Genomic DNA, 350,370 nt, shown 5'->3' on the forward strand with positions numbered 1-350,370 from the left:
GCGCGCATGAAGGTGAAGTGCGAGATCGTGGCCCAGGACTGGGACGGCATCATTCCGGCCCTGAACGCCAAGAAGTACGACGCCATCATGGCCGGCATGAACATCACGGACAAGCGCCTGGAGGTGATTAACTTCTCGCTGCCTTACGCTGCCACCCCGCACGGCTGGGGCGTCATGAAGGACTCCCCCCTCGCCAAGCTGCCGGGCGCCGGCACGGTGGTGAGCTTCGAGAAGGACCCCGAGGGCGCCAAGAAGGCGATCGAGGCCTGGAAGCCGCTGCTCAAGGGCAAGACCGTGGGTGTGCAGACCTCCACCGTGAATTCGCAGTTCGTGGAAAAGTACCTCAAGGACGTGGTCGAGATCCGCGAGTACAAGACCACCGAGCAGCATGACCTCGACCTGACCGCAGGCCGCGTCGACGCGATCTTCGCCGGCTACGGAGCCCTGAAGGCGACGCAGGAGAAGCCCGAGTTCAAGGACATGGTCATCGCCGGCACCGGCATGCGCGGCGACGTGCTGGGACGCGGCGTCGCGGTGGGCATGCGCAAGGACGACGCCGAGCTGAAGAAGGCCTTCGACGAGGCCATCCAGGCGGCGACGAAGGACGGCACGATCAAGAAGCTGTCCGAGAAGTGGTTCAAGATCGACGTCACGCCGCAGGCCTGACGAAAGCGCATGTCGGTCCTCATCCCGGGCCCGTTCGAGCGGGCCTGGGACTGCGATCCGATACGCGACAGCCCGAATGTAAGGTGCGATCTCGCCCCGGCCTGCCGCTGGAGGGAGACATTTTCAGGAAAGTGACAGCGTGCAGCAGCTGAGCTATTTCGAGCTCGTCGGCTTCGGACCCAACGGATGGGGTTGGGCGCTCCTGACCGCCGCCGGGATGACCATCGCGGTCGCCACCTGCGGCTTCCTCGTCGGCTCCGTCGTCGGAACCTTCGTGGCCTGGGCAAAGGTCGGCGGCAACATGATCGTCCGCAGCATCGCCGACGGCTACACCACCGTCCTTCGCGGCATTCCGGACCTCCTCGTCATCTACCTCTTCTATTTCGGCGGCAGCGCGGCCCTCGGCGCGATCGGTAGCCTGTTCGGGGCGGAAGGCTTCATCGGCGTGCCAGCTTTCGTGACGGGCGCCCTTGCGATCGGCATCATCTCGGGCGCCTACCAGGCTGAGGTTTTCCGCGGCGCGTATCAGGTCGTCAACCGCGGAGAGATCGAAGCGGCCCGGTCGGTCGGCATGCACCGCTGGCTCATGTTCCGCCGCATCATCGCCCCGCAGGTTCTGCGCTACGCCATTCCGGGCTTAGGCAACACCTGGCAGCTGGTCCTGAAGGAATCGGCGCTCATCTCCGTCACCGGCCTCGTCGAGCTGCTGCGCCAATCGCACATTGCGGCAGGGTCCACCCGCCGCCCGTTCGACTTCTATCTCACGGCGGCGGTTCTCTATCTCCTGATCACCTGGGTTTCGACCTACCTGTTCCAGCGTGCCGAAACGCATTCCATGCGCGGCATCCGGAGGGCGTCCTGATGGACTTCACCTTCATGAAGGACACCTTCTTCAGCCTCATGAGCGGCGTGCCGCTCACGCTGAACCTGGCGTTCACGTCCGTCGCCTTCGGCGCCGTGTTCGCGATGATCCTCGCGCTCATGCGCATGTCGGGCGTGCGCGTCCTCGACGCGATCGCGCAGGCCTATGTCTTCGTGTTCCGCGGCACGCCGCTGCTCGTGCAGATCTTCCTGATCTACTACGGTCTCGGGCAGTTCCGCCCGACCCTTCAGGAACTGGGGCTCTGGAGCTTCTTCCGTGAACCCTACTGGTGCGCCGTCCTCGCCCTCACGCTGAACACTGCGGCCTATGCCAGCGAAATCATCCGCGGCGGCCTGCAGTCGGTGCCTCACCAGCAGGTCGAGGCCGCGCGGGCCTGCGGCATGTCCGGCTTCCTGCTCTTTAGGCGCATCATCTTCCCGATCGCCGTGCGCCAGGCCCTGCCGGCCTACGGCAGCGAGATCATCCTGATGGTGAAGGCGACGTCGCTCGCCTCCATCATCACCATGATGGAGGTCACCGGCATCGCCGCGAAGCTGATCTCCCAGACCTTCCGGGCCGTCGAGGTCTTCATCGTGGCCGGCCTGATCTACCTGATCATCAACTTCATCATCACCCGCATCATCATGGCGATCGAATGGTGGCTGTCGCCCCATCTGCGCCGCCCCCCGGCCGTCGAGCCGCGCCTGGAGGCCGCCCATGTCTAACGGAGTCACACCCTTGCCGACCGAAAACGCCGCCGTCTCGATCCACAATCTTCGCAAGAGCTTCGGGTCGCTGGAGGTTCTCAAGGGCGTGTCGCTGAGCGCGAAGGAAGGCGACGTGATCTCGATCCTCGGCGCGTCCGGATCAGGCAAGTCGACGATGCTCCGCTGCATCAACATGCTGGAGGTGCCGGATTCCGGCGACGTCCAGATCGGCGGAGAGACCATCAAGCTGAAGAAGGGGCGGCGCGGCATGGAACCCGTCGACCAGGGGCAGGTCGACCGCATCCGCTCGCGCGTCGCCATGGTGTTCCAGAGCTTCAACCTCTGGTCCCACATGACGGTCCTGGAAAACGTGATCGAGGCGCCCGTCCACGTGCAGAAGCGACCCAAAGCCGAATGCATCGCGGAGGCCGAGGAGCTGCTGGCGAAGGTCGGCATCGTCGACAAGCGCAACCAGTATCCGTCCCATCTCTCGGGCGGTCAGCAGCAGCGCGCGGCGATCGCGCGGGCGCTCGCCATGCACCCCAAGGTGATGCTGTTCGACGAGCCGACCTCCGCGCTCGATCCGGAACTGGTCGGCGAGGTGCTGCGCGTCATGCGCTCGCTCGCCGAGGAAGGCCGCACCATGCTGGTGGTGACCCACGAGATGGGCTTCGCCCGCGACGTGTCGAACCGCGTGGTTTTCCTTCACAAGGGCGTGGTGGAAGAGGAAGGCCGCCCCAACGAGGTGTTCGGCGCCCCGAAATCGGAGCGCTTCAAGCAGTTCATCTCAAGCCATCGATAAGGCGCTCAGCGCCTCTCGAGCCGTCGCATCGGTTCTCCGGGACGGGGCGGGAAGCCGCCCTGCCCGCCATTGCGGCGGTGGGCCTCCCAATCGATCGGGCGGATTTCGGGCCGCGACCGGCCAAGGAAAAAGCCGATGATCGTCGGTACCGCCAGGATCAAGAGGGAGATGGCGGCCCAGACGACGATGATGGCGGCGAGGCCCAGGCTTCGCAGAACCGAGAGGGCCCACGACAGCCATTCGACCGTTTCCGGGTGATTTGTCACGGCATCCGCATGACGGACGGCGACGTCGCCGAACAGGTCGAAGAGACCATAGGCGCCCCAGGCGAAGAGCGACCAGACGGCGACGGCAACCCACGCCAGGATCCAGAGGAGCCGCCTCATCGGCCGCGCTTCTCCACCCGCACGGCCGTGCCGTCGATTTCCCGGGGCCCGTGCTTCGGCATGCCGAGATGCTCGTGAATGATGCGCAGGTTGCGCTGGTTCGCCTTGAAGAACACGTCGAACACGTCGCCGGCGAACGGGATCGCGCCGATGGCGGTGTCCACCGCCACGTTGCCGACCATCCGGGCGATCTTCCAGCGCGGCAGCCCGAGCTGGCGCGCCTCCCAGATGATGTAGCTCGCCAAAGCCGCCGAGACGGCATCGCCGACGCCCGGGACGAGGCCGAGAACGGCGTCGAGTCCGACGCGCCTGTTCAGCCCCGGAATCAGAAACGCGCTGTCCAGGAGCTTTGCGAGCATGGTGACGCGGGCGATCGCGTCCTCCCGGCGGGGACCGGCAGCCTTGATGGCATCGAAAGCAGCACCGTAAGCAGCGTTCATCGTTCTCCTCCCGGCCGCAGGCGCGGCCCAACGGAGAAGATGTGTGCATGGGCGATCCCAAGCGCAAGAGTATTAGAAATTACATAACGTAACATGGGTTATTTTCTTGAGATCGTTCATTTCGCGCCTGTTACGATGCAGAACAAATGGGTCATTTCGGGTCGCCTCAAGCGAAATACTCCAACATCCCAGTTGCCGAAGAGCAAACTGAGCTTTAGTTCTCCGGTCTAGCTTGAGAGGGAAACTGCCATCGACCGGCCAAGAACAGGCGAATGCCGTGTCGAGCGACCGCACCAGCGGCGTTCGATTATGGGGGCTCATGACGGGGAGGACCCGATGAGCACCAATTCACGATTCCAGCGAGCCATGTCGTTCATGCTCGCGACCAGCACCCTGACGATCGGCCTACCCACTGCGAGAGCGACAGCCGAGAGCAGCTGGGTTCCTCCGGCCCAATACGTGAACCTGCCCTTGCAGGAACAGATCTCCGATCCTGCCGCGACCGGAAGCCTTCCGGAGGCCGCCAAGCCGGTATCGCGCGGACCGTCCGGATTCTACGCTCATGTCGAGCAGGGCATCATCCTGCTTCGGGACAGCGCACCGACGAAATGCCTTCCGGGTGACCTGCGCGACGTGGTTGCCGACGTCGCGGCCCGGTTCGGAGCCATCAGCGTGGAATCGACTCACCGAAACCGCAGCCGCAACTGGCGTGCCGGCGGCGCCCGCCACTCCCTTCACCTCTCCTGCCGGGCAATCGATTTCAGAGTTCAGGCCAGAGCCCGCGGCGTAATGGCTTATTTGCGCTCGCGTCCCGAGGTCGGCGGCCTTAAGGTCTACCGAAACGGCATCATCCATATCGATGATGGAGAGCGCCGGAGCTGGTAGGGATCCCGGAGCCGCATGACGAGACAGCCTGACGCCCAGACGCTTGCAACCCGCATCGCCCAAGGCCGTGGAGCCGCCCAGGCCGATCTCGTCATCTCGGACGTCCGATTGTTCGACCTGGTGACGGGTGCGCTGACGCAGACCGACATCGCCATCAGCCGCAATACCATCGTCGGCACCTATGGCCGTTATCGAGGCGCCCGCACCATCGACGGCCACGGGCGTATCGCCGTTCCGGGCTTCATCGACACGCATCTCCATGTGGAATCGTCCCTGGTCACGCCGCTCGAGTTCGACCGCTGCGTGCTGCCACATGGCGTGACGACGGCGATCTGCGATCCGCACGAGATGGCGAACGTCATCGGCACGGCTGCCTTCGACTACTTCCTGGCCTGTGCGGAGCACACGATCATGGACCTGCGCGTGCAGCTCTCAAGCTGCGTGCCGGCAACCCATCTCGAGACGTCCGGCGCCCGCATCGAGGCGGCGGACCTCATGCCCTATCGGGATCATCCGAAGGTCATCGGCCTTGCGGAATTCATGAACTTCCCGGGAGTGCTCGCCGCCGACCCCTCATGCCTCGCGAAGATCGAGGCCTTTGCGGCGCGTCATGTGGACGGACACGCGCCCCTGGTGCGCGGGCTCGATCTCAACGGCTACCTGGCCGCCGGCATCCGGACCGACCATGAGACGACGACAGCCGATGAAGCCCTGGAGAAGATCCGGAAGGGCATGACGGTGCTTATCCGTGAGGGTTCGGTGTCGAAGGACCTCCACGCCCTGGCGCCGCTTCTGTCGATCCAGACCTCGCCCTTCCTGGCGCTGTGCACCGACGACCGCAATCCGCTCGATATCGCCGAGGAGGGTCATCTCGACTTCATGATCCGCACGTTGATCGGTCTCGGCTGCGAACCGTTAGCGGCCTATCGGGCAGCATCGCTTACCGCCGCGCAGGCCTTCGGCTTGAGGGACCGAGGCATGATCGCGCCGGGCAAGCGCGCCGACATCGTACTGCTCGACGATCTCGAATCCTGCACCGTCTCCGACGTGATCTCGGGCGGCCGGCTGGTTGACGAAGCGCTCTTCCAGACGCGCGGCTCCGTCGTACCTGTCGGCCTGAACAGCGTGAAGACGCAGACCATTTCTGCCGACCAGTTCCGCATCGCGGCGTCATCCGCCGAGGCGAAGGTGATCGGCGTGATTCCTGGAAAGATCATCACGGAGCGCCTGAACCTCGCTTTGCCCGCTTGTGACGGCCTGCAGCAGATCGACCTTGCGCAGGATGTGGTGAAGGTCGCGGTCGTCGCCCGGCACGGGATTAACCACAATATGGGCCTCGGCTTCGTGAAGGGCTTCGGCCTGAAGCACGGCGCCATTGCATCCTCGGTCGGCCATGACAGCCACAACATCTGCGTCGTCGGCGCCGATGATGCGGACATGGCCGCGGCCGTGAACAGGCTGCGCGAGATCCAGGGCGGGTTCGTGGTGGTTTCCGACGGAGCGGTCCGCGCCGAGCTGGCGCTGCCGATCGCGGGTCTCATGAGCGACAGGACCTACGAGCAGGTGCGCGATGCGCTCTATCCTCTCCGCTCCGCCGCCAAGGCTCTCGGCGTGACCCTGCCCGAGCCCTTCCTCCAAGTGGCATTCCTGCCGCTCCCTGTCATTCCGCATCTCAAGATCACCGATTTCGGACTTGTGGACGTGGACAGGATGGAGCTGGCGTGACCGGCCCCTCCGCTGCAAGGACGAACATGTTCGAAGGTTTTACTCATCGTCGGATCACCACGTCGGAAGCGGTCATCAACCTGCGCCTGAAAGGCGACGGCCCGCCTGTTCTGCTTCTGCACGGCCATCCGCAGACCCACGTCATGTGGCACAGGATCGCCCCGCAGCTCGCGAACACCTACACGGTGGTCTGTGCAGATCTGCGCGGCTATGGCGACAGCTCGAAGCCGCCGACGACGTCCGATCACGCACCGTACTCCAAGCGCGCCATGGCACGCGATCAGGTCGAGGCGATGCAGGCTCTCGGCTTCGAACGTTTCGCGGTCGTCGGCCATGATCGCGGCGGGCGATGCGCCTACCGGATGGCGCTTGACTATCCGGAGCGGATTGTCGCCCTGTCCGTTCTCGACATCATTCCGACGGCCGAACATTTCCAGCGGACCGACATGGCCTTCGCCATGGGCTACTGGCACTGGTTCTTTCTGGCGCAGCCCTATGATCTGCCGGAGCGCCTCATTGCCGGCGATCCGGATGCCTTCTATCTGCGACGCGGCCGCTCCATGTTCCATGAGGCGGCTCTTGCGGAGTACCGGCGCTGCTTCACCGACCCGGCGACGATCCACGCCATGTGCGAGGACTACCGCGCCGGGGCCACGATAGACATTCGGCTCGACGAACTCGACCAGAAGTCGGGTCGGCGCATCGCCTGTCCCGTGCTGGCCCTGTGGGGCCTGAAGAACGGTCTCGAACGCTGGTACGACGTCTGCGCCGTGTGGCGTGAGTGGGCCGACGACGTTCAAGGTCATGGCATCGATTGCGGCCATTACCTCGCCGAGGAGGCTCCGGAGGCAACCTTGGCTGCGCTTGAGCCTTTCTTGGCACGAGCGTACGGACGCACTGATTTCTAAACGCGACCGATCCGAAAGGACAGCGGGAACCTAATCGAACGGCGCTGCTCGGGATCGCCCCACGCCCTCAGCAGGTCTCGCCGGAAGTCCTCGATCGGCTGGCGTCCAAGCGCTTTCTCCGCCTCCCGCACAGCCGACCACGTGTCCGCGTAGCCGATCAGATCGGCGGCACGCCAGGACACCTCGATCGCGAGAGGAGGCGCTTGGAATTCCCGGAACGGGAAGTCGAAATCGCGGTATCCGCTTTCGACATGCTTACGCTCAGGCGGCCAATAGGAACCGACCACGTCCTTGTAGAAATGCTGGATGAGGGGACCGATCTCGGAATCCGCCTGCACGACGCCATAGGTGATCAGCGCCAGGACGCTGCCCGGCTTTCCGATCCGCTTCACCTCCCCATAGAAGGCCGGAAGGTCGAACCAGTGTGCCGCTTGTGCGGCCGTCACGAGATCAACGGAAGCATCCGGAAGACCGCTGCGTTCCGCAGGCGCTACACGATATTCGACACCCGCATGCTGCTGGGCCGTCTCGATCTGCTGCGCACTTGCATCGGTCGCGATGACGCGCCCGAAGCGTTCCGCCAGCAGGACCGATAGCTGACCGGTGCCGCAGCCGACATCGAGCGCCACGTCCGGGTGTGCGCAGAGGCTTGCGAGATAATCGGCGACGGCCGGCGGATAGGTCGGCCGATATGTCGCGTAGTCGGCGGAGCGTGTCGAGAAATGGTCCTTGAAGGACACCGCTCACGCCCCTGCGAATGGCGCGATGGTGAAGCCGTTCGCCTCGAGCTTCGTCCGCACGGTGCGCGCCATCGCGACGGCACTCGGCTCGTCGCCGTGCACGCAGATCGTATCGATCTCGATGGGAATGCGCTTGCCCGAGGTGGTGACCACCGCCCTGCCCTGCAGGGTGCGCAGCACCCGCTCGGCCGCTTGTTCCGCATCGTGGAGGACAGAGCCGGGCTTCTTGCGGCTGGTCAGGGTTCCGTTGTCATCGTAGGTACGGTCCGCGAAGAATTCCCGCGCGACCTTCACGCCGATCTTCTCCGAAGCCGCCTCCATGAGAAGACCGGGCATGCACACGTTGACGAGGGAAGCGTCAACGCCCTTGACGGCGCGAGCGATTGCGAGCGCCAGATCCTCGTCCTCATTGGCCATGTTGTTGAGGGAGCCGTGGATCTTCACATAGGTCATCTTATGGCCCGCGAGCGCAGCGACTGCCTGCATCGCGCCGATCTGGTATGCGACCATGCGCTCGATCTCGGCGGGGCTGTCGCCACGGATCACGCGGCGCCCGAAGCCATGCAGGTCGTTGAAACCCGGATGCGCTCCGACGGCGACACCTTTGCGCTTCGCCATCTCAGCCGTGCGGAACATGATGGACGGGTCGCCTGCGTGAAACCCGCAGGCGACGTTGGCCGACGACACGATGTCGAGCATCGCCTCGTCGTCTCCCATCGGCCAGGGCCCGAAGCCTTCGCCCATGTCGCAGTTCAGATCGATCTTCATGTCACTACACCAGAACCGGCTGCGCCTGTTGCGTTCCCACATGGAAGACGCGCTTGTACTTCTCGATCTCGGCCTTGGGGCCGAGCGCCTTGGTGGGATTGTCCGAAAGCTTCACGGTCGGACGACCATTCGCCGAGAGAACCTTGCACACGATGGAGATGGGATCGAGCCCGCCATCGGGAGCGAGGCCGCGGAAATCATTGGTCAGCAGCGTGCCCCAACCATAGCCGATCCGCATTCGGCCGTGGAAATGCGCGTGGATGCGCTCGATCACGTCGACGTCGAGACCATCTGAAAAGATCGCGAGCTTCTCCGCCGGGTTCTGCCCCCGCGAGCGCCACCATGCAATCGCCTCTTCGCCTCCCTCGATGGGATCCTTGGAATCGATACGGATGCCCGTCCAGAAGGACACCCAGTCGGGCGCATTGTCGAGGAAGTTCGTCGTGCCGTAGGTGTCCGGCAGGATCACCCGAAGATTGCCCTCATAATCCTCCTGCCAGTCGGCGAGCACCCGGTAGGGCGCCTCCGCCATCTCGGCCTCGGTATCGGTCAGGGCCGTGTAGACCATGGGCAGCTCATGCGCGTTCGTGCCGACGGCCTCCACCTCGCGCCTCAGGGCGATCAGACAATTGGAGGTGCCGAGGAAGGATGGCCCAAGCCCCTCGATCATCGCCTGCACGCACCAGTCCTGCCAGAGGAAGCCGTGACGCCGGCGCGTTCCGAAATCGGAGATCGACAAGCCGGGGAGCGTCTTCAGCCGCTCGATCTTTTCCCAGACGCGCGTCATGGCGCGGGCATAGAGGACCTGGAGCTCGAATTTCCCCATGCCCTTGAGAACGCCCCGCGAGCGCAGCTCGTTGAGGATGGCGAGGGCCGGGATCTCCCACATGGTGGTCTCAATCCAGGGGCCATGGAAGGTCAGGACATACTGGCCGTCCTGCTTCTCCAGCAGGTACTCCGGGAAGCGGAAGGTCTCGAGCCAGTCCATGAACTCCGGCGAGAACATCTGCCGCTTGCCGTAGAACGTGTTGCCTCGCAGCCAGGTGGACTCGCCCCGGGTCAGCGAAAGGGACCGCACATGGTCGAGCTGCTCCCGAAGCTCCCCCGCGTCGATGATGTCCGCGAGACGGATACGGGTCGTGCGGTTCTGGATACCGAAGGTAACCTGCACGTCTCGATGACGGCGAAAGATCGTCTGCGCCATCAGCAGCTTGTAGAAGTCCGTATCCAGAACGGATCGGACGATCGGATCGATCTTCCAGGTATGATTGTAGACCCTGGTCGCGATGTCCACCATCGCATGCTCCTCACCACTGCGGGAGGCGCGACAATAGCGAAGGCATCCGTCGGATGAAAGAGTGCCTGGCTAATGGCTGCCCTGCGGCCAAGGCTTAAGGCGGCAGGACATCGACCTGAATGCTGGCATAGTAAGCCGCCACATCAGCGATATCCTCGTCAGCGAGATCCCTCGCTACAATGTTCATGGTCTCGTGCTTGCGCTCGCCGGCCTTGTAGTCCCGCAAGGCCTTGACGAGGTATGCCTCGACTTGGCCCGCAAGATTGGGCGCTTCCGGGTTTTTGGACAAGCCGTCAAGGCCGTGGCAGGCTTGGCAGACGACCACCTTCTGGCGGCCCGCCCTGGCATCGGCCGCGAGGGCCGGGTGCGAGGCGAGAACACTGAGCATTCCCCCCAGCACGGCCAGGGCGCACACTTGCTTCATGACACACTTCCTGCTGGAGAAGGCGCGCCAGAGCGGCGCGCCCGATAAGGCAAAAATTAGCGGCCTTCGTAGAAAATGCGATAGACCGCGCCGGCCGTATCATCCGATACGAGCAGCGAACCATCCGGCAGCGTGGCGACGTCGACGGGTCGGCCCAGGTATTCGCCATTGTCGGTCAGCCAGCCTTCGGCGAAGACCTGCGGTTCGGCGGACGTGCCATCCTGCTTGAGCGGCGTGAACATGACCCTGGCGCCGACCGGCTTGGTGCGGTTCCAGGAACCGTGCTGCGCCGAGAAGATCCCGCCCTGATAGGTCTGCGGGAACATCTTGCCCGTATAGAACGCCATGCCGAGGTCGGCCGCGTGAGGGGTCATCTCCAATTGCGGATTGACGACGCCTGCCGGGACCGGGTCATCCTTGTATTCGACGGTACGAACGGTGCCTCCGCCATAATATGGAAAGCCGAAGTTCTGGCCCATCTGGGTTGCGCGGTTGAGCTCGCCGGGAGGCTGGTCGTCCCCCATGCCGTCTACCTGGTTGTCGGTGAACCATAGGGTCTTGTCCGACGGGTTGAAGTCCATGCCGACGGAATTCCGTATGCCCGTGGCGTAGACCTCGCGGTTCTTCCCGTCCTGGTCCATACGGATGATGCCGCCGATGCCCGCCTTCTTGTAAAGATCCATCTTGTCCTTGGGCGGCACATTGAAGGGTTGACCGAGTGCGATATAGAGCTTGTTGTCAGGGCCGATCCGGCAGACGCGGGCCGTGTGGTTGTAGCTCTCCTCGGTCGGCGGAATGAGATCCCCCTGCTTCGTCACGACGAAAGCCGCCACGTCCGGCCCCTCATAGAAGAACTCAGCAGCCGGAAACTGCAGGATGCGGTTCTGCTCCGCCACGTAGAGCATGCCATCGCGCGAGAAGCAGACCCCGTTCGGGATCTTGAATTCGACGGAGGGAGCAAACTGCTTCACCTCGTCGGCCACACGATCCTTGTCGCGATCGGTCACCACATAGACGTTGTTCTTGCGGGTTCCGACAAAGAGGACGCCTGTGGACGGACCGACGGCCATATGGCGCGCGTCAGGAACGATGGCATAAAGCTCAATTTTAAATCCCTGCGGAAGCTTGATCTTTTCGAGGTTGCGCCGAATGGCGTCGGCACGGCGCCCTTCCTGAGGAATGGGCTTGGGCTCGGTCGTTCCCGTACTCTGAAACGAGGAGAGCTTTTCGAGATTGCTGGTCGGCGGCTGGGCTGCCGGTTGCGCGAAAGCATAGGACGCAAGAGCAACGGTCGAGACGGCGGCAAGCCATATGGCTTTCATGGGTTTCTCCCTAGAAATGCCCCATCGAATATTATTACTCTTTCTTGTGCTGGATGTGCTCCGGCTTATTTGCGACTTTACGCCATGACTATACTCACGCTTGATCTCGCCGAAAAGACAAAAACAGAATGCAAATAAAAAGGAGCCGCAATGCGGCTCCTGTTCTTGCGAATGCTCGAAATCGACCTAGGTCAGATTGACCTTTGCCTGATCGCCCGGATGGGGCGGCTGTCCCGTGACGGCGGCTTTCACATAGCCGTACAGGTGGACCATCGTCGAAGACGGGCTGTCCCAGTACTCGCCCTTCATCGGGTGCACGCGGATCAGAGCGATCTGCGGATCATCGACGCCTTTCGGGAACCACGCCCGGAGCGGCTCGGACCACTTCTCCTGAATGATTGCCTTGTCGCGAACAATTTCAGCCTTGCCGGACACGGAGACGTAGGTCTGGCTGCTGGGATCGGAATAGGCGAGATTGACCTCGCTGTCGCGAGACACTTCAGTGATCTTCGGAGACTGGATCTGAGTGAAAAACCACAGATCCCCATGCTCATCCGCTTCCTGGCTGTGCATCGGGCGGCTGTGGAGCGTGCCGTCCGTATCAACCGTCGTCATCATGGCGATCTTCACGTCCTTGATGAGCTCGAAAAGCTTCTTGGCGTTAGGATCGTTGTGGCCGTGCTGGTGCATATTCGTCTCCTTGATCTCGTCAAATACCCTCGGGACGGCGGCGAATGGATCGTTTCCGCCTGGCGTGGCCAGGCGGCGCGGGCAATCGGCCGGCCCGGCACCGGCCCTCCAAGGGACACGGTGAACAACGGACAAGGTGCGCTTTGGTTCAGGATACGGCGCACAGCCCGCAGTTCACGTCTTAACGCGCGGGCCTTGACCCTCTACATGACACCAGAACAGCAATCGATGCGTAGGAGGCCCGCCGTGGCGATTACCCGTGAACATGTGCTGCAGGCGCTCGCGAATATTCCAGTTGACCCCCAGGGAACGAGCCTCTCCGCATCGGGACGTCTTTCCGAAATCCTGATCGACGATGCTGCCAGGGTCATGTTCTCGATCGCCGTCGATCCGTCGGAAGCATCCGCCATGGAGCGTGTCCGGCAGGCTGCAGAGGCAGCCATCCAGGGTCTGCCCGGAGTCAAAGGTGTTTTCGCCAGCTTGACGGCGGACCGGGCGCCCGGCTCTGGGAAGGCTCCTCCCTCCCCTTCGGCTCCGCCCCGCTCTCAACAAGCGGCAGCGCAGCAGAAGACGCAGCGTATCCCGGGCGTACAGCACGTCATCGCGGTGGCATCCGGCAAGGGCGGGGTCGGCAAGTCGACCACGGCCTGCAATCTCGCGCTCGGCCTGAAATCCCTTGGCCTCAAGGTTGGGCTCCTCGATGCCGACATCTATGGCCCGTCGATGCCCAAGCTCTTCGGCGTCCATGGAAAGCCCGAACTCCTGGAAGGGCGGATCCTGAAGCCGATGGAGGCTTATGGCATCAAGCTCATGTCCATCGGGTTCCTTGTCGATGAGGAGGCCGCCATGATCTGGCGCGGCCCCATGGTGATGTCGGCGATCACGCAGATGCTGCGCGAGGTCGCCTGGGGCGATCTCGACATCCTCGTCGTCGATATGCCGCCAGGAACGGGAGATGCACAACTGACGATCGCGCAGGCTACGCCGCTCGCAGGTGCCGTCATCGTCTCGACACCACAGGATCTCGCCCTCATCGACGCCCGCCGCGGCGTTTCCATGTTCAAGCGGGTCGAAGTTCCCATCCTGGGGATCGTCGAGAACATGGCGACGTTCGTCTGCCCCCATTGCGGGCAGACATCCCATATCTTCGGCCATGGCGGTGCCAGGGCCGAGGCCGAGCGCCTCGGCGTGCCATTCCTCGGCGAAGTTCCGCTCACCATGTCGATCCGCGAACTGTCCGATGCGGGACGCCCGGTCGTGGTCGCCGACCCGGACGGTCCTCACGCGCGGACCTACAAGGAGATCGCCGACCGCATCTGGAGCGCTTTGTCGGGCACCCCGGCCGTACGAGCGGCTCCACGCATCGTCATCGAGTGAGCACAGTGCCCGCGGCTCACGCTCATCAGCCCGTGCTGGGCGTCGTGCTGGCGGGGGGGCTGGCACGCCGAATGGGCGGCGCCGACAAGCCCCTGCTGCCCTTGGGAGGGCGCACTCTGCTGAGTTGCGTGGTCGAGAGGCTCCGCCCGCAATGCGATGAGCTCATCCTCAACGGCAATGGTGCACAGGATCGGTTCGAAGGGACGTCTCTGCCCATCGTTCCGGATTCAATCCCTGGGTTTCCCGGTCCGCTCGCAGGGATCTTGGCCGCGATGGAATGGGCGGCCACGTTCCGGCCGGCCCTCAGATGGGTGGCTAGCGTGCCCTGCGACACTCCTTTTCTGCCGCACGATCTCGTGAATCGTCTCCAGGAAGCCCAGGCTACATCGGGAAAGCCGATCGTGTGCGCAGCGTCCGGAGACCGTATCCACCATGCCATTGCCCTGTGGCCGACGGATCTGCGCCGAGACCTGCGCGAAACGCTCGTGCAGAACGGCGCGCAAAGCATTCGGGGGTGGGCGGCTTCGCATGGCGTCGTCCATGTCACCTGGCCGAGCAGGCCCGTCGACCCATTCTTCAACATCAACACGTCGGCAGACCTCGCCGCAGCACAGGCTATGGTTGAACACGCCTCCGCGGGCTTTTAAGAAGCCGGTGCTTCCGCTCCGGACGCAGGAACCTCATCATGATCGTACTCGATCTCTCAGGACTCAAATGCCCACTGCCGGTTCTTAGGACCCGCAAGGCTTTGCGGGGCTTGAATCCGGGCGACCAACTCCAGGTGATCTGCACGGATCCCTTGGCTGCGATCGATGTCCCGAACCTTGTCCGCGAGACGGGAGACATCTTGATGAATCAGCAGCAGAACAACGCGCAAACGACTTTTCTCATCCGCAAGGTGGGCTAGCCCCAAAAGAAATGGCCCGGCACATGGCCGGGCCCAATCAACCCCATAGGTTGATTATTCGCGATCCTTGCGGAAGGAATCCTTGATACCGCCGATCGTGTTCTGGATCTTGCCTTCGGCCTTGTCCATCTTGCCTTCGGTCTGCATCTTGGAATCGCCGACAGCCTTGCCGACGCCTTCCTTGATGCTGCCCTTGATGTTCTTCATGCTGCCTTCGACGCGATCGTTATCCATCATCACTCTCCTGAGAATCGTCGTTCATACGCATGGGGAACGCCCGCGTCGGGCAAGGGTTGCGATCAGTTCTTCGGAATAATCGCCGCATCGGCGCCGCCGCTGAGAATGGCCCGGCGGATCGGGGTCTGACGCCACCAGGGAAGCAATGTACTGGTTCTTCTGTCTTTGATGCAGGCTCCCAGAACTTCAAACATCCCCTGGTTGTGCGCCTACGCACCTTCTGAAACTTCAGGGCTCTACACAATGGGAAGATCTGACATAGGTAACTATATATCGTATTGTTACCTTGAGTTCCTGCTGTGCCTGAACCACCTTCCAAGAAGCCTCGCCAGAACAGCGAAAGCCCGATCAGCCGCGACATCATGAGGGGTCCCTCCCCTCAGTTGGATCGCATGGCTCTCTTGGCTCATCAGCTTATGACACCGCTCTCAACAATCTCCTCCCTTGCCCAAGGCATGAAGCGCAGGGCAAGTCGAATGACGAGTGACGATGTCCAAGACCGCTCCGAAAAGATCTGGCGAGCGAGCCTGCGGCTGCAGGAATTGATCGAGACGATCCTTTCCTACACACGGATCAATGCCGGCGCCCTCGCTGTGTCCCTGAGCGTGTTCAACCTGGATATCCTGGTTCGGCAGACCTGCCAGGAGTACCAAAGGCAGGAGCCATCCCGCTCCTTTCTTATCGACCTTAAAGATCTCCCCGATGTTTTCGTAGGAGATCCGGTTCTGATTGAGCAGGCTCTGGCGATCGTCCTATCGAATGCGGTGAAATATTCACCGGCCGGAGCCCCTATCACGATCAGGAACCTCAGGCACAAAGATCAGGTCGTCATTGAGGTGGCGGACCAGGGACTTGGGGTGCCGGAAACGGATCTTCCCTACCTGACTCAGCCCTTCTTCCGCGCCCGAAACGTCAAGCATGTTCCGGGCACCGGCCTGGGGCTCAGTCTCGTGTCCCATATCCTCAAGCTTCATGGCGGAAGCGTCCAAATCAAGAGCCGAGAGGGTCATGGGACGACCCTACGCTTGATTCTGCCCGACGAGGCCCCGCCTGGCGCCGGAGCGAAGTCATGAGTGGTGGTTAAGCCCGCCGCTCTCCTGCAAGCGCATTGACTCCCTGACGAGGATGCAGCGGAAGTCGTTTACGTTCGTGAGCGTCGGCCCGGTCGTGATGAGGCGTCCAAGCTGTGCGAAAGCCGCATAGGCGTTATTGTCGGCGAGGTGCTTCTCGAGATCGACGCCGCCTTTTCGGGCAAGGTCATGGACAGCGGGCTCATACCAGGCGCCGGCATTGTCCTCGGAGCCGTCGATCCCGTCGGTGTCGCAGGCAATCGCGGAGATCCCGGGTTGACCCTTCAGCGCGACGGCGAAGCCGAGCAGGAATTCCGCATTCCGCCCGCCTCGTCCATGGCCGCGCACGGTGACGGTCGTCTCGCCCCCGGAAAGAAGGACGCAGGGGCGACGCACGGGCTCGTCATGCTGAACGACGGATGACGCGATGCCCGCCATGACGCGACCTACCTCGCGTGCTTCCCCTTCGATGGCATCTCCGAGAATGAGTGTGTTCAAACCGAACTCACGGGCTTTCGCGGCGGCAGCATCCAGCGCCATCTTCGGTGTCGCCAGCATATGAACGGAGCCGCCGCGCACATCGGATTCTATGGCGTTTGCCCGGATGGCCTCCGCGATGTGCCCCGGAATGTCGATGTCGTACTTCCGGAGAATGGCGAGTGCCGCCTCGGGATCGCTGCGCTCGGGAATGGTCGGCCCCGATCCGATGCTGGCGGGATCATCGCCCGGCACGTCCGAAATGAGATAAGTCACGAGTTGCGCATCACCGATGCTTGCCGCGAGGCGTCCGCCCTTGATGGCCGAAAGAGCCTTGCGGACCTGGTTCATCTCACCGATCGGCGCGCCTGATTTCAGCAACGCACGGTTCAGTGCCTGCTTGTCGGCCAGCGTGATGCCTTCAGCCGGCAGCGAAAGAAGTGCCGATGCTCCGCCTGAGATGAGACAGACGACGAGATCATCCGAGCCTGCGCTGCCGGCGAGCTGGAGGATGCGCCTTGCGGCACCCATGCCTGCTTCATCGGGAACCGGATGTGCGGCCTCCACGATCTCGATCCACCGGGTCGGGAACGCGTGGCCATAGCGGGTGACAACAAGACCCTCACAGGTCCCGCCGACACAGCTCCATGCGTACTCGAAGGCTGCAGCCATGCGCGCAGAGGCCTTGCCCGCCCCCACCACAATCGTGCGCCCCTTGGGCTTTGGGGGGAGGCGCGCGTCGAACTTGCCGTCCGGCAAGGCTGCGCCCAACGCGGCCTCGAACAAGGCTTTCAGGATTTCGGCATCCTCCGGCATGGACGTCCTCACGCTATCGTTGACGACCGCAGATTAGAGACTGAAGAACGGGATCCGCATGACATGGCGGTATGTCATCCCGGGCCGGAGCACGGCCGACGGGAAATGTGGTTCGTTCGGCGAGTTCGGGTAGACCTGGGTTTCAAGCGCGAAACCGGCGTGTTTGCCATATCTCGCCCCGCCCTTTCCGGTCGCGGGCAGCGCCTCGAAGTGATTGGCCGTGTAGAACTGAACACCCGGCTGATCGGTCCAGATCTCCAGCCCCCGCCCGGAACTCGGATCGACGGCGCGCGCAGCCCGTCGCAGAGCGCCACGCTGTCCATTGAGGCAGAAGTTGTGGTCGTATCCGGCTTCCGGCAATTGTGACGTATCATCGATGAACGCACCGATCGGCCTTTCGCGTCTGAAGTCGAACGCAGTTCCGGCCACCGGAGCGATCTCGCCGGTCGGGATCTTGCCAGGCCCCACCGGCGTATAATGGTCGGCGTCGATAAGAAGATGCTGATCGCGAATGCTGCCGGATCCATGTCCTGCGAGATTCCAGTAGCCATGATTGACCATGTTGATGACGGTCGGCCGGTCCGTCACAGCCTCCATCGTGATCTCGAGGGCGGGCTCGTCGGTGAGACGGTACGTGACGGATGCATTCACCCTGCCCGGATAGCCCTCGTCACCATCTGGCCGTTCCAACGTCAGGCGGACGGCATTGCCTTCTGAATCCGGCTCCGCCGTCCAGACCCGCTTGTTGAAACCCTTGAAGCCGCCATGGATGTGATTGGGCGGCTCGTTCACGGACAAGGAATGAGTTTCGCCATCCAGCGAGAACTGAGCCCTCGCGATCCTATTGGCATATCGCCCGCAGATCGCGCCAGCCGAGCCGCGGTATCGAAGATAGGACGGCAGATCGTCATAACCCAAGACGATGTCTGCCGGATTGCCCGCGCGATCAGGCACATGAAGCTCGCTCAGGATGGCCCCGTAGGTGACGACTCGCGCACGCAAGGACCCAGCTTCGATCTCATAGGCCTCGACACCCTGCCCTTCTAGTTCCCCGAAGTCGTACTTCCTGATGCCCATCGTCCCTGTCTCACCGATGGGAGGAGAGCCCAGCCGCTCCTCCCTTTCATTCGAGGCGATAAAAGCACGTTGACCACGCCGTCGCCAGACCCGGACGAACAGGCAACATCATCCCCGAATCACGACATGATTAGAATAACGAATATTTATCAATGGATTGGCTCAATCCTGTCGCGGGCATCATCAAAACCGTTGGAACGCGCCATCAACTATGCTTAATCGCTCAGCTTTGATGTCCTGCCCTCATGAGGGCAGGATTTCCGGTGCCGTCGGAGGAAATGCTCGCCTATGCCAAAGAACTCGCCTCATTCCATCTGTTCACCGAAGAAGGAAAAGCGGCCGTGAAGCCTCTGTCCTCCATGTCGCCCGATGAGGCCCGTTCGATCCGAGTGGTGTTGACCGATGTCGACGATACGATCACCACGGAGGGGATGCTGACCGCCTCGGCCTATTCCGCCCTCGAGAATCTGCATCGGGCCGGGTTTATCGTCGTTCCCGTTACCGGACGTCCGGCCGGCTGGTGCGATCACATCGCGCGGATGTGGCCCGTGGATGCCGTGGTAGGCGAGAACGGCGCCTTCTACTTCAAGTATGATCGTGAGCAGAGAAAGATGCATCAGCATTTCTGGGCCAAGCCCGAAGAGCTGAAGCAGAACCGCGTGCGCCTCGACGCGATCGAAAGAGAAGTGCTCGCTGCAGTCCCGGGATCGGCCCTCGCGAGCGATCAGGCCTATCGGGTCGCCGATCTTGCGATCGACTTCTGCGAGGATGTTCCCGCTCTGCCGGAGTCGGAGATCGACAGGATCGTCGCCATCTTCGAGAAGGCGGGGGCGCAGGCCAAGGTGAGCTCGATCCATGTGAACGGCTGGTTCGGCTCCTACGACAAGCTCAGCATGGCGAAAACCCTGCTGGAGAGCGTTTTCGGGATCGATTGGGCGCAGGCCACGGAGACTGTGCTCTTCGCCGGCGACTCTCCCAACGACGAGCCCATGTTCGCGGCCTTTCCGCTCAGCGTGGGTGTCGCCAACGTGCACGCCTTCGCACACAGGCTGAAGAACAAGCCCGCCTACATCACGGACGGGCATTCGGGAGAAGGCTTCGCCGAATTGGCATCGTTCCTCTTGTCGGCCAGGTCCGGGAGCATCCGTGCCTCGACTCAAGCAGCCTCTCGCTAGCGGAAGACCCCGATGAAGCTTGTCACATGGAATATCCAATGGGGCTTGGGTTGCGACGGAAAGGTGGACCTGAAGCGCATCGTCGAGACGGCGCGTTCGCTATGCGACGCCGACGTCTTCTGCTTTCAGGAGATCTCCCGTGGCTTTCCGACACAGGACGGCGGCGAGGATCAGCCGACGATCCTGGCGGATCTGCTGCCTGGCTATCACCCCATCTTCCGCCCGGCGGTGGAAATGATCGACCGAGACGGCGACCTTCAGGTCTTCGGCAACATGATCCTGTCGCGCCTGCCGGTCCTCCAGATCACGAGCCACATGCTGCCATGGCCGGCCGACGAGGTCCGCAGCATGCAGCGCCAAGCCCTTGAGGCCGTCGTCGTCTCGGACTTCGGGCCTATGCGCGTCACGACCTGTCACTTGGAGTTTCACTCCCTGGCACAGCGCTTGGCGCAGGTTGGACGGCTTCGCGAACTGCATGAAGAAGGCACGAAGCGTAGTCGCTTGATGTTCAGGGACACATCAGCTGGTCCCTATCGCACCATTGAAGCGCCGATCGGTGCGATCGTCTGCGGCGATTTCAACCTCACGCCCGATGAAGTGACCTACACCCAGATGCAGAAGCCCCTGTCGTCCGGAATCCCGGCCTTCGTCGACGCCTGGACGGTGCTCCACCCGGGCGTTCCTCACGACCCAACGGCCGGCGTCGGCGATGCCGAGCAATGGCCTCAGGGCCCGCATTGCCGCGACTTCGTGTTCGTGACGGAAAATCTCGCGCCTCGGATCAGCGAGGTGCGTGTCGACGTGAACACGACGGCCTCCGATCACCAACCGATCGCGCTGACTCTTTCTGCGTGAACCGAGGCGCAGCACACTCGCAAGAAAAAAGGCCCGGCCGATCATTCGGCCGGGCCTTTTGCCGATCTTAAATGCCGCTCAGGCAGATGTACTTGATCTCGAGGAAGCCCTCGATCCCGTACTTGGAGCCCTCTCGGCCGAGACCCGATTGCTTGACGCCGCCGAACGGCGCCATCTCGTTGGCGATCAGGCCGGTATTGACGCCGACCATGCCGCTCTCGAGCGCCTCCGCCACGCGCCAGACACGCGCCATGTCCTTGGCATAGAAATATGACGCAAGACCAAACTCCGTGTCGTTGGCCATTTCAACAACCTCGGCCTCGTCCTTGAACCGGATGATCGGCGCCAGCGGGGCAAAGGTTTCCTCCTTCGCCACCTTCATGGTCTGCGTGATGCCGGTCATCACGGTCGGCTCGAAGAATGTGCTGCCGAGGTCGGAGCGCTTGCCGCCCAGCACGAGCTTACCGCCCTTGGACAGAGCGTCCTGCACATGCTCCTCCATCTTGGCCACAGCCCGATCGTCGATCAGCGGCCCCATGGCGACGCCGTTCTCCGTCCCGCGGCCCAGCTTCAGCTCCCTAGCCTTGGCCGCTAGCTTCTCGGCGAAGGCATCCGCCACACCGTCCTGAACGTAAATGCGGTTGGCGCAGACGCAGGTCTGGCCGGCATTGCGGAACTTGGAGATCATTGCTCCTTCGACGGCCGCATCGAGGTCCGCGTCGTCGAAGACGATGAAGGGTGCATTGCCGCCAAGCTCGAGCGAGAGACGCTTGATGCTGTCGCCGGCCTCACGCATGAGCCAGCGACCGACATTCGTGGAACCCGTGAAGGTGATCTTGGCAACCTTCGGGTTATGACAAAATTCCTCGCCTATCGGTTTGGCATCTCCTGTCACGACCGAGAAAGCTCCCTTCGGCACTCCTGCGCGCTCGGCTAGAACGGCGAGCGCAAAGGCCGAAAGCGGAGTCTGGGCCGCCGGCTTCAGCACCATCGTGCATCCGGCGGCCAGCGCCGGGCCGACCTTGCGGGTAATCATGCCGTTAGGGAAGTTCCAGGGCGTGATGGCTGCGCAAACACCGACCGGCTGCTTCAGTACGACGATGCGCTGATCGCCTCTGGCCGGAGGAATGATTTCGCCGTTGATGCGCTTGGCCTCCTCGGCGAACCACTCGATGTAGGATGCGTTCGAGACCACCTCACCCTTTGCCTCCGCGAGGGGCTTGCCCTGCTCGGTGGTGAGAATGAGGGCCAGATCGTCCGCATTGGCCATGATGAGGTCGTACCAGCGCTTGAGAATCTGGCTCCGCTCCTTGGCGGTGCGGGCAGCCCATTCCTTCTGCACCTCATGCGCCTTGTCGATGGCGCGGCGAACGGCCTCCGGCTCGAGATTCGGCACTTCGGTGATAACCGCGCCGTCGAAGGGATCCGTAACCGGGATGGTCTTGCCGTCGGGAGCATCGATCCACTCGCCGGCCACATAGGCTTGGCTGACAAGCAGCGAAGGGTCCTTGAGATCAATGATACGACGATCGGCGGGTTTCTGATGAATAGTCATCGAGGGCTCCAAAGCAGGCTCAGCGTCAAAAGCTCAGATCGTTGGAGGCGATATAAGCCCTGGCCTGGATGATGTGAACCATGTACGAGCCCGTTCCTGGGACCGGAATGCCCAATTCGTGAGCAGGCGATCGCACTCGCTCCATCCTCCGCCGCGTCCTACTATAGGATGAAAGCTCCGCCTTATTCCTTGGCGGAAAAGCCTTCCTATCTTCCTTGACCATCGTCAGCGGTGCCGCCACGATGCCGGCACAACGGGACAGGAGCCAGCCTGGCCCTCAAGAAACGAAAGGGAAGGAACCGATGAAGATCCTCAAGAAGGCTCTGTTTGCATTAAGCTGCACCGTTATGGCCCAGGGAGCCTATGCGCAGCAGGTATCCGACAATGTCGTGAAGATCGGCATCCTGAACGACCAATCCGGCGTCTATGCCGACTTCGGCGGGAAATCCTCGGTCGAGGCGGCCCGCATGGCGGTTCAGGATTTCGGCGGGAAGGTTCTCGGCGCTCCGATCGAGATCGTCAGTGCGGACCACCAGAACAAGCCGGACGTGGCGGCAAGCGTCGCACGGCAGTGGTACGACACCGACAAGGTCGACGCCATCATGGAGCTGACCACCTCCTCGGTTGCGCTTGCGGTGCAGGGCCTCTCCAAGGACAAGAAAAAAATCAACATCGTCACCGGCGCGGCCACGACCGATCTGACCGGCAAGCAATGCTCACCCTACGGCTTCCATTGGGCCTATGACACCCATGCTCTGGCTGTCGGAACCGGCGGTGCGCTGGTGGAGAACGGCGGCAACAAGTGGTTCTTCCTGACCGCCGACTATGCTTTCGGGTACTCGCTCGAGAATGAAACCTCGAAATTCGTCAAGTCGAAGGGTGGTCAGGTTCTTGGCTCAGTCCGCCATCCCTTGAGTGCGAATGATTTCTCGTCGTTCCTGCTGCAGGCACAGAGTTCCGGCGCCAACGTGGTCGGTCTCGCCAATGCCGGCCTCGACACCTCGAACGCAATCAAGCAGGCCGCCGAATTCGGCCTCACCCAGAGCGGCCAGCGCCTTGCGGCGCTCCTGTTCACGCTCGCGGAGGTTCATGGTCTGGGCTTGAAGGCCGCCCAGGGGCTGACGCTGACTGAGGGCTGGTACTGGGATCAGAGCGATGAGAACCGCGCCTTCGCGAAGCGCTTCATGGAGAAGACCGGACGGATGCCGAACATGATCCATGTCGGCACCTATTCGTCCGTGCTGCAATATCTCAAGGCCATTCAGAAGGCTGGCACCGATGCGACGGAGCCGGTCGCGAAGGCGCTCCACGAGATGCCGGTCGAGGACGTGTTCGCCAAGAAGGGCAAGGTTCTGCCCAACGGCCGCATGGTCTACGACATGTATCTCTTCCAGGTGAAGAAGCCTGAGGAAAGCAAGAGCGAGTGGGACATGTACACCCAGCTCGCGAAAGTGCCCGGCGACGACGCCTTCATCAAGGCTTCCGAGAGCGGCTGTCAGCTGACGCAGTAAGTTTGTGGCGGGACGCGGGGGATCGCATCTCCGCTTCCCGCTTTTCGCCTTGCCGATCATGCGCGCTGCATGGACCCCGCAAGGGTCCAGCTTCGCTTGTTTCTTGCACGAGATTGTCGGCCCGACGATGGTCAGTACCCAACCAATTCTAAGTGCCTCCGGCCTTACCATGGAGTTTCGCGGCTTCATTGCCGTGAACAACGTGACGCTTTCCGTGAACGAGGGAACAGTCCATGCTCTGATCGGCCCCAACGGCGCCGGCAAGACGACCGTCTTCAACCTTCTCACGAAATTTCTGACCCCGACGCGCGGCCAGATCACGTTTCGGGGAAGCGACATTACCGCGCTCAAACCCGCAGAAGTCGCCCGGCTCGGTCTTGTGCGATCATTCCAGATCTCAGCGGTGTTTCCGCACCTCACGGTGCTCGACAACGTCCGCGTGGCGCTTCAGCGCCCATCCGATCTGGCGACGCAGTTCTGGCGCTCGTCCTCCATTCTCTCGACTCTGGACGATCGCGCTATGAGTCTCATCGATGCGGTGGGACTTTCGAGCTATGCGCATCTTCCGGCAGTCGAGCTGTCCTATGGCCGCAAGCGTGCTCTCGAGATCGCGACGACGCTCGCCCTTGATCCAGCCATGCTGCTTCTCGACGAGCCCATGGCCGGTATGGGACACGAGGATATCGGCCGCATCTCCGATCTTATCCGCCGCATCGCCAGGAACCGGACCGTCCTGATGGTCGAGCACAATCTGAACGTAGTCTCCGATCTCTGTGACCGGGTGACCGTGCTGGCGCGCGGCGAGATCCTAGCGGATGGGTCGTACGACACGGTCAGTGCCGACCCACGAGTACGGGAAGCCTATATGGGGACGGAACATGCGTGACGCGCCTCTCCTTGAAGTTCGCGACCTGAATGCTTGGTATGGCGAGAGTCACGTCCTCCACGGTGTCGATCTCGACATTCGCGAAGGCGAAACGGTCACGCTGCTGGGGCGAAACGGAGCCGGCAAGACCACGACCCTGAGAGCCATCATGGGAATCCTGCGCCGGCGGGAGGGGGTCATCCGCCTTCGGGGCCAGGATCTGCTGAAGCTGCCTTTGCACAAGGTCGCCCAGGCCGGTCTCGGCTATGTTCCCGAAGAGCGCGGCATCTTTGCGAGCCTCAACGTGGCCGAGAACCTCATGCTCCCCCCGAAGGTGGCGGAGTCGGGCATGAGCGTGGAGGAGATCTACCGGCTTTTCCCCAATCTGCACGAGCGGCGTACGAGCCAGGGCACGAAGCTGTCAGGCGGGGAGCAGCAGATGCTCGCCATTGCCCGCGTGCTTCGCACCGGCGCCAAGATTCTTCTGCTCGACGAACCGACGGAGGGACTGGCGCCCGTCATCGTACAACGCATCGGAGATGTTCTCGTCGCCCTAAAGGAGCGCGGAATGACGATCCTGCTTGTGGAGCAGAATTTCCGCTTCGCCCGCAAGGTGGCAGATCGCTTCTACCTCATGGAAGATGGACGCATGGTGGGCTCGTTCCCAGGCCCGGAGCTCGACGCGCATATGGACCAGCTCCACGAAGTTCTCGGGGTTTGAAAGCAGCATGAGCACCATTTTCGGAATTCCGGCACCTGCGCTCTACGGCCAGATCCTGATCGGCCTCATTAACGGGTCGTTTTATGCCCTGCTGAGCCTCGGGCTGGCAGTTATCTTCGGCCTCCTGCGGGTCATCAACTTCGCCCATGGCGCCCAGTACATGCTTGGAGCTTTTGCAGCATACCTTCTGCTCAATTATGTGGGCATCGGCTACTGGCCGTCTCTCATGCTGGCTCCATTGATCGTCGGTGCGGTCGCAGTCGTTATCGAGCGGACCATGCTGAGCCGTCTTTACAGCCTGGATCCTCTCTACGGTCTCTTGTTGACATTCGGCCTTGCACTGATTTTCGAAGGCATGTTCCGTTACTGGTTCGGGGCAGCCGGCAAGCCCTATTCGCCGCCAGCGCAATTGGCCGGCGGCGTCAATCTCGGCTTCATGTTCATGCCCATCTATCGCGGTTGGGTCGTCATTGCCTCGCTGGTCATCTGCCTGGGAACTTGGCTGCTGATCGAGAAAACCCGACTTGGCGCATACCTGCGCGCTGCCACGGAAAATGCCACGCTCGTTCAGGCGTTCGGGGTGAATGTCCCGCGGCTTCTCACGCTCACCTATGGCCTCGGAGCAGCTCTAGCGGCCCTGGCCGGCGTTCTAGCGGCTCCCATCTACCAGGTCAGCCCGCTCATGGGCTCCAACCTGATCATTATTGTCTTCGCTGTCGTAGTGGTCGGCGGCATGGGATCAATCCTCGGCGCCATCGTGACCGGCTACATGCTGGGTGTACTCGAAGGTCTGACAAAGGTCTTCTATCCAGAAGCCTCAAGCATCGTCATCTTCGTGATCATGGCCATCGTTCTGCTCGTCAGGCCGGCAGGTCTTTTCGGGCGGGAGGAGTAACATCATGGCTGTCGAAACGCATTACATTCCTGCGCAGCCTAAAGCACGGACGTCGACCGTGGTTCTTGGGGCAGTCGCCATCGCGGCCCTGCTGGCGGCGCCGTTCGTGGTCTATCCCGTCTTCATGATGAGCATTTTGTGCTTTGCACTCTTTGCCTGCGCGTTCAATCTGCTCATCGGCTATGTCGGGCTTCTGTCCTTCGGCCATGCGACCTTCTTCGGAGGCGCCGCCTACTTCACGGCCCATGCCGTCAAGGTCTGGGGGTTCGAGCCTCTGGCCGGGCTTCTCGTGGGCGTGGTCGGGGCGGCGCTTCTCGGCCTCGTGGTCGGCTTCCTGGCCATCCGACGTCAAGGCATCTACTTTTCCATGATCACCCTCGCGCTAGGCCAGATGTTCGCGTTCATCTGCCTCCAGGCGCCGTTCACCCATGGAGAGGACGGAATTCAGGGCGTTCCTCGCGGGCATCTGCTGGGTTTGATCGACCTCAATCAGCCGCTGGCCATGTATTATGTGACCTTGGCCATTTTCCTCTTCGGCTTCTTTGCGATCTGGCGCATTGTCCATTCGCCCTTCGGCAACATCCTTCAGGCGATTCGCGAGAATGAAAGACGGGCGATCTCGCTCGGCTACCGGGTCGACCGCTACAAGCTTGGGGCTTTCGTCATGTCGGCGGCGCTGGCGGGCCTCGCCGGCGGCACGAAGGCGATCGTGTTCCAGTTCGCCACGCTCACCGACGTCCAGTGGCAGATGTCGGGCGAGGTTATCCTGATGACGCTTCTGGGGGGGATCGGAACGCTGATCGGCCCGGTGGTAGGCGCCAGCCTCGTGATTGCATTGCAGAACTATCTCGCCGCCTACGACTTCCCGGTCACGGTGCTGATCGGCGTCATCTTCGTTATCTGCGTTCTCATCTTCAGGCGCGGCATTGCCGGAGAGGTCATCGAATTGATGAGGCGAAAAGCGGGTTGAATTCTCGTATCATAAGCCTTGTGCCATCGAGGCCGTTCTTGCCTTCGAGCTTGCCATGTCAGCAAACGATACATTCGACTATGTGATCATCGGTGGTGGGTCCGCAGGCTGCGTGCTGGCCAACAGGCTGTCCAAGGAGCCGCAGAATGCCGTCTGCCTGCTCGAGGCGGGCGGCAAGGACAACTGGATCTGGTTCCACATTCCGGTCGGGTACCTCTTTGCCATCGGCAACCCGCGGGCCGATTGGATGTTCAAGACGGAAAGCGAGCCTGGGCTCAACAACCGGGTCCTGAATTACCCCCGAGGGAAGGTCCTCGGCGGCTGCTCCGCGATCAACGCAATGATCTACATGAGAGGGCAGCGGGAGGATTACGACAACTGGCGCCAGATGGGCCTCGAAGGCTGGGGCTGGGACGACGTCAGGCCTGTCTTCCGCCGGCAGCTTGATCATTACCTCGGTGAGAGCGATCATCACGGGATAGGCGGGGAATGGCGCGTCGACCAGCCTCGCGTGAAATGGGAGCTGCTGGACGCCTTCATCGACGCGGCGGTCGAGGCTGGCATTCCGAGAACGCAGGACTTCAACACGGGCAGCAACGAGGGCATCTCGTACTTCCACGTGAACCAGAAGAATGGCCGTCGCTGGTCTGCCGCGCGAGGCTTCCTCAGGCCTGCCCTGTCGCGTCCGAACCTGAAGGTGGAGACCCATGCGCACGCCACGCGGATCCTTTTCGAAGGACGGCGTGCCATTGGTGTCGAGGTTCTTCAGAATGGCAGCCTCCGCCGCGTTCTGGCGCGGAAGGAGGTCATTCTGTCAGCAGGCGCTGTTGCCTCGCCCAAAATCCTTCAGCTCTCCGGGATTGGGGATGGCGCTCTGCTCCAGCAGCATGGCATCGAGCTTCTCCAACATCTGCCCGGCGTCGGCCAGAATCTGCAGGATCACCTGCAACTGCGCCCCATCTATCGTGTCGAGGGCGTTAGGACGCTCAACGAGGATTACCGCTCCTGGAGGAAGAAGGGTCTCATGGCCCTTGAATATGCCCTGTTCCGGCGCGGGCCGCTTACCATGGCGCCGTCACAATTGGGCGCCTTTACACGCTCGTCACCAAACTATGCAACGCCGAACCTTCAGTTCCACATCCAGCCCTTGTCTCTCGACAAATTCGGGGAAGAGCCCCACCCGTTCCCTGCCTTCACAGCCAGCGTCTGCAATCTTCGCCCGACCAGCCGCGGCAGCATCAACATCAAGAGTTCCGACCCGATGGAGGCCCCGTCCATTCGTCCGAACTATCTCTCGACCCCCGACGACCAGAAGGTGGCGGTCGATTCCATACGGCTCGTGCGTCGGATCGTATCCATGCCCGCCCTGCAGAAATATCATCCGCAGGAATACAAGCCCGGCGCAAACCTGACATCGGATGATGATCTCCTCAATGCCGCTCGGGACATCGGCACGACGATCTTCCACCCGGCCGGAACGGCCAAGATGGGTATCGAGACTGACCCGATGGCCGTCACGGATGCGCGCCTGCGTGTTCGCGGCGTTGAAGGTCTGCGCGTCGTCGATGCCTCGGTCATGCCGACCATTACGAGCGGCAACACGAACTCGCCCACGATGATGATTGCGGAAAAGGGCGCCGCGGTGATCCTGGAAGACGAGGCAAGCCGCGCCGGTCCCCTGCTGCGCTCTGCTTAACGGGTGTTCTTCTCTGGCATCATACACCCCGCTATGGCTCGCGCATTTCCGAGATGAACAATGCACGGTCTCTCGGCCTAGCATGCGTTGCGGGTGCCAGCTCCCATTTCAATCGAATCAACGGCAGGCCGAAGTGCGCCCGTCACGGCCAGCCAGAATCGTTTGTCATCAGTCATAGAAGGGCTTGCGCCAGCGGTTCTCGGGCCAATCTTTTTTCGGTTCTTACCGAGCCATGCCGCGGCCGTTCGAAGGAAGATGACTAGCTGCCCAGATGGCAGCCTGCGTCCTGTTCTTCGCCCGGATCTTGCGGAGGATCGCCTTGACGTGAACTTTGACCGTCGCCTCGGTGATGTCGAACTTCCGCGCGATCAGCTTATTCGAGTCGCCTTCCATCAAGCAGCGAAGGATGACTGTCTCGCGTACTGACAAGCCCCTCGGCGCACTCTCCGGATCCTCCTCCGTATGCTCGAAACTTGCTTCGTCCTCTTCGTCGCCGTGCTCCCGCAGAAGCCCCAGGACAGCAGACGGGAAGACAGTTTCTCCCAGCATGACGAGATCGAGGGACTTGACGAGAACCTCGCACGACACCGTCTTGATGAGGTAGGCATCAGCCCCAGCCTTGAAAGCGGCCAGCAGACGCTTGAGATCGTACTGATCCACCAGCATAACGGCACGGGCATTCGGCAGTTCGGATTTGATCCGAGCGATCTGCTCGCATTTCGCCTCGTGATCGCTCACGGCATCGATAATGAGGAGAAACGGATCGGCATTCGGAGGCCAGGTTCGCCAAACCTCGTCTAAATTGGCGCCCGAGGCGCAGAGGCTGTAAGGCGTTTCGGAAAGGATCCGCTTTAATCCCTCTCTCAACAGAGTGTTCGGCTCCACCAGGAGAGTCGGGACAGGGGGGGCATCAACACGAGTCATGTCATTCGGCCTTGTGCATGGCGTCATCTCCGCAGCTTCGGAAATCTTACTGCTTACGGATAGATCGCCCTGTTCCGACAGAGTGTCGTGATCGTAGGTCTTCCGCATCGTAGAGCCCTTTTGGCCCCTGCCCGTCCTGGCTTTTGGTACGGACATTCCACCACAGAAAAGCTAACTTACCCGACAGGATAGGACAATTGGTCCGCAACAGAAAACTGTAAAAATTTTATCCTTTTTCTAAGGCGCCTGATTTCGTTACAAATTAACGTCTTTCCTTCAGTCAGCCCGGAGATGATGAAGCCCGACCATCCAAACAAAACCGAATGCGCCGGTTTCGAGGAGGTGCAGCGACCGACATAACTGCAAGCATAACACCTGCGGGTGAATTGCGCTGGGAGTCAGAGCCATGATGATAAGGCACAATTGGCTAGACAGACGATCCGTGCAGACTTAACACATGTTAGGAATGGGTGCTGGAAATCATGGCTCCTAAAGTACTTCGCAACAACATTCCCTATGTGGCGCACGAGTCTCCGCCTGTAACGATGAAATGCTATTTCAACCTCGTGAATGGCAGCGAGCGAATCGCCGATCAGGACGGGATCGAAGTGCGCGATATTGAACAGGCACATGCTCAGGCTGTGAAAGCCATTGCGGAGCTTCGTGAGGAGGACGACTCAACCTCCAGCGATTGGGCCAATTGGAGCCTCGAGGTGACCGACTCTTTCGGAAACGTACTCTTTTCGATCAATCTCGGCGGCTCTTTGCACTAACTTCCAACGTCCCTCGAAAGGCTGAAGACCTGTCCTGTCGGGACACCGGAGTCCGTCCGTCGTCTGTTTGACGCAAGAGCCATCTTCTTCGGAGAGCAAGCATTTCGCTCTAGAGCGCGGCCTTTTGAGCTCAGTCGGCCTGCCGAGACGATGACAAGCCGTCGTCCGTCGTAGCCGATGGTAGGTGGGCAACTGCCCACATGGCGGCTTGGGTCCGGTTCGTAACCCGGATCTTCCTCAAGATTGCCTTGATGTGCACCTTCACGGTTGCTTCTGCGACGTCAAGCTTACGTGCAATGATCTTGTTCGGGGCACCTTGCATCAGGCAGTGCAGAATTTCAGCCTCCCGGCTCGACAGGGTTCGGATCGGCGCTCCGACGGAGATGGTAGGCAAAGCCTCCACTGACTCGGCCGGCGCAACACGGTCAGCCCGATAGGACCTGTCGGAAGTTGCGAGGTTGGACAGAAGTGCCGCTGCCGGGAAAACGGTTTCGCCCATCATGACCAGGTCAAGATACTTAACGAGAACCTCGCAAGCGACCGTCGATAGGCAATAGCCATCAGCACCAGCCTGCATGATTGACATCATGCCTTCCTGATCGAACTCTTCCGCCAGAACGACGACCCGATCACCCTCACGACGCTCCTTCAGCCCCCTCACAAAGTCAGCCGTCCCACTCTGATGAAGATGAATGTCAACGATGTAGAGGGCAGGCATTACCTCGGATGTATACGGCGCGTCCAAGGCTAGATCAGCCTGAACCGTGAAGCGCGTGCCTGAAAGAGTATGCTTAAGTCCCTCGCGCAGCATTGAATTTTTGCAAACAAGGATCGTTTGAACTGGCAGCGCCTCGCGTGTCATGTGGAGGATCCTTCTTTGAAAAGTGTCTCTAATTATACAAATTAACCTCTCTGCAACCATTGATGAAAAGGGAGTAGGAACTAACGCTTTTGGGGTATAAAGCAATTCAATATAATTCAAGGCACAACTACGACAATACATCAAAAAATAATCCAAGAAACAATTCTTATTGATCAAAGGTTGCATACCCGACAAATTTCGGCACAAACACAAAATACCTAAAGATCTACAGGTAATTATTCGAAGTGTTACAAAAATACAGAATTATTAATATTACATTATCATAAAATCGGCACATGAAACCTGGGACTTGCCTCATCTACTGTCACGAACTTAAGCTCTGTAGTGCAAATGCCTACGGCCTTGCATTCTCTGCACGAAGCGGCGAGGCGATCCTGCTTGAGAGAGGCGCCTGGCTTACTTCGACATTGCGATACTCGATCGTCAGGTCTTCAGGAGAGGTGTTTCGATAGATCCCAAACTGCCAGTATGCGCCGACAGGATCGTTAAATCCCATCGAGAAGTCTGCGAGATCGAGCATGAGAACTCCATCTCGCCACCATTGAAGGATCGCGTCACCCTTGTAACCGAACCGCAATCTGAAAACATGATTGTACCAACGGCCTCGCTCTATCGGTCCCGAATAGCGGATTGTCTCGTCCGGATTCTCCGTGTGATGAGCCGCTGCGACATAACGTGTAGAAATCTCGAAGATATTTCCAGGAAGCAGATGGAGTGCGAAGGGAGGCGAAGAGCCTCGGTCTCCAGCTTGTGTCGTGGCATGCATCTGTCCGATCACGCACCACCGTGAAGTAATTGGATCGCCTGGCAAAATTCTCTGGGCATAAGAGATCCAGACATCAGCCCCAAGTGGATTTGGCTGAGCCCAGCCGGTCAACTCCGCTCGATCAACCGGAGAACCCTCCTTTTGATCCCAACGCGAATTCTCTCCTCTGCGCGCATTGAACCGGATCGTGCCGGGCTCCGTGGTGGAGATCTGGATCGCGTTTGAGTTTGACGATGCCGACGCCGGTTCATAATAATGCCCACCGACGGCCAACGGAGCCGTAACGGTGCGCCAGTCGGCAGCACGCGCACCGCTCCGGAAGCCAATCAAGGTGCAGCATAGACTAGCCGCCCCCACAATTACGACGGCGGTTTTACTGGGCCACCCCAATGAGGACATAGGACTTCTCCGCTGAGACGTGTCTTTCTGCATTTCCAAAACCAGCCCCTTGGAAGGGATGACAGGCCGATATGGGTGTTCAGCAGAGTGCCGCCTGGATGACTGGGAACAATCATTCACTGCTGGGATCAGCCAGTCGCTCCTTGCGGACTGTGCGACTATCCGCACTTCGCAACGGCTTGCGATCACCTCTTCGGCGATAGGCACGGTATGCTTGCTTCAGTCGCGAAGGGATTCGCGGCCTTGCATAGCGTTGATATGCATAGTGAGCTGCCGCGCGCGGGAACTGGCACAAGATCGGAAGAATATCTCGGCGAATGAGTTGAACGTCGACATACTCGTCATACGTCATTCGCCAGTAGCCCTCCCAATCAGCGTTACTGAGGTGATTGATTTCGATGATCTCCGGCCGAGCAAACGCATCCTGGATGACACTGCCGGTCAGCAGATGACCAGGTCGGCAATCGGAGTAATCCTCATCGAAGGCAATCTTGGCGAGCATGAGCGAGCCGCCGCAGCGGATGCACATCTGAGCAGCAATCACCTGACCTTGAACCCGAATGACATACCATTCGAAGTCACCACGGGCACCAAGATGCTCTGCTAGAGCCTGGTAGAAGGAAACTGCCTCCGTATTGTCAGCCATCGCCGTTCCATTACGACCCTTCCACCCGGAAGCTTCCAAGGCCATGAACGTTTCAAGAAAATCCATTCCAGCCTGCGCACCTTGAATGCGGTCGATTGAGACGGCTCCCTGCTTCTCCAGCTTCTTGTGGAAGCGCTTCAGATTTCGTCGCATATTCCCAAGGCCAGCGAGATAATCATCGAACCGCCCCTGAACGTTGAGAAACGAAAACTTCGAGCATAGACCCGAGCAGCGAACATACCCTTGAACTCCACTCCGGAGGACCTGGAGGACAGGCGCCCCATGACGCACAGCCGTCAACGATAAACCAAGATGTCCAGGTATCTCGCGGCGAACCTCCTCCAACAAGGCGCAGAAGGCTAATCCGGCATACTCCGGCGCAAGAAGCACATCACCGGAGGGTGTGAGGTCATCCGATGGGGTTCGGAGAATCGGACGGCTGATTCCAAGAATTGGGTGAGGCGTTATTACCACTGGAAGGACGCCGATCAACGCCCCTTCACGATAAGCAAAACAACAGAGCCACCGCTCTTTGGACCGAAGCCTGTGATGCAGAAACGCATCGATCCAAGCCGGCAACAAAGTTGGTATCTGCTGTGGCGCCCGATTGGCGAGCTGATCCCAAGCTGGGACATGTGACGCCAAGCCGTCGAACTCATGGACAGTCACGACTTGCACGTCGTCAGATGCACTTGCGCGAGCAGCAGCATAGGACACGAGAGAAAGATCTGCGATTGCCATCGTGCTATCGCGCATTTCGACCTGTCGCGAGGGTCCAAATTGTAGCAACTACGATCTCCAAATCGAGCGCCAGCCCGAATTCCTTCACGTAGAAGAGGTCGTAGGTCAGCTTGGCTCGTGTTTCCTCGACCGTTGAGGCGTAACCAAAGCTCACCTGAGCCCACCCGGAAAGGCCAGGCTGAACTGAGTGCCGCAGATCGTAATGCGGAATCATTTTTTGATACTCCGCAACGAGTTGAGGCTGCTCGGGACGCGGCCCTATGAGGCTCATGTCGCCTCTGAGAATGTTGTAGAGCTGCGGCAGCTCATCGATCCTATAGCGCCGCAATACTCTGCCGAGAGGCGTAACTCGACAATCGCTCTTCGAGGTTGCCGTCTGCTTTCCGTTCGAATTATGTGCGCTCATCGTGCGCAGCTTGTACATCCGGAAAATCCGGCCACCACGCCCGACGCGATCCTGCGTGAAGATCACCGGGCGCCCCATCGTGATAGCGACACCTATGGCTGCGAGGCCGCCTAGCATAAGAGCGATCGGCATCATCATGAGAGCCGCGACGATATCCATGGCTCGTTTTATGGAACTGTAGGATTGGCGTCGCTGGAGGCGTCGAAGCAGAACCTCCGGCTCCACTTCTTCAGGCATGAGGCAAGAAGCGCGATCGACAACATGGTTCCGAACGTGTCGGATCTCGCAGTTGGCCAACGAAGCGGTTGAAATGAAATTCATCCATTCGGGCGGCAATGTTGTCGCAAAATCCAGCAGCAGAACGTCGTACTGAGAAGCATCTAGCGACGGATCCGTCACCAGATCGACGCCGGGGTCCAACCGGCGAAGCAATTCCGGTGCGAGGCTTGCAACAACGGCACCCACACGCTTTGGACGCGCAACCCTTCTCAGGGAGTCGATTGCCATGCTGCACGCAAGAGCCGCAAGATATGTGCCGGGGATGAAGCTCCATGCAACGCCGCGCTTCAGCCCCACAGCGAAAGCGAACCACGCAAAATGACCTATGAAGCTCAACATGAACGCGAGCAGCAGCCGCGCCCCGGAATCTCGCTGGGAGAATGCTGCAATCGCAGCCAGAGCAGAGACGTTCAGAACCGTTACAGCAACGATGGCTAGAATGACCTGAGTATTCGGGGGGCTCTCGCTCAGAATATGCCTTAGGAACACTGCAGATTGAACCGCGCATATGAGTCCAATCAGAGCCGAGACTGCCGGACCGACAACCAGTCGGAGCGGCCGATCGGCAGGCACATTCGTAGAGCTTAGCCCAGTTCCACTCGCAGCAGGCTGGAGGGGAATCTTGGAACTGTTCGCCACAGAGCACCTCCCACGTGTTCCTGAGACTTTTGACATCCAATCCGTAGGAGATTGATGTCCATATTTTCCGCTTCAAGGAACATGATATTCTGGACAACTAGATACATCTATAGAAGTTCATGTATCCTGAAGTGGTAATTCATATTATTTTGATAGATACCGTGAATTCTTGTCCAAATAAATATGATAGTTTGCTGAGATATTCCATATATCCAGAGGGCAACATAACCTTCAATGTGAGAAATGAGCAGCCAATATCATAATAATATTCGTCAAATAGAGTGGGTAATGACACTTACTGCTGATACTTTCTCGCAAAGATCAGCGTTGGATTCGTCAAAATGACCGGATCAGATAATCGATTTGGTGACCCCAGAGTAGAAGTGGTGCGTGGAGCAGAGGCCAGCGCATTACTCCGCGACCCGGATTTCCAACGGGCGTGGTCGGCTCTTTCCGCAACGTGCATCTGGGGTACTCCATGTCAAACCTGGGCCTTCGCCGACGCTTGGCTATCTGCGTATGCGACCCGGTACGAGCCCTTGTTGCTCATTCAGAAGGATCAGGCAGGCCTCGTAGGCCTTCTTCCGTTAGCGATCGAAAAGCCATCAGGATTGATCGTCCATGTTGGTGCACACCAAGCCGAGTATCAGGTGTGGCTCGCAACCGAAGAGAATGCGAACAGCTTCATTGAATCTGCTCTTGATGCACTGGCTGCAGCCTATCCTGGAAGACGTTTGGAGCTGCAATACCTGCCACCCGGTTCGCCCGTGGGCTGGTGCGAGCCAAGCAGGCGCTGGGGGAAAAGAGCGCTACTACAGGAAAAGAAGCTTCCTCTCTTGGCTCTCGGTCCAGGCAGCGCCGTCGAGGAATCGCTCAGGAAGAAAAGCAACAAGAGCCGAATCAATCGCTTGAGGAAGTTAGGCCCTCTGGAGTTGATCCGCATCCAAACGAGAGAGCAGCTCTCCGCCGTGATCGATACGATTGCCGACTATTGCGACTTCCGCCAGGGCGCCATCAATTCGACTCTTCCGTTTCGAGACGATCCATTCAAGAAGGAGTTCTGCCTTCGGCTGATAGAGCGGCCAGAGACCACTCATGCATCGGTCCTGATGTTGGGGAACAAGATCGTCGCAGCAAACATAGGCTTGCTCAACCGTGCATCCGTTTCGCTTGGCATTGTCGTGCACTCACCTTTTCTAGCTGAGCACTCACCCGGAAAGATCCTTATCCTGTTGCTAGCACAGGAACTGGGAAAGCAAGGCTTCTCGGATCTTGACCTGACTCCCGGTGGCGACCTGTATAAGGATCGGTCTGCTGACCATTACGACACTGTATATATAGTTCGTCTATTTTTCAGCCGGAGTAATTATGTCCTTGAAGCTATTAAAGCGTATTTGCGTTCTGCGGCAATCCAGAAGCTCAAACGGACGAACCCAGCAATAGCCGCTCACCTCAAGGCCGTCTCTCGGAATGGCTTTCGATCCCTTTTTGCGCGAACGATAAGCACGCCGCTTCGCGCCGGAGTCAAACAACGCAAGCCAATTTCCTACAAACTCTCCGCTGAACAGGCGCGGCAGTATTCCTCATGCTCCGCCTTCAGAAAAAATTGCATATCAGATCTTCTCTGCTACGAGCCCATTACAAGGCGAGACCGAAGCAAGGCGGAGTTCCTCCTTGATGCAGCACGCAACCTGGAAGCAGGTGCACAGGCATATACTCTTGTTGAGGATGGTGTGCTTCTTCATTGCGGCTGGACCAGCCGACCAGAGACCACTGGAAGCAATGCCGATGAAGCGACGCCTGCTGGATCGTCGACCTGCGTAATCTGGGATGACTTCACGCATCCAAAAGGCCGCTCGAAAGGCCTAATCAAGATGTGTCTCGAGCAGCGTTTACATGATGCTGCAATGCTTCATGAGATAGAAGAGATCGTCGTAAAATGCGACGCTGGCGGCGATCTTATCAATGGGTTGAACGAACGAAAATGTGACGAGTGGAGCACCGCAGATTGCGACCCACTTCCGACGCCCTGACATCACAGTGTCAGGTCTCAAATCGAGATGCTTCGCATCAACATGCTGATCTTGGGCTATGACTCAGGGGCCTGTGACCCTTAACTTTCTTTCCAGGCCAAGCCAATGACGATAGTTCAAGACCCCATGTTCTCTCATTTGAATACGGGTCCGCCTCAGGAACGCGGCAGCTCGCATCGTCACAATCAACATGGACCCGACAGTGCTGGGACGCCCAACCACAAACGTCTCGATCTGCTCACGATCTGGCATCAAGCGGTTGCATAAATCATTGTCTGGCGCTGTGCAGGAGTCGAACCATACTCCGCCATGAATCCTCGAATCTTCGATAGCGTCCTGAAGGAGAAGTGCCCCAGGAGAAAAGCGCGACAATGATTCATCGTAGCATGTCCTGAAACCGAACAGGATCCCATCCGCGACGAAGTTGCATTGCATAGCTACTGTCCTGGAGCATGTTAGCGCGAGCATTCTCAACCGGCCCGCGGCTGCCAGATCACTGCAAATTTGGCGGAAGAACTCGCTGTCACTCGCGTTGGAAGCAATGGCTGTCCTTTCACGTCCCTTCCAGCCCGAGGACTCAAGAGCAAGAAACTCGTCGACGGCTTCCGGATCGCCAGTTCGATCAACAAGCGTGACAGATGTGCCGAACTCACGTTCCAGCGCTCGTCGCCGCCTCGCAAGCTCGGCTTTTCGACGTGTTGATATATGTCGGCCCGCATCCAGCGAAGGCTGCACTGCGGCTCTCTCGAAGCGCTCCCAGAGTACGATAGGGCTGCCGCATTCCGACAACGCACGCGCCAAGTGGCTCGAAACAGATCCGTGCCCGCCGACCCACTCGAACAGCAAAAGCCCAGAATGAACGGCCCCTACATTTTGAAGCAATTCTATCAACGCATCAGGGCGCTCGGCGGCAACAAGCGGAGTGCCGAGGAACGTATATTGGCTGAGCCATGTGGATAGGACAGGCACGGGCATCTTGCGCCACCCCCACCTTACGACCACCGGCATGCAGAAGAGCCACCTCCGCGCGTCGCTGAGAACGAGAAGATGAACGTCGTCCTGACGTCTTGCCGCCTCGAGAGGTAAGACGAACTCCGGCTCGAAAAATGGATTAGGATCGAGAGCTTGTCGCGCCAAAACCTTCCAGGCATCGACGTCATCCGGCTGAAGGTCGGCGACACGCAAGAGGCTGACCTCTGCGCTTCTTAGGGACTGCGTTTCTTGGTGCGGTCGCATTTTCATCTCGCCTTCCAAGCGGGAGGAAAAGGTGCTCGCCTCAGATGTCGTCAATTGGGACGTACTCATGAAGCAGATTTCAAGGCAAAGTACGCATCATCGGGCTTTGCCGCAGGGCAACTTCTATGACGTCTCCAGGGGTGAGTTCGACGTCCTCATCGACATCGCGCCCCTGCCACGCTCCGCCGTCCTTTCTGAAGATCTGGAGACGTGGCTTAGCATTTGTGTCGGACGCTAAGCGCGATCTCAATGAGCCCACATAAACCAGTTTGTCCTCTGCTGCTCGAATTCTCGACCGGATATCGGAGAGCTTTACCTGGGCCTCTTGCAGGTCGCCCATCAGCTTTAACCGGCGCTGATCTTCGACTTTTTGCAATTGGCGTCGTTGCTCCTCTTCACCTTTCTTCGCCAGCGTCAACTGAGCTTCGGTTTGAAGTAGCCTTTCCGACGCAAAGGCCAGCGCTCTCTGCTCTTCGGCAATCCGAGCAACTGATGCAAGTCCACGCTCGAATGACGATCGAAGCCTAGAAACTTCGCCTGCCTGCTGCTGGTAATTTTGCGTCAGTTGCTCCTGCAGTCGACCAAGCGTATCGATCTGCGACCGTGTCTGCTCTAGCCCCCGGCCAAGGGAACTCATCTCCTTGTCATGATCACTCAATGCAAGCTTAAGCTGGTCACTTTGAGACTTCTGAAGATCCGCGACGAGTTCGACAGCGGCCTTATCTTCGCTGGCCGTGAATTCAGGTTGCCCATTGAGCTCCGCCTCCAAACGAGCGACGAGGACCTGCTGGCGCAGAAACTCTGCTCGCAAGAGGTTCGTTTCAGACCGCAGATCAACCTCCTCCAAATTCGGGTCTCGTGTCCTGAACCGAAGCACGTCGATCCCACCTGCCAGCGCAATAGCTTGCCTAACGGTCATTTTAGGCCGGTATGGCAACTCGCCTGGCTTTGATACGTCACCATTGACATAGATCGGCCGGTATTCGGCGATGGTGACCGAAACTTCCTCCGGGTAGATATAGACAACACGCTCTGTCCCGTCGGGTGACCTGTTCCTGACAGATTTGTTGGTGAGCTCGTTTTTGAGCTTTCCTTGAATGTCCGTCAGAGAAAGGCCGGCCACGCTCAAACTGCCCAGCAAAGGATAGGCGACTTGGCCCTCCAAGTTGACTTGCACACGCTGCCTGAGTTCCGGCAGGCTCACGATGGATATCTCCAGTGTGTCACCGGGAGCTATCAAATACTCCGCGAAGGCGTTTGCCGGGTGAAGAAGGAGAGCAACTGCAGCGGCGGCTGAACACCTTCGGATCGCAGAGAGTACTCTCTTCCAGCAACAGGGAACCTGGAAACTCAGCTTTGTCATCGGCCTTGCACCTTCGATCTTCTTTGACAGCAGTTGCGAACTAAATGATGTGACAGTTCTCTGCTCCTAGCGGGTCTTCTCGCTGATGACGGAGAGATTCGAGCCTCGGCAACGTGTCGTAAGGCAGCTGGAGTTCCGGGACACGTTACGCCTGCCAAACAATCTGTTGGCGCTCATGAGGTCAGCGCCTTCACTTTTTGCCGCACCCACCTCGTGCAGCCATTCATCAGTTGTTCTGCCCTTGCCGCGTAGGGAGACATTGCAATGGCCAGCGCTGCAACACTGCCACTTCTTGCGATGATGAATCGACGAACCTTAAGCCCTTCTGACCGGCTCCTTGAGAAGATCGGCGAATGAGGAGAGGAGCACGTATCCAACCAATCTATTTCGTGGCCCAGCATCATCTGATCGGAATGCATCCGACGGATCGCCTCAAACTCCAGCAAGAGTCCGGGAGAGCGTTTGGCGTAGATATCTTTCTCATCATAGGTCAGCTTGAAGAGAAAACTTCCCGGTTTCGAGAACAGCACGCACCGCGCAGCGATGAGTTTCCGGTCAACACGCATCGTAAGAAGCGAGAGGCGCTGTCTACTGTGAGCATCCAGCAAGAGTTGCTTAACCCATTCCCGATGCCCATAAGCCGAGATCGAGACTCCTTGCTTTCCCTTCCAACCCTGGTCCTCAAGATCGATAAACTCATCGATGAGCTGTTCGATATCCAAGCACTCATCGACATCCGCGTATTCGACAGTTCCAAGATCGCGCAACCGCCGCTCATACCGCCTTAAGGTCTGCTGACTTCGCTTTGACAGAACAGCATTGATATAGCTGTCGGCGTTGACGTGCCGCCGGTAGAGGTGAGATTCAATCGTACTCTCGATATGCTCGAGACGCTTTTTACCGGACAAACTAGATGTAAGAGATCGCACGATAGAAGTGCCGTCGGTAAGGCCGCGCAGGTTGATAAGGTCGGCATGCGTCTTCTCTTGCGCAAACCAATCAAGCAGAACCTCGATACAGTAATCGTGTCCCTTGCGGATGAGCGGGTCGCAACGGGCGTTGAGGTAGTTGAATGGATCCGCCCAAAGGCGCAGGCACGATAGAGGAACGAGATGGTGAAGCACAACGCGTTCGAACGGAAAGAATCCGATCAGACGCGTCCTGTCATCAGAGGGGCTATCGAAAATCAGAACGAACACAAACTTCCTGTTTACCCCTGATGCCTTCAGGATAGGGCATAGGATCCACGGTTCATACGAAACGTTCTGAACCGCGAGGTCCTTCGACAGATCCTCCAACTCTGCGGTGTACTCGGCTAATTGTTCAATATCACTGATCGCCTGCAAGGACGTCCTGCGACTAGGTGGGCTAAATGATCGTTCCGACCCACGTGCCGCGTAGTGCTGGGAAACAGGGGCGATCGTACGAAGCAATTCCACAATCGCCTCTCCTTAAGCATTAGAAGCCGAAGACGCCGCCAAACCATGGTATCGACAACGAGCGGGTCACAGCTCAAATCATGGCAGTATTTTATCCGACCTAGGGTCCGATTTCCATTAACATGGCCCTACCCCGAAGTAGTAACTCATGTTAGATCCCACCTTTAGAACTGTATTTCGCGGGCTTGATTTCAACTTTTCTGGACCCAGCGCCTTTGCTTAAACTAGATTTGCACCATGCTTTTCTGACGCCTCACTGATATGTGCGATTTGTCGTCGTACACTTGTCGGCGACCGGCCGGTCCATCTCTGAAAGGCATGTGCAAAAGAGCTCACTTCCGTGTATCCCAGAAGCCATGCGATCTGTGAGATCGACAGATCATGATCCTGCAGATATTGATTTGCCAGGCTTGATCTCAGCTCATCTAGGATCGCACTGAAGGTCGCCCCCTCCTCGGCCAAACGGCGCGATAATGTACGAGAACTCATTCCGAGATCGCTTGCGATATTTCCGATGATAGCAGTCCCATTCGGCAGGCGTGATGTAATGGCGTTTTCAACCCGCCTCCGTAACGAGGTTCTGCGAGACAAGCTGCGGGCAGCAGAATCTTCGAAGTATTCAAGCAGAAACCGATGGAGGAAGGGATCGGCCGTGACGTTGACAGCCTCAGCCTCGGCTGGATTGAAAGCGATCGAGTCCTTTACGGTTCCGAACGTCAAAGCTGATCCATAAAATCGCTGCATCTCGGCGATGTCACCCTCGCGTCGGTGAACGAAGTTGACGGACAAGGGTGTAAGCTCCCGTCCGGACAGCACTCTGCCAATACGCAGCATGTATGTAATCCAAAACTCAACCTGATGTAGATCCTTTTGACGCTCAATGCCGGAGAACGCAAAATCGAGCGTCAAGGATTTCGGCTCACGGGAAATCTTGAGGCTGCCATTGACGACTTGGCTGTAACGCGCGGCGCAATCGAAAGCATCGCGGAACCTCTCAGAGGAGGCCATCAGATAGTAGAAGGGGCAGAACTCGCGCAAATCGCTTTCACGTGCGAGATGGAACCCAAGCCAGTCGTCCTGCAAAGCTACTGCAACAGCCGACAAGAACTCGATTTCCGCCTCTACGGCAATGCGAATTTCAGGATCCTTGATCAAGTCTGGCGTCAAGCCGACGTCCCGGAGCAACGGTACAATGTCGACTCCTGCTTGAGCAGCCCGCTCTGCAGCAAGCTTTGAAATCACTCCTGTCACAGCTTGCAGCGCTGCTGCTTCGTGAGATGATCGCTGGACGAGGTTACCCCGCGACATGGCTCGACCCTATGGCAGCCCTACGCTTGCATTATGATTTGTCAGGTTGTCCGGATGCGCAACGTCTAATGAGATCAACGTACGATATATGGTCGTCGTATATCATCAGCTTATCCACGTAGGAGAGTATGCTTCGGGAGTACCGCTTACTCGTTAAGGCTCCAGCATGGTGCAGGACACGTCATTGCGGCATTCTGGTCGGGATCATGAACCGTGTAGGCACCTTGACCGTCACATGAATCGCAGCGTTTCAACCCCTGACATTTCTGAAGAAATGCGTGACATCCCTGAAGCCGGAGGCGGCTCAGTGTCGCTTGGCAGCCGTGTAGAAGAGGAGATTTCTGCATGCAGCAGCCGTGTCGCTCCTCATATGATCCGGGTTTTATCTGTTATCCCTGGTGAGCGGCATGATCGTAGCAGCATGGTCTTTGCACGGCGTCAAATGGCGGCGTTGGAGCAGCGAGGTGTGACTGTCGAGAATTTCTTTCTGACTTCAAGAACCTCTCTTAAGGCGCTTCTGGCCGAAGCTGGACGCTTTCGCAAAGTGATTCGGCACTTCGATCCGCATCTCGTTCACGCTCATTATGGAACCGTCACCGCTTTCTTCTGCGCTTTGGCGACAACTCGTCCATTAATCATCAGCTATCGAGGGAGCGACCTGAACCCGACGAGCGATATTGGAAGAGTAAGAAGTCTAAGCGGCCGATTCCTCTCGCAAGTTGCCGCTCTTCGTGCACGCCAGATCATTTGTGTAAGTAGAGAGCTGAAAGACAGGTTGTGGCTAGGCTCACGCTCCGCATCCATCATATTCGACGGTGTTGACCTGTCCCTTTTCCGTCCAATGGCGAGAGAGGAGGCCCGTCGACGGCTCGGCTGGAGCCAGGACACTAAGCTCGTGTTCTTCAATCTCGGAGGCCGCCCGGCCGGCAAGCGCTTGCACCTGGCCGAAGGCGCGATTGCCTACGCGCGGCAAACTATCCCAGATCTGGATCTCGTGCCGGTTAGCAAGGTCGATCCAGAGAAGATCCCACTCTATATGAACGCGTGTGACTGTCTCTTGCTGACAAGCGACTGGGAAGGATCGCCGACGGTAGTCAAGGAGGCACTCGCCTGCAATCTGCCAGTGGTGTCCGTCGATGTTGGCGACGTCAAGGATCTTCTAGGGAACGTTCAACCATCTTGGGTTGGCCCTGCCGATGTGGAGTCAATCGGCAATGCGCTAATCGAGATCCTCCAAGCAGAATCTCGCTCCAATGGCCATATGCGCGCCGATGAAATGTCTGAACGACGTACGACGAGCCGTGTCCTTGCGCTTTATCAAGAGGTCGTCGGCAAAAAATAGCCTCCTGAAGCATCGGGGAGGCTGCCACTCAGCCAGATTGGATCGATCTATTCTCCGGCAGGTGCGATGCGGGTTGAAGAGTGCTTCTCGGATTTGACAGCCGCCTGCCTCAGAACGGTCTCAAGACGTCGCGCGAGAACATCCCTTGAAAACTGCTCCTCCGCAACTCTCCTAGCGTTGACGGAGAACACCTTCAGTTCTTGAGGATGATCGCGTAGCCAAATTGCCTTGTCGGCAAAATCAACCGGGTCATCTGGTGTAACCAGGACACCTGTTTTCTCCTCCTCGGCAATACTACCGAGCCACCCCGGCATATTTGTCAGTATCGGCTTTCCCGCGGCCAGAGAATCGAAGAGCTTATTAGGAGAGCAGGTTCTCAGCACAGGAACATTCTTGAAGATCGTCATGCAGACATCGACGGCAGAAACCAACTCGGCCATGAGGTGCTTTGGTGTGGGACCTGAAAAAATTATGTTGTCCAGCCCCTCACCTCTCGCACGAGCCTCCAGGATCGGACGCTCCATCCCGTCTCCGTGGAGCATGAACACGATGTCACTGACGTTCCGCCGTTTCAACTCCGCCGCCGCGTCAAGAACAAAGCCGAGGCCGTTGGCCAGCCCCATGGTACCGAAATACGCGATGCAAAATCGGCCATCCAATCCGTTTTGCAATCTCATGGAGGCACCATCGATCCGGGGATGAAACAGGTCTAAATCCGCCGCATTCGGAATGACCGTCACCTTTCCTCCGTCAATGCCGGCTGCCAAGATCCCGTCCCGCATGCCTGGAGAGAGAGCAACAATGTGCCGAGCGTTTCGATAGGTCAGCCTTTCCAATCGCCGCGCAAGCCACTTGGCTAGCGGATTAGTCAGGACGCCGAGTTGAATTGCACCCTCGGGCCAGAGATCCCGGACTTCAAAGACCAGAGGAACTCCTCTCGACCAAGAGGCATACAAGCCAGGGATGGCAATCGTGAGAGGACCGCTTGTGGCAAAGACGACATCCCCGTCCAATGATGCTGCCTTCCGGGATGCTCCTATAGCGAACCGAAGAAACGCACCGATGCGCTCCCGAAAAGCCATTTTGTTGGAATACGGAACCGGGAGCCAGTGAACGCGGATTCCGTCCTCATTCGTCTCGAACCATTCAAGAGGCTCATCCCTTGTTGCATGAGTGTATGAGGTGACCATATCGACTTCATGCCCCATCGCCACAAGTCGACGAGCAAACTCGTATGATCGGTTTCCAGCAACCCCGATCATCGTCCGGGTGAAGAAATACTGATGGAGATATACAATCCGCATGAACGGCACGCTCTCGTTGGTGGCCTCACGCCATCCGGATGAATGTCTCTGTGCCGTACCCTGAACGCTTCTCTCACCGGCACACTCGATGGAATATCTAGGGCCGGCATCGCCATCGCAAGTCGAGCAGGCGTAGCCAAGTGGAGGTATTCAGGGGCTATCCAAAGGAGCACCGACAGCGCAATCAGGAGCAGTCTGACGATGTAGTCACAGACTGACCCTCCTCCACAGCAACGTTAATGTCTTTGGCTTCGCTGAGCTTGGGGAGAAACTTGGTGCGGCCTCGGCCTCCGCCTTAGAAAGGCGTGTAGCTGGAACGTCCTGGCATCGATTGACAGTCGCCGCATTCCTCATCCGCGCAAGGCATGAGCAAGACGAGCAACTCCAGACAGCTTTGCGACGAATCGAGGCATGGACTCATGAGCACCCACATAGATGCGCCTGATGCCGGTGCGACGCTTCGAAACGTCATGCAATCTCATGGGGCCCGGTTCAAGGCTGAATGCCAGCGGAACTCCGCTTTTGAGCACAGCCTTCTCGTGCGTATCAGAATAGTCTCTGCTGGACCCATTCGGATAGGCGAACCCAAGCGTCTTGAACCCGGTTGCCTCTGTAACCCGCCTGATCGACTCCTCGATCTCCCAGCTACCTTGGGGCTCGGAAATGCCTGTAAGAATCGGGTGAGAGCAGGTATGGCCACCAAATTCGACACCCTCGCGGGCCAACCTGCGGACATCGTCCCAATCCATATAGAGATGCTCGAAAATCTCTTGCCCAGGAACGTCAATATCAAGAGCCTTGGCGAGACTGGCAACTGCCTCGCTGCGCTTTGCGCCAGGGAGGCGCTTCATGGCATCGACCCATGTCGCGGTTGCGGCATCGCGATGGGCATCTGTAGCTAGACTTCTCAGACCAACAAGAGGAACGTTGGCGGATGTCAGAGTCGTGGTTGCGAAAAGATAGGCCGCAAGGTCCCAAATGAACGGGCGCCCTGTCCCGATGTAATCCGTCGCTAGGAAGATCACAGCTGGAACGCCACGCTCGCGCATGATCGGCCACGCGACTTCGGCATTGTCACGATAGCCGTCATCAAAAGTCACCAAGGCCGGTTGGGGCGGGAGGCCTCGCCTACCATCAATCCAAGCCGCTAAGTCCGAGAGCGAAATCGGATCGTAGTTTGCTCGCAGGTACTCGATCTGCTCAGAGAATGCCTCCTGTGAAGCGTTTATAGTGGGCTTGTACCCTTGAAATCGCTTATCACCTCTCCGAATGACACGATGATAGCAGACGACCGTCAGACAACCTCGCGCCACAAGTCTTACGACTGGCCGCATCGCCGAGAGAAACGCGGAATGCGACAACGATGGAATCGAATCCGAAACAATGTGATTGTCGGGCGCCCCCCCATTACGTGTCGATGTTAGAAAAAAGCCTTCCTGCCGGCCGCGCCGGGACGATTCCTGTTGTATGCTCCCTGATGCGTGGTCGCCGGCGGCGGAGGTCTCGGCTGCAGGCTTCATCAGGCCACCTGATAAGCACTCTGCGGGCGCACGTGCCTCGAGACAGTTGGGATCGAAGGGCGGATGGAACGATCGAGAAAGATCCTACTCCACAGTTCGATGCTCATCATCGACAGCAATGTGTAAGTCGCATCGATCCGTCCTGCTTCATTAGCGGTGCGGAGTTCCTGAACTGCTTTCGGCTCAAAGAAGCCGCGGCTACGTAGTGCTCTTGGCGAAAGCAGATCCTCCTGAAGGTCCTTCAGTTCCTCTCGCATCCAAACCCGCAGGGGCATGCCGAACCCGGTTTTTGGCCGATAGATGACTTCACGCGGAAGATGGGCCTCCATAGCCTTCTTGAAAACCCACTTGCCCTCATGTCCTACCTGTTTGAAGCGGACCGGGAGGGACGCAGCGTCGCGAATGAGATCGATATCCAGCAGCGGAACACGGCACTCTACGCCGCAAGCCATCGAAACCTTGTCGAAGAAATTGAGGTTATGATCAGGAACGAAGAACTTTCCATCCAAATACAACATCTTGTTCATCAATGGAGTCGATGGCGGCAGTTTCCCGAGCGCCTCCATAAGGGTCATCGCAACATGATCGTTGGCGTTCGCTTCCTTGAGCTCCTTGGAAAGCATCGATGATACGAGATCAGGGTGTCCCCAGAAGAAGTAGCTCGCGATTCTGTCATCCTGCGGTAGATGCGCATAGGAGAAAGCCTTACGAACCTGCCGCATCAGCGGAATGCGAACGGGCATGCGATGAGCGACACTTGCCATAGCATATCTCGCTGGGCCAGGTAGCCAGCGCCAGTATTTCTCTTGCTCGAGCGCATAGTGTCGGCGGTACCCCGTGAATATGTCGTCTCCTCCCATGCCCGAGAGAAGAACTTTGATGCCCTGCTCGCGAGCGACGGAACTGATGAGATAAGCATTGATGGGTGAGACATCGGCCTGTGGCTCGTCCATCATGTAGATCATATCGGTCAGACGATGCAGGCTATCAGGACCTACTGATACTTCCTGCAACTCGACGCCAAGATGTTTCGCGACGTGATGAGCATATGGCAGATCATCCGTCATGCCTTCCTGATCTGCCCCGGCCCGATCAAACCGAATGGTAAAGCAGGGGAGCTGACCGTTCTGAGCCCCCTCCTTCGCAAATGCCACGACAGCGCTCGAGTCCAAGCCGCCCGACAGAAATGCTCCGACTGGCACATCTGCTACCATTTGACGCCGAACGGCATCCCTGACCGAGTCATGCACGAGCGAGATTGCTTCCCTCTCGTTCATCTCCTTTACCGGGCTTGCGTAAGGCAGATCATAGAAGCTCCACATTCTTTCGATGCGACCGCTCCGCGCGATGAAGGCGTGCCCCGGGAGCAGCTTCAGCACGCTCTTGACCATTGTCCTCTCGCCGGGACTCCAGTGATAGGTCATATAGCTCTGAAGCGCAGCGGGATCGATGGTCCAATCGACGTCTGGAATATCCAGGAACGACTTCATCTCACTTGAGAAAAGCAAACCACGGGGAGTTTGCGTGTAATAAAATGGCTTGACGCCGACCCCGTCGCGCGCTGCGAACAACGTCTTCGACCGCTTGTCCCAAATCGCAAATGCGAAGATCCCGTTGAGGGAGTGAAGCATTGCCACTCCCTTCCACAGGTACATCTTAAGGATCACCTCTGTGTCGGAGCGCGTTCTAAACCGAATGCCATTTTGAATCATCTGCTGGCGAAGTTCGCGATAATTGTAGAGCTCGCCATTGTAGATCAGGACGACATCATCCTCGATCATCGGCTGGCTTGCGCCACTCGACAAATCGATTATCGATAGCCGCCTGTGCGCGAGGCCGACCTGACGATTGTCGGAAATCCAAACGCCGTCCCCGTCCGGCCCTCGGTGAGCCACGCGCAGGCTCATGTTGTCGAGCTCCTCCGCCTCAAAGCGACCGAGATATCCAGCTATTCCGCACATTGACGTCTCCTGAACCGCCTTGTCGCCCTAAACGATGGAAGCTCTGTGCTGAGATTCACGTGACCGTTGTGCTCGTCGAAGCCAAGCTTGTGAAACAGATTTCCACATCAACGACCTTCAGTGCGTGTCTCGCCGGAACATCCCAACAGAAATGTCGAGCGAAGGCATCCCGAAGTTTAGGGCCGTGACGATTCGACTGCCTTTCACGCCGCGCATTTGTTGGATCGCCTCCTGTACGCTCTGAGGAGATGCACGCCCTGCCCGCGCGACGAACAGCACAGTATCGGTATGCTGAGCTAAAATAAGCGGGTCAGCGGCCGCTCCAGCGGCAGGAGCATCCAAGATTACGAGATCGAACTTGGTTCCAAGTTCGCGCACCAATTTGTTGAAGCGCGGAGATTCCAGGACGCGATCCGGAACGATTTCCCCAATCTCACCGCTTGTAATGACAGAACACGTCGAACGCGGGTCGGACGCGATGACATAATGCTCCGGTATTGAGCTCGGCGACAGAAGGAGTTGAACAAGTCCATCGTGGTTCTCAAGCCCAAGCCTTGTATGAAGGGACGGATCACGAAGGTTGCAGTCCAACAAGATAACCTTGAGGCCAGCCTCTGCGGCAGCGCGTCCCAACGACAGTGCAATTGTCGATTTTCCTTCTGCCGAGTGCGCGGACGTAACAACAATGGACCTAGACCCAAAGCCACTGCCCTCAAGTAGATCCAAGGATATTCTTAGACGGCGGATGGCTTCGGAGTACTCGGATGTCGGCTGATCGAGGATTTGATCTTCGGGCGATACGATCCTGCCGTGCCTGGCGGACTTGCGGATGTCGGGAACCGTTCCGACGTTGCGAACGTCAGTAATGTCCTCAAGCTCGGCGGGATACTTGATGTTGCGTGGATATGTATCCCGGGCATAGGCCGCTCCGATACCGATTGCCAGTCCGGCAAAGCCGCCCAGCAGAACGAGGATTGTCCTCGGCGGGAAACTCTTGACGGGAGGGGCACTGGCGGGGGCAACCACGTGCACGTCAGACGAAGCGATATTCCGCTGCTGAGCAAGAGCTTTCAGGCGTCCGAGATATTCCTGGTAAAGCTGCCTGGTTGAGGCAGCCTCCTGTTGCAGTCGGAACAACTGAACCGAGATGTCAGTGGAGAGATCGGACTTTTGGACGACCTGCTCCAACTCTCGACGAAGCGACGCCAGACGCTCGTTATTCGCGTCTGCCTGGCGCCGTATAGGTTCGACGCGCTGATTGGTAAGCGTCTGGAGTTGCGAATTCAGGAGTTCCAGTCTTTGACGCAGATCAGCGCTTCGATTGTCGCCTTCGGCTGGCCGCTGGAGGCGTTGCTCAAGCGCTCGACGCTGCTCGTCGAGCAAAGCCATCTCTGGAATAGACAGCGCCTGCGACAATGACGCGTAATTGCGCGATGCGGTGAGTTCGTCAAGCTCCTTCAATCGAGCAGTCGAAGCACTGGCTTCTCGCATGACGGACGCAATACTGCCCTGCAAACGATCAATTTCACGACGGTTAGAGTCGTCAGCAGGCTGGGAGGCTTGAGCAAGGGCAAACGCTTTGATCTGCGTCTCCGACCGACGAAGTGCCTCACCGAGTTCGGACACCCGTTTTGAGAGAGCTACTTCCGCCCGCTCAGCAGATTCAAGCCTCGCGTTGATTTGGCCGTCGATGTAGGTATCCGCGTAAGCGTTCGCGAGGCGCGCCGCCTCTGTAGCAGACTCGGCGGTGACATCAATTGCGATCACATTGGTCAAGCCGCGTCGTCTTACAGCGGTGATCTTCTGCAATGCCTGTGCAGCGATAGCATTCGGATCCACCCTTGACCTGCCGCGTCCGTCCTGATTGTTGCCCCGGCTCAAAGGGTCTTTATCTGAGGTTCCGAAGATGGATTGAAGCAATGAACCTACGGAGCTTATTCCATTGGACACTGTATGCGATAAGGAGCCTCCACCTGCATCACCAGAGGCCATGAATTTTGGATCCTGAGCGAGATTGAGACGTGCCGCTACTTCCTGCGCAATGCTGGCAGACTTCATGATTTCGACTTCGCTGTCGACGCTCGGAAGGGCCGCAGTCGGCGTAGGTGTCTCAAGACCCAGCAGCCTCAGATCTCTCTGGTCAACAACGAGCAGGGCAGTTGCCGTATAGCGTTCGCCGAGACTTAGCACGATGCCTGTGGCCAGGATGGTGATGCCGGCTGCAACCGCAGCGGCAAGCCAGAGATGTCGCCACACTGCGCCGGCAACTCTGGTGATGATCCCTGTCGACTGAAACTCGCGGCTCGCTCCGCCCATTGAACGCATGGAAGAATCTGCCAAAAGCTCATTAGCTTTATTGCCTGGTTCGGGAACCAAAGGCTCGCCTGCCCGAGGATGAATGTTCACGGCCGCGGGTTTGCTTCCTCGCAGAAGGTAAGGGGCTTGGGGAGCCTGCTCTCCCGAATTTCTTCCGTGGCCGGTAGACATGGGAGGGAGTTCAGGACCTCCGTCATTTCCCTGGTACATCATCCCTGAACCCATCCTCGATCGCTGCTTAGCATCTCAAACAAACTAGGCTGATCGCCGAGCCGAGCCTCGCACTGCACCAACTGGCCGCAACACCGGTGCGATGTAGGAAGGGCGTCGAAAGAAAGCGATTCAGCACTCCAAAGTTCGAGCACTTACAATGCCCTATCGAGACATCCCTCGCCACGCACGGAGGGCAGCGAGTTCGGGCTACTCCTGAAGTAAGATGCGGCTGCTCTTGCACTCCGCTCTTGCCGATCCAATCAATCGCCCGCTTCTCCTGACCTCAAGCACTTGCCTGGTAGGATTTCGAGAAATAGGCCGCGATAACCGAGGATCCAATTCCACCTGTGGGACTGGGCATCAGAAGCCTGGAATTACCTCGAATGAGTAATCCCAGATCCTAGGAGCTGTATCGCAACTTTGACAGGTGAACGGCTAACCGTTGAGGAGGCAGAGCTGCCAAGGCTAAAATCACGGCGATGACGACATTTGCAAAACGCAAGAGAAGAACATGGTGCCCAACCAGCATATCGGCCATAAGGACGATGGTGAATCCGACAATAATCGTCCGATGAGAGCTACGTACTCCCCGAGCAAGGACGGATGCCAGAAAGCCACCCAGCATGAGGAGAGGAACAATCCCCGCCTCCCCAAGGATCATGAGATAGGTGTTGTGAATTCCGAGCCACTCGTTGAGTTCGATACCGCCTGATATCTTACGGATACCGCCCTCCATCGCGTGAAACTCGCCTAGACCGGACCCCCACGGTAAATTCCCTTTGATCTTCTCAAAGCCGAACTCAAAAAGCACATTGCGCCCTGTGGTCGACCGAGTGTTGAACTCGCCGCCTGCAAGGTTGAGGACGTCGGATAGACGCTCGCGCTGTTCCCATGAAAGATTGAGCAAGTCATTGTTGAAGACGAACCACAGCACGGAGAAGGCCGCGACGATCCCGAGCCCGGACAAAATGAGCGTTCCGAACGAGCGTCGCGTGAATAGGAATAGCCCTGTGAGGAGCATGAGAACTAGCATGCCGGTTTTGGAGAACGTCATGACGAGCGCCAGAACGGCTACCGCCCCTTGAACGATACGAACCAGAGGGGTTCGTGAAGGAAGCGCTGCCACCAACACGATGCAGTACAGCGCGATCATCGCGGCCTCGTTAGGGTTCTCAAAAAGCCCCGAAGCCCGATCCGCCGACTCGACGCCCTGCATGATCTGCTCTGCATCAAGGCCGGGAATTTCCGGCGCCACCTGGAACGGCCGGAGGGCGTCAGAGAGGACGACCAGGATGCAGGATATAAAGAGGATATTCTTGAGAATGTTGAGAACACGCCTTAGCTCTGCCTCACGCATTGAGGCGAGCCAGAAGTAAATTGCCGAGACGAGAATGAGCGTCGCGCCATATGAGGTGATGTACCGGGTCTGAAGGCTGGATGCTAGAAGGCCGGCCAGGCTACCGAAGAAGAGGTAGGATCCGACGGTGGAAACAAAGAGCGCGTAGCTTGCTGTAACATATGAGGCGCGCGCATACCTGACGCACATGATAATGGTGATGAGAAGGATCAGCGGCGACAGGAACGCCTCAGTTCCAAAGAAGAGCAAGAATGCGCCGTTCAGGTTGAGCCCGGCGAAGAGCAGCACTCCCAAGCCCATGACATCAATGGATCTGTGAGCAGTCGCTGCACGAAGTTGCGTTGAGATACCCACCGTCTGCTCGCCTCCGGGAAATCGTTCACTCAACGAGATGCATATTCCGCGACGGATGCCTCGTATCCGCTCGGCCCTTTGGCGGTCCTGCCCATGGTTTCGAAGCACTCTTCGTATTTTCGTACGACTTGACCGACGTCAAATTGACTGACGCATTCACGTTCAACCCTTTTCCGGCCTCGCGCGACGAACCGGCCCATTGCATCAGCGAGAGCAGAGGCGGAGTAACCGGGCGCGATCTCGCATTCCGGGATGTCTTCCAAGATCGTACCAAGCCCTGCAACAGGTGTTGCGATGACGGGTGTTCCGCAGGCAAGAGCCTCGATCACCACATTTGGAAAGCCCTCGAATCGAGACGACAGGAGAAACCCGTCGGCCTTTGCGTAATACGGGTAAGGATTGCGAGAGTACCCCGGGAGGCAGACCTGCGCCTGAAGTCCAAGCCCCTCGACCTTCTGCTGCAGAGCGGAGCGCAGTGCGCCCTCGCCGAGAATGGTCAGGTGCACGTTTCTGTTTCCAAGGAGCGCAACAGCCTCTATGGCCGCGTCGAATCCCTTCTGACTTTCAAGCCGACCGGCCGCAATGAGGTTGAAGGCTGAAGCATCATAGAATGGCTGCTCGGTTTCGAGGGCTGATCTTTCCCTAACAAACTCGAAGTCGAGCGGGTTTGGGATCACGACACTCGACCCATTGTTCCAATTGAGCGAGGAGCGGTAGTCTCGCTCCATTGCATCGGATTGAAAGACATAAAGATCGGTATTCGCAATCGCAAACTTGTTGAAGGACTTCCAAAGGCTGGGCGACTTGTTCTCTTCTAGCGCCGCGCCGAACACGATTGTCGGTCGCGCTATGAAGCGCGTTCGCCGCGGCCAGAAGGGTCTTGTAGCTGCGAGCGTGGCGTTAAAATAGTCGATGGTCGAGAAAACCACGTCCGGTTTGATCGCCCATATATGTCGGACGATCTTCAGGAGACCGTATCTTAATCGAGGAGCAGCAAGGTCGATGACTGGTATGTCTAACGGCAGCTCTCCGGAGAAAACCGAGTTTTCTTGGTTTACGACAGCCAGAGAAACTTCGAACCGCTCACGGGACAAGTTACGAAGGAGGGTCGCCACAACCCTTTCCGCCCCGCCAGGCACGAGGGCGGGAAGAAAGAAGAGAACCTTGATTCTGGAGTCACTCATAACGTGATTGCCACATGCGGAACATCAGAACACGCCATAGGTGCTCCTCGTAGTTCCAATGCCCAGCCTGGTGGTCGCGCCAGATGCTCCTGATCACCCTGTCATTCAGGAACTCATCGTCAGCACTGCGGGAGAACAACAGATCCTCCGCCCAGGACCGCAGCGGCCCTCGAAGCCACTCGCCGATAGGAACGCTGAAGCCCATCTTCGGTCGATCGACGAGAGCGGTCGGAACGAAGCCCTCCAGGACCTGTCGAAGAGGCCACTTCGTCCGCCCGTTGCGCACCTTGTATGAAGATGGCAGTTTGAATGCGAACTCGACAATTCGATGATCGAGCAGAGGCACCCTCGTCTCAAGGCTAACCGCCATGGCGGCTCGATCGACCTTTGCCAGGACATCCGTCGGAAGGTATGTCAGTGCGTCGAACGCCGACGCAAATGTCAGCATATCCCGGGCACTCAAGGCGCTTGGACTTGCCGCGTTGGCGTTTCCCTCGCAACGATCATTGAGGACGAGCGTCCAATGACCAGGCTGAAATGCTAAAGCCTTGTATCGCTGGAAGGGGTTGTCGAAGGCCAATGTTTCCGAAAGAATTCGGAGACGGTTCGCCATGTCTTTCGTGCTTCTTCCAAGCGGTAGCGAACGAAGCACGAGTTGAGCGGCGGGCGATCCAAAGGCCAGCAGAACAGTGCTCAGCAGTGTCTTCCCCGGAAGGCGCTCGATTGCCGATGCGGTAAGCTGCCGCTTATAGCCGCAAAACAGTTCGTCGCCGCCGTCGCCGCTCAGGGCAACGGTTACCTCGTTACGTGTGAGCGCGGCAAGAAGCCCTGTCGGGATCTGTGAGCTGTCGGCAAATGGTTCGTCCCAGATCTCGGCCAGACGGGGGATGATCGAGAGAGCCTCACCGGACGTGACCGTCAGCTCCTGATGTTGCGTCCCCAAGTGGTTCGCCACCATGGCAGCATGGGCTGCCTCGTTGAACGCAGCTTCCTCGAACCCGATGGAGAAGGTACGAACCTTCCTGTCGGAGACAGATTGCATTAGGGCGACAACAGTGCTCGAGTCTATTCCTCCCGAGAGGAACGCTCCCACAGGAACATCAGCCACCATTTGTGACCGGATTGACTCAAGCATGAGCCGCTTGAGCTCGAAAACAGCATCCTCCGGCGTGCCGGAGAATGGCGCGGCTGCCAGCGAGTCGTGGAGGGACCAATACGATTCCAGCTTGGCGTTCGCTAAAGACAGCCCCTCTTCTGCCTTGAGGGTGAGGACCTGGGCCGGCTCAAGCTTCCTGATGTTTTCGTAGATTGAGAAGGGTGCAGGTACCGCCTTCTGGCAAAAATAGTGCCATAGAGCTTCCCGATCGATGGGCGGCGCGAAGCCGGGGATTGCGTGAAATGCCTTGAGTTCGGAAGCAAAAATGAACATGCCGGCCCATTGCCCGTAATAGAGCGGCTTTTCTCCCATTCTGTCGCGAGCCAGGATCAGCACCCTGTCGGATGCATCCCAGAGCGCAAAGGCAAACATGCCGACGCAGCGCTGGATGGCGCCCTGCACACCCCATGTCTCGATTGCCGCGAGGAGGCTCTCCGTATCGGACGTCCCCCGCCAAGGTGCGCTCAATGAGCCTTGCAGTTCCTCCCGGATCTCCTGGTGATTATAGATCTCGCCGTTGAACACGAGCACATAACGCCCGCTTCTGGAGATCATCGGCTGATGCCCCGCAGGCGACAGATCGACAACGCTCAGCCGACGGTGCCCAAGCCCGACCCCTCCTTCTAGGTCGAGCCAGTGCCCTTCATCGTCCGGGCCTCTTGCAACCAGGGCGGATGTCATTCCCCGAAGGATTTCAGCCGGGTCTCCTAAGTCTGACCGCGACGAGATAAGGAAGCCGGCGATGCCACACATAGTTTTCCTTTGACGGAATCGGCACGCGCAAAGACAGCGTGAGTAACTGCTGAACCACGATCAAAATGCTGTCACAGCCCTATATGGGCGTCAAACCGCCAGAGGCTCCCAAAAATGCCGCTAAAGCCCGGAAATACATATAACTTTTGACATCAGTGCCTAGGGTTACCTCCTTCGTGGCATAAACGAATATGGGTAGCCGCCGACCCTGCGGAAAAAGCAAAAGGCCGGCGATCAGCGATCGCCGGCTGTCGGCACCAATATTTGTCGACTGAATTTAGCTCACCGGGACCGCACCCGTAACAACGGCCGGCATCCGACTGGCTTTATCCACGTTCTCCTGTTCACCCGCGAACCACGCTATTGTGGTGTGCAAGCCCGCCTCCAGTGGCGTGGCAGGATTCCAGCCTAGAAGCTGCCGGGCTCTGGAAATGTCAGGACGACGCCTACGGGGATCGTCGGTCGGAAGCGGATGCCTCACGACTCGGGAACTTGATCCGGTCATTGCGAGAACCCGGTTGGCCAGATCTCCGACGGTCAATTCAACGGGATTCCCAAGATTGACCGCACCCGGCAGCTTCCCTTCGTAAGCCATGAGCCGCAAGAATCCGTCAACAAGATCTGAGACATAGCAGAACGACCTCGTCTGGCTTCCATCGCCATAAATTGTGATATCATCCCCTGCAAGAGCTTGGCAGATCACATTGGATACAACCCGGCCGTCGTCGGATCGCATGCGTGGGCCGTACGTGTTGAAGATGCGCGCAACCCTTATGTCCACTCGCCCGGATCGTTCGAAATCGAACGTCAGCGTCTCCGCTGCTCGCTTGCCTTCGTCATAGCAAGCCCGTGGCCCCGTCGGGTTCACGTTACCCCAATAGCTTTCCGGTTGCGGATGAACTTCGGGATCGCCGTAGATTTCACTCGTCGAGGCCAGAAAGAACCTCGATCCTGTCGTCTCGGCCAGCGATAGGAGGTTGTGAGTGCCGACCACGCTCGTCAGCATGGTATGTTCCGGATTGGCCTGGTAGTGCGGCGGCGACGCTGCGCAGGCGAGGTTGAAGATCTCGTCGATCTTCATGCGCTTCGTGCGAAGGCGTGCCGGCAAGGGCTTGATCACGTCGCTGTCGATAAAATCGAAGCGTGGTTCCCGCTCAAGATGACGAAGATTCTGCTTTCGACCGGTTTGCAGGTTATCAAGTGCGATGACGTGAGCACCTTCGCTGAGAAGAGCGTCACACAGGTGGGAGCCAAGAAATCCGGCTCCGCCCGCTACAAGGACGAGCTTGCCTTTGCCGTTCTTCATGAAGACGTTCTCCTTGATAACCCACTCACTGACGTCGGGAGCAACAGAACTCTGCTCCTCCAACCCAGAAGCTTGGCGTTGGTTCAACCTTGTCCATAGAATCTATTCTCAGCGATCAGATTCCGACTTCGAGAACACGCTGATGTCCTGGGCAGCGATTCCGTATCGCGATGAGGAATTCACGCTCCAGAGACGATGCGCGATGCGCAGCGGTATGCTCGGCAAGGATCCTGTCTCGGGCCGCACGCCCGAGAGCCTGGCATTTCTCGGCCGGCCAGCGTGACAATACGTCAAGAATCTCTTCGGGCTCACGCGCAAGGATGATTTCACGTTCGGGAGCGAGGAGTGTTTCGATCCCGTCCCAACGATCGGAGATGATCGGCGTAGCGCAGGCTGCGGCCTCGAAAAGACGGACGCTCGGACTATAGCCGGCTCGTATCATGTCAGCGCGCGTAACATTCAAAGTGAAGCGACTCGCTGCATAGAAGGCCGGATGATCATCCGGCGGAACATGATCAATCCGCTCCACATTTGCCGGCCATTCGATGGAATTCGGATATTGCGGTCCTGCGACGGCGAAACGCAGATGGGGAGCGCGTCGCGCCGGATCGAGGAGAAGCCGTTCGAGGGTCGGCTGACGGTCGGGACTATAGGTTCCAAGATAGCTCAGATCCCAACGCTTCTCGCAGGAAAGCATCGGATAGGCGTCCGGATCCACCGAACAGTAAAGCGCGCGCGCAGCGGGGGAGCCATAACGGTCCATCAAGAGATCGAGCGTCGGACCGCCCGTGAAGGAGAAGTAGAGATCGTATCCAGGTATCAGGTTTGGCGCGAGATACTCGTAGTCGCCGCGCTCCAACTTGGCCAAGGTCACGGGCGTGTCGATGTCGTAAAAGGCTCTTATGCCCTTCGCCGCGCCCTGGACCCATTCACCCACGGCGACGCCGTCGGGAACATAGGATCCTACGACCACCACATCGGCCTCTGCAACATCGGAACGGTAGCGTGAGAGATCTGCCAGATCCGAGTAGAACTCGAGCTGGCAGAAGTCCGGATTGGGAAGGTCTCTATGTGCAGCGTACCAAGGGACGTCCCGCTCCAGGAACAGGACCTCGTGACCTCGCGCCGCAAAGGCTTTCAGCAGCGCCCGAAACGTGGTCGCGTGACCATTGCCCCACGACGACGACAGGCTCAGCCCAAGGACGACGACCCGCAGCTTCGTCACGCAACACTCCTCTCTTGCTTTTGAGTGCGCTGCGCTCGGAGAATGGCGTCAACTTCGGCGCCACGGCGGGTATATGTGTGCTCGGCCATGATGCGGGCTCTCGCAGCCTCGCCAATCGCCCTTGCACGTTCCGGCGTCAAACGCTCGACATGGTCAGCCACATCCTTGCCGTCACGTGCGACCAATACCTCCTCGCCATCCTTCAGGAAAAGTTCAAGGCCGACCCAGGCATCCGTAATGAGACAGGCTCCTGCACCGGCCGCTTCGAAAACACGGGTCGCCGGAGAGAAGCCGGTCGTTGCCATTGAATCACGAGCGATGTTGAGAACAGCCAGAGGGCTCGTGTTGAAGGCGTTGTGATCGCGCGTATAGACGTGTCCGATATGTCTGACATTCGACGGCATGGCCTTCGTTTCCCACCCATTGCCTCCTATCAGGAAACTTCTGTTGGGAAGCCGGGCTGCAGGCTCAAGGAAGAACTGCTCCACCCGAGCCTCACGATCGGGCAGTCTGTTGCCAAGAAATGACAGATCAGCCTTGAACCGGTCATCTGCAGGAACTGGATGGTGAGTGGTCGGATCGAGCGCGTTGTAGATCGGGATGCATCGGCGTGCCCCAAACCCTTCGTAGGCCTCGATCACGGGCGGTCCGCCACCATAGGTCAGGACCAGGTCAAGGGCCGGCATCGTTCGATGCAGTGGATGGTCCGGACTTTCGCGCAGCTCTGCAAGAGTTGCCGGGGCATCGACGTCCCAGAAGATTCGAATAGCATCGGGACGAGAAGCCGCGACGACCCCTTCCAGCAGCTCGTTGTCGAAGACGCCCACCCCTGAGGCCTTCACGACGACGTCGGCCCGGGCCGCTTCCGCGACAACCGCTTTCATGGCCTCCTCGGTCGCCGGATAGACCTTCACCTCGGCCCAATCCGGGGGTTCTATGTCACGGTGTTTCTGACGGTCGAAGGCGTCCGGCTCGTAGAAGGTAATCGTATAGCCCCGGCGAGCAAGATCGCTCAGCATCCCCCGATAATAGGTTGCCGCACCATTCCAATATGACGACAGGAGGCTTGAGCCATAGAACGCAATTTTCATGCAGACATCTCCGTCGGCGTCCGGACGCCGTGCGTGGCAAGGATGGCTAGGAGCTGATCGACCCGATGAGCGCAGGAGTGTCGACTGCGGATAGACTCCAAGCCGTTCTCAACCAGGGATTTTCTCAAATCTGGGTCATGTCGGACCGCGTGGAGGTGGCTCTCCATCTGCGCCTCATCGCGGGCAACGAGATAGTCTGCGCCGGGCCTGAACAGACCTTCACTGTCATGCCAAGGCGCCGATACGAGGGGTATCCCACACGCGAGAGCCTCGAACACGCGGATCGTCGGAATTCCCGGCAACATGTCGACGTAAAATCGGCGAGGCACGTGCACGGTTGCGATGTGGCGCGCAAACACTTCAGGCGCTCGTGCATTCGGCAACCAGCCACGATAGGTCACGCCATAGTGCTTCAACATCTTCAATGCGTGATCCGGGTAGCGGACCCCGTAGATTTCGAGCGTGAGCCCAACTGTCTGGGCAGGCCTGAACAGGAAGCTCTCGAGTTCAGAGCTGCGCTCGTCATCACCCCAGTTGCCGACCCAGACGAGCCCCTCACGCCTGCCCTCCTCTGCAGGAGGATGAAAGAGGCGTGTGTCGGCTGCCTCATGCCAGACGTAAACCCGACTTCCCCAACCCCAGCGACGGTAGACATCCGCGAGTGTCTCACCGAATGCGAGAATCCCGTCATAACCTTCAAGGTCGAACTGACGAATTGCATGTGGGTCACTGACTGCGCGATGATGCGTGTCATGGAACAGCAGGGTGAAAGCTGCGCCCTGCAGCTTTATCCTCCCGATCGCTGCAACGAGCCTAGGTTCGTTCCATTCATGCACGATGACGACGTCTGCCCCATCCAGCATCTCGCCGAGGTCGGCGTCGTCGGCAAAGGACGTCGATGTCAGCTCCGGGTAGGCCTTGCGATAAGCGTCCAAGCCGCCCTCGCCATGATCCTTCAGAAGGCTCGCCAAGCTCCAGGCGTTTTCAGGTTCGTAAGCCACGACGTCATGGCCGCGGCCGACGAGGTCACGCAGGACGCCCCTCAGGAAGTGAGCATTACCGTGGTTCCAGCATGATGACAGGGAATGGGTAAAATACACAAACTTCATGCGGCATCTTCCTCGACAGAGGATCTGGTTCCATGGGACGCGAGGGCGGATCGATAGGAGGCCATCACCCCAGCACTCATCGCCTCAACGGTGTAGGCGCAGGCCCGGTTTGCAGCAGCCTGACCGAGAGCGATACGAAACTCCCTGTCGTGGGCCAATCCGTCGATCGTCCTTGCGATCTCCTGCTCATCATCCGGCGGAACGAACATGGCCGCTCCGTCCCATAGCTCGCGGAAGGTCGGAATATCCGACAGGATCAAGGCACAGCCGCTCTGTGCAGCCTCGAGGACCGCAAGCCCGAAAGGCTCGTAGCGTGCGACGGATACGAAGATCGGTCGCGCCTTGAGATACCCTGCGACTTCTGCATCGGTCAGTCGACCCAGGCTCTGTATATTGCGGAGCCGAATACCGGCACCATTCGGGCCCTGCAGAGGGCCAGCAGCGAGAATAGGAACGGATGTTCGCTCCGCTGCCCGATCAACGGCAGCGAGGTTCTTTCCCTCATCCCACAATCGGCCGACCGTTAAGGCAAATGGCGCCGGTGAAGCATCGCCGGCTCCTGATGTTCCCTTTCGTCCGTTTCTGACAACGACAGGCGGCTCCTCAAGCCCGTAGGTGACGGCTGTTGAACGAGCGAAAGAGCGTGTCGGAGCGATCAGTCCCGCAGCCGCACGATACCCACGCCCGACGAGGTCGGTCCGCCAGACGAACTCATCCGGCAACTCGCCTTCTCGAACCGCATTCCACCATGTCGCAACGCAGGAATGGCAGACAGCAACGATCGGTGCGGGAAAGGATGCACTGGCCGCAAACGCGGGATTGTTCAGATGAACGACATCGGGCTCAGCTTGAGCCGCAATATCACTCAAGGCCCGACTTGCGGCCTTGACCTGATGTGGTGAATGAGCAGCCCAGTCGAGCGGCAGGTTCGTCAGCAGGAGGTTGACGCCGGCAGCCTGAGCGGCTTCACGCTGGTCGGCAGTTGGGGCTGGTCCTAGAACCGCAAGAGTGACCTCGGCGCCGTGCGGGCGCAGGCCTTCAGCAAGATCGACCGCATACTGCCAAACGCCCCCAACCGCGTCGGTTGTCATAAAGACCCGGAGACGCGCGCCGCTGCTCAGTTGGGGCAAGGTTCAGACTCCAAGCGAGCCTTCGCAAAGCTAATGATCGACAACGGGCTCATCGTCAGCCTCCCGCAGCCTGGAGCTGCTGAACAGCAATGACGTGAGCCGGCGACTTTTCTGCCTGCAGCCACTGGGCAAGGGCGGCAACCCCGTCTCGCCAGGGCCTCGGCGTACGCAACCCGAGCTCCTGCTGGGCGCGCCGCGTATCTGAGACATAGTAGCGCTGATCGCCGGCCCGCCAGTCGGAATAGATCGTCTCTACGGAATGGCCGAGCAGGTTCTCGATATGCACCAGCAATTGCTTAAGGCTGATGGCATTGGCGGGTCCGCCGCCGAGATTGAAGGCGCGTCCCTGGACAGCGTCGATGTTCTTCCATGCGGACACATAGGTCTCGACCGCGTCGGAAATATCGAGCACGTCACGAACCTGGCAGCCGTCTCCATAGATGGAAATCGGCTCGCCCTTGAGTGCCTTGATCAGGAAATGGGCCACCCACCCTTGATCTTCCGTGCCCATCTGGCGTTGTCCATAGATGCAGCTCATTCGCAGCACGCAGGTCGGAACGCCAAAGGAGCGGGCATAATCCAGAACGTATTGGTCGGCGGCACCTTTCGAGCAGCCATAGGGGGTATGGAAATCGAGAGGACGCGTCTCGCCGATGCCGGTTCTTCTGATTGCGGCGTCGCGGGGCACATAGGCGTCGCCCGTCTTGTCGAGCTCCACATCAGCAAGATCTCCATAGACCTTGTTGGTCGAAGCGAAGACCAGCGGAACCCTCTCGTTGCGGCGACGGAGAGCATCCAACAGGCCCAATGTACCACGAACATTGATTTCGAAATCATCCCGAGGGGCAATTAGGCTGGTCGTCACGGCAACCTGTGCTGCCAAATGGAAGACGGCCTGGGCCTCACCGGCGGCTCCGGCCAAGGACGTTTCGTCGCGGACATCCGCGATCACCGCAGTGATCTTGTTCGGATGTCGCTTTTTGAGCCACTCCAAATTCGCATCTACACCCGGGCGGGCCAGAGCATCGTAAACGAGGATGTCGTGACCATCCTGTGCGAGCCTGTCGGCAAGGTTGGAGCCGATAAATCCTGCTCCACCGGTTACGAGAACGGGCCGACGTCGAAGGATCGTGGGCGAGCTTTGGGAACCAACCTGCCTCATGCGACAAGCCCTCGCGCTTCGAGCTCCTTGCGAGCTTCCTGGACCCGATCCTTGGCCTCCTGTCGCGCCACCCACTCGGCCAGCTCCGAAAGCCCTTCAGAGAAGTCACGTCGAGGAACGTATCCCAGTTCCTCCTGAATCTTCGAAATGTCGGCAATGCAGTGGCGGATGTCGCCGATACGCGCCTTGCCGGTAATCTCCGGATCCATCGGCCGGTTCATGGCCTTGCCGATGAGCTCCGCAACTTCGGAAACCGTACGGTCCTGGCCACTTCCGACGTTGTAGACGCCTCCGGGCGCCTTTTCATGCTCGAGCGCCAGGAGGAAGGCCTGCGCTACGTCTTCCACGTGCACGAAGTCGCGGCGTTGCTGCCCATCCTCGAAGATCATCGGCGGCTGTCCGTTGTGGAGGCGGGACGAGAAGATCGCCAGAACTCCGGTATACGGATTTGAAAGAGCCTGTCCGGGCCCATAGACATTCCACAGCCTGAGGGCCACGCCTTCCATCCCATAGGCAGGCGCCAGCGTATGCGTCAGCCGCTCCTGGACATACTTCGAAAGGGCATAGACAGAGGCAAGCGCCGGACGCTTCCACTCAGGCGTCGGAACGGGGAGGAGCGGGCGCCCCTGCGAGTCCACAGGATCCCACGGAGCATTGTCAGCCGAGCGTGGCATGCGCACCACATCCTCCATGACCTGCCCATCCGCGTCCCGGTAGAGCCCTTCACCATAGATGCTCATGGATGATGCAACGACTACCCTTTTGACTGGGTTGTCGATGAGTTGCTGGAAGAGCACGGCAGTTCCGTAGTCGTTGACCGATACGTATCGATCGACGGCATACATGCTCTGTCCCACGCCGACTTCGGCAGCAAGATGGACGACCTTCGTGGCACCTTTCAGCGCCCGCAAAACTGCCGTTTCGTCCCTTACGTCTCCGACGATGACTTCGACTTCCGGGTCCAGCCCGTCCGCCTGCGTCTTGTCGCCATGGACCTGCTCAATCAGGCTATCCAGCACTCGAACCCGGTGCCCACGCTCCAAACAAGCTCGCGCAACATAGCGTCCGATAAAGCCTGCGCCGCCGGTAATGAGGATGGTTTCTGCCACAGCTGTCTCCGTACCGAATGGATCGGCATGCCGATGAAGAGGAAGCGCGAAGACGGCCAACGCCCGACAAGAATGCACCGCTCGGGGCAGCCGGCTTCCGAGCGCACGGCAGCGCCGCCACTCCAGCTACTTCCTCGTCGAAGCTTGGCCTTTCGGATAAGAAACGCCACAGCTTCTTCTTTGTTCCTGCACGGAGGTAGTTTGGGCAGTTCGCAACAATGACAAGTGTCTCATTGGAGGAACGTCCACGGAACAACCTGAACCCTACGACGTTGACGGCTAAGCTTAGGGCCGCGGCCGAAGCTGGATGCTGAGCGCGTGGAGGATCCCGCGACACGGACAGCCATTCACTTAACCATACGAGGGAGTGCCGCCATGGGTTCAGGAAAGGTCCGAGTGGGAATCGTCGGCGTCGGCAATTGCGCCTCGTCATTCGTGCAGGGCTTGACCTATTACCGCGATGCCAACGGCAACGAGCCCGTTCCGGGTCTGATGAACATCGAACTCGGAGGATACCACGTGGGTGACGTGGAGGTTTCCGCAGCCTTCGACATCAATGCCTCCAAGGTTGGCCGTGACCTGTCGGAGGCGATTTTCGCCGAACCGAACAACACCCAGCGGTTCGCATCCGTTCCCGAGAGCGGCATTATCGTTCACCGCGGCAAAACTCTTGACGGTCTGGGCAAATACCTCCGAGACGAGATCGACGAGTCCGAGGATGAGGAGGCCGACGTGACGGAGATCCTCCGTCAATCGAAGACGGATGTCCTCGTTTCCTACCTCCCGGTCGGCTCGCAAAAGGCGACGGAGTGGTATGCCGAGCGTGCCCTGGAAGCCGGCTGCGCCTTCGTGAACTGCATCCCGGTCTTCATCGCGTCCAATCCAGATTGGCGTAAACGCTTCGAGGAGCGTGGCCTGCCGATCGTCGGCGACGATATCAAGAGCCAGGTTGGCGCCACCATCGTCCATCGTGTGTTAGCCAACCTGTTTCGCGAACGTGGCGTTCGGCTCGACCGGACATACCAGCTCAACTTTGGTGGAAACACTGACTTCCAAAACATGCTTGAGCGGGAGCGTCTCGAGTCGAAAAAGATCTCGAAGACCCAGGCCGTCTCGAGTCAGCTCGACATCCCGCTCCCGGCGAACGACATCCATGTGGGCCCGAGCGATCATGTCCCCTGGCTTACGGATCGCAAATGGGCGTACATCCGCATGGAGGGCACCACTTTCGGGGGAGTTCCCCTTAATGTGGAGCTGAAGCTCGAAGTGTGGGACTCGCCGAATTCGGCCGGTATCGTCATCGACGCGGTGCGATGCGCCAAACTTGCAATGGATCGCAAGATCGGAGGCGCTCTCATCGGACCCTCAAGCTATTTCATGAAATCGCCTCCGCAGCAGTTCACCGACAATGAGGCTCGTGAACGGACGACCCGCTTCATTGATGGCGACGATGACTGAATGGATTGAGGTCTTGGCATGACGACCACGTTCTTTTTCGTTCGTCATGCCGCTCATGACAGGGTGGGCACGATCCTCTGCGGCCGGATGCAGGGTGTCTCGTTAGGGCCGCTCGGACGGTCGCAGGCCGAAAGCGTTTCCGCGCGTCTCGCCGACGAGAACATTTCGGTCGTCCTGACAAGCCCGCTCGATCGGGCGCGCGAGACGGCGGAGCCGATAGGCGCGAAGATCGGGTGCCAGGTGGAAATCTGCGAAGCCATCAACGAGATCGAGTTCGGGGAATGGTCCGGGCAGAGCTTTGATACGCTCGCGGGAGACCCGCGATGGAACACGTGGAACCAGTCGAGAAGCACGAGCCGGCCTCCGGGCGGAGAGACGATGCTGGAAGTTCAGACGAGAGTCGTCTCGGCTCTGGAGCAGTTGCGCAGGGACCATCCGGGAGGCTCTCTCGCCGTAGTGAGTCACGGTGACGTGATCAAGTCAGCCCTGCTCTACTATCTGGGGATGCCAATTGACGCCTATTCTCGCTTCGACATCGACCCTGCTTCGATCAGCACGGTCGCCGTATCGGATTGGGGCTCCAAAGTCATCCGCTTGAATGAGTCGGCTGCGGCATGAAGATCGTTGTTTTCGGCCTCACCATCTCGTCGTCATGGGGGAACGGCCATGCGACGCTCTGGCGTGGATTGTGTCGGGCACTGGCTCGCCTTGGGCACCAGGTCGTCTTCTTCGAACGCGACGTTCCCTATTACGCCATGAACCGCGATCTGCACGAGGTTCCGGGAGGGACCCTCGTTCTGTATGACGATTGGGCCGAGGCGCTGCCGCGTGCCAAGGCGGAAATCAAAGATGCGGACGCGGTCATGGTGACCTCCTATTGCCCCGATGGGATTGCCGCAGGAGAACTCGTGCTGGGGACGCCTCGTGCCAAACGTGTCTTCTACGACCTCGATACGCCTGTCACCCTCTCACGCCTCAAGTCGCAAGAAGGCATCGGCTATATAGGCCCGCAAGGCCTGAAAGATTATGATCTGGTGCTGAGTTATACCGGTGGCGCGGCTCTGGAACAGCTTCGCTCGGAACTGGGAGCGCGACGTGTGGAGGCGCTCTATGGTCACGTTGACCCGGACCATCACCGCCCAGTCCCGCCGCAGGAATCCTACCGTTCGGATCTCTCGTACCTTGGCACTTATGCGACGGACCGGCAGGCCACGCTGCATGAGCTCTTCATCGAGCCGGCACAGTTCAGGCCCGATCTGCGTTTTGTCATCGGGGGAGCACAGTACCCGCAGGACTTTCCCTGGCTGGAGAACATCTTTTTCGTGCAACATCTGCCGCCCTCGGAGCACCCGTCGTTCTTCTGCTCGTCGCGTCTGACCCTCAACGTGACACGGAGCGCGATGGCCGAAATGGGTTGGTGTCCATCCGGACGCCTGTTCGAGGCTGCCGCCTGCGGAGTGCCATTGCTCTCAGATTCTTGGCCGGGGATCGACAGCTTCTTTTCGCCCGGCCAGGAGATCCTGATCGCCCGTACAACCGAGGATGCGCTCAATGCGCTCGATATGAGCGACGCCGAACTGTCCCAAGTCGCGAAGGCAGGGCGTGAGCGGGTCCTTGAAGAGCATACGTCGATGCGAAGAGCCCAGGAGCTGGAGACGTTTCTCTCGACGGGCGATCCGGCTTCGACGGCCAACCACGTGAGAGATACGGTAATGGAGGCCTGATCATGTGGGGTATCGTGCCCGCGGCGGGGCTGGGAAGCCGAATTCAGCCATTGGCTTTTTCCAAGGAGCTTCTTCCGGTCGGGAGTCGGCTCGACAACGGTGTCGAGCGTCCTTGCGCCGTCAGCGAGTATCTGGTCGAGCGCATGTTGCATGGCGGAGCCAACAAGATCTGCTTCGTGATCTCACCCGGCAAATCCGACATCATGGAATACTACGGCGCAAGCTATGGCGGCGCGTCCATCGCCTATGTCGTTCAACCGCACGCGAGCGGTCTGTGCGATGCCATTTTTCAGGCCGCGCCGCTCATCCATCCCGATGAGCCGGTGACGGTGGGGCTGCCGGATACTGTATGGTTTCCCGAGAGGGCGCTGGCTGATCTGCCGGACGACATCCTGTCGTTTCTTCTCTTTCCGGTTGACCAGCCTGAGTTCTTCGACGCTGTCGTTACGAACGAGGCGGATCGCATCGTTGAGATCCAAGTGAAGCAGCCCAATCCTGCCTCCCGGTGGATCTGGGGAGCGTTCAAAATGCCCGGCCGGGTGCTTGAGCAGCTGCGGCAGCTATGGCTGAAGCGTGACCGTACGGACGAATATTTCGGCACTCTCGTGAATGCCTACATCGCGGATGGCGGGCATGCGATCGGCGTAAAGGCCGGGCGGTCCTATGTGGATGTCGGAACACTGCACGGCTACCGCTCCGCTATGGGCCTTCTCAGCGCCGTTGCCGAACAGGACGACTTTGCAGGCGCTCGCGTCGCCCTAGGTTGGCCTGCAGGGCGCGGAGGACGCGGCTTTCATGATGCGAACAGGGAGTAGCCACCAACCATGAATGCGATCGACCCTACGTCCAATGATGAGATCCGTAGACGCGCCGAAGCGCTCGGACCATGGTTTCACAACATCGAAATCGACGGCATCTGGACCGCCCCCGATCACTTCCTCGGAAACTATCCCGCCGTCAAATGGCAGCGGTTTGCCGACGCGATTCCGCAGGATCTGACGGGAAAATCCGTTCTCGACATTGGATGCAACGGCGGCTTCTACTCAATCGAGATGAAGAAGCGCGGCGCCAGTCGCGTTCTCGGCGTCGATTTCGACGATGCCTATTTGGCGCAGGCCCGTTTCGCCGCCGAGCGAACCGGACACGACATCGAGTTCCGCAAGCTTTCCGTCTATGACGTGGGAGCGCTGGGAGAACGCTTTGACGTCGTGCTCTTTATGGGCGTGCTCTATCACCTGCGCCATCCTCTCCTTGCGCTCGATCTTATTCATGAGCATGTGGCGAACGATATGCTCGTCTTTCAGTCGATGCAGCGGGGCTCCGAAAAGGTCCTTCCTGTCGAGGAAAACTACACCTTCTGGCAGACCGAGCATTTCGACGATCCGGGCTATCCGAAGATGCACTTTATCGAGCATCGCTATGCGGACGATCCCACGAACTGGTGGGCGCCGAATACGGCCTGCGTAGAAGCGATGCTTCGCAGCGCCGGCTTTGAGATCGTGCAGCACCCGGAAACCGAAGTTTACATCTGTCGCCGCGTTGACGCTCCATCCGGAGCGGGAGCGGTCTATCCGGCCCAGGGAGTCTCTCATGATTGAAGCCGCGATGATCTGGAACGAGCCGAACAACAAGTCCCACTGGGATCCGGAGATCGATCCGGACTGGCGGCTCTTCGCGGAGATGGCCATTGCTGCGGGACAAGCCATCAAGGCGGAAAATCCCACGCTGCCGCGCGTTCTCGGCGGCATCTCGCCCATCGATCCCAGTTTCATCCGCAACCTCGCCGAACGCGGCGTGCTCGAGAATGTCGATGTGGTCGCCGTCCACGGCTTTCCGCTCGACTGGAATCTCTGGCAGATCCACGAATGGCCTGCCAGGATCGACGAAATCCGGGCCGTCACCGACAAGCCGATCTGGGTCACGGAAGTCGGCATTTCGACCTTCGGTGCGGAGGAAGTGCAGGTCTGGGGCCTGAAGCGCACGGCCGAACTGTTGATCGGTGAGGTGCCGAGGATCCATTGGTACAGCCTCTACGATCTCCCGCGGGCCTGGGGCGCCACGACTAGGCATCGGGAGGCGGAAGGTTCATCCTATTACCGCCACTTCTACATGGGGCTGCTTCGGGAGGACGGCTCACCCAAACCGGCCCTCGAGGAGTTCGCGAAGCACGCCCCTGAAATGGGCCTGTGTCAGTGGTTCCATTTCGAGGATCACCGCCTGGACGACGCCGTCGCCTGGATGAAGCGCCTCGGCGTCAAGCACCTGCGCACGGGCCTGTCCTGGGCCGACAGCTTCCGCCCGAATGCCCTCGACTGGTTCGACCGGCAGATGGAGGCCCTCGCGGATTTCGACGTCACGGTGACCTTCTGCTTCACGCCGGAACATCGCGGCATTGCCCCGCACCACACGAGCCCCCCGCAGATCAAGGAGGAGTTTGCTGAGTTCTGCGCGACGATGATTCGACGCTACGCTGGAAGCCAAGCGGCTCCGACGCCCACAGGAAGAGTTCTGGAAGCTCTCTAGGACTTGCCGTCCGGTCCAATGGCCGGATCTCTGTGCATTGGCGAAAGTCAGCTGACGACATGTGCTTCGCCCCGAACCAGGGCGAAGCACGACGACTGCCAAGATTCGATCCGTCGTAAGCCTATTGAGCGGCACAACGGCTCGATCCTCGGGACCGCCGACAGCGCCATCACCGCCCCGAGCATCCGGCGGCAACGTACGGCTCATCAATTTCAGATCGGAAGGGATGGTAGCGGAGGAGGGATTTGAACCCCCGACACAAGGATTATGATTCCTCTGCTCTGACCAACTGAGCTACTCCGCCCCAGGCACCGGGGAGCCCCCCGTGTCAGACAGGGGCGATATAGGGAAGGTTGGCCCCCGGTGTCAAGAATGACCCGCGGGCCCTATGCTCTTTTATCGCTCGTGGCACCTCTTTCGCCACTAACCCTTCTTCATCCGCCAGAGCTGGAAGCCGTCGGACGTGATCGCCTGCTCGATCACCCGGCGCGAGAACTTGTGCGGAGGGGCTTCGCGGGAGCCGAGGGCTCCGGTCAGTCCCCACGGGCCGTACTTTGCCGGAAGCTTGCTTCCCGTCTCATCGCTCGCGAAGGCGTGAAGATCTTCCTTGGCTTGGGAGGCGAACATGAAGATGCGCATGACGAGGACTTTCGCTGTAGAAAACGGGACTTAGCCCGGAAAGATAGGGCACTGCCCCGGAAAGTCATCTCCGAAGCCGCAGCCCCTCCCCTATCGTCTCTTCCGGATGCGCATCAGCTTGAAGAAGCCTGCGGGAAAGAGCGGCTTCAGTTCCACCACCTCCATGACGCCCGTGCTCCTGGCCCAGGCCTCGACCCGTGAAGCCTTGAAGGCGGAGCTCCAGCCGATCGCCTTGGCGACGGGGGAGGCCATCTCCTCCAATGCCGCAATCGGACCGGAGGGCTGGCCGAAATGGTTGGCGAGAACGATCTCGCCGCCGGGCTTCAGGACACGGGCGAATTCCGTGAGAGCCGTTTCGGGCTCCGGCACGAGAGTGATGATGAATTGTGCCGTGACGGCGTCGAAGGTCTCGTCCGGGAACCCGAGACGGGTCACGTCCATGACCTGCAGGCTCTTGACGTGGGTCAGACCGCGCTTCTCCACCTTTTCCTGCGCCCGGCGCAGCATGTCCTCGGACAGGTCGACCCCGTAGACCTCCGCATGGCCCGGATAGTAGCCGAGCGACAGGCCCGTTCCGACGCCTGCCTCCAGGACCCTGGGGCCGCAGGCAACGGCCGCGTTCACCGCCGCACGGGCGGCCGGCTCGGTCAGCTTGTCGTAGACGAGGTCGTAGATCGGGGCCCAACGCGCGTAAGCCTTGCGCATCAGGGCCGTGGTCGTTCCGTCCGTCATGAAGGTTCCCTAGGAAAGGCCTCAGGCCGCGGCGGGTGCGGCTTCGGCTGCGGTGCGAGCGATGGTGCCCCCGCCAAGCACGCGTGCCCGGGGAGCATCGCTCTCATAGATGACACAAGCTTGACCGGGAGACACCCCTTCTTCCGCCGACAACAGCTCGACCGTAGGGCCGGTTCCGCCGAACCGCAGAATGGCCGGTCGCGGCTCGCGGGTGGAGCGGACCCGCACGGCCACCTCCATCCCCTCCTCGCCCAGCGCTTCCAGCGGACGATCGCCGAGCCAATTGACGTCGATGATCCGGATCAGGCGTGTCGCCAGGGCCTCCCTCGGCCCAACCAGGACCCGTGCCTCCTTAGCGTCGAGGCGCACGACGTAGAGCGGCTCGCCGACCGAGAGCCCCAGCCCCTTCCGCTGCCCGACGGTATAATGGATGATGCCTTCGTGACGTCCGAGCACGCGGCCGTCCACGTGAACGATCTCGCCCCCCTGAGCGGCGCCGGGCTTGAGGCGCTCGATCACGTCGCTGTAGCGCCCCTGCGTCACGAAGCAGATGTCCTGGCTGTCGGCCTTCTCGGCCACGCCGAGGCCGAATTCCCGCGCCAGGGCGCGGGTCTCGTCCTTCGGCAACTCGCCCAGAGGAAAGCGCAGAATGTCCAGCTGCTCGGGCGTGGTGGCATAGAGGAAATAGCTCTGATCCCGCTCCGGATCGGCCGCCCGATGAAGCGCTCGCCGTCCGTCCGGCAGGGCGCGGCTCGCCACGTAGTGGCCGGTGGCGAGAATGTCGGCCCCCAGCTCCTTTGCGGTCTCCAGAAGGTCGCGGAACTTGATCGAGCGGTTGCACTCCACGCAAGGGATGGGCGTCTCGCCCGCCAGATAGCTCTGGGTGAACCGGTCGATCACGGCCTCCCGAAAACGGGCCTCGTAGTCGAGCACGTAGTGGGGAATGCCAATGGCCTCCGCCACGCGGCGCGCATCGTAGATGTCCTGTCCCGCGCAGCAGGCGCCCTTGCGATGCACGGCGGCGCCATGATCGTAGAGCTGGAGCGTGATGCCGAGGACGTCGTAGCCTTCGCGCTTGAGGAGAGCAGCCACGACGGAAGAGTCGACGCCGCCCGACATCGCGACCACGACGCGTGTCTGGGATGGGTCCTTGGGAAGTCCGAGTGAATTGAGCATCGTTCCATCCAGAGGCGCCGTTCAAGGCGGCGCACGGGAGGGGCCAAAGCCTTTCTATAGCGACTGCGGCTGCAATGTTCCAGAGCGACAAAGCACTCCAATAAGGCGGCCTTAACTATTATGGCCAAATCTGGGCAGGCTCGTTGAAGTCCCTGCGGCGTTTAGGAAAACATTAAGTCCCGTGGCGTAGCTTGAGCCCAACGAGGTCGTTGAATTTTTGTGTGAGCGTATCATGACCGAACCCCACCGCCCAAGGGTCAAGTATGTCATTGGGCCTGACGGCAGTCCTCTGACGATTGCCGATCTTCCTCCATCGTCCACCCGCCGATGGGTCATCCGCCGCAAGGCCGAGGTCGTCGCCGCCGTGCGTGGCGGTCTTCTGAGCCTCGAGGAAGCCTGTCAGCGTTATACGCTGACCACGGAAGAGTTCCTGAGCTGGCAGCTTTCCATCGACCAGCATGGCCTCGCAGGCCTGCGCACGACGCGGATCCAGCAGTACCGCCAGTAGTCCTCCGTTCAGGAGACCTGTTGCAAGGCGCGGCCCCAGGGCGGCGCCTTTTTCGTTTCAGGCTGCCAGACCGGCTCATTAAGGGATTGCTAACCATAGGCTGGGAAATTGTTGCTAAGCACCTCCGTTCATATAGGTCTCGCATTGCGCCCAGCTCTCGAAACGCCAAGCCGTCAGGACTCACCGCAATCGAACTTCTGGGTGCCAGAATCCCCATCCCCGATCAGACGAGCCGACGCTCCGGCCGGGCCCCTCGTCGGCAGAACCCTGGCCGATGTCGAACGACATCTCATCCTCGAGACCCTAAGCCACTGCCTCGGCAACAGAACCCATGCGGCGAAGCTTCTGGGCATTTCCATCCGGACCCTGCGCAACAAGCTGAGCGAGTACATGGAGGCCGGCATCACGGTCCCCGAACCGGGGCAAAAGTCCTCCCAGGTCTCCTGATCCGTCCGCTAACGCTCGGCGCGCTTCCTCAGCCACAGGCTGGTTTCGTGGGCACCCGCGGCAAGGGGCAACGATGCGATGATGCTGGCCGAGCAAAGAGGCAACACTTCCTTGGCCACGAAATGGCTCGCGAAGACGAGGTCGTAGGCGCCGCCCTGAAGGAGGGTTCCGACCGGGATCTGCTCGTTGTAGGCGCGCCAGGACCAAGCCGCCGGATAGGCATCCGGCAGGGTGATGTCGTGAATATGGACCAGCGCGCCGGCGCCCAGGCGCGGCAGCACGTCCAGGAACAGCCGATCGACGTCCGTGCCCGGCATGGCGATATGGCTGGAATCAATGAACAGGACGTCCCCGGCCCCGAGTTGCTCGAAAAGCTTCGGATCGGCGTCCTTCAGCAGGACCGGATAATGCTCCACGTCCAAACGGGCCAAATCGGCCCGCGGGGCGGGATCGATGCAGGCAATCCGGGTTTCGAGCCCGCCGTCCCGAACGGCCTGGGCCATGAACCGGGTCGAATGGCCTGATCCGACCTCGATGATGCGTCCCGGCCTCTCGCGGCGAACGATCGTGTAGGCCGCCACGGCATCGAGGCGCGGGAACCAGTCCTGGTCGAAGCGCGCCGGCCCCTGCCCGTCCCTGATGCGCCCGAGATCCTCCGCATAGGCCTCGGCGGAATCGACGATCTGTCGGAACTGCGGACGCGCCGCGTCGAAGAGCGGGCGCAGCGCGGGATAATCGACCGGCTCGACGCCCGCCGCATAGCGATACGGAATGAAGAAACCGAGCGGTTTGATGCCGAACAGGGTCGACAGGCCGAACCGCAGCCTTCGCTCCAATGTCCGCATCGGACGGTCAGCCAAGTGGCGCGGGAGGAAGAGGTCCGTCGCCGGCCCCTTCCCTGCCCCGCCAGGCTTGCGTCAGACGCGCCCGCTCGAAGAGCAGGACGACGATCAGGGACATGGCGAACGGGATCAAGAGGTAGAAGAGGCGGAACACGATCAATGCCGCTAGGACATCCGCCTTCGGGATATCCGGCATGGCGGTGAGGAACACGAGCTCGAACACCCCCAGGCCTCCCGGGGCGTGGCTGACCAGGGCCGCCGAGAAGGAGGCCAGGAAGACGGCAAGGACGATGATGAAGCTGGGCTCGAGATGGGCCGGGAGAACGAAATAGATGATCCCGGCGGCTCCCAGCAACTCAAGCGGCGCAGCGATGAGCTGGCGCACCATGATGGCTGGACGGGGATATTCCAGCTTGGCCTTGCGGATCACCAGGGGCGGCAGGTGGAGGATGGAGCCCGCCACGTACAGGATGACGAAGCCGATCAGGAGGAGCCCCACGATCCGCGCCGTTGCCGGATTGGTCAGGGCTGCCGGAAGGAGATCCTCCAGCCGGTGAAGGAGCGTGGGATCGAGCGTCAGGACGACCCCGCCCAAAAGGATCGTTCCGAGACCGAACGTAAAGGAGCAGAGGGCCACCAGCACCGCGATCTGCGCGGCGCTCAAGCCCTTGGACGTATAGGCGCGATACCGCACGACGGCGCCCGAAAAGACGGACGCACCAATATTGTGCGAGAGGGCGTAGGTCGTGAAGGACGTGACGGAGACGAAGAGCCATGAAATGTGGCGTACGCCCAGGTGAAGGAGCGCGATCCGGTCATACCACGCGAGAGCCGCATAGGCCACGAGGGTCGACAGGCCTGCCAGAACGTAACGTTCCGTCGGAACGGCAGTCAGGCTGTCCCAAACGTCATCCAGGGAGAGACCACGAAGCTCTTTGTAGAGAAGCCAACCGGAAACAGCGACGGCCAACAATCCAATCAACGGCCAGATGAACTCACGCACATTTTTCATTGAGGCGGTCGCGCTCCTTCGTTCCGGTTTCTCTGTGCCTCAGGAACCTCTTGTGCTGCAAGGGGATATTGAGGCGCACCATGGGTCACGACAGCTTCGGCAAAGGCTGGCGTGCGAAGAAGCGGGAAGGATCGAGGCTCGGGATCGCCGGCGGGCGGCGGATCGGCCCGAAGCAACGGTTGCGCTGTTGCCGCGGCCGTGGGACATCGTGCCGTTCGGGACGCGCGAGAGGCATTGAAGCATGACGGCACGATCTCAGGTGATGCTCAATCTCGACGGGTATACGGATCTCCCGCCCGGCAAGATCGCATCCATCGTGACGTATCTCGAAATGCGGGATCCGCCAGCCCGGCCGAGGGGACCAAAGCCCGCCGGATGGTCGCTTCAGCCGCTCCGGGGACACCTCGATCGATATCGCGGCCTTTTCCGTAGGATCGGCGAACCCTGGCTCTGGTTCAGCCGCGCCGCGATGCCCGACGACAGGCTGGCGGAGATTCTCGACGATCCGAGAGTGGAGGCCTATGCCCTGAATGACGGCGTCGACGACATCGGACTGCTGGAGCTCGATTTTCGCCGCGAGGACGAGGTCGAACTCGGGTTTCTGGGCGTCGTCCCCGGGACGATCGGCCAAGGAGCCGGGCGGCACCTCATGGATGAGGCGATCAGCCGGGCCTTCGGGAGGCCGGTGAACCGCTTCTTCGTCCATACCTGCTCGCTGGACCACCCGGGGGCTCTCGCCTTCTACATCCGGTCGGGCTTCGTTCCCTACAAACGTGCGATCGAGGTTGCCGACGACCCGAGGCTCCTCGGTCTGCTCCCACGAGAGGCGGGGCCGCATGTCCCTATGCTCGCGTAGGCCGGACATGCGAAAGGGCACGCTGCGTGACAGCGCGCCCTCTGAAAGAGAAAGCAGGGAAGTTCAGGCGGTGGCCCGCAGGGCGCGCACCTGACCGGCATGGCTGATGGCAGCCTGTTCGCGAACGGCGTCCATGGCCCGCTCCGCGGAGCGTTCGCGATCCTCGAGGCTCTCCGCCTTCTTCAGCTCCTCGAAAGCCTCTCCGAGTTCCGCCTTGGCATCATCGAGCTGAGCATGGAGATTCTCGGCGGACTGGCGAAGATTATCACGCCGCTGGGCTGCGGCGCGGGCATAGGTCGGATAGGCGAAATGGTTCGGATCAGAGATCCCGGCCTTCTGCTCTTCCGCAGCGATCTCGCGATCAAGGTCAGCCGCCATGCGGTCGAACTCGGCGATCATCATCTCGATCTGTGCCACTCTCCGGCGTTTTTCGTCCACCTGAAAGCGCTTGAGGCGGATGAGCGTATCCCGCGACTTCATCTTGATTGAACTCCACACGTCGCTGTTTCACGTGCCCCACGGATCGCTCAGTTACCCGTCAGGCATGCCTAACCATGGTCGATGGAAGTTGACCCTTCCTTACCGGGGACAAGAAAAAATTCTGGAAATACAGGTCGCTGCGTCCAATTCCTCATTCCGGCCTTCCGCCCGGCAGGTCCGTCAACCTTTCGTTTACCGATTTCGTTAAGACTGCGAGGGTCACGGCTGTGATCCTGGGGGGCTCGGCCGGACGGGGCGCAAAACGCCTCGAGAACAAAGTTTTTCGGGCACTGAACGCGGTTCCGCATGGTAACGCAAAATCCACAGGGCAGGAGCTTCGCACGGCCGATCGGCGATGCCGAGTCGTTAAGAGCTTGCATGTCAGAATCAGGGTTTGTTAACCATTCTGAATTAGCGTTGCGAATCAGATCAAAAGGGCATTCGCCACAGGCCCTGTGGCGAGTGGGCGGCTCTCCGCTGCTCAGTGGCCCATGGGCAAGGGCTGGGGATTGAACATGCGCGTACTTCTGATTGAAGACGACAGCGCAACTGCGCAGAGCATCGAGCTGATGCTGAAGTCCGAGAATTTCAACGTCTATGCGACGGATCTCGGCGAAGAGGGCGTCGACCTCGGCAAGCTGTACGACTACGACATCATCCTTCTCGACCTGAACCTTCCCGACATGTCGGGCTACGAGGTTCTGCGGACCCTGCGCGTCGCGAAGGTGAAGACCCCGATCCTGATCCTGTCCGGCATGGCCGGCACCGAAGACAAGGTGAAGGGCTTGGGCTTCGGTGCCGACGACTACCTGACGAAGCCGTTCCACAAGGACGAGCTCGTCGCCCGCATCCATGCGATCGTGCGACGTTCGAAGGGACATGCCCAGTCGGTCATCACCACGGGCGATCTGATCGTCAATCTCGACACCAAGACGGTCGAGGTGGGAGGCGCCCGGGTCCACCTGACCGGCAAGGAGTATCAGATGCTGGAACTTCTCTCCCTGCGTAAGGGCACGACCCTCACGAAGGAGATGTTCCTCAACCACCTCTACGGCGGCATGGATGAGCCGGAGCTGAAGATCATCGACGTCTTCATCTGCAAGCTCCGCAAGAAGCTCGCCAATGCATCGCAGGGCAAGAACTACATCGAGACCGTGTGGGGTCGCGGCTACGTGCTCCGCGAGCCCGGCGACTCGGACGTGCGTCTCGCAGTCTGACGTCGATCCACACCGGTTCATAAGAAGCCCGGCATCAGCCGGGCTTTTTTGTTAGGCTAGCCGCCCTCACCTTACGAAGGGCGCGCCCATGAAGTCCATGATTCAACCCTGGCAGCTTTGGGCAGTGCTGTCGGCCGCCTTCGCGGCCCTCACGGCCATTTTCGCCAAGCTGGGAGTCGAGCAGATCAACTCCGACTTCGCCACGCTTGTTCGGACCCTCGTCATCCTGGCTACCGTGAGCGTCATCGTCTGGGGCACCGGACAGTGGCAGGAGTTGCCCTCGGTCTCCGGGCGAACCTGTTTGTTTTTGGTCTTATCAGGGCTCGCCACGGGCGCATCGTGGCTCTGCTACTTCCGCGCGCTCAAGGTCGGCGAGGCAGCCCGGGTCGCGCCCATAGACAAGTTGAGCGTCGTGCTCGTCGCCATCTTCGGGGCGGCTTTTCTCGGAGAGCGCCTGTCCATCGCAAATTGGACAGGCGTCGTTCTGATTGCGGCAGGAGCCGTTCTCGTCGCACTACGGCCGTGACGGGCGCGGGAGAGGGACGCCAGCAAGAGATGCTTGGTGTCGCCGTGGATGCTTATGCCGTAGCAGAACGGATCGTCACCTCGTCTCCGTCGATGCTGAAGGCAACCGTCATGCCCGAGGCGCGGGCGACGAGACCGGCGTAATAGATCTGGATGCCATGAGCATCGACGGTGCCGCTTTCCGAATCCCCGGCGAGCAAAGCCTCCGAATGCGCCGGAATGCGCGCGTTGAGTCCCTTCGACTTGATGATGAACTCGCAGCGATCGGCATCGCCGGAGACGCTGACCGAAATCGATCCGCCGCGCGGAATCGCGGTGATGGCGATCATGATCAGGTTCAGGAGCAGCTTGACCCGGTTCTTCGGGAAGAGGAGGCGCGGAGCCGACCAGGAAAACGAAATCTTGTCGTCCTGGAACATGCCGCGTGCGACCTGCTCGGCGTCGCCGAGATCGATCGATGCACCGGCCGAGCCGGCAGCCCCGAAGGCCAGCCGTGCGAACTGGAGCCGGGCGGAGGCTTGCTTCGCGCTCTTCTGGATCAGCTCCAGGGCGAACTCCCTCATGGAGGCATCGTTGTCGTCCTCCAGCACCTCGAGCCCGTTCACGATAGCCCCAACGGGAGAGATCACGTCGTGGCAGACGCGCGAGCAGAGAAGGGCGGCAAGATCGAGCGAATCGAGCGAAATCGTGGCCATAAGGGCTCCAGAAAGGACTTAAGCTGAGCTATACATGCATGAAATCGGAATTTCGATCGGCATGATGGCAGCACAGCAGGAAAGAAACCGTGAACCCGGATACCCGGCTCCGAGTTCTTTGAAAAGCCAGCATGACGGATCGACTTCAGACGCGGGAACAGGCACATAGCCATGATGCGGCTCGATGATCACGATACGGACTCCATCGCCCTCCGGCTTGCCCGGATCGCCGTGGAGGCCGGGCAGGTCCTCCGGAGGCTGGAAACGGCTCTGATCGAGAAGCACGTCAAGGACGACGGATCGCCCACTACGGCGGCCGATCTTGCGGCTGAAAAACTGATCATCGATCGAATTCATCAGGTCTGGGACGGCGTTCCCGTCATTGCCGAGGAGACCTCCTGTACGGTCAAGGCCGATGACTATTTCTTCCTGGTCGATCCCCTCGACGGCACGGGCGACTACATCTACGGCACGGGCGAGTACAGCGTGAACATCGCCCTGGTCCGGAACGGCAGGCCGATCGCTTCCGTCGTGGCCGCGCCTGCCATGGGACGGATCTGGATTGCCGGCGAGACCACCCGGTCCGGGCCGATTCCAACCACTCCATCGGACGAAATTGCCTGGCAGGATGTCCGGTCGCGCCCCGCGCCCGAACGGGACCTCGTGGCCTTGGTGAGCCGGCGCCACGGCGACCAGGCGACCGAGGCCTGCCTTTCGACCCTGTCGATCGGAACGCGCCGAATGGCGTCGTCAGCTCTGAAGTTCTGCCTCATCGCTTCCGGCGAGGCGGACGTCTACGTTCGCTGCGGCCCGACGATGGAATGGGACACCGCAGCAGGCGACCACATCCTGTCCTGCGCGGGAGGTTGCGTCGTCGGTCCGGGCGGAGCCCCCCTGACCTATGGGCATGAAGATCGGGGCTATCGCAATGGCGCCTTCGCGGCCCTCGGAGACATGGCGCTGGCTCCGCGGCTCGGGCTCGCTCTCCCCAAAGCAGCATAAGCATCGACCGGATCATCTCGGCAGCCGTACAGAGATTGTTAGGGTTGACGCGATTAAGCTCGCCTTTCGATGGGGGAGCCGGCAGACGCCGTGGACTTCTCCACTGGTACACGCCGGATCCTTCGTTCCGGGGTCTCATGCGAGGAGATAGCCCATGCGCTCGCGATACACATTTCTCGTGGCGGCCGCCGCCGCTGCCTTCCTGGGCGCCGCCCCCGCCGGGGCTCAATCCCAGCGGGTTCAGCCCGTCTACGCCACCAGTCCGGGCGACCCGAACTCGTTCAATTCGAACGATCTGGTCGAATCGGGCCACCAGTTCTTCGGATCTGCCTCGCGCGGACTTGCGCTGGCCGTCCAGGAGGCCGTGCGTCGCTGGGGCGAGCCGAACGGCTACATTCTCGGCCAGGAGGCTTCGGGAGCGTTCTTCGGGGGCGTCCGGTATGGCGAGGGCAAGCTCTTCACCCGCAACGCCGGCGAAAGGCGCATCTTCTGGCAGGGCCCCTCCCTCGGGTTCGATGTCGGAGGCGAAGGCGCCCGGACCATGATGCTCGTCTACAACCTGCCCGCCACCAGCGCCCTCTATACCCGCTTCGTCGGCATCGACGGGTCGGCCTACCTGATCGGAGGCTTCGGGGTCTCGGCCGCCAAGGCCGACGAGATGGTGGTCGTCCCGATCCGAGCCGGGGTCGGGGCCCGACTGGGGGTCAACATGGGCTATCTCAAGTTCACTCCCGAGCCGACCTGGAATCCGTTCTAGAATGCGCTAGAACCGGCTGTCTGGAGCACGAGAGCTCTGGAAAGCTGCGCAGGCACAGGGCAAGGTGCTTGAGCCCTTTCCGTCAGGCACCTTGGAGTTTGCGTCCGCGTGGTCGAATCCATCATGATCTTTGCGTTGGGGTTCCTTGCGGCAGCCCTGATCGCTCTTCTCATCATTCCTGCCATCAACGCCCGTGCCGAGCGCCTGGCGCGCCGCCGGGCCGAGGCGCTGTTTCCTCTGTCCATCGAGGAATTGACGGCCGAGAAGGACCATCTGCGCGCCGAATTCGCCGTGATGCAGCGGCGGATCGAGCGCAAGGCCGAGGAGGCGCTGGCCTTCAAGCATCAGAACATGGAGGAGCTGGGCCGCAGGGCGGTCCGGATCGAGGCCCTCGAGCAAGCCTTGGCGGAACGGGACCAAACCATCTCCCAGATCGAAGGGGAGCTGGGCGGCACCCGGAAACGCCTCGATGCGACCGAGGAAGATCTTGCCCAGACCAGGACCTCTCTCTCGGGCACACGCGAGACCCTGGTCGCCCTCGAGACATCGCACCGCGCCACCCTGGATGAGCTGTCCACGACGCGCCGTGAGCTCGAACGCCATCAGGCCGACCTGTCGAGAACCCGCGGCGAGCTGCTGCGGACCGAGGAAAAGCTCACGGCTCAGGAAGCCATCGCGTCGGATCTCGAGCGGCGTCTCAATGCTGCCTTGAGCGAACTCGACGCCAAGCGCATCACGATCTCGGACCTGGAAACGCGCCTGATGACGCAGACGGCCCGCGGGAACGATTTCGAGCGCGCTCTGGGCGAGCGCCACAGCGAGCTGTCCGACGAACGCCAGCGGCTGGCCGAACTCGCCAAGAGCCTCACGGCCGAGCAGGAGCGCGGGCTTATCCTGGAGCAGCACATCCGCGAGATCGAAGCGGAGCGTGACGAGGCGCGCGCACGGATCGAATCCTACGCGGGCCTCGAAAGCCAGAACGAGGAGCTGCGCCGCAGCATCACGGAAGTCGCCGACCAGATCATGGGTTCAGGCAACAACCGGCAGAATCGCCCAAACAACGGCAAGCGGCGCAGGCAGGCCGGCAAATAGCCTCCCGCGCCGCGCAGCAGCACCTATTTCGGCTGTATGCTCTGATTTCCGCCGGGGCTGCCGGGAGGCGGAATGACCGGCGTGGTGCCTGGATTGGGCACCGGTGCGGGAACGGTCATGTCCGGCGTCGCGGTTGTCGGCGGCTTGATGACCCCGTCACTCTTCTCGAGCTTGTCGCTCAACGTTCCGGTCGAGCCCGTCGTGCCCGGATCGTGCGGCTCCACCTTCTCGGCCGGCATCTTGTCGAGGGGCGGCATGTTGGGCGCCTGCTGCTGCAGGCTGGGCGTCTGCGCCATGGCGGCCGTGAAACCACCCGTCGCCATGGCTGCTAGGATCAGAATTCGCTTCATGGACCCACTCCTTTGGAAAGGAACGGGCCATGGCAGGGCAGGTTCCGAACGCTATTCCGCGGCCAAGGCAGGCCCGGCCGCCATCTGGAGATAGAGCTGCCGGAGCCTCTTAGTGACCGGCCCGGGCTTACCGTCGGCGACGGGGCGCCCGTCGATCCGGACCACTGGGACGACGAAATTGGATGCGCTGGTGAGGAAGGCCTCGGCCGCATCGTAAGCCTCGTTGACCGTAAACAGGCGCTCCTCGAGAACGATTCCGTCCTCGCGCGACATTTGCAGCAGGGACTTGCGGGTGATGCCCGGAAGGATGGCGTTGGAAAGCGGCCGGACCACGATGCTGCCGGCCTTCGTCACGATGAAGGCGCTGGAGGAGCCGCCTTCGGTCACATACCCGTCCTGGACCATCCAAGCTTCCTGGGCGCCCGCCTCCTTGGCGGCCTGCTTGGCAAGGACCTGAGCCAGCAGGTTGATGGACTTGATGTCACGGCGCTCCCAGCGCATGTCCGGAACCGTGATGACGGAGATGCCCGCTTCCGCGGCAGGCGCGTTCGCGATCGACTTGGCCTGGGTGAACATCGCAACCGTCGGCCTGGCATCCGTCGGGAAGAAGAAGTCCCGCTCCGCCACGCCGCGGGTCACCTGGAAGTAGACGAACCCTTCCGTCATGTTGTTGCGTCTGACGAGCTCCTCCTCCAGGCGCGTCCACTCAGCCCGGGAATAGGGATTCGGGATTTGAATTTCCTTTAGGGAACGCTCCAGCCGCTCGAGATGAGCCTCGTTGTCGACGAGACGCCCGTTCAGGACGCCGATTCCCTCGTAGACCCCGTCTCCGAACATGAAGCCTCGGTCCATGAACGGCACCTTGGCCTCGTCGATTGGAAGAAAAGAACCATTCAGGAAGACGATGCGGGACATGGGAGCTCCATTAAGGGGAACTAGCTAACCTGACGTATGGGCAATGGCGGCGGCTGACCTATCTGGCCAGAGGTGCCGCTCAGCTTACGCGATAGGTACCCGCAACATGAAGGTCACGCCACATTTCATTTCACGGCTCCTGACGATTGTCGCCCTTGCCCTGCCGATCGGGGCCGAGGCGGCGCAGCCGGCGCAATCCTGGTATGGCGAGCAGGGATATGTGGCGCCGAACGGCGCCCGAATCGTGGCCTGCCATGGCTATGGCTGTTCCCGCAGAACCGCGCTCGTCGTCGACCCGTCTCTTCTCAGCCTCGCGAGCGGCCTGCTCAGGAGAGGCCAGACCTCACCGGAAGGCGAGAGAGCGGCAATTCGGGAGATCGTGCGGTCCTATACGGCCTACCTGTCCCGCCAAGTGGGAGGCAGGCCCGACCTGCCGGGATCGCCGCCGCAAATGTCGGGCGTGCACGGCCAGATGGATTGCCTCGACGAGACGGCGAACACCACGAGCCTGCTGCTGGTGCTCGAAGAGAGGGGGCTCCTCGCCCACCATCAGGTCGAGCGTCCGCAGACGCGCGGCTTCTTCTTCGATGGACGCTACCCTCACACGACGGCGATCATCGCCGAGCGGAGGACCGGAAGCGAGTGGGCCGTCGACCCGTGGCGCAAGGCGCCGGGGCAGCGGCCGGATATCCTGCCGCTCGCTGTCTGGCGGCAGGATTCCTGATTCTAGGCGGATCGAACGCTTACTTCAGGTGCTGAGCGAGATGCTTGTTCATCTCGAACATGGTGACCTTCTTCTTCCCGAAGATCGGCTGCAGCTTGTCGTCCGCGAGGATCTCGCGCTTGTTTTCGGGGTTCTGGAGGTTGTTCTTCTTGATGTAGTCCCACATCTTGCTCACCACCTCGCCCCGGGGAAGCGGGTTCGAGCCGACGATGGCGGCCAGTTCCTTGGAAGGCTGCAGGGGCTTCTGGAGAGCGTTGGGCTTGGCTCCGGCCGCCTTGGTGGCCGTCTTGGCCGCAGGCTTCTTCGCACCGGCTTTTCCGTCTGTAGTCTTGGTCGGCATGGATTCCTCCGAGGGTGGGTGGGATACTCTTCGACAGCAGCGGGTCCGGCCGTGAAAAGTCCATTGGCTCCGCCGGTTCAGTCTTGTGGAACCTATTCCCGGGTTCCGGGCACCTGACAGGCAAGCCAATCTCGGCTGAGCTTATGTCCTGACTTGGCGCTCAGCAAGACAGGCCTGTGGATCAAGCAGTTTTGGGGAACGGCAAAATCTTCGCAGGCGCCCCCTGCCCTCGCGCAACCACCTGTGCCCGGCGGGTCCGCTCCGCAGCGGAATGCACGTGGGAGACGATCGCCTCGTTCGGGCAGGGCTTGGCCAGGAATGCGGCGCCAGGCGGCAAGTCACCACAGGCCGGCCACTGACGACCCGACATGATGAGGATCTCGGCCTCCGGCCAGCATTCGTGAACCTTATGAGCAAGTTCGAAGCCGTTGCATCCGACTGGCATGTCGACATCCGTCAGCAGGACGTTGACCGGCAGCCCAGCCTCAAGGATCACGAGAGCCTCGACGGCATTGGCTGCCTCGACCACCCGGAAGCCGGCATCCTCGAGAAGCTCTGCGATGAAGAGACGGATCAGGGGCTCGTCTTCGACCAAAAGAACTGTGGACTGGTCCTCGGACATTTTTTCTTGAACTCGTTGTACATCGCTCTTTAACGCCATGGATGGCGCATGGTTCCGTCCACTTGCATACCTGTTCGCGGAATAATGAGCCGAGATCCGGTGCGGCCGACAGGCATCGGCACGAGAATTTTTGCGGACGATATATCGTTTTATTCGCTGGAGCGCAGTGACCACCCAGCCTCGACGTGCCTCGCCAGAGCTTCCGAAGCGAGGTTCTTCAGCTTGGCCTCCACCTCGAAGTCCGTCCATGTCAGATGTCTGGCGACGAGATCATTGACGCCGTGGTTCCACATCAGATCGGAATGGCCGCGCAGATCCTTCGGCTTGATGCCGGTTTGAACCAGCTGCAGGAAATCGGGCCTCGTTCCGGCATCGTGGCCCACCAGCAGATCCTCCCGCGAGACGCTCACGTGGCTGACCGGACGGACGCCACGCCAGGATGCGATGATGAATGCGATGCGGGGGTCGTCCGGTTCGATGTACTCGCCCTGGCTCTTGATCCAGTGATGATGAAGATCAAGGACGATCGGCAGATCCTCCGCCAGGGGCAGGAGATCGTCGAGGCCGTAACTGACCTCGTCGTTCTCGACGGTGATCAGATTGCGCGCGGTGACGGAGAGCCGCGCGAGGCCTCCCCTGAAGCCTTCGGCCCCGACCGCCTTCGCGCCCGCATGGATGTTGATATGCGCCCCGTGCGGGTGCCAGCCTTCGCCGAACCCCATGAGCGCCATCATCTCGGCGTGGTACTCGAACTCGGCAATTCCGTTCGCGAGAGCCGAAGGGTTCGCCGAGGCGATGACGCAGAACTGCCCCGGATGCATGCTCAGGCGCACATCCTTGTCCCGTGCCAGCCTCCCGATCACCGCAAGCCTGCTCTCGATCAAGGCCCGCAGATCCCGATCCGCATAGGCCGGCTGTGCAGTGGGGTGAGTGTATCCGGGCAGGAGATCGCTTGAAATCCGGTGCAGGCGCTCGAGCTTCGGTCGCCGGGCGACGTGCTCGATCTGCCGGTGAACCGCATCGAGATTGTGAGCCACCACGGATGCCAGTTTGTCGTAGGCGGCGGCCGCTCCCAGGCGGCCCAAATAAGCCATCGTGACGGTCGTCGTATTGAGAGGGCGCGCGCTGTCGACGTCCCCATCCTGGGAAACGTATTTGCAGCAGAAGCCGAGTCTGGGAGTTTCCCCACCCACTTGCGGCATGCTGAAGTCCCGCTTCGACATCAGGGCCGCACCGTTTCCCGGACGCGGATCAATGAAAGGAAACGCCAGGACGCGACGCCTGCGCGATCGACTTCAGGATGGCTCTTTCCTCGAATGGCTTCGGGATGAAGGACGCCTGCCGCAGTCCGGGAGGCACTTCGGCCGGATGAGATGCGGACACGAACGCGAAGGGAATCCTCCGCTTCACGAGTTCCGCCGCGATTCCGAAGGTCTTCCCGCCGACAACATCAATGTCCAGCAGGGCGTAATCGAAGCCGTCCTCGAGGTGCTCCTGAGCCTCTTCGATCGACTCGTACGTCCCGACGACTTCATGCCCCTGGCTCTCGACGATGGCCTGCAAATCGAGCGCAATGAACGTATCGTCCTCAATAATAAGAACCCGCACAATACCACTCCATCAATATTCCAGGGTCCGCTCGGCGCATAAAGCGTAGGTTATGCGCATGCGTCCTCGATGTTCTTAGAAAACAGAGAAAGAACGGCCCTTCGAGGAGGCGGTTCCAAGAACTTTCGGAAAGGGTTAACGCTTGATTTCTGCTGCCTTGCGACCGCCGGACCCGCAGAGAGCTACGCGCAAGCCTTCCCCCGGGTCGACCTGCAACAAAAAAAGGCGCCGGCTTTCAGGCCGGCGCCTTCTTGGAGGAAATCCTCGACACGTTAGTGTCGGTTCGAACCAGGCTGATCCGGCCTGAACTCACTTTCGTGCTTGCTGAAGCGCGGATCTTCGCCGCTGAAGGCCTCTTCCACGTACTCGCGGCCCATGTTGGTCGCCTCGCGGGCATAGCGAAGTCCCTGGTTTCGGACCTCGTCGGCCCATTCGCCGAAGACCTCGTCTTCCCGACGCGTCCGAGGAAGCAGCGCACCGATCAGCAGGCCGGCCGCGAGCCCCACGAGACCGACAACCATCGGGTTCTCGGCAACGTAGCTCTGGACGCTGCCACGGGCACTGCCGAACGCCCGCGTCGAACGATCGCGCATGTCGCTCATCCGGCCCGCCTGACCCTCATATGTATCCGATGCCCAGTCGGAGACGCGCTCGTAGGTGTCCTGGGCCCAGTCGGCCGCGCCCTCGTAGGCCTCGCCCGCGCGCTGACGAACCTGATCGGCCGCATCACGGACGCGCTCGCCTGCCTGGGAAGCGCCCTGCTGCGCCCTGTCGGCCATGGAGCCGGACTGCCCCTGCGACGACTGACCGGTTCTCTCCTGGCCCGATTGGCCAGACGATTGCGACCTGTCCGACCCCTGTCCGCCGAGCGGCTTGGAGGTGTGCGATGCAAGCGTCGCGCTCTGGGCGGATTTGTTCTCGTCATGAGCGTGCGGCATCGGAGGCTGGCCCACATTGCCGACGGAGGTGCCGGCTGAAATCTTACCGCCTGCACCCGTATCGCCCCCGGCCGGGCGCTTGTCGTTCGTCGAGTTTTTGCCGGTTTCGTTCTTGGGGTCAGCCATCGGAAGCTCCTGTTGGATTCGTCAAATGCGGGAAGTCACGGGGCGATGAGGATCGAAGGGATCGTCCGCCGACTGCAGCGTCGTGGCTCCTGGAGCATAGACGCGCGTATCGAGTGGCCTGGCGCCGAGCGGCTCGGGATCGAGCGGCTCCGTGATGAAGTCGGGCTCGGAGACGAGCCGAGGCGCCGGACGAGGCCGTGGCTGAGGCCGGCCGAGACGATGAACCAGAAGGCCTATTCCGGCAGCGATGAGCATGACGGGAACAGGATTCCGGCGGATGGTCAGCAGGACATTGTCGAAGAGCGGCGCAAATTGGCCGGCTCTCGCCGTCCCTAGCATGTCGTCAACGACGCCGGAGACTGTCATCTTGTCTTGGAGCCGGTCGATCGTCAGATCGAGCTTGGCTCGGCTTTGCTCGATGTCTTTTTCGAGTTCGCGCAGGTCTTGTGTCATCCCGTGACCCTTTCGGACAGCACCTCGGCGTCACGCTTCAGCGAGCGTACGGTTCTCTGCGGCGCGAGGGTGGATGCCGACATAGCGTGGCGTCCGTAGAGACCGAGGCCGATCGCGATCACCGCCATGATGCCGCCGACGATCAAGGCGGCGAGCGCCTCGGAATGCACCACCGTCGCCAGCCAGTTCACCAGCGCGTCGGTGAACAGCATGATGGCGGCGATCGCGAAGATCGCAGCGACCACCACCATGGCGAGGCCGATGAAGATCGTCCGCACGTTCTGGGTCATCTCGTTGCGAAAGAGTGCGAACTCCTTCTGGGCAAGATCGGTCGATTCCCGCAGAGCCTCGCCGACGAGGCCCTGGATGGTCTGGTTGCCGTTTGCTGACATCGACACTCTCCGTCAGGCGTTGCCTCGAGCCTGCGGTCCCGGCCCCTGACGGGATCGATCCCGTCCGGTGCGAGACGTGCGGGGAATGACCTGATCCTGCCTGAGATCCTCCGCCGTGCTCTTGATGAAGCGGGCGGCGACAAAGCCGATCGCGGCCGAGACGGCGGCGACCGTCGCCGGACGACGACGGGCCATGTCCTCGAAGTCGTTGAAGATGTCCGCGAAGCTGCGCTCGCGAATGGTGCCGGCCAGAGTTTCGAGGCCCTCGGCGGCGCTGTCGACGACGGCCCGAATGTTCGGGCGCTCCTCGAACGAGCTTGTCGACTCTCTCAGCGAGGTGGCGAAATCTGCAACCGACTGGGCGATATCGTCCTTGCGGCGCTCGGCGTAGTCGCTGGCCTGATCGCGCGCCGCATCGATGAAGTGGCGCCCGCGCTCGACCGCGGCGCCAGCCATGTCACTGACGTCGTCCCGCAGGCTATCCCAATCTTCGCCGTGCACGTCGTGCTGGCTGTTGCTGCTGCTGTTCTGCTGTCCCATCTGCTGTCCCACGCCCATGGTCAACCTCTTTCAATCGTGAGGAAGTAACCACCAGAAGCGCAGCAGGTTCCGCCCCCTGCAAGGCACCTGGAGCATATGCCTAGGAGCATTCCTCTGAACTGCAACGTTTGGGCGAGGCCAACGTTCATTTCAGAGACGACAAGCCTAACCCGAGCGAGTGCTTTCCAATGGACGATACGGTCCTGTCGCGCGTGAACGAGCACAGAGCCGACGAGGAAGGTCGCGGGCGGGCGGCCGCGCAGCCTCATCACATCCCATGGCTCGGATGGAGGGACATTCTCCTTCGCCTCAGGGATGGGATCGCGCGGGACCGGATCGGCACCATCGCGGCCGGCACGACCTTTTTCCTTCTGCTCTCTCTCGTGCCCTCGCTTGCGGCTCTCGTGTCGCTTTACGGCCTCGTCGCCGATCCGGCCACGATCGGCGATCACTTGGCGCTGCTGCGGGGATACGTGCCGCCGGGGCTGCTCGAACTCGTCGAGGGGGAGTTGCACCGCCTCACCGCCAACCGGAGCAGCACCCTCGGGCTCGGTTTCGCCGTTGGCATTCTGGTGGCCTTGTGGAGCGCCAACAGCGGCATGAAGGCTCTGCTCGACTCGCTGAACGTCGCCTATGGAGAAGCGGAGGAGAGAGGTTTCCTGAAGCTCCTCGGCGTGTCGATCAGCTTTACCCTCGGGGCGATCATGTTTTTTGTGGTCGCCCTCAATCTTATGATCGGGGTTCCGCTGGTCATTCGCTTTCTGCCTCTCGGCCCCGTCGGAGACCTCCTGCTGGCCATTCTGCCGGCGCTTGTGATGTTCGCGGCAGCGGTGCTCGGCCTGGCGATGCTCTACCGGTTCGGCCCCAGCCGCGCCAAAGCGAAATGGCGCTGGATCACCCCCGGTTCGCTGGCGGCGGCCGTCCTCTGGCTCATCGGCTCCATCCTCTTCTCCTGGTACGTTTCCACCTGGAGCAACTACTCGGCCACATATGGGTCTCTCGGAACCCTGATCGGCGTCATGATGTGGATCTATCTGTCGATGTGGGTGGTGCTGATCGGTGCGGAGCTCAATGCCCAGATCGAACATCAGACGGCGCAGGACACCACCCTCGGGCCGGATCGTCCTCTGGGCGAGCGTGGGGCCTTCATGGCCGATCATGTCGGGCAGGCACAGGGCTGAGCTTGCCTGTCTCGGCTGTTCTTAAACTTACGATTGCGCGATTGAATATATACACCTATTAATTGATAAGCTTCCTCAGAGGCAATGCCTGACCTGTCGAAGCCATGGCCGGGCCGCGGCGATGGGCCCGCTCATCGACATGCAACCTCTCGCGCTGATTTTCGGGATGACGCCATTGACGACACCTCCTCCTTTGGGCTCCTCGGAGCACTCTTCGGTCGAAGCCGACGCACGCGTGGCCCATGACACCAAGCCTCCTTTCATCAGGAACGAGAGCACAGGACTGCTTCCCGAGCGTCAGCCGGCATCGGGGACGGGCTCCTGTGTGGTAGAATTCCTCTACGAGGAGATGGCCGATGCCTGCCTTTCGCGGCTGAGGCAGTTCATTCCGAGCCTGCCTGCGATCACAAGGCTCCGGCTCTTTGCATTCATCCAGCTGCTTGAGGCGCCGGAGGCGCTGGGGGCGACCCTGTCGTGCGAAGCACCGGGAGGTCTTCGGCTCACCCTCATGACGACGCAGGATGGAAGAGAGGCGCCGCTTCCGGAATGACCCTGTTCACCGGGCAAACGAAGAATGCCCCGCCTGGAGGCGAGGCATTCGAAGACTGACTTTCCGAAAGGGAAGGATCAGGCGGCCTTGGTGTTGACCCGGGCCTCTGCAAGGCGGGTCAGCAGCTCGTCGGTCTTCTTCTCCTCCTGGAGATTCTGGTCGATCAGGCGCGCCGCGTCCGCCATGCCCAGCTCGCCGGCCCAAGTCTTCAGGGAGCCGTAGCGGGTGATCTCGTAGTGCTCCACCGCCTGGGCGGCGGCGAGGATGCCGGCGTCGAGGGCCACGCTGTCGGCAAAGTCTTCCATGACCTCCTTGCCTTCCTCGATGATGCCGTTGATGGCCTCGCACTGAACGCCGCGCGCAGCCTTGCCGAGCATCTTGAAGACCTCTTCCAGGCGCTCGATCTGCCCTTCGGTCTCCTCGCGGTGCATTTCGAAAGCGTTCTTCAGCTCTTCCGACTCGGCGGCCTTCGCCATCTTCGGCAGAGACTTCAGGATCTGCTTCTCGGCGTAGTAGACGTCCTTAAGGGTGTGAAGGAAGAGGTCTTCTAGGGTCTTTTCCTTGGCTGCCATGATGAGAACTCCTGTGGCTGAGAGTGGACTCAACGACGGCCAAGGTTGGAGGTTCCGGGCCTGTCGGTGCGTCCAGCGCAAGGGGAACTTCGGAAGACCGCATGGCGTTCGGCTCAGGCTGACCTGAAGGAGACTATCTTGAGCAATCCCTATTCGTCCCGGACCGAGTCGCACTCGGAGACGGAACAGAATCTGACGACCGCCGAACGCGCTGCCTATATCGTGGCCGGCCTCGGCCTCGCCGCCGTCGGCGCGAAGCCACGCCCCAACCCTCTGTTGAATGTCGTCGCCCTGCTGGGCGGCTCCTACCTCGCCTGGAGAGGCTATGTCGGCAACTGTCCCGTCAAGGCTGCTCTCGTGGGCCCGGACGGCATTTCCGGCCACCTGACGCACCGCAGCTGACAGAAAAGCCTGCGGACCTTCGCCGGAGGGCGGCGGTCCGCAGGCTCGAAGGATGGTCGATCTGTCGTGATCAGTAGGTGGTGGTGGAGCGGCGTCCGGCGATCATGCCGTAAATGAAGAGCACAATCACGGCGCCGACGACCGCACCGATAAGCCCAGCCCCCTCGTCCGCCCGGTACCAGCCGATCGCCTGACCGAGATAGGTCGCCACGAAGGCGCCGACGATGCCGAGGATGGTGGTGAGGATGAAGCCCGACGGCTCGTTCCGTCCCGGCATGAGGAACTTGGCGATCACGCCCGCCACGAAGCCGATGATGATGGTCCAGATGATGCTCATGAGGTGACCCCTGCGAGTGTTGCCTGCACAGAGGAACGCGCACGAGCGGCTAAGGTTGCGCTGGGCCGAATTTTTCCCGGCCGGGACCCTACGGCCTCCCGGGAGCTTCGGCGTTCGGAGCCCCCATGTCGCGGCCAACGGCCAAGCAGGCAGCCCAACAGTCCTGGCGGCCGGACGCCGGGATCAAGGCACCGCCCTCAAGCAAAATGCCCCGGTATGAGCCGGGGCATCTTTCTCGATAGAGCTTATCTGGAGCGGGAGGGTCTGCTCGGCAGTCCCTCCACGGCTCATCAGATGGTGAAGAAGTCGCTGTAGGTCAGCTTGAGGTTCTTCGACAGGGTCGCGATCTCGACCATCTTGCCGGCTCCCGACCCGTTCTCGTCGTAGTAGAGCTTGCCGGTCTTCTTGTTGTAGATCAGGTAGTCGTTAGCGTCCTTGGCCTTGTCGCCGACAGTGAAGAACGCGCGGCCGATCTTCGCCGGCTTGTCGATGGTGCCCTTCTTGCCGAGCTTCTTGAAGGCGGCGTTTTCGAGGTAGATGCTGTCGTCCCGGACGTTGAAGTCCGTGATCCGGTCGGCATGGGCCTTGTTCGGCTTGTAGTCGAACGCGAACACGTCCTTGCCGGCTCCACCCGCGAGAGCGTCCTTGCCCAGCCCGCCCCAGATCTGGTCGTCGCCGAAGCCGCCGCCCAGGACGTCGTTTCCGGTGCCGCCGACAAGGGTGTCGTTGCCGTTGTCGCCGAGGAGAATGTCGTCGCCGTCCTCGCCCAGCAGCCGGTCGTTGCCTTCGTCCCCGCTCAGGAGATCCGTGCCGGCGCCGCCGAGGAGGTAGTCGTTGTCGCCGCCGCCATAGATGGTGTCGTTGCCTTCGTCTCCCCTCAGGTAGTCGAGGCCCGCACCGCCGTTCAGGATGTCGTTGCCGCCGCCGCCGAAGATCGTGTCGCCGCTGGCGCCGCCATTGAGGGTGTTGTGATCTGCGTTGCCGAGCAGTGACGCAGCCCCGGTGCCGATAAAGTAGATGTTCTCGACATTGGCGAAATTAGCCAGATTGAGGCCCGCGGTCGAGTAGATGGTGTCGATGCCGCCGCCAGCCGCCTCGACGACGGCGTCATCGCCGTCGATGAAGTACGTGTCGTCGCCGGCGCCGCCCGCCATTGTGTCGCGACCCTCGCCGCCGGTGAGATTATCCGCACCATCGCCGCCTTCCAAAACGTCCGCTCCGATGCCGCCATCGAGAACGTCGTTGCCGGCGTCGCCACGGAGGACGTCAGCACCGGCTCCGCCGGTCATCACGTCCCCGTCGTTGCCGCCGTTGAGCAGATCGTCTCCGTCGTCCCCGTTCATGATGTCCGCGCCGGCGGCGCCGTGCAGCGTGTCGTTCCCGCCCCCACCAGACACGAAGTCGTTGCCGGCAAGACCCGAGAGTTCGTTCGCGGAACCGTCGCCGATGAGCGTGTCACCATGCTGCGACCCGATGACGTTTTCGACCCCTACATAAGTGTCGTCTTGGGCATCGCCGGTGGCACCTCCACTGGCAAGGTACACAACCACGCCGCCCGCGGAGCGCTCATAGGTCACGACGTCAGTACCCGTGCCGCCGTCGAAGGCATCGGAGCCCTTGCCTGCAAAGAACTTGTCGTTGCCGCCGTGGCCGTTCAATTCGTTGCCGTTGTAGTCGGAGCCGGCGTAGATGTCATTGCCATTGGTGCCGTTGACCGTGACCTTATCGATACGGGCGTCGACAATGTTGGTCGAGATCCGAGTATTGCCTACCTTGTCATAGAAGCTGACCGCCAACCGGCCATCCGCCATTTCGGTGATGGAAGGCTCGTACTGACCCGATCCGTTACGGACAAGCGAGCCGACGAGAAGCGGATCGCTGACGGTGGTGCCATCAGCTTCGATCACTTTGAGGAAGATATCGCTGTTATCGTCTGCGATATTGGCCGTGGACGAGTAGACGACGGCAATGCGCCCGCCCTTCAACGCAACAGCATGAAAGTGGTCGCTTTCCGAGGCGCCAGTGCCACCGGCTGTTAGCACAGGGATCGACTTATCCACCGTGCCATCTGCCGCATAGGTCTTGACCTTGACGGTAGAGGCGTTCGTGTTGCCATATGCAACGGCAAAACGCCCACTGAGCGTGCCATCGGCGTTCTTCAAGGCAATGACGTCGCTGATCTCGCCATTGTCGGCAGTCACTTCATTGCTAACAGGCGGATTGGTCCCAGAATCGACGATTCTGAAAAAGACATCACCGTTTCGCTCGTAGGTTACGACATGCTTCGTCGCCGAGATTTGCGTAACGTCTCCGAGCCTACCGGTCCCGATCGTCAAAGGGGTGGCGTTCACCAGGCTGCCATTCGGCGCCTGGAGGGCAAACTTGATCTCGGTCCCCTGCTTGTAAACCGTGATGAAGCCCTGTCCACTCGGTCGCAGCGCGACGGATGGGACATCGTTGCCAGTTCCGACGACGAGCGTGACCGGATCCGGTGTAGCAGGTGCGCCATTGCTATCGTAAGCGCGGGATTTCACTGTGTATTGAGTGCCGACCTTCTCAACCCAACTCACGGCGAAACTGCCGTTATCTAGAACAACGATATCGCTACGCTCTTGCGCAGCTCCGTTCGTCGAAACAGGAATGCGGTCCCCTGGCACCTTCGCTCCGGCGCCGTCATAGCGCTGAAGGTAAAGGGAGTTGCCATCACGATAGAGAACCAGGTAGCCGCCATCGGGCAATGCGGCCACGACATCGTCGCCGACCGATGATGAGCCGGTGTTAGGGTTCCTGATGTAGACGGCTTCTTCAACGCCCCAGATCGCGAATGTCATTGTTCGAATCCCCTTGTGAACAGGGGATCTATGAATCCTACAGCATGTAATAACGCTACTCCCTGAACAGGGAGGAAGGGCTGAAAATGTGCGTTCACCCACGCAAGCAGAGTCACATTCTACTTGCAGGTGACGTAGGAAGGCCTCGGTAATAAATGGTTAACTTTTTATTCGGGCAAGTCGCCGCGTTAGCCCTGAACGAGAGAATTCCCTGCAGTTCACTGGGAAATCTTCTGTCTGGAGCCAGGAACGAACGTTGTTCGGAGAGATTTAGCCAAGCTTGGGCGCTCGGCCACGAAAGCGGCAGAGCCAATTCATTCCGATCTGCACTCCCAAATCCTGCTTCTCGTCTTCGCTTGCTCTCGTCTCACCATCCATCTTCTCGCCGCACTTGCCCTTAACCTTTGCGGATCATGTCCACAGGAGGCGCGTGCCATGAACGGCGAAGGAAATTGGTCTTTCGAAGCGGTGCAATCCCTGGTGACCCTGGCCAGGGAAGGGGTTCCGGTCTCGGTGATCAGCCTCAAGCTGAAGCGCTCCATCACCGAGGTGCGATCCAAGCTGAGCGACTTAGGGATCACCCCTCCGGCGGAAGCATAGCTGACGCTACAAAAATGGGCAGCAGTGCTGTCCTTTTGGCCTTGAAGAGCGTTCAGGCATAAACTATCTCTTGCAGTGCAGCACGGCGATTGGCGTCGCGGTGCTGCTGCCCTTCTTGGGCGTTTCCTCCCTAAACTTCGGGCCGCTGGAGACAGCGGCCTTTTTTCTTGCCTGCTGCCTCCCGCATCGCGGCGCCTCACCTGTCCACAAAAGTCCGGAAGGCTTCAGCCGCGCGCCGGATTTACAACGCAGCCCTGCCATCCCACATCAGATGGGCAGGGAGGTGCGATGACGGACAGGAAGGATCTCACGCAGGCAGGATCCGCCACGCCGGGCGCGATGGTCGACTCTTTCCTGGACGAGGCGAAGCGCCTCGGTCCGCTGCAGGGCGGCGCTCCGCGCGCGAGGCTCGTCTTCGCGCTCGACGCCACCATGAGCCGGCAGCCGACCTGGGATCTGGCCTGCCGGGTCCAGGGCGAGATGTTCGCCGCGGCGAGCCGGGCCGGCGGCCTTTCGGTCCAGCTCGTCTATTTCCGCGGCTTCGGCGAGTGCCGCGCCTCCCGCTGGGTCGCCGACCCGCGGGCGCTCACGGACCTCATGACCAGGATCGACTGCCGGGGCGGCCAGACGCAGATCGGGTGCGTGTTGCGGCACGTGCGGACGGAGGCCGCCCGGGCGCCGCTCAAGGTGCTGGTTTATGTGGGCGACGCCATGGAGGAGCCGGTGGACGACCTCTGCACCGTCGCAGGCGAGCTCGGCCTCCTCGGCATCAAGGCCTTCATGTTCCACGAGGGCCACGATTCCGACGCGGGACGCGCCTTCCGGGAGATCGCCCGGCTGACCGGCGGAGCTTATGCCCGTTTCGACGCAAAGGCGCCGCAGGCTCTCGCGGAGCTTCTCCGGGCGGCCGCAGCCTATGCGACGAGCGGCGTGGAGGGTCTTGCACGCCTCGCTCCTTCGAGCGGGCAGGCGCGCGCCCTGCTGACGTCCATGACCGGCAGGACGTCATGACCCTGCTCCTCGGCATCGCCGCCGTCGGCATCCTCTGGTGGCTTCTCAACAACTTCGCTCAGGCCAATGCCGCCGCCGTCGCGAAGGCGATCAGGACCGTGGGCGGGATCGCGGCGCTCGGCCTCGCCGCTCTGCTTGGACTGCGGGGCAGGATCGACATGGCGCTTCTCGTCGGAAGCGCAGGGGTCTGGCTGCTCGGGTGGTCCGGTTTCCGGCTCCCCGGCTTCGGCGGGTCAGCGCCCAAGACATCCGGAAGCGTGTCGCGGGTGCGCTCCGCCATGATCGAGATGGAGCTCGACCACGACAGCGGCGAGATGGACGGCTCCGTCCTGGCCGGAACCTTCATGGGACGGCGGCTCGGCACCCTTGAAGAAGCCGATCTGCGGAACCTGCTGGCGCAGTGCCAGACGGGCGATCCGGACGGGGCGCGCCTCGTCGAGGCCTATCTGGATCGACGGTTTCCGCACTGGCGCGGAGGCGGGCAGGAGCATGCGGAGGCAGGATCAGAGGCCCGGGGGCAATCCGGCTCCGGCGCCATGACGGAGGAGGAGGCCCTCCAGATCCTCGGGCTGAGCGCCGGAGCGACCCCGGACGAGATCCGGAATGCCCACCGGTCGCTCATGAAGAAGCTGCACCCGGACCAGGGCGGATCAACCTACCTGGCGGCGCGCGTGAACCAGGCCAAGGAACTTCTCATGGCCCGGCGCCGGTCCGCATCCTAAGGACCTGCCCCAACGGCGCTTGGCTTTTCGCAGAATAGCCAGCGGATTTTTCGTGCATCATAGTGCGGAAAACACCCGGGAGACGACGCCGTGCCTTCCTCCATCTACGATCGGGACCTCGACAGGAACCCTGCGAATTTCCAGCCCCTGACCCCGCTGACTTTCCTGGAGCGGGCCGCCAGCGTTCACCCGGACCGGACGGCGATCATCCACGGCGGCTTAAGGCGCAGCTACAGGGATTTCTACGCCCGTTCGCGACGGCTGGCCTCGGCCCTGGCCAAGCGCGGCATCGGGCGGGGAGACACGGTCTCGGTCATGCTGCCCAACACGCCGGCCATGCTCGAGTGCCATTACGGCGTCCCCATGGCGGGCGCCGTGCTCAACACGCTCAACACGCGCCTCGATGCGCCGATCATCGCCTTTTCGCTCAAGCACGGCGGCGCCAAGGTCCTAATCACGGACCGGGAGTTCTCACCCGTGGTCAAGGCGGCGCTCGACCAGATGGACGAGCGGCCCTTCGTGATCGACTACGACGATCCGGAGTTCACCGGCAGCGGCGAGCGGCTGGGAGCCATCGAGTACGAGGAGTTCCTGGCGGGAGGCGATCCCGACTTCGCCTGGGTCATGCCGCAGGACGAGTGGGACGCGATTGCGCTCAACTACACCTCCGGCACGACCGGCGATCCGAAGGGCGTCGTCTACCACCACCGCGGCGCCTACCTGCTCGCCATGGGCAATATCGTCACCGGCGGCATGGGACAGCATCCGGTCTATCTCTGGACCCTACCGATGTTCCACTGCAACGGCTGGTGCTTTCCCTGGTCGCTGTCGATCGTCGCCGGCACCCATGTGTGCCTGCGCGCCGTGCGCTCCAAGCCCATGTACGACGCCATCGCGGACCATGGGGTCACGCATCTGTGCGGCGCCCCCATCGTGATGTCGACGCTGCTCAACGCGCCTGAAGCCGACAAGCGCCCCCTGCCCCACACCGTGCGCTTCTTCACGGCCGCCGCACCGCCGCCGGAGGCGGTGCTCGCCGCCATGAAGGTGGCGGGCTTCGACGTGACCCATCTCTACGGGCTCACGGAAGTCTACGGCCCCGCCGTCGTCAACGAGTGGCACGGGGAGTGGAACGACCTTCCGGCTGCGGATTACGCCGCCAAAAAGGCCCGTCAGGGGGTGCGCTATCCCGTGCTCGAAGGTCTCGACATTCTCGATCCGGACACCATGCAGCCCGTGCCGGCCGACGGCAGCACCCTCGGCGAGGTCATGTTCCGCGGCAACGTCGTGATGAAGGGCTACCTGAAGAATCCCGCTTCGACGGCCAAGGCCTTCGAAGGCGGTTGGTTCCACTCGGGCGACCTCGGCGTCAAGCACCCGGACGGCTACATCCAGCTGAAGGACCGCTCCAAGGACATCATCATCTCAGGGGGCGAGAACATCTCGTCCATCGAGGTGGAGGATGCGCTCTACAAGCACCCGGCGGTCCAGGCTGCCGCGGTGGTCGCGATGCCGGACGAAAAGTGGGGCGAGACTCCCTGCGCGTTCGTGGAGTTGAAGCCGGACGTAACGGTGTCAGCCGAGGACCTGATCGCCTGGTGCCGGCAGCATCTCGCATCCTTCAAGTGCCCGCGCACCATCGTGTTCGCGGAGATCCCGAAGACCTCGACGGGCAAGATCCAGAAGTTCCGCCTGCGCGAGGTGGCGCGCAGCCAGCCCTGACAGGGGCCGCCTCAGCGGCCCTTCCACTCCGGCTTGCGTTTGGCGATGAAGGCGTCGATGCCCTCGGCGGCATCCTCGGCCATCATGTTGCAGGCCATGACGTTGCCCGCATAGGCATAGGCGTCCTCCAGGCTCATGCTGCGCTGGCGGTTGAACATGGCCTTGCCGGTGCGGATCGCCACGGGACTCTTGGAGCAGATCTCGGCCGTCAGCGCCGCCACGGCGGAATCCAGTTCCGCGTCAGGCGCCGTTCCGCTGACGAGCCCGTTGGCGAGGGCCTCGGACGCGGTGATGAAGCGTCCGGTCACGAGCATCTCGAAGGCGCGTTTCGGAGGGACGTTGCGGGAGAGCGCCACGGCGGGCGTGGAGCAGAACAGCCCGACATTGATGCCGGACACCGCGAAAGTGGCGCTCTCCGCCGCGACCGCGAGGTCGCAGGTGGCGACCAGCTGGCAGCCCGCCGCCGTCGCAAGCCCCTGCACCTGCGCGATGACCGGAATCGGCAGATTCACGATGCTCTGCATCACGCGGCTGCACCTTGCGAACAGGTCCTCGTAGTAGTCCTGCCGCGGATTGGCACGCATCTGCTTGAGATCGTGGCCGGCGCAGAAAGCCCGCCCGTTGGCGCGGATGACCACGCAGCGGAGATCCCCATCGTCCGCCAGCGCGTCGAAGGCGGATTGGAGAGCCGCGAGCATTTCCTCGGACAGGGCGTTGAAATGCGCCGGTCGGTTCAGGGTCAACGTTGCCACGCCATCCCGATCCTCGCGGAGCAGGATGTCCTGGCTGGCGGCGGCATAGGGTGCATTCATCGGCGTATCCTCAGGCCGTCGGCTCGACGGCCTCATCATGTTGCTCGACTGGCTGCGCCAAAGCGCGGCCTTTCCCTCGGGTTCGTGCGCCGAGTCTAGACGAGATCGCCGCGACCGTTCAATCTGAGAGCATGCCGTTCGGCGCCGCACCGGCGCCCGCCGACAAGAGAGCAGAGACAGATCGTGAGCGAAACGCCCATCAGCCGCTTCCCCGTGCCCGAGATCGCCGGCCTGCCGGACGACATCCGCACCCGGATCCTCGCCGTCCAGGAGAAGTCCGGCTTCGTCCCCAACGTCTTCCTGGTCCTCGCCCGACGCCCGGACGAATTCCGCGCCTTCTTCGCCTATCACGATGCGCTGATGGACAAGCCGAGCGGCCTCTCCAAGGCGGAGCGCGAGATGATCGTGGTGGCGACGAGCAACGCCAACCAGTGCCAGTACTGCGTCGTCGCCCACGGCGCCATCCTGCGGATCAGAGCCAAGAACCCGCTCGTGGCCGATCAGGTCGCCATCAACTACCGCAAGGCCGACATCAGCACCCGGCAGAAGGCCATGCTGGATTTCGCCATGAAGGTGTCGCTCGAAGCCTACCGGGTCGGCGACGCGGATATCGAAGCCCTCAAGGCGCACGGGTTCAGCGACGAGGATGTGTGGGACATCACGGCCGTCGCGTCCTTCTTCGCCATGTCGAACCGGCTCGCCAACGTCACGAGCATGCGGCCGAACGACGAGTTCTACATGATGGGGCGTGCGTGAGCCGCCTCGCTAAAGCGGCGGCGAGCAGGCTTCCTCCACGATGGGCAGAAGCTCGGACATGGCGTCGAGAAGCCGCTCGGCTCCAAGCTCCGCGTGAGGCTTGTGGCTGTAGCCGTAGGTGACCGCAAAGGCGCGAACGCCGGCGGCGCGGGCCGCCTGAACGTCGTGGTAGTTGTCCCCCACCATGAGGGCCGCATCGGGACCGGCGCCCAAGCGTTCGAGAGCTGCAAGGATCGGCGCCGGATGAGGCTTGCGCTCGAGAAGAGTGTCGCCTCCGATCACAGCGTCGAAGAACATCCGCAGGCCGAGAGCATCGAGGATCTCAGTGGTGGCCGCATAAGGCTTGTTCGTGACGATCGCGAGCCGAAGCCCGAGACGTCTCAGATGTTCCAGGGTGGCGACGACGCCCGGATAGGCCTCGGTGCAACGGGACGCATTGGCCTCGTAGATCTCGAGGAACCGACTGACGAGGAGCGGCAGGCGGGACGTGTCGCCGCCGGTCGCAACGATCGCACGCTCGACGAGCTTGGCGACGCCGTCGCCGATCATCGACTTGGTTTCATCGAGGCTGACGGCGCGCAGCCCCTCCTCGGCTAGGAGAGCGTTCGCTGCATCCTGGAGGTCGCGCGCGCTGTCGACGAGCGTTCCGTCGAGATCGAAGATTGCCGCCTTCAACGACGTCATGCGTAGAACCTCACAGGCAATGCCGCGACGATCATGAGGAAAACGGCCTCACCGTTCCCCGCCGAGGCTCGCGAATGTGCGACCCTCGTCGGCCAATCGCCGCAATAGCGGAGCCGGTCTCAGGCTGTCGTCGCCAGTCTCGGCGGCGAAAGCCTCGAGGCGGTCGGCAATCTTTGCCAGACCGACCTGATCGGCCCAATACATGGGGCCGCCGCGCCATGCCGGCCAGCCGTAGCCGTTTAGCCAGATGACGTCGATGTCGCCGGTCCTGGCAGCGATCCCCTCGTCCAGAATCCGCGCCCCTTCGTTGACCATCGGATAGAGGAGGCGTTCGACGATCTCGTCGGGCGTGAAGGACCGCCGCTTAATCCCGAGCTCCGACGAGACCTTCTCGATCAGGCGCTCGACTTCGGGATCGCGTTCCCCGCTCCGGGCTCCCTCGGGATAGACGTAGTAGCCTTTCCCGGCCTTCTGACCGAGGCGGTTGGCCTCGCAGAGAGCATCGGCGACCGGGGCCTTCTGGCCGAGCGACTTGCGGGTCCGCCAACCGATGTCGAGCCCCGCCAGATCGGCCATTGCGAAAGGCCCCATGCGGAATCCGAAATCGGTGACGGCCGCATCGACCTCGTGCGGCAGCGCCCCTGCGGTCAGCAGGCGCTCCGCGGCCACCGTGCGCTTCGACAGCATGCGGTTGCCGACGAAGCCGAAGCACACGCCGACCACGACCGGGATCTTGCCGAGCGCCCGTCCGAGGGAAAGGGCCGTGGCGACGACTTCAGACGAGGTCCTCTCCGCGCGCACCACTTCGAGAAGCCGCATCACGTTCGCTGGGCTGAAGAAGTGCAGGCCGATCACGTCCTCCGGCCGCCGTGTTGCAGCAGCGATCTCGTTGACGTCGAGATAGGACGTGTTGGTGGCGAGGATGGCGCCCGGCGCCGTGATGCGGTCGAGATCGCCGAAGATCGACGTCTTGACGGCCATGTCCTCGAACACCGCTTCGACCACGATGTCGGCATCGGCCGCAGCTTCGAGACCTGCACGGCCCGCGATGAGGCCGAGGCGGCGCTGCTTCTCCTCGGGAGAGAGCGTGCCGCGCCTGACGGATGCGTCATAGGTCTGCTCGATGCGGGCGATCCCGCGGGCGAGCGCCTCCTCGCTGGTCTCGATCAGGGTCACGGGGATGCCCGCATTGGCGAAGCAGATCGCAATGCCACCGCCCATGGTGCCCGCTCCGACGACCGCGGCGCGACGCAGCGGCCGCGCCTGAGTATCTTTCGACAATCCAGGCACACGGGACGTCTCGCGCTCGGCGAAGAACACGTAGCGCAGAGCCTTGGAGCGATCATCCTCGATGAGACGGAGAAAATGCTCGCGCTCGAGCGCGACGCCGTCGTCGAAGGCCCTGTCGAATACCGCCCGCACCGTCTCGACCAAAGCGGCGACGTTCGGCATCTCCTTCATCTGTCGGGCGGTCTCCTTCACGAGTGCCTCGAAGGCCGCCCGATCCTCCTCGGTGATCCGATCCCGACGATCGCGCGCGGCAGGCCGCGATCCGTTGCGCGCCATCTCCCGCGCATGCATGGACGCCGTCACCAGGAGATCGCTATCCGCAACGATGTCGACGATGCCGAGATCCCGCGCCGCCGCCGCCCCGACCGGTTCGCCATCACGCATCATGCGGAAGGCGGTAGCCGCTCCGATCAGGCGCGGAAGACGCTGCGTGCCGCCGGCGCCGGGAATGAGGCCCAGCTTGACCTCGGGCAGCCCAAGCTTCGCGCCAGGCGCGGCGACACGGGCGTGGCACGCAAGAGCCACTTCGAGCCCGCCGCCCAGCGCCGCTCCGTTGATGGCGGCGACGACCGGTTTCGGAGATTCCTCGAGAGCCTGGATCAGTTCGGGAAAAGTGGGCGATTGCGGCGGCTTTCCGAATTCCGAAATGTCCGCGCCCGCGATGAAGGTCTTGCCTGAAGACGTGATCACCAGGGCTGAAACCTGCGGATCGGCAGCGGCATTGCGCAGAGCCTCGACCAGCCCCCGGCGGACATCGGCGCTCAACGCATTCACCGGCGGGTTGTCGATCGTCGCGACAAGAACTCCCTCATTCACCGCCGTCCGCACCATCCCGTTCCTCCGTTGTTTTTGCCGCAAGGCAGAATTGCGCTCTGCTTATCGACAAGACATGGCGCAAACAATGCGGATTGTCGAACGAGTCGGAGGGTGCGGAGAGCCGATCGGCCGAAGGGATCGAACCTGCGCCCCTGGGAGACCGTCACGACGATTCGCCCGAGAGACCGGGGACGCGATTCGAGCCGTCAGCGGCTGGAGCATCCGGATCGCCAGGAGGCGCTGTGACGTCACCACTCATCGCCGAGGATCCGTACGCCTCGTGAGGCGATGCGATATCGCCGCCATCCGGGGCGGAGTGCCCCTGGCCTAGACGTCGTTCGATTTTAAAAGAGGAAAATGGCGCGCCCGAAAGGATTCGAACCTCTGACCCCCAGATTCGTAGTCTGGTGCTCTATCCAGCTGAGCTACGGGCGCTTGTTCAGCAGTTGCTCGCGGGGAGCAACATCGGCTGAGGCGGCTGACTTAAAGGGTTCTGGCGCGCTTGGCAAGCCTCATTGTGAAAAGATCTGCATCTTTCAAACGGCCTGCTCGAGTGCGGCCCGGTCTGGAATCGTCAGCCTGAACCGCGTGCCGATCGTCGTGCGGTCGAACGTGATGGTTCCGCCGTGAAGGCCGGCCAGTTCGGACGCGATCGAAAGCCCGAGGCCGGCGCCGCCCTTTCGGGCGGTTCCCTGGAACGGCATGAACAGGCTGCCCTGGACCCGCTCCGGAATCCCCGGCCCGTTATCCTCGACCAGGATCGTAACGATGCGCCCCTCCCGGCTGCCCGTCACCTTGACATAGGGGCGCCCTTCCGTGGCTCCGGCCTGGCTGAGGGCCTGAACGGCGTTGCGGACGAGGTTCACGAGCACCCGGGACAGCTGGTCCGGGTCGGCATCGATCCTGAGATCCGCCGGCACTTCGGTCTCGAACGCGATCCCCGAGCCGGGCGCGAGATCGGTCAGGTGGGTGAGGTCCTCGACCAGGGGCCGAAGCGGCACGAGCCTGCGCTGCGGCAGTTGCTCGGTGGCCCGTCCGTAGGCCAGCGTGTTCTCGCAGAACGCGATGGCGCGATCGAGGGTCGCCACGAGACGCGGCGCGATCCGATGCACGGCCTCGTCGCTGCTCCGGTCGAGCCGGTCCGTCAGAAGCTGAGCCGTCGTGAGCATGTTCCTCAGCTCGTGGTTGATCTTGCTGACCGCCAAGCCGAGCTGGGCCAGCCGGCGCTTCTGACGCAGCTCGTCGGCGAGCGTCGTCTCCATGCGGGCCAGAGCCTGTTCGGCAAGGCCGATCTCGTCCGCCCGATCCGTGGGCTGAATCACCCGTGAGGCATCCTCAGGATTGCTGGAGAACTCCGCGATATTGCCGGTAAGACGGCGCACCGGGCGCACGATCACCCATTGCAGGGTGAAATAAAGGAACGATGCGGTGATGGCCGAGATCAGCAGGGACAGGAACAGGATGTTGCGTGAAAACTCGAGCATCGCAGCGCGCAGCGGACGGGGATCGAGGATCAGCTCGACGAAGTCGACCCCCATGCCGGAGCCGATGACCCTGATCGGCCGGTTGCTCGTATCGAACAATTCCTCGAAGGCGTCCTGAACGAGCGTGCTCCAGGGCGCGTCCCGCAGATCGACGCTCTTGTCCACCTCGGCCGGCACGTCGCCCGCCGCCAGCAGGCTGCGTCGCCCGCCGGCGCGCAGCGCGATCGCCCTCGCGCCGACGCCGTTCAGGATCCGCATTTCGAGCTCCTCCGAAATGCCCTCCTCGGGAGAGGCATCCAGGACGAGCGCCGCGATCTGAGCGGCGGCGAGCTTGTCGTTCAGCCAGGTCAGGCGGAAATTCGCGATCGACGGCACATAGATCAGCACCTCCGCAACCATCACGAACAGGACCGTGAGCAGGAGCAGACGCGACGAGAGCCCGAGATGCCTCAGGAGGCTCCGTGTCATGGATTGAGGCTGCTCCGCGTTCATATCCATCCTACCCCAGGCGGCGAACCAGTCCGATCAGCCGTCGCAGCCAGGGATTCTGGGTCGCGGGCTTCAGGAACTCGACCGCTGCGCTTCGCGTCGCCTCGGACAAGGTCGGATAGGGATACACGAGACCGGCCAGATCGGATGCCTTCAGGCCGCGGGAAACGGCCATGACCCAGGGCATGATCAACTCCCCGGCTCCCGGCCCCACGATAGTGCAGCCGAGGATTCTGCCCCGGGGCGTCACGATCGCCTTCACATGGCCCTGGGTGGTGCCTTCGGCCCGCGCCCGGTCGTTGTCGGCGAAAGCCCAACGCAGGATTCGGAAAGGGCGTCCAGCCGCCCGCGCGGCCTCTTCGTCGAGCCCGACGGCGGCCAGTTCCGGGTCGGTGTAGACCACGCGCGGAATGGCCTCGCTCGGCGTCGCCGGAAGCCCGAAGAGCGCGTTGCGGATCACCAGCCCCGCCTGATGATTCGCCACATGGGTGAAGCGGCCGCTCGTTTCCTCGCCGCCGACGCAGTCGCCGATAGCATAGACCTTTCGGTTCGAGGTCTTCAGGTTCCGTCCGACCAGGATTCCGGTCGAGTCCGCCCGGATTCCCGCCGCCTTGAGGTTCAGTCCCTCGAGCGTTGCCTGGCGCCCTGCGGCGACCAGCAGATGGCTGCCCTCGATGGCCCTTTCTCCGCCCGCAAGGACGACGGCGACCCGGCCGTCGTCCCGAGGCTCGACCCGCTCGACGGACAAGCCGAGCTTGAGGACTGCTCCTTCCCGCCGCAGGGCCCGCGCGATCACCGCCGCCATTTCCGGGTCCTCCCGACCGAGGAGGCGTTCGCCCGCCTCGACGATCGTCACCTCGGAGCCCAGACGCCGATAGGCCTGGGCCAGTTCGACACCGACGGCTCCGCCGCCGATCACGATCAGATGCTCCGGCCTTTCCTCGAGATCGAAGATGGTGTCGTTGGTGAGATAGGGAACCTGGTCGAGACCGGGGATCGTCGGGATCGCCGGGCGGGAGCCGGAGGCCACCACGAAGCGGCGGGCCTTGATGACCTTGCCGTCTGCGGCCACGGTCCGGGCGTCGGTGAAGCTCGCCTCGGCCTTGATGACCTGCACCCCCATGGCCCTGTAGCGCTCGGCCGAATCCATGGGGGCTATGGCGGATACCACGTCGCGGACGTGGCGGCGAACGCGCCCGAAATCGATCACCGGCCCCTCGCCCGTTCCGATTCCGAGCCGGGCGGCGTCGCGCACCCGCTGGGCCCGATGCGCGGCCGCAAGCAGGGCCTTCGATGGCACGCATCCCACGTTGAGGCACTCGCCTCCCATCCGGTGCTTCTCGACCAGAACGACGGACGCCCCGAAGGATGCCGCGATCGACGCGACCGACAGACCCGCCGAGCCAGCGCCGATGACGCACAGATCCGGCTTGAGGATCTCGGGCTCGCGGCTGATCTTGTAGGTCTTCTTCACGCACCACTCCCTGAGGCGCCCCGCTTCAGGCGCCGGTACAGCATCGGCGCCAGGGCCAGGACGCCGAGTATCCCAAGGGCTATCATAAGCTCCGGCGTCAAGAGGCTCTTGACGTCGAAGTCCACAGGGCAGCTGCCCCCTCCCCGCGCGAGACATTCCGAGCGCGCCTGGGCATGAGCGCCGATGACGTCGTCGAGGCCGGATCCGGCGAACGCGAAGGTGAAGGAAGCGGGAAGCATCCCGATCTGGGTCGCAAGGACGAATTGCCTCAGGCGGACCCCGGAGAAGGCGGCGGCCAGGTTCGTGATCCAGAACGGCACCACGGGCATCAGGCGAAGGAAGAGAAGATAGGAGAACGCCCGTCGCTGGAAGCCTTCGGCGAAGCTCTGGATCCGGGGGCCGGCCCGGTCCAGGAGCGGCTGCCCCAGGGAGGTTCGGGCGATCAGGAAGATGCTGGTGGCCCCGATCGTCGCCGAGAAGGCCGCGATGCCGCCGCCGAGGATCCAGCCGAAGAGATAGCCGCCGATGGTCGTCAGGAAGGCCGAGGCCGGGAGCGAGAGGGTCACGGCAGCCACATAGACCAGCACGTAGAGGCCGAGCATCTTGATCCTGTGCTCGGCCACCAGGTGCTGGAGCCGATCCTGGTAGTCGATGAAGGCCTCAAAGCTCAAGGAATGGTGCAGGCCCGTGGCGAACATGGCGATGACGCCGACGAGGACCACGCCCAAGGGCAGAAAGCGCCAGAGGCCGCTCGCCCGGCCCGGCCCCTCCGATTTCTGACTGACTCCCGCCACGCTTCCTCCTGATTTCCCCTTCTATGTAGCGCCGGAGGAGGTCAAGCCCAATCGCGTCCTCACACCCCCGTGAGCCTGTCCGGTCAATCCTTTGGGAAGGTCAGAGCGGCGTTGACTTTGACGCTCCCTTCCGTCATAAGCCCGCAAGCTGACAGCGCTCTTCGTGGGCGCTGATCGTTTTTTCGAGACAGTTTCGGGGGCGACCCCAAGGATTTCTGACGGGCGCGAGCCGAATGGCGCCGCTGCCCCTTTCATCGGAGAAGTGCCGTGAAGAGGACGTATCAACCGAGCAAGCTGGTTCGCAAGCGCCGCCACGGCTTCCGTGCGCGCATGGCGACCAAGGGCGGCCGCAAGGTCATTGCTGCTCGCCGCGCCCATGGCCGCAAGCGCCTGTCGGCGTAAGCAGCCCTGAGGGATTGCCCGGTGCGCGGGATACGCGCAGGCTTGATCGGGCGCCTGACGAAAAGACCTGACTTCGTCGCGGCGGCCTCCGGCCGCCGCTTTCATACGGAGCGGATGACCGTTCAGGGCCGTCCGCGCGACGATCTGGGCCTCGGCCTTCGCTTCGGCCTCACCGTCACGAAGCGGGTCGGACACGCTACGGAGCGCAACCGGATCAAGCGCCGGCTCCGGACCGTCTGCCAGAAGGCAGGCGCAGAGTTTGCCAGCGTCAACATGGATGTCGTCATCATCGGACGCCGCGACATCCTGACCGCTGATTTCGATTTGCTTGTCGACGACCTTCGGCGTGCGCTGGGGGTTGTCACCAAGCCGAAGAGTGTGCGGACCACCGGCCGTCCGGTCCCCTCCTCACCTCCCTCCAACGGCGAGCGTCGCGGACATTCCCATGCGTGAAGAAAACAGAAACCTCATCGTCGCCATCGTGCTGTCGGTGGCGGTTTTGATTGGCTGGCAATACTTTTTCGCAGCCCCCCAGGCCGATAAGCAGCGCCAAGCGGCCCAGCAGCAGCAAACCACGCACGTCACGCCGAACGCGCCGACGCCCAGCCAAGCCGGCGGCCCCTCGGCGCCGGTACCGGGAACGGTTCCGAGCACGCCGGCCGCTCCGGTCGTCGAGTCGCGGGAAGCGGCTCTGGCCCGGACGCCCCGCGTCGCCATCGACACCCCGGCCATCGCCGGATCGATCAACCTCCGCGGCGGCCGCATCGACGACGTGGCGCTCAAGAACTACCACGAGACGGTCGACCCCCGCAGCCCGAAGATCGTCCTCCTGTCGCCGGCCGGAACCCAGAACCCCTATTACGCGGAGTTCGGATGGCTCGGCGCGGAGGCAGGCCCCCTGCCCAACGCCGAGACGGTCTGGACCGCGGACCGCCAGACGCTGACGCCCTCCACCCCCGTAACCCTCAGCTGGGACAATGGCCAGGGCCTCGTCTTCCGCCGCACGATCACGGTGGACGACAAGTTCATGTTCACGGTCAAGAGCACGGTCGAAAACCGCGGGTCGGCTCCGGTCACGCTTCAGTCCTATGGTCTCGTGTCCCGCCACGGCAAGCCGACGACGCTCGGCTATTACGTGCTCCACGAAGGCATGATCGGCGTCCTGGGCGACAACGGCCTCCAGGAACTGACCTACGCCAATCTGGACAAGAAGGAGCAGGTCGCCGGAGCCGGCACGGTCGGACAGACCTGGCAGGACGTCACGGGCGGCTTCCTCGGCATCACGGACAAGTACTGGGCCGCCGCCGTCATCCCCGACCAGACCCAGCCCTACCAGGGCTCCTTCACGTCCCGCCAGGGCCAGATCTATCAGGCCGCCGCCGCCGGTTCGACCCAGACGGTTCAGCCCGGCGCCTCGGCCGAGGTGACCCAGCGCCTGTTCGCCGGCGCCAAGGAGGTCGCGACCGTCGACGCCTATCACAGCGCCCTCAACATCAAGAACTTCGACCTCCTGATCGACTGGGGCTGGTTCTACTTCATCACCAAGCCCCTGTTTAAGGTGCTGGACTTCTTCTACCGTCTGTTCGGCAACTTCGGCGTCGCGATCCTGCTCGTGACGGTGATCCTGAAGGCCATCTTCTTCCCGCTCGCCAACAAATCGTATGCGTCGATGGCGAAGATGAAGGCCGTGCAGCCGGAGATGGCTTCGATCCGCGAGCGCTATGCGGACGACAAGATGAAGCAGCAGCAGGCGCTGATGGAGCTCTACAAGAAGGAGAAGATCAATCCGGTCGCCGGCTGCTGGCCGGTCCTGATCCAGATCCCGGTCTTCTTCGCGCTCTACAAGGTGCTCTTCGTCACCATCGAAATGCGCCATGCGCCGTTCTTCGGCTGGATCCGCGACCTCGCGGCCCCGGACCCGACGACGATCTTCAACCTGTTCGGCCTGCTGCCCTACAATCCGGGCGCGGTGCCGGTCGTCGGCCACTTCCTGCTGCTCGGCGCCTGGCCGATCATCATGGGCATCACGATGTGGCTCCAGATGAAGATGAACCCGGAGCCGCCGGATCCGGTCCAGAAGCAGGTCTTCGCCTGGATGCCGGTGATCTTCACCTTCATGCTGGGCTCCTTCCCGGCCGGTCTCGTGATCTACTGGGCCTGGAACAACCTTCTCTCGGTCACCCAGCAGGCCTTCATCATGCGGCGCAACGGCGTGAAGATCGAATTATGGGACAACCTGCGCAGCACGTTCAGCCGCAAGAGCCCGGCCAAAGGCTGATCGACACTGATCGCACTGACATCATCCCCGGGGCTTGCCCCGGGGATTTTTCTTTGCCTTAACGGGAGACCGACATGACGGCCACCGGACCCGATCCCTCGACGCCCTACCCGCTGCCGGGCCATCCCCGCGTCGGCTTCCTCAAGGCCTTCGTGAAGCAGCCCAACATCGAGGTCGGGGACTTCACCTATTACGACGACCCGGACGGACCGGAGACATTCGTGGAGCGGTGCGTGCTGCACCACTACGACTTCATCGGCGACCGGCTCGTCATCGGGCGGTTCTGCGCCATCGCCACGGGCGCGACCTTCATCATGAACGGCGCAAACCACGCCATGACGGGCTTCTCGACCTATCCGTTCAACATCTTCGGCCACGGCTGGGAGGACGGCTTCGACTGGGCCACGATCCAAGCCGGCCTCAAGGGCGACACCGTCGTCGGCAACGACGTCTGGATCGGCCATGAGGCGACGATCATGCCGGGCGTCAGGATCGGCGACGGGGCCATCGTGGCGGCGAAGTCGGTGGTGACGTCGGACGTCCCTCCCTTCGCCATCGCCGGCGGCAATCCGGCGAAGGTGCTTCGGCAGCGCTTTACCGACGAGGTCGTGGCGGAGCTTCTCGCCATCCGCTGGTGGGACTGGCCGGTGGAGAAGATCACCCGGAACCTCAACGCCATCCGAGGCGCGGATCTGGCCGCGTTGAGAGCGGCCGAATAACGCCTCGGCTTCCAGCCGGAGCCGGAAACCCTATATGCCTCTGGCGAGTGAACGCGGCAGCCATGGCCATGGGATCATCCAAGAAGGCACGAAACCGACTTGCCGACCGCAAGGGAGCTCCGCGCGAGGTCGAGCTGAAGCTCGAAATCGCGGCCGGCGCGGTCGGGCGCCTCCTCGATCATCCACTCGTCGCCGGAGCCCAGCCCGATCAGGACCAGAGCGGCCATCTCTCGGCCGTCTACTTCGACACGCCTGACCTGGACCTGAGAAAATCGGGACTGAGCCTGCGCATCCGCCGGCGGAACGGCAGCTCCGTTCAGACCATCAAGGCGGAGGACAAGTCCCGCGGCCTCGCCCTTGATCGCAGCGAATGGGAACAGGCCGTCGACAATGGACTCGATTTCGGGGCTGCGGCCGGGACCCCTCTCGCCCGCCTGATCGCGAAGAAGGGTGTCCGTGACTCCATTCGGCCGGTGTTCGGGATCGAGACGGAGCGTCGCGCCTTCAAGGTCGAGCATGACGGAGCGCTGGTCGAGCTGGCTCTCGACGATGCAGCCGCCACCGCCGGCGGCAGCACGGCCCGCTTCGCGGAACTTGAGCTCGAGCTGAAGCAGGGCGCTCCCGCCGCCCTCTTCCGCCTGGCGCACGACCTTGCCCGAACCGCGCCGCTGCGGCTGGCTCCTGTGACCAAATCCGAGCGCGGTTACGGGCTGTTGGGACGGGAGGCTCCTGCACCAATTCGCGCGCAGGACATCGACATCGATGCGGACGCCTCCTGCGCCGAAGCGTTTCAGATCATCGCGCGCTCCTGCCTGTCGCAGATGATCGCGAACGAATCCGTGCTGCGCCGAATGCCGGATCCGGAGGCCCTGCATCAGATGCGGGTCGGCCTGCGGCGCCTGCGGGCGGCCATGTCCCTGTTCAGGAAGATGCTGGCCGGGCAGGAGACCGAATCCGTCAAGCAGGGCCTGCGCTGGGTTGGCCGCAAGCTGGGCCCGGCCCGAGATCTCGACGTGCTTCTCGGCAATCTTCGGGAGGCGGCCGGATCGCCGGACGCGGACAATGCCATCGAGGATACGGAGCGGAGACGACTGAAGGCCTATGCCGTCCTGCAGAAGGCGCTCGACTCGCCCCGCTATATGGGCGCGATCCTCGAGACCGCAGCCTGGATCGAAGCCGGACAATGGCTCGGCCACGAGAAGCGGACCTCGCGCCCTGCCCGAAAGCATGCCGCCAAGGAGCTGTCCCAGCGCCACAGGAAGATCCTTCGGGAAGCCAAGCATCTCGAGGAACTTCAGGACGACGAGCGGCACCAATTGCGGATCCGGATCAAGAAGATGCGGTACGGCACGGAATTCTTCGCCTCGCTGTTCGAGCGCAAGAAGGCCAGGAAGCGCCGCAAGGCCATGCTGAAGGGATTGGAGCACCTTCAGGACCTGCTCGGCGAGATGAACGACATCGCGGTCGGGAGCGCCATGGTCCCGTCCCTCGCGCAAAGCGACCCCGAGCGGGCCGAGCAGCGCCTGGCGAAGCTGCTCTCGAAAGCCGTGGCCGCGGCGCATGACCTGCCGGACGCCAAGCCGTTCTGGAAATGAGATTTTGATCCCGGTTCGCCCTGTCGGGGACGTCTGACGCCTTGAAGTATGCGGCCCAAGCATCGATAAGGGACCTCATGACCGACATGGCGCCTGAAACCGATCCCCTTCTCGAAACCGGCCGCAAGATCTTTGCGGGCGAGGCCGATTTCATCTGGGCCTCGAACTCCCTCAAGAACCTGCCCCCGATGAGCAAGGTGGAGATCGCCTTCGCGGGCCGCTCGAACGTCGGCAAGTCGAGCCTCGTCAATGCGCTCACTGGGCGTAACACCTTGGCCCGCACCTCCCATACCCCGGGCCGAACGCAGCAGCTCAACTTCTTCGACATCGGCGGCCATTTCCATCTGGTGGACATGCCGGGCTACGGCTACGCCGCCGTCGAGAAGGAGAAGGTGCAGGCCTGGACTCAGCTGATCCACGACTATCTGCGCGGGCGCGCCAGCCTCGCCCGGGTCTACGTGCTGATCGACTCCCGGCACGGCATCAAGCCTGTCGACGAGGGGGTTCTTGAGACCCTCGACAAGGCCGCCGTCTCCTACCAGATCGTCCTCACCAAGGCGGACGAGCTGAAGAAGGGGGAGCTCGACAAACGCATCGCCGATACGGCAGCCAAGATCGCCAAGCGCGCCGCCGCCTATCCCGAGATCATGCCGACCTCGAGCCGCTCCGGCCTCGGCATTCCCGAACTGCGGGCGGGAATCGCGCGCCTCCTTGCCGAACGGGGCGCCCCGTGAGCCTGCCGGAGCGGATCCTCGTCGTCGCCGCGGCGCTCTCCGGCGTGCTGGGCGTCGGCCTGTCGGCCGCTGCGGCGCACGTTACGGGCGGCAACCTGACCACGGCAGCCCAGTTCCTGCTGTTCCACGCCCCGGCCCTCCTGGCTCTCGTGGCGCTCTCGGAAGGCGGCGCGATCGGGCCGGGTCTCGCCCGGCTGGCGGGCTTTGTCCTGATCTTAGGTCTCGTCCTGTTCTGCGGCGACCTCTCGCGCCGGGCCTTTTCGGGCGTCGCGCTTGCTCCCATGGCGGCCCCGACCGGCGGGGTCCTCCTCATGATCGGCTGGATTCTCGTGGGAGCCGCCGCCCTTCTGCGCCGTTGACACCGAAGTCTCTGTTTCCAGAGCGTCGCGGCTGAGCTAGAAGGCAGGCCGTTTGTCGTTCTCTCGCGCTGGAGCCGCCCATGACGCATCCATCTACGCCCGATCAGCTCCCCGATGTTCATGTGCAGGCCGAGGTGCTTGTGCAGGCGCTGCCGCACATGCAGCGCTACGACCAGCAGGTGGTGGTGATCAAGTATGGCGGCCACGCCATGGGCGACCGTGCGGCAGCCGAGGATTTCGCCGAGGACGTGGTCCTGCTCGAGCAGTCGGGCATCAAGCCCATCGTGGTGCATGGCGGCGGGCCGCAGATCGGCCGGATGCTGGATAAGCTCGGCATCAAGTCGGAGTTCAAGGCGGGCCTGCGCGTGACCGATCAGGCCACCGTCGAGGTGGTTGAGATGGTGCTGGCCGGCTCCATCAACAAGCAGATCGTGGGCTGGATCGGCGCCGAGGGCGGCAAGGCCGTGGGCCTGTGCGGCAAGGACGGCAACATGGTCACGGCCCGCAAGGTGACCCGCACCACCGTCGATCCCGATTCCAACATCGAGAAGGTCGTGGACCTCGGTTTCGTGGGCGAGCCAGAGAAAGTGAACCGCGAGGTCCTGGATCAGGTCCTGAGCGCGGAGCTGATCCCGGTTCTCGCCCCGGTGGCGGTGGGGCAGGACGGCCAAACCTACAACGTCAACGCGGACACCTTCGCGGGCGCGATCGCGGGCGCCATGATGGCCAAGCGCCTCCTCCTGCTCACGGACGTGCCCGGGGTCCTGGACAAGAACAAGAACCTCATTCCCGAGATGACGATCGAGGATTGCCGGCGCCTGATCGCCGACGGCACCATCACGGACGGCATGATCCCGAAGATCGAGACCTGCATCTACGCCCTGGAGCGCGGCGTCGAGGCGGTGGTCATCCTGGACGGCAAGGTGCCGCATGCGGTCCTGCTGGAGCTGTTCACGGACCACGGCGCCGGCACCCTGATCCGGAGGGGGTAAGGGTCTTCCCGGAACTCCGTTTCATCCTTATATGAAGATCAGTGGGGCCAGTTCGGCCCCATTGCTATCTTGATGGTCATGAACGCGATTCCGCCTGTCGATCTCCACGTCTCATCCGCCGGATCCCGGCCCTTTTCGCATGTGGAGACCTGGATCTTCGACCTGGACAACACGCTCTATCCGCATACGTCCCGGGTCTGGCCCCAGATCGACGAGCGGATCACCCTCTACATCGCCGAGCTTTTCGGGCTCGACGGCCTCTCGGCCCGGTCGCTGCAGAAGTATTTCTATCACAAATACGGCACCACCCTGCGGGCCCTGATCGACGAATACGACATCGATCCGTACGACTTCCTCGACTTCGCTCACGATATCGACCATGCCGACATCGCCCTGAACGAAGACCTCGGCAAGGCGATCGAGAGGCTGCCCGGCCGTAAGCTGATCCTCACGAACGGCTCGCGCAAGCATGCCGAGAACGTAGCGCGGAAGATCGGCATCCTTGACCATTTCGAGGACGTGTTCGACATCGCTGCCTCGAACTTCGTGCCGAAGCCGGACCGGCGCGCCTACGAGATCTTCCTCGAGAAGCACGCGGTCGAGCCCGCCCGCGCGGCCATGTTCGAGGACATCGCCAAGAACCTCGTGGTGCCGCACGAGCTCGGCATGACGACAACGCTCATCGTTCCGCCGACGATCGATCCCTTCCGCGAGGAGTTCGAGCAGGAGGCAGTCAAGACGCCTCACATCGACTACATCACCAAGGATCTTGCGGACTTCCTCAACGCCTGCCTTCTGCCGTCCAAAGGACGCTGAGCGCGATCCGTACGGAAAAGCGGCACCCTCGGGCGCCGCTCCTGTTTCGCTCAGACCTGAGGACCGGCCCTTAGGCAGCCTTCGTGTTGATCTTGCTTTCCGCGATGCGGTTCAGCTTCTGGTCCGTGGCCTTCTCCTGCTCGAGGATCTGGTGGAGGACGCCGGCGCAGTCGTCGCGGCCGAGCTGCTTGGCCCAGGCCACGAGCGTGCCGTAGCGGGTGATCTCGTAGTGCTCGACCGCCTGGGCGGCCGCGAGGAGCGCAGCGTCGAGGACCTGCGGGTCGTCGATGTCGCCGGCGATATCCTGCGCCTCGTCGATGATGCCGTCGATGGCCGGGCAGGTCACGCCCTTCGGGTCATGGCCGTGCATGCGGAACACCTGCTCCACCATCTGGATCTGCTGCTGGGTCTCGCCGAGATGGGTCTGGAAGGCCTGCTTCAGCTGCGGATCGCTGGCCTTGCTCATCATCTCCGGCAGCGCCTTCGTGATCTGCTGCTCGGCGTAGTAGATGTCCTGCAGGGTGTGGATGAAGAGGTCGTCCAACGTCTTGATGTCCTTTGACAAAAGGCCCATGGCGCATATCCTTCCTTTGATGTGAGGCAAGTCAGCACGCGGCGCCATCAGCGGCAGAGCGCGTGGCACAACCGCGGGAAGAACGTCGCGGCCCACTCCCAGTTCCAAGGGCCAGGCCCGCCGATCAGGGGGATTTCGAGAGTCCGGTGAGCAGCCGTCGGCTAGTCGACGGCCCGCAGATTGCGGCCTTGCAGGCGCAGCAGTTCCGCCCGGGCGCCCGCTTCGCCGTCCTCGAACTCGAGCATCTCGATCTTCTGGCCGCGCTTCACGATCTTGTCAGTGGAAACCCGGATCTGCGCCACGTCGTCCTGCGCCTGCCGGAAATGCGCGTCGAGCTTCGCGACGCGCCCGTCGAGCCGCTCGATGTCCTCCAGGAGCTTCTGGACCTCCACCTGGATGACGCGGGCCTCCTCGCGGATGCGCGCATCCCGCACGAGCGCCTGCATGACCTGGATGGCGAGGGTCAGCAGGGACGGCGACACGATGACGACCCGGGCGCGGTGAGCCTTCTGCACCACGTCGTCGAAATGCTCGGCGAGATCCGCATAGATCGACTCGGCCGGGACGAACAGCATCGCGATGTCCTGGGTCTCGCCCGGGATGAGATATTTCTCGGCGATGTCCTTCACGTGCACCAGCATGTCGGCCCGCACCCTCGCGGCGGCGCGGATGCGGGCCTCGTCGCCTTTCGCCTCTCGAAACAGGGTGAAGCCCTCAAGCGGGAACTTGGCGTCGATCACGAGACCGCGCTCGTCTCCCGGCAGCCGCACGAGGCAATCGGGCCGCGTGCGGTTCGACAGGGTCGGCTGGAACGCAAAGGCATTCGGCGGAAGCCCGTCACGGACGATCGCCTCCATCCGGCCCTGGCCATAGGCGCCGCGGCTCTGCTTGTTGGCGAGGATGTCCTTCAGGCCGACGATCTGGCCCGTAAGGTCGGTCAGGTTCTTCTGCGCCGCGTCGATGACCGCAAGGCGTTCGTTGAGCTTCGACAGGTTCTCCGATTGATGCCGCGTCGTGGCTTCCAGCCCCTGCCCCATCCGGTGCTGCAGCCCGTCGATCCGCTCGGAGATCAGGCGGACGAAATCGCTCTGCCGCGTGCCGAACACCTCGGCGATGGTCTGCATCCGCCCCGTCATCTCCGCCTGGATGCGGGTGAGCTCGGCCACCTTGTCGTCCATCTCCCGCGCCCGCTCCTCCGCGATGGCCGCCTCGAAGGCGCGCTCGCGGCGGGACTTGAGAAGAAGCGACGTCACGATCACGAGGAGGACGAAGCTCCCCGCCGCCGCGCCGATCACGATCTTCCCCATCGTCAGGGAGAGGGAGCCGAGGGTGAGGACGACGTCGTTCATGGACTTGGAACTTCCGGTTGACGCGGGCATCCGAACATAAGACGAACGATTTGACCATCCTGCCCTAAGCGCTTATCTCCCGCGATCATGACCATCAGACCTCTCGTCATTCTCCCCGACCCCAAGCTCCGCCTCGTTTCCGAGCCCGTGAAGGACATCACGGACGAGATCCGGAAACTCGCCGACGACATGCTGGAGACCATGTACGACGCCCCCGGCGTCGGGCTCGCCGCCATCCAGATCGGCGTTCCCCTGCGCATGGTCACCATGGACGTGTCCAAGACCGAGGGTGAGCGCGAGCCCATGGTGCTGATCAACCCGGAGATCGTCTGGGCCTCCGAGGAGAAGCGGGTCTACGAGGAGGGCTGCCTGTCGATCCCCGAATATTACGAGGAGGTCGAGCGGCCGGACCGGATCCGCTTCCGATACATGAACCTCAAGGGCGAGATCATCGAGCAGGACGCCGAGGAGCTGATGGCGACCTGCGTGCAGCACGAAATCGACCATCTCAACGGCGTGCTCTTCATCGATCACCTGTCCAAGCTCAAGCGCGACCGGGTCATGACCAAGTTCAAGAAGGCCGCCAAGCGGGGAGCCGCCGGCGCATGACCCTTCGCGTCGTCTTCATGGGCACGCCCGACTTCGCCGTGCCGACCCTCTCGGAGATCATCGGCCAGGGGCACGAGGTCGTGGCGGTCTACACCCGCCCGCCCGCTGCCGCGGGCCGCGGCATGGAGCTCAAGCTCTCTCCCGTCCACCGGATGGCGGAGCGCTTCGGGATTCCGGTCTTCACGCCCAAGACCCTGCGCACCGACGAGGCCGCCGAAATCTTCCGGTCCCACGGGGCCGATGTGGCGGTGGTCGTGGCCTACGGCATGATCCTGCCCAAAGCGATCCTCGACGCGCCCGAGCTCGGCTGCCTGAACCTTCATGCCTCCCTCCTGCCGCGCTGGCGCGGCGCGGCTCCGATCCAGCGCGCCATCATGGCCGGGGACGCCGAGACGGGCGTCGCCGTGATGAAGATGGAGGAGGGCCTCGATACCGGGCCCGTGGCCATGGTCGAGCGCGTGGCGATCGCGCCGGACATGAATGCGGGCGAGTTGCACGACAAGCTGATGGTCCTGGGCGCCGATCTCATGGTTCGGGCGCTGGCCGCCCTGTCCCGCGGGGGCCTCGGCTTCACGCCCCAGCCCGAGGATGGCGTGACCTACGCCCACAAGCTCACCAACGAGGATGGCCGGATCGACTGGTCGAAACCTGCGCAAGCCGTTTACGACCACATCCGCGGCCTCTCGCCCTTCCCGGGCGCCTTCTTCACGGCCGATTTCGGCAAGGGCCCGGAGCGGGTGAAGGTTCTGCGGGCCGACAAGGCCGACGGGGCCGGCGAGCCCGGCAGCCTCATCGATCCGAAGGGGATCGTCGCCTGCGGCAGCGGCACCGTCCGGCTCCTCCAGGTGCAGCGGGCCGGAAAGGCCCCCATGGGGGCCGAGGACTTCCTGCGCGGAGTGAGGCTGGACGCCGGGGCCCGCTTCACATGACGTTCGAGGGGCGGATCCGGCCGGCACGCCCCGAAGACAAGCCCGCCATCCATGCCATTCACACGGCTGCCTTCGGGCAGACGGCGGAGGCCGACCTGGTCGAGCGCCTGGGGGCGGAGGGAGATCTGATCCTGTCCCTGGTGGCATGCACGGATCGGCCGGTCGGCCACATTGCCTTCTCGCGCCTCGCCATGAGCGACGCTCCATCCGTCGGGGCCTGCGCGCTTGCCCCACTCGCGGTCGATCCTACCCGGCAGAGGCAGGGCATCGGGTCCGCGCTGATCAAACAGGGACTGGACCGTCTGGTCGAGCAGGGATGGGATCTGGTCCTCGTCCTGGGAGACCCGAATTATTACGGCCGCTTCGGCTTCGCGGCGGAGGCCGCGGCGGCGCTCCGGACTCCGTATGACGGCCCCTATCTCCAGGCCCTCGCCCTTTCCGACCAGGGTCGCGAGGCACAGGGACCCGTCGCCTATGCCGGCGCCTTCGCGGAGGTGTCCTGACATGCCCCGCTACAAGCTCGTCGTGGAATATGACGGCACGCCCTTCACCGGCTGGCAGCACCAGACGAACGGGCTGTCGGTTCAGCAGGCGGTCGAGGAGGCGATCGAGCGATTCGCCGGCGAGAAGGTGCGGATCCACTGCGCCGGCCGCACCGATTCCGGCGTGCACGCGACCGGCCAGGTCGTTCATGTGGATCTCGCCAAGGAGTGGCGGCCCGACACCGTGCGCGACGCCACGAACGCTCATCTCAGGCCCGCCCCCGTGGCGATCCTGTCGGCGGAGCCGGTGCCCGAGACCTTCAACGCCCGCCTGTCGGCGGTGAAGCGGCACTATCTCTACCGGATCCTCAACCGCCGGGCCCCGGCCGCCCTCGACCTGAACCGGGTCTGGCACGTGGCCTGGAAGCTCGATGCCGAGGCCATGCACGAGGCCGCCCAGAGCCTGACCGGGCGCCACGACTTCACGACCTTCCGGGCGGCCGAGTGCCAGGCCAACAGCCCGATCCGCACCCTGGACCGGCTCGACGTGGAGAGGATCGGCGACGAGATCCGGGTCCATGCCTCCGCCCGCTCCTTCCTGCACCACCAGGTGCGCTCGATCGTCGGCACGCTGGAGCGGGTGGGCGCGGGCCGATGGCCCGTCGGCGAGGTGAAGGCGGCGCTCGAGGCGCGGGACCGCAAGCGCTGCGGGCCGATGGCGCCCTCGACGGGCCTCTACCTGATCGGGGTCGATTATCCGGACTAGCCCAGCAGCCCCCGCATGATCGTGCCGACGAAGGAGTTCAGCACGAGGCCGAGGAGCACGACCGCGAAGGCGGCAAGGCCCGGGACGCCCAGGGTCGCCTTGGTGGCGAACCATTGCAGCCGCAGGACGATGATGGAGAACGAGAGGCCGAAGAGGCTGGCGAGCGCCGGGGTCGCCCAGCCGAGCAGGAGCAGCATGGCCGGCACCGAGAGCACCAGCAGGCCGAGCACCGTGATCCAGTTCGTGACGATCACGAACGGCACATAGCGGTCGGTCAACCGGAAGGCGCGCGCGATCCAGATCATGGCGACCGGCAGGGCGATGAAGCCCGCCAGATGCCCGAGGGCCACGACCAGATCGATCCAGAAGCTGTCGAGGAGCGTACGGTCCGGCTGGATCAGCCCGAGGCGAAGCCGCTCGAACGCAATCGAAACGACATAGGCCGGCAGGGTCAGCAGGATCGCCGCAAAAGAACGCCAGAAGCCGTGTTCGCTCATGTCGAAGGCCTTGAGGCCTTCGACCCGGCTGTTCAGAAGGTCAACTGCCCCTCGGAACGAGCGATTCACCTCATCGGCCGTAACGATCATGCGAGCCCCCGAAAGATACGGTTTCTCACGCAAAACCGGGGAGAGGCTAAAAACGTTCCAGCCCAGTTTCGACTAAAGTCTAATATAGCTTAGCTTAAGACTTTGTCGAGCTTTCCGCGAAATACGCATCCAGCACCTTGCGGTAGATCCCGGCGAGCCGGTCGAGATCGGCGACTGGGACCCGCTCGTCGACCTGGTGCATGGTCTGCCCCACGAGGCCGAACTCGACCACAGGGCAATCCTTCACGATGAAGCGGGCATCCGACGTGCCACCCGTTGTCGACAGGGCTGGCCTGCGTCCGGTCTCGGCCTCGATCGCGTCGCTGATGAAGCCCACGAAGGCGTTCGGCGGCGTGAGGAAGGCGACCGCGTTGGTGGGCTCCATGGCGAGCCGATAGCGCACCGTGTTGCCAGCAGCCTCGCGTAGGCGCCGCTCGATCTCCTGTTCCAGGCTCTCCGGCGTCCAGAGGTCGTTGAAGCGGATGTTGAAGGTCGCCCGCGCCTCGGCCGGGATGACGTTGGTGGCCGGATTGCCGACATCGACCGTGGTCACCTCCAGGTTCGAGCCGTCGAAATGCTCGGTGCCGCGGTCGAGGGGCTCGCGCAGCAGGCCGTCGAGCAGGCGCAGCATTCCGGGGATCGGGTTATCCGCCAGATGCGGATAGGCCACGTGCCCCTGCTTGCCCTCGACCACAAGCCTCCCCGTGAGGGAGCCGCGCCGGCCGATCTTGATCATGTCGCCGAGCTGGTTCGGGTTCGTCGGCTCGCCGAGGATGCAGTGATCGAAGCGCTCGCCGCGGACCTTCGCCCATTCGAGCAGCTTCACGGTGCCGTTGATCGCGGGCCCCTCCTCGTCGCCCGTGATGAGGAAGCCGATGGAGCCGCCGAAATCGGGGCACTCACGGATGAAGTCGAGCGCCGCCGCCATCATGCAGGCGATGCCGCCCTTCATGTCGACCGCGCCGCGCCCATGGAGCTCGCCGCCGTCGATCTCCCCACTGAACGGATCGTGCCGCCAGCGGCCTGCATCGCCGGGCGGCACCACGTCCGTGTGGCCGGCGAAGAGCAGGTAGGGCTCTCCCGACCCGTAGCGGGCATAAAGGTTCTCCACGTCCGGCGTGCCGGGCGCGGAGAAGACCGGGCGATGCACCTCGAACCCCGCCTCCTTCAGGACGCCTTCGATGAAGGCGAGCGCCCCGCCCTCCTCGGGCGTGACGGAGGGGCAGCGCAGGAGCGACTGGGCGAGGGAGAGGGGCGAGGTGTCCATCGGATCAGTCGCGCAACAGCTCGTTGATGCCGGTCTTGGCGCGGGTCTGGGCGTCGACGCGCTTGACGATCACGGCGCAGTAGAGCGACGGGCCGGGCGTGCCGTCCGGCAGCGGCTTGCCGGGGAGCGAGCCGGGGACCACGACCGAATAGGGCGGCACGCGGCCGACGAAGGTCTCGCCGGTGTTGCGGTCGATGATCTTGGTCGAAGCCGAGATGAACACGCCCATGGACAGGACCGAGCCCTCGCCGACCACCACGCCCTCCACCACCTCGGAGCGGGCGCCGATGAAGCAGTTGTCCTCGATGATGGTGGGGTTGGCCTGGAGCGGCTCCAGCACGCCGCCGATGCCGACGCCGCCGGAGAGGTGCACGTTCTTGCCGATCTGGGCGCAGGACCCGACCGTCGCCCAGGTGTCGACCATGGTGCCCTCGTCCACATAGGCGCCGAGGTTCACGAAGGACGGCATCAGCACCACGCCCGGCGCGATGTAGGCGCCGCGGCGCACGGTGCAGTTCGGCACGGCGCGGAAACCCGCTTCCTTGAACTCGGTCTCGGACCAGCCGTCGAACTTCGACGGCACCTTGTCCCACCAGACAGCCTCGCCGGGACCGCCTTTGATCACGCTCATGTCGTTGAGCCGGAAGGACAGCAGCACGGCTTTCTTGAGCCACTGGTGCACCTGCCACTCGTTCCCGGCCTTCTCGGCCACGCGGGCCTTGCCGGAATCGAGGAGGTGCAGGGCCTGCTCGACGGCCTCGCGGACCGCGCCCGTGGTGGCGGCGCTGACATTGGCCCGGTCTTCCCAGGCGGCATCGATGGTGTGGGCGAGGTCGGTCATGGACATGGATCACTCGGGAAAGGGCTTTGGAATGCGCAGTGATTAGCAACGGTGCGCGGGCCTGTCACCTGAGACTCTGTCTCAACGGGAGGCGATCAGGCCTCCGGGCATGCGGGCTCGGCTTCGCGCTTGGATTGGCGCGAAGGATTTTGGGCTGGTCCTGGCACTCTCGTTGAGACGAGGGAAGCGCGGGACGCGTTTGGCCTCGCGGTCCGAAGCGGAGCGCGAAGAGTTCGGGGCGGGAGCCGCCCGGACGGGAAGCCAAGGCGTCCCGCGCGCGGCTTGTCTCGGCTCCGGCCTCGCGCTCCGGTGCATGTGGCGGGACTCCACAGCAGTCCCCATGCACCTTAGGGCGCTCGTTCGCGCAGCTCCGCCGGCGTGTCAGGCCTGCGGCGCGGGCGAGGCTGAGGAGAGGATGAAGACGGCCCTGCCCGAACAGACCCGCCTGCCTCGTCTCCCGCTCGGAGCCGTGCCGCCCGCGGGGTGCGAAGCCGCCGACGATCACAGCCGCATCCGCTCTCCTCGACCGACGCCTCGGGCGCGTCCCTCGCGAGAGCGAACGGCAACGATATAGCCAAGCTTGACGCGGCAGTCAAGAACAAATAGTGAACATCGCGGCCGCTGCCGCTCCCAGTTGTCATTCCCGGCCGGAGCGTAGCGGAGGGGAAGGGAATCCATGCTCACCGTGCGCCGGTGGATCCCCTTCCCGCGCCTGCGGCGCGCCGGGGATGACACCCTCCGTCTCCTGGGAGAAGCCGGAGGCCGGCCCTGCGCTCACAGGATCGATTTCAGGACGAGCTCGATGCCGAGGAGCAGCAGGCAGACGAGGAACCACCGCCGGAAGGTTTCAGCGCTCACCCTGCTCCTGACGGCCTGCCCGAGCCACATCCCGAGCAGCGCAGGCGCGACCGCCAGCGACGACAGGGCGAGGCCATCGAGCTGGAACGCCCCGCGCCACCCCAACCCGACCGCAAGGGCGACCGTCGACACGGTGAAGGAAAGCCCGAGACCCTGGATCAGCTCGTCCTTGCTCAGGCCGAGAGCCTGAAGATAGGGGACGGCCGGGATGACGAAGACGCCCGTGCCTCCCGTGATGAGGCCCGTCGTCAGGCCGACCAGCGGCGACAGCCATGTCTCCTGCCGGGCCGGCACGGACAGCTGGCGGGCCAGCAGGGTGAACGCCGCATAGACGGCCAGGGCCGCTCCGAGGCCCGCCGTCGTCCACCGCGTTTGCCCGCTGGTCAGAACCGACGAACCGGCCACGGTGCCGAGCACGATCCCCAGCATCATCGGCCACAGCCGCCGGGTCAGCGCCGCGAAGCTCGGGCCGGAGGCCAACTGCCACACATTGGTGACGAAGGACGGGACGATCAGCAGCGCGGCCGCCGCAACGGGCGCCATGATCGCTCCCAGCACGCCCATCGCGACGGTCGGCAGTCCCATCCCGGTCACGCCCTTGACGACACCGGCCATAAAGAAGGTCAGGGCGATCGCGAACCATATCGAAGCATCGAACATGCGCCATTGGCCCATGGGCGGACGAGGGGCGCAATGCGGATGTTTCAGAGCCAGCCTTCGGCATGGCCGAAGGCTGGCGCGCATGAGCGCGACGCCATCTTTAGAGCTTCGATGTCTTCAAAAACTCGTGCGCTGGCGGATGGCGGCCGAGAGGGTGCCCTCGTCGAGATAGTCGAGCTCGCCGCCGACCGGAACGCCGTGGGCGAGCTTCGTGACCTTCACGGGCAGATGCGCGAGAAGCTCGGTGATGTAGTGGGCCGTAGTCTGGCCGTCGACCGTGGCGTTGAGGGCGAGGATCACCTCGGCGACGCCGGGCTCGGAGGCGCGGGCTACGAGCCGGTCGAGGTTCAGGTGCTCGGGGCGGACCCCGTCGAGGGGCGAGAGCACGCCGCCGAGCACGTGGTACTTGGCGCTGACCGCGCCGGAACGCTCCAGCGCCCAAAGGTCCGACACGTCCTCGACCACCACCAGGATCGACGCGTCCCGCTTGGGGTCGCGGCAGACCGTGCAGGGATCGGACGTATCCACGTTGCCGCATGATGAGCACACGACGATCCGCTCGTTGGCGACCCGCATGGCGTCGCTCAACGGGTTGAGCAGGGTGTCCCGCTTCTTGATCAGGTGCAGGGCCGCGCGCCGGGCTGAACGGGGCCCCAGGCCCGGCAGGCGGGCGAGCAGCTGGATCAGGCGTTCGATCTCCGGGCCGGCAACGTGCTGGGCCATCCGGTCCTCAGAACAGCTTCATGCCGGGCGGCAGCGGCAGGCCCTTGGTCAGCTCCGCCATCCGCTCCTGGGCGGCCCGGTCGGCCTTGCCGCGGGCGTCGTTCATGGCGGCCACGATGAGGTCCTCGAGAATTTCCTTCTCGTCGGGGTTCATGAGCGAGCTGTCGATGTTGATCGCCTTCAACTCGCCCTTGCCTGACACCTTGACGGTCACGGCGCCGCCGCCGGCCGTGCCCTCGACCTCGACATGCTCCAGCTCGGCCTGGGCGTCCTGCAGCTTCTGCTGCATCGCCTGAGCCTGCTTCATCAGTCCCATGATGTCCTTCATGTCGCGTATCCCTCTCAATCCAGGTCGTCGTCGGCTTCCGTCTCGTGCGCGGCGATCGCGTCGGCCTCGCCGAGGATCTCCGTCTCCGCATCGACGGCTCCATCCTCGTCGGCCTTCTCGGCGCGCTCGATCACGTTGACGATCTGCGCGCCCGGAAACTTGGCGAGCACCGCCTGCACCAGCGGATGGCTCGCGGCTCCGGCCTTTCTCTCGCGCTCGGCGGCCTCGGCCTGGTCGCGCAGCGTCGGCGCGCCCTCTTCCGAGGAGAGCGCCACCATCCAGCGCTGGCCGGTCCATTGCTGGAGGGCGCGGGCGAGATCGTTGGCGACGGTCTTGCTGCCGCCGGCGGCGAGGCTCAGCTCGATCGAGCCCTCCTCGAAGCGGACGAGGCGCACGTCCCGCTCAAGGGCGGCCTTCAGCATGATCTCCCGGCGTTCGCCCGCGAGCGCCACCACGTCCTCGAACCGGCGCAGGCGCAGGGCCGGAGCGCCGCCGTTCGGGTCGGGCCGCGGCTGCGGCCGGGGCTGGGACGAGGCCAGGGCCATGTTGCCGGACGTGACCGGCCCCGACGGACCGGGCGACGGCGCCGGAGGCGGGCCGCCGGCCGGAACGGGCGCGCCGTCCTTCAGGGCCCGCAGGGCCTCGTCGGGGGTCGGCAGGTCGGCCGCGTAGGCGAGCCGCACGAGCACCATCTCGGCCGCCGCGACGGGGCGGCTCGACGCCTGCACCTCGGGGATTCCCTTCAGGAGGATCTGCCAGGTGCGGGAGAGGGTGCGGACGGTGAGCTTCTGGGCGTAGTCGAGGCCACGGCTGCGCTCGATCTCGGATAGGGCCGGGTCGCGGGCGGCTTCGGGAATGAGCTTGAGGCGAGTCACGATGTGCGAGAACGCCGCGAGGTCGGACAGGATCACGCCGGGATCGGCGCCCGCGTCGTACTGGGCGCGAAGCCCCGCGAAGGCCGCCGGCACGTCGCCGCGCATGACCGCCTCGAACAGGTCGATCACCTGGGTGCGGTCGGCGAGCCCGAGCATGTCGCGGACGGTCTCCGCCTGCACGACGCCCGCCCCATGGGCGATGGCCTGGTCGAGCAGGGACAGGGAATCGCGCGCCGAGCCCTCCGCCGCGCGGGCGATGGCGGCGAGCGCCTCCGGCTCGGCCGTGACGCCTTCCGCGTCGCAGATGCGGCCGAGATGCGCCACGAGCTTGTCGGCCTCGATGCGGCGCAGGTCGAAGCGCTGGCAGCGGGACAGGATCGTGACCGGGACTTTCCGGATCTCGGTGGTGGCGAAGATGAACTTCGCGTGGGGCGGCGGCTCCTCCAGCGTCTTCAGGAAGGCGTTGAACGCCTTCTCCGAGAGCATGTGGACCTCGTCGATGATGTAGACCTTGTAGCGGGCCGAGACCGGCGAATAGCGGATCCCGTCGATGATCTGCCGGACGTCGTCGATGCCCGTGTGCGAGGCGGCGTCCATCTCCAGCACGTCCACGTGCCGCGACTCCATGATCGCCTCGCAGTGAAGGCCGAGCTCGGGCATGTGGATGGTGGGGCCGCCGGTGCCGTCCTGGCGCTGGTAGTTCAGGCCGCGGGCGAGGATGCGGGCGGTCGTGGTCTTGCCGACGCCGCGCACGCCGGTCAGCATCCAGGCCTGCGGGATGCGCCCCGCCTCGAAGGCGTTCGAGAGCGTGCGCACCATCGCCTCCTGGCCGATCAGGTCGTCGAAGGTGCGGGGGCGGTACTTGCGGGCAAGGACGCGGTAGGGCGAAGCCGTCGCCGCGGGAGCGGGCGCAGCGGGGAAACCCGGCAAGGCCGGCTCGTCGATCAGGGGCGTGCCGGCTGTGGTTTCGTCCATCGGCTGCAAGGCTTGGGATCACATTGGGCGCCCTGAGGGGCGCCAGGGTGGGAGGCTGGACGAAGACCCGTTCGGTCTCGTTAGGGCTGCTTCCTTCCGGACCTGACCCGGTTGGCGAGTGAGACGTCCCTCGCCAACCTCCCAGGGCCTATATGAGGGTTTCGGTCCCCGAACGCAAGCCGCATTGAGCCGCATGGGGAAGATGAGGAGGTGGGGATAGGCACGGGCCGCCAAGCTCGGCTAACGTCCCGTCATGACCGCAGCCTTCCAATTCGATTCCCGGCTTGAAGCCGACACGATCCCGGTCGGGGATCTCGCCCTCTCGTCCGTCCTGCTCCTCAACGACGCCCGGTTTCCCTGGTTCGTGCTGGTGCCGCGCATTCCCGGCGCCAGCGAGCTGACCGACCTCTCGGACGACGAGGCCGTCCGGCTGATGCAGGAAATCCGCATCGCCACCCGGGTCATGACGGCCCTCTCGAAGCCCGACAAGGTGAATGTCGGGGCGCTCGGCAACATCGTGACCCAGCTCCACGTCCACGTGATCGGCCGGTTCCGGTCCGATCCGGCCTGGCCCGGACCGGTCTGGGGCCACGGCACCCGCTCGCCCTATCCGGACCATGCCGCGACCGCCCTGATCGAGCGCGCCGCCGCCCTCTTTGCAGAAGCGTGAACCCTCCCATGACCAAGCCGATCGGCTACATCACGAACCCGCTCGTGCGCCACAGCTCCGAGTGCGATCCCAGCCTCCTCGACCGCTACGCCCGGGACCCGCAGACCGCCATGGTGCTGGTGGCCGGGGACCTGCCGATCCTCCAGGCCGGCGAGCCGGGCACGAGCCTCCTGCCCGCCTCCGTCCTTGAGCGCCTGCCGGGCCACAAGGAGCAGGTCTTCCTCGGCACCCTGGGAGAGCGCCCCGTCGTCGCGACCCTGGCGGCTCCGGAAGCCGCGGAGCTGTTCCAGGCCGATCCCGCCTTCACGGTCACGGACCTGCGCTCCATCGCGGTGCGCGACCTCGTGCCGGCCGAGGAGCTCGGCCTGCTCGCCATGGCGAAGTCGATGCTCGACTGGCACAACCGCCATCGCTTCTGCGCCAATTGCGGCGCGCCTACGCAACTCGCCCAGGCAGGCTTCAGGCGGGACTGCACGGCCTGCGGCGCGCAGCACTTCCCGCGCACGGACCCGGTGGTGATCATGCTGATCGCGCGCGGCGACAAGTGCCTGCTCGGGCGCCAGTCCCGGTTCCCGGAGAAGATGTATTCCTGCCTTGCGGGCTTCCTGGAGCCCGGCGAGACCGTGGAGGCCGCGGTTCGTCGCGAGACCTTCGAGGAAGCCGGCATCTGGGTCGGCGAGGTGCGCTATCTCGCGTCCCAGCCCTGGCCGTTCCCGTCCTCGATCATGATCGGCTGCGTGGGCGAGGCGATGACCGACGAGATCGACTTCGACAAGGACGAGCTCGAGGACGCGCGCTGGTTCACCAGGGACGACATCCGCCGCATGCTGGACGGCACGCACGAGGATTTCGCCGCGCCCGCGTCGATCGCGATCGCCAACCACCTGATCCGGGAGTGGGTGAAGACCTGAGGCTTCAGCGCCCGGTCAGATCGAACCGGTAGGCGACCTCCGTCACCTGCTGCCCGCGCAGGTCGAAGGACTGCTCAGGCCCTGCCGCTCCGCCAAGGGCCTCGTAGAAGCGGCGGGCGGGAGCGTTCTCCTTCAGGACCCACAGGCCGGCGCTGCGGAAGCCCTGGGCGGCGAGGTGCTCGAAGATCCCGGCCAGGAGCCTGCGGCCGACGCCCTGCCGCTTGACCCTGTCCAGAAGGTAGAGGGCGTAGATCTCGGTCTCGGTTCCGAGAAGGCCAGGTCCCTTGCGGCCGGCCGGGCCGCCTCGCCCGAAGCCGACGATCTCCCCCTCCGGCATCTCCGCCACGAGCAGCCTGGCCTGCGGGTCGGGTTTCGCGAGGATGCCCCGCCACATGGCTGCGCGCTCCTCAACGGAGAGCCCGGCGAGTGCCTCGGGCGTCAGGAACTCCACATAGGATTCCCGCCAGCCCTGCACATGGACGCGGGCGATGCCGTCGACGTCGGCCTCGCTCCCGTCCCGGATGCGGATCGTCACTCCGCCGCTTCCTTGATCGTCTCGCGGAACGGATCGGCCGGATAGACGCCGAGGATCCTCAGCTCACGCGAGAAGAACTCCAGCTCCTCCAGCGCCCGCCTGAGGTTCAGGTCCTCCGGGTGGCCGTCGACCTCGGCGTAGAACTGCGTTGCCGTGAAGCCGCCCTCGAGCATGTAGCTTTCGAGCTTGGTCATGTTGACGCCGTTGGTGGCGAAGCCGCCCAGCGCCTTGTAGAGTGCCGCCGGAAGGTTGCGGACCCGGAACACGAAGGACGTGACCGTCGGCCCCTGCCCGGCCGGCGCCCATTGCGGGGTCTTGGACAGGATCACGAAGCGGGTCGTGTTGTGCGCCTCGTCCTCCACGTCCTCGGCCAGGATCTTCAGGCCGTAGATGCCGGCCGCCATGCGCGGCGCGAGCGAGGCCCGGGTCGGGTCGCCCCATTCGGCCACCTGGCGGGCGGAGCCGGCCGTGTCGCCGGCCACATGGGCCTTCAAGCCCAGCTTGCGGATGATCTTGCGGCACTGGCCGAGGGCATGGACGTGGCTGTACACGCTCTTGATGGTGCCGAGATCGGCGTCGGGCGCGGCCATGAGCTGGAAATGGATCGGCAGGAAGTGCTCGCCGATGATGTGGAGCCCGGAGGTCGGCAGGAGGTGGTGGATGTCCGCCACGCGGCCGGCGATCGAGTTCTCGATCGGGATCATGGCGAGGCCCGCCTGCCCGTCCTGCACGGCCGCGAAGGCGTCCTCGAAGGTCGGGCACGGCAGCACCTGCCAGTCGGGGCAGGCCTGCTCGCAGGCCGTGTGGGAATTGGCGCCAGGCTCGCCCTGGAATGAAATGAGCTTGTTCATGCTTGCCTCCGGGCCGCGATGATCGCGCGCGCCCTTTCCAGATCCTCGGGAGTGTCGACCCCCAGCGGCGTGTCGTCGACCACGACCGCATCGATGCGCATGCCGGCCTCCAGGGCGCGAAGCTGCTCCAGCCTCTCGCGCTGCTCCAGGAGCGACGGGGACAGGCCGATGAAGCGCTGCAGGGCCCTGCGGCGATAAGCGTAGAGGCCGATGTGGTGGTAGAGCGGGCCTTCGCCGTAGGGCGCGGTCGCGCGGGTGAAGTAGAGCGCCCGGAAGCGGCCGGGCGAGACCTCGCTCCCGACCATCTTGACCACGTTCGGGTTGGTCCGCTCCTCGTCCCGCCGGATGACCGCCACGAGGGTGGCGATGTCGACGGATGGGTCGGCCAGGGGCGTGACGGACGCCGCGATGGCGACCGGATCGACGGTCGGCAGGTCACCCTGGACGTTCACCACCACGTCGTGCCGCCCCTCCGGGTCGAGCTTTTCCACAGCTTCGAAGATCCGGTCGGAGCCGGACGGGTGATCGTCCCGCGTCATGACGGCGGTTCCGCCCGCCCTGGCAACGGCCTCGGCGATCCCGGGCGCGTCTGTCGCCACCGCGACCGGCCCGATCCCGGCCTCGACCGCCCGCCGCCAGACGTGCACGATCATGGGCTCGCCGGCGATGTCGGCCAGGGGCTTGTTCGGCAGGCGGGTCGCGGAAAGGCGCGCGGGGATCAGGACGAGGGGGTCGGACATGGGCGGGCTCGGATGAAAGCTCCGGGTCCTTAACAAGGCCGAGCCCGTTTGTCATGGGCAGGGTTGCGGCACGTGCGACATAGGAGCCCCGACGGGTGAAACCGCGGCTTTGTGACCCTAAACAAGGCTCTGCGACCACGAGACCGACGAAAACGCCGGAAGACCCCATTGTCAAAACCCTATCTCTACGGCTAAGCAACGCCCCGTCGCGGGCACCCGCCCGCGCACGTTTCACCCCGTTGCGCTGGTTCCGCCGGTTTCCAAAGGCGAGGAGAGCCTAATTCATGAATATCGAGACCAATAAGATCGCAGGCGCCGTGTTCGGCTCGCTTCTCTTCGTGGTCGGCGTCAACGTCATCGCTGGCGGCCTGTTTGCCCCGCACAAGCCTGCGGTTCCAGGTTACGATCTTCCGGCTCCCGAAGAAGCCGCCGCCGGCGGCGGTGCGGCCGCTGCGGCCCCGACGGAGCCCCTGCCGGTGCTCCTCGCCAAGGCGGACCCGGCCAAGGGCCAGGCCCAGTCGAAGAAGTGTGCCGCGTGCCATACCCTTGAGAAGGGCGGCCCGAACAAGGTCGGCCCGAACCTCTACGGCGTCGTCGGGCGCCCGGTCGCCTCGCACGAGGGCTTCAACTATTCGGCAGCCATGAAGGCCCACGGCGGCGACTGGACCTACGAGGCCCTGGACGCCTTCGTGCACAACCCGAAGAAGGCCACGCCCGGCACGATCATGGCCTTCGCGGGCCTCGCCGGAGCTCAGGACCGCGCGGATCTCCTCGTCTATCTGCGCACCCTGTCCGACAGCCCGGTTCCGCTTCCGGCCGCCCAGTAAGGCCGAGCCTTCCGATCACAATTCTCGAAGCCGGGCCTGGAGCCCGGCTTTTCTTTTGCGCGTTGTCCCTTGCGCTCGTCCGCTTCTGGACAAAAATGTACCTGACCTGACAGACGCCTCGCCCGGGAGACGCCTTTTGATCCGCATTCTACTGTCGAGCTTGCTGGCCGCGTGTCTGGCGTCCTCCCCACTCGCAGCCCAGGAAGCCCGATGGCGGCACGGCGCCGGCCTTCTGGAGGAGCCGAAATACCCGGAGGGCTTCAAGCACTTCGACTACGTGAACCCGAATGCCCCGAAGGGCGGCCTCGTCAGGCTCGGAGCCCAGGGCACCTACGACAGCTTCAACATTGCGGTCGCTGGCGTCAAAGGCTCGCCCGAGCAGGGTCTCGGCCTCGTCTACGAGACGCTGACCACCGCGTCCCTCGACGAGCCGAGCACGTCCTACGGGCTTCTGGCGGAGGCCTTCTCCTATCCGGAGGATTACGGGTTCGTGACCTTCAGGCTTCGTCCGCAGGCGCGCTGGCACGACGGAAAGCCCGTGACCGCCGACGACGTCATCTTCTCCTTCGACACCCTGAAGGCGAACAGCCCGACCTACGCGTTCTACTATGCCAACGTAACCAAGGCCGAGAAGACGGCCGAGCGCGAGGTCAAGTTCACGTTCAACCAGACCGGCAACCGGGAGCTGCCGCAGATCATGGGCCAGCTCCTCGTCCTGCCCAAGCACTGGTGGGAAGGCACCGCGCCGGACGGGCGCAAGCGCGACGTGACCCAGACGACGCTGGAGCCGCCGCTGGGCTCCGGCCCCTACCGCATCAAGAGCTTCGAGGCCGGTCGCAACGCGACCTACGAGCGGGTGAAGGACTACTGGGGCGCCGATCTCAACGTAAATGTCGGCCAGAACAACTTCGACGAAATCCGCTACGAGTACTACCGCGACGCGACGGTGCTGCTCGAAGCCTTCAAGGGCGACCGCATCGACTTTCGCACCGAGAACAGCGCCCGCAACTGGGCCACCGGCTACAACTTCCCGGCCCGGGAGGACGGCCGCGTGGTTCTGGAGGAGTTTCCGCTTCGCGCCACCGGCGTCATGCAGGCCTTCGTGCCGAACCTGAGGCGCGACAAGTTCAAGGATCAGCGCGTGCGCCGCGCGCTCAACCTCGCCTTCCCGTACGAGGAGATCAACAAGACCATCTTCTCCGGCCAGTACGAGCGCATCGCCAGCTACTTCCACGGCCTGGAGCTCGCCTCCTCCGGCCTGCCCGAGGGCCAGGAGCTGGCGATCCTCGAAAGCCTCCGCGACAAGGTCCCGGCTTCGGTCTTCACCACCCCTTACACGAACCCGATCAGCGACTCGCCCGAGACGATCCGCAACAACCTGCGCGAGGCCGACCGCCTGCTGCGCGAGGCGGGCTGGGAGCTGAAAGGCCGCCAGCGCGTGAACGCCAAGGGCGAGACGCTGACGATCGAGCTGCTTGGCGACAGCCCCAACGACGAGCGCGTGTTCCTGCCCTACAAGGCGTCCCTGGACCGGCTCGGCATCGTCACGTCGGTCAGGACCGTGGACGACGTCCAGTTCGTCAACCGCGTCCGCGCCTTCGACTTCGACATCGTCTCGACCGTATGGGCCGAGTCGCTGTCTCCGGGCAACGAGCAGCGCGAGTACTGGGGATCTCAGGCCGCCCAGCGTGAGGGATCCCGAAATCTCGCAGGCATCGCCGATCCGGGCGTCGACGCGCTCATCGACCGGGTGATCTTCGCCAAGGACCGCGCCGAACTGGTCGCCGCCACCAAGGCCCTCGACCGGGTCCTTCTCGCGCACGACTACGTCATCCCGCAATGGACCTACCTGAAGCAGCGGTCGGCCCGGTGGAACCGCTACGGCCACCCGGAGGCGATGCCGCGCTACGGCGGCGCCGCCTTCCCGACCATCTGGTGGTACGACGAAGCCAGGGCCGCCAAGACCGGAGCGCCGCGATGAGGAAGCCGACACGCAGGATCCTTCTGCAAGGCGGAGCGGCCGTTGCAGCGCTTCCTCTGTTTCCGCGCTTCGCGCCGGCGCAGGAGGGGGGCGAGACGGAAACCTATGGCCTGTCGAGCTTCGGCGACCTGAAATACGGGCCCGACTTCAAACATTTCGACTACGTCAATCCGAATGCCCCGAAGGGCGGCACGCTGGCGGTCCAGATCAAGCAGGCCACCGGCAACCAGAACTTCGACACCTTCAACACCCTCAACATCTTCGTGCTGCGCGGCGACGGCGCCGCCGGCATGGGCAGCACCTTCGACAGCCTGATGGCGGGATCGGGCGACGAGCCGGATGCGCTCTACGGCCTCGTGGCGAAAAGCGTGCGCGTCTCCGACGACAAGCTGACCTACCGGTTCCTGCTCCGCCCGGAGGCGCACTTCCATGACGGCTCGAAGCTGACCGCGAGGGACGTGGCCTTTTCCCTGAACGTCCTGAAGGAGAAGGGCCATCCGGTCTTCCGCTCGATCCTCACCCAGATGACGGCGGCCGAAGCCGAGGCGGACGACATCCTGCGCGTTCGGCTCGCGCCCGACCGGAGCCGCGACCTGCATCTGACCGTCGCCGGGATGCCGATCTTCTCCGAGCGCTACTGGCAGGGGCGCGATTTCGAGGCGTCGACCCTGGAGGCTCCGCTCGGCTCCGGCCCGTACAAGGTCGCCCGCTTCGAGCAGGGGCGCTTCATCGAGTTCGAGCGCGTGCCGGACTACTGGGCGAAGGACCTGCCGGTGAATGTGGGCCAGAACAATTTCGACCGGATCCGCTTCGAGTATTTCCGCGACCGCACGGTGGCGTTCGAGGCCTTCAAGAACGGCACGCTCAACTACCACGAGGAATACACCTCGCGGCTCTGGGCGACGGGCTACGACTTCCCGGCCTTCCGCGAGGGCCGCGTGAAGAAGGAGCAGATCGCCAACGAGGCGCCGGTCTCGATCCAGGGCTGGTACTTCAACACCCGCCGCGCCGCCTTTAAGGATCCGCGCATCCGCGAAGCGATCGGCCTCGCCTTCGACTTCGAGTGGACGAACGCCAACATCATGTTCGGGTCGTACAAGCGCACGACCTCGTATTTCGAGAACACCGACATGAAGGCGACGGGCAAGCCGTCGCCGGAAGAGCTCGCGCTGCTCGAGCCCTTCCGCGACAAGCTTCCCGCAACCGTGTTCGGCGAGCCGCCGGTGCCGCCCGTCTCCGACGGCTCCGGGCAGGACCGCCAGCTGCTGCGCCGGGCGGACGAGCTCCTGCGGGCGGCCGGATGCAAGCGCGAGGGCGGCGCGCTGAAGCTCCCGAACGGGCAGCCCTTCACCATCGAGTTCCTCGACTTCCAGCAGGCCCTGCAGCCGCACACGCAGCCGTTCCAGTCGAACCTGAAGCGGCTCGGGATCGATGCGCGGTCCCGCATCGTGGATGCCGCGCAGTACCAGCGGCGCATGGACGAGTTCGACTTCGACATGGCGAGCCGCAATCTCGGCGGCTCGGCCACGCCGGGTGACAGCCTTCGCATCATCTACGGATCGAAGGCCGCCGAGACGCCCGGGAGCCGCAACCTCGCGGGCATCGCGGATCCGGCCGTGGACGCCCTGATCGAGCGCATTTCCCAGGCGAAGACGCGGGCCGATCTCGTCATCGCGTGCCGGGCCCTGGACCGGGTGCTCCGCGCCGGCCACTATTGGGTTCCCATGTGGTTCAAGGCCGCCGACTGGCTCGCCTTCTGGGACCAGTTCTCCCATCCGGACACGAAGCCGCGCTTCAGCTCGGGCGCGCCGGGAACCTGGTGGTACGATGCCGAGAAGGCGAAGCGGATCGGGCGGGGATAGGCTTGAGGACGAGACCCGAGATTGCCGCCGTGGCGGGCGCTCCGCGGCTTCTGCTGCGTTTCGAAGGCCTGGCGCTGCTCGCGGCTGCGACCGTCGGCTTTCACCTCACGAGCCTGTCCTGGTGGCTCTACGGGGTTCTTTTCTTCGTGCCGGATGTGAGCTTCGCCGCCTACGGGGCTGGCCCGCGGGTGGGCGCTGTGGTCTACAATGCGCTTCATTCGACCATCGGGCCCGCCCTGCTGGCCGGAACCGGACTGCTGCTCGGCGATGCCCGCCTCCTCGGCGTCGCCGCCATTTGGGCTGCTCATATCGGGTTTGACCGCATGTTAGGATACGGCTTGAAATACGCCTCCGGCTTCAGCGACACCCATCTCGGCCGCATCGGCCGCCCCGATCACGCGCAGGCGGACGCCTGATGTTCGTCTATATCGCGCGGCGCATCCTGCTCATGATCCCGACGCTTCTGGGGATCATGCTCATCTCCTTCGTGATCGTGCAGTTCGCCCCCGGCGGCCCGGTCGAGCGCATCATCGCGCAGCTGCAGGGCCAGGATTCCGGCGCCACCTCGCGCATCTCCGGCGGAGGCGGCGACTTCTCGGGCGGACAGGGACAGCCCGGCGGCGGCGGAGCCGAGTCGACCTCGTCGCGCTATCGCGGCGCGCAGGGGCTCGACCCGCAATTCATCAAGCAGCTCGAGACCCAGTTCGGCTTCGACAAGCCCGCCCACGAGCGCTTCCTGAAGATGCTGTGGGACTACGCGCGCTTCGATTTCGGCAAGAGCTATTTCCGCGACATCTCGGTGCTGGAGCTCATCAAGGAGAAGCTGCCCGTCTCCATCAGCCTAGGCCTATGGATGACGCTCCTGTCCTATGCGATCTCCATCCCGCTCGGCATCAAGAAGGCCGTGCGGGACGGCTCGTCCTTCGACATCTGGACCTCGGCGGTGGTCATCATCGGCTATGCGATCCCGGGCTTCCTGTTCGCGATCCTGCTGATCGTTCTCTTCGCCGGCGGATCGTTCTGGCAGATCTTCCCCTTGCGCGGCCTGACCTCCGAGAACTGGGACCAGCTCTCCCTCGCCGGCAAGGCGCTCGACTATTTCTGGCACATCGCGCTGCCGATCACGGCCATGTCGCTCGGGGCCTTCGCCACATCGACGCTGCTGACCAAGAACTCGTTCCTCGACGAGATCCGCAAGCAATACGTGCTGACCGCGCGCATGAAGGGCCTGTCGGAGCGACAGGTGCTCTACGGCCACGTGTTCCGCAATGCGATGCTCATCGTCATCGCTGGCTTCCCCGGCGCCTTCATCGGGGCGTTCTTCGCCGGCGCGCTGCTCATCGAGACGATCTTCTCCCTCGACGGTCTCGGCCTTCTGTCGTTCGAGTCGATCGTCAACCGCGACTATCCGGTGGTCTTCGCCAACCTCTACATCTTCTCGCTCGTCGGCCTCCTGGTGAACCTGGTCTCCGACCTCACCTACACCTGGATCGATCCGCGCATCGACTTCGAGACGCGGGAGGCGTGAGATGAACGAGACCATTCCCGTCGTCTCTCCCGCGGCCAATGCGCCCGTCGCGCCGCCCCTGCCCCGCGAAGGCTTCATCCGCCTCTCGCCCCTCAACCGGCGGCGCCTGCAGAACTTCAAGGCGAACCGGCGCGGCTACTGGTCGTTCTGGATCTTCCTCGTGCTGTTCGTGCTCAGCCTCTTCGCGGAGCTCATCGCCAACGACAAGCCGATCCTCGCCTCCTACAAGGGCGAGCTGCTCTATCCGGCCTTCGTGGATTACCCGGAGGAGAAGTTCGGCGGCTTCCTCGCGCAGACGGATTACCGCGATCCGGTCATCGCCAAGGAGATCCAGGAGAACGGCTGGCTGCTCTGGGCGCCGGTCCGCTTCTCCTACAACACGCACAACCTCGACCTTCCGGTCCCCGCCCCCGCCCCGCCGACCTGGATGCTCACCGACGAGCAGTGCCGCCCGATCGCGGAGCGCACCGGCGGCACCGGCTGCAAGGACATCGAGTGGAACTGGCTCGGGACCGACGACCAGGGCCGCGACGTGGTGGCGCGCCTGATCTACGGCTTCCGCATCTCGGTGCTGTTCGGCCTCGCGCTCGCCAGCGTGTCGTCGGTGATCGGCGTGCTCGCGGGCGCCGTGCAGGGCTATTTCGGCGGCTGGGTCGACCTGCTCTTCCAACGCTTCATCGAGATCTGGACCGCGATCCCGGCGCTCTACCTCCTGATCATCATCTCGTCGATCATCACGCCGAGCTTCTTCGTGCTGCTCGGCATCCTGCTGCTGTTCTCCTGGGTGTCGCTCGTCGGCGTGGTCCGCGCCGAGTTCCTGCGAGCACGAAACTTCGAATACGTGCGCGCCGCACGCGCCTTAGGCCTGTCGAACGCCACCATCATGTTCAAGCATCTCCTGCCGAACGCGATGGTCGCGACGCTCACCTTCCTGCCCTTCATCCTCAACGGCTCGATCACGACGCTGACCTCCCTCGACTTCCTCGGCTTCGGCCTGCCGCCGGGCTCGCCCTCGCTCGGCGAGCTGCTGGCGCAAGGCAAGGCCAATCTTCAGGCGCCCTGGCTCGGCCTCACGGGCTTCTTCGTGATCGCCCTCATGCTGAGCCTGCTGATCTTCGTCGGCGAGGCGGTGCGTGATGCCTTCGACCCCAGAAAGGCCTTCCGATGACGGAACCGCTCCTCTCCGTCCAGGATCTCTCGGTCGCCTTCCGGCAGGGCGAGCAGGACATGCTGGCAGTCGACCGCATCTCGTTCGACCTCCGGAAGGGCGAGACCGTGGCGCTGGTCGGCGAATCCGGTTCCGGCAAGTCGGTCTCGGCGCTGTCGATCCTCAAGCTCCTGCCCTACCCGTCCGCGCATCACCCGTCGGGCCGCATCCTGTTCAAGGGCAAGGATCTGATCGCCGCCGACGAGGACGAGATGCGCAAAGTGCGCGGCGACGACATCACCATGGTGTTCCAGGAGCCGATGACATCGCTCAACCCGCTCCACACCATCGAGCGCCAAGTCGGCGAGATCCTCAAGCTCCATCGCGGCATGTCCGACCGGGACGCACGCGCCCGCACCCTCGAACTCCTGACCCTCGTGGGCATCCGCGACGCGGAAAGCCGCCTCGGCGCCTATCCGCACCAGCTCTCCGGCGGCCAGCGCCAGCGCGTGATGATCGCCACGGCGCTCGCGAACGAGCCGGACCTCTTCATCGCCGACGAGCCGACGACGGCCCTCGACGTGACCGTGCAGGCGCAGATCCTGAAGCTGCTCGCCGAGCTGAAGAGCCGGCTCGACATGGCCATGCTGTTCATCACCCACGATCTCGGCATCGTCCGGAAGGTCGCGGACCGCGTCTGCGTGATGCTGAAGGGGAAGATCGTCGAGCAGGGAACCGTCGCGGAGGTGTTCGGCAACCCGCAGCATCCCTACACGCAGAAACTCCTGGCGGCGGAGCCGAAGGGCCGCGCCAACCCGGTTCCGACCCAGGCTCCCGTCGTGGTCGAGGCGGGCCCCATCAAGGTGTGGTTCCCGATCAAGCGCGGCTTCTTCCGCAAGACGGTCGGCCACGTGAAGGCGGTCGACGGCGTGTCGGTCCGCATCCGCAGGGGCGAGACGGTCGGCGTGGTCGGCGAATCCGGCTCCGGCAAGACGACGCTGGGGCTCGCGATCCTGCGCCTCGTGGCGTCGGAAGGCCCGGTCGTGTTCCTCGGCAACCGCATCGACGGCCTGCGCTCGAAAGAGCTGCGCCCGATGCGTAAGAACCTGCAGGTCGTGTTCCAGGACCCCTACGGCTCGCTCTCGCCGCGCATGTCGGTGGCGGAGATCGTCGAGGAGGGCCTGCTCGTCCAGGACAAAGGGCTCTCCTATGCGGAGCGCCGCGATGTGGTCGCGCGCGCCCTGCACGACGTCGGCCTCGACCCGGCCACCATGGACCGCTACCCGCACGAGTTCTCCGGCGGCCAGCGCCAGCGCATCGCGATCGCCCGCGCTATGGCGCTGGAGCCGCAATTCATCATGCTCGACGAGCCCACCTCCGCCCTCGACATGTCGGTGCAGGCGCAGATCGTGGAGCTGCTGCGCGACCTGCAGAAGCGGCGCGATCTTGCCTACATGTTCATCAGCCACGACCTGAAGGTCGTGCGCGCGCTCGCCAACCACGTGGTGGTGATGCAGAACGGCAGGATCGTCGAGGAAGGCTCGGCCGAGAGCATCTTCGCGGAACCGAAGACGGAATACACCCGCGCCCTCTTCGCCGCGGCCTTCAACCTCGAGACGGTCGCGTCCAACGCCGTCCGGCAATAGAACACCCCAGTCACACCATGCACGCACATTCGCACTCGAAAGACCATTCCCACCACGGTCACGGACATTCCCATGCCGTGGGTCACGGCCGCGCCTTCCTCATCGGGATCACGCTCAATCTGGGCTTCGTGGCGATCGAAGCGGTTTACGGCATCCTTGCGGATTCCATGGCGCTCCTGTCGGATGCGGGCCATAACCTGAGCGACGTGCTCGGCCTCGCCATCGCCTGGGGCGCGGCCCTGCTCGCCCGGCGCAGGCGCAGCGACCGCTTCACTTACGGCCTGCGGTCGAGCTCGATCCTCGCGGCCCTGTTCAATGCCCTGCTGCTCCTCGTGGCCGTCGGCGGCATCGCGTGGGAGTCGATCAGCCGCCTGATCGAGCCCGCGCCGGTGGCGGCCGGCACCGTGATGGTGGTGGCCGCCATCGGCATTCTCGTGAACGGCTTCACGGCCTTCCTGTTCATGAAAGGCAGCCACGACGACCTCAACATCCGCGGCGCGTTCCTGCACATGGTGGCGGATGCGGCCGTCTCCCTCGGCGTCGTGCTCGCGGGCGCGGCCATCCTGTGGACCGGAGCCACATGGATCGACCCGCTCCTCAGCCTCGTGATCGCCGGCGTGATCGTCTGGAGCACATGGGATCTTCTGCGCCAATCGCTGACGCTGTCCCTGCACGGCGTGCCGCGCGGGGTCTCGGTTCCGGACGTCAGAAGGATGCTGGAGGGGCGGCCAGGCGTGAGCCGGGTCCATCACCTCCATGTCTGGGCCATGAGCACGACGGAAACGGCCATGACCGTGCACCTCGTCATGCCCGACGGGCATCCCGGCGACCGCTTCCTGGCCGAGATCCAGCAGGAGCTGAAACAGCACTTCGGGATCGGGCATTCCACGATCCAGATCGAGATCCACGCCGCCGAGGGACATGTGGATCCTCACGAGTGCCCGCTCGACGACCACGGCCACGATCATCCCCACGATCACGAGCACGACCGCCACGGTCACAGGCACGGGGGGCACCCTCGCACGACCGGGGGGTCGCCTCGCGGGTCGTAATGGCGTATCACCCGTGGTTCCCGGTGGACTGAAGGACTGATCACATGCCCCGCGCGCTTCTCATCGTTCTCGATTCCGTCGGCATCGGCGGCGCCGAGGATGCGGCCGCCTATGGCGACGCCGGAGCCGACACCCTCGGCCACATTGCGGAAGCCTGCGCGGCCGGCCGCGGCGACCGGCCGGGACTGCGCCAGGGACCGCTCCACCTGCCCCACATGGCGGCTTTCGGCCTCGGCCTCGCCTGCGAGGCCTCGACGGGGCGCATGCCGCCGAACCTTGCCTCGGGCAGCGCCCTGAAGGGCGCCTGGGGCTACGGGGTCGAGACCTCGAAAGGCAAGGACACGCCCTCGGGCCACTGGGAGATCGCGGGCGTCCCGGTCGATTTCGACTGGGGCTATTTCCCGAACACGATCCCGTCCTTCCCCAAGGAGTTGACGGACGCGCTGATCGAACGGGGAAGGCTGCCCGGCATCCTCGGCGACAAGCACGCCTCCGGCACCGAGATCATCGACGCGTTCGGGCCTGAGCACATGCGGACCGGCAAACCGATCTGCTACACCTCCGTCGACAGCGTGCTGCAGATCGCCGCTCACGAGGAGACGTTCGGGCTCGAACGCCTCTACGAGCTCTGCCGCATCGGGCGCGAGCTCTGCGACGCGTACAAGATCGGCCGCGTGATCGCCCGGCCGTTCCTGGGCTCGCCCGAAGCCGGGTTCAAGCGCACCGGCAACCGCAAGGACTTCGCGACGCCGCCGCCCTCCGACACCATTCTGGACGTCCTCGCGCAGCAAGGCCGCGCCGTCGTCACTGTCGGCAAGATCGGCGACATCTTCGCCCATCGCAGCACGGGCCGGGAGATCAAGCCGAACGGCAACGACGCCTGCCTGTCGGCCGCGATCGAGGCCATGCGGGACTTAGCGGATGGCGGCTTCGTCTTTGCCAACCTGGTCGATTTCGACAGCGAGTTCGGCCACCGCCGCGACATTCCGGGCTATGCGGCGGCTCTCGAAGCCTTCGACCGGCGCGTGCCGGAGATCGAGACGGCCCTGCGGGACGGCGATCTCGTGATCGTCACGGCCGACCACGGCAACGACCCCTCCTGGCACGGCACGGACCACACCCGGGAGCACATCCCGATCCTGTGCTTCGGGCCGGGCGTCGGTGCAGGCTCCATCGGCCGGCGCGCCAGCTTCGCCGATATCGGCGCCACGGTTCTGGCCCATCTGGGCGTGCGCTCGTCCGGCAAGGGAGAATCCTGGCTCTAGCTCAGGAACGGCCCCGCTTCCCGGCGATTGACGGCACCGCAACTTTGGATCAGTCTTACCCAGATCGTAAGGAGACTCTCCGGACGGTCCATGGGGAGTCTTCCCGTTCACGCGTGGAAGATGTTTTGATGAGCTCACCCAACCGCTCGACCCATATCCGGCTTACCTCCCATCCCGAACCGTCCGCCGCTACGAGCCGCCACCCGATCAAATGGGGCGCCGCCGACCCGCGGGAGCGCGGTCCGATCATCGGGTCGGTGACCAACCCGGCCGACCGCAACGTCATCGGGGCCCATGGCGGGTCCTATTCGCTCTACCGGGCGCTCGCCATCTCAGCCCGCGCCCTGAACCCGGTCACGCGACCCGACCTCCACAACACGCACCCGACCGCCGAGATCGGCCCCCATCCGCAATGGTCTGAAGCCGGCAAGATCGTGTCCCTCGATCCGTGGGGACACATGGTCGGGCAGGTTTTCAAGGACGAGATCGCCGGCGGCATCGACATCCGCCCCACCATCGCGGTCACCAAGGCGCGCCTCAACATGCCGGAGATCCTCTCGGCCATGGGGCTGAAGCGCCTCAAGGCCGACGGAGGCGTCCTGCACGAGTCGGGTGACATCTCCGTCACAAAGGTGGCGGTGGATCCGGTCTGGTACCTGCCCGGCATCGCGGCGCGCTTCGGCTGCTCCGAGGGCGAGTTGCGCCGCACCCTGTTCGAGCAGACCGGCGGCATGTTCCCGGAACTCGTCACGCGTCCCGACATGAGCGTGTTCCTGCCGCCGATCGGCAACACAACCGTCTACATAATCGGCGACGTGGCGGGCCTGAGCGACCCGAAGCGCAGGATCGCCTGCCGCGTCCACGACGAATGCAACGGCTCGGACGTGTTCGGCTCTGACATCTGCACCTGCCGCCCCTATCTCGTGCACGGCATCGAGGAATGCGTGCGCGAGGCGCAGGCCGGCGGCGTCGGCGTGATCGCCTATAACCGCAAGGAGGGCCGCGCACTCGGCGAGGTCACCAAGTTCCTCGTCTACAATGCCCGCAAGCGGCAGGAAGGCGGCGATTCCGCCTCGACCTATTTCGAGCGCACGGAATGCGTGGCGGGCGTTCAGGATGCGCGCTTCCAGCAGCTCATGCCCGACGTGCTGCACTGGCTCGGCATCCGCCGCATCGACCGGCTCATGTCCATGTCGAACATGAAATACGACGCCATCACGGGATCCGGCATCGAGGTCGTCGAGCGCGTGCCGATCCCGCCGGAGCTGGTGCCGCCCGATGCGCAGGTGGAGCTGGAGGCCAAGAAGGCCGCCGGCTACTACACGCCCGACGGCGCGCCCGACGCGTCCTCGCTGGAGCAGGTGAAGGGCCGCGACCTCGAGCGGTTTTAACTTTAACCTTCTCGACAAACGGCGCCGCGCCGGAGTGCTGCGGCGCCGAACTCTGTGCTAACGCTTCTCCCCGGAGAGCATCGAGGCCTTGCGTGACGGATCAGCAGAACCTTTCCCCCGAGACAGAAGCCGCCCGCAGCCTCCTGTCGGCCAAGGCCGTGCGCGAGCGCTCCCATCAGCTGTTGCAGCATGGGCTCGAAGGCCGCCTCCGGCATTTCACGGTGCACCCGGACCGGCTGGACGCCTGCGCGGACGAGGTGGTGGCGACGATCCGCGAAGCCTATCCGTCCCTCGACATTCCGTTCCACGCCCGCTGGCGCCACTTCTCGGCCGGAGGCTACGACCGCTGGGAGGCGGTGATGGGCGGAGCGCCGTGGACCGATGCGGGCGCCATGGCGCGCTCCGCCTTCGACCTCGCCATCATGTCCGTCCTGCTCGACGCGGGCGCAGGTGCGCAGTGGCGCTACGAGGAAGGCCGCACGGGCGAGACCTTCGCCCGCTCTGAAGGCCTTGCGGTCGCGAGCTTCGATATGTTCATCGGCGGCGCCTTCTCGAGCCGGCCGGAGGACCCGTTCCGGGTCGATGCGGACGTGCTGCTCACCCTCAGGCCGGAGGATCTGGCGGAGGGCTTCCAGGTTTCCGCCGACAATCCGCTCGTCGGCCTCGAAGGCCGCGCCGCCCTGCTCAACCGCCTCGGTCGCACGGTGGCGGTCAATCCCGACATCTTCGGCCAGCACGATGACCCGCGCCCGGGCGGCCTCTTCGACGTGGTCGCCGCGACCGCCGAGGACGACACCATCAGGGCGACCGCGATCCTCGACGCCCTGCTGACCTACCTCGGCCCCATCTGGCCGGGCCGCATCACCCTCGGCGGGATCGATCTCGGTGATACCTGGCGCCATCCTCTGGTCGAGGCGCCGGATGCCACTAACGGGCTGATCCCGTTCCACAAGCTCTCGCAATGGCTCGCCTATTCGCTCATCGAGCCGCTGGAATGGGCGGGCTTCAGAGTCGTCGACGTCGACGGGCTCACGGGCCTGCCCGAATACCGCAACGGCGGCCTTTTCCTTGATTCCGGCGTTCTGTCCCTCAAGGATCCGGCCGATGCCGACCGCCCTCACAATGTCGATTCGACCCTGGTGGTGGAATGGCGGGCCTTGACGGTCGCGCTTCTTGACCGCATTGCCGAACCGATCAGGGCCAAGCTGGGATTCAAGGCGGAGGATTTTCCGCTCGCCAAGGTGCTGGAAGGCGGCACCTGGGCGACGGGTCGCAGATTGGCCAAGGACCGGCGGCCGGGCGGCGCGCCCCCTCTCACGATCATCAGCGACGGAACGGTATTTTAGATGAATCAGCACTCAACCATGACAGGGGGACGGAGCATGCAGGGCGTGACCGTGGTCGATCATCCGCTCGTTCAGCACAAGCTGACGCTGATGCGGGAGAAGGAGCGCTCCACGAAGGGTTTCCGCCAGCTCCTCAACGAGATCGGCATGCTGCTCTGCTACGAGGTCACCCGCGACCTGCCGGTGGAGCGGATCGAGATCGAGACGCCGATGACCGCAATGGAAGGCGTGCAGATCGCCGGAAAGAAGCTCGTCTTCGCGCCGATCCTGCGCGCCGGCGTCGGATTCCTGGACGGCATGCTGACGCTGGTTCCGGCCGCGCGCGTCGCCCATATCGGCCTCTACCGCGATCCTGAATCGCTGCAGGCGGTGGAGTACTACTTCAAGGCTCCGTCCGACCTCGCGGACCGCATGGTGCTCGTGCTCGATCCCATGCTCGCCACGGCGAACTCGGCCGTGGCCGCCATCGACCGCCTCAAGGAGCGCGGCGCGAAGGACCTGCGCTTCGTCTGCCTGCTCGCCGCGCCGGAAGGCATCGAGAAGCTGCGTGGCGCGCATCCCGACGTGCATATCTGGACCGCCGCCGTCGACAGTCATCTCAACGATCACGGCTATATCGTCCCCGGCCTCGGCGATGCGGGCGACCGCATGTATGGAACGCGCTGAGCGCCCCTCCGGTTAAGCCCTCGCATCGAACCAGGGGATTGCCAGCCTTGCGCTTCATCGTCGCCGATTGGGGAACGACCCGGTTTCGCGGATATCTCGTCGAGAACGAGACCATCATCGACGAGGTCTCGTCGGAGGAAGGCGTCTCGGCGCTGCAATCGGGCCAGCACCGCGACGTGTTCATGCGCCAGTGCGGCCGGTGGCTCGAAGCGGAGCCCGACGCGCCGGTGCTGCTCGTCGGCATGGTCGGCAGCCGCGAGGGTTGGGTCATGGCGCCCTACGCGTCCTGCCCGGCGGGACCCGCGGACGTCGCTGCGGCCATGATCCCGGTCGAGTTGGAGAACGGGCGCAAGGCCCATATCGTGCCGGGGCTCACCTGCGAGCCCGCGCCCGGCGCCTACGACGTCATGCGCGGAGAGGAGACGCTGGTGCTCGGCTCCGGCGTCGAGGACGGCATCGTGTGCTCGCCCGGCACGCATCCCAAGTGGATCGAGATGCGCGGCGGCCGCGTGCAGCGCTTCGCCACCTATATGACCGGCGAGATGTACGCGCTCCTGCGCGAGCATTCGATGATCGGCCGGCCGGCGACGGAGCCGGAGGATCCAAAGGGGTTCGACCTCGGCCTCGACGCGGCTGCCCGCAACGGCGGCGACACCGGTGAGAGGCGGGTCGGCCTGCTGCATCTCCTGTTCGGCGCGCGCGCCGCGGTCGTATCGGGCCACATGGCGACCGGCCTGCTGGCGCCCTACCTGTCGGGCCTGCTCACCGGCGACGAGATCAACGGGGCGCTGTCCCAGTTCGGCAAGCCGGCTTCCGTCACCATCCTGGCGGATGCGCCGCGCGCGGATCTCTACATCCATGCCCTGGCCCGCCACGGAATCGCCACGCAGGTGCGCGCTCCTCGCGAGGCGCTCATCGCCGGCCTCGCCCGGATCGTGCGCGCGCATGCGCAGGCCAAGAACTAGTTTTCGTCGACCCTTCCTCCCAAGCGAGCTTTCACGATGCCCCATCCTCTTCTCGCCTCTTCCGCGGACCAGTCGCGTCCCATCTGGCTGGTGAACGAGGCGACCTGGCCTCAGGTCTCCGAGAGCCTTCCGCCGGCGGCCCGGAGTTTCGCGAAGGCGCAAGGGTTCGAGGCGAAGGCCGGCAGCCACTGCATCCTGCCGGATGCGGAGGGAGGCCTGCTCGGCGTGCTCTTCGGGCTCGACGGCGAGGAGGCGAAACCGGTCAATCCTTTCCTCGTCGGCAAGCTTCCGACGGTTCTCCCGGAAGGCGTCTACCGATTCGAGACGGAGGCGCCCGATCCGTCACTCGCGGCGCTCGCGTGGCTCCTGGGCGCGTACTCGTTCAACCGCTACCGCAAGCGTCCCGAGAAGGCGGTGCGCCTCGTGGTTCCGCAGGGGGTCGAGGGCAACGAGGTGGCGAGCATCGCCAGCGCCGTGGCGGCGAGCCGCGACCTCGTGAACACGCCGACGAGCGATCTCGGCCCGGACGGCATCGAGGCGGCGGCGCGCCACGTGGCCGACCGGCACGGCGCCGATTTCAAGAGCATCGTGGGCGACGATCTGCTGAAGCAGAACTTCCCGATGATCCATGCGGTGGGCCGCGCCTCCGCCACGCCGCCGCGCCTCATCGACATCACCTGGGGACGCGAGGACGCGCCGCGCATCACGATCGTCGGCAAGGGCGTCGCGTTCGACACCGGCGGCCTCGACATCAAGCCGGCCTCCTCCATGCTGCTCATGCGCAAGGACATGGGCGGCGCAGCGGCGACGCTCGCGCTCGCCGACATGATCATGGGCGCGGGCCTGCCCGTGCGGCTGCGCGTCCTGATCCCGGCGGTGGAGAATTCGATCGCCGGCAATGCCTTCCGGCCCGGCGACATCCTGCAGAGCCGAAAGGGCATCACGGTCGAGATCGGCAATACGGACGCCGAGGGCCGCCTGATTCTTGGCGACGCGCTGGCCCTTGCCGACGAGGAGAATCCGGATCTCGTCGTCGACTTCGCGACGCTCACCGGCGCGGCCCGCGTCGCGCTTGGCCCGGAGCTGCCGGCCTTCTTCACCGACGACGACGCGCTGGCGGCCGAGATCTCCCGGCACGGCACGGCGGTGAACGATCCCGTCTGGCGCCTGCCGCTCTGGTCGCCCTATCAGGCGCAGCTCGATTCCAAGTTCGCCGACATCAACAACACCGGCGGCCCGATGGCAGGCTCGATCACGGCCGCCCTGTTCCTGCGCCGCTTCGTGGGCGCCGCGAAGGCGTGGGTGCATTTCGACATCTTCGCTTGGAACAACGCCACCAGGCCGGGCCGGCCGGAAGGCGGCGAGGTCCAGGCCGCGCGGCTGATGTATGCCCTGCTGAAGGATCGATACGGTTCCTAAAGCATAACCCCAGAGGGCGGTTGCACCCATCGTCGCAGGATCAATACTGCGGTTCCGAGACGAACGGTGCAGCCATGCCTGTCGAGTTGCGTGCCTACCAATCGCTGAAGCTCTGGCACGACGTGCATCTCGATCTGGTGCACCAGGGCGAGGACCTGTCCGCGCGCCAGATGGCCATTCTCCTGACGATCTACCTGGAGCCTCCGCCCCACACGGTGCGGGGCCTCGCCAAGAAGCTCGGCGTGACCAAGCCCGTGATCACGCGGGCGCTCGACACCATGGGCAAGCTCGACCTCGTCTCCCGCCGCCGGGATGAGGCGGATCGGCGCAACGTCATCATTCAGCGCACGGTGGCTGGCGCATTGGCGGTGGAGCGGTTAGGAGACATCATTACCGCCCGCGCCAAGGAGTTGCCCCTATGACGTTCGACCGTCGCATCACCCCGTTCCGCGCCGACCTGGCCGACGAGAAGCTGCGCGGACAGGTCGGCGCGGAACGGTTCGCCGCCGGTGCCGTTAAGCGCGTCGTCGAGGCTTACGCGTCCCTGCATCGCCATCCGTCGCGCGAGGGGCCCGTGGACACGCAGGCCATCATGGGCGAGGCCGTGACCGTCTACGACGAGCATGAGGGCTGGTCCTGGGTGCAGCTCCACGACGACGGCTATGTGGGCTATCTGCCGAGCGCGGCCTTAGGCGAGCCCGGACCCGCCCCGACCCACCGGGTCGGCGCGGTGCGCACCTACGTGTATCCGGGCCCGAACCTGAAGCTGCCCGATGCGGGGTTCCTGACCATCAATTCCAAGGTCGCCGTGACGGGCCTCGAGGGCAACTACGCCCGCCTCGCGAGCGGCGGCTGGGTCTTCGCCGCGCATCTGTCCGACCTCGGCACGTTCGAGCCGGACCACGTCGCGGTCGCCGAGCGCCTTCTGCACACGCCCTACCTCTGGGGCGGCAAGACCAGCGTCGGCCTCGACTGCTCCGGCCTCGCGCAGACCGTGCTCACCGCCGCCGGCATCAAGGCGCCGCGCGACAGCGACATGCAGGAGCAGCAGCTCGGCACACCGGTCGAGGTGCGGCCCGATCTCGGCGGCCTCGAGCGCGGCGATCTGGTGTTCTGGAAGGGCCATGTGGGCCTGATGCTAGACGAGACGCGCCTCATTCACGCGACCGGGCACACCATGACGGTCTATGTCGAGCCGCTGGCGGTCGCCGAGGAGCGCATCCGCACCACGAGCTACGGCCCGATCACGTCGATCAAGCGCCTCTGAACGCACCGTGCCGGATCCGCTCGTTCTACTCGTCGCGTCCTGCGGCGTCTTCGTCATCGCCTTCATGAAGGGCGCCTTCGGGGGCGGCCTCGCCATCATCGGCATCCCGCTTCTGGCGCTCGTCATGGACCCGCTGGAGGCGGGCGCGCTGCTGGCGCCGCTCTTCATCGTGATGGATGTGGCCGCTCTGTACTACTGGCGGCCGGGCACCTGGTCCAAGGTCGACCTCATGTGGCTGCTGCCGGGCCTTGCGGTGGGGACGGGCCTCGGCTTCCTGTTGATGAGCGTCGCCGATACCCATGCGGTCGCGATCCTCATGGCGGTGGTGACGCTCGCCTTCACGGGCCTGTGGTTTCGCGGCGGCGGAAAGGTCGTGCAGAGGCCGCGCTCCAAGCCGAAGGCGCTGATCGCCGGAACGGCCTCCGGCATCACCTCCATGATCGCCCATTCGGGCGGTCCGCCCATGTCGATGTACCTTCTGCCGCTCGGCCTGTCGAAGGCCGTCTATGCCGGCACGAGCAGCAGCTATTTCGCGGTCGGCAACGTCATGAAGGTGATCCCCTGGCTCGTGCTCGCCAAGCCCGACGCGGCCCTGTGGACGCTGATGGGACTGTGCCTGCCCGTCATCCCGCTCGGCGTCTGGGCCGGCTACAGGCTGCACGCGCGCCTGAACCAGGCCCAGCTCTACCGCCTGCTCTACGGCCTGCTCTTTGTCGCCGCCCTCAAGCTCCTGTGGGACGGCCTGCGCGGCTACGGCCTTGTCTGACGATCAGTAGCCGCGTGTCCGGTCGACCACGTTCTGGAACGGCTGTCCCGCCTCGTGCCGGCGGATCTGGTCCGCGATGTAGCGCGCAGTCATCTCCGGATCGCTCACGGCGGAATTATGCGGCGTGACGGTGACGCGCGGGTGGGTCCAGAGCGGCGAATCCTGCGGCAGGGGCTCGGTCTCGAATACGTCGAGCGTCGCAGCCTTGAGCGTGCCGTCGTCGAGGCAGGCGACGATGTCGGCCTCCACCTGCGAGCCGCCGCGGCCCGCATTGATCAGGACCGGACCGCCGAGGCGTCCGTCCCGCGCGAGCTTTTGGAACAGGCTTCGGTTGAGGATGCCGCGCGTGTCCGGCGTCAGGGGCAGCAGGCTCACCAGGATATCGGTGCGCGCGAGGAATGCGTCCAATCCCTTATCACCGGAGAAGACCTCGAAGCCCTCGACCGCCTTCGCGCTGCGGCTCCAGCCGGCGACGTCGAAGCCCATCACCTTGAGCTTGCGCGCCGCATCCTGCCCGAGCACGCCGAAGCCCATGACACCGACGCGAACGTCGCCCGCGATCGGCGGCTCGCGATCCGGCGCCCAGCGCTTCGCGCGCTGGTCGGCGTCGTACCGGCGCTGGTCGCGCAGATGCATCAGGCAGTGCATCACCACGTACTCGCTCATGCGATGGGTGAGATCGTCCTGCGAGACGCGAACGATCGGCACGTCGGGCAGGTTGGGATAGCCCATCAGATGATCGACGCCGGCCCCGAGCGAAAAGATCGCTTCGAGCGCCGGAAGGCCCGAGAGGCTTCCGGGCTTCGGCCCCCAGGTCGCCACATAGCGGATGCTCCCGCGGTCGAAATCCTCGCCGAGCACGGCGATGGGGCGCCCGGGCAGATGCACCTTGAAGCGCTCGACCCACGGCTCCGGCTCCCAGGTCAGGGCGACGAGCAAACTCACGATGCGGCTCCGATGCGTTCGAGGATGAGAGGACCGGCCTCGGCCTTTTCCTCGCCGAGACGGTAAGCGGCCCGGACCACGCGCGCGGCCGCCTCAGCGGCCTCCTCGCTGCGGGCATGCACGATGGCGAGAGGCCGCTCGCGGTCGATCACCGTGCCGACTCCGGCGAGTTCGGTGAGGCCGACCGCATGGTCGATCGGGTCCTGCGGCCGCGTGCGCCCACCGCCGAGCGCCACGACGGCGAGGCCCACGTCGCGCGTCGCGATATTCTGCACGATGCCCGTACGCTCCGCATGGATGGGGCGGACGACGGGGGCGGTGGCAAGATGCGCCTCGGGACGGTCGAGGAGGTCCGACGGTCCACCGAGCGCCACCACCATGCGCCCGAAGATCTCCGCGGCCTTGCCGGACGCGACCGCCTCCTCGATCCTGGCTCGCGCGTCGACGATGCTGTCCGTGATCCTGCCGAGCACGAGCATCTCGGCGCAGAGCTCCACGTTCACCTCGTGGAAGCGCTTCTCGCGCCGGCGGCCCGTCAAGTAGTCGGCGATGTAGGCGACCTCCACGGCGTTGCCGGCCGCCGAGGCCAGCGGCTCGTTCATGTCAGTGAGCAGCGCGCTCGTGGGAAGGCCGGCGCCGTTGGCGACGAGCACGAGGCTCTCGGCCAATGCGCGCGCGTCGGCCGCATTGTCCATGAAGGCGCCGGAGCCGAACTTCACGTCCATGACGAGGCCCTGCAGCCCCGCCGCCAGCTTCTTCGACAGGATGGAGGCGGTGATGAGATCGATGGACTCGACCGTCGCAGTCACGTCGCGAATGGAATAGAGGCGCTTGTCGGCCGGCGCGAGGTCCGCCGTCTGGCCGATGATGGCGCAGCCGACCTCCTGCGTCACACGGCGGAACGTGTCGATGTCCGGCTGCGTCACGTAGCCCGGAATGGAATCGAACTTGTCGAGGGTGCCGCCCGTGTGGCCGAGGCCGCGGCCGGAGATCATCGGCACATAGCCGCCGCAGGCTGCCACCGCCGGCGCGAGCGCGAGGCTGATCGTGTCGCCAACGCCGCCCGTGGAGTGCTTGTCGAGAACGGGGCCCGGCAGGTCCCATATCAGCACCTCACCCGAGCGGGTCATCGCCTGAGTCAGGGCGACGCGCTCCGGCACTGTCAGGCCGCGGAAGAACACCGCCATAGCGAAGGAAGCCGCCTGCCCCTCGGAGACGCGGCCCGAGGTCAGGCCCTCGATGAAGCTGTGGATCTGCTCGGCTTCGAGCATGCCGCCGTCGCGCTTGCGGCGGATGATTTCCTGCGGAAGGTGAGACATGTCAGTAGGTCCCGGCGGCCGTCATGCTGGCGCGCCCTTCAATGGCGGCGATCAGCGCGTCGTAGACGCTGCTGGCGCCGATGCGGAATGTTCGGGGCGTCGCCCAGCCGGGCCCCATGATGCGATCGGCGAGATCGAAATAGATCTTCGCGTCGGCGAGCGTGCGGATGCCGCCGGACGGCTTGAGGCCGACAGGGCGGCCCGACGCCTTGATGGCGTTCAGCATGATCTCGGCGGCCTGCGGCGTCGCCGAGACAGGCGTCTTGCCCGTCGAGGTCTTGATGAAGTCTGCGCCGGCCTCAATGGCAAGCCGGCTCGCGGTCTCGACGAGGGCCGGCTCCTTCAGCTCGCCTGTCTCCAGGATCACCTTCAACAGTCGCCCCTGGTCCACGAGATCGCGCACCGCTTCGATCATCTCGGTCGCAATCCCGTGGTCGCCCCGGCGCACGGCCTCGTAGGGCAGCACGAGGTCGATCTCGTTCGCGCCGTCGGACAAGGCCTCCTGCACGTCGTCGGAGACGCGGCCGACATCCTCGCCGCCGGCCGGAAAGTTCACCACGGTGGCGATGCGCACGGGCGAGCCCTTGAGGTTGTCCTGCGCGCGCTTGACGAATTGCGGCCATACGCAGACGGCCGCCACGGGGCCGCGCGGATCGACTGCCTTGGCGCAGAGCGCGTCGATGGCCTGGTCGGTGCAGGTGTCGGTGAGATCGGTGAGGTCGAGGCAGCGCAGGGCCCGTTGGGCCGTTTCCACATCAGACATGGGGGAGCTCCGCAACGAAGGCGCGAATGAGACGCTTGAACTTGTCCGAGGCCTCGGCCGCCGTGTCCTTGGTCTCCTGGTGCGAGGGCGAGGCTCCCTCAATGCCGGCGGCAAGGTTGGTCACCACGGAGACCGCCGCGACCTTGAGGCCGTAGTAGCGGGCGAGGATCACCTCGGGCACGGTCGACATGCCGACGAGATCGCCGCCAAGGACCTGCACCATGCGGATCTCGGCCGGGGTCTCGAAGCTGGGGCCGGAAAGCCACGCATAGACGCCCTCCGGCAGGTCGATGCCGATGCGGCCCGCAGCCTTCTGCAATGCATCGCGCAGTCCCGCATCATAGGCGCCGGTGAGCGACACGAAGCGCCCCTCCGTGTGATCGCGCAGGAGCGGGTTGGCGCCCGAAAGGTTGAGATGGTCGTTGATGGCCACGAGGCTGCCGGGACGGATCTCCGCCCGCACGGAGCCTGCCGCGTTGGTCAGCACGAGCGTCGAGATGCCGAGTTCCTTCACGAAGGCCACCGGCAGCCGCATGGCGCCTGCATCGCCCGTCTCGTAGTAATGCGCTCGGCCCTGGAACAGGAGCACGCGCTTGCCTTCGAGCCTGCCGGCCACGAGGCGCCCCGCATGACCCGAGACGCCGCTGCGCGGGAAGTTCGGGATGTCCGCATAGGCCAGGCTCACCGGATCGCTGAGCTCGTCCACGAGGGTCCCGAGCCCGGTTCCGAGCACGAAGGCCGCATCGAAATGGCCGTCGAAGCCGTGTCTGCGCACGAACTCGGCCGCTTCCTGAACGTGTTGTTGCATCTCAAAATCTCTTAACGAGCAGCCAGATTGTCGGGTCCGAACGAGAAGGGCAACAGCTCATCGAGCGTGAAGCTCTTCCGGATTCCCTCAGGGCCCGCGATGTGGATCGGCGTGTCGGGGGCGGCGAATTCGCGAATGCGCTGGCGGCAGCCGCCGCAGGGCGTGACGAGGGCCTCGCCCTCACCCATCACGACGATCTGCGTGATGCGGCTCTCGCCCGCCGCCACCATGGCCGAGATGGCGCCGGCTTCGGCGCAGCTGCCGACCGGATAGGCGGCGTTCTCCACGTTGCAGCCGGTGAAGACCCGGCCGTCCGGCGTCGCGATGGCGGCCCCGACCTTGAAGCGCGAATAAGGCGCATAAGCCTTGTCCTGGATGGCCTTGGCGGCCTCGAACAGGGCATCGAGCGAGGGCATGTCAGCGCTCCTTCACATAGGGCACGCCGGAGGCGCGCGGCGGAATGGCGGTTCCGATCACGCCGGCGAGCAGGATCACAGTCATGAGATAGGGCAGCGCCTGGATGGCCTGCACCGGAACCTCGCCGATGCCGGGCAGCGCGATGCCCTGGAGTCGGATGGCGACCGCGTCGAGGAGCCCGAACAGGAAGCAGGCGCCGAGCGCCGGCCACGCGCGCCATTTGGCGAAGATGAGGGCCGCCAGCGCGATGAAGCCCTTGCCGGCCGTCATATTGGGCAGGAAGCCCGCCGACTGGCCGACGGACAGGTAGGCGCCTGCGAGACCGCACAGGACTCCGCCAATGACGACGGCCGAGTAGCGCAGGCCCGTCACGGAAATGCCCGCCGTATCGACGGCGGCCGGATTCTCGCCGACCGCCCGCAGACGCAGGCCAAAGCGCGTGCGCGCCAGCACGAACCATGTGATCGGCACGGCGAGCAGCACGAGATAGACGAGGGCCGAATGTCCGAAGATCACGTCCCCGAAGCGCTGCGCCCCTTCGAGTGGTGGCGTGCGGCCGCCCTGCCCGTACCATGCATTGCCGACGATGGCGGTCAGCCCGGCCGCCAGCATGTTGATGGCGACGCCCGAGACGATCTGGTTGCCGCGCTGGCTGATGGAGGCGAAGCCGTGGATCAGCGCGAAGACGATCGAGGCGCCGATGCCGGCGAAGAGGCCAATCCAGGCGGAGCCAAACGCGTAGGAAGCAGCCGCCGCCGCGAAGGCCGCGACCAGCATCTTGCCCTCCAGGCCGATGTCGACCACGCCCGAGCGCTCGGACCAGAGACCGGCGAGGCACGCCGCGAGCAGCGGGATCGAGAGCCGTAAGGACGAGTCGAATACTGTGACGAGAATGTCGAGATCCATGGTCAGGCCCTCGCCACGCGCGAGCGGGTCAGCGCCTGCGCCACGATGCGCCGGAACAGCCCGTCGAGGGCGCCCGCGAACAAAATGATGATGCCGCCGATCACCACCACCATGTCGCGGGTGATGGCCGGCTGCTCGAAGGCGAGTTCCGCGCCACCCTGGTAGAGGATGCCGAACAGCAGCGACGCCAGGATGATGCCGACCGGATGCGCGCGTCCCATGAGCGCCACCGCGATGCCGACGAAGCCGTAGCCGGCGGTGAATTCGAGCAGCAGGCGGTGCTGGTAGCCCATGAGCTCGTTGACCGCGAGGCCGCCGGCGAGCGCGCCGGAGATCACCATGGCGACGATGATGATGCGCCCGGGCGAGATGCCCGCATAGACCGCCGCCGTGGGGTTCGAGCCGACCACGCGGATCGCATAGCCGAGCCGCGAGCGGTAGATGAGGAGCCACACGCCGTAGGCCGCGGCCAGAGCGAGGAAAAGCGTGAGGTTGAGCTGCGAGGCCGGGATCTCGATCCCGAAGGCGCCCAGCGCCTCGTGCATGAACGGGATGTGCGACTGATCCGGAAAGGCCCGCGTCTCCGGGTTCATGGATTGCGGCTCGCGCAGCACGTTCACGAGCAGATAGACGATCAGCACGCTGGCGAGCCAGTTGAACATGATCGTGGTGATGACGATGTGGCTGCCGCGTCTGGCCTGGAGATAGCCCGGCACCGCCGCCCAGGCGGCCCCGAAGGCCGCCGCGCCCAGGATGCCGAGCGGGATCAGCAGGAAGCCCGGCAGGAAGGTCAGGTTGTTGAGGACGAGCGCGACGCCGAGGCCCGCGAGCGTCGCCTGTCCCTCGCCGCCGATGTTGAACAGCCCCGCGTGATAGGCGACGGCGACCGCGAGGCCGACGAAGATGAAGTCCGTCATGTAGAACAGGGTGAAGCCCAAGCCCTCCCCCGTGCCGAGGCTGCCCTGCAGCAGCACGCGCGTGGCGGTGAGCGGGTTCTCGCCGATGCCGAGCACCACGAGACCGGCGACCAGGAAGGCCGCGATCACCGAGACGGCCGGCACGACGACGGTGTCGGCCCATTTGGGCAGGTCGATGGGAGCGCTCACGTCTGACTGTCCGGCAGGAACAGGTGGCCCTGTTCGTCGAGAGGGAAGAACGGATTCCAGGCCACCTCCCAGAGATGGCCGTCCGGATCGGCGAAATAGCCCGAATACCCGCCCCAGAAAACATCCTGCAACGGCTTGACGGGACGGGCGCCGGCCGCGACCGCGCGGGCATAGACCTCGTCGGCCTCTTCCTTCGAGCGGGCGTTGTAGGCCAGCGTCACGGCCGCGAAGCCGGTGGGACGGTCCTCGACGCCGGCATCCTCCGCGAGGTCCGCGCGGCCGAACAGCGCCAGCGCCAAACCGTTGGCCTGGAAGAACGTGACGGAGGGCTGACTCGCCGTGGAGGCCCTCCAGCCCCAGGCCTCGTAGAAGGCGCGGGAGCGGTTCATGTCCGCGACGCCGAGCGTCACGAGAGACAGACGCGGTTGCATCAGGCGGCCTCGTCGGTGACGCCGGCCATGAGCAGGCCGAGATCCTGCTCGTTGGTCTCGGCGGGCTTGCGCTCGCCGGTGATCTGGCCGCCGCACATGGTGAGGATGCGGTCGGACAGGTTCATGATCTCGTCGAGCTCCACGGACACGAGCAGGATGCCGACGCCTGCGTCGCGCAGGGCGATCAGGCGGCGGTGGATGAACTCGATGGCGCCGATGTCGACGCCGCGGGTCGGCTGGCCGACGAGGAGCACCTTCGGCTGACGCTCGATCTCGCGCGCCAGCACGATCTTCTGCTGGTTGCCGCCGGAGAACTTCGACGTCTTGAGCCGCGGCGCGGGCGGGCGCACGTCGTAGTGCTTCATCTTGTCCGCGAGGTCCGCGATCATGCGGTCGTGGTTCAGGATCGGACCGGACCCGAGCTGTGCCTCGTCGCTGAAGCCCAGGATGGCGCTCTCGAAGGCCGGGAAGGCCGGCACGAGGCCCATGCGCAGGCGATCCTCCGGCACGTGCAGCAGGCCAAGCTGGCGCATGCGGTGCGGGTTGTGATCGGCGAAGCGGATCTCCTGTCCCTCGAAGCGCATCGCGCCGAGCACGGGCTGGCGCATGCCGGCGAGCGCTTCCAGCAGCTCGCTCTGGCCGTTGCCGGCGACGCCTGCGATGCCGACGATCTCGCCCGCGTGGACCGTGAAGGAGACATTGGCGACGCGCAGCACCCCGCGATGGTCGACCACCGACAGATTCTCGACCTGGAGCATGGGCGCACCGGGCGCGCGCTCGGACTTCTCCACCCGCAGCAGGACGCGCCGCCCGACCATGAGTTCCGCGAGTTCCGGCGGCGAGGTCCTGGCGGTCTCCACCGTCGCCACCATCTCGCCGCGGCGCATCACCGAGACGCGGTCCGTGACGGCCATGATCTCGCGCAGCTTGTGGGTGATGAGGATGACGGTCTTGCCCTGCTGCTTCAGGGCTTGCAGCAGCTCGAACAGGGCGTCGGCCTCGGGCGGCGTGAGCACCGCCGTCGGCTCGTCGAGGATGAGGATGTCCGCGCCGCGATAGAGGGCCTTCAGGATCTCGACGCGCTGCTGCAACCCGACCGAGAGGTCGCCCACGGTGGCGTTCACGTCGATCTCGAGCCCATAGTCGCGCGCGAGCCGCGCGAGCTCCGCCCGCACCTTCGCCTCGCCCGCGCGCAGCATCGTGCCGCCCTCGGCGCCGAGCATCACGTTCTCGACCACGGTCAGCGGCTCCACGAGCATGAAATGCTGGTGCACCATGCCGATCCCCACATGGATCGCATCGGCCGGGGAGCGGATCGAGACCGGCTTGCCGCCGACCCGGATCTCGCCTGAATCGGCCTCGTAGAACCCGTAGAGGATCGACATCAGGGTCGATTTGCCCGCGCCGTTCTCCCCGACGATGCCGTGGATCGTGCCGCGCTCGACGGTGAGGTTCACGTCCTTGTTGGCATGGACCTCGCCGAAGCGCTTGTTGATGTCGGAAAGCTGGATGGCCGGGGACATGAGCCTCAAAACATCGTCCCGGCCCGCCTATCGAACGGGACCGGGAACCAAAAGGAATGCGATCAATAACGCAGTCCGGGCGCCGCCCCAAGGCCGGCGCCCGGAACAGGGATTATCTTACATCGGGCACTTCGAGTCCGACATGTAGTCGTGCACCTTGATGGCGCCCGACTTGATGTCGGCGGCGGCCTTGTCGGCGGCGGCCTTCATGTCGGCGGTGACGAGCGACTTGTTGTTGTCGTCGAGGGACCAGGCGACGCCGTCCTCGGCGAGGCCGAGCACGGACACGCCCGGCTTGAAGGTGCCCTTCTTGGCCTGATCGAAGACGTTGTAGGTGGCCACGTCCACGCGCTTGACCATCGAGGTCAGCACCTTGCCGGGATGCAGGGCGTTCTGGTTGGAATCGACGCCGATGCCGAGCTTGCCGGCGTCGGCCGCCGCGCGCAGCACGCCCACGCCCGTGCCGCCGGCCGCGTGGTAGATCACGTCGGCGCCGCGGTCGATCTGGCTCTTGGCGAGCTCGCCGCCCTTCACCGGATCGTTCCAGGCCGCGCCCGTGGTGCCGGTCATGTTCTGGAACACCTCGGCGTCCTTCTTGGCGTATTTCACGCCCTGGACGTAGCCGCAGGCGAACTTGCGGATGAGCGGGATGTCCATGCCGCCCACGAAGCCGACCTTGCCGGTCTTCGAGGCCTGCGCGGCCAGGAGGCCGACCAGGAACGAGCCCTCGTGCTCCTTGAACACGATGGACTGCACGTTCGGCTTCTCGACCACCGCGTCGATGATGGCGAACTGGGTCTTCGGGAACTCGTCGGCCACCTTCTTCAGGGCCGATTCCTGGCTGAAGCCGACCGCCACGATCGGCGAGAAGCCGTCGCGGGCGAAGCGGCGCAGGGCCTGCTCGCGCTGCGCGTCGTTCTGCGGCTCGAAATCACGGTAGTCGGTCCCGGTGTCCTTCTTGTACTTCTCGGCGCCCGTATGGACGCCCTCGTTGAAGGACTTGTCGAACTTTCCGCCCAGATCGTAGACGACGGCGGGCTTGAACGCGGCCTGCTGCGCAAAGGCTGCCGTTGCGGAAAAGGCAAGACCTGCAAGTGCGAGACCGAACTTGGTGACTGTCATCGGCAAAGTTCCCTGTTTGGCGCGGGCTTTGTTACCCGGTTGCGCCCTGACGATGGCACGGGATGGGCCACGACGCCAAGCGCCCTGTCAAGCCGATCGCGCCATTTCCACCCAGAATGGTTGATAGCGTGGAGCATGTCGATAAGGTCGGAATTATGACCCTGAGCCCCGACGAAATCGACCGCTATGCCCGCCATCTGGTTCTCCGCGATATCGGAGGGCCGGGACAGCTCAAGCTCAAGGCGGCTCGGGTACTCGTGATCGGCGCCGGCGGGCTCGGCGCGCCACTCATCCAGTATCTCGCGGCGGCCGGGATCGGCACCATCGGCATCGTGGACGACGACGCGGTCTCCCTCTCGAACCTGCAGCGGCAGGTGATCCATGGGGTCGGCGACCTGGGCCGCCCGAAGACGGACAGCGCCGCCGATACGGTGCGGCGCCTCAACCCGCATGTGACGGTCGAGCCCCATGCCCTGCGGATCACCCCCGGGAACGCCCGGGAGCTGGTCCGCGCCTACGACCTCGTCGCGGACGGGTCTGACAACTTCGACACCCGCTACGCCGTCTCGGATGCGTGCTTCTTCGAAGGAAAGCCCCTGGTGACGGCCGCCCTCGGCCAGTTCGACGGCTCTCTCACGACGATCCGGGCGCACGAGGCGGGTCCGGACGGCCGGCCGAATCCGACCTATCGCTGCCTCTTCCCCTCCCCGCCCCCTCCGGGCGCCATCCCGACCTGCGCGGAGGCCGGCGTGCTGGGGGCGCTCGCGGGCGTCATGGGCAGCCTGATGGCCATGGAGGTGGTGCGGGAGGTGGTCGGCTTCGGCGAGAGCCTAGTCGGCCGGCTCCTCATGGTTGACGCGCGCTCGATGCGGTTCGACACGGTGCGCTACGGGTGGGACGAGGCCAATCCGCTGAGCGGCGGCGCACCAGCGTCGTCCCGGACGCGGCATAACCGCGATCCGGGACCGTAGGACGAGTAAAGTGCCCTATCTTGAAGGCGATCCCGGGTTCCGCCGCGCGGCCCCGGAATGGCTGTGAGGGCTCACCCCCGCAGCACCGCGCCGGTCTTCTTGACCACCTCGCCGACGATCTTGGACGAAACGGCCTCGATCTCGGTGTCGGTCAGGGTCTTTTCGGTCGGCTGGAGCGTGACGGCGATGGCCACGGACTTCTTGTCCGGGTCGATGCCGGTGCCCTCGTAGACGTCGAACACGTCGACCCCGACGACGAGCTGGCGCTCGGCCGCTTGCGCCGCCTTGACGATGTCGCCGGCCGCCACCTGACGGCCCACCACGAAGGCGAAGTCGCGGGTGATGGGCTGGAAATCGGACAGCACCAGCTTCGGCTTCATCTTGGTGGGCTTCGCCTTCGGGGGCGGCAGCGCGTCGAGGTTCAGCTCGAACGCCACAAGCGGGCCCTTGAGGTCGAGGGCCTTCAGCACCTTCGGGTGGATCTCGCCGAAGGCTCCGACCACGTTCTTCGGGCCGAACTGCAGGGTCGCCGAACGGCCCGGATGAAACCAGGCCGGCCCGCCGGGCACGACCTGGAGGCCGCCCGCCGGAATGCCGAGCGTTCCGAGAAGGGCCATGACGTCGGCCTTGGCGTCGAAGGCGTCGACGCTCTGCGCCCCACCGTCCCAATGCCGTCCGACGCCCTCGGCCCGCGCCATGCCGCGGCGCACGGCCGCCGCCTTGATGCTCTGGCCCTCGGGCTCGTCCGACGCGAAGGTCTGACCGACCTCGAACAGGGCTACGTCGCTGAAGCCGCGATCCGCATTGCGCTGCGCGGCCTTGAGCAGGCCCGGAAGGAGGCTCGGTCGCATGTCGGAGAGGTCCGACGCGATCGGGTTGGCAAGCGCCAGACGCGCATCGCCGCCGCCGAACAGCTCGGCCTCGCTCTTGGCGATGAACGACCAGGTCACGGCCTCGACCAGACCGCGCACGGCGAGTGAGCGCCGGGCGAGCCGCGTGCGCTTCTGGATCAGGGTCAGGATCGGCTTGGCGACCGTCGCCTCGATGCGCGGCAGGGGCTGCGGCTCGATGCGGTCGACGCCGGCGATGCGGATGACCTCCTCGACGAGGTCCGCCTTGCCGTCGATGTCGGGGCGCCAGGAGGGCGCCGTGACGCTGACGCGCTCGCCCGAGCCCTGGATCTCGAACCCCAGCTTCCTGAGGATTGCCTCGGACTCGGCCGGCTTCACGTCGAGGCCCGACAGGCGCGGAACCTCCGACCAGGGGAACTCGACCACGAGCCGGTCGTCCGGAACCTGGCCGGCGACCACGGCCTCGCTCGCCTCGCCGCCGCAGAGGTCGATGACGAGCTTGGTCGCGAGATCGAGCCCCGGCACCGTGAAGGCGGGATCGATGCCGCGCTCGAACCGGTAGCGCGCGTCGGTGATGATCCCTAAGCGGCGGCCCGACTGCGCGATGTTGAGCGGGTCCCAGAGGGCCGACTCGATCAGCACGTCGGTCGTCGCCTCATCGCAGCCCGAATGCTCGCCGCCCATGATGCCGGCGATGGACTCGACGCCGCTCTCGTCGGCGATCACCACGTTGCCGGAATCGAGCTTGTAGGTGCGCCCGTCGAGGGCCAGCACCTCCTCGCCGTCCCTGGCGCGGCGGACGGTGAGGTTGCCCTTCACCTTCGCGGCGTCGAAGACGTGGAGCGGACGGCCCCGATCGAAGGTCACGTAGTTGGTGATGTCGACGAGGGCGTTGATCGGGCGCAGGCCGATGGAGAGCAGGCGGCGCTGCATCCACTCCGGCGACGGGCCGTTCTTCACGCCGCGCACGAGGCGCAGCGCGAAGGCCGGGCAGAGCTTCTCGTCGCCCGGCGCGAAGTCGAGCGTCACCGAGACCGGGCATGCGCCCTTTCCGGCGACGGGCTGCACGGCATCGCCCTTCAGCGTGCCGAGGCCGGCCGCCGCGAGATCGCGGGCGATGCCGTGGATCGACGTGCAGTCGGGACGGTTCGGCGTGAGGTTGATCTCGATCACCGGATCGTCGAGGCCAGCATAGGCCGCGTAAGCCTGGCCCACCGGCGCATCCTCGGGCAGGTCGATGATGCCGTCGTGATCGTCGGAGATCTCGAGCTCCGCCGCCGAGCACAGCATGCCGGCGCTCTCGACGCCGCGGATCGTGCCGACGCCCAGCGTGATGTTCTTGCCCGGGATGTAGGTGCCGGGAGGCGCGAAGACGCTCTTCATGCCGGTGCGGGCGTTGGGCGCGCCGCAGACGACCTGGATCGGGGCGCCCTCGCCCGTATCGACCATGCAGACGCGCAGGCGATCGGCGTTCGGGTGCTGCTCGGCGGAGATCACGTAGGCGACCTTGTAGGGCGCCAGCGTCTTCGCCTTGTCCTCCACGCCCTCGACCTCGAGGCCGATGCGGGTGAGCGTCTCGACGATCTCGTCGAGGGAGGCCGAGGTCTCAAGGTGATCCGTCAGCCAGGAGAGGGTGAACTTCATGGTGTATCTCCTGCAATCGGCAGGTTGGATGGAATGTTTGCGAAGATCGTCTCAAGGACGCTGTCGAGTCCGGTCAGCACGTCGGCGTTCCAGAAGCGCAGAACTCGGTAACCTTGAGCCTCGAACCAGGCGTCCCTGGTTCGGTCACGCTCGATATGACGGTCGAAGCCATGCTGGGAGCCGTCGACCTCGATGACGATTTTCGCCGTGTGACAGATGAAATCCGCCACATAGGGCCCCATGGGAACCTGACGTCGGATGTGGAGGCCTTGGAAGCGGTGCGCCTTGAGAGCATGCCAAAGCCTGCGTTCGGCAGGCGTCATCTCGCGGCGTAACCGCTTTGCATTCGAACGCTGCAGGGACGTCACATGAGCATGCGCGGGCCTATCCCCTCCCCCCTTGTGGGGGAGGGCTAGGGAGGGGGGTACGGCGCCAACGGGTTGATCGACGCAGCCGGTCGCTCGGTGGCTACCCCCCTCTCCAACTCTCCCCCACAAGGGGGGAGAGGGCTGTTCGGGCTCGCGCGTCATCGTCACGCCGTCAGGCCGCCGACGAGGGACGGAATGTCGAGCGGGCGGAAGCCGTAATGGTTCAGCCAGCGCACGTCGGCCTCGAAGAAGGGGCGCAGGTCCGGCATGCCGTATTTGAGCATGGCGATGCGGTCGATCCCCATGCCCCAGGCGAAGCCCTGGTACTCGTCGGGGTCGAGGCCGCAATTCTTCAGCACGTTCGGATGGACCATGCCGCAGCCGAGGATCTCGAGCCAGTCCGTACCTTCGCCGAAGCGGATCTCGCCGCCCTTGCGCGAGCACTGGATGTCGACCTCCGCGGACGGCTCCGTGAAGGGGAAGAAGGACGGGCGGAACCGCATCTTCACCTGGTCGACCTCGAAGAAGGCCTTGCAGAATTCCTCCAGGATCCACTTCATGTGCGCGATGTTCGCTTGGCGGTCGATGACGAGGCCCTCGACCTGGTGGAACATCGGCGTGTGGGTCTGGTCCGAGTCGTGGCGGTAGGTGCGGCCCGGGATGATCACGCGGATCGGCGGCGCCTTCGAGGTCATCGTGCGGATTTGCACCGGCGAGGTGTGCGTGCGCAGCACCTTGCGCTCGCCCTTCTCGTCGGGGGCGAGGAAGAAGGTGTCGTGCATCTCGCGGGCCGGATGGCCTTCGGGGAAGTTCAGCGCCGTGAAGTTGAGGTAGTCCGTCTCGATGTCCGGCCCCTCGGCCACGGAGAAGCCCATGTCGGCGAAGATCGCCGTGAGCTCCTCGATCACCTGGCTGATCGGGTGGATGCGCCCGCGGATCTCCGGCGCTTCCGGAACGGGAAGCGTCACGTCGATGCGCTCGGCGGACAGCCGCGCCTCGAGGGCGGCCTCGGCAAGCGTTTCCTTGCGGGCCACGATCGCGCCCTGCACCTTGTCACGCAGGCCGTTGATGAGTGGGCCGCGCTCTTTCCGCTCCTCCGGCGTCATGGCGCCGAGGGTCTTGAGCAGTTCGGAGACGGAGCCCTTCTTGCCGAGCGCCGACACGCGCACGGTTTCGAGAGCCGCTTCGTCGCCGGCGGCTTCGACCTGGCTCAGCAGGTCACGTTCGAGTTGGTTGAGGTCAGTCATCGGTCCCTTGCCAGATGCAAGCGCTTGAGTGAGGCGCGGCGCGGGAACCGTCAAGTCTTCCGAGCCGCGGAATGGCAACCGACAGCCTGCTGCAGGCCGTCAGCGCGGATGGTCTCGGAGAAGGGGGAAAGCAGCGGTGCGGCTGAAAGGTCAGCCGCACCGGAAGCGAGTTCTGTCCTTTAGGCGGCCTGCTGCGGCAGGGAAGCCTTGGCGCGCTCCACGTAGGCGGCGAAAGCAGCCGGCTCATGGATGGCCATTTCGGACAGGACCTTGCGATCGACCTCGATCCCAGCCTTGCCGAGACCGTCGATAAATCGGGAATAGGTCAGGCCGTGCAGGCGGACGGCAGCGTTGAGACGCTGGATCCACAGAGCGCGGAAGGCGCGCTTCTTGTTCTTACGGTCGCGATAAGCATACTGCATGCTCTTCTCGACCGCCTGCTTGGCGATGCGGATGGTGTTCTTGCGGCGGCCGTAGAAACCCTTGGCGGCCTTCAGAACCTTCTTGTGCTTGGCGTGGGCGGTAACGCCCCGTTTGACGCGGGCCATTTAAAAAACTCCTTCAAAATCCGGGATGTAAGAGACCGCCTTAGCCGTTCGGCAGGAAGTACTTCTTGACGTTGTACGCGTCGCCCTCGAACATGGTCGTGGTGCCGCGCAGATTGCGGATCTGCTTCTTCGTCCGCTTGATCATCCCGTGGCGCTTGCCGGACTGGGCGTAAACGACCTTGCCGGTGCCAGTGATCTTGAAGCGCTTTTTCGCGCCCGACTTCGTCTTCAGCTTGGGCATTTTGCTCTCCTTAGGTCAGGCCGCGAGAGCGGCGAAAACCGCCTTTCGGCCCTATATTGCTGCACTGAGCAAAACAAACCGCCACGGCAGCCCTTAATCAGCCGGGCGGTTCGATGAAGGGCGGCTTATGGCAGAAGGCCGCCCGAAAATCAATGGCCGCCGGTCGCCCGACGGCCAGAATTCTGGTTCCGAATGGCTACCTTAGCGCGGTGCCAGGACCATGACGACCTGACGGCCCTCGAAGTTCGGCTCCTGCTCGACCTTGGCGAGGTCGCCCACATCCGACTTGACCCGGTCCAGGACCTTGAGGCCGAGATCCTGGTGCGCCATCTCGCGGCCGCGGAAGCGCAGGGTGATCTTCACCTTGTTGCCTTCCTCGAAGAAGCTCTTCATGGCCCGCATCTTGACGTCGTAGTCGTGGTCGTCGATGCCCGGACGGAGCTTGACCTCTTTCACCTCGACGGTCTTCTGCTTCTTGCGCGCCTCGGCGGCCTTCTTCTGCTCCAGGAAGCGGTACTTGCCGTAATCGAGGATCTTGCAGACCGGCGGAGCCGAGTTCGGAGCGATCTCGACCAGATCAAGCCCCGATTCCTCGGCCAGGCGCAACGCGTCGAGGAAGGGCATCACGCCCTTGTTCTGGCCGGATTCATCGATCAGCTGCACTTCGCGGACGCCGCGAATGTCTCGGTTGGCGCGCGGCCCGTCCTTCTGCGGCACCGGCATAGCTCTCATTGGTCGGCGAATGGCTCGTATCTCCTGTTTCAAGGGCTCAGTCGGGGGCGGCGGCCCCGGAACGGGGTCAGCTGACGGCTCGACTTTTTGCCACGGATAATCTGACATTTCGCGCAAATGCGCGGGAAGTCAACTCGTTCTGCGCGGGAAACGCCCTTCCAGCAGGTCGGAATACACCTCAAGAGTGCTCGCGACCATGCGCTCCAGCGAAAAATGGCGCTCCACGTGGTCCCTGGCCCGCACGCCCATGGCGATTCGGGCGCTGGCGCCGAGCCCCAGGGCGGCCCCGAGCGCATCTGAGAGCGCGTCCGGATCGGAGGGCGGGATCCGCCAGCCCGTCCGCTCGTGCGGCTGGACCGCCGGCGGGGACAGCACCGTCTCCGGCACGGCCCCGAGATCGGACACCACGACCGGCGTGCCCATGGCCTGGGCCTCCACCGCCGAGCGGCCGAAGGCCTCGGGCTCCGTCGACGGCACGGTCACGACCGACGCCGCCAGGAAGGCCGCCGGCATGTCGGTGCAATGGCCGACCATGCGGACGATCCCCGTGAGCTTGCGCGCCTCAATGAGGCCGTCGAGCTCCTTCACATAGGAATCGCGCCCCTGCGGATCCCCGGCCAGGATATAGGCCACGTCCCGCACGCCTGCATCGCGCAGCTTGGCGGCAGCCTCGATGAGGACCTTCTGGCCCTTCCAGCCGGTCAGGCGCGCCGCCAGGAGCACCACCCGCTCATGGGGCGCCACGTTCCAGGCCTTGCGCAGGTTCTCGACCCGCTCCGGCGCGACCGCCATCGGCGAGAAGGTGGAGAAGTCCGTTCCACGGTGGATGACCGTGATCTTCTCCGCCGCCTGCGGGTAGAGCGAGCGGATCAGCTCGCCCGTGTAGTGTGAATTGGCGATGACCGCATCACCCCGCGCCATGACGGAGTTGTAGAGCACCTTCACGGAGGAGCGGCCGGCATAGCTGCCGTGATAGGTGGTCACGAACGGAATGTTGAGCGAGCGCGCCGCCCCCAGCGCCACCCAGGCGGGCGCCCGCGACCGAGCATGGATCAGCGCCACGCGCTCGTTGTAGCAGATCCGCGCTAGGCGCCGCACGTTGACCAGCATGGAGAACGGGTTCTTGGTGGCGGCCCGGAACGGGATCCAGACGCCGCCCTTGGCCTGGAGCTCGCCCACGAGGCGGCCACCCTCCGTGGCCACGAGCGCCCGGGCGCCCGCATGGGCGAGACCCTCGGCGATGTCCACGGTCGTGCGCTCGGCGCCGCCGGCTTCGAGCTCGGGAATGATCTGGAGGATCGTCCGCCCCGCCAGCGGATGAAACTGGGAGGTCGGAAAGGCCATCCCTCCGCCGGGTCGCGTTGAAAAACTCACAGATGCAGGTGCCTTTTCGGGAGAATCATGCGCAAAGCGTTGCGTCAAAGCAGTTGAGGACAGGTTAACCATGCCGCAAAGTCATAACGTCGGCCAGGGGGCCGAGGCGCGTCAGATTGCTGTGCTGGTCCGGGACGGCAAGGGCCCGCCCGTCGTGTGGCTCGGCGGCTTCAAGTCCGACATGCAATCGACCAAGGGCGAATATCTCGACACATGGGCGACGCGGACGGGCCGCGCGCTCCTGCGCTTCGACTACAGCGGCCATGGTCAGTCCGACGGGGACTTCGAAGCCGGGACGATCTCCCGCTGGCTGGAGGAGACCGTCTCGGTGCTCACCCATTACCTGAGCGAGCGTCCGATCCTCGTCGGCTCGTCGATGGGCGGCTGGATCGCCCTTCTGGCGGCCCGGCGCCTGCGCGAGACCCGACAGGATCTGGCTCCCGTCGGCATCGTGCTGATCGCGCCCGCCGTGGACATGACCGAGCGGCTGATGTGGGAGCGGTTCCCTGAGGACATTAAGCGGGCCGTGGAGGAGACGGGGGTCTATTATCGCCCCTCGGCCTATTCGCCCGACGATCCCTACCCGATCACCAAAGTCCTGATTGAGGACGGGCGGAACCATCTTCTCCTCGGCGAGCCGATCCAGACCGGCTGCCCCGTCCACGTTCTGCAGGGAATGGAGGATCCCGACGTGCCGTGGCAGCATGCCCTGGAACTTGTCGAGCATCTGCCGGGAGACAGCGTCTCGCTGACGCTGATCAAGGACGGCGATCACCGCCTGTCCCGGCCCGAGGATCTGGAGCGCCTGATCGGGGCGATCGAAGCGATCGCGTAGAAGATCTGGCGGTGAGCCTTAATGGAGGCTCACCGTCTCGAGGTCGTGCGCCCAGGCATTGGCGACGGCGGCGTCGCGGCTGTCGGTCAGGACGATCGGCTCGCCGCTGGCGGACAGGAGGGCGAAGAGCTGCAGGCCCGGCTGGATCTTCGGGGCCTGGGGGAAGAGCCTGGCCACGTCGTCCGACTGCAGGGGCTTCACATAGGCCATCTGGCCTTCACCCAGGGTGGCGAGCTCCGCCACGTTCAGGGGGAATTCCGGGTGGATCTTGGTGTTGTGGTTCATGGTCCTCATCCTCTTGCGGACGCCGTCACGCCTTGTCCTGACTGATGATGTCGATCTTTCGGATGATCCGCTCCGGCTCGGGTCGGGCCAGATCGATCGACAGAAGGCCGTTGGACAGGTCGGCCCCGAGAACCTCCATGCCATCGACGAGCAGGAAGGCGCGCTGGAACTGACGGGCGGCGATGCCGCGGTGCAGGAAGTGCCTTGCCTTGTCGTCGGTTTGCCGACCCCGGATGACGAGCTGGTTCTCCTCCAGGGTCACTTCGAGCTGTTCCCGGGTGAAACCCGCGACCGCCAGGGTGATCCGGAGGCGCTCAGGGGCGCTCTCGGTGCGTGCCAGACGCTCGATGTTGTAGGGAGGGTACCCATCCCCGGCTGCCTTCGCGACGCGGTCGAGAGCCTGCTCGATCTCGTCGAAGCCTAACAGAAACGGATGCCCGAAGGGCGACTGACGCGACATATTCGAAGCCCAAGGTTAGAGGCACTTCGGTTGGTTTTTGAGCCCGCTTCTCACGGCACTCAAGCGACCATGACAGGTTCGCTGTCAGCAATATGGATATGCCCTCCGGGGCGATCAAGACCCGCGCCCGGGCCGCCGCCGCGCCGCCCGGACGTTATGGCTAAGATTGGGTTTCCGGCGTGGCCGGGATCAGAGCTGGGTCTTCCACCAGGCGACCTGCTCCGCCACCCGCACCGGCGAGGTGCCGCCGAAGCTCGTCCGGGAGCGGACCGAGTTCTCGACGCCGAGCACGTCGTAGATGCCCTGGTGGATGCGCGGCTCGACCGCCTGCATGGCGTCGAGGGGCAGCTCCTCTAGGCTGCAGCCGCGCCGCTCGGCCTCGGACACGATCCGGCCGGTGATGTGGTGGGCGTCGCGGAACGGGATGCCGAGGCTGCGCACCAGCCAGTCGGCAAGATCCGTCGCGGTCGAGAACCCGGCCCCTGCCACCGCCGCCATGCGCTCCGGCACCGGCTCCAGGTCCTGGATCATGCCGGTCGTGGCCGCGAGCACGATCTCGATCGTGTCCGCCGCGTCGAAGAGCTGCTCCTTGTCCTCCTGCATGTCCTTGGAATAGGCCAGCGGCAGGCCCTTCATGACGGTGAGCAGGGACACCAGGGAGCCGATCACGCGTCCGGTCTTGCCACGCACCAGCTCCGCCGCGTCGGGGTTGCGCTTCTGCGGCATCATGCTGGACCCGGTGGTCCAGCGGTCGGGCAGCCGCACGAAGCCGAAGGGCGCCGACATCCAGATGATGATCTCTTCGGCGAGGCGCGACAGGTGCACGGCGCAGATCGAGGTGGCGGCCATGAACTCCAGCAGGCTGTCCCGGTCGGATACGGAATCGAGGGAGTTGCGGGTCGGGCCGTCGAAGCCGAGGACCTTGGCGGTCATGTGCCGGTCGATCGGGAAGGACGTCCCGGCGAGCGCTCCGGCCCCGAGCGGGCACTCGTTCAGGCGCCGGCGGGAATCGCGGATGCGGCCGCGGTCGCGGCCGAACATCTCCACATAGGCCATCAGGTGGTGCCCAAAGGTCACCGGCTGGGCGCTCTGGAGATGGGTGAAGCCCGGCATGACGGTGGCGGCATGCTGCTCCGCCTTGTCGAGGAGCGCCTTGATCAGATTGGTGAGCTGCTCGTCGGTCCGGTCGTGCGCCTCGCGCACCCAGAGCCGCGCGTCCGTGGCGACCTGGTCGTTGCGGCTGCGGGCCGTGTGCAGGCGCGCCGCCGGATCGCCGACGATCTCGCGCAGCCGGCTCTCCACGTTCATGTGAATGTCTTCCAGGGCGGTCGAGAAGGTGAAGCTGCCGGACTCGATCTCGCCAAGCACCCGCTGCAACCCGGCATGAATGGCGTCGCGGTCGCTCTCGGCGATGATACCCTGCTTCGCCAGCATGGCGCTGTGTGCGATGGAGCCCTGGATGTCCTGCGAGGCCAGGCGCCTGTCGAAGTCGATCGAGGCGTTGATCGCCTCCATCAGGGCGCTCGGGGACGAGGAGAAACGTCCTCCCCACATGGTGTTGGCGGCGGGTTTCTTGGCTTCGTCAGACACGTTGTTTCATCCAGCTTCGGGGCCCAGGAGCCTTTGCCACAGGAAGCCCGGGAGGCCAAGCGGCATCGGCGCTGCACGCGGTTTAATCATGCTGCAAAAGGTTTGCCAGTTTAAAACCAGTTGATAGACTCGACAGAGCCTGTGCGATCTGCATTCTTACCGGTGCACAGTCGGCGCATCTTCAGCGCCGCAAGGGAACTGGCCAATGAAGCGACTTCCGAAATTCCTCCTATCCGCCGCCATGGTCGCCACCATGGCGACCTCCTTCGCCGCCGTTCAGGCCGCGACGCCGCCGGACACCCTCGTCCAGGCCTGGCAGAGCGACGACATCATCTCGCTCGATCCGGCCGAGGTGTTCGAGTTCAGCGCCTCCGAGATCATCGGCAACACCTACGAGCGCCTGATCCAGTACGACATCAAGGACGTGTCCAAGATCTCCGGACAGGTCGCCGAGTCCTGGACCGTGTCGGACGACGGCAAGACCTACACGTTCAAGATCCGCCCGAACAAGAAGTTCGCGTCCGGCAACCCGATCACCGCGGAAGACGTGGTGTATTCGATCCACCGCGCCGTGGCGCTCGACAAGTCCCCGGCCTTCATCCTCGGCCAGTTCGGCCTGACGAAGGACAACGTGAAGGACAAGGTCAAGCAGACCGGCCCGCTGGAGATGACCTTCGAGGTCGACAAGCCCTACGCGCCGACCCTGGTCCTCTACTGCCTCGGCAACTCCGTCGCGTCGATCGTCGACAAGAAGCTGCTCGTGCAGAACGAGAAGGACGGCGACTGGGGCTATAACTGGCTGAAGACCAAGTATGCCGGCTCCGGCCCGTACATCATGCGCGACTGGAAGGCGAACGAGGTTCTCGTCCTCGAGCGCAACCCGAACTACGAGCAGAAGACTCCGCTCGCCCGCGTGATCTTCCGCCACATCAAGGAAACCGCCAGCCAGCGCCTGCTGCTCGAGAAGGGCGACATCGACATCGCCCGCAACCTGAACCCGGAGGAGATAGCCGCCGTCTCCAAGAACCCGGACATTCAGATCCAGAGCGCCCCGAAGGGAACGGTCTATTATCTGGGCCTGAACCAGAAGAACCCGAACCTGGCGAAGCCCGAGGTCCGCAAGGCCCTGAAGTACCTCGTCGACTACGCGGCCATCGCCGACACGATCATGAAGTACAAGGGCGACGTTCACCAGAACTTCCTGCCCAAGGGCTTCCTCGGCGCCGAGACGGACAATCCCTACAAGCTCGACGTCGCCAAGGCGAAGGAGCTCCTCGCCCAGGCCGGCCTGAAGGACGGCTTCACGGTGACGATGGACACCCGCTCGACGTCCGATATCACCGGCATCGCCCAGGCGATGCAGTCGACCTTCGCGCAGGCGGGCATCAAGCTCGAGATCCTGCCGATGGACTCGAAGCAGGCCCTCACCAAGTACCGCGCCCGCCAGCACGACATCTACATCGGCAACTGGGGCTCGGACTATCAGGACCCGAACTCCAATGCCGACACCTTCGCGGCGAACGACGACAACTCGGACAACGCGAAGGCCAAGCCCCTGGCATGGCGCAACGCGTGGGATCCGGGCCCGCTGACCGCGAAGACCCGCGCCGCCGTCATGGAGCGTGACGCGGAGAAGCGCGCGCAGATGTACAAGGAGCTCCAGAAGGCGGTCCTCGACGACGGCCCGTTCGTGATCTTCCTGCAGCAGACGGAAGTCGCGGCCGTGCGCAAGAACGTGAAGGACTTCGTCCTCGGCCCGTCCTTCAGCGACAACGACTCCTCCAAGGCGAAGAAGAACTGACGATTCAATGGCATCTGCAGTCATGAACCGGGGCGGAGGGCACGTCAGTGCCCTCCGCTCCTTCCTTAAGAGTACGGCGCAGTTCGTCATCGTCCTGATGACGACCCTCCTGGGTCTTGCCGCCGTGACCTTCTTCATCGGCCGGGTCGTTCCGATCGATCCGGTGATCGCCATCGTGGGCGACCGCGCCCCGCCCCAGGTCTACGAGCGGGTGCGCACCGAACTCGGCCTCGACAGACCGCTGGCCGAACAGTTCGTGATCTACGTGAAGAAGGCCGTGACCGGCGATTTCGGCAATTCGGTCCTCACCACGAATCCGGTGCTGACGGACATCGCCAACGTGTTTCCCGCGACGCTGGAGCTCGCCACCCTCGGCACACTCATCGGCACGCTCTTCGGCATCCCGCTCGGCGTCCTCGCCGCCGTGAAGCGCGGCAGCCTTCTCGACCAGTTCGTCCGCCTCGTCGGCCTCGTCGGCTATTCCGTGCCGATCTTCTGGCTCGGGCTGATGGGCCTCCTGCTGTTCTACGCCAAGCTCGGCTGGGTGGCGGGACCCGGGCGCATCGACGTGACCTATTCCTATCTCTACACCCCCGTCACGGGCATCGTGCTGCTCGACACGGCCATGCAGGGTCAGTGGGACGCGTTCTGGGACGCGGTCTCGCACGTCATCCTGCCGGCCTGCCTGCTGGGCTACTTCTCGCTCGCCTACATCAGCCGCATGACGCGCTCCTTCATGCTCAACGAGCTCGCGCAGGAATACGTGATCGCCGCGCGGGTGAAGGGCCTGTCGGAGATGCGCGTGATCTGGCGCCACGCCCTGCGCAACGCGGCCGTGCCGCTGGTGACGGTGATCGCCCTCTCCTATGCGAACCTGCTCGAAGGCTCCGTGCTGACCGAAACGGTCTTCGCCTGGCCGGGACTCGGCCAGTACATCACCAATTCGCTCCAGAACGCGGACATGAACGCGGTGCTCGGCGGCACCCTCGTGATCGGCGCAGTCTTCGTGCTGCTCAATCTCGTGTCCGACCTGCTCTACCGCCTTCTCGATCCGAGGACACGCTGATGGCCGGCGCCCCTCCCCTTCCCCAACCCTCCGGCCTGCGGGCATGGCTGCTCTCGCCGGAGCCCGGCTCGCGCTCGCAGGCGCGGCTCGGCCGCTTCTATCTCGGCTGGCGCGCGTTCAGCAGGAATCCGCTCGCCGTGGTCGGCCTCGGCGTCGTCATTCTTCTGATCCTCGTGGCGATCTTCGCCGACGTGATCGCGCCCTATTCGCCGATCGCCGGCGGCGACCTGCGCACGCAGCGCTTGCTGCCGCCGAGCGAGACCTACTGGTTCGGCACCGACGACCAGGCGCGGGACATCTTCTCGCGCGTGGTCTACGGCTCGCGCATCACCCTGTTCGTCGTCGTGCTCGTGGCGCTGATCGCGACGCCGATCGGGCTGCTGGTCGGCACGGTCTCCGGCTATCTCGGCGGCTGGGTCGACACGGTGCTGATGCGCATCACCGACATCTTCCTGGCCTTCCCGCGCCTGATCCTCGCGCTTGCCTTCGTGGCGGCCTTGGGCCCAGGGATCGAGAACGCCATCATCGCCATCGCGATCACCTCCTGGCCCCCCTATGCCCGCATCGCGCGTGCCGAGACGCTCACGATCCGCAACAGCGACTTCATCGCGGCCGTGAAGCTCCAGGGCGCCTCCACGCCGCGGATCATCCTCGGCCACGTGGTGCCCCTGTGCATCTCGTCGCTCATCGTGCGCGTGACGCTGGACATGGCCGGCATCATCCTGACCGCCGCGGGCCTCGGCTTCCTCGGCCTCGGCGCGCAGCCGCCCATGCCCGAATGGGGCGCCATGGTGGCGACGGGCCGCAACTACCTCATCGACCAATGGTGGGTCGCCGCCATGCCGGGCTTGGCCATCTTCGTGGTGAGCCTCGGCTTCAACCTGCTGGGCGACGGCCTGCGCGACGTCCTCGATCCGAAGGCCGCCAAATGACGAAGCCGCTTCTCGAAGTCGAAGACCTGCGTGTCCGCTTCCACCTGCGCACCGGCACCGTCGAGGCGGTGCGGGGCGTGTCCTTCCAGCTCGGCCGCGAGCGCCTCGGCATCGTGGGCGAGTCCGGCTCCGGCAAGTCGCAGACCGGCCGCGCCATCCTCGGGCTCACCCCGCCGCCCGGTGAGGTCACGGCCGGGCGCCTGGCCTTCGACGGCATCGACCTCCTCACCGCCTCGAGGCGTACCCTGCGCACCTTGCGCGGCGGGCGCATCAGCATGGTGATGCAGGACCCGAAATACTCACTGAACCCGGTCATGACCATCGGCGAGCAGATCATCGAGGCCTACCAGGCGCACGCGAAGGCCGGACGGGGCGAGGCCCGCGACCGGGCGCTCGCCATGCTGGAGGCCGTGAAGATGCGCGATCCCGGCCGCGTGTTCGCGCTCTATCCGCACGAGGTCTCGGGCGGCATGGGCCAGCGCGCCATGATCGCCATGATGCTCGTGACCGAGCCCGACCTGCTCATCGCCGACGAGCCGACCTCGGCGCTGGACGTGACGGTCTCCATGGAGATCCTGCGCATCCTCGACGAGCTCGTGTCGGAGCGCGGCATGGGGCTCATCTTCATCTCGCACGACCTGAAGCTGGTCTCGTCGTTCTGCGACCGGGTGCTCGTCATGTATGCCGGGCGCGTGGTCGAGGAGCTCGAGGCCAAGCATCTGCGGGAGGCCAAGCACCCGTATACGCAAGGGCTGATGAGCTGCCTGCCGACGCTGGCGAACGACGTTCGCCCGCTTCCCACCCTGAACCGTGATCCTGCCTGGGCACAGTGACAGAGCCGATGCTCGATATTCAAAATCTTCACGTCGTCTTCGGAACCGGCCGCCTCCGGGTCGAGGCGGTCAAGAACGTCAGCTTCCACGTCGCGGCGGGCGAATCCTACGGCCTCGTAGGCGAATCCGGCTCCGGCAAGTCCACGGTCCTGCGCGCCATCTGCGGCCTTGCGCCGATCTCCGACGGGCGCGTCTCCGTCGACGGCAGGGAGGTTACGACGCCGCGGGGCAAGGACTTCTACCGCACCGTGCAGATGGTCTTCCAGGACCCTTATGCGTCGCTCCACCCACGCCATACGGTCGACCGGATCCTGTCCGAGCCTCTCGCCATCCACGGCGAGAAGGACGCGGAAGCCCGCATCCTCCAGGCCCTGCGCGAAGTCGGGCTCGGCTCGTCGTTCCGCTTCCGCTATCCGCACCAGCTCTCCGGCGGCCAGCGGCAGCGCATCGCCATCGCACGCGCGCTGATCCTGCGCCCGAAGGTCTTGCTCCTCGACGAGCCGACCTCGGCGCTCGACGCGTCGGTGCAGGCGGAGATCCTGAACCTCCTCGACGAGCTGCGCCGCAAGATGGGACTGACCTACATCCTGGTGAGCCACGACCTCGCGGTGGTGGCGCATCTGTGCGAGCGGCTGCTCGTGATGCGTCATGGCGAGGCCATCGAGGAGACGAGTGCCGCGGCCCTGAGGACCAGCCAGGCCTCGAACAGCTACACCCAGTCGCTGATCCAGGCGAGTCAGGGCTATTCGCGCGCCGCGCCCGACTCGACCTCCATCGCCGTTTGAGTTCTTCAATCCGCCCCAACCCGGTCACATAAAACCATGCCTCGCACATCCCTGATGCCGGTCTTCGACGGCCACAACGACGTTCTCCTCCGCCTCGTCCGCGGCAAGGCCGAGCCGGAGCGCGCCTTCCTGGAAGGCGACAACATCGGCCACCTCGACTGGCCGCGCATGAAGGAAGGCGGCTTCGTCGGCGGGTTCTTCGCCGTCTACGTGCCGTCGGACGCGACAGGCGGCGTCGATGTCGACGCCCTGATGGCACGCCCGCAATACGACGTGCCGCTGCCGCCGCAGCTCGAGCTCGGGCCGAGCCAGCGCGTCACCGTGCAGATGGCCTCCCTGCTGATCCGGATCGAGCGCGCCTCGAACGGCGAGGTGAAGATCTGCCGCAGTGCCGCCGACATCCGCCACTGCATCGACAACGGCATCCTGGCCGCCATCCTGCACATCGAGGGCGCGGAGGGCATCGACCCCGACCTCGCCATGCTGGACGTCCTCTACGAAAGCGGCCTGCGTTCCATCGGACCGGTCTGGAGCCGGTCCAACATCTTCGGCCATGGCGTCCCGTTCCGCTATCCGTCCTCGCCCGACACCGGCCCCGGCCTGACCGATCGCGGGATCGAGCTGGTCAAGGCCTGCAACCGCCTCAAGATCATGCTCGACCTCTCGCACCTCAACGAGAAGGGCTTCTGGGACGTGGTCCGGCTGTCGGACGCGCCGCTGGTCGCGACCCATTCGAACGCGCACGCGGTCTGCCCACACTCGCGCAACCTCACGGACAAGCAGCTGGCGGCGATCCGCGAGAGCCGCGGCATGGTGGGCGTGAACTTCGCCACCTCGTTCATCCGCCCCGACGGCATGCGCAACGACGACACGCCGCTCGAGGAGATGATCCGCCACATGGACCACCTGATCGAGCACGTGGGCGTCGACGGCGTCGGCCTCGGCTCGGACTTCGACGGCGCCACGATCCCCGCCGAGATCGGCGACGTGCGCGGCCTGCCGCGCCTCGTCGACGCCATGCGCCGGCACGGCTACGACGAAGCGACCGTGCGCAAGATCTGCTACGAGAACTGGGTCGACGTTCTGGAGCGCACCTGGGGGCATTGAGCCCTCAGGTCTTCCTCAAGCCTGCGCCTTCGACGTGAGGGCGAAGAGGCTCGCGATCCCGCCGACCGCCAGCATCAGGAACAGGCTGACGGCGTTGATCGCCGGCGAGGCGCCCTCGCGCATCTGGCCGTACATGGTGATCGGCAGCGGCGCGTCGGAGCCCACCAGCATCAGGGTCGTGTTGAAGTTCTCGAACGACATGAGGAGCGCCACGAGCCCGGCGCCGATCAGGGCCGGCCGCAGGAAAGGCACCGTGACGGTGCGCAGCACCCGCGCCCGGCTGGCCCCGAGGTCGAACGCCGCCTCCTCCAGGGACCGGTCGAACTTGCGCAGACGCGCCGCGATGATCAGAGTCGAGATCGTCAGGATGAACGAGAGCTGCCCGAGCACCACCAGGGGCAGCCCCGGCCGCAGGAAGTCGAGATCGGTCTGAAGCCATTCCTCGAGGCCGTTCGCCACGCGCGAGAAGAAGGCCAGGATCGAGATGCCGAGCACCACGCCCGGGATGACGAGCGGCCAGAGCATCATCATGGCCAGAAACGTCTTGCCGCGGAACTCCGCGCGCTCCAGCACCCATGCGTTCACCGTGCCCAGAAGCACGGCGAGGAGCGCCACGGGCACCGCCACCTTGAGGCTGTTGACGATGCTGTCGAGCCAGATCGGATCCATCAGCACGCCGGGCTTGCCGAAGGCCGAGCCGTCGCCGGTGAACCAAGCGAAAGTGAAGCCCCGCCACGGCGGCGACGGGAATGGGCTGGCATTGAAGGCGAAGATCGCCACGACCAGGAGCGGCGCGAACAGGAACAGGTAGAACGCCGCGATGTAGAGCTTCCAGAGAATGGACGGACGGTTCATGTCAGGCCTGCCTCAAGGTGGTGCCGAGGCTCTGCCCGGTCAGGCGCAGGCCCGCCCAGACGATGGCGGAGGAGAGCAGCAGCAGGAGCATGCCGAAGGCCGAGCCCTGCGGCCAGTTGAACCGGGTGATGAACTGGGCGTAGATCTGCTCCGTGAACCACAGGCCGTTCTTGCCGCCGAGCAGGACCGGCGTCGCGAAATTTCCGACCGTCAGCATGAAGACGATGATCGAGCCTGCGACGATGCCCGGCATGGCGTGGGGAATGACGATGCGGCGCAGAACCGTCCAGCGGCTGCCGCCGAGATCGAACCCGGCCTCGACCACTGCCGGCTCCAGACTCTCCAGCGCATTGGCGAGCGGCACGATCATGAAGAGCAGGCCGCCATAGACAAGGCCGAGGATCACCGCGCCGTCGTTGTAGAGCAGTTCCACCGGCTGGTCCGCGAGGCCCGCGGCGCGCAGGAGGTAGGAGACGACGCCGGTCTCCCGCAGCAGGATCATCCAGCCGAGCGTGCGGACCAGTTCCGACACCCAGAACGGCAGGAGGCACAGCAGCAGCAGCATGGCCTTGAGCCGCCCCTGCGCCACGCGCGCGATGTAGAGTGCGATCGGGAAGGCCAGGACGAGGGTGATCGCCGTCACGGCGATCGACATGATGGCCGTGCGCGCGAAGGTACGCCAGTAGAGCGGCTCGGTGAAGAATTCGAGATAGTTGCCCGCGCCGAACGCGTAGACACGCGGCGCCACGCGCTCGCTGAAGGAGAGGATCAGGATCTCCACATGCGGCAGGACAATCAGCAGTCCGAGCCACAGGATGGCCGGCGCCAGCAGGACGAACAGGGCGAGGCGCTGCGTCGGGTTCATGCGGCGAAGACTTTCATGGCGTCCGCCGTCCAGCCCACATGGATCGGCGCGCCGACCTCGATTCCCGCGAGCGGCCCGGCCTGGGGCAGCACCGCGCGCACGGGCTGATCGAAGCCCAGCGTGTCGATGAGCAGGCTCGAATTGGCGCCGTCGAACAGCACGGCCGACACCCTTCCCTCGAAGCGGTTGGGGAGATCGCGCAAGGCCGGCTGGCTCTGAGCCAGGGCGACCGCCTCCGGCCGCACGAACGCGACGGCGGATTTCTGCAGGGCGTGGCCCGTTCCCTGGGTGACCGTTCCCGAAGGAAGCTGCAGGGCGACGGTTCCACCCGACGAGGACACGACCTCGCCCTGCCAGCGGTTCGTCTCGCCCACGAAGCTCGCCACGAAGGGCGTTGCCGGGTTGTGGTAGAGCTCGCGCGGGCTGCCCACCTGCTCGAAGCGCCCCTGGTTCATGACGGCGATCCGGTCCGACATCACGAGCGCTTCGGACTGGTCGTGGGTGATGTACGCGAAGGTGGTGTTGAAGGTCGCCTGCAGCTGCTTGAGCTCGATCTTCATGTGCTCGCGCAGCTTGAGGTCGAGGGCGCCAAGCGGCTCGTCGAGCAGCACGAGGGTCGGCTCCAGCACGAGGCAGCGGGCGATCGCCACGCGCTGACGCTGGCCGCCGGAGAGGGCCGTCACCCGGCGCTCGCCGAACCCTTTCAGGCCGACGCGCTCCAGCATGCGGTTCGCCCGCTCCTCCGCCTCGCTGCGCGAAACGCCGCGGCAGGTCAGGCCGTAGGCGACGTTCTCGCCCACGTTCATCATTGGGAAGAGCGCGAGGCTCTGGAACACCATGTTGACCGGCCGGCGGTTGGCCGGAACGCCGACCATCGACTTGCCGCGGATGCGGATGTCGCCGGAGGTCGGGTTCTCGAAGCCGGCGATCATGCGCATGAGCGTGGTCTTGCCGCAGCCGGAGGGGCCGAGGATCGAGAAGAATTCGCCGGGGGCGACGCTGAAGGTCACGTCATCGACGGCCGCATGGGAGCCGAAGCGCTTCGTGACGTTGACGAGGTCGAGATCGGAGGTGGTTGCCATGGACGCTGAGCACGCAAAAAGTCGTCCCCCGGGACGAGCCGGGGGACGATGAACATCGGGTGAGGCGATTACGAGCCGGCCTTCAGGCGGTCGAGGATCTTGCCCTCGATCTCCTCGATGCCGGCCGGCACGGCCGGGTACCACTTGATGTTGTCGATGGCGGCCTTCGGGAAGCTTTCGGCGAACTGGTCCTTCAGCTTGCCCTGCATGAGCTTGTCGGCGCCGTTCGAGGCCGTGAAGTTGCCGGCGGAGGCGGCGACCTTCGCGGCGATCTCGGGCCGCATGTTGAAGTTGATCCACTTGTAGGCGGCGTCGTCATTGCGGCCCTTGGCGGGAATCGCGAAGGTGTCGACCCAGCCGAGCGCGCCGGACTTCGGAGCGATGAACTTGATGTCCGGGTTCTCGGAGTTGAGCTTCCAGCCGCCCGTGTCCCAGGCCATGGCGGCGACGATCTCGCCCGAGCGGATGGCGTTCAGGAGCTGGTCCTTGCCGTCCCAGAAGAACTTCACGTTCTTCTTGCACTCGGCGAGCTTCGCGCCGACCTTCTCCATCATGGCCGTGTAGGCCTTCGGGTCCTTGTAGGACGCGAAGGGATCCATGCCGTTGGCGAACGCGAAGGCGATGAGCGTCGGACGCTTGGCGCGGAAGCTCGCCTTGCCGGCGACGGCCTGGCTGCACAGGTCGTTGTAGTCGGCGACGGCGGGAGCCACCTTGGTGTTCACGATCAGGCCGTCGGTGCCCCAGATGTGGGGAACGCCGTAAACCTTGCCGTCGATGGTGGTGTTCTTCTTCGTGGCCTCGAGCATCGAGCCGATGAAGAGATCGGACTTGAGCTTCGACAGGTCGAGCGGCTTGTAGATGCCGAATTCCGTCTGCGGGCCGGCGATGCGGTCCTGGCTCGGCTGGACGAGATCGAAGCCCGCGCCCTGAGTCGCACGCAGCTTCGAGATCATTTCCTCGTTGTTCGAGAGGGTGACCTCAACCTCGATGCCGGTTTCCTTGGTGAATTGCTGGATGACGTCTGCCGGTGCGTAATCAGCCCAGGTCAGGAGCCGCAGCTTCTCGGCGGCATGTGCCGTGCCTGCAACCATGAGTGCGGCAAGAGCCGTGGCCAGCTTCAGGCTGGCGCGTTTGGTCAACATCATATTCCTCCATTGTGGTCCGGGTTCGGCCCGTGTTCCCCAGTTGCAAAACTATATGACACTGCGACGACGCGCCACTGTTTTGCGATTGTGCACCAAGGGTCGTGAGCCGGCTCGGCAATTCCGGAGGCGCGGCTGACATGACGGCTGCACCCGGCTATGAAGGGCTTCCCTTCCTGGAGCCCTCCCGATGCGCACGCTTTACCCGGAAATCGAACCCTACGAACACGGCATGCTCGATGTGGGCGACGGCCATCGCGTCTATTGGGAGCTCTGTGGAAATCCGCGTGGAAAACCTGTGGTCTTCCTTCATGGCGGCCCCGGCGGCGGCTGCACGCCGACCCAGCGGCGCTACTTCGATCCGGACAAGTACCGCATCCTGCTCTTCGATCAGCGCGGCTGCGGGCGCTCCACGCCCTATGCCAGCCTCGAGGCCAACACCACCTGGCACCTCGTGGCCGATATCGAGCGCCTGCGCGAGATGCTGGGTGTGGACAAGTGGATGGTCTTCGGCGGCTCCTGGGGCAGCACCCTGGCGCTGGCCTACGCGGAAACGCACCCGGACCGGGTGAGCGAGATCATCCTTCGGGGCATCTTCACGTTACGACGCGCCGAGCTGCTCTGGTACTACCAGGAGGGCGCCTCCTGGATGTTCCCTGACAAGTGGGAGCGCTTCCTGGCGCCGATCCCCGAGGAGGAGCGCGGCGACCTCATGGCCGCCTACCGCAGGCGCCTCACCCATGAGGACCCGGCCGTCCGGCAGGAGGCCGCGCAGGCCTGGAGCCTGTGGGAGGGCGAGACGATCACCCTCCTCCCCGATCAGAACTACAGCGACCAGTTCGGCGACGGGCACTACGCGCTCGCCTTCGCGCGCATCGAGAACCACTATTTCGTCAACGAGGGCTTCTTCGAGGAGGGGCAGCTCATCCGCGACGCCCACAAGCTCAGGAACATTCCGGCCGTGATCATCCAGGGCCGCTACGATGTCGCGACCCCGGCCAAGACCGCTTGGGACCTGCACAAGGCGTGGCCCGAGGCCAAGTTCATCATGGTGCCGGATGCGGGCCATGCGGCCACCGAACCCGGCATCGCGCATCACCTCGTTGAGGCGACGGACGCCTTCGCGAGGGCCTGAGGCCCTCGCGGGGATCGCTTCGACAGCCTATGCTTGCGGCCTACTTGGCGGTCCAGCCGCCATCCATCGACAGGTTCGCGCCGGTGATCTGGCTGGCCGCGTCGGAGCAGAGGAAGACGGCGGTGGCCGCGACCTGCTCGGGCGTGACGAACTGCTTGGTGGGCTGGGCCTCGAGCAGCACGTCGTTGATCACCTGCTCCTTGGTCAGCCCCCGCGCCTTCATGGTGTCGGGGATCTGCCTCTCGACGAGCGGCGTCCAGACGTAGCCGGGACTGATGCAGTTGACCGTGATCCCGTTCCCGGCGACTTCGAGCGCCACAGTCTTGGTCAGGCCGGCGATGCCGTGCTTGGCCGCAACGTAGGCCGACTTGAACGGCGAGGCCACGAGCGAGTGAGCCGAGGCCGTGTTGATGATGCGGCCCCAGCCGCGCTTCTTCATGCCGGGCACTGCGGCCTTGATGGCGTGGAACGCGGACGAGAGGTTGATCGCGATGATCTGGTCCCATTTCTCGGCCGGGAAGTCCTCCACCGGCGACACGTGCTGGATGCCCGCGTTGTTGACCAGGATGTCGACGCCCCCGAAGGTCTCCTCGGCCTGACGGATCATCCCGGCGATCTGGTCCGGCTTCGACATGTCGGCGGGCGAGTAGATGGCCTTGACGCCGAACTCGCTCTCGATGCCGGCCCGGATCTTCTCGATCTCGTCCGCAGGTCCGAACCCGTTGATGACGACGTTCGCGCCCTCCTTCGCGAAGGCGAGGGCGATGGCGAGGCCGATGCCGCTGGTCGAGCCGGTGACGACGGCGGTCTTGGATTGCAGGGTCATGAAATGCTCCGGATATGCCTCAAGGTTGGGCACCGATCGATGGATCTGACATAGCATGATGCGCGGAACGAGGGTAAACCCACCTTAGGCGCAGGGAAAAGGGTGGCTTCGGTCCGCTCATGCCATGGATGCATGCCCTCCCTTGTCCTCCTGCCGTTGCGGGATCCTGGCCGATGTGGAAAGGCCGTGACCAAGTGAGACATGACCAACGAGGCATCGTGAGCACACCGAGAGTCCTTGCCTGCGGCGACGGAGCCCTGTCCGTGGAATTCGGCGATACGGTCGATCCGGATCTCAACGGCAAGGTGCTCGCGCTCGACGAGATCCTGCGGGAGCGGGCTCCTGCCGGCCTGCTCGAGACCGTTCCGACCTACCGCTCGCTCTTGGTGCAGTTCGATCCCACCGTGACGGATTTCGACGCCCTCGCGGGCCTTCTCGCCCGCGAGGCCGAAAGACTCGCGCCCCAGGCTTCGGCCGGAAGGCGCTGGAGCGTCCCCGTGCTCTATGGGGACCCGTACGGCATTGATCTTGACGAGATCGCCGACAGGCACGGGCTGACGGTCCGCCAGGTCATCGACCTCCATGCGGGCGCCATCTACCGCGTCTACATGATCGGCTTCCTGCCGGGCTTCGCCTATCTCGGGGGCCTCGACCCGAAGCTCGTCACCCCGCGCCGCACACAGCCGCGTGCGAAGATCCCGAGCGGCTCAATCATCATCGGCGGCGCCCAGGCGGCGGTCGGCTCCATCGAATGCCCGAGCGGCTGGCATATCTTGGGCCGCACGCCGGTCCGCAGCTACGCGCCGGAGCGCGACCCGGCCTTCCTGCTCGCCGCCGGCGACGAGGTGGTGTTCGCGCCCATCGACGCCTCCCGCTGGGACGCGATGGAAAGGGCCGCTCTCGCAGGCGAACCCGTAGCCGAGGAGGTCAGCCGATGATCAGCCTCGAGGTCAAGGCCTGCGGCCCGATGACGAGCCTCCAGGACCACGGGCGCGCCGGTTACCAGCGTTTCGGCGTCTCGCCCTCCGGCGCGATGGACTTCCGCTCCCTCGCGGCCGCCAATGCGCTGGTGGGCAACCCTCCGGACACGGCCGGGATCGAGTTCGTCAATCTCGGCGGCGCCTTCACCTGCGCGGGTGGGGACCTCGGCATCGCGCTGGTCGGCGCCGAATGCGCCCTGACCATCGACGGCGCGCAGATCCCGGCGCAGACTTCGGTCATCCTGAAGGAGGGGCAGACCGCGCAGGTCGGCCATGCCCGGTCCGGCACCTTCGCGTATCTCGCGGTCGCCGGAGGCTTCTCGGTGGAGCCGCAGCTCGGCAGCCTGTCGTTCCATCTGCGGTCACGCCTCGGCGGGCTGAACGGCTCGCCGCTCAAGGCGGGTGACCGCCTTCCCTGCGATGCGGGCGCGCAGGCGGGCGAGCCGATGCACCTGCCGCTCGACCTTCGCGGCGGCGAGGACCCGATCCGGGTGATGCTCGGTCCGCAGGACGATTACTTCACGCCGGACGCGATCGAGACTTTCCTGTCGGAGGAGTTCACGGTCAGCCCGCAGGCGGACCGCATGGGCTTCCAGCTCACCGGCCCCCGCATCGAGCACGCCAAGGGGTTCAACATCGTGTCCGACGGGATTGTGACCGGACACATCCAGATCCCGGGCAGCGGCCATCCGATCGTTCTCATGCGCGACCGGCAGACGGCAGGCGGATATCCGAAGATCGCCACCGTTATCGGCGCGGATCTCGACCGTTTCGCGCAGCTCCGCCCGGGCTCGCCCGTCCGCTTCAGGGCCGTTGACCGGGCCGAGGCCGTGGCGGCCGCACGCGCATACCGGGACTGGATCGCGGCCCTGCCCGAGGCTCTCATGCCCGTCCGCTTCGACCTCACGACCGAGCATCTGCTCAGCGTCAACCTGATCGGCGGCGCGGTGGACGCCCTGTCGCGGTAAGCCGCGCCGGGCGCCTGCTCGCGGGAAAATCAGCGCATCCGTCAAGGAACTGCAATATAACTGTCATCATCCCGTTCCATGGAACAGGAGCCTCTGCCACACTCCTTTGGAATGGATCCTCATGGCGAAGAAGAAAGCGAAGTCACAAACGGACGTTCTCGGCTTCAAGCTCCCCAAGAGCCTGCGGAAGGCCGGCTGGCTCGACGACCTGCTGCGATCGGAGATCGGCCGGACGATCCTGGCCGAAGCCCTCGTGGCGGCCGCCGGGGCGGCGGCCGCGGCCCTGGCCCGTTATGGAGCGGAATCCGAGACGGGCGCGAAGGTCAGGAAGGCGGCGATCAGGACCGGATCGGATGCGGCATCGGCCACGAAGGATGTTGTCGGTGCAGTGGTCAATACCGGCATCGCCGCCGTGTCCGCCGTGGCGCAGGACCTGTTGTCCCCGACACCGGACGGCAAGTCCCAGGAGCAGCCCAAGCGTGCCCGCAAGCCGCGGCAGGCAAAGGGCACGACGGCCTCCGAGAGCTGAGACCGCGACGGAGCGCACCGGAGCGCGACGCCTGCTGTATCGCAAACAGAAGGGCGGCCGAGAGGCCGCCCTTCGCATTTCCGCCCATCGGGGTCAGGCGATCTTGCCGCCGCCCTGCTTGGTGACAACGAGGACCGAGGGGCGCGGCGGCATGCCGTCCTTGAAGTCGGGCCAGCGCGTCGCCGGGGTCTCGAAGGTGGCAGGCGTGCCCTCCTCCGCTTCGCCGGGATGCTGGACCGCGAGGAAGAGGGTCTCGTCGTTGGGAGTGAAAAAGGGCCCGCACATCTCGGCGCCGACGGGAACGCGGAAGAAGTGCCGCGAAGTGCCGCGCATCTCGCCTTCGGTCTCGAGCGCCCAGAGCCCGTCCGCGCGGCCGGTCGCCTTGGCGTTGTTGCCGTCGGTGGAGATCCACAGGCGGCCCTGGCTGTCGATGGCGCAGTTGTCGGGCATGCCGAACCAGCCGTTCTTGGTGGTTTCCGACGAGAACGTCGCTCCGACGGACGCCACCGACGGGTCGCCGCACTTCACCAGCACCTCCCAGGCGAAGGCCGTCGCCGCATGATCGCCGCCCTGCGGCACCATCTCGACGATGTGCCCGAACGCGTTGTTGGCGCGCGGGTTCGCGGCGTCGACCTGCTCTTCCTTGCGGCGGGTGTTGTTCGTCAGCATGACGTAGACGCGACCGGTCTGCGGATTGGCCTCGATGTCCTCGGGACGGTCCATCTTGGTGGCGCCGACGAGATCGGCCGCGCGGCGCGTCTCGACGAGGACGTCGGCCTGGCTCTTGAAGCCGTTCGCCTCCGTCAGCGGTCCCTTGCCCTGCACGAGCGGCAGCCACTGGCCCGAACCGTCCGCGTTGTACTTGGCGACGTAGAGCGTGCCCTCGTCCAGCAGGCCGAAATTGGCCGCGCGGTTCTGCGGGTCGACCTTGCCGGCGGTGACGAACTTGTAGACGTAGTCGAAGCGCTCGTCGTCGCCGAGATAGATCACATAGCGGCCGTCCTGGTTGGTGATGCCGGCCGCGCCCTCGTGCTTCGTGCGGCCGAGCGCCGTGCGCTTCTTCGGCACGAAGTTCGGGTCGAACGGATCGATCTCGACCACCCAGCCGAAGCGGTTGGGCTCGTTGGGCTCCTTGGCGAGGTCGAAGCGGTCGTGGAACCTGCCCCAGGCATAGGCCGGCGAGCCGAGGCCGTAGCGCTTGTAGTTCTTCGCCTCCGGATGGTCGTCCGCGACCTTGCCCCAGAAGTAGCCGTTGAAGTTCTCCTCGCAGCTCAGCCACGTGCCCCACGGCGTGACGCCTCCGGCGCAGTTGTTGATCATGCCGCCGACCTTGCGGCCACTCGGATCGGCGGCGGTCTTCATGCGGTCGTGGCCGGCGGCCGGACCGGTGATGTCCATCGGGGTCTCGGCCGTGATGCGGCGCGTGTACTTCGAATCCCTCACCACCTCCCAGCGGCCGTCGCGGCGCCGGATCTCGACCACCGCGCCACCATGAGCCGCCATCTCGATGTCGACGAGGTCCTTGGTCATCTTCGAGAAGTTGATGTCCTTGGCATCCTGCACGCCGACGCCCGGGAACATCAGCTCCTCGTTGGTGTATTCGTGGTTCACCACGAGAAGGCCGTGGTCGCTCGAGCCGTCGATCGGGATGTAGCCCACGAAGTCGCTGTTGTAGCCGAACTGGCGCCGCTGCTTCTCGGCCGTCTGCGACGCTGGGTCGAATTCCGGCGTATCGGGGAAGAGCGGATCGCCCCAGCGCAGCAGGATCTGCGCGTCGTAGCCTTCGGCGACGTGGTGGGTCTGATCGACGCCCGCCTCGATTTCCTTGAAGTCGAAAGACGGACTCAGGCCCTTCTTGGCCGGCTGCTCGTTCGCCGCGAGCGCGCGCTGGCCGAGGGTGGCCGAGATGGCCGCGACGGCAAGCGACCCGCGCAGAAGGTCGCGACGGTTGAACCGGGCGGCGATGATCTCGCCCATCGTGAGGTTCGCCGTCGGGTTGTTGCCGGCGTCGCCTGAATCTTCGAGCTCGCTTGCACGAAGGCGGGTCGTGTTCTCGTCCATATCCGCTTCTCCCTTTTTGGGTTCGGGAGCGGTCTAGAACGGTTCCATGTAGGGTTCATGACAGCACACGGCGTCCACCGGGTGGACACCATGCGCTGTCATGCGGGTCGAATCCGCGCCATCGGGATCGTCAGCGCGTGCGGACGCCGCTCTCCTCGGCGCGGTCCGGCGCGCCGGCGGACTTCGCCTCGCGGCGACGCTCGTGCAGGATCCATTCGGTGTAGCCGTTGGGCTGCTCGCGTCCCTTGAACACCAGGTCGCACGCCGCCCGGAAGGCAGGGCCGTCGAAGGCCGGAGCCATCGGGCGGTAGAGCGGATCGCCGGCGTTCTGCCGGTCCACGACTTCGGCCATCCGGCGCAGCGTCCGCATCACCTGGTCTTCGGTCACGATGCCATGGCGCAGCCAGTTGGCGATGTGCTGGCTCGAGATGCGCAGGGTCGCGCGATCCTCCATCAGCCCCACGTCGTGGATGTCCGGCACCTTGGAGCATCCGACGCCCTGGTCGACCCAGCGCACCACGTAGCCGAGAATGCCCTGGCAGTTATTGTCGAGCTCCTGCTCCACCGCGTCAGGCGCCCAGTTGGACTGGGAGACCGGGATCGTCAGGATGTCCGACAGCTTCGCGTGCGGGCGGCTTCTCAGCTCCTCCTGACGGTTCTGCACCGACACGTCGTGATAGTGCAGCGCATGGAGCGTCGCGGCGGTGGGCGACGGCACCCAGGCGGTGTTCGCGCCGGCCTGCGGATGGCCGATCTTCTGCGCCAGCATGTCGGCCATCTTGTCCGGAGCGGCCCACATGCCCTTGCCGATCTGCGCATGGCCCGGCAGGCCGCAGGCGAGACCCACATCCACGTTGTTGTCCTCGTAGGCCTTGATCCAGGGCGTCGCCTTCATGTCGTTCTTGCGCACCATCGGACCCGCCTCCATCGAGGTGTGGATCTCGTCGCCGGTGCGGTCGAGGAAGCCGGTGTTGATGAAGAAGATGCGCTCCGAGGCCGCCTCGATGCAGGCCTTGAGGTTCACGGTCGTGCGCCGCTCCTCGTCCATGATGCCCATCTTCAGCGTGTTGCGGGACAGCCCGAGCATGTCCTCCACGGCCGCGAACAGGTCGTTGGCGAACGCGACTTCGTCGGGTCCGTGCATCTTCGGCTTGACGATGTAGACGGATCCGGTCCGGCTGTTGCGGAGCGGACCGGTCTCCTTGAGATCGTGAAGCGCGATCAGCGACGTGACCGCCGCATCGAGAATCGTCTCGGGGATTTCCTGCCCCGCCTCGTCGAGCACCGCGTCGGTGAACATGTGGTGGCCGACATTGCGCACCAGCATGAGGCTGCGCCCGTGCAGGTGCACCTCGCCGCCCAGCGGTCCCTTGTAGACGCGATCCGGGTTGAGGCGCCGCTCAATGGTCCTGCCCCCCTTCTCGAAGCTCTCGACGAGGTCGCCCTTCATGAGACCGAGCCAGGTGCGGTAGACCTGCACCTTGTCGTCCGCGTCGACCGCCGCGACGCTGTCCTCCAGGTCCATGATCGTGGAGAGAGCGGCCTCGACCACCAGGTCTGCGACGCCGGCCGGATCGTCGGCGCCGATCGGGCTCGATCGGTCGACCCTGATCTCCACATGCAGGCCGTTGTGGCGCAGGAGCACGGCGGACGGATCGGAGGCCTCGCCCTGATAGCCGACGAGGTTCGACGGATCGACGAGCGCCGCCTGTCCTCCGTCCTCCAGGTCCACCGTCAGGGCTCCGCCCTCGATCCGGTAGGCGATGCTGTCCCGATGGCTGCCTTGCGTGAGGGGGGCGATCTGGTCGAGCAGATCGCGGGCGCGGGCGACCACCTGGGCGCCGCGCACCTTGTTGTAACCCTTGCCCCGCTCGGCGCCGTCCTCTTCCGGGAGGGCGTCCGTGCCGTAGAGCGCGTCGTAGAGGCTGCCCCAGCGGGCATTGGCGGCGTTCAGGGCGTAGCGGGCGTTCGAGACCGGCACCACGAGCTGCGGCCCCGCGGTACGGGCGATCTCGTCGTCCACGTTGCGGGTCGAGACCGTGAAGCGCGCCGGCTCGTCCCGGAGGTAGCCGATCTCGCGCAGGAAGCTCTCATACCCGGCTTGGTCGAAGGGCTGCCCGGCGCGGGCACGGTGATATTCGTCGATCCGGCCCTGCAGCCGGTCGCGGACGGCCAGGAGCTCCCGGTTACGGGGAGCGAAATCCCGCACCAGACCGGCGAGTCCCTTCCAAAAGGCCTCGGCCAGGATCCCCGTGCCGTTCACGGCCTCCCGCTCGATGAAATCATGAAGGACCGGCGCGATCTGAAGGCTGCTCGTCTGGACGCGTTTCATCGTACCCGCTTTCTGGAATTCTGACTCTGTTCGTACCTTAGAGCCGTCGGGCGAAAAATGAAGCCGCCCACTCTTTTCCGGCTCCGAGTGACCGGCCAGGGTCGTGCCGCCGGAGGGGTTCCGCCGGCGTTCGATGCGACTAGAAGGCCAAGGAGGGGCGGATCAAGATCTACGAAGGTCCAAGCCTTGCCTTACGAGACAGCCGCGACACCTACGGATGCCGCCAAGGTTTCGCTTCGACGCAGGCGATCGAAGTCGAGGTGAGACCGCGTCAGATCAGGACTTGTGTGGCTGAAGTCTTCACTTGAGATGTCTTTAGTAAAAAACCCTGCCCCATAAGGGCAGGGTTAAGTCATCTCCTCGCCTTCGGAAGTGTCGATCCGAAAACAATGCGATTAGGTCATAGTGATTCTCACGTGTCAACCGAATGGTAAGGTTTTAAAAATATTCCTATTATGCAATATTAGACCACGAAGCAATCGCATCGTAAAAGTATTTCGAATTTTATCTAAATTTCGAGCCATATAAACAAAGTCAGAAGTGTTGCAGACCTGCAATAGCTTTATCGACAAACTGAAGCATAGACTACTCCACGTGACTCCTCACACAAGGGATGACGATGATGAGAAAGCTTGTTCTCGGCCTGCTTGCCACTACGGCAGGTGCCGCTCTTGCCGTATCTTCCGCCTCGGCTGCTGACCTTCCGGTTCGCGCGGCTCCTCCGGCGCCGATCGTGGCGGCGGTTCCGATCTTCACCTGGACCGGCTTCTATGTGGGCGTGAACGCCGGCTACGGCTGGCAGGACAGCAACAACAGCGCCTCGGTGTTCGTCCCGGCCGGCACCTTCGTGACCGCGCCGCTCGCCTCCGGCGTCGTCACGTTTGGCGATGACAACGGCGACGGCTTCGTCGGCGGCGGCCAGATCGGCTACAACTACCAGATCGGCTCGTTCGTGCTCGGCATCGAGGCCGACCTGCAGTGGGCGGATCTCGGCGGTTCCAACGGCATCGCCGTCGTGCCGGCCGGCTTCCCGGCCACCTTCGTGCCCGCCGGCACGGTCGGTGGCATCGACTGGTTCGGCACCGTGCGCGCCCGCGTCGGTGTGGCCTTCGACCGCGCTCTCGTCTACGCCACCGGCGGCTTCGCCTATGGCGGCGCTGACGACAACAACGGCTTCGGCGGCTTCAACGGCTTCGTCAACGACGACGACGTGCGCACCGGCTGGGTGCTGGGTGCGGGCTTCGAGTACGCCTTCACCAACAACCTGACCGCCGGCATCGAAGGCCTGTGGGTGAGCCTCGACCGCAACACCAACGGCGCCTTCGTGGGCACCGAAACGGTGGGCGGCGCCGTGCTGCCGGTGTTCGTGCCCGGCCGCGACGACGACGACAGCAACGATTTCTTCGTTGCCCGCGCCAAGCTGAACTTCAAGTTCGGCACCTACTAAGACCTCTTGCCTCACGGCAAACGAAAAGGCCCGGGAGAAATCCCGGGCCTTCTTTTTGGACCAATAGGCCTCAGCCCGCTCGGGCGCGGGCGGCGCCGTCGCGAAGCATGTCGAGGTTGTTGTTGATAGTCGCACTGGCCGGATCGAGCTCCTGCGCCTTCAGGAAATTGGCGCGCGCCTTCGCGGGTTCGCCGCGCAGGAGAAAGGAATAGCCGATATTGTTGTAGTATTCGGGCCTGTTGCCGAGATAGCGCCCAGCCTCGCGATAGGCCCGATCCGCCAGATCGAACCGGCGCACGCGGTCGTAGGATGCGGCAAGCCCGAGCCAGGCCTCCCCGTTGTTGGGCGCCACCTCAACGGCGCGCTCGTAGTAGCGTGCCGCGTGCCCGTAATTCCCTCGCGCAAACTGCGCCTTGGCGACCGCCAGAACCTCAGCGTCGGGATAAGCCTCGACGGAATCGGGCAGGTCTATCTCGGGCGTCGTGTTGCTCCAGCTCGACAACAGGCCGTCCTCCCCCGTCTGGCAGGCGGGAAGCAGCAAGAGGCTCACGAGGAGCAGCGGCGTCGCCAATGTCTTTTCGATTGTCCCCATCTGTCGCATAACCCCGGTCCACATCGGTCCCTTGGACATTTCGCTGTTCAGGCGCGCGTGATCGTTGTTGATTCGCCTGTTACGAAATATGGTTACGACGCTTCTTGGCTTTGCGGAAGGTCCGTGAGCGGAAAAGTGTACCGCCGGGGCAATAGCAACATAGGGTTGAAAAGTAGTCTTGGCGGCCGCGCAGGCGGGCCCGATCGGCGCGAACGCGTCCGATCCGCCATCAGGACCTGGATTTCACGGTAACGGGACTGCCGAAGTCCGGAGGAGATTTGGTGGAGCCAGGCGGAATCGAACCGCCGACCTCTTGAATGCCATTCAAGCGCTCTCCCAACTGAGCTATGGCCCCACTCTGGCTTGCGGCGCTTGGGTTTCGCCGCGGGAGACGCCGCCGAAGCAGCGGCGTCTCTATAGTCGGGTCTGACGGGAGGTTCAAGCCTCTTCGTCGTCTTCCAGGTCGCTGTCGATCAGATCCGACACGTCGTCGTCGCCCTCCTCCTCGTCCTCGAGGAAGGTGTCGTCGTCGGCCACGTCGTCGCCCACGTCGATGTCGTCGTCGGTCGGCAGATCCTTTTCGGCCTCGCCCGCCTCGACCTCGTCGAGGGAGACGAGCTCCGGCCCGACCGATTCGACCTCGGTCTCGTCGTCTTCCGGGGCGCTCCGGGCGACCACGGGCGCGGCGACGCGGGTCAGGGCCGTCGCCTGGAAGACCGTGCCGCATTTCGGGCAGGCCGCAGGATCCCTGTTGAGATCGTAGAATTTAGCGCCGCAGCTCATGCACTGGCGCTTCAAGCCGAGTTCCGGTTTGGCCACGGGTGATTGCCTTACGAAGTGATGGTTGGGAAGGCTCCGTTAGTCGCGGGGACATCCCTTGTCAAATAGGAAATTGCCGGGAACGGCCCGAGCGGGGGCAGCTTCGGGATGACGGCACCGCACACCCGTGTTAGGAGCCGCCCGAAAGAAGAGTGGGAAAGCGAGAATGTCGCACGCACATGGCCCGGCCTCACCGGTCACGAGCAGATCTGGCAAAGCCTTGAAGGGGCGCCTGCGCGTTCCGGGCGACAAGTCCATTTCCCACCGCTCCATGATCTTCGGTCTCCTGGCCATCGGCGAGACGCGGGTCGAGGGACTGCTCGAAGGCGACGACGTGCTGCGCACGGCCGAGGCCTGCCGCGCCCTCGGGGCTGGGATCACGCGGGAGGCTCCGGGCCGCTGGCGGATCCAGGGCGTCGGCATCGGCGGCCTCACCGAGCCTTCCGGCGTTCTCGACTTCGGCAATGCCGGCACCGGCTCGCGCCTGATGATGGGCGTGGCGGGCAGCCACCCGATCACAACGACCTTCGACGGAGACGCCTCGCTCCGCAAGCGCCCCATGCGCCGCATCCTCGACCCGCTCGTCCGGATGGGCGTGACGGTGGTGAGCGAGGCCGAGGGCGGGCGGGTGCCCCTCACCCTGCGCGGCCCGAAGGAGACGATCCCGATCACCTACGAGACTCCGGCGGCGTCCGCGCAGATCAAGTCGGCGATCCTGCTGGCGGGCCTCAACTCTCCTGGCAAGACCACCGTGCTGGAGCGCGAGGCGACCCGCGACCATACGGAGCGGATGCTGCGCCATTTCGGTGCGACCGTCGAAGTGGCGCCTTACGGCGAGGACGGACGCGCCATCACGCTGCAGGGCCAGCCGGAGCTGCGCGGTTCGACCATCGTGGTCCCGAGCGACCCCTCCTCCGCGGCCTTCCCGCTGGTGGCGGCCCTGATCACCCCGGGCTCCGACGTCGTGATCGAGGGCGTGATGATGAACCCGCTGCGCACGGGCCTGGTCACGACGCTGCTCGAAATGGGCGCCTCCATCGAACGGCTCAACGAGCGCGACGAGGGCGGCGAGACCGTCGCGGACCTGCGCGTCCGGGCAAGCCGCCTCACCGGCGTCACGGTGCCGGCCGCGCGCGCTCCCGCCATGATCGACGAGTACCCGATCCTTGCGGTCGCCGCCTCCTTCGCCGAGGGCACGACCCGGATGCAGGGCCTGCACGAGCTGCGCGTGAAGGAATCGGACCGTCTCGCGGCGGTCGCGGCCGGACTGGCCGAGGCCGGCGTCACGCACGAGATCGAAGGCGACGACCTGATCGTCCACGGCTCGGGCGGAAAGGTGCGGGGCGGCGGCCGGCCGATCGCGACCCATCTCGACCATCGCATCGCCATGTCGTTCCTGGTGATGGGCCTTGCCACGCAGGAGCCGGTGACGGTCGACGACGGCGCCATGATCGCTACGAGCTTCCCGACCTTCATCCCGCTCATGCGGGAGCTTGGCGCCACCATCCAGGACTGAGTCTTCCGCATGATCATCGCCATCGACGGTCCCGCCGCATCGGGCAAGGGCACTCTCGGCAAGCGCCTCGCCGACCATTTCGGGTTTGCCCATCTCGACACCGGCCTCCTCTACCGGGCCGTCGCCCGCGTGCTCTTGGACCGGGACGTCGCCCTGACGGACCGCGATGCGGCCGCCCGCGTCGCCCAGGAGCTCGACGTCACCCATCTCGACGACGAACGGCTGCGCGGCGCGCAGATGGGCGAGGCCGCCTCGGTGATCTCGGCCTACCAGCCGGTCCGGGACGCGCTTCTGGCCTTCCAGCGCCAGTTCGCCGGGCAGCCGCCCGGTGCGGTGCTCGACGGACGCGACATCGGGACCGTGGTGTGCCCTCACGCGGATGTGAAGCTGTTCATCACGGCGAGCGCCGAGGAGCGCGCCCGGCGCCGCCACCGTGAGCTGCTGTCGCGCGGCGAGACGACGGATTACGAGATTATTCTCAACGACATCCGCCGCCGCGACGAACGGGACATGACCCGCAGCAATGCGCCCCTGAAGGCCGCGGACGACGCCCTGACGCTCGACACCACCCATCTCGACGCCGACCAGGCCTTCCAGGCGGCGCTGGAACTCGTGACGCGAAAGCAGACTTGAGCTTGCGCCGGCAGGAGAAGCTGGCAAACTCCTCAGGACCGACCCGGCTCCGCAAAGGAGACTACGATGGTTCGTTCCGGCTGCTCCGCCTTCGCCGCAGGGTTTCTCCTGCTGCTGTCCTTCCTTGCGTCGCCTACTCAAGCCCAAGCCGAGACGGAAGTGGACCTCGCCCTCGTGGTGGCGGTCGACATCTCCTTCTCGATGGATACCGAGGAGCAGGCCCTTCAGCGGGAGGGCTTCGCCCAGGCCTTCCGGTCCCAGCTCGTCCATGACGCCATCCGGGGCGGGATGCTCGGACGGATTGCCGTCACCTACATGGAATGGGCCGGCTCCGCGGATCAGAAGGTGATCATTCCTTGGACCGTGCTCGACAATTCCGAGAGCCTGATGGCCTTCGCGGACAAGATCGCCTCCACGCCCCTGCGCCGGGCGCAGCGGACCTCGATCTCCAGCGCGATCGACTACAGCGTGAAGCTTCAGGACGAGAGCGGCATCGAGGCGACGCGGCGCGTGATCGACGTGTCCGGCGACGGCCCCAACAACCAGGGCCGCATGGTGGTGCAGGCCCGCGACGAGGCGGTCGCCAAGGGCATCACCATCAACGGGCTTCCCATCATGCTGCGCAAGCCCGGCTATCTCGACATCCCGGAACTCGACGTCTACTACAAGGACTGCGTCATCGGCGGCCAGGGCGCCTTCACGGTTCCGGTCCGTGAGCGCGACCAGTTCATCGAGGCGATCAAGACCAAGATCCTGCTCGAAGTCGCCGGCCTCACCCCTTCCGAAACTCTCATCAAGCGCATTCAGGACACGCCGCGCAGCAATTGCCTCTCGGGCGAGATGCAGTGGCGGGACCGCTGGAACAACTGACAAGATAGACCATGACCAAGCTGACATTGGCGCTCGTGGCGCACGACGCCAAGAAGGACGACATGGCCCGCTTCGTGGCCATGCACGAGGACGCGCTGCGTCCTTTCACGCTGTTCGCCACGGGCACCACCGGCGGGCGCGTCATGGAGAAATGCCCGTCGCTTTCCGTCACGCGCCTGAAGAGCGGTCCCCTGGGCGGCGACCAGCAGATCGGCGCAATGATCGCGGAGGGCAAGATCGACGCGCTGTTCTTCTTCGTCGACCCGCTCTCGCCCCACCCGCACGACGTGGACGTGAAGGCGCTCATGCGCCTCGCCCTCGTCTACGACATCCCGATGGCGCTCAATCCCGCGACGGCGGAGCGCCTCATCTCCACCTTCAAGGATTAGGCGCTCACGTCCCGCGCGGCTTGGCGCGCCGAGTCGGCGGCGCGGTCAGCGGGTCCTCGGGCCAGGGATGCTTCGGGTACTGCCCGCGCATGTCGGCCCGGACCGCCGCCCAGGATCCGCGCCAGAAGCCCGGCAGGTCGCGGGTGATCTGGATCGGGCGCTGGGCCGGCGAGAGCAGGTGCAGGATCAGCGGCACGCGCCCGCCGGCGATGACCGGGTGCTTGTCGAGGCCGAAGAGCTCCTGCACCCGCACGGCGAGAACCGGCCCTTCCTCCGTTCCGTAATCGATCGGGATCTGAGAGCCGGTCGGCACCTCGAGATGGGTCGGCGCCTCCGCGTCGAGGCGGCGCTGCAGGTTCCAGGGCAGAAGGCTACGCATCGCTTCGCTCAAGGCGTCGGGACCGATATCCGAAAGACCTGTCCTGCCGACGAGATGCGGCGCGAGCCACTCCTCGACGGAAGCCGCCAGAGCCTCGTCCGACAGGTCGGGCCACTCGTCTCCCTCTGCATGCCGCAGAAACATGACTCGCTCCCGCCACTGGGTCAGCGCCTTCGAGAAGGGCAGCGCCGACAGGACCGAAGCAAGGCCGGCGGCGAGGATGCGCGCGGCCTCCTCCGTGGCGGGCACCGGCAGAGGCCGCTCGTTCAAGGTCAGCGCCCCGTAGCGCCGGACGGCGCGGTTTCGCAGGGCCCTCGCCTGCCGGTCGAAGACGATCTCCTCGCGCTGCTCGATATCCTCTCCGACGACCGCGTCGATCTCCTCGGCCGAGATGGGAGCCGCCGCCAGGATGCGGGCGGCCGCGGCACCGCCCGAAATCTCGGCGATGGCCAGATAAGGCTCCTTGGCGAGCCGGTCATGCGGCTCGAGCGCTGCCCCGCGCCCGTTGGCCATCAGGTACTCGCCCGCCTTGCCCCGCGCCTTGGCGAGCCGGTCCGGATAGGCCAGCGTCAGCAGGGCGCCGAGGGAGCGGACGTCCTCTCCAGAGTTGGATTTCGCACCGGTTTTCGCCCAGCCGTCGGCCATGCGCCGCATGTCCTCGGCCCGCTTCGAGCGGTCGCGGCGGAAGCGCTCCACCCGCTCCGTCAGGTCGGTCACGTCGCCGCCCAGCCCGCGCTCGACGAGGACGGCCGCGAGGTCCGCCGCATCACGGGCCTGGCCGCTCCCGCCGGCCGCGAGCACCATGCGGGCGAGCCGCGGCGGCAGCGGGAGCTCGCGCAGGCGGCGGCCGGTCTCGGTGATCCGCCCGTCGGGGTCGAGGGCATGCAGCTGCTGGAGCAGCGCCCTCGCCTCCTTCACAGCCGGACCGGGCGGCGGGTCCAGAAACGCGAGGGTCGTGGGATCCGTGACGCCCCAGGCGGCGCAGTCGAGGATCAGCGGGGCAAGGTCGGCGGACAGGATCTCCGGCCGCGCATAGGCCTCAAGCGCTCCGGTCGCGGCCTCCTCCCACAGGCGGTAGCAGACGCCCGGCTCGGTGCGGCCCGCGCGCCCCCGGCGCTGGTCGGCGGCGGCCCGCGACACACGCACGGTCTCAAGCCGCGTGAGTCCGATGCTCGGCTCGTAGACGGGCACGCGCGCGAGACCTGAATCGATGACGACGCGCACCCCCTCGATGGTGAGCGACGTCTCGGCGATGGAGGTGGCGAGCACCACCTTGCGGCGGCCGGGCTTGGCCGGGCCGACCGCCAGATCCTGTTCGCCCCGGTCGAGGGCGCCGTAGAGCGGCGCGATGTCGACAGCGGGATCGGTGACCCGTTCGCGCAAGGCCGTCTCGACGCGGCGGATCTCCCCCTGTCCCGGCAGGAAGACGAGAATCGAGCCCGGCTCGGCTTTCAGGGCCCGCGTGGTCGCGTCCGCCACCTGCTCCTCGATGCGCCGGTTCGGATCGCGCCCGAGATAGCGGGTCTCGACCGGATAGGCGCGGCCCTCGGATTCGATGACCGGCGCGTCGCCGAGAAGCCTCGCGACGCGGGCGCCGTCGAGAGTGGCGGACATGACGAGGAGGCGCAGGTCCTCGCGCAGCCCGCCCTGGGCGTCCAGCGCAAGCGCGAGCCCCAGATCCGCATCGAGGGAGCGCTCGTGGAACTCGTCGAACAGCACGGCCGCGACGCCGTCGAGGGACGGATCGTCGAGGATCATGCGGGCGAAGACGCCCTCGGTCACCACCTCGATCCGGGTCCTGCGGCTGATCTTGGAGCCGAGGCGCACGCGCAGGCCCACCGTCTCGCCGACGGCCTCCCCGAGGGTCCGCGCCATTCGGTCGGCGGCGGCCCGGGCCGCGAGGCGGCGCGGCTCCAGCAGGATGAGCTTGCCGCCCTTCACCCAGGGCTCGTCGAGCAGCGCGAGGGGCACGCGCGTCGTCTTGCCGGCGCCCGGCGGGGCGACAAGGACCGCATTCGGCCGGGAGGCCAGGCTCGCCGCAAGGTCGGCGAGAACCACATCGATGGGCAGGGCGGAGTCGAAGGCGCGCATGGGGCCTGATCGCTCATGCCGGCCGGGAGGGCAAGTCCATGCTCAGACGGGAAAGCCGTAGCGGCGCAGCTCCGCTGCGAGATCCATCGGCTCGGCATACTGGATCGCCTGCATGCCGACCTCGCGGGCCGCCTCCACGTTCGCCTTGGAATCGTCGATGAAGATGCAGTCCGGCGCGTTCAGGTCATAGCGCCGGAGCAGGAGGTGGTAGATCTCCGGATCAGGCTTCAGCAGCCGCTCGTCGCCCGACACGACGACCCCGTCGAAGCTGGCGAGGAACGGAAAGCGCTGCTTGGCCTCGACGAACTTGGCGCCCGAAAAGTTCGTGATGCAGTAGGTGGGGACGCCGGCCTCCTGCAGGCGTCCGAGCAGGGCCACGTTCTCCTCGAACACGCCCGAGACGGTCTCGTGCCAGCGCTCGTGGAAGGCGCGGATCGGCGCCTCGTGATCGGGGTAGTCCTTCACCAGAATGGCCACCGCCTCGTCCCAGTCCCGGCCGCGGTCCTGCTCGACGTTCCAGTCGCTGGTGCAGACCGTCGACAGGAACCATTCCATCCGGTCCGCGTCGTCGAACAGCTTGCGGTAGAGGTTGCGCGGGTCCCAGCGCAGCAGGACATTGCCGACGTCGAACACGACGATCGTGGGCTTCTCGGACATCAAGCTTCATCCCCCAGGTTCGTTTCCGGGGGATTTAGCCTGTCCGCGGCAACAATGCTACGCCGATTTTCGTGCGCTCAGCCGCCGATGTTGTAGGCCGCCAGCGCCGCCATGTTGACGATGTCGTTGTCGGTCGAGCCAAGGGAGACGATCTGCACCGGCTTGTCGAGGCCCACCACGAGCGGCCCCATCACCATCGCGCCGCCGAGCTCCTGCAGCATCTTGGTGGAGATCGAGGCCGAGTGGAACGCCGGCATGACGAGCACGTTGGCAGGCCCCTTGAGGCGGCTGAACGGATACTGAGCCATGATGTCTCGGTTGAGCGCCACGTCGGCCGCCATCTCGCCGTCATACTCGAAATCGACCCGCATGCCGTCGAGGATCTCGACCGCCTCCTGGATCTTCTCGGCTCGCTCCGCCCGCGGATGGCCGAAGGTCGAGAAGGACAGGAGGGCGACGCGCGGCTCGTAGCCGAGGCGGCGGGCGACCCCTGCGGCCTCGATGGCGATCTCGGCCAGCTCCTGCGCGCTCGGCATCTCGTGGATCGCCGTGTCGGCCACGAGCACCGTGTGGCCGCGCGCAAGGCAGAGCGAGATGCCGATCACGCGATGGCCCGGCTTGGCGTCGATCACGTGCCGCACGTCGGCGAGCGCGGTCGAGTAGTTGCGCGTCGCGCCCGTCACCATCGCGTCCGCGTCGCCGAGCGCCACCATGGAGGCCGCGAAGTGGTTGCGGTCCTGGTTGATCAGGCGCTGGCAGTCGCGGAACAGGTAGCCCTTGCGCTGCAGGCGCTCGTAGAGGAACTGCGCGTAGGTGCTGTTGCGCGACGAGAGCCGCGCATTGTGGATCTCGATGCCCTCGCGGCCCGCGAGATCGATGCCGGCGGCCGTCGCGGTCTCGTGGATGCGATCCTCGCGCCCGACGAGGACCGCCTTGCCGAGGCCCTGGTTGACGAAGGAGAGTGCGGCGCGAATCACCTGCTCCTCCTCGCCCTCCGCGAAGACCACCCGCTTCGGGAACTTGCGCACGCGCTCGAAGATGCGGTTGAGGGTGCCGGCGACGGGATCGCGCCGCGCCGAGAGCTGCGCCTTATAGGCGCGCATGTCGACGATAGGACGGCGCGCGACGCCGGTGTCCATCGCGGCCTTGGCGACCGCCATCGGAACAGTGTGGATCAGACGCGGATCGAACGGCACCGGGATGATGTACTCGCGGCCGAAGCGCGGGCGCGAGCCCTGATAGGCGGCCGCCACCTCGTCGGGCACGTCCTCGCGGGCGAGCTCGGCGAGCGCCTGCGCGGCCGCGATCTTCATCTCCATGTTGATCGTGGTGGCCCGCACGTCGAGGGCGCCGCGAAAGATGTACGGGAAGCCCAGCACGTTGTTGACCTGGTTCGGATAGTCGGACCGGCCCGTCGCGATGATCACGTCGTCGCGGATGCGCGCGACTTCCTCGGGCGTGATCTCCGGGTCCGGATTGGCCATGGCGAAGATGATCGGGTTCGGGGCCATCGAGCGGATCATGTCGTCCGTGAAGGCGCCCTTGGCCGAGAGGCCGAACACCGCATCCGCGCCGTTGAGGGCGTCGGCGAGCGTGCGGGCGTCGGTCTCGGCCGCGTGGGCCGACTTCCACTGGTTCATGCCCTCGGTGCGCCCGCGGTAGATCACGCCCTTGGTGTCGCAGAGGATGACGTTGTTCGGCGCGAAGCCCATGGCCTTCAAGAGCTCCGTGCAGGCGATGCCGGCCGCGCCTGCGCCGTTCACCACGAGCTTCGTCTCGGCCATGTCGCGGCCGGTCAGGTGCAGGGCGTTGATGAGGCCAGCGGCCGCGATGATGGCGGTGCCGTGCTGGTCGTCGTGGAAGACCGGGATGTCCATCATCTCGCGCAGGCGCTCCTCGATGATGAAGCATTCGGGCGCCTTGATGTCCTCCAGGTTGATGCCCCCGAAGGAGGGCCCGAGATAGCGCACGCAGTTGATGAAGGCGTCCGGATCCTCCGTGTCGACCTCGAGGTCAATGGAATCCACGTCCGCGAAGCGCTTGAACAGGACGGCCTTGCCCTCCATCACCGGCTTCGAGGCGAGCGCCCCGAGATTGCCGAGGCCGAGGATCGCGGTACCGTTCGAGATCACCGCCACCATGTTGGAGCGGGTCGTGAAGTCGAAGGCGCAGGAGGGGTTCTCGGCGATGGCCAGGACCGGGACGGCCACGCCCGGCGAATAGGCCAGGGACAGGTCGCGCTGGGTCGCCATGGGCTTGGTGGGCACCACCTCCAGCTTTCCGGGACGGCCCTGTGCATGGAATTGCAGCGCCTCCTGGTCCGTGAAGGTGGGGCGGCTGCGGCGGCTCGGAGGCTGATCGTTCATTAGTTGGCGTCCGGTTATGATATGGGGCGTTTCCCGTCGGACCTGCGACCTTACGCCATCGGGCCAGCTTCCCTCAAGACTTGTCCACACACCCTTTCGACGGACCGTGTGCCACGGGTGAAAGGCCGGGCCGCCTTTGCTATGACGGAAGCATGTCATCCCAAGCCCTCTACCGCCCGTCCGAGACCTCCGTGAAATCCGAGCCCGCCGCCTCGAACGGCGCGCCGGACAGCCGGGTCACGCCCATGATGGCGCAGTACATCGAGATCAAGTCGGCCAATCCGGACAGCCTGCTCTTCTACCGGATGGGGGATTTCTACGAGCTGTTCTTCGAGGATGCGGAGATCGCCAGCCAGTCGCTCGGCATCGTCCTGACCAAGCGCGGCAAGCATCAGGGGCAGGACATCCCCATGTGCGGCGTGCCCGTGGACCGGGCCGACGACTACCTGCAGCGCCTCATCGGCCTGGGCCACCGGGTCGCCGTCTGCGAGCAGACCGAGGATCCGGCGGAGGCGAAGAAGCGCGGGTCCAAGTCGGTCGTGCGCCGCGACGTGGTGCGGCTCGTCACGCCCGGCACGATCACCGAGGAGCGCCTGCTCGATCCGGGCCGCGCGAACTACTTCCTGGCCATCGCCCGCCGCCGCGTGTCCGACACGCAATGGTGCTACGGCCTCGCGGCCGTCGACATTTCCACAGGCCATTTCGTCTTGAGCGAGACGGACGGGCCCGGCCTGTCGGCGGAGATCGCCCGCTTCGACCCGCGGGAGATCCTGGTCCCGGACGTGATCCACGACGATCCCGACCTCGCGGCCTTCTGGCGCGAGACGCGGGCCTCGATTACGCCCCTCTCCCGCGAGGGCCTCGACCCGGCCTCGGCCGAGCGGCGGCTCAAGGATCATTTCGGCGTCGCCACCCTCGACGCGTTCGGGTCCTTCAGCCGCGCCGAGATTACGGCGGCCGGCAGCGCCCTGTTCTACATCGAGAAGACCCAGATCGGCAGCCGCCCGGTCCTTCACCCGCCGACCAAGGGGGATGCGGGCGCGGCGCTCGCCATCGATTCCGCGACCCGCGCCAATCTGGAGCTCACACGCACCCTCTCGGGCGACCGGGCCGGCAGCCTGCTCGCGACCATCGACTGCACGGTGACGCCCGGCGGGGCGCGGCTCCTGGCCGAGCGCCTCGCCGGTCCCCTCACCCAGCCGGGCCTGATCCAAGACCGGCAGGATTCGGTGGCACTCCTCGTGGAGAACGGCGACCTGCGCGACCGGCTGCGGCGCATCCTCAAGCGCTCGCCCGACCTCGCCCGCGCCCTCTCGCGCCTGAGCCTCGGACGAGGCGGGCCGCGCGACCTCGCCTGCGTGCGCGACGGCCTCTTCGCGGCCCGCGATCTCGGCCTCGAACTCGCCATCACGCCGGATCTGCCGCGGGAGCTGAGGGCGGCGGCCGAGCAGCTCCAGTCCCTGCGGACCGACGTGGCCGACCGCCTGTCCGCCGCTCTCGCGGAGGATCTGCCGCTGCTCAAGCGCGACGGGGGCTTCGTCCGCGAGGGCTTCGACCAGGCGCTCGACGAGCTGCGCGAGCTGCAGCACGATTCCCGCCGGTTCATCGCGGCGCTCCAGGCCCGCTACGCCTCCGAGACCGGATGCCGGACGCTGCGGGTCAAGCACAACCACATGATCGGCTACTTCGTCGAGGTGCCGCAGAACGTGGGCGAGGACCTGCTGAAGGAGCCGTGGAAGGAGACCTTCGTGCACCGCCAGACCATGGCGGGCGCCATGCGCTTCTCGACGATGGAGCTGGGCGAGCTCGAGGCCAAGATCGCATCCGCGGCCGACCGGGCGCTCAAGATCGAGCTGGCTCTCTTCGAGAGCATGGTCGAGGAGCTCCTCGGCCTCTCGTCCGACATCGCCGCCGCGGCCGAGGCGCTGAGCGTGGTCGACGTGACCGCGGCCCTCGCGGACCTCGCCGTGCGGCTCGACTGGACCCGCCCCGTCATCGACACGAGCCTCGCGTTCCGGATCAAGGCTGGCCGCCACCCGATCGTGGAGGCGGCGCTCAAGCGCGAGGGGACGCCGTTCATCGCCAACGATTCCGACCTCTCCGGCCGCGATGCCGGGCACATCCTGCTGATCACCGGCCCGAACATGGGCGGCAAGTCCACCTATCTGCGCCAGAACGCCCTCATCGTGGTGCTGGCCCAGATGGGGTCCTTCGTGCCCGCGAAAGAGGCTCATATCGGCGTCGTGGACCGGCTGTTCTCGCGCGTCGGCGCGGCGGACGATCTCGCCCGCGGCCGCTCGACCTTCATGGTCGAGATGGTCGAGACCGCCGCCATTCTCAATCAGGCCACGTCGCGCTCCCTGGTCATCCTCGACGAGATCGGTCGCGGCACGGCCACCTTCGACGGCCTCTCCATCGCCTGGGCGGCCATCGAACACCTGCACGAGGGAAATTGCTGCCGCGCCCTCTTCGCCACGCACTTCCACGAGCTGACGGCGCTCGCCGACAGGCTGCCGCGCATCTCGAACGCGACCCTGAAGGTCACCGAGTGGAACGGCGAGGTGGTCTTCCTGCACGAGGTCGTGCCGGGCGCGGCCGACCGCTCCTACGGTTTGCAGGTGGCGCGCCTCGCCGGCCTGCCAACGGCGGTCGTGGAGCGGGCTAAGGCCATCCTGAGCGAGCTGGAACGCTCCGACCGGGAGAGCCCGAAGCGGGCGCTCGTCGACGATCTGCCGCTGTTCGCCGCGCCCATGCGCGCTGCGCCGCCGGTCGAGGTGAAGGCGGATGGTCTGCGGGAGGCGCTCGATGCGCTCGATCCGGACCAGATGACGCCGCGGGAGGCGCTCGACGCGCTCTACCGCCTCAAGGCGCAGCGCTGAACGAGGCCTGCGATATCAGGAAACCTGCGAGCTGTCCTCGCGGGAGAGGGCCTCGAAGGGCACGAAGGTCATGGTCTGAGCCGCTCCCGCCCCGTGGGGCTTCTGGCCCACGATGACGTAGGCCAGGGCCTCGCGGACGCCGCGCTCCGTGTAGGGCTTCGCGATGACGCCGCAGGCGCCGGCAAAATCCTCCGGGATGCGTTTGGCGTTGGCCGTCATGAACAGGGTCGTGACTCCGAGCTGGCTCGTGAGGTGCCGGCATACGTCCACACCGGTCGGGCCATCGGTCAGATGAATGTCGACGAAGGCGAGATCGGGGGCGAGATCGCGCGCCATGGCCAGGGCCTCGTCGCAGGACGTTGCGACCCCGACCACGTCGTGACCGGCTTCCTGCAACAGGCTCTCAAGCTCCAGCGCGATGAGGATTTCGTCTTCGACAACCAGGATGCGCAGAGATTTTCCCGAACTCAAACCTACAATCCTCCGCATCCGAACGCATGACGATGCCGGCGCGTATACCTGACCTCCCGTCCGGGGACGTCAAGGAGATATTTCAAGCTGCAAACAATCATGAACCATCGGGCCGTTCTGGGGCCGCCCTTGTGCATTCAGTCGGACTCAACGCGACCAAAGGGCCATGGTTCCCCGCCTGCGACCAAGTTGCCGGAAGGCGATGGACAATCTCTAGGCAATGCTATCACGTTCAAGCATCCGACGCTATGATCCGAGCTCTTTCGCGGGGAGTTCGGGATCATGGTCGTGCGCATCTCAACGGTCGCCTTCGAGGGCATCGAGGCCCGGGCCGTCGACGTCCAGGTGCAGATCTCTCCCGGCAACGTCGCCTTCGCGGTGGTCGGCCTGCCCGACAAGGCGGTGGCCGAATCGCGCGAGCGGGTCCGCTCGGCCCTCGTGGCGTCGGGGCTGGCCCTGCCGGCGAAGCGGATCATCGTCAATCTCGCGCCGGCGGACCTGCCGAAGGAAGGCAGCCATTACGACCTGCCGATCGCGCTCGGGATCATGGCGGCCATCGGGGCGGTTCCGGCGGACGCCCTCGATGGATTCACGGTCCTGGGCGAGCTTGCGCTGGACGGCTCGATCACGTCCGTCGCGGGCGTGCTGCCCGCCGCCATGGCGGCGTTCGACCGCGGGCACGGGCTGATCTGCCCCGCGGCGAGCGGCCCGGAGGCGGCCTGGGCGAGCCGTGACATCGAGATTCTGGCTCCGCGCTCGCTGATCCAGCTCGCCAACCATTTCAAGGGCACGCAGGTCATGGCGCGTCCGGAGCCCGCCATCCTTCCGGCGGCCGGCATGCTGCCCGACCTGCGCGACATCAAGGGACAGGAGAGCGCGAAGCGGACGCTCGAGATCGCCGCCGCCGGCGCTCACAACCTGCTCATGAACGGGCCGCCTGGCGCCGGCAAGTCCATGCTGGCCCAGCGCCTGCCCTCGATCCTGCCGCCGCTCTCGCCGCGGGAGCTGCTGGAGGTCTCGATGATCCAGTCGGTGGCCGGGCTCCTGGCGAACGGCGCCCTATCGAACCGCCGTCCGTTCCGGGCTCCGCATCACTCCGCCTCCATGGCGGCGCTGGTGGGAGGCGGCCTCAACGCCCGCCCGGGCGAGGCGTCGCTCGCCCACCACGGCGTCCTGTTCCTCGACGAGCTGCCTGAGTTCCAGCCCCAGGTGCTCGATTCCCTGCGCCAGCCGCTAGAGGCCGGCGAGATCCTCATCGCCCGCGCCAACCACCGCATCACCTATCCGGCGCGGTTCCAGCTCGTGGCGGCCATGAATCCCTGCCGCTGCGGTCAGGCGACGGAGCCCGGCTACGTCTGCCGACGCCAGCCGAACGAGCGCTGCGTCGCCCAGTACCAGGCGCGCCTCTCCGGTCCGCTGCTCGACCGCATCGACCTCGTCATCGACGTGCCGGCCGTGACGGCGGCGGACCTGATCCTGCCGCCGCCCGTCGAGGGCTCAGCCGAGGCGGCCGCACGGGTCGCGGCCGCGCGGGACCGGCAGGCAAGGCGCTATGCGGCGCTCGGGCTCGACGGCGTCTCCACCAATGCCGCCTGCCCGGCGCCGCTCCTCGAGGAGGTCGCCCAGCCCGACGCCGAGGGCCTCGCGCTCATCCGCGACGCGGCGAACGCCATGCGCCTGTCGGCGCGCGGCTTCCACCGGGTCCTGAAGGTCGCGCGCACCCTCGCGGACCTCGACGGCGAGGAGAAGGTGCGCCGCATCCATCTCGCCGAGGCTCTGTCCTACCGGGCCCATGCGGACCGGCGTTCGGCTGCGGCCTGACGTTCAACAAAACACAAGCAATTCCTTGATAAGCCCTCCTGGCGTTCCGATACTCCCTGTCACAAAACCGTTCGAAATGAGCTTTATGTCACGGCGCAAGACAGTCGGCCTAGGATCCGACACCCGTTCGAGCGAGGCTTCGATGCATTCCTCCCCGGCGCCCCAGACCGTTTCGGCCCCCCTCGCACCAGCAGGCGCCGGTCCCACGCCCTTCAGGGGCATGGTCCGCTTCATTCCGGGGCGGGTGAAGACGGTCCGCGACCATGGCGGCCTCGATCCGGTGCTCGGCCGGATCGGTTCGCTCGAAGTGCGGCTCGCCACCACGGACCGGGAGATCCGCCAGGCCCAGAAGCTGCGCTTCAAGGTGTTCTACGAGGAGATGTCGGCCGCGCCCAGCACCGCCTCGATGCTGTCGCGCCGGGACATCGACGATTACGACGCGATCTGCGATCACCTGCTCGTGCTCGACCACGACGTGAAGCCGAAGCCCTTCCGGCCGGCGAAGCCCAAAGTGGTCGGCACATACCGGCTCCTGCGCCAGGAGGTGGCGGACCGACACCGGGGCTTCTACACCGCGGGCGAATACGACATCGCGCCCCTGCTCGACGCCCACCGGTCCTTACGCTTCCTCGAGCTCGGCCGATCCTGCGTGCTCAAGCCCTACCGCAACAAGCGCACGGTCGAGCTGCTCTGGCACGGGATCTGGACCTACGTGCTCCACCACCGGATCGACGTGATGATCGGCTGCGCCAGCCTGGAGGGCACGGACCCGAAGGCGCTGGCGCTTCCCTTGAGCTTCCTGCACCACTATGCCTCCGCGCCGGAGGAATGGCAGGCGAGCGCCCTGCCCGAGCGCTACACGCCCATGGACCTCCTGGCCCGGGACGCGGTGGACCCGAAGGCGGCCCTGCATGCGCTGCCGCCGATGATCAAGGGATATCTGCGGCTCGGCGCCAGCTTCGGGCGCGGCGCGGTGGTCGACCGCCAGTTCCGCACTACGGACGTGCTGGTGGTCCTGCCGGTCTCCGCCATCAATCCGCGCTACATCGACCATTTCGGGCCGGGCGCGAACCGTCACGCCACCTGAGCGCCCTCGCCCGCCGCGTGAAGCGCCAGGAGGCCCTCGCGATAGGTCGGGTAGCGCAGCTTCACGCCGAGTTCCTGCTTAATTAGGCGGTTCGCGATCCGCTTGTTCTCCGCATAGAAGCTGCGGGCCATCGGGCTCATCTCGGCCGCCTCGAACGGAATCTCCGGCGGGGGCTCGATGCCCATCAGTCCTGCCGCATAGGTCACCACGTCCTGCGGCGGCGCGGGCTCGTCGTCGGAGACGTTGTAGACCGCGCCGTCACGCGGGCGCCCCAGAGAGGCCACGAGCGTCGCGGCGATGTCGTCCACATGGATGCGGTTGAAGACCTGGCCCGGCTTGACGATGCGCTGGGCGGTGCCGCGCGCGAGGTTCGCGAGCGCGTTGCGGCCAGGGCCGTAGATGCCCGTCAGACGAAAGACGTGGACCGGCTTGCCGATCTCCTGCCCAAAGGCGAACCAAGCCTCTTCGGCGGCGAGCCGCCGCCGCGACTGGGCGCTCTGCGGCGTGGCCGCCATCGTCTCGTCGACCCAGTCGCCGCCGCGGTCGCCATAGACGCCGGTGGTGGAGAGATAGCCGATCCAGGCGAGGTCCGGGGCCACCGCGATCGCATCGTGAAACCGGGCCAGGGTCGGGTCCCCGTCCGCATCGGGCGGGGCCGAGACCAGGATGGCGTCGGCGGACCGGATGTCGGCCTCGAGGGCTGAGGCTTCCGCGAGATCGTCCAGCGCATGGGCCCGGATGCCCCGCTCAGCCAGCCGGGCGGCCTTGTCGGCGTGCCGGACGGTGCCGGCCACATGGGTCCAGTCCCGTGCGCGGATGAAGGCCTGCGCCGTGTAGCCTATGCCGAAGACGAACAGCCTCATGCGGCGGCCTCGTCCGGGATACCCGAGAGGGCGCGCCGCCATTCCCGGCGCACGTCCTCGTCCGTCTCGATGTCCCGGCGCGCCTCGCGATGGGCCGAGACCTCCTCCGCCGGCAGCAGGCGGGCGATCGCCCAGACCGCCATGGCGCGCACCAGCGGCGAGGCGTCGTCGAGGAGACGCACGGCTTCCGGGGCGAGGCTCGCATCGCCCGAATTGCCGATGGCGATGAGCACGTTGCGGATGAAACGGTCACGGCCCGTGCGCTTGATCGGCGTGCCGGCAAAGCGTGTGCGGAATGTCGGGTCGTCGAGGCGGGCGAGTTCCGCCAGCGGCAGGGCCGCGAGGTCGTCCCGCTGCACGAGCCTGGCCTCGCGGCCGGCCTGGGCGAACTTGTTCCAGGGACAGACTGCGAGGCAGTCGTCGCAGCCGAAGACCCGGTTGCCGATGCCCTCGCGCAGGTCCGCCGGAATGTGGCCCTTGTGCTCGATGGTCAGGTACGAGATGCAGCGGCGCGCATCGAGCTGGTAGGGCGCCGGAAACGCGTTGGTCGGACAGACGTCGAGGCAGCGGCGGCAGGAGCCGCAATGGTCCCGCTCCGGCTCGTCCTCCAGCAGCTCCGCCGTGGTGAAGATCGCCCCGAGGAAGAGCCAGTTGCCGAACTCGCGCGAGACCACCACCGTGTGCTTGCCCTGCCAGCCGAGGCCGGCGGCGGCGGCGAGCGGCTTCTCCATCACGGGCGCGGTGTCGACGAAGACCTTCACGTCGGAGGACGCCTTGGCGGCCAGGAATCCGGCGGCCTCCTTCAGCTTGCCCTTGATGACGTCGTGGTAGTCGCGGTTGCGGGCATAGACCGAGATCGAGGCACGGTCCTTCAGGGCCAGGCCCGCGAGCGGGTCCTCGGCCGGGCCGTAATTGAGGCCGAGCAGGATGACGCTTCTGACCTCCGGCCAGAGCGCCTGCGGGTCGGAGCGGCGCTCCGCCGTCTCGGCCATCCACTCCATCGAGCCGTGATAGCCTTCAGCCAACCAGGCCTTGAGCCGTTCCGAGGCGAGCGGGATCGCATCCGGCCGGGCGATGCGGACGATGTCGAAGCCCAGGCCTCTGGCCCGGTGGACGAGGGCGCGCTTGAGCGCGGCTCCGTCTAGAAATCCAGGTCGTCGTAATGGGTCGACGGCGCCATTCCCGGCACCCGGTCCGCCAGGAGCGCGCGAAAGGACGGCCGGGACTTCACCCGGGCGTACCAGTATTTCGCTGTCTCGTTCTCGTCCCATGGCACGTCGCCGAGATAATCCACCACCGACAGATGGGCGGCCGCCGCCAGATCCGCAAAGGTCATCTGGTCGCCCGCCAGCCAGTTCCGCTGCGCAATCAGATAGCCGATGTAGCTGAGATGGTATCGCACGTTCGACCGCGCCGCGCGAATGGCCCCCATGTCGGGAGGGCCGCCTCCCAGCTCGGTCGGCATGAAGCGCTTATAGATCTTTTCTGTGGCGAGGTAAGCCGAAACCTCGTCGTGGAACTTGACCAGGAACCAGTCGAGGAGCCGCCGGACCTCCACCCGCTGCACGGGGTCGCGCGGCATGAGGCGCCGGTCGCCCATGGCCTCGCCCCTGGTATCGTCGAGATATTCGGCGATGATCCCGGGGCCCGGCACCGCCAGCCCGTCCTCGTCGATGAAGAGCGGGAGATTGCCGCTGGGATTGATTTCCAGGAACGGCAGACGACGATCCCACGGCTTCTCCTCGAGGATGTGCGCGCCGATTCCCATTTCGGCCAGGATCAGGCGCGCGAACCGCGAGTGCGGGCAGAAGGGATACGAGTGCAGGATGGCCATGGAGCGTGTCTGACGCGAAACAGACGGCGAGAATAAGGCCGCGTTCCGTTAAGGGGCGGTAAGGAATTTTGGTGAATCTCATGTTCCGGACGCAGGACGCCGGCGCCTGACCCGCAGTGGGCGCGCACGTCGCCTTGACAGCCCGGGGCACGGCCCTGCATCTGGCGCCGGTTTTAGGATTTTCAACGATGTCGCAAATTGTCGAGGCGCTGTTTCTGGGCCTGATCGAGGGCCTGACCGAGTTCCTGCCGGTGTCCTCGACGGGACATCTGCTCCTGATCGGCCACTTTCTCGGCTTCGAGTCCACCGGCAAGACCTTCGAGGTCCTGATCCAGCTCGGTGCGATCCTGGCGATCCTGGCGGTCTACTTCAACCGCCTCTGGGCCATCGCCAAGGCCCTGCCCTACGATCCGGACGCGCGCCGCTTCGTCCTCGGCGTGCTGATCGCATTCCTGCCGGCGGCCCTGATCGGCGCCGTGCTGCACGGCTTCATCAAGGAGGTGCTGTTCGATCCCTGGATCGTCTGCATGACCCTGATCGCCGGCGGCTTCGTGCTCCTCTTGGTCGACGGGCTGCCGCTCGAGGCCAAGCACGAGGATGCGACGCGCTTTCCTCTTTCGATGTACCTCAAGATCGGCTTCATCCAGTGCCTCGCCATGGTGCCGGGCGTCTCGCGCTCGGGCGCGACGATCGTGGGCGCAATGCTGATGGGGGCGAGCAAGCGGGCGGCCGCCGAGTTCTCGTTCTTCCTCGCCATGCCGACCATGGCGGGCGCCTTCGCGTACGACCTCCTGAAGAACTACAAGGTCCTGTCGGCCGACGACGCCGCCATTATCGTGGCCGGCTTCATCACGGCCTTCGTGTCGGCGCTCATCGTGGTGAAGAAGCTCCTCGATTACGTCTCCCGCCACGGCTACACCCCCTTCGCCCTCTGGCGCATCCTCCTCGGATCCGCCGGGCTCGCGGGGCTCATCGTCTTCGGGTAAGGCCGGGTCGAAACCCTACCGGCCCTTTCGTGTCATCCCCAGCGGTCCGAAAGGACCGGGAAGGGGATCCATTCTGTCGTGCGTGTGACTGCATTCCCTTCCCCTCCGGTGGCTTGCGCCACCTCCGGCCGGGAATGACAGTCTGCGCTACCCCAGCGTCTTATCGGGGAAGCGGCACAGGTCGCTGATCGGGCAGCGCCAGCATTCAGGCTTGCGCGCCTTGCACACGTAGCGGCCGTGCAGGATCAGCCAGTGATGGGCGTGGAGGCGGTACTGGTCCGGGATCAGCGCCTCGAGCGCCACTTGCGTGTCCAGCGGCGTCTTGGTGACCACGAGCGGGATGCGGTTGGCGACGCGGAAGATGTGCGTATCGACGGCGATGCGCGGGTCGCCGTAGGCGATGTTGACCACCACGCTCGCGGTCTTGCGGCCGACCCCCGGAAGCGTCTCCAGGATCTCGACGGAATTGGGCACCCCGCCGCCGAACTCCTCCACCAAGCGCCGCGACAGGGCGATCACGTTCCGGGCCTTGGTGTTGAAGAAGTTCAGGGTTTTGATGTGGGATTTCAGCCCGTCCTCTCCGAGCGCCAGCATCTTCTGCGGCGTGTCGGCGACGCGGAAGAGCTCGCGGGTGGCCTTGTTGACGCCGACATCGGTCGATTGCGCCGAGAGCGCCACAGCGATGAGGAGTGTGTATGGGTTCGTGTGCTCCAGCTCCCCCTTGGGCTCGGGCATCGCCTCGTGGAAGCGGCGGAAGATCTCGAGCATCGTCGCCTTGTCGACGGGCTTGGGCGCACGGGTGCGTGCGGCCTTCGCGGCCGGCTTCGCGGAGACTTTGGCGGGGGCCTTGGCGACCGGGACGTCCGGTGCTGGCTTCGGTGTGGAAATGCGGCGCGAAGACCGCTTCAGATCGGACATGGCTGCGTTATATCTGGGCTATGGCAGGCGGCAAGGCGACAATGGCGGATTCGGACCGGTTCGAGCGACCCGTTTTCTCGGTCGTGATCCGGCCGCACAGGTCGTTGAGCCCGCAGGGCTTCAAGGTCGTGATGGTGCTGGTCTGCCTCACGTCGATCGTCGCCAGCATCCCGTTCGTGGTGATGGGCTTCTGGCCGGTCGCCGGCTTCTTCGGCCTCGACTTCCTCGGCCTCTACATCGCGTTCCGGATGAGCTATCGCCGCGGCGACGCCTTCGAACTTCTCGAGCTGACCCCGATCCGCCTGCTGCTGCGCAAGGTGACCCATCGCGGCGAGGTGCGGGAATGGCGCTTCAACCCGCTCTGGACACGCCTCCACCGGCAGGTGGACGACGAGTTCGGCGTGCAGGAGCTGACGCTCGCGTCCCGCGGCCAACAGGTGGTGGTGGCCCATGATCTGTCCCCCTCCGAGCGGGAAAGCCTCGCCGACGAGCTCAGCCGGGCGCTCGCCGACGTGAAGCGGGGCTACTGAAGCGGCGGTCACCGCATGCAAGGTCGCCAAGACACGCCTCCTCGTTCTCGCGCCCTAAACCGGGGCAAGCCTCAATGATAGGTCCTGGCTCGTCTCGATAGCGAGGGAAGCGCGGGACGCGATCGGCTTCGCGGGCCCGTGAGCGGCGCGCGCGAAGGGTTCGGGGCGGGAAGCCGCCCAAGGCACAGGACGCCAACCGCATCCCGCGCGCGATGGTCGCTGCAAGCCGCCCGGCCTCGCGCTCCGGCGCATGTGGCGGGACTCCACAGACGTCCCCATGCACCTTAAGGCGCTCGTTCGCGCAGCCCTGGAGGCTTGTCGGGCCCCCGGCGCGGGCGAGGCTGAGGAGAGGATGAAGACGGCCCTGCCCGATCAGGCCCGCCTGCCTCGTCTCCCGCTCGGACGTCCCGGCGGCCGCAGGGTTGCGAAACCTGCACCGCGCGAGCACCGCCTCCGCCGCCGCGACCGACGCCTCGGGCGCGTCCCTCGGGCAGCGGATCGCCACGATATAGCCAAGCTTGCGAGGCGTGTCAAGAACAAATGATGAACGAATACTCAGCTGCGGTCATTCCGGGGCGCACCGGAGGTGCGAGCCCGGAACCCAGACCCGCCGACGGTACAGGACCAAGCGTGGCACTGATCGCCTCTTTCTGAAGCGCTGGCGGGTCTGGGTTCCGGGCCCTGCTCCGCAGTCCCGGAATGACAGAGTGGGCCCGCGTTTTGACCGGAGTTGCATCCGTGAATGACGGAGGAGCGGCCCCGCCTCAATCCCGGTCCGGCGCACCGGGCGGGAAGTACCCACGGTAGGGCCGGGCCTCGTCGACCGCGCGGGCGAAGGACGGGCGCGCCAGCAGCCGCCCGCGATAGGCGCGCACATGCGGGAAGGCATCGCCGACCGGCTGCACCCAGTCGGCGTAGAACAGAGAGGGCGCGGCGGCGCAATCCGCGAGGCTGAACCCGTCCCCGGCCGCCCATTCGCGGCCGGCCATCGCGCCGTCGAGCCAGGCATAGGCGGCGTCGAGCATGCGGCGGGCTTCCGCCACGCCGTGCGGGTCCCGCGCTTCCTCCGGTCGCATCGCGTCGAACACGATCCGCTGCATCGGGGTCATGACGTAGTTGTCGAAGAACCGGTCCATCGTCCGCACCCGCAGGGCGGCCCGGGCATCCGCCGGCATGAACCGGACAGGTCCCGGATGGTGCAGGTCGAGATGCTCGATGACGATGCTGGATTCCACCACGGTCTCGCCGCCGTCCACCAGGACCGGAAAGCGCTTCAGCGGCCACAGGGCCGCCAGCTCCGCGCCCGCCTGCTCGTCGCCGAGCATGCGGTACTCGAACGGCGTCCCGTTCTCGTACAGGGCGATCAGGACCTTCTGGCAATAGGACGAGAAGGGATGGGCATAGAGCTTCAGCATCGCGGCCTCGGGTTTGGGAAAAATCCGGTTTCACTCTGCCACCGATGTCGATAGCGCCACGATCCTACCCATCGGCGGATGGCCGTCTACCGGCCGGGAACGACAGCGCGCCGGTTGTCCGCACGAAAGCGAAACCCCGTCACAGGAAACGGGTGTCGGGGAGCGCCCGGGTCGCTAGGATGAGGCTCGAGAGGATACGCCCATGCTCGATACCCTGCGCAACACCGTCATCGAACCCGCCGCCATCGACCTGCCCGAAGGTCCCCAGGCCGATTACGAGCGCGTGCGCCGCATCATCGCGTTCATCTCGGAGCGCTGGCGCGACCAGCCCTCGCTCGAGGCCATCGCCGACCATGTGGGTCTCTCCACCACCCATGTGCACCATCTCTTCCGGCGCTGGTCGGGCCTGAGCCCCAAGGCCTTTCTCCAGGCCATCACCCTCGACAACGCCAAGGCCTTGCTGACGGACTCCGCCAGCGTGCTCGACGCAACTTATGAGGTCGGCCTGTCGGGGCCGGCGCGGCTGCACGACCTCTTCGTCACCCACGAGGCCATGACGCCGGGCGACTACAAGGCCGGCGGCGCGGGCCTTACCATGCGCTACGGCTTCCACCCCTCGCCCTTCGGCGAGGCGGTCCTGATCGCGACTGAGCGGGGCCTCGCGGGCCTCGGCTTCGTGGACGACGGCGACCGGGCGGCGGCGCTCGCCGACATGACCCGGCGCTGGCCCAAGGCCGAATACGTCGAGGACGACGCCGCCACCGCGCCCCTGGCCGGCCGCATCTTCGACCCCGGCCGCTGGCAGGCGGAGCAGCCCCTGCGGGTGGTCCTGATCGGCACCGATTTCGAGGTCCGGGTCTGGCAGACCCTGCTGCGGATCCCCCGCGACCGGGCCACCACCTATTCCGACATCGCCCGTCACATCGGCAAGCCCGCCGCAGCCCGCGCAGTCGGCGCGGCCGTGGGCAAGAACCCGATCTCCTTCGTGGTCCCGTGCCACCGGGTGCTGGGACGCTCCGGCGCGCTCACCGGCTATCATTGGGGCCTCACCCGCAAGCAGGCGATCCTGGGGTGGGAGACGGGGGCATTCGCTTCGTGAGCACCGGGCCGTCATTCCGGGTGCGAAAACCCGGAATGACGGCGGCTTCGCGCCTTATCCCTCAAGCACCTTCTTGTCGGCAACCGTCGTGTCCGGGTTGAGCCGGTAGACGAGCGGGATGCCGGTGGCGAGCTCCAGGGACGGGATGGTCTTGGGCGTCAGGCCGTCGAGCACCATCACGAGGGCGCGCAGCGAGTTGCCGTGGGCGGCCACCAGCACGCGCTCGCCGCGCATCACGCGGGGCAGAATCTCGCGGATGTAGTAGGGCAGCACGCGGGCGACCGTGTCCTTCAGGCTCTCGCCGCCGGGCGGCTGCACGTCGTAGGAGCGGCGCCACAGATGCACCTGATCCTCGCCCCAGCGGGCGCGGGCGTCGTCCTTGTTGAGGCCGGCGAGGTCGCCGTAGTCGCGCTCGTTCAGGGCCTGGTCGGCGATGGTCGGCAGTTGCGGCTGCGCGATCTCGTCGAGGATGAGCTTGCAGGTGCGCTGCGCCCGCGACAGGTCGGACGTGTACGCGACATCGAATTGCAGCCCCATCTCCTTCAGGCGCCGGCCGGCCGTGCGCGCCTCCTCGATGCCGAGTTCGGTGAGGCCCGGGTCCTTCCAGCCGGTGAACAGGTTCTTGAGGTTCCATTCGCTCTGGCCGTGGCGAACGAGCACGAGAAGGCGATCCATGAGGGTCTCCGATGGGTGGGAAGAAGCGTTACAGATCCGCGAGGCCGAGCACGTCGGCCATGGTGTAGTAGCCGGGTTTCTTGTCGAAGCCCCAGAGCGCGGCCCGGACGGCGCCGCGGGCGAAGATGCTCCGGTCCTCGGCCCGGTGCGACAGCTCCAGCCGCTCGCCGGGGCCGGCGAACATCACCGTGTGCTCGCCTACCACCGTGCCGCCGCGCAGGGTCGCGAAGCCGATGTCGCCGGGATTGCGCGCGCCGGTATGGCCGTCGCGGCTGCGCACCGAGCGGTCCTTCAGGGAAATCTTGCGGCCTTCCGCGGCCGCCTCGCCGAGGAGGAGCGCGGTGCCGGAGGGCGCATCCACCTTCATGCGGTGGTGCATCTCCAGGACCTCGATGTCGTAGTCCTCGCCCAAAGTCGCCGCGACCTTGCGCACGAGGCCCGCGAGCAGGTTCACGCCGAGCGACATGTTGCCGGACTGGACGATGCGGGCATGGCGGGCAGCGGCTTCGAGCTTGGCGAACTCCGCCTCCTGGAGGCCCGTGGTGCCGATCACGTGGACGATCCGGGCCTGGGCCGCGAGCGCCGCGAAGGCGACGGTGGCGGCGGGCGCCGTGAAGTCGAGCACCCCGTCGGCCTGGGCGAAGACGGGGAGCGGGTCGTCCGTCACCTCCACGTCGAGCAGGCCGGTTCCGGCAAGCAGCCCCGCATCCTGTCCGATCACCTCCGAGCCCTTCCGCTCGATCGCGCCTACGAGGGCGCAACCTTCGGCCTCGGCCACCGCCTTGATGAGCATGCGCCCCATGCGGCCGGCCGCGCCTACGACGACGAGACGCATCTCGGTCATGCCAGGATCTCCTTAAACCTCTTCCCGATATAGCGGGGTGCTCGGTGCCTGCAAAGCAGCGAGCGGCTTCGTCATCACGATCCGGCGCGCCGGATCGAAACCCGCGGCGATTTCCTCGGCGACGATCCGCCGGAGGCCGGGCGAAGCCTCCGCGAGCGCCACCTCGGCGAAGCCGAGCCTCGCGTAGAACGGACCGTTGAACGGGATCAGGCGGTCGGTCGTCAGCGCGACGGCCGCGAAGCCCGCCTCTTGCGCATGCTCCTCCGCGGTCCGCATCAGCCGGCGGCCGAGCCCGGCGCGCTGGTGCGCGCGGGCGACGCTCATCTCCTTCACGAAAAGCATGCCGTCGACGACCTGCGCGGCCAGGAAGCCCGCCGGCGCGTCATGCCGGTCGGCCGCGACCCAGAGAAGCCCGGCCGCATGGCAGGATTCGAGCGCCTCCGGCGGCATGGCGTCGGGGATTCCGTGCGGCTCGCCGAGCGCCGCGAAATAGGTCACGGCGGCGGAGCGCTCTACCCCGGCCAGGGCTGCAAGGTCGTCCGGCCGGGCGGCCCGGATGGCGTAGCCGCCCCGGCTCATCCCGGCTGCGGCCCGTCGTAGCCCTCGATCACGATGATCTCGGCGACCGCGTGGCCGTCCCGCTCGGCCTTGGCGGCCGCGTATTCGGGCGAGTTCCAGCAGGCGAGCGCCTGCTCGTAGCTCGGGAACTCGATCACCACGTTGCGGGCGCGGGCCGCGCCTTCGACGGCCTCGAAGTTTCCGCCGCGCACCAGGAAGCGGGCGCCGTACTTTGAAAAAGCCGCCGCATTGGCCTTCACGTAGTTCTGGTAGGCCTCCGGGTTCTGCACGTCGACCCGGCCGATCCAGTATCCCTTCGCCATCACTCAAGCTCCTTCCACGAGAACGAACTCCGCCACGCAGGCGCCGTCGCGCTTGGCCTTGGCGGCCTGATATTCGGGGGAATGATAATAGCGGCGCGCCTGCTCCACCGAGTCGAACTCGATCACCACGTTGCGCGCCCGCGCCTCACCCTCCAGCGCCTCATAGGCGCCGCCGCGCACGAGGGGCCGCCCGCCATATTGCCTGATCGCCGCCGTGGCGCCCTTAGCATATTCCGCATAGGCCTCGGGATCCGTGACGGTGACGCGGGCGATGACATAGCCTTTGGGCATGGCGACTCCTTGGACAAGCGTGACGGGGAAACGAACGGCATGAGGGCTGCGGCGTCAAGGTCCGGTGTCATCCTGAAACTGCTCCCACGTCATTCCGGGGCGGCTCGTTAGCGCCGAGCCCGGAACCCATAATCGCCGAAGATGCAGGAAGAGGCGGGACGCTGATCGTCCATTCCGGAAATGCTTGTGTTTGTGGGTTCCGGGCTCCGCTTTGCGGCCCCGGAATGACGGTATGGACCTCAAACCGCCCCGGCGATCTCCGCCACGATGGCCTCGGCCGACGCGCGCGGATCCGCTGCCTTGATGATGGGCCGCGCCACCACGAGGTGATCGGCGCCGAGCCGGATGCCCTCGGCAGGCGTCACGATGCGCTTCTGGTCGCCGGCCTCCGCGCCCGCCGGGCGGATGCCCGGGGTCACGATGAGCCGGTCCGGGCCGACGACGGCGCGCACGCGCGCGGCTTCAGGGGCGGCGCAGACGATGCCGTCGATGCCGATGTCGCGGGCCTGGACGGCGCGTCGCTCGACGAGCTCGGCGGGCGTGAGGCCGGGCGCGTAGCCGGCCTCCGCGAGGTCCTGCTGGTCGTAGGAGGTCAGCACGGTGACGGCGAGGATCTTCAGGGACGAGCCGGCCCTGCCGGCCACGGCCGCCCGCATGGTCTGCGGATAGGCATGGACGGTGAGGAACGTCGCGCCGAGGCGGGCCACCGAGCGCACGCCCTCCTCGACCGTGTTGCCGATGTCGTGGAGCTTGAGGTCGAGGAAGACCTTCTTGCCCCCGGCGACGAGTTCCCGGGCGAGCTCGAACCCGCCCGCATAGGCGAGCTGGTAGCCGATCTTGTAGAAGGTGCCGGCCTCGCCGATCCGGTCGACCGTGCGGCGCGCCTCCTCCACGGAGGGCAGGTCCAGACCGATGATGAGCCTGTCGCGGACGTCCCCGGCTGGAGTGGAATCCTGGCGGAGGGACATCGCTGTGCTCATGGGGTGGCGACCTTGTTGTAGACCCAGACGCGGGCCGGGGGGAGATTGCGCCAGATGCGGTTCGAGGCGCGGGTGCGGTAGCCCTGCGAGCGGGCCGGGATCGGCGGCACGACCGCATAGGTGAACTGGATGAAGGGGGCGTCCGGATGCATCAGCGCCTGCGCCGCCTCGAGCAGGTCCAGGCGCTGGTCCATGGGCTTGGTGAAGAGCGGCAGGCTGGAGACGGTCGCGGCCGCCGGTTCTTCGAGGACCCCCGACAGGGTCTCGCCCAGGTCGTAGGCGTCGCCCTGGACGATGGTGGCCTTCGGGAAGCGCCGCTTCAGGAGCTGGCAGAAATCCGGGTTGTACTCGACGAGGACCAGCCGGTCCTGCGCCACGCCCCGGCGCACGAGGGCATCGGTGACCGGGCCTGTGCCGGGCCCGAGCTCGATGATGGGACCGGGGATGCGGGGGTCCACGAAGGCCGCCATGGTGCGGGCGAGCATCTTGCCCGACGGCATGACGGCCCCCACCACGAGGGGCCGTTCCAGCCACGACCGGAGAAAGCGGGCTTCGTCCTCGAAGCGGTCCTTGCCGATCGGCAGCTTCCGGGGCCGTGGCCTTTGGAACGATTGATGCACGTCGGAGGTCCCTCGCGCGGGCGGATCACATCGGTTCTTTAGAACTCAGAGAAAACGACCGTCAAGCTAAGTGGATCCACTCAGACCGTCGAAGAACTCGCGGACCCGGGTGAAAAAGCCCGAGCTCTCCGGGTTGTTTTCCTTGGAGCATTCCTGTTCGAACTCCGTCAGAAGCTCGCGCTGGCGCTTCGACAGCTTCTGCGGAGTTTCCACAACAACCTGGATGTAGAGGTCGCCCACGTCCCGCGAGCGCAGGACCGGCATGCCCTTTCCGCGCAGGCGGAACTGCTTGCCCGACTGGGTGCCCTCGGGAACCTTGACCAGGGCGTCGGTGCCGCTGAGCGTGGGCACGTGGAACTCGCCGCCGAGCGCCGCCGTCACCATGGAGATCGGCACGCGGCAGAACAGGTCCGCCCCGTCGCGCTGGTAGAACGGGTGGGGCTTGAGGGACAGGAAGATGTAGAGGTCCCCCGGCGGCCCGCCGCGAAGCCCGGCCTCGCCTTCGCCCGCGAGGCGGATGCGGGTGCCGTCCTCGACGCCGGCCGGGATGTTGACCGAGAGCGTGCGCTCGCGGGTCACGCGGCCTGCGCCGCCGCAATTGGGGCACGGATCGTCGATGATCTCGCCGCGGCCGTGGCAGTTCGGGCAGGTGCGCTCGATGGAGAAGAAGCCTTGCGTCGCCCGCACACGGCCCGCGCCGCCGCAGGTCGGGCAGGCCTTGGGCTTCGAGCCCGCCTTGGCGCCTGACCCTGCGCAGACCTCGCAGGTGATCGAGGTCGGGATCTTGAGCTCGGCGGTCTTGCCGTGGAAGGCCTCGTCGAGGGAGATCTCCAGGTTGTAGCGCATGTCGGCGCCGCGCTCGCGGCCACTGGTGCTGCGCCCGCCGCGCCCGCGGGTCTCGCCGAAGAAGTTCTCGAAGATGTCCGACATGAAGTCGGAGAAGTCGTTGCCGAAGCCGGGGCCACCCGCGCCGCCATTGGCGAAGGCCGCATGGCCGAAGCGGTCGTAGGCCGCTCGCTTCTGCGCGTCGGAGAGGGTCTGGTACGCCTCGTTGATTTCCTTGAACTTGACCTCGGCCTCGTGGTCGCCCGGGTTGCGGTCCGGGTGGTACTGCATCGCGAGCTTGCGGAAGGCGGATTTCATCTCCGCTTCGGTGGCGGTCTTCGCGACGCCGAGAACCTCGTAATAGTCACGTTTGGACATGTCAGTCGCCCCTTGAGGCGGCGGGCCGCCCCGTCATGCCGAGGATCCGGCGCCGGGATGCGCGCCCGCCGGTCGGGGGCAGCGGTGTAAGGGCGTCGCGGATCTGGGTCGGCATGTCGATCATCGTTGTTTTTGAACCTTTCAACCCGTCTTTCATGAAAACGGCACCCGGCCATAGCAACCGGGTGCCGCATTCTTCAAGACGCCGTCATGGGATTAGGCGCGCTTCTTCTTGTCGCCCTCGTCGACTTCCTGGAAGTCGGCGTCGATGACGTCGTCCTTCTTGGGCTCTTCGGCGCCGGCCTCGCCGGTGCCTTCGCCGGCGCCGGCCTGCGAGGCCTGATACATGGCTTCGCCGAGCTTCATGGAGGCCTGCATCAGGTCCGTCGTGCGGGCCTTGATGACCTCGGAATCGTCACCGGCGAGCGCCTGCTTGAGCGCGTCGATGGCGGTCTCGATGCCCTGCCTGTCGGACTCGGCGACCTTGTCGCCGTACTCCTTGAGCGACTTCTCGGTCGAGTGAACGAGGCTCTCGCCCTGGTTCTTGGCCTCGACCAGCTCGCGGCGCTTCTTGTCCTCCTCGGCGTGGGCCTCGGCGTCCTTCACCATCTTGTCGATGTCGGCGTCCGACAGGCCGCCCGAGGCCTGGATGCGGATCTGCTGCTCCTTGCCGGTGGCCTTGTCCTTCGCGGTGACGTTCACGATGCCGTTGGCGTCGATGTCGAAGGTCACCTCGATCTGCGGCACGCCGCGCGGGGCCGGCGGGATGCCCATCAGGTCGAACTGGCCGAGCAGCTTGTTGTCCGCGGCCATCTCGCGCTCGCCCTGGAAGACCCGGATCGTCACGGCGTTCTGGTTGTCCTCCGCGGTGGAGAACACCTGGCTCTTCTTTGTCGGGATCGTCGTGTTGCGGTCGATCAGACGGGTGAAGACGCCGCCGAGGGTCTCGATGCCGAGCGAGAGCGGGGTCACGTCGAGGAGCAGGACGTCCTTGACGTCGCCCTGGAGCACGCCGGCCTGGACGGCCGCGCCGATGGCCACCACCTCGTCCGGGTTTACGCCCTTATGGGGCTCCTTGCCGAAGAAGGTCTTCACCACTTCCTGGATCTTCGGCATGCGGGTCATGCCGCCGACCAGGACCACCTCGTCGATCTGACCGGCCGAGAGGCCGGCATCCTTGAGGGCCTTGCGGCAGGGCTCGATGGTCTTCTGCACCAGGTCGTCGACGAGCGACTCGAACTTGGCGCGCGAGAGCTTCATGGCGAGGTGCTTCGGACCCGACGCATCCGCCGTGATGTAGGGCAGGTTGATCTCGGTCTGCGAGGCCGAGGAGAGCTCGATCTTGGCCTTCTCGGCCGCTTCCTTCAGGCGCTGCAGGGCGAGCTTGTCCTTGGTCAGGTCGATGCCCTGCTCCTTCTTGAACTCGGCCGCGAGGTACTCGACGAGGCGCATGTCGAAGTCCTCGCCGCCCAGGAAGGTGTCGCCGTTGGTGGACTTCACCTCGAACACGCCGTCGCCGATCTCGAGGATCGACACGTCGAAGGTGCCGCCGCCGAGGTCGTAGACCGCGATCGTGCCGTGCTGCTTCTTGTCGAGGCCGTAGGCGAGCGCGGCCGCGGTCGGCTCGTTGATGATGCGCAGGACCTCAAGGCCGGCGATCTTGCCGGCGTCCTTGGTGGCCTGGCGCTGGGCGTCGTTGAAGTAGGCCGGAACCGTGATGACGGCCTGGGTCACCGGCTGGCCGAGATAGGCCTCCGCCGTCTCCTTCATCTTCTGAAGGGTGAAGGCCGAAATCTGCGAGGGCGAATAGGTCTTGCCGTCCGCCTCGACCCAGGCGTCGTTGTTGCCGCCCTTGACGATCTTGTAGGGAACGAGGCCCATGTCCTTCTTGGTCATGGGGTCGTCGAAGGTGCGCCCGATCAGGCGCTTGATGGCGAAGAAGGTGCGCTCGGGGTTCGTGACCGCCTGGCGCTTGGCCGGCTGGCCGACGAGGCGCTCGCCTTCGTCCGTGAAGGCCACGATGGACGGGGTCGTCCGCGCGCCTTCCGCGTTTTCGATGACTTTGGCCTGCGTGCCTTCCATCACGGCGACGCAGGAATTGGTGGTGCCGAGGTCGATACCGATGACCTTACCCATGGCGGGATCCCTCACTTTCAAGCAGACCGCCGAGCCCAAAAAAGCAGCTCGGCCCATGGCTGTTATGGTTGAACATTCACGTGCCAGGATCCGTCCGATGCCGGCCGTTCCTGTGCTGGCGCTGATATAAGAAGGGCTCTTGAGGCCTGCAAGACGATCTTGAAGGCTTGTTTCGCCCGCTATCCGTCGGAAGGAGGGCTGTTGCAGCTCTGCAATAGGGACAATCACGCGACCCCCCTAATCCTCCTTCGGAGACCATTCATAATCGGATTTAGTGCCGGAACGCATCGTTATGTGATACCGTATAGGTTATCTTTCCGGGCTTCATCCGCATGGTCGGACGGGTCCCATGGTCGATATCATCGTGGCTATCGTATTTGCGGCAATCGGCAGCCTCCTGCTGCTTTCAGCCATTCGTTTCAGGCGATCCGGTCAACGGGACGGGTTCTGGATCTCCCTCGCCGGAAGCCTTCCTTTCGTCGTAGCATCGGGTTGGGTTCTGTGGAACGGGCTGCCTACGTCCGGCCCTGATGGGCCTGTGGATCAGGCCATAGGGTTTCCTCCTGGATGGCATTGCACCAGCGGTCGCTACAAGTTCTGTATCCGGGAGCCTTAGAATGTCGGCCCAGCGACCCATGGCTGAAGACATGGCGATCGCCATGCCTGAAAGATACTCTATAACCTTGTCTTGATTCCTGTGGAACAGGAGCAGGGCCATGACCGCCATCATGGTCATCATATTTGCTGCGGTCGCCGGGTTCTTCCTCTTCCACGCCTTCAACCTGGCGCGGCTCGGCGACTGGGACCGAGTCTGGGTGCTCCTGGCGGTCAGCCTGCCTTTCGTGGCCGGATCCTGCTTCGTTCTATGGAACGGGCTTCCTGCTCACGACGTATCCGCGGTCAGCACCAACCACTCCGGTTGGCGCTGCGTTGGGCGGTACACCGATTTCTGCTACCGCCAGCCGTGAGGCCGGAGATGCTAAACCCGGCCCTGCCCGGCCTCCCACCCCAAAATCGCCTGCTTGCGGGTCAGGCCCCAGTGATAGCCGGTGAGCGGCCTAGCACCCGGTGGCATGGAGCCACGAACGGGATTAGGTTCTTGCCCATGCCCGCCCTCACCCTCGCGCCCGGCCTCGTCTACCATCCCGACTACCTCGACCGCCCGGCGCAGGAGAACCTGCTGGCGGCCTTGCGCGGGATCACCCGGGCGGCGCCGCTCTACGTGCCGCGCATGCCCCGCACGGGCAAGCCGTTCTCCGTGCGCATGACCAACTGTGGGGCGCTGGGCTGGGTGTCGGACGTCGACGGCTACCGCTACCAGCCGACCCATCCGGAGACGGGCGCGCCGTGGCCGCCGATGCCCGGTCAAATCCTTCGGGCCTGGGAGGAGCTGAGCGGCTATCCCCATCCGCCCGATGCCTGCCTGGTCAATTTCTACGAGCCCTCGGCCCGCATGGGACTGCACCAGGACAAGGACGAGGAGGAGTTCGACGCCCCGGTCGTGTCGCTCTCCCTCGGCGACACCGCCCTCTTCCGCTATGGCGGCCTCGACCGGAAGGACCCGACCAAATCGGTGCGCCTGCGCTCGGGCGACGCCATCGTTTTCGGCGGCCCGGCGCGGCTGATCCACCACGGGATCGACCGGCTCCTCCCCGGAACCTCGGACCTGCTGCCGCAGGGGGGCCGGCTCAATCTGACCTTGCGCCGGGTGAAGGTGCCGCTTTAAGCCTAGGAGACAGACATTCCGGAGGACCGCATGGGACTGAAAGGTTTCGCTGCCGCCGCCATCGGCTTCACCCTCTCGATCGGGACCGCGCTTGCGGCCGAGCCCGTCTTTCCGCCCGCCTCGCGGGTCGGCATCGTGCCGCCGCAGGACATGGTGCTCTCGAAGCGCTTCAACGGCTTCGAGAACGAGGAGCGGGCCGCCGCCATCACCATCTCGGAGATGCCTCCGGCCGCCTACGACCAGCTCACGGCGGGCCTGACCAAGGAGGCGCTCAAGCACCAGGGCCTCGACGTAAAGGCCCGCGAGACCGTGAAGGTGGGCGACAAGACCGGCGTTCTCATCGCCGGCGCCATGACCGGGCCGGTCAAGGGCCGGAAATGGGTGCTGGCCGTGAAGGGCAAGGACCTGACGGCGCTCCTGATCGCCCAGGTGCAGGGTGGCCAGGACGGCTACAGCGAGGACCAGATGCGCAGCGCGCTCAAGAGCGTCGCCCTGCGCGGCCCCATCTCGCTGGAGGAGCAGGTCTCGGCCCTGCCCTTCCGGATCGGCGACAAGGCGGGCTTCCGGCCCGTGCGGGTGCTGTCGGGCAACTCGATCCTCTTCACCGACGGCCCGAATGACACCATCAAGGCGATGGAGCAGCCGGTCGCCATCATGGCGGCCTCGCTCCAGCCCCCGCCCCCTCCCGGCGAGCGGCGCGAGCAGTTCGCCAGGGCGGCGCTGAACTCGAACCAGCTTCTTAAGGACGTGGTGTTCGAGCGATCGGAATCCTTCCGGTTCAAAGGGCAGGACTGGCACGAGATCGTGGCGCGGGCGAAGGACGCGCCCACGGGCGAGCCCATCGTGGTCATGCAGACGATCCGGTTCGAGCCGGACCGCTACGTGCGCATGGTCGGTCTCGTGCGGGAGGGCGACCGCGACAAAACCCTGCCACGCTTCCGCTCCATCATCGACAGCGTCGACATGAATCCCTGACCCCGCCTGCAGTCACCGGGCGGCGTGGATGCTCCGCCGGCCGGGACTCCGCGCCGGCTGCAATCGGGTCACCAAGCTCGCCGCCACCGAGAACAGCCCGAACAGGACGAAGGGCCAGACCACCTGCCCGGCGAAGCCGAAGCCCCAGGGCGTGATGGCCAGGATGAAGCCGGCCACCCCGTCGAGCACCAGATGCAGCGGCATCGGCAGCACCGGCAAGAGGCCGAGCTCGTAAGCGGTGACGAGGCTGTAGAGAATGGCGCCCAGGCCGAACGCCACGGCGATCCACCTGGCCGCCGTGATACCGGCGAAGCCCAGGATCCAGGGGCTTGCGAGGAGCGCGGCGCCCCAGAGATAATCGATGATCCCGTGCACCCGGGTCGGAAGAAAGCGCACCGTCGCCTCCGGACATTGGTTCGGAGGCCAACAGCGCGTGTTCCGGCCGGTTCCGCCGGTGACACGGAAAAGAACCGCCGTGTCAGGTCGGCCGGAACCCTGCCTACGAGGCGGCGGAGGGGGTGTCCGCGCCTTCGGGGCCGGCGCCGTTGGGAGCCTTCGGGCCGCCCTTGGCGACGCCCACGAGGGCTGGGCGCAGGACCCGGTCGCCGATCACGTAGCCGGACTGCACCACCTGGACGACCGTGCCGGTGGGGACGTCCGGGTTCGGGACCTCGAACATGGCCTGATGCACGTTCGGGTCGAACTTCTGGCCCTGCGGGTCGAGCTTCTTGACCCCGTGGCGCTCCAGGGTGTTGAGGAGGTCGCGCTCGGTGAGGTCGATGCCCTCGATCAGGCCCTTGAAGGCGCCCTCGGCGGTGCCGCGGGCCTCGTCCGGCACGCTCTCGATGGCGCGGCGGACGTTGTCGGCCACGTTGAGCATGTCACGGGCGAAGTTCGTGACCGCATAGGTGCGGGCATCCACGATCTCCCGCGCCGTGCGGCGGCGCAGGTTCTCCATGTCGGCCATCAGGCGCAGGAGCTTGTCCTTCAGATCCGCGTTCTCAGCCTGGAGAGCGGCGACCGGATCCGACGCGCCTTGCGGCTGGGCATCGTTCGCGGCGGCGCCGGGAGCACCGGCGGTGGCCTCGGCCGGCTCGGCCTGCGGGGTCGTGTTCTGGTTTTCCGTGTCGTTCGGCTTCATCGTCGATCAACTGAGGTGGGTTTGAAAGGGGTCGGGCCACATATCATGTCCCCGGCGGCACAAATCAAGCGCTGCGCCGCTGCGGCGGGGCGCTTTCCTCGGACTTGAATACGTCGAGCAGGGTCCGGCGGATGGTGGCCTGTCGGCCCGCATGGGTCACCTTGGTGCCGGTCAGGTCGGTCACGTAGAACACGTCCACGGCCTTTTCGCCGAAGGTCACGATGTGGGCCGAGGCGATGTTGAGGTTGAGCTTCCCCAAGGCCGTCGTGAGGTCGTAGAGCAGGCCCGGCCGGTCGAGGCCCGAGATCTCGATCACGGTCTGGCGGCTCGACAGGGAGTTGTCGATGGAGACCTCCGGGGGCACGTGGAAGGTCCTGGACCGCTCCTTCACCGGGCGCTTGCCGTCCACCAGGTCGGCGATCTTCACCTCCCCCTTCAGGGCCCGCTCGATGCCCTTGGCGACCCGCTCGGCCCGGCGAAGCTCGTCCTCGTCCCTGTCGAAGGCGCGGGAGAGCACGATGGTGTCGAGTGCCATGCCGTCGGTGGTGGTAAAGATCTGCGCATCCACGATGTTGCCCCCCGCCGCCGCGCAGGCGCCGGTGATGATGGCGAGAAGCCGTGGGTGGTCCGGCGAGAGGACCGTGAGCTCCGTCACGCCGCGGAAATGGTCGGTCGCGAAGCAGGTGGTGACCGTGCGGCCGGCTTTTTCCGATTCCCGTACGAAGCGGGCCTGCTTGGCGCGGCGGGTCTCGTCGGTCTTGAGCCAGTAGGCGGGCATATGGCGCGCCGCGTAAGACTCGAACTCGCCTTCCGTCCAGTCGGGAAGCTCGGCGCGCAGCTGCTCCTGGGCGAGGCGCACGCGCTCGGAGCGCGCCATGTCGGTGGCGCCGCCGCCCAGCACCACCTCGGTCTCGTGGTAGAGGTTGCGCAGGAGCTGCCCCTTCCAGCCGGTCCAGACGCCGGGCCCGACGGCGCGGATGTCGGCCACCGTGAGCACGAGGAGCAGCTTCAGGCGCTCCATGGTCTGCACCACCTCGGCGAAGCTCTTGATGGTCGCCGGATCCGACAGGTCGCGGCTCTGCGCCGTGTTCGACATCAGGAGGTGATGCTCGACGAGCCACGCCACCGTGTTGGTCTCGGCCTTCGTCAGGCCGAAGCGGGGCCCGAGCTTGCGGGCGATGACGGCGCCCGCCTCCGAATGGTCCTGCGGGCGCCCCTTGGCGATGTCGTGCAGGAACACCGCCACGTAGAGGGCGCGGCGGTTCTGGATCGACGGGAAGATCTGGTTCACGAGCGGATGCTCGTGGCCGTACTGCCCGGTCTCGATCTCGGTCAGGACGCCGATGGAGCGCAGCAGGTGCTCGTCCACCGTGTAGTGGTGGTACATGTTGAACTGCATCATCGCGACGATGCGGCCGAAATCCGGGATGAAGCGCCCCAGGACGCCCGCCTCGTTCATGCGGCGCAGCACCACCTCGGGCACATTCTTCGACGTGAGGATGTCGAGGAAGAGCCGGTTCGCCTCCGGGTCATTGCGAAGCCCCGGACCGATCAGCGACAGAGAGCGCGTGGCAAGGCGCGTCGCGTCGGGATGGATCGGCAGGTTGTGCCGGTCGGCCATCCAGAACAGGCGGATGAGGTTGACCGGATCGCGCACGAACGCGGTCTCGCCGCTGACGTTGATGCGGTCATTGTCGATGATGAAGTCGCTGCCCGTGAGCGCGCCGCCGCGGCGGCGGCGGAAACGGCCGAACATGCGGTCGAGCACCGGGCGGCGCTTCGCCTGGCGTCCTTCGAGCTCCGCGCACACGATGGCGGTCAGATCGCCCACGTCCTTGGCGATGCGGAAGTAGGACTTCATGAAGCGCTCGACGCCCGACAGGCCGCTGCGGCCCGTGGAGCCGATGCGCTCCGCGATGACGCGCTGGAGATCGAAGGTGAGCCGCTCCTCCGCGCGCCCGGTGACGAAGTGCAGGTGGCAGCGCACGCGCCACAGGAACTCCTCGCAGCGTGCGAAGAGCTTGAACTCGTCGGGCGTGAAGAGCCCCGCCTTCACCAGCTCCTCGGGCTCGCGCACCCGGTAGACGTACTTGGCGATCCAGAACAGGGTGTTGAGGTCGCGCAGTCCGCCCTTGCCGTCCTTGACGTTGGGCTCGACGAGGTAGCGCGACGCGCCGGCCTTGGCAACGCGCGCGTCGCGTTCCTTCAATTTCGCGTCGACGAAGTCGGGCGCGGAGGTCGCGACGATCTCGGCGTCGAAGCGCACGGTCAGCGTGTCGTAGAGGTCCCGGTCGCCGAACAGGAAGCGGGCCTCCAGGAGCGACGTGCGGATCGTCATGTCGGCCCCGGCCTCGCGGATGCAGTCCTCCACGGAGCGCGTCGCGTGGCCGACCTTCAGCTTGAGGTCCCAGAGCACGTAGAGCATGGCCTCGACCACGCTCTCGCTCCAGGCGGTCTGCTTGTAGGGCAGCAGGAACAGGAGATCGACGTCCGAGCCCGGCGCCAGCGTGCCGCGCCCGTAGCCACCGGTGGCCACGACCGCGAGGCGCTCGCCGCTGGACGGATTGGCGGCCGGGTAGAGGTGGCGCACGACCGCATCGTGCACGCAGCGGACGAGGCCGTCCATGCGGGCCGACAGGTAGCGGGCGCAGTCGAGGCCGTTCTGGGTCCTGAGAAGCTGCGCCTCCGCGGCCTCCCGCCCTTGGTCGAGATAGAGCTTCAGGTCGGGAACCAGCCGGGAGCGCAGGAGCGTGGGGTCGCGCAGAGGCTCGTCTCCCAGGTTCTTCAGGATCGTCTCGGGCAGGAGAGTGGACATCAGCGACCGTTCTCGGGGCGACCATTTTCGCAGGTTCTGCCGGATTAGCACTTTCACCGAACATCGCCCATGGGAGACGTCGTGGACATTCGTCGCAGCAGCGGATCTGTTCTTTATACAAAACTTTGTTTGACATAAGAAACGCATCGTCCTACAAAAAGGACACGCGCCGATTTGAGCAAGCAGCTTGCGGGCGCGAAACAAGTGCAGCTAAAGCGCCGGGCGCCAGGATCCCACGGTCCGAGGTCCCATGCGCACACCATGGGACCCGACACGATGAGCCTCACCCGCCGCCTCCTCCTCGCCGCTTCCCTCGCCACGGGCCTGACCTCCTTCGCCGCGGGCGCCCTCGCCCAGCCGAAGGAGATCCGCATCGACTTCGCCACCTACAACCCGGTCAGCCTCGTCCTCAAGGACAAGGGCTTCCTCGAGAAGGAACTGGAGAAGGACGGCATCAAGGTGCGCTGGGTGCAGTCGCTCGGCTCCAACAAGGCCCTCGAGTTCCTCAACGCGGGGTCGATCGACTTCGGCTCCACGGCGGGCGCAGCCGCCCTGATCGGCAAGATCAACGGCAATCCGATCAAGTCGATCTACGTCTATTCGCGTCCCGAATGGACCGCGCTCGTCACCCGCCGGGACACGGGCATCGCCAAGGTCGAGGACCTGAAGGGCAAGCGCGTCGCCGTCACCCGCGGCACCGACCCGCACATCTTCCTGGTGCGCGCCCTGCAGGAGGCCAAGCTCACCGAGAAAGACGTGAAGCTCGTCCTGCTGCAGCACCCGGACGGCCGCACGGCCCTGGAGCGCGGCGACGTGGACGCCTGGGCCGGTCTCGACCCGCTGATGGCGGCCGCCGAGGTGGAGAGCGGCGCGCAGCTCTTCTACCGCAATGCGGGCGCCAACACCTGGGGCGTGCTCAACGTCAGCGAGGCCTTCGCCAAGGAGAACCCCGCCCTCGTGAAGCGGGTCCTGAAGGCCTACGAGGAGGCGCGCGCCTATTCGCTCGCCAACCCGGCCGAGTTGAAGAAGACCCTCGTGACCTACACCAAGCTGCCGGAGACGGTGATCGAGCGCCAGCTCGAACGCACGGAGTTGACGCACTCGACCATCGGCCAGCCGCAGGTCGACACGATCCTGGCCGCCGGCCTCGCGCTCCAGCAGGCGGGCGTCATCACGCCCGAGACCGACGTGAAGGCCGCTGTCGATTCCCTCATCGACCGCAGCTTCGCGACCGCGTCGCGCTAAGAAGCTTCATCACGGGAGAGCGCCGTGACAGGCCAAGCCGAAAGCCAAGCCTGGTCCTCCCTCAAGGGTGCCGCCGCTCTCGCGGCCCCTCCCCTTGCCGAGAGGAAGCGCCGGACCTTCGACTGGCGTCTTCTTCTCGGCTTCTTATTGCCTGTCCTGATCGCCCTCCTGTGGGAGGCCGCCGTTCATTTCGGCATCGCGCAGGGCCGCCTCGTGCCGCCGCCGAGCCGCATCGTCGCGACGCTTCTGGCGCTCTCCGAGACCGGCGAGTTGTGGACCCATGTCTGGGCCACGCTCTGGCGCGTGATCGTCGGCTTCGTGATCGGCGCCGCGGCGGGAATCGTCTTCGGCGCCCTCTCGGGCTCGATCAGGACCGCGCGCTACCTGCTTGATCCGACCCTTCAGGCGCTGCGCGCGATTCCGTCCATCGCCTGGGTGCCGCTCTTCATCCTGTGGCTCGGGATCTTCGAGGCCTCGAAGGTGGCGCTCATCGCGGTCGGCGTGTTCTTCCCGGTCTATCTCGGCATCGCGGGCGCGATCCTGTCCGTCGACCGCAAGCTCGTCGAGGTCGGCCACGTGTTCCGGCTCTCGCGCCTCAAGCTCGCCCGGCGCATCCTGCTTCCCGCGGTGTTGCCCGAAGCCCTGATCGCCCTGCGTTCGGGCCTCGGGCTCGGTTTCATGTTCGTGGTCGCGGCGGAGTTCATGGGCGCCTCGGAGGGCCTCGGCTACCTGCTCGTCGACGGCCAGCAGATGGGCAAGCCCGACCAGATCCTCGCAGCCATCATCGCCTTCGCGCTTCTCGGCAAGATCGCCGACAGTCTCCTGGTCTACGGCACCAGGCCGCTGGTGCGCTGGCAGGACACCGTGCGGGAGAGGCTCTGACATGCTGAACCTCGAACACCTCTCCAAGATCTACGCCGACGGTACGCGGGCGCTGTCCGACATCAACCTCTCGGTCCACGAGGGCGAGATCGTCGCGCTGATCGGCGGATCGGGCTGCGGCAAGACCACCTTGCTGCGCCTCATCGCCGGTCTCGACCGCGCCAGCGCGGGCGCGATCCGCCTCGACGACGAACCGCTCTCAGGCCCGCACCCGGCCATCGGCATCGTGTTCCAGGAACCGCGGCTCCTGCCGTGGCTGACGGTGTTCGACAACATCGCGTTCGGCCTCGACGGCGTGAGCGCCGCCGAGCGCAAAGGCCGCGTGCACCATGCGCTCGAAAAGATCGGCCTCGTGGAGCACGCGGACCGCTGGCCCCGCGACCTCTCCGGCGGTCAGCAGCAGCGCGTGGCGATCGCCCGCGCGTTCGTCACGAACCCGAAGGTCCTGCTCCTCGACGAGCCGTTCTCGGCGCTCGACGCCTTCACCCGCGCGAGCCTGCACGAGCATCTCCTCGGCCTGTGGGAGGAGACGCGCCCCACGGTCGTGCTCGTGACGCACGACGTGCAGGAGGCGGTGACATTGGCCGACCGCGCCATCGTCATGCAGCCCAAGCCCGGCCGCATCTTCGACGAGCTGTCCTTGAGCCTCGCCCGTCCCCGTGACAAAACGGGGCTGCCGTTCGAATCGTCGGTGCGTCGCGTGCTGACGGCTCTGGACCAATCGCTCAATACACCGCACAAACAGCCGCAGCGCGAGAAAGACCGTCAGGCCGCCGCGCTCTGGTGGTGACTTTAACCCAAGGACCGACGCTCATGGACTCGACCGAACTGCGCGCCCTGCAGGCGCCGCTGAAGGATCAATACCGCAACGACCCGAACGCCGCCGTCATCACCCTGAAGGCGCAGGGCACCCTCGACGACCAGCACATCGCCTGCAAGGTCGAGACCGGCCGCGCACTGGCCGTCGCGGGCCTGCATCCGGCGACCGGCGGATCGGGCGCGGAGCTGTGCTCGGGCGACATGCTGCTCGAAGCCCTCGTGGCCTGCGCGGGCGTGACCTTGAAGGCGGTGGCGACGGCGCTCGAGATCGACCTGCGCCACGGCGCCGTGAAGGCGGAGGGCGACCTCGATTTCCGCGGCACCCTCGGCGTCGACAAGACCGCGCCGGTCGGCTTCAAGGACATCCGCCTCACCTTCGAGGTCGACACGGACGCGCCGCAGGAAAAGGTCGACCAGCTTCTCAAGCTGACCGAGCGCTACTGCGTGGTGTTCCAGACCCTCAACAACAAGCCCAACTTGAGCGCGACGCTGTCGCGCGCGTGACGGCTCTAGTTGCTCGCCACGAGCGTGCGCGGCGCGCCGCTGACCATCACGGCGGCGCCGTCGCGGATCTCCTGCACGGCGAGCGCGCGGTCGTTGGTGCCGTCGGGCTTGAAGCGGAACACGCCGTCCGCGCCGGCAAATCCCGCCGGATCGGTCAGCACGCCCTCCGTATAGCGTTGCGGGCCGCGCGCCCGGTTGAGCGCCACCGCAAGCGTCACCGCGTCGTAGGACAGCGTCGCGAGGCGGATCGGATCCGTGTTGTACCGTGCGCGATAGCGGGCCGCGAAGGCCTGGAAGCCGCGGTTGTCGGGCGCCGCGAACCAGCCGCCCTGGAGCGCCGGCAGGGCATGGACCCGCTGCTCGTTCCAGATGCCCGTGCCGAGCGGCTTGACGCGCTGGGCATCGAATCCGGCCATCTGCAGCGCCTGCGCGACCGCCGGCAGCCCGTCGCCGTTCTCGGGGATGAACACCGAATCCGCCTGCGGCGCCGGTCCCGCGATCACGCGCCCGAGCCGCTGCACGGCGCCTTGAGGCTGCCCGGCCGGATAGCGCTCGACGTCGACGACGCGAAGCCCGTGGCGGGCGGCGGCCTGCTGGAACTGCGCCTCGGCGACGCGGCCGTAGGTCGTCTCGGGCACGAGCGCCGCGACCGAGCGGCGCCCCTGCTGGGCTGCGTAGGCGACGATGCGGTCGACCTCGGCCTGGACCAGGAAGCTCAGGAGATAGACGCCCGGTCCGGCGACCGCGGTGTCGGTCGAGAAGGCGACGACCGGCTTGCCGGCCTGGCGGGCCACCTGGCCGGCCGCCTGCACCGAGCCGGCGAAGAGCGGGCCCAGGATCAGCTCGGCGCCTTCCGCGACCGCCTGGCTCGCGGCTTCCCGCGCGCCCTCCGGGGTGCCGCGGTCGTCCTTGACCAGGAGGGTGATGTCGGCGCCCTGCGCCTCGGCCAGCGCCAGATCGGCGGCGTTCTTCAGGCTCTGCGCCGCGACCGCGCTCTGGCCCTGGCCGGTGAGCGGCAGGATGAGGGCCACCCGGACCGGGCCATTCCCGACCGTCGTACCGCCGGGAGCCCCGAGCGGCGCGGACGCGACGGGAGGCGTGGGCGTGATCGACCCGACCGGCGCTCCGGGATCGATCTCCTCGACCTGCGGCGGCGGGGGCGGCGCGGCCGCCGCCGTCCTGCCGACGGAACGTGGTGGAACCATGCTGCCCGAGCCGACGCAGCCGGCAAGCGTCAGGCTGGCCATCAGGACCGCGGCCCAGGCGCGGCGTCTCGAACCGGTCACAAATCGCGCCATCTCCCAAGCCCCCATGGAAGCAGCCTTCGACAATGGGCTCCATCCTGGCAGGCAAAAGTAAACATTGTTTCCATCCTTCGGGCCCTCGGCCCCTCGTCCGGCTTCCGCCCGGGCGCCCCTTCGTGCGAGACTGGACGGCGATGACGCAGAGAATCGACAACAGGACCAGGCGGCGGGAAGCCCCGACGCGGGTCCACTCCTTCACGGCCTTCGGCCTCGCGGCCGAGGCGGAACCGCTCTCCCCCGGCCTCTACGTGGTGGCGACGCCCATCGGCAACCTCAAGGACATCTCCCTTCGCGGCCTGAACGTGCTCGCGGCCGCCGACGCGGTGCTGGCCGAAGACACGCGGGTGACCAAGACGCTGCTTGCCCATTACGGCATCACGACGCCGCTCCTGGCCTATCACGAGCATTCGAGCGAGGCCGTCCGCGAGCGCATGGTGCAGCGCGTCCGCGAGGGACAGGCGCTGGCGCTGGTGTCGGATGCGGGCACGCCGCTGGTGTCGGACCCCGGCTATAAGCTGGTGCAGGCCGCCATCGAGGAGGGCCTGCCGGTGACGCCAATCCCCGGCCCCTCGGCGATCCTCACGGCGCTGGTGGTGTCGGGCCTGCCCACCGACCGCTTCTTCTTCGAGGGCTTCCTGCCGGCGAAGAGCGCCGCGCGGCGCGCGCGCCTCGCCGAGATCGGCCCGATCCCGGGCACGCTGATGCTTTTCGAGGGCCCGCACCGCCTGCCGGAGATGCTGGCGGATGCCGCCGAGGTACTGGGCGAGCGCCAGGCCGTGGTGGCGCGTGAGCTCACCAAGATGTTCGAGACGATCCGGCGCGGCACTCTGCCGGAGCTGGCCCGGCAATTCGCCGAGGAGGGGCCGCCCAAGGGCGAGATCGTGGTGCTGATCGGCGAGGCTTCGAAGGAAATGCATGCGGCGGAAGCCGACGCGGCCCTCGACGGCAAGCTGGAGGCGGCGCTCAAGCACCATTCCATCAAGGACGCAGCGGCCCTCGTGGCGGCCGAGCTCGACATCCCCAAGCGCGACGTCTACGCCCGCGCCCTCGCGCTCGCCAAGAAAGACCGATGAGGAATGCGCTCGAACGGCGGCGCGCCACTTTCCTGCGCGGCCTCGGGGCCGAGCGGGTCGCGCTGCTGTTCCTGCTCATGAAGGGCTACCGCCCTCTCGCCCGCCGCTATGCGGCGGCCGGCGGCGAGATCGACCTCATCGTCATGCGCGGCGACACCATCGCGTTCGTCGAGGTGAAGGCGCGCGGCCTCATGGACGATGCGCTCGCCGCCATCACGCCCGCCAAGCGCCGCCGCTTCTCCCGCGCGGCGCGGGCCTGGCTCTCGCGCCATCCCTGGGCCGCCACCAAGACCTGGCGCGCCGACGCGGTCTTCGTCGCCCCGCGCCGCTGGCCCCGCCACCTGCCGGCCGCGTTCGAGCTGGAGATGAGTTAGGCCACCATGCGCCGCGGCGCGGACAGCGCCTGGCGGATGTGGCGCGCCAGTTCCTGCACGATGGCGCTGCCGCCGGCCTTCGGCAGGTAGAGATTGACCGTGAAGGGTGGGAGCGGCGGCAGGCCGGAGTCGCGCCCCAGCACCTCGAATCCTTCCGGAACCGTCGAGGCCATCCAGGCCATCACGGCGATGTCGGCTGCCACCGTCGCCACCTGGGCGGTGGTGTTCGTCACCTCCGACACTGAGCGCCACTCGATTCCGGCCTGCTGCAGCACCTCGCGAACGGGGGCTCGGAAGGCGCAGTCGGAGCAGCCGATGGAGACGGGCAGCGGCCGCTGGTAGGCGGCTTCGCCGCCCGGGGCCCCGACCCAGACGAGCCGGTCCATGATCAGGTTCTCGCCATCGGGATCGCACACGAGCTCGGTGGCGAGCACGATGTCGACCTTGCCGGCGGCGAGTTCCGAGCGCAGCTTCGCGCTCGATCCGCTGCGCAGGCAGACCTGCACCTTGGGGTAGCTGCGGGCGAAGTTCTTCAGGAAGGTGGGCAGATAGGTGGTGATGATGTCGCTCGGGATCCCGAGCCGCACCTCGCCCTCGTAGACCGGCGTCGTCATCTCGGTCCAGATCTCGTCGTTGAGGGCGAGCAGCCGCTTGGCTCGGCCGAACAGGCGCTCGCCAGCGCTCGTGAGCTTCATGCCGCGCCGGTCGCGGGTGATGAGCTCCTCGCCCAGCATCTCCTCCAGCCGCTTGACCTGCTGGCTGACCGCCGCCTGGGTGAGGTTGAGAACGTTGCCGGCGGCCGTCATGCCGCCGGAATCCACCACGGTCACGAAGGCCCTGATCAGGCTGACGTCGAGATTGTGCGGCATGGATCGTCTCCATAACAGGTCATTATCTTCGATATAATGAACATTCGTTTCCGTTATGCAAGCGGCAGTTCTAAAGTCTTCTCATCGCCGCTGAGGCACGCCCCGTTCCTCCGGCACCCAGAAGATGGAGAGATCCATGTCCGCGACCATGACCACCCGCACCACCGCCCGCCAGCACCTCGCCGTCCGGCGGGATCGCTCCCTCCTGCAGCGGATCGTCGAGGTTGTCGCCCGGGAATTCCGCGTCCGTCGCGACATGCGGGCGCTGGGTTCCCTCGACGACGCGGCCCTGCACGACATCGGCCTGACCCGCGGCAGCATGGAGGGCGCCCTCCGCTATGGCCGGTCCGTCGAGCAGCTTCGCCCGGCCGTCGACGAGGCCGCCTCGGCACCCCTGCCCCGCTCCCTGGTCGAGTGGCGGTGACGCCCTTGCGTCCGGCCTGCGCCTCAGGGCGCGAAGACCGTGACCGCGCAGGGCTTGATCGAGAAATGTGCCGGCGTCTGCGTGACGATCTCGCCATCGGCGTTGACGGAGCGCGGACGCCGGGTGCGGATGTCGAATTCCTTGGCGCGCACCGCGCGCACCTCGTCCCAGGCGCCGTGCTCGCCATACCGGAAGGATTTCGCCATCAGGGCGAGCTTCCAGGCCTTTTCCAGCTCGAGGCTGTAGAGGTCGAGGTGCTGGTCGTCGATAGCGGCATTCTTCTCGACCGCGTTGCCGCCGCCGTAGAAGCGCCCGTTGCCGACCGCGACCTGCAGCGTCCTCACCTGCACCGACTCCGTCTCGCTCGTGATGGTGGCGCTGAAGGGACGCGCCTGCATCAGCACCTTGACGGCCACCAGCGCATAGCCCAGGCGCCCCCAGCGGCGCTTGATGTCGCGCGTGAGCTTCTGCGCCAGCTCCGCCGAGAGGCCGATGCTCGCCACGTTGAAGAAGGGCTCGCCATTGACGAGGCCGAGGTCGATCCTGCGCGTCTTCCCCGCCGCGATGATGTCGGCCGCGCCGTCGAGGTCGAACGGGATATCCAGGGTGCGGGCGAGGTCGTTCGCCGTGCCGAGCGGCAGGATGCCGAGCGGCAGTCCCGCCTCGATTACCCCGAGCGCCGCCGCGTTGATGGTGCCGTCCCCGCCGCCCACGACCACGCAATTGACCTTGTGGGCATGCTTCACGATCAGCGGCGACAGGTCCTCCCGCCGGCCGCATTCCACGTGGAACGGCTCGATGTCGTGCGCCTTCAGGCGCTCGATGGCGGTCTTGCACTGGGCTTCGCCGCTGCGGCTCTTGGAATTGACGATGAGAAGGGCGCGGCGCTGCATGGGTGATGACATGTGGATGGTGAAGCCTGACGGCAAGGTGGCGGAACCCCGAAGCGGGGCAGGAAACAACGCGGGCCCGTACCTTTTCGTTCACCGGGCATGACTGCCCTGTTGCCAAGGGCCGATTTCGGGCCAATAACCGCCGTTCCCATGGAGGCACACGCATGACCCTCACCGTCGCGGTCCAGATGGACCACATCCGAACCATCAAGATCGCGGGCGATACGGGCTTCGGGTTGATGCTCGAGGCGCAGCGGCGCGGCCACCGCCTCCTGCACTACACCCCGGACCGCCTGTCCATGCGCGACGGCGCCGTGACCGCGATGGCCGAACCCGTCGAGGTGCGCGACGTGGAGGGCGACCACTACACGCTGGGCGAGGCCCAGCGCGTGGATCTCTCGGGCGTCGACGTGGTGCTCATGCGCCAGGACCCGCCCTTCGACCTCGCCTACATCACGGCGACCCACATGCTGGAGCGGATCCACCCGAAGACGCTGGTGGTCAACGATCCCGCCCATGTGCGCAACGCGCCGGAAAAGCTCTTCGTGACGCATTTCCCGCATCTCATGCCCACGACCCTGATCTCCCGCGACAAGGAGGAGATCGAGGAGTTCCGGCGCGAGCACGGGGACGTGGTGATGAAGCCGCTCTACGGCCATGGCGGCGCGAGCGTGTTCAAGATCGGCCGCGAGGACCCGAATTTCGGCTCGCTCTACGATCTCTTCGCCGCGACCTTCCGCGAGCCCTGGGTGATCCAGAAGTTCCTGCCGAAGGTGACGGAGGGCGACAAGCGCATCATCCTCATCGACGGCGAGGCGGCGGGCGCCGTCAACCGTGTGCCGGCCGCGAACGACATCCGCTCCAACATGGTGCGCGGCGGCGCCGCGAAACCCACGGACCTGAGCCCGCGCGAGCGCGAGATCTGCGAGACCATCGGGCCGGACCTGAAGCGCATGGGCCTGATCCTCGTGGGCATCGACGTGATCGACGGCAACCTCACCGAGATCAACGTCACCGCCCCCACGGGCCTGCGCGCGATCAAGCGCCTCGGCGGCCCCGACCTCACCGGCACGGTGTGGGACGTAATCGAGGGGAAGGTGAAGGGGTAGGAGAGACGCAGGCGCCGGACGTCATCGCTCCAAAGCCCTCATGCCGAGCGGTTGCTCCACCATAGCCTCACCCTGAGGAGCGAAGCGTCTCGAAGGGCGAGGCGTCTCCAGCGACCACTGGAACCATCCTTCGAGACGCCGCTGACGCGGCTCCTCAGGATGAGGGTTGAGGATGAGGCCAAGACCTTACGCCGCCAGCTCCGCGATCACCGCATTGAGCACCGGAAAGCCCTTCGGGGTCACGGCGAGCCGCGCGCCGTCCGTGCGGATCAGGCCTTCCTCTTCGAGCGTCCGCAGCCTGCGCGCGTTGAGCTCGCGTCCCGTGAAGGCCGTGAAGCGGCGCGGGTCGATGCCTTCCTTCAGGCGAAGCCCCATGAGCAGGAATTCGTCGCCCTCGGCTTCCGAGGTGAGGATCTCCTCCTCGATGACGCCGTGGCCCTCGCGCTCCACCTGTCCGAGCCAGGTCTCGGGGTGCTTCTCGGTGGCGGTGGCGAGCCGCGCATTGCCGGTGACGAGACGCCCATGGGCGCCCGGGCCGATGCCGGCATATTCGCCGTAGCGCCAGTAGACGAGGTTGTGACGCGATTCCGCGCCGGGCCGGGCGTGATTCGAGATCTCGTACGCCGGCAGCCCCTGCGCCTCGCAGACCTCCTGCGTGACGTCGTAGAGGGCCCGGCCCGTCTCCTCGTCGGGAATCGTGATCTTGCCGGCATCGTAGAGGCGTTGGAACCAGGTGCCGGGCTCGATGGTGAGCTGGTAGAGCGACAGGTGCTCGACCGCATGGCCGATGGCCTGCTTCAGCTCCGCGCGCCAGTCCTCGGGCGTCTGGTTCGGACGGGCATAGATCAGGTCGAAGGAATAGCGCTCGAAGATCGAGGCCGCGATCTTCACGGCAGCAAGAGCTTCCTCGACCGAATGCATGCGGCCGAGCCGGCGCAGGTCCGGATCGTTGAGCGCCTGTACGCCCAGCGACACCCGGTTGATGCCCGCATGACGATAGCCGCGGAAGCGCTCGGCCTCGACGCTGGTGGGATTGGCCTCAAGCGTCACCTCCGCGCCCGGATCGACGCTCCAGGCCCCACCGATGGCGTCGAGGATCGCGCCCACCGTCTCAGGCTTCATCAGTGAGGGCGTGCCGCCGCCGAAGAAGATGCTGGTCACCGTCCGGCCCGGGATGCGAGCCGCCGTGTGGGCGATCTCCCGCCGAAAGGCCGCGAGGAACCGCTCCTGGTCCACCGGCTGATGGCGGACATGGCTGTTGAAGTCGCAATAGGGACATTTGGAGGCGCAGAAGGGCCAGTGGACGTAGACGCCGAAGCCCGCATCGCGCGTCGGATGCTCGATCATAGGCCGTATATGGCAGTTCCGACCCGAAACGTCACCCGCCCCCTTGCCGCATTCGGCCAGCCCCTCTTGTCATTCCCGGCTCGAGCGAAATGAAGGGGCAAGGAATCCATAGCGCCGGGCGGGAGAGTGGATCCCCTTCCGCGCTGACGCGCCCCGGAGGTGACAACAACCAGCCCTTCCCGAACCTCTTTCCCCGCCCGATGTTCATGGTCTAAGGGCTTCCGGCTGGCCTGCCCGGTACAGCCGGTCTAGAGTCGGGCCCAGGAAAGACAGGTACCATCATGCGTCACTGGCGTGCCCCGTTCGACCGGCAGGGCTACCACCACGGCAACCTCAAGGAAGCCCTCATCGAGGCGGCGCAGCGCTTCATCGCCGAACGGGGCCTCGGGGGGTTCACCCTGGCGGATGCCGCCAAGCTCGTGGGCGTGACGCCGGCGGCGCTCTACCGGCACTTCCGGGGCCGGGAGGCCCTGGTGGCCGAGGTGGCGTTCCGGGGCTTCACGGAACTCTCCAGCCGGCTCGGCCGCGCCCTCCAGAGCGACGGGACGCCTCTCGAACGCTTCACCCGGATGGGCGAGGCCTATCTGGCCTTCGCCGAGCAGGAGCCCGGCTTCTATGCGGCCATGTTCTCGGCGAAGCCTGTGGACGGGGAGGCCTGCGGGCCCAAAGGCAAGGCGGAGGCTAGCAAGACGGAAGACGAGGCCAAGCCGGGCGGCAACGCCTTCGACTTCCTGGTCCATGCCCTGTCGGACACCTTCCCGGAGGGGTTCAAGGGCGTCGACGTGCGCTTCATCGCGATCGAGGTCTGGGCGCTGTCCCACGGCATCGCCACCCTGGACGCCGCTGGCCAGCTCCCCAGGGGTCCTGGCCTGCCGGACAAGTACGAATTGCTGCGCGCCGGGGTCCTCGCCCTGGTGCACGGGGCCCTGCAGCGGGGCCGGTCGATCGGCTGAGCCTCCCGGGAGAACCGCGCTCCAGTGCCGGAGCGACCGTCGATGCTCCACCCCTCCTCATCGTGAGGAGCCGCCAAAGCGGCGTCTCGAAACTTCATCCTGAGGAGCAGACGCTGCCTTCGTCTCGAAGGACGGTTCCAGCGCACTCTGGAGACGCCTCGTCCTTCGAGACGGACCTGACGGTCCTCCTCAGGATGAGGCTGTAGGGATGTCTCGCTCCTCAGGGTGAGAACTGCGGGATGGCCCTCTTCAAGAAATCCCCACCACGCCCGCCGGGAGAGCTCCCTGAAAAATCGCATCGCTCACTCTTGAAAGGGCCGTAAAGGCCACGCATGTAAATGTTGTTAGCATTAACATGGTAGGACCTCTCGATGTCTGACTCTGCTTCAACCGCCTGGAACTCGGGCCCGCAATCGGGTCCGTGGAACAACGGCGCTCACCGCCGCTGCGGGCGTCCGCCCCGGCGCGCGTTGGAAATCGCCGGCATCGTCCTGGGCTTCATCTGGTTCTGGCCGCTCGCGCTGGCCTACGTGGTATGGAAAATGATGGGTTATCCGAAATACGACGAGGCGAAAGCCTTCTTCCGCGAGAACCTCGGCCGCGTCGCCGACGACCTCTTCTCGGCTCGGCGCCCGGCAGCCGACTTCGGCTTCGGCGGCGGAACCGGCAATGCCGCCTTCGAGGAGTACCGCCGCAGCGAGCTGCGCCGCCTCGAGGAAGAGCGCCGCAAGCTCGACGAGGAGGCTCGCGCCTTCCGCGACTTCGTCGAGGAGCTGAAGCGGGCGAAGGACCGCGAGGAGTTCGACGCCTTCATGGCCAAGCGTCGTAACGAGCGCAACAACGGCCCCACCGAGGTCTGACCTCGATCAGGCGGAGCGCCTCCGGGCGCTCCGTTTTTCTTGTCAGATCCGGCGCAGGCAGCTGGCCGCGAGCCTCACGAAGGCGCGAGCCCGGTGCGAGAGCGCCTCGGGCTCGGGCTTCGACCAGTCGATCCCGTGCTTCTCCTCCGACGAGATCTCCCCGAAGGTCTTGTCCAACCCCTCCGGCTGGAACATCGGGTCGTAGCCGAAGCCCTGGGTTCCCCGCGGCGGCCAGACCACCTGACCGAAGACCCGTCCCTCGAACAGCTCCTCGTGCCCGTCCGGCCAGGCGATGACCAGGGCCGAGACGAAATGGGCCTTGCGGTTGCCTTCGGCCGTCACGCCCCGTTTCTGGAGCTCGCGCTCGACCCGCGCCATGGCGCCCGGAAAGTCCTTGTTCGGCCCCGCCCAGTTGGCCGTGAACAGGCCCGGTGCCCCATCGAGGGCATCGACGCAGAGGCCGGAATCGTCGGAGAGCGCCGGCAGGCCCGTGGCCTTGGCGGCTGCGTGGGCCTTGATGGCCGCGTTCTCCGAGAACATGTAGCCGTTCTCTTCGGGCACCGGGAGGCCGAGTTCGCCCGCCGACACCGCCTCGACCCCGAAGGGGGCCAGCAGCTCCTGCATCTCGCGCAGCTTGCCGGGATTGTGGGTCGCGATGACCACCTTGCCGGTGAGATGACGGGGCATGATCAGGCCACGGCCTTCTTCTGGAGATCGACGAGCTGGGAGACGCCCGCCTTGGCGAGGCGCAGCAGGTTCAGGAACTCCTCCTCCGAGAAGGGCTTGCCTTCCGCGGTGCCCTGCACCTCGACGATGCCGCCGGAGCCGGTGATAACGAAGTTGGCGTCCGTCTCGGCGGCCGAATCCTCGGCGTAGTCCAGGTCGAGGACCGGCCTGCCCTGGTAGATGCCGCAGGACACGGCCGCGACGGGCTCGCGCAGCGGGTTGATCGAGATGATCGAGCGGCCCTGCATCCAGGCGAAGCAGTCGTGCAGCGCCACCCAGGCGCCCGTGATGGAGGCCGTGCGCGTGCCGCCGTCGGCCTGGATCACGTCGCAGTCGACGACGATCTGGCGCTCGCCCATGGCCGGGAGGTTCACCACCGCGCGGAGCGAGCGGCCGATGAGGCGCTGGATTTCTTGGGTGCGGCCGGAAGGCTTGCCGGAATTGACCTCGCGCTTGGTGCGCTCATGGGTCGCGCGGGGCAGCATGGAGTATTCCGCCGTGACCCAGCCGCGGCCGGTGCCGCGCAGCCACGGCGGCCCCTTCTCCTCGAGCGAGGCGGTGCACAGGACCCGGGTGTTCCCGAAGGACACCATGCACGAGCCTTCCGCATAACGCGCGACGCCGCGCTCCAGGGTGACGGGGCGCAGCTCGTCCGGGGCGCGATTGGAAGGACGCATGGCAAATCTCTCCGTAAGCTCGAAATGTGGGAAGCGTCATACGCCCCCGGATCACGAAAGCAAGCGCAGGCTTGCCTAAAGCCCCCCGCATCCGCACATAATAGGGTCACAAAAGGCTCACCGACGAGGACCGAAGAACCGTCCGATGCATATTCCGGGTTCACCTTCCAGCCTGTCAGAAATTCGCGCCATCGCGGAGCTGAACGACCGCTCGCGCGAGATCTTCCGTCAGATCGTCGAGACTTATCTGATGACCGGCGAGCCCGTGGGCTCGCGCAATCTCTCGCGCCTCCTGCCGATGTCGCTCTCGCCGGCTTCGATCCGCAACGTCATGGCCGATCTCGAAGCTGCGGGCCTGATCTTCGCCCCGCATACGAGTGCCGGCCGCCTGCCGACCGAGACGGGCCTGCGCTTCTTCGTCGACGCGATGATGGAGATCGGCGACGTCACGTCCGAGGAGCGGGCGCGCATCGAGTCGCAGATGCGGGCCGCGGCCTCGGGCCATACGCTCGAAACCGCCCTGACCGAGGCATCGACCCTGCTCTCCGGCGTCTCCCGTGGCGCCGGCGTGGTGGTGACCTCGAAATCCAATGCCCGCCTGAAGCACATCGAGTTCGTCCGGCTCGATCCGACCCGCGCGCTCGTCGTGCTGGTGTCGGAGGACGGGTCTGTGGAGAACCGCCTCCTCGAGCTGCCGCCGGGCCTGCCCGCGAGCGCTCTGGTCGAGGCCGGAAACTTCCTCAACGCCCGCATCCAGGGCCGGACCCTCGGCGACGTGCGTCAGGAGCTGGAGACCCGCCGCAACGACATGGAGCGCGAGCTCGACGCGATCACCGCGCGCCTCGTCGAGGCCGGGCTTGCGACCTCCGTCGGCAACGCGGCCTCGCGCCAGCTCATCGTGCGCGGCCAGGCCAACCTCCTCGACGACCTGAAGGCGGCCGAGGACCTGGAGCGGATCCGCCTGCTCTTCTCCGACCTCGAAACCCAGACCGACGTGATCGACCTTCTGAGCCGCGCCGAGGGCGGCGAGGGCGTGCGCATCTTCATCGGGTCGGAGAACAAGCTGTTCTCCCTGTCGGGCTCGTCGATGATCGCCGCTCCCTTCCGTGACGGCAGCCAGAAGATCGTCGGCGTGCTCGGGGTCATCGGCCCGACCCGGCTCAACTACGCCCGCATCGTCCCGATGGTGGACTACACCGCCAAGGTGATCTCGCGGATCCTGGAGCGGGGGCGCTAGGCCGCCGCTCCGGCCGGGCGTCCATGCGCCCGGAACATGTGCCCGTCCCGTGCCCGCCGGTTGCGCCGCGGCTCGATCCTGTTATGCAGGCCTCATGGTTCAGGCCCCTGCCCTTTCGATGCCGTCGCGGATGACTCCGCCGTAGAGCCCCCGCGCTCCTGAATCGCCCCTTTCCGATTTCCAGTCCCGCGCCTGCACGGACCGGCCATGCGCCCGTCCGGCCGCGCCCGGGACCTTCTAGGCCCTTTGCAGGGCTCCTGAGATCTTTTCACATGACGCATCTTTCCCGCCTCAAGGCCGAATGGTTCCCGAACGTGCGCCGCGACCTCCTCTCCGGCACCGTGGTAGCCCTGGCGCTGATCCCCGAAGCCATCGCCTTCTCCATCATCGCCGGGGTCGACCCCAAGGTCGGTCTCTACGCCTCCTTCTGCATCGCGGTCGTGACCGCCTTCGCGGGCGGGCGCCCGGCCATGATCTCCGCCGCCACCGGCGCCATGGCGCTGGTCATGGTCACGCTGGTGAAGGAGCACGGCTTGCAATACCTGCTCGCCGCCACCCTTCTGACGGGTCTGTTCCAGATCGTCGCTGGAGCCCTGCGCCTCGGCGACCTCATGCGATTCGTGTCACGCTCCGTGGTGACGGGCTTCGTGAACGCGCTCGCGATCCTGATCTTCATGGCGCAGCTGCCGGAATTCATCGGCCAGGGACCGCTCATGTACGGCATGGTGGCGGTGGGCCTCGCTATCATCTACCTTCTGCCGCGCCTGACCAATGCGGTGCCCTCCGCGCTGGTGACCATCGTGCTGCTCACGGCCGTCTCGATCGCATTCGGCTTCGATCTGCGCACGGTCGGCGACATGGGCCAGCTGCCCAGCGACCTGCCCGCCTTCGCGCTGCCCGACGTGCCGCTGACCCTCGACACGCTCCGGATCATCCTGCCCTACTCGCTCACCCTCGCCATGGTGGGGCTCCTCGAATCCCTCATGACGGCCGCGATCGTGGACGAGATGACGGACACGGACAGCTCGAAGAACCGGGAATGCGCCGGCCAGGGCATCGCCAACATCGTGGCGGGCTTCTTCGGCGGCATGGCGGGCTGCGCCATGATCGGCCAGTCGGTCATCAACGTCTCGTCGGGCGGGCGCGGGCGGCTTTCGACCCTCTGGGCGGGCGCCTTCCTGCTCTTCCTCATCCTCGTGCTCGATGACTGGGTGCGCCAGATCCCCATGGCGGCGCTCGTGGCCGTCATGATCATGGTGTCGATCAACACCTTCCAGTGGCGCTCGCTCCTGGCGCTCCGCACCAATCCGAAGAGCTCCAGCATCGTCATGATCGCGACCGTGGTCGTCGTGGTCTTCACCCACGACCTCGCCAAGGGCGTTCTCGTCGGCGTCATCCTCAGCGGCATCTTCTTCGCCCGCAAGGTGGCCAAGTTCTTCAGCGTGTCCTCCGGACGCGAAGGCGACGTGCGCACCTACACGGTGAGCGGCGAGATCTTCTTCGCCACGGCGGAAGCCTTCCATGGCGCCTTCGATTTCCGCGAGGAGGACCTCAGGGCGGTTGTGATCGAGGTCCGGAATTCCCATTTCTGGGACATCACGGGCGTCAACGCCCTCGACCGGGTGGTGCTGAAGTTCCGCCACCACGGCATCCCGGTCGAGATCGTGGGCCTGAACGAGGCCAGCGCCACCCTGGTGGAGAAGCTCGGCACCCACCAGAAGGAGGGCGCCACGCTGGCCGCTGGACACTGAGGCTCCAGAACGGCCCCACGCCCGGCTTCGCCCCTCCCCTCGAGGAGGGGCGGTCAGCTCCCGCGCGGCACCGGCTCCCTTGGCTTTGAGGGGCCACCCTGCTATTGCGGCCTGAACATTCTTATATTTGCAAGATTATGACCGCTCGCACCTTCGACAACATCCGGAACTTCTCCATCGTGGCCCATATCGACCACGGGAAGTCCACCCTGGCCGACCGCCTGATCCAGACGACGGGCGCGCTCTCCGCCCGCGAGATGACGGAGCAGGTGCTCGACAACATGGACATCGAGCGCGAGCGCGGCATCACCATCAAGGCCCAGACCGTCCGGCTGGAGTACAAGGCCCAGGACGGCAAGACCTACATCCTGAACCTGATGGACACCCCCGGTCACGTGGACTTCGCCTACGAGGTCTCGCGATCGCTCGCCGCCTGCGAAGGCTCGCTGCTGGTGGTGGACGCCTCACAGGGCGTGGAGGCCCAGACCCTGGCCAACGTCTACCAGGCCATCGACGCCAACCACGAGATCGTGCCGGTCCTCAACAAGATCGACCTGCCGGCCGCCGATCCTGACCGGATCAAGGAGCAGATCGAGGAGGTGATCGGCATCGACGCCTCCGACGCGGTGCCGATCTCGGCCAAGACCGGCCTCAACATCGAGGGCGTGCTGGAGGCCATCGTCCAGAAGCTGCCGCCGCCCAAGGGCGACCCCGACGCGCCCTTGAAGGCGCTGCTGGTCGATTCCTGGTACGACGCCTATCTCGGCGTCGTCGTGCTCGTGCGCATCGTCGACGGCACCATGAAGAAGGGCCAGACCATCAAGATGATGGGCACCGGCGCCTCCTACAGCCTCGACCGCGTCGGCGTCTTCAGCCCGAAGATGCAGGAAATGGCGCAGCTCGGCCCCGGCGAGGTCGGCTTCTTCACCGCCTCGATCAAGGAAGTGGCCGACACCCGCGTCGGCGACACCATCACGGACGACCGCAAGCCCACGGCCCAGGCGCTTCCCGGCTTCAAGCCCGTGCAGCCGGTCGTGTTCTGCGGCCTCTTTCCGGTCGACGCGGCGGAGTTCGAGAACCTGCGCGCCGCCATGGGCAAGCTGCGCCTCAACGATGCCAGCTTCTCCTACGAGATGGAGACCTCCGCGGCGCTGGGCTTCGGCTTCCGCTGCGGCTTCCTCGGCCTGCTGCATCTCGAGATCATCCAGGAGCGACTGGAGCGCGAGTTCAACCTCGACCTCATCTCCACCGCCCCGTCGGTGGTCTATCACCTGAAGCTGCGCGACGGCTCGACGATCGAGCTCCACAACCCGGCCGACATGCCGGACGTGATGAAGATCGAAGCCATCGAGGAGCCGTGGATCCGCGCCACGATCCTCACCCCCGACGATTATCTCGGCTCGGTGCTCAAGCTGTGCCAGGAGCGGCGCGGCATCCAGATCGACCTCAACTATGTCGGCAAGCGCGCGATGGTCGTGTACGACCTGCCGCTCAACGAGGTGGTGTTCGACTTCTACGACCGGTTGAAGTCGATCTCGAAGGGCTACGCCTCCTTCGACTACCACATCTCCGACTACCGCGAGGGCGACCTCGTGAAGATGTCGGTGCTGGTCAACGCAGAGCCCGTCGACGCGCTCTCCATGCTGGTCCACCGCGACCGGGCCGAGGGCCGCGGCCGCGCCATGTGCGAGAAGCTCAAGGAACTCATCCCGCCGCACATGTTCCAGATCCCGGTCCAGGCGGCGATCGGCGGCAAGATCATCGCCCGCGAGACGATCCGGGCCCTGCGCAAGGACGTGACGGCGAAGTGCTACGGCGGCGACGCCAGCCGCAAGCGCAAGCTCCTCGACAAGCAGAAGGAAGGCAAGAAGCGGATGCGTCAGTTCGGCAAGGTGGACATCCCGCAGGAAGCCTTCATCGCCGCCCTCAAGATGGACAGCTGAGCGTCAAGTCTCCCGTCCAGTGAACTCCGACGGCATGCCGGTCAGCACCGTGCATGCCGTTTTCGTTTCCGCTCCGCCGGGGAGCGCACCGTCAGTGCAGGAGCGTGACCTCCCCGATGAGCTGTTGCAGCGGGAGCGTGAGAAGCACCTGGCCGTCGCTGTCCGTCACGCTGAGCGTCCAGGCGCTCCAGTCGAATTCGGCCGCGTCGTCTCCTTGAGAGACTTCATGAATGGCCTGCAGCGCCTCCCTGCGGGCATCGTGGACGCTGGCGACCTCCACGCCGATCTCGTCGAGCAGGATGCTGTCGCCGGTGCGGAAGTTGAAATGGCAACGCATGGACGGCCTCAGGGATATAAGTGGCGGAGCCGCAAGGCCTGTCGCCGGCCGCGGTGGCGAATGACGAGGGCATTCGCAAACGGCGCTTCGTCCCTGTGCGGGCTCATCGGCTCCTCCATCTATCAGGCCGCTGAATTCAGCGTTTCTTGGAGTATTTCACAACAGGTTCATGCCGGGAAATCTCTTTTGCGTGCGCAAAAATCCTGAACTTGACCTTTGGGAGTAGCAATTACGAAACGATTGTTAAGAAAATAAGGACATTTCTGCCACGAAAAAGGCCAAGTTTACCTTGTGGCGACGCGACGCGTGCCGGCGGAACTTGGCCCTGCACGATGAGTTCACCCCCGGCACAGGGCTTGAACCCACCACCGGTCCGAAGCTGAACCACGATGGGATCTTCACGATCCCGGATCAGATGCGAGTGCGGCTCGGGCTCGGCCCGGTGAAAGTCCAATGAACCGCAACGAAAAGCCAGACATCTCGTAAGGGATGATTCATGTCTTCATCCCTGCGCACGACGCGTCCGACTTTGCCCGTGCTCCTCATCGGCTACGCGCCCATGCAGATGGGCAAAACGCTCCAAGGGACCTGCCTGCCGTGCCGGTCGGGACGGAGCCCGCGCCCGGGAGCGCGGGCGCGGGCTGAGAACGAAGGTCACACGAGCAGCGACTGCGCGCCGTCGATCCACACGGGCGTGCCGGTGATGTGGCGGGCGCGGTCCGACGCGAGGAAGAGCACGAGTTCGGCGACGTCCTGGCTCGTGCCGGCCTCCTTGCCGGTGAGTGGGATGTTCCCTTCCGGGTATTCGGCCGGTACTTCGGCTTCCTCCGTGTTGCGCTTGTCGGTGTTCTCCGTGATCTCGGTGTCGATGCGGCCCGGGCAGACCACGTTCACGCGGATCTTGTGCTGCGCCAGCTCCACCGCGAGCATCTGGGCGATCGCGACCTGGGCGGCCTTGGTGGCCGAATAGGCGGTCGCGCCTGCGCTCGTGAAGGTGCGCGAGCCGTTGATCGACGCGGTGATGACGATGGCGCCGCCGCCCGCCTGCTTCAGATGCGGCACGGAAAAGTGCAGCGTCAGGTAGGTGCCGCGCAGGTTGGTGTTGATCGTGCGGTCCCATTCCTCGGGCTTGAGGTCGTCGATCGGCGCCCAGACGCCGTTGATGCCCGCATTGGCGAAGACGATGTCGAGCCGGCCGAAGGCACCGACCAGATCGGCGACGGCCTTCTTCATTTGCGCCTCGTCGGCCACGTCGGCAACGAGCGGCACGGCTTCGCCGCCCGCCTGCCGGATCTCGTCCGCGGTCTTGCGGATCTCATCCTCGGTATGGCTGAGCACGCCGACGCGCGCGCCTTGCTTCGCCATGAGCAAAGCCGCCGCCTTGCCGATGCCGGATCCGGCGCCGGTCACCAGCGCCACCTTGCCTTGAAGCTCCATCAGATCGTCCTCGTCCTGAAGATTTGGGGAATGACCCTCCTTGAACCTCAGGCGGGAGCGGCTTGTTCCTCCGCTCCGGGTGGAAGGTCACGCCGTCGCCGCGCGTCGTCCGGCGGCGTCGATCACGATCTCGCCATCCTCCTTGCGGAACTCGCCGAGCTGCGGGACAGGCAGGATGTCGAGCACGGCCTCGGACGGTCGGCAGAGCTTCACGCCCGCCGGCGTCACCACGATGGGCCGCTCGATCAGGATCGGATGCTCGATCATCGCGTCGAGGAGCTGATCGTCGGTGAGCGACGGATCGTCGAGGCCGAGCTCCTCATAAGGCGTGCCCTTCCGGCGCAGCACCGCCCGCACGGGAACGCCCATGCGCTGGATCAGCTGGCGCAGGAGAAGCCGCGTCGGCGGAGACTTCAGGTACTCGACGATGTGTGGCTCGATCCCGGCATTGCGGATCAGCCCGAGGGTGTTACGCGAGGTGCCGCATTGCGGGTTATGGTAGATGATGACGTCCATGAAGTCTCTCCTCGATCGCCGCTTCCCGCCATTCTAAGACACATGACGACGCGATCCACACCATGGAAGAGCGATCAGGAGGATTGGGCGATAGGCTTAACCGCGGCAGGCCGCGCCGTTGTTCACCCGGAGCCCGGTGAGGATCCTTCGGCTCAGGGCGTCATGGACCTCACCCTCCTGCACGTCGTGCAGGGAGAGCTCGAGCACCCATTCGTTCGAGAGCGGGACGATCAGCGCATCGACCGTCATTGCGCGCGAGGGCGACGGCAGGCTCGCATCGACCCATGTCGCGCTCCAGCGCGTGGCGCCCGGAGCCGGCGACGTCAGCGACACGGACTGCGCCGGACGTCCGAGCAGGCCTTCGTAGTCGCGCTGGAGGAAGGCGGCGTCCCGATGGGCGAGGTCCGCCTGGGGCAGATCCTGCAGATCGTGAGCCGAGCGCAGGCTGATCTCGAGACGGGCCGGCAATCCGGCGGCCGTCAGGTGGAGGTCGCCGTCCTCGGCCGTCATGCGCCATTCCTGCGGCAGGGAGACGGAGAAGCAGAGGCCCGGCGTCACCCGGCTCGTCAGCCGGGTTTCGCGCGTCGTGGGATCGAAGCGGATGTCGGATGCCTCGTTCCAGGCGTCGCGGCCCGGCGCGAGCGCGCCGGCCTGGGCGAACGACGCGACAGAGCAGGCGAGGATGATGCCCGCAGAAAAGAGAGCGCCCGCTCCCCGGCGCATGCCGATCGCCGTCATCGAACCATCCCTCCGCTACGCTTCCATCCACTCCGGAAACGCGTTCGGGAGCCGGAGGTTGCCTTGCGCTCGAATCTTGGCCTTGAGTTGACCGGTTTCGGCCCTACCTCGCCTTCAGGATCGAACACATCGGGAGAAAGATGATGCCTGCTTTCGCACGCACCGCGTTCATTGCGGCCCTCCTGCTTACCGCCGGACAGGCTTCGGCTGCGACCTGCCGCGACCCGGCGGGCTTCGAGAAATGGCTCGGCGACATCCAGCAGGAGGCGGTCCAGCAGGGCATTTCGCCCCGCGCCGTCCAGGCGGGCCTCGCGGGCGTCACCTTCGACCAGAGTGTGATCAACAAGGATCGGGGCCAGAAGGTCTTCAGGCAGAGCTTCGAGCAGTTCTCCGGCCGCATGGTGTCCTCGTACCGCCTGAAGACCGGCGCCGCCATGCTCAAGCGCCATGCCGGAACGCTCTCGCGCATCGAGCAGCGCTACGGCGTGCCCGCTCCCGTTCTCGTGGCGATCTGGGGCCTCGAGACGGATTTCGGCGCCGTGAAGGGCAACATGCCGGTCATCCGCTCTGTGGCGACGCTCGCCTTCGATTGCCGACGCTCGGAGATGTTCCAGGCGCATCTCTTCGATGCCCTGAGGATCGTCGAACGGGGCGACCTGTCGCCTGCGGAGATGCGCGGCGCCTGGGCGGGCGAGATGGGTCAGACCCAGTTCATGCCGTCGAACTACGTGACGTACGCGGTCGATTTCGACGGCGACGGACGCGCCGACCTGCTCCACAGCCCGACGGACGTGCTCGCCTCCACGGCGAATTATCTGAGAGGGCATGGTTGGGTCAGAGGACAGGACTGGTCGCCCGGCACCGCCAATTTCGCGGCGATCCGCGAGTGGAACAAGTCCCAGGTCTATGCACAGACCATCGCGTATTTCGCCTCCAGGCTCGCCGGCAACGCCACCGAGGCTGCGGCAAGCCAGTGACGCGAGAGCGGGCGCCGCGGCGCCCGCCCCTTTGCTCCGTCAGCCGCGGGCGCGGGCGCGGATCATGAACGTGTCGTAGGCGTATTCCGCCACCTGGAACCACAGGTATTCCTCGCCGCGGAACGCCTTGTAGCTGTCGTAAATCTTCTTGAAATCGGGGTTCTTCGCCGAGAGATCGTCGTAGATCTCGTTCGCGGCCTTGTAGGCCGCGTCCATGATCTCGGGCGAGAAGGCGCGCAGCTGCGCGCCGGCGCCGATCAGAGAGCGGAGCGCCGCCGGGTTCTTGGCGTCGTACTTGGCCTGCGTGTCGACGTTGGCGTAGCCCGCCGCCGCCGTGAAGGCCGCCTGATAGGCCTTCGGCAGCTCGTTCCACTTCTGCAGATTGATGAAGAAGTGGATGGCCGGCCCGCCTTCCCAGAAGCCCGGATAGTAGTAGTACGGCGCGACCTTGTTCAGACCGAGCTTCTCGTCGTCGTAGGGCGCCACCCACTCGGCGGCGTCGATGGTGCCGCGCTCGAGCGACGGATAGAGATCGCCGCCCGCGATCTGCTGCGGCACGACGCCGAGCTTGCCCATGATCTGTCCCGCCAGACCCGCGATGCGCATCTTCAGGCCCTGGAGATCCTGAACGGTCTTGATCTCCTTGCGGAACCAGCCGCCCATCTGGGCGCCCGTGTTGCCGGCCGGCAGCGCGAAGAGGTTGTACTTGGCGTAGAATTCGTTCAGCAGCGCATTTCCGTTGCCGTGATAGAGCCAGGCATTGGTCTGGCGAGAGTTCATGCCGAAGGGAAGGTTGGTGCCGATCGCGAAGGTCGGGTCCTTGCCCACGTAGTAGTACGAGCACGAATGCGTCAGCTCGACGGTGCCGCTGCCGACCGCATCGAGGGCCTGCGGCGCACCGACGATCTCGCCCGGCGCGAAGGGCTGGATGATGAACTTTCCGTCGGTCGCCTCGGCGACGTACTTGGCGAGAAGCTCGCCGCCGCCGAACAGCGTGTCGAGGGACTTCGGAAAGGCCGAGGTGAGACGCCAGCGAATCTCCGGATTGGACTGGGCGATGGCTGGTTTGGCCACGGCACCGGCGGCGACGCCGACGGTGGCGGCCTGGAGGAATGCACGGCGCTTCATGGGCTTCCTTTCATTTTTAAGCTTTCGTCAGCGCCCTGAGACATAAAGTTTCGGTCGAGCGCTGCGAAATGTTTGTAAACGTCGAACAGCCCCCTATAGCGACCTGCCCGAAACGTGACAGGCGGGCGGAAGCAGGGACTTCATGCACTCAACGCATGAGTTGACGTCGGGAGCCCGGGAAGCGTTCGGACTCCTGCCAGGATTGATCGTGTGAATTGGGTTCGACGGCTCAGAAGATCAGCTCGCCGGCGCCCCAGGCCATGAGCAGCAGGATGATGAAGATCACCAGGAAGATGCCGAACAGGATCTTCGAGATGGAGCGCGCCCCGGAGGCGACGCCTGTAAATCCCAAGGCTCCCGCCACGAGGGAGATGACGAGAAAGATCAGTGCCCATTTCAGCATGACGTGCGCCCCGGGAGGAATGACTCGGACGAAGGCATAAGCGCCGCGCCCGGCCAAGGTTCCCACGCGACGGCGTCCTCCCGGCGGCGCACCGCCGGTCCGTCAGACGACGACCGTGACCTTCTCGGCGGCGCGCGTCAGGCCGGTATAGAGCCAGCGGCTGCGGTGCTCGCGGAACGCGTAGGACTCATCGAAGAGCACCAGATTGTCCCATTGCGAGCCCTGCGCCTTGTGGACCGTGAGCGCATATCCGAACGTGAACTCGTCGGACTCGCGGCGCAGGACGAACGGCACCTCCTCCTCGGTCCCTTCGAAGAAGGCCTTGTGCACGGCCACCTCCACGGACCGGCGACGCGCGTCGTCGTCGGGCAGCACGTCCATGCGGATGAAGTCGTTGCGGATGCCCCGCAGGGCCTGGATCGACCACGTGCCGCCGTTGAGCAGGCCCTTGGTCTTGTCGTTGCGCAGGCAGACGAGCTTCTCGCCGGCGGCCGGCATCGGGTCGCGGTAGCCGTTCAGCTCCCGCAGGCGCGTGTTGTAGAGGCGACGGGTCTTGTTCAGCCCGACCAGCACCTGATCGGCCGCCATCACGGCGGCCGCATCGATCTCGCGGCGGCGGATGACGCGGCTCTCGCCATAGGTTCCCGGCTCCAGCCGCCCGCCTTCCCGCACCTTCATCGACATGTGGATGATGGGATCGTCCTTGGCCTGCCGGTGAACCTCCGTCAGCATCACGTCAGGCGCCGCCTCGGTGAAGAAGCCGCCGCCCTTCACCGGCGGCAGCTGCGCGGGATCGCCGAGCACGAGCACGGGCTGTCCGAACGACAGGAGATCGCGCCCGAGCTCCTCGTCCACCATCGAGCATTCGTCGATGACGATCAGGTCGGCCTTCGCGGCCTGGCTCTGCCGGTTGAGCACGAATTGCGGACCGCCCTCGTCGGATTCCCGCGAGCGGTAGATCATCGAATGGATGGTGGATGCGTCCTCGCATCCCTTGGTGCGCAGCACGAGGGCGGCCTTGCCCGTATAGGCCCCGAAGGCGACCTCCCCGTCGACGCCTTCCGCGACGTGCCGCGCGAGGGTCGTCTTGCCGGCCCCGGCATAGCCGAAGAGACGGAAGACGGGCTTGTCGCCGCGGCGAAGCCAGTCGGCGACGGCCTTGAGGGCGGCATCCTGTTGCGGCGACCAAGTCATGCGGTTCTCGTTTCCACGCGCAGGCTGTAGAGGATGCCCACGATGATGCAGGCACTCCCGAGGAAGACGAAGGGATCCAGCGGCTCGCCGTACAGCTGCCAGCCCACCACCGCGATCAGGGGAATGCGCAGGAAGTCGAGCGGCACGACCATGGTGGCGTCTCCATGACGGTAGGCGTTGGTGAGGCAGAAGTGGGACAGCAATCCGCCGACGCAGATGCCCGCGAGGGCAAGCGCCTGCGACGGTTCGATCCGCTCCCAGAATCCCCATCGCACGCCGAGCAGGTTCATGGGCAGCTGGAGAAGGTTCATGAAGAAGAGGATCGAGAAGGTGCTCTCGGTCCGGGTGAGGTGCTTGGTGATGATGCCCACGAGCGCGAACGCGAAGGCCACGCCCAGCATCAGAACGCTTGCGGGCTGCAGCGTCTCGACGCCCGGGCGCAGGATCACGAGAACGCCCGCGAAGCCCAGCACGACGGCGACCAAGCGCCCGCGGTTCATGCGCTCGTGGAGCAGCGGAACGGCAAGCAGCGCAACCCAGGCCGGCGTGGTGAATTCCAACGCGAAGACGGTGGCGAGCGGGAGCAGGGTGAGCCCGAAAGCCCAGCCGTCCGTGCCGGCGAAATGCAGGACGTTTCGCGTCAGGTGCATGCCGAAGCGCCGCGGCTTCAGGCCGGGTCTCAGTTCCGGCTTGAGCGCCGCGAAGCACAGGAGGATGAGGACGCCGGCGGCCGTGCGGATCGACAGCATCTCGAAGACCGAGAAGGTCGGCGCGAGCGCACGCACCGCGACCGCCGTGGCGGAGAAGGACAGGAGGGCGCCGCTCATCCAGAAGACGACGGCGAGAAGGTTGCGATGGGGCACGACGGACCGGAGCATGTGAACGGTCCCCGCTTAGCGCGGCTCGATCATCGCGTGAAGACTCCGCCGCAAACTTCGCATGGTCCCCAGTGACGCGGCAGGGTCGGTCGGAGGCACGAAACCATCGCCTGCAAGTGCCCCAACGTCATACAATCATGCGTGTGATTCTGTCTGCGGTGCGCTCCTGCCGCGCAGCATGCGCCGATTTTTTTCGCCTCCTCGCAAACTTTTTTTTGAGGCACCCCGCAAGTGCGCGTCGAAGTCAGTCGAAGACCGGTCTTCGATCGTCGATCAGAGGATCGACGACATGCACGACGTCGCTCTCCGCGCCGACGCACGGCAGAGCGCGCGCATCACGCAAGCCTCTGACATGAATGACTTTTTCCGAACAGGACGAAACCGCGAAGGAGATCCGCCAGACATTCCGACTTGATCAAGCAAAGACTTGCCGAGTCGCCTGAGAAGGCGCGCTTTATGCGCCGGATAGACAAGTCCTGACGGGTCTCGAAGCCAAAGTATCCACAGAAATCGTACGCGTTCTACTTTCTACACTTTCCGATAATCGGAACCCCCTTGGTATAACGACGTTGCCTTGCAAGCGTGACGGTTGCACGCGAAGGCCCTTGAAGGAGGCGGCTATGCCGACAGACGACAAGTCCAACCCGCTGACAATGCTGTTCACGGGTGACACTGGTGCGACCAGCACCAAGAAGTCCGGTGCGAAGAAGAGCAGCGCTCGCCGCAGCTCGTCCAGCGCCAAGAAGACGGGGGGCTCCACGTCCTCCGCCAAATCCGGTGCCAAGAAGTCCGGCACCTCTACGGCTCGCAAGAGCGCCTCGAAGTCGACGGGCACCTCGTCCCGTTCGGGCGGCACGAAGACGGCAGCCAAGAGCGCGTCGAAGTCCGGCTCGAAGAGCACGGCTTCGCGGAGCTCCGGAACGAAGTCGGCTGCGAAGTCGACCGCTCGTTCGAGCAAGACCGCGGCCAAGTCCTCGACCCGCACGGCGGCCAAGAGCGCCGCGAAATCGGGCACGAAGACTGCCGCCAAGTCGGGCGCGAAGTCCGCCGCCAAGTCCGGCGCGAAGAAGACCGCCGCGAAGAAGACGGCCGCCAAGTCCGCGACCTCGCGGTCCTCGGCCAAGAAGACGGCTGCGAAGTCGACCGCCAAGAAGGCGTCGCCCTCGCGTTCGACCGCTTCGCGCAGCAGCGCGAAGGGCGCGTCGAAGTCCGCCAGCCGTTCGAGCGCCGCTCGTTCGACGGCGTCCCGCTCGGCCGCGAAGCCGGCGTCCCGCTCCAGCAGCCGCAGCGCGGCCAAGGGCGGCACGAAGAGCGCGGCCAAGAGCAGCGCTTCCAAGTCGCGCAGCTCGTCGGGCTCCACCAAGCGCGCCGCCGCCGCCTCGAGCCGCACCTCCTCGACCAAGAAGTCGGGCACGGTCGGCACGAAGCGTTCGTCCGGCAGCTCTCGCAAGGGCGGCTCGTCCAAGCGCTGATGCCACATGCCGCAAGCGCCGGGACGGAGGCCTCCTCCGTCGCCCGGCGCTGCGGCACAAAAAATCGCCCGGCGAAAGCCGGGCGATTTTCATTCGGGGTTCCGGCTTCCGGTTACCGTCCGGTGCTCATCGGGTCGCTCTCGCCCCAATAGGGGGTGGCGTTATAGTACCGGTGAACGTGCTCTTCCCATTCCCGGTCGTACGATGCGTCATGGCCTTCGGCCGTCCGGCGCGGGGCGCCGCGAAGCTGGTCTTCGGTGAGGTTGAGCTCATAGGCATCGAGCTGGGTATTGTACTTCAGGACGCTCCAGGGCAGCGTGTAGTACTCCTCGCCAAGCCCCATGAACCCGCCGAAGCTCATGACCGCATAAGCGACCTTTCCGGACCGCTTCTCGATCATCACGCGCTCGATCGTCCCGATCTTGTCGCCGTCGGTACGGCGGACCGGAGTTCCCTCGACCTTATCGCTGGCGATCAGGTTATGGGTCTCGCGAACGTCGCCGCTCTGTGCCGTCGTCTGCATCATCTCGCTCCCTCTCGTCTAGAGATACCAAGGCAACGCTCAGGCGAAAAAACCGGTTCCGGTTCGCTTCCCTTGCGCTCCTTGGCTTTCAGCCGCTGCCGGCGGGAGCGCAGCCCATGGCCAAGCGTCGCCTTAGGAACTGCGGCGACGACCTGACGTTGACCCGCATTTGCTGGGACAAGAAGGAGAGAGACATGGTCGGTCGCCAGAAACGCGTCGAAGAGCAGGTCGTCGTCATCACGGGCGCATCGAGCGGCATCGGTCTCGCGACCGCGCGGATGTTCGCGTCGCGGGGCGCCAGAGGGCTGGTTCTCGTCGCGCGCAACGAGGAGGCGCTTCGCAGCATCGCGGACGAGTTGAGCCATGGAGGAACGCGCGCGATCGCCGTCCCGGCCGACGTGAGCAAGCGCGAGGACCTGGAGCGGGTTGCCCGCACGGCCATCGAGACGTTTGGAGGCTTCGACACCTGGGTGAACGATGCGGCCGTCGCGCTGTACGGCAAGCTGGAGCAGATCCCGATCGAAGACCAGCGCCAGCTCTTCGAGGTGAATTACTGGGGCCTCGTGAACGGCTCCCTCATCGCCGCGCAGCACCTGCGCAACCGCGGCGGCACCATCGTCAACGTCGGCAGCGTGCTGTCCGAGAGGGCCATGATCCTGCAGACCCAGTACTCGGCCTCCAAGCATGCCGTGAAGGGCTTCACCGACGGCCTGCGCATGGAGCTGGAGGAGGACGGCGCGCCGGTCTGGGTGACGCTGATCAAGCCCTCCTCCATCGACACGCCCTATGTGGAGCATGCCCGCAACTATCTGGGCAAGGAGACGACGGTTCCGCCGCCGGCCTACGATCCACATCTGGTCGGCAAGGCGATCGTCTTCGCGTCCGAGCACCCGCGGCGCGAGCTGACCATCGGTTTCGGCGGATGGGTGATCGGCGCCATGGGCAAGGTCGCGCCCCGCCTCACCGACAAGGCGATGGAGTGGACCGGATACTCCTCGCAAACGACCAACCAGCCCGAGCGCGGGGAAATGCGCGACAATCTCTATCGCGCCCGCCAGGATGGCGACGAATACTCGTCCCTGCCGCGCGAGGCCCGCAAGACGAGCCTGTTGCTCGAAGCGCAGCTCCATCCGTTCGTGACGGCCCTGGCCGTGGCAGGGATCGGCGCCGCCATCGCGTCGCTCCTGCTTCCCGTCGGGAGCAGCGCACGCCGCCGCCGTCCGATGCGTCCGCAGCCCCCGTTCCAGCCGGTGACCTCGACGCGTCATCTCGGCAACGGGCATGACAAGCGCAGCTTCGGGCCGGGTCATATCTCCCAGCGCCAGACGGCCTCGCAGCGTCCGCAGCCGCGGCATTGACGGAGTGCGGGCCGGCCGCGAGGCCGGCCCTTCCAAAACCACTCTCGCCTCCCCTTCCCTTAGGACAAGCGACATGATGCGGCGGCGGAACGCCATTCCGCCAGATCGCGTGGCGCGCTAGCTTTCCCGCATGAAGCCGATTCGACACCTTCTGCTCGCCTTCGCGCTCGCGTCCGCCTTCGGCGGATCCGCATCCGCTCAGGACAAGGGCACCCTCACCCCGAAGCCGCTCCCGCCCCTCACGAACCCGAACGATCCATCGCTCCCGGCGAAGGAGCTGTTCGGCCGTCGCGATAAGCCCGCGGCCCTTCCGCCGGAATCCATCGGCGGATATGCGCGCGGATGCGTCGCCGGCGCAGCGGCGGTTCCGATCGATGGAGACAACTGGCAGGTCATGCGGCTGTCGCGAAACCGCAACTGGGGCCATCCGCGCCTGGTCGAGATGGTGCAGCGGCTGGCCTCCCGCGTTCCGCAGATCAACGGCTGGCCGGGGCTCCTCGTTGGCGACATCTCGCAGCCACGCGGCGGCCCGATGCTGACGGGCCACGCCTCGCACCAGCTCGGACTCGATGCCGACATCTGGCTGACGCCGATGCCCGACCGTCGCCTGACCCGCGCGGAGCGGGAGGAGATGTCGGCCACGAACATGGTGCGCGAGGACCGTCTCGACATCGATCCGAATGCCTGGACGCCGCAGCACGCGGCGCTTATCCGCGCGGTCGCCAAGGAGAAGGACGTCGCCCGCATCTTCATCAATCCGGCTATCAAGAAGGCGCTGTGCCGCGAGGCCGGCGAGGACCGGGCCTGGCTGTCGAAGGTGCGCCCCATGTGGGGCCACGACTATCACTTCCACATCCGTCTTGCCTGCCCGAACGGCGATGGCTCCTGCTCCGATCAGGACCCGCCCCCGCGCGGCGACGGCTGCGGCGAGGAGCTCTCCCGCTGGTTCACCCGCGACATGCTGTTTCCGAAACCTGGAAAGCCGCGTCCGCCCCTGACCATGGCGCAACTCCCGTCCGAGTGCCGGCGCGTCCTGGCGGCGCCCTAGAACGGATTGGAGACGGGTTCTGGCGCCGACCTCCGGCCCTTCCGGGCCGGAGCCGCGGCGTCTCAGCCGGCGGCGACGCCGGTCCCGATCTGGCAGGTCACGCCGGTGCCGCCCAGGCCGCAATAGCCGCCAGGGTTCTTCGCCAGATATTGCTGGTGATAGTCCTCGGCGAAGTAGAAGGGCGGCGCGGCCACGATCTCGGTCGTGACGGGTCCGTAGCCCTGCCCAGCCAGAGCCCGGCCATAGGCTTCCTTGGAGGCTTCGGCCGCGCGGTGCTGCTCCTCGTCGAACACGTAGATCCCCGAGCGGTACTGGGTGCCGACATCGTTGCCCTGGCGCATGCCCTGCGTCGGATCGTGATTCTCCCAGAAGGTCCTCAGAAGGTCCTCGTAGGAAACCTTGGCCGGATCGTAGACCACGAGCACCACCTCGTTGTGGCCGGTCAGGCCGGAGCAGACCTCCTCGTAGGTCGGGTTCGGCGTGACGCCTCCCGCATAACCCGCGGCGGTCACCCAGATGCCGTCGCCCATCTGCCAGAACTTGCGCTCGGCGCCCCAGAAGCAGCCGAGCCCGAACAGGGCCTGCTTCATGCCGTTCGGATAGGGGGGCTTGAGAGCCCGCCCGTTGACGAAGTGATCCTCGGCCGTGGGAATGGGGGTCTGACGCCCCGGCAGGGCCTCGGCCTGGGTCGGAAGGGAGGTTCGCTTCAGGAAGTTGAACATGGGGCTTCGCCTCGTTGTGCCCCGATTATGTAGGTGCTCCCGCCTGTGACGGGAGACCGGCCGGCGTCAAAAATCCGTGAGAGCCTCAGCGGCCAGCCGCATAGCCGATCGGCTCGACCGAGCGCTGCCCGACCCAAAGAAGGAAGCCCCCCACAAGAAAGGCCGTCAGGGACGCGGGAAGCTGGAGCAGATGGACCATGAGCGGATCCCACAGCCAGGCGTAGGACGGCTGCGCGATCCGGCTCTCGAGCCCCGTCAGTCCTCCCGGCACGGTGGTGCTCACCAGTCCTCCGAGAGACAGGAACGAAATAGCGTTGTTGACGATCGACCGGGTTCCGTCGATCACGAGGCCGATGAAGCCGGCGGCGACGAGGAGGAGACCCAAACTGCGAGCGAGGAACTTCAAGACGCACCTATCTGAACGGATAGGCTTACACTAGGGCGTTTCCCCCGTTTGGGAAAGGAGGCGACATAACTTCTCACAAGTTGGATCTTGCATTTCCCTGCCGTTTGGAGATACACGGACCGCTCCGCAGGATATGCGGAGCCGCCCGAGCGCCGCCAAGGCCGCGCCCGGGTGCTGCAAGGCCCGTCATGGGCCTGTGCTGGAGGGGTGGCCGAGTGGTTGAAGGCGCACGCCTGGAAAGTGTGTATACGGGGAACCGTATCGCGGGTTCGAATCCCGCTCCCTCCGCCACCTATATCGTTTGATCGAAAAGCCGATCAAACCAATGAATTGGGAACGCTCGACCAGAGCAAGACCCCACGCAACACTTCACATTCCACCCCACACGTTCAGCCTCAGGCCGCTTTGATGATCCTGGGGAGAACTCCAATCCCGCCCTCTGGTGCGGGATCCCGGTGCGCTTGAGATACGTCTCTAGAACCAAGGATTTTGGAGAAGCCCACGAGGACTAACGCCGGTACGCGCCGTCACGACGTGCTTGAGCCTATGCTCTCTTGCCCTGAGCAGGACCGACACTGCCATCAGTGATGGTATCACTACTGTCCATTCGGATGACATGGATTCACGAGTGGAGATGGGCGCGATCAATCGAAGGGCGCGGCATGGTCCTTCCGGTAGTCCGATGAGGGGCCCATAGCCGAAATGGGCATGCAGAACTCACGAGGAGCCGGGAGCGCACGGTTCACACAACATGGAATGCGCCTCACAGACGGCACCATCGCGACTATCGCCAGGACCCTACAGGAAGCCTTGTAGGTCTACACAACCTACAGAGACGGCAGCAATCACCGTCTGGTACCACAGCATGCCCCGGCAGCCACAAGTGATAGGCTCTCAGGGATAAGGACTGGACTATGCCGAGGGATGTGATGGAGGCCGCTCAGACGCTGGCAAGCGGCTCGTCGTTGAGAGGCCTCAAAGTGACATGAGGCCTCTCTAGGGCATCACAAGGTGGACGTAAGTATTCGCGTCACCCGTGATGCTGCACTCTGGTCGAGAGCAGTTATACGTATTCAACAACTTCCCTTATATGGACCGTGAAGTGGAGAGAGCCATCGTCTGGATTTGGTCTGGCTTGAGCTGTTAGGTTCGTGTCTGCAGCAGGAGGATTTACTACCTCCTTCCCACGCCCTGTCGGAAAATCAATCCAAGCAATCCGATCCTTACTCGGGTACTTCGGCTGAATGCCGGAATTTTCCGTGGAACAGAAGAAAATTGCGTCGCAATCGTATTCCTTGCCTTCAACTCCAATGCCAATCCGGCGATCGTTACCATCAAACCGCTCGGGATCAATGTCTTTCGCGAGATTTACAAATACTTCATTTTCGTTCTGCTCGTCCGAAATGTCACCCTCACCCCAAGTCTCTTCCCATATCTTCTTCTTGTCCTGGTATATCTGAAACCAGATCTTTGCCTCACCATCATTCTGTATGGAGAGGGTATCGAAGTCGCCATCATCGTGGACGACGAACTTTCTGAACTCTAGTTTGACTTTGCGTAGCTTCGTATCAAATTTCTCGTTGATGAACTGCCAATTCCCTTTTGTGTCGCTTAACCGGGTGAGCTCAAAATATGTGGTTCCCGGGACGAGGGGTTCAGCCTCCAGGGAATGAAGATTACCCGGCCCGGAACTTAAGACACGCTCTGCGTCATCCATTATGAAGTACTGCGAGTTCTGGAATTTGGCCGGCTCCGTCTGACCAACCTGCATAACGCAGAAGGTCGGCCCAGTTGTTGCGACCAACCGGAAGCGGAAAGTGCCACCAGTCTGAGAACCGGCATCTGGATGTGAAGCAATCAGGTCAACGTTAGAGTCCTTCAGAAGCGCGAAAATGGTTACAGTGTCATCGAAGCGCTTGGTGTCAGGTGGAAGGCCATTGGGATCCACGCCTTGAGGAAAGATCGCATACTCGATGACCTGACCCGGTGTCAGCGGGGGAGTCGTCAGCGTTCCTTTCTTTTCGCGCTCGGCTGCCTCTGCTGCGCTTGCTGCGCCGCTGATCAGATCCTCTTTGATCCAACCCTTTCCCACGAAGCGCCTCCACACTGAGATAGACCAAGGCGACTCGTAATGGACGTTCGTGGTCACGGTATCCGAAGGTGTATTTGCAAAGAGAGTTTCGCTATCGGCGCTGATGGTAGGCTGGGCCATTGATGCCTCCCGGAAGATGCAAAAGCTCAGGCACTTTGGATACGAAGGCTGCGCACGCTCAACAATCACTACGATAGAGCATCATGATAACACGAATTACATCAAATTATAATAAGCAGAATGGGTAAAAAGTATATAATTACTTCTAAATCAGTAAAAATTATCGATATTCTTTGCCGGAATCAAACATTAGCGACTTATGCGCCAGCATCAGATGTTTCAGCAGGCGTTCACGACGATGATAGAACATGTTCTTGCTCGAGAGATCCGAACCGGAACTGCGCGAGGCACCTTGCCTACGAAACATCTTTGAATAAGCCATCTTCCCGTAAGGTAGAACGGCAGTCTGTAAGAAACCGCACAGCAATTCACCCTTGGGACGTTCGCCTGAACCTCTTAGGTGGCATCGGCAGGTCCTTGTAGGCCAACCTCATATGCTCGAAACGTTTCAAGCGCCGGACTGCCCGATCATTGCGCTGGTGATCGAAGCAGGCCAGGCACCGATTGGATGACCATCGGTTGCAATCTCTGCCCGGCTCTGAAACCATGAATGCAGGACCGGAGGCTTCACATGGACATGCAACCCGTTCGGCTCAGTCATCTGTCCCATGGCGGCGGCTGCGGCTGCAAGCTGGCGCCGGCCGTCCTTCAGCAACTCCTGTCCGAGCAGCCGGCCGCCGAGCCTTTCCGGCAGCTCCTCGTCGGCAACGAAACTGCGGATGATGCCGCGGTCTGGCAGCTGGACGATGAGACGTGCATCATCGCTACCACGGACTTCTTCATGCCCATGGTGGACGATCCGTTCGATTTCGGGCGCATTGCCGCCGCCAATGCCATCTCGGATGTCTACGCCATGGGCGGCCGCCCGATCATGGCGCTCGCGATCCTCGGCATGCCGCTGGGCAAGATCGCGCCTGCGACGGTTCGCGAGATCCTCAGGGGCGGCGCATCGATCTGCGCCGAGGCCGGCATTCCGGTGGCGGGCGGCCACTCCATAGACTGTCCCGAGCCGGTCTATGGCCTTGCGGTGACCGGAATCGCGAAGCCCGCCGAGGTTCGGCGCAACAGCGGAGCGAAGCCCGGAGATGCGCTGATCCTGACCAAGGCCCTGGGCGTCGGCATCTACTCGGCCGCCTTCAAGAAGGATTCGCTCACGGCCGACGCCTATGCAGAGATGATGGGCTCGGTCACGCTCCTGAACAAAATTGGCGCCGAGCTGGCGCAGGATCCGGACGTCCATGCCATCACGGACGTGACCGGCTTCGGCATTCTCGGCCACGGCCTCGAAATGGCGCGCGGGTCTGGGTTGACCGTGGCCATCGATCAGGCTCGCCTGCCCCTGTTCCGGGAAGCTGTGTCGCTCGCCCGGCAAGGCTATGTGACGGGCGCCTCCATTCGGAACTGGGACAGTTACGGGAGCAGCGTCGTGCTGCCAGAGGGAACCGAGCTGTGGCAGAGACATCTTCTGACGGATCCCCAGACCTCGGGCGGGCTCCTCGTCGCCTGTGCGCCGGATCGGGTTGAACAGGTTGCCGGGCGCATCGCCGAGGCAGGATACCCGTCCGCCCGGATCGTGGGATATGCGGAGGTGGGACCTCCCCAGATCAGGGTGATCTGACGGTCGTCGGAACCTGCTGCACTCCGCAACGTTGCTCCGAGAGCTTAGCTTGAAGGAGCCGGACACCATGCGTGCCGCCATGATCCTTGTCGTCGCAGCCATCGGCCTGTCGACGCCCTGCTGGGCACAATCGGCAGCACAGAGCCCTTGCCCGGAGGAGCCCGCGACCACGGCCGCCACGGCGCCCGACCCGAACAGCCAGGCCTCCGGCACCTCGCCGGGAACCGCAGGATCATCCGGTTGGACCGGGGGACTTGGCGGCTCCTACATCGGCACCGCTCCGAAAGGGCCGACGCCGGAATCGCCGTCGGATCATCCAGCCACGGCATCCGGTCTCGACCCGATGAAGGGTGCTGCAGCCGCTCCGGCGAATTCGTCCCGCGGCTGCACGACGCCGCGCTGACGGTGGCCCAAGTCGACGGTCTTAGCTGCGCCGTTGTGCCAGGCCTGTCGGCAGGAATGGCGGAAGAGAGTGGGAGTCGAACCCACCTAGGACCGGCTCGCGGCCCCACCCGGATTTGAAGTCCGGACGCCCCACCGGGGACGCTTCTCCTCCATGATCCATTTCAGGCTGCCGGGCCTCGCGGAAGAGATCCAGCCGATGCGGATTGATGCGACGTAAATCGCCGCGGCGCAAGGTAACCCCATGGCGATCGAAGAACTCGAGGATCTGGATCGCAACCTTGCGCCCGTTCAGCACCCGGTCGCGAAACTGTGCGGCCGTGAACTGCCCGTCGGGTGTGTGCCGGCTCAGGTCCTGAATGATCCCGACCATCTCGGCGACGGTATCGCGCAGGAAAAAGTGGTCGTGGGCAACCTCGTCGAGCTGCCCGATTCGGCTGAGCAGCTTGCAGAGGCCGCGGATCTCGTCCTCGGGTGCGCCGACGAGGCCTGCGATGTCGCGGACGCGCGGAGGACGGAAACGCTCATCGCCTCCCAGAAGCGGACGGACCGTCTCCCATAGATGCTCCTCCTGTGCGTCGAGCCGCACCTCGTGCCCCGGGAGCCGCACCCATGATCCGTCGACCTTGACGCGTCCCGCATCGACGAGAGCCTGCAGCGCGGTCCGAAAAGCCGGCGCGGGCAGGCGCGGCCCGCATTGCAGACGCAGGCGATCGAAGCCCATGCCCTGCAGATCGGGGTTCTCCTCATGGAACGCATCGAGGATTTCGGTCAGGTCTGCCTCGAAAGCCTGCCAACGCTCTTCCGCCAATGTGGGAAGGGTCCGGCCTGCCGGGAGGCGTACGAGCCGCAGCCTGTCGGCGATGCCCATCGCGGCGGCAAGTGGCATAGCCCTGTCCCGGGCGAATGCCGCGAGATCGAAGACATACGGTGGCGCCGCCGCAAGACACGCCATGGCGTCCGCCGGATCGGCCTGTGCCAGGGCCGAGATCTGCGCGCGGCGCTCATCTCCGCGCCTGTGGCGTGACGGCGCGCGCAGATCGATGAAGAACCCGCCTCCGATGGTGCGCTGGGCCGAGGTATCCCGCAGGACGAAGCGATCGTGGGCCGCGGCGGCGATGGGTCGATCGAGGACGAGTTGCACTACTTTTCGCTCGCCGGGCCGGATGGGATCGTCGTCGAGCAGAACGATCCGTGCCCCGACCTCCGCGGCCGCATGATGCAGCCGCACGGGAAACCACTGCCCCACGGCCTTCCGTTCGCTCGCCAGTATGCGCAAGCTCGCGTCGATCCGGTCTGTCGGGGCGTGAAGCTCGGGGGCGAGCACCATGTCGCCTCGGACGACGGCGTCCTTCGAGATGCCCTCGCCGGCCAGATTGAGGGCGCAGCGCTGCCCTGAGACGCCGCGCTCCGCGGCGCGGTTCTGGGCGTGGATGGAGCGCACTCTCGCCATGCGCCCGGAGGGGCTGACGACGACCTGGTCGCCGGCCGCGACGGAGCCGGACAGAACGGTCCCCGTCACCACGGTCCCGGCCCCGGCCAGAACGAAGCTGCGGTCGACCGAAAGCCGGAAGAGGCCGGCGGCGTTCCGCTGCCGCCGGGCCGCAGCTGCACTCCGCAGGTGCTGTTTCAGGACCTCGATCCCCTCCCCCGTGACGGAGGAGACGGGAATGATAGGGCACTCCGACAAGGCCGTGTCGGCCAGAGCATTCCGGATCTGCGCCGATGCCGCGGCACGGCGCTCGTCGTCCGCAAGATCGGCCTTGCTGAGCACGACGACGCCTCGGTGGATTCCGAGGATGTCGATGATCGCCAGATGCTCGAGGGTCTGCGGCTTCACCGCATCGTCGGCCGCAACGACGAGCATGACGAAATCGACGCCACTTGCGCCGGCGACCATGGTGTGGACGAAGCGCTCGTGGCCCGGCACGTCCACGAAGCCGATCACCTCGCCATTCTCCTGCGGCCAATAGGCGAAGCCCAGATCGATGGTGATGCCCCGCGCCTTCTCCTCCTTGAGGCGGTCCGCGTCGATTCCTGTCAGCGCCCTGACGAGCGCCGTCTTGCCGTGATCGATGTGCCCGGCGGTGCCGACGATCATGGAGCGGCCCTAAGCCGGAGCGACGCAAGGTTCTGCCGGAACACGGCCTCGTCTTCCAGGCATCTGAGATCGAGCACGAAGGCGCCTTCCGCCACGCGGCCGATCACGGGCCACGGCAGGCTGCGGAACGCAGCCCCGAGCTCCTCGACCGCGCGCCCCCCTCTTTTCGGACTGAGCGAGAGCCCAAAGCTCGGGATCGTGTCGAGCGGGAGCGCCCCCGAACCGATCTGGCTCTGGCATGAGACGCATTCCACGGAAACGTCGGGTCCCGTGATGTCGTCCAGAACCGGGACGAGACGAGCGGCCTGCTTATGAATTTCCTCCAGAGGCCGCGCCAGGAAGCGCATGGTGGGGAGCCTCCGTGCGAGCCTGTCGGGATCGCGATAGAGCTTCAAGGTCGCCTCGCACGCAGCGAGCCGTACCTTGTCCACCCGCAAGGCGCGCTTCATCGGGTTGCGGTTGATCGCGGCGATGAGATCCTTCCGGCCGACGATGAACCCCGCCTGCGGCCCGCCGAGGAGCTTGTCGCCGGAGAACGTGACGAGGTCCGCGCCCTCCTCCACGGCCTCGCGGACGGTGGGCTCCTTTCTGAGGCCCAGCCGCGAGAGATCGATGAGCGTTCCCGAGCCGAGGTCATTGACCAGCGGCACATTGTGCTGATGCGCGATCTTCGCCAGATCGCGGGGCTCGACCTCGGCCGTGAAGCCTTCGATGCGGTAATTCGAGGTGTGCACCTTGAGGATTAGCCCGGTCTCTGGGCCGATCGCATTCACGTAATCGCGCACGTGGGTGCGGTTCGTCGTGCCGACTTCGTGCAGGCGCGCCCCTGCCCTCGCCATGATCTCCGGCATGCGGAACGCGCCGCCGATCTCGATGAGCTCTCCCCGGGAGACGATGGATTCCCGGCCCTGGGAAAGGGTGTTCAGGACGAGGAGCACCGCAGCCGCATTGTTGTTGACGAGGGTCGCGTCCTCCGCCCCCGTCAGCTCGCAGACGAGGGCGCGCACGTGATCGTCGCGCTCGCCTCTCTTGCCGTTCTCGAGGTCGAACTCGAGGGACACGGCGTGACGCATGGCGGCCGTCGCGGCCTCGATGGCCTCCTCGGCCAGGATGGCGCGGCCGAGATTGGTGTGCAGCACCGTGCCGGTGAGGTTGAAGAGCGGCTTCAGCCGTGCGCCCGCGCGAGCGGCAAGACGCGACAGGACCGACGCGACGATCATCGTCTCGTCGGGACTAGCCCCGGACCGCAGGTCCTGGCGCAGGACCGCAAGCGTCTCGCGAACGGCCTGCGTGGCTTCGGCACGGCCGTAGGTCTCCACGACCGCCGCCATGTCCGGATGGCGCAGCAGTCGATCGACGGAGGGAAGATGGCGCAGGGCCGGCAGGGCTGCTTCGGCCATGCTCACACACCGAGCAGGAAGGGATTGAAGCTGCCCCGGCGGTACTCTCCGTCCTGAAGGAGAAGATCGAGCCCGAGGCTGGCGATGTCGTCCGCGACCGGGTCGAGGGCCGGATCCTTCTGCTGATGGAGGATCTTGACGTAGCCCCGGCAGCTGTCGCAGCACTCGGCCTTGATGGTTCCGGGACCGCCGTCGATCTCCTGGTAGCCGATCCCCTTTCCGGAGCCGCACAGGACGCATTTCACGCGCACCACGTTCCAGAGCGTCCCGCACAGGGAGCAGGAGCAATAGCGCGTGCCTTCAGCCCCCATCCAACCGACGACGAGGGAGGCGGTCGGCGGTCCGCCGCAGCAGGGACAGGCGCCGTCGCTGATCCTGACGAGCCTGCTCGCATCGAGCTTCGCTGCGAGGCGTGCGAAATGAACCTGCAACCCCGCCGCTACATAGACGTGCTCGGCGATGGCATCGGCGGGGATCGCATCGGTGAGGACGCCCTGGACGATGGGGCGCATCTGCTCGGGAGTGGCGGTCCTGATCCACTCAAGGGCAGCCTGCGCCTCGGCCGGTTTGGCAAGAGCCGCAACCTCATCGAACAGGCGGCTGAGCGTTTCGCTCAGGACATCGTCCAGCTCTATCCTGTTGCGGTCGAGCGGAGGCATGCCGAACTCGCGCGCGCGGTCGAGCGCATCCGCGGGCGGAAGCTCGGGCTCCGGCAGGCCATCCTGGATGTGGCCCTGGGCCGCCGCGATGCCGGCGATGAACCACAGATAGGGAGCAAGCTCGCTCGTCTGCGCCAGGAACTCGAGACGCTCCCGGCGCGCCTCGAACAGCTTCCTCGGATCGGGCAGACGGACGAATGGCGGAGCCGGAACACGGCCTACGGAGGCGGGATTGGGCTCGGCGGAACTTGGATGTGTCATGCAACCTCACGAACCGCACGGGTCACGTGTCATAGAGCGCCCTACTCCGCGGGCGCAGCCGGTCCCTTGAACCTATGGCGTTCCGCCAGCTCCTTCAACCAGCGACGATGATGTCGCCAAGCCCAGCCTCCCGTGACGGAGCCGCGCGTCATAGCCCGGAGCGTGCCCCGCGCCCAGATCACCGCATAGACATGGACGATCCAGATGCAGATGAGCGCGACGGCAGCCAAGGAATGCAGGAGAACCGCGACGCGCTTCTGCGGAATGGTGGTCCACTCGTAGAAATACTGATCCCAGATCGCGAGGCCGGTCACGATCAGGGCGATGATCAGGAGCGACATGGCCCAGAAGTTGAACTTCTGGATCGGGTTGTAGCGCCCGGCCTCGGGCAGCTTCTCCTCGTTCCCGGCGATGACGTCATTAGCATGGGCGAGCCATTCCCTGTCCGACCTCTCCGGCAGGTTGGCCCGCCAGAAGCGGATGAAGAGGCCCGCGAAGCTGAAGAAGAGAAGAACCCCGATCCAAGGATGAAACGCACGCGCCTCCTGCCCGCCGCCGAACAGCCCGGTGAGGAAGAACAGGGACGGATGGAAGAACGCGAGACCCGATAAGGCCAAAAGGATGAGCGAGATCGCCGTGATCCAGTGGTTGACCCGCGCCCCCAGGTTATATCGGTCGACGACGACCGGCTTTCCGGGATGGATCGCGTCCTCCTTTTCGATGCTCGTGGTTGCCATCAGGCTTTCTCCTTCACGAGATCTTCGGCCTTCTCCTCATCCTCCCGCGTGACGCGATTGGGGCCGGTCAGCGCGGAGTGGAGCACGCCGGCCGCCGCCGCGAGCCCCATAGCCGCGAAGCCGATATACTTCGTCATTCCCTTCCAGGCATTCACGACGGGGCTGACCTTCGGGTCCTTCGGCAGGCCCGAATAGATCTCCGGCTGGTCGTTGTGGTGGAGGACGTACATCACGTGCGTGCCACCCACGCCCGGCGGGTCGTAGAGGCCGGCATTCTCGTAGCCGCGGGATTTGAGATCTTCGATCCGGCTGCTGGCCAGCTTCTTCATGTCCTCCTTGGTGCCGAAGCTGATCGCATGGGTCGGGCAGGCCTTCGCGCAAGCCGGGCCCTGTCCCACGGCGACACGGTCGGAGCAGAGGGTGCACTTGTAGGCCGTGTGATCGACCTTCGAGATGCGCGGGATGTTGAACGGGCAGCCCTTGATGCAGTAGCCGCAGCCGATGCAGTTCTCGTGGATGAAATCCACGATGCCGTTGGAATACTGCACGATGGCTCCGGGCGCCGGACAGGCCTTCAGGCAGCCCGGGTCCTCGCAGTGCATGCAGCCGTCCTTGCGGATCAGCCACTCGAGATTGCCCGTCTGCGGATTGTCCCATTCGGTGAACCGCATCAGGGTGAACATGTCGGGGGTCAAATCGTGCGGGTTCTCGTAGATGCCCGTGTTGGTCTCGACCGCCGGATTGGTGTCGTTCCACTCGACGCAGGCCGATTGGCAGGCCTTGCAGCCAATGCATTTCGACACGTCGATGAGCTTCGCCACCGGCTCCAGTTGGCGAGCCGGCGGCGGAACGGTGGAGGCGGAGCGACGGACGAGATCCCGCTCCGTCAGGTTCGAAGTGGCCGCGGAGACCGGCGGATTGCTGGTTGCGGTATGGGGACTGGGTTCCATGCCAATTCTCCTCAGACCGTCGCCGGAGCCGTGGTGGGCTCGATGTTGACCAGGAACGCCTTGTACTCAGGCGTCTCGATGTTGGCGTCGCCCACGAAAGGCGTGAGGGAGTTCGGCCCCCAGCCCTTCCGTGCGCGGCCCATGAAGCCCCAGTGCAGAGGGATACCGACCACGTGCACGGGCTTGCCGTCGCAGATGAGCGGCTTGATGCGCTTCGTCACGACCGCCTTCGCCTTCACCTGGCCGCGCTTCGACCACACCCGCACCCAGGACCCGTGCGCGATGCCCTTCTCGGCCGCGAGTTGCTCCGAGATTTCGACGAAGAACTCCGGCTGGAGCGAAGCATTCACCCGGTTGTGCTTCGTCCAGTAGTGGAAGTGCTCCGTGAGCCGGTAGGAGGTCGCCGCATAGGGGAACTCTTCCGACGTCGCGAACTGGGCCACGTCGCTCTGGAAGATCCGGGCCACCGGATTGCCCCTGATCTTCGGCGCAACCACGTTGGCGATCGGAGCCTCGAAGGGCTCGTAATGCACCGGGAACGGCCCTTCCCGCATGAGTCCTCGGGCGAAGAGGCGCGACACGCCCTCCTGGTTCATGATGAACGGACCCACCATGTCGGGCTTCGCATTGGGCGCGATGTCCGGAACATCGTAGCCCGACCACTTCGTCCCGTCCCAGGCGATGAGCTTGCGGCTCGGATCCCATGGGTTGCCCTGCAGGTCCGCGGAGGCGCGGTTGTAGAGAATGCGCCGGTTGAGCGGCCAGGAGAACGACCAGTTGGGATAGGCGCCCGTATCGTCCGGGTCCGTGTTGTCCCGGCGCGCCATGTTGTTTCCGGCTTCGTTGAAGCAGCCGGAATAGATCCAGCAGGCGCAGGCGGTCGTGCCGTCGTCGCGCAGGACGGAGAAGTTCACGACCTGCTTGCCCTTCTCCGTCACCACCTTCGTCGGATCGGCCGGATCGTAGAGCGTCTCGACCGCATAGCCGTTCATCTCCTTCGCGAGTTCCTCGGGCGAGGGCTCGTCCGGATCCCGGTAGTTCCAGGTGAGGTTGAGGATCGGGTCCGGGAAGGCCCCGCCCTCCTTCTCGTAGAGCGCACGCAGCCGGCGATGGATCTGCGCCATAATCCAGGTGTCGTGCTTCGCCTCGCCGGGAGGGCTGCCGCCCGCCCAGTGCCACTGAAGCCAGCGGCCGGAATTGACGAGCGCGCCCTCATCCTCCGCAAAGCAGGTCGCCGGAAGCTGAATGACCTCCGTCTGGATCGAGGCGGGGTTCACGTCGTTGTATTCGCCATGGTTCTCCCAGAACCGAGACGTCTCCGTCTCCAGGGGATCCATGGTGACGAGCCACTTCAGCCTCGACAGCGACTCCGTGATCTTCTGCCGGTTCGGGAAGGCGAGCAGCGGGTTGAAGCCCTGGCAGAAATAGCCGTTCACCTTGCCCTGGTGCATCATCTCGAAGTAGCGCAGCACGTCGTAAGCCGGCACGTCGAGCTTCGGCAGGAACTGATAGGCGAAGTCGTTCTGCGGCGTCGCCGCATCGCCCCACATGACCTTCTGGAAGCTGACGAAGAACTTCTTGTAGTTCTGCCAGTAGCTGGTCTGGTTCGGCCGCAGCGGCTTGAAGGTGCGGCTCGACATGTAGGTCGCGAAGTCGGCTTCACGCTCCACCGGAATGTTCAGGTAGCCCGGGATCAGGTTCGACATCAGGCCGATGTCGGTGAGCCCCTGAATGTTCGAATGCCCCCGGAGGGCATTCATGCCGCCGCCGCGCACGCCGATGTTGCCGAGGAGAAGCTGCAGCATCGCCATGGCGCGGATGTTCTGCGAGCCCTTGGAATGCTGCGTCCAGCCGAGCGCGTACATGGACGTCATGGTCTTGGTGGGCGACGAGCACTCCGAGATCATCTCGGCCACCTTCAGGAACTTGTCCTTCGGCGTGCCGCAGATGCGCTCGACCATCTCCGGCGTATAGGTCGCCACATGGGCCTTGAGCAGGTTCCAGACGCAGCGCGGGTTCTGCAGCGACTCGTCGACGACCGCGAATCCATCGGGCCCGATCTCGTATTCCCAGGTCGAGCGGTCGTAGTCGCGCTTGCCCTCGTCGTAGCCCGTGAACAGGCCGTCGTTATAGGCGAAGCCCTCCTTCACCACATAGGAAGCATTGGTGAAGGCCTTCACGTAGTCCCACTGGATCTTGTCGTTTTGGATGCAGTAGTTGATCAAGCCGAGCAGGAACGCGATGTCGGTGCCCTGCCGGATCGGGGCATAGAAGTCGGAGACCGATGCCGAGCGCGTGTAGCGCGGATCGACGACGATCAGCTTTGCGCCGCGATTGGCCTTCGCCTCCGTCACCCATTTGAATCCGCACGGGTGCGCTTCAGCGGCGTTGCCGCCCATGATGACGACGAGATCCGTGTTCCGGATATCCGTCCAAGAGTTGGTCATTGCGCCACGACCGAAAGTTGGGCCCAGACTGGACACCGTGGGGCCGTGTCAAACGCGCGCCTGATTATCGAATGCGACGATTCCCGTGCTGCGGACGACCTTGTAGGTCAGCCATGCGGTTTCGTTGGTGGTGGCGGAGGCGGCCAGGAAGCCGACCGTGGTCCAGCGATTGACGGGGACGCCGGCCTGGTTCGTGGCGATGAAGTTCGCATCGCGATCGTCCTTCAGCAGGCGGGCGATGCGATCGAGCGCCTGATCCCAGGAAACGCGCTCGAACCTGTCGCTTCCGGGCTTGCGGATCATCGGGTACTTCAGGCGGGTTTCCGCCTTCACGAAGTCCTTCAATGCCGCGCCCTTCGGGCAGAGCGTTCCACGGTTCGTCGGATGATCCGCATCACCTTCGATATGGACGATCTCGGCGGTCTCGCCCTTCCGAAGATCTCCCTTCGAATACATGATGATGCCGCAGGCCACCGAGCAGTATGGACAGGTGTTGCGCGTCTCCATCGTGTTCGTCAGCTTGAAGGGCCTGACGGCTGCGGCCTGCGCCGCTTCAAGCTCCGAGAACCCGAAGGCTCCCAACGTGGTCCCGGCGACACCCACGCCGGCGGCTTTGAGGAAGCCGCGTCGTGAGAGTTCCATGTTCATGGCAACCCTCCCTATGGTTGTGCAATGCAGCAACTTCTTCTTGGAAAAATAGGGTAGTTTCGAACATTTCTAGTGTCAAACCTCGGCGCGCTTATACGGACGGTTCGCGGTCTGCATGCAGTTACCGATCTTCTGCCGGAACGGGCCGGATGAGACACAATCGCGTGAGCGCACCTGCACCGGTCGAACGCACACTCGCTCATGCCCTGCAACAAGCCGCGGGCTCGTTCCGCCAGGAAGCTTCGCTTTTGCACACGGATGCGGTTCGACGGTCGCCGGAGCGGCGCGTCACTTCCTCGTCGATCGGTCGTCCATCACGTAGGAGCGGATCCGCGTCCGTCCATGACTGAGATCCCGCCGGCCCGTTTCGGGCAGTCCTACACCTTCCTCACTGCTCGCGACGGCATCGCCGGAGGTCAGGTTCGCGGTCGACCCGGAGAGGACATCGTCGGTCGTGATGCCCGACCAGCCCTCCCCGCGCCAGGTGTCGGCACGTTCGTCCATGTCGATGGTACCCTCGTCGTCGAGGATGTCGATCACGCGCTCATACTGGTCGTCGGCGGCGTTCACCGAGATGAGATAGCCGCCGCGGCGCAGGCCCTCCGCGTAGGTGTACCGGTCCTCATGCGGGAGGAACCAGTCGCCCAGAGCCCCCCAGAAGCCCTGCGGCTCCCCCCGTCTAGCCGCTTCGGGATCGTCCGGCGGGTCGCGCTCGTCGCCCGGCATGAAGCGGATGCTGTCCCGGGGCACGCCCGCATCGACCAGACGCTCGATGGCATCTTCGGCGTGGCTGCGACTGTCGAAGAAGGCAGTCACCAGTTTTCGGAAAGACGAAGAACTCTGGCTATGGCCGGATGTCATTGCTCTGCCTCCTCATCGTGTCGAGCTACCTGGCCCTGGGGCGCTTTCGCCGGGATCAGAAGCTGTTGTTCGTATGGCTCGCCACCTCGGCCGCGCCATCGACGGGACGGTGTCCGGAGCGCCTGACCGCTTTGGGCGTCGGACGCCACGTGTGCGTTTCCCTGGGGCGCTGATTGGAGCCGGCGTGCCATTGCCGCGCTGTCCCGGTGTCTGCCGTCCGGCGGCCGAGGAGCCAACCGACGGCACAACCCAGCGCGCCGGCGGCAAGGATGGTGACGAGAGGGTGCTCCTGCACGGGCCGTCCGACGGCCTGAGCGCCGTGCCGATAGAAGCGCTCCGCCTCCGGCAGGTATTGACGCCCCTGCTCCATGTAGCTCTGGCCGCGCCTGTAAAGCTCCTGCGCGACGTCGGACGCTTGACGATAACGGGATTGGACCGTGCGACCGGCACCATCCTCAACACCCTGTCCGGGCGGAACGGGAACGTCGTTCAGGTCGTCAGGCTCGCATTCGGCGGCTACACTCTTCGACGCGGAGGTGGTCCAGGCCGGCGGGTCGCTCGCCGGAAAGCTGTCGTCGACGGTGTCGTCCACATGGCGCTGCTGGATCGGCTTGGGTTCGTTCTCCGCATCGACTGGCCGCTTCCGATCGATTTTCTCGTCAGGCATGGGAACCTCCTTCTCCTGCCCAGAGCAATGAGATCTCCAGCGGAATGGTTCCGGTTGCGAGGCGTGTCCTGACGGCACCAATGTCGCATGCGCCGAGCCTTCAATCTACAGCGGGCGGCTCGGCGCCTGAGCCGCATCTCCGGCTCTTCCGCCTACCGGCGAGGCGGCACGGACAGGCTTCTTCTTGGCGGTGACGCCGAGATGCTGCTCAAGGGCTGCCGGGTTGTCGATCAGGGCCCGGCTTGCGTCCGCATGAACGATCGTCCCGCGGTCCAGGATCACGGCCCGATCGGTCATCTGAAGGATCTTCTGCGCGTGCTGCTCCACGATCAGCGCGGAAAGCCCCTCGTCCCGGGTGATCCGCTTCAGGGCCGCCAGCAGCTCCTCGATGATGATCGGGGCCAGCCCCTCCGTCGGCTCGTCCAGCAGCAGCAGGGACGGATTGAGCACCAGCGCACGTCCGACCGCCAGCATCTGCTGTTCGCCGCCCGAGAGCTGGTTGCCCAGGTTCGACCGCCGCTCCTTCAGGCGCGGGAACATGGCGTAGACGCGGTTGACGTCCCACGGGCCGGGACGGGCTACGGCAGTCAGGTTTTCTTCCACGGTGAGCGACTTGAAGATGTTGCGCTCCTGCGGCACCCAGCCGATACCGGCGAGCGCCCTCCGCTCGGGCCTGAATTTCGTCACGTCCTGGCCGGCCAGCGCGATCGTACCCCCACGATGGCGCGTCACCCCGATGATCGTGTTCAGCAGCGTCGTCTTGCCCGTGCCGTTGCGCCCGAGCACGGCGAGCGATTCCCCAGCCTGAAGGCTGAGGTCGATGCCCGCGATCACCACCGCCTCGCCGTAGCCGGCCGAGACCTGCCGAAGGCGCAGCAGCTCACTCATCGACGCTCTCCCCAAGGTAAACCGCCCGCACCCGCGGATCGGTGGAGACCTCCTCGACCGTGCCTTCCGTGAACAGAGCCCCGTTCACCAGCACCGAGATGCGCTCGGCGAAGCTGAACACCAGGTCCATGTCGTGCTCGATCAGGAGCACCGATACCTCCCGCGGCAACGCCGCCACCGTCGCCAGCAGCTCATGCCTTTCCGCCTCCGGCACGCCGGCCGCCGGCTCGTCGAGCAGCAGCACCCGCGGCTTGCACGCAAACGCGACGGCGATCTCCAGGAGACGCTGCTTGCCATAGGCCAGGTTCGCCGTGCGCTCACCGAGAACGTCGGTCAGGCGGAAGCGGTCGGCAATCTCGACGATCTCATCGAGGATCTCCCGCTTCGAGCCGATCACGCGCCACCAGTCGCGCCCGCCGCCCATGCGCTCGGAGACGGCGAGGCCGATCGTCTCCAGCGGCGTCATGGCGGCAAAGAGCTGGTTGATCTGGAATGTGCGCGCAAGCCCGCGCTGCACGCGCAGCTCCGGCCGCAGGCGCGTGACGTCTTCGCCCTCCAGAAGGATCTGGCCGGAGGTCGGCGCCAGCACGCCGGTGAGCAGGTTGATGAACGTGGTCTTGCCGGCGCCGTTCGGACCGATCAGCGCATGCCTCGCGCCAGGCTCCAGTCGGAACGTGACGTCGTCGGTGGCAGTCAAGCCGCCGAAGCGCTTGACGAGGCCTCTCGTCTCCAGGGCCGGCGTCATGGCTGTACCTCAGGCACCGGCGTCGAGGCGCGCGTGGCGTCGACGGCTTTGGCGGAGCGCCCGGTGAGGCGCCTCCAGAGGCCCAGGATGCGGTCGGTCATGCGCTCGCGCCCGGCCAGCACGAGCAGGACCAGGATCAGCCCGATCCAGAACTGCCAATACTGCGGCGTCATGGCGGAGAGCACGTCCTGCAGGACCTTGAAGATCACCGCTCCGACCAGCCCGCCATAGAGATAGCCCACGCCGCCGATCACCAGCACCAGCATCACGTCGGCCGAGCGGTGGAAGGCGAGCACGTCGAGCGAGACGAACTGCGTCGTCTGCGCCAGCAGCCCGCCGGCGATGCCGGCATAGACCGCCGCAACCGTGTAGATCGCCACGAGGCGGCGGTTGACCGGGATGCCGATGCCACGGGCGCGCAGGGGATTGTCGCGGATCGAGCGCAGGGAGAGGCCGAAGGGCGAGTTGACGATCATTCGCGCCACAACGAAGAGCCCGAAGAGCACGCTGAGGCTGTAAGCGTAGGCGACGGTGCCGAAGATGTCGAACTCGAACAGGCCGAGCACCGGGCCCATCATGATGCCCTGCAACCCGTCCGCGCCGCCCGTAAGCCAGGACATTTGATTGGCGAGTTCGCCCAGCACCAGCGCGACGCCGAGCGTCACCATCAACCGGGTCAGGTCCGCGCCGCGCAGCACCAGGAAGCTGGTGGCGAAGCCCAGGATGCCGGCCACGAGTCCCGCCGCCGCGAGACCGACGAGCGGATCGCCCGTCACATGCTTGGCGAACAGCCCCGCCACATAGGCGCCCAGCCCGAAGAAGGCGGCATGGCCCAGGGATACGATGCCCGCATAACCGAGGATGAGATCAAGGGAGACGGCGAACAGACCGATGATGGCGATCTCGTTGAGGATGAGATGGCGCTCAGGCCACAGGAACAGGGTCGCGGCGGCCACGACCCAGAACAGGACCTCGGCCCAGCGCCAGCGGGCGCGGCGCCCCAGGAGGGCGGCGGCCTTCTCGACGGTGAGCGAAGACGGGGATGCATTCGCCATCATCAGCGTCCCCGGGCGAAGAGCCCTTGCGGGCGGAAGACGAGAACCAGGATCATGAGCGTATAGATGATGAAGGCGCCGACGCCCGGCAGGTAGTACTTGCCGGCCACGTCCGCGATGCCGAGGAGGAGAGAGGCCACGAAGGGGCCGGTGATGCTGGTGGTGCCCCCCACCGTGACCACGATCAGGAAGTAGATCATGAACTTCAGCGGGAACGTCGGATCGAGCCCGAGGATCTCGGCGCCGAGCGCGCCGCCAAGCCCCGCGAGCCCGGACCCCACCGCAAAGGTGACGGCGAAGATGGCGCTGACATTGATGCCGAGCCCCCGCGCCACGCGCGGATCGTCCACCGCCGCGCGCAGGCGGCTGCCGAAGCGGGTCTGTGTCAGGATGAGCTGGAGCGCGACGACGAGCACGCTGCAGACGGCAATGATGAAGCTGCGGTAGAGGCCGACCTGGATGCCGAGAACCTCGACCCGCCCCTGCAGCCACGAAGGGAGCTGGATGAGCTGCTGCTGCGATCCCATGGCGTAGTCGACGGCCGCCACCGCCATGAAGACGAGGCCGATGGAGAACAGCACCTGATCGAGATGGCTCTGCGCGTAGAGCCGCACGTAAAGCGTCCGCTCGAGCACGAGGCCGATAATCGCCGGAATGATGAACGCGAGCGGCAGGGTGGCCAGGAACGGCACGCCGAAACGATTCATGAGTACGGCGGTGACGTAGCCGCCCGCCATGGCGAACGCGCCGTGCGCCAGGTTGACGAAGTTCATCAGGCCGAGGGTGACGGCAAGGCCGCAGGCCAGCACGAACAGCAGCATGCCATAGGCGATACCGTCGAACAGGATGGTCAGCACGGGTCTTGTCTCTCCAGGAATATGGTGAAGGCGCCGCCATCAGGGCGGCGCCTTCCGACGATTGTGCCCAAGGCGTCAGTTGGCCTTAGCGGCCTTGACCGGGTCCTTGACGTTCGGGATCGTGGCGAACTCGACGTTGTAGAGCTCGCCGTCCTTGCGCTCGACCTTGCGCACATAGATGTTCTGCACGATGTCGCGGGTCTGCGGGTCGATCGAGACCGGGCCGCGCGGGCTGGTCCAGCTCAGGCCCTTCATGGCGTCGATCAGCGCCTGGCCGCCGGCTCCGTTGGTCTTCTTCAGCCCTTCGTAGATCAGGTGCATGCCGTCATAGCCGCCCACGGCCATGAAGTTCGGCCGCATGCCGCCGTTGGCCTTCTTGAACGCTTCCACGAACGCCTTGTTCTCCGGGCTGTCGTGCGACGCCGAGTAGTGCTGGGTGGTGATCGCTCCGAGCGCCACATCGCCCATGCCGTTGAGGATATCGTCGTCCGTGACGTCGCCCGGGCCGATCAGCTTGATGCCAGCCTTGTCGAGGCCGCGCTCGACGAACTGCTTCATGAACTGCGCGCCCACGCCCGAGGGCACGAAGACGAACAATGCGTCCGGCTTGGCGTCGGCCACCTTCTGCAGGAAGGGCGAGAAGTCGGGGTTGGCCAGCGGCACCCGCAGGTTCTCGACCGTTCCACCTTTGGACGTGAAAGCCCCCGTGAAGGCCTTCTCGGCGTCGATGCCCGGACCGTAATCGGATACCAGGGTCACGACCTTCTTGAGACCCTCCTTGGAGGCCCACTCCGCCATCGGCACGGTGGCCTGAGGCAGTGTGAAGCTGGTGCGCACGATGAAGGGCGAGGCCTCGGTGATCGTCGAGGTGGCGGCCGCCATCACGACCTCCGGCACCTTGGCCTGCGTGGCGAGCGGTGCAGGCGCCAGTGCGAGGGGCGTCAGGCCGAACCCGGCCATGACGGCGATCTTGTCGTTGACGATCAGCTCCTGGGCGAGGCGCTTGGTGACGTCGGCGACGCCGGTGTCGTCCTTGACGATAAGCTGGATCTTCTTGCCCGCCACCGTATCGCCGTTCTGCTGCATGTAGAGCTTCACGGCCGCCTCGATCTGCCGGCCCGTCGAGGCGAAGGGCCCCGTCATCGGCAGGATCAGGCCGATCTTGAGCGCCTCCTGGGCAAGCGCCGTTCCACCGAGCGCCGCCGTAACGGCCGCTGCACTCACGATCCCGACGAATGTTCGACGAAGCATCCTTCTTCCCTCCCCTCTTCGGCTCTTTCCAGCCTTCTGGTATGAGCGCACATGCGCCCTTTGAAACCTATCGGCCCGGACAGCGCGATGCAAACGCGGACTGCCCTGCTATAAGCCGCTCCCCAGCTCCGGGCGCATGATGTCATGGCTCATTCCGCCTTGATCCCGGCACGCTTCACGAGATCGCCCCACCGGACCATCTCCTTGCCGATGTGCTCACGGAACTCGGCGGGCGTGTTCGTCCAGACCTCGGCTCCTTCCAGGCTCAGGCGCTCGGCGATCTCGGGGGCGGCCATTGCCGTCTTGATCTCGGCATTGAGCAGATCGACCACGGACTGCGGCGTGCCGGCCGGAACCAGGATCCCGTACCATTGAGATGCTTCGAAGCCGGGGAAACCCGATTCCGCGACTGTCGGAACCGTGGGAGCCGCCTTGAGGCGCGACGATCCGGAGACGGCAAGCGCGCGCATGGAGCCCGCCTCGACGTGCTGGACCAGGTTGGGTGCACCCGTGAACGTAAGCTGGACGCGTCCACCCAGCAGATCGGTGACGGCTGGTGCGGTTCCCCGATAGGGCACATGGGTCATGGTGATCCCGGCGCGATCGGAGAGCGCCACCATGGCGATGTGGGCGGCGCTGCCCACGCCGCCGGAGGCATAGTTCAGCTTCCCGGGATTTTGTTTGGCGTAGTCGACCAGCTCCTGAAGCGTCTTCGCCGGAACGTCCGGGTGGACGACGAGCATGTTGTGCACGTTCGCGATCCCGCTCACCGGCTCGAAGCTCTTCAGCGGATCGTAGGTGAGCTTCGGGTAGAGGGCTGGGTTGACCGCGAGCGTGCCGATGTGCCCCATCACCAGGGTGTAGCCGTCCGCGGGGGCGCGCGCCACGGACCCTACGCCGACCGAGCCGCCTGCACCGGGTCGGGACTCCACGACGACGGGGCTCTTGAGGGCCGCTTCGAGCCTCTGTCCGAGCAATCGTGCGAGGATATCCGTCGAACCGCCGGGCGTGAAAGGCACGACCAGGGTGATGTTTCGGGTGGGATAGGACTGCGCCCTCGCCCGGACCGAATGCCCTGCGGCCAACGCGAAGGCCGCTCCTCCCAGCGCCATTTGGCGGCGGGTGAAACCGGAACGGGCCGGTCCTCGAGACATGTCGTCAGTCACTTGAGCAGCCCTCCCGGAACTGGAATCGTCCGTATGAAGACGCTGCAGGCATTTCTCGATGTCGTTGCCTGGCGCGTCCTGTGCCTGATTTCGCTGCAATGCAGATGAGAGTGGTCGTCGGCCAGAGGCTTTCACAAGCTGCCGGTACCTGGCTCACGAGAGACGGCTTTCAGGCCGTCATCGACCCTCTCGCCATTACACCCATCGCGAGAGGCCGACCTCGGCACCGGAAACCTGAAAGCCATTCCTCTCCACATCACTGCGTTATGGTCCGACCAGCGTCGTGCCGGGCGCTATCTCGCCAGCAGATCACACGTGAATCAAATTCTTTGTTTTTGCGCTTTCATTAAAAATATTCATATATTCAGACGCAGCGAATGCTGGGCAGACGCCCTCATTGGCACGGCCTGGAGCGAAGGGCCGGATTCGGATCGTTCACGAAGAGCCCTCATCTCCGGCAGGCGGCAGCCTGATCGCCATCCATGAGAGCTCTCGCCGACGGAGCGTTGGATGCGCATCGACTTTCTCGGACTTCATGCCTTCGTGGCGATCGCGGAGCGCGGCAGCTTCCAGCACGCGGCCGCCCACCTGAACCTGTCGCAGACGGCCCTCAGCCATCGCATCCGTAAGCTGGAGGAGGACCTCGGCGTCAAGCTGCTGGCCCGGACCACACGGGAGGTCTCCCTGACGCAGGCGGGCCTCAACCTGCTGCCGAAGGTCAAGGACACCATCGAGAGCCTGGCGGAGTCGCTGGATCAGCTGCGGCTCGAGGGGCGCAGCCGTCAGGAGACGCTCGCCATCGGCTGCCTGCCGACCGTCGCCTCCGGGCGTCTTCCGCGCGCGCTCCAGCGCTTCCAGGAGCGACATCCCGACGTCGTCGTCCGCATCTACGACAATTCCGCCACCGAGATCGCCGACCTCGTTCAGGCCGGCACCGTCGAGTTCGGCATCACGATGGTGGCGGCCCATCGCTGGGATTTCGACATCGAGATGCTGATCAAGGACACCTTCACGCTGGTCTGCCCCGAAGAGCACCCCCTCGCATCGGAACAGGTGCTCAGCTGGTCCGATCTGGCGGACGAGCCGCTCATCCGGATCAGCTCCCGCGCCGGAAACAGGATCATCATCGACGACGCGCTCGGGAGCCGGCGCGAAACCCTGTGCTGGCGCTTCGAGGTCCAGCATATCCAGACGGCGATTGCTCTCGTCCGGGCCGGCGTGGCCTTGACCGTCGTGCCGCGCCTGTCCCTCGATACGGTCGATGAGCGCGGCCTCAAGCTCGTCGCCCTGCGCAACCCGAGCATCACCCGCCAGCTCGGCATCGTGTCAAGGCGGGGCGTGCCCCTCTCGCCGCTGGCCGATGAGCTGCGCAGGACCATCGTCCAGACGTTCGAGTGACGAACGCATAGCCGAACTCGCCGAAAAGATCATGAATCGAATTCACGAATAGTCACAGATAAACCATTTGATGCACGGATTCAGCTGATGCACCCTCCGCCCATTCCGTTCGCCTTCAGATGGGAGAAGGGCCATTCAGCCGCGCATTCCTTGCATGATCCTTCGGGGCGGCACCTCCAAGGGCGCCTATTTCCTCGCCGACGATTTGCCGTCCGACCCGGCGAAGCGCGATGCGCTGATCCTGTCGATCATGGGCTCGCCCGATCCGCGCCAGATCGACGGCATCGGCGGTGCGCACCCGCTCACCAGCAAGGTCGCGATCGTGTCGAAATCCAAGCGGCCCGACTGCGACATCGACTTCCTCTTCGGTCAGGTCGGGATCGACAAGGCGAAGGTGGACGTCACGCCCAATTGCGGCAACATCCTCGCGGGGATCGGGCCCTTCGCGCTCGAACGGGGCCTCGTCACCGCAGGCGATCCGGTCACCCGGGTGCGGGTGCGAACGGTCAATACCGGCACCATCGCGGAGCTTACGGTGCAAACCCCGGGCGGGCGCGTGGCCTATGGGGGCGATGCCCGTATCGATGGCGTCCCCGGTACGGCCGCACCGATCGCCGTTGAATTTCTGGACGCCGCCGGCTCCGTCTGCGGTTCGCTCCTTCCCACGGGCAATGCAGTGGATCGCGTCGCCGGAATCGACGTGACTCTCATCGACAACGGCATGCCGGTCGTGGTCCTCGAGGCGTCTGCCGTCGGGCGCACCGGATACGAGCCCCGCGACGTGCTCGACAAGGACACCGAGCTGAAGGCGCGCCTCGAGGAGATCCGCCTGGAGGCCGGAAAGCTCATGGGCCTCGGCGACGTCTCGTCCAAGGTCGTGCCCAAGATGGCCCTGGTGGCGCCGCCCGTTGCGGGCGGGCACGTCTGCACCCGCAGCTTCATCCCGCACGAGTGCCACGCCTCCATCGGCGTCTTTGCGGCCGTGACCGTCGCGACGGCCTGCGTGCTGCCGGGCTCGCCCGCCGCAGGGGTCGCGCAAATCCCGCCAGGCCGGGAGAAGACGCTCTCGGTCGAGCACCCCACCGGCGAGTTCAGCGTGATGATCGAGGTCGGCGGGACGGAGCAGAACCCGGTCGTGGAACGCGCCGGCCTGCTGCGCACCGCGCGCCTCCTCTTCGAAGGCTATGCCTTCGCGCATGAATCCTTGGCGCCTACGGCTCAGGTCGGCCGCGACGCTGCCTGACATCCCTCATTCTTCGCTTCGAGGCCTTTATGACTGCTGGAAAGACCGGACTTGTCGTCACCGCCCATCCGGGCGACTTCGTATGGCGTGCTGGCGGCGCCATCGCGCTACATGCCCGCAAGGGCTACCGCATGAAGATCGTCTGCCTCTCCTTCGGCGAGCGGGGAGAGAGCCAATGGGCGTGGAAGAAGGGCGACGTATCTCTCGCCGAGGTAAAGGCGCAGCGCCGCGAGGAAGCCGAGCGCGCCGCCGAGACCCTGGGGGCAGAGATCGAGTTCTTCGACGCTGGCGACTACCCGCTCCACACAACTCCCGAAATGCTTGAGCGACTGGTGGACATCTACCGGGAGCTGAAGCCGTCCTTCGTGCTCACGCACTCGCTCGAAGACCCTTACAATGTGGACCATCCCGAAGCGACACGCTTCGCGCAGGAAGCCCGCATCATCGCGCAGGCTGCGGGCCATAAGCCCAATCCGGATCTCACATACAATGCTCCGCCCGTCTTCCTGTTCGAGCCGCACCAGCCCGAGCAGTGCAACTACAAACCCAATGTGATCCTCAACATCGACGAGGTGTGGGAGACGAAGCGAAAGGCCTTCGAGATCCTCGCGGCCCAGAAGCACCTCTGGGACTACTACACCCGCGTGGCCCTCAACCGCGGCATGCAGGGCGGACGCAATTCCGGGCGGGCCATGACCTACGGCGAGGCTTACCAGAGAATCTTCCCCCAGATCGTGGAGGAGCTGGCATGAAGCCTGTCGTCGTCACCAACACGCCCCGCATCGATCAGAGCATCGTCGACCGCCTCGCGGAGCTCGGCACCGCCACGACCCATGAGGCCATGGGGCGCCTCGGCCTGATGAAGCCCTACATGCGGCCCATCTGGGCCGGCGCGCAGGTCGCCGGCAGCGCCGTCACGGTGCTGGCTCAGCCGGGCGACAACTGGATGCTTCATGTCGCCATCGAGCAGTGCCGTCCGGGCGACATTCTGGTGGTCGGCGTGACTGCCGACAACACCGACGGCATGTTCGGCGATCTTCTGGCCACCTCCCTCAAGGCGCGCGGCGCGGTCGGTCTCGTGATCGACGCCGGCGTGCGGGATGTGAAGACGCTAACCGAGATGGGCTTTCCCGTCTGGTCGCGGGCCGTCTCGGCCAAGGGCACGGTCAAGGCGACGCTCGGATCCGTCAACGTTCCGGTCGTCTGCGCCGGTGCGCTCGTGAAGCCGGGCGACGTGATCGTCGCCGACGACGACGGCGTCGTGGTCGTGCCGCGAAAGGAAGCCGCCGTAATCGCAGAGGCCGGCGAAGCACGGGTGGCGAACGAGGACACCAAGCGGGAGATCCTCGGCTCCGGTGTGCTCGGCCTCGACCTCTACAAGATGCGCGAGCCGCTGGCGAAGGCAGGGCTCGTCTATGTCGAGTACAAGGACGAGGACTGACGCGTCCGTCACCGTTCAGGATGATATGAACCCATGAGCCTTCAGATCGCCTTCATCGGCTACGGCGAAGTCGGCCAGCTCTTCTCGCGGCAGCTTCTCGCTAAACCAGGTGTCCGGATCGCCGCCTACGACATTCTCTTCGACAATCCGGACAAGGGGCCGGAGCTGAAGCGGCGCGCCTCCGGGAATGGCGTCGAAGCCGCCCACAGCGCTGCCGAGGCATGCCGTGGCGCCGACATCGTGATCTCGGCCGTGACAGCTGATTCCGCCGTGACGGCGGCCGAGCAGGCTGCGCCGCATCTTGGCCCATCCCAGACCTATATCGACCTCAACTCGATTTCGCCGGCGACGAAGCGCAAGGTCGCCGAACATGTCGGCCGGGGTGGCGCGAACTTCGTCGAATTCGCCGTCATGGCCCCGGTGAGCGGACCCGGCATCGAGGTTCCGATCCTCAGCGGGGGCGCGACGGCGGAGACCGTTTCAGAGACGCTGAATGCGCTAGGCATGAAGATCAAGCCGGTCAGCACCGAGATCGGCACGGCCTCCGCCAGCAAGCTCTGCCGCAGCATCGTCATCAAGGGCATGGAAGCCCTGATGGTCGACTTCACGCTCGCGTCGGAACGGGCCGGCGTCATGCCGGCCGTGCTGGAAAGCCTGAAGGCCTCCTATCCGGGCATGGACTGGGAGGGCGTCGCCAAGGTCATGATGTCCCGCGTGAAGCAGCACGGCATCCGCCGCGCGGCGGAAATGCGCGAGGCGAGCCGCATGATCCATGAACTCGGCCTCGACGGATCGCTCGCCAGCGCCATTGCCGACCGTCAGGAGAGCTACGCCAAGGAAGCCGGCAAAGCCCACGAGGCTTGCTGACAGGAACCGTGAAAATGCAAGCTGAACCCGTGCTGGACCTCGCCCATCTGGGCCATCTCGAACTCCTCACCCCGAAGCCGGAGGAGAGCCTTCGGTTCTTCGTCGATATTCTGGGCATGACCGAGAGCGGCCGGCAGGGCGATTCCGTCTATCTCCGGGGCTGGGACGATTACGAGCACCACACCCTCAAGCTGACCGCGTCGAAGAAACCGGGCATGGGCCACATGGCCTTCCGGGCCAGAAGCCCTCAGGCCCTGCAGCGCCGTGTCGCGGCGCTGAAAGGTTCAGGATACGATGTCGGCTGGAACGACGGCGATCTCGGCCACGGCCCGGCCTTCGTCTGCCGCGACCCGGACGGCCATGTGATCGAGCTCTATTACGAGACCGAGTGGTACGTCGCGCCGCCAGAATTGAAGCCGGCTTTGAAGAACCAGGCCCAGCGCTTTCCGGCGCGCGGCGTGAACGTGCGCCGCCTCGACCACCTGAACTGCCTGGCGTCCGATATCCGTGCCAATCGCCTGTTCTTCGAGGACTATCTCGGGTGCCGGCTGACGGAGCAGATCGTCATGAACGACGGCACCGAGGCGGGGATGTGGATGACGCTCACCAACAAGAGCTACGACTTCGCCTTTACCCGCGACCACACGGGCGCAAAAGGACGCTTCCACCACCTCACCTATGCCCTCGACAGTCGTGAGGAGATCCTTCGGGCCGCTGATATCTTCCTGGAGAACGGTGTTCCGATCGAATCCGGTCCCCATAAGCATGCCGTCCAGCAGACCTTCTTTCTCTACGTCTACGAGCCGGGCGGCAACCGGGTCGAAGTCTGCAATGCCGGCGCGCGGCTGATCCTCGCCCCCGACTGGAAGCCGATCGTCTGGACCGAGGAGGAGCGTAAGAAGGGCCAGGCGTGGGGCATGAAGACGGTCGAGTCCTTCCACACCTACGGGACGCCTCCCATCGAGGAGACAGAATGAACGGCCCCGTTCAGCCGGCCCATGGTCGCTGCGGCTGAATCCGGGCCTTTAACCGAAGAGTGGTCGCTCCTGCATGAACGAGACCCGGAGGCGAGAGGCCGCGGAACCAGCCTCGATCTCCCTAAGCTTTTCCTCGACCAGATCCGCCAGGACGCTCTTTGGGCTCAGGGCGCGCACTTGGCACACCGCCTCCTTCAGTTCATCCAGATCGGTGGGATGGATACCCGCTTTCTCTCGCAGGTCAGGTCCCTGTTCCGACGTCATTCATGTTCCTCCGCTTGAGCCGACGAAGCGGCGAATGAGCCCGTGTCGAACAGGGATGAAGGTAGGCTTGGCCGGATGCAGGCTGGATTGCGGGCAGATTACGGTTCTGTAATGCGACGCCCGCCATCCGACCTCAACGCCGGACAGGCGACCGATACTCTAAGCTTTTGCTCGGACGCATCTTTTCACGCAAAACCGGTTCCCACTTTTGCGTTCGATGCTCTAGTCAGTGCAGGACGATCAGCCAGCCGACCAATGTCAAGGGTGCGATGACGCCGAGGAGGAACGATAAAGCAGACTGGGTCATGGAAACCTCCTGCCTATCGATTAACCATACTAGACCTGCGGCTCGACCGCTGTGCGCGCCGTCACGCGGCGAGCCCATCAGACCACCTCAGTCCTGCGTCCTCCTCAGGGATGCGTCCGTCTTGCTTGGAGCATCATCGGATGTCGTCGCCTGACCGGAGCCTTTTCTCTTGCGCCATTTGTACATGAGCCAAGCCAAGCCGGACCCGAGAGCCGCCAACACGACAACCGCCGAGCTTGGATAGTCTCGAAAATTGATGCGAGCCGCCTCGTCGGAATCGTCGACACCGGCTTCCGGCTCGCTCTCGCGATCTTGCATCAAGGACTCCTCATCGAAGCGAGCCATTATATAGGACCCACAGCTGAGGCTTCCATCAGGCAGCCTCCAGAGAGGCTTGGCAAGGGCGAAACCGTGGTTGATTCCGCCCTTGGGCTGAAGGGGCCCTGCCCCTTACTTCTTGCCGGACCGGACCCGTTCGATCTCCGACATCATCTCGGTCGCGCTGTCCTTACCGAACTCCTCGGTGAACTTGTCGCGCACCGCCTTGGTCTTCTCGCGCAGCTTCGCCATCTCGTCGTCCGAAAGCGTCGTGACCTCCATGCCCTTCGCCTTGAGTTCTTCAAGGGCCGTCTTCTCGAAGTCGCGGATGGTCTTGCGTTCGAAGTCCTTCGCCTCGTTGGCAGCGTCGGTGATGAGCGCCTGCTCGTCCGGCGTCAGCTTGTCCCAGAAGCGCTTGCTCATGAGGAAAGCCCAGACGCTGTAGATGTGGTTGGACATCACCGTGTGCTTCTGCACCTCATAGAACTTGGAGGCCAGAATGGTGGCGAGGGGGTTCTCCTGACCGTCGATCGTCTTGGTTTCAAGCGCCGTATAGACCTCGGTGAACGGCATCGGCACCGCGTTGGCGCCCAGCTCCCGGAACGTGTCGATGAAGAGCGGGTTCTGGATGACGCGCAGCTTCAGGCCGGCGAAATCCTCCGCCTTGGTGATAGGGCGGCGGCTGTTGGTCACCTGGCGGAAGCCGTTCTCCCAGAAACCGAAGCCGATCAACCCCTTCTCTGGAAGCTTGGCCATCAGCTTCTGACCGAAGGGGCCGTCGAGGAGCGCATCCGCCTCCTGGCCATTCTGGAACAGGAACGGCAGGTTGATCAGGCCGAAATCCTTCAGGCCCGAAATCCCCACAAGGGTCGAGGTATCCGGGATCGTCATCTCCTGGGTGCCGCCCTGGAGCGCGGAGATCATCGTCACGTCGTTGCCGAGCGCACCGCCCGCGAAGAGCCGGACCTTGATCTTGCCGCCGCTCTTCTGGCTGACGATCTCGGCAAACCGCGCCACCGCCTGCCCTTGCGGATGGTCCGCGCTCAGGCCGATCCCGACCTTGATGGTCCGGTCACGGATGTCGGCTGCGTGAGCGGTTGAGATTGCGAACAGGCCCGCCAGAAGCGACGAGGCCACGAGTCTTCCAAGCACCATGATATCCTCCATGTAACGATCGCGGCGGATCTCAGCCGCCAAACTTTGGTGTTGCACGTCCTTGGCGTTTCTCCGGCCTTGGACAGTCGAATTCCCGTCTCCGTTTCTGCGGTGCTCCGGGAAGTGGAATCGGGCGCTCAAATGCGCGGCATGCCCGGACTTGGCGCGAGACGCGTCTGGGCCGCCAGCCGGATCGGCGCGTTCACAGCCCCGAAGCCGCGGTAGCCGCGGCGCTGTACGATTTCGAAGAAGAAGCCGCCTTCCAAAGATTTCGTGTAGGCCTGAAAATATTCGGCGGAGCCGTCGACGTCGTAGAGGATGCTGGCCTCCCGCAACCGGTCGATCTGATCGGGCGGGAGGTCCGTACGCGCCTCCAGGTCGTCATAGTAGTTCTCGGGGATCGGCAGCAGCGCGACCCCACGCTCACGAAGCCGCTCCACCGTTGCGAAGATGTCGGTGGTCGCAAGTGCTATGTGCTGGACCCCCGATCCGAACATGTCGGTGAGGAACCGCGAGGCCTGCGTGTGACGGCTCAAGGACGCGTTGAGCGCCAGCCGGAATCTCCCGTCCTCGGTTTCCACCACTTGGCTCTGCACGACGCCGCCCGGGTCCATCACGTTTTGCACGGGCGACTTCCGCACGTCGAACAGGGCGACATAGAAGAGGAGCCACGTCAGCATCTCCTCGTAATGCATCGACTGGGACAGGTGATCATAGGCAACGAGACCCGCTCCTTCATCCTCGGCGCCGGTCACCGCGTTGAAGTCCGCCTCCCATAGCCTGTCGAGGCCACTTTTGTGATCGACGAAATAGACCAGACTGCCGCCGAGGCCGCGGACCGCCGGAATGTCGAGCTCGCCCGGGCCGACCGCCTGGCGGAAGGGCTGATCCAGAAGCTTGACGGCCCGATCGACGGTGGCCGCCGCATCGTCGACCCGGAGCGCAACGGCGCAGACCGATGGACCATGGGTAATGTTGAAGGAGTGGGCGAAGCCTTCCTTCTCGCAATTGACCACGATATTGATGTCGCCCTGCCGCCACCGTGTGACGTCTTTTGAGCGGTGGATTCCAGCCCTTACGAAGCCCAGCCCCTGCAGGACATGCTCGAACGCCTTGACATTGCGCTCGTCCATGGCGAATTCGACGAACTCCACTCCATGGCAGACCGCGCGCGGCGGCAGGTCGGGTAGGTCCGGAACCGGGAGGCCCGTACGGCGCTGGAGCTGATCAAGCATGAAGAGCAGAGACCGTTGCCCATCCACCGCAACACTGCGGGCGGAGCCGGCGCGGAACCGGTCGTTGAAGATCTCAAGCGAAAGGAGACCATCGAATCCCGTGGCCTGTAGAGCCTCCATGAAATCGTCGACGGCGAGGTCGCCCTGCCCCGGGAAGCATCGGTAATGGCGGCTCCAGGACAGGTAATCCATGTCGAGCAGAGGAGCGTCGGCGATCTGCACGAGGAAGATACGGTCCCGCGGGATGGAGCGGATTGCGTCCAGGGGAGTCTTCCGCACGAGGGCGTGAAAGGAGTCTAGCACGAGGCCGATGGACTGATGATCTGCGCGGCGCACCACCTCCCAGGCATCGCGGTAATCGTTGATGTGCCTGCCCCAGGCAAGAGCCTCGAAGCCGACCCGAATGCCGCGCTTGGCTGCGCGTTCGCCGAGTTCCTGGAAATCCGCCGCCGCGCGGTCGATGCCTCCCAGCGAATGAGGCGAGACATTGCTGCACACGAGCAGGAGGTCGCAGCCCAGTTCCTGCATCAGGTCGAACTTACGTTCGGCACGATCGAAGACGCGCGTCCTCTGCGGCTCCGGCATGCCCTCGAAGTCGCGGAACGGCTGGAACGTGATTGTCCTGAGGCCCAAATCCGCAATCATGCGGCGCACGTCGGTGGGTGTGCCGTTGAAGGACAGGAGGTCGTTCTCGAAGATTTCGACGCCCTTGAACCGAGCGGCCGCGATGGCCTGGAGCTTCTCGTCCAGGGTGCCGCTCAACGAAACGGTGGCAATGGCGGTCTGCACAGCTTCAGCCTTCCATCTTAACGGCCGTTCGAAACGACGGGTAACGGCCGACCGCTCCTGCGAACGGTCAGCCATCGGCATATCAGCGCTTGGCGCGCGCCTTCTCGACCTCGGCGAAGAGCTGCTTGACGGTCGCCTCATCCGCTTCCTTGGCGAACTTGTCCGTAACGGGCTTCACCTTGTCGCGCAGGCGGGCAATCTCCTCGGGCGGGAGCTCCGTCAGCTGCATGCCCTGGGCCTTCAGCTGTTCAATCGCCTTGGCTTCCGCATCGCGCGAGATCTGACGCTGGAAGGTTTTGGCCTCGGCAGCGGCCTCCTCGATCACCTTCCGCTCTTCCGGGTCGAAGCGGTCCCACACCCGCTTGCTGAAGATCACGATCTGCGGGTTGTAGACGTGGCGGGTGAAGGTCAGATACTTCTGCACCTCGGCAAATTTCGAGGTCTGAATCACGGTTGCGGGATTTTCCTGGCCGTCGACCGTCTTCTGCTCGAGGGCCGTGTAGAGCTCCGGGAACGGAAGCGGCACGGAATTGGCACCGAGCGTGTTGAAGAGATCGATATAGATCGGTGATTGCAGGACTCGGATCTTGAGCCCCTGGATATCCTCGAGTTTGGTGACAGGTCGGCGGCTGTTGGTCAGATTGCGGAATCCGAGATCCCAGTAGCCGAGCCCGACAAGATTCTTCGGCGCCAGTGTCTCTGCCAGTTTCTGCCCGAAAGGACCGTCAGTGACGGCGTCCGCCTCCTTCGGGTTCTCGAACAGGAACGGCAGGTCGAACAATCCGAACTCCTTCACCTGACCGACAAGAAGGCCTGCGTTCAGAACCGTCATGTCGATGGTGCCGCCTTGGAGAGCGGAAACCGTCTGCAGGTCGCCGCCGAGCTGGCCGCTCGGAAACAAGCGCACCTTCATCTTGCCGCCGCTCTTCTGCTCGACGAGCTCGGCGAACCTCTTCGCTCCCTGTCCTTGTGGGTGCTCCTGGGCGTTCTGGAACGCGAACCGGATCGTGTGCTCCTTGATCTCGGCACTGGCTGATCCCGGCAGCAGGAACGCCGTGCCCATGAGCATGCCGGCAAGGATTGTCTTGAGACCCTTCATAACCCTTCTCTCCTTCTTTGACGTTTCCTCGGAGTGCCGTTCTCTTACGGCCTTGTTGTTGCGGGCTTTGCCCGGTCAGCCCCCGAACCACTTGGCCGGCCCGGTGACGAGAATCGGGAACATGACCATAAGGAACAGGACGATGAGCTGCGCCAGCATGAACGGCCACACACCCTTGATGATGTCGTCCATGCTGATCTTGGAGACGCCGGCGACGACGTTCAGCACCGTTCCGACGGGCGGCGTGATCAACCCGATGGCATTGTTGACGATGAAGAGGACGCCGAAATAGACCGGGTCGATGCCGGCCGCCTTGATGACCGGCATCAGGATCGGCGTCAGGATCAAGATCGTGGGCGTCATATCCATGGCGGTGCCGATGATCACGACCAGGATCATGATGACCAAGAGCAGAAGCGTCTGGTTGTCCATGAAGGGTTGCAGCATATCGACGAGCGTCGTGGCGACCTCCGAGACCGTGATGAGCCAGGACGATACGAGCGCGGCCGCCACGAGGAACATCACCACGCTGGTCGTCAGCGCTGCCGAGACGAACACCGCATAGAGCTCGGAGATCTTGAGCTCCCGGTAGATGAACAGCGCGACGAAAAGTGCGTACACCGCGGCTACGACGCCAGCCTCCGTCGGGGTAAACACCCCGAATTTAAGGCCGAAGAGCACGATGGCGGGCAGGATCAGCGCCCAAATTCCATCGACGAGCGCCTTCATGATATCCTTTGCCGATTGCCTCGGCGGGCTCTCGACATTCTCATTGCGCACGATCCACCACCACGCGAGGGCCACGCCGAGTCCGAGAAGGATCCCGGGGACGATGCCGGCCAGGAACAGCTTCGTGATCGAGACGCCGCCGACGACGCCGAACACGACGAAGCCGATGCTGGGAGGAATCACAGGCGCAATGATGCCGGAGGCGGCGATGAGGCCACCCGCATGAGCCTTGTTGTGACCGGCCCGGACCATCATCGGCACCAACAGAGCCGACAGGGCGGCCGCATCGGCAACCGCGGAGCCCGACAAAGCGGCAAGGAACACGGCGGCCAGGATGGCCACGTAACCGAGACCGCCTCTGACGTGCCCCACCAACGCAAGCGCCAGATTGACGAGGCGCTTGGACAGCCCCCCGACGTTCATGATTTCGCCAGCAAGCATGAAGAACGGCACGGCCAGAAGCGGGAAGCTGTCGGCCCCGTTGATGACGTTCTGGGCGACGATCTGCGAGTCGAAGATGTCGACGTAGTACATCAGCGCTATGCCGCTGATGAGCAGGGCATAGGCGATCGGCATGCCGATCGCCATGGTTCCAAGGAGGGAGGCGGTGAAGACTGTGAGGACCATGGCGCTCTCCTACCTGCCCTGTGCCGGAACGTTCGTAAGCGCCTCTCGACCATCTCGCTTACCTAGCTCGTGCTGGAGCGCGTCGAGTTCCTCCTGCTCCTCCGACTCTTTGACCATAATGAGTTCCTCGTCGGAAAGCTTGCCGGTCACAGTTTTATAGAGCTGGACCAGCAGGATCAGGCCGGTGGAGACGCCGAACACGATCCCGACTCCATAGAACCAGCCGGTCGACAATCCGGACGCCGGTGCGGCTACATCCCAGTTGATGAGGGTCTGCTGCCAGCTTCCTTCGGCAAGGAGCCACGTGGCGTAGAGCATGAGGATCTGGCTCACGATCAAGCAGGCTCGCTTGGCCCAACTTGGGAGGTGCTTCACCAGACTGTCCACGCCGAGATGCCCATGCTCGCGCATGGCCACGATGGCCCCCAGGAAGGTGAGCCACACGAACAGCCAGCGCGAGACCTCCTCGGAAACCGTGATGCCCGAGTTGAAGCCGTAGCGCAGAACCACGTTGCCGAAGACGAGCACCACCATGATCGCCAGGAAGAGGGCGATCAGGACCTTCAGCAGCTTGAAGTAGCCTTCCACGATCATGTTCATTGGCGTTTCCTCTGTCCGGCGCCCCTGTTCTTGTTGTTGGGAGACGCGCTACATCGATTGAAAATGTCGCCTCATTCGTTCCGGGTCAGGCTCCATCCCTGTGAAGAGACGGAATGCGCCGACGGCTTGGAAAACCGCCATTCCGCCCCCGCCCATGGTTCGGCAACCAAGTGCGCGCGCATTCCGGAGCAGTTCCGTCTCGAGAGGGAAATAGACGATGTCGGCCACCCACAGACCTGCGCGCAGCAACTCAGCCGGCAGCACCATCCCGGGGTGCTTGGCCATTCCGACTGGTGTGGTGTTCACGATCCCGTCCGCGTCCGCCACCGCCTGCGGAAGGTCTGCGACGGCGGCGGCCCGTCCTGGGCCAAAACGCCGGCAAAGCTCCTCAGCGAGGCGATCTGCGCGCCCTTGATCCGTATCGGCAATATCAATCCGTCCGGTTCCCAGGGTCAGCAAGGCATGAGCCACGGCCGCCCCCGCCCCCCCAGCGCCGAACTGCACCACGCATTCGCGTGCAACGTCCGAAAGATCATGCCTGAAGCTCTCCGCAAAGCCCCACCAGTCCGTGTTGTGACCAACGCTTCGTCCATCCTGGAACACGACGGTGTTCACGGCCCCTAGGGCTCGTGCATCTGCGGTCAAATCGTCGAGAAGAGGAAGGATCGCCTGTTTGCAAGGATAAGTGATGTTGAGCCCCGAATAGCCCATGCGCTGCGCGGCCGTCACGAGTTCCGGCAGGCATTCCGGACCGAGCCCCAAAGCGTCAAGATCGATGAGCTTATAGATATAGCGCAATCCCTGCTCAGCCCCCTCGCGCTCGTGCATTGCAGGCGTACGAGACGCCTGAATGCCGGCGCCGATCAGGCCGCTGAGGACCGGGCGAGCCGATGCATATCGAACTGCAAAGCTCTGGTGCACCGCTTTTCCGCCCCCGCCCGAATCCGCTGGGTGGAACAGAACGTTGCCCAAACCGGACAAGGGGTCGGCGCGCCGCGTGCCATCGTGAGCCATGGCCTTGACGTCCTTCTCGGTCTCCCGTCGTCCACAACGGGCAGTTTCCTCAATATCGCTTGGGATTGGGGCTTTTTGTTCGACGCAGCTCTTTGCATCCCGAAGCTGCAATATTAATGTACGAACTAGTTAGTTTGGTCAACTCCGGTTGCAGACGTTTTTTCGCTGTTCCATTGTCATCGGGTAAGCAACAGAATTCCGCGAAGCTGATCCGACGCACGGCAGTGGAGGCGATTGGAGGGAGGAATGAGTGAGCGCCAAAGCTAAGCTTCGACGCGAGATGTCTGCTGGCTCGCCCTCCTCAAGCAGCCTGGGCGACTCACTGGCCCGCCAGGTTGGATCGAAGCGTACGACCCCGGGGCGCGGACATGATCCGGAGCTGACCCGCCAGAACATCCTTGCAGTGGCCACCAAAGAATTTGCCGAGAAGGGCTATAGCGGAGCCCGTGTCGACGAGATCGCTGCCCGAACGAACACCAGCAAGCGAATGATCTATTACTACTTCGGGGACAAGGAAGGCTTGTTCGTCACGGTGCTCGAGGAAGCCTATCGACGCATCCGACAGATCGAGGCCACCCTCGACCTTGCCCATCTCGAACCCGAGGATGCGATCCGGGCGCTCGTCGGCTTCACCTTCGACTACCAGAATTCGAACGAGGACTTCATCCGGCTCGTGATGGTGGAGAACATCCACCAGGGTGTTCATCTGGCCCGCTCACGCGCAATCCAGGATCTGAACGTCTCCGTCATTCATACGCTTCGCGACATTTACGACCGCGGTGTCAGCCAAGATCTGTTCCGGAAAGGCATCGACGAGATCGACCTGCACATGACCATCAGTGCCCTATGCTTCTTCAATGTCTCGAACCGGGCAACGTTCTCCCAGATCTTTAAGCGGGACATGACCGCTCCGGAGATGCTGGCGAAACGACGGGAGACGGTGATCGAGACCGTGATACGCTATCTCAAAAAATGACGCTGTCGGACCCGGCGCTACGCCCCGCGGCGAAGCGGCCGAGTGCAAGAGGCCAGAGATTGCGCCATGAACCGACGGGAGACCCCATCAATGAGCCGCCTCGTCTATGTCCTGAACGGCCCGAACCTAAATCTGCTCGGCAAACGCCAGCCAGCGATCTACGGCTACGAAACTCTTGCCGATGTCGAGGCGGACTGCCGACGTGCCGCAGGGGAGCTTAAGCTCGAGATCGAGTTTCACCAGAGCAATGCGGAGCACCAGATCATCGACTGGATTCATGAGGCGCGGGAACGGGCCGGCGGCATCGTCATCAACCCCGCTGCCTTCACTCATACCTCAGTGGCGATCCTCGATGCACTCAATGCCTGCGAATTCCCGATCATCGAGGTCCACATTTCCAATGTGCACAGGCGGGAATCCTTCCGGCATCACTCCTACGTGTCTCTCGTCGCATCCGGTGTCATCGCTGGCTTCGGAACGCAGGGCTATACGCTCGCCATTCAGCGCATCGCCCGACTGATCGACGAAGATCAAAGATAATTCACCGGCACGCAGAAAGCTTGGAGCGCCTCCTTACTCCGAAGCGGGGACGAAGTCGTCGCGCATCGGAGTGAAGACGTCGAGTAGAATCCCGGCCTCGACCGCAACGGCGCCGTGGACGGCATCGGGCGGGACAAGGAAGCTATCTCCCTGACGCAGGCGCTCGGTCCGGCCTGCGATCGTGACGTCGAACACGCCCTCTTCCACCAGGCTGCACTGAATGTGCGGATGCGAGTGCGCGGCTCCCACCGCGCCCGCCTCGAAGGCGACGCGCACCATCATCACACCGGTGTCATAGGTCAGCACCTTGCGCCGGATGCCCTCGCCTGCCGGCACCCACGGGCACTCTTCGTCGAAGGCAAAAGGCCGTCCCTTGCGATTCATGGGTCCTCCCGAAAGTCTAGCGCGCGAGCCAGCCGCCATCAACGGGCAGCACGATGCCGTGGACGTAGTCCGCTGCGGCGGAGGCCAGGAAGACTGCCGCGCCACCCAAATCCCCTGGGTCGCCCCAGCGTCCAGCCGGGATGCGGCCCAGGATCTCGCTGCTGCGCTTCGGGTCATCGCGAAGAGCCTCCGTATTGTTGGTGACGAAGTACCCGGGCGCAATGGCGTTGACGTTGATGCCCTTGGCGGCCCACTCACAGGCAAGAAGACGTGTCAGTCCTGCCAACCCGCTCTTGCTTGCCGTGTAGGATGGAATGCGAATGCCTCCCTGGAACGACAGGAGCGAGGCGATGTTGATGATCTTGCCGCCCAGCCCGTCTGCCAGCATCGTCCGAGCCGCGGCCTGGGTCAGGAAGAAGGTGGACTTGAGATTGACGTTCATCACGTCGTCCCAGTCCTTCTCCGAGAAGTCGATAGCGTCCGCACGCCGGATGATGCCTGCATTATTGACGAGGATGTCGATGCGTCCTCCCCCCGCCACAGCTTCGGCCACGGTGCGCTCGATCGGTTCGAGGCTCGACAGATCCGCCTGCACGGCGTGGAACGCGACACCGGCCTCGCGGCACAGGCGTTCCGTCTCGTCCATGGCAGAGCGTCCGACGGCCACGATGCCCGCTCCAGCTTCGGCGAGCGCAACCGCGATGGATCGACCGAGACCCGTATTGGCCCCGGTCACGACGGCGGTCTTGCCGGTCAGATCAAAGGGATTCTTCATGATGCAGCCTCATCGCAGTGCGTCCATGGGCACCATGTCCATGTCCGTGAAGTCCTGGTTGTCTCCGCCCATGGCCCAAACGAAGGTATAGTTGCTGGTGCCCACGCCCGAATGGATCGACCAGCCGGGCGAGAGGATAGCCTGCTCGTTGGCGACCACGAGGTGCTTGGTCTCGTCTGGTTCGCCCATGAAGTGGAACACGCGGGTGTCGGGTTTCATGTCGAAGTAGACATAGACCTCTGAGCGCCTATCGTGCACGTGGGCCGGCATGGTGTTCCACATGCTGCCCGGCTTCAGCTGGGTCATGCCGAGCACGAGTTGCGCCGAACGGCACACCTCCGGATGAATCATCTGGTAAATGGTGCGAACATTCCCGTTGGCTGCGTCGCCGAGATCGACCCGCCGCGCGCGGTCGAGGCCGATCTTGACGGTGTCGAAGCGGGCATGGGCGGGGGTGCTGATCAGATAGAACTTGGCTGGCTGCTCCGGTTCGGCGGATTCGAAGCGGACCTCGCGGATGCCCATGGCCACATAGAGCGCATCGCGGGGCGCAAGCTCGTGTACCTGCCCATCGGTATGAACGCGGCCTGCGCCGCCCAGGTTGACGACGCCGAGCTCACGGCGGTCGAGAAAGTTCGGAGATCCGATCTGCTTGTGCGACTCCAGCGTGAGCGGCTCCGCTCCTGGAGTTGCGCCCCCCACGACGAGCCGGTCGATATGGCTGTAGGTGAGCTTGACCTGCCCTGGGACGAACAGCTCCTCGATCAGGAAATGACGACGCAGCTCCTCAGTGCTGAAACGACTGACGGCTTCGGGGTGGCACACCTGCCGGACTTCGATGGTCATTGGTACCTCTTGATCAGGGCGAATGAAAAACGCTCAGCGGAACATGGCCGGAAGCCAGAGCGACAGAGCAGGCACATAGGTCACAAGAAGGAGCACGAAGACGCTCGCGCCGAGAAACGGCCAGATCGTCCTCATGGCCTCACCGATCGTAATCTTCCCGACTGCGCAGCCGACGAACAGGACCGATCCTACGGGCGGCGTATTGAGGCCGATGCCGGCATTGAGGATCAGGATCACCCCAAAATGAACCGGGTCGATTCCGAAAGCCTTGATCACCGGCAGGAAGATCGGCGTGCAGATGATGATCATCGGCGCCATATCCATGAAGGTTCCGAGCACCAGCAAGATGACGTTGATGAGGAGCAATACGACGATCGGATTGTCCGAGACGGTCTTCATCAAGGCGATGGTCGCCTGAGGCACCTGAAGAAAGGCCATGAGCCAGCCAAAGGCGCTCGCTGTTCCGATGACGAGGAGCACCATCGCGGTCGTGCGCACCGCTCCTAGCGTCGCCTCGACGAAGCCGCTCCAGTCGAGCTCACGATACACGAAGAGCGTCACGAGGAGGGCGTAGATCACCGCGATGCACGAACTCTCTGCCGCCGTGAACACCCCGGAGCGCACGCCGCCGAAGATGATGAAGATCAGCAGAATTCCGGGAACAGCCGCGACGAAGAAGTAGGCGAGCATCCTGAAGCCAGGGAACGGATCGGCCGGATAGCCGCGGCGCACCGCGACCACATAGGCCGCGACCATGAGTGCAGCCGCCAGCAGAATGCCTGGGACAACGCCCGCCGTGAACAGATCCGCCACGGAGATCGTGCCACCTGCCGCGATCGAATAGATGATCATGTTGTGCGACGGCGGGATGAGCAACGCGATAATGGCCGAATTGACCGTTACATTCACGCTGTAGTCCTTTGCGTACCCGCGTTTCTCCATCTGCGGGATCATGATGCCTCCGATCGCGGACGCATCCGCGATGGCGGACCCGGAGATTCCGCCGAACAGGGTCGAGGCGACGACGTTGACTTGGCCCAGCCCGCCGCGCAGGTGCCCGACGAATCCTGCCGCCAACCGAATGAGCCGGTCGGCGATGCCACCGCGCATCATGAGATCGCCGGCGTAGATGAAGAACGGAATCGCCATCATGGCGAAGGCATTCATGCCTGAATTGAGCTGCTGAAACACGACGATGGGCGGAAGCCCCATGTAGAGAACGGTCGCCAGAGACGCGATGCCGAGGCAGAACGCGACCGGCGTGCCGATCAGCAGGAGCAGCGTGAAGACCCCGAAGAGTACCCAGACCTCCATGGCGTTAATCCTTCACGGTCACGAGGTGGGGCTCGTCGGGGCGAACCAGCGGGACAGCCTCGCCGGCAAGCAGGAGGCAGACGAGCTTCTCAAGGGAGAACAGGGCGATCAGGGTTCCGCCGGCTGCGAGCGGCACATAGTCCATGCCCTGAGGGATCGGCAGCCCCGGCATGGAGGCCGACCATGTCTCCGCCGCAAGAACCGTGCCGTACCAGGCCATGGCACACCCGAAGGCGAGCACCAGAATCTCGGTGACGGCAAGCATGATCTGGCGAAGGCCGGGAGTGGCATAGTGCAGAGCAATCTCGAAGCCGAGATGATTGCCCTCGCGCACACCGACAGCGGACCCCAGAAGGATGAACCAGCTCATGAGCAGCAGGGAGGCGGGCTCCGTCCAACTCGGCGACTGGTTCATCACGTACCGGCCAAAAACCTGCCATGCGATGAAAGCGGTCATCATAACAAGGCCGATCCCTGCAACCCAAAGCGCCGCCCTGTTTACGGCAGCCAGGATCCGGGACAGCGCGGCAAGCGCAGGTCTCATCGGCACGATCTCCATAAGAGGAAGAAACGGACCGGCAAACGCCGGTCCGATGCAGCGTCGATCCAAACGGATCAGTTCATCGCCTGGATTCGCGAGACGAGGTCTTTCACCTTCGGGTCCTTCGCGTATTTCTCGTAGACCGGCTTCATGGCGTCGATGAAGGGCTGCTTGTCGACGTTGTTGATCTGGCTGCCGCTGGCGCGGATCTTCTTCTCGGCCTCTTTCTCGCGCGCCTCCCAAAGCTCACGCATCTTCACGACCGACTCCTTGGCCGTTTCGCGCACGGCATTCTGGTCGTCGGGGGATAGCTTGTCGAAAGATCTCTTCGACATCACCAGAACTTCGGGCGACATGGAATGCTCGGTCAGGGAATAGAACTTCGCCACCTCGAAGTGCCGGAAGGAATCGTAGCTCGGCCAGTTGTTCTCGGCCCCGTCCACGACGCCGGTCTGAAGCGCCGAGTAGACCTCGCCGGGCGGCATCGGCGTTGCGTTGGCGCCAAGCGCATTGACCATGTCCAGGAAGAGGTCGGATTGAATCACGCGCACCTTCATGCCCTTGAGATCGGCAGGCATGTTGATGGAACGCTTGGAGTTGTAGAAGGAGCGCGCTCCGGAATCGTAGAACGCGAGGGCCACGAGACCATGCGGCTCGAACGCTTTCAGGATCTCGTCGCCGATCGGCCCGTCCATTGTCTTGCGCATATGATCGACCGACCGGAAGATGAATGGCAGCGACGGGACGAGGGTTTCAGGGATCAGGTTGTTGAACGGACCCATGTTGATCCGATTCAGGTCAATCACGCCAAAGCGGGTCTGTTCGATAGTATCCTTCTCCTGGCCGAGCTGGGCTGAGTGGAATACCTGGACCTTGTAGCGACCATTGGTTTTCTTATCGAGAAGCTGGCCAAAGTACTTCACCGCTTCGACGGTTGGATAGCCGTCGGGATGAATGTCGGCGGAGCGAAGCGTCGTCTGGGCTTGGGCGGCACCAGCCATCAGGGTGGCCCAAAGGCCGAACGTAGCAGCGGCGAGAGTTCGTCTGGTGAGCATCGTATCCTCCTAAGGCTTCCTCGGATATTTTATTGGTGTCGATCCGCCTGATGGGTTGGATCGCAGCCCGGGAAGCCTTGGAATCCCGGCTTTCCGGTAACAGCCCTCACTTATTGTGAGTTACTGTCGACCATTGTATGGTAGTATGGACCAGTATACGACGCAACCCGACAAAGGAATGAGAACCATCGTGAACACCCGTTTCGCCGTCAGCCAGGGCTCCGCAGCACAGCGCATAGAAAGCGAGCTGCGCCGGCTCATTGTGGCTCTGGAGCTCCCCCCGGGCAGCCGCCTGTCCGAGCAGGAGCTTGCCGAACGGCACGGCGTGTCTCGGCAGCCGGTTCGCGAAGCACTGATCGGTCTCGCCCGGACCCGTCTCGTAGAGGTCCAGCCGCAACGCGGCACCGTCGTGGTGAAGATCTCGGTCAAGAAGATGATGGAGGCGCGCTTCGTACGGGAAGCGATCGAGACCGCTGTCGTCCGCCGGGGCTGCTCGTCCTTCGACCGGCAAAGCCGGCAAAGGATCGAGGACCTCCTCGAGATGCAGGAGCAGGCGGCGCGACGCGACGACCATGCGGCCTTCCAGCGCTACGACGAGCTCTTCCACATCGCCCTAGCCGAGGGAGCCGGCTGCCCTCTCGCCTGGGAGGCCATCCAGGACATTAAGGCTCACATGGACCGGGTCTGCCAGCTCACCCTCCCCGGCCCTGAGGCGATGCTCCCGCTGATCGATCAGCATCGTGCCATCATGGCGGCGATCGATGCGGGCGACGAGGAGGCGGCCGATGCCGCCATGCGCCGGCATTTGACGGAGATCCTGCGTGCGCTGCCCCGTGTCGAGGCAGAGCATCCGGAACTGTTCAGCGCTTAGCGGCAAAGCCTCCTGCCGCCGGCACTCTCCTGCGAGAGGCGGGCGGCGCTTTCAGCACCGGAGCAAACCTTTCTCCTTGACGTGAAGGAGGTCTCCGACCGATAAGGCGCGCACCGCCGGCTCGCTGCTGAGCCGCCCTGCGGAGGAGTGTAGCTCAATCGGCTAGAGCACCGGTCTCCAAAACCGGGGGTTGGGGGTTCGAGTCCCTCCACTCCTGCCAGAGAGCCGTCCTGCAAGGCCTCAGAGCCACAAGCGTCACAAATCACCCGCAGCGTCGATCATTTCAGATATATGCTGCACGATAACCGATGAGCGATACGGCTTCGGGACAAAGTGGCCTTGGTCAGGAATTTCGTCAGGGTCAGGGCAGGCATAGCCGGAGGATATGAGAAGCCGGATGTGCGGCCAGCGTTGATTGACCTGCTTGGCCAGTGCCATGCCGTCCATGGAACCGGGCATGTCCACATCGGTGAACAGAACCTGCACGTCATCGGCACGGGATTCCAGCACCGTCAGAGCGACGTCGGCATTCGCTGCCTCCAGAACCTGGAAACCAGCCTCTTCGAGTTCATCGGCGGCTGTCATGCGCACCAGCAACTCATCCTCAACCAGGAGGACAGTTAGCGGAGCGGATAATCCATTTGAGTTCATGGCCCTCGAACGGAATTAACCTATGTTAGTTCCCAAAAAACCAGACCCTGCGCAGAACTGCAATTTTCTTTGTTGGCGATAGACCCTCCATCATGTCATCCGCCGTTGTGCTATTCTCCGTTGGGGCGACGACCAGCGCTCGGAGCGATTAGTCCTTCATGATCGAGGGCGGACTGCTCGTTGTCGCAGCGGACGGTTGGGCGAGGGAGGAGCGCGGGTGAACGCTTCCGACTTTCTGGTTGGTGCGGGTGAGATGGGAGCGCGCATCAGGAGCTACGATTGGTCGACCTCCCCACTCGGACCGATCGAGACTTGGCCTCACACGCTGCGCCTTGCTCTAAGCCTCACGCTTCAGTCGAAGTTCCCGGCCGGTATCGTATGGGGGCAGGAGAGGATTCTTTTCTACAACGATGCCTACAAGCCATTGTTAGGAAGCAAGCCTGAGGCCCTCGGGCGGCCGGCGCACCACGTTTGGCCCGAGGCGTGGGATATCGTCGGTCCGATCATCGAACGCGCACTAGGTGGCGAGGCAAGCTACTTCGAAGACTTTCCCATCGTCATGGAGCGGGAGGGGTATCCGGAGCAGACGTGGTGGACCTTCTCGTATAGTGCGATCCGCGACGAGTTCGGAGAGATCCATGGCATGCTCGCGATCGTGCATGAGACGACCAACAGGGTGATGACCGAGAACCGGCTTCGCTTCCTGATCGAGTTGAAGGGTTGCTTGCGTGGGCTGTACGATCCAAACGAGGTCAGGGCCACAACGGCGGAAATGCTCGGCCATCACCTCGCCGCCAGCCGGGTCGGTTATGGCGAAGTGGATCCCACCGGAGAGTTTCTGCTGGTCGAGCGCGACTGGACCGCCGGCGGAATCAAGAGCTTCGTCGGCCGGTACCGCCTCGACGACTTCGGCTCCCAGGTCATGACCGACCTGAAGAACGGGCGCACAGTCCGCATCGTCGATTCCACGACCGACCCCCGCACGGCCAGTTCCTTGATCGCGGCAGAGTTCAGCCACACCGGCAAGCGCGCCAGTGTGATCGTGCCGCTCATCAGGGAGGGACGGCTCGCAGCCGCACTCTATGTCCATCAGGCGGAACCCCGTTACTGGCATGACATCGAGGTGACCCTGGTTGAAGATGTGGCGGAACGGACTTGGACAGCCGTGATGCGCACCCAGGCCGAAGCCGCTCTGCGGGAAAGCGAAACACGGTTCCGGCAATTCGCCCAACACTCCTCGGCAGTGCTCTGGATCCTGAACCTTAAGACGATGCGGCTGGAATACCTGAGTCCCGCATACGAGACGGTATGGGGCGAGCCTGTGGAAACGGCGCTCGACGATCCTGGCCATTGAGCCAAGACGCTTCACCCAGATGACCGCGAACGAGCCAGTTCGGTCATCGAGCGCGCCTCCCAAGGTGAAGATGGAACGCACGAATATCATATCATTCGGCCCGACGGTGGCGTGCGCTGGATCCGCGGCAAGTTCTTCGCCATCCGGGACGAGCAAGGACGGATCAAGCGCATTGGCGGCGTTGCTGAGGACCTGACCCGACACGAAGGGCTGACGGTCTATGTGGTCGACGGCAACAAAGCCTCCCGACATGAGCTCCGTCTTCTGCTGCAGGGTGCAGGCTATGAGGTCAAGGAATTTGCCTCTGCTCAGGCTTTGTTCGAAGTCGCACCCGTGCTGGTCCCCGGGTGCGTTGTAGTCGAAACGCGCTCGCCGGCTTCCGGTGGCTTGTCGGTCCCAAAGGAATTGAAGGCGCGGCGGGTCGGCCTCCCCGTGATCGTGATCGGAGATGCGAGAGGAGACATCTCGGTCGGTGTTCAGGCCATGAAAGCCGGAGCCGTCGATTTTCTGAGCACTCCATATTCTCCCGAGCAGCTCCTGGATGCTCTTGCAGCCGCACTTTCCAGCATCCACGAGCAAGCGGAGCGTAGCCATGAGGCCGAACGCGCAGCAGTCGCCATTGCGTCGCTCTCGGCTCGCGAACGCGAAGTGCTTGAGGGGCTCCTTGCAGGCGGCAGCAACAAGACGATCGCACGCGATCTTGATATCAGCCCACGCACCGTCGAGGCTCACCGGGCCCGCATCATGGAGCGGCTCGGAACCCACAGCCTGCCGGAACTTGTCCAGATTGCAGTCGCGGCTGGGCTCCAGATCAAGCAGCAGAGCGGATAGAGGATTCAAAACGGGGGTGGCAGTTCATCCGTGCGCACCCCCGTCGGTCGTTTCCTCCGGCCGTATTGCATACCGTGCTGCCTCTGCGTGCAGCTTCTCCCTAAACCTCGGGCAAATCTGACGAGCCCGTATAAGTCCGAGTTACCTGCCCGCCTGCGCGAAACATAGTCGGGATGTTCCTAGGGGATATCCCGCATCAGCCGGGAGAGCTGACCCTTGAAGGGCGAAAGTTTTAAGCGTCACCTTTCGGTGACGAGAAGCGTGACCATCCGCGATTTCAAGAAGTGACGTGCGGCCAAGCCGCTAGGAATGCTGGAACGGAGGACGCCAGCATCGGCTTCGCAAAGAAGTAACCTTGAGCATTGTGGCAGCCAAGCTCCCGAAGGCGCTGCTCCTGACCGGACGTCTCGACTCCCTCGGCAGTGACCTGGATGCCTAGATTGCGGCCGAGGCCGATGACCGCAGCCACGATCGCCTCGTCTCCGGCATCCTGCTCCAGGTTGCTGATGAAGCTGCGGTCGATCTTGATATGATCGACGGGGAACTGCTTGAGATGGGTGAGCGAGGCATATCCGGTTCCGAAATCGTCGAGGGCGATCTGGACCCCCTGCTCCCGGAATTTCATGAGCGCTGCCGCGACGGCGCCGGAACGGCCATCGAGCAGAACGCTTTCGGTCACCTCGATCTCGAAGTGTGTGAGCGGAACCTTGACGAGGTTCAGGATGCGCAGGATCTCGTCCGCCATCGCAGGCTCGCTGAATTCGGCGCTCGCGAGGTTGACGGCAACCCGGCCGGGACTAAGCCCCCCGTCGAGCCAGCGGCGCAGATCGGATGCGACCTTGCCGATCAGGCGCTTGCCCATGGCCGTGGCGATTTCCGGATCGTCGAAGGCGGCGCCGAAGACACTCGGCGTCAGCAAGTCCCCTTCGGTCTGCCGCCATCGCGCAAGCGCCTCGAGACCGATGATTTGTCCGGTCGAAAGGCACACCTTCGGCTGGTAAACGGGGATGATCTGATCCCGGGAAATGGCTTCCCGCATGTCCCGCCCCAGGGTGAGGCGCTTCTCTGCCAAGGCCTTCATGGCGGGCGAATACACCATGACGCGGTTTCGCCCTTCCGCCTTCGCGCGGTAGAGAGCGATGTCGGCATCCTTCATCAATTCGGTCGGTTGGCGATCATGCTCCGGAAATGACGCCACCCCGATGCTCGCCCGACTGACGAGCAGCCTTCCATCGTATGCAAAAGGCTGGCGCAGACGCTTCGTCATGATCTCTGCAAGGCCCATTGCGTATCCAGGCTTCGGCGGGTTCACCAGAAGAACGGCGAACTCGTCACCACCGAACCGCGCAACGGTATCACCGTCCCGGATCAATCCAGCCAAGCGCGATGCAGTTTCTATTAGGAGGGCATCGCCGGCATCGTGACCCAGGCTATCGTTCACATCCTTGAAGTCGTCCAGATCGATCAGCAGAAGGCTGACCCGTCCGTCGTTCTGCTTGGCAGCTTGCAGGGCCTGATCCAATCTGAGCTGAAACAGCACGCGGTTGGGAAGCCCTGTCAAGGCATCGTGATTGGCGGTGCGCCACAGATCTTCCTCAGCCTGCTTTCGCTCGTGGATATCCGTAATGGTGCCAACCCACTCCCTGATCGATCCGTCGTCCGCCAGGAGCGGGACCGCTCGGGCGTGAGCCCAGCGATAGCTCCCATCCCTTTGCCGCACGCGATATTCGATCGTGCCGGCACGCTTGTCGGCACGGAGTTCGCTCCAGGTCTGGATGGTGCGCGTGCGATCCTCCGGATGGATCGCGTTGAGCCATCCGCTGCCCCGATAGTCTTCGGAGCTCTGGCCGCAGAAATTTTCCCACCCCCATCCGTGGAGGATGGATCCATCGGGCGCCGCACGCCAGACCATGGCCGTGCTAGCCTCGACAAGCGCACGGTAGCGCTCCTCGCTTTCCGCCAGAGCAACTTCGGTCTTCTTGGCCTCATCGATATCCGTGTACGTCCCGACCCAGCGAACGATGATGCCTTCATCGTTGCGGATCGGACAGGCACGACCGAGGATCCAGCGGTAGTCGCCGGTGCGGTGACGCAGACGGTACTCGGCTTCGTAGTCGGTCCCTAGCATCAGGCAGCGGCGCCACTTGGACAGGACCCGGTCGCGGTCCTCAGGGTGAACGACGTCGTGCCATTGATCCCTGTCCGCCAGGCTTTTGGGCAGACCGGTGAACTCGTACCAGCGCTGATTATAGTAGCTGTTCGAATCGTCGGGATCTGCGGCCCAGATCATCTGGGGCATCGCATCTGCCGTGTCCCGAAGCCGCCGCTGACTATGTGCGAGAGCCAGGTTGACCTGCTTCAGCTCGAGTTGGCGCATGACTGCCTGGGCAAGAGCCTGGAGCGCATCCGCCTGCGCCTGTGAAATCCCCTGCGGTCGGGGTGTCACGTCCAGGACGCATAGCGTTCCGAGCGGGACCCCATCCTCGGTGGCCAGCAAGGCGCCCGCATAGAACCGGAGACCCGGTGGGCCCGTCACGAGCGGATTGTTTGCCGAACGGGGATCCGCAGTCGTATCCGGAATAACGAGCACATCGCCGCCGGACAGGGCATGGACGCATATCGAAAGATCGAGTTGGATCTCCCGTGCTCCATAGCCGAGCACAGCTTTAAACCATTGCCGATGCTCGTCGACGAAGCTGACCGCCGCAATTGGTACGTTACATATTTGCGCAGCGATCTGGACGATTTCGTCAAAGGCGGGTTCGGGATCGGTATCGAGGATCCCGAAGCTTCGCAGCACGTCGAGCCGATCTTCCTCCTTCCAGGAAGGAGCTCCTCTCTCGACGCATTCAGCCATGATAAACCGCCCCGGCAGTACATTGTTGTTGTTGGTTCAGGCGAACCTAGCGAACTGCATTAAATGAAAGATAAATTCATGTCAGAAGACTTTGCCCCGGTTGCTTGCGACAAAAGGGCGGAGTTGCGCTGTCTCGGCTCTCCCTGTTCGGCGTGCCCTACGAGGAATTCATCCTTCACCAGTCGCTACCCCCGGCGCAGAGCGATCAGGATCCACGACTGATCCTGATGAAGGATTGGAGAGCAGACCAGCCAAGTCTTTCAGGAAAGCAATGGCGTCACGCGGGCGGTCCTCGCGCTCTGCAATGTCGATGATGTTGTTGAGAATGACCGCAATGTCCTCGGTCTTCGCGACATGTCCTGCAGCCAGTACGTGGAAGAAGGTGGTGAATGCCACCATGATGGCTTGGTCATGGTCCTCGAGTCTCTGGCAACGCTGCTTGAGCACTTGAATCGCTTGCTCCTGGACGGACACGATCTCCACGATGCCCAGCATCTGCTCGGCGAGTTCCTGCAACGATGCCGGCAGGTCGGCTGCCGCAGGGCCCGAAACGGAGGATTGGAGCTCTGTTTCCTCTCTGGGCAGACCGGCAGAGAGAGGCAAAGCCTCTGCCTCACCGTTCCGAGTCGGATTCCTGCGGGAAGACAGCGCAACCTTGTTCCAGGCCCTGGACAGCAGATGAGACGAATTGGTGAAGATGCGCGACAGAGTTGCCTTGCCTGGCACCATGATCATCTGAAGCCATCCTTATGTTCCGACGGCCTGATTGAGACATAAGGGAATTCTCGATTGGTTAAATAGCTCACAAAGTGAGCCGCCTTATCCGATAGAGACAACAGATCGGCCCCGGAATGGACAAGTTTACTCCCTACAGAGGATCGGCACCGGGGTCGTGCAGGCCTCTTCCCAAAGGCTTTCGCAGTGCCCTAGCTCAAGCATCGTTGTCCTCACGGGAATGTGAGGCCATACCTAAGCCCTTGCGAAGGCTTGGTTGTCACTCCCTTCGGAGGCCATCTCCCAAGCTTTTAGGGATTCATTAACGTCCGGGTAACGCGGGGTTGGAAGCTTACGGGCTCCTCCAACCACGAAAGAGAGTAATCCCCGGATGATGAGAACCACCGGCTTGGCATTCGCATTCGTCGCCCTCTCGGGAAGCTGCGCACTGGCGCAGACACCCCGGTTGCTCGCATCGTATGACAGCTGGAGTGCCTGGACCTTCCAGGAGGGTAGAACCAAGGTTTGCTACATTTACTCCGATGCTGTCTCGAAGAAACCCGAAACGCTCGACCATGGCAGGGTCGGGTTCTCCGTGAGGCGCCATTCGGACGGGAAGGTCCGAACCGAAGCAGGCTTTCTCGCGGGCTATCCGTTCGGGCCAAGAGCGATCGAAGTCAGGGTCGATGGGAAGACCTTCACTATGATCCCGCGCGGCAGGAATGCATGGTTGCGGCGCGAGAAGCGTGAAACCGAGTTCCTGCAGGCGCTCCTGAAAGGACGGGCGATGACCGTGGAGGCTGTCTCGGCGCGAGGCAACAAGACCAGCTATCGCTTTTCACTGGCAGGCGTGACTGCCGCTATGCGCAAGGCCCGCCAGTCCTGCCCCTGAGGCGAGGAGACCGAGACTCGGCGCGCATACTTTGCTCTCCCGCCTCACGCACCGTCTCCTCTGGTCAGCGGCACGGCTGAGCCTATTTCCTTCCAAAGCCGTCTCTCGGAGGAAGGAACCATGGGTCTTAGCCGCCGCACCTTCATCCTCGGAATCCCGGCAGCCGCCGGAGCATCGAGCCTGCTTCCCACGACCGGGTTCGCGCAGCCGTTCGGAGGAAGATCGACCTACGAAGCCATTTACGGCCCCGTCGGCAACGACCTTTATCCAGTGCCCGGGGTCAACCTCACGCGGATCAATCCGGCCTATCTTCGCAAGCTGGTGCCTTACGATACGCCTGAGGCGCCCGGCACCATCGTGATCGATACCGGGGCCCGCTATCTCTACCACGTGCAGGATGGCGGGCTTGCCATGCGGTATGGCGTCGGCGTGGGCCGCACCGGCTTCAGCTGGTCCGGAACCGCGATGATCGGCGACAAGCAGGAATGGCCGGATTGGTATCCGCCGAAGGAGATGTTCAGCCGCCAGCCGGAACTGATGGAACAGATGGGCGAGCTCCCCGGGGGCCCCGGCATGGCTGGCGGTCCAGGCAATCCGCTGGGGGCACGGGCGCTTTATCTCTTCCAGGGAAAGAAAGATACGCTGTATCGCATTCACGGGACGTTCGAGCCGTGGACCATCGGCACCAATGTGTCATCCGGCTGCATCCGGATGATCAATCAGGATGCGATGGACCTCTACGACCGGACACCAATCGGCACGAGGGTCGTCGTGCTGCCGTCCGGGCGAAGCAGGAGAGCCCCCGTCGCCTCCCGCACGTGAGGTGGACTGCCGAAATGTCAAGCGAAAGACCAATCGGTCGAGACCAAAATTTCGGTCGTCACTAACGCTCGGTTAAATGCTGGGGATCACACTTTAGGGCATGCCTGAAGCTGTCACCCGCATCCGTCATCCATTCGCGCACTTTTTCAACGGCATGCTTGCCGCAATTTGCCCATGGTTTCTGACCAGAAATCGCGGTGATACGCCGAACGGACATAAAGACATCAAGGGGATATCTCGTTCCGTGCGGCGTCTGGGAGGACGCACCGTGAGCTCCGCGTCATTCGGCTGCGACGTTTCGAGGTTTCCTTTCCTAAGATTGGCGCTCTGCACGACGACATCCGCGATCACGTTTCTTGCCGCGACCGTCGGCACTCAGGATGCCATCGCCAACGGCGACACGCGAAGCCTGACCTTCTTTCACACGCACACACGGGAATCGGCCACCGTCACCTATCGCAGGAACGGTCGGTACGACGAGAGAGCGCTGGAGCAGCTGAACTGGTTCCTCCGTGACTGGCGTGTGGGCGAGCCGACGAAGATGGATCCGCGCCTCTTCGACATCATATGGGAAGTGTATCAGGAAGCCGGCTCACAGGAGCCCATCAACATCATCTCGGCCTATCGGTCCCCACAGACCAACGGCATGCTCCGCCGGCGCTCAAGCGGCGTTTCGGAGCATAGCCAGCATATGCTGGGCAAGGCCATGGACATCAGGCTGCCGGATGTCGATACGGGGCGTCTGCGGGCCATCGCCATGAGCATGCAGTACGGTGGCGTCGGCTACTATTCATCGTCCCAGTTCGTGCATGTCGATACCGGTAATGTCCGCGCCTGGCCGCGCATGTCACAGGATCAGCTCGTCCGCCTCTTCCCGGACGGCAAGACGCTCCATCTGCCGCCGAGCGGCAAACCCCTTGCCCGGTATGAGGAAGCCAAGGCCGAAATTCTGCCGCGCAATGCAGCGCTCGCGGCCCAAGCCTCTGCGGGCGGTGGTTCCCTCGGAGGCATCATGACGGCGCTGTTCGGACGCAAGGCGCCACCGCAGCCCGCACCTTCGGAACAACCCGCCGAGACGGCTCCGATCCAGGTGGCCTCCGCATCGCCCGAATCCCTGGAAAAGGTGCTCCCACCCGCGCCCTTGCCGCCGCAGCGACCCAAGGACCTTCTGCCGGGCATTGCGTCGGGTGAGCCGGTACAGGTCGGCCCTGCATCGACCGAAGTGGCTGTTGCTGGGTTCGTGGCCACTCCGGCGGTTCCGGCAGAACCGATTCTCGGGTTCGACGAGACGGCTGCAGTGCGGGCAATCTTCGATCCCCGCATGACAGCGGCAGCCGTCGGCTTCACGCCCGGGTTCAGCAGCGGCTTGGACAGCGCATCGTTCAGTGGCCCTGCCGTCAAGCCCTTGCCGCTCGTGCGCCAAGCACAATTGGATCTTTGACGGAAAGAGCTAACAGCGTCCCTTGCTCCATCGCGTGTCGCCGCACTGCCGGCCATACGCGCCAAGCTTAGCTATTCCTGGGCGGATGCGGTCTTGCGGGACGTCGTCTGCTTTGCGGCCTTCGCACAGGGCAGGCGGTCGCCGTGGCGCTTTCCGTCAACCGTCGAGACGCGCCAGACGCAGCGGGACTTGCTGTCGACATGGAGCACGAAGTCAGGACGCCTTGCCGCCGGCGCGGAACTGACGGCGGATTGAGGCAGCTGGCCATGCGTTGTGACGGCCGGCGCGGCGGCAACGACACCGGCGCCCATCAGCAGGGCAACAGCAGCGAGATGAAGTGAACGTGTCATGGCTTCGACCTAGGAAGGCAGCGATCGGTTGTTGATAGGCCTAAGCCATCTCGCTGCCGGACGACGTGACGAAGCGCACGCATCATGACGTTCTGTTCAGGATGCGAGGGAGCGATCAGCTTCCGGCACGAATGAAGGGGCCTCCGCTGCGCCCCCAGCATAGGCCGGAAGGCGAAATTTCCGCCGATACCCCGCCGGGCTCATCCCGGTAAGGCGCCGGAACAGGCGGCGGAAATGCGCCAAGTCCTCGTAGCCGACCTCTGCGGAAATCAGTTCGACGGGCACTGCGCTGGCTTCCAGCATCTGCTTCGCCTCTTCGATCCTGAGCGTCTGTATATACGCGAGGGGCGTATAGCCCGTTGCGGCCTTGAAGCGGCGACTGAAGGTGCTCTCGGGCAGCTTGGAACGCCGCACGAGCTCCGTCACGAGATTGGCGCGCGCGTAGTTTTCGGCAATCCAGACCTGCTGCTCGCTGACGACGTGGTCGTCGTGATCGACATTCTGCATCATGCACGCATAGGGAAGCTGACCCTCCCTGTGCCACTGATAAAGGAACAGCTTCGAGAGACGCAGCGCCTCCTCGGCGCTCCCATGTTTGGCGACCAGGAACAACACGAGGTCCTGCCAGGAGGAAGCCCCTCCGGAGCAGACGATGCGCTGGTCGGGCCCCGTCTGCACGAGAAGCCGCTTGTGCGAGAGCTTCACGGCCGGATATTCACGCCGGAAGAGGTCAACGTAAGCCCAGTGGGTTGTCGCCTCGAACTGGTCGAGCAACCCGGCTTCCGCAATCGCCAGCGAGCCGCCGCAGGATGCATAGACATGGGCCCCGGCCTCGAACCGCTTGCGCACCCAGGCCAGAAGACGTCGGTCGAGACCACGCAGCGCCTCCGGAGAATTGACGATCACGTTCGGTACGAAAACGATGTCCGTCGTCTGCACCTCGTCGATCGTGTCCTGGGGGAGGATCGACACCCCCGTCACGAGGGAGATGGGACCGGATTGGGCGCCCACAAGGCGGGGCGTAAACAACGGAGTTCCGGCTTGCCGTCCGTGCAGGGACTCCCAAAGCTGCCCCGCAGCCCAGAGCGTGTCGAAGACACCGAAGATAATCGACGGATCGGACTCGGGAAACACCACCAAACTGACATGGATCGGCTGCTTCGCCATGGCCTGCTCCCGTGACTGAAATGCCCTCGATCTGCTGATTCTGTCCCTCACCCCTCGAACGCAGGGCTCCTATGATGATCCCGTCCCGCGGCTGAATGCATTCGTCGACGATGCCGCCCGATGCGGGACCAATCGCGCGAGGCGATGCTCCGCGCCGAGGCATAGGCATACCATGAACCGGCCTGCCCCGAAATACAGGCTTCCGGACGGCAGCACGTCCGGAACGGTCCGCCCGCCGCCTCCGGAAACCGCACGCCGGCAGCCCGTTCCGTTGCGCAGAGGCTTTTCCCTCAAACGAGGATTGCTCCCATGACCACTCTCCATATTGTCCGCCTCAGGACCATAAGACGAACCCTCCTTCTCTCGGGTGTCGCTCTTCTCGCCATGGCCGTGAGCACAGCCGATGCATGCCCGCTCGGCGGGCATGATAGTCCCAGGGTGCGGCTGCTTCATGCGCTGCAGCAGAAGGAGCACCTCGGCTCCGCTCATGGAATGGTGATGGCCCAGGCCCAGCCTCAGAAGCAGGCGGCCCGCACGGAGCTTGGCCCTTATGGCCGAGATCTGCCTCATGGAGCGGCGGCTCCGACCATGGACACCAAGCCTGCACTCCGGGACAATCTCGGGAAGCTCTCATGGTCCATCGTCGAGCCGAGCAATGCCGAAGCCCGCGCTTTCTTCGAGCAGGGCTACCGCATGGGCTGGAGCTTCAACCATGCGGAGGCTGCGCGCGCCTTCCGGGCTGCGCAAGAGTCCGACCAGAGCTGCGCCATGTGTTTGTGGGGCGAGGCCTGGGTTCTCGGCCCGCACATCAACTACCCGCTGGAAGCGGACGCCAACGCCCGCGCCCTCGCGGTTCTTGAAAGGGCAAAGCAGCTGCCTGCGCCTAGCGAGATGCAGGCCGCCCTCATCGAGGCGCTGTCGCAGCGCTATTCCGCTGATCCGGCCGCCGACCGCAAGAGCCTCGATCAAGCTTATGCCGACGCGATGGAGGCCGTTCAGGCTCGCTTCCCACAGGACCCGCACATAGCGCTGCTGACCGCCGATGCGCTGATGAACCTGAGCCCCTGGGACTACTGGGCCGACGGCGGCAAGACGCCAAAGGGCAAGACGGAGCGCATGATCGCCCTGATCGAAGGGGTGCTTGGCACGCGCGCACTCGGCCCGTTGGTGGCCTATCCCGATCATCCCGGTGCAATTCACCTCTACATCCATGCCGTCGAGGCTTCGGACCACCCGGAGCGTGCCGCGCCCCACGCTGCAAGGCTGGCCGAGCTGATGCCCGGAGCGGGTCACCTCGTACATATGCCGAGCCACATCTGGTACAGGCTCGGACGCTGGCGCGAGAGCCTCGACGCGAACGTGCAGGCTGCCGCCGCAGACGAAACCCTGATGAAGCAGGGCGGCGCCAGCCTGCTCTACTCGGAGGGCTACTACGCCCACAACGTCCACTTCGTGATGGTCTCGGCCCTGATGGGCGGTGACGGCCGTGTCTCGGTCGACGCGGCGGAGAAGCTTGCCGGGATTGTCTCGGACCGGGCCAAGCGCGAGGTGCCCTGGACCCAGCCTATCGCAGCGGCGCCCTATTATGCCCACGCCCGGTTCACCTCCCCGGATGTCGTGCTCGCACTGCCGGAGCCCGAAGCCGCCTTCCCGTTCATCAAGGCGTCCTGGCACTATGCCCGCGGGATTGCACTCGCCCGGCTCGGCCGCTCGGACGAGGCCCGCCGCGAAGCCGCCGCCATCGACGAGCTGGCACGCTCGAAGGAGATTGCAGCCCTGCCGGATCTCGGGGTTCCCGGGCCGGACATCCTGATGATCTCGTCGAGCGAGATCGAGGCACGGCTGGCCGAGACGACCGGGGATCATGCGCGCGCGGCGGAGCTCTATACCAAGGCCGCAGGCGTTCAGGACCAACTGCCCTACATGGAGCCGCCCTTCTGGTATTACCCGGTTCATCAATCCCTCGGTGCCGTGTTGATGGCCCAAGGAAAGCCGGACGAGGCTGAGGCTGCCTTCCGGGCCGCGCTCAAGCGCTCCCCGAACAACGGATGGGCAGCGGCCGGGCTGATGAAGGCCGCCGAGGCGAAGGGAGACGCACAAGCCGTCGAGGAAGCGCGAGCTCTGCTTCAGAAGAACTGGTTCGGCGAGACGACCCCACCGCTGGACTTGCTCTGATTTGCGATCGGAACAGGGCTACAGCGCTGTTCTGAAACCGCCCAACGGCCTTCCGGCTCTGCCAGAAATGACTTCTGGTGGAGCCGAACGCACATGGTCATGGCATTTGCCACTTTTCCTTAAGCACGTCGCGATCAAACCCCGGCTGTCAGCGCCCTCAGGGCTGAGGAGATCGCCTGATCTTGAATCTGGCCGAACCCGTGCGGCTTAAGGTAGTGCATCGTCCGGCAATCGCGTCATGGGATTGAATGCCCTCGCTCAAAACGGAGCCGGGCAGCGCCGGTGACGGCACCAGCTTGCCGCCAAGCTCGTCCGATTGACCAAAGCGGGAGGTCTCCATCGAACATTCAAGAGAGGGCAGGAGATAGCTTGACACTCTCCTGCTGCGCTTTCTACATTTCCGATGTCATATGACGTTATATGACGATTTTAGGAAATACCCTGAGGACCCAACGCAAAGCCGAATCCATGGGCCAACCATACCCAAGCCCTGAGCGTTATATCGCAGACCAAGCGCCAGTAGTGACTTGGGGCGAGCGGACCACTTTGAACGGGGCCAAATTCACCGCGATGAATGATCTGTCCGCTCCTGCGGCGGGAACCCTCACCCTCTCGGTCGGCATCAGGCCTGTTCCAGCACAAGGAGTATCCTCATGAACGAAGCCGCATCCCGCAGGACGAGAACCATCGACTCGGTCAATCCGGCTTCGGGCGAGATCCTCGCGCGGTTCGACGAGCACCAGCCTCATGAGATTGAACAGGCGCTGGAGAATGCCGCACGAGCGCAGCGACAATGGGCCCGGGTTCCGATTGCGGAACGCGTCACGCTTCTGTCGAGAGCCGCCAAGGTGCTGCGGGAACGCAAGTCGCATTATGCCGCTCTCATCACGCTCGAGATGGGAAAACCAATCGCCGAGGCAGAGGCAGAGGTCGAGAAATGCGCCTGGAACTGCGACTTCTATGCCGAGAAGGCGGAAGGATTTCTCGCGACCGAGCCCGTTTCCAGCAACGCCTCCGACAGCATGGTGGTCTTTGACCCTCTCGGTGTCGTGCTCGCCATCATGCCGTGGAACTTCCCGTTCTGGCAGTTCTTCCGCTTCGCGGCGCCGGCCCTCGCCGCCGGCAATGGCGCCATCCTGAAGCACGCGAGCAATGTGCCGCAATGTGCTTTGGCGATCGAGGAGGTGATGCGCGAGGCCGGTGCCCCCTCCGGGCTGTTCCGCACGCTCCTCATCGGTGCCTCCGCCGTCGAGGGTCTGATCGACGACCCGCGCATCGCCGCCGTGACGCTCACGGGCTCCACCGAGGTGGGCAGCCTAGTCGCGAGCCAGGCGGGCCGCCAAATCAAGAAGCAGGTGCTCGAGCTCGGCGGCTCCGACCCGTTCATCGTGCTGGCAGATGCAGATGTCGAAGAGGCTGCGGCGGTCGCCGCTCGTGCTCGCTTCCAGAATGTCGGGCAGAGCTGCATCGCTGCCAAGCGCTTCATCGTGGAGGAGAGCGTGGCCGACGCCTTCCTGGCGGCGCTCTGTGCCAGGGTGAAGGACTTCGTCGTCGGCGATCCGATGAGCCGCGACTGCAATATCGGTCCGATGGCGCGGGCCAACCTGCGCGACGATCTCCACTCCCAAATCGAGCGTTCGGTCGCGGCCGGTGCCGAACTCCGTCTCGGCGGACACCCGATGGATCGCCCAGGGTTCTTTTACGCACCGACCGTCCTCGACCGCGTCACGCCGAACATGCCTGCCTTCGCAGAGGAAACCTTCGGGCCGGCTGCGGCCGTGATCCGGGTACGCGATGCGGAACAAGCCGTCGCCCTGGCTAATGCTACGGAATATGGCCTGGGTGCTGCGCTCTGGACGCGCGATCTCGACAAAGCCCGCGTCCTTGCCCGCCGCATCGAGGCCGGCGCGGTGTTCATCAACGGCATGGTGGCTTCCGATCCCAGGCTCCCCTTCGGGGGCATCAAGAAATCCGGATACGGACGGGAGCTCGGCGTGTTCGGCATCCGCGAGTTCACGAACATCAAGACGATCTGGATCGGCCCGGCGAGGGACGCCACGCGCGTGAACCTGTCCGAATAAGGGCCAGCAGGAACGGAGAGGACCCCCATGACCGAGACAGCAACGTTGGCCGGAGCCGTGCTTCGACCGGCGGACATCACGCCAGCAGACCGCGGAGGCGGCGCGCGCACGATCCCCCTCGTGACGAAGGCGATTGGTTCAACGAGCATCCTGAACGGGATCACTTCGTTCGAGCCCCGAGCCGCCATCCCGCTCCACTCGCACAATTGCGAGGAAAGCGTCATGGTTCTCGAAGGCAGCGCCGTCGCGGAGATCGACGGAGTCGTACACGAACTGGGACCCCACGATACCACCTGGATCCCAGCAAACGTCCCCCATCGCTTCCGCAACGCATCCGACACCGAGCCCATGCGGATCTTCTGGACGTATGCCTCCGTGGACGCGACCCGAACCCTTGTCGAAACCGGCGAGACGCGACCGGTTGCAGCCGAGCATGCCAAGGGGGCCAGCCGATGAGCGCTCTCGAAGCCGCGCTGCCCTTATCGTCCCCGGTCTCCAGCGAAGGCATCAGAGCCTTCATCGAGAGGGCTCTCTGCAAGGTCGGACTGCCCCACCAGGACGCCGCGAAGGTGGCGGAGCTCATGACGGAGGCTGACCTGACCGGCGCAGACGCGCACGGCATCTTCCGCCTCCCGCAATACGTGCAGCGCATCCAGACCGGCGGGATCAACGCAAAGCCGGCCATCAAGGTGGAGCGCACGGCTCCGGCGACGGCTTTGGTCGACGGCAACAACGGCATGGGTCACTTGGTAATGTCCCGTGCTGCGGAAGCCGCGATCGAGATTGCCCGGGAGACCGGTGTCGCCTGGGTGGGAGCCCAACATTCCAACCACGCCGGCCCGGCCGCACTCTATGCGACCATGCCTGTCGAGCATGGGATGATCGGTCTCTATTCCGCGGTCGCAAGCGCCAATCACATGGCGATCTGGGGAGGTGTCGAGGCGATGCTCGGAACCAATCCGCTTGCAGTCGGGATCCCGGCCGGCGATGAGCCGCCCGTGATCCTCGACATCGCTACCACGATGGTGTCCTACGGGACGATTAAGAACTACGCGCTTCAGGGGAAGAGCATTCCTGAGGGCTGGATGATCAACAAGGCCGACGGGAAGCCCCTCACAGACCCCAAGCGCAGCAACGAAGGACTCCTCCTCCCCATCGGCGGGTACAAGGGCAGCGGCTTGGCGCTGATCCTCGGTCTTCTCGCCGGCACCCTGAACGGTGCAGCCTTTGGCCGGGACGTGGTGGATTTCAACGCAGATGCAACCACGGAAACCAACACGGGCCACTTCATCGTTGCACTGGATGTGTCGCGCTTCGCCCGGCTCGAAACGTTCAAGGCCGAAGTCGACCGTCATCTTCGCGACCTGCGCAACTCCCGGAAGCTCCCCGGCTTTGACGAGATCCGGATTCCGGGCGAGCAGCGGGTGGGGCGTTACGAAAGCCGCCTGCGTGGCGGCATTCCTCTCTCGTCCGCACTCCGCCGCAAGCTCGACGATCTTGCCGAAGAGCTTGGCATCACCCCGCTCGAAGCGTGAATGCCATGTATCAAGACGTTATGAGTGACAGGATGAGCATTTCGCCGTCCAACAGGAGTTCACGATGATTCTCGAGATCGCCCAGATTGACGTGAAATCCGGCATGGAAGCCGAGTTCGAGGCTGGCGTGGCCAACGCGGCGCCCCTCTTCAAGCGTGCGAAGGGCTGCATCAGCATGGAGCTGCAGCGCTCCATCGAGAAGCCGAGCCGCTATCGTCTCTTCGTGCAGTGGCAGACCCTCGAAAATCATACGGTCGACTTTCGAGGCTCGGAGGATTTTCAGGAATGGCGCAAGCTCGTCGGTCATTGCTTCGAGCATCCGCCGGAGGTCGAGCACACACAGCAAACCGTCAAAGGCTTCTGATCCGACGCAGCTGTTCACATGAAAAGGGCCCGCCTGGAGCAGTCCAGGCGGGCCTTTTTTCCATTGCTGCGTTCAGGCGGCTGCCAAGCCGATCTCCGGTTCCAGCGGGAGCTGAACCGGCCGCTTGAGCTTCGCCGAGAGATCGAGCGCCTTCGTAAGCATGAGATTACGGTGCGCTTCAGCCGCCGTAGCGGCCTGCGTGGGCAGCCCGAGGGAAACCCGGTTCAGCCAGGAATCGGTCTCCTCACGCATCGGCCCGCGCAGCTCGCCAAGCGCCATATCGCCGGGCGGATAGCTGCCGAGGAAGTCGACGAGGCGACGCTTGTCCGGCGCATAGCCTTCCGATTGGGGAGCCGAGACCGCCATGACGATATCCCGGTGGGTGTCATCGATGGTGATCACCCCGTCGGTGCCGTTGATGCCGACCTCGAGGCTGTAGACGGCGCCCGGCCAAGTGACCGGCAGGGCCCATGAGATGTTGAGATGATAGACGCTGCCGTCGGAGAACATGATCATCCCGGCGGTGGCGTCGATGCCGCCGTATTCCGGGCCGAGCACCTTGTCGACCGAACGGGCATAAACCTCAACCGGGGTCTTGGCCTCCATGTACCACATGACGATGTCGAGGGCGTGCGTGCCTGAGATCACCATAGGCGAGATGGTGGAGGGGTCATCCGTCCGCTTATAGTTGTCGATCGCGACCAGCCGGTTCATGAAGGCGCGCGACGTCACCATCGTCACATCGCCGAGCGCGCCGGTTCGCACCTTCTCCTTGGCGGAGAGCCATTTGCGACGAAAGCGCTGGGTGTAGCCGACGACCGCGTCGATCCCGGCGGACTCGATGGCACGCAGCACCTTCGCGGACTCCGCCAAGTCCGTCGCGAGCGGCTTCTCGATCAGCATCGGAACGCCACGTTCGACCGCGGCCATGATCGGATCGACGTGGAGATGCTCATCCGTCGCGATGATCACCGCGTTCACCTCCGGTCGCCTCAGGAGTTCGCGGAAATCGGACGTGACGAAATCCGCCCCGACCTTCTCGGCGACCATCTTGGCACGATCCGGGTTGATCTCCGCGATCCCGATCCATTCCACGGCCGGATGGCGAGCTGCGACCTCGCCCCTGAATAACCCGACGCGGCCTGCGCCGATGATGGCGAGGCCGATACCCTTAGCCGACTTTCTCAAGTTTCTGTCCTCCCTTTAGATCCGCGATGGCTGCAATCGATCTGTTCGAGAGAGGCAGATCGACCGGCTCGTTGATTTCCGCCGAAAGATCGGCCGCGGTGTAGGTCTCCATGACCATTCGGGCATGTTCTGGCGCGACCATGACCGACCGGTCGAGAAGGACGGCCTCGATGAAGTGGATGGTCTCCGGTCCCATCTGGCCGGCGAAGACGTGATCGACCTGCTCCCCGGGCATGGTCGACATGGGAAAGCGCGTTCCTTCGGCCACCGTGTTCAGCCAGTGATCGCGATGGGTGTCGTCCAGGATGAGAGCGCCCTCGGTGCCGGTGATCTCGATCCAGGTCGAGCTGAAGTTCGGATAGCTCGGAGGCAGGTTCCATCCGCCGCCGATGACGACGAGCGTTCCATCGTCCATGGTGACGGTCGACCACATGCAGTCATAGGAGCCGTTGACGGCCTGCATGTAACCGTAGGCGCCTTGCGAGTAGATCCGGACCGGCTTTGCGGGCTCCAGCAGCCAGAACACGAAATCAAGGTCGTGCGTCGACTCCATCGCTGCCGGCGAGAGCTTGACGCGGGACGCGATCTTCTTGCCGAGGCTGCGGGAGAGATGGCGGCTGACCATGACGTTCACGACCTTGCCCAGGGTGCCGTCCGTGATCTTCTTCTTGGCGTAGGCAATTTTCGGGTTGAACCGCTGGGAATAGCCGATGGTGAACTTGACGTTGTTGCGCTTGGCAATGGCGATCAGCTCATCCGCCTCCCAGATTTCCAGGGCGATCGGCTTCTCCAGCATGACATGCTTGCCGGCCTTCAGGCAGTCGCGTGCGATCGGGAAATGGGTGGGCTCCGGCGTCGTCGAGATGAAGACGATGTCGATCTTGTCGTTCCGGATGATATCCTGATAGTCGAGCGTAGCCGTTGCCGGATTGGTGAGCGCCTTGACCTCGGCCAGCCGGTCGGGCCGGATCTCGCAGATGTGCAGCTTGTCCACCAGCGCTGAGCGCGCCAGGGTCTCGGCTCTGATGCCGCCGACCCAGCCTGTCCCGATCACGCCAACCTCGACCTGCTTCATTTTTCGTCCGCCTCCCTGGTTCTCTTGTAGTCTTTTCGCCCTGCCCGATCGTGGTGTCGCGCGTAGAGCCGGGCATTTAAGCCGTAACCGCGACAGGATGCAGCCGAGCGCCGGCATTGCTTTCGATTTCAACGGGCCTGTTCTCGGCTGCCGAGGTACAGATTGCCTCAAGCGTCGCGATATTTGCAATCTTCTGCGCATCGGTGAAGGGATAGCGCGTTCCGCTCTCGATCGCCTCCGCGAAGGCTTCCAGATTGCGTCGGACGGCGTCCTCCCATGGAAACTCGACGGTGTCGTGATGGCCGTTGCGGTTCTGGTATGTCAGAGTCGTCAAACCGGGCGTATCGGGATGCGTGTGATTGCGAATCTCGACCCAGGCTTCGGATCCGAAGACCCGCATTCCGATATAAAGCGGGGTGACGAGAATCGCGTTGAGATATCCCGTCGCCCCGGAAGCGAACCGGATGTGGACCGAAACGACATCGCCATTGGGCCGGCGCGACGCCCGCCGTGCGGTCTGAGCATAGACCTCGGAGATCGGCCCGAAGAGGTCGAGATAGAGATCCGTCAGATGGATCCCCATGGCTGTCATGCCGGCGGCAGGCGCATCGGTGGCGGAGGCCCTCCAGTCGCTCTCGGGAACATGGGCAAGCTTGTCGTGGCTGAAGTTGCCCTCGACATGCATGATGGTTCCGAGGGCTCCCTCCTTGATCATGCGCCTCAACTCGATCGCTGCAGGTTCGAACCGCCGCTCGTGTCCGACGCCGAGCATCACGCCGGCGGCACGGCAGGCATTCACCGACAGCTCGGCATCGGCACGAGTCAGAGCCAGAGGTTTCTCGCAGAATACATGCTTGCCGGCGGCCGCAACGGCCAGGACCTGTTGGGTATGCATGGAATGCGGCGTGCAGAGGATCACCGCATCGACATTGGGGTCGCTCAGAACGTCGTTCCACTCGGTGGTGTAGCGCAGCCCATGTTCCGCAGCGAATGGCGCGTGAGCGTCCGAGGTTTCAAGCGCAGCGACGAGCTGGATTCTGTCAGATCCTTGCAGGCGTCGAACGATGTGCTTGCCCCACCAGCCTAGGCCGACGATTGCCGCTCGAATCATTGCTCCCTCCCGCGATCAGGTCCGCTCACTCCGCAAGGAAGCTGCAGACCGCTCTGTTGAAGGCCTCGGGATTCTCTACGTTGGCGAGATGAGCCGCCGCCGGAATCTCCGCGAATCGAACCCCTGGAATACTCTCGGCCATCGATCGCATCTCTGCCGGATGAGGACCGTCCGCCTCCCCGACCACCAAGCAGGTCGGACAGCGGATCTCCGCGAGCCGGTGCTTGTAGTTCAGGGCCCGCAAGGCCTCCGTCGCTCCCAGATAGCCTTCGTGGGACGTCTTAAGGATCATGCTGCGGACTCGCTCGACCTGATCGATCCGTGTTCTGCGCGTCTCCTCCGTCAGCCATGTCGGCAGGGTGATCTCGGCAATCGCCTCCATCCCCTTCTCGGCAAGGGTCCTCTGACGGTCCGCCCACATGTTCCTGAAGAACTCAGGGGCGTCGGACCTGCAATCTGCTGCCACGATCCGCGTCACGCGTGGGGAATGATCCAGTGCAAGCCCGAACGCCGTCATGCCGCCCATGGATAGGCCGAGAACGGCGGACTTCTCGATCCCGAGTTGATCCCAGATCGCGACCACGTCTCGGGCGAGCTGATCGAAGCTGTAGGGTCCTTCTGCCGGATCGGAGCCTCCATGCCCGCGTGAATCGATCCGGAGCACGCGGAAAGTCTTGGTCAGTTCTTCGATCTGGTCATCCCACAGCTCCGCCCGAGTTGCCAACGAATGGAGACAGGTGAGCCAGGGTTTCTCGTCCGAGCCATCGATGAGGACCCGGAACTCCGTGCCGTTCGCGGCAACGCGCATTTCCTTGTACATGGCGCTCATGCCGCAACGGTTTCGGATGCGATCTCACGATTGACGGCCGGCAACACCTTTTCGGCCATCAGCTCCATGGAGCGAACCGCGAGGTTGCGGTCGGCCCAGTCGTGTCCTGCGTAAAGAAGCGTCCCGAAGTCTCCGATCTGGTCGCGGAAGGCGAGAAGATCCTCGGTTACCTTCTCTGGCGTTCCCCAGATGATGAGCTGGTCGACGACGCTCTCCACCGTGACGGAGGAGTCCGGGGCGTTCTGATCGGCCTTGAACAGGTTCGCACGGCCGTTCTTGATGAGCTTCGTGGCAAGCGAGCGATAGTAGTTGTAGTAGGGGCTGCCGGGCTCGGTCGCGTAGCGGCGCGCAGTCGCCATGTCCTCGGCGACGAAAATGCTCTTCGCCACCCGCCAGTTCGCCGGATCGGCAATCCGCCCTCCCTTCTCGCAGCCTTCGACATATTTGGGCCAGTGGGTCTTGACCCATTGCGGCAGCAAGAAGTTCGCCGAAATCGGGTCCCACCCGCGAGCGGCGGCTTCGCTGACGCCCTTGGAAAACGGAGCGACGGCCGTGACGACGATCGGCGGATGAGGGGTCTGGTAGGGTTTGTGGATGTAGCCTTGGCCAAGTTCAGGGATATGCGTTTTCGCGGTTGAGATGGTCCAGTAGTCGCCCGAGAGATTATAGGGCGGCTCCCCGGCCCAGATGTTCAGGATGTGGTTGATCGCCTCGACAAACATCGCGGTGCGGTCCTTGTCGAGATTGCCGAACACCTCCGCATCGGAGAGCAACCCGCCCGGGCTGATGCCCATGATGAACCGGCCCTCGGCCATATGGTCGATCATGGCGACCTCGCCGGCAACCATGGCCGGATGATGATTGGGCAGGTTGATGGTTCCCGATCCGAGCTTGATGGTCTTGGTCTCGTTGAGAAGCCACGCGATGAAGATCAGGGAGGATGAAATGGTCTCCGCCGCATCCGTGACGTGCTCGCCGAAGTAGCCTTCCGTAAAGCCGAGCCGATCGGCGATGAGCGCGAGCTCGCGGTCCTCCTTGAGGGTCTCGACCAATGGCCGATCGACCGGATGGATCGGCATCGTGAAGAAGCCAAGCTTCATGAGCAGCACTCCCTTTGGACGAGCGTGGGCCGTCCGGTTGTGATCGCCTCGGAGGCGGTTTCTGGTTGTTGAAAGAGGGTCGGCACGCAGAACGATCCGGCGCTGAAGATCAGCGGATCGCCGTCCCGATAGACGGCGCGCTCGACGCGGCCGATGAAGATCAGGTGATCACCGCCCTCGACGATGCTATGGGTCGAGCACTCGAACGTTGCGATACAATCATCGAGAACGGGGCAGCCGCCAAAGCCGATCTCGTGTGGAACGTCCCGAAACTTGTCGACGGATGGCCGTGCGAAGTGCTGGCAATGCCCATGCTGATGAGCTCCCAGCACGTTCACGGTGAAGTGGCCTGAGGAGCGGAAGCTCTCGAGAGACGGGGCACGCTTCTGGAGGCTCCAAAGCACGAGCGGGGGATCGAGGGAAACCGATGAAAAGGAATTGGCCGTGAGACCTTCCAGCTTGCCGGATGGCGAGCATGTCGTGACGACCGTCACGCCGGTCGCGAAGCGCCCCAGAGCTTGACGGAGGTGGCGAGGGTCCTCGACCATGCGGGGACTGGTCTGCTGGGTCATGTGATCAGGTCATCCTATGCTTGACAGCGTGATGCTGGACGGCGGGAGGACGTGCTTCCGATCTGAAACATAGGCTCGACGAGCCAGATCATAAAATGATATGATCTACTCCTTTCCATTATAGAAGCTGATGTTGCCATGCTTGAAAGTCTGAGGGACATCCGCCTGTTCGTCGCCGTCTACGAGGAGCGCTCGTTCACGGCGGCAGCGCTCCGCGAGAACGCCACGCAGTCGGGGGTGTCGCAGCACATCCGCAAGATCGAGGGGCGCTTCGGGGTCAAGCTCTTCGCGAGAGGCAGCGGCGGCGTCATGCCAACGCCTGCGGGGGACAGCTACTACCGGCACTGCATCGACGTGCTGCGCAGCAACGAGGCCGCCACCCGGGCGCTTCTCGATTTCAGCAGCGGTCTCGAGGGCGAGATCACCGTCGGCCTGATGCCGACCATGACTCGGTGCGCCATGGCGCCTGCCCTCGCGCGGTTCATGGATATGCATCCCAACGTGGTCGTCAGGATCACGGAAGCCTATTCGGCGGTGCTGACCCAGCAGGTTCGCGCCGGAGAACTTGATTTCGCGATCGTTCCCGCCTTTGCGGATGCGGTCGGCCTGAAGAGCCGCCTTCTCGCCCGAACCCCGGAAGTCCTGGTTTCGAACGGCCATCTGGATGTGCCCCACATGAAGCCTGTGCGCCTGGCGGATTTAGGCACTCTGAAGGTGGTGGTTCCCAGCGGCCAGAACACGCGTCGCCGAAGCCTCGAGACCTACTTCTCCTCCAATGGCGTGCGGATCGGCCGGGTCCTCGAACTCGATGCCATGCTGGGCACGCTCGATCTGGTGGCGGGCTCCGACTGGGTCACGATTCTTCCGGGCGTCATGATGGCCAACGACATCCAGACCCGGCATTACGTCATCAATCCGCTTGCTCAGCCGCCGCTCGAGACGGACCTCGTGCTGATCGAGCCGGCGCGGCAGCCCCTTTCGCCGGCAGCGGAGACCTTCCTGGCCGTTCTGGAGGAGGAGACGACGCGGCTGAATGAGCTATGGAACGACCCGACGACCACACGTGAGCCGGTCGGCGCCTGATCATCCGGCGCCCGGCAGAAGCCGCCTTTCCTCCTCCCCAGCAAGCGGGCTCATGAGAAGGGCGCTCATGAGCGGAAGCGCCGCCAGCAGAAGGATCGCCACGGCCCAGGAGCCGCTTCGCTCCACGATGAACCCGAAGACCACGCCGGCCCCAGCCCCCACGAGGCGAATGACCGTTCCCTGCAGGCCGATGGCGAGACCCGCCCGGGCGTGACCGGCCATCTCGGCCGCGGCCGTCATGGCGAGGCCGTTCCAGCTCAGGGAGAGCACTCCGGCGACCAGAACGGACAGCACCAACAGCGGCAACGGTCCATCGACGAGCAAGGCGGAGGCCAGAAGGGCTGCTGCCAGGAGCAGAGCCTGTCGGCGAACGGGTGGCAGGCGCCGGCCCGAGCGGTCGGACAACCGACCGGCAAGAACGCGTGCCGCTCCTCCGCCGAGGTTGATGGCGGCGAGAACGAGGGCCGCGAGCCCAACTGTGAGGCCGCGGTGTTCCGACAGAAGAAGAACGACGAAGCCATTCATCGCCACCTGGCAGAACACGAGCAGCCCGGAGGCAAAGGCCAGACGCCATAGATGCCCGTCGAGCAGGGGCGACGGGAGATCGTTGCGCGTGGCCGGCCTGTCACCCTGTGGAGCGGCTAGCCACAGAGCCGCACAGAGCGCGCCTATTGCTGCCGCGCCTCCCAGCGCAAGAAAGGCCGCCTTGAGGCTCAGGAGGGTTGCGATCAGCGGCAGCGCCAGCGCTGCGACGGCGCCTCCGAGAGGGACTGACATCTGGCGAATGCCAAGAGCAAAGCCACGCTCGCGCCGGGAGAACCACTGCATCACAGCCCGCCCTGACGCGGCGGACGCGGCGGAGCCGAGTGCGCCGGCCAGGGCGAGCCACGTCACCAGCGCTGCAACGCCGTCCGCGTTGGACGCGACAACGATGCACAAGGCGCACCCGCTCAGCCCTCCAGCGATCGCAAGACGCTCACCGTGGCGGTCCGCAAGGGATCCCCACAGGAGCAACGTGCTCATGACTCCCCAATTGGCGGAGGCAAGCACCATTCCGAGTTCAGGCAGGCTCAGTCCGTATTCCGACCGCAGCATCGGCCCGAGCGCAGGCAGGCCGTTCTGCAAAGCGGAAAGCGATGCCTGCGCGAGAACGCCGACCGAAAGGATCACCCATCGATACCGGTGTCTGGGGTTCTCCTCACCTACCGTCACAGGTTTGCGGAACTTCGGCTTGTCTCCGGCCACGGTCGTGAGGCCGTCAGCCGCGTCCGGCAGCGCGCTTCGCGGGAGCGTGAGCTGATCCGCCGAGCAGTACCGCCGCAGCATCGCCGAGAATTAGGTTGCGCTGCTCCGCCGTCGCTCTGAGGCTGCGGATCTGCCGCACGCCGTCCGTCATTCCCATGTCGAACGGATAGTCGCTGCCGAGCAGCACATGATCCGCTCCGAAGGTTTCGACCAGGAAGTGGAGAGCCGGCTCGAAATGCAGGATGCAGTCGAAGTAGAGCCGACGGATCGACACCTCGGGCGCCTCCTTCAGGTTCACCTTGCCCTCCGACCGTACGTCATATCCGTGGTTCATACGGCCGGTCTGGTAGGGCATGAAGCCGCCGCCATGGGCAAAGCAGAACTTCAGGTTCGGATAACGTTCGAGCACGCCGCCGAACACGAGCGAAGCCGCCGCGATGGTGGTGTCGAGCGGATTGCCGATCAGGTTCTTGAGATAATACGACTTGAGGCGGTCCCCGCCTGCGATCTTCTGCGGATGGACAAGAATGAAGGCATCGAGTTCCGCAGCTGTGGCCCAAAGCGGCTCGAGCGCCGGATCGTCGAGGTTGCGACCTTCCACATGGGACCCGATCTGAGCGCCACGGAGACCAAGCTGCGTCATCGATCGCCGCAACTCCGCGACGGCCCGCTCGGGATCCTGCATCGGCAGAGTCGCGATGCCCATGAACCGGTCCGGCTGCTGGCTCACGATCCTGGCGATCTCGTCGTTCTGAATAGCAGAGAGTGTGGCGGTGAGCGCCGGGTCTCGGTCGTAGAGGAAGGTCTGAGGACAGACGGAGAGAACCTGGACGTCGACTTCCGCCTCATCCATGTCGCGCAGGCGCAGTTCGAGGTCCCAGGCGCCTCTCGGGAACGGGCGTTGAACGATATTGCCCACCTGTAGCACGCCGCCGTGCTCGTCGACCTCGCTCAACGTCGGACCGATGTCGGGCGCCTCGCGCCGCATGAGACGCATCATTTCTTCAGTGAGAACATGCGCGTGAACGTCGATAGTACGAACGGAAGTCATCGAGGAATCCTACTTGGTTGCAATGGAGATCGGCGTTTCGTCGCGCATGCGCCGTTCGGCGCGGCGTCGGGTCAGCATGCTCATGACAGGGAGCAGCAGGGACCCGATGACGAGGAGGAGGAGGATCGCGGAGAGCGGCCGCTGAACGAAGATGGAAAGACTGCCCTCGGAGAGCATGAGCGATTGGCGTAGGGATGTTTCCATCAACTGAGCCAGAACCACGGCGAGCACCACCGGCGCTCTCGGGAGATCGGCCTTCATCATCAGGTAGCCGACCATCCCGAAGAAGAGGGTCAGGCCGACGCTGAAGAGGCTGAGCGTGGTGGCATAGGCGCCCACCAGCGAAATCACCAGGATCCCCGGGGCAAGGTACTCGTAGGGAATGCGCAGGAGCGACGCGAAGGCCGGAGCCAGCGGCAAGTTCAGGATCAGCAGGATGATATTGCCGATGAACATGCTGGCGATGAGACCCCAGACGAGGTCGGCCTGCTCGACGAGGAGCGTGGGGCCCGGCCGGATCCCCTGCAGAACAAGAGCCGCGAGCAGCACGGCCGTCGACGCGGAGCCGGGAATGCCCAGCGCCAGCATCGGGATAAGAGCGCCATGCGCGGCCGAGTTGTTGGCCGACTCGGCCGCCGCCACGCCGTCCAATGCGCCGTTTCCGAACCGTTCCGGATGACGGCTGAAGCGCTTCTCGGTCACATAGGCAAGAATTGCGGCCACCGTCGGGCCCGCCCCAGGCATCAGCCCGATGAAGAAGCCGAGAGTCCCCCCACGCAGAATGGCGATCCGGCACTCGGTCCAGTCCTTCGCGCTGAGCCACATGTCGCGCAGCCGGGTCTTGATCGGCTCGGAATCGTAGCTTCGCTCAAGCGACGCCAGCACCTCGGCGATACCGAAGATACCGATTGCAACGGGAAGGAAATCGATGCCGTCGAGGAGCTCCGTGATGCCGAAGGTGAGGCGGGCACTCCCGAGGATCGGATCCGTGCCGACCAGTGCGATCATGAGCCCGAATACCGCCATGAGAATCGCCTTGATGGGAGAGCCCGCCCCGATGCTCGCCGTCGCGGTGATCCCAAGCGCCGCCAGCAGGAAGTATTCCGGAGACGAGAAGCTCAAGGCGAACTCGGCCAGCGGCGGCGTCACGAACACCAGAGCCGTGACGGCCGCAACGCCCGCCAGAAACGACCCAATCGCCGAGACGCTCAGCGCCGCACCTGCCCTGCCTTGCTTCGCCAGCTTGTGGCCGTCGACTGCTGTCATCACGCTCGCCGCCTCGCCCGGCACGTTGACGAGAACGGAAGTGAGGGTCCCGCCATACATGCCGCCATACATAATGCCTGCCAGCATCATGATGGCCGTTGCCGGAGGAATGCCGAAGGTGATCGGCAGGAGCAGCGCCATGCCGGCGGACGGTCCGAGCCCTGGCAGCGCTCCGATGAGCTGACCCAAGCAGACGCCGATGAAGATGAACAGGAGGTTCATCGGCGTGAGAGCAACGCCGAAACCATGACCTAAGGAGACGAGTGCATCGATCATTCGACCTGATCCTTGATGGCGTTAGATGCCGATCACGCCCTTTGGGAACGCAATGCCGAGCCAGGCGGAGAAGACGCCGTAAACGAGCGCCGTCGTGACGGCGGTGGTGAACAGACTGGGCCAAAGGCGCCGGCGCTCCACGGCAAGGAGCAGGAACAGCATGAAGATGACCGCGGTGGACATCAGCCCCAGGATCGGGGCGAGGACGATCACGGCCCAGAGCCCGGCCGCCGTCAGGAGCACGCGCCGCCACCCGGTGCGATCCGGCCAGTCGGCCGGAGGGTTGTCCTGCCGGCGCAGAGCGCCGACAAGAAGAGCAATCGCAAGGACACCGCCCGTCATGGCCACCCAGAGAGGCGCGAAGCCGGAGCCAGGCGCGAAATCCGCCCAGTAGGGCAGATCGCGGGTGGTCAGAAAGACCACCCCCGACAGGACAAGCATAACAACCGCGCTGAGAATATCCGCAGTTTTCATGGCCGGGCGCCCGGCTTATTTCGCGAGGCCAAGGTCGGACAGAAGGGCAAGGTGCTCCTTATGAAGCTTCGCCATGTGCTCCTTGGCCTGGCTTGCCGGCACTACCTCGCTGCGCAGGAACATCTCCTTGACCATTGCCTTCCAGGCATCGGTGGCGACGAGCTTCTGGATCGCGTCATCCCAGAACTTAACGAGGGCGGGATCCATGTCCGGCGGACCGGCGAGTCCCCAGGACTGCCCCCAAATGATGTCATAGCCCTGCTCCTTTGCGGTCGGAACGTCCTTGAATTCGGGTTCCGTGCGACGGCTTTCGCTGAGCACGGCCAGAACCTTCGCCTTGTTGCTCTTGATCAGCGGCAGCGCCTCGCTCGGAGGCAGAACGATCATGTCGACATTGCCGCCAAGGAACGCGGATGCGGCAGCGCCGCCACCATCGAACGGCACATAGTTCAGCTTCACGCCACCAGCCTTCTCGACCAGGCCGGTTACCATGTGGTCCGTCGATCCGGCCTGGGCGCCCGCGACCTTGATGCCGCGCTCGCGCTGTTTGGCGAGATCGATGAACTCCTTGAAATTCTTGGCCTGCGAGTTGGGCTGCACGGCGATCAGGAGATCGCCCTGGATGAACATGCTGATGGGGGTGAGCTTGTCGTAGATCGTCGGCTGGCCGGTGGTGATCGGCGTCGTCAGGATCGGCTGGGCGATGGTGAGCACCGTGTTCTCGTCGCCCTTCTTGTTCAGCACCCAGTTGGCCGCCACCATCCACGAACCGCCGGTCCGGTTCTGCACGACGATCGGGTTCGTGATGATCTTCTCTTCATTGAGGATCTTCGCCGCGCGACGCATCAGCACGTCCGGCGTGCCGCCGGGGCTCGTTCCCGAGGTGATCTCGATGGGGCCGTTAGGGGCCTTCTGGGCAAGAGCCGTCGGGCTGGCGAGCATCAAAGCGGCGGTTGCAGAGACGGCCCCGAGCATCATGAGGCGACGGCTGAACCGGGTCGAGAACGTACCGATCTTGTACATGGTTGCTTCCTCCGATTGATGGCTTATTATGACGTCTTATGACGTTTTGAGACTAGGTCCGGCTTTCCTTCCGTGTCAAGCTCGATAATAGAGACATCCTAAGACGAGCGGAGATCACCGCCGGGAGCATCCAGAGAAGGCGCTTCGATGACAGATACAGGCCCCCAGCTTCACCCCCTCAGAGGGACCGGCAGCACACCCCTGTGGCTCCAGCTCAAGCATGCCTTGCGGGATTACGTGACGTTCGATCTGCAGCCGGGGGACAAGATTCCCTCGGAAAGCGAACTCTGTGACCATTACGACCTGTCACGCATCACCGTACGGCAGGCGATCTCGGCTCTGGTGGACGAGGGCTTCCTTCAGAAGAAGCAGGGTCGGGGCACGTTCGTCCTTGCGCCCCGGCTTGCTGAGCCTCTGACGGATCCTGAGCACTTCCTGCTTTCCGGCTTCGATGCGGCCGACCCAAGGAGCATCCGCGTCTACAGTGCCGAAACGGTTCCGGCACCGGATTGGATCATCGCGAAGCTCGGTCTTCGCGCAGGCGACAACGTCCACAAGATCCGGAAGGTGTTGTCGGATGACGGGCAGCCGGTGGCGTTCCGCACGACGTTCGTGCCGGCCGGCATCGCACCGAAGCTCCTGCAGGCGGACCTCTCGCAGCCGATCTATGCTGTCATCGAGAAACTCTATGATGTCGAAGCGGTCGAGGCCGATGAGGTCATCGAGTTCATCGTCGCCGACGGGTTCCGGGCCGACATGCTCCATGTCGCGGTCGGGCACCCGCTCATCCTCGTGGAGCGGATCATCTACTCGGACAGCGGCGAGGCGCTGGAATGCTCACGCGCCTATTACCGGGCCGACCGCTTCCGCCTGCGTCATCGGCTGCGGCGCGCCGACTCGAAGGCGGGTCATCCGCACCGGCAGCTCGCGACCGAAATCGCAACCGTGAATGCCGACGCGTAACGTCCCGGCATCGGATCACGAGAAGAGGCGGTCACCCTGCTCGTCGATGATCTGCCTGGCCTTGGCCACCGAGAATGTTGCGGCATCGTCCTTGCTGGCATGGGTCTCGGCCCGAACGAAGCGGTGCTCCTTCGTCTCGGCGCCGAAATCCTTCTCGATCACACCCGCCGTCTGGAACTGCCCCTTGGAGGGGTAAGGCGCCGGGCGAATTCGGAAGCCTTTATATTCCACGGCCTCTGCCACGGCTTCGGATTCGCGTTTCGCTTCGCCACTGCCGCCGAGACGCGACCACAGATCCTTGAAGAACGATGCCATTGGGCTCACCTGTCGTTGATTCGGACTGGCAGAATAGACGAGGACGCGCATCCGCCCGCCACGCCTATATGAACGGTCAGTCCTGATACCGGATCGTGATGCACTCCGCAGCCCGGCGGGCATGTTCGCGGGCGAGATCGGTCGTCTCCGCCGTTGCCAAGGCCACTCCCATCCGCCGGTAGGGACGGGTCGTCGGCTTTCCGAAGACGCGCACATCGATCTCGCCGCCCTCCGCGCCCTGCCGGAGCGCCTCCGCAAGCCCCTCGATGGAGAAGCGCTCGGACGCGCGGTCTGCGAGAACCACGGCGGATGCCGATGGACCGTGGAGCCTGATGGCCGGAATCGGGAGACCGAGGATGGCCCGCGCATGGAGATCGAACTCGGAAAGGTTCTGCGAGATCAGCGTAACCATGCCGGTGTCGTGAGGACGAGGGGAGAGTTCGGAGAAGATGACCTCGTCCTTGGTGACGAAGAATTCGACTCCGAAGATGCCGTAGCCGCCGAGGTTGTCGACGACCTTCTCGGCCATATCCTTCGCTTCGACGAGAAGCTTGTCGGTCATAGGCGTTGGCTGCCAGGATTCCTGGTAGTCGCCACGCTCCTGTCGATGACCGATCGGTTCGCAGAACTTGACACCCTCTCGCGTGCGGACCGTCAAGAGGGTGATCTCGTAGTCGAAGCGAATGAACTCCTCGACGATGACCTTCTTGCGATCGCCGCGCATGTTCTCGACCGCGTAGGTCCAGCACTTCTCCAGATCCTCGTTGGAATGGGCGTTGCTCTGTCCCTTGCCCGAAGATGACATGACAGGCTTGATCACGCAGGGAAGCCCCGTATGTGCCGCGGCGGCGCGAACCTCCTCCAGGCTTTCGGCATACCGGTATTTCGATGTGCGGAGCCCCAGTTCGGATGCGGCGACCTCGCGGATCCGATCCCGGTTCATGGTCATGTAGGTAGCCCGGGCGGACGGCACGACCATGAAGCCCTTGTCCTCGAATTCCTGCAGCACTTCCGTCCGGATCGCTTCGACTTCTGGGACGATGTAGTCCGGACGGTGCCTTTCGATCACCTCCCGCAGGGCCTCAGGGTCAAGCATGGAGAAGATCTCCGCCTCGTCGGAGACCTGCATCGCCGGCGCATGCGCATAGTTGTCACAGGCGACGACATAGCAGCCGTAGCGCTTGGAAGAAATCGCGAACTCCTTGCCGAGTTCGCCGGATCCGAGGAGGAGGATCTTGGCCGTAAACGTCATCAGGGTCTCATCTGTCGCCGGGGAGTGCTCTCCTTGTCCACCATCCGGCTATCCGTCGCAAGCCTCGCGGCTGTCGAGATGCGCGCCCTCGCAGGCAGATGGCTGACTTGCAGCCGTCATGGCCCTAGGTTGATGACACGGGACCAGCAAGGCGGCGGTGGCGATGCCATGGATGAGAGCACAACCGCCCCGCAGAACAGGAGGCAATCATGGGAGCCCTCGTCGAAGGTGTCTGGCAGGATCAGCCCATCGTGCCGAAGAGCCGCGACGGACGCTTTGTCCGCAAGGATTCCGCATTCCGCAACTGGATCACGACGGACGGATCGCCTGGACCAACCGGAGCCGGCGGGTTCAAGGCGGAGCCGGGCCGCTACCACCTTTATGTGTCGCTGGCCTGCCCCTGGGCCCACCGAACTCTTATCTTTCGCAGCCTGAAGGGTCTGGAGGATATGGTCAGCGTCTCGGTGGTGAACTGGCTGATGCTGGAGAACGGCTGGACCTTTGAAGAAGCGCCCGGCGTCATTCCCGACCCGATCCACGATGCCCGCTGCCTGTATCAGGTCTACACTGCTGCCGACCCGACTTATACGGGCAAGGTCACGGTTCCGGTGCTGTGGGACAGGGAGCGCGCCACCATCGTCAACAATGAATCGTCGGAAATCATTCGGATGTTCAACCGGGCCTTCGACGAAGTCGGCGCGAAAGCCGGCGACTATTATCCCGAGGACCTGAGAGACGAGATCGACCGGCTCAATGCGCGCATCTACGACACCGTCAACAACGGGGTCTACAAGGCCGGGTTCGCGACCCGGCAGGAGGCGTACGAGGAGGCCGTTACGTCGCTCTTCGAAAGCCTCGACTGGCTCGACCATCTTCTAGGATCGCAGCGCTATCTCGCGGGCGAGCGGCAGACGGAAGCGGACTGGCGCCTCTTCACGACCCTCGTGCGGTTCGATCCGGTCTATGTCGGGCATTTCAAATGCAATCTGCGGCGGATCGCGGATTATCCGAACCTATCCGGGTATCTGCGCGACCTCTATCAGGTCCCGGGCATCGCCGAGACGGTCAACATGCAGCATATCAAAGGGCACTACTATGAGAGCCATCGCATGATCAATCCGACCGGAATCGTGCCGAAAGGCCCGATCATCGACCTCAAGGTTCCCTCAGGTCGCTCGTGAGGCAGCGGCAGCAGGCGCAAGCCCGAGAAGACGGCGAGCCTCTTCGGGTGTGGCGGCGCGTCGTCCGTGACGCTCAATCGCCAGCACGGCGAGCTCGACCAGTTCGGCATTACTCGTGGCCAGGCGCTCCTTCGTCACCCTGATATTGTCCTCGATGCCGGTCCGCACCGCGTCGGCGCCACGGGCCAGCGCCCATTCCATCACCCGCGACTGATGCCGCCCGATCCCGGCGGCAGTCCAGGTCGCCTCCGGCATGACCCGTCGAAGTTCTCCGAGGAGAATATCAAGAAGATGCTCCTCCGCCGGCAGAGCGTTCTGCACGCCCATGACGAACTGAACGTGCGGTCGTTCGTCCATCAGGCCGCGTGCGATCAGATGCCGTGCGCCATGGAGATGAGACAGGTCGAAGATCTCGATTTCGGGTCGGATCCCGTGCTGCTTCATCGTGCCGGCAAGCCCCTCCACGAAGCTGGTGTGGTTCTCGTACACGATCGTCGGGAAATTGACCGAGCCGGTCGACAGAGAGGCCATATCAGGCTTGAGATAGAGTGCGCTTCCCCGCTGGGACGGATCGCGCCCGCGTCCCCCCGTCGAGAACTGGATGACCATCCCGGGGCAATGGCGCCGGATGCCCTCCTGGACCTGGGCGAAGCGCTCAGGATCCGACGAAGGCGTCTCGTCATCGTTGCGGACATGGATATGCACCAGGCTGGCCCCGGCCTCATAGGCCTGCTGCGTGGACTCGATCTGCTCGGACGGCGTGATCGGAACAGCCGGATTGTCCTTCTTGCGAGGAACGGAGCCGGTGATCGCGACAGTGATGACGATGGGCGAGGTCATGGTCGATCCCTCAGATGTGATCTCTCGTGAGGCAGCTCCGTCTTGTGCTCACCTTGGAGCGTGAACTTTAATGTCAAGGGCAGGCGGCGGGCCGGACGGTTGGTCCGCTCGCTTTCCTGAGCGAAAGCAAGGATGGACCGCATGAGATATCGTCTGATGGGCCTCTTTCTCTCCGGTGCGCTGCTTCTCGGCGGCGGCGCGCTCGCTCATCATGGCTGGGGCAGCTATGACGCCGGCAGGAAGCTGTCGGTGACCAGCGCCGTACAGAAGGTCGAATGGCAGAATCCTCATGTGATGATCGTCGTGGTTCACGAAGGTAAGGCCTGGGAGGCCGTTCTCGCCCCGCCCTTCCGCATGGATGCCCGCGGCCTCGACCCGGAGATGATCAAGGCGGGCACGACCGTCACGCTCGAGGGCTATCCGTCCACCCGGGTCGAGAATGAGCTGCGGGCAGAGCGGATCATCGCAGGCGGCAGGACATTCGAGCTGCGCTGACCGGCGATGTATCTCGACCTGCTGGCGGCGCTTGAGCAATCCTGGCTGGGCCACACGGCCCGTCATTCGGCGTGGCTGTTCACGATCGCCAATCTGCTGCACGTGCTCGGCTCCGCATTCGTGGTCGGAAGCATCGCGGTCTTCGACCTGAAGGTCCTGGCGGACCATGGGCGTCAGGCATGGCAGGTCGGCCGCTTCGCCATTCCGCTTGCGGCTGCGGGTCTTGCCTTGCAGATCCCGACCGGAACGATCCTGCTTGCCGTAGAGGCCCGCTCCCTCGGAACCAACCCTGCCTTCTACGCAAAGCTCGCGTTGATTGCCCTAGGGCTCATGAACGTTGCGCTCTTTCATGCCCGCTTCGGCTCCGCTCTCCGAAAAGATTCGCTGCCGCCGGATGCGCGGGCCTATGCACTGGTTTCCCTTTTCGCCTGGATCCTCGTCCTCTTCGCCGGCCGGATGATCGCCTATCTCTAGGGATTAGAGGACGAGGCCCGTGCTCAGCGTCCGGGCTTCAGCGCCTGCATCCCGTCCGCGACCGCATTCCTGGCATCGTTCAGGTCCGGAGCGTCGAGATGCCGGTAGCGCGCCTGAACGAGACCGAACACGCCGAAGGCGAAGAGACCGGCCGCAACGATGCCGAGAAGAAGCCACCCGAAAGGCTGGGCCTGGACGCTCTGGAGGGCGCCCCCGAGGCCACGCACCTCGGAAGAATTGCTGTGCAGGGCAGCCAGGATCAGGAAGATGCCGACGAGGCAGAAGACGACTCCGCGCGCCGCGTAGCCGAGCCTTCCGAGGGGTCGAACCCACCCGTCGGTCCCTGATGGAAGGGCAAGGTGATCCATCACATCCCCCTTCCAGCCTTTCCAGGCAAAGCCTATGCCCGTTGCGGCAATGCCGGCGCCGATCAGCCCGACGAGCCATTGACCGAAGGGTTGCGACAGAAGCCACGCGGTCCAGCTTTGGGCCGCCTGGTCCTCACCGCCGCCTCCGCCCGAGCCGAGGGCGAGATTGACTGCGAAGAGCGCAAGACTGGCATAGATGCCGCCGCTGACGAGATGCGCAGCCCTCACGCCGAGCGCCTTCCATTCCGTCCCGCGATGATCCGCATCGGTCAGAGCTTCCACGATCCGCCAGGCTGCGAAGCCGAAAAGCCCCAAGGCGATGGCCGAGAGCCAGACCTTGCCGAATGGCTGCGACAGAAGACTCTGGAGAGCGCTTTTGCTGCCGCCGGTCTGCCCGCCGGAGCCGAAGGCCGCGAGGAGCGCGAGACCTCCCACGAGACAGTACACGATGCCCCGTGCTCCATATCCAAGGCGAGCCATGATTTCCATCGTGCCGCTCCAATTGCTCCGCTGCGTGTCGAGAGAACCGGAGAGCGTTCGGGAATGTTCCCGTCGCGAAGAACGGAGGTCAGGCCTTGCCTGAAGCCCGTGCCAAATCTCGCGCCTGATAGACGATCCACGCCTCGATGGGCGCGGCCCTTCCCCTCACGGCCACGACCTGCCTTTCATGTGCAGCCAATTCGAGGCCGGCCCGGCGTGCCAGTTCGACCGAGATGACGAGTTCGGCCCCTATCTCCTTCGCCAAACCCTCCAGACGGCTGGCCGCATTCAGGGTGTCGCCGACGGCCGTCAGGCCCACGGCCTGTCCATAGCCCATTTCTCCCACCACTGCGGGTCCTGCATGAAGGCTGACGACGACCCGCAGCGGCTGATCGAGCTCGCTGGCATAGACTCTGTTGAGATGTTCGACGCCTTCGACGATCCTCTGTGCTGCGTCGAACGCTTGGCGCGATGCATCCTCCGCATTTCCCGTGAGCCCGAACAATGCGAGCGCGCCGTCGCCGATGAACTTGTCGAGGAAACCGCCTGATCTCTCGACCGCCTGGCCGACGACTTCGAAATAGCGGTTCAGGATGAACACGGTATCGAACGGAAGGCGGTGCTCCGACAGGCGCGTAAAGTCGCGCAGATCGCAGAACAGGACTGCGAGCTCCCGCTCGCGGCCTCCGGAGGCCGAGCCGCCGATGACAAGGCTCATGGACCTTGCCCGCCCGACTGACAGAACAGGAATCAGGGAGAGATCGTGCGTCGGCCTCAGCTGGCAGGCGAGCCTTATATCCGGACCGGCATTGATCCGTTTGAGGGTCGCGACCTCCTGTGCAGTCGGAGCCGGTTGCGCCTCGCCTCCCTCGATGACCCGAACACGGCAGGTCGAGCAGCGCCCACGGCCCCCGCAGGCGGACTGATGCGGAAGACCGGCCATGCGGCTTCCCTCCAGCACGCTGAAGCCTTTCGGGATGGTCACCACCCGACCGCCCGGATAGGTGATGCGGACGCGCCTTGCCATGGTCCGATAGGAGCGTACTCCTCGTGCCGTGAAAGCACCTCCGATCAGAAGCGCGAAGGACCCGAACAGGAAGGCGCGGATCTCGCCAAGCGCGTCACTGCCTGAGGATGTTTCCGCCCTGAGCGGAAACGCTTCCGGATTCGATGCGATTTCCTTGCCGGCCTCTGCGAATCCGAGGAGGGCCAGCACGGGTACGAGGACCGCTCCCGTGTAGAGCGCCAGAGACCATGCCGGGAACCACTGCTTCGTTCGCAGCCAGAAATGAAGGCCGAGGCAGGCGTGAAGCCAAGCGATGATGAGGGCGAAGGCCTGTCTGGCGCCGTTCTCGGGAGCCATGATCCAAAGCCCGCGAACCACGTCGGGATAGCCGACTGCACGCCCCGTGAGCGAGAATTCGATCCGCGTCCCGACGACATGCGGGATGAGAAGGAACGGAAGAGAAAGGCCGAACGCCAGCTGCGCGGCCTCCCGCCAGGGCATCCTCAAGGTGCGACGCCTGAAAAGCGCTACGAGAGCCAACAGGAAATGCACGATCAGCGAGCCGTACAGCAGGACCGTTCCGAAAGGGTTGCGCCAGACGAGGTTGAACCACTGGCGCCCCTGCTCCATAGCGCTGACGGAAACCAGCCCGAGGGCGTGATTGCTGAAGTGCATCAGGAGAAAGGCTCCCAGCACCAAGCCCGAGGCCAGCCTGATCTCCCGCACGCGCACGTTCACCTCGTCCTGACGGGCCTCATGTGGTCATCCTGGTCCGCTCGACCGCGATCTGGCCCGTAGCTCTATCGGTTTACCGGGCCGCGCATCGAACGGCAAAGGAGGGGCTCTACAAGATTTCGTGTCCGCCCGGACTAATGGGCCCAGCGCTGGGCCTTCGAAATTAGGAAATCCCGGAAAACCTGAACCCGGGCCACGGAGCGCAGCTCTTCCGGATAGACCATGTAGCTGTCCAGCGAGGGCGTCTCGACGTCCCGCAGCACCTGGGTCACGTTCGGATTGCCTTCCATGGAATAGGCTGGCGCCATTCCGATCCCGGCACCGGATTCGATCGCCATCCTGAGGGCGAGGCTATCATTGACGACGAAGTGCCTAGGACGCGGATCCTTTGGGTCCCGCCCCATCGTGGCGAGTTGGTGAACGGCCAGGATGAAGGATGGCTGATTGCCTCCCAGGCAGACGATCCGGTGGTTGTCGAGATCCTCCAGGCTTGTGGGTTCGCCGAACCGCTCGACGTAGGAATGCGCCGCATAGGCGTTGTAATGCACCGTGAAGAGGCGCCGTTGGATCAGATCCGGCTGGGACGGGCGTCGCAGACGGATGGCGACGTCCGCCTCCCGCATGGCGAGATCCAACTCCTCGTTCGTGACGATGAGCTGGATTCGCACCTCGGGATAGAGGTTGAGAAATTCGGAAACGCGCCGTGCGAGCCACATCGCCCCGATGCCGACGGTCGCCGTTACCTTCAGGTTTCCGGTCGGCAGCTCGTTCGTCTCGACGAGTTGGCTGCGCGTCGTCTCGATCCGCCGGAGCATGTCCTGCGCCGTCCGGAAAAGGATGTCCCCATGCTCCGTGAGGATAAGGCCGCGGGCGTGCCGATGGAACAAAGGTACCTTGAGTTCGCGCTCGAGGGCGCTGATGTGACGGCTGACGGACGATTGGTTCAAGCCGAGATGCTCGCCCGCGCGCGTGAAACTTCCCGCCTCGGCCACCTCGTAGAATAATCTGATCTTGTCCCAATCCAAGGCTGGTCTCCCGCACAGGAATTTTGCTAACGCTTCCTAAGCCCCTTCGCAATGGCAGCCCGAGGCGAAGTCGAACGGCCCCCCATTCATCGCAACTCTATTAACCCTAAACGATGCAGCAACGACACGCTTGTTGAACAATCCTTCCCTTCCACCACAATAGACCCGCGTCGTTCGCCACAATCACAAAATTTCCGTATTGATGCCTCTGTTAGGGGCATCCGGAGCACCGAATGCCGTTATCGCCCTGGCGCAAAGCCATCCTCCTCTCCTCCTGCCTTCTTTGCATCAGCGGCATTGCGGGTGGAGACGCGCGCGCCTTCGATTTCTTCGGCCTTTTCGGCACAAAGGATAATCCTCCTCCGATTTCGTCGAGTACTGTCCCATATTCCCTGACATTCGAAATCGCCGGGGACCGCAAGGCCGTTCAGCAGGCTCTGGAAACCGCTTCGACGCTTTACAGGCTGCGTGGCGATGCTCCTCTCGACGGCGATGCACTGGTGCGCCGGGCCCAAGCCGATTTCGGCCCGCTTCTCGACGCCCTCTGGGGTTTAGGATATTATAACGCAACACTGACCTTCAATATCGGCGGCACTATCCTGCGGATCGATAGCGATCCGAACGCTGCGATCCGTACCGCCGAGACCTACCGCAACAGAGCCGTCGTGCCGGTCCAGGCTCAGGTCGACACGGGTCCGCTCTTTGAGTTGCGCAACATCGCGGTCAGCGATGCCAGGACCCGCCGTCCCTTCCTGCCTCAGGAACTGCCGCGAAGGGTCGTGAAGCTGGAAGCGGGCGATCCGGCGCGGGCCGCCGACCTGCGCGCGGCTCAAGCCAGGATGGTGGACCACTTCCGCTCCCAGTCCCGGCCGCTCGCAAAAGCGGTCTCCATCGACCCCGTGGTGTTCCACCCCGCGCGGCTGATGGACGTGTCCTACGTCCTCGATCCAGGGCCCGTCGCTCCCATCGGCGACATCACCGTGTCGGGAACCCAGAACGTCGATCCTGCTGTGGTCAGGTCCTTCATCTACCTCGAACCCGGGGACCCTTACTCGCCGGAAGCCCTGGCGGACACCCGCAAGTCCGTGGCGACGATCCAGGCGCTCAGTTCCGTCCGCATCCGGGAGGCCGCGGCCCTCGACGCCTACGGGCGCCTGCCGATCTTCGTCGAGGTGACCGAGAGGCTGCCACGGGTCGTCGGCTTCTCCGCCCGTTATTCGACTATCGATGGTCCCGCCATTCGGGGCTATTGGGAGCACCGCAACCTTTTCGGCGGCGCGGAGCGACTGCGCCTGGAGGCCGATCTCTTCCTCGCGCCTCGCAACGACGGCACGCACATCAAGAGCGTCGACGATCTCGAATGGTCCGACCTCGGCGGACGCTTCCGGGCGAGCTTCCTCAAGCCCGCACTGGGAGGAACCCGCAACGACCTGCTGATCGACGGCCTTGTCGAGCGCGACAGGACCGGTGGTGACCGATACGGCGGCTATACGAGCCGCTTCGTCGACGGTACGACCTTCATTCGCCACAGGTTCAGCAGCACGTTCTCCGCGCAGGCCGGCGTTCAGGTGCAGCGCGGCCAGACGAGCGACGTCCTCGGCCAAGTCGATTACCTCGTCGTCGGAACGCCCGTTTCTCTGACCTACGACTCCACCGACAGACCGCTCGATCCGACACGGGGCGTGCGCCTCAACGCCTCGGTCGCTCCCTATCCGGAGTTCCTCGGCTCGACCGTCGGAATGGTCGTGAGCAAGGCGACGGCATCGACGTACTACGCGCTCGACGAGGACGCCCGCTACATCCTGGCCGGCCGGATCGGCCTCGGCTCGATCGCCGGCGCCGACCTCGAGGATATTCCTGCGAACTTCCGGTTCTTCGCGGGCGGCGGAGGCTCTGTGCGTGGCTACCGGTATCGGAGCCTCGGTCCCACGGGTCCCTTCGGCTGGGTCGTCGGGGGACGCTCGCTCCTCGAGGCCTCGGTGGAGGCTCGTATCAAGATTACCGATACGATCGGCATCGTACCGTTCTTCGATGCCGGCGGAGCCTTCGAGTCGAGCTATCCCGACTTCAAGGAGAAGGTGTACATGTCCGCGGGCCTTGGCCTGCGCTACTATACGGCCATCGGCCCCATCCGTCTCGATATCGCCGCACCGCTCAATGGGAGGCCGGGCGACAAGCCGGTTGCCCTCTACGTCAGCATAGGACAGGCCTTCTGATGACCCTCCTGCGACGCTCCCTGATCCCGGCCGTCCTTCTTCTCCTCCTCGCGGGAGTGATCCTGTTCACCCTGACGCTGGGAACGCGAAGCGACGAAGCCGACAGAGGATTTCTCGCGGGCCTGATCTCGCGGGCCCTGTCGACTCCGACGACCCGCGTCTCGATCGGGGCCGTCGAAGGCGCCCTCTCGTCCGATGCAACCATTCGGGACATCACGATCTCCGATCGGAACGGGGTGTGGTTCAGGCTCGACCGCGCCCGCTTCGTGTGGCGCCGCCTGGCCCTTCTTTCCCGCCGGCTCGAGGTCGACAAGCTCGAAATCGGAAAGCTTGAAATCCTGCGCAGGCCAATTCCGGCCGACGAGACCGTTCCGAATGCCGACGCCCCTCTCCTTCCGGAACTCCCGGTCAAGGTGCAGATCGCCGATTTCTCCCTTCAGGAACTCGCCCTCGGCCAGCCCCTTCTGGGCGTAGAGGCAAGGCTTGCCGCCTCCGGAGCGGCCTCCCTCGGCAATCCGGCCGAAGGGCTCAATCTGAAGCTGGATGCACGTCGCCTCGATGCTCCCGGAACCTTCGCGGCCCGGCTGGCCTATGCGTCGGAACGGCTCGACCTGAACTTCGCTCTGGACGAACCCGAAGGCGGCATTCTGGCACGGGCCGCGAACATTCCCGGCCTGCCGCCCGTGAAACTGGATCTCAAAGGCAGCGGCCCCCTCGATGCCTTTGCGGCTCAGCTCGCCTTCACGGCGGGAGACACGATCGGCGCAACCGGCGGCGCCAACCTGCGCCGCGATGGGAATGTCAGGCGTCTCGTCCTCGACCTGAATGCGCGTATCGAGGGTCTCCTCCCGTCGGTCGTTGCCCCGGTCTTCGCAGGCAACACCCAGCTTACTGCCGACACGACCTTCGCCGATGGCGGAGCGGTGAACATCTCGCAGCTCTCCATTGCGTCCCGTACCGCGCGGCTCGATGCATCTGGCTCGCTTTCGGCTGATCGCAACATCGATCTCCGCCTTTCGGCGCGCGCGGTTCCGACGGAACCGGGCAAGACGATTGCCGGAGCTGCCGAAATCCGCACCCTCGCATTCGACGGTACCGTGGCAGGGCCCCTTACTGGTCCGCGCATTGCAGGCGATCTCCAGGCCCAGGACGTACGTCTTCCGGCAGGCAGGCTGGGCTCCCTCACGGCGTCCTTCTCGGCCAATCCCAACGGTCTTCTGAGCGAGCCGGCAACGCGGATCGCCCTCGTGGCTGATGCCAAGGCGAGCAATGTCGCCCTGACGGACCCCGCCCTCGCCCGTGCCGTCGGCAATGAACTGACCCTGACGTTGCGCGGGTCCGCCGCTCCCGACGGCATTGTGGACATCGAGACCGCCCGTCTCGCCACTCCCTCGATGAACGCCTCCTATACCGGGCAACTCGGCGGGGAGAACTCCACCGGCAGGCTGGTCGTCCGCGCGCCGGAGCTGTCCCGTTTCGGAGATGTCGCATCACTCAGCCTGCGGGGCGCTCTCGACCTGAGAGCCCAGGTCCGCGGACTGCTCTCGAAGGGCCCGGTCTCTGCAACGATCGACGGAACCGCGTCGCGTTTCGCCACTGGAATCGAGATCGTCGATAGCCTCGCCGGAGGCCGCCTGACCCTTACCGGTGGCGCACGCATGCTGCCGAACGGCGGCGTGGGCTTCCAGGATCTGCGCATCGCCGGCGCGCACGTCACCGCGCGCCTGGATGGCGATGCGACACCCAACACGCTATCGATGACCGCCAATGTCAACCTGCCGGACCTTCGGCGGGCGGATGCGCGCCTCACGGGCCAAGGCGAGATCGTCGCACAGCTTGCGGGAACCCTCGATCAACCCAATGCGACGCTCCGGGCGACCCTTCAGAATGCAACCGCCTTGGGACGCCCGATCTCGCGCCTGGAACTGACGGGAACGGCAACCGATCTGACAGGCCTTCTCGATGCGCGCCTGAAGCTCTCGGGTGACGTGGACAGGAAGCCGGCGGACGGCATGGTTCATCTGTCGAAGCGCCCTGAAGGTGGTTGGGCTCTAAGCGATCTGAACCTGACCGTCGGATCCGCCATGATCAACGGCAGCGCCACTCTCGACGCGGCCAATCTCGCGGCCGGCCGCATCAGGGTCAACGCGCCGAACCTCGACGACCTGTCTCCCCTGGTCCTGACTCGGCTCTCGGGCGATTTGAACGCCGACTTGGCGCTCGAGGCGAGCGATGGCCGGCAGAACGTGCGCCTGGAGGCTCAAGGTGGACGGCTCCGGTTTTCGGAGATCGCCATTGAACGGCTCAGTGCGCAGGCATCGGCAATGGATGTCTATGCCAGGCCCGTCATCAACGCAGCGATCTCGATCGACCGTGCGACAGCCGGTGGCGAGACGTTCTCGCAGATCCGCCTCGACGCCAACGGAACGGCGAATGCCAGCGACATTACATTGTCGGCCCGCGCTCGCGGCTTCGACCTGGATGCCAGAGGCCGCCTCGTTCCTGAAACACCGATCCGCTTCGACCTGACGACATTCACGGCCCGCCGCGATCGACGCCAGATCGCACTCGCTCAACCCGCAACGCTGACGTTCTCGAATGGCGAGATCGGCCTGCGCCAGCTCGTGATCGCCGTCGAGAGAGGGACGATCAGCATCGACGGCCGTGCAGGGTCCGCACTCGACCTGCGGGTCTCGGCTCAGGCCGTGCCACTCTCCGCGATCGAGATTTTCGCCCCTGGTATGAGGCTCGGCGGAACGCTGGATGCGACCGCCCAGATCGGCGGAACCGCGAGTGCTCCAACCGGAGATTGGCGCCTGCGCATCGCGCGTCTCGTCGTGCCGCAGACCCGCGACATCGGAGCCCCGCCTCTCGACATTTCCGCACAGGGACGTCTTGGAAACGGCGCCAGCACGATCGACGGGACCGTCAATGCCGGACGGGCAGGCACATTGCGCGTCAGCGGGCGCGTGCCTGTTGGAGCTTCAGGCAGTCTCGACCTCTCCGCCCAGGGGCGCCTCGACCTCGGCATTGCGAACAGCTTCCTGTCCGCCGCGGGACGACAGGTCACAGGCAGCGCATCCGTCGATCTCCGGATCGGCGGCACCGTTTCCGATCCGGACGTGAGCGGTTCACTGACCGTGTCCGGAGGGAGCTTCCGCGACCTCCTCCAAGGCATTCGGTTCGAGAACATCCAAGGTCGGTTGGTGGCACGCGGCACCGACATCGCCATCGAGCGTCTCTCGGCGACTACGCGTAACGGCGGCAGCGTCAATGTGAGTGGAAGGGTCGTGCTCGATCCGGCGGCAGGCTTTCCGGGCGACGTCAGGATCACCAGTCAGCGGGCCGAGCTTGTCTCCAACGAAATCGTCACCACGAGCGCCAACCTTGATCTCGCTCTATCGGGCCCTCTCGCCCGCGATCCCCGGATCAGCGGCATCGTGAGGATCGTCTCCATGGACGTTACCGTGCCTGAACGGCTTCCGGCCACGATCCGTCCTATCGAAGGCACGAAGCACGTCAGCCCGCCCCCCATCGTCAGGGCGCGGCTTGCCCAACTCGCCCGCATCCGGGCAAGCGCCGGTCGCGCGCCGCCGTTCGACGCGAAGCTCGATCTGACGATCGAGGCGCCGAACCGGATCTTCGTGCGCGGGCGCGGCATCGACGCGGAGCTCGGCGGCGACCTGCAGCTGACCGGAACGCTTTCCAACCCTGTTGCGATCGGCGCCTTCGACCTGCGTCGCGGACGATTGTCGGTGGCCGGCACCCGGCTCGACTTCACCCGCGGACGCCTCACCTTTGCGGGCGACCTCACGCCGGAACTCGATTTCCTCGCAGAGACTCGCGCAGGCGACGTCACCGCGCGGATTGGCGTGACCGGGTCTGCCCGCGAGCCTCAATTCGCGTTCACGTCCGATCCGGACCTTCCGCAGGACGAGGTGCTTTCGCGGCTCCTGTTCGCCAAGGCGTCTGGCGGCCTTTCGCCGACGCAGGCGCTTCAACTCGCCCAGGTCGCAGCGCAGTTCTCCGGCAGCGGCGAAGACGGAGTGTTCGAAAGCCTGCGCCGCTCCCTCGGGGTCGAAGGCCTCGACATCTCCCTGGGGGCCGAAGGCGGCCCCACGGTCGGCATCTCGAGAGCCATCAGTGACCGGATCAGCGTCGGCGTGAAGGCCGGCGCCTCCACGGAGCAGAGCGGCGTCTCCGTCGACATCGATGTGACGCGGCGGATCCGGATTCAGGGCGAGGTCGGCGCGAGCGGCGATACGGCGGTCGGTGTCGGGGCCGAGTGGGAATATTAGGAGTCCTTCGACCCTGAAGCCGAGCCTGCTCGGTCCGAATGCAGTTTGATCGGAACCAATGCGTTGGGGAAGGCGTTGAGAATTGTTGCCTTCAACCTCCCCAACCTGCGGATGCCATGTCAAATCACACCGCATCGATGCTCTTTCCTGCGACAGATTCACAACAGCCGAAGCTTGGCCCCGACATCCGGGTCCACCTGGGAAAGCATCTGAAGACCCTTTACGACGAAGCCGGGACCCAGCATCTGCCTGATCGGCTGCGCGAACTCGTCGAACAGCTCGAAAAGGCCCTCGCGGCCAAAGGCGAATCGGTCGAGCCGGCCTTTCGCGACGGCATACTGAAAGCGCTCCCCAATCTGCGCGCCTTCGCGCTCTCGCTGACCGGGAATTCCCACCGGGCGGACGACCTGGTGCAGGACACCGTCTTGAGGGCTTGGAGCAAGCGCGAAAGCTTTCAGCCGGGCACCAATCTCAATGCGTGGCTGTTCACGATCCTGCGCAACTCGTTCTTCTCGGAGCACCGCAAGCGCGCCCGCGAGGTCGAGGACAGCGACGGAAGCTATGCGGCACAGCTCAAGACCGTTCCGGATCAGATGGACAACCTCCACGTTCAGGATCTTCGGGCAGCTCTCGAGCGGCTTGTCCCCGAGCAGCGCGAGGCTCTTCTCCTCGTAGGCGCCGAAGGCCTCTCGTACGAGGAAACCGCCGCGATCTGCGGCACGGCCGTCGGCACCATCAAGAGCCGCGTCAATCGCGCGCGCACCCGGCTGGCGGAGCTTCTGGGCTATGCGCCAGGCGATCTTGCGGCCGACAACGTGATCCGCTCCGCCATGAGCGGAGGCGAGTGACCACGCGCCTCATCCCACTATAGCCAGACGAAGCGGGGCGCTTGTCGCCCCGCTTTCCATTTGGTCACCCGTTCCTCATTCTTCGCGGAAGGCTTTTGCGAGGTGGTCTGTGAGGGGTTTGGTGAGGTAGGACAGCACGGTGCGCTCGCCGGTCTGGATGAAGCCCTCCA

Annotated in this window: 336 protein-coding genes, 6 tRNA genes, 1 other RNA gene and 4 pseudogenes; 150 read left to right on the forward strand and 197 right to left on the reverse strand. The window is 64.4% G+C overall.

All coding sequences use genetic code 11. The features are described from left to right. The 4 genes from DES45_RS11545 to DES45_RS11560 form a co-directional block, all read left to right on the forward strand. The coding region (locus DES45_RS11545; protein WP_114770162.1) for a transporter substrate-binding domain-containing protein at positions 1-666 on the forward strand (666 nt) is incomplete at its 5' end. Positions 667-805: 139 nt separating this feature from the next. Next, complete coding sequence (locus tag DES45_RS11550; protein ID WP_114770163.1) at positions 806-1,528, forward strand: ABC transporter permease; 723 nt, start codon at positions 806-808, stop codon at positions 1,526-1,528. Next, the gene (locus DES45_RS11555) at positions 1,528-2,253 is read left to right on the forward strand and encodes an ABC transporter permease (protein ID WP_114770164.1); all 726 of its coding nucleotides are present in this window, start codon (positions 1,528-1,530) and stop codon (positions 2,251-2,253) included. Before DES45_RS11550 ends, DES45_RS11555 begins: the two co-directional genes overlap by 1 nt. Then, complete coding sequence (locus tag DES45_RS11560) at positions 2,246-3,037, forward strand: ABC transporter ATP-binding protein (protein ID WP_114770165.1); 792 nt, start codon at positions 2,246-2,248, stop codon at positions 3,035-3,037. Before DES45_RS11555 ends, DES45_RS11560 begins: the two co-directional genes overlap by 8 nt. Positions 3,038-3,042: 5 nt before the next feature. Here DES45_RS11560 and DES45_RS11565 read toward each other — a convergent pair whose 3' ends face one another. After that, positions 3,043-3,423, reverse strand: coding sequence for a hypothetical protein (locus tag DES45_RS11565; protein ID WP_114770166.1), 381 nt, complete (start codon positions 3,421-3,423; stop codon positions 3,043-3,045). After that, positions 3,420-3,863 (reverse strand): DUF4112 domain-containing protein, encoded by a 444-nt coding sequence (locus DES45_RS11570; protein WP_114770167.1) that lies wholly within the window; start codon positions 3,861-3,863, stop codon positions 3,420-3,422. The genes DES45_RS11565 and DES45_RS11570 overlap by 4 nt, the downstream gene beginning before the upstream one ends. 336 nt (positions 3,864-4,199) lie before the next feature. Here DES45_RS11570 and DES45_RS11575 point away from each other — a divergent pair, with 336 nt between their 5' ends. Genes DES45_RS11575 through DES45_RS11585 form a run of 3 tightly spaced genes read left to right on the forward strand, consistent with a single transcriptional unit; the run spans position 4,200 to position 7,381 of the window. Then, positions 4,200-4,748 carry a YcbK family protein gene (locus DES45_RS11575; RefSeq protein WP_170151466.1) on the forward strand — a complete coding sequence of 183 codons (549 nt, stop codon included), beginning with the start codon at positions 4,200-4,202 and terminating at the stop codon, positions 4,746-4,748. A 15-nt stretch (positions 4,749-4,763) separates the two neighbouring features. Further along, the gene (gene ade / locus DES45_RS11580; protein ID WP_114770169.1) at positions 4,764-6,473 is read left to right on the forward strand and encodes an adenine deaminase; all 1,710 of its coding nucleotides are present in this window, start codon (positions 4,764-4,766) and stop codon (positions 6,471-6,473) included. A gap of 26 nt (positions 6,474-6,499) precedes the next feature. Next, positions 6,500-7,381 carry an alpha/beta fold hydrolase gene (locus DES45_RS11585; RefSeq protein WP_114770170.1) on the forward strand — a complete coding sequence of 294 codons (882 nt, stop codon included), beginning with the start codon at positions 6,500-6,502 and terminating at the stop codon, positions 7,379-7,381. Here the strand turns inward: DES45_RS11585 and DES45_RS11590 are convergent. From DES45_RS11590 to DES45_RS11615, 6 genes are all read right to left on the reverse strand, one after another. Then, on the reverse strand, positions 7,378-8,121 hold the full coding sequence (locus DES45_RS11590; RefSeq protein ID WP_114770171.1) for a class I SAM-dependent methyltransferase: 744 nt from the start codon (positions 8,119-8,121) through the stop codon (positions 7,378-7,380). The genes DES45_RS11585 and DES45_RS11590 overlap by 4 nt on opposite strands. A gap of 3 nt (positions 8,122-8,124) precedes the next feature. Next, the gene (locus DES45_RS11595) at positions 8,125-8,889 is read right to left on the reverse strand and encodes a LamB/YcsF family protein (RefSeq protein ID WP_114770172.1); all 765 of its coding nucleotides are present in this window, start codon (positions 8,887-8,889) and stop codon (positions 8,125-8,127) included. A 4-nt stretch (positions 8,890-8,893) separates the two neighbouring features. Further along, positions 8,894-10,186: a nicotinate phosphoribosyltransferase gene (gene pncB, locus DES45_RS11600; protein WP_114770173.1), complete on the reverse strand. Its 1,293-nt coding sequence runs from the start codon at positions 10,184-10,186 to the stop codon at positions 8,894-8,896. Positions 10,187-10,280: 94 nt separating this feature from the next. Continuing rightward, complete coding sequence (locus tag DES45_RS11605) at positions 10,281-10,610, reverse strand: c-type cytochrome (RefSeq protein WP_114770174.1); 330 nt, start codon at positions 10,608-10,610, stop codon at positions 10,281-10,283. A 56-nt stretch (positions 10,611-10,666) separates the two neighbouring features. Next, positions 10,667-11,932, reverse strand: a complete 1,266-nt coding sequence (locus DES45_RS11610) for a PQQ-dependent sugar dehydrogenase (protein WP_114770175.1) — start codon at positions 11,930-11,932, stop codon at positions 10,667-10,669. Between the two features lie 186 nt (positions 11,933-12,118). After that, on the reverse strand, positions 12,119-12,622 hold the full coding sequence (locus DES45_RS11615; RefSeq protein ID WP_114770176.1) for a pyridoxamine 5'-phosphate oxidase family protein: 504 nt from the start codon (positions 12,620-12,622) through the stop codon (positions 12,119-12,121). A gap of 246 nt (positions 12,623-12,868) precedes the next feature. On the opposite strand from DES45_RS11615, the gene DES45_RS11620 reads away from it, so the two are divergent. Genes DES45_RS11620 through DES45_RS11630 form a run of 3 tightly spaced genes read left to right on the forward strand, consistent with a single transcriptional unit; the run spans position 12,869 to position 14,906 of the window. Next, on the forward strand, positions 12,869-13,999 hold the full coding sequence (locus DES45_RS11620; RefSeq protein ID WP_114770177.1) for an Mrp/NBP35 family ATP-binding protein: 1,131 nt from the start codon (positions 12,869-12,871) through the stop codon (positions 13,997-13,999). 44 nt (positions 14,000-14,043) lie between these two features. Next, positions 14,044-14,646 carry a molybdenum cofactor guanylyltransferase MobA gene (gene mobA / locus DES45_RS11625; protein ID WP_342633526.1) on the forward strand — a complete coding sequence of 201 codons (603 nt, stop codon included), beginning with the start codon at positions 14,044-14,046 and terminating at the stop codon, positions 14,644-14,646. A 38-nt stretch (positions 14,647-14,684) separates the two neighbouring features. After that, positions 14,685-14,906 (forward strand): sulfurtransferase TusA family protein, encoded by a 222-nt coding sequence (locus DES45_RS11630; protein WP_114770179.1) that lies wholly within the window; start codon positions 14,685-14,687, stop codon positions 14,904-14,906. Between the two features lie 54 nt (positions 14,907-14,960). On the opposite strand, the gene DES45_RS11635 is transcribed toward DES45_RS11630, so the two are convergent. Continuing rightward, complete coding sequence (locus DES45_RS11635) at positions 14,961-15,140, reverse strand: CsbD family protein (protein WP_114770478.1); 180 nt, start codon at positions 15,138-15,140, stop codon at positions 14,961-14,963. Between the two features lie 395 nt (positions 15,141-15,535). On the opposite strand from DES45_RS11635, the gene DES45_RS11640 reads away from it, so the two are divergent. After that, positions 15,536-16,216 carry a sensor histidine kinase gene (locus DES45_RS11640; protein WP_170151467.1) on the forward strand — a complete coding sequence of 227 codons (681 nt, stop codon included), beginning with the start codon at positions 15,536-15,538 and terminating at the stop codon, positions 16,214-16,216. Here the strand turns inward: DES45_RS11640 and DES45_RS11645 are convergent. Then, positions 16,211-17,506: a glycerate kinase type-2 family protein gene (locus DES45_RS11645; RefSeq protein ID WP_114770181.1), complete on the reverse strand. Its 1,296-nt coding sequence runs from the start codon at positions 17,504-17,506 to the stop codon at positions 16,211-16,213. The genes DES45_RS11640 and DES45_RS11645 overlap by 6 nt on opposite strands. 33 nt (positions 17,507-17,539) lie before the next feature. Then, on the reverse strand, positions 17,540-18,583 hold the full coding sequence (locus DES45_RS11650) for an aldose epimerase family protein (RefSeq protein WP_114770182.1): 1,044 nt from the start codon (positions 18,581-18,583) through the stop codon (positions 17,540-17,542). A gap of 341 nt (positions 18,584-18,924) precedes the next feature. On the opposite strand from DES45_RS11650, the gene DES45_RS11655 reads away from it, so the two are divergent. Together DES45_RS11655 and DES45_RS11660 are read left to right on the forward strand one after the other, a co-directional pair. Then, entirely contained in the window at positions 18,925-19,758 is an 834-nt protein-coding gene (locus tag DES45_RS11655) for an HAD family hydrolase (RefSeq protein ID WP_114770479.1), read from the forward strand. Between the two features lie 12 nt (positions 19,759-19,770). Then, the gene (locus tag DES45_RS11660; protein ID WP_114770183.1) at positions 19,771-20,613 is read left to right on the forward strand and encodes an endonuclease/exonuclease/phosphatase family protein; all 843 of its coding nucleotides are present in this window, start codon (positions 19,771-19,773) and stop codon (positions 20,611-20,613) included. Positions 20,614-20,680: 67 nt separating this feature from the next. Here the strand turns inward: DES45_RS11660 and DES45_RS11665 are convergent, their stop codons facing one another. Beyond that, positions 20,681-22,168: an NAD-dependent succinate-semialdehyde dehydrogenase gene (locus tag DES45_RS11665; RefSeq protein ID WP_114770184.1), complete on the reverse strand. Its 1,488-nt coding sequence runs from the start codon at positions 22,166-22,168 to the stop codon at positions 20,681-20,683. A gap of 347 nt (positions 22,169-22,515) precedes the next feature. Here DES45_RS11665 and DES45_RS11670 point away from each other — a divergent pair, with 347 nt between their 5' ends. The 6 genes from DES45_RS11670 (at position 22,516) to DES45_RS11695 (ending at position 28,826) form a co-directional block, all read left to right on the forward strand. Continuing rightward, positions 22,516-23,679, forward strand: coding sequence for an ABC transporter substrate-binding protein (locus DES45_RS11670; protein WP_425374283.1), 1,164 nt, complete (start codon positions 22,516-22,518; stop codon positions 23,677-23,679). A gap of 127 nt (positions 23,680-23,806) precedes the next feature. Continuing rightward, a complete protein-coding gene (locus tag DES45_RS11675) occupies positions 23,807-24,565 on the forward strand; it encodes an ABC transporter ATP-binding protein (RefSeq protein ID WP_114770480.1) in 759 nt (252 codons plus the stop codon). Continuing rightward, positions 24,558-25,265, forward strand: coding sequence for an ABC transporter ATP-binding protein (locus DES45_RS11680; RefSeq protein WP_114770186.1), 708 nt, complete (start codon positions 24,558-24,560; stop codon positions 25,263-25,265). Before DES45_RS11675 ends, DES45_RS11680 begins: the two co-directional genes overlap by 8 nt. A 7-nt stretch (positions 25,266-25,272) precedes the next feature. Then, entirely contained in the window at positions 25,273-26,160 is an 888-nt protein-coding gene (locus tag DES45_RS11685; RefSeq protein WP_114770187.1) for a branched-chain amino acid ABC transporter permease, read from the forward strand. A gap of 4 nt (positions 26,161-26,164) precedes the next feature. Beyond that, a complete protein-coding gene (locus DES45_RS11690; protein WP_114770188.1) occupies positions 26,165-27,130 on the forward strand; it encodes a branched-chain amino acid ABC transporter permease in 966 nt (321 codons plus the stop codon). Between the two features lie 55 nt (positions 27,131-27,185). Next, entirely contained in the window at positions 27,186-28,826 is a 1,641-nt protein-coding gene (locus tag DES45_RS11695; RefSeq protein ID WP_114770189.1) for a GMC family oxidoreductase, read from the forward strand. A 222-nt stretch (positions 28,827-29,048) separates the two neighbouring features. On the opposite strand, the gene DES45_RS11700 is transcribed toward DES45_RS11695, so the two are convergent. Further along, the gene (locus DES45_RS11700) at positions 29,049-29,858 is read right to left on the reverse strand and encodes a LuxR C-terminal-related transcriptional regulator (protein ID WP_170151468.1); all 810 of its coding nucleotides are present in this window, start codon (positions 29,856-29,858) and stop codon (positions 29,049-29,051) included. A gap of 362 nt (positions 29,859-30,220) precedes the next feature. Here DES45_RS11700 and DES45_RS11705 point away from each other — a divergent pair, with 362 nt between their 5' ends. After that, entirely contained in the window at positions 30,221-30,523 is a 303-nt protein-coding gene (locus DES45_RS11705) for a DUF6894 family protein (protein ID WP_147282392.1), read from the forward strand. A gap of 130 nt (positions 30,524-30,653) precedes the next feature. Here the strand turns inward: DES45_RS11705 and DES45_RS11710 are convergent, their stop codons facing one another. The 4 genes from DES45_RS11710 to DES45_RS11725 all read right to left on the reverse strand — a co-directional run bounded on the left by DES45_RS11710 (position 30,654) and on the right by DES45_RS11725 (position 35,282). After that, positions 30,654-31,385, reverse strand: a complete 732-nt coding sequence (locus DES45_RS11710) for a LuxR C-terminal-related transcriptional regulator (protein WP_170151469.1) — start codon at positions 31,383-31,385, stop codon at positions 30,654-30,656. A 355-nt stretch (positions 31,386-31,740) separates the two neighbouring features. Further along, complete coding sequence (locus DES45_RS11715) at positions 31,741-32,571, reverse strand: heparin lyase I family protein (protein WP_170151470.1); 831 nt, start codon at positions 32,569-32,571, stop codon at positions 31,741-31,743. A gap of 112 nt (positions 32,572-32,683) precedes the next feature. After that, positions 32,684-33,958 (reverse strand): GNAT family N-acetyltransferase, encoded by a 1,275-nt coding sequence (locus DES45_RS11720; protein WP_170151471.1) that lies wholly within the window; start codon positions 33,956-33,958, stop codon positions 32,684-32,686. Positions 33,959-33,962: 4 nt separating this feature from the next. Continuing rightward, positions 33,963-35,282, reverse strand: coding sequence for a sugar transferase (locus DES45_RS11725; protein ID WP_170151472.1), 1,320 nt, complete (start codon positions 35,280-35,282; stop codon positions 33,963-33,965). Between the two features lie 542 nt (positions 35,283-35,824). Here DES45_RS11725 and DES45_RS11730 point away from each other — a divergent pair. Then, positions 35,825-37,315, forward strand: coding sequence for a GNAT family N-acetyltransferase (locus DES45_RS11730; RefSeq protein WP_170151473.1), 1,491 nt, complete (start codon positions 35,825-35,827; stop codon positions 37,313-37,315). Positions 37,316-37,378: 63 nt separating this feature from the next. Here the strand turns inward: DES45_RS11730 and DES45_RS11735 are convergent, their stop codons facing one another. The 4 genes from DES45_RS11735 to DES45_RS11750 form a co-directional block, all read right to left on the reverse strand. Continuing rightward, positions 37,379-38,620 carry a GNAT family N-acetyltransferase gene (locus DES45_RS11735; protein ID WP_114770197.1) on the reverse strand — a complete coding sequence of 414 codons (1,242 nt, stop codon included), beginning with the start codon at positions 38,618-38,620 and terminating at the stop codon, positions 37,379-37,381. A gap of 10 nt (positions 38,621-38,630) precedes the next feature. Further along, complete coding sequence (locus DES45_RS26050; protein ID WP_114770198.1) at positions 38,631-39,914, reverse strand: polysaccharide biosynthesis/export family protein; 1,284 nt, start codon at positions 39,912-39,914, stop codon at positions 38,631-38,633. 173 nt (positions 39,915-40,087) lie between these two features. Next, on the reverse strand, positions 40,088-41,260 hold the full coding sequence (locus DES45_RS11745; RefSeq protein ID WP_170151474.1) for a GNAT family N-acetyltransferase: 1,173 nt from the start codon (positions 41,258-41,260) through the stop codon (positions 40,088-40,090). A 312-nt stretch (positions 41,261-41,572) separates the two neighbouring features. Continuing rightward, entirely contained in the window at positions 41,573-42,661 is a 1,089-nt protein-coding gene (locus tag DES45_RS11750) for an AraC family transcriptional regulator (RefSeq protein ID WP_114770200.1), read from the reverse strand. Positions 42,662-42,896: 235 nt separating this feature from the next. On the opposite strand from DES45_RS11750, the gene DES45_RS11755 reads away from it, so the two are divergent. Further along, on the forward strand, positions 42,897-44,003 hold the full coding sequence (locus DES45_RS11755; RefSeq protein ID WP_170151475.1) for a glycosyltransferase: 1,107 nt from the start codon (positions 42,897-42,899) through the stop codon (positions 44,001-44,003). Between the two features lie 47 nt (positions 44,004-44,050). Here the strand turns inward: DES45_RS11755 and DES45_RS11760 are convergent, their stop codons facing one another. The 14 genes from DES45_RS11760 to DES45_RS11825 form a co-directional block, all read right to left on the reverse strand. Then, positions 44,051-45,307: a glycosyltransferase family 4 protein gene (locus tag DES45_RS11760; RefSeq protein WP_114770202.1), complete on the reverse strand. Its 1,257-nt coding sequence runs from the start codon at positions 45,305-45,307 to the stop codon at positions 44,051-44,053. Positions 45,308-45,657: 350 nt separating this feature from the next. Continuing rightward, positions 45,658-46,827, reverse strand: a complete 1,170-nt coding sequence (locus tag DES45_RS11765) for a polysaccharide deacetylase family protein (protein WP_114770203.1) — start codon at positions 46,825-46,827, stop codon at positions 45,658-45,660. Further along, entirely contained in the window at positions 46,827-48,788 is a 1,962-nt protein-coding gene (gene asnB / locus DES45_RS11770; RefSeq protein WP_114770204.1) for an asparagine synthase (glutamine-hydrolyzing), read from the reverse strand. Before asnB (DES45_RS11770) ends, DES45_RS11765 begins: the two co-directional genes overlap by 1 nt. Positions 48,789-48,905: 117 nt before the next feature. Continuing rightward, complete coding sequence (locus tag DES45_RS11775) at positions 48,906-51,194, reverse strand: GumC family protein (RefSeq protein ID WP_170151476.1); 2,289 nt, start codon at positions 51,192-51,194, stop codon at positions 48,906-48,908. 523 nt (positions 51,195-51,717) lie between these two features. Further along, a complete protein-coding gene (locus tag DES45_RS11780) occupies positions 51,718-53,028 on the reverse strand; it encodes an O-antigen ligase family protein (protein ID WP_147282393.1) in 1,311 nt (436 codons plus the stop codon). 29 nt (positions 53,029-53,057) lie between these two features. Next, positions 53,058-54,212 (reverse strand): glycosyltransferase, encoded by a 1,155-nt coding sequence (locus tag DES45_RS11785; protein ID WP_114770207.1) that lies wholly within the window; start codon positions 54,210-54,212, stop codon positions 53,058-53,060. Next, positions 54,205-56,121 (reverse strand): asparagine synthase (glutamine-hydrolyzing), encoded by a 1,917-nt coding sequence (asnB, locus tag DES45_RS11790; protein WP_114770208.1) that lies wholly within the window; start codon positions 56,119-56,121, stop codon positions 54,205-54,207. The genes DES45_RS11785 and asnB (DES45_RS11790) overlap by 8 nt, the downstream gene beginning before the upstream one ends. A gap of 277 nt (positions 56,122-56,398) precedes the next feature. After that, a complete protein-coding gene (locus DES45_RS11795) occupies positions 56,399-57,427 on the reverse strand; it encodes a UDP-glucuronic acid decarboxylase family protein (protein WP_114770481.1) in 1,029 nt (342 codons plus the stop codon). A 115-nt stretch (positions 57,428-57,542) separates the two neighbouring features. Continuing rightward, the gene (locus tag DES45_RS11800; RefSeq protein WP_210210208.1) at positions 57,543-58,652 is read right to left on the reverse strand and encodes a CgeB family protein; all 1,110 of its coding nucleotides are present in this window, start codon (positions 58,650-58,652) and stop codon (positions 57,543-57,545) included. Beyond that, the gene (locus tag DES45_RS11805) at positions 58,649-59,743 is read right to left on the reverse strand and encodes a CgeB family protein (protein ID WP_114770209.1); all 1,095 of its coding nucleotides are present in this window, start codon (positions 59,741-59,743) and stop codon (positions 58,649-58,651) included. The genes DES45_RS11800 and DES45_RS11805 overlap by 4 nt, the downstream gene beginning before the upstream one ends. Further along, positions 59,740-60,852 (reverse strand): CgeB family protein, encoded by a 1,113-nt coding sequence (locus DES45_RS11810; protein WP_114770210.1) that lies wholly within the window; start codon positions 60,850-60,852, stop codon positions 59,740-59,742. The genes DES45_RS11805 and DES45_RS11810 overlap by 4 nt, the downstream gene beginning before the upstream one ends. Further along, on the reverse strand, positions 60,849-61,982 hold the full coding sequence (locus tag DES45_RS11815; RefSeq protein ID WP_245571692.1) for a glycosyltransferase family 4 protein: 1,134 nt from the start codon (positions 61,980-61,982) through the stop codon (positions 60,849-60,851). The genes DES45_RS11810 and DES45_RS11815 overlap by 4 nt, the downstream gene beginning before the upstream one ends. A 55-nt stretch (positions 61,983-62,037) precedes the next feature. Beyond that, a complete protein-coding gene (locus DES45_RS11820) occupies positions 62,038-63,144 on the reverse strand; it encodes an NAD-dependent epimerase/dehydratase family protein (RefSeq protein ID WP_114770212.1) in 1,107 nt (368 codons plus the stop codon). Then, positions 63,141-64,253, reverse strand: coding sequence for an NAD-dependent epimerase/dehydratase family protein (locus DES45_RS11825; protein WP_114770213.1), 1,113 nt, complete (start codon positions 64,251-64,253; stop codon positions 63,141-63,143). Before DES45_RS11825 ends, DES45_RS11820 begins: the two co-directional genes overlap by 4 nt. A 375-nt stretch (positions 64,254-64,628) precedes the next feature. On the opposite strand from DES45_RS11825, the gene DES45_RS11830 reads away from it, so the two are divergent. From DES45_RS11830 to DES45_RS11855, 6 genes are read left to right on the forward strand one after another with little or no spacing between them, the layout of a single operon-like run. After that, entirely contained in the window at positions 64,629-65,711 is a 1,083-nt protein-coding gene (locus tag DES45_RS11830; RefSeq protein ID WP_114770214.1) for an inositol-3-phosphate synthase, read from the forward strand. An 18-nt stretch (positions 65,712-65,729) separates the two neighbouring features. After that, positions 65,730-66,329: a histidine phosphatase family protein gene (locus tag DES45_RS11835; RefSeq protein WP_114770215.1), complete on the forward strand. Its 600-nt coding sequence runs from the start codon at positions 65,730-65,732 to the stop codon at positions 66,327-66,329. Then, positions 66,326-67,435, forward strand: coding sequence for a CgeB family protein (locus DES45_RS11840; RefSeq protein ID WP_114770216.1), 1,110 nt, complete (start codon positions 66,326-66,328; stop codon positions 67,433-67,435). Before DES45_RS11835 ends, DES45_RS11840 begins: the two co-directional genes overlap by 4 nt. 2 nt (positions 67,436-67,437) lie before the next feature. Then, positions 67,438-68,250 carry a nucleotidyltransferase family protein gene (locus tag DES45_RS11845; RefSeq protein WP_114770217.1) on the forward strand — a complete coding sequence of 271 codons (813 nt, stop codon included), beginning with the start codon at positions 67,438-67,440 and terminating at the stop codon, positions 68,248-68,250. A gap of 9 nt (positions 68,251-68,259) precedes the next feature. After that, on the forward strand, positions 68,260-69,033 hold the full coding sequence (locus tag DES45_RS11850; protein ID WP_114770218.1) for a TIGR04290 family methyltransferase: 774 nt from the start codon (positions 68,260-68,262) through the stop codon (positions 69,031-69,033). Next, entirely contained in the window at positions 69,026-69,958 is a 933-nt protein-coding gene (locus DES45_RS11855) for a glycoside hydrolase 5 family protein (RefSeq protein ID WP_114770219.1), read from the forward strand. The genes DES45_RS11850 and DES45_RS11855 overlap by 8 nt, the downstream gene beginning before the upstream one ends. Positions 69,959-70,185: 227 nt before the next feature. Here the strand turns inward: DES45_RS11855 and DES45_RS11860 are convergent. The 4 genes from DES45_RS11860 to mnmA all read right to left on the reverse strand — a co-directional run bounded on the left by DES45_RS11860 (position 70,186) and on the right by mnmA (position 72,505). Beyond that, positions 70,186-70,262: transfer RNA gene (locus DES45_RS11860), tRNA-Met, on the reverse strand. Between the two features lie 119 nt (positions 70,263-70,381). After that, on the reverse strand, positions 70,382-70,597 hold the full coding sequence (locus DES45_RS11865; protein ID WP_114770220.1) for a hypothetical protein: 216 nt from the start codon (positions 70,595-70,597) through the stop codon (positions 70,382-70,384). Between the two features lie 90 nt (positions 70,598-70,687). Beyond that, a complete protein-coding gene (locus DES45_RS11870; RefSeq protein ID WP_114770221.1) occupies positions 70,688-71,329 on the reverse strand; it encodes a class I SAM-dependent methyltransferase in 642 nt (213 codons plus the stop codon). A 21-nt stretch (positions 71,330-71,350) separates the two neighbouring features. After that, complete coding sequence (mnmA, locus tag DES45_RS11875) at positions 71,351-72,505, reverse strand: tRNA 2-thiouridine(34) synthase MnmA (protein WP_114770222.1); 1,155 nt, start codon at positions 72,503-72,505, stop codon at positions 71,351-71,353. Positions 72,506-72,737: 232 nt separating this feature from the next. Here mnmA and sciP point away from each other — a divergent pair, with 232 nt between their 5' ends. Both sciP and DES45_RS11885 read left to right on the forward strand, forming a co-directional pair. Continuing rightward, entirely contained in the window at positions 72,738-73,013 is a 276-nt protein-coding gene (sciP, locus tag DES45_RS11880; RefSeq protein ID WP_114187418.1) for a CtrA inhibitor SciP, read from the forward strand. A 246-nt stretch (positions 73,014-73,259) separates the two neighbouring features. Further along, positions 73,260-73,460, forward strand: a pseudogene (locus DES45_RS11885) (helix-turn-helix domain-containing protein); the annotation flags it as partial. A gap of 8 nt (positions 73,461-73,468) precedes the next feature. Here DES45_RS11885 and DES45_RS11890 read toward each other — a convergent pair. Both DES45_RS11890 and DES45_RS11895 read right to left on the reverse strand, forming a co-directional pair. Next, positions 73,469-74,305, reverse strand: a complete 837-nt coding sequence (locus tag DES45_RS11890) for a class I SAM-dependent methyltransferase (protein WP_114770483.1) — start codon at positions 74,303-74,305, stop codon at positions 73,469-73,471. Between the two features lie 7 nt (positions 74,306-74,312). Further along, positions 74,313-75,314, reverse strand: coding sequence for a lysylphosphatidylglycerol synthase domain-containing protein (locus tag DES45_RS11895; RefSeq protein WP_114770223.1), 1,002 nt, complete (start codon positions 75,312-75,314; stop codon positions 74,313-74,315). Between the two features lie 241 nt (positions 75,315-75,555). On the opposite strand from DES45_RS11895, the gene DES45_RS11900 reads away from it, so the two are divergent. After that, complete coding sequence (locus DES45_RS11900) at positions 75,556-76,170, forward strand: GNAT family N-acetyltransferase (protein ID WP_114770224.1); 615 nt, start codon at positions 75,556-75,558, stop codon at positions 76,168-76,170. Positions 76,171-76,233: 63 nt separating this feature from the next. Here the strand turns inward: DES45_RS11900 and fliJ are convergent, their stop codons facing one another. Continuing rightward, positions 76,234-76,650, reverse strand: a complete 417-nt coding sequence (gene fliJ, locus DES45_RS11905) for a flagellar export protein FliJ (RefSeq protein WP_114770225.1) — start codon at positions 76,648-76,650, stop codon at positions 76,234-76,236. 515 nt (positions 76,651-77,165) lie between these two features. On the opposite strand from fliJ, the gene ctrA reads away from it, so the two are divergent. Beyond that, on the forward strand, positions 77,166-77,867 hold the full coding sequence (ctrA, locus tag DES45_RS11910) for a response regulator transcription factor CtrA (protein ID WP_114770484.1): 702 nt from the start codon (positions 77,166-77,168) through the stop codon (positions 77,865-77,867). Positions 77,868-77,955: 88 nt separating this feature from the next. Continuing rightward, entirely contained in the window at positions 77,956-78,393 is a 438-nt protein-coding gene (locus DES45_RS11915) for an EamA family transporter (RefSeq protein WP_114770226.1), read from the forward strand. A gap of 52 nt (positions 78,394-78,445) precedes the next feature. On the opposite strand, the gene chpT is transcribed toward DES45_RS11915, so the two are convergent. Next, positions 78,446-79,087 (reverse strand): histidine phosphotransferase ChpT, encoded by a 642-nt coding sequence (gene chpT, locus DES45_RS11920; protein WP_114770227.1) that lies wholly within the window; start codon positions 79,085-79,087, stop codon positions 78,446-78,448. A gap of 171 nt (positions 79,088-79,258) precedes the next feature. On the opposite strand from chpT, the gene DES45_RS11925 reads away from it, so the two are divergent. The 3 genes from DES45_RS11925 to DES45_RS11935 all read left to right on the forward strand — a co-directional run bounded on the left by DES45_RS11925 (position 79,259) and on the right by DES45_RS11935 (position 81,938). Beyond that, entirely contained in the window at positions 79,259-80,089 is an 831-nt protein-coding gene (locus DES45_RS11925; RefSeq protein WP_114770228.1) for a 3'(2'),5'-bisphosphate nucleotidase CysQ family protein, read from the forward strand. A gap of 154 nt (positions 80,090-80,243) precedes the next feature. Beyond that, positions 80,244-80,846, forward strand: coding sequence for a DUF1134 domain-containing protein (locus tag DES45_RS11930; RefSeq protein ID WP_114770229.1), 603 nt, complete (start codon positions 80,244-80,246; stop codon positions 80,844-80,846). Between the two features lie 108 nt (positions 80,847-80,954). Then, positions 80,955-81,938 (forward strand): coiled-coil domain-containing protein, encoded by a 984-nt coding sequence (locus tag DES45_RS11935; RefSeq protein ID WP_114770230.1) that lies wholly within the window; start codon positions 80,955-80,957, stop codon positions 81,936-81,938. A gap of 23 nt (positions 81,939-81,961) precedes the next feature. Here the strand turns inward: DES45_RS11935 and DES45_RS11940 are convergent, their stop codons facing one another. Both DES45_RS11940 and DES45_RS11945 read right to left on the reverse strand, forming a co-directional pair. Continuing rightward, on the reverse strand, positions 81,962-82,288 hold the full coding sequence (locus DES45_RS11940) for a hypothetical protein (protein ID WP_114770231.1): 327 nt from the start codon (positions 82,286-82,288) through the stop codon (positions 81,962-81,964). Between the two features lie 51 nt (positions 82,289-82,339). Beyond that, positions 82,340-83,203 carry a D-amino-acid transaminase gene (locus DES45_RS11945; RefSeq protein ID WP_114770232.1) on the reverse strand — a complete coding sequence of 288 codons (864 nt, stop codon included), beginning with the start codon at positions 83,201-83,203 and terminating at the stop codon, positions 82,340-82,342. 106 nt (positions 83,204-83,309) lie between these two features. Between DES45_RS11945 and DES45_RS11950 the strand changes: the two genes are divergently transcribed. Further along, positions 83,310-83,927, forward strand: coding sequence for a hypothetical protein (locus DES45_RS11950; RefSeq protein WP_114770233.1), 618 nt, complete (start codon positions 83,310-83,312; stop codon positions 83,925-83,927). A 19-nt stretch (positions 83,928-83,946) separates the two neighbouring features. Here the strand turns inward: DES45_RS11950 and DES45_RS11955 are convergent, their stop codons facing one another. The 8 genes from DES45_RS11955 to DES45_RS11990 form a co-directional block, all read right to left on the reverse strand. Continuing rightward, positions 83,947-84,267 carry an SWIB/MDM2 domain-containing protein gene (locus tag DES45_RS11955; RefSeq protein WP_114770234.1) on the reverse strand — a complete coding sequence of 107 codons (321 nt, stop codon included), beginning with the start codon at positions 84,265-84,267 and terminating at the stop codon, positions 83,947-83,949. A 181-nt stretch (positions 84,268-84,448) separates the two neighbouring features. Beyond that, entirely contained in the window at positions 84,449-84,889 is a 441-nt protein-coding gene (locus tag DES45_RS11960) for a response regulator (RefSeq protein WP_114770235.1), read from the reverse strand. Positions 84,890-85,038: 149 nt separating this feature from the next. Next, positions 85,039-86,091: a UV damage endonuclease UvsE gene (locus DES45_RS11965; RefSeq protein ID WP_114770485.1), complete on the reverse strand. Its 1,053-nt coding sequence runs from the start codon at positions 86,089-86,091 to the stop codon at positions 85,039-85,041. A gap of 49 nt (positions 86,092-86,140) precedes the next feature. Continuing rightward, positions 86,141-86,497: a response regulator gene (locus DES45_RS11970; protein ID WP_245571694.1), complete on the reverse strand. Its 357-nt coding sequence runs from the start codon at positions 86,495-86,497 to the stop codon at positions 86,141-86,143. A 272-nt stretch (positions 86,498-86,769) separates the two neighbouring features. Next, positions 86,770-87,561 carry a hypothetical protein gene (locus DES45_RS11975; protein ID WP_114770237.1) on the reverse strand — a complete coding sequence of 264 codons (792 nt, stop codon included), beginning with the start codon at positions 87,559-87,561 and terminating at the stop codon, positions 86,770-86,772. Between the two features lie 21 nt (positions 87,562-87,582). Beyond that, positions 87,583-88,014 carry a DUF3618 domain-containing protein gene (locus DES45_RS11980; protein ID WP_114770238.1) on the reverse strand — a complete coding sequence of 144 codons (432 nt, stop codon included), beginning with the start codon at positions 88,012-88,014 and terminating at the stop codon, positions 87,583-87,585. Further along, on the reverse strand, positions 88,011-88,406 hold the full coding sequence (locus tag DES45_RS11985; protein ID WP_114770239.1) for a phage holin family protein: 396 nt from the start codon (positions 88,404-88,406) through the stop codon (positions 88,011-88,013). Before DES45_RS11985 ends, DES45_RS11980 begins: the two co-directional genes overlap by 4 nt. Before the next feature lie 12 nt (positions 88,407-88,418). Further along, entirely contained in the window at positions 88,419-88,964 is a 546-nt protein-coding gene (locus DES45_RS11990; protein WP_173949323.1) for a hypothetical protein, read from the reverse strand. Positions 88,965-89,134: 170 nt separating this feature from the next. Here DES45_RS11990 and DES45_RS11995 point away from each other — a divergent pair, with 170 nt between their 5' ends. Beyond that, complete coding sequence (locus DES45_RS11995) at positions 89,135-90,127, forward strand: YihY/virulence factor BrkB family protein (RefSeq protein ID WP_114770240.1); 993 nt, start codon at positions 89,135-89,137, stop codon at positions 90,125-90,127. Positions 90,128-90,754: 627 nt separating this feature from the next. On the opposite strand, the gene DES45_RS12005 is transcribed toward DES45_RS11995, so the two are convergent. Next, positions 90,755-91,249, reverse strand: coding sequence for a YciE/YciF ferroxidase family protein (locus DES45_RS12005; protein WP_114770242.1), 495 nt, complete (start codon positions 91,247-91,249; stop codon positions 90,755-90,757). Between the two features lie 138 nt (positions 91,250-91,387). Between DES45_RS12005 and DES45_RS12010 the strand changes: the two genes are divergently transcribed. After that, positions 91,388-91,651, forward strand: a complete 264-nt coding sequence (locus DES45_RS12010; RefSeq protein ID WP_114770243.1) for a YgaP family membrane protein — start codon at positions 91,388-91,390, stop codon at positions 91,649-91,651. 70 nt (positions 91,652-91,721) lie between these two features. Here the strand turns inward: DES45_RS12010 and DES45_RS12015 are convergent, their stop codons facing one another. Both DES45_RS12015 and DES45_RS12020 read right to left on the reverse strand, forming a co-directional pair. Beyond that, on the reverse strand, positions 91,722-91,988 hold the full coding sequence (locus DES45_RS12015; protein ID WP_114770244.1) for a GlsB/YeaQ/YmgE family stress response membrane protein: 267 nt from the start codon (positions 91,986-91,988) through the stop codon (positions 91,722-91,724). A 290-nt stretch (positions 91,989-92,278) separates the two neighbouring features. After that, positions 92,279-94,819, reverse strand: coding sequence for a calcium-binding protein (locus tag DES45_RS12020; RefSeq protein ID WP_114770245.1), 2,541 nt, complete (start codon positions 94,817-94,819; stop codon positions 92,279-92,281). 435 nt (positions 94,820-95,254) lie between these two features. On the opposite strand from DES45_RS12020, the gene DES45_RS25150 reads away from it, so the two are divergent. The 4 genes from DES45_RS25150 (at position 95,255) to DES45_RS12035 (ending at position 98,874) form a co-directional block, all read left to right on the forward strand. Further along, positions 95,255-95,419, forward strand: coding sequence for a hypothetical protein (locus DES45_RS25150; protein ID WP_170151477.1), 165 nt, complete (start codon positions 95,255-95,257; stop codon positions 95,417-95,419). 288 nt (positions 95,420-95,707) lie between these two features. Further along, entirely contained in the window at positions 95,708-96,430 is a 723-nt protein-coding gene (locus tag DES45_RS12025; protein ID WP_114770246.1) for a vWA domain-containing protein, read from the forward strand. After that, a complete protein-coding gene (locus DES45_RS12030; RefSeq protein ID WP_114770247.1) occupies positions 96,427-97,152 on the forward strand; it encodes a DnaJ domain-containing protein in 726 nt (241 codons plus the stop codon). Before DES45_RS12025 ends, DES45_RS12030 begins: the two co-directional genes overlap by 4 nt. A gap of 90 nt (positions 97,153-97,242) precedes the next feature. Beyond that, positions 97,243-98,874 carry an acyl-CoA synthetase gene (locus DES45_RS12035; RefSeq protein ID WP_114770248.1) on the forward strand — a complete coding sequence of 544 codons (1,632 nt, stop codon included), beginning with the start codon at positions 97,243-97,245 and terminating at the stop codon, positions 98,872-98,874. Between the two features lie 11 nt (positions 98,875-98,885). Here the strand turns inward: DES45_RS12035 and DES45_RS12040 are convergent, their stop codons facing one another. After that, a complete protein-coding gene (locus DES45_RS12040) occupies positions 98,886-99,686 on the reverse strand; it encodes an enoyl-CoA hydratase (protein ID WP_114770249.1) in 801 nt (266 codons plus the stop codon). A 183-nt stretch (positions 99,687-99,869) separates the two neighbouring features. Here DES45_RS12040 and DES45_RS12045 point away from each other — a divergent pair, with 183 nt between their 5' ends. Beyond that, on the forward strand, positions 99,870-100,442 hold the full coding sequence (locus DES45_RS12045) for a peroxidase-related enzyme (protein ID WP_114770250.1): 573 nt from the start codon (positions 99,870-99,872) through the stop codon (positions 100,440-100,442). A 9-nt stretch (positions 100,443-100,451) separates the two neighbouring features. On the opposite strand, the gene gph is transcribed toward DES45_RS12045, so the two are convergent. The 6 genes from gph to DES45_RS25690 all read right to left on the reverse strand — a co-directional run bounded on the left by gph (position 100,452) and on the right by DES45_RS25690 (position 107,473). Continuing rightward, complete coding sequence (gene gph / locus DES45_RS12050) at positions 100,452-101,126, reverse strand: phosphoglycolate phosphatase (RefSeq protein WP_114770251.1); 675 nt, start codon at positions 101,124-101,126, stop codon at positions 100,452-100,454. A 48-nt stretch (positions 101,127-101,174) separates the two neighbouring features. After that, complete coding sequence (locus DES45_RS12055; RefSeq protein WP_114770252.1) at positions 101,175-103,247, reverse strand: 3-hydroxyacyl-CoA dehydrogenase NAD-binding domain-containing protein; 2,073 nt, start codon at positions 103,245-103,247, stop codon at positions 101,175-101,177. 343 nt (positions 103,248-103,590) lie between these two features. Further along, a tRNA-Arg gene (locus tag DES45_RS12060) sits at positions 103,591-103,667 on the reverse strand. Positions 103,668-103,768: 101 nt separating this feature from the next. Beyond that, on the reverse strand, positions 103,769-105,184 hold the full coding sequence (locus DES45_RS12065) for a sensor histidine kinase (protein WP_114770486.1): 1,416 nt from the start codon (positions 105,182-105,184) through the stop codon (positions 103,769-103,771). 31 nt (positions 105,185-105,215) lie between these two features. Next, on the reverse strand, positions 105,216-106,679 hold the full coding sequence (locus tag DES45_RS12070) for a dihydrolipoyl dehydrogenase family protein (RefSeq protein ID WP_245571695.1): 1,464 nt from the start codon (positions 106,677-106,679) through the stop codon (positions 105,216-105,218). Next, complete coding sequence (locus DES45_RS25690; protein ID WP_114770254.1) at positions 106,676-107,473, reverse strand: TVP38/TMEM64 family protein; 798 nt, start codon at positions 107,471-107,473, stop codon at positions 106,676-106,678. The genes DES45_RS12070 and DES45_RS25690 overlap by 4 nt, the downstream gene beginning before the upstream one ends. 267 nt (positions 107,474-107,740) lie before the next feature. On the opposite strand from DES45_RS25690, the gene rpmH reads away from it, so the two are divergent. The 9 genes from rpmH (at position 107,741) to DES45_RS12120 (ending at position 115,368) form a co-directional block, all read left to right on the forward strand. Next, on the forward strand, positions 107,741-107,875 hold the full coding sequence (gene rpmH / locus DES45_RS12080; protein ID WP_027314822.1) for a 50S ribosomal protein L34: 135 nt from the start codon (positions 107,741-107,743) through the stop codon (positions 107,873-107,875). Between the two features lie 21 nt (positions 107,876-107,896). After that, positions 107,897-108,328 (forward strand): ribonuclease P protein component, encoded by a 432-nt coding sequence (gene rnpA, locus DES45_RS12085; RefSeq protein ID WP_173949322.1) that lies wholly within the window; start codon positions 107,897-107,899, stop codon positions 108,326-108,328. Next, positions 108,321-110,153 carry a membrane protein insertase YidC gene (yidC, locus tag DES45_RS12090; RefSeq protein WP_114770255.1) on the forward strand — a complete coding sequence of 611 codons (1,833 nt, stop codon included), beginning with the start codon at positions 108,321-108,323 and terminating at the stop codon, positions 110,151-110,153. Before rnpA ends, yidC begins: the two co-directional genes overlap by 8 nt. A 74-nt stretch (positions 110,154-110,227) precedes the next feature. Beyond that, positions 110,228-110,872 carry a CatB-related O-acetyltransferase gene (locus tag DES45_RS12095; RefSeq protein ID WP_114770256.1) on the forward strand — a complete coding sequence of 215 codons (645 nt, stop codon included), beginning with the start codon at positions 110,228-110,230 and terminating at the stop codon, positions 110,870-110,872. A 62-nt stretch (positions 110,873-110,934) separates the two neighbouring features. Then, positions 110,935-112,467 carry a CYTH and CHAD domain-containing protein gene (locus DES45_RS12100; RefSeq protein WP_114770257.1) on the forward strand — a complete coding sequence of 511 codons (1,533 nt, stop codon included), beginning with the start codon at positions 110,935-110,937 and terminating at the stop codon, positions 112,465-112,467. A 77-nt stretch (positions 112,468-112,544) separates the two neighbouring features. Continuing rightward, positions 112,545-113,201, forward strand: a complete 657-nt coding sequence (gene yihA, locus DES45_RS12105; protein ID WP_114770258.1) for a ribosome biogenesis GTP-binding protein YihA/YsxC — start codon at positions 112,545-112,547, stop codon at positions 113,199-113,201. Further along, positions 113,198-113,560, forward strand: a complete 363-nt coding sequence (locus DES45_RS12110; protein ID WP_114770259.1) for a DUF423 domain-containing protein — start codon at positions 113,198-113,200, stop codon at positions 113,558-113,560. The genes yihA and DES45_RS12110 overlap by 4 nt, the downstream gene beginning before the upstream one ends. 80 nt (positions 113,561-113,640) lie before the next feature. Next, positions 113,641-114,552, forward strand: a complete 912-nt coding sequence (argB, locus tag DES45_RS12115) for an acetylglutamate kinase (RefSeq protein WP_114770260.1) — start codon at positions 113,641-113,643, stop codon at positions 114,550-114,552. Positions 114,553-114,630: 78 nt separating this feature from the next. Further along, positions 114,631-115,368, forward strand: coding sequence for a pyrimidine 5'-nucleotidase (locus DES45_RS12120; RefSeq protein WP_114770488.1), 738 nt, complete (start codon positions 114,631-114,633; stop codon positions 115,366-115,368). Between the two features lie 70 nt (positions 115,369-115,438). Here the strand turns inward: DES45_RS12120 and DES45_RS12125 are convergent, their stop codons facing one another. Further along, a complete protein-coding gene (locus DES45_RS12125; protein ID WP_114770261.1) occupies positions 115,439-115,942 on the reverse strand; it encodes a YciE/YciF ferroxidase family protein in 504 nt (167 codons plus the stop codon). A gap of 161 nt (positions 115,943-116,103) precedes the next feature. Continuing rightward, positions 116,104-117,291, reverse strand: coding sequence for a DNA recombination protein RmuC (locus tag DES45_RS12130; RefSeq protein WP_114770262.1), 1,188 nt, complete (start codon positions 117,289-117,291; stop codon positions 116,104-116,106). An 87-nt stretch (positions 117,292-117,378) separates the two neighbouring features. Between DES45_RS12130 and def the strand changes: the two genes are divergently transcribed. From def to truA, 4 genes are read left to right on the forward strand one after another with little or no spacing between them, the layout of a single operon-like run. Then, positions 117,379-117,900 carry a peptide deformylase gene (gene def, locus DES45_RS12135; RefSeq protein ID WP_114770263.1) on the forward strand — a complete coding sequence of 174 codons (522 nt, stop codon included), beginning with the start codon at positions 117,379-117,381 and terminating at the stop codon, positions 117,898-117,900. Continuing rightward, complete coding sequence (gene fmt, locus DES45_RS12140) at positions 117,897-118,829, forward strand: methionyl-tRNA formyltransferase (RefSeq protein WP_114770264.1); 933 nt, start codon at positions 117,897-117,899, stop codon at positions 118,827-118,829. Before def ends, fmt begins: the two co-directional genes overlap by 4 nt. Further along, entirely contained in the window at positions 118,826-119,332 is a 507-nt protein-coding gene (locus DES45_RS12145) for a GNAT family N-acetyltransferase (RefSeq protein ID WP_114770265.1), read from the forward strand. The genes fmt and DES45_RS12145 overlap by 4 nt, the downstream gene beginning before the upstream one ends. 1 nt (position 119,333) lies before the next feature. After that, the gene (gene truA / locus DES45_RS12150) at positions 119,334-120,077 is read left to right on the forward strand and encodes a tRNA pseudouridine(38-40) synthase TruA (protein ID WP_114770266.1); all 744 of its coding nucleotides are present in this window, start codon (positions 119,334-119,336) and stop codon (positions 120,075-120,077) included. Here the strand turns inward: truA and DES45_RS12155 are convergent. The 8 genes from DES45_RS12155 to ffs form a co-directional block, all read right to left on the reverse strand. Then, positions 120,074-120,664: a hypothetical protein gene (locus DES45_RS12155; RefSeq protein WP_114770267.1), complete on the reverse strand. Its 591-nt coding sequence runs from the start codon at positions 120,662-120,664 to the stop codon at positions 120,074-120,076. The two genes, truA and DES45_RS12155, sit on opposite strands and share 4 nt — an antisense overlap. Before the next feature lie 94 nt (positions 120,665-120,758). After that, the gene (gene dapE, locus DES45_RS12160) at positions 120,759-121,931 is read right to left on the reverse strand and encodes a succinyl-diaminopimelate desuccinylase (protein WP_114770268.1); all 1,173 of its coding nucleotides are present in this window, start codon (positions 121,929-121,931) and stop codon (positions 120,759-120,761) included. A 4-nt stretch (positions 121,932-121,935) separates the two neighbouring features. Continuing rightward, the gene (gene dapD, locus DES45_RS12165; RefSeq protein ID WP_114770269.1) at positions 121,936-122,778 is read right to left on the reverse strand and encodes a 2,3,4,5-tetrahydropyridine-2,6-dicarboxylate N-succinyltransferase; all 843 of its coding nucleotides are present in this window, start codon (positions 122,776-122,778) and stop codon (positions 121,936-121,938) included. 768 nt (positions 122,779-123,546) lie between these two features. Next, on the reverse strand, positions 123,547-124,290 hold the full coding sequence (locus tag DES45_RS12170; protein ID WP_245571696.1) for a sulfite exporter TauE/SafE family protein: 744 nt from the start codon (positions 124,288-124,290) through the stop codon (positions 123,547-123,549). A 117-nt stretch (positions 124,291-124,407) separates the two neighbouring features. Next, complete coding sequence (recR, locus tag DES45_RS12175; protein WP_114770271.1) at positions 124,408-125,013, reverse strand: recombination mediator RecR; 606 nt, start codon at positions 125,011-125,013, stop codon at positions 124,408-124,410. A gap of 7 nt (positions 125,014-125,020) precedes the next feature. Further along, entirely contained in the window at positions 125,021-125,341 is a 321-nt protein-coding gene (locus tag DES45_RS12180; protein ID WP_114770272.1) for a YbaB/EbfC family nucleoid-associated protein, read from the reverse strand. Between the two features lie 14 nt (positions 125,342-125,355). Beyond that, the gene (locus DES45_RS12185) at positions 125,356-127,191 is read right to left on the reverse strand and encodes a DNA polymerase III subunit gamma/tau (RefSeq protein WP_114770273.1); all 1,836 of its coding nucleotides are present in this window, start codon (positions 127,189-127,191) and stop codon (positions 125,356-125,358) included. 46 nt (positions 127,192-127,237) lie between these two features. Continuing rightward, positions 127,238-127,334, reverse strand: an RNA gene (ffs, locus tag DES45_RS12190) — signal recognition particle sRNA small type. Positions 127,335-127,444: 110 nt separating this feature from the next. Between ffs and DES45_RS12195 the strand changes: the two genes are divergently transcribed. Continuing rightward, the gene (locus DES45_RS12195) at positions 127,445-127,861 is read left to right on the forward strand and encodes an HIT domain-containing protein (RefSeq protein ID WP_114770274.1); all 417 of its coding nucleotides are present in this window, start codon (positions 127,445-127,447) and stop codon (positions 127,859-127,861) included. 8 nt (positions 127,862-127,869) lie between these two features. After that, complete coding sequence (gene nudC / locus DES45_RS12200) at positions 127,870-128,772, forward strand: NAD(+) diphosphatase (protein WP_114770275.1); 903 nt, start codon at positions 127,870-127,872, stop codon at positions 128,770-128,772. 4 nt (positions 128,773-128,776) lie between these two features. On the opposite strand, the gene DES45_RS12205 is transcribed toward nudC, so the two are convergent. The 3 genes from DES45_RS12205 to DES45_RS12215 are packed head-to-tail and all read right to left on the reverse strand — an operon-like array spanning position 128,777 to position 130,898. Next, the gene (locus DES45_RS12205; RefSeq protein WP_114770276.1) at positions 128,777-129,307 is read right to left on the reverse strand and encodes a GNAT family N-acetyltransferase; all 531 of its coding nucleotides are present in this window, start codon (positions 129,305-129,307) and stop codon (positions 128,777-128,779) included. Continuing rightward, positions 129,304-130,158, reverse strand: coding sequence for a prephenate dehydratase (locus tag DES45_RS12210; RefSeq protein WP_114770277.1), 855 nt, complete (start codon positions 130,156-130,158; stop codon positions 129,304-129,306). Before DES45_RS12210 ends, DES45_RS12205 begins: the two co-directional genes overlap by 4 nt. Next, positions 130,155-130,898, reverse strand: coding sequence for a 3-deoxy-manno-octulosonate cytidylyltransferase (locus DES45_RS12215; RefSeq protein WP_114770278.1), 744 nt, complete (start codon positions 130,896-130,898; stop codon positions 130,155-130,157). Before DES45_RS12215 ends, DES45_RS12210 begins: the two co-directional genes overlap by 4 nt. A 284-nt stretch (positions 130,899-131,182) precedes the next feature. Here DES45_RS12215 and DES45_RS12220 point away from each other — a divergent pair, with 284 nt between their 5' ends. The 17 genes from DES45_RS12220 to DES45_RS12300 all read left to right on the forward strand — a co-directional run bounded on the left by DES45_RS12220 (position 131,183) and on the right by DES45_RS12300 (position 150,026). Beyond that, the gene (locus tag DES45_RS12220; protein WP_114770279.1) at positions 131,183-131,725 is read left to right on the forward strand and encodes a c-type cytochrome; all 543 of its coding nucleotides are present in this window, start codon (positions 131,183-131,185) and stop codon (positions 131,723-131,725) included. A 136-nt stretch (positions 131,726-131,861) separates the two neighbouring features. Next, the gene (locus DES45_RS12225; protein WP_114770280.1) at positions 131,862-133,706 is read left to right on the forward strand and encodes an extracellular solute-binding protein; all 1,845 of its coding nucleotides are present in this window, start codon (positions 131,862-131,864) and stop codon (positions 133,704-133,706) included. After that, positions 133,703-135,568 carry an extracellular solute-binding protein gene (locus DES45_RS12230; RefSeq protein ID WP_114770281.1) on the forward strand — a complete coding sequence of 622 codons (1,866 nt, stop codon included), beginning with the start codon at positions 133,703-133,705 and terminating at the stop codon, positions 135,566-135,568. The genes DES45_RS12225 and DES45_RS12230 overlap by 4 nt, the downstream gene beginning before the upstream one ends. A 2-nt stretch (positions 135,569-135,570) precedes the next feature. Then, on the forward strand, positions 135,571-135,984 hold the full coding sequence (locus DES45_RS12235; RefSeq protein ID WP_210272119.1) for a DUF4260 domain-containing protein: 414 nt from the start codon (positions 135,571-135,573) through the stop codon (positions 135,982-135,984). After that, the gene (locus tag DES45_RS12240) at positions 135,984-137,096 is read left to right on the forward strand and encodes a microcin C ABC transporter permease YejB (RefSeq protein ID WP_114770283.1); all 1,113 of its coding nucleotides are present in this window, start codon (positions 135,984-135,986) and stop codon (positions 137,094-137,096) included. Before DES45_RS12235 ends, DES45_RS12240 begins: the two co-directional genes overlap by 1 nt. Position 137,097: 1 nt before the next feature. Beyond that, complete coding sequence (locus DES45_RS12245; protein WP_114770284.1) at positions 137,098-138,264, forward strand: ABC transporter permease; 1,167 nt, start codon at positions 137,098-137,100, stop codon at positions 138,262-138,264. After that, positions 138,261-139,889: an ABC transporter ATP-binding protein gene (locus tag DES45_RS12250; RefSeq protein ID WP_114770285.1), complete on the forward strand. Its 1,629-nt coding sequence runs from the start codon at positions 138,261-138,263 to the stop codon at positions 139,887-139,889. The genes DES45_RS12245 and DES45_RS12250 overlap by 4 nt, the downstream gene beginning before the upstream one ends. Before the next feature lie 17 nt (positions 139,890-139,906). Beyond that, the gene (locus DES45_RS12255) at positions 139,907-140,941 is read left to right on the forward strand and encodes a cation diffusion facilitator family transporter (protein ID WP_114770286.1); all 1,035 of its coding nucleotides are present in this window, start codon (positions 139,907-139,909) and stop codon (positions 140,939-140,941) included. Positions 140,942-140,985: 44 nt separating this feature from the next. Continuing rightward, positions 140,986-142,206, forward strand: a complete 1,221-nt coding sequence (locus DES45_RS12260) for a phosphopentomutase (protein ID WP_114770287.1) — start codon at positions 140,986-140,988, stop codon at positions 142,204-142,206. Positions 142,207-142,334: 128 nt separating this feature from the next. Then, positions 142,335-143,597, forward strand: a complete 1,263-nt coding sequence (locus DES45_RS12265) for a GTP cyclohydrolase II (protein ID WP_114770288.1) — start codon at positions 142,335-142,337, stop codon at positions 143,595-143,597. Positions 143,598-143,689: 92 nt separating this feature from the next. Further along, positions 143,690-144,943 carry a URC4/urg3 family protein gene (locus DES45_RS12270; RefSeq protein ID WP_114770289.1) on the forward strand — a complete coding sequence of 418 codons (1,254 nt, stop codon included), beginning with the start codon at positions 143,690-143,692 and terminating at the stop codon, positions 144,941-144,943. 36 nt (positions 144,944-144,979) lie between these two features. Continuing rightward, complete coding sequence (upp, locus tag DES45_RS12275; RefSeq protein WP_173947654.1) at positions 144,980-145,609, forward strand: uracil phosphoribosyltransferase; 630 nt, start codon at positions 144,980-144,982, stop codon at positions 145,607-145,609. A 47-nt stretch (positions 145,610-145,656) separates the two neighbouring features. Next, positions 145,657-146,574 carry a 2-dehydro-3-deoxygalactonokinase gene (locus DES45_RS12280; RefSeq protein WP_170151479.1) on the forward strand — a complete coding sequence of 306 codons (918 nt, stop codon included), beginning with the start codon at positions 145,657-145,659 and terminating at the stop codon, positions 146,572-146,574. A 36-nt stretch (positions 146,575-146,610) separates the two neighbouring features. After that, a complete protein-coding gene (locus DES45_RS12285) occupies positions 146,611-147,993 on the forward strand; it encodes a leucyl aminopeptidase family protein (protein WP_114770291.1) in 1,383 nt (460 codons plus the stop codon). 74 nt (positions 147,994-148,067) lie between these two features. Beyond that, positions 148,068-148,415: a MarR family transcriptional regulator gene (locus tag DES45_RS12290; RefSeq protein ID WP_114770292.1), complete on the forward strand. Its 348-nt coding sequence runs from the start codon at positions 148,068-148,070 to the stop codon at positions 148,413-148,415. Further along, the gene (locus DES45_RS12295; RefSeq protein WP_114770293.1) at positions 148,412-149,260 is read left to right on the forward strand and encodes a C40 family peptidase; all 849 of its coding nucleotides are present in this window, start codon (positions 148,412-148,414) and stop codon (positions 149,258-149,260) included. Before DES45_RS12290 ends, DES45_RS12295 begins: the two co-directional genes overlap by 4 nt. 7 nt (positions 149,261-149,267) lie before the next feature. Next, entirely contained in the window at positions 149,268-150,026 is a 759-nt protein-coding gene (locus DES45_RS12300) for a sulfite exporter TauE/SafE family protein (protein WP_281024082.1), read from the forward strand. A 3-nt stretch (positions 150,027-150,029) separates the two neighbouring features. Here the strand turns inward: DES45_RS12300 and DES45_RS12305 are convergent, their stop codons facing one another. From DES45_RS12305 to DES45_RS12350, 10 genes are all read right to left on the reverse strand, one after another. Then, the gene (locus DES45_RS12305; RefSeq protein ID WP_114770295.1) at positions 150,030-150,971 is read right to left on the reverse strand and encodes a 2-hydroxyacid dehydrogenase; all 942 of its coding nucleotides are present in this window, start codon (positions 150,969-150,971) and stop codon (positions 150,030-150,032) included. Next, positions 150,968-152,290 (reverse strand): thymidine phosphorylase, encoded by a 1,323-nt coding sequence (deoA, locus tag DES45_RS12310; protein ID WP_114770296.1) that lies wholly within the window; start codon positions 152,288-152,290, stop codon positions 150,968-150,970. Before deoA ends, DES45_RS12305 begins: the two co-directional genes overlap by 4 nt. Before the next feature lies 1 nt (position 152,291). Then, on the reverse strand, positions 152,292-153,053 hold the full coding sequence (gene deoC / locus DES45_RS12315; protein WP_114770297.1) for a deoxyribose-phosphate aldolase: 762 nt from the start codon (positions 153,051-153,053) through the stop codon (positions 152,292-152,294). Then, on the reverse strand, positions 153,046-153,861 hold the full coding sequence (locus DES45_RS12320) for a purine-nucleoside phosphorylase (protein WP_114770298.1): 816 nt from the start codon (positions 153,859-153,861) through the stop codon (positions 153,046-153,048). Before DES45_RS12320 ends, deoC begins: the two co-directional genes overlap by 8 nt. 11 nt (positions 153,862-153,872) lie before the next feature. Beyond that, positions 153,873-154,277, reverse strand: coding sequence for a cytidine deaminase (gene cdd, locus DES45_RS12325; RefSeq protein ID WP_114770299.1), 405 nt, complete (start codon positions 154,275-154,277; stop codon positions 153,873-153,875). 1 nt (position 154,278) lies between these two features. Then, a complete protein-coding gene (locus tag DES45_RS12330) occupies positions 154,279-155,184 on the reverse strand; it encodes an ABC transporter permease (RefSeq protein WP_114770300.1) in 906 nt (301 codons plus the stop codon). Between the two features lie 2 nt (positions 155,185-155,186). Then, positions 155,187-156,290: an ABC transporter permease gene (locus DES45_RS12335; RefSeq protein WP_114770301.1), complete on the reverse strand. Its 1,104-nt coding sequence runs from the start codon at positions 156,288-156,290 to the stop codon at positions 155,187-155,189. After that, complete coding sequence (locus tag DES45_RS12340; RefSeq protein ID WP_114770302.1) at positions 156,287-156,721, reverse strand: VOC family protein; 435 nt, start codon at positions 156,719-156,721, stop codon at positions 156,287-156,289. Before DES45_RS12340 ends, DES45_RS12335 begins: the two co-directional genes overlap by 4 nt. Further along, on the reverse strand, positions 156,721-158,244 hold the full coding sequence (locus DES45_RS12345) for an ABC transporter ATP-binding protein (RefSeq protein WP_114770303.1): 1,524 nt from the start codon (positions 158,242-158,244) through the stop codon (positions 156,721-156,723). Before DES45_RS12345 ends, DES45_RS12340 begins: the two co-directional genes overlap by 1 nt. Before the next feature lie 117 nt (positions 158,245-158,361). Beyond that, a complete protein-coding gene (locus tag DES45_RS12350) occupies positions 158,362-159,366 on the reverse strand; it encodes a BMP family lipoprotein (protein ID WP_114770304.1) in 1,005 nt (334 codons plus the stop codon). A gap of 155 nt (positions 159,367-159,521) precedes the next feature. Here DES45_RS12350 and DES45_RS12355 point away from each other — a divergent pair, with 155 nt between their 5' ends. Continuing rightward, on the forward strand, positions 159,522-160,337 hold the full coding sequence (locus DES45_RS12355) for a HesA/MoeB/ThiF family protein (RefSeq protein ID WP_173947655.1): 816 nt from the start codon (positions 159,522-159,524) through the stop codon (positions 160,335-160,337). 71 nt (positions 160,338-160,408) lie between these two features. On the opposite strand, the gene pheT is transcribed toward DES45_RS12355, so the two are convergent. From pheT to DES45_RS12390, 7 genes are all read right to left on the reverse strand, one after another. After that, positions 160,409-162,832 carry a phenylalanine--tRNA ligase subunit beta gene (pheT, locus tag DES45_RS12360; RefSeq protein ID WP_114770305.1) on the reverse strand — a complete coding sequence of 808 codons (2,424 nt, stop codon included), beginning with the start codon at positions 162,830-162,832 and terminating at the stop codon, positions 160,409-160,411. Next, positions 162,829-163,362 carry an endonuclease domain-containing protein gene (locus DES45_RS26055; RefSeq protein WP_114770306.1) on the reverse strand — a complete coding sequence of 178 codons (534 nt, stop codon included), beginning with the start codon at positions 163,360-163,362 and terminating at the stop codon, positions 162,829-162,831. Before DES45_RS26055 ends, pheT begins: the two co-directional genes overlap by 4 nt. Positions 163,363-163,364: 2 nt before the next feature. Further along, complete coding sequence (pheS, locus tag DES45_RS12370) at positions 163,365-164,447, reverse strand: phenylalanine--tRNA ligase subunit alpha (protein ID WP_114770307.1); 1,083 nt, start codon at positions 164,445-164,447, stop codon at positions 163,365-163,367. 179 nt (positions 164,448-164,626) lie between these two features. Beyond that, on the reverse strand, positions 164,627-164,995 hold the full coding sequence (gene rplT / locus DES45_RS12375; RefSeq protein ID WP_114770308.1) for a 50S ribosomal protein L20: 369 nt from the start codon (positions 164,993-164,995) through the stop codon (positions 164,627-164,629). Positions 164,996-165,035: 40 nt separating this feature from the next. Next, a complete protein-coding gene (rpmI, locus tag DES45_RS12380) occupies positions 165,036-165,236 on the reverse strand; it encodes a 50S ribosomal protein L35 (protein ID WP_114770309.1) in 201 nt (66 codons plus the stop codon). A gap of 201 nt (positions 165,237-165,437) precedes the next feature. Beyond that, on the reverse strand, positions 165,438-165,959 hold the full coding sequence (gene infC, locus DES45_RS12385) for a translation initiation factor IF-3 (RefSeq protein ID WP_245571709.1): 522 nt from the start codon (positions 165,957-165,959) through the stop codon (positions 165,438-165,440). Positions 165,960-166,097: 138 nt separating this feature from the next. After that, complete coding sequence (locus DES45_RS12390; protein WP_114770311.1) at positions 166,098-167,312, reverse strand: glycosyltransferase family 4 protein; 1,215 nt, start codon at positions 167,310-167,312, stop codon at positions 166,098-166,100. A gap of 100 nt (positions 167,313-167,412) precedes the next feature. Between DES45_RS12390 and DES45_RS12395 the strand changes: the two genes are divergently transcribed. Then, positions 167,413-168,177, forward strand: coding sequence for an alpha/beta hydrolase (locus DES45_RS12395; RefSeq protein WP_114770312.1), 765 nt, complete (start codon positions 167,413-167,415; stop codon positions 168,175-168,177). Positions 168,178-168,195: 18 nt separating this feature from the next. Here the strand turns inward: DES45_RS12395 and DES45_RS12400 are convergent, their stop codons facing one another. The 3 genes from DES45_RS12400 to argH all read right to left on the reverse strand — a co-directional run bounded on the left by DES45_RS12400 (position 168,196) and on the right by argH (position 170,476). Then, positions 168,196-168,462 (reverse strand): BQ00720 family protein, encoded by a 267-nt coding sequence (locus DES45_RS12400; protein WP_114770313.1) that lies wholly within the window; start codon positions 168,460-168,462, stop codon positions 168,196-168,198. 25 nt (positions 168,463-168,487) lie between these two features. Next, on the reverse strand, positions 168,488-168,922 hold the full coding sequence (locus DES45_RS12405; RefSeq protein WP_114770314.1) for an Hsp20 family protein: 435 nt from the start codon (positions 168,920-168,922) through the stop codon (positions 168,488-168,490). Positions 168,923-169,111: 189 nt separating this feature from the next. Next, entirely contained in the window at positions 169,112-170,476 is a 1,365-nt protein-coding gene (gene argH, locus DES45_RS12410; protein ID WP_114770491.1) for an argininosuccinate lyase, read from the reverse strand. Between the two features lie 241 nt (positions 170,477-170,717). Here argH and DES45_RS12415 point away from each other — a divergent pair, with 241 nt between their 5' ends. From DES45_RS12415 to DES45_RS12440, 6 genes are all read left to right on the forward strand, one after another. Further along, a complete protein-coding gene (locus tag DES45_RS12415; RefSeq protein WP_114770315.1) occupies positions 170,718-172,313 on the forward strand; it encodes an ABC transporter substrate-binding protein in 1,596 nt (531 codons plus the stop codon). A 97-nt stretch (positions 172,314-172,410) separates the two neighbouring features. Next, positions 172,411-173,379, forward strand: coding sequence for an ABC transporter permease (locus DES45_RS12420; protein WP_425374284.1), 969 nt, complete (start codon positions 172,411-172,413; stop codon positions 173,377-173,379). Beyond that, positions 173,379-174,311, forward strand: a complete 933-nt coding sequence (locus DES45_RS12425) for an ABC transporter permease (RefSeq protein WP_114770317.1) — start codon at positions 173,379-173,381, stop codon at positions 174,309-174,311. Before DES45_RS12420 ends, DES45_RS12425 begins: the two co-directional genes overlap by 1 nt. Beyond that, the gene (locus DES45_RS12430) at positions 174,308-175,144 is read left to right on the forward strand and encodes an ABC transporter ATP-binding protein (protein ID WP_114770318.1); all 837 of its coding nucleotides are present in this window, start codon (positions 174,308-174,310) and stop codon (positions 175,142-175,144) included. The genes DES45_RS12425 and DES45_RS12430 overlap by 4 nt, the downstream gene beginning before the upstream one ends. An 8-nt stretch (positions 175,145-175,152) precedes the next feature. Next, positions 175,153-175,929, forward strand: coding sequence for an ABC transporter ATP-binding protein (locus tag DES45_RS12435; protein ID WP_114770319.1), 777 nt, complete (start codon positions 175,153-175,155; stop codon positions 175,927-175,929). Between the two features lie 36 nt (positions 175,930-175,965). Continuing rightward, entirely contained in the window at positions 175,966-177,036 is a 1,071-nt protein-coding gene (locus DES45_RS12440) for a dipeptidase (RefSeq protein ID WP_114770320.1), read from the forward strand. A 15-nt stretch (positions 177,037-177,051) separates the two neighbouring features. Here DES45_RS12440 and DES45_RS12445 read toward each other — a convergent pair whose 3' ends face one another. The 4 genes from DES45_RS12445 to DES45_RS12460 all read right to left on the reverse strand — a co-directional run bounded on the left by DES45_RS12445 (position 177,052) and on the right by DES45_RS12460 (position 180,983). Further along, entirely contained in the window at positions 177,052-177,891 is an 840-nt protein-coding gene (locus tag DES45_RS12445) for an ABC transporter permease (RefSeq protein ID WP_114770321.1), read from the reverse strand. A 1-nt stretch (position 177,892) separates the two neighbouring features. Continuing rightward, positions 177,893-178,756 carry an ABC transporter permease gene (locus DES45_RS12450; protein WP_114770322.1) on the reverse strand — a complete coding sequence of 288 codons (864 nt, stop codon included), beginning with the start codon at positions 178,754-178,756 and terminating at the stop codon, positions 177,893-177,895. Continuing rightward, complete coding sequence (locus DES45_RS12455; protein WP_114770323.1) at positions 178,753-179,838, reverse strand: ABC transporter ATP-binding protein; 1,086 nt, start codon at positions 179,836-179,838, stop codon at positions 178,753-178,755. Before DES45_RS12455 ends, DES45_RS12450 begins: the two co-directional genes overlap by 4 nt. 68 nt (positions 179,839-179,906) lie before the next feature. After that, positions 179,907-180,983: an extracellular solute-binding protein gene (locus tag DES45_RS12460; protein WP_245571698.1), complete on the reverse strand. Its 1,077-nt coding sequence runs from the start codon at positions 180,981-180,983 to the stop codon at positions 179,907-179,909. Between the two features lie 187 nt (positions 180,984-181,170). Between DES45_RS12460 and pip the strand changes: the two genes are divergently transcribed. After that, positions 181,171-182,115, forward strand: a complete 945-nt coding sequence (pip, locus tag DES45_RS12465) for a prolyl aminopeptidase (protein ID WP_114770325.1) — start codon at positions 181,171-181,173, stop codon at positions 182,113-182,115. 40 nt (positions 182,116-182,155) lie between these two features. Here pip and DES45_RS12470 read toward each other — a convergent pair whose 3' ends face one another. Continuing rightward, positions 182,156-182,941 carry a 3-hydroxybutyrate dehydrogenase gene (locus DES45_RS12470; protein ID WP_114770326.1) on the reverse strand — a complete coding sequence of 262 codons (786 nt, stop codon included), beginning with the start codon at positions 182,939-182,941 and terminating at the stop codon, positions 182,156-182,158. Between the two features lie 173 nt (positions 182,942-183,114). Here DES45_RS12470 and pxpB point away from each other — a divergent pair, with 173 nt between their 5' ends. The 3 genes from pxpB to DES45_RS12485 all read left to right on the forward strand — a co-directional run bounded on the left by pxpB (position 183,115) and on the right by DES45_RS12485 (position 185,418). Continuing rightward, the gene (pxpB, locus tag DES45_RS12475; RefSeq protein WP_114770327.1) at positions 183,115-183,879 is read left to right on the forward strand and encodes a 5-oxoprolinase subunit PxpB; all 765 of its coding nucleotides are present in this window, start codon (positions 183,115-183,117) and stop codon (positions 183,877-183,879) included. Continuing rightward, on the forward strand, positions 183,876-184,889 hold the full coding sequence (locus DES45_RS12480; protein ID WP_114770328.1) for a 5-oxoprolinase subunit C family protein: 1,014 nt from the start codon (positions 183,876-183,878) through the stop codon (positions 184,887-184,889). Before pxpB ends, DES45_RS12480 begins: the two co-directional genes overlap by 4 nt. Positions 184,890-185,010: 121 nt before the next feature. Further along, positions 185,011-185,418 (forward strand): hypothetical protein, encoded by a 408-nt coding sequence (locus DES45_RS12485; protein ID WP_147282395.1) that lies wholly within the window; start codon positions 185,011-185,013, stop codon positions 185,416-185,418. Positions 185,419-185,511: 93 nt separating this feature from the next. On the opposite strand, the gene DES45_RS12490 is transcribed toward DES45_RS12485, so the two are convergent. Together DES45_RS12490 and DES45_RS12495 are read right to left on the reverse strand one after the other, a co-directional pair. Then, positions 185,512-187,479, reverse strand: coding sequence for a PhoX family protein (locus tag DES45_RS12490; RefSeq protein ID WP_114770330.1), 1,968 nt, complete (start codon positions 187,477-187,479; stop codon positions 185,512-185,514). 130 nt (positions 187,480-187,609) lie between these two features. Further along, complete coding sequence (locus DES45_RS12495) at positions 187,610-189,811, reverse strand: malate synthase G (RefSeq protein WP_114770331.1); 2,202 nt, start codon at positions 189,809-189,811, stop codon at positions 187,610-187,612. A gap of 619 nt (positions 189,812-190,430) precedes the next feature. Here DES45_RS12495 and DES45_RS12500 point away from each other — a divergent pair. Further along, positions 190,431-191,258, forward strand: a complete 828-nt coding sequence (locus tag DES45_RS12500; RefSeq protein ID WP_342633522.1) for an outer membrane protein — start codon at positions 190,431-190,433, stop codon at positions 191,256-191,258. A 70-nt stretch (positions 191,259-191,328) separates the two neighbouring features. Here the strand turns inward: DES45_RS12500 and DES45_RS12505 are convergent, their stop codons facing one another. The 3 genes from DES45_RS12505 to DES45_RS12515 all read right to left on the reverse strand — a co-directional run bounded on the left by DES45_RS12505 (position 191,329) and on the right by DES45_RS12515 (position 192,669). Then, entirely contained in the window at positions 191,329-191,850 is a 522-nt protein-coding gene (locus DES45_RS12505) for a tetratricopeptide repeat protein (protein WP_170151481.1), read from the reverse strand. A gap of 279 nt (positions 191,851-192,129) precedes the next feature. Next, positions 192,130-192,205, reverse strand: a tRNA-Ala gene (locus tag DES45_RS12510). Between the two features lie 83 nt (positions 192,206-192,288). Then, positions 192,289-192,669 (reverse strand): TIGR02300 family protein, encoded by a 381-nt coding sequence (locus DES45_RS12515; protein WP_114770333.1) that lies wholly within the window; start codon positions 192,667-192,669, stop codon positions 192,289-192,291. 166 nt (positions 192,670-192,835) lie between these two features. On the opposite strand from DES45_RS12515, the gene aroA reads away from it, so the two are divergent. From aroA to DES45_RS12535, 4 genes are all read left to right on the forward strand, one after another. Next, complete coding sequence (gene aroA, locus DES45_RS12520; RefSeq protein WP_114770334.1) at positions 192,836-194,185, forward strand: 3-phosphoshikimate 1-carboxyvinyltransferase; 1,350 nt, start codon at positions 192,836-192,838, stop codon at positions 194,183-194,185. A gap of 9 nt (positions 194,186-194,194) precedes the next feature. Next, positions 194,195-194,818 (forward strand): (d)CMP kinase, encoded by a 624-nt coding sequence (gene cmk / locus DES45_RS12525; RefSeq protein ID WP_114770335.1) that lies wholly within the window; start codon positions 194,195-194,197, stop codon positions 194,816-194,818. A gap of 66 nt (positions 194,819-194,884) precedes the next feature. Beyond that, positions 194,885-195,688: a DUF1194 domain-containing protein gene (locus tag DES45_RS12530; protein WP_114770336.1), complete on the forward strand. Its 804-nt coding sequence runs from the start codon at positions 194,885-194,887 to the stop codon at positions 195,686-195,688. A gap of 11 nt (positions 195,689-195,699) precedes the next feature. Then, the gene (locus tag DES45_RS12535; protein WP_114770337.1) at positions 195,700-196,077 is read left to right on the forward strand and encodes a methylglyoxal synthase; all 378 of its coding nucleotides are present in this window, start codon (positions 195,700-195,702) and stop codon (positions 196,075-196,077) included. A 4-nt stretch (positions 196,078-196,081) separates the two neighbouring features. Here the strand turns inward: DES45_RS12535 and hrpB are convergent, their stop codons facing one another. The 3 genes from hrpB to DES45_RS12550 form a co-directional block, all read right to left on the reverse strand. Next, a complete protein-coding gene (hrpB, locus tag DES45_RS12540) occupies positions 196,082-198,547 on the reverse strand; it encodes an ATP-dependent helicase HrpB (RefSeq protein WP_114770338.1) in 2,466 nt (821 codons plus the stop codon). A 42-nt stretch (positions 198,548-198,589) separates the two neighbouring features. Then, a complete protein-coding gene (locus DES45_RS12545) occupies positions 198,590-199,204 on the reverse strand; it encodes an HAD family hydrolase (protein ID WP_114770339.1) in 615 nt (204 codons plus the stop codon). A 77-nt stretch (positions 199,205-199,281) separates the two neighbouring features. After that, a complete protein-coding gene (locus DES45_RS12550) occupies positions 199,282-201,570 on the reverse strand; it encodes an NADP-dependent malic enzyme (protein ID WP_114770340.1) in 2,289 nt (762 codons plus the stop codon). Positions 201,571-201,722: 152 nt separating this feature from the next. Between DES45_RS12550 and mutS the strand changes: the two genes are divergently transcribed. Continuing rightward, positions 201,723-204,449 carry a DNA mismatch repair protein MutS gene (mutS, locus tag DES45_RS12555; protein ID WP_114770341.1) on the forward strand — a complete coding sequence of 909 codons (2,727 nt, stop codon included), beginning with the start codon at positions 201,723-201,725 and terminating at the stop codon, positions 204,447-204,449. Positions 204,450-204,464: 15 nt separating this feature from the next. Here mutS and DES45_RS12560 read toward each other — a convergent pair whose 3' ends face one another. Next, positions 204,465-204,938 carry a response regulator gene (locus DES45_RS12560; RefSeq protein ID WP_114770342.1) on the reverse strand — a complete coding sequence of 158 codons (474 nt, stop codon included), beginning with the start codon at positions 204,936-204,938 and terminating at the stop codon, positions 204,465-204,467. A gap of 264 nt (positions 204,939-205,202) precedes the next feature. On the opposite strand from DES45_RS12560, the gene DES45_RS12565 reads away from it, so the two are divergent. Then, complete coding sequence (locus DES45_RS12565; protein ID WP_114770343.1) at positions 205,203-206,741, forward strand: YifB family Mg chelatase-like AAA ATPase; 1,539 nt, start codon at positions 205,203-205,205, stop codon at positions 206,739-206,741. 142 nt (positions 206,742-206,883) lie between these two features. Then, the gene (olsB, locus tag DES45_RS12570; RefSeq protein WP_114770344.1) at positions 206,884-207,828 is read left to right on the forward strand and encodes a l-ornithine N(alpha)-acyltransferase; all 945 of its coding nucleotides are present in this window, start codon (positions 206,884-206,886) and stop codon (positions 207,826-207,828) included. On the opposite strand, the gene DES45_RS12575 is transcribed toward olsB, so the two are convergent. The 3 genes from DES45_RS12575 to DES45_RS12585 are packed head-to-tail and all read right to left on the reverse strand — an operon-like array spanning position 207,816 to position 210,525. Beyond that, on the reverse strand, positions 207,816-208,691 hold the full coding sequence (locus DES45_RS12575; protein ID WP_114770493.1) for an SDR family oxidoreductase: 876 nt from the start codon (positions 208,689-208,691) through the stop codon (positions 207,816-207,818). The two genes, olsB and DES45_RS12575, sit on opposite strands and share 13 nt — an antisense overlap. Beyond that, the gene (gene queG, locus DES45_RS12580) at positions 208,688-209,938 is read right to left on the reverse strand and encodes a tRNA epoxyqueuosine(34) reductase QueG (protein ID WP_342633527.1); all 1,251 of its coding nucleotides are present in this window, start codon (positions 209,936-209,938) and stop codon (positions 208,688-208,690) included. The genes DES45_RS12575 and queG overlap by 4 nt, the downstream gene beginning before the upstream one ends. Beyond that, positions 209,833-210,525: a glutathione S-transferase family protein gene (locus DES45_RS12585; protein WP_114770346.1), complete on the reverse strand. Its 693-nt coding sequence runs from the start codon at positions 210,523-210,525 to the stop codon at positions 209,833-209,835. Before DES45_RS12585 ends, queG begins: the two co-directional genes overlap by 106 nt. 188 nt (positions 210,526-210,713) lie before the next feature. Here DES45_RS12585 and DES45_RS12590 point away from each other — a divergent pair, with 188 nt between their 5' ends. Continuing rightward, the gene (locus tag DES45_RS12590) at positions 210,714-211,511 is read left to right on the forward strand and encodes an undecaprenyl-diphosphate phosphatase (RefSeq protein ID WP_114770347.1); all 798 of its coding nucleotides are present in this window, start codon (positions 210,714-210,716) and stop codon (positions 211,509-211,511) included. 147 nt (positions 211,512-211,658) lie between these two features. Here the strand turns inward: DES45_RS12590 and nth are convergent, their stop codons facing one another. Beyond that, on the reverse strand, positions 211,659-212,429 hold the full coding sequence (gene nth / locus DES45_RS12595) for an endonuclease III (protein WP_114770348.1): 771 nt from the start codon (positions 212,427-212,429) through the stop codon (positions 211,659-211,661). A gap of 41 nt (positions 212,430-212,470) precedes the next feature. Between nth and DES45_RS12600 the strand changes: the two genes are divergently transcribed. Next, entirely contained in the window at positions 212,471-212,959 is a 489-nt protein-coding gene (locus DES45_RS12600) for a DUF2244 domain-containing protein (protein ID WP_245571699.1), read from the forward strand. Positions 212,960-213,723: 764 nt separating this feature from the next. Here DES45_RS12600 and DES45_RS12605 read toward each other — a convergent pair. Further along, on the reverse strand, positions 213,724-214,374 hold the full coding sequence (locus tag DES45_RS12605) for a glutathione S-transferase family protein (RefSeq protein WP_114770350.1): 651 nt from the start codon (positions 214,372-214,374) through the stop codon (positions 213,724-213,726). Positions 214,375-214,576: 202 nt separating this feature from the next. Between DES45_RS12605 and DES45_RS12610 the strand changes: the two genes are divergently transcribed. Continuing rightward, positions 214,577-215,473, forward strand: a complete 897-nt coding sequence (locus DES45_RS12610) for a bifunctional helix-turn-helix domain-containing protein/methylated-DNA--[protein]-cysteine S-methyltransferase (RefSeq protein ID WP_114770351.1) — start codon at positions 214,577-214,579, stop codon at positions 215,471-215,473. 54 nt (positions 215,474-215,527) lie between these two features. On the opposite strand, the gene DES45_RS12615 is transcribed toward DES45_RS12610, so the two are convergent. From DES45_RS12615 to dnaK, 9 genes are all read right to left on the reverse strand, one after another. Beyond that, positions 215,528-216,148 carry a 2,3-bisphosphoglycerate-dependent phosphoglycerate mutase gene (locus DES45_RS12615; RefSeq protein WP_114770352.1) on the reverse strand — a complete coding sequence of 207 codons (621 nt, stop codon included), beginning with the start codon at positions 216,146-216,148 and terminating at the stop codon, positions 215,528-215,530. Positions 216,149-216,176: 28 nt separating this feature from the next. After that, positions 216,177-216,983 (reverse strand): 4-hydroxy-tetrahydrodipicolinate reductase, encoded by an 807-nt coding sequence (dapB, locus tag DES45_RS12620; RefSeq protein WP_114770494.1) that lies wholly within the window; start codon positions 216,981-216,983, stop codon positions 216,177-216,179. 21 nt (positions 216,984-217,004) lie between these two features. Continuing rightward, entirely contained in the window at positions 217,005-217,571 is a 567-nt protein-coding gene (locus DES45_RS12625; protein WP_114770353.1) for a GNAT family N-acetyltransferase, read from the reverse strand. After that, positions 217,568-217,873 carry a DUF1330 domain-containing protein gene (locus DES45_RS12630; RefSeq protein ID WP_114770354.1) on the reverse strand — a complete coding sequence of 102 codons (306 nt, stop codon included), beginning with the start codon at positions 217,871-217,873 and terminating at the stop codon, positions 217,568-217,570. The genes DES45_RS12625 and DES45_RS12630 overlap by 4 nt, the downstream gene beginning before the upstream one ends. 3 nt (positions 217,874-217,876) lie before the next feature. Continuing rightward, positions 217,877-218,164 (reverse strand): DUF1330 domain-containing protein, encoded by a 288-nt coding sequence (locus DES45_RS12635; protein WP_114770355.1) that lies wholly within the window; start codon positions 218,162-218,164, stop codon positions 217,877-217,879. Between the two features lie 239 nt (positions 218,165-218,403). Beyond that, positions 218,404-219,132, reverse strand: a complete 729-nt coding sequence (gene pyrF, locus DES45_RS12640) for an orotidine-5'-phosphate decarboxylase (RefSeq protein WP_245571700.1) — start codon at positions 219,130-219,132, stop codon at positions 218,404-218,406. A gap of 8 nt (positions 219,133-219,140) precedes the next feature. After that, the gene (locus tag DES45_RS12645) at positions 219,141-219,764 is read right to left on the reverse strand and encodes a class I SAM-dependent methyltransferase (RefSeq protein ID WP_114770357.1); all 624 of its coding nucleotides are present in this window, start codon (positions 219,762-219,764) and stop codon (positions 219,141-219,143) included. 66 nt (positions 219,765-219,830) lie between these two features. After that, positions 219,831-220,967: a molecular chaperone DnaJ gene (gene dnaJ / locus DES45_RS12650; protein ID WP_114770358.1), complete on the reverse strand. Its 1,137-nt coding sequence runs from the start codon at positions 220,965-220,967 to the stop codon at positions 219,831-219,833. Between the two features lie 216 nt (positions 220,968-221,183). After that, positions 221,184-223,103, reverse strand: a complete 1,920-nt coding sequence (gene dnaK, locus DES45_RS12655; RefSeq protein ID WP_114770359.1) for a molecular chaperone DnaK — start codon at positions 223,101-223,103, stop codon at positions 221,184-221,186. 716 nt (positions 223,104-223,819) lie between these two features. Here dnaK and DES45_RS12660 point away from each other — a divergent pair. Beyond that, positions 223,820-224,071, forward strand: coding sequence for a hypothetical protein (locus DES45_RS12660; RefSeq protein ID WP_114770360.1), 252 nt, complete (start codon positions 223,820-223,822; stop codon positions 224,069-224,071). Between the two features lie 11 nt (positions 224,072-224,082). Here the strand turns inward: DES45_RS12660 and DES45_RS12665 are convergent. After that, a pseudogene (locus tag DES45_RS12665) lies at positions 224,083-224,222 on the reverse strand (MGMT family protein); the annotation flags it as partial. Here DES45_RS12665 and DES45_RS12670 point away from each other — a divergent pair. Then, the gene (locus DES45_RS12670) at positions 224,209-224,829 is read left to right on the forward strand and encodes an alpha-ketoglutarate-dependent dioxygenase AlkB family protein (RefSeq protein WP_114770361.1); all 621 of its coding nucleotides are present in this window, start codon (positions 224,209-224,211) and stop codon (positions 224,827-224,829) included. The pseudogene DES45_RS12665 and the gene DES45_RS12670 overlap by 14 nt on opposite strands. A 30-nt stretch (positions 224,830-224,859) precedes the next feature. After that, positions 224,860-225,804 carry a hypothetical protein gene (locus DES45_RS12675; RefSeq protein ID WP_114770362.1) on the forward strand — a complete coding sequence of 315 codons (945 nt, stop codon included), beginning with the start codon at positions 224,860-224,862 and terminating at the stop codon, positions 225,802-225,804. 12 nt (positions 225,805-225,816) lie between these two features. On the opposite strand, the gene DES45_RS12680 is transcribed toward DES45_RS12675, so the two are convergent. The 3 genes from DES45_RS12680 to DES45_RS12690 all read right to left on the reverse strand — a co-directional run bounded on the left by DES45_RS12680 (position 225,817) and on the right by DES45_RS12690 (position 229,760). Continuing rightward, the gene (locus DES45_RS12680; protein WP_114770363.1) at positions 225,817-226,200 is read right to left on the reverse strand and encodes an SPW repeat domain-containing protein; all 384 of its coding nucleotides are present in this window, start codon (positions 226,198-226,200) and stop codon (positions 225,817-225,819) included. 103 nt (positions 226,201-226,303) lie between these two features. Next, positions 226,304-226,945 (reverse strand): nucleotide exchange factor GrpE, encoded by a 642-nt coding sequence (gene grpE / locus DES45_RS12685; protein ID WP_114770364.1) that lies wholly within the window; start codon positions 226,943-226,945, stop codon positions 226,304-226,306. 64 nt (positions 226,946-227,009) lie between these two features. Further along, entirely contained in the window at positions 227,010-229,760 is a 2,751-nt protein-coding gene (locus DES45_RS12690) for a [protein-PII] uridylyltransferase (RefSeq protein ID WP_114770365.1), read from the reverse strand. Positions 229,761-230,036: 276 nt separating this feature from the next. Here DES45_RS12690 and DES45_RS12695 point away from each other — a divergent pair, with 276 nt between their 5' ends. From DES45_RS12695 to DES45_RS12710, 4 genes are read left to right on the forward strand one after another with little or no spacing between them, the layout of a single operon-like run. Continuing rightward, positions 230,037-231,005, forward strand: a complete 969-nt coding sequence (locus tag DES45_RS12695; RefSeq protein WP_114770495.1) for an aliphatic sulfonate ABC transporter substrate-binding protein — start codon at positions 230,037-230,039, stop codon at positions 231,003-231,005. 24 nt (positions 231,006-231,029) lie between these two features. Then, a complete protein-coding gene (locus tag DES45_RS12700) occupies positions 231,030-231,887 on the forward strand; it encodes an ABC transporter permease (RefSeq protein WP_114770366.1) in 858 nt (285 codons plus the stop codon). Position 231,888: 1 nt separating this feature from the next. Then, on the forward strand, positions 231,889-232,677 hold the full coding sequence (locus DES45_RS12705) for an ABC transporter ATP-binding protein (RefSeq protein WP_114770367.1): 789 nt from the start codon (positions 231,889-231,891) through the stop codon (positions 232,675-232,677). A gap of 23 nt (positions 232,678-232,700) precedes the next feature. After that, positions 232,701-233,210 (forward strand): OsmC family protein, encoded by a 510-nt coding sequence (locus DES45_RS12710; protein ID WP_114770368.1) that lies wholly within the window; start codon positions 232,701-232,703, stop codon positions 233,208-233,210. 5 nt (positions 233,211-233,215) lie between these two features. Here DES45_RS12710 and DES45_RS12715 read toward each other — a convergent pair whose 3' ends face one another. After that, positions 233,216-234,508 (reverse strand): penicillin-binding protein activator, encoded by a 1,293-nt coding sequence (locus tag DES45_RS12715; RefSeq protein ID WP_114770496.1) that lies wholly within the window; start codon positions 234,506-234,508, stop codon positions 233,216-233,218. A gap of 140 nt (positions 234,509-234,648) precedes the next feature. Between DES45_RS12715 and rsmI the strand changes: the two genes are divergently transcribed. Both rsmI and DES45_RS12725 read left to right on the forward strand, forming a co-directional pair. Beyond that, positions 234,649-235,587 carry a 16S rRNA (cytidine(1402)-2'-O)-methyltransferase gene (rsmI, locus tag DES45_RS12720; RefSeq protein ID WP_114770369.1) on the forward strand — a complete coding sequence of 313 codons (939 nt, stop codon included), beginning with the start codon at positions 234,649-234,651 and terminating at the stop codon, positions 235,585-235,587. After that, positions 235,584-235,961, forward strand: coding sequence for a YraN family protein (locus DES45_RS12725; RefSeq protein WP_114770370.1), 378 nt, complete (start codon positions 235,584-235,586; stop codon positions 235,959-235,961). Before rsmI ends, DES45_RS12725 begins: the two co-directional genes overlap by 4 nt. Here DES45_RS12725 and DES45_RS12730 read toward each other — a convergent pair. Continuing rightward, positions 235,958-236,830, reverse strand: a complete 873-nt coding sequence (locus DES45_RS12730) for a LysR family transcriptional regulator (RefSeq protein ID WP_114770371.1) — start codon at positions 236,828-236,830, stop codon at positions 235,958-235,960. The genes DES45_RS12725 and DES45_RS12730 overlap by 4 nt on opposite strands. A gap of 136 nt (positions 236,831-236,966) precedes the next feature. On the opposite strand from DES45_RS12730, the gene DES45_RS12735 reads away from it, so the two are divergent. Then, on the forward strand, positions 236,967-237,254 hold the full coding sequence (locus DES45_RS12735) for a YjiS-like domain-containing protein (RefSeq protein WP_245571702.1): 288 nt from the start codon (positions 236,967-236,969) through the stop codon (positions 237,252-237,254). 23 nt (positions 237,255-237,277) lie between these two features. Here the strand turns inward: DES45_RS12735 and DES45_RS12740 are convergent, their stop codons facing one another. Further along, positions 237,278-238,159, reverse strand: a complete 882-nt coding sequence (locus DES45_RS12740; RefSeq protein WP_245571703.1) for a lipid kinase — start codon at positions 238,157-238,159, stop codon at positions 237,278-237,280. A gap of 152 nt (positions 238,160-238,311) precedes the next feature. Between DES45_RS12740 and gshB the strand changes: the two genes are divergently transcribed. After that, positions 238,312-239,256: a glutathione synthase gene (gshB, locus tag DES45_RS12745; protein WP_114770373.1), complete on the forward strand. Its 945-nt coding sequence runs from the start codon at positions 238,312-238,314 to the stop codon at positions 239,254-239,256. A gap of 186 nt (positions 239,257-239,442) precedes the next feature. On the opposite strand, the gene hemW is transcribed toward gshB, so the two are convergent. Further along, positions 239,443-240,603, reverse strand: coding sequence for a radical SAM family heme chaperone HemW (gene hemW / locus DES45_RS12750; protein WP_114770374.1), 1,161 nt, complete (start codon positions 240,601-240,603; stop codon positions 239,443-239,445). A gap of 281 nt (positions 240,604-240,884) precedes the next feature. Here hemW and DES45_RS12755 point away from each other — a divergent pair, with 281 nt between their 5' ends. Together DES45_RS12755 and DES45_RS12760 are read left to right on the forward strand one after the other, a co-directional pair. Continuing rightward, the gene (locus tag DES45_RS12755; RefSeq protein WP_114770375.1) at positions 240,885-241,556 is read left to right on the forward strand and encodes a TetR/AcrR family transcriptional regulator; all 672 of its coding nucleotides are present in this window, start codon (positions 240,885-240,887) and stop codon (positions 241,554-241,556) included. Positions 241,557-241,927: 371 nt separating this feature from the next. Continuing rightward, a complete protein-coding gene (locus tag DES45_RS12760; protein WP_114770376.1) occupies positions 241,928-242,416 on the forward strand; it encodes a DUF2852 domain-containing protein in 489 nt (162 codons plus the stop codon). 42 nt (positions 242,417-242,458) lie between these two features. Here DES45_RS12760 and rdgB read toward each other — a convergent pair whose 3' ends face one another. Next, positions 242,459-243,103: an RdgB/HAM1 family non-canonical purine NTP pyrophosphatase gene (rdgB, locus tag DES45_RS12765; RefSeq protein ID WP_114770377.1), complete on the reverse strand. Its 645-nt coding sequence runs from the start codon at positions 243,101-243,103 to the stop codon at positions 242,459-242,461. Positions 243,104-243,105: 2 nt separating this feature from the next. Next, entirely contained in the window at positions 243,106-243,819 is a 714-nt protein-coding gene (gene rph, locus DES45_RS12770) for a ribonuclease PH (protein ID WP_114770378.1), read from the reverse strand. Between the two features lie 145 nt (positions 243,820-243,964). Here rph and hrcA point away from each other — a divergent pair, with 145 nt between their 5' ends. From hrcA to lepA, 3 genes are all read left to right on the forward strand, one after another. Further along, positions 243,965-245,056: a heat-inducible transcriptional repressor HrcA gene (gene hrcA / locus DES45_RS12775; protein ID WP_114770379.1), complete on the forward strand. Its 1,092-nt coding sequence runs from the start codon at positions 243,965-243,967 to the stop codon at positions 245,054-245,056. Between the two features lie 272 nt (positions 245,057-245,328). After that, positions 245,329-246,807: a SulP family inorganic anion transporter gene (locus DES45_RS12780; protein ID WP_114770380.1), complete on the forward strand. Its 1,479-nt coding sequence runs from the start codon at positions 245,329-245,331 to the stop codon at positions 246,805-246,807. A 137-nt stretch (positions 246,808-246,944) separates the two neighbouring features. Beyond that, the gene (gene lepA / locus DES45_RS12785; protein WP_114770381.1) at positions 246,945-248,750 is read left to right on the forward strand and encodes a translation elongation factor 4; all 1,806 of its coding nucleotides are present in this window, start codon (positions 246,945-246,947) and stop codon (positions 248,748-248,750) included. A 91-nt stretch (positions 248,751-248,841) separates the two neighbouring features. Here lepA and DES45_RS12790 read toward each other — a convergent pair whose 3' ends face one another. From DES45_RS12790 to DES45_RS12805, 4 genes are all read right to left on the reverse strand, one after another. Continuing rightward, positions 248,842-249,087, reverse strand: coding sequence for a DUF6894 family protein (locus tag DES45_RS12790; protein ID WP_114770382.1), 246 nt, complete (start codon positions 249,085-249,087; stop codon positions 248,842-248,844). A gap of 654 nt (positions 249,088-249,741) precedes the next feature. Beyond that, the gene (locus tag DES45_RS12795) at positions 249,742-250,524 is read right to left on the reverse strand and encodes an SDR family oxidoreductase (RefSeq protein ID WP_114770383.1); all 783 of its coding nucleotides are present in this window, start codon (positions 250,522-250,524) and stop codon (positions 249,742-249,744) included. Between the two features lie 87 nt (positions 250,525-250,611). Further along, positions 250,612-251,040 (reverse strand): arsenate reductase (glutaredoxin), encoded by a 429-nt coding sequence (gene arsC, locus DES45_RS12800; RefSeq protein ID WP_114770384.1) that lies wholly within the window; start codon positions 251,038-251,040, stop codon positions 250,612-250,614. A 96-nt stretch (positions 251,041-251,136) separates the two neighbouring features. After that, a complete protein-coding gene (locus DES45_RS12805; RefSeq protein WP_114770385.1) occupies positions 251,137-251,778 on the reverse strand; it encodes a hypothetical protein in 642 nt (213 codons plus the stop codon). A gap of 140 nt (positions 251,779-251,918) precedes the next feature. Between DES45_RS12805 and DES45_RS12810 the strand changes: the two genes are divergently transcribed. After that, positions 251,919-252,755: a lytic murein transglycosylase gene (locus DES45_RS12810; protein WP_114770386.1), complete on the forward strand. Its 837-nt coding sequence runs from the start codon at positions 251,919-251,921 to the stop codon at positions 252,753-252,755. A gap of 39 nt (positions 252,756-252,794) precedes the next feature. On the opposite strand, the gene DES45_RS12815 is transcribed toward DES45_RS12810, so the two are convergent. The 6 genes from DES45_RS12815 to DES45_RS12840 all read right to left on the reverse strand — a co-directional run bounded on the left by DES45_RS12815 (position 252,795) and on the right by DES45_RS12840 (position 258,353). Next, positions 252,795-253,883 (reverse strand): TRAP transporter substrate-binding protein, encoded by a 1,089-nt coding sequence (locus DES45_RS12815; RefSeq protein WP_114770387.1) that lies wholly within the window; start codon positions 253,881-253,883, stop codon positions 252,795-252,797. Between the two features lie 229 nt (positions 253,884-254,112). Continuing rightward, positions 254,113-254,286, reverse strand: coding sequence for a DUF1328 domain-containing protein (locus DES45_RS12820; RefSeq protein WP_114770498.1), 174 nt, complete (start codon positions 254,284-254,286; stop codon positions 254,113-254,115). A 102-nt stretch (positions 254,287-254,388) separates the two neighbouring features. Continuing rightward, positions 254,389-255,480 carry an ATP-dependent DNA helicase gene (locus DES45_RS12825; protein WP_114770388.1) on the reverse strand — a complete coding sequence of 364 codons (1,092 nt, stop codon included), beginning with the start codon at positions 255,478-255,480 and terminating at the stop codon, positions 254,389-254,391. Beyond that, positions 255,477-256,358 (reverse strand): DMT family transporter, encoded by an 882-nt coding sequence (locus tag DES45_RS12830; protein ID WP_210272319.1) that lies wholly within the window; start codon positions 256,356-256,358, stop codon positions 255,477-255,479. Before DES45_RS12830 ends, DES45_RS12825 begins: the two co-directional genes overlap by 4 nt. 454 nt (positions 256,359-256,812) lie before the next feature. Next, positions 256,813-257,808, reverse strand: a complete 996-nt coding sequence (locus DES45_RS12835; RefSeq protein WP_147282396.1) for a hypothetical protein — start codon at positions 257,806-257,808, stop codon at positions 256,813-256,815. A 134-nt stretch (positions 257,809-257,942) separates the two neighbouring features. Further along, positions 257,943-258,353 carry a PRC-barrel domain-containing protein gene (locus DES45_RS12840; protein WP_114770500.1) on the reverse strand — a complete coding sequence of 137 codons (411 nt, stop codon included), beginning with the start codon at positions 258,351-258,353 and terminating at the stop codon, positions 257,943-257,945. A 116-nt stretch (positions 258,354-258,469) separates the two neighbouring features. On the opposite strand from DES45_RS12840, the gene DES45_RS12845 reads away from it, so the two are divergent. Then, complete coding sequence (locus DES45_RS12845; protein WP_342633523.1) at positions 258,470-259,711, forward strand: SDR family oxidoreductase; 1,242 nt, start codon at positions 258,470-258,472, stop codon at positions 259,709-259,711. Between the two features lie 130 nt (positions 259,712-259,841). After that, positions 259,842-260,759, forward strand: a complete 918-nt coding sequence (gene mepA, locus DES45_RS12850) for a penicillin-insensitive murein endopeptidase (RefSeq protein ID WP_114770390.1) — start codon at positions 259,842-259,844, stop codon at positions 260,757-260,759. Between the two features lie 62 nt (positions 260,760-260,821). On the opposite strand, the gene msrA is transcribed toward mepA, so the two are convergent. Then, positions 260,822-261,481 carry a peptide-methionine (S)-S-oxide reductase MsrA gene (gene msrA, locus DES45_RS12855; protein ID WP_114770391.1) on the reverse strand — a complete coding sequence of 220 codons (660 nt, stop codon included), beginning with the start codon at positions 261,479-261,481 and terminating at the stop codon, positions 260,822-260,824. A gap of 85 nt (positions 261,482-261,566) precedes the next feature. Continuing rightward, complete coding sequence (locus DES45_RS12860; protein ID WP_147282397.1) at positions 261,567-261,887, reverse strand: PetM family of cytochrome b6f complex subunit 7; 321 nt, start codon at positions 261,885-261,887, stop codon at positions 261,567-261,569. A gap of 201 nt (positions 261,888-262,088) precedes the next feature. On the opposite strand from DES45_RS12860, the gene DES45_RS12865 reads away from it, so the two are divergent. Then, a tRNA-Ser gene (locus tag DES45_RS12865) sits at positions 262,089-262,178 on the forward strand. A 772-nt stretch (positions 262,179-262,950) separates the two neighbouring features. Here DES45_RS12865 and DES45_RS12870 read toward each other — a convergent pair. After that, positions 262,951-264,099 (reverse strand): hypothetical protein, encoded by a 1,149-nt coding sequence (locus DES45_RS12870; RefSeq protein ID WP_114770393.1) that lies wholly within the window; start codon positions 264,097-264,099, stop codon positions 262,951-262,953. Positions 264,100-264,670: 571 nt separating this feature from the next. Here DES45_RS12870 and selD point away from each other — a divergent pair. Continuing rightward, positions 264,671-265,717: a selenide, water dikinase SelD gene (selD, locus tag DES45_RS12875; protein WP_114770394.1), complete on the forward strand. Its 1,047-nt coding sequence runs from the start codon at positions 264,671-264,673 to the stop codon at positions 265,715-265,717. 67 nt (positions 265,718-265,784) lie between these two features. Beyond that, positions 265,785-266,120, forward strand: a complete 336-nt coding sequence (locus DES45_RS12880; protein ID WP_147282398.1) for a hypothetical protein — start codon at positions 265,785-265,787, stop codon at positions 266,118-266,120. A 57-nt stretch (positions 266,121-266,177) separates the two neighbouring features. Here DES45_RS12880 and DES45_RS25155 read toward each other — a convergent pair. The 15 genes and pseudogenes from DES45_RS25155 to DES45_RS12950 all read right to left on the reverse strand — a co-directional run bounded on the left by DES45_RS25155 (position 266,178) and on the right by DES45_RS12950 (position 282,812). Beyond that, a tRNA-Sec gene (locus tag DES45_RS25155) sits at positions 266,178-266,273 on the reverse strand. Between the two features lie 114 nt (positions 266,274-266,387). Beyond that, positions 266,388-268,220, reverse strand: a pseudogene (gene selB, locus DES45_RS12885) (selenocysteine-specific translation elongation factor); the annotation flags it as partial. Further along, a complete protein-coding gene (selA, locus tag DES45_RS12890; protein ID WP_114770397.1) occupies positions 268,217-269,620 on the reverse strand; it encodes an L-seryl-tRNA(Sec) selenium transferase in 1,404 nt (467 codons plus the stop codon). The gene selA and the pseudogene selB, both read right to left, overlap by 4 nt. 2 nt (positions 269,621-269,622) lie before the next feature. Further along, a complete protein-coding gene (fdhE, locus tag DES45_RS12895) occupies positions 269,623-270,540 on the reverse strand; it encodes a formate dehydrogenase accessory protein FdhE (RefSeq protein WP_114770398.1) in 918 nt (305 codons plus the stop codon). Positions 270,541-270,581: 41 nt separating this feature from the next. After that, entirely contained in the window at positions 270,582-271,277 is a 696-nt protein-coding gene (locus tag DES45_RS12900; protein WP_114770399.1) for a formate dehydrogenase subunit gamma, read from the reverse strand. Further along, positions 271,277-272,227, reverse strand: coding sequence for a formate dehydrogenase subunit beta (fdxH, locus tag DES45_RS12905; RefSeq protein WP_114770400.1), 951 nt, complete (start codon positions 272,225-272,227; stop codon positions 271,277-271,279). Before fdxH ends, DES45_RS12900 begins: the two co-directional genes overlap by 1 nt. 11 nt (positions 272,228-272,238) lie before the next feature. Then, positions 272,239-275,322 carry a formate dehydrogenase-N subunit alpha gene (gene fdnG / locus DES45_RS12910; protein ID WP_170151482.1) on the reverse strand — a complete coding sequence of 1,028 codons (3,084 nt, stop codon included), beginning with the start codon at positions 275,320-275,322 and terminating at the stop codon, positions 272,239-272,241. Positions 275,323-275,610: 288 nt separating this feature from the next. After that, positions 275,611-276,138, reverse strand: a complete 528-nt coding sequence (locus DES45_RS12915) for a hypothetical protein (protein WP_114770401.1) — start codon at positions 276,136-276,138, stop codon at positions 275,611-275,613. Positions 276,139-276,238: 100 nt separating this feature from the next. Beyond that, on the reverse strand, positions 276,239-276,850 hold the full coding sequence (locus tag DES45_RS12920) for a hypothetical protein (RefSeq protein ID WP_114770402.1): 612 nt from the start codon (positions 276,848-276,850) through the stop codon (positions 276,239-276,241). 105 nt (positions 276,851-276,955) lie between these two features. Further along, on the reverse strand, positions 276,956-277,738 hold the full coding sequence (locus DES45_RS12925) for an ABC transporter ATP-binding protein (RefSeq protein ID WP_114770403.1): 783 nt from the start codon (positions 277,736-277,738) through the stop codon (positions 276,956-276,958). Then, positions 277,731-278,483 (reverse strand): ABC transporter ATP-binding protein, encoded by a 753-nt coding sequence (locus DES45_RS12930; protein WP_114770404.1) that lies wholly within the window; start codon positions 278,481-278,483, stop codon positions 277,731-277,733. Before DES45_RS12930 ends, DES45_RS12925 begins: the two co-directional genes overlap by 8 nt. After that, positions 278,480-279,541 carry a branched-chain amino acid ABC transporter permease gene (locus DES45_RS12935; protein ID WP_425374281.1) on the reverse strand — a complete coding sequence of 354 codons (1,062 nt, stop codon included), beginning with the start codon at positions 279,539-279,541 and terminating at the stop codon, positions 278,480-278,482. Before DES45_RS12935 ends, DES45_RS12930 begins: the two co-directional genes overlap by 4 nt. Next, the gene (locus tag DES45_RS12940; RefSeq protein ID WP_114770405.1) at positions 279,541-280,395 is read right to left on the reverse strand and encodes a branched-chain amino acid ABC transporter permease; all 855 of its coding nucleotides are present in this window, start codon (positions 280,393-280,395) and stop codon (positions 279,541-279,543) included. Before DES45_RS12940 ends, DES45_RS12935 begins: the two co-directional genes overlap by 1 nt. A gap of 75 nt (positions 280,396-280,470) precedes the next feature. Further along, complete coding sequence (locus DES45_RS12945; protein WP_114770406.1) at positions 280,471-281,646, reverse strand: ABC transporter substrate-binding protein; 1,176 nt, start codon at positions 281,644-281,646, stop codon at positions 280,471-280,473. A gap of 149 nt (positions 281,647-281,795) precedes the next feature. Further along, a complete protein-coding gene (locus tag DES45_RS12950; RefSeq protein WP_245571704.1) occupies positions 281,796-282,812 on the reverse strand; it encodes a Bug family tripartite tricarboxylate transporter substrate binding protein in 1,017 nt (338 codons plus the stop codon). Between the two features lie 510 nt (positions 282,813-283,322). Here DES45_RS12950 and DES45_RS12955 point away from each other — a divergent pair. The 6 genes from DES45_RS12955 (at position 283,323) to DES45_RS12980 (ending at position 288,738) form a co-directional block, all read left to right on the forward strand. Then, complete coding sequence (locus tag DES45_RS12955) at positions 283,323-284,210, forward strand: LysR family transcriptional regulator (RefSeq protein WP_114770408.1); 888 nt, start codon at positions 283,323-283,325, stop codon at positions 284,208-284,210. A gap of 154 nt (positions 284,211-284,364) precedes the next feature. Further along, positions 284,365-285,453 carry a 4-oxalomesaconate tautomerase gene (locus tag DES45_RS12960; RefSeq protein ID WP_114770409.1) on the forward strand — a complete coding sequence of 363 codons (1,089 nt, stop codon included), beginning with the start codon at positions 284,365-284,367 and terminating at the stop codon, positions 285,451-285,453. Positions 285,454-285,482: 29 nt separating this feature from the next. Next, the gene (locus DES45_RS12965; protein WP_114770410.1) at positions 285,483-286,205 is read left to right on the forward strand and encodes a PIG-L deacetylase family protein; all 723 of its coding nucleotides are present in this window, start codon (positions 285,483-285,485) and stop codon (positions 286,203-286,205) included. After that, complete coding sequence (locus tag DES45_RS12970; protein ID WP_114770411.1) at positions 286,202-286,894, forward strand: 4-carboxy-4-hydroxy-2-oxoadipate aldolase/oxaloacetate decarboxylase; 693 nt, start codon at positions 286,202-286,204, stop codon at positions 286,892-286,894. Before DES45_RS12965 ends, DES45_RS12970 begins: the two co-directional genes overlap by 4 nt. A gap of 33 nt (positions 286,895-286,927) precedes the next feature. Then, the gene (locus DES45_RS12975) at positions 286,928-287,761 is read left to right on the forward strand and encodes an NAD(P)-dependent oxidoreductase (RefSeq protein ID WP_114770412.1); all 834 of its coding nucleotides are present in this window, start codon (positions 286,928-286,930) and stop codon (positions 287,759-287,761) included. 14 nt (positions 287,762-287,775) lie between these two features. After that, positions 287,776-288,738, forward strand: a complete 963-nt coding sequence (locus tag DES45_RS12980; RefSeq protein ID WP_114770413.1) for a catechol 2,3-dioxygenase — start codon at positions 287,776-287,778, stop codon at positions 288,736-288,738. Positions 288,739-288,786: 48 nt separating this feature from the next. Here the strand turns inward: DES45_RS12980 and DES45_RS12985 are convergent, their stop codons facing one another. The 7 genes from DES45_RS12985 to DES45_RS13020 form a co-directional block, all read right to left on the reverse strand. Then, a complete protein-coding gene (locus DES45_RS12985; protein WP_114770414.1) occupies positions 288,787-289,002 on the reverse strand; it encodes a hypothetical protein in 216 nt (71 codons plus the stop codon). 757 nt (positions 289,003-289,759) lie between these two features. Further along, a complete protein-coding gene (locus DES45_RS12995; protein ID WP_210210209.1) occupies positions 289,760-290,782 on the reverse strand; it encodes a TRAP transporter substrate-binding protein in 1,023 nt (340 codons plus the stop codon). 137 nt (positions 290,783-290,919) lie between these two features. Beyond that, positions 290,920-292,806 carry a bifunctional sugar phosphate isomerase/epimerase/4-hydroxyphenylpyruvate dioxygenase family protein gene (locus DES45_RS13000; protein WP_114770416.1) on the reverse strand — a complete coding sequence of 629 codons (1,887 nt, stop codon included), beginning with the start codon at positions 292,804-292,806 and terminating at the stop codon, positions 290,920-290,922. Between the two features lie 82 nt (positions 292,807-292,888). Continuing rightward, positions 292,889-293,905 (reverse strand): TRAP transporter substrate-binding protein, encoded by a 1,017-nt coding sequence (locus tag DES45_RS13005; protein ID WP_114770417.1) that lies wholly within the window; start codon positions 293,903-293,905, stop codon positions 292,889-292,891. 75 nt (positions 293,906-293,980) lie between these two features. Then, on the reverse strand, positions 293,981-295,261 hold the full coding sequence (locus DES45_RS13010; protein WP_114770418.1) for a TRAP transporter large permease subunit: 1,281 nt from the start codon (positions 295,259-295,261) through the stop codon (positions 293,981-293,983). 9 nt (positions 295,262-295,270) lie between these two features. Next, positions 295,271-295,861 carry a TRAP transporter small permease gene (locus DES45_RS13015; RefSeq protein ID WP_114770419.1) on the reverse strand — a complete coding sequence of 197 codons (591 nt, stop codon included), beginning with the start codon at positions 295,859-295,861 and terminating at the stop codon, positions 295,271-295,273. Between the two features lie 48 nt (positions 295,862-295,909). Continuing rightward, the gene (locus tag DES45_RS13020) at positions 295,910-296,875 is read right to left on the reverse strand and encodes a shikimate dehydrogenase (protein WP_114770420.1); all 966 of its coding nucleotides are present in this window, start codon (positions 296,873-296,875) and stop codon (positions 295,910-295,912) included. Between the two features lie 280 nt (positions 296,876-297,155). On the opposite strand from DES45_RS13020, the gene DES45_RS13025 reads away from it, so the two are divergent. After that, on the forward strand, positions 297,156-297,851 hold the full coding sequence (locus DES45_RS13025; RefSeq protein ID WP_114770421.1) for a TetR/AcrR family transcriptional regulator: 696 nt from the start codon (positions 297,156-297,158) through the stop codon (positions 297,849-297,851). A gap of 90 nt (positions 297,852-297,941) precedes the next feature. Further along, the gene (gene aroQ / locus DES45_RS13030) at positions 297,942-298,391 is read left to right on the forward strand and encodes a type II 3-dehydroquinate dehydratase (RefSeq protein ID WP_114770422.1); all 450 of its coding nucleotides are present in this window, start codon (positions 297,942-297,944) and stop codon (positions 298,389-298,391) included. A 33-nt stretch (positions 298,392-298,424) separates the two neighbouring features. On the opposite strand, the gene DES45_RS13035 is transcribed toward aroQ, so the two are convergent. The 6 genes from DES45_RS13035 to DES45_RS13060 all read right to left on the reverse strand — a co-directional run bounded on the left by DES45_RS13035 (position 298,425) and on the right by DES45_RS13060 (position 303,306). Beyond that, complete coding sequence (locus tag DES45_RS13035) at positions 298,425-298,775, reverse strand: cupin domain-containing protein (RefSeq protein WP_114770423.1); 351 nt, start codon at positions 298,773-298,775, stop codon at positions 298,425-298,427. A 16-nt stretch (positions 298,776-298,791) separates the two neighbouring features. Beyond that, the gene (kduD, locus tag DES45_RS13040) at positions 298,792-299,550 is read right to left on the reverse strand and encodes a 2-dehydro-3-deoxy-D-gluconate 5-dehydrogenase KduD (protein ID WP_114770424.1); all 759 of its coding nucleotides are present in this window, start codon (positions 299,548-299,550) and stop codon (positions 298,792-298,794) included. 9 nt (positions 299,551-299,559) lie between these two features. Continuing rightward, positions 299,560-300,396, reverse strand: coding sequence for a 5-dehydro-4-deoxy-D-glucuronate isomerase (gene kduI, locus DES45_RS13045; RefSeq protein WP_114770425.1), 837 nt, complete (start codon positions 300,394-300,396; stop codon positions 299,560-299,562). A 33-nt stretch (positions 300,397-300,429) separates the two neighbouring features. Further along, positions 300,430-301,710 carry a TRAP transporter large permease gene (locus DES45_RS13050; RefSeq protein ID WP_114770426.1) on the reverse strand — a complete coding sequence of 427 codons (1,281 nt, stop codon included), beginning with the start codon at positions 301,708-301,710 and terminating at the stop codon, positions 300,430-300,432. A 4-nt stretch (positions 301,711-301,714) separates the two neighbouring features. After that, positions 301,715-302,254: a TRAP transporter small permease gene (locus DES45_RS13055; RefSeq protein WP_114770505.1), complete on the reverse strand. Its 540-nt coding sequence runs from the start codon at positions 302,252-302,254 to the stop codon at positions 301,715-301,717. A 71-nt stretch (positions 302,255-302,325) separates the two neighbouring features. Beyond that, on the reverse strand, positions 302,326-303,306 hold the full coding sequence (locus tag DES45_RS13060; protein WP_114770427.1) for a TRAP transporter substrate-binding protein: 981 nt from the start codon (positions 303,304-303,306) through the stop codon (positions 302,326-302,328). A 178-nt stretch (positions 303,307-303,484) separates the two neighbouring features. Here DES45_RS13060 and DES45_RS13065 point away from each other — a divergent pair, with 178 nt between their 5' ends. Both DES45_RS13065 and DES45_RS13070 read left to right on the forward strand, forming a co-directional pair. Then, positions 303,485-304,177 (forward strand): FCD domain-containing protein, encoded by a 693-nt coding sequence (locus tag DES45_RS13065; protein WP_170151483.1) that lies wholly within the window; start codon positions 303,485-303,487, stop codon positions 304,175-304,177. Positions 304,178-304,320: 143 nt separating this feature from the next. Next, positions 304,321-304,397: transfer RNA gene (locus tag DES45_RS13070), tRNA-Trp, on the forward strand. 35 nt (positions 304,398-304,432) lie between these two features. Here DES45_RS13070 and DES45_RS13075 read toward each other — a convergent pair. Further along, on the reverse strand, positions 304,433-304,828 hold the full coding sequence (locus tag DES45_RS13075; RefSeq protein WP_114770428.1) for a response regulator: 396 nt from the start codon (positions 304,826-304,828) through the stop codon (positions 304,433-304,435). Between the two features lie 217 nt (positions 304,829-305,045). Between DES45_RS13075 and DES45_RS13080 the strand changes: the two genes are divergently transcribed. From DES45_RS13080 to DES45_RS26210, 3 genes and pseudogenes are all read left to right on the forward strand, one after another. Next, positions 305,046-306,182: a GAF domain-containing protein gene (locus DES45_RS13080; RefSeq protein WP_114770429.1), complete on the forward strand. Its 1,137-nt coding sequence runs from the start codon at positions 305,046-305,048 to the stop codon at positions 306,180-306,182. Between the two features lie 18 nt (positions 306,183-306,200). After that, positions 306,201-306,719: pseudogene (locus DES45_RS26205) on the forward strand (response regulator); the annotation flags it as partial. Between the two features lie 81 nt (positions 306,720-306,800). Then, on the forward strand, positions 306,801-307,013 hold the full coding sequence (locus DES45_RS26210) for a response regulator transcription factor (RefSeq protein WP_342633528.1): 213 nt from the start codon (positions 306,801-306,803) through the stop codon (positions 307,011-307,013). Positions 307,014-307,290: 277 nt separating this feature from the next. Here DES45_RS26210 and DES45_RS13090 read toward each other — a convergent pair whose 3' ends face one another. Further along, positions 307,291-309,870, reverse strand: coding sequence for a sensor domain-containing phosphodiesterase (locus tag DES45_RS13090; protein ID WP_114770431.1), 2,580 nt, complete (start codon positions 309,868-309,870; stop codon positions 307,291-307,293). A 168-nt stretch (positions 309,871-310,038) separates the two neighbouring features. Then, a complete protein-coding gene (locus DES45_RS13095) occupies positions 310,039-310,605 on the reverse strand; it encodes a hypothetical protein (protein ID WP_114770432.1) in 567 nt (188 codons plus the stop codon). Between the two features lie 373 nt (positions 310,606-310,978). Here DES45_RS13095 and DES45_RS13100 point away from each other — a divergent pair, with 373 nt between their 5' ends. From DES45_RS13100 to DES45_RS26215, 3 genes are all read left to right on the forward strand, one after another. Further along, positions 310,979-311,476, forward strand: coding sequence for an invasion associated locus B family protein (locus DES45_RS13100; protein WP_147282399.1), 498 nt, complete (start codon positions 310,979-310,981; stop codon positions 311,474-311,476). 120 nt (positions 311,477-311,596) lie between these two features. After that, positions 311,597-312,298 carry a L,D-transpeptidase gene (locus DES45_RS13105; RefSeq protein ID WP_114770434.1) on the forward strand — a complete coding sequence of 234 codons (702 nt, stop codon included), beginning with the start codon at positions 311,597-311,599 and terminating at the stop codon, positions 312,296-312,298. Positions 312,299-312,398: 100 nt separating this feature from the next. Beyond that, on the forward strand, positions 312,399-313,739 hold the full coding sequence (locus tag DES45_RS26215; protein WP_342633524.1) for a peptidoglycan L,D-endopeptidase MepK: 1,341 nt from the start codon (positions 312,399-312,401) through the stop codon (positions 313,737-313,739). A gap of 71 nt (positions 313,740-313,810) precedes the next feature. Here DES45_RS26215 and DES45_RS13115 read toward each other — a convergent pair whose 3' ends face one another. Both DES45_RS13115 and DES45_RS13120 read right to left on the reverse strand, forming a co-directional pair. Then, on the reverse strand, positions 313,811-314,089 hold the full coding sequence (locus DES45_RS13115) for a hypothetical protein (protein ID WP_147282400.1): 279 nt from the start codon (positions 314,087-314,089) through the stop codon (positions 313,811-313,813). Positions 314,090-314,185: 96 nt separating this feature from the next. Beyond that, positions 314,186-315,256 (reverse strand): GlxA family transcriptional regulator, encoded by a 1,071-nt coding sequence (locus tag DES45_RS13120; RefSeq protein ID WP_114770436.1) that lies wholly within the window; start codon positions 315,254-315,256, stop codon positions 314,186-314,188. A gap of 309 nt (positions 315,257-315,565) precedes the next feature. Here DES45_RS13120 and DES45_RS13125 point away from each other — a divergent pair, with 309 nt between their 5' ends. The 5 genes from DES45_RS13125 (at position 315,566) to DES45_RS13145 (ending at position 321,411) form a co-directional block, all read left to right on the forward strand. Then, complete coding sequence (locus DES45_RS13125; protein WP_114770437.1) at positions 315,566-317,431, forward strand: tetratricopeptide repeat protein; 1,866 nt, start codon at positions 315,566-315,568, stop codon at positions 317,429-317,431. Positions 317,432-318,084: 653 nt separating this feature from the next. Continuing rightward, positions 318,085-319,512 carry an NAD-dependent succinate-semialdehyde dehydrogenase gene (locus tag DES45_RS13130; RefSeq protein WP_114770438.1) on the forward strand — a complete coding sequence of 476 codons (1,428 nt, stop codon included), beginning with the start codon at positions 318,085-318,087 and terminating at the stop codon, positions 319,510-319,512. Positions 319,513-319,539: 27 nt separating this feature from the next. Then, positions 319,540-319,968, forward strand: a complete 429-nt coding sequence (locus DES45_RS13135) for a cupin domain-containing protein (protein ID WP_114770439.1) — start codon at positions 319,540-319,542, stop codon at positions 319,966-319,968. Next, positions 319,965-321,047 (forward strand): Ldh family oxidoreductase, encoded by a 1,083-nt coding sequence (locus DES45_RS13140; protein ID WP_114770440.1) that lies wholly within the window; start codon positions 319,965-319,967, stop codon positions 321,045-321,047. The genes DES45_RS13135 and DES45_RS13140 overlap by 4 nt, the downstream gene beginning before the upstream one ends. A gap of 64 nt (positions 321,048-321,111) precedes the next feature. Then, positions 321,112-321,411 carry an antibiotic biosynthesis monooxygenase family protein gene (locus DES45_RS13145; RefSeq protein ID WP_114770441.1) on the forward strand — a complete coding sequence of 100 codons (300 nt, stop codon included), beginning with the start codon at positions 321,112-321,114 and terminating at the stop codon, positions 321,409-321,411. A 72-nt stretch (positions 321,412-321,483) separates the two neighbouring features. On the opposite strand, the gene DES45_RS13150 is transcribed toward DES45_RS13145, so the two are convergent. From DES45_RS13150 to DES45_RS13175, 6 genes are all read right to left on the reverse strand, one after another. After that, positions 321,484-322,599 carry a Gfo/Idh/MocA family protein gene (locus DES45_RS13150; RefSeq protein WP_114770442.1) on the reverse strand — a complete coding sequence of 372 codons (1,116 nt, stop codon included), beginning with the start codon at positions 322,597-322,599 and terminating at the stop codon, positions 321,484-321,486. After that, positions 322,583-323,674, reverse strand: a complete 1,092-nt coding sequence (locus DES45_RS13155) for a Gfo/Idh/MocA family protein (protein WP_114770443.1) — start codon at positions 323,672-323,674, stop codon at positions 322,583-322,585. The genes DES45_RS13150 and DES45_RS13155 overlap by 17 nt, the downstream gene beginning before the upstream one ends. Before the next feature lie 76 nt (positions 323,675-323,750). After that, positions 323,751-324,785 carry a Gfo/Idh/MocA family protein gene (locus DES45_RS13160; RefSeq protein ID WP_114770444.1) on the reverse strand — a complete coding sequence of 345 codons (1,035 nt, stop codon included), beginning with the start codon at positions 324,783-324,785 and terminating at the stop codon, positions 323,751-323,753. 25 nt (positions 324,786-324,810) lie between these two features. Continuing rightward, positions 324,811-325,614, reverse strand: a complete 804-nt coding sequence (locus DES45_RS13165; protein WP_114770445.1) for an alpha/beta fold hydrolase — start codon at positions 325,612-325,614, stop codon at positions 324,811-324,813. Further along, positions 325,611-326,714 carry an LLM class flavin-dependent oxidoreductase gene (locus DES45_RS13170; protein ID WP_114770508.1) on the reverse strand — a complete coding sequence of 368 codons (1,104 nt, stop codon included), beginning with the start codon at positions 326,712-326,714 and terminating at the stop codon, positions 325,611-325,613. The genes DES45_RS13165 and DES45_RS13170 overlap by 4 nt, the downstream gene beginning before the upstream one ends. Next, on the reverse strand, positions 326,711-327,286 hold the full coding sequence (locus tag DES45_RS13175) for a flavin reductase family protein (RefSeq protein WP_114770446.1): 576 nt from the start codon (positions 327,284-327,286) through the stop codon (positions 326,711-326,713). The genes DES45_RS13170 and DES45_RS13175 overlap by 4 nt, the downstream gene beginning before the upstream one ends. Before the next feature lie 138 nt (positions 327,287-327,424). Between DES45_RS13175 and DES45_RS13180 the strand changes: the two genes are divergently transcribed. After that, on the forward strand, positions 327,425-328,369 hold the full coding sequence (locus DES45_RS13180) for a LysR family transcriptional regulator (RefSeq protein ID WP_114770447.1): 945 nt from the start codon (positions 327,425-327,427) through the stop codon (positions 328,367-328,369). Here DES45_RS13180 and DES45_RS13185 read toward each other — a convergent pair whose 3' ends face one another. Genes DES45_RS13185 through DES45_RS13205 form a run of 5 tightly spaced genes read right to left on the reverse strand, consistent with a single transcriptional unit; the run spans position 328,370 to position 333,704 of the window. Further along, entirely contained in the window at positions 328,370-329,695 is a 1,326-nt protein-coding gene (locus tag DES45_RS13185) for an MFS transporter (RefSeq protein WP_114770448.1), read from the reverse strand. It lies immediately after the preceding gene. Beyond that, on the reverse strand, positions 329,628-330,665 hold the full coding sequence (locus DES45_RS13190; RefSeq protein WP_114770449.1) for an amidohydrolase family protein: 1,038 nt from the start codon (positions 330,663-330,665) through the stop codon (positions 329,628-329,630). Before DES45_RS13190 ends, DES45_RS13185 begins: the two co-directional genes overlap by 68 nt. Positions 330,666-330,674: 9 nt before the next feature. Then, a complete protein-coding gene (locus DES45_RS13195) occupies positions 330,675-332,207 on the reverse strand; it encodes a tripartite tricarboxylate transporter permease (protein WP_170151485.1) in 1,533 nt (510 codons plus the stop codon). Between the two features lie 21 nt (positions 332,208-332,228). Beyond that, complete coding sequence (locus tag DES45_RS13200; RefSeq protein ID WP_114770450.1) at positions 332,229-332,681, reverse strand: tripartite tricarboxylate transporter TctB family protein; 453 nt, start codon at positions 332,679-332,681, stop codon at positions 332,229-332,231. 15 nt (positions 332,682-332,696) lie between these two features. After that, complete coding sequence (locus tag DES45_RS13205; protein ID WP_114770451.1) at positions 332,697-333,704, reverse strand: Bug family tripartite tricarboxylate transporter substrate binding protein; 1,008 nt, start codon at positions 333,702-333,704, stop codon at positions 332,697-332,699. Positions 333,705-333,851: 147 nt separating this feature from the next. On the opposite strand from DES45_RS13205, the gene DES45_RS13210 reads away from it, so the two are divergent. After that, a complete protein-coding gene (locus DES45_RS13210; RefSeq protein WP_114770452.1) occupies positions 333,852-334,667 on the forward strand; it encodes a GntR family transcriptional regulator in 816 nt (271 codons plus the stop codon). A 15-nt stretch (positions 334,668-334,682) separates the two neighbouring features. On the opposite strand, the gene DES45_RS13215 is transcribed toward DES45_RS13210, so the two are convergent. Together DES45_RS13215 and purT are read right to left on the reverse strand one after the other, a co-directional pair. Then, entirely contained in the window at positions 334,683-334,982 is a 300-nt protein-coding gene (locus DES45_RS13215; protein WP_114770453.1) for an HlyU family transcriptional regulator, read from the reverse strand. 76 nt (positions 334,983-335,058) lie between these two features. Next, entirely contained in the window at positions 335,059-336,234 is a 1,176-nt protein-coding gene (purT, locus tag DES45_RS13220; RefSeq protein WP_114770454.1) for a formate-dependent phosphoribosylglycinamide formyltransferase, read from the reverse strand. A gap of 209 nt (positions 336,235-336,443) precedes the next feature. Between purT and DES45_RS13225 the strand changes: the two genes are divergently transcribed. Further along, positions 336,444-337,415: a glutathione S-transferase family protein gene (locus DES45_RS13225; protein WP_114770455.1), complete on the forward strand. Its 972-nt coding sequence runs from the start codon at positions 336,444-336,446 to the stop codon at positions 337,413-337,415. Here the strand turns inward: DES45_RS13225 and DES45_RS13230 are convergent. Then, positions 337,401-338,255: a 3-oxoadipate:acetyl-CoA acetyltransferase gene (locus DES45_RS13230; protein ID WP_114770456.1), complete on the reverse strand. Its 855-nt coding sequence runs from the start codon at positions 338,253-338,255 to the stop codon at positions 337,401-337,403. The genes DES45_RS13225 and DES45_RS13230 overlap by 15 nt on opposite strands. A gap of 141 nt (positions 338,256-338,396) precedes the next feature. On the opposite strand from DES45_RS13230, the gene DES45_RS13235 reads away from it, so the two are divergent. Together DES45_RS13235 and DES45_RS13240 are read left to right on the forward strand one after the other, a co-directional pair. Next, positions 338,397-338,750, forward strand: a complete 354-nt coding sequence (locus DES45_RS13235; protein ID WP_114770510.1) for a DUF6152 family protein — start codon at positions 338,397-338,399, stop codon at positions 338,748-338,750. A 6-nt stretch (positions 338,751-338,756) separates the two neighbouring features. Next, positions 338,757-339,224 (forward strand): hypothetical protein, encoded by a 468-nt coding sequence (locus DES45_RS13240; protein WP_114770457.1) that lies wholly within the window; start codon positions 338,757-338,759, stop codon positions 339,222-339,224. A gap of 23 nt (positions 339,225-339,247) precedes the next feature. On the opposite strand, the gene DES45_RS13245 is transcribed toward DES45_RS13240, so the two are convergent. The 3 genes from DES45_RS13245 to DES45_RS13255 all read right to left on the reverse strand — a co-directional run bounded on the left by DES45_RS13245 (position 339,248) and on the right by DES45_RS13255 (position 342,838). Beyond that, positions 339,248-340,081 carry a DUF1206 domain-containing protein gene (locus DES45_RS13245; RefSeq protein ID WP_114770458.1) on the reverse strand — a complete coding sequence of 278 codons (834 nt, stop codon included), beginning with the start codon at positions 340,079-340,081 and terminating at the stop codon, positions 339,248-339,250. A 79-nt stretch (positions 340,082-340,160) separates the two neighbouring features. Then, on the reverse strand, positions 340,161-341,810 hold the full coding sequence (locus DES45_RS13250; RefSeq protein ID WP_342633525.1) for an adenylate/guanylate cyclase domain-containing protein: 1,650 nt from the start codon (positions 341,808-341,810) through the stop codon (positions 340,161-340,163). A gap of 137 nt (positions 341,811-341,947) precedes the next feature. Next, positions 341,948-342,838 carry a LysR family transcriptional regulator gene (locus DES45_RS13255; RefSeq protein ID WP_114770459.1) on the reverse strand — a complete coding sequence of 297 codons (891 nt, stop codon included), beginning with the start codon at positions 342,836-342,838 and terminating at the stop codon, positions 341,948-341,950. Positions 342,839-343,071: 233 nt separating this feature from the next. Here DES45_RS13255 and DES45_RS13260 point away from each other — a divergent pair, with 233 nt between their 5' ends. The 3 genes from DES45_RS13260 (at position 343,072) to DES45_RS13270 (ending at position 350,200) form a co-directional block, all read left to right on the forward strand. Continuing rightward, positions 343,072-345,054 (forward strand): autotransporter assembly complex protein TamA, encoded by a 1,983-nt coding sequence (locus DES45_RS13260; RefSeq protein ID WP_114770460.1) that lies wholly within the window; start codon positions 343,072-343,074, stop codon positions 345,052-345,054. Then, on the forward strand, positions 345,054-349,352 hold the full coding sequence (locus DES45_RS13265; protein WP_114770461.1) for a translocation/assembly module TamB domain-containing protein: 4,299 nt from the start codon (positions 345,054-345,056) through the stop codon (positions 349,350-349,352). Before DES45_RS13260 ends, DES45_RS13265 begins: the two co-directional genes overlap by 1 nt. Positions 349,353-349,468: 116 nt before the next feature. Beyond that, positions 349,469-350,200, forward strand: coding sequence for a NepR family anti-sigma factor (locus DES45_RS13270; RefSeq protein ID WP_114770462.1), 732 nt, complete (start codon positions 349,469-349,471; stop codon positions 350,198-350,200). Positions 350,201-350,370 lie beyond the last annotated feature (170 nt).

This window comes from Microvirga subterranea (genome assembly GCF_003350535.1).
In the GTDB taxonomy this organism is placed as follows: domain Bacteria; phylum Pseudomonadota; class Alphaproteobacteria; order Rhizobiales; family Beijerinckiaceae; genus Microvirga; species Microvirga subterranea.

Excerpts from the sequence above, each read along its gene's own strand:
- DES45_RS11555 (WP_114770164.1), top strand. The coding sequence starts at position 1,528 with ATGGACTTCACCTTCATGAAGGACACCTTCTTCAGCCTCATGAGCGGC.
- DES45_RS11560 (WP_114770165.1), top strand. The coding sequence starts at position 2,246 with ATGTCTAACGGAGTCACACCCTTGCCGACCGAAAACGCCGCCGTCTCG.
- DES45_RS11565 (WP_114770166.1), bottom strand. The coding sequence starts at position 3,423 with ATGAGGCGGCTCCTCTGGATCCTGGCGTGGGTTGCCGTCGCCGTCTGG.
- DES45_RS11570 (WP_114770167.1), bottom strand. The coding sequence starts at position 3,863 with ATGAACGCTGCTTACGGTGCTGCTTTCGATGCCATCAAGGCTGCCGGT.
- DES45_RS11575 (WP_170151466.1), top strand. The coding sequence starts at position 4,200 with ATGAGCACCAATTCACGATTCCAGCGAGCCATGTCGTTCATGCTCGCG.
- ade (WP_114770169.1), top strand. The coding sequence starts at position 4,764 with ATGACGAGACAGCCTGACGCCCAGACGCTTGCAACCCGCATCGCCCAA.
- DES45_RS11585 (WP_114770170.1), top strand. The coding sequence starts at position 6,500 with ATGTTCGAAGGTTTTACTCATCGTCGGATCACCACGTCGGAAGCGGTC.
- DES45_RS11595 (WP_114770172.1), bottom strand. The coding sequence starts at position 8,889 with ATGAAGATCGATCTGAACTGCGACATGGGCGAAGGCTTCGGGCCCTGG.
- pncB (WP_114770173.1), bottom strand. The coding sequence starts at position 10,186 with ATGGTGGACATCGCGACCAGGGTCTACAATCATACCTGGAAGATCGAT.
- DES45_RS11605 (WP_114770174.1), bottom strand. The coding sequence starts at position 10,610 with ATGAAGCAAGTGTGCGCCCTGGCCGTGCTGGGGGGAATGCTCAGTGTT.
- DES45_RS11610 (WP_114770175.1), bottom strand. The coding sequence starts at position 11,932 with ATGAAAGCCATATGGCTTGCCGCCGTCTCGACCGTTGCTCTTGCGTCC.
- DES45_RS11615 (WP_114770176.1), bottom strand. The coding sequence starts at position 12,622 with ATGCACCAGCACGGCCACAACGATCCTAACGCCAAGAAGCTTTTCGAG.
- DES45_RS11630 (WP_114770179.1), top strand. The coding sequence starts at position 14,685 with ATGATCGTACTCGATCTCTCAGGACTCAAATGCCCACTGCCGGTTCTT.
- DES45_RS11635 (WP_114770478.1), bottom strand. The coding sequence starts at position 15,140 with ATGGATAACGATCGCGTCGAAGGCAGCATGAAGAACATCAAGGGCAGC.
- DES45_RS11640 (WP_170151467.1), top strand. The coding sequence starts at position 15,536 with ATGGCTCTCTTGGCTCATCAGCTTATGACACCGCTCTCAACAATCTCC.
- DES45_RS11645 (WP_114770181.1), bottom strand. The coding sequence starts at position 17,506 with ATGCCGGAGGATGCCGAAATCCTGAAAGCCTTGTTCGAGGCCGCGTTG.
- DES45_RS11650 (WP_114770182.1), bottom strand. The coding sequence starts at position 18,583 with ATGGGCATCAGGAAGTACGACTTCGGGGAACTAGAAGGGCAGGGTGTC.
- DES45_RS11660 (WP_114770183.1), top strand. The coding sequence starts at position 19,771 with ATGAAGCTTGTCACATGGAATATCCAATGGGGCTTGGGTTGCGACGGA.
- DES45_RS11665 (WP_114770184.1), bottom strand. The coding sequence starts at position 22,168 with ATGACTATTCATCAGAAACCCGCCGATCGTCGTATCATTGATCTCAAG.
- DES45_RS11670 (WP_425374283.1), top strand. The coding sequence starts at position 22,516 with ATGGCCCAGGGAGCCTATGCGCAGCAGGTATCCGACAATGTCGTGAAG.
- DES45_RS11675 (WP_114770480.1), top strand. The coding sequence starts at position 23,807 with ATGGTCAGTACCCAACCAATTCTAAGTGCCTCCGGCCTTACCATGGAG.
- DES45_RS11680 (WP_114770186.1), top strand. The coding sequence starts at position 24,558 with ATGCGTGACGCGCCTCTCCTTGAAGTTCGCGACCTGAATGCTTGGTAT.
- DES45_RS11685 (WP_114770187.1), top strand. The coding sequence starts at position 25,273 with ATGAGCACCATTTTCGGAATTCCGGCACCTGCGCTCTACGGCCAGATC.
- DES45_RS11690 (WP_114770188.1), top strand. The coding sequence starts at position 26,165 with ATGGCTGTCGAAACGCATTACATTCCTGCGCAGCCTAAAGCACGGACG.
- DES45_RS11695 (WP_114770189.1), top strand. The coding sequence starts at position 27,186 with ATGTCAGCAAACGATACATTCGACTATGTGATCATCGGTGGTGGGTCC.
- DES45_RS11700 (WP_170151468.1), bottom strand. The coding sequence starts at position 29,858 with ATGCGGAAGACCTACGATCACGACACTCTGTCGGAACAGGGCGATCTA.
- DES45_RS11710 (WP_170151469.1), bottom strand. The coding sequence starts at position 31,385 with ATGACACGCGAGGCGCTGCCAGTTCAAACGATCCTTGTTTGCAAAAAT.
- DES45_RS11715 (WP_170151470.1), bottom strand. The coding sequence starts at position 32,571 with ATGTCCTCATTGGGGTGGCCCAGTAAAACCGCCGTCGTAATTGTGGGG.
- DES45_RS11720 (WP_170151471.1), bottom strand. The coding sequence starts at position 33,958 with ATGGCAATCGCAGATCTTTCTCTCGTGTCCTATGCTGCTGCTCGCGCA.
- DES45_RS11735 (WP_114770197.1), bottom strand. The coding sequence starts at position 38,620 with ATGAGTACGTCCCAATTGACGACATCTGAGGCGAGCACCTTTTCCTCC.
- DES45_RS26050 (WP_114770198.1), bottom strand. The coding sequence starts at position 39,914 with ATGACAAAGCTGAGTTTCCAGGTTCCCTGTTGCTGGAAGAGAGTACTC.
- DES45_RS11750 (WP_114770200.1), bottom strand. The coding sequence starts at position 42,661 with ATGTCGCGGGGTAACCTCGTCCAGCGATCATCTCACGAAGCAGCAGCG.
- DES45_RS11755 (WP_170151475.1), top strand. The coding sequence starts at position 42,897 with ATGAATCGCAGCGTTTCAACCCCTGACATTTCTGAAGAAATGCGTGAC.
- DES45_RS11760 (WP_114770202.1), bottom strand. The coding sequence starts at position 45,307 with ATGCGGATTGTATATCTCCATCAGTATTTCTTCACCCGGACGATGATC.
- DES45_RS11765 (WP_114770203.1), bottom strand. The coding sequence starts at position 46,827 with ATGAAGCCTGCAGCCGAGACCTCCGCCGCCGGCGACCACGCATCAGGG.
- asnB (WP_114770204.1), bottom strand. The coding sequence starts at position 48,788 with ATGTGCGGAATAGCTGGATATCTCGGTCGCTTTGAGGCGGAGGAGCTC.
- DES45_RS11785 (WP_114770207.1), bottom strand. The coding sequence starts at position 54,212 with ATGAGTGACTCCAGAATCAAGGTTCTCTTCTTTCTTCCCGCCCTCGTG.
- asnB (WP_114770208.1), bottom strand. The coding sequence starts at position 56,121 with ATGTGTGGCATCGCCGGCTTCCTTATCTCGTCGCGGTCAGACTTAGGA.
- DES45_RS11795 (WP_114770481.1), bottom strand. The coding sequence starts at position 57,427 with ATGAAGAACGGCAAAGGCAAGCTCGTCCTTGTAGCGGGCGGAGCCGGA.
- DES45_RS11805 (WP_114770209.1), bottom strand. The coding sequence starts at position 59,743 with ATGAAAATTGCGTTCTATGGCTCAAGCCTCCTGTCGTCATATTGGAAT.
- DES45_RS11810 (WP_114770210.1), bottom strand. The coding sequence starts at position 60,852 with ATGAAGTTTGTGTATTTTACCCATTCCCTGTCATCATGCTGGAACCAC.
- DES45_RS11820 (WP_114770212.1), bottom strand. The coding sequence starts at position 63,144 with ATGAGGCAGGTTGGTTCCCAAAGCTCGCCCACGATCCTTCGACGTCGG.
- DES45_RS11830 (WP_114770214.1), top strand. The coding sequence starts at position 64,629 with ATGGGTTCAGGAAAGGTCCGAGTGGGAATCGTCGGCGTCGGCAATTGC.
- DES45_RS11835 (WP_114770215.1), top strand. The coding sequence starts at position 65,730 with ATGACGACCACGTTCTTTTTCGTTCGTCATGCCGCTCATGACAGGGTG.
- DES45_RS11840 (WP_114770216.1), top strand. The coding sequence starts at position 66,326 with ATGAAGATCGTTGTTTTCGGCCTCACCATCTCGTCGTCATGGGGGAAC.
- DES45_RS11845 (WP_114770217.1), top strand. The coding sequence starts at position 67,438 with ATGTGGGGTATCGTGCCCGCGGCGGGGCTGGGAAGCCGAATTCAGCCA.
- DES45_RS11850 (WP_114770218.1), top strand. The coding sequence starts at position 68,260 with ATGAATGCGATCGACCCTACGTCCAATGATGAGATCCGTAGACGCGCC.
- DES45_RS11855 (WP_114770219.1), top strand. The coding sequence starts at position 69,026 with ATGATTGAAGCCGCGATGATCTGGAACGAGCCGAACAACAAGTCCCAC.
- DES45_RS11865 (WP_114770220.1), bottom strand. The coding sequence starts at position 70,597 with ATGCGCATCTTCATGTTCGCCTCCCAAGCCAAGGAAGATCTTCACGCC.
- DES45_RS11870 (WP_114770221.1), bottom strand. The coding sequence starts at position 71,329 with ATGACGGACGGAACGACCACGGCCCTGATGCGCAAGGCTTACGCGCGT.
- mnmA (WP_114770222.1), bottom strand. The coding sequence starts at position 72,505 with ATGCTCAATTCACTCGGACTTCCCAAGGACCCATCCCAGACACGCGTC.
- sciP (WP_114187418.1), top strand. The coding sequence starts at position 72,738 with ATGACCGAACCCCACCGCCCAAGGGTCAAGTATGTCATTGGGCCTGAC.
- DES45_RS11890 (WP_114770483.1), bottom strand. The coding sequence starts at position 74,305 with ATGCGGACATTGGAGCGAAGGCTGCGGTTCGGCCTGTCGACCCTGTTC.
- DES45_RS11895 (WP_114770223.1), bottom strand. The coding sequence starts at position 75,314 with ATGAAAAATGTGCGTGAGTTCATCTGGCCGTTGATTGGATTGTTGGCC.
- DES45_RS11900 (WP_114770224.1), top strand. The coding sequence starts at position 75,556 with ATGACGGCACGATCTCAGGTGATGCTCAATCTCGACGGGTATACGGAT.
- fliJ (WP_114770225.1), bottom strand. The coding sequence starts at position 76,650 with ATGAAGTCGCGGGATACGCTCATCCGCCTCAAGCGCTTTCAGGTGGAC.
- ctrA (WP_114770484.1), top strand. The coding sequence starts at position 77,166 with ATGCGCGTACTTCTGATTGAAGACGACAGCGCAACTGCGCAGAGCATC.
- DES45_RS11915 (WP_114770226.1), top strand. The coding sequence starts at position 77,956 with ATGAAGTCCATGATTCAACCCTGGCAGCTTTGGGCAGTGCTGTCGGCC.
- chpT (WP_114770227.1), bottom strand. The coding sequence starts at position 79,087 with ATGGCCACGATTTCGCTCGATTCGCTCGATCTTGCCGCCCTTCTCTGC.
- DES45_RS11925 (WP_114770228.1), top strand. The coding sequence starts at position 79,259 with ATGATGCGGCTCGATGATCACGATACGGACTCCATCGCCCTCCGGCTT.
- DES45_RS11930 (WP_114770229.1), top strand. The coding sequence starts at position 80,244 with ATGCGCTCGCGATACACATTTCTCGTGGCGGCCGCCGCCGCTGCCTTC.
- DES45_RS11940 (WP_114770231.1), bottom strand. The coding sequence starts at position 82,288 with ATGAAGCGAATTCTGATCCTAGCAGCCATGGCGACGGGTGGTTTCACG.
- DES45_RS11945 (WP_114770232.1), bottom strand. The coding sequence starts at position 83,203 with ATGTCCCGCATCGTCTTCCTGAATGGTTCTTTTCTTCCAATCGACGAG.
- DES45_RS11950 (WP_114770233.1), top strand. The coding sequence starts at position 83,310 with ATGAAGGTCACGCCACATTTCATTTCACGGCTCCTGACGATTGTCGCC.
- DES45_RS11955 (WP_114770234.1), bottom strand. The coding sequence starts at position 84,267 with ATGCCGACCAAGACTACAGACGGAAAAGCCGGTGCGAAGAAGCCTGCG.
- DES45_RS11960 (WP_114770235.1), bottom strand. The coding sequence starts at position 84,889 with ATGTCCGAGGACCAGTCCACAGTTCTTTTGGTCGAAGACGAGCCCCTG.
- DES45_RS11965 (WP_114770485.1), bottom strand. The coding sequence starts at position 86,091 with ATGCCGCAAGTGGGTGGGGAAACTCCCAGACTCGGCTTCTGCTGCAAA.
- DES45_RS11975 (WP_114770237.1), bottom strand. The coding sequence starts at position 87,561 with ATGGCTGACCCCAAGAACGAAACCGGCAAAAACTCGACGAACGACAAG.
- DES45_RS11980 (WP_114770238.1), bottom strand. The coding sequence starts at position 88,014 with ATGACACAAGACCTGCGCGAACTCGAAAAAGACATCGAGCAAAGCCGA.
- DES45_RS11985 (WP_114770239.1), bottom strand. The coding sequence starts at position 88,406 with ATGTCAGCAAACGGCAACCAGACCATCCAGGGCCTCGTCGGCGAGGCT.
- DES45_RS11990 (WP_173949323.1), bottom strand. The coding sequence starts at position 88,964 with ATGGGCGTGGGACAGCAGATGGGACAGCAGAACAGCAGCAGCAACAGC.
- DES45_RS11995 (WP_114770240.1), top strand. The coding sequence starts at position 89,135 with ATGGACGATACGGTCCTGTCGCGCGTGAACGAGCACAGAGCCGACGAG.
- DES45_RS12005 (WP_114770242.1), bottom strand. The coding sequence starts at position 91,249 with ATGGCAGCCAAGGAAAAGACCCTAGAAGACCTCTTCCTTCACACCCTT.
- DES45_RS12015 (WP_114770244.1), bottom strand. The coding sequence starts at position 91,988 with ATGAGCATCATCTGGACCATCATCATCGGCTTCGTGGCGGGCGTGATC.
- DES45_RS12020 (WP_114770245.1), bottom strand. The coding sequence starts at position 94,819 with ATGACATTCGCGATCTGGGGCGTTGAAGAAGCCGTCTACATCAGGAAC.
- DES45_RS25150 (WP_170151477.1), top strand. The coding sequence starts at position 95,255 with ATGAACGGCGAAGGAAATTGGTCTTTCGAAGCGGTGCAATCCCTGGTG.
- DES45_RS12025 (WP_114770246.1), top strand. The coding sequence starts at position 95,708 with ATGACGGACAGGAAGGATCTCACGCAGGCAGGATCCGCCACGCCGGGC.
- DES45_RS12030 (WP_114770247.1), top strand. The coding sequence starts at position 96,427 with ATGACCCTGCTCCTCGGCATCGCCGCCGTCGGCATCCTCTGGTGGCTT.
- DES45_RS12040 (WP_114770249.1), bottom strand. The coding sequence starts at position 99,686 with ATGAATGCACCCTATGCCGCCGCCAGCCAGGACATCCTGCTCCGCGAG.
- gph (WP_114770251.1), bottom strand. The coding sequence starts at position 101,126 with ATGACGTCGTTGAAGGCGGCAATCTTCGATCTCGACGGAACGCTCGTC.
- DES45_RS12055 (WP_114770252.1), bottom strand. The coding sequence starts at position 103,247 with ATGGTGCGGACGGCGGTGAATGAGGGAGTTCTTGTCGCGACGATCGAC.
- DES45_RS12065 (WP_114770486.1), bottom strand. The coding sequence starts at position 105,184 with ATGACACGGAGCCTCCTGAGGCATCTCGGGCTCTCGTCGCGTCTGCTC.
- yidC (WP_114770255.1), top strand. The coding sequence starts at position 108,321 with ATGCGTGAAGAAAACAGAAACCTCATCGTCGCCATCGTGCTGTCGGTG.
- DES45_RS12095 (WP_114770256.1), top strand. The coding sequence starts at position 110,228 with ATGACGGCCACCGGACCCGATCCCTCGACGCCCTACCCGCTGCCGGGC.
- DES45_RS12100 (WP_114770257.1), top strand. The coding sequence starts at position 110,935 with ATGGCCATGGGATCATCCAAGAAGGCACGAAACCGACTTGCCGACCGC.
- yihA (WP_114770258.1), top strand. The coding sequence starts at position 112,545 with ATGACCGACATGGCGCCTGAAACCGATCCCCTTCTCGAAACCGGCCGC.
- argB (WP_114770260.1), top strand. The coding sequence starts at position 113,641 with ATGACGCATCCATCTACGCCCGATCAGCTCCCCGATGTTCATGTGCAG.
- DES45_RS12120 (WP_114770488.1), top strand. The coding sequence starts at position 114,631 with ATGAACGCGATTCCGCCTGTCGATCTCCACGTCTCATCCGCCGGATCC.
- DES45_RS12125 (WP_114770261.1), bottom strand. The coding sequence starts at position 115,942 with ATGGGCCTTTTGTCAAAGGACATCAAGACGTTGGACGACCTCTTCATC.
- DES45_RS12130 (WP_114770262.1), bottom strand. The coding sequence starts at position 117,291 with ATGAACGACGTCGTCCTCACCCTCGGCTCCCTCTCCCTGACGATGGGG.
- def (WP_114770263.1), top strand. The coding sequence starts at position 117,379 with ATGACCATCAGACCTCTCGTCATTCTCCCCGACCCCAAGCTCCGCCTC.
- fmt (WP_114770264.1), top strand. The coding sequence starts at position 117,897 with ATGACCCTTCGCGTCGTCTTCATGGGCACGCCCGACTTCGCCGTGCCG.
- DES45_RS12145 (WP_114770265.1), top strand. The coding sequence starts at position 118,826 with ATGACGTTCGAGGGGCGGATCCGGCCGGCACGCCCCGAAGACAAGCCC.
- truA (WP_114770266.1), top strand. The coding sequence starts at position 119,334 with ATGCCCCGCTACAAGCTCGTCGTGGAATATGACGGCACGCCCTTCACC.
- DES45_RS12155 (WP_114770267.1), bottom strand. The coding sequence starts at position 120,664 with ATGATCGTTACGGCCGATGAGGTGAATCGCTCGTTCCGAGGGGCAGTT.
- dapE (WP_114770268.1), bottom strand. The coding sequence starts at position 121,931 with ATGGACACCTCGCCCCTCTCCCTCGCCCAGTCGCTCCTGCGCTGCCCC.
- dapD (WP_114770269.1), bottom strand. The coding sequence starts at position 122,778 with ATGTCCATGACCGACCTCGCCCACACCATCGATGCCGCCTGGGAAGAC.
- DES45_RS12170 (WP_245571696.1), bottom strand. The coding sequence starts at position 124,290 with ATGTTCGATGCTTCGATATGGTTCGCGATCGCCCTGACCTTCTTTATG.
- recR (WP_114770271.1), bottom strand. The coding sequence starts at position 125,013 with ATGGCCCAGCACGTTGCCGGCCCGGAGATCGAACGCCTGATCCAGCTG.
- DES45_RS12180 (WP_114770272.1), bottom strand. The coding sequence starts at position 125,341 with ATGAAGGACATCATGGGACTGATGAAGCAGGCTCAGGCGATGCAGCAG.
- DES45_RS12185 (WP_114770273.1), bottom strand. The coding sequence starts at position 127,191 with ATGGACGAAACCACAGCCGGCACGCCCCTGATCGACGAGCCGGCCTTG.
- DES45_RS12195 (WP_114770274.1), top strand. The coding sequence starts at position 127,445 with ATGACCGCAGCCTTCCAATTCGATTCCCGGCTTGAAGCCGACACGATC.
- nudC (WP_114770275.1), top strand. The coding sequence starts at position 127,870 with ATGACCAAGCCGATCGGCTACATCACGAACCCGCTCGTGCGCCACAGC.
- DES45_RS12210 (WP_114770277.1), bottom strand. The coding sequence starts at position 130,158 with ATGAACAAGCTCATTTCATTCCAGGGCGAGCCTGGCGCCAATTCCCAC.
- DES45_RS12215 (WP_114770278.1), bottom strand. The coding sequence starts at position 130,898 with ATGTCCGACCCCCTCGTCCTGATCCCCGCGCGCCTTTCCGCGACCCGC.
- DES45_RS12220 (WP_114770279.1), top strand. The coding sequence starts at position 131,183 with ATGAATATCGAGACCAATAAGATCGCAGGCGCCGTGTTCGGCTCGCTT.
- DES45_RS12230 (WP_114770281.1), top strand. The coding sequence starts at position 133,703 with ATGAGGAAGCCGACACGCAGGATCCTTCTGCAAGGCGGAGCGGCCGTT.
- DES45_RS12240 (WP_114770283.1), top strand. The coding sequence starts at position 135,984 with ATGTTCGTCTATATCGCGCGGCGCATCCTGCTCATGATCCCGACGCTT.
- DES45_RS12245 (WP_114770284.1), top strand. The coding sequence starts at position 137,098 with ATGAACGAGACCATTCCCGTCGTCTCTCCCGCGGCCAATGCGCCCGTC.
- DES45_RS12250 (WP_114770285.1), top strand. The coding sequence starts at position 138,261 with ATGACGGAACCGCTCCTCTCCGTCCAGGATCTCTCGGTCGCCTTCCGG.
- DES45_RS12255 (WP_114770286.1), top strand. The coding sequence starts at position 139,907 with ATGCACGCACATTCGCACTCGAAAGACCATTCCCACCACGGTCACGGA.
- DES45_RS12260 (WP_114770287.1), top strand. The coding sequence starts at position 140,986 with ATGCCCCGCGCGCTTCTCATCGTTCTCGATTCCGTCGGCATCGGCGGC.
- DES45_RS12265 (WP_114770288.1), top strand. The coding sequence starts at position 142,335 with ATGAGCTCACCCAACCGCTCGACCCATATCCGGCTTACCTCCCATCCC.
- upp (WP_173947654.1), top strand. The coding sequence starts at position 144,980 with ATGCAGGGCGTGACCGTGGTCGATCATCCGCTCGTTCAGCACAAGCTG.
- DES45_RS12285 (WP_114770291.1), top strand. The coding sequence starts at position 146,611 with ATGCCCCATCCTCTTCTCGCCTCTTCCGCGGACCAGTCGCGTCCCATC.
- DES45_RS12290 (WP_114770292.1), top strand. The coding sequence starts at position 148,068 with ATGCCTGTCGAGTTGCGTGCCTACCAATCGCTGAAGCTCTGGCACGAC.
- DES45_RS12295 (WP_114770293.1), top strand. The coding sequence starts at position 148,412 with ATGACGTTCGACCGTCGCATCACCCCGTTCCGCGCCGACCTGGCCGAC.
- deoA (WP_114770296.1), bottom strand. The coding sequence starts at position 152,290 with ATGTCTCACCTTCCGCAGGAAATCATCCGCCGCAAGCGCGACGGCGGC.
- deoC (WP_114770297.1), bottom strand. The coding sequence starts at position 153,053 with ATGTCTGATGTGGAAACGGCCCAACGGGCCCTGCGCTGCCTCGACCTC.
- DES45_RS12320 (WP_114770298.1), bottom strand. The coding sequence starts at position 153,861 with ATGCAACAACACGTTCAGGAAGCGGCCGAGTTCGTGCGCAGACACGGC.
- cdd (WP_114770299.1), bottom strand. The coding sequence starts at position 154,277 with ATGCCCTCGCTCGATGCCCTGTTCGAGGCCGCCAAGGCCATCCAGGAC.
- DES45_RS12330 (WP_114770300.1), bottom strand. The coding sequence starts at position 155,184 with ATGGATCTCGACATTCTCGTCACAGTATTCGACTCGTCCTTACGGCTC.
- DES45_RS12340 (WP_114770302.1), bottom strand. The coding sequence starts at position 156,721 with ATGCAACCGCGTCTGTCTCTCGTGACGCTCGGCGTCGCGGACATGAAC.
- DES45_RS12345 (WP_114770303.1), bottom strand. The coding sequence starts at position 158,244 with ATGTCCCCGGCCATCCAGCTTTCCGACATCAACAAGCGCTTCGGCGAG.
- DES45_RS12350 (WP_114770304.1), bottom strand. The coding sequence starts at position 159,366 with ATGACAGTCACCAAGTTCGGTCTCGCACTTGCAGGTCTTGCCTTTTCC.
- DES45_RS12355 (WP_173947655.1), top strand. The coding sequence starts at position 159,522 with ATGACCCTGAGCCCCGACGAAATCGACCGCTATGCCCGCCATCTGGTT.
- pheT (WP_114770305.1), bottom strand. The coding sequence starts at position 162,832 with ATGAAGTTCACCCTCTCCTGGCTGACGGATCACCTTGAGACCTCGGCC.
- DES45_RS26055 (WP_114770306.1), bottom strand. The coding sequence starts at position 163,362 with ATGACGCGCGAGCCCGAACAGCCCTCTCCCCCCTTGTGGGGGAGAGTT.
- pheS (WP_114770307.1), bottom strand. The coding sequence starts at position 164,447 with ATGACTGACCTCAACCAACTCGAACGTGACCTGCTGAGCCAGGTCGAA.
- rplT (WP_114770308.1), bottom strand. The coding sequence starts at position 164,995 with ATGGCCCGCGTCAAACGGGGCGTTACCGCCCACGCCAAGCACAAGAAG.
- rpmI (WP_114770309.1), bottom strand. The coding sequence starts at position 165,236 with ATGCCCAAGCTGAAGACGAAGTCGGGCGCGAAAAAGCGCTTCAAGATC.
- infC (WP_245571709.1), bottom strand. The coding sequence starts at position 165,959 with ATGCCGGTGCCGCAGAAGGACGGGCCGCGCGCCAACCGAGACATTCGC.
- DES45_RS12390 (WP_114770311.1), bottom strand. The coding sequence starts at position 167,312 with ATGGCCTTTCCGACCTCCCAGTTTCATCCGCTGGCGGGGCGGACGATC.
- DES45_RS12395 (WP_114770312.1), top strand. The coding sequence starts at position 167,413 with ATGCCGCAAAGTCATAACGTCGGCCAGGGGGCCGAGGCGCGTCAGATT.
- DES45_RS12400 (WP_114770313.1), bottom strand. The coding sequence starts at position 168,462 with ATGAACCACAACACCAAGATCCACCCGGAATTCCCCCTGAACGTGGCG.
- DES45_RS12405 (WP_114770314.1), bottom strand. The coding sequence starts at position 168,922 with ATGTCGCGTCAGTCGCCCTTCGGGCATCCGTTTCTGTTAGGCTTCGAC.
- argH (WP_114770491.1), bottom strand. The coding sequence starts at position 170,476 with ATGTGGGGAGGACGTTTCTCCTCGTCCCCGAGCGCCCTGATGGAGGCG.
- DES45_RS12415 (WP_114770315.1), top strand. The coding sequence starts at position 170,718 with ATGAAGCGACTTCCGAAATTCCTCCTATCCGCCGCCATGGTCGCCACC.
- DES45_RS12420 (WP_425374284.1), top strand. The coding sequence starts at position 172,411 with ATGACGACCCTCCTGGGTCTTGCCGCCGTGACCTTCTTCATCGGCCGG.
- DES45_RS12425 (WP_114770317.1), top strand. The coding sequence starts at position 173,379 with ATGGCCGGCGCCCCTCCCCTTCCCCAACCCTCCGGCCTGCGGGCATGG.
- DES45_RS12430 (WP_114770318.1), top strand. The coding sequence starts at position 174,308 with ATGACGAAGCCGCTTCTCGAAGTCGAAGACCTGCGTGTCCGCTTCCAC.
- DES45_RS12435 (WP_114770319.1), top strand. The coding sequence starts at position 175,153 with ATGCTCGATATTCAAAATCTTCACGTCGTCTTCGGAACCGGCCGCCTC.
- DES45_RS12440 (WP_114770320.1), top strand. The coding sequence starts at position 175,966 with ATGCCTCGCACATCCCTGATGCCGGTCTTCGACGGCCACAACGACGTT.
- DES45_RS12445 (WP_114770321.1), bottom strand. The coding sequence starts at position 177,891 with ATGAACCGTCCGTCCATTCTCTGGAAGCTCTACATCGCGGCGTTCTAC.
- DES45_RS12450 (WP_114770322.1), bottom strand. The coding sequence starts at position 178,756 with ATGAACCCGACGCAGCGCCTCGCCCTGTTCGTCCTGCTGGCGCCGGCC.
- DES45_RS12455 (WP_114770323.1), bottom strand. The coding sequence starts at position 179,838 with ATGGCAACCACCTCCGATCTCGACCTCGTCAACGTCACGAAGCGCTTC.
- DES45_RS12460 (WP_245571698.1), bottom strand. The coding sequence starts at position 180,983 with ATGATGTTGACCAAACGCGCCAGCCTGAAGCTGGCCACGGCTCTTGCC.
- pip (WP_114770325.1), top strand. The coding sequence starts at position 181,171 with ATGCGCACGCTTTACCCGGAAATCGAACCCTACGAACACGGCATGCTC.
- DES45_RS12470 (WP_114770326.1), bottom strand. The coding sequence starts at position 182,941 with ATGACCCTGCAATCCAAGACCGCCGTCGTCACCGGCTCGACCAGCGGC.
- pxpB (WP_114770327.1), top strand. The coding sequence starts at position 183,115 with ATGTGGAAAGGCCGTGACCAAGTGAGACATGACCAACGAGGCATCGTG.
- DES45_RS12480 (WP_114770328.1), top strand. The coding sequence starts at position 183,876 with ATGATCAGCCTCGAGGTCAAGGCCTGCGGCCCGATGACGAGCCTCCAG.
- DES45_RS12485 (WP_147282395.1), top strand. The coding sequence starts at position 185,011 with ATGGCGAAGAAGAAAGCGAAGTCACAAACGGACGTTCTCGGCTTCAAG.
- DES45_RS12490 (WP_114770330.1), bottom strand. The coding sequence starts at position 187,479 with ATGGACGAGAACACGACCCGCCTTCGTGCAAGCGAGCTCGAAGATTCA.
- DES45_RS12495 (WP_114770331.1), bottom strand. The coding sequence starts at position 189,811 with ATGAAACGCGTCCAGACGAGCAGCCTTCAGATCGCGCCGGTCCTTCAT.
- DES45_RS12500 (WP_342633522.1), top strand. The coding sequence starts at position 190,431 with ATGATGAGAAAGCTTGTTCTCGGCCTGCTTGCCACTACGGCAGGTGCC.
- DES45_RS12505 (WP_170151481.1), bottom strand. The coding sequence starts at position 191,850 with ATGGGGACAATCGAAAAGACATTGGCGACGCCGCTGCTCCTCGTGAGC.
- aroA (WP_114770334.1), top strand. The coding sequence starts at position 192,836 with ATGTCGCACGCACATGGCCCGGCCTCACCGGTCACGAGCAGATCTGGC.
- cmk (WP_114770335.1), top strand. The coding sequence starts at position 194,195 with ATGATCATCGCCATCGACGGTCCCGCCGCATCGGGCAAGGGCACTCTC.
- DES45_RS12530 (WP_114770336.1), top strand. The coding sequence starts at position 194,885 with ATGGTTCGTTCCGGCTGCTCCGCCTTCGCCGCAGGGTTTCTCCTGCTG.
- DES45_RS12535 (WP_114770337.1), top strand. The coding sequence starts at position 195,700 with ATGACCAAGCTGACATTGGCGCTCGTGGCGCACGACGCCAAGAAGGAC.
- hrpB (WP_114770338.1), bottom strand. The coding sequence starts at position 198,547 with ATGCGCGCCTTCGACTCCGCCCTGCCCATCGATGTGGTTCTCGCCGAC.
- DES45_RS12545 (WP_114770339.1), bottom strand. The coding sequence starts at position 199,204 with ATGTCCGAGAAGCCCACGATCGTCGTGTTCGACGTCGGCAATGTCCTG.
- DES45_RS12550 (WP_114770340.1), bottom strand. The coding sequence starts at position 201,570 with ATGAACGATCAGCCTCCGAGCCGCCGCAGCCGCCCCACCTTCACGGAC.
- mutS (WP_114770341.1), top strand. The coding sequence starts at position 201,723 with ATGTCATCCCAAGCCCTCTACCGCCCGTCCGAGACCTCCGTGAAATCC.
- DES45_RS12560 (WP_114770342.1), bottom strand. The coding sequence starts at position 204,938 with ATGCGGAGGATTGTAGGTTTGAGTTCGGGAAAATCTCTGCGCATCCTG.
- DES45_RS12565 (WP_114770343.1), top strand. The coding sequence starts at position 205,203 with ATGGTCGTGCGCATCTCAACGGTCGCCTTCGAGGGCATCGAGGCCCGG.
- olsB (WP_114770344.1), top strand. The coding sequence starts at position 206,884 with ATGCATTCCTCCCCGGCGCCCCAGACCGTTTCGGCCCCCCTCGCACCA.
- DES45_RS12575 (WP_114770493.1), bottom strand. The coding sequence starts at position 208,691 with ATGAGGCTGTTCGTCTTCGGCATAGGCTACACGGCGCAGGCCTTCATC.
- DES45_RS12585 (WP_114770346.1), bottom strand. The coding sequence starts at position 210,525 with ATGGCCATCCTGCACTCGTATCCCTTCTGCCCGCACTCGCGGTTCGCG.
- DES45_RS12590 (WP_114770347.1), top strand. The coding sequence starts at position 210,714 with ATGTCGCAAATTGTCGAGGCGCTGTTTCTGGGCCTGATCGAGGGCCTG.
- nth (WP_114770348.1), bottom strand. The coding sequence starts at position 212,429 with ATGTCCGATCTGAAGCGGTCTTCGCGCCGCATTTCCACACCGAAGCCA.
- DES45_RS12600 (WP_245571699.1), top strand. The coding sequence starts at position 212,471 with ATGGCGGATTCGGACCGGTTCGAGCGACCCGTTTTCTCGGTCGTGATC.
- DES45_RS12605 (WP_114770350.1), bottom strand. The coding sequence starts at position 214,374 with ATGCTGAAGCTCTATGCCCATCCCTTCTCGTCCTATTGCCAGAAGGTC.
- DES45_RS12610 (WP_114770351.1), top strand. The coding sequence starts at position 214,577 with ATGCTCGATACCCTGCGCAACACCGTCATCGAACCCGCCGCCATCGAC.
- DES45_RS12615 (WP_114770352.1), bottom strand. The coding sequence starts at position 216,148 with ATGGATCGCCTTCTCGTGCTCGTTCGCCACGGCCAGAGCGAATGGAAC.
- dapB (WP_114770494.1), bottom strand. The coding sequence starts at position 216,983 with ATGCGTCTCGTCGTCGTAGGCGCGGCCGGCCGCATGGGGCGCATGCTC.
- DES45_RS12625 (WP_114770353.1), bottom strand. The coding sequence starts at position 217,571 with ATGAGCCGGGGCGGCTACGCCATCCGGGCCGCCCGGCCGGACGACCTT.
- DES45_RS12630 (WP_114770354.1), bottom strand. The coding sequence starts at position 217,873 with ATGGCGAAGGGATACTGGATCGGCCGGGTCGACGTGCAGAACCCGGAG.
- DES45_RS12635 (WP_114770355.1), bottom strand. The coding sequence starts at position 218,164 with ATGCCCAAAGGCTATGTCATCGCCCGCGTCACCGTCACGGATCCCGAG.
- pyrF (WP_245571700.1), bottom strand. The coding sequence starts at position 219,132 with ATGTCCCTCCGCCAGGATTCCACTCCAGCCGGGGACGTCCGCGACAGG.
- dnaJ (WP_114770358.1), bottom strand. The coding sequence starts at position 220,967 with ATGTCCAAACGTGACTATTACGAGGTTCTCGGCGTCGCGAAGACCGCC.
- dnaK (WP_114770359.1), bottom strand. The coding sequence starts at position 223,103 with ATGGGTAAGGTCATCGGTATCGACCTCGGCACCACCAATTCCTGCGTC.
- DES45_RS12660 (WP_114770360.1), top strand. The coding sequence starts at position 223,820 with ATGACCGCCATCATGGTCATCATATTTGCTGCGGTCGCCGGGTTCTTC.
- DES45_RS12670 (WP_114770361.1), top strand. The coding sequence starts at position 224,209 with ATGCCCGCCCTCACCCTCGCGCCCGGCCTCGTCTACCATCCCGACTAC.
- DES45_RS12675 (WP_114770362.1), top strand. The coding sequence starts at position 224,860 with ATGGGACTGAAAGGTTTCGCTGCCGCCGCCATCGGCTTCACCCTCTCG.
- grpE (WP_114770364.1), bottom strand. The coding sequence starts at position 226,945 with ATGAAGCCGAACGACACGGAAAACCAGAACACGACCCCGCAGGCCGAG.
- DES45_RS12690 (WP_114770365.1), bottom strand. The coding sequence starts at position 229,760 with ATGTCCACTCTCCTGCCCGAGACGATCCTGAAGAACCTGGGAGACGAG.
- DES45_RS12695 (WP_114770495.1), top strand. The coding sequence starts at position 230,037 with ATGAGCCTCACCCGCCGCCTCCTCCTCGCCGCTTCCCTCGCCACGGGC.
- DES45_RS12705 (WP_114770367.1), top strand. The coding sequence starts at position 231,889 with ATGCTGAACCTCGAACACCTCTCCAAGATCTACGCCGACGGTACGCGG.
- DES45_RS12710 (WP_114770368.1), top strand. The coding sequence starts at position 232,701 with ATGGACTCGACCGAACTGCGCGCCCTGCAGGCGCCGCTGAAGGATCAA.
- DES45_RS12715 (WP_114770496.1), bottom strand. The coding sequence starts at position 234,508 with ATGGCGCGATTTGTGACCGGTTCGAGACGCCGCGCCTGGGCCGCGGTC.
- rsmI (WP_114770369.1), top strand. The coding sequence starts at position 234,649 with ATGACGCAGAGAATCGACAACAGGACCAGGCGGCGGGAAGCCCCGACG.
- DES45_RS12725 (WP_114770370.1), top strand. The coding sequence starts at position 235,584 with ATGAGGAATGCGCTCGAACGGCGGCGCGCCACTTTCCTGCGCGGCCTC.
- DES45_RS12730 (WP_114770371.1), bottom strand. The coding sequence starts at position 236,830 with ATGCCGCACAATCTCGACGTCAGCCTGATCAGGGCCTTCGTGACCGTG.
- DES45_RS12735 (WP_245571702.1), top strand. The coding sequence starts at position 236,967 with ATGTCCGCGACCATGACCACCCGCACCACCGCCCGCCAGCACCTCGCC.
- DES45_RS12740 (WP_245571703.1), bottom strand. The coding sequence starts at position 238,159 with ATGTCATCACCCATGCAGCGCCGCGCCCTTCTCATCGTCAATTCCAAG.
- gshB (WP_114770373.1), top strand. The coding sequence starts at position 238,312 with ATGACCCTCACCGTCGCGGTCCAGATGGACCACATCCGAACCATCAAG.
- hemW (WP_114770374.1), bottom strand. The coding sequence starts at position 240,603 with ATGATCGAGCATCCGACGCGCGATGCGGGCTTCGGCGTCTACGTCCAC.
- DES45_RS12755 (WP_114770375.1), top strand. The coding sequence starts at position 240,885 with ATGCGTCACTGGCGTGCCCCGTTCGACCGGCAGGGCTACCACCACGGC.
- DES45_RS12760 (WP_114770376.1), top strand. The coding sequence starts at position 241,928 with ATGTCTGACTCTGCTTCAACCGCCTGGAACTCGGGCCCGCAATCGGGT.
- rdgB (WP_114770377.1), bottom strand. The coding sequence starts at position 243,103 with ATGCCCCGTCATCTCACCGGCAAGGTGGTCATCGCGACCCACAATCCC.
- rph (WP_114770378.1), bottom strand. The coding sequence starts at position 243,819 with ATGCGTCCTTCCAATCGCGCCCCGGACGAGCTGCGCCCCGTCACCCTG.
- hrcA (WP_114770379.1), top strand. The coding sequence starts at position 243,965 with ATGCATATTCCGGGTTCACCTTCCAGCCTGTCAGAAATTCGCGCCATC.
- DES45_RS12780 (WP_114770380.1), top strand. The coding sequence starts at position 245,329 with ATGACGCATCTTTCCCGCCTCAAGGCCGAATGGTTCCCGAACGTGCGC.
- lepA (WP_114770381.1), top strand. The coding sequence starts at position 246,945 with ATGACCGCTCGCACCTTCGACAACATCCGGAACTTCTCCATCGTGGCC.
- DES45_RS12790 (WP_114770382.1), bottom strand. The coding sequence starts at position 249,087 with ATGCGTTGCCATTTCAACTTCCGCACCGGCGACAGCATCCTGCTCGAC.
- DES45_RS12795 (WP_114770383.1), bottom strand. The coding sequence starts at position 250,524 with ATGGAGCTTCAAGGCAAGGTGGCGCTGGTGACCGGCGCCGGATCCGGC.
- arsC (WP_114770384.1), bottom strand. The coding sequence starts at position 251,040 with ATGGACGTCATCATCTACCATAACCCGCAATGCGGCACCTCGCGTAAC.
- DES45_RS12805 (WP_114770385.1), bottom strand. The coding sequence starts at position 251,778 with ATGACGGCGATCGGCATGCGCCGGGGAGCGGGCGCTCTCTTTTCTGCG.
- DES45_RS12810 (WP_114770386.1), top strand. The coding sequence starts at position 251,919 with ATGATGCCTGCTTTCGCACGCACCGCGTTCATTGCGGCCCTCCTGCTT.
- DES45_RS12815 (WP_114770387.1), bottom strand. The coding sequence starts at position 253,883 with ATGAAGCGCCGTGCATTCCTCCAGGCCGCCACCGTCGGCGTCGCCGCC.
- DES45_RS12820 (WP_114770498.1), bottom strand. The coding sequence starts at position 254,286 with ATGCTGAAATGGGCACTGATCTTTCTCGTCATCTCCCTCGTGGCGGGA.
- DES45_RS12825 (WP_114770388.1), bottom strand. The coding sequence starts at position 255,480 with ATGACTTGGTCGCCGCAACAGGATGCCGCCCTCAAGGCCGTCGCCGAC.
- DES45_RS12830 (WP_210272319.1), bottom strand. The coding sequence starts at position 256,358 with ATGCTCCGGTCCGTCGTGCCCCATCGCAACCTTCTCGCCGTCGTCTTC.
- DES45_RS12840 (WP_114770500.1), bottom strand. The coding sequence starts at position 258,353 with ATGCAGACGACGGCACAGAGCGGCGACGTTCGCGAGACCCATAACCTG.
- DES45_RS12845 (WP_342633523.1), top strand. The coding sequence starts at position 258,470 with ATGGCCAAGCGTCGCCTTAGGAACTGCGGCGACGACCTGACGTTGACC.
- mepA (WP_114770390.1), top strand. The coding sequence starts at position 259,842 with ATGAAGCCGATTCGACACCTTCTGCTCGCCTTCGCGCTCGCGTCCGCC.
- msrA (WP_114770391.1), bottom strand. The coding sequence starts at position 261,481 with ATGTTCAACTTCCTGAAGCGAACCTCCCTTCCGACCCAGGCCGAGGCC.
- DES45_RS12870 (WP_114770393.1), bottom strand. The coding sequence starts at position 264,099 with ATGGCCCAGCCTACCATCAGCGCCGATAGCGAAACTCTCTTTGCAAAT.
- selD (WP_114770394.1), top strand. The coding sequence starts at position 264,671 with ATGGACATGCAACCCGTTCGGCTCAGTCATCTGTCCCATGGCGGCGGC.
- DES45_RS12880 (WP_147282398.1), top strand. The coding sequence starts at position 265,785 with ATGCGTGCCGCCATGATCCTTGTCGTCGCAGCCATCGGCCTGTCGACG.
- selA (WP_114770397.1), bottom strand. The coding sequence starts at position 269,620 with ATGGCCGAAGCAGCCCTGCCGGCCCTGCGCCATCTTCCCTCCGTCGAT.
- fdhE (WP_114770398.1), bottom strand. The coding sequence starts at position 270,540 with ATGACACATCCAAGTTCCGCCGAGCCCAATCCCGCCTCCGTAGGCCGT.
- DES45_RS12900 (WP_114770399.1), bottom strand. The coding sequence starts at position 271,277 with ATGGCAACCACGAGCATCGAAAAGGAGGACGCGATCCATCCCGGAAAG.
- fdxH (WP_114770400.1), bottom strand. The coding sequence starts at position 272,227 with ATGGAACCCAGTCCCCATACCGCAACCAGCAATCCGCCGGTCTCCGCG.
- DES45_RS12920 (WP_114770402.1), bottom strand. The coding sequence starts at position 276,850 with ATGCCTGACGAGAAAATCGATCGGAAGCGGCCAGTCGATGCGGAGAAC.
- DES45_RS12925 (WP_114770403.1), bottom strand. The coding sequence starts at position 277,738 with ATGAGTGAGCTGCTGCGCCTTCGGCAGGTCTCGGCCGGCTACGGCGAG.
- DES45_RS12930 (WP_114770404.1), bottom strand. The coding sequence starts at position 278,483 with ATGACGCCGGCCCTGGAGACGAGAGGCCTCGTCAAGCGCTTCGGCGGC.
- DES45_RS12935 (WP_425374281.1), bottom strand. The coding sequence starts at position 279,541 with ATGATGGCGAATGCATCCCCGTCTTCGCTCACCGTCGAGAAGGCCGCC.
- DES45_RS12945 (WP_114770406.1), bottom strand. The coding sequence starts at position 281,646 with ATGCTTCGTCGAACATTCGTCGGGATCGTGAGTGCAGCGGCCGTTACG.
- DES45_RS12955 (WP_114770408.1), top strand. The coding sequence starts at position 283,323 with ATGCGCATCGACTTTCTCGGACTTCATGCCTTCGTGGCGATCGCGGAG.
- DES45_RS12960 (WP_114770409.1), top strand. The coding sequence starts at position 284,365 with ATGATCCTTCGGGGCGGCACCTCCAAGGGCGCCTATTTCCTCGCCGAC.
- DES45_RS12965 (WP_114770410.1), top strand. The coding sequence starts at position 285,483 with ATGACTGCTGGAAAGACCGGACTTGTCGTCACCGCCCATCCGGGCGAC.
- DES45_RS12970 (WP_114770411.1), top strand. The coding sequence starts at position 286,202 with ATGAAGCCTGTCGTCGTCACCAACACGCCCCGCATCGATCAGAGCATC.
- DES45_RS12975 (WP_114770412.1), top strand. The coding sequence starts at position 286,928 with ATGAGCCTTCAGATCGCCTTCATCGGCTACGGCGAAGTCGGCCAGCTC.
- DES45_RS12980 (WP_114770413.1), top strand. The coding sequence starts at position 287,776 with ATGCAAGCTGAACCCGTGCTGGACCTCGCCCATCTGGGCCATCTCGAA.
- DES45_RS12985 (WP_114770414.1), bottom strand. The coding sequence starts at position 289,002 with ATGACGTCGGAACAGGGACCTGACCTGCGAGAGAAAGCGGGTATCCAT.
- DES45_RS12995 (WP_210210209.1), bottom strand. The coding sequence starts at position 290,782 with ATGGTGCTTGGAAGACTCGTGGCCTCGTCGCTTCTGGCGGGCCTGTTC.
- DES45_RS13005 (WP_114770417.1), bottom strand. The coding sequence starts at position 293,905 with ATGAAGGGTCTCAAGACAATCCTTGCCGGCATGCTCATGGGCACGGCG.
- DES45_RS13010 (WP_114770418.1), bottom strand. The coding sequence starts at position 295,261 with ATGGTCCTCACAGTCTTCACCGCCTCCCTCCTTGGAACCATGGCGATC.
- DES45_RS13015 (WP_114770419.1), bottom strand. The coding sequence starts at position 295,861 with ATGAACATGATCGTGGAAGGCTACTTCAAGCTGCTGAAGGTCCTGATC.
- DES45_RS13020 (WP_114770420.1), bottom strand. The coding sequence starts at position 296,875 with ATGGCTCACGATGGCACGCGGCGCGCCGACCCCTTGTCCGGTTTGGGC.
- DES45_RS13025 (WP_114770421.1), top strand. The coding sequence starts at position 297,156 with ATGTCTGCTGGCTCGCCCTCCTCAAGCAGCCTGGGCGACTCACTGGCC.
- aroQ (WP_114770422.1), top strand. The coding sequence starts at position 297,942 with ATGAGCCGCCTCGTCTATGTCCTGAACGGCCCGAACCTAAATCTGCTC.
- DES45_RS13035 (WP_114770423.1), bottom strand. The coding sequence starts at position 298,775 with ATGAATCGCAAGGGACGGCCTTTTGCCTTCGACGAAGAGTGCCCGTGG.
- kduD (WP_114770424.1), bottom strand. The coding sequence starts at position 299,550 with ATGAAGAATCCCTTTGATCTGACCGGCAAGACCGCCGTCGTGACCGGG.
- kduI (WP_114770425.1), bottom strand. The coding sequence starts at position 300,396 with ATGACCATCGAAGTCCGGCAGGTGTGCCACCCCGAAGCCGTCAGTCGT.
- DES45_RS13050 (WP_114770426.1), bottom strand. The coding sequence starts at position 301,710 with ATGGAGGTCTGGGTACTCTTCGGGGTCTTCACGCTGCTCCTGCTGATC.
- DES45_RS13055 (WP_114770505.1), bottom strand. The coding sequence starts at position 302,254 with ATGAGACCTGCGCTTGCCGCGCTGTCCCGGATCCTGGCTGCCGTAAAC.
- DES45_RS13060 (WP_114770427.1), bottom strand. The coding sequence starts at position 303,306 with ATGCTCACCAGACGAACTCTCGCCGCTGCTACGTTCGGCCTTTGGGCC.
- DES45_RS13065 (WP_170151483.1), top strand. The coding sequence starts at position 303,485 with ATGAGAACCATCGTGAACACCCGTTTCGCCGTCAGCCAGGGCTCCGCA.
- DES45_RS13075 (WP_114770428.1), bottom strand. The coding sequence starts at position 304,828 with ATGAACTCAAATGGATTATCCGCTCCGCTAACTGTCCTCCTGGTTGAG.
- DES45_RS13090 (WP_114770431.1), bottom strand. The coding sequence starts at position 309,870 with ATGGCTGAATGCGTCGAGAGAGGAGCTCCTTCCTGGAAGGAGGAAGAT.
- DES45_RS13095 (WP_114770432.1), bottom strand. The coding sequence starts at position 310,605 with ATGATCATGGTGCCAGGCAAGGCAACTCTGTCGCGCATCTTCACCAAT.
- DES45_RS13100 (WP_147282399.1), top strand. The coding sequence starts at position 310,979 with ATGAGAACCACCGGCTTGGCATTCGCATTCGTCGCCCTCTCGGGAAGC.
- DES45_RS13105 (WP_114770434.1), top strand. The coding sequence starts at position 311,597 with ATGGGTCTTAGCCGCCGCACCTTCATCCTCGGAATCCCGGCAGCCGCC.
- DES45_RS26215 (WP_342633524.1), top strand. The coding sequence starts at position 312,399 with ATGCCTGAAGCTGTCACCCGCATCCGTCATCCATTCGCGCACTTTTTC.
- DES45_RS13115 (WP_147282400.1), bottom strand. The coding sequence starts at position 314,089 with ATGACACGTTCACTTCATCTCGCTGCTGTTGCCCTGCTGATGGGCGCC.
- DES45_RS13120 (WP_114770436.1), bottom strand. The coding sequence starts at position 315,256 with ATGGCGAAGCAGCCGATCCATGTCAGTTTGGTGGTGTTTCCCGAGTCC.
- DES45_RS13125 (WP_114770437.1), top strand. The coding sequence starts at position 315,566 with ATGACCACTCTCCATATTGTCCGCCTCAGGACCATAAGACGAACCCTC.
- DES45_RS13130 (WP_114770438.1), top strand. The coding sequence starts at position 318,085 with ATGAACGAAGCCGCATCCCGCAGGACGAGAACCATCGACTCGGTCAAT.
- DES45_RS13135 (WP_114770439.1), top strand. The coding sequence starts at position 319,540 with ATGACCGAGACAGCAACGTTGGCCGGAGCCGTGCTTCGACCGGCGGAC.
- DES45_RS13140 (WP_114770440.1), top strand. The coding sequence starts at position 319,965 with ATGAGCGCTCTCGAAGCCGCGCTGCCCTTATCGTCCCCGGTCTCCAGC.
- DES45_RS13145 (WP_114770441.1), top strand. The coding sequence starts at position 321,112 with ATGATTCTCGAGATCGCCCAGATTGACGTGAAATCCGGCATGGAAGCC.
- DES45_RS13155 (WP_114770443.1), bottom strand. The coding sequence starts at position 323,674 with ATGAAGCAGGTCGAGGTTGGCGTGATCGGGACAGGCTGGGTCGGCGGC.
- DES45_RS13160 (WP_114770444.1), bottom strand. The coding sequence starts at position 324,785 with ATGATTCGAGCGGCAATCGTCGGCCTAGGCTGGTGGGGCAAGCACATC.
- DES45_RS13165 (WP_114770445.1), bottom strand. The coding sequence starts at position 325,614 with ATGAGCGCCATGTACAAGGAAATGCGCGTTGCCGCGAACGGCACGGAG.
- DES45_RS13170 (WP_114770508.1), bottom strand. The coding sequence starts at position 326,714 with ATGAAGCTTGGCTTCTTCACGATGCCGATCCATCCGGTCGATCGGCCA.
- DES45_RS13175 (WP_114770446.1), bottom strand. The coding sequence starts at position 327,286 with ATGACCCAGCAGACCAGTCCCCGCATGGTCGAGGACCCTCGCCACCTC.
- DES45_RS13180 (WP_114770447.1), top strand. The coding sequence starts at position 327,425 with ATGCTTGAAAGTCTGAGGGACATCCGCCTGTTCGTCGCCGTCTACGAG.
- DES45_RS13185 (WP_114770448.1), bottom strand. The coding sequence starts at position 329,695 with ATGCTGCGGCGGTACTGCTCGGCGGATCAGCTCACGCTCCCGCGAAGC.
- DES45_RS13190 (WP_114770449.1), bottom strand. The coding sequence starts at position 330,665 with ATGACTTCCGTTCGTACTATCGACGTTCACGCGCATGTTCTCACTGAA.
- DES45_RS13195 (WP_170151485.1), bottom strand. The coding sequence starts at position 332,207 with ATGATCGATGCACTCGTCTCCTTAGGTCATGGTTTCGGCGTTGCTCTC.
- DES45_RS13200 (WP_114770450.1), bottom strand. The coding sequence starts at position 332,681 with ATGAAAACTGCGGATATTCTCAGCGCGGTTGTTATGCTTGTCCTGTCG.
- DES45_RS13205 (WP_114770451.1), bottom strand. The coding sequence starts at position 333,704 with ATGTACAAGATCGGTACGTTCTCGACCCGGTTCAGCCGTCGCCTCATG.
- DES45_RS13210 (WP_114770452.1), top strand. The coding sequence starts at position 333,852 with ATGACAGATACAGGCCCCCAGCTTCACCCCCTCAGAGGGACCGGCAGC.
- DES45_RS13215 (WP_114770453.1), bottom strand. The coding sequence starts at position 334,982 with ATGGCATCGTTCTTCAAGGATCTGTGGTCGCGTCTCGGCGGCAGTGGC.
- purT (WP_114770454.1), bottom strand. The coding sequence starts at position 336,234 with ATGACGTTTACGGCCAAGATCCTCCTCCTCGGATCCGGCGAACTCGGC.
- DES45_RS13225 (WP_114770455.1), top strand. The coding sequence starts at position 336,444 with ATGGGAGCCCTCGTCGAAGGTGTCTGGCAGGATCAGCCCATCGTGCCG.
- DES45_RS13230 (WP_114770456.1), bottom strand. The coding sequence starts at position 338,255 with ATGACCTCGCCCATCGTCATCACTGTCGCGATCACCGGCTCCGTTCCT.
- DES45_RS13235 (WP_114770510.1), top strand. The coding sequence starts at position 338,397 with ATGAGATATCGTCTGATGGGCCTCTTTCTCTCCGGTGCGCTGCTTCTC.
- DES45_RS13240 (WP_114770457.1), top strand. The coding sequence starts at position 338,757 with ATGTATCTCGACCTGCTGGCGGCGCTTGAGCAATCCTGGCTGGGCCAC.
- DES45_RS13245 (WP_114770458.1), bottom strand. The coding sequence starts at position 340,081 with ATGGAAATCATGGCTCGCCTTGGATATGGAGCACGGGGCATCGTGTAC.
- DES45_RS13260 (WP_114770460.1), top strand. The coding sequence starts at position 343,072 with ATGCCGTTATCGCCCTGGCGCAAAGCCATCCTCCTCTCCTCCTGCCTT.
- DES45_RS13265 (WP_114770461.1), top strand. The coding sequence starts at position 345,054 with ATGACCCTCCTGCGACGCTCCCTGATCCCGGCCGTCCTTCTTCTCCTC.
- DES45_RS13270 (WP_114770462.1), top strand. The coding sequence starts at position 349,469 with ATGTCAAATCACACCGCATCGATGCTCTTTCCTGCGACAGATTCACAA.